This is a genomic window from Aquimarina macrocephali, from assembly GCF_051627225.1.
GTDB lineage: Bacteria > Bacteroidota > Bacteroidia > Flavobacteriales > Flavobacteriaceae > Aquimarina > Aquimarina macrocephali.
This window is the reverse complement of record NZ_CP151795.1, coordinates 1672911-2134283: the sequence shown is the minus strand read 5'-3', so window position 1 is coordinate 2134283 and position 461373 is coordinate 1672911. Positions and strand designations below refer to the sequence as shown.

Sequence of the window (461373 nt, the reverse complement as noted above, 5' to 3'; positions counted from 1 at the left end):
AGAATATCCTGCAATCCAGCTTTCTTGTCCTGCAGAAGTAGTAAATCCAGTTGTAGATCTGTATATATTAGTTCCTCCTACAAACATTAGATTAGGATCTGCCGGACTAACCTTAACGATCATATTATATCCACCCTGAAGATTTAAGTTTCCTACTGATCCTCCAATTCCGATAGGTAGATTAGCACTTAGATCTGTCCAGGTTTCTTCTGGTGTAGCTGCAGTAGCATCGTACTTAAATAAAAATGCTGGTCCACCATCACCTAGATTTTGAGTAAAGAAATATACAATGTTTTCATTAGAAGGATCTATCCCCATAACAGTTCTTCCGTAACTTGCTGGTAAAAGCTCTGGTGATATTTCTGTCCATGTATCAACATCTCCGTTTGTAGATGTGAAATAACCATTATTAGGATTTCCTCCAGAATCGATAGTTGCATAAATCTGACCTGTACTTGTAACTGCAACTTCTGCAGTATTGTCAAAATCACCTGCTAATACTTCTTCAAATGACTTTCCTCCATCTTTAGATTTGTGTACACCATTAAAAGTACCTACAAAAATATCTCCGTTAGCTGGGTTAACCACAATAGAGTTAATCAAATCAAAAGGAGAAAATGTTCTTACGTCATTATCATTGGTAGCTTCAAGAAGTCTCCAGGTTCTTCCACCATTAGTAGATTTATAAACTCCGGTTCCTTGAAAAAAGGCTCCTCCTGCTCCAGCAGAATTACCAAAACGTTCTCCTGATCCATAATACCAAGTATTATGTTTACCAGGTCTAGGATCTTGTACAATACAAGTAATACTTGGTGATTGTCTACGAGATGTTACCTTTCTCCAGGACTCTCCACCATTGGTAGAGCGCCATAATCCTCCCGAAACTCCTCCGGCAAGAATTACATTCTCGTTTGTACGATCAATAGCGAGTGCTCTTGTTCTTCCTCCTACATTGTAAGGGCCTCTGTTTTTCCAATATGAAAAACGACCTGCTTTTGAAGATTTCGCAGCATTGCTAATTGATTGTTTTGAATCATTTCCTTCAGAAATCTTACTAGAGAAATTTACTTCTTTGTCTCTAATTCCAAAAGGGATTTCATTAGTGTTCGGGTCTTTGAGTCTTTCAAATTCCCACTTCATTCTTTCTAACGCTTTATCACCAACTTTTTTTACATCCGATTTAGATCCATATTTACTATCGTAAATTTTAGATTGTTTGTAAAGTGAATGACCTCCAGGTTTCTCTTGTTGATCTGCCTGTGTTTTAAGCTGTTGTGCGTTTACTGAAGTAATGGTTCCCACAAGAGAAACCGCCCAAACGGAACGTTTGAGGTAGAATAATAATGTTTTCATTTTTAAGCTGATTTGTGAGTGATTCTTCAAAACTAGCTTAAATTTTTGAATTTTTTTCTTAAATCTTAAGGAATTTTACGATTTTTTTACTTTTTCTCTAATAAAATCTCTAAACTCTCGGTAATTACATGGCATATATCTTCTGCTACAATAATAGGATCACTGGTAATTGTTGTATACCCCGTTTTACTCACCATAACTACATAATTACCAGTTCGTTCATGGGCTCCAACAAAAATATTAGTTCCCGATATATTCTCTAGGGTTTCTTTATATTCACTATCTATAGCTACTACTGTAATACCATCTACCAAAAACGTGGCATCCATAGTATCTTTAATTGTTACTTCTAAACCTGGTCTAGCCTCTAGGGTACATAAAACAGGATCTTCTGTCCTATCGTCATCATTACAAGCTACACAGAGTATTAATAAAAGTAAAAAAACTTTTTTCATTTATTTTAACTTTATAAGTTATTACTTGTACATAAGATGCTTTTAAAAAGCTATGGTTGCGTTTTTTTAACATGCTCTATACAGTATTTATTACATACATAAACCACAAAAGTTACATATTAGTACAACATTTAATAAAAAATGCATCCCATGTGGGATGCATTTTTTATTATTTATCACAAAATTATCTGGCTATAAATCGAATTTAATTCCTTGAGCCAATGGCAATTCTGTAGTATAATTTATTGTATTGGTTTGACGTCGCATGTAAATTTTCCAAGCATCTGATCCTGATTCACGACCACCACCGGTTTCTTTTTCACCACCAAAAGCACCACCAATCTCAGCACCAGAGGTTCCTATATTTACATTGGCAATCCCACAATCTGATCCTGCATGTGATAGAAAACGTTCTGCTTCGCGTAAATTATTTGTCATAATAGCAGAGGATAACCCTTGTGCTACTCCATTTTGAGTTTCGATAGCATTTTCTACATCACCACTATACTTTAATAGATATAATACTGGTGCAAATGTTTCGTGTTGTACAATTTCAAACGAATTATCAGCTTCTGCGATAGCAGGTTTTACATAACATCCGCTTTCATAACCTTCTCCAGAAAGCACAGCTCCATCTACCACAATATTTCCTCCTTCTTCTACTACTTTCTGTAACGCATTTTGGTAACCTTTCACTGCATCAGTATCTATTAATGGTCCCACATGATTATTTTCATCAAGAGGGTTACCGATTCTCAACTGTCCATAAGCGGCTACTACTGCATTTTTTACTTTATCATAAATAGATTCATGTATAATCAATCGGCGTGTCGAGGTACAACGTTGACCTGCAGTTCCTACTGCACCAAACACAGCTCCAATCACAGTCATTTTAATATCTGCATCAGGTGTAACAATAATTGCATTGTTTCCTCCCAGTTCTAAAAGTGATTTTCCCAAACGCTGTCCCACAGTTGCTCCTACAATTTTACCCATTCTGGTAGAACCTGTAGCAGAAATTAAAGGAACTCTTTTATCTGTTGTCATCATCTCTCCTACTTTATAATCTCCATTAATCAAGCAAGAAATCCCTTCTGGTAGGCTATTATCTTTTAAAACTTTGGCAATAATATTTTGACATGCTATTCCGCAAAGTGGTGTTTTTTCACTAGGTTTCCATACACATACGTCTCCAGAAATCCATGCTAATGCAGTGTTCCAAGCCCATACTGCTACAGGAAAATTAAATGCAGAGATAATTCCTACAATCCCAAGCGGATGATACTGCTCGTACATTCTATGACCAGGACGCTCAGAATGCATTGTTAAACCATGTAACTGTCTAGATAATCCTACTGCAAAATCACAGATATCGATCATCTCCTGCACTTCTCCTAAACCTTCTTGATAGGATTTTCCCATCTCATAAGAAACTAATTTTCCTAAAGGCTCTTTTAATTCACGTAATGCTTCTCCGAACTGTCTTACAATTTCTCCACGTTGTGGAGCCGGCATTATTTTCCAGGTTTTGAATGCCTTAGTTGCAGTTTGTATTACTTTTTCATAATCTTCTGCTGTAGTGATTTCTACTTTACCTATCAATTCTCCATCTACAGGTGAATAAGACGAAATCATTTCTTTTGAAGAGAGCCAGTTTGCTCCAGTAGAAGTCCCTTTATTGTGTTCAGAAACCCCCAGTTGCTGTAGTGCTTCCTCAATTCCGAAATCTAATATTGCTGTTGCCATGTATAAGTTACTTTTTGAAAACGTAAAGATACTGTGTTTTTATAATGAAAATATTATTTACTCTTCCGACACTACTATTTTTAGTTATTTTTTTATTTATGAGACTAAATTTAATCAAATTTTCCCTTTTAGTTTTCAAAAAAGAAATAATTGATTTTCTCGTTTCCTCATCCTGCGGTATTACCACACTTCTTTATAGGTGATAACCTATGATTTTACCGTTAAATACCTCTTACATTTTATATGTTAAAATCTAACTTTTATAGCTACTAACTTTTAAATATAACATCATGAAAAAATTATTTCTTTTAACCTTTATTTTCTTAAGCTCAACTCTGGCTTGGTCCCAGATTTCGCAAGAAGAAGCCTACAAAATTCTAGTAGAAAAACAAATTATTCCCGAAGGACGAAACCAATGGGTATATGGACTACAAAAACCTATTCCTCCTAATTACAAAATCCGAAGTTTCAATAAAACCATAATATCTTCGAAATTTGAATCGTGGTTGTTTTTTATTGATGAGGATCCTTATGCAAATTGGGAGCATCCAGCAAAATACATATTTTTTGATATCCGCTCTGGTGAGTTTGAGATCAAAAGAGCAACCACACCTCCTGATATAATTCATGAGATGAAGATTTTTAAAAAGTACATCGAAACCAGAGAGCGTTTTTTAGATTTTGCAAAAACAAATACTATAGCCTGTGGAACATCGAATAACAAATATGCAGTTATTATTAGTGGAGGATGGAATCAAGGAAATAATCATATTCGGTATTGGAATGATTGTTCTTTTGTATATAGTACTTTAATCAACAAGTATGGATATGATGAAGCAAATATTTATACATTAATGTCCGACGGAACCAACGCTGCAGTTGATATTTCTAATGGAACAAATTCTAATCCTGACCTAGATGGTGATGGGGACAATGATATTCAGTTTTCTGCAACAACAGCTAATATCACTTCTGTTTTTAACACGCTTTCAGGAATTTTAGATGAAGATGATGAATTATTTATTTTCACTACAGATCACGGAGGCGTAGATAGTTCTGGAGCATCGGCATGGGATACATTATTATATTTATGGGGAGAAACAATTACAGATGATCAATTTGCAATAGAAGTAAATAAGGTAAATGCCGGTAAAATCTCTATCGTTATGGAGCAATGTAATAGTGGTGGGTTTATTGATGATCTATCTGGTCCAAATAGAGTAATTGCAACTGCCGCAAGACATGATGAATTGTCATGGGCAGGACCAACTATTAATACCGATGAATTTGTTTACTATTGGACCTCGGCAATGAATGAAGCGTTGCCTTCTGGTACTGTCGTAAATCCCGATACAAACTCTGATAGTGTAATTAGTAAACGTGAAGCATTTGATTATGCAGAAGCTAATGATACTAAATCCGAAACTCCGCAATTTAATGAAATGCCTATCAACCTAGGAGATCAACTCACATTAAACGGAACAGGTGACCTTTATATTAAAGATAATCGCGCTCCTTATCATAGTGTAACCGATTCTGGTATAGAGCCTAATACTTTTAGTGGGCCTATGTGGACAAGTAGAGATATTTGGGTAAGACAAGATGTGGATGGAGGTACAACTCATGAAAACCCGGAGTACAAAACAACAAGTCCTAATGGAGTATATGTACGGGTTAAAAACAGAGGATGTGCTCCAATCTCTGATGGCAAATTAAGAGTATATTTTTCTAAAGCTTCTACAGGATTATCCTGGCCAACACATTGGTCCAATTATTACGATTTTACACCAAGTGGTTCCTATGTCTTACATGGAGATGAAATTACCAGCATACCTTTAAGCATCCCTACACTCAATCCTGGAGATGAAACCATTATTGAAATTCCTTGGTATCCGCCTAATCCAAATGATTTTGATTACGACATACACCATTTTTGTTTAATTGCCAGAGTAGAATCTCAGATAGATCCTATAGGTCTAGAAACAGCTTCGGTTAACAGTAATACCAAAAACAATAATAATATCGCCTGGAAAAACATCTCTGTATATGATGTAAACCCTTCTAATAATATTAACTATACAAATGTCTATATCAGAAATATTTTTAGGAAAAAAGAAGATGTTATTGACTTATATTTTATGGATGGAAATTATGGTACTTCAACCGAAAATCCTTTCCTGAGAAATGGAACCGTAATTGCAACTATGGACCCAGAACTATTCGAAAGATGGCAAAAAGAAGGAGAAGGAATTAAAATTATTGATAAAAACACCGTACAGATTTATGATTCTAAAGCAGTTATGAAAGGAATTCATCTAAAACCAGGAGAATCTTTTTCTATGCAGATGCAGTTTAAGTTAAATGATAACAAACCTTTTAGAAGGCCTTTCATATTTGATGTAGTCCAAAAGAATGAAAGAGGAGTTATAGGAGGAGAACGTTTTGATATCGTATACCAGGATAAAAAGAAAAATCCAAGACAAGATATAATTACTGATGATATTTCATTATCTATATTTCCTAACCCATCAAATAAATTCTTAAACATTAGCTTTACAGCAACAAAATCAAATACTGATGTTTCTGTTTCAATACGAGATTTTGAAGGGAACATACTCATTTCGAATCATAAAAATCTTTATGATAAAGGGAGCCACATAAAACAAGTAAATATAGAATCTCTAAAAAAAGGAATTTACTTTTTGAGACTTACTATGGACGGAAAAACTATTGTGAAGAAAATTTTCAAAAGATAATTTACATTTAATTATCTACCGTTGGCTTAGAAAAAAGACTAAACTCTAAGTTAAAAATTATTAAGTCAATCCCGCTCTAGAGCGGGATTGACTTAATATTCAAGATATTTTGAATCTCTTTTTAGTTCTTAAAAACTAGGTCAAAAAAGAAATCGCTCAAACAAGATTTCTCTTGTAGAGCGATTCCCAACTAAATAACCAACCAAAAAGTTAATATTGTTAAGTGCTACCTTACTTTTATTTTGAAAGCTTCAAAAAATCAGCTTTTTTTATTCTTTTCTTTTCATTCTGAGTCGGTTTTCCTTTCTCAGAACTCTTAAATTGTATATGTCCTCTACCTACGAATTGGTACACCGTTTCAGAGGTTGGATGAAACAATTCTATTTTACTATCATTTATAACGGACAACTCAAAGAATTCATTGCCCAGATAATCGTAATCAAGTGTTAAAGTTTTCCTATCAAAAATGTTAACGATATCATTAACCTCATAATGTCCTGTATAATCATAAAAGATATCGTCAATATGAATTCCATTTTCATCCTGAGAGCTTTTAAAATTTTCTCCAGATCCGAAATATGAGAATTTCAAATAGTTTTCGTTATCAAATTCATTCAATACTCCAAACTCACTAGTAAAGACTTTTTCCCAGGTTTCATACTCTTGCAAGAAATAATGAATATTATCATAAAATACCTGATCATAATCAAAATTATTACGTTGATATCCAATCAAGAAATAACTAGTATTCGTCACCTGATCATACACTTCTATCTGATTATCTGATAATTGAGTGATTACTAATTTATATGCACCGTCAATATCATGGCTGATATCCAGATCCATTCTAAAAGTATTATAGAAACCAACATCTAATCCATAGCCATTTCCATTGCTTCCCATATCGACTAAATTATTATTGGCATAAAACGTTCCGTTTCGGAAAGAAACTGTAAACGCTTTTTGTAAAAACGGAATCTCACCATTACCCTTTGTGCGTTCGATATCTACATACCAGATCTCATAGGTATTTAATAATTCGTTTAAAGTAATTGTTGGTTCTTCTACATAAACATCTTCTTCGATAACAACCTCTGCTACACAAGAAGTTAATAGTATTGAACTTAAAAAAATAACCGAAAGTAATTTTAGCGTTTTCATATGCTGTGTGTTTTCAATTTCATTAACTGAGAACCAAAACACGTGCCAAAATTATAATAAACTGATTATCAAGTCTTTATTTTGAGTTGTATTTTTCCTATTTTTGAACCCACAATATTTTTTATGGAAAAAAATGCAAAATTTGCAGTACTAGGAGGTGGTAGTTGGGCAACTGCCATTGTAAAAATGCTTACCGAAAACCTAAATGAAGTTGGATGGTATATGCGAAGTACCTATGCTTTAGAGCATATTAAAAGACAACAACACAATCCTAATTATTTAAGTTCGGTCGAATTTAAAGTTAAACAACTTAAACTTACCAATGATATAAATGAAGCTGTTGAGCATGCAGATTATCTGATTTTTGCTATTCCTTCTGCTTTTCTAAATAGCGAACTCAAAAAACTAACAACATCTTTAAAAGACAAGATTATTTTTTCGGCTATAAAAGGTATTGTTCCAGAGACAGGACTTATTGTAGGAGAGCATTTTCATGATCAGTATGACATCCCTTTTAATAATATTGGAGTAATTACCGGGCCATGTCATGCAGAAGAGGTTGCACTAGAACGACTATCGTATCTTACTATAGCTTCTAATGATGAAGAAAAAGCCAAAATAATGGCTAATCATTTAAGTAGCGATTATATTAAATGCAAAACCAGTGATGATATTATCGGTACCGAATATGCTGCAGTGCTCAAGAATATCTATTCTGTAGCTGCAGGTATTGCACATGGTCTTGGGTATGGTGATAATTTTCAGAGTGTTCTTATGAGTAATGCAATTCGTGAAATGAAACGTTTTATTAAAAAAGTACATAAAATGAAACGTAACATTAATGATTCTGCTTATTTGGGTGATTTATTGGTGACCGGATATTCTATTTTCTCTCGTAATCGAATGTTTGGTAATATGATCGGTAAGGGATACACAGTAAAAAGTGCCCAGATGGAAATGAGTATGATTGCCGAAGGATATTATGCTGCAAAGACTGCATATGAACTCGATGCTACAAAAGCTGCTCGAACGCCTATCATTGATGCAGTACATGCTGTATTGTATGAAAATAAAAATCCAAAAAAAGTATTTAAGAAACTAACAGATAAGCTAGATTAATTATTCTTATCTTCATGCCTCTGATTTTTTACTATACATCTTATGAAGAAGCTTATCGAAACGTTTTATACCGGATTAAGCAATCTCGATGCCGAAACCATGATATCATGTTATCACGATGATGTGGTTTTTGAAGATCCCGGTTTTGGAAAACTAAAAGGTAATCGTGCAAAAGGTATGTGGCGTATGCTATGTAAAAACGCAAGAAATTTTAAGGTCGAATTTTCACAAGTTGAAGCTAATGATCAAAAGGGATCAGCTCATTGGGAAGCATGGTATTCTTTTAGTAAAACAGGAAAATCAGTTCATAATAAGATCGATGCTCAATTCGAATTTAAAGATGGTAAAATCATAAAACACATAGATGATTTTAACTTGCATCGATGGGCTTCTCAAGCTATCGGATGGAAAGGCGCTTTGCTTGGTGGAACTGGTTTTTTTAAGAAAAAACTAATCCTGCAAACCAATAAAATGCTCGATAAATTTATGGCCTCTTGATTTTGATACTTTAACCTAATATGAACACATTACAAATCACACAACCCATTGTATCAATAGACTGGCTTTCTAAGTATTTAGATCATCCAGATTTGGTAATTCTGGATGCTACAATTAAAAAAGTAACTTCTCAAGACAAGCCAAAAAACTCGAATCTAAAGATTAAAGGAGCTCGATTTTTTGATATTAAAAATGTTTTTTCTGATACAACCACCGATATTCCTAATATGCTTCCTTCTCCAGAAGCGTTCTCAGAAGCTTGCAAAGCACTTGGTATTAGTTCTCATCATACCATAATAATCTATGATACATTAGGAATCTACTCTAGCCCAAGAGTACGATGGATGTTTAAAACCATGGGACACCAAAACGTTGCCATATTAGATGGTGGTTTCCCGGTCTGGCAAAAAGCTGAACAACCATGCGAAACTGAGGATACCAGCCCACAAGAATACAACCGTGGAAATTTTGAAGCCAAGTACATTTCCCAATTGGTCACCAATGCTAAAACGGTACATATAGAAATGAATTCTCAAAGTTCTCTAATACTGGATGCCCGTTCTGCGGGTAGATTTACTGCATCAGAGCCCGAACCCAGAGAAAGCCTTAAAGGAGGGCATATTCCAAATTCAATGAATTTGCATTATACAAAAGTACTTGATGATGGTAAAATGCGATCTACGACAGAATTGCAAAAAATTCTACAGTATTTTAATATTGAAGACAAAAAACTGATCTTTACATGTGGGTCCGGCATTACTGCATGTATTATTATGCTTGCCGCAGAGCTGGCAGGATATCATAATGTATCCGTATATGATGGATCATGGAGTGAATGGGGGCAGTTGGATGGAGTTCCTATTCAATGTTAAATACAAATTAAAATATCTGCTTAATTATATTATATGAATTGTTTTTTTCGATTGATTTTTTGCATTGCCTTGTTATCGGCTAATTGTTATGCTCAAAAAGCACCAAAATTTAGCTTACAAGATTTTTATACCTATACTTCTGAATTAGAATATACAGTAGATTCTATTTTTAATACATTAAGCGATCGACAAAAGGTCGCCCAAATGATCATCACTTCTGGTGGAGAAATAGGAAAGCCAGCAGCTACAGTTCGAAAATTAGCTATGCAAAATGCTATTGGAGGTGTAGTTTATTTAAAAGGACATAAGCAAAAACATACCGAAGACATTGCTGCACTTAATGCTATTACTGCAAAAAACAAGACCATCCCGCTTCTGTTTAGCATGGATGCCGAACCTAGTTTATTCTCTAGTAGAATTAAAGGAGCCCGTAAAGTAGGTAAAACTATTGATATCAAAAATGAGGCGCAATCAGACTCTGTAGTCAACATTATCAATCAGGAACTTAGAGATATTGGTGTACACCATAATTATGCTCCTGTACTGGATGTAAGTTCTAGTAATGAAGCTATTAAATCCAGAAGTTATGGAAATAATAAAGAAGATGTAGTTCGCCTCGCGAATCAGTTTATAAAATGTTCTCAAGAAAGTGGGATCATAGCAACAGCAAAACATTTTCCAGGTCATGGTCTTGTAAAAGGAGATACCCACAAACAAAGTGTATACATAGATGGTCCTTTACAGGAAGTAGATAATTATAAAAAAATTATCGAAGATGGTGTGCTCTCTATCATGGTTGCCCACATCACTATTAAAAATAATAAGGAGTATGATACTGATGGATTACCCTCTAGTTGTTCTCGAAAAATTGTTACTGGGCTATTAAAAGAAAAAATGGGATTTAGAGGTATTATTATATCTGATGCACTTAATATCATGAAAGCCGTTACGATTTTAGACAATGCTCCCCTACTCGCTTCTAAAGCTGGTTGTGACCTGATCCTGATGCCACAAAACGAAATAAAAACAATAAATGCTATCTTGGCCGAAATGAAAACCAATCCAGCCTATAAAAAACAGGTAATGCAGTCGGTAAAGAAAATCTTACGATTAAAAGTATGTGGCGGAGTCATTAGATAGTTAGTGATTTATTGTTAATAGAAAGTATACGCCGATCATTATTGATTAGCAAACCATATATTACTTTGGACTATTTATTAGTGAATATTAAACAAAAACAATGAATCCCACATTTATTCTTCGTTTAGCAGTAGCAATTATTCTTTTAACACATAGTATACCAGGCATGTTCGACAATGGTATTAATAACTTTGGTAATTTGTTTTTAAATGAGATTGGGTTTTCTCCTTTTGGAGTATACATAGCCTGGACTATCAAATTATCACATGTTGTATGTGCTGTCCTTTTTATATTGAATAAATATCTGAAATGGTCTTCATTAATAACTATTTTAATACTCATTGCCGGTATTTTTTTAGTTCATCTCCAAGAAGGCTGGTATGTGGTAGGAGATGGAAGAAATGGAATAGAATATAATTTTTTACTAATTTGTGTACTAGTAACCATCATGTATCCTAATGGGATCTGGAAAAGAAAAAATTCTCAACTATAATTGAAATTGTAGTAACCAAATTATAGAAATAAACATATCATTTTATTAATTGTGTCAATCAAAGAACTACTAAATACGACCGAGCATCGACCCTGGAAAATCCCAAATAAAGATTGGAAATTCTACCAGGAATGGAACAATACAATATTTATTCATTGGCAGGTCGAATTATCAGAATTACAAAAATTTGTTCCAAAAGAGCTTGAAATCGATCTTTTTGAAGGAAAACCCTGGATTTCTTTGGTAGCTTTTACCATGGAAAAAATTAGACCTAAAAACCTGCCGGCATTTCCTCCAATCTCTAATTTTGATGAAATTAACATCAGAACATATGTCAAGTCTAATACAAAAACGGGAGTTTATTTTCTAAGTATAGAAGGAGGAACAAATTTATCCTGTAAAATAGCGAAGAAAATTTCTGAATTGCCATATCGGTATTCAAAAATAAAACGAAGCAAAAATCAATATTTATCCATAAATCCAGAGTTTAAAGATGAACTAGACATCCTATTTTCTATTGGAGAAGAAATTACAGATAAAAGCGCTCTCGATACATGGCTTACAGAAAGGTATGCTTTGTTTCAAGATACAAAAAAGTCAATTAATGAATTTGAGATTCATCACCTGGAGTGGCCAATACGAAAAATTGAGGTTACTAACCTAAAGGTAAACTACTCGAGGTTTGATAAACTCATCAAGAGTAAGCCCGACAAAATTCAATATTCAAAAGGAGTAAAAGTAATCGCCTGGGGGAAGAACAAAAAAGAAAGAATCGTACTATAATAAATACTGATTTTTATACATTATTACTATGAGAACCATTTTACTGTTTATAGGAATATTTACCATTTCTTTTATAGGAGTTTCACAGAATATCGATGAGCAAATTCTAAAAATTCGAGAAGAGTTTCAACGTATTAATTCAAATCATCAACTTGAAAAGATTGACCTATACAATGAGGAGTTCATGGAGCATACAACAGATGGTGGTGGCCAACTTACCGGGTATTTTGAGAATGATCAACTGGTAAAATATGTAGAATGGATTGGAGTTTCTTATGGGTCTGTTGTAATAGAATATTACCTAAAAGAAGGTAAACTGTTTTTTGCCTATGAACAAGAAAACAAGTTTAAAAGCCTTTACGATCCATCTGGTGAATGGATGTCTTTTGATACCTCTTTGCAGCCAGAAACCATATTCGAAGGTCGTTACTATTTTAATACCTCAAAACTCATAAAAGAACTTAAAAAGGGAGAGCGTATGTTTAATAGCGTTTTTGAACCATCAAAAATTTTAGAACATGCACATGTATTGAGTAATGTATTAAGCAAAAACAGATAAAAACATAGTATCCTATCACAACAAAAACAAGTCATCTTTTTAAAAACAGAACTTATGAAAAATAGTCGTACAATTCAATTCGTTGCCGTCTTTGTGTTTTTAGCAATATTTTTAAGCTCATGTACTAGTACCACCAAAAAACCCATTGATCATAAAGCTGCCCAAGAACAAAACGAATTACTTTTTACAAAAACATTGCAAACACACCTTACAGCTATAGAACACAGAAATCTCGACTCTTTAAAATCAACACTATCTCCAACAGGAGAAATGCAACTTATTTTACCCGGTTTAAAAATTAAAAACACAGCAGATGAGTTTATCGCTTTACACCAGGAATGGTTTAAAGATACTACCTGGACTATAGAGACAAAAATAGTAAATGTAAAAGTGGGAGATAAAATCGGGATGGCCGTTACCGAGGCTATGTATAGAGAACCCAATAGAAATGGTAGTCCTTATTTTAATCATATGATGGTTAGTTATGATTTAGAAAAAATAAATAACAAATGGTATGTGATCAAAGATCACGCTTCTTCAATAGAAAAGACTAAACCAAAGATTACTACAACAGAATAAACAGTATTATAAAAAGTAGATTGTTTTCCTCAATTATATAGTTTTCTAAATTGAGTTTAAACAAGTTTTTGTGACGCATTACTTAGTGGCGCGGATTTGCAATTCGTGCTTTTAAAACTTCAGAATAAATTTAAAGCAACAAGTTCTAATTCATGATCTAAATCTTCATAATTTCTAGCAGAACCAAAAATATAAACCTCTGGATTTAAGACAATCTTATCTACAACTGGTTATTAATAATTTACAATAGTAAAAACAGTCACATTATAAGTGACTGTTTTGATATTTTGGTATGTTTCACCGATTACAAATCCGCACTATTGAGTTGCAAAATAGAACACATTAGATCCAACTATTTTTAAGGTAAAACCAGAAGGGTTTACACAAAAAACCCTAAATTTAAGGTATCAAAGTAAGCAAGGTAAAAAGTAACAACCTTGTGAAACTTAACAATTATCAATATTAACCAACAGAAAATTATGAAAACACTCACACAAAGAACCTTATTGTTACTCAGACCGTAAGTATACAATTCTCAATTTCGCGATAACAAATTCTAGTCGGTATCCAAGCTATTTTACGACTCTTAAGTCTCATTAGCTATGTACTCCAAAAGCTCAAATACCCTATTAAACAAGAGGAAATATATTGATGCTATTACAAGTGGTGGTACACAACATATATTACTAAAGAGAACTTGAATTTCTTTAACCAAATTTAAAGAACAAAATAGGCTTCGCAATAACAAAAAACACTTCACTACCCCTAGAGCTATTAATCACAAGGAGAAAAATTTGACCCGAACACTCCATAACAAAGTAAGGCAAAAACTAAAACTCACACAAAATGAAAAAACTATTTATTTTAAGTCTGTTGTTCACTATCCTCGTCGGATGTTCTGAAGAGGACTATCTGGTAGAAAACGAAAGTTTATCACAAAATGATTCTGTGCTCAAAACCTTGAAGAACTGGGGGTTTTCAGATGATCAAATCGAAGATAAAGGAACATATTATTTGGTAGATGAAGATATGGTCTTTTATAAAAATAAAAAATACCATGCTCCTAAAAAATCCACCGCCAAACAAAGAGAACATCCCAATTCTGTGACGATTAACAATATCAATGTGTTTATAAATCCCAATATGAACTTAAATTGGAGAAATGCTTCTATAAGTGCAATTGGCCGGTGGAATGCTGTTAGTTCAGGTTTATTCCTCAATATAACTACAACAACTGCCAATGCTCATATCCAGATCATGTATGACTCACAAGATCCGAGTGTAAATTTAGCTTCTAATGTTTTTGGAAGAGGAACATTTCCAACAACCAACGGTTTGCCTGGAGTAAGAATCTGGGTGAATCCAGATTTTAATGCGTGTAGTGGGGCTATCACACAGAATATGAGAATTTCTAATGTACAACATGAACTAGGTCATAATTTAGGTATTATGCATACCAATCAATCTTCTGCGAGCCTGATCCCAGGCACACCAAGTTCAGATGCTCAATCTGTAATGAACGGCGGTAAAGCATGCTCAATTAACAACTTTAGTGCTGGAGATTTTTTAGCAATAAAATACTTATTCCCTCCTCTCACTTTAGCCGGATCATCGCTAATATGTAACACTTCTACAGTGACTTATAATGTGGGTAGTTCGACTATTCCTATAAACTGGACAACCTCATCAAATCTTCAAATCTTATCCTCATCAAATAGCAGTATTACGGTAAGGCCTGTAAATAGCTCGTTTAATGGGGCAGGATTTATTCAAGCCGCTTTACCATCACATACGGTACGTAGAAATATTTGGGTAGGAGAAGCTGTCGTAGATATGATCGAATTCGAAAATGGTATAGGTGAGATCGGTTATTTTTGTTCTAGTCACACTGGTAATACCTACAGCATATTCCCAAGACTATCAGGCACAACACATCAAATAAGACTGCGTAGATATCCTAATCTATCTATTGTATACAGCCCATCAACTAATTACTCAGGAGATTCTGGAACATTAAATTATACTCCAACTCCTGGCTGGTATCTTTTTGAGGTAAAAAGAACGAACTCTTGTGGTATTGCAGAATGGTTTGGCACCGAAGTCGAGTTTGTAGATTGCTCAAATGGCGGCGGTGGCGGTGAGGAATTTTAATTTCTCAATACGCCTAACTCATTTATAGAAATCATAACTATTGTAAAACTCGTTGTGCATTTTAAAACTAATAATATAAAAAAGCGTCAATTCGAGTAATTTTTCATAGTGAAACGAAGAAAAATTGTATCGAGAATAGCTTTTTTAAATAAAAATTCCCTGGAGGTATAACATTGCTTCCAGGGGATTAATTTAATCAACTGTTGTTGTTTTACAGAAAGATTCTCGACAGTATAAATAGTAGCATTAAACCAGATTGTTTTCCTCAATTGTATAGCTTTCTAAATTGAGTTCTTGCAGAACTAAAAATATAATCCTCTGGATTTAAAACAATCTTATCTACAACTAACTTATTAATAATTTACAATAAAAAAACCAGCTACATCCCTGTAACTGGTTCTTATCGTTTATTTATTACTCTTACCGATCACTCTAGCGGTAGCAGGAGATTTCAAGATATTTCAGAGTTTAGCGAAGAAGATAAAAAGTATATTCTATATACTGTTGATGCCCTTATTAAATCAGTAAAACTTAAATCTATTGCATAAAAAAACAGCTACATTGCTGTAACTGTTTTTATTATAATTAAGGTTGACTGTTAAATTAATCTAAAGATTTTTCCTCCTCTGCAATTAGCTTTTTAAATTCATCACTAATTTCATTAGATTTTTTTATAAAAACACCTTTCAAAATCATATCAGTCCCTACCATTGATGATTCATAATAATATTTATTTCCCTCAATATAGGTTATCTGTGTAAGACTTTTCGTTTTTTTATCAGGCTCAGGAAGTTTCTCTCTTTTTAAAGATTTATAAAAACTTAAGAGATATTTACAATCATTTATCTTTTCTATTTTATTAAGACTAATGACACCATACTCTTCAATTTTTTCTAATTGCCAATTGCCAAATCTTTCAATCATAACTTCACCATATTGATATTTCATTTCAAAAGTACCTTGCATAAGCCCTTTACAGTTTTGGGCTTTAATTGACCAACAAGAAATAAATAATATATACTTTATTTTAAATATTTAAAAATTCTCTTATTATAAATGCAATCCCTATTAAAACAAAACTTATTCCGGCAAACATAAGCTTTATAACAAGACCCTCTTTTCTTTTTACATGATCTCGATAATAAATTAAAAGAAGAACACCAAACACTATTAATAATAAGCCTATTATGATATTAATAAAATCCATAGTTTAATGATTAATTAAATTTATTCTTGTTCTTTTGCAACCTTCGATTCGACACCGTTTTCATAAAGAGTAATATGTGATTCAAGAAAAGTTTTATTTGCCTCTTCAATATGGACACTCCCTTTAACAACTTCCCCGAGTCCCGCACTAATCGTTTCAATTAAACCTTTCGTTAACGCACTTTCATAATTATCCCGATGGCGCGGATTTGTAATCCGTGCCTATAAAACTTTAAAATAAATTTAAAACAACAATTTCTAATTCATGATCTAAATCTGCATGAGTTCTTGCAGAACTAAAAATATAATTCTCTGAATTTAAAACAATCTTATCTACAACTAACTTATTAATAATTTACAATAAAAAAACCAGCTACATCCCTGTAACTGGTTCTTATCGTTTATTTATTACTCTTACCGATCACTCTAGCGGTGGCAGGAGGAGGACTGTTTTCATATTTCGTTATGTTGTTTCACGGATTACAAATCCGCGCCATCGGGTTGTAAATCTACGCTATTGGTTTTCTTTTATTTTACAATCCATACAAACTAACTATTGGTATAGATATTACAATTGCAAATAATAACAGTATCACCCTAAATACTTTTTTCTTTATAATTTTGAGTATTAAATAAAATACTAAAGTCATTAATAATATAAATATCATCTCATATAAAGTACTTTTTATATTAAAGATTTCTCCCCCCAAAATAGATGCATAGTTATTAACACTAATATATCTATGTGCAATACTATCACTTATTAGGTAGGATATAATATTAACTATTACAAATCCAATTATTAAAATACTATTCTTGTTGATCATCTCTATTCTGTTCTTGTTGTTCTTGATTTCTTTGTATTAAAGCATCTAAATTACTTAAAGTTTCTTCATTACAAGTACCACTAGTACAGAGTTGATCCCTTATTTGTGTTAGTGCATATCCTGTAATAGCTAAATCATAAGCTTTTGTTTCTTTCTGACCAATCGCATTAAAAGGAAGTCGTAATTTAACTCCTCCATCTGCATTAGCAACTAAGGAGACTACAAAACCATTTGAATTTGGTCCTGTAAAATCATAATTTGGTAAGTTTCCAAAATCTTGATTTCCATTTTCATCTGTAGTCTGTTCTTGAAAGAATGCTGCAAACTCCAATATACTATTCTCAAATTCATTATTCTCATTAGACGAACTAGGTTCTATGAGAAAAGGATCACTTACACCACTTCTACCATTTGTATATCCATTTTGATCAAAATCATCAACTCTTGGCCTACCTGTTCTACTTCCTTCCGCAGGACCCCATAGTTCCACAATTTTGTCAACATTATCAGTTTTTACTCTCAAAAATGCATGCCTTCCTACTCCAGCGGTTCTTTCAGTAAATACCCAAACAGAGTCTCCCTGTATTTCTCGATAAAGAATTGGATTATTTTTAGTAAAATGATATGGTGTTTCGTTACGATACTTCTCAGTAAAGCGATCAATCTTAGTAAATCTAGCAATTGCAGGATCGTAATCTCTTTGCCCATATGCAATAGTGTTTAATCCTAAATCTTTCTCTAATTCCTTATCAGCATATCCATAAGGATGCACTCTACCATTTGTAGTAAAATTGTACCCTTTGTGTTGCAGTCCAAAGGGATAGTAGTTTACGCGTTTTTTTTTAACGGTATCCCTTATTTTTGACCTATACCTACAGCAACCTTATTTTTTTAAGAACGTCCTCCCGTCATCTATCCATCAATGATGCTAAAATAGTAATTTCCGTAGTGTTACCCATCCGAGTAAGCGATTAATCTTGAAGCTGAACAGCGCAACTGCTGTTGCGGTTGACCTTCAGCTTCAAGATTAATCATAGCCATCTGGCGATTGAAGATAAGCTGCATGCGTGCAGAACAAAGGCGTAGCCGAAGCGAAGGGAGCAGCCGACGCAGACCAAGGAACGTAGTGGTGGGATGCGCCACAGGATTTTTAATATTTCATTTGAAAAATATAAACTTCAATATTAAAAATCCTGTAGGCAGTGACTAGCGGCGTAGCCCATGTAGTAGCGGTTTTGCTTAATGAACTATTCAGCGATAGCGTACCTTTATTGTTTTTAAGCAAAAGAGTAGCTACGGGTGATAGAGGAACAGAGCAAGGCTATTTGTTTGTAGTGGATACTGACGACCGAAGGCGAGGAAGTTGTAACGGTATGGAACAAGTGTTTTTTCTACACTTGTGGAATAACAAAAAATAGCTTGCGGCGTGACGAAGGAACTCCTTTGACAGTACTTATGGGCAAAGCATTTTTCTTGCTGCGCCCATAATAGTATATCGACTATAAGGAGTCACCTTATTATTTATCTTCAAATGTAAATGTAAACATCAATATTTTGGATAACCAGTAAATGCTTTCTTGTTGTTCTGATTGCTCAGGTTGGCTTAACGTATAAATCATTTCTGCAAGTACGTATTGTAGTTCTTCGAGTTCTTGTTGGTTTCTAATTGGGATCAATACTCTTGTCTTCATAATGATCTGGATTTGATTCGATACATAAACCCTGATTGCTTACGATCAATGATTTCTATAAATTGTCGGTCTACCAGTTCGGTAAGCTTGTGATAGATTGTATTTCGACTTCTGCCCAGCCTACAACGTATATCTTTGTTAGTAAATTCCTTGCCATCAAAATACAGTTGTAATTCTTTATAAAACCATCTTAGATCAGCAGACAATAAGTATTCATGTTTTGGTAAATGAAGCTCATTCTGTAACATATAAATGGCATTGAGCATATCTTCTCTACAGACATAAAATCTACCTAAAATATCTTGATCACGATACATTTCGTTGACAATAGTAAGACTATGGGCAGTGTTTAAAATAAGTTCTTTCTGAGAGGTAGTAAAGTGTGTTTTTTCTAAAAGTATTTTGTATTTGTTAATCGTGGTTCTGTAAGGATAAAGGACTTTGATAATGGTACTCAGGTCATGGACATGGTATCTACGTCCTTTTAGTTTGTCAATCTTCGTATAGCGTCTTATAGATCGCTTTTTGCGTTCTTGCTTCATTTTGTATATGGATTTGATTAGTATTCATTTATAGTCCTTAAACAAGGATATTGTATTTAGTAAGATGGGTGGGTAGTGATTTTTATCCCTAATTATACTTGTCTTGGATCGCTAGACCGCTTTTGTAGTTAAATAACTGACCCGTTGTTATTTGACTGATCCAAAAGCGATCCGTAACCGATCCATAACTGATCCAAAGCGATCCAGACACATGGTGTCTTTTAGTATTTAGTTACTTTTCTTCTTGTAGTCTTCTATTTGATCGTATAGATGTTTTCTTATTGCTGTTCTAAACTTTTCAATATTATCCCAATAACTGATCTTGTAATTGTAACTATTTCGTAATCCTGAACTGCTTTTGTGTATATATTCCAGTTCTTCTAATTCTGTGATGTAGCGTTGCATTTGTGTTTTACTGATCCTGAACTTTTGACGGATTTCTCGACGGGTAAATTGATAGTCTTTGCCTTTGGATTCTACATACTTTTTTAGGTTTTCGTAGAACTGTCTTAATATTCCATCGAGTTCATCGGTTTTAAGAATAATACTATTGAACATTAAATCAATAGCAATTTCTATATCTTTTAGTTCTGTAACCAACATCGTATCATCAACTTTTTGTCGTTGGTATTGATGTAATAAAGTAATCTGCTCAATGTAATCATGTAACATCTGTGTTAACCGTCTTCGTTGTTTGGTGGTTTTGGGGAGTTGTAACCGATATGGATTTTTGACTTTATAAGGTTTTAGCATATACACAATATCTTGTATTGCCTTTCGTGCTGCGAGTTCCTGATCGTCGGTGACCATTTTAGCTGCTTTGTTGGCCATGTATTCGAGCACTTTCTCTGTCTGTGCTTCACTTTCATCAATGGCAATTACAAAAACACGACTTTCGTTATCTTCATAAATCCTAAAATGTGTAGTGGCTACTAAACTTGCTATCGGTCCAAAAACATATTTCTCTCCGGTGGTGATTTCTCCAGTCTGCTCGTTTTTCTGACTTACACTACTGGAGAGTTTACCGTTGCTTTGTAATTCCCTCCATGCCAGTTCTGCTTCTTCAGTAAGCCCGTCATAATCTTCTAAGATAATACCACAGTTGCATAAATCCTGTTCCCCGTAATTGTAAAAACTCTTATCAGTTACCCTGGTAAAGCGTTTGATTTTATTCTGGTCATACATAGAGTCAGCTATTTTACCGATCAAATGACTTTTTCCACTTCCGCTTGTTCCTTGTACGACTGCGTGTAATGTTCTATTCATTTTATGACTGAGTAAGATGGTAAAAAGGAACAATGCGTTTTTTTCTTCTCCAATGATACCAGTAGCTTGTAATTGTTTGGTTAGTGTCTCTATGAGACTTTTAGACTGTAATAATGCTACTGTTTTATTTTTATCAGCATCATTGATGTCTCTTAGTTTGTATCGTAGTTTTTGTTGTGGTAACTCGTTTTGTTTCTCTAATCGATGAGTTTCTAATCCTCGGGTAATTTTATCTAATACATTTCTAACTACAGATGTACCGATTTGTAGCTTTTCGGCAATCTTACGAACCAATTTTTCTACGGCATCATCGTGATAAAGATCAATGGTATTTCTGCTTGGGGTTTGTGTTAAATTTGCTGCTTTATAGACTACCAATGTCATTTTTAGTCTGCTCAGGTCTTTTAAATCTAACTTACCAAACACATCGATTTTTAAAGACTCGTCTTTGTAGATGGTGTGATTGGGTTGGATATTTAGGGTGTAAGATTGTTTTGCTGTTTTCTTAGGTTGTATCGGAGTTTTGGAAATTTCCTTTTCTGCAGTAGTTTGATGTATGATTCTTCTTTTTTCAAAAAGATGTTGCAGGATTTCTGTTTCATGACTATCTAACAGACTATTGATATCCTCGTTTTCTATCATTTCTACTTTACTGATCCTTATGTTAGGAACTAACTCTTTTAGTTCTTTGGCGTACTTAGCTGTAGCACTGTTACCAGCTTTATCACCATCGAACCAGAGTGTGATTTCTTCGAGTTGCTGCAAGTATAAAATAGCTTTGAAGTGTTCAGGAGTTAGACCATTAGTTCCGTATGCTGTTAGTATTGTGGTTTCTGATGAAAGATTAAAATATTGTTTTAATGTTGCTGCATCAATGATACTTTCGGTAATGATTAATTGTTTGGTTTCTGGATTAGGATAGTTTGGATATAATCCTTTTCGGTTTGTGGTGTAGTAATGTTTGCATTTGGCATTGTCATAAATACTTCTGCCATATAAAGACACAATGTGTCCTTTTTCACTTCTCAAAGGAAAGACGATACAGTATTTTAATTTGTCATATTCTTTGCCTGTATTAAAGCCTGCAGCTAGTTTTTTATAAATGATTTCATAATCTTCTACTATTGGTTTTGTAATATCAGTAATACTGTAACCGTTTGCCTTTGGTGTTAGCCATTTTACGGCTTCTGGAAGCTCCCAACTGTAGAACTTTTTGACCAGTTCGATGACATCCATTGTGCCTGCTTTACAGTTCCCGCTAAAACAAGTTGCGATCTGTTTCTTTTGACTAAACTGTAAACTTGGTTTCTTGTCCTTATGAAAAGGGCAGAGACATTTACCGTTCTTGTCGGGTTGTAAGCCTAATTCTTGAGCGATATGCACGATATCTACGCTGTTTTTTAACTGGGTCAGGGTCATTGTTGATAAATTGTTTAATAGAACAAACAAGTTTTGGAAAAAGGTTGATGGAGACTAGAAAAAAACGTGGTTTTTCTCAAGAAGAACTAGCTGATTTGCTAGGCACTAAAGGTCCGGCTATTGGAAGGTATGAGAGAGGAGTTGCTAAACCAACTATTGAAGTTGCAGGAAAGCTTGCTAAAATACTAGGAATATCATTAGATTATCTTGTTGGTAATTCTGATCAAGAACTTGATGATAATACCTTAAAACGTATTTTAGAAGTACAACGATTACCTGAAGATATAAAAGAAAAAGTATACTATTTCATTGATATATCTATTAAAGATTACAAAACAAGACAAGCCTATTCTTAGATTGATTGCATAAAAAAAACAGCTACAAGCCTAAGCCTGTAACTGTTTCTTAATCTTTATTATTTACTCTTACCTGTCAATCTTTACCGCCACAAGTTGCAAACTTGCGGTAGCGATCACTCTAGCGACAGCAGGGGTCTGGTCGAGATGCTTGCACTAGCAAGGTTTCTTTACTTTATTAATTTATAATACAGCAATAGCTAAAAATATTACAAACAATATGAATAATGCTATTGGAAGTATTAAATTATGGTTTTCTTTGGTTATAATTTCATTTGGATTATTTCGATTGTATACAATTCTTATAGTATTACCAATAATTATTTTTTTTAAACTTCCTTCTCCTACATCTGATTCTACTTCATGCTTATTTCCTTTAATATCAACAAACCTAATAATAGGAAAGTAATACAATGTTTTCTCTCCAAAGGAATCAATAATTTTTTCTGTAAAACCTGTTACTTCTCCTTTAGCTTGAATAGCATTTTTTTTAAACCTTTTGTATTTTAAGTAAAGGTATGTACTCAATAATAATACAGCTATAGAAGCTAAAAGAAAAACAATTTTATACATTCTCTTTTTTTAATGAAACATAGCATCCACTTAATATGTCTCCAAGTTTTCTAGGGTTCTTTTTACCAGTAAGTCCTGTAATTAGAACTACTAGAACATATATAAAAGGTAGTATTATTTCTATAAAATTAAATAGATTTCGTAATACTATTCTAATTAAGTTATGATTTTTATTACACTTTATACTTAAAGAAAAAATCCTTTTCCCTACTGTTGTTTTAAAAATAAATTCTTGTAGTATAAAATAAAGATAAAAGAACGGAATAAATATTGCTGACGAGACATTTTCATCATTCAAATTATAAGATCCATTACGAACTTTAATATATATCAACATTATAAATGCTATAATAACAACATCTATTAAAGCTGCTAAAAACCTTTTTACATAATACATATACTTTATCTCCATAATTATTTAATATGCTTTTTAAAATTACTCAATTTATTTACGAACCCATTCTGTTCCATTCCAAGTATATGTTCCTTCTTGTGTCGAATCTAAGTTATTTAACAGGCTATTTAGTTTAGTGCCTTTATCTTCATTGTTTTCATCTGAACTTGTGTCCTCATTGGTTTCATTGCCATCATCTAATATCCCATCAAGTAATTTACCTAAATCAACACCTATTTTCAATTTTAGCCCAAGCTTAAATTCAGCTGCTAAATCAGATTTTTCAAAAACACCATCAGCAGTTATTTTTCCATCTGCACCAAGAACATCCCATTTCCCATTCGCTTCTCTTTTCAAAATCCACGCTTTCCCTTTAGCATCTACTACTTTATATATTTTTGCCTTTCCTTCTGCTCCTAAAAAAGAAAAACTTTTAAAATTGGGGAATCTACCATCTAGCATGTTTTTGAAGTTATTTATCTCCAATGTAGAAACAAAGACACTACCTTTTGTATTTAAATATTTCCCTATTGTTAAATTACCATTTAAACCTAATGCCTTTAATTTTAGTCTGTCATCTGTAATTCTATATTCTCCATCAACAATTGTAGCTCCTAAGCCAACTGAAAAATGCTTAGTTACTTTAGCTTTTAGCCCAACACCTGCTGATCCTCCAATAGATATATTAATTGCATCTATTATTTTCTTCCAATTGCAACAAAGTTCAACCTCGTTACCATCAGGATCAATATAGATAATTGGATTATTTAGTGCGTAAGTATATGGTGACGTAGAAAGATATTTCTCTGCCATAGCATCAGGAGTAAACCATCGACCTACAGCAGGGTCATAAAACCTTGCACCATAATCAAGTGTATTAAAATCTAGTTCTTCATTTTCTTCTTTACCGTTGTATCCATAGTTATGTTTTCGACCATTCACGGCAAAATTGTACCCTTTATGTTGTAGTCCAAATGGATAGACGTTTATGCGATTTTTTTAACATTGGCACACTTTCCCACGGTTCTACTCCAAGAACAACTTACATTTTTTTAAAAGAACGTCCTGATCTATCATCATTCTACATAGCTAAAATAAGGATTTACGCTTTACTTGTATTACAGTATTCTGTATTTGTGCAATCTAACTTCTAAAGCCAGCCGCATGATCAAAGCTATCTTTACATAATCCTTATTATACCCGCACTTCCCTATAGTCAGGGTCTATAACAGGGTTTATATAAAATAGCCGCACACCAACTGCTACACTTGAAGATTCTGACTTCTAACAAGCTATTTTTACGGAAGATATTATAGTATTACACACATATAATCGTGTCGTAGACATGATTTGGAAGGGTTTGAAGGCATTCAGTCGCCATTAAGGCTAGTATTTTAATAAAAAGCGGAAGACCTACTACATCAGCCACCGCATTCCACTTTTTATTAAAATAGTTTTCCGCAACAGTAAGAACGATGATTATTGAAGCTGAAGAGGGCAACGGCTGTAGTTGTTGTGCTTCAGCTTCAATAATTATCATAGTCATCTGGCGATTGAAGATGCCTGCGTGGCGAACGCAGAACAAAGGCGTAGCCGAAGCGTAGTGGAGTAACCGACACACAAAAAGGAACGTAGTGGTTTTGTGTGCCAGACGATTTTTATGTATTCTTATTTATCAGATATTAACTTCCACATAAATAATCGGCTAGGTTGCGACTAAGCGGCGTAGCCCATGAAGCAGCGGTTTTGTATATATAAACTCATAGCGTTAGCGTTCCTTAATCATACAAAAAGAGAGCTGCGGGTGATAGAGGAAGGAGTCCCGCGAAGACCAGTAATAATTGCTGACGACCAAAGGTGAGGAAGTAATTATGGTGCGATAGCAACTGGCGAAGCAGGGAACGAGTGACGAAGGAACACCTTTGATCAGCCCGTAACTTTCGATTCATAAATGACTTTTAACTAAAAAATCCCAGACCTTTCGATCTAGGATTGTATGTTTAGCGAGCTGCGACCGTAGGAAGCAGTGAAGCTTTTTAAGGTTTCTTTTTAGGATTCTGCCAAGTATTAAATATAGAGTAAATAATCACTTTATTTTCGATAATTTCATAAACAACTAAGTATGGATACTTCTTAATCCAAGCTTCTCGATATGGTGGTCGTTTAGCAGGGTAATGTTCAGGATTCGTTTGTATCCTATCAATATAAATATCTAAATGTGTTAAAAATTGTTCTCCTAAACCTATTTGCTGTTTTTCGTAATAAAGGTAAGCTTTGATCATTTCAAGATTTGCTTCCTCCTTAATCTCTAATTCATATTTCATTGAGCAGCACGTCTAGCATTTTGCTTTACTTCTTCCCAAGTAAAAGATTTACTTTCTCCTTTTAAGTGACGTTCTCTACGTTCATCTAGTATTTTATATTGCTCCTCTGTTAAGGTAAATTCATCTTCACGATAACTTTCCATAACAGCTTTCACTATTTTTAATAGGCGCTCATCTGCTGTATTTACATACTCGGATATAAGATTCCTTAACTCTAATGCTCCCATAATTCTCATTTTTACATTCATAACAAAGATAGTTTAATATACTAATAATTTTAGTTTTTGATTTCTAACACCCCATATTTTTAGTAATTGAGCATCATTATTTTAAAGCCATTAGAAGCTATTTTAAGTTTTTTAAAAGCTTATAATTCTTCTGAGTCTAATTTTAAAGCTTCTATTATTTTTTGTCTTATCACTTTATGATCTTCAAAAGGGTAACTTGCCAGTAGTATTTTAGATACCCAGTACACACAGTCTTTAAAGATTCCATTAAACTTATAATCGTCTTCTAAATGACTAAGTAATTGTAAGTTTTCTGATAAGACGTATTGCATAAATTGTAACTCCCCAGGTTCTGTAATTGGGATTCTAATATATTTCTGCTGTGTTACTGGGTCGGTGTGTACGCTACTTGGGTATTCTGGTGTAAATTCTTGATTGTTCATAATGTATAGTTTATTGTATTGGATGATAATTATTTACGATTTCGTGTAGGTTTTCAAGATCATCTTGCAAGTATCGTTCTGTAGAACTTATGTAACGATGCCCTGCTAGTACCTGCGTTTTTCTAAGATTGTACTGACTTAACCAATTAGTAATTACGGATGCTCTGATCTGTTTATTACTTTCTATTTTCCTGTTGTACTTTTTAAGTTTTTTAATGATCGTATTGGTAATTATAAATCGATCTCCAGAAGGGAAGAGTTGATCGGTATCTATATTTAATCGCTGTAATAGGTATTTTCTAACTTCATTAATGTATTCCATAAATTCCATCATCTGCCACGGTTTTAGTTCTAATTCTCTGGCATTACTTCGTTTTCTGCTCGGCACATAGATTTTACCTTTGTTAAGTTGTAAGTGTTCTAGTTTTAGGTTTTTTAAATCTTGTGTATCTAATCCTTGGTAGACCAGTAATCCAACAATGATTTTATTACGTTTTGAGGTGTACTTGTGGTATTCTTCTTGATAGGTATCAGTTTCATAACTATAGTATAAGTCTTCTAGTTCTTCTGGTTCGAGTAGATTATAATTTATACTTCTTTGTGTTCCTCGTACATTGGTGTTTTCGATTGGATTATCAGTTCTGTATGATTCACTTATCAGGTAATTGAAGTATGTTTTTATGTTGCTTAATTTATGATTGATAGTCTTTTTACTATTACCTTTTCTGGTTAAGTGTTTGATGTATTTTAAGCAAGTTTTGTAATCTATTTCGATGGCGCAAGTGGATTGTCGTTTGCACCATTTTGTAAAGTACTGTAGTGCTAGTTCTTTAGATTTTATAGTCTTTATTGTATATCCTTCTTTCTTTAGATATGTAGTATAATCATTCATTTTCTAGAGTTTTTACGATATGAGTATAGATTTGTGTAGATTCTAGGCTACTATGCCCTAAAAAGTGTTTGATACTTTCGAGTGGTACTTCTTTTTGTAATAAATGGGTAGCGATAGAATGACGTAAGGTGTGTAATGTGATTTTCTTTTCTTCTATAGCCTTATTTTCTGTAGCTTTTACAATAGCTTGCAGTCGATAGGCAAAGGTCATTCCTTGTAATCGTGTACCGTGATGATTGAGTAGTAATGCTTCTGTATCGTGTTTAATATTAAATTCTAATCGTGCATCGTAGAGATAATCTTCTAGGATTTCAAGATTATACCTATTGATCGGTACAAATCGTTCTTTGTAGTTCTTTCCTTTTCGTACATAGATTCTCTCTTTATCAAAAAGGATATCACTAGTATCTAAATGTACGGCTTCATTTCTTCTAAGTCCGCAACTGTAGAGTAATACTAGTATCGCTTTATCTCGTTGTCGATACTGCTTTTTGTAATGACTATGATTTGTAGCTCTAAAAAGTTGTTTTACTTCTTTTTGGGTTAAAATATTGATTCTTTCTTCTGTGGGATAACTTTCAGATTTTAAGTGTATACTGATCCCTTTATGATTATGATTTTGTAGGTATTCCTTGAACTTTTTGAGTGCTTGTTGGTGTTTGTTGAGATAGGATTTACTTAATGCTCCATATCTTCTTTCATTACTACGTTGTTTCAGTTCTTCGTAATACTCTTTGATATCTTTTGCGGTAATGGTATTTATATCGGTATGCCCGTGGCATTCGAGCCAATAAAAGAACTCTTGTAAATGGTTTGGTAAGTTATAAACGGTAGTCTCTGCATACCCTAAAACATCTAACCATTCTTTAAAATTGGATATAAGTATCTTGTAACTATCATTTTGTAGTCTTAATTTTTTCATCGGTATGTCTTTTTTAGATTGCTATGGCGAGTTGCTGTAACTAACTAGCTTTCTTGCTTTTAGTTTCGTTATTTGAGGTATGGCGACTTGGTGGCGAACTGGCGAGTTCTATTTGTGTAATACAGTTTTGTAATGCTTTATCAATCTGATCTTTTAACTCATCATATTCCTGTAAATCTACAATCTCGAAGCAATAACTTTTGGTTTTAGCATTTTTGATACGTTTGATATAACCTTCTTCCAATAACTGTTTGTTATATCTGCGCAATGTGGTTTCTTTTACCCGTAAGTTTCTGCGTATTTCTGCATTGGTAAATGTAGTTTGGGTATTTTCTTTTAGGTAAGATTTTAAGCGTTCTAAATGATTTCTGCAAGCTCCTGTAATGGTATCACTTTTATGTAATAGAACTTCTTTAATAATCTCGTTGGCTTCTTGTATATCTTGAGTAGTAGTTTCTATATATTCTTCACCTGTATTTTGATCATATTGTTTTTCACGTTGGTACTGCTTATAGAAGGTAATGGCTTCAATAAATTGTAAATAGTGAGTGTTAGTTCTTCTCGGTTTAAATACAGATTGAGGCAATTCTAAAAACTCTGCATAAGGATTGATTACTTTCACAGATTGTAATACCATTTGTACGTTCTGGAGGCATTGCCTCGCTTGGTATTCTTTCTCTACATTTACTTTGCCTGCGCTTATTAATCGTTGATAGTACATTATCTTTTGATCCTGTTCGCTAGATTCATCGATGTATAATAAAAAGCTACGATTGCTATTATCTTCGTAAATACTTTCTTGGGTAGTACAGCCTGCAACACTTACAGGGCCTTCTACGGTTAGGTGTATTGTTTTGGTATTTCCTTTTCTGTCTTTATGAACTACGGTTTTTGTTATTCTTCGTTTGGATTGTAATTCTCGTAATGGATAGAGTACACTTTCTGCTCCGTCTAAGTCTTCTATCAAGATGAGTTTGTTTCGTAGTTCTGTTCTATTGAAGTAGTAAAATGCATTTTCTGATAATACGGTAATTTCTACTTTTTCGTGATCTGGTATGAGTTCTGCTACTTTAGATTGTAAATGTGTTTTTCCTGATCCAGAAGTTCCTAAACTTATACAATGCAATGGATTGTAGCTTTTACGACTGGTAAAGATTAGGTACATTAATAATCGGTTGGTTTCTTCGCCGATAACGCCGCTTTGTTCGATAAGTCTATTAGTGCGTTGTAATAAATCTTTCTTTTTTAAAAATGCCTCTGCGGCTCGTAGTTCTGCTCCTGTAAGTTCTTTAATTGTGGTTTCCTGCTCATCATTATCAAGTTGACTTAATCGGTACTGCTCTAGTTCATTGGTTAATTCCTGTAATGTTCTACGCACTACACTTGTACCGATTTCTATACGTTCGGCTACTTTTCTAACTAATTTCTCTACTTGATTATCATTATACAAATCTACATTGTGTCGCAACACATTGTGTTGTTCTGGCTTTTTGATCCCTAAAGTAACCCGTAACGCTTCTAAATGGTTGAGTTTGATACCGCCCAAGATGGATATTTCTAAATGCTTTGTTGTGTATTCGTAATTATTCGGGTTAGTAGTATTTAACATCGCTAAAAAAGTTTGAAAATATATTTGACAACTAATTAGGTGCTAAGATACCATTTTAGTTTTATTGTGCAAACTTTTTAGTTTTTGAAGAACTGATTTAGTTTCTATATATTTGCTTATTAGTAATAATCAAGGTTTAAAACCCTTATAGAGTTTCTTTTTATGAATTTTGGAAGTATTGTAGTAGAACTTAGAAAAGAACAAAGTATATCACAAACAGACTTGGCTACTAAACTTGGTATTCATAAAAATGTATTAGGTAGATATGAACGTAATGAAGTATTACCCTCTATTGAGATTGCTCGTAAAATAGCCGATATACTTGACGTAAGCCTTGATTACCTAACTGGTAAAGCTGATGTACAGATGGATAAACATACACGTAACCGCATTTTAGAAGTGTCTAAATTTGAAGAAGAAGATAAAGAACATATATTTTCTGTTATTGATGCTTTTATTGCTAAAAGAAAGATTCAATCTATTTTATAATAGCTATGGACAATGATCTGCATAATAAAATAACAGCTACTATTAATTCTCTAAGTGAATATGAGATTATTAGCAGTGAAGATTTAATAATTTTATTAGAAAAAGAAGGGATGTCTAGCATCATAGCATTGGATATTTCTTTATTCCTACCTATAGTTTTTTGTAAAAAAATGCTTCCCGATGTAAAATTCCCAGAATATTATATTCAGGTTGAAAAATCTGGGACTCGTATAAAACATAGATTTGAGGACAATAATCTATATAATATTATTGATGCTCAGACTCAAACTTATTTTAATAATAATCCTGATAGTGAGGTAATTCTAAGAATAGCAAGTCTAAGTGCAGAATTTCAAGCTATAAATAAGTTACTTTTAGATGGAGGTAATCTAAATGATGTTAGATTAACAGAAACGATGATTATAAAATAAAAAGACTTCCTGAACCTGAAAAGTATTCAGAAAGTCTCTTTGTTCTTTTAATCTATTAGATTAACATCCAATTCTTTTATTTTATTAAGCTCTAATTTTAATTTAGTTATATTAAGTATTTTTAAGATATTACTAGGTATCTCGTCTACTTTTAAACCTCTAACAGGTTTAACAATTAGATTATATCTAGTATCATCAAAATTATTTAAATCAATTTTATCAAAACAATATAACCCTTTCTTAGCTAATAAAATAAAGTCAAAATATTGCTTTAAAGTTTCTGTTTCACCTATTTTAAGTAAATCATTATTCAATTTATAATCACTTATATTGGATAAGTTTCTAAAATAAGAACTTAAGTTATATTTATTATCTGCTATTGAATTAGGCAATCTACCTCCTCCAGAAGCTACAAACCCAATTTCATTATTCATATCAACAAAAAACCAATCAATATCATTTGTTTCTTGTTCTATTAAAGAAAATCTCATTATTCAATTTTATTGTTTAGCGAATATCCCAAATATTGTTTGACAGTTTTCGCATGGCGAAACTGTAGCTCCTGTTTTAGGTCTAATCGCAGGTGTAAAGTTTACGTCTGTAGGTGACGCTGCTGGATTTTTTAATAAAACATCATTTCCTGCTCTAAATTCACCACAACACCCTACAGTATTACCTGCATTTTTATTTCCAACACCTCCTACTTTGTTTGCTGCTTTTTGTAATGCTGGAGCTATTTCACCTGGAATACTTCCACTCGTAGCGATTGACGTAGCCCCATTTAACTCTGCTCCAACTACTGTTGCAGGAGCTTGACCAGTGGCTTGTAAATTAGAAACAGTAGCATTTACTTCTACTTGTAATTCTCCACTTACTCCTCTAGTAGAAGCTTTTGTTAAAGGACCTATTAATTTACCTGCTACTTCTCCTGCAGCTAACAACCCTACTTCAACTGTCACATTAGCTGCTTTCTCTCCTATTTTATTACCTATTGTAGAGGCCGGATCTTGAGATAAAGCTGTTTCCACTACGTCATGTGCTACATTTGTCATTCCAGCCGTTGCTGCTGATGCAGCATCTTTTGCCAAGCTTACTAATCCTTGTGGACTGCTTAATTTGCTAAAGTGATTATTTGCAGCTTTCTTAACTGTCTGTATTGGGCTACTAACAAGTTGTTTTGCTCCTTCATAAGTATTAGAAAGAGTTCTCTTATATGTGTTCACAGCACTTTTTAAAACTGTTTTACAGAACTCACAATTACCGTCAGGATCAGATAAAAGTATAGGATTATTCATGCCGTACTTATATGGTGTCCAATCATAAAACAATTCAGCTTTCTGATCAACATTCATCCAGCGTCCAAGTTCAGGGTTATAATTACGTGCATCTATATCAATCCAACCAAGCCCAAGTTCATTTTGTTCTTCTTTTCCTATAAAACCCCATTGATGCTTCCTACCATTCACGGCAAAGTTGTACCCTTTGTGTTGCAGCCCAAATGGATAGACGTTTATGCGATTTTTTTAACATTGGCACACTTTCCCACGGTTCTACTCCAAGAACAACTTACATTTTTTTAAAAGAACGTCCTGATCTATCATCATTCTACATAGCTAAAATAAGGATTTACGCTTTACTTGTATTACAGTATTCTGTATTTGTGCAATCTAACTTCTAAAGCCAGCCGCATGATCAAAGCTATCTTTACATAATCCTTATTATACCCGCACTTCCCTATAGTCAGGGTCTATAACAGGGTTTATATAAAATAGCCGCACACCAACTGCTACACTTGAAGATTCTGACTTCTAACAAGCTATTTTTACGGAAGATATTATAGTATTACACACATATAATCGTGTCGTAGACATGATTTGGAAGGGTTTGAAGGCATTCAGTCGCCATTAAGGCTAGTATTTTAATAAAAAGCGGAAGACCTACTACATCAGCCACCGCATTCCACTTTTTATTAAAATAGTTTTCCGCAACAGTAAGAACGATGATTATTGAAGCTGAAGAGGGCAACGGCTGTAGTTGTTGTGCTTCAGCTTCAATAATTATCATAGTCATCTGGCGATTGAAGATGCCTGCGTGGCGAACGCAGAACAAAGGCGTAGCCGAAGCGTAGTGGAGTAACCGACACACAAAAAGGAACGTAGTGGTTTTGTGTGCCAGACGATTTTTATGTATTCTTATTTATCAGATATTAACTTCCACATAAATAATCGGCTAGGTTGCGACTAAGCGGCGTAGCCCATGAAGCAGCGGTTTTGTATATATAAACTCATAGCGTTAGCGTTCCTTAATCATACAAAAAGAGAGCTGCGGGTGATAGAGGAAGGAGTCCCGCGAAGACCAGTAATAATTGCTGACGACCAAAGGTGAGGAAGTAATTATGGTGCGATAGCAACTGGCGAAGCAGGGAACGAGTGACGAAGGAACACCTTTGATCAGCCCGTAACTTTCGATTCATAAATGACTTTTAACTAAAAAATCCCAGACCTTTCGATCTAGGATTGTATGTTTAGCGAGCTGCGACCGTAGGAAGCAGTGAAGCTTTTTAAGGTTTCTTTTTAGGATTCTGCCAAGTATTAAATATAGAGTAAATAATCACTTTATTTTCGATAATTTCATAAACAACTAAGTATGGATACTTCTTAATCCAAGCTTCTCGATATGGTGGTCGTTTAGCAGGGTAATGTTCAGGATTCGTTTGTATCCTATCAATATAAATATCTAAATGTGTTAAAAATTGTTCTCCTAAACCTATTTGCTGTTTTTCGTAATAAAGGTAAGCTTTGATCATTTCAAGATTTGCTTCCTCCTTAATCTCTAATTCATATTTCATTGAGCAGCACGTCTAGCATTTTGCTTTACTTCTTCCCAAGTAAAAGATTTACTTTCTCCTTTTAAGTGACGTTCTCTACGTTCATCTAGTATTTTATATTGCTCCTCTGTTAAGGTAAATTCATCTTCACGATAACTTTCCATAACAGCTTTCACTATTTTTAATAGGCGCTCATCTGCTGTATTTACATACTCGGATATAAGATTCCTTAACTCTAATGCTCCCATAATTCTCATTTTTACATTCATAACAAAGATAGTTTAATATACTAATAATTTTAGTTTTTGATTTCTAACACCCCATATTTTTAGTAATTGAGCATCATTATTTTAAAGCCATTAGAAGCTATTTTAAGTTTTTTAAAAGCTTATAATTCTTCTGAGTCTAATTTTAAAGCTTCTATTATTTTTTGTCTTATCACTTTATGATCTTCAAAAGGGTAACTTGCCAGTAGTATTTTAGATACCCAGTACACACAGTCTTTAAAGATTCCATTAAACTTATAATCGTCTTCTAAATGACTAAGTAATTGTAAGTTTTCTGATAAGACGTATTGCATAAATTGTAACTCCCCAGGTTCTGTAATTGGGATTCTAATATATTTCTGCTGTGTTACTGGGTCGGTGTGTACGCTACTTGGGTATTCTGGTGTAAATTCTTGATTGTTCATAATGTATAGTTTATTGTATTGGATGATAATTATTTACGATTTCGTGTAGGTTTTCAAGATCATCTTGCAAGTATCGTTCTGTAGAACTTATGTAACGATGCCCTGCTAGTACCTGCGTTTTTCTAAGATTGTACTGACTTAACCAATTAGTAATTACGGATGCTCTGATCTGTTTATTACTTTCTATTTTCCTGTTGTACTTTTTAAGTTTTTTAATGATCGTATTGGTAATTATAAATCGATCTCCAGAAGGGAAGAGTTGATCGGTATCTATATTTAATCGCTGTAATAGGTATTTTCTAACTTCATTAATGTATTCCATAAATTCCATCATCTGCCACGGTTTTAGTTCTAATTCTCTGGCATTACTTCGTTTTCTGCTCGGCACATAGATTTTACCTTTGTTAAGTTGTAAGTGTTCTAGTTTTAGGTTTTTTAAATCTTGTGTATCTAATCCTTGGTAGACCAGTAATCCAACAATGATTTTATTACGTTTTGAGGTGTACTTGTGGTATTCTTCTTGATAGGTATCAGTTTCATAACTATAGTATAAGTCTTCTAGTTCTTCTGGTTCGAGTAGATTATAATTTATACTTCTTTGTGTTCCTCGTACATTGGTGTTTTCGATTGGATTATCAGTTCTGTATGATTCACTTATCAGGTAATTGAAGTATGTTTTTATGTTGCTTAATTTATGATTGATAGTCTTTTTACTATTACCTTTTCTGGTTAAGTGTTTGATGTATTTTAAGCAAGTTTTGTAATCTATTTCGATGGCGCAAGTGGATTGTCGTTTGCACCATTTTGTAAAGTACTGTAGTGCTAGTTCTTTAGATTTTATAGTCTTTATTGTATATCCTTCTTTCTTTAGATATGTAGTATAATCATTCATTTTCTAGAGTTTTTACGATATGAGTATAGATTTGTGTAGATTCTAGGCTACTATGCCCTAAAAAGTGTTTGATACTTTCGAGTGGTACTTCTTTTTGTAATAAATGGGTAGCGATAGAATGACGTAAGGTGTGTAATGTGATTTTCTTTTCTTCTATAGCCTTATTTTCTGTAGCTTTTACAATAGCTTGCAGTCGATAGGCAAAGGTCATTCCTTGTAATCGTGTACCGTGATGATTGAGTAGTAATGCTTCTGTATCGTGTTTAATATTAAATTCTAATCGTGCATCGTAGAGATAATCTTCTAGGATTTCAAGATTATACCTATTGATCGGTACAAATCGTTCTTTGTAGTTCTTTCCTTTTCGTACATAGATTCTCTCTTTATCAAAAAGGATATCACTAGTATCTAAATGTACGGCTTCATTTCTTCTAAGTCCGCAACTGTAGAGTAATACTAGTATCGCTTTATCTCGTTGTCGATACTGCTTTTTGTAATGACTATGATTTGTAGCTCTAAAAAGTTGTTTTACTTCTTTTTGGGTTAAAATATTGATTCTTTCTTCTGTGGGATAACTTTCAGATTTTAAGTGTATACTGATCCCTTTATGATTATGATTTTGTAGGTATTCCTTGAACTTTTTGAGTGCTTGTTGGTGTTTGTTGAGATAGGATTTACTTAATGCTCCATATCTTCTTTCATTACTACGTTGTTTCAGTTCTTCGTAATACTCTTTGATATCTTTTGCGGTAATGGTATTTATATCGGTATGCCCGTGGCATTCGAGCCAATAAAAGAACTCTTGTAAATGGTTTGGTAAGTTATAAACGGTAGTCTCTGCATACCCTAAAACATCTAACCATTCTTTAAAATTGGATATAAGTATCTTGTAACTATCATTTTGTAGTCTTAATTTTTTCATCGGTATGTCTTTTTTAGATTGCTATGGCGAGTTGCTGTAACTAACTAGCTTTCTTGCTTTTAGTTTCGTTATTTGAGGTATGGCGACTTGGTGGCGAACTGGCGAGTTCTATTTGTGTAATACAGTTTTGTAATGCTTTATCAATCTGATCTTTTAACTCATCATATTCCTGTAAATCTACAATCTCGAAGCAATAACTTTTGGTTTTAGCATTTTTGATACGTTTGATATAACCTTCTTCCAATAACTGTTTGTTATATCTGCGCAATGTGGTTTCTTTTACCCGTAAGTTTCTGCGTATTTCTGCATTGGTAAATGTAGTTTGGGTATTTTCTTTTAGGTAAGATTTTAAGCGTTCTAAATGATTTCTGCAAGCTCCTGTAATGGTATCACTTTTATGTAATAGAACTTCTTTAATAATCTCGTTGGCTTCTTGTATATCTTGAGTAGTAGTTTCTATATATTCTTCACCTGTATTTTGATCATATTGTTTTTCACGTTGGTACTGCTTATAGAAGGTAATGGCTTCAATAAATTGTAAATAGTGAGTGTTAGTTCTTCTCGGTTTAAATACAGATTGAGGCAATTCTAAAAACTCTGCATAAGGATTGATTACTTTCACAGATTGTAATACCATTTGTACGTTCTGGAGGCATTGCCTCGCTTGGTATTCTTTCTCTACATTTACTTTGCCTGCGCTTATTAATCGTTGATAGTACATTATCTTTTGATCCTGTTCGCTAGATTCATCGATGTATAATAAAAAGCTACGATTGCTATTATCTTCGTAAATACTTTCTTGGGTAGTACAGCCTGCAACACTTACAGGGCCTTCTACGGTTAGGTGTATTGTTTTGGTATTTCCTTTTCTGTCTTTATGAACTACGGTTTTTGTTATTCTTCGTTTGGATTGTAATTCTCGTAATGGATAGAGTACACTTTCTGCTCCGTCTAAGTCTTCTATCAAGATGAGTTTGTTTCGTAGTTCTGTTCTATTGAAGTAGTAAAATGCATTTTCTGATAATACGGTAATTTCTACTTTTTCGTGATCTGGTATGAGTTCTGCTACTTTAGATTGTAAATGTGTTTTTCCTGATCCAGAAGTTCCTAAACTTATACAATGCAATGGATTGTAGCTTTTACGACTGGTAAAGATTAGGTACATTAATAATCGGTTGGTTTCTTCGCCGATAACGCCGCTTTGTTCGATAAGTCTATTAGTGCGTTGTAATAAATCTTTCTTTTTTAAAAATGCCTCTGCGGCTCGTAGTTCTGCTCCTGTAAGTTCTTTAATTGTGGTTTCCTGCTCATCATTATCAAGTTGACTTAATCGGTACTGCTCTAGTTCATTGGTTAATTCCTGTAATGTTCTACGCACTACACTTGTACCGATTTCTATACGTTCGGCTACTTTTCTAACTAATTTCTCTACTTGATTATCATTATACAAATCTACATTGTGTCGCAACACATTGTGTTGTTCTGGCTTTTTGATCCCTAAAGTAACCCGTAACGCTTCTAAATGGTTGAGTTTGATACCGCCCAAGATGGATATTTCTAAATGCTTTGTTGTGTATTCGTAATTATTCGGGTTAGTAGTATTTAACATCGCTAAAAAAGTTTGAAAATATATTTGACAACTAATTAGGTGCTAAGATACCATTTTAGTTTTATTGTGCAAACTTTTTAGTTTTTGAAGAACTGATTTAGTTTCTATATATTTGCTTATTAGTAATAATCAAGGTTTAAAACCCTTATAGAGTTTCTTTTTATGAATTTTGGAAGTATTGTAGTAGAACTTAGAAAAGAACAAAGTATATCACAAACAGACTTGGCTACTAAACTTGGTATTCATAAAAATGTATTAGGTAGATATGAACGTAATGAAGTATTACCCTCTATTGAGATTGCTCGTAAAATAGCCGATATACTTGACGTAAGCCTTGATTACCTAACTGGTAAAGCTGATGTACAGATGGATAAACATACACGTAACCGCATTTTAGAAGTGTCTAAATTTGAAGAAGAAGATAAAGAACATATATTTTCTGTTATTGATGCTTTTATTGCTAAAAGAAAGATTCAATCTATTTTATAATAGCTATGGACAATGATCTGCATAATAAAATAACAGCTACTATTAATTCTCTAAGTGAATATGAGATTATTAGCAGTGAAGATTTAATAATTTTATTAGAAAAAGAAGGGATGTCTAGCATCATAGCATTGGATATTTCTTTATTCCTACCTATAGTTTTTTGTAAAAAAATGCTTCCCGATGTAAAATTCCCAGAATATTATATTCAGGTTGAAAAATCTGGGACTCGTATAAAACATAGATTTGAGGACAATAATCTATATAATATTATTGATGCTCAGACTCAAACTTATTTTAATAATAATCCTGATAGTGAGGTAATTCTAAGAATAGCAAGTCTAAGTGCAGAATTTCAAGCTATAAATAAGTTACTTTTAGATGGAGGTAATCTAAATGATGTTAGATTAACAGAAACGATGATTATAAAATAAAAAGACTTCCTGAACCTGAAAAGTATTCAGAAAGTCTCTTTGTTCTTTTAATCTATTAGATTAACATCCAATTCTTTTATTTTATTAAGCTCTAATTTTAATTTAGTTATATTAAGTATTTTTAAGATATTACTAGGTATCTCGTCTACTTTTAAACCTCTAACAGGTTTAACAATTAGATTATATCTAGTATCATCAAAATTATTTAAATCAATTTTATCAAAACAATATAACCCTTTCTTAGCTAATAAAATAAAGTCAAAATATTGCTTTAAAGTTTCTGTTTCACCTATTTTAAGTAAATCATTATTCAATTTATAATCACTTATATTGGATAAGTTTCTAAAATAAGAACTTAAGTTATATTTATTATCTGCTATTGAATTAGGCAATCTACCTCCTCCAGAAGCTACAAACCCAATTTCATTATTCATATCAACAAAAAACCAATCAATATCATTTGTTTCTTGTTCTATTAAAGAAAATCTCATTATTCAATTTTATTGTTTAGCGAATATCCCAAATATTGTTTGACAGTTTTCGCATGGCGAAACTGTAGCTCCTGTTTTAGGTCTAATCGCAGGTGTAAAGTTTACGTCTGTAGGTGACGCTGCTGGATTTTTTAATAAAACATCATTTCCTGCTCTAAATTCACCACAACACCCTACAGTATTACCTGCATTTTTATTTCCAACACCTCCTACTTTGTTTGCTGCTTTTTGTAATGCTGGAGCTATTTCACCTGGAATACTTCCACTCGTAGCGATTGACGTAGCCCCATTTAACTCTGCTCCAACTACTGTTGCAGGAGCTTGACCAGTGGCTTGTAAATTAGAAACAGTAGCATTTACTTCTACTTGTAATTCTCCACTTACTCCTCTAGTAGAAGCTTTTGTTAAAGGACCTATTAATTTACCTGCTACTTCTCCTGCAGCTAACAACCCTACTTCAACTGTCACATTAGCTGCTTTCTCTCCTATTTTATTACCTATTGTAGAGGCCGGATCTTGAGATAAAGCTGTTTCCACTACGTCATGTGCTACATTTGTCATTCCAGCCGTTGCTGCTGATGCAGCATCTTTTGCCAAGCTTACTAATCCTTGTGGACTGCTTAATTTGCTAAAGTGATTATTTGCAGCTTTCTTAACTGTCTGTATTGGGCTACTAACAAGTTGTTTTGCTCCTTCATAAGTATTAGAAAGAGTTCTCTTATATGTGTTCACAGCACTTTTTAAAACTGTTTTACAGAACTCACAATTACCGTCAGGATCAGATAAAAGTATAGGATTATTCATGCCGTACTTATATGGTGTCCAATCATAAAACAATTCAGCTTTCTGATCAACATTCATCCAGCGTCCAAGTTCAGGGTTATAATTACGTGCATCTATATCAATCCAACCAAGCCCAAGTTCATTTTGTTCTTCTTTTCCTATAAAACCCCATTGATGCTTCCTACCATTCACGGCAAAGTTGTACCCTTTGTGTTGCAGCCCAAAAGGATAATAATTCTTCTCTTGCTGTACAATGATCCCTTCTTCGGTTTCTTGTACCACACTAATATCATCCAGATAGATCTCTTCTTCTGTAGCTATACTACTGGTTAATCCCAGCTTGATATTTAGCTTAGAAGCATCTTGTTTGATCTGGTAAGTAGCTTCAAAATTACCTTCGCCAGCATCACCAGCAGAATACCATCCTGTACTTTTGTTGGCAGCATCAATCTCATTGACCAATACACGCATCTTATACCCTTTGCCATTAGCATCCAGTTTCAGTCGTATCTTCACAGTTTCACCAGCACTAAAAGATTGTGTAATCTTTTTATTAGTACCACTATACGTATATCTTACTTTAACGCCTAAACGACCATTAACTGCAGATACGCCTCCGCCACCCCAGCCATCGGTACTACTATCAAAAGTATCATTTAAAAAAGTCTTGTTACCGCCTTTATTATAGCTTAAACGTATATTACCTAAATGATCTTTATATTGATAGATGTACTTAAAGCCATCTGAGTGTTGTTCTACATACCCTTCTGAGGTATTAAAAAACTCCAGATCACCATTCTTATACACATAATTACCGGCATACTCAGTCTCTATTAAAGAACTTCCCTCTGTTGCAATCTTTTTTAATTTTGCTCCAGTGGCGTCGTAAATATAATTAATATTTCCGGTATGATCTGTATTATTTACAGTTACTGTTTGAGGTAGATTTAAATGATTATAGGTAATCCCTGTAATCCCTTTGTTTTGATCCTCAGTCATATTACCATTAGTGTCGTAAACATAATCATTAGAAGTATCAGCAGTAGTATTCACCGCATCATCTTTAAAGCCAAACTGATCTATAGGGGCAGCATCACTAACTTTCATGAGCTTATTGCCGCTGTCATACGTATAAGAGAGTATATCCATATCCCCAAAATCTGTGGCTGCTGCATTAATATGTCCTTTTCTATTTAAAGAAAGAATGTTCCCAACCTTATCATACGTGATATTACTTATCGAATAGTTACCAGTATTATCTGTTGCACTTACAATTCTATTAAGGGCATCATAACTATACACATATGAAGTGCTTACCGGATTGTTCGGAGGGTTAGGGTTTACACTTTGAGTTTTCCAATGGGTCTCTGCTATATTACCATTAAACAGCGGCGTAGTTCCAAGTTGTGGGGTATTGTAATTGATGCCAAAAGCAAACAGATCATTCCCCAAGTTATTTACATCATTGATTCCTTTTAGCCAGCCTCTTACATTGTATTTGTAGTGAATATCCTGTAATCCATTACCCACTTTTTTAGACACTAACTGCCCTAAAGCATCATAGGTATTGGCTGCGATAACTTCTGGATCCTGAGTATTGATCTTTTGGGTTTGGTTGAGTACTCTACCCATATGGTCATACATAAAACTATCTATCGTTACAATCGCTGCATGACTATCTTTGATATGTGTGGTTGTGGTTTCTTCTACCTTACCCACAAAATCCAGCTTGGTTTCTATAATATCTGTAGTGTTTAGATACTCATTCTTACTGGCTACATAGATCGGTCTTGATTTGGTATCATAATAAGTAACCGTAGTGATCCAATCCAGAGTTTCTAACACCCGTACTTTACTAACTACCGGTAAGGATTTGGTTTGCGCTCTAGGGGTTACACCATATACCATGGCTGGTGCATTAAAAAAGGTATCTTCACTGCCTAAAACAGTATAGTCCCCATAATAATTGATGGTGAGTAGTGTAGCATTGGTCACTTTGGGATAGCCCCCATCATTATAGTACAATTGTACCCCATCTACTAGTACAGGAGCAATACGGTCTACCCACAATGCATCACTATAGGCGGTAGCCTCGGTTTGTAGGGCTGCACGATCCTTGGGATCGGTGATTTTACCGGTGTAGGCTACCCGACCAAAGGCATCGTATTTGGTATAGAGCCATGCATTAGTTGCTTTTAAGTTGGTATCCTGGGTCATAATCGGCTGATCGAGTTTGTTATACACAATATACTCCTTGCCTTTGCCAGGGATCTTCTTCTCGATCAATCGGTTTCTATAATCATATTTATATTGGTAGCACAATTCGGTAAGCTCAATAGCAGAGATACTTGTAGTACTCGTATCTACTTTAGGTGGTATTACATAGGTTAAATTCCCAAATCTATCATATACATAATGGGTATCATGCGCTGATCCTGCATTAAAGGTTCGTTTTAAAACAATTCTACCTTGTTTATCCTTGTACTCTTTAGTAGTATGATTATTACCAGCTGCCGGAGTCCAGTTTTCATCTTGAGTAATGGTTATGTACAATTGATTTGCACCATAAAAACCATCCTTTACCAAGCTAGGAGCTTCAGTATCGTTTGGATTGGCAAAGTCTACTTTAAAATAGATTACTTCATTAACTTTATTAGTATACCAATCTGTCTTAATAGCGTGATCTGCATCACTATTAGGGTTAGCTTTCCAAGCTGTACCAGGCGCACCTATTTTTATTACTCGATTAAGAGGAGATTTATCAAAAATACTCTCTGAGTAGGCATTAACCTCTCCCAGATTAGTATTAGTAATCCCGGGAAAATCATCTGTATAGTTGTCTTTGTAATATTGGTTAATATCTTGATTTACATTAATATCTTTATAACTCCCCACCGTATTACTTGCCTCAAAAGGCAGGTATTGTTTGTCTTGTCTGCCATACACATCATACTCGATATGAGTTACAATATCCTTACCATCTTTAGAGGCTTTGATTGCTCGTTGTTGTATCGGTCTACCCAGTCCATCAAAATAGGTAACACTCTCTATCGTCTTATCAATATCATTGATATTAGTACAATTTACAGCCTCTATCTGCGCAATAGTCATGGCTGTTTGAGGAACTGTCGAATGTATATAATTCTTATCCGATAGTACTACCTGGGCCTGAAGCTTCAACCCCATTAGTAGTATCGCGATGCTATATATTATTTGTTTTTTCATCTTACTATATTATTTATGAGATTAATGTTGCTCTCCTGTATTACCGCCGCCGCCAGTGTCTGTAGAAACTGTGGCGACAACCACCATCACCTTGGTGATTTCCTGACCTGTGAGGTTATCTTTAATTTTAGCCTGAATTGTATACTCATGAGTACCGGTAGCGAAATTAGAAAAACCAAAGTTTGTACCACTACCTGATCCTAAGGCTTGAGAGAGGTTAATACTGTTATAGGCTTTCCAGGTGATCTGAGAATTTCCTGAACCTCCGGTAAGGCTTGTTACATTAAAAGTAACACTTGGATTAGAACCAGAAATAGAAGTATGAGATTGACTTGTACTTGCTACCATACCTGGGTATGATTTAACAATAGGAGCATTACCACCCCATTGATACTGTGAGTTTTCTAATCCTCGATCCACTACTCTAAATTTAATCGTATAGGTTCCTGCATTAGGAAAATTGTAAGAGTATGTGGTTCCTGTAGCACTTTGCTTTACATCATTAATATACCATTGGTATAATCGAAGACCTGTACCGCCTCCTATACCAGTAGCTGTAAAGGTGGTCGTTGTTCCTTGTACAATATGTGCTTTTGATGCACTTATTACAGGAGCAATTAGTGGATTATACATATGCAATAATCGAACTTCGCTATCGGTAGATTTACCACTTCTGTTATCGATCACTTTAAAATACACCGTATAGGTGCCTGCTGTGTTGTTGGTATAGGTAAAGGTGGTAGCAGTACTGGCTTGTTTTATAGTATTTACATACCACTCATAACGCAGGTCTCCCGTTCCTCCCCCGATACCCGAGGCACTAAAATTAACATTAGTACCTGTGATCACACTACTATAATTTGCACTTAACACTGGGATATTGATAGGAGGATACGCCACCACAACATTCATCGTTTTACTGACTCTATGTTTGGTTTGCGTATTATAGGCAAGTACCGTTACAGTATATGTGCCTTCACTAGCAAAGGTTTTGGTAAAACTAGTCGTACTATCACATTGTTCTTGTGTACCATCTACAGACCAGGTATAGAGATTCGCACCCCCGCTTCCTGAGGTATTGGCGGTAAATGTAACCGATTGATTAGGTTGAACAGATCCAGAAGCTGAGAGTTGGATAGTCACATCTCCCAAAGTAGCAGATTGTTGCCCCTGGTAATTATAGCGCACTTGTTGCGCGATATGCTGATCATTATCCAGTGCATATTGCATACGATTCATTTCATCATACTGGTAGTATGCTGTTTCTCCTTGTGGATCTGTCATACTAGTCACTCCAATAAGCGGGTCATAGGTGTACGTAGATACCATAGCATTGGGTAAGGCTTCTCTAAGATTTTGTAATGCTACACGAAGAACCTGTTCTTTGCAAGTAACTTCTTTACAATGATCAATATCTGCATTAGATTTAGTTTTTAGATCGGCTATATAGGGAGCAGTATCTACATAAGTTGCGTTCTCAATCTTAGCGATTGGATAGGTATCTTGATACCCCCAGATATACATGATATGTGTACCATCTACTTTAGAAACCTCTATAGGGTTCCCTTTAGCATCATACTTATGGTATTGTATCCGATCGGTTAAAGGATTGCTAGCAGTAATTACTCCTTTGGCTACCTGTATACTTTTAGGGAAATAAGAATTCGTAATCGTTCCCGGTTTATATAAATTACGCTGAGTAGATAAAATGGTATTATCAGAATAGGTTTCGGTTTGTATAGGAACGGCTATCCTATGAAGTTGTTCTAACTTACCATATGCATTTTTATCATCGATACTCAAATTAGTGAGTGTATTACGCAAATTAGGATAAAATGTTTTGGTTTTTAGTTCATTACCCTTGCTATTCTTTATTGTGTTTTGTGTCTGGAAATAATTAGGATGATCATAATTGTAGGTTTTTTCTGTAACTATTGGATTACCTCCATTAGTATCGTAATTGGTTTCTTTGGTTGTTGCTAATAATTTTTTACCAAAAGAATAAAAACCTCTGTTATAGAGAAAAGAAAAATTAGCCGCGCTACATGGCCCAAAACCACTTCTTCCTCCTGATACTGACAAACCAGATGGATCAATTGAGTGAATATAATTAATAGGAAGACTTGTTTGATCAAAAAGTGTATAATCATTTTCTACACTTTTTATTTTGGTATAACTATTATCACGATTACGTTTATAAAACTCCTGTTTTTTTAAACTTCCACTGGCCCAGCTCTTTGTATAATAATTGATGAAATTGCCATAACCATAGATTTGCATTGCTCCGAGATACAGTTGATTGTATGGTATATTAAATTCAATACAACTCCCTAGATGGTTGGGATGCATAAAAAAATTAAATTGAGAACCTGTCACCCCATTATCCATTATCCTATCTGCCGGAGTAGGTTCATATACATAAACAATTTTACCATTATCTTTTCCAGAATAATCATAATTATACTCTGTTACCTGGGTATACTCTGCAGAAGGTCCTCCATTTACATCTAAAGCATATGTTGGGTAAGAAGTAATAATATTAAGTATTCGTGGTGAGCTTGTATCTAAATGTAATGTTTTATAATCCCCTTGATTTACAGGAATTAAAACATTGGGTTTGTTATAAGTATACTCTTTTTTAGAAGTAAAATTTGAGTTGACCCCATCATAATTAGTAATGGTTTTAATTCGTAATCCACCAACCAGATGAGTAACCGTTTCTTGATTATGTCCTTTTAAATATTTCCAACTTACACTAGCATATACAGAAGGGCAAGGAGAGGCTCCTAAAGCCCCATTACCATCTTCTCTAGCCTCTAAAGTGTGTTCAAAATTGTTTGATAAATTTGTTAAATCTACAGCATACGATGTTGCACAATATTGAGGGCTACATCCTCCTTTTCTTTGATATGTTTTTCCATCAAATTTCACATAAGAAGTACTACCGTTAAGGGTGGGGTTATTACTACTGTTGGGATCTAAAGCATTGGTAAAAGAAATATTGAGTTGTGCCTCGACAATATTATCCTGTTGTGGCCTAAATGTTTTTGTTTCCAACCCAGTCGGGGTACAGGTATATCCATCTCTGGATCCCATGCCTTGTGAGGAAACGCTAATTCTTTCATTTCCATATTCCGGCACATTGCTAAGTACTTGATATTTATTAGCCTCATAAGCAAATTCGGTATATCCTCCTGTAGGGTATATGATTTTTTTTAATATTCCAGCCTTCATTTTTGTTTCATCTGGCGTTCTGTCTCCATTTCCTACTTCTGCTTTATGAGCTCTACTTTTATGATTTTCGATCATAAAATGAAAATCTGTTTCATGTTTATGCACATAACTCCCTGTGTTGTTATTGGGATATCCCCAAAAATCCTGACCCGAAGAAGTACGTAATGGTAGTGGAGTAGTATTGTACTCAAAGTGATATTTCTGAGGACTACTAGTATTAGAATATACATCTACTCCATTTAATCGTAAAGAATTTCGATAATGAGGTTTTAGTAAACTTTGATATTCTAAATGGTACCCTCCACCCGATCTATTGTAATAATCATAATTAAAGGTAATTTGTTTAATAAGTTGATCTACCCCATTAATAGTTGCATATATTTTGATGTGGTTTAGTTTAGAAGATTCACTATCAACTCTATCCATACTATAATCAAAAAGGACATATCCTGATTTAAAATTTATCCTTTTCAATGTTTTTTCATGAGCTATATAAGGTTTAGGTAATGATGGTTTAGGAGGAAGAGGCTTCCATCCTGGTAGAGGTCCTCCATTTCCAGAAGACAGTGGCATTGATACTTGATCTCCTGTGATTTCTCTTTTTTTATTAAACGTATGACTGTCATATTCTAAAGTCACAATATCCGTTTGATTGGCAGAAGTAATTTTGGTAAGATATGAAGAGGTTGTAAATTTTCTATACGTATATGCCGATTGGTCATCCTGAAAATTATCTGTAATTTCATGAGCATCAAAATTTAAGACACTCCCGTTCTCGGTAATTGCCGAAAAAGTATAGTCTCCTTCACTAGCTGTAGCATTTATGGTTACAGGTTTATAATCAATAAATACAAATTTACCGGCATTCTGATCATAAATAAACTTACCCGTATTTCCAGAATAATTAAAAATATATTCATCATGATTTGAATCAGCTAATCTCTGGGTTACATCTCTAAAAAATCTATTGTAAGTAGCGTCAAATGTTACATTTTCCAAATTCGGAATATCTCCTGCACCTGGTTGTCCTTTCACATTTCTTACAATAGCTCCACCAGCATTTAATGTCCACCCTAAACCAACCCAGGAAGCCTCTTCATTCACCCTGATTCCAGAAGTGGCATTATAGCTTAAGCTAACTGGAATTTCTATATCCCCTTGCTTAATAGTGTATAAAGGGATAGAAATGTTTGTTGTACCTAAATTGGTATTTACAGGAAACACTCCAAATTTTCCTAAGCTTGCTGCTGTTGGAGACACAGGGCTATATGTATTAAGTTCCTGCCCAAATCCTATTCCTGAAAGAAACAAGAATAGATATATTATTTGTGTTCTCATATAAAAGTAATTAGTCACTGATTTTGTTCTTTAATCATATTCCCAATGCAATATTAAATCATCCCAGTTTCGTTTTTCGGGACTGAGAAAAAAAAATGAAAGTTTTTTTGAAATGAGATAAAGAAGGGGATCAAATCTTAGGTTTACCAGTCTCCCCACCTACCCTATAAAAGAAGTAATGATATTGGTTGATGGTTGTTTAGAGTCCGAAATCTGGAGTCCGACTTCTGGCATCAAACTTATTTTATATTTATTAAAAGATATCGGGGTACTTTAAAGACACATAAGAAATAAGCATAACCGTTCTATAAAAAAAATGACTACCCTTGTTCGGTATGTAGTTTGATTCGTAATGCGATATAAAAATCAAAAGAAATGGCTCTGGTAGCAGCATGATCTTCTAGACAAACCTTAGCTGCATACATATCCAAAGTATCGTGATACCACTCCCACAAAGCATCGGTTCGGTTTTTAAAACCCATTAGTGATAATATCGCCATCCCCAGTTCTACACTAAAAAAAGAAGTGTCAAAACCTATCGTGCTTAATTGATTTATAAATCGGGTACCTAATAACTCATTCTTAATAAGAAATAAGACCAAATCCTGATGTGTCGATAGCTTAAATTGCGGAAAAATCTGAGTGTCTAGATCTATTTTCATCTGCTTATATTTATGGTTTCCTTTGGTGTATACCAGTTCTTACATAAACTGGTAATTAGATAAAATTAGCGTAGTTTCCGGCCTTTGCTAAAACACACATCAGGAAAACCAAATGCATGCCAAGTGCTACCTTCTCAAAAAGAAGCGGATATAAGTGTGCTCGACTTGTAAAGAGTAAAACCCAGGTTTAAAACGTATGATCAACCATACTATGACTTTCTCTTTATACATAACAGGAGCATTCCTCCTGCCTTAATTAACTATAAAAATTAACAGATTTACAGGATTGCCGGGTAGGATGCGCAATGTAGCCCTGAAAAAAGAATACCTTAAATCTGTAAAAAAGGTATTGTATTTAATTTGTTGTGCATTTAAGATTTTTGAATCAAAAAAGCGTCAATTCGAGTGTTTTGTCGTAATGAAATGAAGACAAAATGTATCGAGAATAGCTTTTTTCACAATGTTTTTCCCAAAAGCACAATGTGTATTATTTTTTTATTGTTCTGCGATATTCTGCTTTTTCTTCTGCAACTTTAAGTAGTTCTTTAGAACAACCCATCTCATACATATGTTTAGCGAGTTGATCACTTGCATATTCGTCTTGTAATTCTTCTATACTAAGATCAAAAACTTCTGCTAATCTAGAAAGTTTCTTTTTATCAAAATCACGTATGCCATTCTCCATTCTACTTAGATTTGCAAAATCCATTTGTAATAGACCCGCCAGTTGGGTTAGCGTAAGCCCATTTGTTGTTCTAAGCATTTTGATATATTCTCCAAACGTTTCTTTCATTCATTTTGTCAAACTTTGACAAATTTACTCTTTTTTTTAATCCCATCATAATAATAGATTTCATTTTTTTGGGATACCTGTGTTAAGAAATAGATCGTATATCCTGTACTTCTATACAATCTAATAATTTGTATACAGTTTTAAGATACCCTATCATTCTTTTGTCTGCATTATGTATTTCTACTTTGCTTAATATTCCCAGGATCCCATCTTTATATACTTCTAGTTCTTTTTCTTCTGTAAGAGGAATTTTAATATATGTCTGGCACTTTTTTTGGTTGTTATCAATCATTATTTACATATTTTCTTGACAATTATACATATAATATTGACTATATAAAAATAAAATGAAGAATTTCTTCACATTAGTCATAATAATTCATATAATTAGACCGAATAAAATGAAATTCAAATGACAAAGCTAGGAGCTTATTTAAAAAGAAAAGCAGTGAATAAATCCCAAGTATCTAGAAGAACAGGTATAAGTAAACAAAGGATAAGCGAACTCTCGATCAATGAAAATACAAAGCTTAGAGCAGACGAATTGTATTTAATCGCTTTAGCCATAGAAGTAGATGCCTGCGAACTACTCGAACATGTTTGTGGAGATTTAAAATTGAAAAAAGAAAGCAAATAATTACACTATAGTATCATTAAACAACAGCATATTAAAAAATAAACATAGATAGAATAAAGGATATATATCTTTTATTCCCTTGTTAGCTACAATTCTCTGAGTATAACACTTTATATGAAAAATTGGTTATTCTTCTTTTCACTTTTACTACTGTTCAATTCTGCATTTGGACAGAATAAAAGTATAATTGACAGCTTAAAAGTAGTTAAGCAAATGCCCTACAACACTATTAAAACAAATACGCTTAACGAAATAGGTTTACAACATGAGTCCCGGGAAAAATACTATGAAGCTTTGGTGATGCTCGATTCTGCATACACACTAGCCTCTTCTATTAATGACAAGCAACAGGTAATGATAATAATGACCAACCAAGGAATAGCTTATACCTGGTTAGAGAAGCATCAAAAAGCTAACAAATTGTTTAAAAGCGCCTATGAAATTGCAACAGAAATTGGTTCTCTCTACCACCAGATGGAATTGGCAGGAAAATTAGCTACTAACAACGAAAGAGTAAAGAATTTTAAAAAGGCGGCTTCATATTATAAAATCCAAACTAATCTGAAAGACACCATCTTCAAAAATGATATGAAAATGGCAATTGCAGAAAAACATAATAAATATGAAACACAACGAACTTTGAATGAGAAACTAAGTGAAGAACGTAAAAATGCAGAATTGCAAAAAGAAAATGTGATTAAAGACTTAAAACTGTTAGAAGAAAGAGCTGCTAACAAAAACTTAGTGCTTTGGGGTGGATTAAGTTTAGGGCTAGTGATATTACTAGGGTTGATTTATTATTTTAATACTCGAGTAAAAGAGGCTAAATCAAAACGTGGCGAAGAAACTGTACGCTATAGAGCTGTGTTTGAAGCAGAGGAGAAAGAGCGTTCACGTATTGCAAAAGATCTTCACGATGGCTTAGGCCAGTTGCTTTCTACAGCAAAACTAAACATTGCAGGGTTAGAAGACGAAGTAAATGAAGAGGATAAGATATTAGTTCAAAATTCAATGAAATTGATAGATGAGGCTGTAAATGAAGTACGCACTATTTCACACAATATGATGCCAGCCGCACTTATGGAATACGGATTGGTTTCTGCCATTGAATCATTTGCCAATACAATAAATGAGTCTAAAGCACTTCATGTTAATTTTAGCTACAAAGGAATGGATAACCGATTAGAGGAAAGTAAAGAAATTGCATTATACAGAGTTGTTCAAGAAGTTCTAAACAACATGATTAAATACGCTAAAGCAGATAAAATTACTGTAGCATTGAATCGAATAAACAATAACGTACACCTTTTAATTTCGGATAATGGAAAAGGGTTTGATATAAGTACCATTCACCAAAGTAAAGGCATTGGTTGGCAAAATGTTTTTTCTAGAATATCCATGATAAATGGTGAAGTTGATGTTATTTCTACTGAGGGAAAAGGAACAGATATCCGAATTGACGTAATTCTTTAAATATGGAAACACCTGTGAAAATAATGATTGTAGACGACCATCAAATGTTTATTGATGGAATTAAATCATTGCTTCGAAAAGAGGAATACTTACAAATTGTATCTGAACACCTTTGCGCTGAAGATGCATTAGAGCAGCTTGAAAAAGATACTGTTGATATTGTTATTACCGATATTAGTATGCCAGGAATGAGTGGTATAGAACTTATTAAAACAATAAAATCTACTTACTCCAACTTGAAAGTACTTGTGCTATCGATGCATAACGACAAAGAAATTGTTAGCGAAATAATGATGAGTGAAGCCGATGGCTATATCCTCAAAAATACAGGAAAACAAGAGCTCATTGAAGCACTAACCAGAATTACAGACAATGGTACTTATTACAGCAAAGAAGTCTTGTCTGTTATGGTGAACAAGGTTAAAAAAGAACGGAAAATTGAAGCCGAAACAAATGAACTGACAGATAGGGAAGTAAAAGTTCTCGAATTAATTTGCCAAGAATATAGTAGTCAAGAAATTGCAGACAAACTTTTTATAGGAAGGCGAACAGTTGATACACACCGTCAAAATATTCTTCGAAAAACAAAAGTAAAAACCATTGTAGGCCTTATTAAATATGGCATAAGAAACGGGTTTACTCCAGATTTCTAGTAGCACTCAACCTTCTTCTCCTATGGCTCTTCTGTAATCCTACGGATATAAAATCAGTACAATTACCTATTTTATCAATTACATATAAGAGGTAATTTTGCTGTATAAAATATTAAACCTAAAGAAATTAAAAACAATCCTCATTCTTACCTTTTTAATAATGTCATATTCTGCCAGCTCTAAACACTGGGTCAAAAACGGTTTGTGGAGAGGGATTTGTAAATCACTAACATGATTACTTCTGGTAACTGCAGAGCATACTCATTTAGTTGGAGGTTGTAAACCATAACTCAAAAAAACATTATCTAATTATGAAAAAATTATTTGTTGCATTATTTTTATTATCTATCTACACAAAATGTTCAAGTCAAACTAAAGCAGAAGCACTTATATCTTTGGGTGAAAAAATAGATCTAAATAAGCTTTATGATAGCGAAAAAAATTATAACTATCTGCTTGAGGAGGTTGACTTTAATCATAAAAAAACGATTAAATTTATACAATTCTGTACAGCTTTTAAACTTTGTTCAACAGCATATTATTTGACCGCAAAAGAGTATTCAAAAATAACAGTCAAGCAAAAAGCAGAAAGTAAATACATTCAAATATTTTTCCCCAATAATTCTATTAAGACCAAAAAGATTAACATAAAAACTGAAGAACATTTCAATGGGGAAACCGCATCTAGTATAACAATTTTTCTAGAAAAAGATACACCACAGTCTGAAGTGAATAAAATAAAAAAGGGATTTGTTGATTTATTTAAAATGTATACTATTAAAAGAAAAGACATTTTGGACTAAAATCCAATTATTATAATGTCTATCCTCTACTACCACCAGCATCTCGCTAGTGGCATTACTGTTTAGATAATCCAAATAAATACCCGTCACTATCTATTTTAAAAATAGCATCATTAAACAACAGTATGTTAAAAAATAAGTAACGTCTTAGGAGGGTTTTTTATACTAAATAATAATAGTTACATTTATATCAAGTAAACACAACCCCATACTTCAATTCTAAAGAATTGAAGTATGGGGTTGTTTGGTAAAAATAGATCGTGATTTGGACTACCACAATTATCTTATAAATGAATCATTGATATTGTATCACTTAATAAAAGTGAATATAAGATTAACCATACATGGGATATAAAGGATATATATTCTTTATTCTATTGTTGTGCTTAATGCCTGAAAAACAAACATTACGAATAAATGAATAAATTTTTAACTGGAAAAGATTTAGAAAATACCATTTACAATACAATATGGGAAACAAAAAGTAGGTTGTTGATTGTTTCACCCTTTATAAAGCTTGACGACTATTTTAAAAAACTTTTTGACAAACACGAAAACAATCCAAAAATACATTTGATTTTAGTATTCGGGAAAAATGAAAAAGCAGTCCAAAAAAGTATGAGTAAAGCCGATTTTGACTACTTCAAAAAGTTTCTAAATGTTAGTATTATCCACGTTCCGAACTTGCACGCAAAATATTACGGAAATGAAAAGCAAGGAATTATAACATCAATAAACCTTTATGACTATTCATTCAAAAACAATATTGAGTTTGGAGTTTATTCTCAACAAAGTATTTTGGATAAATTTAAAGCATCTGCTGATAATGATGCCTGGAATGAATGTATGAAGATTGCTAAAAACAATGAAGTTGTTTTTATTAAGAGACCCGTTTATGAGAACAAAAAACTCATTATTAACTTAAGTAAAAACTATGTAAAATCAGATATACTGTTTGACTCAACAGACAAGTTTTACGGATTTTCAAAGAATAAACAATCCGAAAACAAAAGACTTAATGATTTTGCAGAAGAGTTGGAGTTAGGCTCAAAACCTGATATTAGACCTGAACGAGAAATTGAACTAAAAACTGAATACGGATTTTGTATCCGTTCTGGTAAAAAAATAAAATTCAATCCAAAACAGCCAATGAGTAAAGAATCGTGGAAAATATGGAACGAATATGGTAATGAGGATTTTCCCGAAAAATATTGTCATAAAACTGGAAAAGCATCCAACGGAAAAACATCGATGCGGAAACCAATAATGTGAATACACTAAGTTTAGATAATCCAAATAGATACCCATCACTATCTATTTTTAAAATAGTATGGTCATCCTGATAGTTTCTTACACTACTATATTTCCTAATCCAAAACATGAAGAACATTAATAAAAGTTCAATAAACCGATAGAATTAAATCAATTGTATAGCTTTCTAAATTGAGTTCGACATAACAATATTCACGTCAGTCAGAGTGATTTTAGATAGAAAATTGTACTTCGACCAAGCTCAGCAGAACTATCGAAGACAAGTGAATTTTTCATCAAAAGCCTTGTCATCCTGAGCTACGTCGAAGGGTCGATACAATTTTTCTCATGTCATCTCGAGCATAGTCGAGAGGTCACTACGAAAAACCACTCAATTTGACAACTTTTTAACATCAAGTCCTTACATCGAATTCACGTTTCTAAATTAACCTTATACAGATTTTTGCATTGCATCATTTACCCTTGTTCGGTATGTAGTTTGATTCGTAATGCAATATAAAAATCAAAAGAAACGGTTCTGGTAGCGGTATGATCCTCTAGACAAACCTTAGCAGCATACATATCTACAGTATCATGATACCACTCCCACAAAGTATCGGTTCGGTTTTTAAACCCCATTAGTGATAATATCGCCATCCCCAGTTCTACACTAAAAAAAGAAGTGTCAAAACCTATGGTGCCTAATTGATTTATAAATCGGGTACCTAATAACTCATTCTTAATAAGAAATAAGATCAAATCCTGATGTGTCGATAGCTTAAATTGCGGAAAAATCTGAGTGTCTGGATCTATTTTCATCTGCTTATAGTTATGGTTTTCTTTGATTTAGATAAAATTTGCTTAATTCCTTTTGCCAAAATAATCACTATTTCAAGACGTTCATGTTTTACTTTTTTCTCATAGCGTGAAGATATATGTAATAGATTGTTTACAGGTGATTGCAAACAATCGGTTGTATGCAACTGATTAGTTATTATATTGATTCCCACTCCCAATAGCGTCTCGTTAGTGGCATTACTGTTTAAACAATCCAAATAGCTACCCATCATTCTCCATTATTAAAATAGTAATGATCATACCACAGTATGTTAAAAAATAAGTAACGTCTTAGGAGGTTTTTTATACTCAACAATAATAGTTACATTTATAGGGTAAACACAACCCCATTCTTCAACTCTTAAGAGTTGAAGAATGGGGTTGTTTGGTAAAAACAAACGGTAATTGTGGTAATCCACAATTATTTTATAAATGAATCGCTGATATTGTACCCCATAATAAAAGTTTGATACAAGATTAAATTTATAAACAACCATACATGAGATATAAAGAATATATATTCTTTATTCTATTGTTGATAGGTTATTAAAGTAATATTAATTTTAAACTAAAAAAACAATAATGACTCTTTGTACCGCTTGGTTGAGAAAAAATAAAGATATAGAAGAACTACTAATAGCAACAGATAGTCGATTAAGGTCTTTTGGCTCTTGGGATGTTAATCCAAAAATTTTTACGTTTTCTCGAACTGATTGTGCAATGTGTTTTGCAGGAGATACAACATTTGCATATCCTATGATGATTCAAATAAAAAACACTATTGATACAAACCCAAAAATCAAAAGTCGCTTTCAAAGAATTGGAGTATTCAAAGGCCTAGTTGTAAAAATAATGAATGATATGCTCAAATATAAGAGCGATTATGAGTTACCTGAAATAGAATTTCTTTTCGCAGGCTATAATTGGGAGAAAAGCCAATTTAAGATTTGGAAAATAGTCTATCAAAAAGAATATAAAAAATTCACTTCTCATCAAATCAAATTTTGGAAAGGAGTAAGTGGAGATAAAAAGGTTGTATTTATTGGAGATTATGTTGATGATGCAAAACGAAGACTTATAGAAAAACTGAAAGAAAATCAGAATTTAATGGAAGGTTCTTTAAATTTTGAACCTCTACAAGTTTTGTCTGAAATGCTAATTGAAGGACAATCTAATAGTAAATACTTAGATATTGGAGGTTCACCCCAATTAATTAAAATTTATAAGCATCTGAATAGGGTTCCTATTGCTATAGACTGGAAGGAAAAAAAAGATTCAAGAATTACACTTTTAGGCAGACCTGTTGCTGAAAATAGTCTCTTAAATCCAATTCTAAATCCTTTTACTTTGAAATATCGGAATACAAATAAGTACTTTTAAAACTACCTATAACAATTTATATATTGTATGTGCACTCTTCGGGATACAAACACACCATACAAAAGACGTTGGCATTCATTAATCTACATCGAACTCAGACATGAAAAACATTTTAATTGATACTTGTAGTTTGATTGACTTATTATCAGAAGATAAAAATAAGCTACTCCCACATTTAGTCTTTTGGAAAAATAATAATTGTTTAAACTTCGTAACTCACCAGATAATTATTGAAGAATGGAATAAGCATAAAAACAAACAAAGAAAAAGATTTGAAGATTCTTTAAGGACTAAATACAAACATACTGTTGAGATAGGAAAGAAAGAAAAACTATTAATTCCTGAGTTTTTGCAACCGGATATTCAAAATATTGATCATCAAATCAAAACAATTGATGAATTATTAAATAATTCAATTTTACTTGAAACATCTGATGATATAAAAATATTTTGCAGCGATAGAACCATAAGCAAGAAAGCTCCATTTCATAATAAACTTGACAGTACAAAAGATGCTTATATTATTTTCTCGGCATTAAAATATTTTACGGAATTAGAGCAAGATGTTTTATTTATCTCTGCAAACAAAGATGATTTTGGTTCTCCTGAGGACTTAGAATCAAAAATACATCCCGAAATCATTGAAACCTATACGCAAATCAATGTACAATATATCAATGACATAGGTAGAGCAATTAATAATTTAAAACAAGAATTATCAATTTCTCTATTACCTGAAGAAATAAATAGTACAAGTGTAACTAAAGTAGAAGATGAAGTAGTTATCGATAAAACAAAGCCATTATTAGAACAACTGTACGATTATGTTTCAATAAGACACAAAGAAATTAAGTTTTATCCTATTTCACTTTTTATAAATCATTACCCTCTTAAAACAAACTCTTACAGCTATTATTCAACCTTTAATTTAAATACTGACAATGAAGAGCTAATTGAATTATTTAAATCAGTTGAAATATCTGATGACAATGAAATCAGTATTGCTGATGAAAAATTTTATAATGGAGTTGAGAATTATGAAGCTAAAATAAAAGCCATTTTGTTGGGATTGTCTAGCAACCTAATATTTAATATTTCTAGCAAAAAATCAAGAGAGCGATTGCCAATTAGATACTCTAAAGTAAAAAACTGTGAATGTCCCAAATGTAGTTTTAGCAAATTTAAATTTTCAGAATGTTTTAAAAGCTTAGATTCCTATACAAACAGTAAAAAAGATTTACAAGAAAGTAGTTATTTGAATTATCAAATTGGAAACTATCTATTTGCTGTAGAAAAACAAAAAAAAGCATTATTTGAGTATAATAAGAAACGACTAAATACTTCTTATTTTATAGGTCAGTTTAATTTATCCAAACTCTCGATTTTTGTTAGAAACAATTACTTTGGAGAGAACTCACAAAATGAATTAGTAAAAGAATTAAAGGCAATTGATTTAGCATACGTAGAAACAAATAAATCTTCCAATGAGAATAAAAAATTAATTAAGCATCTAAGAGAAAACACTTTTTATACTGATGCAAGAAATAAAATACAAGAAACCTCTAATAAGTTAATTGATCAATATTATAGCTCTTTAAATGGGAGCTGGAGTTCTAATAATGATGTATGGATTCTAATAAATGAATTTGCAAAGCTTAAAAGCTTCCTGGTTGACAATTACATTGTTTATGATAAATTCAAGGAGTTTCAAGATGTTTTTTCGACCTTCATTGAAGGATTATTTGCGTCGCATGCAATTGCAGATAAGCATCATAGTCGCTTAGAGAATTTTGATGACTGGCTAATTACAAATTTACTTCAATATGGAAATCCTGAAATAATAGATAAGTACTATAAGAGATATAAACTTAAAAAGATTCGCTACAAAAAAACATCTTCAAATGGAGACTCATTTTCTGAACTTATTGACAACTTTTTCAGCAATGTAAACCTTAGAAAATCTCTTATTGAAAATTGTGAGAGTAATAATCGTAGGTTTTGGGAATACTATAATAGGGTTTTTAAAAATCTATTAACCTTAGTCTCTATTTCTGATTTTAACCAAACATTTATTAACTCTTTTTCCAAGCAACTTGTTGGCTATTTGGAAAAAGAAAATTTTATTGATTCTCAGAGCTTTGAACAAATAAATTTGTTTTTATATCGTTGTGGAGAAAATATTGATAAAGAATCAATCCATAGATTTTTTAACTTAGGAATCAACAAACCATTCTACCATAACTCGGAATTCTATGATTCACTATTAAATATTATAGAAAAAAAGAAAGAACGTATTAGCATAACTGAAAAACAATTTCAAACAATTAAGAATATTGCTTTTGAAGAGTGTTCTCTTTGCAAAAAGAACCACCGAAATTCAATTATAATTCCACTTTATCTAATGATTGGCAATTCAGATTTTAAAAAAGCGATTGGGAATATAATTATAGAAAAGCTTCAGGAAAGCTTCTCATTTAACTTGTTTTATCAAGCTACCTTATTTGAATTAATACCACTTGATAAAAATATGCTAAATAAAGCAATAGAAATGTCACTACCTAAAAGTAAACAAGTGTCATTTAAGAGTATTTTTTCAGGTATAGACGATAAGCGATTTGACAGGCTCAATTCGATATTGAACTTATGTTTCAAATTTGACATCGATACAACAACAGAACAATTTGAATCATTCAAAGACCTTGGTTCTTATTATACTTGGTTAATTGATATGGATAATTTTAATTACGACCTTTTTGAAACTGAATGGGTTGGAGAATATGCTACAAAATTTTATTATAGAAAAATTCACAATAACAGATTCGTAAAGGAAAAATTAGATAGTATAATTAAAAACAAATTTGACTCAAGTTTGGAACGAGATTATTTAAATATATATGTTAGAAGAACTTGGGATGTACAAGAATAAAAAAAGACAACGAAATTTAACTGGAGCAATTATGTATAAGTTTATTAGCGTCCGTTGTGAATGTTATCACTTAAATTAATAAAAATTCAATAAACCAATGATTGCAAAAGGAAAACAGAAACTATTAGCTTTAGGATTCAAAGAGACATTAGATAAAGTAGGAGATTATAATGAAGGTACTACAATATACTATTACAATTTAAATAAAAACAAGTATATGATCTTTAATACTTTTAATGATAATAAAAAACTAGACTTCCAAGGTTTTGATTCTTGGATTTGTTTATATAATAAGCCTTCTGATATAGGAACAAAATCAGCCATTAACAAAAAAGTGTTTAGGTTAAGTTTTGATTTTGTTAATGATTGGGCACTTCTTAGAGAGCATATTCCAATTCAAAAATCTAGTACAAAACAATCTACCATGAGATTATCTTTAAATTCTATCAAAAAAAAAATCAAATAACTCATAATTTTTACATCCCAATTGTAGTCTCAGCTTAGGATAAACTAAAAACTGAGATTCTTTTTCGTATAATGTTATTCATAAGAGGATTCTATTCTTCAACAAAATAACAAATCAACGCTCCCCGCATAAATTTACCTCACCCCCGCACCATTTGTATCGACCATCGGTATAGGTGTAGCTTTCAGCTCATATAGATACCTCTTCCTCGCACTACTTTTATCGACCATTGGCATACCGGCTGCTTCCCCCGCAGGGGTAAAACAAACCCTCGCAATAGGGTGAGCCTCCCCCGCTGCGCGGAGAGCCCAACCCAGTGCGGGGGCCAGTAATAGCAACAGATTATCGACGTTTATATCGGCTAACATATCCCTTATAACGCTCGGGATCTTTTCTAAACGCATATTTACCCGTTGCGCGAAGCTCATCTATAGCCTCCTTAAGATGGGTATAGGCACGATCCCGTATTTCTTTGGCTTTAGAATTATCTAAGGTCGCCCCATTGGCTTTGGCCAGCAATTCTGCCAGGGCATCCGATTGTTGCGCTGCAATATCAAAGTTGCCTAGATCATACTTTGCTTTTTCTAGCTCTGCTATATTGGCTTTACCCAATACACTAATATCCATTAAATCCTGGATCATATCTGCATCGCCCTCCCCATCTGCAATCGCACGTACACGGGCTAGTAGATCCAATCGTTTGCGAAACGCAAACCGCAAATCGGCCAACAGGTCGTTTCTAAATTCGTAGGCTTTGGGCGATTCTTCCCGCCAGGCTTTGGCTGCTTCTTCCTGGCTATAGCGCTCTTTCATCCAAACGGCCTGTGCATATCTGCATGCCCCGGTTCGGGTTGGTAAATCTTCGGCATACGCCTGCCAATCTAATCCTTTGGCGATTAACGTGTCTTTATCCTCCTCTGCCCATACAAATAAGTTTTCGGCTTCTTGCATAAATACATCAACAGGGATTGTTGGTGATTTTACCGCTTCTTGTGGTAATGCTTCTAGCACGACCAGCTTGGTGTCATAATTTTCTTTAGACATCGTATAACATGTTTTAAAAACCCATTGTTTACTATAAAGCAAACAATGGGTTATGAGTTAATAAATAATTGATATACAATGATACAGCACGCTAGTTTCATTTTTCGGAACTGGAAAAAATAGCGGTGATTGATTTGATGAGACCGTACAGGCTTGTGCTATATTTGCTCCAGTAGTACTGTGAGGTCTATATTTTTATTTTTGTGTAAGGATTGTTCAAAATTTAAGTAACAATTATGATTATAAAGACATCAATACTAAACAGAGAAACAAAACAAAATAAAGAAATGAAAAAAACCATTTTTACTTTAGTCTTGGTAATGATTAGTATCAATAGTAATGCACAAGAAGTAACTTCTTTTTTAAATATCAAAAGAAATGCTACAGCTAGTGTTAGTGCCCTTTTAGGTTATACAGATCCTAATTGGACCGGAACATTGTTTTGGAATAAAATTGGAGATGTTAGAATCAGGAGCATAGATTCAGAATTTCACTTTGATCGTAATGGTAATTTTGGAATTGGAACCGCTAGTCCAGATAGAAAATTAAGTATATTAAGTGCCCAAAGTTCTTACCTAAACCTAAAAACTAATAATGGACACGAACTCTTAATCGGAGCAGACACTAACGGAGGGATTATTTCGACCATGTCCAATCACGATTTAAGTATTAGAGCTGGTAGTAATTCTACAAAAATGACTGTTAAAGCAAATGGAAATATAGGTATTGGAACCATTAATCCAGATATGAAACTTACCGTAAAAGGAAAAATTCATGCCGAAGAAGTAAAAATTGACCTTAATGTTCCCGCTCCTGATTACGTATTCAAAAGTGATTATAATTTGAGAAGTATAGCAGAAGTAGAAACTTTTATTAAAGAAAACAGTCATTTACCAGAAATCCCTTCTGCAAAAGAATTTGAACAAAACGGAGTAATGCAGGCCGAAATGGATATGAATCTTCTTAAAAAAATTGAAGAGTTGACTCTTTACACAATCCAACAAGAAAAGCAATTGAACAAGCAATCTGATGAGATTGAAGAATTACAATCTTTGGTTAAAAAACTCCTAGAATCAAAAAAGTAGAACGACTTATAATAAAAAACATTAAAACGATTTTTTACTTGAAACGTTAGCAAATACTAAGTATAAAAAATGTGATATGAATTAAGTAAACATAACCATACATAGAATATAAAGGACATATATCCTTTATTCTATTGTTAGGCTTCATTGAATGAAACATATAATAATCATATCAAGTATTCTAATCTTTATTTCTTGCGATTTTAAATCATCGGCAAACTATAACGCCGAAGCAGAGAAATTGGAGCAAGCGGGAAAATATTTGGAAGCTATTCTATTACTGGACAAAGCGATTGAAAGAGACCCAAAAAACATATACGCTTTAATTAATAGAGGTGTAGATAAGTCGATTTTGGAAGATTATAAAGGTTCCATAGAAGATTACTCTAAAATTATTGAAATAGACTCGAATAATACTCTAGCATATCTAAATAGAGGAAAGAATAAAAAAAGGTTAGATGATTATTTCGGAGCAATTGAGGACTTTGAAAAGGCAATTAAAACCAAAGGAGGAGAAACACTCTATATCAATAAAGTTGAAAATTCATTTATTGATACAGGATTTGAGTTTGATGTTGCTATGGAAGAGATTCGTTTTGAAAGAGGAATAGCAAGATATAATATTGACAGTTTAAAACTTGCTTTTGAAGATTTTAATTTTTGTTTACAAAAAAACTATGAAAAGCCTGCTAGTTTATATTGGAGAGGAATAATCTATATAGCTCATGGAATGTATGAGGAGGGTTGTACGGATTTAAAAGAAGCTCAAAAAACGGGAGATTCTGACGCAATAGAAATGATTGACAAATACTGTAAATAAAAAACGAAAAGCTAGCAATTTGTATATTGCATATGCACCCTGTGGGATGCAAACGCACCATACAAGAGACGTTAGCATTAATTAAAAAGAAAAAAATGGATACTGATTTATTTTTAGAGCGCTGTGAAGAGGTTGAAAATGGGCTTCATAAACTTAGCAATGAACTGTACTTTACATTAAATAAAGGAGTTACAGGGAAAAAGTTAGATGATTTAATCAGTAGAGCTAAGGAAAAAGTTAAGCTGTTCGACCAACTATCTGCTGATATTGAAGATAGACAGGAAAAAGAAGAAATAGAAAGCTTTAAGCGCAACATTAATCAGCTCAGAGGAGATATTTTAAAAGTAGAGAAAGGAGTTTGATATGCCATAGTTACTAGATAGTTAAACAAATGATCTTCTTATTTTTGGTATGACATAATGCTTACAAAAAACAAAAGGTAGTAACCAATGCGCAGAAAAATCGAAAAGTAAGGTAACGTTTTTCTCTACTAAGACACATATATTAAACGTTAGGCATAATTATGAAGTGGAAGATAATTAAAGAAAATAAAAGGAAATATGCTGACACATCTTACTACCTAAAAGCTGAAAGAGATTGTCCAAAAGGAACTATTGTCTTAGAGATACGTTGGATTGAACGCTTCATGTATGACTTAACAGTTGATTTACATAGAAAAAAACCAAAACGTAAATTCTTTCTTTTTAAAAACACAAAACATGAATCACTCTATAGTTGTTTAGTCTTCTATAATGAACGTATAGAAAAACATGGACATCAAATAATGAGAATGACCGAGGATTCTCCAATAGAAAAATTAAAGAGGTTGGATTCGCTTCAAAAGGATGCCGTTCTCAATTATATGATACAAGAAAAATATGATGTGGATTTTACAACAACTCTGCCCGAGAAAAAAATATCTAACAATGACTATAATTAATACGGGGTTGGAGGAAAATAAAATGTTTAACCGATTAAAATAAAAAACGTACTACAACACCGTTGGGCTACACTTAAAATGACCCGAATTAAAAACGAAAATATTGAATTAAAAGAATTAAGTGCAAACCTTAACTCGATTTCAGAAAATCTTAAAAATGACTTTGAAAAGTTTAAGGTAAAAAAGAAGAAAAAGTCAAGTTTAGATTTTCGTGAAACCGAATGGGAATATATGATTCAAGCTGGTAGAGTAATTTGGGTTCTTTTTGACCAATACTCCAGGCTATTAGACAAAAAACTTCAGAATATAATTGGAGATTGGAAAAGTGTGAACAATTCATCTTATAATCCGAATTGGGCGAAGGGTAAGACCTTTGAGAATGTTTGTAAAAAATGGATCGACAATTTTGACTGGATACTCAAATCAAACGGAACAACCAATTCGTATGCAACTGGAATGGAGATAATTGCGAAATATATTAATGAAATAAAAATCTAGTATAGCAAGGTGTATAATCAATTGCGAAAAGTATTCGCGTACTTTCTTCTAACTAATCATACACAAGACCGTTGGTCTGCATTTAAATGACAATATTAAAATCAATTTTATTAACTCTATTTTTTGTCATCTTTTTTGAATTGACAGCCTCTTGGATTCTGCTCTTTGATATTGAAAAAGAAAATATTTTTACTACTAGACTCTATAATCTAATTAATGGAATTATTGAGTTAGCATTTGTTTTATTATTATTAAAAATTGTACTTAGAAATCAAAATGTAATTCCATTAAAAACCAACATTAGATATTACTTGGCGTCGATTATCGCTGGGGTTAGCTATCCTTATATCCAAACCCCTTTAAACAAACTTTATAATCTAATTTTTGATACATCATATCGAATTACTTATGACTACGGAATGGAAGGATTACTCACTTGGAATTCAATTGCTGTCATACTTCTAATCCCTATGGCTGAGGAACTATTCTTTCGAGGGTATATCTTAAAGCAGTTTCTAACGAAATATAAACCAATAATTGCAATTGGAATTTCAACTTTGTTATTTGCTTTAATTCACTTACCCTATCAAGCAGTCTTTTTAAATAGTATTGAATTTAATGGACACCTAGCGTATATAGCATTTTTTGGAGGATTGATATCAGGAACCATATATTATAAATCAAAATCTATAGGACCTTCTTTGGTTTTCCATATCACTTGGAATTTAATGGTTATCTTAATCTAAAAGAAAAAACGATTTACCAACAACATACATGATATCACAGCTACTAGATAGTTAAACAGATGATCTTCTTATTTTTGGTGAGGCATAATGCTTACAAAAAACAAAAGGTAGCAACCAATGCGCAGAAAAATCGAAAAAAAAGATAACATTTTTCCCTGCTACGACACATATATTAAACGTTGTCTACAATTAAATCAACTTATGAAAATACCTAGATTAGCATTACTTAGTGTTGTTTTACTTTTTACATTTTCAATTTATGGGCAAACAAAAGTTGATGAATACATCTCTATCAATATCCCTGGAAATGTTTCTAAACTTGACACAATTGCTCAAGGATTATACATTTTAAATTTTCATTCCGAAAATGAAACCGAAGCATATTTAATTCAAAGAATGAAAATAGATTCAAAACAAAGTGAATTAAATAATCTACCGTCTGATAAGAAAAGTTTAAAAGAATCTTATAAAGCTATTACCCGTGGGCAAATCAAAAAAATGGAAAAAGCTGGATTTCACTTAAGGGATTCAACTGAATTTAAAATTGATGACTTCATTGGATATAAGGTTAGTTATAACGATTCCGAAACTGGAATCCAAAATGCTGAAACAAATACATTAATTTTAGAAGAGTTCTTTTATGTTGCAACATATATTAACGGAACTAATTTTAATAAAAAAAACAAAAATGAATATCTAAATTCTCTAAAAATTAACTACGCTAATGGACCACGTCAAATGAGAGGTAATTCTCAATGGTTCAAAACAGGTTATATCTTAGGAAAGATATGTATTTATGGTTTTTTAATCTTTGGAGCTATATTGTTAATCAAAAAAATGCGAAAAAAATAACTCCAGACAACAATATATATATGTGATCACAGCAGATTCATGCTCAATCGAATGGTTCTTCTTATTTTTGGTAAGGCGTAATGCTTACAAAAAGCAAAAGGTAGCACCCAGTGTACAGAAAAATCGAAAAACAAAGTAACATTTTGCCCTGCTACCAGACCTATAGTAATCATTGGAATACATTTTTAACAGAAACTACTATAGAGAATGAGACAGAACCTATTATTGACTACACTACTATTAACAAGTAATTTACTAGTATTTGCACAAAAAAATAATGTCCTAAACAGCTACAAGCATCATTCGGTAATAACAGAAAATGATACTATAAACTACCATACATATAGTAAACAAAACATTGATTCTATTACTACTTTGTTTTTATATCTTCAAGGCTCAAGGGCAAAGTCCTTGTATCAGATAAAAAAAAGAGAAGGAAGTATGTCGATTAGAACAACTGTCCCCTTTGATTTTGCCACAATCCCGGATGATTATTTATTTGTGGTGATCTCGCGTAAAGGGTTTCCATTTGTAACCGAAACAGACAAACCTTTTTCTGTTCCTAAATCATATTTTGAAAATCAAACTCTTACATATAGAGCAAATCAAGCAGATGTAGTGATTAACGACTTACATCATAAATACAACAAACAAATTGATAAAATAATCGTACTCGGACATTCTGAAGGGAGTGATGTTACTGCAAAACTCGGAACCATAAACAAAAAAATAACGCATTTCGGATATTGGTCTGGTGGAGGAAACACACAATTTGTTGATTTTGTAACCTTTATTAGAAAAGATGTGGATAAAGGAAATTTGACAGAGCAGCAAGCTCTAGTAAAAATAGATTCGGTATTTAACGACTTAAGAGATATCATGTCTAATCCCAATGCAACCGATAAATTTTGGCAAGGAGATGATAATAGTTATAAACGATGGAGTCATTTTTCTGAACCACCCGTTGAAAATTTATTACAAATTAACAAGCCGATATATGCCGCCATCGGAACAAAAGATCAAGCTGTAGCTTTAGAATCGGCCTACTTAATCCCTATCGAATTTATAAGGCATCAAAAAGACAACCTTACTTTTAAAGTGTATCCCGATTTAGATCATGGATTTGGAAAAGAAATAGAAAATGGAAGGTTTGAAGAACATTGGAATGATGTTTTCAAAGATTTTTTAAATTGGGTAGATAAAACAGAATAAAAAATAAGTAACGCCCTAGGAAGTTTTTTATATTCAATACTAATTACATCTCACTAATAATCACTTTTTTAACTTTTTCTTCTAAATTTTGTATTACTCAAGTTTAGTATCTTTCCTGCATCAATCAAAAACATCAACATGTTCAAATCACTCTTCACTTCAATTCTTTGTTTTGTATTTAGTATTGGGGCTCAGGCACAAGAAGCATATTTTACAATCGATCCTACTTTAACCCCAGATGGGCAAACTATTATATTTAGTTACGATGGCGATTTATGGAAAGTCCCTTCTGCCGGTGGCGAGGCATCCCGACTTACAGGAATGCAAGGAGAAGAGACATTACCAACTATTTCTCCCGATGGGAAATGGGTAGCTTTTAGTGCTACTCAATATGGTAATAAGGATGTATATATCATGCCTATGAAAGGAGGAGAAATTCGTCAACTTACTTTTCATGATGCAGCAGATGATGTAGATAGCTGGGCATGGGATTCAAAAAGTATATATTTTACCTCATCCCGAGAAAATCGTTTTAGTGGGTATAGGGTATCTGTTTCTGGCGGGACTCCAAGGCGTTTATTCGATCATTATTTTAATACTGTTCATAATATAGCAACCCACCCTACGACAGGAGAAATTTTCTTTAATGAGAGTTGGGAAAGCAAAAATTTTACCCATAGAAAACGATATAAAGGAGATTATAATCCCAATATAAAATCTTATAATCCCCAAACCAAAGAATATAAAGAACATACTTCCTATAAAGGAAAAGACTTTTGGACAATAATAGACAAAAATGGCAACCTCTATTTTGTTTCTGACGAGGCTAACGGAGAATATAATCTGTACACCTTTAAAAATGGCAAAAAAACAGCCCTTACCAAATTTGATACCTCTATCGCTAGACCACAAGTAAGTGCTAATGGAAGTCACGTGGTTTTTGGTAAAGATTATCAAATTTACCTGTATGATGTAGTTACGAATACCACAAAAAAAATACCGATTAAGATCTACCTTAATAACACATTAGATAAAACCCAGGATTTTAAGACAAAGGGAAACATTACCAATTTTGATATCTCTCCCGATAATAAAAAGATGGCCTTCGTCTCGCGAGGTGCGTTATTTGTTTCTGATCCAAAGGGTAAATTTATTCAGCAAATACCTGTTAATCCTGCAGAACGTGTAGTTGAGGTAAAATGGCTTAAGGATAATCGCACCTTGTTATACAACCAGACTGTAAATGGATATCTTAATCTATTTACTATTTCTGCGGAAGGAAAAGGGAAAGAAAAACAAATCACCTCTGACTCCCGAAGTAATGTAAATCTCGAAATAAACCCAAAGCGTACACAAGTAGCCTATATAAGTGGTAGAGATGAATTGCGCCTTCTTAATCTCGAAAACCTAAAAAGTACGACTGTGGTAAAAGATGAATTCTGGGCACTATATCCACCGCAACCCAGGTTTTCTCCAAATGGCCAGTATCTCGTTTATAATGCGATACGCAATTTTGAACAAGATATTTTTACCTACCATATTTCTACAAAAAAAACAATCAATCTCACTCAGACAGGAGTAAACGAAAGTAGCCCTTTCTGGTCTCCCGATGGTAAATACATTTACTTTAGTTCTAACCTTACACAGCCCAGTTATCCCTATGGGCTAGATGAAGCTGGTATTTATCAAATGGCATTAGATAAGTATGAAGCTCCGTATACGTCTAAGAAGTTTGAAGAATTATTTGTAGAAGAAAAAGAAGATGACGAGGACAAGGATGAAAAGAAAGATGCCGATAAAAAAGATAAGACTGAAGCGATAAAGATCAATATTAACCCAAAAGGGTTGATGGAGCGTATAGAACGTATTAGTCCTGCTTTTGGGTATCAAGGTGGGGTTCATGTTTTTGACAAAGAAGAAACTACCTATGTGTTTTACATCTCTAATCATGATGAAGGAGATGCTAAGCTATGGAAAACCACGATTAAACCCTTTGAAGAAAACAAAACAGAGAAAGTCGGAGATGCCAAAGTTTTTGGGTATCAAATAGCATCAGCAAAAGATAGTTATTATGTACTGCTAGAAGGTACTATTCACACTCTGGATATTGAAAGCAATAAGACTGAAGAAATCAAAATTGATTTTAAATTTAGAAAAACATTGTCTGATGAATTTCAACAGATGTTCCAGGAGGCCTGGGCTGGTTTTGGAGAAAATTTTTATGATGGTGATTTTCATGGAGAAGATTGGAAAAAACTTAGAGATCAATATGCAGCGTATTTACCTTATATCAATAATCGTTCTCACCTAAGACTATTATTTAATGATATGTTGGGTGAGCTAAATACATCTCACTTTGGGTTTCGTTCTACCGGTAAAGAAGAAAAGAAATTTCATAATACCAAAACACTGGCAACAGGAATTGTTTTCTCTAAAAATGATCATTATCAGGTAGAAAGAATTATTACCGATAGCCCTGCAGATGTAGCCAATAAAAATATACTCCCTGGTGATCGATTAATTGCTGTAAATAATCAAAAAATTGACCCAAAAAACAATAGAGAACTATATTTTACACAACCATCACTGGATAAAGAAATACAATTAACACTAGAACGTAATTCGAAGAAGATAACGGTAAACCTACACCCTATTTCATCAAGAAGTCTGAGAAACTTACGATATGATGAATGGGTCGATAGTAACCAGTCCTATATAGATCAAAAAAGTAATAAAAAAATAGCCTATGTTCATATGAAGAATATGGTGCGTGGGCAACTCAATAATTTTAAAAGGGAAATGGTTTCTGAAGGGTACAAAAGAGATGCCCTGATCCTGGATTTACGAAATAATACAGGAGGAAATGTGCACGATGAAGTACTACAATTCTTATCCCAAAAGCCTTATCTAAAATGGAAATACAGGGATGGTAAACTTACCTCACAACCCAATTTTGCACCAGCAGCAAAACCAATTGTAATCCTGATAAATGAGCAAACCTTAAGTGATGCAGAAATGACCTCTGCTGGTTTTAAAGAACTAGGCCTGGGTAAAGTCATAGGAACAGAAACCTATAGATGGATTATTTTTACTTCTAGCAAAGGCCTGGTAGATGGTTCCTCCTATCGTTTACCTTCCTGGGGATGTTATACATTGGATGGTAAAAATTTAGAAAAAACAGGAGTTGCACCAGATATCTATGTTAAAGAAACATTTAAAAATCGATTAGAAAACAGTCAACCACAATTAGATAAAGCGGTATCAGAAATAATGAAGCAATTAGGAACCAAGTAATTGTCCAAAATTAACAACATCGCATTGTTAAGGTATGTATATCAGATATCACAATAACGATCCCGCTAAAACCAGTAATTATGATTAAAAAAAGTATCGCCGCGAAAAAAGTTAGTGTGTTATTGCTATTTTTTATAGTCAATTTTTTGCTGTTTCCCACGATCACTATGGGGCAGCATCGATACACGGGAGTCTCGGATCAGAATCAGACGGGTTCGAAAGGAATTTCAAGCAATGGTCTGGTAGCATCTTATGATTTTGAGACGTATACCAGTACTGGGTTGCTGAAAGATTTTGGTCCTTTTGAAAATCATGGTAAAACTTTGAGAAACCTCGACACACTAGGTCCTATAAATAAAGCTCGTAAATTTTCTACTCTCGCAGATATTGTGGTTCTTCCCGATCATACAAGTTTTGATCTTGATGGTCCTATTACCGTAGCAACCTGGATGAAGGTTTCTACTGCAAACCTACATCAACATATTTTAGCGTGTAATGATAAGTTTGTCCTTTGGATTACAAAATCAAATAAGTTTAAGTTTGCAGACACGCAAGGAAATGCTTTTACTACATTAGAAGGAACAGTTAAGACCGATGGTTGGCATAGTGTAGTTGCTGTATGGTCTGGAACCAAAGGAGATACGCTTTCTAAAGATAACATCAAAATATTTGTTGATGGTGTCCAGATGGACGGTACTTATAAGAATAACTGGAGCCCCAGTACTATGCAAGCCAATAACGCATGTGTTATAGGTTCGACACTTCATGGTGCTATACCGCATCAGGAATTACCTTTTGTAGGAGCAATAGACGAACTACAGGTCTTTTCTAGAGTTCTTAATGAGAATGAAATAAAAATACATGCAACAAAATAGCAAATAGATTACTATTTGATTGTATTAAACCTCACAGGCTTGTGCTGTACCTGTTTCAGTATTCCTGTGAGGTTTATGTTTTTATTTTCCTTGTGTACATATTGTCCAAAATTAACAAACATGCTCTTTAGTATTGCTATTACTTTTGCCATATAAGTAAAAAGCATGAAGAATTTTACGTTTCAAAAATACTGGTACTTAGGAGTTTTAGGGTGTATTGGTTTCTACACGTTCTCAGGTTTCGAAAACCCTTTTTGCAACTTGGGGTCAACAGGTTGAAGCAAATAGGCAAAAACGATCAAAAATAATCCTTATATTTAATAGCAATTAATCTTATAACAATTATAAGGTATTCTTGAAATTAATGTCAAATATGGAATCCAGAAAGCAATTACTGAATAGGATTATTGACATGAATAAAGATGGTGTCTCTAGATTGGATATTAGTTTTGATGCAGATTATTTAAATAGTTTATTGGCCAATATCTATTCTCCTGGACCTTCATTTCAATATATACTTAATATGGTAACTAAAAGTTTCGAATACGTAAGCAATAACGTAACGGAAACCTTTGCATTTTGTTCTGAAACTTTCACTTTGGAAGATTATACTCGATTAATTATACAAGAAGATCTCGACCACGTGGTAAATTGTGAAAAAATCGCCGGGTATTTCCTCTTTAAGTTCATAAAAGGTTCCGAAATTCCATTTTATAAGGTTTCCTATCAAGTTAAGATGGTGGATAGCACAAATAGCCCAGCTCTTTTTCTCAGGCAATCAATAGCTATTTCCTATGACGATGAATATAGAATATCAAAGGTCTTTACCAATCAATCCAGAATAGACCATATAACAAAAGTAAACAATGGAAAAATTTCGTTTATTGATATAAGAGGGATCAAATCCTACTACAACATATCCAACATATCTGATTTGACCAAATCTCCCCAGAACAAAAAGACACTTACGTCAAGAGAAATTCAAATAATAAAATTGATTGCAGAGGGCTATTCCTCAAAAGAGATAGCAGATCAGCTTTATATTTCGTACAATACCGTAAGAACACACAGAAACAATATTATAAGAAACTCCCATTGCGCTTCTATGCCAGAAGTAATCTCCTATTCTATAAAAGAAGGCCTTCTATAAATACGCATTTTGCAGTATTGTGATTTGCAAAAAACTTTTAAATCTTTGTGTAAACACGTGCAGGTTAAAATCCTGACAACGATTCATAGTAGAGCAGAAATAATTAATCATTAAAAACTTTAAGATGGCAGATACACATGAGCTTTGGAGCCACGGCGTCACAGTAGTTCCACAACATACTCCTCACTTAACTCAAGATGACAATGGCCTATTTATGGCTCCACTTAGTTGGGGCACTGTTGTTCGGCAAAATAACGGAACGTCAAACTGGTTTCACATACCGATACCAACACCTGCAATCGTCGATGATTGGAGAGCAAAGGCGTATCATGCCTTTTTGTCCGTTCACGTTGAGGATCATGCAGAAATTGAGAAAATAGAAGTCCATTCCATAGTTGGACATAATGGAAATCAACCAATTCCCCTCAACAATGTAACTAGCTTTGGGCTCAGAAGTTTTAAGGACATAGTTAAACTTAATCTCCCCGATAGACCAGTATTTGGGCCGATGGTCATAAGTGTATTTGTAAGGTTTGATGGAGATGGCACTGCTGAAGAACGCTCAGTATTATTTATCGGCGCAGGTGTATCATTCGAAGAAGAACGATAAGTTTCAGTCCTAACCAGCCGTTTGGATTTATTAAAACACCGGAAAAAGCAATTGATATACCCAAGGTCAGTCGACGCAACACATGCATCAAAACGTTCGGCTAGTGTTTTATAGTCTAGCGTTCATCTAAAAAAATAAAGAAAATTTTTCATTCCATTCCTGCACTATCTTTGACGCCACTAGCGAGACGCTAGCGGGAGCGAAGGAACTACAGGTCTTTTCTAGAGTTCTTAATGAGAATGAAATAAAAATACATGCAACAAAATAGCAAATAGATTACTATTTGATTGTATTAAACCTCACAGGCTTGTGCTGTACCTGTTTCAGTATTCCTGTGAGGTTTATGTTTTTATTTTCCTTGTGTACATATTGTCCAAAATTAACAAACATGCTCTTTAGTATTGCTATTACTTTTGCCATATAAGTAAAAAGCATGAAGAATTTTACGTTTCAAAAATACTGGTACTTAGGAGTTTTAGGGTGTATTGGTTTCTACACGTTCTCAGATGTGATCGATTATTACCATGGTCATGGTTCTATTTGGGGAGTAACAAACCTGTTATGGTTTCTTTGGTTTTTATACTTCTTACCAGAAAACCAACTACAAAAATGAATATAGAAGAAATTGTTTTCCTTTTCCAGACCTCAGAGATACTAGACTATGTAGCGTATTTCTTTATCATCAATATAGCGCTTATCTTTTTTGAAATTTGCTTAGACTTTTTTACCAGCAAGGAACGAAGATGGAAAGATACAGGAGCAAACATCATTATATTTTTTCTTGGGCAATTATTAGAAAAAACAGCCTTTGGTACTATCGGGATCATTTGCCTCCTACCCTTTTATCATCTTTCGCCATTTGAGATTCCTATGAATGGCTGGACCTGGGCGTTAAGCTTGTTGGCTGCTGATTTTACATACTATTGGATGCACAGGCTAGAACATGAGCATCGTATTTTATGGGCCAATCATAGTGTGCATCATTCTTCTGAAGATTATAACCTAACAGTATCTATGCGATTAAGCATTATAGAAAGTGCAATCGAGTGGATTTTTCTTATCCCGATGATATTAATTGGTTTTAATCCTTTTCAGGCAATAGTTTCATTAATTTTTGTTGCACAATATCAGACATGGATACATACCGAAAGAATTTTTAAACTAGGCTGGTTAGACGAAATATTTAATACTCCATCTGTGCATAGAGTGCATCATGGCTCAAATGAAAAATACCTTGATAAAAATTATGGTGGGGTTCTTATACTATGGGATAAACTATTTGGCACATTTCAGAGAGAAGAAGAAAAAGTGATTTATGGATTAACCAAAAACATAAATTCTAACAACCCCATCACTATTAATTTTATTGAATATAAAAATATATGGAAAGACGTAAAGCAATGCAGAACCTGGATTGATCGATTTAGAATCATCTTTGGTAGTCTTATATGGCGCCCTTCTTATTTTAAAAACCATAAAAAAACAATACATGACAACTACAACAATAGCTAACAAACTAGTAGAATTGTTACGAGAAAAAAAAATTTTGGAGGCTCAGCAACAATTATTTGCTACAGATGCAATAAATCAAGAACCTGATTTGTATAAAGAAAAATCAGTAGTAGGTTTAGAAGCTATGATTCAAAAAGAAAAGCGTTTTCTTTTGTATATAAAAAAATGGAATCATTTTGAAGTTTCAGAACCATTAGTGAGTGCACATCATTTTAGTATACGAATGATCACAGATGTAATCATGGTAAACAATGATAATATTGCTATTGATGAGATCATTATCTATGAAGTGAGTGATGGAAAAATCATAAAAGAGCAGTTTTTTTATCATTAAATTTATTTAGAAGGCAAATTCTGTTCTATTTTTTTAAATAACCATTACATTTCTTTGTTAGCGTTATCTAAATAAATAGTATGAAAAATCATTCATTATCAATAGTATATATATGTCTTTTGATCTTAATTATAGGGTGTACCACTTCTAAAAAAGAAACCGAAAAAGTTGTTGAGGAAGAATACACTACCAACGATCAAAATCCAAAATGGGTAAGTAGCTTAATCACTGCATATAGAACCCTAAATGAGAATCAAAGTATTGAGGCAGCTAATCAACTATATGAGGCGGCAGAACTTATGCCCAAGAAAAATTGGGAGATCTATTTTATGGCAGCAACTATTTATGCTCCCAAAAACAAAAATGACGAAGCGTTTCAATCCTTACATAAAGCTATACAAGCAGGGCTTAGAGATTCTGTATTAACAGCAACCTATCCCGGCTTATCTAATCTAAGAAACGACTTAAGATGGAATACACTACTACATACTATAAGTAATAATAGAAGAACGTATATACAAGCTATTAAAAACCCAGAGCTATTAAAAGAATTGGAAGAAATGTGGGCACAGGATCAACTTGCATTATCTCTATATGAAGAAAACACAAAATCTCTGGACAGCAATGCTTCTGCAGAAGAATACCAATTACTCTTTAAACCCGTCGAAGACCGATGGGAAATAAACAGGAATAAGCTCGATAGTATAATTGATATTTATGGTTGGCCCGGAAATAAGCTTGTGGGAGAAGATGGAGCAAAAATAAGTTGGGCAATACCACAACATTATCCTGATGTTTTTTTTAAACAAAAGTGTCTTTCTCTAATTGAAAAAGCAATGAAGAAGGGAGATATGGATCCCAATCATTATGCAGAACTTAATGATAGAATTGCTCGAGATACCTGGCAAAAACAAATCTATGGAGCAAGCATGGCGCAGGATGCTCCTCACCCTATTAAAGATCCAGCTAATGTGGATAAAAGAAGAACAGCATTAGGGCTTCTGGAACCTATAGAGGTATATGCATATTTTCACGGCATCAAATATCAACGCCCTAGTGCAGAAGAAGCTAAGATAGCATTAGCAACCTCACATCAAAAAGCACAACAAAATTTTGAAACCTTTGAAAAACTTATAAATCAGAAAAACATTGATTCGGCAAATACACATATTGCAAACGCAATATCATTTTATGGAGAACTTAGTAATGAACAACTTTATCAGGCGTCATTATATCTTGCTCCATTCGAGAATAGCCGTTCTAAACGGATCTGTAAAAAAATTCTGAAAGTTCTTATCTGGAGAAAATGGGAAGGTAGATTTCAAATAGCTAAACAACCAGAATTTGTTTCATGGCATAAAAAAAAGGAATGGTTAGAGATTACAAAACTCCTTCAGAAGAGTCAATAATTATTGTTTTTAACTCTTAAATATCAATTTCTTCAAGATCTAAACTATCAAAGAAAATATCAACATCAAAATCATTCTCAAAAGCCAATTTATAAAACATCTTGGCTTTTTCTTCATCTTTATCGACTTCCTCTCCCATAATATACATTGCAGCCAATTGTCCTGCTGCTTTACCATGACCTAGATTAGCTGCTTTGGTATAATATTCTATGGCCATATTGGTGTCTTTTGGTATAGTTTCGTATCCTGTAGCGTAGTATGCTCCCAGATTATAGATTGCTCTGGTATTATTTTTTTCTGCAGCTTTAGTACACCAATCCAACGCTTTTTGTACATCTTGTTCTACCCCTATTCCCTGGGTATAATAAATACACAATTCGAACATAGCATCTGCGTTTCCTTTATTGGCGGATTCTTGATGTGCTAATAAAGAAGCTTCCGGATTTTCTTTATATGCATACCCTTGATATAGCATATAACCTTTTAATAAATATAATTCTCCGCTAGAATCTTCTTTCTCCAATTTTCTAACTAAACCGATGATATCATTAGCGGGTATAGATGTGAGATTAGCAAAATAGGCTATTCTTATATATTTTATCCACGCATCGATGTCATGTCCCGATTCTGCAGCCAATTTAAAGTAAGAAACCGCTTTCTCTGCATTTTGATCGACACCAATACCCTTATAATAAATCATACCTAATTCGTACCAACCAGCAGAGTTACCAGAATCTCCTGATCTCGTATATAGGTCAATCATTTCATCAACCTTATTGATATCCAATATCGCAATCATCAAATCTCCCCTCTCAATTTTTTCCTGAATTTCCTTAGCCTTTTGATAATCTGTCATAGTAGTATTTATTTTATACCAGTTATAGTTTGAGTTTACTGTAAAAGAAAATAATGATTTTTTTCTTTATATGAATTATAAAATTCAAACATAGCATCAGCTACGGTTTCATTTTATAATGAAATAGAAAGGGAAAAAGGGTGTTTTATTGTAGTAAATTCAAATTGTAAATGGTATTAGTAGTACAACAAGCAAAAAAACATAGTATCCCTATGAATATCGATAGTAATTTCATTTGTGTTTTTTTGATTTGAAGAATTCCTGGTTTCATTTCAAATATAACAATAAAAAAAGAGCAGGTTCTTAATAAAAAAAACAATCAGACTGCCTCAAATAATTTTCCTGGCAGAGGTTTCACAACTCCTTTTAGTTCCTTATTAGGTAAAACAGAAGCAATTTTAAATGTAAGGCTATAACGTCTAACAGCTCTTTTCCGTTATTGGTTAAAAAATGATAGATTTTCTTTTCTTACTCATCTAACTTAATGAATAGTGGTATGACTATTATTTAATTAAATTTTCAGTAATAAATTCTTCGAATTTCTCAAGAGCTTCCGGCATATTTTTTCTACCAAAACCTATTCTAAAAAAACCTTTGTAATCATAAATTTCTCCTGGTAGTAATAGTATATTTTTTTTCTTTATAACTCTTTCAGAAAATGCCATATCATCCTCATCAAAATTAATTTTTACAAATCCAATTGGACCAGAATTTGGTTTGTCCCAAGAGAATAAATCAGAATACTTAATAAAAAAATGGTCGAGCAGTGCTATATTTTTTTCTACTATTTTAAGATTTCGCTCTAATATTGATTTTCTATTTCTAAGACCTATCCCTGCCAGAAATTCACTAGGTCCCGAATTACAGATTGTAGTATATTCTTTTAATATTTCTATGTTTTCTATTATTTTTTGACTTTTGGTAGCTATCCACCCAATTCTAAGTCCTGGTAAGCCATAAGCTTTTGACATTACACCTAAAGAAACTCCATTTTCGTATATATCAGCAAATGCAGGGATTGTATATTCAGGTTTGTGTTCTAATTCCCGATATACTTCATCACAAAAAATAATGATGTTATTTTTTCTTGCTATCTCTATTATTTCTAGTTGTTCTCTTTTAGAGAAATGAAACCCTGTTGGATTATGTGGCGTATTTAGGTAAATTACTTTTGTTTTGTTACTTACAAGCTTCTTTAAATCATTTATATTAAACACAAACTTTTTATTCTCATATCGAACTGTCCAATCCAAAACCTTGCACCCAATACTTTCTGGAATAGATTGTACTGATTGATAACAAGGAAATTGAACAATTACCTCATCCTCGGGCTTTAAAATTGCTTGTGAGAACAAAAAAATAGGTTCTTGTGCTCCTGCACACACCAATAGATCATTTGGTGTTATAGTATTATATAACGAAGAAATATCTTCTCGTAAAAAAGGATTTCCTTTTGTTTCTGTATATCCAAGCCATAAATCCTGAAATTTTTCTAGTGCTCCATTTTCTAAAGAAAGTACGTCACGAACAGACATCGATTCACAATCAGAACTACACAGAAGATATTCGGCAGTAAATTCATGAATAGTATAAAATCTTTCAAGTTTAAATGGTTTTATGGTCATGTCTTAAATGTATTAGTCATATTATGAAATACCAAAATTAATACCATATCAAGATTACTAAGGAGAAAAAATTGCTAATTTTAAATCAGTATTTAGTCTTGCATAGAGCATGTTTAAACATACTCTTATTCTGAACTATTCTTTTAAAGTATTTTACATCTTTGAAACCAACAATATCGCTAATTTCGGGAACAGAAAACGCTTCACTTTTTAATAATTCAAAAGCTTTTTGAAGTCGTAACTCAATCAAATATTTATGTGGTGTATTTCCCATTGTTTCTTTAAAGCACCTAAGAAAATGATATTCAGACATACATGCTATTTTGGATAAATGTGATAGATTTACATCTTCTCCATAAGAACAGTGTAAGTATTCTTTTACTAAATTAATGCGTTTAAATATTTCTAGCCTGGTGCTTTTTTTTCGATATTTCAAACTATTGGCTTGAGTATATATTCCATAGTTTAATCTTATCAATTCTTCTACAATTGATATGTGAATTTCATCAATTAAAAATATCGAGGATGGCTCTGACAATTGACTTAAAAGTCGAGTAAATAATTGTTTAAGCAGCTTACTTCTATTTTGCCTAAATTCAAAAAAACTCATATTTACCAGAGTATAGTCAGGATTAGAGAGGAGAAAACTTTCTTCTTTAATTAAACCCGCAAATACTTGTTTATCCAAATCTTTCTTAAAATATATGGACAGAGAATCTACTTCACAATCAGAATCAATTATACTAGAGTAAGAATGGTTTTCGTTTATAATTAAAATTGATCCTGGATTAACTTCTATTGGAACTTTATCTATAATATACCTTTCTGATCCTTTTAAGGTTGCTTTTAAAGATAGTGGTCCTTTTTTATCTATATAAGCAATAGATTTACTTTTTGCTTGCAATAAAATATTTTGCTCCCACAAATTATTATAAAAAGAACCTGTACTAGCATTTGGATCCGGGAATTGAGTACAGAGCATTATTCTATATACTTTTTATCTAATAAATATAGCCATATTTCTGAATACCTATAAACTAATATTTATTATTTTAAGATATAACTCCAAATCGTTTATTTAATAATCATTTCTCGTCACAAAACATGGTTACACTCCCAACACAAGTAAAAAATCATAAAAGAGTTATTAGATGTAATATCATAGATTGATCAGACTGCCTCAAATAATTTTCCTGGCAGAGGTTTCACAACTCCTTTTAGCTCCATATTAAGTAAGACAGAAGCCGTTTTAAATGTAGGGATTTGGCATTGTAAGGCTATGACGTCTAACAGCTCTTTTCCGTTATCGGTTAAAAAATTATAGATTTTCTTTTCTTGCTCATCTAACTCTACAAATAGTTTTTTCTGTACGGCAGGTTGTTCATTTTCATCAAGTTTCCAATTAAGCATATACATTAGATCAGCAGCACTGGTAAGCATATGGGCACGCTGGGTCTTTATCAACATATTACATCCCTTGCTTAAAGGATCATGTGCTCTACCTGGTACTGCAAATACATCCCGATTATAGGAATTAGCAATATCTGCAGTTACTAAAGAGCCACCTTTATCAGCACTCTCGATAACAACAGTTGCCTCACTAAGTCCTGCAATAATCCGATTACGGCCAAGAAAATTTTTGCGATCAAAAGTGTCTGTGCTCCAAAAATCTGTGAAAAACCCACCATTTTCCTCGATCTGAGCAACATACTTCTTATGAGCTTTAGGATAAATTTGATTTAAACCATGCGCCAGACAACCTACAGTTTGCAAATTATGCTTGACCGCTGCGCGTTGTGCTGTGATATCTACACCATAGGCAAAACCAGATACAATAACTGGGTTTACAGGAGCCAGTGTTTCTATCAATTCTTCACAAAACTGTACTCCATAACGAGTCACCTGACGAGTACCTACAATGCTTATGATTTTCTTGTGTCGAAGATCAATATTTCCCGAACTAAACAATACCACCGGACTATCAACACAATGTTTCAACCTTTCTGGATAATCTTGTTGATCATACACCAGGCAATTGATATTATTTTCCTGTACAAATCGTAGTTCGTTTTCTGCAGTTTTTCGATATTCAGGATTATGCAAATCTTTGATTTTCATTTTTCCTATTCCGTCAATTTTGAGCAGATTATTTGTTTTTTCGGTAAGTACTGCTTCTGCATCACCTACTTCACGTATTAATTTTTTGATAGAACTATCCCCAAGATTGGTTACTTTTTTAAGGGTGAGTAAAGCCAGAAGTTTTTCGATGGTCATGTAATAAATTGTAAGTCAGTGCAAGAAACAAAAAAAAACGAAACTGTTAATAAATTCAGCAGCTAGAGTTTAAATGACCTCCATTTTTTTATACCTTTGGGATAATTAATTTTCACTAACAAAGAAAGCATATTTTAAAAGGGGTAATGAATAACACAGCTAACTACATAAGCGAATTATTATATAGATATGAATGCATAATCTTACCAGGTTTTGGAGCATTTTTGACCAGACGTCAACCTGCTACAATCCAAGATGGTACTAATGCATTTTATCCTCCTCAAAAATTAATTTCTTTTAATAGTCAATTGAAAAACAATGACGGCTTGTTAGCTAATTATATTTCATCTGCAGAAAACATCTCATATACAGATGCTGTTGCCAAAATCCAACGTTATGTTTTGTCTCTTAATGAAAAGATGGCAAACGGACAACGTATAGAATTAGAGAAAATTGGTTCTTTCTATACTTCTGTAGAAAACACATTACAATTTGAACCTTTACAAGAGGTAAACTATCTTACAGAAGCTTTTGGTTTACACTCTTTTGCATCTCCTGTAATTAAAAGGAATGTTGAGATCAAGCGCGAAGTATATAAAGAGAATGTAGAAGCTATTGAGAAAGTAATCCCGCTTACATTTACTCCAGAAAAACGTCGTGAACGTCCCTATTTGCAGTATGCAGCTGTTGCAGCAATCGTATTGGGAATTGGTGGGTTTTTTGGTTTGAAACAAGTTAGTGATACTAATGTAAGTTATAATAATAAGGAATGGCAAAAAGCCAATCAAGAAATTGAAAATAGAATACAGGAGGCTACTTTTGAAATTTCAAACCCGCTCCCTGCTATTAATCTTACTATTACAAAAGGTAAAGAAGATAACACTTCAACTCCTGAAGTATCTAAAACTGTATCAGGAAATTTTCATATTGTAGCCGGCGCTTTTAGAATTGCATCTAATGCAGATAGTAAAGTGCAAAAACTTAAAAACCAAGGATTTAATGCTCATCTTATTGGAGTAAATAGATATGGTTTACATCAGGTAGCATATGAAAGTTATGAAAATCGTTCTGAAGCGATACAAGCTTTAGCCAGAATTAAAAGAGAACAAAGCCCTAAAGCCTGGTTATTGATTAAAAAGTAATCCAAAAATCATACTACAATTATATAGTGTAAGTATTCTGTCGCGACCGCAATAGAATACTTTAAGATGAAGTTTAAATACTCATGAATTAATACCATTTATAATTTTCTCATTATGGTATTACCGCATATCTTTGCAAAAAATTTAAAATTGCATGGAATCCAGACATCCTTCAGAATCTCTTACTACTTTAACCGATTTGGTACTAACAGGAGAAACCAACCCTTTAAATAACTTATTTGGAGGAGAACTTTTAGCTCGTATGGATCGTGCAGCAGGAATTGCAGCAGGTAGACATTCTCGACGAATTGTGGTAACTGCTTCTGTAAATCATGTTGCTTTTAATAAGGCTATCCCACTAGGTAGTGTTGTAACCGTTGAAGCAAAAGTTTCCAGAGCTTTTAGATCTTCGATGGAAGTATATATAGATGTTTGGGTAGAAGATCGCCAGAGTGGAGATAAAACTAAAGCCAATGAGGCTATCTACACCTTTGTTGCTGTAAATGAAAGCGGAAACCCAGTAGCCGTACCTTCAATAACCCCAGAGACAGAGCTCGAAAAACAAAGGTATGATGCCGCTTTACGCCGTAAACAATTGAGTCTGGTTTTAGCAGGAAAAATGAAGCCTAGTGATGCTACAGAACTAAAAGCTTTATTTATATAGATTGCTCAAAATTACTCCTTGTTAAAGGATATCAGATCTTTTTAAATATTACTATTGCATTATGACCTCCAAAACCAAATGTGTTATTCATAGCAATATTGACAGTTCCTGTTATAGCTTCTTTTGTAATAATATTTAGCTTTTTTGGAATTTCATTCGCAATAGTATTTGTATTAATGGTCGGTGGAACAACCCCTTCGTTAATTGCTTTAATACATAATATACTTTCGATTGCACCAGCGGCACCAAGTAAATGACCAGTCATAGATTTGGTTGCACTGATTTTAAGGTTTTTGGGTGCGTTTCCGTAAATTTTTGTGATTGCTTTGATCTCACTTAAATCTCCAACAGGAGTTGAGGTAGCATGCGTATTTAAATAATCGACTTCTTCAGGGTTAATTTGTGCTTCATTCAAAGCAAGCTCTATAGCTTTTGCTGCTCCAAGCCCCTCTGGATGTGTTGCTGTCATGTGATATGCATCAGCTGTCATTGAAGCACCTATGATTTCGGCATAAATTTTAGCTCCTCTTTTTTTAGCATGATCAAAATCTTCTATCACTAGTGCTCCTGCTCCTTCTCCCATTACGAAACCATCTCTTTCACTATCAAAAGGCTTTGAAGCTTCACTTGGGTTATCATTTCTGGTAGACATCGCTCTCATTGCATTAAATCCACCTATAGAAGCTTCTGTAATTGGTGCTTCAGACCCGCCGGTTATAAATATTTTTGCCTTCCCAAATTTTATGTAGTTGTAGGCATCCATTATGGCCGAATTTGAGGTAGCACAAGCAGAAACCGTAGTATAATTAATCCCCATTAGTTTAAATTTCATAGAAATCATTCCTGAAGCCATATTCGATATTAATTTAGGCACAAAAAATGGATTAAATCGAGGGGTATTACTATTTGCAATATACCCTTTCACTTCTTCTTCAAAAGTATTCATACCTCCTTGTCCTGTACCCCAGATCACTCCAATATCGAAAGGAGATATTGAATTTACATCAATTTTAGAATCTTCAAACGCCTCTGTTGCTGCATATAATGCATATTGAGTAAATAAGTCGCTTTTTCTAATTTCATTTCGTTCCAAGTATTTTTGTGGATCAAACCCTTTAACTTCACAAGCAAACTGAGTTTTAAATAAAGATGGATCGAATTTCAAAATTCTTGCAGCTCCACTTTTAGCATTAATCGCATTATACCAAAATTCTTCTACAGAATTCCCAAGAGGGGTTATAGCGCCTAAACCGGTGATTACAACTCTTTTTTCTTTCATATCAATACAAATTATACTTACTAATAAGTAAGTTTAAATGGTTAAAAAAATTATATACTCTTCAATATTGAAGCTTTAACAGATTTTAAAATATTTTTCTGAATGACTTTATCAAGGATGAGGGATGAAAGTAAAGCTGCAATAACCACATCGGTTTTTTCATCGGCCGTCTCAGTAAAATTAAATTCCTTCTTTTTAAGACCTTCGTTAAGTACGTCTTGCATCCAACCACGAATTTCCTCACTCATCTTTGTTAGTGAAATCTGCATATTTTCTGGCAAAGATTCATAAGAAGAACCCAATGCTCCTACCAAACAAACTAAGTTAAGCGATTGGTTTTTCTCATAAAGAGCAATAAAATTCTTTAGTTTCTCTTTTGGTAAACATTGTTCCCATTCTATATATTTTTTCTTAAACGCATTTCTTGTTTTAAGAATAATTTCTTCTCCCAGGTCTGACTTTTTCGGAAAATGATAATGTACCGCAGCATTCTTTATTTGTAATGGCACAGATATATCCTTATAACTAAAAGCATTATATCCTTTAGTTCTGATTAGCTTTTCTGCCAGATCCATTATTTCTATTCTTTTATCAGACATAATTTACAAATATACTTACTAATAAGTAAGCAAACAAGAAGTGAAGATATAAAAATCGTTTCTACCTGATTACCTACATCTTGTAAACCCAACTTTGCGGATTTAATCGTTTTGCATTTTGATAGATTAAGAACTTCATAATCGTTCTACCAGTCGTTGGGTTGGTACGTACCTCACCTATTGCTTGTTTGGTAGTTACCTTTTGACCCTCTTTAACACTAATATTCTCGATATTATAATAGGTAGTAATATAATTACCGTGACGAATCTGCACCAAACGACTCGCTCCTTTTAGTTTTTGAATAGCAATAACCTCTCCTTCAAAAATAGCTCGTGCACGTTCTCCTGATCTCGTTTCAATTTCTACCCCACTACTATTGATTTGTATATTCGGGAGCGTAGGGTGAGGCTGACGGCCAAATTTCTTTGTTATTCTTCCGGTTCCAACAGGCCAAGGTAATTTTCCTTTATTAGATGTAAAATTATCGGCTAATATTTTGGCTTCGGCAGTAAGGGCAAATGTTGTTGCAGATCCTTTTTTGGTTACTTTTTTACCTGCTTTCTTATTGGCTTTAGCTATGGCTTCTCTAATCAACTTCTCGATTGCTTTGTCAATTGCACTGGCTTGTTGTTCCTTTACCTTGATTTGCTTGGTATAGGTTCCTTGTTTTTTCCGAATAGAAGACATCAAAATTTGTTGCTCCTTTTTCTCTTCTTTAAGCTTACTCTGTTCCTCACGATTCTCTTCGATCAGTACTTGTTTTTCTTTTTTGTCCCTCGACAGATTTGTATTTAAAACCTGAAGTGCCCTGGTATCGTTTTCTATTCGTCCTGCCTGTTCTTTACGATGTTCATTATATTGTTTCATATACTGTAATCGCTTATAGGCTTGAGAAAAATCAGAAGAAGAAAGTAAAAACATAATTCTACTTTGGTGCGATTTACTCTTATAGGATTTTGTAATCATCTTAGCATAATCCTTTTTAAGTGCTGTAAGTTCCTTACGGTACGCTTCTATTTTTTTAAAATTCGTATTGATCTCTCTGGTCAATAAATTAGCTTGTTGATTGGTAACTTTTATTAGATTTTTACGCGTCCCTATTTGTGAGTTGATAGTTTCTACTTCATAAAGAACAGAACGCTCTTTACGTTTGTTATTAGCACGTAGCTCTTTCATTTGTTCAATCTCTTCTCTAAGTCGTTGGCGCTCTTCTTCAAGTTGCTGTTGTTTGCTACTTTGAGAAAAAACTGGACTACAGATTACTAATAAACCTACGAAAAATATACCCTTTAAAAACCTCATTGAATAGTGACTTGCTTATACCCTGATGGTATTTTAAACGGAAAACTCACCTTAGCATTGTAATCTACCGTTTTATAATCTATCCCAATCATGGTTTTTTCTTTATCCTGCAATGCTTCAATATAAATTTCTTTAGGAAAATCTTGATTTCCTACTTTTTGATAGCTTTGATAATTAATTGTTAGATCTCTATTTTCTATAGGTTGTTTTAATCGTTGCGAGGACATTTTAAAGGTATCTGGGTGTATTAAAAACAATCGCTCAAAAAGTGCCAATTCTGTTTTAGGTTGTAATCGATATACTTTTCCAGTTATCGAAGATTTATATTTATCGTCCCTTAAGTTAAACAACGCTTGTCCTAAAAGCATCTGTTGTACTTTATTATAATCCAGGTCTGTACCCAACCAATCGCTTAGCAGTTTAAAATCTCCTTCGAAATAGGTGTTATTAATTTTCTCGTAATAGCTTACTTTTTCTGGTGTTATTAGTGCCTTTGCCAATGTAATGCCCAACATCTTTACGCTAACCCAAATGGTTTTATCTTTTTCGATTCGCAGCGTAGCATTAGGGCTATAAGATTGTTTACCATTATCGTATTTTACTTTTATACGAGTATTAAGTGTTTTAAAATTAAAAGATCGATTATAGTGATTTGCAATTACTTTTTCTGCATTTAGTTTTTTAATGCCAGACGTACTTATCGCCTTGGTTCCCTTACAAGAATTAAGCATCATCATAGCAATGCACAATAGATAAAATATTCTGTTCATTACCCGCTTACGATTTTTTCTGAAGTTGATTTGCTTTTTGTTGATATTCTGAGGCTTTTGTAGTGTTTCCCAGGTTGCGATATGCCTCACTTATTTGTTGATAAAAGTCTGATTCCATCTTTAGATCATCTATCACATAATCTATACCTATATTTAGAATTTCAACAGCTTCTGCCGCTTTTTCGAGATGAATCAATGCTACGCCATTGGCCAAATAGAAAATAGGTTGTGCAGGATACATTTCTAAAGCTAATTCGCTTCCTGTCTCTACTTTTTCATATCGCTTTAAGTCTAGTTGTAATAATAAGATCCTTTTTAGCAATACAAAATCATTGACATTACTTTTTATTCCTCGTTCATAAAAATTGAGCGCTTGCTCTTTTTTGTCTTTTTTATAATAATAATGACCTAATTCTGTAAAAGCTTTTCCATTATTTTGACCATTAGAGAGTAATGTAACAATACTCGTTAATTGAGATTCGTATTGTGGGTTCTTATCTAGAAACGGTAAAAAATCATTAATTACTTTATATTTTGATTCAATATCTATTTTATTACTTTTTAAAGCAATTTTCATTGAATTGATGGCTTGTTCAATATTATTTTCTTCAAGATAAAACTTATATAGTGCTAGATGTACAAATTCTGATTTTGGCTTTTTCTTCAATAGTAATTTAGCCGTTTCAAATGCTTTCTCTTTTTGATTATCCTTACTATAAAGATAGATCAGGTTTAAATAATTCTGTTCTACTTTAGGTTTTTCTTTTATCTTTTTCTCTAGTCTACTAATTTGACCATTTGGATTAATAATTTTTGAAGAGATCCTTTTTCGTAATCGATTGCGATATTCATCAGTTCCAAATTCATCATCTAGTTCATCAAGAACGATTAATGCTTCTTCATATCGTTTTTCTAGAAAGTATAAATTTGCTAATTGCTCTTTGAACATAGGGTTAAATGCGACCAATTTTTCGACTACTCCTATTGATTCTTGATATTTTCGTTGTTGGAAATAAACTTCAAACATAAGTTCGAGAATAAACCTATTATTAGGTTTACCATCTAATACTTTTACGAAATTATCTTCTGCACTCTGAAATCGTTTTAGTTCTAAATAATTCTTACCTAATTCTAGGTATAAAAAATCTGGTTTTGGATCAATCGCGATACATTTCTCCAGGGCTTCAATTGCCTTATCGTAATTGGTAATCGCTTTTTGTTTTAAAGCTTCAAAAAAGTTCTCTTGAAATTCGTCAGAAACATTTCCAAGGTCGTCAATATTTATCTCTTGTTTAGGCTCTATATCCTGAGATAAGACCGCATTATTTCCACTCCATAAGAATAGACATAAAAGACATATATGTTTCCAATAGTTAATCATAAATCGTGTTCTACAATACTGGTATTGCATCATAAATTATTCCAAAACAGAATAGTCTCCAATACTTACTGTAGTGAAGTTTCCGTCATAAACAGCATTGTTTCCTATCATAGCATTGTCTAAGGTAGCATTTTTTATGACAGTTTTGGTCTGAATCAGACTATTTTTGATTGTAGCATTCTCAATTGTACACCCTTTTCCTATCGAAACATTAGGTCCAATAGTAGCATTTTTTAACGTTACTCCTTCACCCAAATAGCATGGAGCAATAACCGTTGAGTTTTCTTGAATAACTTCATTGCTAACCAAATGTTCTCCATCTTTTTGTAAAAACCCTAGCATTCTGGTATTTGTTTCAACAGTAACATTTTTGTTTCCGCAATCCATCCATTCATCTACCTGTCCGGTTACGAATACTTTTCCATTACTCATCATTCTTTTAATACCATCATTTATTTGGTATTCTCCTCCATTAATAATGTTATTATCCAGAACATATTGCAATTCGTTTTTAAGAACTGCCACATCTTTAAAATAATATATACCTATTACCGCCAGATCTGATACAAACTCTTTAGGCTTTTCTACCAATTCTACAATCTCGCTTTTATCATTTAGTTTTACGACACCATAGGCTTCGGGTTGATCTACTTGCTTCACCCAAATTACAGAGTCTGCATTTTTATCGAGATTAAAATCCGCTCTGATTAATGTATCTGCATAAGCAATTACTGCAGGTCCAGACAAAGATTCTTTGGCACACATAATGGCATGTCCTGTCCCCAAGGGTTGATCTTGTCTATAAATAGATGCTTTTGCTCCCAGGCTTTCTGCCAATGTCGTTAAACTTTCTACCACATCATCTCCAAAAAACGCAGGGTCACCCAATATAAAGGCTATCTCCTCAACTGGTTCTCCTAAAACTTTAGCAATATCAGACACTAACCGGTGTACAATTGGTTTTCCGGCAACCGGAATTAATGGTTTAGGAATTGTAAGTGTATGAGGTCGTAATCTCGATCCTCTTCCTGCCATTGGTACTATGATTTTCACACGTTTAAATTTTAGTAGTTACTAAATAGAAAATTAATGCTAATTGTTATTTTATTTAACTCCCGTACTCCCAAATCCTCCTTCTCCTCTTGTGGTTTCAGATAATTCTGTTACCTCAATCCACTCTCCTCGTTCATGTCTTGCAATTACCATTTGAGCTACTCGTTCTCCATTCTGAATGGTAAAATCTTCATTCGACAGATTTACTAAAATTACTCCTATCTCTCCCCGATAATCTGCATCTATTGTTCCTGGTGCATTAAGTACTGTAATTCCTTTTTTGGCTGCTAATCCACTACGTGGACGTACTTGTGCTTCATATCCCACCGGTAACTCTATAAATAATCCAGTTTTTACAATTGTACGCTCTAATGGTTTTAGGGTTACTGATTCTGTTATATGTGCTCTCAGATCCATTCCTGCCGAAGCAATAGTTTCGTAATGAGGTAGATCGTGAGATGATTGATTAATTATTTTTATCTGCATATTGACATACTATTATCCTGTAAAAAAGTTATACTATTTTGCCGTAAAAGCTAAAAGTCAAAATTTTAACTGGATTTATCTTTTTAAAATTTGTTTTAATTCTTTCTTTTCTGAGGCGTACAAAATTACTAAAAACCCAAGTAACAATGGGATAGAAATTATATAATTACTATCAAAAACATAAAATGACAGAATTGAAAAGGTAATGGATATAGAAAGATACATTCCTATCTTCTTAAGATTATAAGGAATAGGGTAATACTTTTTGCCATAATACCATGATAATATCATCATAGCCCCATAAGCAGCTAGTGTTGCAATAGCTGATCCAAGGTAGCTGTATTTTGGTATTAAAATAAAGTTTAATACTAATGTAATTATAGCGCCTATTACAGAAATATATGCCCCAAACTTAGTTCTATCGGTAATCTTATACCATACGGAGAGATTATGATATATCCCAAGACAGAGATTAGCCAATAAAATTATAGGAACAATTTTAACGGCCTCCCAATATGCTTGATCTCTTATAATAAAGTCTTTTAATACATGTACAAAAACGACTACCCCAAGTAAAATAACCGCTCCAAAAGCTACAAAGTATTTGGTAATTCTGGCATAGGTTTCGGGGGCATTCTTATTTTCGGAGTAGTTAAAGAAAAATGGTTCTATTCCTAATCTAAATGCTGTAGCAAACAACGTCATAAATAATGCAAGTTTATAACAAGCCGAATATACTCCAACTAAATGATCAGCTACATCCTCTGGCAACAAAGAATCCAACAAAATTCTATCAAACGTTTCATTAATAGAATATGCAACTCCTGCTATAAGAATCGGAAAAGCATAATTCATCATTTTTTTCCAAAGGACTCGGTTAAAGCGATATTTAATCTTACTATAGAAAGGGATCAATAATACCAATGTTAATCCACTCGCAATCAAATTAGAAATGAAGATATAATTGATCTCATAATTCTCTATGGTGATACTCTTTAGTATCGAAAAATCTTTTGATAACCCTTTTAAGTATAGTAACAGAATGATATTCAATCCCAGATTAACGATTACATTTACAATCTTAATCAATGAATAGCGCATTGGCCTTTCATTTGCTCTTAGCCATGCAAAGGGGACAATTACTAAAGCATCTAATAAAAGAATCCAGATCACCAAAGTAATGTAATCAACTCTTATATCAGTAAGTATTGCTATTTGGTTTTTAAATAGCAAGGCTAAAACAAAAAAACAAAATGATGATATCACCAAAGATATTGCAGATGTGCTTACTACTGCATCTTTATCAGATTCTTTATTAAAAAATCTAAAAAAAGCGGTTTCCATCCCATAAGCCAGTATAACATTAAATAGCACGAAATACGAAAATATAATAGAAATTTTGCCGTATTCTCCAGTTGGCAACAAATCTGTGTATAGAGGGACTAAAATAAAAGACAACATACGTGGTAGTACTGTTGCCAGCCCATAGATAAAAGTTTGCTTAAAGAGTTTCTGAAATATACTCAATTGGTGGTGTACTTATAGCTGTAAAAATACAATTTTTTGTCTTACGTATTGCCATGTTTTTCTTACCAACGAACTCGTTTAAACTTTTTTAGTCAATTGAAAAAATTTAAACGAGTTCGTTACTAAAAACTACTTCTTAACGCCTAAAATATCATCAATAGTATTTATAGTGACAGAATGATAGTTTGGTCGTGCTTTCTCATAAATAAGTAATGCTACTTTTGTTTTATTGTTTCGTTGATACGCTTTAAAAATAGTAGAAACATACCAACGACGTCCAACAGTAATAAGAAAGTCTTCAATTTTTTTATCTATATCATTACCATGGTAATCATGATTTATTGATTGTTCGTACCAAACCATTGCAATATAAGAATTGGTAGTATTCGTTAGATTAAAAGCTTTATCAAACATTGCTAAATGTTTTTTATTTATATCTTTTGGAAAATTACGAACAAAATACACCCATTCCTGAGTTGTCCAGTTTTCGGTAATTTTTACATCTACTTTATTATTTGCAATAAATTGTGTTAACGCTTCTAAGACCTTATCAAATTTATCAGATTTTGCAACTGCTTGATTATCCGGAACACCTGCTTTATAAATCCACTCTCCAGCGTTAAACTTAATATCGTCTTTAATCAATAAATTTTCATTCAAAAAAACAATGAATTTCTCTGTGCTTATGGTAGAGAAGGCATGTGTTTGAAAGTAATTGTTAAGAAATTTATCAAATTTATCACGTCCCGCTGCTTCTTCCAACGTTCTTAAAAATAAGTATCCTTTCTCATAGGCAATACTATTCATACCATCATCAGGATTTCGTCCTTTTAAGTTCAGTTTTAGTTTAGTCTCATCTGGTGTTGCTTTAAAACCTTCTATTTCATCATCCAAACTTTGTCTACTAATTAATGCTAACATATTTGCCCTATCTACTCCATACAATTCTTCCATTATACGCGTTTCAAAATAAACCGTAAATCCTTCATTAAGCCAAAAATCATCCCAGGTTGAATTAGTAACCAAATTCCCTGACCAGGAATGTGCCAATTCATGTGCTATAACAGCTGTTAAACTTTTATCTCCTGCTATTAGTGTAGGGGTAGCAAAAGTCAAACGTGGGTTTTCCATTCCTCCAAAAGGAAAACTTGGTGGTAACACGATCACATCAAATTGCTCCCAAGCATATTTTCCATACAATTTTTCGGCGGCAACAACCATTTTTTCCATATCCGAAAACTCATTATGAACAGCATCTACCATAGATTTCTCAGCATAGACACCAGTTCTGTCACTAATTGCCTTATACTCAATATCCCCAACTGCCAGTGCAATCAGATACGGGGAGATAGGTTGTTTCATTCTAAATTGATACTCTCCATTTTCTGTTTTCTCTTTTGGATTTTCTGCACTCATTACTGCCATCAAATCCGATGGGACACTTACTGTAGCATTATACGTTATTCTAATCTGCGGACTATCTTGTATGGGAATCCAGGTTCTAGTCAATATTGCTTGCCCCTGAGTAAACAAGAAAGGATGTGTTTTATCAGCTGTTTGTTGTGGGCTTAACCATTGTAATGCTTCGGTTTTATTGGTGGTTTTATATTGAATTGTTATTGCTTTTGTGGTTTTTTGAATATCAATTTTTAGTGGTTGCCCCAGGTATTCATCAAAACTTCCTAATAAAAATTTGGTGTCAACTCCGTCTGCCTGTACATTCTCAATTTCCAAAAATTTAACATCCAAAATGATTTCTGAAGCATTATTATTTTCTATTTGATAAGTAGCACTTCCTTTAATGATTTCTTTTTCAAAATCAACATCTATATCTAAATCCAAATGTTTTATTGCGGCTTTATTTGGCTGCGCGAAAGAATGCGGTTCTTCTTCATACTTAGGCAAAGAAGTTTCCTGTTTCAATTCAATTTTTTCTTTTTTAGTATCGGCACAACTTCCTAGTAATAGTATTGCGCACACCAATAAAGTAATTACTTTTTTCATTTTCTATTTATAAATTTACAGTGTTGATTATTCTCCTTTATTCAAAAAATAGTGTTTCTGGTCATATATTGTTTCCCTAAATACATCAATATATGACTAGTTTTTCTTTACAATTTTTAATAGTACAGCAATACAATTTACTGACTCTTTCTGGTCGGATACGCTTGCAATTCTTTTTCGGGTACATTGCTTAATTTAAAATATCCTTTTTTACCATTTTTGGTATACGCAACAATGCACTCATTATCTTTAAGTTGGAAACGAGGTTTTTCTTCAACTGCCGGCAACTGGTTCTTAAACTCTTCTTTGGGGTCATCGCTCATACTCAAATCCTGTTTTCTAGATGGATAGGTATGATGACCTACATATACAAGTTCATTGGTTTTATGTCCCAGTTCTATCTTTTTTCCTTTAAAATATGCATGTTCTAATTGTACATCTGATTTCTCATTAACTTCTATATACAACATAAAACCAGAGCCACCACCTTCAACTCCGGCTATCCATTTCTGAAAATAAACATCTTTAAGCTCTATCGGAGTTTTCATATCTATTTGTTGACTACTGGCACATTGTGTACAAGTTATAAGTAGGAATAAAACACCAATTATTGTACTTATTGTTCTCAAATTTATCATTTTTGATATTTTAAGTATTGAAAAACAAAATTGATACCAAAAGCATAGCCTTGGTAATTTTAGTTTCACTAAAGATAGGAAAATAGGCAAAATACCTGCTGAAAAAACAAAAAACCTCATAAGGAAACTTATGAGGTTTTGGTATTTTATTATAATGAATTCCAGCCAGGCTGAATTAACATCAAATTATAATTAGTTATTCAAAGCTTCGGCACCACCAACAATCTCTAAGATTTCATTAGTAATAGAAGCTTGTCTTGCTTTGTTATATGATAATTTAAGTGCATCTCTAAGCTCAGTTGCGTTATCTGTTGCTTTATGCATAGCTGTCATACGTGCTCCATGCTCTGATGCAAATGAGTCACGTATTGCCTTATACAATTGAGTCTTAAGTGACTTAGGGATTAATTGCTCTACAATCTCTTCCTTAGAAGGTTCGAAGATATAATCCAGATTTGTATTAGTTGCTGCTTCTCCGCTTATTGGAACAATTGGCAAAAATTGTTCTGTAATAACCTCTTGAGTAGCGGCATTTTTAAATTTGTTATATACAACTACGATCTTATCATAAGAACCACTGGTAAAGTATTCCATTAATTCTTCTGCAATAGCAGCAACATTAGCAAATGTAAGGTCATCATATACTTCATTCTTATTGGAAACTACACTATGTGTCTTAGAAATAATATCATTCACTTTTTTACCAATAGTAACAAAATCAACTTGTTTCCCAGAGTATACATTTTCATATAACTCTTTTGAAGCTTTAATTATATTAGAATTAAATGCTCCAGCCAGACCACGATTAGAAGCTATAGCAACAACTAAGATTTTATTCTCTTCGCGTTGTTCTGCATATGCACTTGCGCTATCTCCTTCTAGTGAAGCGCTCAAGTTTTGCAGTAGTTCGGTAAGTTTATTTGCATAAGGACGCATTGCAGTAATCGCCATCTGTGCCTTATTCAACTTTGCTGCAGATACCATTTTCATGGCACTGGTAATTTGCATCGTTGATGATACAGAGGTAATTCTACTACGTAATTCTTTTAAATTTGCCATTTTTCTTAGTATTGAGTATTGAGTAGTTAGTAGTGAGTACCTTCTAGATCAATACCATTCTAAATAGTAAACTTTATTTTATTAAATACAGCGTATTAGAATCTAATACGCTGTATTTAATACTAGTTTTTATATTTCGCTGAAATTTCTTTACAAGCTGCCATTAACACATCGATTACCTCGTCTGTTAATTTTCCTGCTTTTAAAGTATCTAGTGTATCTCTATGTTTTGCATTAAGATACTCTATATAGTCACTTTCAAATTCTTTTATTTTATTTACAGGCACATCTCTTAATAGGTTTTTAGAACCAGCATAGATGATCGCAATCTGATCTTCTACAGTATATGGATCATTTTGTGCTTGCTTAAGAATCTCAACGTTACGCTTTCCTTTTTCTATTACATTTAGGGTAGCTGCATCAAGGTCAGATCCAAACTTAGCAAACGCTTCTAATTCACGAAACTGCGCTTGATCTAATTTTAGAGTACCTGCTACTTTTTTCATTGACTTAATCTGCGCAGATCCTCCTACACGAGATACAGAGATACCTACATTAATTGCAGGACGTACACCAGAATTAAATAAATCTGATGTTAAGAATATCTGACCATCTGTAATCGAAATTACGTTTGTAGGGATATATGCAGATACATCACCCGCTTGTGTTTCGATAATTGGTAATGCTGTTAATGATCCACCACCCTTTACTTTATCTTTTAAAGAATCAGGAAGGTCATTCATATCTTTAGCAATAGTATCATCTGCAATTACTTTTGCAGAACGCTCTAATAATCTAGAGTGAAGATAGAAAACATCTCCAGGATACGCCTCACGACCTGGCGGACGACGTAATAATAAAGATACTTCACGGTATGCTACTGCCTGTTTAGATAAATCATCATAGATAATTAAAGCAGGACGTCCTGTATCACGGAAATATTCTCCGATCGCAGCACCAGCAAATGGAGCGTATACTTGCATTGGAGCAGGGTCAGAAGCATTAGCCGCTACGATAGTAGTATATGCCATTGCACCTTTATCTTCTAGTACTTTAGCAATTAATGCTACTGTAGATGCTTTTTGCCCTATAGCTACATATATACAATATACTGGCTCACCTGCATCATAAAATTCTTTTTGATTAAGAATAGTATCGATACATACTGTTGTTTTACCTGTCTGACGGTCACCAATTACTAATTCACGTTGTCCTCGTCCTACTGGTACCATCGCATCAATAGACTTAATCCCTGTCTGAAGAGGCTCATTTACAGGCTGACGAAAAACTACTCCAGGAGCTTTACGTTCTAATGGCATTTCGAAAGTTTCACCTTCGATCGCACCTTTACCATCGATAGGGTTACCTAATGTATCCACTACACGACCTACAATTCCTTCTCCAACGTTAATTGATGCAATACGTTGTGTACGTTTTACAGTTGCACCTTCTTTAACTTCAGTTGAAGAACCTAAAAGTACTACCCCAACATTATCTTCTTCTAAGTTAAGTACGATACCTTCTAAACCAGATTCAAACTGTACTAATTCTCCATATTGAGCATTAGACAATCCGTATACTCTGGCGATACCATCACCTATTTGTAATACCGTTCCTACCTCTTCTAATGAAGCTGATGCTTCAAATCCAGATAATTGTTGTTTTAATATTGCTGATACTTCAGCAGGATTCACTTCTGCCATTTTATAATAGTTTGAAAGAACGAGCATGAACACTCATTCTCTTATTATTAAATTTATATTTTAAAATGTATGTATTAATTGCTTAATTCTCTTCTTAAGTTCGTAAGCTTATTTGCTATACTTGCATTATACTGTAAATCACCTACTCTAAGAATAAATCCACCGATAATACTTTCATCGATTACATTTTCTATAGTAGCTTCATTACCTGTTAATTCTTTAATCTTGGCCAAAACTTTAGCGCTTAACCCTTTATCCAATGGTACTGCAGTGGTTACTTTTGCAACCTGAGTGTTGTTTAACTGATCAAACAAAACAATGTATTGCTTTGCTACATCATCTAACAAGTTCACTCTTTTATTCTCGATTAATACATCAAAAAGTTTTTGTGTAATCTCACCAGTACTTTTAAAGATCTCACGCAATGAAGCAAGTTTTACTTCACTTTTGATCAATGGACTACTTAACACCATTCTGAGCTCTGCGCTACCGCTAACTGTAGCGATAATACTTTGCATATCCTTCTGAACATCTTCAGTAGCTTTTTTATCTTGAGCCAGGCTCAAAACTGCTTTAGCATAACGTATTGCTGCTCTACTCATTTAGTTTAGTTTAAAGTAACATCCCCTAGCATAGACTCAACCAATTCTAATTGTTTGTCCTTACCAGATAATTCTTTTCTCAATACTTTTTCTGCAATCTCTACAGAAAGCCCAGCTACCTGACTTTTAAGATCCGCTATTGCTGCTTTCTTTTCACTAGCAATAGCTACTTGTGCTTGTGCTACTATTTTATCAGCTTCTGCTTGTGCTTCAGACTTTGCATCAGAGATCATATTTTCTTTAAGCTGTCTGGCTTCTTTAAGCATACCATCACGCTCTGCTCTCCCTTCATTTAAGATTCGCTCATTATCAGCTTGAAGGTTTTGCATTTCTTTTCTTGCTTCTTCTGCAGACTCCAATGCATTTTTGATTCCTTCTTCACGATTATTTACAGCCTCTAAAATAGGCTTCCATGCAAATTTTCTTAATAATAATAGTAAACCTACAAAGATTAAAATCTGCCAGAAAAACAGACCAAACGAAAAATCATTTATTAACTTCTCCATTATTAATTATATTAATTTCTTTAGTGTTTAATTTTAAAAATCTAAATTAACAACAGCTATAACCAACCGTTATAGCTGTTGTTTATAAATTAAGCTGCGAATAACGCAGCAAATCCAATACCTTCAATAAGAGCGGCAGCAATAAGCATAGCCGTTTGTATCTTACCAGAAGCTTCTGGCTGACGAGCGATAGCGTCCATCGCCTGACCACCAATTCTACCGATACCAATACCAGCTCCGATTACGATTAAACCTGCTCCAACAATATTTGGAATTTCCATAATTATATAATTAAAAATTAAACGTTCAAATTCTAATGATGTGCCTCTTCATTTGCCATACCAAAGTATAGCGCAGACAACATCGTAAATATATAAGCTTGTAATGCTGCAACCAATAATTCTAATATTGATAACGCAAAAGCTAATCCAAATGATAATGGACTACCTATCCAGTTTTTAAATATGAATATCATTCCAATAATACTCATTAATACTACGTGACCTGCAGTCATGTTCGCATACAAACGAATCATTAATGAAAATGGCTTGATAAAAACTCCTAATAATTCTATTGGCGCCAAAACAACTTTCATAAAAGTTGGCACACCCGGCATCCAGAAAATGTGGCCCCAGTAATTTTTATTCGCTGTTAAATTAGTGATTAAAAATACGACTAATGCTAATGCAAAAGTTACCGCAATATTTCCTGTAACATTAACTCCAAGTGGAGTCATTCCTAAAAGGTTTAAAAACCAAATAAAGAAGAAAACGGTAAGCAAAAAGCTCATATACTTCTTATATTTATGTTCTCCGATATTAGGAATAGCTATATCATCTCTTATAAACAGAACCAAAGGCTCTAAGAAACGCCCTACCCCTGTTGGGATACCGTTATTTTTCTTATATGATTTAGCAAGACTTCTAAACATAAAAAACATAAGCAAACTAATCAATAGCATACTTACAACATTTTTGGTAATAGAAAAATCAAGTGGTTTTGCATTGGTAGCATGGTGATCTTCATCATAATTGATCGTACCTGATGCATCTGTTTTATAAATTTTTGAATGGTATAACTTATAGTGATTACCATCAACTTCGGCAACAGATTCACCGTGGTGAAATTTAGAGGAAGAAAAAACTTTTAGTCCATTATCCCATAAAATCACAGGCAAAGGAAAGCCATAATGCTTGTTTGCTTCTTCATCAGAAAACAATGTAAAATCATAAGAGTCTTGAAGGTGATGATCTACAAATTCTTTGATTCGTTCTTTTAAACCTCCTTCTCCTTCATTTTCCTTTTTCTCGGATTCTTTGGCGAATAAGTTTCCTGTCGTAAAGACCAGACTAAAAATCAATAAAATTTTAACTACAGTACGTTTTTGCATTACGCGTAAAATTTCGGTTCCTAAATTTCGGTGCAAATGTACATAATTATGTTAGATTCTTAAACTATTTTGACTAAATAAGTTTAAGATTATCCCTAAATGATTAAGTTTCTGAAAATCAATTATTTAGTAGAATTCAAAATCTTTGAAACATAATAGACTTCGAGGATTAAACAGATTAGATAGGCTACAAAAAAATCAAGAAAGACATTTTTATTGATTTCGAAATCATTAAGCTTACTGACGGCCATAAAAACTCCAATTTTTATAAGGCTACCTGCCATAAAAATAAAACCAAGTTGGTCTTTAAATTTTTTGCTTAGCACTAGTATAACAATTGTAAACACAAAGGTGAATGCACTATTGAATACGTATGAAAGCTTGATAATATTGATATTTCTTTCGAGTAAAAAGGCGTTTATGATACCCATATGGATCATATAACTGCCGGCTATTACAATAGTAAAAAGAAATAAAAAACGGAATACGTTCTTTCCCATTAATGTATTAAAATTCTTTATTCAAAAAATAAACTCATCAAATATCTAAATTTTCTAAACATTATAGAAGCATTTAAGGAATTTAAAAAATCTAATGACACATTATAGTAATCAATCAGATTTATTAATCCGATTGAGTTGTTTAATCACCAAATATATAGATGCTGTTACTCCAAAGAGTATAAACCCCATGGTAAACCATTTTTTATCCAATTCATAATAGGCATCTAGTTTTTTTCCGGCGTAAGCACACAGGAATATAGTAGTTCCCATTTGGAAAGCTATTCCTGTAAGGGCAATGTATTTATTAAAGGCTTTCTTACCTCGATTATTTTTTTTCAAGGTTCTTTTTATTAAGAAAAACGTCGTTTTAAACAAGCATTCTAATAGGATAGAAAATTAATGGTTCTGTCCAGTCCCGTCTCCAATACCATGACCAGAATAAGTAATTCCTAAATAATCGGAGTCATTTAATAAAAAACGGTTTCCTGTTCCTCCTCCAGCTCCATGAGGAGAACTTCCTCCCTTGGTGCTATGTAACTGACTTCTATTGAGTGTTTTTATAGAATTGATATTTTTCATCTTACACTTTATTTATAGTTACATCTTGTTTATATTAGAAGTTTGTATTCACTCAATCAAGCGAAAACCTAATACAGTAGATACAAACTTCTAATCTAAGCTGATTTCCCTTGTCCTTGTGTTGTTTGCGGTTGTGAAGATTTTTGTTCACTAGGCTTACCTAAAGATTTCACACTACCTTTCATAGAACAAGATGCATTAAAGTTTGCTCCTGGTTCAACAGCCAATTTACCTACAGTAACTTCGCCTTCGATATGCGCAGTTGGTTTTAAAGATAAGGTATTTGACACGATGAGAGTTCCTGAGAACTTACCTTCAAAATCTGCATCAGAACACTCTAATGTGCCTTTAATAAAGCCTGATGTTCCTACGACTACTTTACCAGTAGTTTTAAAAGTTCCTTCGATAGTACCTTCAATTCTAAAACCTCCTTCTGAAATAACATCTCCTACGATTTTAGTTCCTTCTGAGATTTTGTTTTGGTTGCGAGAGAAATCGGTCGTATTGCCGTAGTCTCTTCCTTTTTTATTGTCTGAAAACATAATATATAAGGGGGATTAAATGATTATTCGGTTTCTGGTTCTGGTTGTGATTGAATATATTCTTCGAGATTTTTATGAATCTGAAGCACTCGATAATTTGGAGATGCTATCGTAAAATACGCAGCCTCTACCTTTTCATAATATTTCTTTTTTCTGTTCCACTTTGTTAAATCTACACCTCGGGTGTCTTCGGTTTTACCTAAAGACAATAATTCTCCCAATCCTTCTGCAGCCAATTTATTTCCTTTTGTATGTACAACTACGAATTGTTGATCTTTATTATATATATCTAAGGAAACTTTCATCTTCTCATAGCGAAGTTCTTTGATAATAGCATCTATTAGTTCATTTAGTCCTTGAGCCTGATTATCTCCAAAAGTAGAAAATGCATAAACCAACTTATGGTTATCTTGTTCATCTATATCAGTTAAAAATACATTTTCTCGAATTTGCGGAATCGTAACCTGATAAATCACTTGGGCCTTTTTACCTTCGGGGCTTTGAGGATAATTAAGAGACACGTAGTTAAGCGCTTCTTTATAGGCTTCAAATCCTCTGTATCGTCCTATTGCCTGAGCTTTTAACAATTCGAATTTGGGTAAAAAATCTTCATCTCCTCCAAATTTCGTAATCATCTCATCGCTTTCTTTTATTACCGATGCATATTTTTGGTTCTGAAAATCCCTATACAATCTATTATATATTGATTTAGGACTGTTTTCATCATCTTTTAATGCTTCATCAGGGTTCTGAAGAATTTTGGCATATCTCGATTCTGCATGATTATTAATAATATCCTGCATCATTGCATTGGATCTCGAGGTATTTCCTTGTGTCAAATAGATTTTATACAAATTATATTTAGAAGGAACAATTAATCGTTTTTCAGGATTGTTCTGCAATAGATTTTCGAATTTATCTGTAGCTAAACCATACTCCTGAAATTTTTCTTTATATATAACTCCAAGTTGATAGTAAGCAAAGTTACGATCAGTTTGAAGGCTATCAATAGCTGAAGGATCGGTTGGTAATTGAGCAATATAGGTTTGCGGATCAAACGTTGGATCTGTATCGATAGAATATTCATCCTTTTCTTCTTTCTCTATTGTAGAGACAGCGCCCGGATTAGAAATACTTGAAACTCTCCAATTGTCTTGCAACTCTCTGTTTCCATACGTTCTTTTGAAAGCAGTTTTACCATAAGCTACAGTGGTTTGGTTATAGAAGTAAAAGATTCCTCCTTCTACACTTGGCCCTTTGGTATCTGTGCCAAATCCAGAGCCTGGTTGTCTATATCTCTGTTCTACAGGTAAATTATCCTTTATTCTGGCAATTTCTGCAGCTTTTTCTTCTTCGATAGCTTTTGTTTTTAACGCATCGGTATACTCTGCATAATACGTTATTCTCTGCTCTGGGGACATGGCCAAAATAGTAAGAATACTATCATTTGTTTTGGCAATACCCTCGTATAAAATAACATCATCAAGGTTATCTCTTTTTTTCTTTAATACTCTATACCGTTTTGAATCTACAATCATTCGCTGAAGTGTACTATCATAATACGCCCCAGAAATAGCATACTCCTTTCTATCAAAACTAATATCCCCAAGGGTATAATAGTTAAGAGATTCTAAGTATTTATCTTCAGACTTTGTTCGTAATGATTTATTATAATATTCTACAGCCAGATCAATAGAATCCAGAGTTTTAAAATAAACTGCTTTTTGGTTGTATATTTTATCTAAAAACGGTCGGTTTTCTCGATTTTTTTCAAGATCGGCTAATAATTCAAGAAACTCTTCTTTATTGCCGCTCTCATAATTAAAATTTCGAGCTTTTGCCATATAGGCATTCATCATATATTTCCTAGGTGACTTTCTATTGAGCGCAATGACCTGATCAAAAGCGTAATTTGCACTATCCTTATAGCCCAATTCATTTAATAATTGACCTTTTATATAGAGATATCTTCCTTTCTCTTCATTTTTTCTGGTATGAACAGCTGCTTTAGTAATATAAGTAACGGCAGAGTCTTTTCTTTCTAAGTTAATATATGCCTGAGCCATCATAGCTATTGCATCGGCATAATCCTGAGGTTTCATAAACTCCTGCTCGATCATTCTGGTTAGATCCTCTATCGCTTTATCATTATAATCAAGGCGAAGATTTGTTTTGGCTCTCCACACTTTGGCATGATTGATCGTATTACTTGTGGGATATTTATATAAAATATAGTTAAAAGCTTCTAATGCTGGTACAAAACGTTGTTCGAAATAACGAGCTTTCCCCAATAACAAAAATGCTTCATCGATCTTAGGGTTACGTTCCTTATTATCAATAAGCATACTATGCTTTTGGATTGCTTTTACTGCTTTTTCCTCTGCTCTATCAAAGTTTTTATTAAGTACTTCGTTAGGAAGTCTAACGTCTTCACTTACAATCATCCGTTCTACAGGTAGTAATTCCCAGAAATTGTCTTTGTAAGACTGAATGATATCTTCTTTACCTACTTCAAAGGCCAATCGACCATTATATAGCGTATTATTTTTTGTCGTAACATCATGCCACGTACGATTTATAAACTTGTCCTTTTTACGAGAACAAGCAAATCCTACAATTGCTAGAAACAATATCAGCGTGATCTTTAATAGCTTTCTGCCCAAACCAGATAAATTTATACGTGTGATAACTAAAAAACTTGACTTTTAGTGTGTTGATTGTACACAAAAATTGTGTGTGCGTTGTAAAAATACATTTCTTTCGTTAAAAAACAGGTTGTTAACATATTTTTCTCTGCTCAATTATTGTTTTCGTTATGCTCTTTTGATTTATTAACAATATGGATTATATAAAGAGGGGTTAGAATATTTACATTCCTTAACAACTAGATTTATTTAAAGCTTATAATGCATAGTAAACATAAGTATTCTAGGAATAATAAAATCTTTTGTATCTGAAACTAAAAAATCTGAAAATGCATTATTTTGTTTAAATTGAGTCTTAAATATATTTGAACCGCTTATTTCAAACCCAAAAGGACTATTCTCTTTTTTGTAAAATAATGATATATTGGACATATCAAATGTGGTTGAAGTATCTGTATTTTTATTTTTGAATTTAGTGAGTCTATAATCAAATGTAAAAGTGAAATTTCTAAGAAAAGTATACTCAATATTGCCAAAAGGCTCATTAGTAACAAAACTAGTTTCTCTCATATCTGAATTATACATACTAAATTTTGTTTTGTAGCCTAATTCTATATTAGGCCATTTCTTGAATCTGGTTGTTATACTTCCGGTTAAATTTATATCAATTCTTGTATCCTCACTATGTATTGTATTAATAATCTTTTGGAAAGTAGTATATTGTCCCCTTGCATTTATTTTTAGATTTATTTTTTTGATTTTTTTCCTCAGATTAAAAATGCCATTTAAGGTAGTTTCTGGTGTTTCCTGTAAAACAGGTATTAAAAACTGATCTATTCCTTCTATTTGTATTTGATTTCTTATAAAACTATTCTTTCTTTTATAATCGATAAGACCATTCAAAATAAGACCATTATACATTGCAAATTTTGAATATCGTATACTTCCGTTTTCATATATTTCATTCTCCAAAATAGAATTACCTCTAATAATTTTGTTATAATCCAAAAGCCTAAATTTATTAGCATAATTAGGGGCATCAGTGAAATTACTTAAAAACCTATATGTAAATGTTAGATTTTCTGAGGGTTTTAGCTCTAATTTGGCGGTAACATCTGGAAGAAAAACAAATTTGTCATTAGAGAGTATCTCTTCTTGTTTGGATTTCCAATTATAATAGTGAAGATGACCTCCAACTTTTACGGTTAATTCTCCGGTTTTAAATTTGAAATGCGTACCTAAATATAGATCATTGAGTCTGAAATCAAGATCATTATTAAATCCAGAATTTTCAAAATCATTTATAGTATTATCTTCCAGTAGCTGAAAATCTTTGGTTATGTACTCTTGATTCAAATATTTGTTTCCTAGAGTAGTATACAAATGACTATTACTTGTTAGCACCCAATAATGTTTACCAACAATATCCAACGTATGGTTTGTAAAATCAATATTCTGTTTTAAATTGAATCGTTCTTCTTGTATAAGCGGGATAATAGATTCAAAAATAGGGCGATTAGTGTTCCAAAACTCTTTTGGAGCTGTATTGCTATATGTATTACTAATGACTAAAGAAGTTGTGTGTTTGCTGTTGAGTTTCTTATGCCATTCAAAATCTTGGTGTAATTCAAGGCCTTTAACTTTATTTTCATTACCAAAATCGGTGAGTACATTATCTATTGAAGTAAAACGTTTTTCTAAACTCTCATTGTTTATAATTTTAACCTGTAGGTCAACAAATACTTTTTCTTTAAAATTTGGTGAGTAATCAGCTGATAATTTTGCTATTCCTAGAATATTATCATCTTCTTGACCAGATTGAACCTCTTCTCTGTAACTGGAATTCTCAAAGAAATAATCATTAATAACTTCCCTCCTTCTTATAGTATGGTTGTCGGCATAAATCCCATAACCCGATACTGTTAAATCGGTATTTACATTTGAAGATACATGCAGGGCCGAAAATTTGTTTTTACTTTTAAATACAGGCTGGTTATTGATTAGGTTGGTATAATTTTGAATCGAATTTGACCGCGAAGTACCATCTTTTTCCATAAGCCTGTTCCTCCCTCCTTCAAAATTCATATAATCATTTATGGTAAAACTTTTTTTTCCTGTATCATTAAGGTCACCAATAAAATTCATATTGGTTTTTGGGCTATAGTAGAATAACGCTGCATGAGATTCATAATGCTTATCTTCTCCTACTGCAGTGGTAATATCTCCAAAAGCAAAGTTTTTCTTATCTTCTTTTAGGGTGATGTTCATGGCCATCTCATCACTATCTACAAAATTTTTTAAGAACCCTACCTCACTATAATTATCTAATACTTCTACATTATCAACTGCATTGGCTGGGATATTCTCCACAGCCAGTTTACTGCCACCACCAAAAAAAATTCCTCCTTCTACCATCATTTTGGTTACCTTTTTGCCATTAACTGTTACTTCTCCATCTTTTTCGACCTCTACCCCCGGTAATTTTTTTAAAATATTTTTAAGTTTGTGTTCTTTGCCGTCGGTAAATGCTTTTACATCATAAATAATCGTATCTTTTTTAATTAGCATAGGGATTTCTTCAATTATGATTACCTCATCCAATTGCTCGGTTGCCCTATTTAAAACAACATCTTTTTCAGCATCTTGTGTAGCATTCAATTCAAACGTATGACTATCATACCCTAAATAACTTACTGTAATCGTATATTTTTGATCTTTCTGAAGTGATAATGTATATTTCCCTTTCTCGCTTGTAATAGAAAATGATAGGTTAATATCTTTAGAAAGTGGTTTGGCGATAATGTTTACATTGCTTAAGGGTTGTACACTATCCTTTACAACACCTGATAGGGATATTTCTTGCCCATAAAATGCTATACTACTTATACATAATATAATAACCAATAAATATCTTAACACGTATTATTAGATGGTATTAATTTTTAATTCCTCATATTATCCATGATCCTATCTACTCGTTCTTTTAGTTCTTTTTCGGTAACCAATTCTCCTTTCTCGGGTTTTTTGATCTTAATTTCTTTTTTAGGATTTAAATCTATGCGTTTTACCACAAACTCCACAAAACCTCCATAGTCTAGCATAATAATCAATCCCGGCAAATTACCATAACCTACAGCTCCAAAAGGTATAGAGATATCCGGGGCATACCAGGCAATCACTTCCTTTTCATGTATTTTACCACCATATGCTTTAGTTTTCTCAATATATTTAGCTTTATAGCAGGTATATTTTCCTATTTTTTTAGACTCGTTACTTAATTTCCAATTAATCTTTTCGGATTTTACTATAAAAGTCTGTCCAATCATATCTGTTTGATGAAGTACTTCGTTTGACTCAATATGGGTATAATATAGTCCTTCTCCTATACCGTAGCTAAGTGCTCCTCTTAAAAGTTTATTTTTTTCATGTTCTAAAGTTGTTTCTGCTTTGAATTTGGATTCATTATTTTTAAAGAAAAGGTTAAACTCCATATCTTCCAAAAGTAGCTGCATACCATGATCCATATCAGCAATGGTTTTATAATATCTGGGCTTTTCTTTAGCTATTTTTTTAGACTCTTCAGTCTCAGAAATGAGTTGAGTCATTCTTTTTTGATAAGTAACAATACCACTATGTTGGCTATTAGATAACCAAGGAAATATAAGACATAAAAGTAAAATCCAATATTTTATACTTTTCATTTGTTTAGATGTATTGTTTTAGAGGTCAAATCGAATTGCTCACTAAATAGTTCAATTTTTAAATACGCTGCCTCAAGGCAAAGCCATCAAGATATCCAATGGCAACAATTTTATTTTTAGTTTGATAAAACCATAAAATTATCAAATTTCTTCTAAACCCCGATGCTGTGCATCGGGGAATTCTATTGGTTAAAGCAACCTAACTAAGCACAATTAGCTGAGTAATATAGATTCATTGCTTCATATTCTCCATTTTTACCATATAAATGTCCGTATTTTGATCCATATTCCCATGCACGATCTAAACAAGATTGTCCTTTTACCACTAATTTCTCTTCTCTTTTAAGAACAGTAACTCCTTCAATTTTTAAAACATTTTTTAACATAATAGTCTAAATTTAAATTATTTTTTCCCTACTCTTTACAGGATTTTCAGGTAACTCCTACCATGTTGTACAACAATTTATCACCTGTCTTGATTAAAAAAGACAGTGTATTATATACATAGTATTGATTGGTAACATAAATATCATTCTGAAACAATCAGTTACAGTTGAATTTGATATTTATGTTTAAGGGTAGGAATTATTTATATAAAAATGTAGTGCTAATTTTACATTTCATATTACGGCAAAACCATAATATTTCTATGGCTGTATCTTAAATAAAAATATACAATACTCTTGACCTTCATTTCAATAAAGTGACTATTGGTCACATTAATCAGTAAAAACTTATTTCTCTTTTCATAGATAATCACAACATCAACATCTTATTGATTATCAAAATATTAAATATAATTGCGATTTGTTTTCCACGTAAAAATTATTCAATAAATTCATTGTGATTTTTACATACTATCAAATTTTTAGACTCACGTCTTAAGTGTCTATAAATGTTTAAGACAAAATCTCTTAAAACTCTTATTATGAAATCAAAATTGTTAAACTTAGGTAAAGCTTTAAGCAAAAGACAGCAACAAAAAATTAAAGGTGGTGCCCACAGACATTGTACCAGCCACCAAGATTGCCCTGGTGGACAGGGATGTTGTTATGCTATAGAATTATGCTTTTTAGATTCTTATCCTGGTCTACAGCCAGGTGGTACTTGTTGGAATTAATTCATTTAATCTAAAAATAATAGGGTACTGAAATCAAATTTTTCAGTACCCTTTAAAATAAAAACACATCTTCTAATAACCTTTCTTTTGATATCGAAGGGCTTCTACTGCTCTCTTTTTTATGGTGTCGCATTGATTCTAATAAAAAGCAGAATAGTTAACTGATTATTTATGACCATCATCAGGTATTTTCTTCTCATACAGTCACTTACAATTCTTTTTATTTCGGGAGGTATTTTCTTCAAACATTCTAAAAGTCTAAAAAGCTGGACTATTGCCTTATTTTCAGGAATATTTGGTTTAGAAATATTAGTATTTCTTTATGGGACTAGTAAACTATTGATAGTCTACCCCCAGTTTTTAGGATGGTTTTATTTTGATATGGGTTTTCTTTATGGACCATTATTATGGTTTCACTTTCAATCTTTTATCCATAATAAAAATAAGTATTCAAAAATTGATGGTTTACATTTTATAGCATTCGTAATTATATATATACTCATCATAGATATTTTGATGTTACCTAGTGAAGAACGTTTGCAATATATGAGAGAGCGTTTTTTAGATCAAATAATGCCTATAAATTACGCCAGGGCCATTCATCAATTATTATATGCAATTGGCATTATTTATATAACCATAAAAAACAAGGTAAAACTATCATCAAATGTATTAGTGTACTTATTTACACTTGCCTGTATATATATCTGTTCTACCCTGATTATCTCATTTCTTACTCTATTTGCTGATGGATGGCGTCAATTTGCTTATTATTATTTGTTTAATAATATCATGATTTTTGTTGTTGGGATTATTCTCTATACCAATCCTCAATTTCTTAAAGAGATTAAGAAAAAATACTCAAATTCTACATTGGATTATAACGTTATGGCCCAAATTCAAAAGAAAATTAATGCGCTCTTTATTCATGATTCTATATTTCTAAAAAATGATCTTACCATTGGGTATTTGGCCGAAGAACTTAATGTGAAACCTTATCAAATTTCACAGACTTTTTCTGAATGTATTCAAGAAAATTTTAATGATTACGTGAATAAACATAGAGTAGCGTATTCTCAAAAATTACTTAAAGACACTGCATACAATATTTATAAAATAGAAGCCATTGCAACTGAGTCGGGTTTCAATAATAAGGTCACTTTTTATAAGGCCTTTACAAAACACACCTCTACTACACCTTCTAAATACCGAAACTTAAATAAAAAAGGAGTAAAGAATAATTTAAGTTAACGTTTTACAAAGGTTTTTATGCTTCACAAATCATGATTGGTTAGTAATTTTATACTGAATAACAATTTATTAACCAATTATACAACAAATCATGAAAAAGTATTTCTTAACATCAAAAGGGCAGTTTTTAAAAACTTCGTTTGCCTTAGCATGTGCAATTTTAATATCTATATTCTTAGTATCTCCTCTACAAAATTTAAATGCTAACATTGCTCGTGAAAGTTCAAATATTGAAAACCAAGAGAGCTATTGTCCTACTGGTTGGGTACCTGAAGAGACTGATTGTAGCTGTACTTCATTTAACCTTGTTTGTTCGAATTATAGAATAGATAGAAAATATATTTTCTGTACTCCAATGGGGACATCAACCGATGAAACCAGAAGCATTTTTACAGGTATTTCTTTTGGAAAGTGTGACCCTGTAACCCTGCCTTAGTATAGAAACTCATTTTTAAAAATTTAATTCTTAAAACCATACAATTATGAAATCACAAAAAACAAAAAAATCAATAATCTCTATTTTGTTATCAGTAGTCGGGCTACTAATTTTTATTGTTGTACTTACTAGTTTTGAAAACAAAAGAAACATAGAGTCAGATGAAATAGTTACAGTAGAATTTTCTGAAGATCTCACAGGGGATTGGGAGTGTGGAGGAACAACTGATTGTGGAGAAACCAGAGAGCGTACCTATACAGATGTATCTTGTAAAAAACATTGGAGTTGTCTTTGGTTATGCGAAAAAAAATACGTCGTAACAATCACAGAAAAAAAGTATTGTAGCAATGAATTTCCGAATTGCCCTGGAGGAAATGCCCATAAATGGAAAAAAACCGGTAGTAGTGGCAGATGGGTAAGGTGTGATTAATCAAAAACTCTACCTTTATTCTATTTAAAAGATCAAACAATTTTAAAATTGTTTGATCTTTTAGTCATTCTTATATATCTACAGGCTTTTTCATAGCAGGTTTCAATACGTTTTCAAACCCGTTACAACACATGCTTATTTTTATTCTTCCTCACCAAAATGTGCTTCGAGTTCTCTAAGTGTTTCTTCTGATGTAGAAAGATCTTTTACTACTTGTCCTTTATCCAACACTACAATTCGCTCACATACCTCGGTCACATGTATTAAGTCATGACTTGATACCAGAACTGTAATATTTGGATCAGCGGATAGTTCTTTAATTATTTTTTTTAAGCGAATTTGTGTCGTTGGATCCAAATTGGCAAAAGGCTCGTCTAGAACAATTACTTCTGGATTACCAATAAGTGCTGCAACAATACCTGCTTTCTTTTGATTTCCTTTAGAAAGATCTCTTAAATATTTTTTCTGCCCTAAAATCTCACCATGAAAAAAGTCTTCAAAACCAGATAGTAATGCATCTACATCGGCTTTATTTTGCCCTCTAAGCTCTCCAATAAAATAAAAATACTCTTCTGCAGTAAGATATCCTATCAAGAACGTTTCATCAATAAATGCAGAAGTTACCGATTTCCATTCTTCACTTTCATTAACTTTAATTCCTTTATTTTCGATATACCCTGTTGTGGGCTGAATAAGATCTAATATAGCACTAAATAAAGTTGTTTTTCCTGCTCCATTATTACCTACCAGACCAAAACTTTTTCCTTTCTGTATTTCTAGAGATTCTATATTAAGTACGGTATTTCCGGTATATGTTTTAGTAAGATTATGTACTGATATCATTTTTCTTATTTTTTTTGTTTGTATGCCAAGATCGTTTTATACTTCTCTGTTCTATAAATACGTTCAATTTTATTAAAAACTGCATCTTTAAATGCAAACCCCGCGATACCTGCTACAGTTACAAGAGCATATCCCGCATAAGGACTATACGCATAATGGCCTATTGCATATAATATCATAGGTAAAACCATTTTAGGCAACGATAATAGTAAGGTCTTAGCGTTAAAAGCTTGCTTATCCCCAAATGCATTTTTGTTACTAGTTAAATCAATAGGCGTTTTTACATAAGCTCCCGCCCATAATACTACATGAGAATTCACTCCTATATTATAGATTGCTCCCACCACTATAGCAAGATATACTTCCCATCCATAATACAAATATCCAGATGCTAATACTGTAGAAATCAATGTTGCAATTACCATCAACCACCATTTAGAAGATAGATATTCTTTGTAACGTATATTTTGACTCATCATTAACGGATAATATGAACTATCCCAACTAGGTACAAACTGTCCAAAACTTAATAGAAATCCACCGGTGACAAAAATGGCAGCAAAAATTCTCCAAACGGGTCCATCATATGCCTCTACAAATCCTGTGAAGAATAACAATCCATAAAATAAGAACAGAATACTCACCAAAACTGTAGATCTGGCTCGTTTATTTCTTTTTATGAGTTTTATATCATTTTTAAGAAAGGTTGCAGTCTTTCCGAATCTATCTAACCACTCCAGATTTTCTGTTTTTACATTTTTGGTTTTAGTTGCTAATCCAGCATCCAGATACAAGTCGGTTACAAAGGATCGAAACGATATGGTTATTAAAAATAATAGTATCGCTATAGGAATCAATACCAAAAAAGGAATTTCATATAATCCTTTAAAAAATGGTGCCGTATACGTAGTGATATCAAAATATTCGAAATAATGTAACCCTCCTAAAATTGCCAAAATACCACCTATGATAAATATAAGGTTGTCTTTTTTGTTTAGAATAATATTTAGAAAATTGTTACTATAGATTAATGCTGCCAATCCTATATTCCATAATAACACATCAAATACTGGATATTCATTTCCTATCAATACAATAGAAAACGGAATAAAAAAGAAAGCATGAATAATATTAAAAAATGAAAATACTGTTTTTCCAAAAGCAAAAGAAACTATTTTTCTTTTCTTAAAAGGAAGAATCAGTAATGGCTTAATATTAATAACCGGCATTTTTTGCAATGCATATCGAAATAACAAATCAATTACTAACCAATATATCAAAAACCTGTTTATGGTTTCTAGAGGATCGAGATTAAGCTCTTCTTTAATTAAAAAAAACGCGCCAATTCCTCCCGAAGCCATCATGACAATAAACCAAAGTGCCCAAAACCCCATAAAGAACTTCATAAATAATCCAGAGGTTAATGAAGCAGATCGCCAAAAAGATTTCCATTGTAAATTGATGAAACGGGTAAACATAGATAAGATGTATTTAACTATTTAGTAATCAAAATCGCAATTTTGTTACAAAAATAAATCAAGAACTCACTTAAATTCTTTCGTAAAGGCTATCTTCTCTTGTTGCATTTACTATTTTTGTCACAAATTTAAAAATGAGATCCCGATATATTATCGGATTAGTTAAACTGTCTATTTTGAATTCTCCTTATAATGAAGTTTTCAAATTAGGTTTTTAGTAAAATACAATGTCAGATTTTCATAAATTATCCATACAACATATTACTCGAGAAACTCCCTTGGCTGTTTCTATAACTTTCGAAGTACCAACAGCATTAAAGGATGCCTATTCTTTTATCCCCGGGCAATACATTACTATCAAAACTGAGGTAGAAGGAAAAGAAGTGCGTAGAGCATATTCTATTTGTAGTTCTCCAAAAAGTGATGTCCTTAAAGTAACCGTTAAAGAAATATCCGGAGGTACATTTTCGGTCATTGCTAATAATAAATTAAAAGAGGGTGATGTACTCGAAGTTCACACTCCCGAAGGTAACTTCTCACTTACCACTAATGCCCAAGCAAGTAATTCTTATGCTGCTTTTGCAGCAGGTAGTGGTATTACTCCTGTAATGAGTATGATCAAAGCGGTTCTTGAAGAAGAGCCAAATAGTCGTTTTGTTTTGGTATACGGAAATAGAACACCAGAAGAAACTATCTTTTATAAAGAATTACTAGAGTTACAAGCTAACTATTCAGATCGTTTATTTATAGAATTTATATATAGTAGAAGTCAGGAAGATAACGCTCACTTTGGAAGGATAGAAAAGTCAACTGTAAATTACGTATTAAAAAATAAATTTAAAGATCTTTCTTTTACTTCATTTTATCTATGTGGCCCCGAAGAAATGATCAATACCGTAACTTCAATTTTATCAGAAAATAATATTTCTAAAGATAATATTCATTTTGAACTATTTACCAGTAGTGCTTCTACAACAGAAATAGATGCTGATCTCGAAGGAAAATCCAATATTAAAGTATTGGTGGATGATGAAGAATTTAATTTCACCATGGATCAGAAAAAAACAATTCTTGATGCGGCACTAGACCAGGATATCGATGCTCCTTATTCCTGCCAGGGAGGAGTGTGTAGTTCATGTATTTGCAAAATCACAGAAGGTAGTGCAGCAATGGAAAAAAATAGTATTCTTACTGATGGAGAAATCGCAGAAGGATTAGTCTTGGCTTGCCAGGCTCACCCAACCTCATCATCAATTACTGTTGATTTTGATGATGTTTGATTTTGACCACTAACTTTATCTGTTAAAAATACATTTCAGCAAGGCTGAAATGTATGATAAGTTTATAATTTATTAATCCTTTCTACGACAGTTTCTGGTTTGATCGTATGCATCACTTTTTCATAACCAGGAGGTACTTTATTACCATAAATTGAAGTTGGAATCTGGTCATATTTTGCTAAATTAGGCAAAATAGCGCGCTCCATAGGTTGCCCAAAAGGCATAAACCCGGTAAACGGATGAGTAACTCCCCATAAGGTAATTGTTGGCACTCCATACATCGCTGCTAAGTGCGCATTTCCACTATCCATGGATAACATAGCATCTAGGTTACCAATAAGTCTTAGCTCATCTTCAAAAGATAGTTTACCAACTATATTCGTTACGTTCTTATACTTACTTTCTATGTTGTTTAGAATATCCATTTCTCGTTTACCTCCTCCAAAGAGGAAAATCTCAAACCCGTCTTCCTTGTTCAAGGTCTCAATTACCTCAATCATTAATGCTAGTGGGTAGGTTTTACTTTCATATTGTGCAAATGGTGCAATCCCTAACCATTTTTTGGTCGAATTTTGAGTTATGGAAAGAATCTCGGGTGTTAACGGTTGTTTTTTAGGGAACTTATGAGTTGTAAGATCAATAGGATACCCTAAAGCAGAAAAAACATCAGCATATCGCTGGTGCGTTGTTTTTAATTGTTTAAACACCTTATTTTTTGATCGAGTCAATGCTTTTTTCTCTGCACGACCTTTATCGACTTGAACTGTTTTTATCCCTCGTAACGAAAATAGAGTTTTTAGCACATTAGAGCGCAATACATTATGCATATCGGCAACAGCATCTATCTTCCGTTTATGCAATTCATTCGATAATCGCGTAAGACCAATAAAACCTTTATGTTTATTTTCTACATCTGCATGATATACTTCTAGATTTTCAATATCAGAAAATATAGGTTCAAAGAACTTGCGGGTAAGTACTGTTAGTTTTACATCGGGATAAGTAGCTCTAAAAACTCTTAAAACAGGAACAGTCATTGCTATATCACCCATAGCAGAGAGGCGAATTACCAGAACGTTCGTTTCAAATTCTTTAGATCTCTTTATATTACTTCCCGCCACGCAATACTGGGTTTAATTCATCATCATTGTACATTTTCATTTGCTTATATACTTTCATGTATTTATCCCCATTTTCAATATCATTCAGTAATGTATCAATAGCAGTAGACAAGTCTACTTGTTGCTCTAGTAATACATTTAATTTGTTTTGGCATGCCGCTTTATGAGTATCTGTAGCCTCTTCTCGAATCGTTTCTACATGCATGTGATAAACTTTTAACGCCAAAATAGATAGTCTATCTACTCCCCAGGCAGGGCTTTCTGTATTAATGGTGGCATCTGTCTTGGGAGTTATCTCTTTATACAATTCTAAAAAATAACCGTCAATATATTCTACCATATCTGTTCGATCCTGATTAGAGGCATCGATCTTTCGTTTTAGTTTTAAGGCTGCAATCGGATCAATTTCTGGATCTCGTATGATATCTTCATAATGCCATTGCACAGTATCAATCCAACATTTTCGATATAGTAAGTGCTCTATAGCCTGTGATTTACTATCATATGGATTTGAGAATTCTTGATCTACACTATCGATCACGTGGTATTTTTCTATAACTTCTTTAAAAATGGAATTTGCTTTGTCGGTAAACATCTGTGCTATTATTTTTCTAAAATGTGTAAATATTCTATAATTTGTACGCTTTTATACTTTCTATAGTATTGTTTTATGCCCTTCGAACTGCTTATGAATTGATGTTCTTACCAATTCTTCAAAAGTTGGTTTTAACTTTATATCTTTCTCAATATACAGAACGATCATAAGTACGTAACCTTATTTTTTCGGCAGGTACAAAGGTATTATATTTTGCAATAGTATCTAGCATATGATAATTCAATCCACCTCAACAAAAATTATACGCCGGGTTTAAACACAAAACACTTCCTGTTATGGCATTAAAAAAAAGTATTACTATCGGTAGTAAACATCTAAAACAAATTTGTAGTTCTCTCAAATTCAATAGAAAAGCCTTTTATTTTTTTCTTAGCAATTATTCTTATTCCTTACTCCAATCATACATTCTTAAAACAATAATATTGTAAACGGAATCAGGATGAATACCCAAATATTTATCTCTTTAGCAAATTGATGATAATTCATTTCGAGATATGTAGTGCCAATAAGAGAAAGAGGTGTTGCTATAAAAAACAGCTCAGAAGTATCCTTTTCTGGTGCAATGGCCGCTACTACAATCGCCACAATTAAATAGATGATAACAACTCGTAATATAGGTTTTGTATTTGCCGTTTTTCTACCAAATTTGATAAGGTAGATTGAAAAAAAGAATACAATACAAATAGATATTATTCCTACAGAGAAAAGATGTTCTTTTATAAAGTAAGTTTGAAATGAAAATGATATCGAATCAATATAGGTGGCAATTGCAAAAAACGAATCATAAAACAACAGTGTAAAACAATTTGCGAATACGTAGATCATACTAACCCCAATAAAAGGAATAATCCAGTTTCTATAATTTTTGGGATCGAAAAACAGTATCCCTAAAAAAACCAAAATAATAAACCCAATACTCCAAAAATAAGCTAGCGAAGCCAAGCCGATAAAGATTGATGCATTAAAGATTTTGGCTTTAATGTGTTTTTCATTTCGCAGATGTAAGATGTTTTGTACTGCCAGTAATACAAATACGTTTGACAATAAAATAGGAAAGCTGGTTAGAGAATTAGGTAATATTGCGGTAAGAAAAGCATACAAAAGTATTGTAAATGTACCTTTATTGGTAAGGTCATTTTTTTGCGCTACAAAATTAAGGGCCAACATTGGTAAAATATACAAAAAAATACTCGCAGCTGTTAGTAAAATATGGCTGCTTTCGGCCTCAAAACCCTTTCTATAATGGGCAATGCCAAATAGTATACCCATATACAATGCCACAGCAATATAATTAATGGGTTTTGATTTACTAAAAAAGCTTGATAACACTACTATTTTTTATATTTTTGCACCAGACAATAGTAAAGAATTGTCTATTGGTATTATTGAACTAATTTATAAAAAGTTTTTAGTTTACCGCTTTAGACTTTTTACAAAGAAAATATAGAACAAGTTATGAAAGATTTTTTTGAAGCCATAGGGGCACTTTTTACAGATGTATTATTTATTCCTTTTGATTGGTTTAGAGCATTAGAATTAGAAAACTGGTTTGGTGCCAATATGCTTAATTGGGCGTTTATGTTCATTGGTTTTGCTGCTTTTATATATTGGATGAAGGAATTAAAGAAATTTAATGATAATAATGAAGAGAATAGAGATCCTAAAGCACATTCTTTTTTAAACTAAAACCTCCTCTGATCAAGAAGTAATTCTTGAGATTTCGGATGTTATAAATATTAAAAAAGCGTTTAATTTATATAAATTAAACGCTTTTTTAATTGTCTTATGTGTGTGAGATGTTTTTTACAAATCGAATCCTAGATCTTTTCTATAATACATCTTATCAAAATTAAGTTTTTCTATACTTTGGTACGATGTTTTAAGGGCCTTTCTAAAATCTTCATCCAATGATGTTATAGCAATTACCCTTCCACCACTAGTTACTACTTTATCACCCTCTAGAGATGTTCCTGCATGAAAAACAATAGAGTTTGTAATGCTATCTATACCTGTAATCTCTTTTCCTTTTTCATAAGCTTCTGGATATCCACCAGAAACAGTTACTATGGTAGCTGCACTTCGTTCATCTAATTCGAGATTAATCTTATCTAGCGATTGATTTCCGACATGCTGAAACAGTTGTACTAAATCTGTCTTTACTCTCGGTAGGACTGCTTCGGTTTCTGGATCCCCCATACGTACATTATATTCGATTACTTTTGGGTCATCCTCTACTTTAATAAGCCCTATAAAAATAAAACCTCTATAATCTATATTTTCTTTTTCCAATCCTTGTACAGTAGGTTTAATAATACGCTCTTCAATTTTAGTCATAAGTGTATCATCTACAAAAGGAACTGGTGAGATCGCTCCCATACCCCCTGTATTTAACCCTGTATCTCCTTCTCCAATACGTTTATAGTCTTTGGCTGTGGGTAAGGTTAAATAATTTTTACCATCGGTAAGTACAAAAACACTAAGCTCTATCCCATCGAGAAATTCTTCGATCACAACTTTTTCACTTGCTGCACCAAATTTTTTATTGGTTAACATATTTTCAAGCTCAGTTTTAGCCTCATCTATATCCTGAAGAATTAATACACCCTTTCCAGCGGCCAAACCATCTGCTTTAAGCACGTAAGGCGCCTGTAAAGTTTCTAAAAATCGCTTTCCATCTTCAACAGTATCGGCAGTAAAGCTTTGATAAGCTGCTGTAGGTATATTATGCCTGATTAAAAACTCTTTGGCATATTCTTTACTTCCTTCTAATTGTGCACCTTCTTTAGATGGACCAATAACTACAATATTTTTTAATTGGCTGTCTTCTGCAAAATAATCGCTTATCCCTTTTACCAATGGATCTTCTGGGCCAACTACAACCATTTCAATGTTCTCTTGTAACACTACCTCTTTAATCGCAGGAAAATCTGTAACTGCAATTGGTACATTAGTAGCTATACGAGCTGTTCCTGCATTACCAGGTGCTACAAATAAGGTGTCGCAAATCGGGCTTTGCACAATTTTATAAGCAAATGTATGTTCTCTACCTCCTGATCCGAGTACTAAAATATTCATGATTTATTATGGCTTGTTTTTATGGGCTCAAAAATAGTTTATTCGTAGTTGTATAGCTAATTCTTTCTAGATAAAAACTCATGCTCTTTATACGTGCTTCTCAAACTAATACTATCCTGCCATATAATAATCAGATGCCTTGATATAATATTTTAATCCTATTCATTACCATCATTGCGAATAATCCTACTACTCAAAATACTTCTCTTTTTTAAAAGCAAAGGGGTAACAATAGAAAAGAATACAATACCATTAAATCGAACTAACATAGATTCGAATACTAATGATATAAAGAGGATTAAAAAGACCGAAAACTCATTGCAACTCCTTTTCATGCGCATTGCCAATACAACAAAAATGCTAACCAAGACCCCAAATCCAATAATGCCTGTCTGTAAATATGTTTGCAAAAACTGATTGTGTGAATTATACTTACTCTTGTAATTAAGGGTATAATCTAATTCTTTATATTTTTGAATCAAAACATCATTTGCATCTCCTGTTCCATAACCAAATATGGGTGCATCTTTAATCAATTTGATACTGGCATCCCATGACAACAGCCTTGATTTTTCTGCAGTTGTTGCGTCATAATATTCTTCTACATTACTAAAATCTTTTATTCTGGAATAAAAATCAGATACTCTGGGGTTATTCAAAAACAGTAATAATCCCATCAAAAAAATAATAGTCATAGCGTATTTCTTTTGCTTATCAGCAATGTCAAGAACTAATAGTATTGACATTACAAACAAAATAAGATAGGCTGCAATTGAAGCTAATAAAAAAAGATATAGAAATAAGAGAATAACAATTACTAACTGTATTCGAGATTTCAACTTGTTTTTAAGATAATAACTTAATACCAGCAGTATGTATATAGAAATATAATTAGCATTAACTGATCTTGAAAATAAAGATCCAACAAAAAAATAATGCCAATTTTTTACAATTCCCTCTATAAACAAAAGGGGTTCTATGTTTTCTCTTTCATCAATAATATGCCATGTTAAGTTATCACCAGCCTTAAAAACATTAACAAAGAATGAAACAATTAACCCCATAAGCAAAAAGTCAAATAATCTTTTTACTGTAGTAGCATCTTCTTTAACAAATAGAAAAATTATAGGAAATAACAATAATGAAAGGGATCGTTGTACCAAATCAAATCCACTGATCAAATTATCGGTGTAGATCAACCCCAAAGACATTACAATAAAATATAAGGGGAAAAGCAATAATGACTTATCCAGAATAAATTTTTTTTCGGATCTAAACATCATGCCTATCCCAAAAATGATCGAAACTATAAAAAACGGGGTTGGGAGATTGATACCTAATGGTAGTAAAAAAAAGGCAATATACAGGCTGTTCCAAAAGGTCATTACAACCCAATGATCTTCTTTATAAAACATTTTGGTAGCCTGAGTTATGATGTTAACTGGTTGCACTTTTTATAAGATGTATTATGGGGTAGTTAACGTTTTTTTTGAATTTGTATTATCATATTTAGATATATATGCTTACACAACAACTATTTTTGCCTTTGGTATCACATGTTTTTAATGCGTAAATACAAATTTTATTTTTTTACAAGGCAAGCTAATATGCTTTTTCTTCTCCTCTAATCGCATTTATAGCAGTAAGAATAGTAATCTTAATATCTAAAAGCAATGACCAGTTCTCTACATAAAAAATATCATATTTTACCCGGTTAACGATATCCTTATTTGTTTCTATTTCGCCTCTAAAACCACTAACCTGAGCTAATCCTGTAATCCCTGGCTTTACAAAATGACGAACCATAAACTTATCCACTCGTTTTGCAAATTCTTCATTATGCTTTACCATATGTGGTCTTGGACCAACTACAGACATATCGCCTTTGAGCACATTAAGAAATTGCGGCAATTCGTCAATACTAGTCCTTCTAATAAATTTTCCCACCCTAGTAACCCTCGCATCACCTTTGGTTGCTTGATTAGCACTCGTACTAGGTTTCATCGATCTGTATTTATAGCAATAAAACTCTCTGTAATCCAACCCATTACGACGCTGTTTAAAAAACACAGGGCCTTTAGATTCTAATTGAATAAGAAATGCTATTAAAGGTGTTAACCATGAAAGGATGCCTATTAAAACAAATAAGGATAATAAGATATCAAAAGTTCTTTTTGCAAACTTATTTATAGAGTCATCCAATGGTATATCACGAAATGATAATACTGGAATATAGCCGTAGTAATTAAAAATTAATTTTTTGGTAAATATATCTTTATTGTCTGGTATAAATTTTAAGATTTTTAAATTATTCTCTGTAAAATTAACGATATTTCGCAATTGACTATTTGATAATTCTGCAATAGAACAATATACCTCATCGATTTCATTCTCTACGATATAATAAAAACACTTTTCAAGATCAAAATCTTCTTTATTTACACAGAATTTTTTTTGAAACTTATACCCAAAATCAGGTTTCTCTTTAAAAAATTTAATTAATTGATTTGTTTTTTTATTATCACCAATAACAACAACTCTTCTAATATTTCCGCCAAATATCCCTCTGTACTTGGATAGTAAAAAAAGTAAAACAAACTTAAAAAAAGTAACTAATCCAATTATTGCTACAAAATACTTCCCCATCTCCCATCTGCTAATATTTGGCTGTTTAAAAAACCCTATAAAAGCATAAAGAATAAGTGCAAAAATTAAAAATTGCCGAATTAAAGAAGCGATAATATGAACTAATTTCGAAAATCGCTTTATATCATAAAACTTGTTCTTACTGGAAAGGATAATCCATAAAACCGAAATATAAGCTGAAAATAAAAGGTTTTGATCAATATTTGTCTGAAACAATAAGGTGGTAAGATTTAAAATAAATAAATCTACCAAACAGAAAAGTGGTTTTATGTATACTGAATATCTACCGGTCCTACTTTTCATAAAGTATTAAGTTATTTTTTTAAAAAATCTCTATGTTCACTCTTTTGAAGTTCTTCTTCAGAAAATCCTCTAAAATAATCCAAAGTTAATTTCATCCCTTCAGATCTTCTTGTTTTTGGTTGCCAATCCAAAATTTCTTTTGCCTTACCAATATCAGGCTGTCGTTGCAGGGGATCATCAACTGGTAATGGTTTATAAATTACTTTTTGGTTTGTCTCGGTAAGCTTTACAATTTCTTCAGCAAAATCTTTGATTCTAATCTCATCAGGGTTACCTATATTTATGGGATATACATAATCACTAAAAAGTAACCTATAAATTCCTTCTACCAGATCATCTACATAACAAAAAGATCGTGTTTGTAATCCATTTCCAAATATAGTTAGATCTTCACCTCTTAATGCTTGTCCGATAAATGCAGGTACTACCCGTCCATCATTTAATCGCATTCTTGGGCCATAAGTATTAAAAATACGTGCAATTCTTGTTTCTAAACCGTGATAGGTATGATATGCCATTGTGATTGATTCCTGAAAACGTTTAGCTTCATCGTATACACCTCTAGGTCCAATAGCGTTAACATTACCATAATAATCTTCACTTTGTGGATGAACTAATGGATCACCATAAACCTCACTAGTCGATGCAATAAGAATTCTAGCATTTTTTTCTTTTGCAAGACCTAAAAGATTGTGTGTTCCTAAAGACCCTACTTTTAATGTTTGAATAGGAATCTTAAGATAATCTATAGGGCTGGCGGGAGATGCAAAATGTAATATATAATCTAATGCACCAGGGACATGAACAAATTTGGTTACATCATGGTGATAAAATTCAAAATGTTTTAGCTTAAACAGGTGTTCTATATTTTTTAGCGTACCTGTGATTAGGTTATCCATACCGATCACATGAAAACCTTCTTTAATAAACCGATCACAGAGATGAGATCCCAAAAAACCAGCTGCTCCTGTAATTAAAACTTTTTGCATAGCTATAATTTAATATCTTTCCTCCCTATAGAAAAATAGGAAATCTCTTCTTTTTCGATATCAACAATATCATAAAGATTTCTTCCATCAAAAATCAAAGGGTTTTTTAATCCTTCTTTTATTTTATTGAAATCCGGAGTTCTAAAAATACTCCATTCTGTACAAATGATTAGCGCATCTGCATTCTGAACCGCTTCATACATAGTAGTAACCAAGTCAATCTTATCTCCATATTTATCGGCTACATTTTTCATTGCCTCTGGATCAAATGCTCTAATCTTTACCCCTTCTTTTAGCAATTCATCAATCAGATATAATGCGGGTGCTTCTCTAATATCATCTGTCTCTGGCTTAAAAGCTAATCCCCATATTGCAAATGTTTTGTTAGATAGATCGTTATCAAAATATGTATTGATCTTTGGTAATAATGCAATTTTCTGACTATCATTGACTCTAATTACTGCATCCAGAATTTTAAAATCATATTCTGAATTTTTACCTGATTTATGAAGTGCTTTTACATCTTTCGGAAAGCAAGAACCTCCATATCCTATACCTGGGAATAAAAAACGTTTTCCAATCCTAGAATCTGTTCCTATACCTATTCTTACTTTATCAATATCTGCGCCAACTTTTTCGCAATAATTTGCAATTTCGTTCATAAAAGTAATCTTGGTCGCCAGAAAAGAATTTGCTGCATATTTAGTAAGTTCTGCAGATTTTTCATCCATCACAATTATAGGATTACCGGATCGCACAAAAGGCTTATATAATTTTTTCATAACCTCTATTGCTCTATCTGAGCTTGATCCCACAACAATTCGCTCTGGTTTTAAAAAATCATCTACCGCAAAACCTTCTCTTAGAAACTCAGGGTTTGAAACTACATCAAAATCACATGTTGTATACTTTGCAATAGTGGCTCGAACTTTTTCTGCTGTCCCAACCGGAACAGTGCTCTTATCTACTATTACCTTATACTCATTAAGTCGCTGCCCTATATCTTCTGCAACACCAATAATATATGATAAGTCTGCAGAACCATCTTCTTCTTCTGGAGTGGGTAATGCTAAAAAAATAACCTCGCCATGTTTTAGACCTTCTTCAAGAGAAGTAGTAAATTTTAATCTCCCAGCTTTTATATTTCTATCAAACAACATATCCAGGTGTGGTTCATAAATAGGGACTTCACCCATACTTAATTTTTGAACCTTACTCTCGTCTATGTCTATGCATACAACTTCATTCCCGGTCTCAGCAAGACATGTTCCTGTTACTAATCCCACATATCCAGAGCCTATTACTGCTATTTTCATGCTTTTATTATTTGCTCTTTTACATTATTATGAAAAATACATCTTTTCTAACGTCTTTTTCAAGGAATATTCATTAGAAAAATCATCAATAATGCTATGTAACTTTTGTGTAGACCCTTTTAAGCTTTTAATATCATTCTTGCGAACAAACTTTGGGTTAATTTTAGTTTTAATTTTATAATTGGTAATTTCTTCCATATAAGATAAAATTTGTTCAATACTATTCGTTTTAGCAGAACAAACATTAAGTATTTCTGATTTGCTATTACTTAATAAGAGTTGGTGATAACAATTTATCAAATAATCAATATCATTAAATTCTCTAAAAACATTAATATTTCCCAGTTCAATTTCAGAAGATTTATTTTTATAGTGTTTTATTATTTTTGGTACTAAAAAAATTTCAGCTTGGCCTACTCCTGTATAATTAAAAGGCCTTACAATAAGAATATTAAGTTTTGAGAAGTAGTTTTTAACCATGTTTTCCATAGCCAATTTACTATTGCCATAGTGATTAACAGGTTGAGGGCACATATCTTCGGAAAGTATATTTCCTATATTACCATAAACGGCAGCACTACTTGCTATAATTATTTTTTCAGGACTTATTTCACATTCAATCAGTGCTTCGAGAAGGTTTATTGTTCCAAAAACATTCACTCCATACATTTCATTTTGATTATCTCCTGCAACAAAAGATATTGCAGCCGTATGTATTATATAGTCTGGTTGTATGTTTTTTAATACTTCCTTTATTTGTTCCTTTTTTGTAATATCACAAAGAAAGTGATTTGGATTTTTAGATGTTGTATAGGTTGTTCCAAAAACATTATAGTTTTTCTCTTTATAAAAAGATTCTAAATGTTGGCCTGTAAAACCCGAAATACCTGTTATGAAAATTGTTTTCTTAGAAAGATCCGCCATTTTCATTTCTTTTAATATCACTTTTCACCATCATATCTGCAAGCTCTCCTAAAGTTGTTTTTGCTTTCCATTTCAAATTCTTTTCAGCTTTTGATGCATCTCCTATGAGTAGATCAACCTCTGCTGGCCTATAAAATTGTGGGTTAACTTTTATAAGTGTTTTTCCTGTTTTAGTATTTATACCTATTTCATTTTCATTATTTCCTTTCCATTCTATGTCAATATTAACTGTTTTAAATGATAATGTAACAAAATCTCTAACAGTTTGTGTTTGGTTTGTCGCTAAAACATAGGTATCTGCTTCTGGGGCTTGTAGAATTTTATACATTCCTTCAACATATTCTTTTGCATATCCCCAATCTCTTTTTGCATTTAGATTTCCTAGTTCTAATACATCTTGTTTATTCAAATGTATTTTTGCAGCTGCATCGGTTATTTTTCTTGTCACAAATTCTTTTCCTCTTAATGGAGATTCATGATTAAATAATATACCGCTTGCTGCAAATAAATCATAAGATTCTTGATAATTTAAAGTTGCCCAATGTGCAAAAACTTTTGCTACTCCATATGGACTTCTAGGATGAAAAGGTGTTTCTTCATTTTGCGGTATTGCATGAACTTTTCCAAACATCTCTGAAGTCGAGGCCTGGTAAAATTTAATTTTTGGATTGATTGTTCGTATTGCTTCAAGCAGATTTAATACTCCGACACCTGTAATATTAGCAGTAGCAATAGGTTGCGTAAATGAAACTCCAACAAAACTTTGAGCGGCCAGGTTGTAGATTTCATCAGGTTCTACATCTGCTATAATTCTATATGCACTGGACAAGTCTATTAAATCATATTCTAACAAGTGTAGGTTTGGGTGATTTTCTATACCTAACTCTTCTATTCTCCAAAAATTAGTAGAGCTCGTTCTTCTATACGTTCCATAAACTTTGTAATCCTTGCTTAGTAAAAGCTCTGCTAAATATGCTGCGTCTTGACCTGTAATTCCTGTAATTATAGCCTTTTTCATTTTCTTCTTTCTTTAATAATTTTATTAAATGTTTCTTCAATATTTTTTCTAAACAATTCTTTGTCAAATTTTAGTGCGAAGTTTCTAATCTTTTCTGGCTCAAAAACATCATAATTATCTTCAAGAAAGTTTATTGCACTTAATATGGATTCAACTGTTTGATCTTCGAAATAAACTCCAGTATCATCACTAGTTAACTGTTGGTCTACAAATTTTCCTTTTACTGTTTCTAAAGATCCTCCTTTTCCATATGCAAGTACTGGTGTTCCACAGGCCTGAGCTTCGATAGGGATAATACCAAAATCTTCTTCTGCCGCAAAAATAAATGCTTTGGTTCTTTGCATATGGTCTTTTAACACTTCAAAATCTTGATATCCAAGAACAGAAACATTGTCGCCTGCTTTTTCTTTCACCTTTTTAAACTCGGGGCCATCTCCAATAACGACAAGTTTTTTATCGGGTATTTTAGAAAATGCCTCTACAATAAGGTCTATTTTTTTATAAGGAACAATTCTAGAAGCAGTAAGATAAAAATCTTCTTTTTTATTTTCTAATGTAAAAGCATCTACATCTACCGGAGGGTAAATAACTTTATAAGATTCTCTACGATATGTTCTCCAAACTCTTTTTTCAATATATTTAGAGATAGGGATAAATGCATCAACTCTGTTAGACGTTCCTAAATCCCAATTTCTTATATAATGTAATATACTTTTTGCTATAAAAGCTTTAATTCCTTTAGTTAAATTAGCTTCTTTTAAATATTGGTGATAAAGATCCCAGGCATATCTAATTGGAGAGTATATGTAACAGATATGTGTTTGATTTGCATTAGTAATTACACCTTTTGCTACAGCATGAGAAGATGAAATAATTAAATCATACTCTGATAAGTCAAATTGTTCTACTGCAAAAGGAAATAAAGGAAGATAGTTTTTCCATTTGGTTTTAGCCTTTGGTAGTTTCTGAATAAACGAATTATTAACTCTACTCGGGTCTATCCCTAACTTTTTAATACTCTTATCATCAGAAACAAGAACAAATATATCTGCTTCTGGATAAATTTCTGTAAAAACTTTAAAACAACTTTCGGATCCTGCTATTACAGTTATCCATTCATGTATTATGGCTACTTTCATTAATCAAAATCTTCTGGTGAAATAGATTTCCAATGTTTTAACGCGTTTTTAAAATCGTATTTAAATTGAAAACCATTATCAATTAGATATTGTGGTTTTATGTTTGTAGGAAACCCTGCCTTTTTTACTCTCACAGGGTGGATATCAGATTTTTTTCCAATAATTTTAAACAGTATTTGAACAAAAAAAGCAATAACTGCTAGTATATTAACGGGTAATTTTATTGTTGGTTTTTTAATCTTTAGGTCTTCTTTTGCAATATTAACCATTTCATTTAAAGGAACAACAGGGTTCTCTGCATAATTATAAACTATATATCTTTCACTTTTTTTAATAGTAAACAACATACTTTCTACAAGCCCATACACATAGCCATATGCTTTAATTACTTTCCCTCCATTTGGTAAGACAAAAGCTCCTTTTTTAAGTGCTTTAATCATTCTAAAAACGTTACCTGGATCTTTTGGCCCAAAAATAACACTTGGTCTTACAATGATAAGTTTTCTTGAATCATCTTCTGCTAACCATTCTTTATGGATTTTCTCTGCAAATCCTTTTGATATGCCATAAGCCGTTTCGGGGTATAATGGAGAGGATTCTATTCTTTGGTCTAGAGATTTCCCATAAGGAGCTATACTACTGGTAAAAAAAATATTTTTTATTCCGCTTTCTCTGGCAAAATCATTAATATTTTCTGCTCCAGGGATATTTGTATCAAAATATTCCTGAAACTCATGACCAGGTTCTCTGTGTATTGCTGCAAAATTGAATATCCAGCTTTTGTTTAGATCAATGTCTAAAAAATCAAGATCAAATTCTATTTTTTTTCTTACATCTGTTATTATGTAATTAACATTACCTTTTTCTAAATACTCATCAAACCCTGTAAGAGGTTTAATGTCTGCAATAATATAATTATCAAATTCGTTTTTGTTCAGTAGTTCTCTAAGTAAATGAGTTCCTATATACCCACTACCTCCGAAAATTATTGCGAAAGCCCTCATATATCAATTTATTGGAATACAAATATATTTTTAATAAAGTAGTTTACAGCACGATTCCTTCTTGTTTTTTTATATATAAATTAAGGTCGTTAAGAATACTTGAGCAATCATTTAGGCTTTTGAACAATTAATAAGTGATTTTGAGCAAACCATGGAAATAATTTACTTAAAATATACTTATCCATTCCGTAAATAAATTTTGTTAAGAATTTAACCCATTTACTGTCTTCGTTATAGCGCATCAAAAAGACCGCTATCGTATTTTTTGGTGCGAATCCATACCTTTTATACTTTTTTATTTCAAAGCCAGCATCAGTTACTTTTTTCTTAATTTCACTTTTGGTATATAAATAGGTATGATGTGTTCTTCCTGTTGCTCTACTAAATGCTTCAATCCAAGATCCCTTATTTGGTAAATGTCCAATTACTAAACATCCTCCATTGCGAAGTATACGATATAGCTCAGAAAGTGATTTTTCATCATCTCCTCCAAACTCACGTACATGTTCTAAGACTCCACAAGACACAGCTATATCATATGAGTTATCCTCATAAGGGAGTGCTATTGGTTCTCCCGTTAATTCATATGTAAATGAAGATTTTTTAGATAGGTTTTTTAACGTTTCCGGATATATTGTATACTCATCTTCAACCGGGCTATAAGCGTGAACCTTTTTTCCTAAACTGCTTTGTACAAATGAAAAATGTCCATACCCCGCTCCCCAATCTAACAGGTCATTTCCTGGTAAGGCTGCTGTAATTTCATGAAGTTCTTCATATTGCTTTAAATAAAAGTAAGCTCCCAGAACACTATCTTGGTTATCAATAGATTTTAATTCTTTACCCAAAGCATTAAAAACATTGGTTAAGGTTTTTTTTTCGATTACATCACTCATAATAAATTTTTAATTCTAATAGTTTTTTGAGATGTTGGGTCAATAAGTTGATTTTTATTTAATGACACATTATGCATTGGTTATACTTTTTAAATGTATTGTTTTAATTCTAGAATCAAAAATCAGATCTATTCTATGTTTTTTTGCTGATTTTGATAATCTTTTAATAGTATTGATGAAAAAATAGCAAATATTAATATTCCTTTAATTAGATATAAAGAGGACTCTGTGAATAATGATAACATAAAGAGCGTGCAAAATCCAATTAATGGCAAATTCATAACACTAAATAGGTTTTTTAATCTAAAAAATGGATGAATTAACAAATATAGTAATGATATGAGCCCCATAATCCCCATATCGAGATAATGCTTAAGGTATTGATTATGAAGATCAAATCTAATATATTCTTCTCTTGGGTCTCCATTTTGAATAACATAATCTTTTAGTATTTTTTTACCTTGCCCCAATCCTTCTCCTAAAACAAAATAATTTTGCTTAATTTGATCAAGAGCTTTTGGCCATAGATACACCCTTTCGTCATTAACTACACCAAGCACTTTGGCCTTTAATAAAGGCGAATTTATAGCTAAAATCCCTATTAAAAACACAGCACCAATTATCCCAATAATTTTTATTAATGATATTTTCTGATCTTTTTGATAAAGGAAAAACGACAAAAGATGAATCAAAATATTAATCACGATAGGTGTTCGTGCAGACAGGAAAAAAATATTTATGTTGAATATAATGAGTAAAAAAATGTTCCAATATTTATTTGAAAATATCTTCATAAAAGAATTACTTAACAAAAAGATATTTGCCAAAATCAACAAATAGCACCAATACGTGGGATGAGCACCAACAATATGTGGATATTTAAACTGTAAATAGGTTGAATTGCCGCTAGTTTTATTCATGATTTCTATCCACTCTGCTTGAGTATATATAAACCATGAAAATTTTATAAGAGAATATATCAAAATCACCAGCATCGCGATGATAAAGGTCTTTATGAATATCTTAATTCTATCTGTATTAAGGTTACTCGAAAATACTATCGCTGGTATTAAAAGTAGCGAAACCTGCCTTTCTAATACTTTCATTGCTAATTTAACTTCTATTGCAAAAAAAGAATATAAAATAAATATTGATATATATATTACATAGGGCAATAGTAGTTTTTTATTTGCTGCGAAATTTTCTTTTTTATTTTCTTCGAACAAAAAAGAAACAACTAATAAAACGATCGCAACAGGAACAAGTTTTTCGCCAAAAAAAGTAACCATAATTGGTAACAAGGCTAATAAAACGGGAGTTACTTTTTCTAAAATATTTTTATATTTTTTTGAATTAGTATACAATCCAGATACGTTCATAGTACTATTTTACTTGATATTTGAGTATTACCTCAGCGTTATATTTGTTCCAAATTATTTTCTTCTAAACCTTTCATTTTATTTTGTTTTAGAAAAAGTACAATGAAAATTGCATATAGCCATCCGGTTTGAGCGGCAAACAAAATGGGGTTTACCAATAACTCCAGATGGAAAAAAACAAAAGTACCAAATATAGCCAATTTATCTCTGCTCCTTCTCTGTAAAAACAACAACAACAAATACCAAATCATCATCAAATACAAAATAAAAAAGAAAAGTCCATTCCTATAAAATATATCTATCAAAATATTGTGAGATGTCTCATAGTCTTGTTTTGTTGCTGTATTATAAAAGTCTATTCCTCCGTTACCATGACCAAATAAGATTTGAAAAATAGATGAATCAGACATCCTAGAAAATATATCTATCAACAATGCTCCTCTTCCCGAAAAGAAGTCGTCTAGCTTCGTTTTACCATTAAACACACTAAAAAATCTATCTTCAACTTTATCAATGATTAGATCCATTTTTCCGGTTAAAATCAAAGCCAAGATCCCCAACAACATAAGTAAAAGAGAATATCTAATCAGTAATCTAAGTGTCTTTCTATTAGTATCATAAATTGATGTAATAAATAGTGTAATAATTAGCCCTAATAATGCCCCTCTAGACATGGTAAGAATAACAATTATTAACCAATAAAGTGATAGGCATATTCTTAATGTTTTATTTTTTATATAAAAAAAACTAATCAGAAAAGCCAGTCCTACAATCAAAGCAAAGTTATTCACTCCTCCTATAAACAAAGCTTCAATCCTCTCATTTGCAGCTGTACTTAACATAAAAACATGATCTGGCTCTTCTATAAAAACTCGAAGTGTAGATACGAAAGCGATAATCAGGAAAGAGTTTAAAAAGGTGTTTAATGAGATCTTATAATGAAAATGATAAACCAAAATAAAAACCAAAGTATTCTGTAAATAAATAAAAGTATTAACTGTTTGGATTTTTATTAGAGAACGATCAAAAAAAACAACGTTAACTACAGTAACCAAAACTGTTGAAAGAAAAACCACTAGAGAAAATAAGACATCTTTTTTAGTTAAAATATTCCCTTTTGTCAAAAAGAATAAAAAAAAGAATTCTATTAAAATTATAAGGGTAGACGCATAAAGGTTCCCTATTCCTTCTATTGCTATAAAATTAAGAGGAATAGAAAAAAATAAAACAGATAACGCAGATTTAGATGTCAATTTCATTATCGAAATCTATTACATTTTTAAAAATTTTATAAACAGACTTATCTTCTTCAACCAAACTTGAATTGATAGCATACGCTTCAATATCGAATAGCTCTGCCTCTATTAGTGTTGTAGATGAATAGCTATAAGCATGCGTACTCATATTAAACGCTTCTATTAAATCATCTATCGGTGTAACATTAGAATTTATAATTGTCGAATTATCTTCGTTGCAGGCGGGATGCCTTTTAACTAATACCTTATCATGTTTATTAATAAGATATGAAATCACTTTTTCATTCAAATAGTTTTCAACTTCATTACTACACAGACTAGATTTACTTAGACATTGAGTAAGAAAAAGAGCTATGGATCCCTCCTTAGTAATTGTTTTTTTTTGATCCAGAAGTTCTGCTTTTAAAAACCCCAAATTAACTTCAACATTACTTCTATCCCAATCGAATTCATTGATTAAAAAATCTTTATATATTTTACTATAAACTATATATTTATCGACAATTTTACCTCCAAACCCTACGCCTAAAGGATATATTCCCATGGTTATCTTAAAAAAATTATTAATTAATTTTCTTATTGGACTTTTGGGTTTTAAAGAAAACTCAAAAACCCCATGCTGCAATCCTATAGATTCAATCGTCGGAAAGTCTTTTTTTATTGCTTTTATAATGTTATGTGCTATATATCCTTCAACATTTGATAAATATATTTGTACGACCTCGCCTTGTTCATTTTCATTTTTAATCCAGTCTCTCAACTTTATATATTCTTGCCTTATCTTTCTTCTGTATCGGATTCTTTTTACAATTGAATTAATCGAATTACCTAAACCAAGGTCTTTTAAATTTTCTAAACTATAACTTCTAAAATTGTATTTATCGATTATATATTTATATCGCTCTTGTAAATGTTCTTCGAGAGTAATAAACAGCTTTATTTGATTTTTTTCCACACCAAAATTCCTTTATAAAATGTAATTGTACAATTTATTAAATAACTTATAAATAAAGCTAATGCAGCACCATAAACATAAAATTCTCTTATAAATATTATATTTAGAACTATATTTATGACAAAGGTTATTCCACTTATTTTCATAAGGTCCTTATCTCTATTTGCAACATACAGTATAATATTTGGTATTGTTGCTATATTAAGCAAGAAAAATGAGCCTAATAGAATATATAAAAGATTTATATTATCTATTAATTCGCTTTTTCCTATAAGATTTAAGAGAATTTCAATAGTAAACACAATTCCTACTATTAAAATTATAGATGAAATAATTACTAAAATGCTATATCTATAAATTTTTTCTTTGAACCCTGAGATTTTCTTTTCATTCATTTCAATTAACTCGGGCAAATAAACCAAATAAAATCCAGAGGTGACAAATATGTAAATCAAAGATGCAATCGAAAACAGAAATGAATAAATACCCACTTCTTTCGTTCCATAAAAATATTCAATTGCAAATTTGTCAAAAAACTCTAGCCCCTTGGTAAATATCATCAACCCAATAAAAGGTAATAAAAAGCGAAAGGTTTTTTTAAATTCTACTATTGATAATAGTTTTATTTTAATGTCTTTTTTTGAAATAACATATTTGAAAAAAAAGTAGCTTGTAATTATCAAAAGAATCAAATAGGAGATAAACATTAAAAAAACAACGCTCTTAAGTTCTAATTCTTCAAATAAAAAATGGTAGCCAAAAATTAATATCAAAAAAACAACAGCTTTAGAAATCAATAAAATATTGGCTTTCCTTATTTGCTGCATCATTATTAAATATCTGTATATTTCCTGATTAAAGTATTCACAAAAATTAATAAAAATGATAAAAATGACAATGAAAACACTTAAAATATCATGAGGTATCAGATAAAAAAGAGTAGCTAACTGAATCATGAACGTTACCGGGAACATGGTAATAAAAAAACTTAGATGATCGTTTATTTTATTAGAATTATCAGTTCTTTTGGCTACCTCTCGATTTCCAAACATATAATACTCTACACCATAAATGTATACCGAAATCATTACAAAATAAGTAATTAACTGATATGACCCATAATCAGATAACGATAGTACTTTAGCTAAAAAAGTAAGTGTTAAAAATTTAGATGCAATTGAAATTAATCTTGATGCAATGCTTTCAATGCTTTTTTTCACTATTCGATAATTCTTTTAATTATTTTTGCCGGGTTTCCAGCTGCTACACAATGATCTGGAATGCTTTTAGTAACAATACTACCAGCTCCAATAACACTATTCTTTCCAATGGTGACTCCGGGCAAAATAACTGCATTTGCACCTATCCAACATCCTTTTTTCAACGTTACTTGTTTTGCTTGTGTATGACCCATATCAATTATAGAAATAGAGGGGTCTGGGCCTTCAAATTTATGATTTTCTATATAAATATGAACCCCTGATCCAATCAAAACATCATCTTCGATTAGAATTGACAATTTTAGAGTAGAAGTTTCTCCATGGATCATCGAACCAGGCCTAATCACTACTCTTTTGCCTATTGAAATCTGAGAACATCCAACAATAAAGCAACCTGGTCTAATTTCGGCGGTTGGATCAAAATATAAAAATTTAGAAGTACAATATTTTAGCATTGTACTTCTAAAAAAAAGTTTCCAATAATACCAAGGTACATCTGGTCCAATTCTATCCGTTGCTTTCCAGAATTTTATCCTCGATATAATCTCCTTGATCATAAAAATAGTTTAATCTTCCAAACCATTCTTGGCAACTGTATGTCTTAATTGCCATTCTTCTTTTTCGTTTTTGCCCCATAAATGCGGAGATCTGAACTTATCACAAAGCTCATGAAAACGATCAGGTTTCATATCAATATACTCCATAACTTCATCAAAATATCTGTCAGGGAATTCTCCATCAAATCGGTTGACAAGAGCAACACCTTCTTCTCTTGTGATATGTTTATTTCTTATTTCTTGAGCTGCATCATATGTAGCACGACCAATTCCGAATTTAATGAAAGTTGTATAAAAATGTAAGTCATCTATCTTATCATCAATACCACTATATTTACTATATGTTCCTTGTGTTCTATGTGGTCTAGCTTTAAAGCCCGTGTTTTCAACAGCATAATAATAAACTTCTTGTGGTGTCCATTTTAAATAATACCCTAAGTAATGAACTTCTACATTAGATTGCTCTAGTTCTTTGGTTGTAGGAGGGAAAAAAGACATCAAATCACTTAATCTTACATCATGCTTTTCCATTAATTCTTTAACAGAAACTCCTGCTAAATAAATCTCATCTAATTTTTCAAAACTATAATAAGATTTATCTCTTAAGGAACTGGTATTATCTGCTAAAGGGTTTCCATATTCAGCTTCATTTTCACCATAAAATATTAAATTAATTCCATATCTAGCCGCTACTTTAGGTGCAAGATTTTTTTGCCCCAGAATAAATGTTTGAAATGGATGCATTAAATTTTCAATAGATAATTTGGTTAGTAATTTCATTACTTTTCCATTACGATAAAAAGAAATGTTATCAAACCCACTATCTAACCAGTTTTTCCAGTTTTTCAAACCATAATCTGTGTATAAAATTGGTGGCCATGTTACTGTTAATGGGTTCATGCCATACTTGTATTTTAATACATGCGCTTGATAAGCACTATCTTTACCTCCACTTCCTGGAACTAAACAATCATAAGACCCATCGTTCTTCCTATACTTGTCTAAGAGTTTTACTAACTCTTCTTCTCTCATCCCCCAATCAATATTGTCTTTTATTTCTGCTGTTCTACATGCATCACAGACACCATCTTCATCAAAATTCATGGTGGTTTTTTTACTGTCTTTAGTATGTTTAAATTCTATAGCAGATGTAGGCCTTTGATTAGACATTACACATTTGGTGCAAAATTTTACTTCTTCTGGTAAGCCATAGAATGCTTGGTGTTTTTTACTTTCTGACATTATATTAAATTATTTATTGAAGCCCAGTTTTTATATATAGACAATCCTTTTTCTCCACTTTTTTCTGGATGAAATTGAGTTGCAAAAATATTATCTTTTAAAATAGATGAACAAAATTCTATTCCCGAATAATTTGTTTTGGTTAAAATACAACTTTCACTTGTTGGTTTAACAAAATAAGAATGTATGAAGTACATAAATTCGTTATTTTTTAATTCAACGAAAGCCGTGTTTTCCCATTCTTGATTAGCCGAATAAATTTTGTTCCAAGTAATATGCGGCACTTTAACTTTAGAGTTTTCAAAATTTTCGGGAAACTTTTTTATAACTCCAGATATTATGTTTAAGCCTTCTCCTGCACCAAATTCTTCACTTTTAGAAAAGAGTAATTGCTGACCTAAACAAATCCCAAATAAGGGATTTCCATTGTTTGTTTTTTCTTTAATTGCAGAAACAAGGTTTAATTTCTTAAGGTTATTCATACCTTCAATAAATGCTCCTACACCAGGAAGAATTAAAGCGTCTGCGTTTAAAATATCTTCTCTATCAGAACTTATCTTAGCATCTATACCGACTGTATCACATGCTTGTTTAACACTAAACAGGTTTCCTAATTTATAATCTATTATGACTACCTTCTTATTTGTCATATTCTACATTCGATTTCATGGTTGACTAAATCTTGTTTTAATTCTTCAATACTACATGGTTCAAAAGTATGAAAACTCCTTTTTTGTTTTAAAAATTCTACATTTCCTTCATTCTTAGAAACATTGGTTTCATTTTCTTTTATATAATGGTAATGTAATAAGGATGACATCATTACTGCATCCGAATCTCCTTTTTTCAATATGTCTGTAACATGCTGTGTTTTACCAGCGCCTCCATGAGCAATTACAGGAATACTAACCATATTACTTATTTTAGATACTAAATCTATATCATACCCTTGACCAGTTCCTTCATTATCTACAGATGTAATTACAATTTCTCCTGCACCTAATTCGTCTATTCTTTTGGCCCATTCAAACACGTCTACACCAGTATATTCTCTACCATTATCAGTATATGCCAAATATCTACCATCTGACTCTTTTATAGCTTCTATTGCGACAAGGATAGTGGATGAACCAAACATTCTGGATGCTTGTTTAATTAAATCGGGATTCTTAATCGCAGCGGTATTTAGGCAGACTTTATCTGCCCCTACTCTCAATACATCTTTTATATCAGAAATTGTCCTAAGGCCACCACCAACGGTAATAGGGATAAAAATACTCTTTGCTGTTTCAGAAATAATATCATGCAAGCTATTTCTTTCATATAATGAAGCAACTACATCCATAAACATTAACTCATCTGCTCCTTGATCATAATAGTATTTTGCAAAATCTGCAGGTTTACCCAATACCCTTAATCCTTCTAGATGAATTCCTTTAACCAAATTAGGTCCTTTTATATCTAGTCTAGGTATTATTCTAACTGTTTTCATTCTATATTTTCTATATTTTAGGCATACATATTTCTAAAAATGAATTGCCTTTGTTTTTTGATTAAACAATTTGACAATTAAGATTTTTTTTAAGTATATGCTAATGCCCATTTAGAGGCAGCTAAACTACAAAAAAATATGCTAAACTTATTCTTTACTTACATCTTTATACTAAGAATTTTAAAGAATATTTACGCCATTAACACGACTTTTTACTGTACGTTTTTAACACTATTTACACGATAACATTTATATTTTTCAATTTTTATCTTCTTTTAAAAATATTGTTCTCTTCTTTATTTATTTTAAGTATTTCTTCAATAGATTCAGCACTTAGTAAAGAAGAAATTTGCCAAGTGATTTTACTATCACCTCTATAACCATATTGTCCCACATTGATTTTATCTATCATAATATCTGGCAGATTTGTAGAAGACACAAAGTATTTTGATTGTTTAAAGGTAAATGAGGAAACATTGTTTTTAAAATCAAAGGATGGGCTTTTAGATTCTGATTCTCCTAATAGAGTTTTATCTCTTGGATAAAGATGTAGGAAAAATCTACTTTCTTTTTGGATTTCAGAAATCGAACCTTTGCGCAGAAATACTATTTTAGTATGTTCTCCAAACTTAGCAATATATATTTTGTAAATACTATCTCCATAAATTGGCCTTTGATCTAATAATTTTACAAATTCAGAATTTGCCAATTCTTTAGCTCTTGTATTTTCTTCTATATCTTTTTTATATTGATTTTTCTTTTGTACTTGAAAAAAAATAATTGCCATTAATAAACTTAAAAAAACAATAAAACCTGATTTTTTATAGAATAGAGAAGTATAATTTTTGGAGGGAATTTTTTTTTTGTTTTTTCTAGTCATTAAACATTAATTACAGTTCGACTTCCTTAAAATTTCAATAAAATTAAGCTATATTATTATTAATACGTTATTAGAATGTTATTTGATCATGAATAAAATCTATCCCTTGAACATATTTTGAATTCTTCGATAACCGTGTATTAAACTGTTGCGTGATTATTCTGGAATCCACATCTTCATTAATACTATATTTTAATTCTAAAACTATAATACTTTCGTCAATAGTTCTTCTAGAATCTTTATAATTTATGTAATTGGGGTTAAAGAACTCTTGATTGTAATCCAAAGTTACTCTATATCTTCCACAAAAAGATAAAAAATACCTACGCTCATAAGAGCTTAAAAGCGCTGGTTGTAGTTGATAAAACTTATTTTTCATCGCCAGATTGTCTTCCAGCCTGTTTATAATTATATTTTGCAATTCTGATGGAGTATTAGTATCAAGATTAAAGGAAAAGTTCGTAAACTTATGTCTTACCTTATCTCCAACCTCACCTTTTTTCTTTTTAATTTCTATTGTAGGGTTTTCAATCAACGAAAAATCTTGCCCATACCATCTTAATCTATACTTTAATCTTTCACCAACACCAATAACATTTTGTCTATAAAAACTTAAATCATTATCATCAAAATATACATTATTAATCTTTCTTTCTTCAAAGATTTCAGTGAAACAAAAACTGTTCAAATATAGTTTCTGAATCAAATCGTTTAGGTGAATTTTAGAAAAAACAAACTTTCTTTCAAATCTAAGTTCATTGTTTAAATCTTTATCTACTACTTTTACCATATTCCTTTCCGTACATTTTTTCTATTACTTTGGAGCTTTTTGTTTCCATAAAAACTCTATCGATCGATAGTTTAGAGTTTTTTTCAATCAAGTAATCTAGTTCATTATTTAACAATTTTATATCAGATACAGCTATTGATCCAGGTCCAAATTCACTTTTCTTCTGAAAGCATGAAAAAGCCAATCGAGAATTTGAAATATTAACGTCATTTAATACAATATGAGATAAATCTTTACTCACAATACCAATTTCCCCTCCAGTTATTCTCACTTTTTCGCCCGACAATTTACTATCTTCACCTATACTAATTGCTTTATCAGAAGGTTTTAAGATATCTATATTACTTATTTTTAAGCTTGATCCTGAAACATCAATGCCATCATTGCCTAAATTAACAAATTTACTATTAACAATACTTCCTTTTACAAAATCCCCATCAAAAGCATCTGACATTGTATTACGAAAAACAGAAGAATCGATATGAAATTCTGATCTAATAATATTAAGCCCATCCTCACTTCGATTGTTTTCAAATACTGAATTTGAAATATTGACATCAGACTCATTAAAATTTACAGAACCAGATAGACTCCATTCTGATGATTTTGGATTTGAAAGATTGTTAAAATTGCAATATTCTAGGATTGATTTCTCTTTTGCATTAGAAATAAAAATGCCGCATCCGGTAGCATCTGAAGAGAAAAAATTAATAGGAGATTCTTTTGTTCCCTGACAAAATATAGGAGAGAAAGAAACTAATGAGGCTTCATCTTTTAAGTCTAAACTAAATCCTTTTTCTACAATAACTTTATAGCCAGACGGAATACGAATAGTTGTATTTGTAATATGTTTCCCCGAATTAAAGTAAATAATACTATCCTTTTTGTTTAATGAAATAAAATCAAAAGAATCAAGATTGAATGATGAAAATTCTTTATAGTAAGTAGCAAAATCAGTATCCTCTTTTGTATAAGGTATAATTTTATCAGATCTTTTGTAACCAGATCCTAGTATATTATAATTAAGATTTATTTTTGCTAAGTCCTTAGGGTATCGAAATTCTCCCTTTTTGTTTTTTTTTGAAACAAAAGCATTTATAAATGAATCTTCTAAAATAAAACCTACAACCCTTCGCTCTTTTGGGTAAATAATAATATTGTCAGAAAATGATTTTGATAAAGCTTTCCCTTTTTTTGTTTGCAACCCGTTAATTACAACTGGAAATCCAGAAATATTTTCAATATCAACAAACATTTGCCTAGAGTCATGTGTATACAAATATGAAACAATAGTATTAGAAGGATAGATTTGCTTTTTGATAAAATTAATGTTGTGTTCTAAAATAGAAATATCAAAGTTGGTATTGTACTCAGAATTCATATTTGATATTAAGGAGTTTAACTCCTTAAAATTTATCAAATTTTGTAAAAATTTATCACTACTTACTATTCCTAGTTTCTCAATCAATTTTTGTTGATATAATGTATCTTTTCCATGAAAAGGATAATTCAATATATGATCAATTTTATGACCCGAATCTGAATCATATGAGATCGGTTCTAACTTACTTGTTATCGGATTATAGTATATCCTTAAATTGTGCCAGATCAACCCATGCTCACCTCCAAACAGGTTGGATAGAGCAACAAAAAAAGTTAATTTGTCTACATCGAAGGCTTCAGAAATTTTTAAATTTCCATTTCTTAATTCATTCAGAAGGTTTTTAGCCGTTTTAAATTGTTTTGACAAGTTAGGAGAAGTTAATACTTTATTCTCATTAAAAACTCTTATCGGAGCATTCATAAATGAATGAAGGTCTTTAGAATACGAATCCGCAGACAATTTTAATTTTTGGGTCTTTTTTCTATCATCCCATAAAAATGATTCGTCAAAACTAATTATTATCCCTTCTCTTCTTTTATTGTTCTCAATTAATAATTTATCAAAAGATTCTTCAATAGCCATGACACCCATATTTTTGAGGTCAACGTTACCATCTCCTTCTACTTGAAGGCTCACATTCAAAAAATCATATCTTAAACCAATTAGATCATTTTCTTTTGATGTTTTATTAAATAACCACTCCCAAACATAATTTCTAACTTTTGGATGTTGAATTGAAAATTTCCTCATTCCAAACAAAGTTTTATCATCTTCTAACTTAATTCGGAACGACCATTTAAGAGGATCAATTAAATGATCTGTCCAATCACCTTTCAAGCGTATTTCTGCTTTTATATTTTTAGAATTTCCTGACCAAACTTCAGCTTTAACTAAATCACTATCTTCAGAAGATAAAATACCTACTTCTAATGCTTCTTCTCTTTTATCTGCTATTTTAGTATACGCTTTCTTCTTTAATGAAATAACTAATTTCTTAAAATTATTATTTAAAATCTCCTTAAGAAAAAGTTCATCTATTTTTAGTTCATTAACTTGATATGATTTTTTTGCTGTAGTAGAATTATATCTTCCTGTATTAAAATAATCCACGTTGTTTATTTCGAGATCTTTATTAACAAAAGGGATTTTAAATATATAATACTTTGATTCATTGATTACCAGTTCTACTGGTTCAAAATTTAATCCCAAATTAATAAAAGGACCATTTTCCAATTTAGAATTATCTTTCAAATGTATATGCACATATACCCGATCTGTTTTTTGTACGGCGTTTAAAGAATCTTTATATATATAATACAAGGTTGGTGCACCAAAAGAATTATTAAAGTATAAAGAACATTCGCGATCTTTGTGAATCAAATTAATATCCTCAACGATCATTTCCTCTATACCTTTAGTGTCTAATAACGCAGAATGCGTCTCGATAGAATTACTCTTATTATTTTTCTTACTATTTTTATCGTTTGATCTCTGGCTTAGAGAAAATATAACTAATAGAATCAATATAATTCCTGGTAGTATAAACTTAGCAAATCCAGTTTTTTTAGTATGTATTTTCATAGTATGATCTGATTTAAGTTATTAAAAAACATCACTTATATAATACTATCTATGAAAGTTACATTCATTTTTTTATCAATATCACTTAATTCTTTCGAGATTGTTTGAAGAGCATTTAAATCAGTAACATTTATTAAGAAATTCAAACTCAAGTTGTCTTCTGTTGAGTTTAATCTCTTTATTTCTAACTGATTCGAATTATTTTTCAAAACAGAACTAACCATATCTACAATAGTGTTATTATCTTTTTCATTAGACGATAAGCTAATAATGATATTTTGGGTTAATGTTCCTTTCATTTTATTTCTATTCAGAAAAATAATTATAATTGCTAAAACTATAAAGCCTGCTAATGTTGGAATTAATTGATTAGCACCAAGGCCTAAACCAATAGCTATTGCAATAAAGAAAAAACCCAACTCTTCAGGTTCTTTAATCGCTGTTCTAAATCTAACAATCGATAATGCTCCTACCAAACCTAAAGAAAGTGCTAACGAGGATTTCACAATTGTGATAATTAAAAAAGTTGTTACTCCTATTATAATTAACACCCGAGAGAGTTGGTCTCTATTAGACATTGAGTTTCCGAATTTAATATATAGCCTTGAAAGAATATAAAGTAAAACGGAGGCGGTTACAATATTGATTAAGAAAATTGAAATTGAAAAATTTTCTTGGATATTTAAATTAAATTGATTTAATAATTCGTCCATGATTCAATAGAATAATAATGTTTACTTAACAATAATTTAAAATATAGCAAAATTACATTTTCTGTCCAACTAACACCGCCTTTTGATCACTAAAGATAGTTAAAGGCTCGGTATAGGATTCTTAAAGCCAGTACAATGGCTCGAAAATGAAATTGATATACTATATTTTACTAATTGGTTTTTTTATAAACTTAGCAGTAATGCATTCAATTGAAGTGCTATTATTTAATAGTTTACTCAATAGTAATTGTAATATTGCCTGCGCGTAAATCATTTAATAGTATACAACCCCCAGCAACAATTGGAAAAATATAACTTTTGGCACTAAGAACATATACTCCAGGTGAAAGAGTCCCATTCAATAAAAGTCGATCTCCACTATTATTATTTTGGACAATCTCCCCATTAGCTTGATTATAAATGGATATTAATGGATATCTGTCTGATGAAGACCCATCATCGGTTAGCTCAAACGTTATATTATAATTCACATCATTCTCTACCGTAAATGTATATTCTATCATTTCATCAATGACCTCATTTTCTTTATCATAGCTTACTACATTTGTATAAGGCAGAGATAGTGTTCCTAAATCTACATTGGTCGCGGTAACATTAAATACTTTTGAGACAGCACTTTCTCCTCCTCTTCCATCTCTTGCCGTTATTTTGAACTCAACTTCCTCGAAGCCTGAAAAATCAGGAAATTCGGCAGGTAAATTTAATTCTGTTATATTCCTAAAATTTCCAACTCCATCTTTAAATCCTGAAAACCCAGGGAATGTTTCAACTCCTTCAGAAGGAAGATCCCATATTAATCCTCCAAAATTCATTTCATATGAAATTTTATCTCCATCTGAATCTGTAGGTAGATTAAAGGAAAAATTAATAAATTCTCTTTGATCCCTACGATCATCGCTGCATCCCCTAGAATAATAAAATTCAAGAATCTCGAATGAGGTTGGATTAGTATTTTCATCATCACTTGAACAACTTAAAAGTGTAATAGAAAATAACGTTAAAAAAACTATTTTTTTCATTTTTTGATAATATTAATTAATGTATTATACTATATAGATGCTACTTTATAATAAAAGTATATTAGTTTTGTGAAATTTAATAAAGAGAACAACATATTCTACGTAGTTATCTTTTCTCGTACAGAATATTCGCCATAACTAATAGTTATACTAATTAATGTACTACATCATATAAATGTTACCATCTAAGAGCTGTTTTTTTAAATTAAAAATCAATCTTATATTGCTGTCCACCCACCATCTACCATTAGATTATGTCCTGTTATAAACGAAGCTTCGTCTGATAACAAAAAAGTAATTGCCGGAGCTATTTCATGAGGTTGTCCCAGGCGTTTTAGAGGTGATTTATACTCGTATCTTTCTATAAAGGATGGATGCTGGTTATCTTTAATCCCGCCTGGAGATACACAATTTACTCTAACATTATGTTTACCATAATAGGAAGCCAAATACCTGGTGAAATTAATAATACCTCCTTTTATTGCCGAATACGCAGCAGGAGAGGTACCACCATACCCTTCGTAAATAGTGAAATCGTTACCAACGACTCCATAAATAGAGGATATATTTACTATAGAACCAGATTTTTGCTTTTCCATTACTTTTAACACCTGTTGGCAAATAAAAAAGACACTGTTCATTTGCGTATCGACATTTTTTCTCCAAGAATCTATGGGTACGTCTTCAAACTTATTCCCCCAATCTTTGGTACGAGGATAGGCATTGTTAACCAAACCATCTATTCTTCCGTGTTTTTTAATCACAGAATCTATCAGTTCAAGAATTGATGTTTCAGAGGTAACATCACAAGCATAGTCATTGGTTTCAATATTAGTTTCGGCATTAATATCTGCATTAATAACGATTGCTCCATTATCTTTTAAGTGTTTTAAAATTGGCTTTCCTATTAAGCCGCTTCCTCCCGTAACAATAATTACTTTATTTTTTAATCGTTCTGTAAACATATTTTTAGTATTTCATAAGCTTCATCAACTGTATTGAATTCTTTTTTCTTTGCAATAACATGATCCATAAAAAATCGTAATTGATCTTCGTATGTATCTACTATTGTTTTCGCAGAATCAAAAATAATATCATCATTTCTGTAGACTTTATTTTTTAGTATATCCACCAAAATCGTTTCCTCTTCTAAGACTAATTCTAAAGTTCGTTTTGGATCTCTACGATAATAATTTAAAACAATACTTGCATTAAAATTGGAGTAATCCAAGGTATAATTGGCATAGTCAAATGCGGTTATATCTAATGAGGATTTATTAGAAAACACTTTAGACACTTGTAAAGGTTTTCCAAGTAACCAATACGCATAGTCAATTTCGTGAATCAAATCTATATGCACTCCTCCCCCTTGTTCTTTGTTTGCACTGTAGGTAGATTTATAATCCCTGCCTGGTCTCCAATCGGGTAAATAAGAACCACAGTATATGTTGACTTCGTTAATTCTTTTATTAGCTATATAATCCTTTGTAAATCGTAAACAATCTAAAAACCTAAGATTACAGGCAACATAAGTGATTAATTTATTTTGTTGTATTTCTTTAACAACCTCTCCATTATCCAATTCAGAAAAAAGAGGTTTTTCAATAAATAGAGGGATTTTAAAAGGAATAAGGTTTATAATAGTTTTATGATGAGCAAAAGTGGGGTTAGAAATAATTACAAAATCAGGTTTGATTTTTTGTAATTCATCCAAAGAAAAGATATTGCTTATACCTGCTGTTTCATCTGTTTTTTTTGAAGAACGTAGTGCATAAAATCGGGCATCAGGTTTGATTTTTTTTATAGCCGAAATATGTTTTGTAGCTATCGAACCTAATCCTATTATTAATACATTCATATCTCAAAATCTAATTTATTTGCTGATAGAAGAAACTCCATCATATCAAAGTCTATTGGTTCATCTATATCAAAACAGATATGATCCATTAAGAATAGTAAACTTTTATCGGTTATTGCAGATCTTAATTTTTGATCAAAAAATGCTTTTCTATAGATGTAAAACGAAGCATTCATATCATATACTACCGGAGCAGCTTGTCGTGATTTACTATCACTCTGTTTAACCAATTTGCAAAAACCATCTTCCTTGAGCTCTACAACATTAAAATAAGGGTTCTTATGTGGTTTTGAAACCGAAAAAATATTTAATGCTTCTTTATTTTGTATAAATATTTTAAATGCTTGCTGTAAATCATCAATAGTTCTCATTGGGGAAGACACATCGAGGTCCAGCAGAATATCATACTTTTTTTGACGTTGCTCTTCTTCGTGGTAAAGAATATGATCCAAAACATCAATTTTACCAACGGTGTCATTTGCTAAAAAATCGGGACGTGTATACTCTGAGTTCAACCCACATGATGCGGCTACCTTCTTTATTTCTTCACTATCTGTAGACAGTGCAATATCCACATTATCATGAAGCTTGGCAAACATCACTGCGTGTTTAATAGAGTAATCAATTACTGGTCGCCCATTAAGGCTCTTTATGTTTTTACCAGGAATTCCTTTTGAACCGCCTCTAGCGCATATTGTAATTAATATATTTTCCATTAGTGTCCCAGGTGTTTTATAAAGTTTTTGGCATACTCATAATCTACAGGCTTACCTATATCTATCCAATATCCCAAGATTGGATTATAAATTAGTTTTCTATCCTCTTTAACAATTTTTTCCATTAAATCTGTAATATCAAAAAACTGATTTTTAGGAATCTCTTTTATCAATTCTTTTTTAAGTATATATATCCCAGCATTAGACTGGTAGATAAAAGATGGTTTTTCTCTGAAATTTTTGACATAATTTCCATTGGTTTCAAAAACTGCATATGGGATATCGACTTTATATTCTGTAGAAGCTACAGCCATTTCTGCATCAGATTCTAATAGTGTTAAAAATAAATCCTGAAAATCAACATTTGTAAATAAGTCACTATTCATTAACAACACATGGCTAGAATCAAATTTATCTACCAATGATAATGCTCCAGCAGTTCCTAGTGGTTTATCTTCCCATACATATTCTATAGAGATTCCTTTTGAACTACCATCTCCAAAATATTCTTCGATCTGTTCTCCCAGGTACTTAACCGATATATAGATTTTTTGAATCCCATAGGATATTAATCTATCAATATTATGTTCAATAATTGGCTTATCTCCCAAACACAACATTGGTTTAGGTACCTTATCGGTTAGTGGACTAAGTCTTTTTCCTCTACCCCCAGCCATAATCATGCATTCTAATGGTAATACTGCTTTTATTTTATCTAAGTCTAATAACTCAACATATTGCTTTTTTTTATTAAGAACTGGTAATATTTTTACGTTTTTTTTGCGATACTCATTTAGGTTAATAAAAGAGTACCCTTCTTCAATATAAGTAAAGCTTCTATTGCAAACCGAATCTATAGTCTCGTAAATATTTTCATTTTGCGCCAACGCACGTCTTATATCACCATCGGTTAATGTTCCTATTACTTGTTGCTTGTCATCCTCAACAAAAAGAATTAATCGGCTTACATCCTTAATAGAGTTTAGTCTATTTAAGGCGTCTAGGATAGTCTTACTCTTATTGATTAGTATATTACTCATATGTATTTAATATTTTTATAAAACTATAAATCATAAAATGACTTTTTAATGTCCTTTATCTTAACTGTTTTAAGTATTTCTATAATTTGAGATGTCGTTGTACCGTTGCCATAAATATTTTTTTGTCGCTGTATGCTTTTAATAAACTCCTTGTCAAAAGCTTGTTGTATTGCTATATCAATAGCATCAATATTGGGTTCGCAATTAATAACACTATCGGGCATTAGTCTTCCTTTTTGTCGATCTCCTATATTAACTGTTGGTTTTTTAAAAATTGGCACCTCATAAATTCCACTAGAAGAATTTCCTATAACAACATCTACATATTGTAATGCCGATAAATATCGTAACTGTCCTAACGAGGTAAAGGCTACAGATTTTTCTGGTTTTTTTGACACATAATCATCTATCATTTCGATAATTATCTTACCATCTTTATCAGAATTAGGTTTAGTAAATATTAAGGTAGTATCTTCTAACTTATCTAATGATGTTAAAAGTTCTTCGAATTGTTTTTTTGCAGTTGCTTTTTCGAGTGTTACGGGATGAAACGTAATTAATACATTCTTTTTATTTAGCTTATAATCAATTGATTCTTCGAATTCTGTTACATTAAGTAGTTTTAAGCTTTTTATACTATCAATTCCTATTGCTCCTACATTAAAAACCCGATCAGGAGATTCTCCTAGTTGTATCACTCTTTTTCTATATACCTCTGCAGAGGTAAAATGTAAATAACTCATTTTGGTGATTGCATGCCTGATTCCTTCGTCATAAGCTCCTTCTGTCGTTTCGCCACCATGCAAATGTGCTATCGGTATTCCTTTTATCATTGCAGCCGTTGCAGCTGCTAATATTTCTGAGCGATCTCCCAATACTATTATAAGATCAGGACTTAGTTTTTCATAGGTATCTGCAAAACCAATCATAGCTGTTCCTATAGCCTTAGTAATTGCTTCTGCAGAATCCCCGGATAGGTGATCCTCTACTTTGCTATCGATAACAAAGCCATCTTGTTCTATCTGAGTATAGGTAAGGCCAAACTCTGGTGATAGATGCATACCGGTAACCACTAATTGCAAATTAAATTCAGAATCATCGGTTATTGCCTGAATAAGAGGTTTTAACAACCCGTATTCTGCTCTAGTACCTGTTATGACCGCAATATTCTTCATATCAAATCGTCTTCTTGGTAATCTCTTAATGCTTTTGTTCCTATTACATTATCCCATTTCATAGGAGAAATACCACTACCTGGTCTTTTTACAGTTATGTTATCATCTGTGAAAATATCTCCTAACTGTATTGATGTTTTAGCAACTATACTTTTTCTTGCAATTTCTTTATTCTTTTTTTCACTATTACTGGGTTCTTTTCTACCATGACCCAGCGCTTCTTCGATATTTCTAATAGCGGTCACCATTGCTTTTAACTCTTGTGGTTCTAGAGAAGCTTTATGATCAGGGCCTTCCATAGTTTTGTCTAGTGTAAAATGTTTTTCAATAACCGTAGCGCCAAGAGCAACAGCTGCCACTGGTATTTCGATACCCAAAGTATGATCAGAATATCCAATAGGAACATTAAATGTCTCTTTAATGGTATTCATAGCTCTAAGATTAACATCATGCATTGGTGTAGGATACTCGGTATTACAATGCAATATGGTGATACTAGATATACTTGCACCCGCTCCAACCACAACATGAACAGCTTCTTCTATTTCTTTAAGATCTGCCATTCCTGTTGAAATAATAATTGGTTTACCAAGGCTTCCTATTTTTCTTAGATATGGTAAGTTGGTTATTTCGCCTGAAGGAACTTTAAATACATCTATATTTAATTCATTTAAAAAATCTATACTTTCTAAATCAAAACCGGTAGATAAAAACTTGATATTTTTTGAATTACAATACTGTATTAATTCGAGGTGCATGTCTTTACTCAATTCTAGCTTTTGCAACATGGCTAGCTGTGATTCTGATGCATTACCCGTATTTTCTTTTTGATATGTAGCTTTCTGAGCATTTTTGCTCACTAGTTTTTTAGAATTAAACGTCTGAAATTTCACATAATCTACTCCGGCAATAGCAGCTGCATCTATTAATTTCTTTGCTAGTTTAATATCTCCATTATGATTTACACCCGCTTCGGCTATGATAAGAACTCTCTCTGGATTCATATGTTTATTTTTTAATAATCTTTATAGGATTGCCATGAGCAATCTTATTAGATGTAATATTTTTTCTTACCAGGCTTCCTGAACCTATAACTACATTTTCTTCAATAATACAGCCTTCATTGATCACAGTTCCGCTTCCAACAAAAACATCATTATAAATTTTAACATCTCCATTCACCGTTGCTCTAGTAGAAATATGATTAAAATTTCCTAATCTACAACCATGTTCTATATTAGCGAATGTATTTATGATATTGCATGCTCCTATAGAAGTATTACTGTTAACCATAGAAAAATTCATTATAACAGTTCCTTCTCCAATTGTAGTATGTTTAGATACATGCGCTGTAGATGAAATGATAATAGGTAATTTACCTCCTTGGGACTTCACTTTTGTAAACAATTTTCTTCTTATAGCTGCAGATTTGATCTGCCCAACTGTAATTACAAACTCACAACCTTCTTGAATATACTTATCTAAATCATCATCATTTCCTAAAATAGGATAGCCCAATATTTTTGCCTCTGTCAATTCGGAATAAAGAGGATCCAAAATACCAACTATTTGATAATCAGGAAGAATTTCTATTACTTCTATTACCGATTCACAATGTCCGCCCCCACCTAATAATATTAGCTTTGTCATGTTTTTTAATGTTATACAATATTATTTAAAAAATCATTTTACAATACTGGCTGGCTTTGGTTGATATTTCATGCTTAACATATTTTCAACTCTTTCTTTAAATTTATCGTGATTAAAATAATAATAATAGATACTCTTCATAATTTCTAACCGCCCATAATCTGCTTCATCACCATACTCTACTTTCAAAATCACATCTTCGTTAACATTTTCAGTCAAATCCCTAATGTTATATGATTCTGGTTGTGCTAAAAAAGTTGATAGATAATTATAACTACTTATATTTTGTATAATAAATTTATCTTCTTTTCCCAAAATTTCTTTAAAAACTCCATTCAGCTCATAAAAAATAAGTTGCCTTTCGGTTGCATTATATTCACCATTAAAACCATCAGTAAAAATAGTACCATCTCTATTTTCATTTAAAAATTTAATATTATGCTTTACTGCTTCTATTTTTATCCAACCTCTTAAATAATTGGCATTTGCATTTATATTAATTGTAAGAAAGCAGGAAAGTATAAAAATACAGATTGCCTTTCTAAAATTTTTAGGAAGCACAAATACAACAGGAAATAGACAAAAAGATAAAGCTAGTGGAAGTAATACTTGATGCCTTGTTTCATATCCTTCATAAGAAGGTGGTTTATTAACCACTAAATAAGGAAATACAACTACCAAGAACGACAAAATTCCAAAAATCATAAATTTTAAAAGTTTTGATTTTTCATAATTTTCTTTAAACAAAACATTTCTAAGTACAAAAAAAGAAAAGAAAATACTTATAAAAAAGACACCAATACTAAATGAAAAATGATCTTGAAACGCAGTTATAAGCTCTTTATATATCCCAATAATATTATCAGTAAAAGCATTTGCATATTTTATTGGAATTTCTTTCCAAACAATATTTATTTTATTATATCCAACAGAAGCATATGCTCCTCCTATTGGCAAAAATACTTTCTTAAATATCCAAAAAATGAAAGGAAGTAATCCTAAACCACAATAAGAAAATATTGTTTTATAATTTGTTTGTTTTATTTTATCAAACGAAAAATCTCTTTTTATTATAAAGTGTAACGTTAATATAAACAAAAACAGAGGAAGTAAAGAATTTAAAAAAAAGCTTACTAAAAGAAAAAAACTTCCGAAAATTAAACTTATATATTTTTTGTTATTTTCTAAAAAATCAAGCACCATATACAACCCAGCCGTAAATAAAAATAAAAACAAGGGATACGGCATGCAAATAATAGTATTTTTTATTTCAAAATAAGGAGCTAACATTGCTAATAAGGATATAAAAAAAGCTGTTATTTCCTTACATCCATATTGCTTAAGAATCTTAAAAAAAAACATGAATATCCCTAAAAGAAACATAAATGATAACCAATGATACAATAATGGAGAATAATCACTATCATTTAAAAAATCATGAACATATACTAGCATCAAAGCACCATTATTTCCAAAATGTTGCATTAAGCCAATTCTATCCATTTTATAAACTGTCCAATCATCCCAATAAACACCATTATTAAATAGCATAAATAGATTATTGAAAAGAAAGAACACAAATAAGTATAATAGGTATTTGTTTTTCATAAAAATAAGGTTTCTGCTAATCATAAAATAACACTGCTAGGTATGTTTACTACGCGCTCTTCAAACCATTTTGCATTTTCGAGATTTCCGGTTTGGGCATTTTTAAACATTGTTAAACCATTCATTAGTTTCCAAATAGGTCTGGTCATTACTCCATTTTCATTGGTTTCTTTAAGGAATGCATTCCTTTCTTCGAGGTTTTCCAATAGAACAGCATTTAACCAATAGTTAGAAACTGAGTATTTTGGTTCTTTGATGTATTCTACTTGTTTATCATCAAAAAAGGCGTCATATTTATCTGATAATATCCTTTTCTTTTCTAAAATAACGGGGAGTTTCTCCATTTGGGCACACCCCAGTGCTGCATTAATATTTGGCAAACGATAATTATAGGCTATCACATCATGTTCATAATCCCATTGATGTGGTATTTTTGCCGTTGTTGTTATGTGTTTTGCTTTTTTGGCTATGTCATCATCATTGGTAACTAGCATTCCACCACCACCAGTTGTAATAGTTTTATTTCCATTAAAGCTAAATGTTCCTAGTAAACCAAACGTTCCTGTATGTTGTTTTTTATAATAACTACCTAATGATTCTGCAGCATCTTCTACAACCGATAGGTTAAACTTATTACAAACTAATACAATCTCATCAATTCTTGAAGGCAATCCAAAGGTGTGCATTGGAACAACAGCTTTTATCCTTCTCTTGGTGGTTTTATTTATACATTCACCATTTAGTATTTCAGTATTTTGTGATAAAAAATGATCTAGTTTTTCTGGAGATAAACCAAGAGTATCTTTATCTACATCCACAAAAACAGGATGAGCTCCTATATAACTTACAGCATTAACTGTTGCAATAAACGTAAGTGGTTGAGTAATCACTTCATCATTTTGATTTACTCCGGCCATTAGAAGTGCCATATGAAGAGCAGCTGTGCCATTAGATGTTGCAATAGCATGTTTTGCTCCTGTAAATTTTGCAATATCTGCCTCAAACTGATCAACAAACTTACCTACACTAGAAACAAATGTAGAATCAATACATTCATTCAGGTATTTTTTTTCATTACCCATAAATATTGGGGCATGTAACGGGATAAATTCTTCTGTTCTAAAACTCTCTTTAACAAAGGATATAAATTCTTTATACATAGGTTTACATTTTACCATCTAAATATTTACCCGTTTCCTTATGTCCAAAATCAGGTATCATTTTAAAAAAGAGATCAACAATATCCTTCTTATTCCAGCTCTTGTTCTGTTTCAGGTTTTGAATTATCTGAGTGAAAAGATTTAATCTTTCTTCGTCAAAATTTAAATCGTTTTTAATAATTCCAAGGTTATGAAATCTATCCATATCCAGCGTTTCTTTATCGGTAAAAAACTCCTCAAAATCTTTTTCTCCTGTTGTATCACTAGAAGAAAATAAACAAGGCCATTTTCCTTCTTTTGGTAATGTTTCTATTAATTCTCTGGCTTCATTCTCATCCTTACACAAGTAAGGTTCATACCCAAGTTCTGTAAGGTATTTAACTGCAATATCTGCAAAAGAGATTAAATGAAGATCCTCGCTTAATTTTGGAAAGAAAATGTCTCTATTATTACCAAAAATACATGACATCAAGCAAAGTTCTCCTGATTCTTTTGGTATTACAAAATATCTTTTAATATCATTTGGAGCAACTATAGGTTGTTGTTTTTTGATTCTTTGATCAAACCCATAAAGTAATGATCCATCAGAAAAGGCTACATTAGCAAAGCGTGCTGTAGAAATTTTAATCTCTTTACTTCTCCTCATCAAATACATCTCCATAATTCGCTTAGAGGCTCCCATCATGTTTACAGGATTAGCAGCTTTATCAGTAGATACACAAAAATATTTTTTGGTTCCCTTCTTAATAGCCTGAAGTAATGTTTTATCAGTATTAAAAATGTTTACATCAATCATTCTCATTAATGTAAATGGATCTTTTTCACTTCTTACATGTTTTAAAGCCGATAAATTAAGCACATAATCATATTTTCCATCGGCTTCTATAAAAGCATCATATTCTAATGATCCGATATCTAAAGCAAAAGTTTTAAAATCTCCTTCGATATATCCAAAAGAACTTCTAATATCCCTTACCAATTCTACCAAGTTGTTTTCACTAATATCCACAACATGTAACTTTTGTGGATTTCTTTTAAAGATTTCTTTAGTTACTGCTTGTCCAATAGAACCTGCACCACCAATAACCAGAAAAGATGAAGAAGAAACAATATTTTTCAATTCTGATTCTTTCTCTGTGATGTCTTTAGAAAATAATTCTTGCTTTCTTCCTATTAGTTTTAATATGTTCATTTAAAATAATCTATTTTATATTATAAATCCTTCTGTTTTAGAACCAGAGCAATGATTTATCCTGATTTTCTTATAACTACATAACCTTTAGTTTTTCATTATTTTTTCTAAAGATATTTTCCAATTTTCAATTTCTAAACCAAAAGATGTTAAGCACTTCTCTTTATTCAAAACACTATATTTTGGTCTTCTTGCAAAAGTAGGGTAATTATCTATTTTTTTAAGTTTAATAGTATCAAGTTTCCTAGAAAACCTTAAAATTTCTTCTGTAAAATTATACCAGGTGGCTTCGCCAAGATTACTATAATGATATGTCCCATATTTAGACCCATCAATCAAAATTAAATCCAGTATAAACTTTGCCAGATCATTAGCATTTGTTGGTGTACCTATCTCTGAAGTAATAATGGTGAGATCCTTTTCGGTCTCTGATTTTTTCACAATAGTTTTAAAAAAATTATGTCCAAATTCAGAATACAACCATGAAGTCCTAATGATAAAATATTTTTCCAAAATTTCTTGGATGTATTGTTCACCAGCTAATTTTGATTTTCCGTACTCATTAATAGGATTTGGAGTATCTTCTTCGATGTAAGGAGTTTCTTTTGAACCATCAAAAACATAATCGGTAGATATATGGATAAGTGTAGTATCATATTCTTTACAAACCTGTGCTAGATTTAACACTCCTGTAGCATTAACCAAAAAAGCTTTTTCTGGTTCTTTTTCTGCTTGCTCTACATTGGTATATGCAGCACAATTCACTACAAAATTGAATGATTTATCCTTTAAAAAATGCTGTATCTCCTCTTTTTTTGTGATATCTAATACTTCAGAATTGGCAAAATACAACTGTAATCCAGGATAGCTTTTCTTAATTTTTTCTATGCATTGTCCTAATTGACCACTCGACCCCGTAATCAAAATATTATTTTTCTCTGATTTTTTTTCCATTTATTGTCTTACCAAATTCATGCACTTAATTTATCATAATTCATTAAATAGGTATTTAATGAAATAAGAATTAGGATCAAAAATAAGATAGTCACAAATACTATTGGTACCAATACGATTTTTTTATTAATAAAATCATTTACCAGGGCTCCTTTATTAGGGAATTCTGAAATAATATTAATGGTATTCTTTGTATTTGCTTTTTCATTATTTAATTCAATTTTTTCGTCTTTTAGTTTCCCAGTCTGATTTAGTAATTCAATCTCTGATACTTGATCTGATTGATTTTCTGCCAGATTAATATTGGTGGTTCCATCAGGTTTTTGAGCTTCCATGATTTTTATCTTCTTATAAAATGCTTGTAAATCATTAATTTCTTCCTGTTGAGTGCCTATAACCGAATCTTTAAGAGCAATATTGCGCTCGTTAATTTCTTTCTGTAGTCTAAAATACTCATTATTCTCTATTGATGTTACAATTGCTTTCTGGCATCGTTTTGCTATTTCTGGAGAGGTTGCTTCTATTTGTATTCTATGAAATTTTGCATTGATATCATTAAAGTTCTCTAAATAATATTCATAATCTACTTGTTTTTGAGATATCGAATCTAATCCACTAATAAATTCACTAAACTGTTTTATTCGTTGTGTTTCATCAGAAAATGATTCTATTGTAACTTTTTTAATATATAATGCTTCCTTTTCACTAACATGTAAGGCTTCGGATAAAGCTTTGTTTTCTTGATGTACAGCTAATTGATTATAAAACTCGATATTATTGTATAGTTGTTGAACACTATTAAAATTAGGTTCTATAATCATAGAGGATTTATATATGGGCAATGATCTATAATCTAAATACCCTCCTATTATAAGTCCTATAAATACAACAGTCACAAATTTTAAAAAGTGGATTCTTATGAACTTAAGAAATAGGATAAAAAGGTGAAAAAGGCTTTTAAAAATAGTATCAATAAACTTAATGCATCTATTAAGAGCATTGCCAATCAATCTAAATAGTTCTCCCAAGTCAATTTCTTCTGGAGTGTTTTCTTTCATCGTCGTAGGTTAATTTAATAAGCAATCATGCTCAAAAGTCTGATAAACTTTAAATAAAATTAAATAACATAATATCGTAGATTCAAAATACAGGAGACATGTCAAAAAGTCTCTTATTTATTAGAATCAATGAAATATTATTATTTTGACGATAGGGTAGGGAAAACGTCAATTATATAGCACTAGTATTTGTGCTTTCCCAAAAAAATACAGGTTTTTCTTTTAAAATTCTAAAAGAAACTAGGGCAAATTAATAAAAAAAAATAACAAAAATGAGAGTTAACATTTTTTTTAACACCAGATATTTACCTTAAAAAATAAATATGATTTTTAAGATTTTTAAGACGTTATAATTTTAAGTCTTTTATAAAAGATAGATCTTTGTCTTTTTCTGATAATTGAATTTCAGAAATATCTAATTTCCAATCAATTGCAAGATCAGGATCATTATATATGATTCCTGACTCTGAAGATTTATGATAATAATTATCACATTTATAATTAAAAATTGCGCTTTCACTCAATGTAATAAACCCGTGTGCAAAACCTCTGGGAACAAATAGCTGAAAATTATTATGATCATTTAACACAATAGAAAAGTGTTCTTTAAATGTTTTAGAATTAGGCCTTAGGTCCACAACCACATCCAATACTTCTCCTTTAACTACTCTAACCAATTTTGCTTGCATATAATCGCCTGTTTGAAAATGCAATCCTCTAAGCGCTCCTTTTTTAGAAACAGATTGGTTATCTTGTATAAAATCGATCTTTACTCCGGTAATTTCTTCGAATACCTTTTGATTAAAACTTTCAAAAAAAGAGCCTCTTTCATCATCAAATACTCGGGGTTTAACTACAAAACACCCATCAATAAAAGTAGATTGAATTTCCATCTTAATCTAGTTGTAATAAATATTTACCATATCCACTTTTTAACAAAGGCTTTGCTAATTCCTGAAGTTGATTTTTATCAATAAAACCTTTTTTATATGCTATTTCTTCTATAGCTCCAATCTTAAGTCCTTGTCGTTCTTCTATAACCTGAACAAATTGACTTGCTTGCATAAGAGAGTTAAATGTTCCTGTATCCAACCAGGCTGTACCTTTATCGAGTATGCTTACTTTTAATTTTCCTTGTTGCAGATATACATTGTTTATATCCGTAATTTCTAGTTCTCCTCGAGCACTTGGCATAATGGCTTTGGCGATTTCTACTACTTTATTATCATAAAAGTAAATTCCCGGTACAGCATAATTTGATTTTGGTTGTTTTGGTTTTTCTTCTATTGAAGTGGCTTTACCGTTTTTATCAAAATCAACAACACCATATCGTTCGGGATCTTGAACGTGATAAGCATATATAATGCCTCCATCAGGATCATTATTGTTTTCTAAAAGCTTTTCTAATCCAGATCCATAAAATATATTATCTCCTAATATAAGGGCAACTTTATCATCGCCAATAAATTTTTCTCCAATAATAAAAGCTTCTGCTAATCCGTTAGGTTGATCCTGAATAGCATATTCAAATCGACAGCCATAGATTTTACCATCACCCAGTAGTTTTTCAAATAATGGTAAATCCTGAGGAGTAGAGATAATTAAAATCTCTCTAATCCCCGCAGAAATCAATGTAGAAAGTGGATAATATATCATTGGTTTGTCATAAACCGGCATTAATTGCTTACTAATCGCCAGTGTAAGTGGATGTAAACGTGTCCCCGATCCTCCTGCTAATATTATTCCTTTCATTTTTATAGTATTATTGTCTGAACATGGATTTTAGTCAAATTTTCCTCTTAAAAAACAGTACTAATTCTTATACTTTTTTAAGTACCAATCTATCGTTTTTTTGATTCCTGTTTCAAAATTTTCTTCTGCACTCCACCCTAATTCATTTTCAATTTTAGAAGCGTCAATGGCATACCTAAAATCATGACCAGGTCTATCGGTAACATAAGTAATAAGGTCTTTATATGATTTAGTAGTACTCCTTGGAATTATAGTGTCTAAAATTTCACAAATAGTAGTGGCGATATATATGTTTTCTCTTTCGTTTTTTCCTCCAATATTATAAGTCTCCCCAATTTTCCCTTTACGTAGTACTAGATCTATTCCTTTACAATGATCTAAGACATATAACCAATCTCTTATATTTTTGCCATCACCATATATAGGTATGTTCTCTTCATTAATAGCTTTTCTAATAATAGTTGGGATTAGTTTTTCATTATGCTGTCTAGGGCCATAATTATTTGAACAGTTTGTTGTTACCACAGGTAAGCCATAGGTATGAAAATAACTTCGAACTAACATATCAGAAGATGCCTTTGAAGCACTATATGGACTATTAGGTGCATAAGGGGTTTCTTCGGTAAAGAGGCCTGTTTTTCCTAATGTACCATAGACCTCATCTGTAGAAACATGTAGAAATCGAGCGTTTTCAAATTCTAACTTTGGTTGATTTGGAGCTTTCATCCATGTCTGATATGCAGCTTGTAACAAATTAAAAGTCCCTACAATATTAGTTTCAATAAAAGCCTTTGGGCCTTTAATAGAGTTGTCGACATGAGATTCTGCAGCAAAATGAACTACGGTATCAATCTTGTGTTCTACAAAAGCTTTTTCAACCACACTCCAATCACAAATATCTCCTTTTATAAAAGTATAATTTATATCATTTTTGACCTCAATATTAGTAAGATCAGCAGCATAAGTTAACGCATCAAGATTGATGATTTTTGAGTCATCACTTTTTGAAACTAGGTTTACAAAATTCGACCCTATAAACCCTGCACCTCCTGTTATTAGTATATTTTTTTTCATTATATGTTTAAATGTAAATCTCTAACATTTTCATTGTTAGAGCATCACTTTTGATTGATAAATGTTCAATCTTGGCAGGAATTAATATCGTTTCACCAAATGAGATGTTTAATGAATGATCATTCACGTTTATGTTTCCGCTTCCCTCTACACACATCAAAATTTTAAAAGAATCTAAACCTATATAATTTCTTTCTAAACTACCATTTACATCAATAAAATTGGTGGTAAAATAGGTTGAAGAAGCTAACTTATTTACACAATTTTCAATTTTATTATATTCTAGTTTAGAAGAACCGTCTACATTAAAGTCTAATGCCTCCAGGGCAAGATCTGTGTGTAATTCTCTTTGATTTCCTTCGTTATCTTTTCGGTCCCAATCATATACTCTATATGTAATATCAGATGTTTGTTGGATTTCTGCAATTAATGTTCCTCCTCCTATTGCATGTATTTTACCCGCTTTAATAAAATAGCTATCTCCTTCTGATATTTTTTCAAAATTTAGTAATTCTGTTATTTTCCCGTCTTCTAAAAAAGCTTCATATTCTTGTTTTGAAGTTTTTTTATTGAAATCAACAATCAATTTAGCGTCCTCATCTGCCTGAATCACATACCACATTTCTGTCTTTCCAAAAGAATTATGTCGCTTTTTTGCTAATTCATCATTTGGGTGTAATTGAACAGATAAATCTTCTTTGGCGTCTATATATTTTATTAATAAAGGAAACTGATTTCCAAATTCCTGATATACCTTATTACCTAATAATTCTCCTTTATATTCTTTAATCAGGTGATCTAGTTTTTTTCCTTCTAACTTCCCGTTAGATACTATCGAAATATCATCTCCCACTGTTGATATTTCCCAGCTTTCACCGGTATTTTCATCTATTGCAGGCTTATTGAGAATAGTTTTTAATTTATCTCCTCCCCATATTTTTTCTTTTAGAATTGGCCGAAATTTTAAAGGATATAGCATAATTATTACTTTTTATAATTCTTTCATAGGTTTTGACAAGGAATACTTATACTAATGAATAAAGATTAAAAATTGTAAAGATTTATCATTATTCGTCTTTTACAAAGTCTTTTATCTCCTCATTCAGATATTGAAGAAAGTAGAATAAAGAAACCAGTCCTATAAGAAGTACTGGGACTAGTATCATCATACGGTTCAATAGTTTCTTCCGTTTTGAGATAACATCTCCGTAGGCAACAAAAGAAAATATTTCTTTGTCAAGAATCAAAGCACGTTCCTGGTCATTAATCAACTCTATTAAAAGTTCTTTCTTTTGTAATAGAGAAGCTATTGAGATCATAGGCATTTCTGATCCTGAGGAAATAATAATAGCTTCGTTTTCTGCCTTTAAAGGTGTTTTTTCCAAATTACCCAAATACGTATCGATAAATTGCAATGATGTTTTATTTCTTTCTATGTCAATTTTCTTTTGTTTAAGTGTAAGATCAGATATCTCCTGATAGTATTTATTTGATTTAATATACTCCAGAATAGACGAAGTTATTTTACTATTATGCTCACTTGCTTTGTTAAAATTAATAGTGAGTTTATGATGTTTATAAAAGTCTCTAAACCCTTCTTCTCTTAATTGATCTTCTTCATAGGCCTCCATAACATCTTTAAAAAACTCTCTATTTTTATACCGCTCCTGTAAGTTATCCAAAACATCTGTTCCTTTTACCACAGGTTCAATAGTGATTTTTTTTATGTTTTTAACATGATCCGAACTAACCTCAAGTTTGCTAAGAAAAATATCGTCTTGAAAATTATTCTCTAGTTCTTCTACGAAATCATAAATGTACTTTGCACTATTGTATTTAGGTTCGATTATAACTTCCTGTACGTACTTACCCTTTGTATCTTGATTTTGATCTAAGAAAAAACCAGCAACCACACCAATAACCAACAAAATCGAGAATAAGATTACCTTTTTCTTATAGAATCGAATTACAGATATAACCGACCTTAGAAAGCTTTTAAAAAATTTCCTAAACATGCCAAAAACTTGTATTACATCTATCTCCTCTTTGTAATTTTCATTACCCATAGTTATTATCTTTCTTTAAATATTTGTTCTATTATTTTTTCGGTTATTAGGTATGTTGGTTTTACTCCTGTAGTTCCTAATCCTCCAGAAGCTAGTGTACTTCCAGTTTCTAAAGGGTTATCCGAAGCATAATAAGCGTATCGTACTTTTACTTTTGAACTGATACTACTTCTAAGTTTTGAAGCAGATTGTATGGCCTTTTGGTAATGTGCTCCTTCCATTTCTAATCCAATTACATTCCAGGTAGAATCATGAAAAAACTTTAAGATATCTCTATTTTGCAAAGACGTTCCTAAAACTGTAATCATTGCTCCATCATAGATATCAATGCCATGGCCTTCTAGTTCTTTCTTTTTTAACTGGTTTTTAAACGGATAATTATCTGCTGTTCCTTCAAAGACATGAGCAGATGGTATCATTATATCCCCTTTTCCTCCTTCAAGAATACCTGCTTTACCCATAATAGAAATAGATTTAACATCTATATGTGTTTTGTTTCCTTGAGAAGTAATATATGGCTTTAATAGCTCATCCATAGTTTCGTATGCCTGCTCACCAAACGCATAATCCATAACAATGATCACTGGCTTTTTATCATCTTCGATATCAGCAATCAGATTTTTATATTCACCATCAGCATATTGAGCAGTATCAAATATCTGAATATTAATATTTGCACCACTATGATCTTCTAGGTAAGTCATTCCTTTTTGCAAGGCTAACTTTCGCACTTTTGCTCTTAATTTATCATTTTTATTGTCGCTTAATGATTCATAAACATCAAAAGTGCTTTTATCTTTTAATTCTGTTTTTAATGCTATTGGAGCATATAAAGCATTCATTACACTATGCATATTAGCACTGATAATATGGATTGGGCGGTGTAATAAATTTAGTTCTTCTAGTTTATTTTTAATTGTATTTGCCCAAATCTCTCCATGAATATGATGACCTAGTCTTTCTCTTAAAACCGGACTAAAAGTTACGATTCTCTTTTCATCTTCAATTGATTCTTCTATGGCCAATTTACCTAGCCAATAAATAATATCTAAAAACCGTTCTTTGTTTTCTGGACAAGAAAAATTACCATATACAGAAGAAACCTCCTCGAAGGTTCTTCCTAAAATATTAGCTGTATGGGTCAAAGCCACCTCTCTTTCGGCCTTGGTCAAATCTTTTTTAGAAGTTACAGCTTTTTCTAATTTCTGCCAATCTCTGGTAACATTACCCTGCTCATTAATCACCACTCGATTCATGATCTTATGCGATTCTATAAATAAAAATGTAAGGTGTGTAAGGATATCATAAATTTCTGAACGCCCTCGGGTGATCTCGATATTCATTTGCTCTTCATCTATACGATAACAGTTCCTGCGTCTTTTGGGAGGTACTATGGCTTTAAAATGAGAATTTTTATACCCTTCATCACTGGTTAGATTAATATATCTACACTCTTCAATACCAAATGGTAAACGATCAATAACATAGAGTAATCCATTAAGTTCTACTTTTTCTTCTGCGACAGAACCATAAATTTCTGGACGAAGTGTTAATAGTGCTTCTCTAAGTGTATCCCCAGAAACACCCATAGGTTTATAAAAACCTCTATTAAAAAGATGACGCATAGTTATGTACATGCGTTCAATTGCGCTAGAGCTTTCCTGAGCTCTCGTTCTTCCTTGTAATATAAGATTTGCCATAAATTTTTCCTAGCAAATATAAGTATACTAACCGAACATTAAAATTCAATTAGGACTATTTGTCTATTATAGTAGTGAGTTTGTCTACAATATTTCTATCATTAGAAAGTCTTGGAAGTTTATTTTGCCCTCCTAGTTTACCCACAGATTTCATATAATCTTTAAATCCATCTTTTGGAACAGGAGTTATTTTTAATGTTCTCAATATATTCCCTTCGATCAAATCATCATAATAAGAGTTCTGTTTTCGCAATGAGCTCTCAATTTCTAAAGTTAATTTTCTTATATCCTCTGGAGTTTCTCGAAATTCTATAAACCATTCGTGATATGGTAGTTCGCCCTGATTTGGATTAACCTGTGGCGCTACTGTAAAATCATTAATCATTATCCCGGTAGCTTCTATACCATCTTTAATTGCTTGGTCCACTTCTTTACCAATCACATGTTCTCCGAATGCTGAAATAAAATGCTTTATTCTACCAGAAACAACTACTTTATATGGTGATGTATTTGTAAATTGTACTGTATCTCCAATATTATATGCCCATAATCCAGCATTAGTAGAAACAAGCATTACATAATTTACTCCTATTTCAACCTCACCAATAGTTAATCTCCTTGGGTTTTCTTCAAAAAATTCATCTGCCTTTACAAACTCATAAAACATCCCCGAATCCAGTTGCAATAGCATTCCTTTTTCGTTCTGACTGTCCTGAAACGCAAAAAACCCTTCTGAAGCCGGATACAATTCGATACCTGCTACTTTTCTGCCAATTAATTTTTCGAATGTAGCTTTATAGGGTTCAAAATTTACACCACCGTATATAAAAAGCTCGAAACCTTTAAAAAGTTCTCCTATGGTTTTGTTTGCCTTTTGCTGTAGTTTTTCAAAATACATTTGTACCCATGGTGGAATACCGCTTATCACTGTCATATTTTGATGTACCGTTTCTTCAACAATGGCATCAACTTTTTGTTCCCAATCTTCAATACAATTAGTTTCCCAGCTAGGCATTCTGTTCTTTTGAAGATATTTTGGTACATAATGTGCTACTATTCCCGAAAGTCTTCCTAGCAATATCCCATTCTTTTCACTCATCTCTGGACTCCCCTGAAGGAATATCATCTTGCCATCAACAAAATCAGTTTTTCCGGTTTCTTCAATATAGCACAAAATTGCATTACGAGCTGCTCTAACATGAGTAGGCATAGAGTCTTTGGTAAGAGGAATATATTTTGCACCACTTGTAGTTCCTGATGTCTTAGCAAAATATAATGGTTTTCCTGGCCAAAGTACATCGTTCTCACCAGCTACAACACGATTTACATATGATTTTAATTCTTCATAATCTCGTATTGGGACATTTTGAGTAAAATCTGAATATGTTTTTATCTGCTGAAAATTATGATCTTTACCAAAGGCCGTGTTTTCTGCTTTTTCTATAAGCCTTGCAAAAACTTGTTCTTGAGTTTTTATTGGGTTTGATGCCCATTTATTAATTTTTTTGCGAATTCGCCTAGCAAATACTTTAGCTCCTAATGTTTTTAAGGACATAGATAATTATTGTTCAAAATCAATAAAGTTAGAAGGATCTGTTGGGTATCCATCTCGCCATAATTCAAAATGTAAATGAGGCCCGGTAGATAATTCTCCTGTCGAACCTGCTGTAGCAATTACTTCTCCGGCCTTAACCTGTTCTCCTTGTTGCTTGGTTAGAGAAGCATTATGTTTATATACTGTAAGTAAATTATTGCTATGCTTAAGTATAATTACATGACCAGTCTCTGCAGTCCATTCAGAAAAAATTACAGTTCCAGAAGATGCTGCTTTTACCGGAGTATCTTTGGGAACTGCTACATCTATACCATAATGTTTTTCATTCATGTTATAGTTAGAAGTGATATTACCTTTTACTGGAGGAAATAATGAAAAATCAGAGCTTGATTTTTCACTTTCGAATAGACTATATTTATCTTCCTTAGATACTTCTTCACGAAGTTGTATATCCTGTTCTGAAGGTTTAAGGTCCACCTCTTCAGGGTTTAGTTTTTGGGATTGTATTGCAGAATCAATATCAAATTCTACAGTTTTTACATCCCCTGTAAGTACTTTTCTGATTGATTTATAATATTCCTGATTAATATTAATTACCGACTCCAGAGAATCTGTAGTAGCCACCAATCTGGTAGCTCTTAAATTGAGTGATGTAGAAGAATATCCCGGGATATATTCTCTAAGCGGGGTAAATGCAATCAAAAAGGTAGTTCCTGCTACCAAGACAATTGAGGTAATCGTAACCATTACAAAAACATTAAGCCTGTTTAGTTTAAATGATATTCGTTCCTCAAAAGTATCCTCATTAAGGATAACCAAGCGGTACTTATTAAGCAGCTTCTTGGTGATTTTTTTTTGTTCTTTGTTCTTTTTTGCCATAGATTACATCTTCAATAAAGAATGTTATCAAATCGGTATCATTAATCGCAAATATACATAATGAACTCATCTTGGGTTTACCTTTTACCTGCGAAATTTACATTTTACCTTTTAATTTTGTCTTTTTATCAAATTACTTCATTGTTATTATATTCAAAAACGGTTTGTTCATCAAAGAAAATCAAACGTATGAAGTGCAAATATAAATCAGTGAAAAATTCAACTTATCCATATTAAAACACAACGGTTTTGATATGTAAATCGTCTATCGGTTTTGATAAAATTGATATAAAAATCCGTTTTTTAACAGCTAAAAACATATATTTAATCATTTCTTGCTAACTTTGTAATCTAATAGTTAAGATCATGATATTATCTAGTATATTTTTAGGAATGATTGGCCCATGGCAAATTGCTCTAATTGTAGCAATTGTGTTGCTTTTGTTTGGTGGAAAAAAAATCCCCGAGCTAATGAGAGGCCTTGGTAGTGGTATAAAAGAATTTAAGGATGCCTCAAAAGAAGAAGAAGAAGATCCTAAGATTGATGAGAAAAAATAATTTTTGTATTCAAATACATATAAAAAAACCCAGTTCTTAGGAACTGGGTTTTTTTATATTTACTTATTGCTCGTTATTTCATTTATAACTGTCTTTTTTATTATTAATTCTGCAAAGACTAGGTTTAGAATCCATGAGATCCATGAATCAACCCTGTATGCTTCTATAAATTTCATATCAAGTACAAATAGAAGTATTGGCATCCACAATCTAAATGTAACTCCAACAAAGGTTACTGCATAACTTCGAATCATCCATCTTTGATGTTTTTTGATATTTCTATTTCGAATTGATGTATACGCTATTATCGTTGTAATCAACCACGCAATACTCATCCCACTAAAACCAAGTTTAGCAATTATTCCACCCGTGGCATAAACAGCAATATAAAAACCTGTAATACCACTCAGAAGTACTAGGCTAACATAAATTTTACCTATAATCCTATGCAACCCTATATTTTTGACTCTAAACTTCTTTATAAATAAGGACCATCCAATGATAAGTGCAACTCCTCCTAAAAAAATATGCATATAAAATGCAAAATTCCAAATGACACTCGAAAGCAATTCTTCACTTTTGTGTCCTAGTAAACCCGTATTAGTATCAACAGCTAAAAAAGTTAAAGGATATAATCCTATAGAAATGGCAAGAATTGCGAATACAACCCAGACTACTTTTTTATATCTAATTTGTCTTATACTATTTATCAAAGCCTGAGTAGTAATTATTCCTTTTAACCTCATAAGTATCTCTTCTAATAATTGATTGATATTAGTACAAACATAGGCGTAACAAAGGACGTAAACGCCTCAACTTGCAATCTGAGACTTACTTAGCGCCATGTTACTAAAAGAAAAATTTATTTTATAACTGATTTGGCATATTGAGAAGGAGTTTTGCCAGTCCGTTTTTTGAAATATCGATTAAAAGATGATTTAGAATTAAAGCCGCAGTCATACGCCAAAGCCAACAAAGTAAATTGTTGATTATTATTTATCTTAACTAACTTCTTGAATTCTTCAACCCTAAAAGTATTAACAAAATCGTAAAAGTTCTTTCGTTCTTTTTCATTAATTGTTTGGGATAAATAGTTAGGATGAACATCAAGTTTAGATGCAAGATCATTTAAAGAAAGTGTACTATCCTTATACAACTCCTCTTCGATCATTAATTTCATTAAATTTTTATACAAATCTTCAGCTAATTTATCTGTTAACCCAGATTTTGCATACTTTTCTTTTTTGGTTTTTGTTTCAGAAGATTTCATATTAACCTCATCCAAAACTAGTATTTTACTATTGAAAACGACTCTTTGTTGTACTCCAAAAAAACCAATTAAAATCACAAAAACCGAAACTCCGACAAAAATATAAGTATCATTATTTGTTAATATTACGACACTCCAAATTCCTCCAAGACCATAAGTTAAGAACTGTAACCATTTTAAATTAATTTCTTCAATATCGGAGAATTGATCACGAATATTTTTTCTGTGCTTAATTAATAATATATTCGACCAGAACACATAAGCTATTCCTGAGATAAAAATTAATGCTAATCCAAAAATTCTAAATGTTTCATATTCTTCACCTCGATTTCCAAACACTTCTATTTTTTGTGCACCAGAAAGTAAAAAAAAATTAGTAAGATAGGTATATCCAAAAATAGCTGGTAACAAATGTAATGCTGCCATCCAATTATTTTTTGGAAATTGATTTGTAACTGAAGAAACATAGAAATATAGAAAAACGCCATGAAATAGTGGTAATGGGGTTTCTATCGCTAATAGATGAGGCCAATTATAAATCTGCCCTGTATGATCAATGTAAAATAAAAAAAGGTGTACTGCCATCAAAAGCATCCATATAAAAAGAAAGATGTCTGATTTTGATTTGTTCCTTTTATTAAGAAGTAATGCAGAGATAAATAAAGCTATACTTATACCACCAAAATATATCATTTTTTAATCCACAAGTGATAATTGAATTCTCTTTCTGTTTATATCCACTTCTATTACCGTAACCATCAAGTGTTGTTGTAATTGTACCACGGCATTGACATCACTAATAAATTCGTTTGCCAGTTTTGAGATATGAATTAATCCACTTTCTTTAATCCCTATATCGACAAAACATCCAAAATTTGTAATGTTATTTACAATTCCCGGTAGTTTCATTCCTGTTTTTATGTCTTCTATGGTTTTTACATTAGGATCAAACTCAAAGACTGTCACTTTTTTTCTAGGGTCTACACCCGGTTTTTCTAATTCTCTAACAATATCTGTTAATGTAGGAAGTCCTACCTCATCAGTAATATAGTTTTGTAGTTTGATTTTTGTAATAGCCTCTCTATTTCCTATCAATTCACTTATAGGAACTCCTGCGTCTTTTGCCATTTTCGAAACTAATTTATATCGCTCTGGGTGCACTGCAGAATTATCAAGTGGGTTTTTAGGGCTGGTAATTCGTAAAAAAGCTGCTGCTTGTTCATAAGCTTTTCCTCCTAGTCTAGGTACTTTTTTCAGTTCTTCTCGTGATTGTATTGCTCCATTTTCTGATCGATACGTTACAATATTTTCTGCAAGCTTTTCACCAATACCCGAAACATAGCTTAGTAGCGGGACACTAGCGGTATTTACATTAATACCCACACCGTTTACACAACTCATTACTACGGTATCCAATTCATTTTTGAGCTTAGATTGATCCACATCATGTTGATACTGCCCCACTCCAATAGCCTTTGGGTCGATTTTCACTAATTCTGCCAAAGGATCGGCTAGTCGTCTTCCGATAGATACTGCACCACGTACAGTTACATCATAAGTTGGAAACTCTGCTCTGGCAATTTTGGATGCCGAGTATACTGAAGCTCCGCTTTCATTTACCATAAATACCTGGATTGGTTTCTCAAATGGTATTTTTTTAATAAAAGCTTCTGTTTCTCTGGCAGCGGTTCCGTTTCCTATTGCAATAGCTTCAATCTTATATGCATTTACCAGAGATCTGATTTTTTTGATTGCTCCTGTTACTTCTCGTTGTGGAGGATGGGGATAAATATTCTCGTTATGTAGTAAATCACCTTGATTGTCAAGACAAACCAGTTTACAACCTGATTTAAAACCAGGGTCCAAAGCCAATATCTTCTTTTGCCCAAGTGGCGAAGCCAACAGTAATTGTTTTAAGTTTTGTGCAAAAACCTTTATAGCATTATCATCAGCTTTTTCTTTAGATTGATTGAGTACCTCTGTAGAAATTGCCGGTGTTAATAATCGTTTATAAGCATCAGAACTAGCCAAAAACATATGGTCTGTACAGGCTTCGACATTAGTTTTGATCATCACATCATCTATAATATCTAATGCATCGCCTTCTGGCACTGTAATTTTCACTCTTACTATTTTTTCATTTTCGGCTCTTAAAATTGCTAGTAAGCGATGTGAAGGACATTTATGAAGTGGTTCTTCCCAATCAAAATATTGTAAGTATTTCTGAGCAGCTACATCATCCTTTTTTGTCTTAATTACTGTAGAAGCTATTGTAGCTTTGCGTTGATATAATCTTCTAAGCCTATTTCTTATTTTTTCATCTTCATTAATCCATTCTGCTATAATATCTCTTGCTCCTTGCAATGCTAACTCTTCACTAGTAATAGTATCGTTTAGGTACTGCGAGGCGACAAAAAGAATTTCTTCTTCTCTTTGCTGCATAATGATCTTAGCCAAGGGTTCTAATCCTTGTTCTTTGGCAACAGAAGCTTTAGTTTTTCTTTTTTTCTTATACGGTAAATACAGATCTTCTACTTGTGTAAGTGTATCTGCAGATAGAATTTTTTTCTCTAATTCTGGTGTTAATGCTTCTTGCTCCTTGATCGTGGCTAATACACTTTCTTTTCTTTTTTGAAGAGCTTCAAAGGCAGCTTTAAACTTTACTATTTCGCCAACAGCCACCTCATCAAGGTCTCCAGTCATCTCTTTACGATATCTAGAGATAAACGGAACCGTAGCCCCATCATCTAGTAAGGAAATAGTTTTAGCAATTTGTTTTTCTGAAACAGGAATCTGCTTCGCTATAAAAGAAACGATACTCATAAAATCAAGTTTTAGAATCGCTAAATATAATGCCAAAAATGGCGGATTATTTTATGCGGAAGAGAAAGTTTTCTACAATTTTTTAGAAAATTGCTTTTATACATACAAGACGTATCACAAAATTCTAATTCAGATGTATTGTTTGAATCTTGGAGATCAAACTTCCATCACTTCCCATTCCTTCAATAAAAAGTGTAATATTCTCTAAGTTGGTATTCTTAATCTTAAACGTTCCTAAGCCGTCCTTATTAAAATCAACCCAAGGTTGCCAATGAATCAAACCATAGTCTATAAATCCCAAATCAAGATAGTTTGAATATCCTGGATTATAAAACTCTTTAACAGGTTCAAATCCTTTTTCCATTGTGTATCCTACAGAATTTTCATCAATGTCAATTTTTGATCCTAAAGGAACTTTTCTAGTATATATCCTTATAGATGCCCCTGCGCCCCCTCGGGCACCCAAACCATAACTTATTTTATCAATATAAATTCTATCTACTTCATTAGTTCGTAATACTGTTAACATACTTTTATCGCCTCTTAACTCAACATTATCCACAAATACAGGAACCTGAGTTGGAAAATTTATAGAACTTGGTGCACGGCTGTAAATAACTACATCTGAAGTAGCCGGTCTCTGATCGCGTATAAAAAAGCTTCCAACAGACTTAATATAGTCTAATATCACTGGAAAATCCCTTGCCATCCTAGGAGTGATTTTTTTAGAATTATTTTTAATGTATTTAAGTATTGGTACTTTACTTGTGTTTTCTGATTCTTCTTTACTTTTTGCCTTCAACAAAACTTCATCTAAAACCTCAACATTATCGGCAATAAACCCTTTAGGAATCTTTATGTTCTTGTTTATATTTTTGCTTTCTATATTATTTTGTTGTGAAATAACAATATCATTAAGTGGCTTTTTATGCTGATCTAATAGTATTTGTAAATATAATCTTGGCTCTACAAAAATATCATCAGAGGTTACCCCAGAAAGCTTAATTTCTTCCCCTTTTTCAGGAAAGAAATTAGGTAATTCAAAAGAATTTGTATTATCAACATCAATAAAATTACCTTTTTGATATGTAGTTGGATGCATATATAATTTATATATATCATCTTTGTTCTTACCTTGTATTTTTCCTTTTAGTATATACCCCTGATTAAATTCATACAACATGTTAGGCTTATTATTAAAGATGGTATTCCAACTATACTTACTCCAACCTTGAGTAATTAATAATAAATCAAGATCATATCTTTTTTTTCTGTCTATATCAGTAAAATAATATATTTCATTCTCTATAAAACCTTTTAAGTAAGGTCGTAATACCATTGCCGAATAAATATTATCGTTTGGATTATATGATTTTGTGCCTTCAGGTAATACAGAAATACTTAGATCATATCTAACTCCTTTTTTTGTAGGCACCTTGATATTTATTAATAAAGAATCTTTTATAGTCTTGTTGCTAGAAGCACTAATGTCCTCAACAGTTTTATCAAAAGAATTAAACAATAATCTTTCTGCAATAGGGGTTTTCTCTTTAAATACGGTTAGTGTATTTATTCCTGGATAAAACACGTCTTTTTTTAATGAAATCCTCCTCTTTACTTCGTTGGGTAAAAAATGCAAAGGGATTTTCTTAGATAAATGATTTTGTTTAACTAATAAATAATAATGATCACTGGCTAAATCCTCTAATGTTCTTGTATTGGTATTAAATTCTACCAACGTATGATCTGTTGCCATATTGTCAACTCTTATAGCTATTCCTTTATCATATGTTTGAGGAAATGGTATTTGTATTTTCTCGCCATTATTGAGTTCTACAATTGCTTTATATTTTTTATCTAATCTTGGACGTATATTAAATTTGCCCATCCCAAATTTATTTGAACCAAATGAAATGATTTTATTTCCCTTATCATCAAAAACATAACCATTTTCAAAATGCACTCCATAACCTCTACTATTAATCAGTTTAAAACCAACGCTATTATCTGTGTCTGAGACTAGATAACCACCTTCAGGAAGTAATTGAAAATCATATCTTAACTTTTCTGTTAAAACTTCTTCAGGATTGGGTTCTTTTATGATCTCTATTTTCTTGGTATAGGATTCGTCTTCTATAAAATTATTCATCCAGTTCGTTGATACTCTCATATAGTAATTACCATTATTCCAAGTAGAATCAATTTTTATATTACCTCTAAAATTACCTCTGGAACCAAAAAACAAACCATTATATAGTTCCTTTCCTTCCTGATTGAATAATTGAACATTAAAATTTGTTGAACCAAAAGATGGAAGATTATTTTGTCGATCATAAGCATAGCCTTTAAACCATACTTCTTCTCCATTAACATAAGTGCTTTTGTCCAAATGCAAGTATAATGTTTCTCTAGGTATACTGAAGTAATCATTATTAGCTTGTTGTGCAGAGCGTGATAAACTATTATTCTGAGCATTTAATCCTATAGAAAGGAAGAACAATAGTAGTGTTGTAAAAAAGTGATTCATAAGCCCCTATTTATATTTTATTTCTCTAGTATATAAAATCCTTAAAACTCATATTAATTAACTGCTAAGGTTTTAACTAGATTTTTAGTTAAAAATGTCCTTTCAGAATTAAAAAACTAATAGTAATAAGGTTAAACTGTTTTTATAACTAGTTGTCAATTAAAAAACAGTAGATATTAAATTTCTGTAATGTCTATAAGACTTAATCGAATTTTACCGTTTTTATAATTGCTTCAAGTTCAAATATATTATCTCTTTTACTTACCGAAGGAGCAAATACAAAGCCTTCTAATACCATTAATCTATTATTAGCAATGTCTTCTATAACATAATTAACAAATGGGCCCGACATAAAACGATCTTTGATCTCCCAGATTCCTTTGGTCTCGAAAGTAAATCTATTGTCTAACTCAATTTCATAAAGATAAGGTGCATAAGCCTCTTCGGTAATGAAATGACCAACTTCTGGGGTAGGAATTTTCACTGTTCCCATAGAATCTCTCATTTTTATGATACTAGAAACTGTATTAGAATCTTTGGTAACCGTTCCTAGTGGTAATTCATAGATCATAAGATTCATACTACCATGCTTAATATTTTTACGAATCCAGAAAAACTCATTTTCTTCAATAGCGATACGATATGCTGAAGGGATGTTTAAAGTGATTCCCATTTTTTCTTGTAGCTGTGGAATCCTCTCTAAGGACTTTTTAATAATTGCTTGTTTTTCCTTAATTTCGATAGACTTATATTTCGAAATGATCTTTTCATGATTCTCTCGAATCAAAGTAGCAATATCTTCGTTTGTGGCTCCAGAGATTACTGCGCCAATTTGAGGGTTAGAAAATTTGTTTTTTAATAGCCCATATTTATTTTCTCCCTCATTTTGTTTTTCAATCCAAAGAAAAATACGACTCTGTTTTGCGAGGCCGGTAAAGGTTTCCTTTGGCATTTGTCGCATTGTAAACAAAGGTTCTTCTTGAGGTAAACCCGGTACTTCGGCTCCAAAATATTTTCTAATGGTATCGCCAACATTACTGTTCCATAGTTCATTATCTATAACTACAGAAAGATGATTTATTCTTCCATTAGAGTGCGCCATAGATTCCTGACTCTTCTGGTTTTTATCTTTTTTAACCTCTGTACAGCTAACGATACAAAGTATGCAAATAATTGCGAGGGATAATTTTCTCATAAGGTAGATAATATTAGCGGTTATGATTTTGAAAGTTTCAGTGTCATACCTGGTTTTATACCACTACCACTAATATCGTTCCAATTTTTAAGGTTTTCGACAGATACTCCTTTAAATTTTTGTGAAATGCTCCATAAAGTATCTCCTGTCTTAACCGTGTACACCTCAGAGCTATTAGCTGCAACCCTAGTTAAGGTTTTTTTTGTTGTAGTTTTTCTGGGTTTATCCACTACTGGTCTACGAGGATAAATGGTAAGACGTTGACCAATTTTAAGGTTATTACTTCGTAAACCATTCCATTTTTTAATTTGACTTACTCTAACGCCATAGCGTCTTGCTATTTTTCCTAAATAGTCGCCACTACGTACTCGATATCGAATCCGATCATTTGCCTCTCGGTATTTAGGTAACGGTTTTTCGCGCTTATCAAATTCTGCCTTAGCTAATGTATAGATTTGATCTTCATTAGTTACAAAAGAACCAATTTTATCCAATGGTAATCGCAATACATAATCTTCATCTTTGATATATGGAATGATATCTAGTTTATAAGAAGGGTTTAGAAATTGCAATTCTTCAATATCAATATTTATATATTCTGAAACCTGATCTAATGTGATCATTTGTTTAACTCGTATGGTATCGGTTTCAAAATATGCAAACTCGGGTTTTCTCGGTTTAAAACCATGTTTGTCTGCATATTCAAAAATATACATTGTTGCCAAAAAAGCAGGTAAGTATCCTGCAGTTTCTCTAGGAAGATTATGTCTGATATTCCAATAGTTTGTATATCCACCACTACGGCGAATAGCCTTGGTTACATTACCAGGACCTGAATTATACGAAGCCAACGCAAGATCCCAATCTCCAAATACTTTATATAAATTAGAAAGATACTTACAAGCAGCTTTGGTAGACATAATTGGATCCATACGTTCATCGACATATGAACTTACCTCTAAACCAAACATTTTACCTGTACCAAACATAAACTGCCATAATCCTGTAGCTCCAACTCTGGACTTTGCTCTAGGTTTTAAAGCAGATTCTACAATAGCAAGGTATTTTATTTCTAAAGGAATATTTTGATTGTCTAGCTCTTGCTCAAAAAGTGGAAAATAAAATTCGCTTAGTGCCATTAAGCGCTCTAAATGTTCGTGCCTGTTTTTTAAATATCTTTTGATAACACTTTCTAATGAGGTATTATACTCTACATTAAAAGGAGTGCGCGCATTTAATGCTGCTAATCTTGCTTTTAAAGTATCAGTAGGAAGATCAACATATTCTACTGGTTCATATTTCAGTTCGGTAACTGATTTGTAAATAGTATCAAAAAGGTTAGAGTTATATAATTCCTGTTTCCAGATAGAATCTAACTGCGACATCCTGGGATGGTCATTTGCTACATAAATTACACTGTCTTTTGCACTCGTCGATGTTAACGTAGTTGTTTGTAGTTCGCCAGTTGTTTTGATTACTTGAGTTGTATCTACTACCCGAACTGTATTTTGTTTTATGTCCTGGGTCTTACTAAGTACAATCTCCTTGGTGTTTTTAGGATTTGATTGTTCCTCTGATGATGTTTCTTGTCCCGCTAATGAAATCGAAACTAATAAAAAAGAAAGAAATAATGTACAATAGTTATTCATTTTACAAATGCATTTGCTTTTAGTTCAACGGAAATTTGGGGACTATCTGTATTGTTTTTAACATGTTATCAACAATACAGCAACGAAAATCGTGCTTTTTTTTCTAAACTGCAAAAAATCAAAGCGTTAAAAACATGAAAAAAACGGTTAAAACAACCGTTTTTTCATAATTTTTACAAAAAATAAGCGTTTTCTTACAAAATTATACCTTATTCATTTTCTATTGCAGCAATTCCCGGTAGTGTTTTACCTTCTAAGCTTTCTAACATAGCTCCTCCCCCTGTAGAAACATAACTTACTTTGGTACCAAAACCAAATTGTTTTACTGCTGCTACAGAATCTCCTCCTCCGACAAGAGAGAATGCTCCATTTTCTGTAGCTTCTGCGATAGAATGTCCTAATGCTATTGTTCCTTTAGAAAAATTTTCCATTTCAAAAACACCTAATGGTCCATTCCATAATATGGTTTTTGATTTTAGAATTACTTCATGAAAAATTTTCATTGTTTCGGGTCCGACATCAAGTCCTTGCCAACCATCAGGAATTGTATTAACAGCAACAACCTTAGTATTTGCGTTATTATCAAATGCATCTGCACCCAATACATCTACAGGAAGGTGAATTTCTACTCCTTTTTCTTTAGCTTTCTTTAAAATCTCTAATGCCAGTTCTTGTTTATCATCTTCACAAATAGAATCTCCTATTTGACCTCCCAAAGCTTTAATAAATGTATAGGTCATTCCTCCTCCAATAATCAAGTGATCTATTTTATCCAGAATATTTTCGATTATTGTAATTTTTGAAGATACTTTTGATCCTCCCAGAATTGCAGTAACAGGCTTCTCTCCGCTTCTTAATACTTTATCAATACTTTCTATTTCTTTTGCTAATAAACTACCAAAACATTTATGCTCAGGAAAAAATTGTGCTACAATAGTCGTAGAAGCATGTGCTCTGTGAGCTGTACCAAACGCATCATTTATATAGATATCTCCCAGCTTTGACAATTGCTCTGCAAAAATTGCATCTCCACTTGTTTCATTAGGATGAAATCTTAAATTTTCTAATAATAGAACTTCACCAGAGTTTAGCGCTGCGACAGCATCTTCTGCCTCCTGACCAACACAGTTAGCTACATATTTGACTTGAACTCCAAGAACATCTGCAACTTTATCTACGATATGTCTTAATGAAAACTCATCCTGAACACCTTTTGGTCTACCTAAATGGGACATTAAGATCGCACTTCCTCCGTCTTCCAAAACTTTAATTATTGTAGGTTTTGCTGCTTGAATTCTAGTATCATCGGTTACTTCAAAATTTTCATTTAAAGGAACATTAAAATCTACTCGAATTAAGGCTTTTTTATTTTCAAAATTAAAATCGTCAATTGTCTTCATGATGCTGAATTGGTTTTTCGCAAACGAAAATAATTCTATTTCATTAAAAACATCAAAATCTGATAGAAAAATTACCCGAAATCAAAGGTAATTTTTCACTTTTATCAAATTTTTATAAAAACCCTTTTTTCAATAAAAGAATCATAGTCAAATAATAGGATTACTGTCAAACCAAAAAAAGATACGATTTTGATATTTATAATAAATTGGGGTTCTTATCCAACTTCATGTTTTTCTTTCTTACTATACCTATTTGTTTCGATATCTTAGAATTAGAATACGATAAATCTTTGATGCTATTAACATCATATTTGTCTTGGCAAAATACCATAATAGTATTTTATGTTAAAAATTATTTCTATATTGTATATGCAAAAACACTAAACAACTAACTAATTATGAGTAATTTATCCGCACAAACACCAAAAAAAATTACAGTAATCATAAGTATTGTACTTGTTCTTTTAGGCCTTCTAGGTTCACGTATTCATCCTGTTTTGGCAGAAAATAGTAATTGGCTCGTACTTGCAGGATATGTGCTTCTTCTACTAGGAGTTTATCTAAAAGGGTTGTGATTTTCTGTAAAGATCAATACCTATTAAAATTCGTTTAACCCTGATTATTTTATAGAAAGGATTTTCTAGTAATATATAATGACTAATACTTAGTACAAATACATGTCCTAAAGTCAAATAAATACTACATCTTCTAATTATTATTTTAGAGGTTGCTTATTTTTTATCAGGTTTTATATCTTATAGATCTGCTTTCTTTTTTAGGTATCCCTTATATTTGCCTATGCTTTTCTCAGAAATTTTAGGCTTAAAACATATCAAAAGCTATTTGACCACTAGTGCTAATCGTCAAAGAATACCTCATGCCCAGCTTTTTGTTGGTCCTAATGGTAGTGGAACATTGCCCATGGCTATTGCCTATGCGCAGTATGTCTTGTGCCAAAATCAAAATGGAGAAAATACAGATGGTCTCGAGGCTTGTAATGTAAAGTTTGATCATCTCGCGCATCCCGATTTACATTTTGTATATCCTGTTGCTGTAAATGATAAGGTGAAAAAGCATCCTACATCGGATCAATTTGCAGAAGAGTGGAGACATTTTGTAAATGAAAATCCATACGGAAGTATTTTTGACTGGTATCTTTCTCTTGGAATTGAAAAAAAACAAGGTCAGATTGGAGTTGATGAAGCGCTTGAGATCGTAAAAAAACTTTCGCTAAAAAGTTATGAAGGAGGTTATAAAATAATGTTGATCTGGATGGCTGATAAAATGAATATTGCAGCTTCTAATAAGCTTCTCAAATTAATTGAAGAGCCTCCTGCAAAAACCATATTTATACTTATCGCAGAAGATGAGGAGCAACTTATACAAACTATTAGATCCAGATGTCAAGTATTACATTTTCCTCCTTTGGGAGAACAGGTAATAAAAGAAGCGCTTCAGAAAAAAGAGAATATTTCTGATGGTGATGCTTTAAAAATAGCACATCAGGCTAATGGTGATTATAGTAAAGCTTTACACCTGCTACATCATGATGGTGGTGATGATCAATTTGAAGATTGGTTTATACAATGGGTGCGTACAGCATTTAAAGCCAAGGGAAACAAGTCTGCTGTAAATGATCTAATCACCTGGAGCGAATCTATTGCTGGTACAGGAAGAGAAACACAAAAAAAATTCCTAAAATATTGTCTGGATTTTTTCAGACAAGCTATGTTACTTAATTATGGTGCAGAAGATTTAGTCTTTCTAGAACCAAATACAAATGGTTTCAAATTAAAAAACTTCGCTCCTTTTGTACACGGAGCCAATATTATGGACATCTGTAATGAACTTCAAGATGCTGCTTATCATATAGAACGAAACGGTAATGCAAAAATCATCCTCACAGATCTTTCTATAAAACTTACCCGATTATTACATAAAAAAAGTTAATCACGCTTAGTGTACTGCCTATTAACCCTTAAGAATACTAAATTAGAAATCAGTGTTTTTAGTCTCAAATCTTATTCTATATTTGATATCCTAAACTAATCTCACATGGATAATTTTATAAATAATATTGTTTCAATAACCATCTTATTATTTCTTCTCATTACTTTTTTGCAATCTGGTATCGATAAAATAATCGATTGGAAAGGAAATCTTAGTTGGTTAAAAGAACATTTTGCGTCTACTTTTATGGGTAATATGGTTCCTCTTCTTTTAACAATTATTTTAATTATTGAAATGATTACGGCGGTATGTTGCGTTATTGGTATGTATTACCTTATTACAGATAACATTACATGCTATGCTGTTTTAGCTATGTTTTTAGCCTGTATAACGCTCTTAATGTTGCTTTTTGGACAAAGAGTAGCAAAAGATTATCAAGGAGCTTTAACAATCACCTGTTACTTTATAGTAGCCATCTTTGGGTTATACGTTGTTTCTTTATAAAATACTTTATAATATAGAAGGGCACTAATTAGTGCCCTTCTAGTCTCCCGCCTTATGTAATAAAACTTTTTTAGAATAAAATAGTAATACCAACCTGGTGTGGGTAATATTTCACCTCTTCTTAAATACAGAATGGACTTTCTATTACATAAGGCGGGTTAAAGAAATAAATATTGGGGAATATTATTTCTTTACTATTTTAGTGATAATTTCCTTCTTATTTTTTGTTAAGATCTTAACAAAATAAATACCATCACGAAGATTAGCAATATTGTATATGTTTTCTGTAGTTTCTATTACAAGTTTGCCATTCTATCATAGATTTTTATACTGGTAACCTTTGTATTTACATTTATAATTCGTTTGGTGCATGTGTGAGACCATCTACTGTTTCATTTAACCCAACAATGCTATTTCCTATTGTCTTTGACTCGCCTTTTATTGTAATGGTACTATTTAAATATGGAATTAAAAGGCATTTTGATAACTAAAACAGAGCTAGAAAGGATAGTAATGCTACATAATAATTTTTTCATGTTTTGGGTTTTAAGAGCTATAAATATTTAAATAAAATCACACAAATATTAGTTTAATAATATAGTATTGAAGCTCATTTATATTTGTTAAAAATACAATGGAGTAACTAAATAAAAATCACGGTTTTCAGGGGTTTTACATCTTGAAGTTTGTTGAAGAAACTAAATAATCAAAAATATATGGATAAATAATTTAAAAAAAAAAACCTGCTTAAACAAAGCAGGTTTTTAGAATTTCTTTTAAAATCTTATTAATATGTACATCCACATTTACTTTGTCTACAACCAAAATCGAATCCTAACGTGATCATGTGCGACCCTGCTGCAGAGGTAGGTTGTAAAACTTCGTTTACATTAATCTGATATCCATAAGCAACATAAAAATTAGCTTTTTTGATTCCTAACATAGGAGATACAGAAAGTGGTTTAAAATCCTGATCAACCAAAGATCGAAGACTAACTCCTATCCAATAATAATCTCCACGGTGCATTTTACGAACCTTTAGATTAAGATCAGCTGTAGAACGACCATCTCCAGCAAAGTTTTGGTATAGTATAGACGGTTCTACCTCGATATCACTAAATCTATGATAGAATGTATATCCAGTATACAGATAATAGTTCTGTATTTGAGAAGGTTCTGTTGGATTAAAATCATCTATCTCTTTCTGTAATAAATTCACAGCATTGGCGCTCAAAAAGAAACGACCAATACGATATAATAATCCAATATCAAAATTAGAATCATTTACACTTATATCTGCTAATCCAGGATTAAATGGGTTATCAGGGTCTCCATTATTAAACTTTGAAGTATCAATACCAAATTGGGTGAACTTGTAGCTAATTCCAAATGATAAGTATTGATTATTGTATTCGTTAAGTGTTAAATGGTGAGCAAAAGATAACTGAATCCCTTTCTGAGTAGTAAATCCATTCTGATCATTAAACAGAATAGCACCTACACCCGAACGGTCTGATATTCTACCATCTATTGATAAGGATTGTGTACCTGGAGAATCCTCGATACTAACCCACTGCTCAAAACCTGAAGCTCTGATCTGCCAACAATCTCCAATACCCGCATATGCCGAGGATATCAAATATGGGTTATCTGCGATATATTGATTTTGTACAGGGGCAAAAAACTCCTGGGCAAAAGTACAATAACTTGCAAATAGGCTAAATATGATAATATACTTCTTCATCTAATATTAAAAATTACAGATCATTAACTTTTCTCTTTCTATACCATTTGGCTTTTTATCCATATAGTCTTATAACTTACTAAGGCTCTATATATTATCTATATAATGTAAAGTGGCCTGTAAATTCTCTATTATCTACGTCATTCAGAATTATAGAATACCAATAATCTCCTGATGGAAGTTGTTTTCCTTGGTATAAACCATCCCATCCTTGTTGGTCTCCTTTAAATTCTGCTAGCATTCTTCCATATCTATCAAAGACGATTACTTCCATGTTTTCAAAGAAGAAAGGATCATCTATATTAGGAGTAATCTGTCTAGGGTACCAGAAACGATCTTCTGCTGTACTATTAGGACTATCCGGTGTAAAGTAGTTAGGAATACGAATATTAATATACGTCAGATTCTGAACCGTAAGTACCTCACAGCCATCTGCATCAACTACGCGTAATACATAATCTGCAGTCTGTCGTATTACAAAAATATTTCCATCTAATTCTGTATAGTCTGAAGGCTCTAATTGATCCAACGTCATTCCATCTTCTAACATCGTAAATGAGAATGCATAGAAAGGAGTATTTTCAAATGGTCTTCCTCCAGATGCTATAATTTGATATTCATTAGGATCTTCTGGGTTATTGGTCATTTGAGCAACTGGTATTGCCAATGGAGTATACTCAAGAATCTCGATTGTATCTACAGTTCTTGTACATCCCTGGAACTCCATAATACCTTCATACTCTCCTGGAATTACCTCAAAATTACCTGTCAAATTCGAATTGTTAGGTGGATTTGGTGTTCCATTTATACCATTCAAAGTATAAATAATACCTAATCCTTGTGCCTCTTCGACAATATCAAAACTTACAAGATATTGCTCTTCACTAGTCATCACAGGATTCGCAGGATCACTATAGTCAAATATAGGACATACTAATTCTGGTACTAGTTCGCCAGCAAGATTAACGCCTGGTTCAATATCAATATTAAAGGCTCCCTGACAGTTTGCATTGTTTTGTGAATCTCTAATAAATACTGTAGTCGTACCTCCTGGTAGATTATCAATAAATAAATTTGCAGGATCTGTTACGGGTTGATAATTTACACCATCAATACTCCAGAAATAACTTGGGTCTGCTGGATTTGCAGGTGGTAATCCTCCTGTAATTGATAAGGTAGCTGTACCATTCATATCTCCTGCACAATCTTCTGGCGTTGTCGAATTTACAGTAGCCAAAATTGGTGCTGGCTCTATAATCTGAATATCAATAATAGTTCTTGGACAACCGTTATCATCTTCTACCTCTACTCGATATGTATCCGCTGGTAAATCTATAAACGTATGCTCATTAAGAGGTGTTTCAGATTCATCTTCAATAAAGGTAAACACTGCAGTACCCGCGCTATTATATAATGAGAAGTAGTATTGTGCAGTACCCCCAACAGCAGTTACTCGTATAGTACCGTCAGTTTCTCCATTACAAGAAATAGGCGTTGCAAATGCTTCTGCTATAAATTCTGCTGGTTGGGTAATATCAAAAGGTGTTACACTATCTACACAGTCTCCACTGGTTACTGTATAGGTATAAGTTCCTGCCGGTAAATCACCAAAGAAGCTAGTAGTTTGAGTATCTGTGGCTAATGGGCCAGGTAATGTTACAGCATTTCCTAAGTAATCTGTACCTGTCACTCGATATCCATAATTACCTAATCCTCCGGTAACACTTGCGTCGATAGAACCTGTTGGCTCACCAAAACAAACAATAAACGTATTACTTAAGTCTAATGTCGTTGTTAAAGGAACAGGATCTCGTACTGGTATGGTATTAGAAGCCGGAGAAACACATCCATTAACATCTCTAACAAAGAAGTTATAATCCCCTGCAGGTAAAGTAAATTCATGGACTGTAGGTGTTGTATTACCAGCAACAAAGGTAACTCCATCGCTACTAAACTCATATCCTCCAGGAGTTCCTCCTCCCGCAGTAACCGTTATCGGGTTAGGACTAGGAGCAAGACAAGTTATTGGTCCTTGAACTACATCTATCGTCACAGCTGGTGGAGCATTAATAACCACAGGGTTTTGAACAGCTTCACATGCTAAATTATCGGTAACCGTAACAATATAGTTCCCTGGTTTAAGATCTATCCATTGGAAAGTATCTGTAGTACTTGCAACCGCAACAGATTGTGAACCATCAGGAAATGTTAACATAAAGAAATATGTCCCTGGTCCCTGACCTCCTGTAGCAGTAGCTGTAATTGTACCATCCTCACTATCAGAACAAGCTAATAGCGTTGGTGCAATTGCATTTAATCCTAAAGGTACTGGTGGATTTATAACTATTGTTTCGTCTGATGGGCAGTCATTAGCATCTAAAACTCGTACTCTATAGAGTACATTTGTAGTGATGTTATTTGCGTCCAACCCTGTAAAAATTGTTGTTGTTGTTTGGAATGGAACTCGTATTGTAATAATACCTCCGCTATCTTCGCTTTCTAGCTGATATCTAAATGGAGGTGTTCCTCCATTGGCAACTACTTCTATCGAAGCGTCATCACCAGGATTACAGGTTTCATCTTGTTTCTGATCTAACGTTACTGTAATCGCAGGAGGCGTTGCAATATTTACTCTATTCGACACTTCATCACAGAAAGGAGTAGCCAATGCCTCTACAGAAACTTCGAATGTTCCTGCTGGTAATCCAGTAATCGGTTCTGGATTTTGTGTCGCTACGTCAGCAGCAATATTTACATAACCTACAACATTAGCTCCTGTAACAGTGTTTACAACCGTATAATTATAAGCACCTGTATAATCGCCAATATTCAACGCCAACGCTCCTGTAGTAGCTCCATTACACAATATATCTGTAACTGTAGTTAATGTCGCTGTGATCGTATCAAAAGGAGCAATCATATATGCTGGAGTATCTATAGAACAATCTGTACCTCGATCCGTAATCGTAAATACATACGAACCAACACTTGGTAAAGCAAAAGTCACATTCGTAGCATTCGCCTCAACTGCAACTGTACCTGGGTTATCATTTGCTTGTGCAACAACTCCTAATGAGGATAATACTCCTCCTACTTCTACAAAATCAAATGGACCTATACCTCCTGTAATAGAAACAGTAACTGTTTCTGGATTATCACATGAAATAACACCATTGTTAACTGCAGCAGTATCTCTGGTTATGGTAGGATCTGTCATAATTGGAAAAGCCGGCACAATAATATCAAAATTGGTAAAAGCACAATTATTTTCATCAGTAACCGAAATCGTATAGGTACCTGCAACAGTAGCTGTAATTTCATATTGAACTCCATTAAGAGGATTACCATCTGCATCTGCTACATCAGTCTCTGATCCACTAGCAGCACCACTATAAGAAACATCATACGGAGCTGTACCATCAGTAATAGTTAACGTAATTACCGGGAATATATCTGCATTCGATACATTATTACAACCATAAGGCGTCTGAACAAATGTAACATCAAGAGCTGCTGTAGGGCCTCCAACTACCACCTGAATCGCTGGGGTGTTAGAACAACCTTTATCCGAAACAACTACAATGTCATATGTTCCTGCTTCTAAATTTTCAAATAAAGGATTTGGTTGTAGTGGTCGTGTTAATGGACCTGCTACAATTTGATATTGATAAGGCGGATTGTCATCTGCCGTAGCATCTAAACTTACTAAAATAGTACCATCATTACCTGCAAAACATGAAACAGGAGTCGATACTCCTGATGGTATCGGATCTACGAAAGTAGGTACTGTAATTTCAAAAGTAGCTTCACATCCTGGTGCAGGACCAATCGCGCTATCTATAACTTCTACTCGATAATCCCCTGGAAAGATACCGTCTGTACCTGCAACAGTGCTACTAAAAGTAACCTGATCTGCTCCTGGTCCAGCGGTTTGAGTTACGCCAAGTACTGTTATTCCTGTACCAGCATTAACCAAATCAAAGGTAAAGTTACCCGGATTAGCCGTAATATCTGAACCACCACTAACCGTAGCCACTATCGTAGCATCATTATCTCGACAAGTCGGCTCTGTTAATGTAGCAGTAACCAATAACTCTGGATATACCGTAATCGTTCTTGGTGGTGAAGGACATCCGTTCTCATCAAAAACAACAACACTATACGTACCAGGACCTGAAACTGAAAAATCATGACTAGCTGTATTTGCTCCTGTAACAGTACCTGATACTTGAGCACCGCCATCTATAGAAAATGTCAATGTACCTGTACCTGGTGGTATCGGAACATTACTCGTAGCGGTAACCGTAAAAGTATAATCATTATCAAATATACATGCATCATCTACAAAAGGGTCTATAGTATTAATAACTGGAGCCAGAGTAACAGGTGGAATCGTAATTTCTCTTGATACAACACAATTGTTAGCATCCTGTACAAAAATTACCCAAGTAGTAGTCGCAGGGTCTAAAGTAAACACCTCTGTAAGTGGATAAACACCTGGGTCAGGCTGTGGAGCCGATCCAGCAACCGCTGCAAAACTATATCCAGGAACTCCACCATTAGCATCCATAGTAACTGTCGATAAGGCTGTATTACAATCTGCTATCGTAGCACTTAAAAAGTTTAACGTAAGAGGTGCTGGTTGATCAATTGTAGCTGTATTCGACACTTCATCACAGAAAGGAGTAGCCAATGCCTCTACAGAAACTTCGAATGTTCCTGCTGGTAATCCAGTAATCGGTTCTGGATTTTGTGTCGCTACGTCAGCAGCAATATTTACATAACCTACAACATTAGCTCCTGTAACAGTGTTTACAACCGTATAATTATAAGCACCTGTATAATCGCCAATATTCAACGCCAACGCTCCTGTAGTAGCTCCATTACACAATATATCTGTAACTGTAGTTAATGTCGCTGTGATCGTATCAAAAGGAGCAATCATATATGCTGGAGTATCTATAGAACAATCTGTACCTCGATCCGTAATCGTAAATACATACGAACCAACACTTGGTAAAGCAAAAGTCACATTCGTAGCATTCGCCTCAACTGCAACTGTACCTGGGTTATCATTTGCTTGTGCAACAACTCCTAATGAGGATAATACTCCTCCTACTTCTACAAAATCAAATGGACCTATACCTCCTGTAATAGAAACAGTAACTGTTTCTGGATTATCACATGAAATAACACCATTGTTAACTGCAGCAGTATCTCTGGTTATGGTAGGATCTGTCATAATTGGAAAAGCCGGCACAATAATATCAAAATTGGTAAAAGCACAATTATTTTCATCAGTAACCGAAATCGTATAGGTACCTGCAACAGTAGCTGTAATTTCATATTGAACTCCATTAAGAGGATTACCATCTGCATCTGCTACATCAGTCTCTGATCCACTAGCAGCACCACTATAAGAAACATCATACGGAGCTGTACCATCAGTAATAGTTAACGTAATTACCGGGAATATATCTGCATTCGATACATTATTACAACCATAAGGCGTCTGAACAAATGTAACATCAAGAGCTGCTGTAGGGCCTCCAACTACCACCTGAATCGCTGGGGTGTTAGAACAACCTTTATCCGAAACAACTACAATGTCATATGTTCCTGCTTCTAAATTTTCAAATAAAGGATTTGGTTGTAGTGGTCGTGTTAATGGACCTGCTACAATTTGATATTGATAAGGCGGATTGTCATCTGCCGTAGCATCTAAACTTACTAAAATAGTACCATCATTACCTGCAAAACATGAAACAGGAGTCGATACTCCTGATGGTATCGGATCTACGAAAGTAGGTACTGTAATTTCAAAAGTAGCTTCACATCCTGGTGCAGGACCAATCGCGCTATCTATAACTTCTACTCGATAATCCCCTGGAAAGATACCGTCTGTACCTGCAACAGTGCTACTAAAAGTAACCTGATCTGCTCCTGGTCCAGCGGTTTGAGTTACGCCAAGTACTGTTATTCCTGTACCAGCATTAACCAAATCAAAGGTAAAGTTACCCGGATTAGCCGTAATATCTGAACCACCACTAACCGTAGCCACTATCGTAGCATCATTATCTCGACAAGTCGGCTCTGTTAATGTAGCAGTAACCAATAACTCTGGATATACCGTAATCGTTCTTGGTGGTGAAGGACATCCGTTCTCATCAAAAACAACAACACTATACGTACCAGGACCTGAAACTGAAAAATCATGACTAGCTGTATTTGCTCCTGTAACAGTACCTGATACTTGAGCACCGCCATCTATAGAAAATGTCAATGTACCTGTACCTGGTGGTATCGGAACATTACTCGTAGCGGTAACCGTAAAAGTATAATCATTATCAAATATACATGCATCATCTACAAAAGGGTCTATAGTATTAATAACTGGAGCCAGAGTAACAGGTGGAATCGTAATTTCTCTTGATACAACACAATTGTTAGCATCCTGTACAAAAATTACCCAAGTAGTAGTCGCAGGGTCTAAAGTAAACACCTCTGTAAGTGGATAAACACCTGGGTCAGGCTGTGGAGCCGATCCAGCAACCGCTGCAAAACTATATCCAGGAACTCCACCATTAGCATCCATAGTAACTGTCGATAAGGCTGTATTACAATCTGCTATCGTAGCACTTAAAAAGTTTAACGTAAGAAGACTGCTAGGTTGTGTTATCGTAAAAGGTGTTGCGTCTGTACAAGGTATAGGTGCTCCACCAGTTTCAATAGCTCTAATAAAATAATTACCTTCACTTAAACCAGAGGCTGTTCCACTAAGAAGAGGTGCAACTAAACTTCCTGATATCCCCGTGGTAATACCGGTATCAGCATCAAATACTTCCCAGTCTACAGTCGTTGCTCCTGCTGGTGTAGTCACTGTAAAATCTATAAATCCATTAGCTCCTCCAAAACAATCCACTGGATCATTATTGGTAATTGCTATATCAAACCCTGGAGGGTCAACTGGAATTACTGCTTCAAAATATCTACATCCTGTAGAAGTATCTATAATTTCAAACACATACGGTACTCCATAATCAAGGCCAGTAAATTCGTGTCTTGTCTCATTACCAAATCCATTTGGTAACGGAGTAAGCACTCCGTTTAACATTCCATTCAGAGCTTCATAAGGCGGTATTGCTGAGCCTGTAGCTCTAAATTCATTAATTAGATATGGGCCTTCTCCTCCAGAAACTTCTACCTGATATCTCGCTCCCGTAGAACAATCTGCCGGAGGTGCTGTTACATCAAAATCCAAATCAAATGGAGGCTGTGTTATCATAAACGGTCCAATTCTGTTACTACATCCATCAGATGCTATGATATCAACAAAATAAGAATCTGGGTCCAAATTATCAAAAGTAGGACCTGTACCCACTGCTAAAGTAACAGGGTTTGTTGTTGTTCTTGTGTTTTGTGTTAAATCGCTATTTAATAATACATACGTATAATCTGTCACCCCTACAGAACCTCCTGTAGCAGGATCTAAAACAATAGTTCCCGTTGTAGTTGTAGAACAGTCTATATTGGTAATTGAGTCTACAGTAGCAGTTATCTGAGGCGATTCTGCTACAATTGCCTGAACTGTACCTAAACATTGTTTAGCATCTCTAATCTCAAAATCATAAGTTCCGGCAGCCAAACCTGTAAAAGTAAGGTTGGTTGTAAATGCACCTGCAACAGGTGATGTTATTCTTGCCTCAAACGGACCAGCTCCTGCAGTTGGGTTTATAACCACAACTCCACTCGAATCCCCATTACAAAGCACATTTGTAATTGTGGTTGTCGCCGTAGGTACAACCGTAGGATTAACAATGATTTCTGAAGAAGTAGCTACACAATTCAATCCATCTGTAACTCGAATCTCATACGTATTCGCAGCATTTATAGAAACAGGAGAAGTAACTCCTGCAAGAAAAACAGTGCCAGGACCTACCTCGATAACATCAAAAGTATATGTACCATCACCGCCTGTAGCAGTAAATGAAATCGTCGCATTTGGAGTCACAGAACAATCCAAATCTTTATCTAAATTCGCGGTAATTGTCAATTCTGGATTAATATCAAAATTAATCACAGTAGATGTACAATTACTTCCTGTATTGCTTACCGTAACACTGTGTGTTCCCGGAGTAAGATTTGGAATCTCAAAAGTATTAGCTGGTGCTGGGCCTGGTAAAAAGACTACCGCCACCGGAGCACCGCCATCTAAACTATATGTAAATGGACCCAATGGAACTGGAATACTCGGGGTAATCGTAATCCATTGTGTCGCCTGATTGGTCGTGTCATAACACGCATCACCCCCTACTGCTGTGGCAATAGTAGGTGGAGTAAGTTGACCTACAGTAACTGGATTGGTAACCTCACATGCTGCTGCAGTAGAACCATCACGTACCGCAATTATATAATTCGCAGCAGCTAAACCACTAAAAGTATCACCATTCTGATATGCCGTAATAACGACTCCTCCAGAAGTTCGTAATTCATATTGATAACCTCCTCGACCGCCTGTAGCATTTACCGTTATAATACCTGAAGTAACTCCACAATTGGAATCCACAACAGTAGTAGTGAAACCTAAAACAGCAGGATCAGTAATCGTAATCGGTGGAGTAAGTGTTGCACTACAATTAGTAGTATCATCGGTAACTACGATAGTATAAGTACCCGCTCCAAGACCAGGTACTGAAGTTGGAGTCGTAGTAATAGAATTACCTGTAATCGGAGTGGCAACAGGAATTGTTCCTCCAGTAACAACATAACTATAACTCGTAGATGTTAAATCTATACCTGTAACATCAAATGATAAAGATGCATCTGTATTTGTAGCACAGGTGGGCTCCGCAGTAATATTAGCAGAAACTGCTATAGGATCTATAGCGTCTATCGTATAATTTTCTTGATAAATACAACCATCTGTGGTTGTTCTTGCTTCAAATGTATAAGTATCTCCTGCTGGTAAAGTGTAAACTGTAGTAGTACTAAAAGCTGTAACGCTTGCCGCAGGTGAAGTAATTCGATATTCAAAACTAGCAGCTCCATTAGTACCTGTCGCACTAACAGTAATATCCGAAGTAAGTGCAGGACATTGAGGTTGAGTCTGAGCAAAGGTAAGATCAGTTACCACCTGAAGTGGATCTATTGTACGCTGACCCAAATTAACAGGACATGCCGCAGTAGCCGTATCTCGAATATAAATAGTATAAGTACCATCTGTTAAACCTGGAAATATACCCGTAGTATTACTGAAATCAACTCCATCAATACTATATTCATAACTTCCATTACCTCCTGAAGCTCCAGAAATCGTAATCTGTGCCAACTGAGGTGTCGTACTCGAACCAGAAGCATCACAACGATATTCCGTAACAGCAATATTTGTAACTGTAATTAATGTGGGAGCTGTGACAATTGCCTGAACTGTACCTAAACACTCCTTAGCATCTCTAATCTCAAAATCATAGGTTCCGGCAGCCAAACCTGTAAAAGTAAGGTTGGTTGTAAATGCACCTGCAACAGGTGATGTTATTCTTGCCTCAAATGGACCAACTCCTGCAGTTGGGTTTATAACCACAACCCCACTCGAATCTCCATTACAAACTACATTTGTAATTGTGGTTGTCGCCGTAGGTACAACCGTAGGATTAACAATGATTTCTGAAGAAGTAGCTACACAACTCAACCCATCTGTAACTCGAATCTCATACGTATTCGCAGCATTTATAGAAACAGGAGAAGTAACTCCTGCAAGAAAAACAGTGCCAGGGCCTACCTCAATAACATCAAAAGTATATGTACCATCACCGCCTGTAGCAGTAAATGAAATTGTCGCATTTGGTGTCGCAGAACAATCTAAATCTTTATCTAAGTTGGCAGTAATGGTCAACTCTGGATTAATATCAAAATTAATCGCAGTAGATGTACAATTACTTCCTGTATTGCTTACCGTAACACTGTGTGTTCCCGGAGTAAGATTTGGAATCTCAAAAGTATTAGCTGGTGCTGGGCCTGGTAAAAAGACTACCGCCACCGGAGCACCGCCATCTAAACTATATGTAAATGGACCCAATGGAACTGGAATACTCGGGGTAATCGTAATCCATTGTGTCGCCTGATTGGTCGTGTCATAACACGCATCACCCCCTACTGCTGTGGCAATAGTAGGTGGAGTAAGTTGACCTACAGTAACTGGATTGGTAACCTCACATGCTGCTGCAGTAGAACCATCACGTACCGCAATTATATAATTCGCAGCAGCTAAACCACTAAAAGTATCACCATTCTGATATGCCGTAATAACGACTCCTCCAGAAGTTCGTAATTCATATTGATAACCTCCTCGACCGCCTGTAGCATTTACCGTTATAATACCTGAAGTAACTCCACAATTGGAATCCACAACAGTAGTAGTGAAACCTAAAACAGCAGGATCAGTAATCGTAATCGGTGGAGTAAGTGTTGCACTACAATTAGTAGTATCATCGGTAACTACGATAGTATAAGTACCCGCTCCAAGACCAGGTACTGAAGTTGGAGTCGTAGTAATAGAATTACCTGTAATCGGAGTGGCAACAGGAATTGTTCCTCCAGTAACAACATAACTATAACTCGTAGATGTTAAATCTATACCTGTAACATCAAATGATAAAGATGCATCTGTATTTGTAGCACAGGTGGGCTCCGCAGTAATATTAGCAGAAACTGCTATAGGATCTATAGCGTCTATCGTATAATTTTCTTGATAAATACAACCATCTGTGGTTGTTCTTGCTTCAAATGTATAAGTATCTCCTGCTGGTAAAGTGTAAACTGTAGTAGTACTAAAAGCTGTAACGCTTGCCGCAGGTGAAGTAATTCGATATTCAAAACTAGCAGCTCCATTAGTACCTGTCGCACTAACAGTAATATCCGAAGTAAGTGCAGGACATTGAGGTTGAGTCTGAGCAAAGGTAAGATCAGTTACCACCTGAAGTGGATCTATTGTACGCTGACCCAAATTAACAGGACATGCCGCAGTAGCCGTATCTCGAATATAAATAGTATAAGTACCATCTGTTAAACCTGGAAATATACCCGTAGTATTACTGAAATCAACTCCATCAATACTATATTCATAACTTCCATTACCTCCTGAAGCTCCAGAAATCGTAATCTGTGCCAACTGAGGTGTCGTACTCGAACCAGAAGCATCACAACGATATTCCGTAACAGCAATATTTGTAACTGTAATTAATGTGGGAGCTGTAAAAGTTATATTTGTAATTTCAAAATCACATCCAAATCCATCTTGAACAGTAACTGTATGTGTTGTTAATGGATCTACATTATTAAACGTTTCAGAAGTACTAACAGTTGGTCCAATAGTTACTTCTGTTGCTGTTCCTTGATCTAAAATATAAGTAAACGGTGAACCTGATCCAGCAGTAACAGCAACTTGAATAGAACCATTATCTGTCGGACAAACAGGATTAACTGGCGTAGCTGTTGCTGTAATTGCCGTATAAGGGCTTACATCTACACTACCTGCTGCTATTGTACAGCTATTATCAAGATCATTAACAAATACTGGGTAATTACCCGCAGCAATTGCTCTAAATTGATAAGTCGTTCCTGTTATCGGTGCTAATACAGTACCCAAGAAATCTGCCTGGTTATTAAATGCAAAATTACCAGAACCTCCTGTGACTGTAACCTCGTAAATTGCAATAAATTGATCGGGGTCAAACGGTGGGGCTAATGGATCATAACTTGGATGTAATGGGTCATTAAGGTTAGGATCAGGTTGATACCCGGGATTACAATGCAAATCCTCAACAAGTCTCACTGTAGCCGAAAATGCTGCAGGGTCATTTATTGTAACAACAAAAACCTCAGAGCAGCTACCATCGGCTGATAATACCTGTACATTATAAGTATCAGGATTAAGCCCGGTAAATGTATGGTTTGGAACCGTTGTAGGTCCCTCTGTATCATTAAAAGTCGTTGAAGTACTATTAATAATATATCTATAATTAACTTGGGAATCATCAACTGTTATTTCAATCCTTCCTTGATCGCCTGGACATGTAGGAGAAGTTGGAGTAACTGTTTCTCTTGCATCTAATTCGTCTAAAAAGATAGTTTCCTGAAAAACACAAGCTGTAGGCAAACCTCCAACTTGACGAACATTAACAGCATATGTTCCTACTTCTGTTAATCCTGTAAACTCTGCTGAAGCCTGATACCCAATTACTGTGTTTGTTATTGGTGTAATTAATTGATATTCGTATTGAAGAGAGGAATTTTGAACTCGTATTGTTCCTGGCGTACTACAAATGATTTGTCGTACAACTGTAAGATCAGGATCAAAATTATTCTGAAATACATTAAAGTAAAAAGGTATGGTACAATTACTATCAAAAGTGGCATTAATTCTATATTCTCCTGATTGTGAAATTGTAAAACTATTAATATCTGTACTTACCGTTACCCAATCACCATCACATCCTGCATCTGTAGTAGGACAATTAGGGTCTCTTGTTACTGCAGGACAAGCTGCAGGATCTAATCGCTGCCATTCAACTGTAGTTCCAATAGGAAAACCTAGCGTATTTCCTGGAGTTGGAACAGTTAATGTAGTCCCTGCTCCACATAAAAAGATCTCCGGTAATGGATCTCCGGTAATTGGACATGGCGTTCCTGTACCAGAAGGTGGCCCATCATTTGGTTCACCAAAAACATTAGGATTGGCAGCAGATGGTAAATTATCTGCAATAGCTACAATCGGATTTACTACAGTATTAAAAGCATCAACATCAAAGGTTTGTTGTTTATCCTGACAACCTGGTGCACCGGTCTCAGTAACTATATATGTTCCTGCGGCTGTAACTACTAAATCTCTATTAGTGCCTATAACAACTCCTGGATTACTAGCGTTTACCCATTCATAAGAAGTAAAACCTGCTCCCGCTGTAAGCGTTAAAGAACCCGTACATATAAACGCTGGTTGGCTTTCTGTAAAACAAATACCATCATTAACCAAAACGTTAGATGTACCTGTAATGTCAAACTGACACGCATCTTGTTCCAAAATACTTTCTTCACCAGTTTGTGTAATACCAGATTCAACTCCTGTATAGGTTGAAATTGCTACATTATTAATTTGATTAGAACAAGCATCTCGCAAGTCGGCACAGGTGGCTACAACACTAACTCCAAAACGAACAGTATGAATCCCTCCATTACGAACAATTAATGGATCTGCTATTGTAATATCTATCTGTCGGTTTGTACCATTAGGAGTAGCAACTATTCCTGGGTTACTAGTAGTTATACTACCCAATGTAAAATCAACATTATCAGGAAGCACATCCCTAATACTTGCTGCAGTAATATCCTCATTACCTTGATTCTCTATAGTAAGTTCATAAAACAACTGATCTGCAAAATTTACAGGAGATCCTGTAATATCAATGCCATTATTATCTAACACTCGCTTGGTAACCGTAAGCTCAGGTTCAATAATTTCTATTTGAAATGAATTGAAAAACACACTATACGCATCACCAGCAGAAGTTGTTCTAAAACTAGCAGAAGTTTGATCATTACCAATAACCGTTCTACCCGGATTCGGAATATCAAAAATATCGGCATCAAATCCTAAAGTGTTTATTGAAGATGGAGTTCTATCTGGAGTCAATGGATTCGCAGTGGTAACATATTGACCATCTATAGAAATCGAACTGTCATAAAAATTATTATTAGGATTAGCGGGAGTTGTAAAAATATTTTGCCAGGCAGTATCTGGTCTTTGCACTTGAAATATGTCTCCTAAAAAAGGTCTATCACCCTCTAACGTAGCAATCGAATATCGCGCACGAACTGGTAAAGGTGCAGGTAAAGTCTGAAAACCAGTATATGAAAAAGTTTGAAGTGGATTACCCGGAGCAATCACTAAATATCCATTATTTGTACTTATAAATTTTGCTGATAAGGTAGGGTCTTCATAAGCAACTACCAGTACCCATCCCCCAGCTATACCGTTGGCATTAAATCCAGAAAAACCTGTAGAAGCACGCATATCTGCAACAGTATATGTTCCATTTGCATTCCCTGCCCCAAGCCCTTGTATTAGTGTTGTAACATCTGCATAACATACATACGGAATATCTATTGCTGCAGTATTACTTGGATTGGTGGCAGTATTACGATATCCATCATAAATCACTTGTGTCTGAGTAGGTGGAATAGTAACATACCCACCACCACCAGGTGGTCTAATTTTTATAGTTCTAAAATCAGGTCTATTATCAGGAAAAGGTAAACCCGTATACTGAACAAAACGAGTATCAGACGGGTTCATTTGTACAAAATATGATGCCGACCAATATAATCCTGCATATGCAATCCTTTCACAACCAGATGTTAACTCAAGTTCTGCACTACTGGAACTAAATGTACTCCCATCTCCATCTATATCTATATACCCAAAGGTTTTTGCATTGTTAGAAGCGTTTCCATTATAGTTATCATTAGGTGTAAAACCACTTTGGTTTAGTCCAATAATAGCATTACCAATTATTTTAAGCTCTCCATTAATTCTTAACGTACTATTAGGTACCTCGGTAAAGGGGACCTGAGCTGATATTTGTTGTACGCCTATCATTAAAAAAACCAAAACGATAGCAGATTTCAGTCTAAGTTTCATAAGCCGTGGGGTGTTTGGGTATTTAGTCATCATAATCTCTTTCTTACATTATTGAATTTTCAATATATAAAGATCTCCATCATACGAATTGTTTACGTTAGAAAATAAACTTTGTTTAGCTTCATCAAGATTGTCATGTCTCTTTAAGTAAACGTATATATAGTTGTCTTTGGGGTTCCTGAAATATTGAGGCTCTAATCCTTGAGATCGTAGCTTCGCCATTCCTCTTTCAAAGTAATTTTCTCTCTTGAAAATATTAGTAATCAGATAATATCCATTTTCAATATTATGTCCTCCGATATATGATAAACTCTCTGTTAATACTGTATCATCCTTAACTGTATCCTTGATAAGTCGAGTTTCTTGTAATAGCTTTTTATAGGATTCTACTCTACTCTTGGCAATGTGCAATATCCACATATCACCAAAGTATCTGTTATCAATATTATTTAAATACTTTTCTGTCGCCTCATCCCTGTTTGTATAACTTTCTATAGCTACATACTGGAATTGATTTTCTGGGTTAAGTATTATTTTAGAATCATTGAATCCTAAATCTTTTAAAGTTCCTGAGAATTTATCAGCATATGTTCCTCCCTTAAATACATTACCAATTAAGTAATATCCTTCTGGGTATCCAGGTATATATTTGGTTGCGATTTGAGCTTCTGGTCTTGTTGTTTCTGCAAATTTCACAAATCTATTTTTAGCTGTTAATCTTTTAGAACTAGCAGGATCAGCTTCTCTTTTAGCCTCATCGGCATCATCATTCATACTAACAAGTGATTCTAAAAGCTTGCTAAATTCACGTTTATCCACATTTAAGTTGGTAGTTAGTAATGAATCTCTACGAGCAAATATCTTACTTGTGATTCGACTACTATTATCCAATTCTTTCTTAATCTCATCTAAGCCTTCTTCGTTTGCAGTTGTTGTTGCTTTTGCTGCTTCTTGTTTTAATCTTTCTGCCTCAGCAAGACGAGCTGCTTCTGCTGCTGCTTCATCTGCCAGTCTCTTCTCTTCTGCTAAACGAGCTGCTTCTGCTGCTGCCTCATCTGCCAGTCTCTTCTCTTCTGCTAAACGAGCTGCTTCTGCTGCTGCCTCATCTGCCAGTCTCTTTTCTTCTGCTAAACGAGCTGCTTCTGCTGCTGCCTCATCTGCCAGTCTCTTTTCTTCTGCTAAACGAGCTGCTTCTGCTGCTGCCTCATCTGCCAGTCTCTTCTCTTCTGCTAAACGAGCTGTTTCTGCTGCTGCCTCATCTGCCAGTCTCTTCTCTTCTGCTAAACGAGCTGTTTCTGCTGCTGCCTCATCTGCCAGTCTCTTCTCTTCTGCTAAACGAGCTGCTTCTGCTGCTGCCTCATCTGCCAGTCTCTTCTCTTCTGCTAAACGAGCTGCTTCTGCTGCTGCCTCATCTGCCAGTCTCTTTTCTTCTGCTAAACGAGCTGTTTCTGCTGCTGCCTCATCTGCCAGTCTCTTCTCTTCTGCTAAACGAGCTGTTTCTGCTGCTGCCTCATCTGCCAGTCTCTTCTCTTCTGCTAAACGAGCTGCTTCTGCTGCCTCATCTGCCAGTCTCTTCTCTTCTGCTAAACGAGCTGCTGCTGCCGCTTCATCTGCTATCTTTTGTTCTGTAACTTCACGTTCTAATTGTTTTTGAGCAGCTAGACGTTCTTCTTCTACTTTTTGCTCTGTAACTTCTCGTTCTAATTGTTTTTGGGCAGCCAGACGTTCTTCTTCTGCTTTTTGCTCTGCAACCTCACGTTCCAACTCTTTTTGGGCAGCTAGACGTTCTTGTTCTGCTGCTTCTGCTTCACGTGCCGCTTCTTCGGTGGCTATTCTTTCTTCTTCTGCTTTTTGCTCTGCTGTCTCACGTTCTATCTGTCTTTGAGCAGCTAGACGTTCTTCTTCTGCGTTTTGTTCTGCTGTCTCACGTTCAATACGTCTCTGAGCAGCTAGACGTTCTTCCTCTGCGTTTTGTTCTGCTGTCTCACGTTCAATACGTCTCTGAGCAGCTAGACGTTCTTCTTCTGCATTTTGTTCTGCTGTCTCACGATCTATCTGTCTCTGAGCAGCTAGACGTTCTTCTTCTGCTTTTTTGTTAAGTAGTTTTACTTCTTCTGCACGTTGTAATTCTAATTCTCTGGCAGCCTTAGCTTCTTTTTCTCTAGCTTCTGCTATTGATTTTTCAAGCTCACTCATGGCTTTTTGGTCCTGACTTCGAGAATCTCCTTGTTCCTCTTGTAATTCTCTTATTAACTTATTCTGTTCAAGAATTTCTTTCTTAAGTCTTCTAATCTCAGAATCTCTTTCTTCATAGGCCTTTTGAGTACTTGATTTTGTTCTACTACCTCTTCTTCTTCTTGACCTTTCTTTTTCAAAATTATATGCTAAACCTACCTCATGAGTTGCTCCAAAATTACTGGTATCTCCAAACCCGGTTTCGTAGGTGTATCCAACCGAAATATTCGATGTGATATTACCACCAATACCTAATGAGGCTCCATAGAAACTATTATATCCCGCTTGAGCCCAACCTAGTGCTGGTAATTCAACAATAACATTACCTCCATATCTAAGATTTGAATCTGCTCCCGAATCGGGTAACATATTGGCATATACCATTCCTCGTATTAGCTTATCCGATCTTCTTTCTAAACTGGTGGTATACATAACATGACCCGTAAAAGCCATATTGTCTGTCAATAGTTCACTACCTGTTATATTATAAGCAACAAGATTTGATACAGAAACTCCAACATCAAATTCTGCATAATTAAAGTTAACACCAGGAGTTAATTGAAAAACAGAGCTGTTTTCATAGTTAAGAATAACAGGATCACTTACTTCTACTCCATTATTTAAAACAATACTTGTCGCCGAATCAATATTAGATTTAATTCCGCTTTGCGAAAAACCGAGATTTAAACCAAAAGTGAAGTTCATATCTCTATTTAATTCGATATTATATGCAAAGTTGGCTATACCACCAAAATATCTGTAAATACCTTCATTTTGTTGATGCAAACCAATAGAAACACCTATTTTTTCATCAAAATTTGACGTATAGTTAATTAGATATGTCTGGGGGTTATCATTAAATGAAGCCCATTGTGTTTTATTGTAAACATTAATAGATTTTTTGTTTTCGCGAACTAAAGAGAAAGTAGGATTAAAATAAAAACGGTTATATTTTACTAGGTTATGAGTAGGAATATCGGTTGGAAGAATGCCATAAGTAGTCGTGCTTTCATCCTGTCCTCTAAGAAGGTTAAAGGATATACAAATGATTATTAATAGTAATTTTCTGGCCATAAAATTATCTCATTACCGTTATCGAACCTTTTCTGACTACGGAATTGTTTTTGGTTATTATATAATAATAAAACGGGTCCTGACCCGATGATTTCGAATTCTCTCTGGGCCAGTTATTCTGATAACTTGGTGATGTAAAATCTACCTGACCTCGTGCATTATAAATCGTAACCTCTACTTCTTGTTGATTAAACAAACTTGGTGGAAGTAACCAATTATCATTGATACCATCACTATTAGGTGTAACTACATTAGGAATAATCTCTGAAGATCCTGCAACATCTGAGATATTAAGTATCTCTGAATCTATAACACAATCCAACAATGTAATCCTAACAAAGTAATCACCGATGGTATCTATTTCTATAGAATTTGTACCCTGACCACTTATAACGGTCGAACCATCTACCAAAGATTGATTCTCTCCATCTACAACAATAAACCACTCATAAGCATAGTTACTACTTTGGGGAACACTTAATGTAGATGTCTCTCCAAATGGAATAAAAGTCGGGGAAGCTTCTATAACTACAACATCTGATAAAAACTCAACCGTTAAATCATTTGATCTCGCTGTAGGAAATGAAGTGCTTCGTAAAGTAGCTTCTAAAGCATAAACTTCACCTATGTTAGCAGAAGTTACTGTAAAAGTAGTCTCTGTAACACCTGTAGACTGAGTACCTAAAAACCATTCAAAATCAAATAAAGAATATTGATCAGTAATAATAGGAACTTCTAATCCTGTAGAAGTAATACCAAATAAATTCTCTAACCCCAAAGTCCCTGTATCGGCATCACAATCTAACAATGTAGAAATCTGAGTCCTAAACCCTACTGGTTCGAAAACCTCTGTAGTAGCCTGAAGAGTATCCATACATACATCATTTGCAAATACATCTACACGATATATACCAGGATTGGTGACATCAAAAGACAAAGCTCCCGGTGTACTAACCGCGAGCGGACCTTGAATACTTATTCCGTTCCTAAACCATTCTACCGTACTACCAGCAGCAGGAGCATTTGTCGTAATAGACAAGGTCAACGTAGGCTGTGTAGGTAATAACATTATCAGGGGCGGGGGTTTGGTCAAAATATCTGAACCCAAATTAATAACCTCCACGGGGGGAGTGGTAATTATATTACACGTTGGAGTCCCAGTAACATTAACTGTATAAAAACCTCCAAAATTACTCTCTGGTAAAATCTCAGAAGGACCATCAAACTCCGGAATCAAAACTCCGTCCTTAAACCATTCATAAGTGAAACCCGGATCGGTAACACTTGTAGTTAATATTTTTACATCACTAGGACAAAAAGATTGTGGTGAAGGCTCATTGATTCGTACTGTTGTTTCATTAAAATCAATTACTTCTACTGTCTGACTGTCAAAATTAAATAAGGCATTACAACTTCCAAAATTAACTTGAACTTTATAGGTTCCTACTTGTGTTACATTTTCGAGTGTATTACCTGATTCACCCGGAATCACAGTAAAATTATTGGTTCCCGTAGCATCAAAAGACCAGATATATTCTGGAAAATCTCCTGGTAAAGCTGTTAATGTGGCTGATTCCCCAACACACAAAGCTACCGTGTTAGCCTCAATATTTGCTCCGGTTAATGTGACGCCTTGAGAAAAATCAAAATAATAAATAGGGAGGTTTTCTTGTACTGCACTTAAAATACTACTTGCCGGTACATTCACACGTAAACTATAATTTTCTCCACGTAAATCCGTAGGAATAACAAAAGAAGGGAATTCGATATCTCCTCCTGGAGGAATCGCTATAGATGTGGTAAATCGTGTTAAAACTCTGGTGGCATCATTAGAAAAAACTCCATTCTCATCGGATAATTCTAAAACAAATTCTGTACCTGTTGCAAATAAAATATTTGCCTTAGCTATAGCTTCTCGATTAGGAGTATTTTGATTTACACAGAGTATCGTAGTGGTCGATCCACTAATAGAAAACAAAGGAGCACTAATATCCTGAGCGTTGGCTTTCAAAGAAGAAAATAGAAAGCCTGTCACTATAGCAATTAATGATATGAGGTTAAGTTTTTTTTTCATGATATCACACTTATGATTAAGGTGAATATACTATATTAACTTCGCGATTTGGGGCGCTTGTTAATAATATTGTTAATATATTTTTTACCAAGACATAAAATTATAAATTAAATGTTTATATCAAACTAAAATTTAACTTTTTTTTGTAATAATTTTCTGACCTTTTATTACTTGCCCTATTTTAACTGAAGCAAATACGATCTCAAAAAACATTTCAATATACATAAAAATTTGTTAATCAATGTATTGAGCTAACGTAAAAAATCATTCCAAGCTTGTAAAAAAAGTTCAAATCTCCCCTATTTTTATTAAAAAAACGGAAGTATATGGTAAAAAAAACATACTATTTACGCGTTTTTGGGCGTATTTTCTTTACGTTAAATGTTCTAAAAAAGGTCATTTTTCTCGATAAAGTGTAAAAAATAACATTAAGTTTTTGGCTCTTCAAAAACGATATTATATAAAAATTATGTAAAAATTTTCACATAAAAACTCATATTGTTTTTAAGTTGTTTTTTCTTTAAATCAGTTTTTTTCTTCAAGAAAAATGCTACGAAAAACTTTCTCTTTATTGATAAAAATTTTAGGAATTTATCACCATAAATCATAAAATTATCCCATTACTATTATCGAACGTTTTCTAACTACAGAATTGTTTTTGGTTATTATAATAATAAAGAGCATCCTTATCTTATAAGTCCAAATTTTCCTTGGATCAGTACGATCAATTTTTGAAAATCAAAATATTAAAAAGAGATATTTTCTTGTACTGCATTTAAACTAGAACTTGCTTGTACATTAATTCTTAAATTAGAATTCTGTCCTCATGAATCTGAGGTTATAATGAAAAGAAGGAAATCCAATATCCCCCTGGGAAGAATTGCTATAAACCCGGTGTCGTATTCAAAAAAGATAAAATGTATTCTCTGGTTTTTAAAGCATTAACTGGTAGTATTATAAAACATATAATAACAATTATTTATTTAGTTTTAGGTCTTAAGATTATTTCTTCAAATTTATAGATAAATCCACTTTCAAAAAAGTCATAAAACCTTAGTTATTCGTTATATAAAAACACTTAACTATTTGATAATCAATCATTTATTTTATTAAAAAATATTCTTATAACATACTCATTATTAGTATGTTATCAATAAAATAGTGTTTATAAAATAAGCTGAAGTTATTTTGGTAAGCGTATTTTACAAGTAACATTTCTTTAGGAAATCCGATATGATTGTAACCATAAACATGGTGAATTCACAGCCTAATATGATGTCAAGATTAATATTAATCATTAAAAAACCCTCATTGAATATTCAATGAGGGTTACAAGAATATTTTAAAGAAAAACTACTCCTTTGTTTCGGTAGTTTTTGCATCACCTCCATTTAATTCTTTAAGAATCTTATCGGTAAGGTTTAATTCTTCTTTACCATAAAGTATATTACTGGTTTCTGTGTCTCCGTAGATATATGTATATCCATTTTTCTTACCATAATCCTCTATAAAGCTCTTCACTTTACCTATAATAGAATCTATCTCTACTTGACTTCCTTGTTGGATCTCCTGCATTTTGGCTTGCTGCTCTCTTTGTAGGCCTTGTTGCTTAACCATCAATTCCTGCTCTTTCTTCTCTCTATTAGCAGCAGACATAGATTTCATAATGTTTTTGTACCCTTCTACCTCAATCTGAAATTGCTTTGCCTTTTCTTCAAGTTCAGCCCGTACTTCATTATTACGCTTTGTCCATTTTTCTTGTGCCACTTTCATTTCTTTATAATCAGAAACAACTTTGGTATTATTTACATAACCCGTTTTTTCTATTTGTTGATTACAAGAAGCTAAAATTAATAATGCACTTGCAACCCATACTATTTTTTTCATTTTTCAAAAATTTAGTTCTGAGCAAAAATATCAAAGTTCGTGCGATGTTATTCATTATATAGTCGTAAAAAACCATATATAAGAAAAAACAATCATTTTACATGTTACAATATAAAAAAACTATTAAAAACAAATAAAAATAAGCCGTTTTAAGCTCTTTTTAAAAAAAAGAGGTGTAAATAGATATGGTTTGTTCTAAAAAGAGGAAAAAAGCATCTAAAAACAAAAATTAGTCGTTTTTAAGAATATAAATATGCGAAGAATACTCACCAGATCGTTTTGCTTTAAGATTAGAACGTAATCCAACCCAAAAAGCATTTAAAAAGTTCATTTTACCACTTTTGTATTTTTCTGATAAAAGTGACACATAAAATGAATCAAATTTCATGGGGAGTACTTTTTCTAATTTTAAATTTTCTTCTTCAAAAAGTTTTTGGATAGAAGTTTTAGAAAAATGCCAAAGGTGTCTGGGTACATCATATGCTGCCCAAAAGGAATTATATTGTTTTGCATCATATGATTTAAAATTTGGTACAGCTATAATTACAAATCCATTTGGTTTTAAAAGGCGTCTTAATTCTCTAATTTGAAGTTGCAAATCTGGTATATGTTCCAAAACATGCCACATCGTAATAACATCAAAACTTTTTGAATCCAAATTAGCTGTTTCGGGTTTTAAATCTATTCCTTTTTGTTTTGCTAGTTCTTTAGCTTGATTATTTGGCTCTACTCCTTCGATTTTCCAACCTCTATTTTTTGCTGCACTTAAAAAATCTCCTGTACCTGCTCCAATATCCAAAAGTACACCACGTTGCTGATTTAATTTAGAAATAAGTTTAACCTTTTTGTTTAAAGAATAGGTTTTAACTAAGTGGTATAGTTTTTCAAAAAGAGATCGTTTGGAATCTGTATGAGAAATATAATCTTCGCTCTCGTAATATTTACCCAATTCTTTTTCATTAGGTTTCGGAGAAGTAACCAACATATCATATTCTTTATCATAAAGCAACTGAAACTTTTCTCCAGAAACCGTATAATCTTTACATTCGATAAAAAAATCTAAGGTTTTTTGTTTATTCATTTATGTAGATAGAAAAATTTAAAATAATGGTTCTATTTTTATGTTGTTTTTTATATCAATTAAAAACGACCGCATTTTATTATAAAACAACGATCTTGTAGAAAGGCAATTATCACCATTAGCATCTACAATGATAATTTTTACAAAAGTTTCAACATCTCCTATTTCATTTTCAGCATCTTCTTTGTTCGATTTATTTATTAAATCACTAACCAAATTTGATCTTACTTCTCTATCCACATCAAAACTTATTTTGATATTAAATTCCATATCAAAATTATCGAACAGTTTTACATCAAAATCGGATAGGTTTTGATTCTTTGTTAAGCCAAACTGTTTTCGCAATGAACGCTTGGCTTCTTCTGGATACATATTAGGTTTAAAAAGAAATGATTCTTCTTTAAACACATTCTCTGTTTCAATTCTAAAATTATCAATCTGTCTTACCTTGTGTGTAGTGATACACGAATAAAACGAGAACAAAGCAAAAAACAGTATAAAAGTATTTTTCATTAATTGTTTTTTATGAATTAGAATGTCTTACAACAAAAAATGTTCCACGTGGAACTATTCTTTAGAGCTATCATAAATTTCAACTCCTAAAAGTTCACTTAACTCATTAGCCTTCTTATAGGCCTTCTCATCTTTTTCTGTTTTATAAAGTGTAAAATTCTTGTTTCCCGCAAAAAAGCGAACTACAATTTTGCTATGTCTTTCTTTTGTTCCAATTGCACTAACAGCACCCCACTCATTATCTAAACTAAAAGAAGTTGTAAAAACGGAAATATAATCAGGATATTCTAAATCGAGTTTTGTTTTAAAAATAGGGAATCCAAAAACCAAAAAAAGTTTTTGATTATTAAAATCTTTATTGATTTTATAAGAAATAGAATATCCAAACACTCCTAAAGATAAAAGTAAAAAGATCAATCTGGTTAAAAGTGGCTCTTCTGTATAAAAAAGAAAGGCAATAGAAATTACCAAAATCAAAATAGATAAGATTCTTCCTTTTACAGGTTTTTCTTGTTTACAAAGCACACTATTCATCACCTACCCATATAAACCAAAAGTACAGAAATATCACTTGGCGATACTCCGCTAATTCGTGATGCTTGAGAAACGGTCGCTGGTTTTATTTTAGACATTTTCTCTCTTGCTTCAAAAGATAATGACTTCAGTTTTGTATAATCAAAATTCTTGGGGATTTTCACATCCTCAAGCCTGTTTAGTTTATCAGCATTATTTTTTTCTTTTTCTATATAACCAGAATATTTAACCTGAATCTCTGTTTGTTCCAGAACCTCTTTATCCAAATGATTCTCCTCTATATATGTAGAAACTTTCTCAAAATGTTTTATATCATCCAATGTAATCTGAGGTCGAGAAAATAATTTAAACAATTTTCCACTCTGATTAATGGGTGATGTTTTCTTTTCTTCTAAAACAGGATTTGCTTCTTCTGGAGTAACACTTGTATCTTTAAAAAACTGAACAAAGGCACTTGCCTTCTTTTCCTTCTCTTCCATTCTCTTCATTCGTTCATCCGATGCTAAACCAATCTCATGAGATTTTGGTGTAAGTCTAAAATCTGCATTATCTTGCCTTAACAAAGTTCTGTACTCTGCGCGTGAAGTAAACATTCTATATGGTTCTTCTGTTCCCTTGGTTATAAGATCATCTATCAAAACACCAATATACGCTTCGCTTCTTTTAAGAATAAAAGATTCTTTTTCTTTCACCTTTAGAGCAGCATTTATTCCCGCCATTAATCCTTGAGAAGCTGCTTCTTCATATCCAGTAGTTCCATTAATTTGCCCCGCAAAAAATAATCCAGAAATCAATTTTGTTTCTAACGTGTGTGTTAATTGTGTTGGAGGAAAGTAATCATATTCTATAGCATATCCTGGTCTAAAAAACTTTACATTTTCAAAACCTACTACAGATTTCAAAGCTTTAAATTGAACATCTTCTGGTAATGATGTAGAAAACCCATTTACATAAACTTCTACTGTATTCCACCCTTCGGGTTCCACAAACAATTGATGTCTTTCTTTATCTGCAAATCTATTAATCTTATCTTCTATAGATGGGCAATATCTTGGTCCGATACTTTTAATTCTACCATTAAACATTGGAGATCGATCAAAGCCTTCTCGCAACAAATCATGAACTTCTAAAGAAGTATATGTCATATGACATGATCTTTGTTTGGTGAGTGGTTTTGTTGCATCTGTATAGCAAAACTTTTCAGGATTATCATCTCCTGGTTGTTCAATCATTTTAGAATAATCCAAAGATCTTCCATCAACTCTAGGAGGAGTTCCTGTTTTCATTCTTCCAGCATCAAAACCAAAATCAATCAATTGTTCTGTTATCCCAGTTGCGGCTTTTTCACCTGCTCTACCTCCGCCAAATTGTTTTTCTCCAATATGAATTAATCCATTCAAAAATGTTCCGTTAGTCAACACAACAGTCTTTGCTTTTATTTCAATTCCCAGAGATGTTTGTACTCCTTTTATTTCTCCATTTTCAACCAAAAGTCCGCTCACCATTTCCTGGTAAAAATCCAAATTAGGAGTTTGCTCTAATAGCAATCTCCATTCTTCTGCAAAACGCATTCTGTCACTTTGAACTCTTGGACTCCACATTGCAGGTCCTTTTGATTTATTCAACATTTTAAATTGTATCGCAGTACGATCACTTACGATTCCACTATACCCCCCAAGTGCATCTATCTCTCTTACTATTTGTCCTTTTGCAATTCCTCCCATAGCCGGGTTACAACTCATTTGCGCAATGTTCTGTAAATTCATTGTAATAAGTAAAGTGCTACAGCCTAAATTGGCAGCTGACGCTGCCGCTTCACTTCCTGCATGACCTGCACCAACTACTATTACATCATACTCCGTATCAAACATAATTTCTATACAATTGTTCCACGTGGAACATAAATTTATTAATCAAAAACAATTGTTCCACGTGGAACAATTATTACTTTATACATCATCACAACACACTAATGTTCCACGTGGAACATTAATAATTTTTCCTCTTCTTTTTGCCTCATAAGCTTTTCGTCTATATCAGACTTATCCTTATATCCACAAAAATGTAGTACCCCATGTATCAAAACACGTCTCATTTCCTCCTCTTCAGAAACCATAAATTCATTAGCATTATCCTTTACTCTTTCTGCAGAAATGAATATGTCGCCATTTAATTGGTCCCCTATTGTATTATCAAAACTTATGACATCAGTAAATGTATCGTGATCCAAAAAATCCTGATTTATTTTAAGCAAATACTTGTCATCACACAAGATGAAATTAATCTCTCCTTCTGACTTGTTTTCCGATAAAATAACTGCATTAATCCAAGAAGATAAAGCGGCTTCATTGGGTAGTTTTATGTTCGTTTCGTAAAAAAAATTAATCATTATCTTTCTTAAAATACTCTTGTACCTTTTGTTTATAATTTTGCCGCAAAGGTAATACTTGTCTATTTAATATTTCAGTAGTATTAAAATATTGTTTTGCCTTTTCTAATTGCTGTTTATTTTGATTACCAAACTGCACTTGGTTTGTTTTGCTTTCTCTTTTTTCCTCCTCACCTTGTTCCAAAGTTGCATCCTCCAGTTTAAGCAACTCGTGTTTTAAATTGAGCATCTTTGATAACGTTCTTTCGTTAAATCCCTTTTCCAAAAGTTCCTGCTCTACCTGTTCCATTTTACGCAACAAGCTGCTTCCAATCTTATTCCCTTTTCCTTCTTTCTTAATCTTATCTTGTAGTGCATTTCTAAGTTGTTGCTGTTGTTTATATATCTCATACAATTCTCCATTCATATCCTCCTTCTGCATTTGCGACTCACCTTCGCCATTTTTACCTTTACCATTCTTTTTGTTTCCTTCTTTGCCGCCTTTTTGGTTTCCTTGCTTACCACCACCTTTACTGTTTTTACCTTCTTTTTCTCCTTGCTTATCTCCTTCTTGTTCTCCTTGTTTATCGCCTTTCTTTTTCCCTTTTTCAGCACCCTCTTCCATCTTCTTATTTAACTCATCCTGTTTCTTTATAATATCTGGTAATTGAAATTCATTAGAACCACTCTTACCTTTACTACCTGAAGCCGACATACTGTTTTGCATCTGGTCCAAAGTTCTACTCAATAAATATGCTAAATCATTTGATCCAGTAACAGTATATTGTTGATTGGCCGAACCTTGAACAACTTGATTCTCTGCTAACCTCTCTAAGGATTTATCTATATTAAATTCTATGTCTGTAAGTTTTTGTGTAACCACTTCTGTTATTTGTGGTGTTCGTAATGCTAAAGCATAAAGGCTGTCATCTATATGTATAAAATTCTCTCTTAATATACTTTGTTTTCTAAGCTTAGAAGAATAGCTGGGATTATTAATATCTATACCTTTAAACCTTTTCATTAAACCTTCTTGTCCTATAGAAAAATCAACAAGGTTATCCAAAATCTGTCTTAACATCTCCATGTCTTCTTGCTGTTGTTCTCCTCCGGCCATTTGCATTTGCATCATCATACCATTACTCATCTGCTTCATTTTCTGAGCTGCACTTTTTTGGTTTTTCTTAGCGTCTGATTTATTTTCCTTCTCTAAGTTTTCACTTGCCTTTTGCTGTTCTTTTTTTATCTCATTCTCATCCTCCTTTTTTTGATCCAAGCTCATTGGTTTTTTTAAATCCTTATTCTCCTCTCTAAGTTTATCCATTTCCTTTTGGAAATTTTCAAACTCTTTGTTTAGTTCTTCTTGCTTTTCCTTTGTGTTTTCCTCCTCATTTTTCTCAGATAATTCTTCTTGTCTTTTGGATAAATCGTCAAGTTCCTTAACCAATTTTTCATGTTTCTCTATCACATAATATCGTTTGGTTAATTCTAAAAGTTGTTCTAAGTTTTTCTTTAGATTCTTATTTTCCTTACCTAACTCTTCTAGTTTTTTTGTTAACTCTTCCTTTTGAATTTTATCTGCCAAACGTTCAATTTCCTCAAGAAGTTTTTCGTTCTTTTTTAACTTTTCTTCGTTCCTTTCTAGTCTTTCTTTTAGTGCATCTTTAAAAGGTTCTTCTTTTTCTTTATTCTCTAACTGCTCAAGATTATCTTTTAATTTTTTAGAAAAATCCTGCATCATTTTCTCCTGTTCTTTTTGTCTTTTTAGGAAATCCTCTAACTTTTTCTTATCATTAAAATCTAGATTCTTTTTCTCTTTTTGAGTTTTACTTAAGCTTTTTAATTCTTGTTCTTGTTCCTTAAACTTGTCTAATGATTTATTCAATCCAGATATCGCCTCATTTTGCTTTTTTAATAATGTATCTTCTCTTTCTTCTTTTGTGAGTTGCCTAAAATTAAACACTTGACTTTTTGTGCTCTTATAATTATGAATAATATCATTATCAAAAACCTCAAAATAAAACTCATAATTAAGTCCTTCTATCAAATCAATTCCCGCAGGAAAAGCATAAATGAATTCATCAAACACAGTTTTACTAATTGCTATATTCTTAATCTTAATATTAGATGCGTTCTCCTGATCATAATATACCAATCGAAGTTTACTTAGACCGTAGTCATCACTTACTCTACCAAAAAAATAAACAGTTTGATTGTCGACCGAATCTTTTTCAGATTTTAGATTTAACTCTGGATACTGATCCTTAATCACATTAAGGTTAAACGCCAAATTATCATGATCTTTTACATTCTGATTCGATGTAGTGATTTGATAATCCATATTAGAATACACATTTTTCTGATAAGAAAAATCCGTTCCGTTCTTTGCTAATGGGATAACAGAATCCTTGGTCTTTAATTCTACCTTGTCTGTATTTCTTGTGTAAACTATCCAATCTACTTTTGTTCCTTCTGGGATGGTTGCATTCCCCGAACTTTTTAAAACTTCATCACGTTTTTTAGTATAACCTGGATAGTCCAATTTCATTTCAAAATTAAGTAAAGCGGGAATTGGAACCACAGATAAACGATGTGGAATAGAATTTACATCATTAGCACTTATTATAAATTCTAAAGATTCTTTTGGTTGAATAAACCTATATTCAAACTCACCTAAGCCTACATTTTTTAAAAAATATACTTCATCGTTATATGTAATTGTAGCATTATCCGGTACTATATCTCCAGCAGTTCTCACTTTAAGTACGAAATCTTTATTTTCAAAAGCATTCAAATCCTTGTTAATTATAAAAAATTGAAATGGTGCCGGTGGTTCATAAGCTACTTCATAATTGACAACTCTTTTATAACTATCAGAAATCCAACCGGTCTTATTAAAAACAAACAATAGTAGGAATATAGCTACAGGAATTGCTGCGTATTTGAGGTATTTAGCATTCTTTTTAAAGTTGATAGCCAGCTTAAAGGGAATTGGTTTTAGCTCACTTGATTTTTGTTCAATACCCGCTAGTAACAAGGCAGATGAATTTTTATTTTCACTTAGTTGTAATAAGTTTAAAAGCCTGTCACTTACCTCAGGGAAATGGTTTCCAATTATTTCTGATGCTTTTTCATAATCTATTCCTTTTGTAAGCTTAAACAACTTTGCAATTGGCACCAATATAAACTTGATAAATAAGCCAAACTCAACCGCAATAAATAGCCAAAACAATATTGTTCTTCCTAGCCTACTAAGCCACAAAAAATTTTCAATTAATAGTGTCATTAAAAAATATAAAACACCTATAGCAAAAAAAAGTATGATACCTTTTATGAGTTCGTTGATATAATATTTTCTTGTAAACTGTTCTAATTTACTTTTTATGAACTGAAAATTATCCATATTTTAAACCTTCCTTTTTCATTAACCACTAAATCTACAATTTTATTTTTAATAGAATTGTTATATTTATGATAATTCAACCCTCTAGAACATAAGTTGTTATGAAAGATCTTAAATATATTTGTGCATACACAATACCTTTTATGGCGATTATTGGTATCTGGTTACAAGGAATTTATACTTATCTAGCTCCTATATATGCTTTTGGTTTAATTCCGATATTAGAATTATTTACAAATTCATCTGCCAAAAACATAGATGATAACGACAAAATACTACAATCAAAAAAAAAGATATTTGATTGGATGCTTTATATAAATCTTCCCATTGTTTATGGTGTTTTACTCTTTGCCATTATTACTTGTACTACATCAAATCTGGATACGTATGAAGTTACTGGTATCATTATTTCCTTAGGAATCGTATTAGGATCTAATGGTATAAATGTAGGACATGAGTTAGGACATCGATTTACCAAAGAGCGCTATATTGGTAAAGCACTTCTCCTACCGTCTTTGTATATGCATTTTTATATAGAACATAATTTTGGTCACCACAATAAGGTCGCAACTAAAGAAGATCCTGCCACGGCACAGTACAATCAACCTGTGTATTTTTTTTGGATAACTTCGACTACCCGGCAATACATTAGTGCCTGGAAAATACAATTCAAATTATTAAAACAAAACAACCTAGCATTCTTCTCTATAAAAAATGATATGCTCTGGTATCTTTTAATCACCCTTTCATATCTTATGATACTTACATATTTCTTTGATCTTTATGGGTTACTGGTTGCCGTTTTAGGCGGAATAACAGGATTCTTATTACTTGAAACTATAAATTATATTGAGCATTATGGTTTGATAAGAACAAAAAATTCCTCTGGTCGCTATGAACGTGTTAGAGAAATTCATTCCTGGAACTCGAACCATACCTTGGGTAGAATTATGTTGTATGAATTAACACGACATAGTGATCATCATCACAGAGCATCAAAAAAATATCAGATTCTGGATCATCATGATAACAGCCCACAATTACCTTTTGGTTATCCAACATCCATGGTGTTATCACTACTTCCTCCTCTATGGTTTTTGATTATGAATAAACATGTTCCACGTGAAATGAAAACTATTTAAAAAGGTAATAAGAAATTAAACGGTTATACCACAAAATCATTTCCATAGCATATTTAAGATTGTATCTTTGCCTTTTATTTGTATGACTTTTTAAAGTTTAAAAAACACAATCATGACAAAAGACATTAGGGTACGATTTGCACCAAGTCCCACCGGACCCTTACATATAGGAGGTGTGAGAACCGCATTATTTAATTATCTTTTTGCAAAGCAACACAATGGAACCTTTGTTCTTAGAATAGAAGACACCGATCAAAACAGATATGTTCCCGGGGCAGAAGAATATATTAAAGAAGCATTAGATTGGTGTAGCATACCATTTGATGAAGGTCCAGGAAAAGATGGAGGATTTGGCCCATATAAACAAAGTGAACGTAAACATTTATACAAACAATATGCTGATCAATTGATAAAAGATGGTCATGCCTATTACGCTTTTGATACTACTGAAGCTCTTGATGGTCACAGAAAAGATCACGAAGCTAATGGTAAAACATTTATCTATAATTGGCATAATAGAGAAAAACTTACCAATTCTTTATCCTTATCTGAGAATGAAGTAACAACAAAAATCAATTCTGGTGAGTCTTATGTAATTCGATTCAAATCTCCTAAAGACCAAATTTTACATCTTACAGATGAAATTCGGGGAGATATGAAGATTGACACCAATATTCTTGACGATAAAATCTTATTCAAAAGTGATGGGATGCCTACTTATCATCTTGCTAATATTGTAGATGATCACTTAATGAAAATTACACATGTAATTCGAGGAGAAGAATGGTTACCATCTTTAGCTCTTCATGTTCTTTTGTATCGTTCATTTGACTGGGAGGCTCCAATTTTTGCTCATTTACCACTAATTCTAAAACCTGTTGGTAAAGGAAAACTTAGTAAAAGAGATGGAGATAAAATGGGATTCCCAGTATTTCCTTTGCAATGGATAGATCCTAAAAATCAAAATATCTCTTCAGGATATCGTGAAGATGGGTACCTACCAGAAGCCGTTGTTAACATGCTTGCTTTTTTAGGATGGAATCCAGGTACAGAACAAGAGTTATTTTCTCTGCAAGAATTGATTCAGGAATTTGATCTGAAAAGAGTTAATAAAGCTGGTGCGAAATTTGATCCAGAAAAAACCAAATGGTTCCAACAGCAGCAACTGCAAAAAATGGATAATGCCCTACTCTCTCAACAATTTGAAACTATTCTATCTGAAAAAAATATTTCTACAACCTTAGATCTAAATGTTGTTATAAATGCAATAAAAGAACGAGCGACATTTACTAAAGATCTCTGGAGCCTTAGTCATTTTTATTTTTTATCACCTAGTGAATATGATGAGAAAGCCATTAAAAAGGCCTGGAAAGAAGATACGCCAGGTTTAATGCACGAATTAACAAGGATACTAAATGACATTTCAGATTTTTCTGAAAACAATGTTTCAACCACTGTAAAAGGATGGATTACAGGAAAAGAAATTGGTTTTGGTAAAATCATGATGCCACTACGTATAGCTTTAGTGGGTTCACTACAAGGACCTGATGTGTTTCAAATCGCATCAATGATTGGTAAAAAAGAAACCATTAAGAGAATAGAAAACGCTATCGAAAAAAATTAACAACATCTATATCAAAAATTAAAAAGACCATTGTTTAGCTAAACAATGGTCTTTTGTTTGCAAAAATTTGTAACATTTCATTCATATTCTACACTTATTAAGTATAAGATCTTTAGAACTATTTTGTCATGGGAAAACAATATAAGGTTATACGCGTATCAGAAAATTGGTCTGCAGAAAAGCTTAGAAAAAAAATAGAAAACACAATGAATGAGTTTTCTAAACAAGGTTGGGACGTTGTAGACGTTTCTTTTTTAGCTAATACTTATGTTGCTATGATAACTCTTTCAAAATAACAATCAATCATTTGCTATTTATTAGTACATTGATTTACAGAAAAACTTTTAACTCTTAATATATAAAACAATGGGGCTATTTTTAATTCCAATAGTAATCTTAGGGTTTATCATTCTGCTTTCAGGGATATTTACCGTAAAACAACAAACCTCTGCGGTTGTCGAACGTTTTGGTAAGTTTTTGAGTATCAGAAACTCGGGATTACATTTTAAAATTCCGGTTTTTGATAGAATCGCTGGGCGAATCAATCTAAAAATCCAACAGCTTGATGTTCTTGTCGAAACCAAAACAAAAGATGATGTATTTGTACGTCTTAAAATCTCTGTTCAATTTCAGGTAATTAAAGAAAAAGTATACGATGCTTTTTATAAATTAGAAAATCCACATGATCAAATTACATCTTATGTTTTTGATGTGGTTCGTGCCGAAGTACCAAAAATGAAACTGGATGATGTTTTTGAACGTAAAGATGATGTAGCTATCGCTGTAAAACAAGAGCTTAATGAAGCTATGATAAACTATGGTTATGACATCATTAAAACTTTAGTAACCGATATAGATCCTGATGCACAGGTTAAAGAAGCAATGAACCGTATTAATGCTGCTGAACGTGAAAAAGTTGCCGCAGAATATGAAGCTGAAGCTGAAAGAATCAAAATTGTGGCAAAAGCACGTGCTGAAGCTGAAAGTAAAAGATTGCAAGGTCAAGGTATTGCAGATCAACGTAGAGAAATTGCCAGAGGTCTAGAAGAAAGTGTTGACGTTTTAAACAATGTAGGTATTAATTCTCAGGAAGCTTCTGCTCTAATTGTAGTAACACAGCATTATGATACTTTACAATCTATTGGAGAAGAAACTAACAGTAATTTAATTTTGCTTCCAAATTCTCCACAAGCCGGAAGTGATATGTTAAATAACATGATTGCATCATTTACAGCTTCAAATCAAATTGGAGAAGAAATGAAAAAACAAAATGCTAAAAAAGGTCTTGGCAAAAAGCCAGATAAAAATTAATAAAAATATAATTTCTATTACCAAACCCGATCAGATTTTATGATCGGGTTTATTTTTTCCTTAAGGATTAAAAACTGCTACTATTTTTACCAAAAACTCAAAATAAAGCGTTTTTATATAACCAACGCATAAAAGTGATACGATTATATTACTATTTTTTTTTCTTCTCTTACATCATTTTATATCAAGCTATTTTTAATAAGAAAAATTAATGATTTCTTAAAAACTATAAAAATTACTTATACCACAAAAAATTATTATCTTTATGAAAAATTTTCCCCCATGAAAAATTACTTATTTATTTTCCTTCTTATTTCCGGAAGTGTTTTTTGTCAAAACATGACTACACTAAAAGAATTTGCGTTACGAGATGCAAAAGCTACCTCTAAAGCATCAATGGATAGAAATTTAAATACAATACTCAAATATACTCATCCAGAAGTTTACAAAGCTTATGGAGAAAAACAACTAATGGATACCATGGACGAAATTTATAGAACCATGGATGCTCAAAAAATAAAAATCCTTAGTTCTGAAGTAGATGAAGTAACAGAGATAAAAAAAGAAAACAAAGAATATCATTGTTTAGTTAAAAACACCGTAAAAATGGACTTTAATGGTAGGCTAATTACCTTAAAAAGTTCATTATTTGGTTTTTATAACAGAAAAAAATCTCAATGGTATTTTGTAGAGTCTAATAAACTTCTTGACGATCCTCAAACTAAAGAGCTCTTTCCTAATTTTAAGACAGATATCGAAATTCCTTTAGATGAGCATATTGCAGATAATTAAAAATCAAAAAAACTCATAGACACAGAAGTATTTTCTGTATCTATAAGTTCTCTCTTTATATGTCATAGTTAGAAGCAACTTCTTTGGCCTCTAATTGTAATAATTCATTCTTATCATCAAGAGCTTTAGTAATAAAATCTTTTGCTAATTGATCAGGTTGATTTCCTTTATTTTTAAGAATTATACCTAAAGCAATCATAGTAGCAATGCGGGTTCCTGCTTTTTTTACAGCTGTATCATAAAGTGGTACAAGCTCCTCTATTTCTACAGTTTTGGCCGCTTCTATAATTTTAGTTTTAAGCACTTCTCTTTTAGCATCAGGTACATTTGTATACTTCTTCCCCGCTCTTTTTATTTCTTCGATTGCAGGTATTGCATTTTGCTGATTCTGAGGTTTGTTTTGATTGTTTTGATGTGTCAAAACTGGTTTTACTTTTGCCCATGTATCTCGTAAACCAACAGTTTTATTAAATACTAAAGCATCAGGTTTACTATCAATATCCACATTAAAATACCCTAATCTTTGAAACTGAAACTGCTCTAATAGTTTAACATCTTTTAGACCAGGTTCTACATAACCTGTTATTATTTTTAAAGAATCTGGGTTTAAAAACTCAATAAAATCTTTATCCTTATGACCATCTGGAGCCTCATCATTAAACAATCGATCATAAATCCTAATCTCTGAAGGAATTGCATGTGCTATTGATACCCAATGTAATGTACCTTTTACATTACGTTTTGATTCTTCTGTGCCGCTCCCTGACTTACTTTTTGGATCATATGTACATTGGATTTCTGTAATATTTCCTTCGGCATCTTTTATCACACGTTCTCCTTTGATGATATACGCATTTTTAAGCCGCACTTCTTTCCCTAAAGTCAATCTAAAGAACTTTCTACCTGCCTCTTCTTTAAAATCCTCTCTTTCTATATACAATTCGCCAGAAAAAGGTACTTTTCTAGAACCTGCAGCTTCATCTTCTGGGTTATTTTCTGCTTCTAACCATTCTTCTTCTCCTTTTGGATAATTTGTTATAACAAGTTTAACAGGGTCTAAAACAGCCATTACTCTTGATGCAGTTTTATTAAGGTCCTCTCGTACACAAAACTCTAATAATGATACATCAATTACATTTTCACGTTTTGCAACACCTACAGTTTCAACAAACTTTCGTATTGATGTTGGAGTATAACCACGCCTTCTTAATGCCGAAATTGTAGGCATCCTTGGATCATCCCATCCAGATACTACTCCTTCTTCTACTAACTTGAGTAACTTACGCTTACTCATAATTGTATAGCTTAGATTAAGCCTTGCAAATTCCCTTTGTTTTGGTCGTATATTAGTACTGTATATCTGATCAAGAAACCAGTCATATAATTTTCTATGAGGTTTAAATTCTAAAGAACATAAAGAATGTGAGATACTTTCTATATAATCACTTTCGCCATGTGTCCAATCATACATTGGGTAAATACACCAATCATCCCCAGTTCTATGATGAGATTTTTTTAATATTCTATACATCAAAGGATCTCTCATTAACATATTTGGGTCTGCCATATCGATCTTAGCTCTCACTACATGCTCGCCTTCATCAAACTTACCTTCTTTCATATTCTGAAACAGTTGTAAATTCTCTTCAACAGAACGATCTCTGTATGGACTATTACTTCCTGGTTCTACGGTAGTTCCTTTTTGAGAAGCAATAGTTTCTGCAGATTGAGAATCTACATAGGCCTTCCCACTCTTAATGAGTTGAACAGTCCAATCGTATAATTGCTGAAAATAGTCAGACGAATAACATTCTTTATCCCATTGATATCCCAACCACGTTATATCTTCTTTAATTGCGTCTACATATTCCTGTTCCTCTTTGGCAGGATTAGTATCATCAAAACGTAGGTTTACCGGTGCATTATACCTAAGACCAAGACCAAAACTAATACCTATTGCTTTGGTATGTCCTATATGCAAGTATCCATTGGGTTCTGGAGGGAAACGAAAACGTAAATTTTCTGTACTCATACCGGTTGTAAGGTCCTCCTCTACAATATGCTCTATAAAATTAAGCGGTTTTTTTTCTTCTGACATCTGTAATCTAATAAAACACAAAACTACAAATTCTAATGCTGCCTTGCTATTGTATAAAAATCTTTAATACAATTATTTTATTATTATCAAAATTCATTAGAAAAGGGGTGTTCTCCCTGCTTAAATCATAAAGATTCTTTTTACATTTGCCTAAAAACCCCGTGGGATTAATAAAGTTGAAAAACATCAAGGTTTACGCCTATCATGGATGCCTTGTCGAGGAGAAAAAAATAGGATCTGATTACAGAGTGGATCTTAAGATTAAGGCTGATCTATCAAAGTCTGCAATATCCGATCGTTTAGCAGAAACTGTAGATTATGTTCATCTTAATCATATTGTAAAAGAAGAAATGGCTATTCGTTCTAAATTGTTAGAACATGCTGCAGAGCGAATTTTAGTTCGTATATTAGATGAATTACCATTGGTTGATAAAGTTATTGTAGATGTTTCAAAAATTAATCCACCTATTGGTGGAAATGTAGAAATGGTTACTATCACAAGGAGTAAAAACCGATAATTATAGTGTTAAAATTGTACGAAAAGCGTTTTATTGTAAAATCATTTAAGAAGTAATCATAAATTTTTTTACATTTGCCTTCCAATCAAAAATTGGGTGTCGTGGCCGAGTGGCTAGGCAGTGGTCTGCAACACCATCTACAGCGGTTCGAATCCGCTCGACACCTCAAAAATCCTGTACATAAGTACAGGATTTTTTATTTAAACCTGGATTCTGGTGTTATTTTTTCGATCTCGTCTTGGATTCGTTTCTCCATTGTATCCGGCAAAACACCTTTTAAAATAAGAAATACACCAAACACAATCATAACAATACTAATGACCCTTTTGATGATATAAGTTCTTTTTGGTGTTAATTTTCTCTTCAGTCTTTTTGCCAGCAGCATTTTAAAGAAATCAATAAAAAGATATGTACCTATAACCATAGTAAAAAACCGTAGAATTCTATTCGTATTCATATCTAATTGTGGTCCTATAACAATGATAACACTTAACCAAAATCCTAATACTCCAATATTTATAAAATTGAGTAAAAACCCTTTTATAAATAACATAAGATAATTGTGTTTATTGATAATTTCTACCGAAGTATCTCTAAGTTTATTATAGTTTTTTCTTTCCTGAATAAAAGAAATTATGCCATAAGTAGATAATAACATCCCACCAAATATAAATAAGGCAGGATCATCTTTTATTTTTTCTAAAATCTGATTGGTACTAAAATATGCGATAAGAATAAATACTATATCCGCAAAAATAACTCCTAAATCTACAGCCAAAGCTGCTCTAAACCCTTTAATAGCCGCTGTTTCCAGAAGTACAAAAAAAACGGGTCCAATCAAAAAGGCTAATAAAAAACCTAATGGTATAGCTGCTTGAGCATCTTGAAGCATAGGGTCTAAGCGTATTTATTACAAAGTTAAAAAACTACTTAGTTAACTTCAACAATTTTTCCACCTAAAAATTTTTTAGTATCCTTTTGTTTAGGATCTCCATAAATTCTTATGGTTCCTCCGGCATTAGTATTTGCTTTAATATAATCTTTAGCATTTACTTCTGCCACTCCTCCTGCACTAATTTTTACTTGTGTTCTTTCTGTTTCGAGTTCACTACCAAAATACTTCCCTCCAGAATTAATAACAATTTCCTGTTCTTTAGATATACCTTCTAAGTGCACTTCTCCACCTGTAACTGCCTTAATAAACAATGTTTCTGTTTCAGCTTGTGCTTGTATAACTGCTCCTTCTTGAGCTCTTAAATCAAGTTTATTTCTATTAAGAACATCTTTTACTTCTACCGTTGATCCCTCATTAGCATCAATTTTTCTAAGTTCTTCATAATGAACTAAAACTTCGGTATTGCTTTTATCCCATAGATTATCCAAAGACATTCTAATTTTTAAAATAAGACCTTCTTGAATAATTTCTACATCGTATCTTTTATAACCAGTGACTATAACTTTATGTTTATCACTTTTAACAAGAGTTACCTTTATTTTATCAAAAACTTTTACTTCTGTAAAATAATCTAGATTTTTAGTTTTAACGTCTTCTTGTGCTTGTCCTAATGCGACTAATAAAAACACAAAAAGAAATATTAATTTTTTCATCGCCCTACTTTTAAAATTTCTATTTCAATTTTGATCTTACATAAAACAAACGACACTATTTTTTTTGATTACTCTATTTCTTCCTTATTTCCTAACAAGGTGAAATCTAAGTGTCTTTTTATAAGATCAGCATTTTTTACTTTTACATATACCTCATCTCCTAATTGGTATACTTTTTTGGTTTGTTCTCCTATAATGGCATATTCATCTTGATCAAAAACATAGTGATCATCATTCATGTCTCTAAGACGAATCATACCTTCACATTTATTATTAATGATTTCTACATAAATTCCCCATTCTGTAACTCCAGAGATAACTCCCAAAAACTGCTCATCCTCATGATCTTTCATAAACTTTATCTGCATAAACTTTATAGAGTCACGCTCTGCACTGGCAGCCAGATTTTCCATACTGCTACTATGATTACATTTTTCTTCATATTCATCTTCTGCAACAGATTTCCCTTTATCCAAATAATGTTGTAACAAACGGTGTGCCATAACATCTGGATATCTTCGTATTGGAGAAGTAAAATGCGAATAATAATCAAACGCTAATCCATAATGACCAATATTATGAGTAGTATATTCTGCTTTACTCATACTTCGTATAGCTAAAGTATCAACTAAATTTTGTTCTTTTTTACCTTGAACATCCTTTAATAATCCGTTTAACGATTTTGTGGTAGTTTTTCGATCTCTAAGATCTAATTTATATCCAAATCTTCCAATAATGTTTTGTAGTGCTGCTAATTTTTCATCATTTGGTTCATCATGTACACGATAAATAAATGTTTTTTTAGGATTTTGCTTTCCTATGAACTCTGCGACCTTTTTATTAGCTAATAACATAAACTCTTCAATAAGTTTATTAGCGTCTTTAGAAGTCTTAAAAAACACTCCTACTGGTTCGCTATTTTCGTTTAGACTAAATTTTACTTCTACTTTATCAAAAGAAATAGCTCCCTCACCCATTCGTTTACCTCGCATAATTTTAGCAAGTTCATCTAATTTAAGTACTGCATCAGCTATTTTTTGATCAGCTTTATATTCTTTTCTGGTAAGTGAGATCTCTGCAGGAATTACATTTTCGCGAGTTTCTATAATATGCTGCGCTTCTTCGTATGCAAATCTTGTATCAGAATAGGTTACTGTTCTCCCAAACCATTGGTTTTTTATTTCTGCTTTATCATTTAATTCAAACACTGCAGAAAATGTATATTTCTCTTCATTTGGTCTTAAGGAACAGGCATTATTAGATAAAACCTCGGGTAACATAGGAACTACTCTATCTACCAGATATACAGATGTTGCTCTTTCATAAGCTTCATCATCAAGTATTGTTCCTGGTTTTAGATAGTGTGATACATCTGCAATATGAATTCCTATTTCATAATTACCATTTTCTAAAACCTGAAATGATAACGCATCATCAAAATCTTTAGCATCTTTAGGATCAATAGTAAACGTAAGAATTTTTCTCATATCCCTACGATTCTTGATCTCTGATTCTTGAATAGATGTATCTATAGTATTTGCATAATCTTCGACTTCTTCAGGAAACTCATAAGGTAAACCATACTGAGCCAAAATAGCATGTATCTCGGTATTATGTTCACCTGGTTTTCCTAGTACTTTAATTATTTTTCCAAAAGGTGAATCTGCTTTTTCTGGCCAATCTTCTAGTTTTACTAAAACTTTATCTCCATTTTCTGCGTCTGCTATTTTATTTTTAGGGATAAAAATATCAGTATACATTTTGCCATCCTGCATGTTTACAAAGGCATAATTTTTTTGAATATCTATTATACCAACAAACTCACTCCTTTTACGAGAAATAATCCTAGAAATCTCTCCTTCACTCTTTCCTCTTCGTTTTCTACGATAAATATAAACCTCTACCTCATCACCATTCAGTGCTTTATTAAGATTGTTATTTGGGATAAAAATATCATCTTCAAGATCTTTTACAATTACATATCCTGTACCTTTTGAAGTGATTTCTAAAATACCTGTATAAGTGTTAATGTTAGGTATAATCTTAAACTTTCCTCTTTCTACTTCTTCAATTTGTTTCTTAGCAGCAAGTTGGGATAATTTTTTTATAATTTGATTTCTACTACTTGCATCGTCTACTCCTAATTTTGATGCGATTTGTTTATAATTAAAACTTTTATTTGATTCGGCTTTTAATATTTTGAGTATTTCCTGTGTAATATTCTCTATTTTAGGTGACTTTTTTCTTCTTCTACTCTTTCTTTTCATTAATATCTGTTCTATATATTTATGATAAAAGTACAGCTTATCTTTTAACATCAGTAATTTTAACTTTAAACTTTTATTAATACTTAAATCATATTGCTGTTGAATAACTCTAAAATACATTATCTGTAAATCAAGATATTACATCAAAAAAAAGTAAGCAAATACAGTCATTTTTCTTAAAATTTACTTAATTTTAGTACACTAGGATTCGATTTTATCCGTTTAGTATTTAATTCGATATGCATAAAATCAAAAAAATACATAAGATAATATTACTCTTCATACTCATATTTCTATTGGGCATATATTCGTTTACCTTATACATTAACAATACAATAGATCAGAAAAAAGAAACTTTGGAAGGATCAGAAATAAATAGTTCTGTAAAAACTGATCGTGAAGCCAGTCAAATCAATTAATTTTTTACTGTATAAACTTATTTATCAATCTAAGAAAAATTGATATTCGTTTTGATTACCGTTAATTTGATTGTTGCGCTTATTTTGTATCTTGTAAAAGGAAGATTATCAAGGAATAATTTTAAAAAATGAAAGATTTTATTACTATTAAAACATACACATATCCTTTTGAATATGCCATACTAAAACTACTTCTCGATCGAGAAGGTATTTCTTATTTCTTTGAAAACGAAACAATGGTAGGTGTTTTTCCTTTTTACTCAAACGCACTAGGAGGTATTAATTTAAAAGTTCATCAAAAAGATAAAAATAAAGTACTTCAGATTATAAACGATCTTAACACAGATTCTCACCTTAGAATAGTATAAACGACTATTCTTATTTCTTTATAGTTTTCAACATATATTAAGTATATCTTTTTCTTTTTTTTAAATTTAAAATTAATAATGATGATTATAATATAGTGTGGATAGCGGTATAACTTTTTTGAGTTTTATTTGTTTTTTAAGTTAAACTGAATTTTGAGAAAAATATGAACAGGATATCATTATTCTAATTGCTTGAAAATGTTATAAAAATGAAATTTAATTAACAACTGTTAATAGTTAATCAACAGCTTAAATTTTTAATATTTTTACGGTAAAACCGTAGTTTATAACATTGACTTAATACTTGAAAACTTAGCCAAAAAAAGAGGGTTTAAAATTTTGATTTCTTACTACTATACTTGTATTCTAATAAAAATCAAAACTACCAAAAATACTTTATGAATTTTAAGAACTGTTTATCCACACTCACTGTTAACAGAAGGTTATGAGTTATTAACATTAGAGTAATATTGGGTTAAATTATTGGTTTTTTGGAGTTTACTTTTTTTAGATTGAATTATCTTTGCTTAACTAATGAAATGAATAAAAAAATGAAAATAGCTATTGGAAATGATCACGCAGGGACTGAATATAAATTTGCAATTGCAGAATATTTGGAATCTGAAGGAATTGAGGTTACTAACTACGGCACTAATGAAAACAATAGTGTTGATTATCCAGATTTTGTACATCCTGTAGCAAAAGATGTGAACACTGAAAAAGTTAGTTTTGGAATTTTGGTGTGTGGAAGCGGAAACGGTGTTGCTATGACAGCTAATAAATACAATAATGTTAGAGCAGGACTTTGTTGGACAAAAGAAATTACAGAATTAACCAGACTTCATAATGATGCTAATATCATATGTATTCCCGCAAGATTTACATCACTACCTCAGGCTATCGAAATGGTAAAAACATTTTTAGCAACAAAATTTGAAGGAGGCAGACACTTAAACAGAGTACATAAAATACCAATGTGTATTTAGCCTATGGTAAAAATTCACGCCCATAACCATTCATATTCTCATGATAAACTTACTGGGCGTAATTTATTATTTTCTATTCTTTTAAATATTGGAATTACAGCTGCCCAGGTAGTTGGTGGTTTAATGTCTGGTAGTCTTTCTTTATTATCAGATGCATTACATAATTTTAGTGATGTACTTTCTTTGATAGTTAGTTTTTTTGCTAATCGATTGGCAAAAAGAGAAGCTTCTATTAAAAGAACTTTTGGTTTTAAAAGAGCAGAGATTATGGCAGCATTTATAAATGCTATTTCATTAGTTGTAATAGCATTAATTCTTGTGTTGGAAGCCATAGAAAGATTACTGAATCCTCAAGAAATAAGTGCACATGTTGTAATTATACTTTCTATAATAGCAATTTTTGGGAATGGACTAAGCGTTTTGCTTTTAAGAAAAGATAGTAAAGTAAATATGAACATGAGATCGGCATATTTACATCTTATAACAGACTTAATGGCATCTTTTGCAGTTTTGATAGGAGGGTTATTAATGAAGTTTTATAAACTATTTTGGGTAGATAGTGTTTTAACTTTTGTAATTGCGATCTATCTGATTATTGTAGGTTATGATCTCTTAAAAAAATCATTTAAAGTATTAATGTTGTATACTCCTGATTCTATTGAGTTAAAAGAAATAGTAAATACAATTAATGCTTTACCAAAAGTTAAAAGTATACATCATATACATGTATGGCAACTTAATGAAGAAGAAACACATTTAGAAGCACATATAGATTTTGATAGTGATATTTTGGTTTCAGAATTTGGAAAAATACTTAACACTATTGAAGATATACTTTATAAAGAATTCAGAATAAATCATGTTACCCTACAACCAGAATATGGAAATCAGGATAATAAAGATATTATTGTACAGGATTAAAAAATATGGATATAAAATTTAAAGTTAAACGTTTTGATGAACTCTCTGCACTAGAACTATATAAAATTTTGCGCTTGCGCGCAGAAGTATTTATAATAGAGCAGGAATGTATATATCAGGATATTGATGATAAGGATCAAAAAGCACTTCATGTAATAGGATATAAGGGTGAAAAGGTTGTCGCATACACGCGATTATTCGATGCAGGTGATTATTTTAAGGAAACTAGTTTTGGACGAGTAGTCATACCCAAAAAGGAAAGACAATATGGGTATGGTCACAAACTAATTAAAGAATCTGTAAACGCCATAGAAACACATTATAAAACTAAAGTAATTAAAATATCTGCTCAGACTTATTTAAAAAAATTCTATGAAACACATGGTTTTAAACAAATAGGAGAAGAATACCTCGAAGATGGTATTTCTCATATTGGTATGATTAGATAATAAAGACTCGTTAGGTTCATGAACCTAACGAGTCTTTATTCTTATTTTAAAAGTTCTTCGTATTTGTTTTTATTACTCAGTATTTCTTGACTTTTAGCTACTTCTGGATTGTGTGTTACATAATACGAATATAATCCTTCTCGATAGAAATAACGCTTAATAATCTCATCTGTTAGTAAATTAACAATTTCGGTTTTATAGGTATCTAAAGCTGCTTGTTTAGAAGTATTTATCGAAGCAATAAGAGTGTTATAGGTAGCGATTATATCTTTATCAAACTTTTCTTTTTTCGCTACTTCTAATGATTTTTTAAATGATTTTTCGGTTTCGGTTTCAAAATTAAACTCACTTTGTTTCACAAAACTTTTAAAATCTTCATAATCTTTATCTGTAAATTTAAAATCAGAGGATTTTTTTAATTGATGAGAATAATAATATTTTGTTCCATATTCAAAAATAGCATCAGATCGCAATAAAGCTGTAGTAATTTTACTGAATTTAGAGGTCTCTAATTCAATATCAGGTTGTATACCACCACCATCATATACCGTTCTTCCGTTTTTGGTTTTAAAGGCTTTAAAATCTTGTTCATTGATACGCACAGCATTATTGTTTTTATCACGATTCCAATAATCTAATGCCTGAATACATCTACCACTAGGAGTATAGTATCTAGAAATAGTAATTTTTAATTGAGTACCATAGGTTAGTTTTTTTGGTCGCTGTACTAGTCCCTTACCAAAACTTCTGGCACCAATAACCACTCCTCTATCAAGATCCTGAATACTACCTGCAACAATTTCACTTGCCGATGCACTTCTTCCATTTACTAATACTACCAAGGGAATCTGGATATCTACAGGTTCTCTTTTTGTAAAATATTCTTTATTATACTTTTTAACCACTGATTTTGTGGTGGTAATTAACTCTCCTTTTGGCACAAAAATATTGGTAACATTTATAGCTTCACTTAATAAACCGCCTGGGTTACCTCTTAAATCTAAAATCACCTTATTAGCACCTTTGGCTTTTAGGTCTTTTAAAGCATCAATAGTTTCACTAGAAGCTTTGTTATTAAATTTTGATAATACAATATATCCAGTATTATCATCTAGCAATGTATGAAAAGGAACTGCATCTACCTCTATTTCTTCTCTTGTTAATACAGTGGTTTTGGTGACTCCCTGTCTTCTATAAGTAATATCAACTTTAGTTCCACTGGCTCCTTTAAGAAGTTCTCCTGCATCATCTTTAAAATCGGCCACTTTTATATCTCCTATTTGTATAATTTCATCACCAGCTTTAAGACCAGCTTTATCTGCTGGATAGCCTTTATAAGGTTCTATGATAATGATTTTATCTTTTATTGTTTTTACAGAGGAACCAATACCTGTATATTCTCCTGCGTTACGTATTTTTGAAGCTTCAACATCCTGCTCATTCCAATATTTAGTATATGGATCCAGATCATCTAACATAGCTTTGATTGCCGTATCCATTAATTCTGCCGGATTCGTTTCATCTACATAGTTCATATTTAATTCTTTGAACATTGTAGTGAAAATTTCAATTTGCTTAGCGATTTCAAAAAAATCTGACTTAAAACTTACAGTAGATAGTAAGATAATCACAGCGACTACAGGGTAGATAATTTTCTTCTTCATTGATGTTTTCTTTTAAATATTGGAAACCAAGTAAACATATGATGTTGTTATTTTGATTTTATTTCTTGTTCGACAAATTTTTGTAATATTCCTTTTATTTTAGATTCTATTAACGAATATTCAGGTATTTCTTTACCTGAAAATAAAAACATAAAAGTGAATTGATGAGTAGTGTTGGGTACAATATACTTATTTTTTCTATAACTTTCACGCATTAAACGTTTTATACAATTACGATCTACTGCTTTTTTGAAATTGCGTTTACTAGCCGATACACCAGCCCTGATTTTAATATTCTCTTCAAAATTTGATTTTTTATACACTAACCTAACGGGGTATTTGGATATAGATTTTCCTTCAGAAAAAAGTAATTCTATTTCCTTTTTGCTTTTTAACCTTTCTTTTTTATTAAAAGTAGCCTTCATTGGCATTAAATGTAGTGATTAGATTTCTTATATGAGTAATAAAAAAACCGGTACTAAAACCGGTTTTTAATAAGACTTTAGTCTATATGATCCACTCCTATTAACAGCTATTATTCTGAAAAGCTATTATTATTAGGGTTTATATCAGCCATAGTATTTGTAATGTCAATTCCAATAGCTTTTATTTCAGATTTTGGTCTAGAAAGATTTAATGAATAGGTTGGGTTGGTCCAAGGCCAATCAGGCAGTATAGTCCTCTTCATTGATGGGATTGGGTTTTCCTTTTCATTACGCATTACTCTTAAAGGAATATAGAATGATTCTATAGTACTGTCTTTATATTCTACATAAACATCAATAGGCATTGGCATTAATCCAATACGCTCTATAGTGACCTTGGTGTTGTTGTTGTCTTCTACAACATCTTTAATCCCATAATCTATTGTATTTGTTGTCTGTGTCCAATCTGTTAAATACCAATCTAATTGTATTCCAGATACTTTTTCTGCTACCCTTTTAAAATCATTAGGAGTAGGGTGCTTAAATTTCCATTCATTAAAATATCTCTTAATTGTTTTTGCAAGATTATCTTTCCCAATAATATATCCTAATTGTGAAAGAAAAACAGCTCCTTTTGTATAGGCAGAGGCCCCATAAGCGGTATTATGCGAATAGCGATCTGCTTGAGTAGTCTGTGGTTGCTCTATACCAGAAGTAGCTAATTGGTAATATCCCTGATACATTCCTTTTAATGAATTAGGGTTATTTTGTTTCATTACATCATTCATAGCTAGAGTAGAAATATAGCTGGTAAATCCTTCATCCATCCATTCATGCTTAGACTCGTTGTTTGCCAGAATATGTTGAAACCATGAATGTGCCATTTCATGAGCTGTAACCCCAACAAGGCTACCAAAATTTCTTTCTCCTGTGATTAGAGTTGACATAGCATACTCCATACCACCATCACCGCCTTGTAATACAGAATATTGATCATATGGGTATTTCCCTATTTTTTCACTAAAATAATTTACTAATTCTACAGTTTTTGGCTGTAGGTCTTTCCAGTTTTCTATAATTTCTTTCTTGTTTTTATACAAAAAATGAAGCGTAGGACCATTAGGTACTTTTACAACATCATGTAAATATTCTGGATCTGCAACCCATGCAAAATCATGTACGTTTGGAGCTTTAAAATGCCACGAAAGCTTTTTGCTTTTTCTTGTCACTTTAGTGCCGGGTTCTTCATATCCATATCCAATTTCCTGCGGGTTTTGTAAGTATCCTGTACCACCTAAAATATAATTTTTATCAATATTTATGGTTACATCAAAATTACCCCATACTCCATGAAACTCTCTGGCGATATATGGATCAGCATGCCATCCTTCAAAATCATATTCTGCAAGTTTTGGATACCATTGCGTCATCGATAATGCGATACCTTCTTTGTTGTTTCGTCCAGAACGACGTATTTGTTTAGGTACCTGACCGTTAAACTTCATAGAAAAAGTAACCTTTTCTCCTGGTGCAATAGGTTTATCTAATGATACTTCTAAAACAGTCCCAGCAGTTTCATATGTTAATGATTTTCCATTTTGTGATAAAGAAGAAATTTTTAAATATCCGATTTCTTCTGGGGTAAGTTTACTTATTCTGTTTCCAACCCGGGGATCTGGATCCGGTAGGTTACGAGAACGTACATCCATTTCACTTCCTGGTTGAAATGCATTAAAATATAGATGATAAAAAACCTGATATAATGTATCTGGAGAATTGTTAGAATATATTAACTCCTGTGTCCCTTCATATTGAAAATTTTCAACATTCATATCCACATTCATGGTGTAATCTACGTGTTGTTGCCAATACGAAGTATTGTTTTGTGCGATTGCACAAAAGATGCCAACAAAAAAAACAAAAACAATCTTTTTAAACATAATAAAACTATTTAGACAATTTATCCGCCATAATAAGGGCGTTATATAGGTTAACCATTTTACCAGATTTTGATAACCCAGAAAAGCTTCCCACATTAGTTTGTTCTCCTCCGATAACCACCGAGGCTTTGGTACTTAAACCACTATCCATAAGTATTTGTTTTACTTGTGGAGCCTTTAAACCAGGGTAATATGATCTAATTAAAGCAGCAACTCCCGCCACAGCCGGAGCAGCCATAGAGGTTCCTTGTAAATATTCATATGAATTATTAGGTGTAGTTGCCCATATTTTAACTCCTGGAGCAAAAGCATCAACATTACTTTTTCCATAATTAGAAAAATCAGCAACAAGATTGGCACCATATGCATAATTTAAAGCACCAATGGTAATAAAATTATTAGCGATTTCGGAGCCGTTACTCATTTGATCATTTGGATATACTGATTTTTTATCAAGGTCTTTTCCTTCGTTTCCTGCTGCATTTACGATTAATACATCTTTTGATGCGGCATAAGTAATAGCTTCTCTTACCCATTCTGGATGGGTGCTGTAATACTTACCAAAACTAGTGTTAATTACTTTGGCTCCATTGTCTACAACATATCGTATTGCAAGTGCAATATCTTTGTCATATTCATCCCCATTAGGAACAGCTCTAACTGCCATTATTTTTACATTTTGTGCCACTCCATTCATTCCTTTCCCGTTATTTCTCTCTGCAGCAATAATACCAGCAACATGGGTTCCGTGTTTTATCCCTTCTTTTTTTGGATCCGGGCCCATAACATTATTATTCCCATAGTTGACATCTGTAATATCATCTACGTTGTCACCTACCGCTGTTCTACCATCGAATTCCGGGTTTAAATTATAATTTAATTGATCTGTGAAATGATCTACCCCTTCTTTAATATTTTTTATAAAATCTGGCACAGTATCATCAGGATCCATAAACCCAAACATTTGAGCCAGAAAAGCAACATGTTGTTGCATTTCTGGGGTTTTTGCATCAATTTTTAAAAGTTCTTGGCGAGAATAGTTTTCTTTTCCAATTGCTTCTACAACTGCCTTATGTGAAATTTTAGATTGCTGAAGAATTTGCTCGTATTGCCCTTTTTGTGCTGAATTTTCTTGATATTCTTTTTCAAATTCTGCTTTTGCTTCAATATACATTTGGTATTCTTTACGATCAGCCTGCGGTATTGAAGCTAAAGTTTTACCGGCATATTTTGGTTTAAGTTTTTTTATAATTCTTACATATTCCAAGTTTTCATCTTCAGAATCTCCAAGAAAATTCCATCCATGAATGTCATCTACATAGCCATTATTATCGTCGTCTTTACCATTGCCTTTGATCTCTTTTGGATTGGTCCAGATTACTCCATCAAGATCTTCATGTTCGATATCTACACCACTATCAATAACGCCAACAATAACGGTTTTACCTTTTTTATTTTTAATAAGAGTATTATATGCTTTGTTTACACTCATTCCTGGGATGGTATCAGAAACCAAATCAAGTGAATTCCAACCTTTTAATTGAGTATCGGTTAGATCCATATTTTTTAGAGGAGTTGTATCAATATTTCCTATGGGTGTAGATACAATAGTTGGAGCACCACCGCAGCTTACCAAAATCATAGATGAGGCAATAGCGGCAATAATTTTATTAGATGAGGGAATCATTTGATCTTTTATTTTAATTAAATATTTCATTACAAGTAAAAACTTCTTTAAGACGCACCCCTTTCTGGGTATGTTGTACTGTTATTATTTCATTATGGGCATCATGTTCCAGGAATAAATACCACCCATTGGTAGCAGCATTATCAAGAAACAGTTTTTTTTCATCCAAAGTCAACAAAGGTCTTGTATCATAACCCATTACATATGGTAATGGTATATGACCAGCTGTAGGCAGAAGATCTGCCATAAATACGATAGTCTTACCCTTGTGTTCTATATGAGGAATCATTTGTTTTTCTGTATGTCCATTAACAAATAGTACGCCAAAACCTAATTCAGAACTTTTTTGAAACGCTGTATCTGATCTGGAAATAAAATTTAATTGGCCACTTTCTTGTATCGGTACAATGTTTTCGCTTAAAAAAGAAGCTTTTTCCCGTTTATTAGGTGCAATAGCCCATTGCCAATGTTCTTCGTTGCTCCATATTCTGGCATTCTTAAAGGCCAACTCATATCCGGTACGGGCATCATTCCATTGCACCACACCACCACAATGATCAAAGTGAAGATGGGTAATAAAAACATCAGTAATATCATCTCTGTGAAACCCCTTTTCTTTTAAAGAAGCGTCAAGACTATCACTACCCCAAAGTGAGTAATGGCTGAAAAATTTTTCAGATTGCTTGTCTCCCATTCCAGAGTCAATGAGAATTAACCTATCACCATCTTCAATCAGTAAGCATCTTGATGCAATATCAATTAGGTTTTTTTCATCTGCAGGATTGGTTTTGTTCCATAAAATTTTAGGAACGACTCCAAACATAGCCCCTCCATCAAGTTTAAAATTTCCTGCTTTTATGGGATATAAATTCATTTGTTTTTCTTTAAATTATGTTTTCAATTATATGATATCACAAAGGACTGATTGGTATATCCAAAGTACCAATTAATCTCTTTACCAAAACACCTGCTACATATTTTCTTTGTGTTTCATTCATTAGCATCTTTTCAAGAATAATTAAAAATCTTTGCAAAATAGAAAAAATGGAAGGGATCAAGATTTAATTTTTGGACTTTTTAACAATATTTCATCATATTGTATATTTGAGATTACTTTTTCTAAGCGAGTTCCATAATCTAATAATGCTTTAATTTCCTTAATACTAGCTAAACGTTCTTTTCGCATTACAAGTAAAGAATTGCCATTACATTCGATATGATAGTATGGATTACTCTCTAAAAACAGCACTAAATCATCATTAAATAACACTCGAATTTTTTCTGGATTTTCCCCTAAAAGGAAGAATCGCTTAGAAAAATCAGGATGTCCAGAAATTAAAATATCCTTAAAACCCGAAAACTTATATATAAACTCTAATAAACCCTCTTTATCTAGGGTAAATTTGGGAATTTCTTTTTCTAACTGTATCGTTAATATTGTAGTTCTAACCAATGTACGTGCTATAAACTCACCTTCAGAAAATTCGGTATCAGAAATTCTAAAAATAGACTGAGGATCATAAATAGAGTTGTTTAGATAATTGATTTTTTTAGTTTTAAAAAACACAAAATCGTGTAAACCAGAAATATGATTATCCTTTTTAGGGTCATATCGCCAGGAAAAATCATTAGCAATATTCTGTAAATCTTTTTGTCTTTTGGTAAGATTTGATTTTGCTCCAATTTTGATTTTTTTAGAAAAAGGAATCAAACTTCTTATTGCTAGAGGGTGTTCTGAAGAAGTACCATGAATATCAAGTCCTGTGATCTCAAAAGACCCTCCTTTTCTCTTAAAAGTTTCTTGATACCCTAATAGACTCTCCTGTACAGTGTAGTCTACAAAGTCACAAAGAGAAAAATCGATAATGGCATCATGATTCTCAGGGATTGTATCTAATTTTCTTTTTAATCGAGAATAATTAAGAAAGCTCGAAAAATTCTTTACACTAACAAAATAGGTGTCGTTGAAGCCTTCTTTAAACATAAGTACATTAGGTTTAAAAAGATTTCTAACAAAAAACAACACGCTTTTATTAAGGATAAAATGTATAACAATCGTTGTCAGGATTCCGATGAGGATCCCTGTGATTAAGTTTGTTGTTATTGTTGCAATAATTGTGGCAAAGAAAATAATAAGTTGTTCTTTACCGATTTTTGCAACAATTTTTAAGTTTCTGGGAGCTGCCAGTTTATATCCTGTATATACCAAAATAGCTGCCAATGCTGTAAGCGGAATTCTTTTAAGTTGATCTTGAAACAAAACCACAAATAGTATTAAGAATACAGAGTGAAAGAAATTAGAAGTCCGATTGGTACCACCATTATTAACATTTACAGAACTACGGGCAATTACGGTAACTACATTAAGCCCTCCTAAAAAACCACTCACAATTGATGCAACACCTAATGCAGTAAGGTCTTTGTTTATATTTGATCTTCTTTTTAAAGGGTCTAGCTTATCTACAGCCTTAATACTTAATAGAGATTCGATACTTGAAATTAAAGTTATTGCAATAACTACTCCTATAAATTTAAAGTCAAGAATTAATGAAAAATTCGGAGTAGGGAAATTTGAAAAAATATCGTCTGGTATTTGTACTAACAAGGAAGTGTCTATTGGATAAGGAGCACTAGAAAAGAACTCATAATAATAACTTAAACCTACAGCGATAAGAACGATCCACATGGGTGCAGGTACCAATTGAAAATATTTATTTCTGATTTTACCATAAAAAAACATAATCAATAAGCTCAAAACTCCAACCAATGCAGCAATAGCAATGGCGCTATATTCGGGCTTAAATAATAACGAAATACTATGGGGAATATTTGTTAACAAAGAAATAGTATCTCCTTTGATGCCAGTATTGGCAAGCATAACATGAAACTGTTTTGCAAAAATACTTATTCCTATTGCAGCAAGCATTCCTTGAATTGCTGAAGAAGGGAAAAAATCGCTCAAAATACCTAATCGTAATTGTCCAATGATAATCATTAGTACTCCAGAGCATATAATGGCTGCTAATGTAAAAATATAACCTTGATAAAGATCGCCATTAGCAAGTGTTGTGATGGCTCCTAGTAAAACGACTACCAATCCATTACCCGGACCTGTAATTGTAACTTTAGATCCTCCAAAAACACTTACAATAATCCCTCCAACAACAGAGGCAATTACTCCCGAGATAGGAGGAGCTTCAGAAGCTAAAGCTAGCCCTAACCCCAATGGTAATGCGATTAATGAAACCACAAAGCCCGAAAAAATATTCTTGGGCAATTGAGATAAAAAACCAGATGTAGTGTTGCTCGCCTTTTTCATTTATCTCATAATTAAAACATCTGTGGGTAATTCTGATAAAATATGCTCAAGATCATGAAGAAAAATACGATCTAAAAACGTAGTTCTTTTTGGGGCATTCATAATAAGAAGATCTGCCGCTACTACTTTTGCATAATGACCAATAGAATATCCTCTTTTTCCAAAAATAGACTGTGTTTTTATTAAAATACCGGTCTTAAGATCTTCCGGAACATCATTTAAGATATGTTGTACCCTAAGATCTTCTTTTTTAGTTAATTGTTCTTTTATTAATGTGTCCTTAAGCAAAGATCGATCGTCTTCTACAACAACCTTAACCTCTTGACGAGAAATTTCTTCTACAATAGTGAGTTTTTGTGCACCAAGATTCTGGGCTACTTCAAATGAATCAAGAATTGTTTGTCTGGTTTTCTCATCTTTAAGACCATTTACCACAATATGATTACAGGGTCTTAAATCTTCTGATGGCTTTATTAACAACAAAACAGAACAATGTGCATTTCTGGTAATTTTTCGTGCAATTGACCCAATATAAAACTTAAGAAAGTCTTCTCTGGGGATAGCACCAAGCATAATTAGATCAGCATTATTTTCTCTGGCAGTCTCGATAATAATAGTAACGGGATCACCTTGTTTCCAAATAACACTCACTTTTTCATCATCATCGTCAGAAAATCCAGAAATGAGTTCTTTTATGTTATCTTCTTTCTTTTTAGTTTTCTCACCTACATGAACAATGATCATTTTAGAATCAAAAAAATCAACCATTCGCATGGCCTCAAAAATATTGTTTTTTAGGTTAGGAGAAAAGGCTACCCCAATAAGGATAGTATTAAATTTATGATTAGGTAATTCGTTCAAAGATTTATTTTGTAATAATTATAAGTGGCAAAATATAAACTTAATTTTTTAAAATCAGAAAATAGCACTTATTTCTGTTATTTTTAAAAAAATCCCGATCTTTCTCACATTAATCTGATTTAAGAACAAAACATGTTAGAACTGGCAGGAATAATTATATTGGGGATCTTAGCCCAATGGGTAGCATGGAAATTTAAAATACCCGCAATTTTACCATTAATTTTAATTGGGCTTTTGGTTGGTCCTTTTGCTACTTTATTTACTAGTGATGGCACTAAATTGATACAACCTATCTGGAACGGGAAAGAAGGTCTTTTTCCTGGTGAGAGCTTATTCTATTTTGTTTCTTTAGCCATAAGCATTATTCTTTTCGAAGGTGGTCTTACTCTAAGAAGAAGCGAAATTCTTAATGTTGGTCCTGTGATTATAAAATTAATCACAATTGCCGTTATTGTTACTTTTTTTGGTGCAGGATTAGCAGCACACTACATTTTTGGTTTAAGTTGGCCTATTTCTTTCTTATTTTCTTCATTAATTATTGTAACTGGTCCTACAGTAATAACTCCGATTCTTAGAAATATTCCTCTTAAAAAGGACGTGTCTGCAGTATTAAAATGGGAAGGTATTTTAATTGATCCAATTGGAGCCTTGGTTGCTGTTTTGGTATTTGAATTTATTAGAGTAGGCGGTGGCGAAGAATTTACATTTACAGCTTTGATCGAATTTGGTAAAATTATACTAGTAGGCTTTACGTTTGGCTTTACGTTTGCTCATGCTTTGGCATTTTCTCTTAAGAAAAAAATTATCCCTCATTACTTGCTTAATGTAGTAACTCTTGCATTGGTATTAGGTGTTTTTGTGTTATCTGATGCTTTTGCTCACGAGTCTGGGTTACTTTCTGTAGTGGTTATGGGTATGGTATTAGGAAATATAAACCTTCCTCACATTGATGAAATTTTATACTTTAAAGAATCTCTAAGTGTACTTCTGATCTCAATATTATTTATTCTTCTGGCAGCAAATATCAATATCGAAGATTTACAACTAATCTATAATTGGCAAGCTGCTTTACTTTTTATTATTGTCGTTTTTATAGTAAGGCCTATAGGTGTATTTCTAAGCTCTTTAAACTCAGGACTCAAAACTAACGAAAAGCTTTTTATTAGTTGGGTGGGGCCTCGAGGTATTGTAGCAGCTGGTATTGCATCATTATTCGGATTAAAACTATATAAAGAAGGAGTTCCGGGAGCAGAGTATATTACACCTCTTGTGTTTATGATTGTATTAGGTACTGTTTTACTTAATGCTACTACAGCACGTATTTTTGCCAAATTAGTTGGAGTATTTCTCAAAAAATCTGAAGGTATTTTAATTATAGGCGCCTCCAAAGTTTCCAGATTGATTGCAGTATATATCAAAAACAACAATCGACATGTGGTTTTGGTAGACAGCAATAGAGACAACATTAATAAAGCCAAGGATCTGGGATTAGAAGCGATAGATGGTAATATTTATAGTGATCAGCTCAACGACAATATTGAGTTAAATGATATGGGATACCTAATGGCACTTACGGGCAATAGTGATATAAATAAATATGCAATTAATAAGTTTAAAGATCAATTTGGAGAATATGGGGCTTTTAGATTAATTACTTCTGAAGAAATGGAAGACCCCAAAAATAACCCTCAGGAAGGCCTATTTTCTCATACCGATGACTACTATAAACTTATTGAACTTGCCGAAAAATATCCTGGAATTCAAGAAATAAAGATTAAGGATAAAAAACAATATAAAACGTTGATTGATCTGACTAAAGATGATAAAGACATTATCCCTCTGTTTATAAAAGATACCAATAAAGACATTAGAATTATATCATCATTTAGTAAAGAAATAGAGCAGGTAGAAGAAGGTAGTTTTTTAGCCTATATTGGTAAGCCCATTGATATCGAAGAAGTAAAATAAATTACCATATTCTATATAAGATAGTTACTTGTTACAACCAATTTTATAGATGATGAAACTATGGGATTATATAGCGATATTACCTAGTCCAGTTTAATTTTCTTACTTTTGAGTTTAACTTAACCTAAAAATCAAGAATTAAAATGAAAAAACTTGTGTATGTCGTTGCCTGTATCCTTGCCCTGGGATTTACAGCATGTGGAAGCGATGATGAAGATGTAGATTGTGTTAAAGCTAATGTAGACTTATCAGAAGCTGCCGTAGTATATAGTCAAAACATTGGTTCTACAGAAGCTTGTACTGCATATAAAACAGCAATAGAAACAGTTTTAAATAATGGCTGCGCTGCTGATGATGAAACAATTAAAGTTTATGAAGAGCAATTAAAAATATTAGGAGATTGTAAGTTTGGAGGGCAAACTTGTCTGAATTGTACTAATAACAATATTACTCTGCGGGTATGCAGAGGAGAAAACGGAAATGCTTTTATACAAGAATTTCATCAAGGAGTATTAACTCCTCGAGATACAGGTGTTCCTTTTGAAAAATATGTAGAACTTTCTGATTGTCAATAATCAGATAATATCTTTATAAAAAATAAATAAAAAAGTGATCATTTTTGATCACTTTTTTTGTTTAATAAGATATATATACACAGGAAAATGATCACTGTATCCTCCTGTATATGCACCATTAGTATAGCTACGAAAAGGATACCCTTTATACTTACCTGTTGGTGTAATCAAATATTCTGGATTAAATACTCCAGCTTTATAATACCGATAAGAAGAATAATCCGTGTCTAAAAAGTTTTTAGAAATAATAATTTGATCAAACAGGCTCCATTGATCTCTCCAAGCAAGGGAACCCAAACCTTTTTTAGCCAATTTTGCCATAGGATTGTAAAGCCCTTTAATTTTAATATTTTTTCTATACTGTTTTGCAACCAGTATTTTTTTTACACTAGAGTCATTAGGATTGTCATTAAGGTCACCCATCGTGATAATTTTTGCATATGGATCAACAGCAAATATAGAATCCATTATCTTTTTGTTTAGTGCTGCTGCTTTTTCTCTTTTATATCGACTCCTAGCTTCTCCACCTCTTCTAGATGGCCAATGATTTACAATTATATGTAGTAAATCTCCATCCAGATAACCACTTACCAGTAATTGATCTCTTGTAAACACTCGCTTAGCAGTATTTCTGTCATAAATTACCAACTTATGTTTATTGTAGGTTTTCACCTTAAACAGAGCATTTTGATAGAGTAAAGCCACATCTATCCCTCTTCGATCTGGAGAATCAAAATGAACAATTCCATAGTCCTTTGGCCTAAGATTTGGATCATTGACAAGATCTTCGAGCACTTTTCTATTTTCTATTTCTGCAACTCCCAAAATAGCAGGAGAGTTGGCAGTTAGGTCTTCGCCAATTTCAGAGATTGTTCTGGCCATATTTTTCACCTTATGAGTATACATTTTATAGGTCCAATGGTCCTTTCCTTTAGGAGTTCTGTCATCATCAAAAGTTATAGGATCATCTTCGGGGTCAAAGAGATTTTCAAGATTGTAAAATGCAATGGTATGGATTTTATACTCCTTTGTTTCTTGTGCAAAAACAAAGGAAGTGGTTAATAAAATGAGTGTTACGCAGATACTTTTCAAAAACATAAGCTTGCTTTTTATCATACCTCACAGAGATACTAAATCAAGTTCAGCACAATGTGAGGTTTAGGGTTAATCTTTTAGACAGATATCAAAATCAGGATCTTGGCACCTACTTCGAGACAAATATTGGTTTTTCCAGTTTCGAAAAATGAAACTGGGATATTTTATACTTGCTCATTATTAACATATAACTCGGGAGTATTTTGAGTTATTCAACCCTATATATCACACACTATGAGCCATACTCTTTTTGATTCAAAATATATTATATTGCTAGTGTTCTTTTGTAGTATTGTGGGCATACACGCTCAACAAACCGGGCTAAAAGGAAAAGTTATCGATGCTATTTCTGATGTAAATCTTGAAAAGGTTACAGCATCTATTAAAGAAACAAAGGTTACTGTACTCACTAATTCCTTTGGCGAATTTGATTTTAGAAATACTATGCTTCCTATAGGGGAGCAAGTACTTATACTATCGAAACAAGGATATATAACTAAACGTTTTCCTATTGTAATTAATGAAGGGGATGTCCTGGATCTTAAAAAAATAGACTTACAGTTTGATTTTAATACAGAACAACATATAGGTACGATTAGCCTTTCTGATCATGAATTAGATGAAGATAATGATGTTTCCTTTAGTGTTTCCGGATTACTTCAATCTACCCGAGATGTATTTCTTACTGCTGCAGCATTTGATTTTAGCTCAACTTTTTTTCGCCCAAGAGGTTTAGGAAATGAAAATGGAAAAGTTCTGATCAATGGAGTTGAAATGAACAAATTTTCTAATGGAAGACCACAATGGAGCAATTGGGGAGGGTTAAATGATGTGCAACGCAATCAGGAATTTTCACTAGGGATCTCAGAAAACGACTATACATTTGGAAATCTTTTAGGAACTTCTAACATCATTATGAGGGCTTCTAAATACAGAAAAGGAGGCAAAATATCTTATGCCATTTCTAACCGTAGTTATCAAGGGAGAGTAATAGGAACGTATAATTCTGGGATTACCGCAAGAGGATGGGCATTCTCTGTATCCTTAGCTAGAAGATATGGAAAAGAAGGCTTTGTTGAGGGAACCTTATATGATTCAAATTCATTTTTTATTTCGATTGAAAAGAAATTAGGGAGAAAACACAGTCTAAACCTAACAGGTTTTTATACTCCAAATCGTAGAGGGAGGTCTACAGCGATTACCGATGAAGTATTTAATCTTAAAGGAAATAAATATAACCCTAACTGGGGGTATCTAGACGGAAAAATAAGGAACTCCAGAGAGCGGAAAATAGAGGAGCCAGTCTTTATGATAAATCATTATTGGAATATATCAAAAAACTCTCGTTTACAGACGAATATAGCATTTCAGACCGGTAAAATTGCAAATAGTAGAATAGATAATGGAGGCAGTGATTTAATAATAGGTCCAAACGGGCAACAAACTTATATTGGAGGAGGCAGAAGTGCAGACACCAATCCTGTGCACCCGGATAATATGCCAAGTTCTTTTTTAGAAAATCCTGACCCAACTCCTCTGGAGTATCAAAATGCATTTTTGGCGCAACAAAGTCTTATCAACAATGGACAATTAAACTGGGCTGATTTGTTACAAACCAATCAACAAAATGCGCAAAAAGGTAATAATTCAACATATATTTTATACGAGGATAGAACAGATGATACCCAGTTGAGTGGTAATATGATACTAAATAGTCAGCTCAATCAACACATTACATTAAATGCAGCAATCGGGTACAAGAATTTAAAGAGCCAAAATTTTGCTGAGGTAACCGATCTTTTGGGTGGTACTGGTTTTCTGGATATTGACGTATTTGCTTTATCTTCGATAGAATTAACTCCTTCTGAATTATCCAATAGAGCACAGAGTGATTTACGTAACCCTAACCGTATTGTAGGAGTAGGAGATCGGTATGATTATAACTATGAGATTGAGGCCTCTGCAATTAAGGGATTTCTTCAAGGGCAATTTAAGTTGAAAAGAGTTAACTTCTTTTTGGGAGGAACATTTTCACAAACCTCCTATCAAAGAAATGGTTTGTTTGAAAATGGATACTTTCCAGGGAATGCTTCTTATGGAAAAAGCGAAGCTTTGAACTTTATAAATTATGGAATAAAGGCAGGAACTACTCTTACTGTCAATGGACATCATTTTATAAAAATACAAGGCGCTTATTTCAATAAAGCACCTACAATTCGTAATACTTTTGCAAATGCAAGACAGAATAATAGTACTGTAGCAGAATTATTAGGTGAATCTCAGGAAAGTGAAAAAATTCAATCTGTAGATGGTAGTTATATACTTCGTTCTTCAAAAATAAAAGCAAGATTAACAGGGTATTACACCAAGGTTATGGATGCTACCAATATTTCTTTCTTTTTTACCGAAGCTATCTCAGGATCAGATGTAGGGTTTGTTCAGGAAATACTTACCAATATTGATAAACGATACATTGGTGGAGAATTTGGAATTGAATATCAAATTACCCCGACTATCAAGATTAAAGGAGCTGCTGCTGTTGGTAGCTTTGTATATGATAATGATCCAGACTTAGTCTTAACTAGCACTAGTGAAGCATTTTCAGACATTCAAGGGGTACGAAGTTTCGGAAAATCAGCATTGGAGGGGTATCACATTTCAGGAGGACCTCAACGCGCAGGGCAATTAGGTTTTGAATATCGTGACCCAGATTTTTGGTGGTTTGGGGCTACTACAAATTATTTTTCTAATGCGTATATCAATATAAGTCCTTTTGCAAGAACCACGAATTTTTATCAAGATACTGATGGATTACCTTTTAATGATTATGACGAAAATATTGCAAAGCATCTTTTACAACAGGAGCAGTTTAAGGATTATTTTCTTGTAAATGCTATTGGTGGAAAATCCTGGAGAATCAAGAAGTACTACATTGGTTTTTTTGCCTCTATAAATAATATTCTTGATCAAGAATATAGAACAGGAGGATTTGAGCAGGCTAGGAGTGCGAATTACAGATTGGCTTTAGAAGAATCACAACGTGATACTCCCGTTTTTGGATCAAAATATTTTTACGGGTTTGGTACTTCCTACTATCTCAATGTCTATGTAAGATTTTAGTTTCAGATCTCACTATAAAAACAATAAATACAACAAAAATATCGTACAAAAATGAACACAAAGAAATGTTTTTGGATTTTAATTGTATCGTATACAATTATGGCCTGCTCATCAGAAGAAGAATTTAAAATATCTCCGGTTACCATAGATGAACCGCAAATTGTAGGCACACAAATTACAATTGATGCAATACTCGGTATTCTGGGACAAAAACTTATAGAAGATGGAGAAAAAGCCAAAGTAATTTTTGAAGATACCAACAATTTTATACCAGGTTACGTAGTATCCAGTGATAAAGCCAGTAATTTTTTTAAAGAACTTGTGCTTCAGGATAAAAATGCTAACCCTTCTGCAGGAGTTCGGGTATTAATTGATGATAATCCATTATTTACTACTTATGAATTTGGACGTAAAATGTACATTAAGCTAGATGGTTTGTCTCTTGGCATAGAAAACGGGATTCCAACTCTTGGAGTTTCAGAAGGAAATACCATTGGCGCAATTCCCTCTTTTTTTATAGAAAAAACTGTGATAAGATCTACAGAAATAGAGACTATAACTCCGCTAGAAATAACGATTGAAGATTTTACAGATAAACTAGTAAACTTATATATTAAGGTAAATAATATTCAGTTCACCAAAAGTCTTGTTTTAGAAGATAACACTTTTACTTTTGCAGCAGAAAATTATGATAAATTTGATGGAGAACGTATTGTAGAGAGTTGTGCAACAGGAAGAACTACGATAATGAGTACAAGCACTTTTTCAGACTTTAAAGGGGTAAAACTACCAATTCAACAAGGAAGTTTTGAAGGAATATTAACTAAAAACTTTTTAGGAAACAGATATAACTTAGTACTTAATGATCCGCGAGGGTTAGTATTTGATAATGAAACGAGATGTGATCCTATAGTTTTAGAATGTCCAGCAATTTCTACAGGGGCTACGATATTATTTGAAGAAGATTTTAGTGATCTCAAAATTGGTGATTTAGAAGATTCTGGATGGATGAATAGTAATATCACAGGAGGAAAATTAAAGTATAAGATAGGTAACTTTGGTGAAAATCAATATGCACAAATTACTGGGTATAGATCTAAAGAAAGCCTATATGAGGTATGGTTTATTACTCCAGATATTGATGTAAGTACCTCAATAGATGAGGTTTTACATTTTGATCTGCAAGCAGGATATGATAACGGAAATATTCTTGAGGTTTTTGCAACCAATAATTTTACCGGAGACCCAACAACCACATCCTGGATAAAGCTTGATGCTTTGATCCCGAGAGGGCCATTAAATGCTTTTGGTAATGCTACACCAGCAGGACCCATTGGGTTATCCTGTTTAGATGGTACAATTCGTATAGGTTTTCGATATATTGGTGGTGATCCCAGAGCTACTACACGTTACCATATTGATAATATTAGAATTATAGGAGAATAAGGAAAAAGGGTGTTTTATTACAGTAAATTCAAATTGTAAATGGTATTAGTTTAAAAAAGAATATTTCACCAAGGTTAAATCCTTTATTTTTGCAGATTAGTTTAAAAATATAAATTATGGAAAAACTTGGACTTACTAGTGAGAACTGGGATCAATTTGTAAAATGGTTATGGGATTTTATACCGGGCTTAGTTTCGGCTATCATTATTCTTATAGTAGGTATATGGGCTATTAATGTTATAAGTCGTATGCTTCGCAAGTTTTTCAAAAAGAAGGATTATGATGAAACATTAGAAAAATTTCTTTATGATTTTTTGAATTTAGGGCTTAAAGTTCTCCTGGTGGTTTTGGTGGTGACTCAATTAGGGGTACAATCATCGTCATTAGTTGCTATTTTGGGTGCCGCTGGTCTGGCCGTTGGTTTGGCATTACAAGGATCTTTGGCAAATTTTGCAGGCGGGGTATTGATCTTATTTTTTAAACCCTTTAAAATAGGTGATTTTATTGAAGCACAAGGCATACAGGGTACAGTAAAAGAAATCTCAATTTTCACTACAAAATTAAATACTTTTGGTAATCAATTGGCAATTCTCCCCAACGGTAAATTGTCTAATGACAATATCATTAATTACTCTGAAGAAGGTAAAAGACGAGATAATATTACAATTGGAGTATCTTATGATAGTGATATCAAGAAGGCCAAACAAGTACTACTAGACCTTGTAAATGAACAAGATAAAATAGTTCAAGATCCTTTACCGGTGGTAGTGGTGACAGAACTTGGGGATAGCTCGATAACGCTTTCATTACGATATTGGACACTTACTGAAGAATTTTGGGATATACATTTTTATACTCTCGAAGAAGCAAAAAAACGCTTGGAATCAGATGGGATCTCTATTCCTTTTCCTCAAAGAGATATTCATTTATATCAACATGAAAACATAAAATAGAATTTACAAAACTGATATTAGATGTAGAAACCCTAAACCTTATGATTTTTATAGTGTATTTATATTGAACTTCCTGATTAATTTAATGATTTTTGAATTGTTTGCATAGTAGCCATATTATGTATATCTTAATGTTAGTTAATAGGTTACGGTTGTAAAGATTCAATGTTTTTAGAAAATTCCTTATTAAATTAATAGGTATTAAACGATATTAATCTAAATAACATCATTGACTTTCTGCCAAAGACTAATATGAATGTAAAGACAATGAAAAAAACAGTCACTTTAGCGATAATCATAATCATCTTTGCAGGAGTCAATGCTCAAGAATATAGAACCTATAAATCTCTAGAAGAAGCTCTAAAAACTCCGGATCAAGTTTATGAATTAGATTTAAGTAAACGTGAACTCACTAGTCTTTCGAAATCTATCGGAAAACTCACGAATTTAACAACCCTTAATTTAGATAATAATCACCTTAGTAGTCTTCCTGAGTCCATTAGAGAACTAACCAATTTGAGAGAGCTTACTTTAAGGAGAAACAAATTTAGTACTCTTCCCGAATCTATAGGTCAACTCACCAATTTAAGAGAACTTACTTTAAGTTATAATTATCTCTCCAGTCTTCCTAAATCTTTTGAAAATCTTACGAATTTAACAAGGCTTAGCCTGGGAATTAATCGATTTACCAGTCTTCCCGAATCTGTTGGAAAACTCACAAACTTAACGAGACTTGGTATGGATAAGAATCGACTCACCAGTTTTCCAGAATCAATAATAAACCTTACGAATTTAACAAAGCTTTACTTAAATGATAATCGACTCAGTATGCTTCCCAAATCGATTGGGAACCTTACGAATTTGACAGATCTTGGCTTGCATAACAATCACCTTTCTAGTCTTCCCGAATCGATTGGGAACCTCACGAATTTGACAGAGCTCACCCTGGGAAAAAACAGATTGAACACTCTTCCCGAATCGATTGGAAACCTTACGAATTTGACAGAATTTCACTTAGATAATAATCGATTTACCAGTTTTCCAGAATCTATTAATCAACTTATAAGTTTAACATGGCTTGACTTGAGTAACAATCATCTTTCTAATCTTCCAGGATTCATTGGTCAGCTTATGAATTTGACATGGCTCGACTTAAGTAACAATCGCCTTTCTAGTCTTCCAGAATCTATTAGTGAACTCATGAATTTGACAGTGCTTGACTTGGATAACAATCAACTTACAGACCTTCCTAAATCCATAGGAAGTTTTATGAATCTCACGGTATTTAATTTGAGCAATAATAAGCTTAGTAATCTTCCAGAATCTGTAGGGAATTTCACGAATTTGACTAGGTCTAATTTAAGTAATAATCAATTTGCCAACTTTCCAAAAGTCATTGAAAATTTCACGAATTTGATTTTACTAGATTTAAGCAATAATCAACTAAGCAGTCTTCCTGAATCTATAGGGAAGCTTACAAATTTAACTAGGCTTAACTTAAGTAATAATAACCTTAACACTCTCCCAAAATCTATAAGGAATTTCACGAATTTGATTTTACTAGATTTAGATAACAACCAACTCACTTCCCTTCCGGCATCTATTGGGAGTTTCACGAATTTGACAAAACTTAATTTAAATGGAAATAAACTAAGCAGTCTTCCTGAATCTATAGGTAATTTGGTAAATTTGACAGTATTAAAGATTAATAATAATCAACTCAAGAGTCTTCCAAAATCCATCGGTCGGCTTACAAATTTGACAGATCTTTTTTTATACTCTAACAAACTCACCAGACTTCCGCAATCCATCGGTCGACTTACAAATTTGACAGATCTTTTTCTTCAACATAACCAACTTACCAGTCTTCCACAAACCATAGGTCAGCTTACGAGTTTATCAGGACTTTTTTTAAATGCAAATCAACTCATTAGTCTTCCGAAATCTATTGGTGAACTCAAGAATTTAACTTGGCTTATTTTAACTTCTAATAAATTAAATGAATATAAAAAAGAAGAGCTTAAAAAATTAATACCGCATTGTAAAATTGAATTTTGAGATAATTTATCTGTAGTCTTGTTATCACCATTTTATAATAACCATGATTATGTAATTAGGTATCTCATAACAATACTAAGTAATTATAACCTCGGCGTTCTTAGAAATTAAAACAGTAAATTCTAATTTTATAACCGCTTGAATTATATTCAAGTAACCTATTATTTTTTTTCATATTCTTTTGTCATTGGTTTTTAGCGAAGCGTTGTAATTTGCATAAAAAAATTAAAAACAATGGCTAATATAGAAATCCGTCATTTAAAACTTATTGATACTGTTGCTGCCGTAGGAACCTTAAAAAATGCGGCCGAGAAACTTTTTCTTACACAATCGGCATTAAGCCATCAGCTTAAAGAATTAGAATCGCGTCTAGGTACCCAGATTTTTTATAGAGTTAATAATCAATTGGTGTTTACCACCTCGGGGAAAGAGTTACTAGATGCCAGTAAGGAAATACTCGAACGTCTGAAACAGGCAGAAAATAATATTCAGGAAATAAGTCAAGATCATATGAAGAGTTATATTCATGGATATTCTCAAGAAGAGACAATTCGATTAAATGATCAGGCTAATTCTATTGCAGAACTTTTGCATTGGGACTCAAAATGGAAAAAAGGTTCACTAATTCTTGAAGCTGGCTGTGGTGTTGGGGCACAAACCAAAATTATAGCAAAGAACAACTCAGATTCGACTTTTGTTTCTATTGATTTGTCCACTACGTCATTAGAAAAAGCAGAAGCATTAATCAAAGAACACAATATCAAAAATGTAGCGTTTAAGGCTGCCGATTTGTTAAACTTACCTTTCAAAGACGGTCATTTTGATCACATTTTTGTTTGCTTTGTTTTAGAACATATTCCTCATCCAAAAGAAGCTCTACAGGAACTAAAGAGAGTTCTTAAACCGGGAGGGACACTTATGATCATTGAAGGAGACCATGGTTCTACATATTTTTACCCAGATAGTCTATCTGCACAAAAAGTGGTTCAGGCACAAGTAACTTTACAACAACAAAAAGGCGGGAATGCTAATATTGGCAGAGCGCTATATCCATTATTACTTGATTCGGGATTTAAGAACATCACGATTTCTCCAAGACAGGTATACGTTGATGATTCAAAACCCAAATTAGTAGATGGGTTTATTAAAAATACTTTTACGGCTATGGTCAGAGGGATTACAGAAGAAGCACTAGCAAAGAAAATCATTAGCAAAGAAGAAATGAATAGTGGTATTAACGATTTGTATAAGACGGCTGAGGGAGGAGGTACATTTTGTTATACTTTTTTTAAAGGAGTAGCAATTAAAGATTAATGTTTTATATCATCTAACCTTTCATATATTCTGATAGAATTAACAGTAAAGCTATAATCTTTGTGTTAAGTAAGAGTTGAATCTAAAATCCTTCATGATGGGTTTGTTTATATGTTTTACTTCTGCTCTTCTAGACTGGATTATAGCTTGTTGTTGTATGATTTTGAGCACTTTTGTTAGTGTGAAGCTATGTAACCACTAGTAAAATCAGGCTATAACAGAATTATAAAACAATTGCCTTATTACAGCGTTTTATAGACTGTACAAACTAAAAATGTTGTATTATGAAAACTTTTAAAAAGTGTTTATTAGTAGTAGTATTAGTATTTGCAGTATTGGCCTGTGGTGAAAAGAAAAAAGAGGCTGAAGCTACAGAGAAATCAAAAAAGACTGCGATAGTCGCTAAAAAGACTCAAAAAAAGATAGTTACTAAAACGCTATCTAAAAAAGAGCAGCGAAAATTAAGAAGAGAACAACGAAAACGAGAACGCCAAGCAAGAAGAAAAAAGCGCGAACTCGAGAATAACAAAAAGTAAATAGTAAAAAGGCTGAATTATTAAATTCAGCCTTTTTTGATCTATTGTTTTTATACTTCAAAACTATTTTCAGTATAATATATTTAACGCCAGAATATCGGTAGCTGTTAATTCACCATCTGCGGCAGCACTAAAACAGGCTAACATAATAGAATCTGTATATGGAGACCAAGGAGTTCCCGGTATCCAAATAGGTGAGGGCCCGGCAGGCACTGGACCAGTATACCCACAACTCTGAAGATTATACCAATCTTGATGAGCTAGCCCTATAGCATGCCCTATCTCATGAGTCATTACATGCTCTACCACATTAGTGCTGAAACTATTTGTACCTGCATTAATTTGGATATACTTACCTGGTCTACCTGCTGCATTAGGAATTGAAGCAGCTCCACCACCACCAGGTTGGTTATTATTATAAACTACCATATCTGCTGGACCAAAATCAGTACCAAAGGTTAGTCTAAATCGTAGCGAATTACCCAAGCTATTATAGTTATTTACAGCCCATAGTAAAGCGGTTTGCATTTTACTGGTAAGAGCATATCCAGAACCTGTATATCCAAGAATATCAATAACTCTATAAGGTGGTGATACTATGTGTGGAAACCGGAATTGTTTCTGGTTAATTGTTTTAGGTTTTAATTTGCCATAATTTTTTAAATCAAATACTGGGATTAAAATATCTCCTGAAACCAAATATTTTTTTTTGATGCCGTCTAATGTGGTAATATCTTTAATAGTAACATTATCTGTATTTATTAACATATTAGATAACTTCTCAAGTTGTGCTTTTGTAGGTTTTAAAGTTACTTGTTCAGGAGTTTGAGTAGTAAGGTCTTCTTTTTGGCAAGACCAAAAAAACCCTGTAATAATAGCACAAAATGCTAGTAGTCTAAGCTTTTCCATTTTGTTTTAGTTTTAAGAATAATTAGATCATTTAATTTTTGAAATTTGTATGTATTTAATGTAATTAATTAGATAAAGACTTCAGTCTTAATATTACATATTGGGTTGATACGTATTGAGGTTTCTGAAGAGTTGTTCTTTTTTATAATAAACCCCCAGAGCAAAACTCTGGAGATTTATTTTATCTTTCAGAACAATATTATCAGTATAGTATATTTAATGCTGTTTTGTCTGTAGGTGTTAATTCACCATCTTCACCAGCACCAAAACATGCCAACATAATAGAGTCTGCATTAGGAGACCAAGGGGTTCCTGGTATCCAAATAGCAGTAGACTCGGCAGGCAAAGTACCAGTATACCCACAACTTTGACGGTTATACCAGTCTTGATGTCTGAATCCAATGCAGTGCCCAATCTCATGACCGATTACATGTTCATTAACATTAGTACTATATGCATCTGTTCCTGCTCTGATTCTAACCCATTTGTATGGTTTGCCGGCAGGAGTAGGAAACCCTGCAATTCCACCTGCAGCTCCTGCGATTTTATAAACTACGATATCAGCCGCCGCAACATTAGTACCATAACTAAGTGTAAAATTAAGTGTGTTGGGTAACACATTATAGTTGAAAACGGCCCACGATAAAGCTGTTTTCATCTTAGGAGTTAATGCAAAACCACCCCCAGTATACCCAAGAATTTTAATATTTCTATTAGGTGGAGATACCAGGTTCGGTGTTCGGTATTGTTTACTATCATCATCACGAGACTCTAGTTCCGGATATTTGTTTAAATCTGCTATTGGAACTGTAATATCTCCTGAAACCAAGTGTTTGGCAGAAGAACCGTCTAAAAAGGTAAAATCTTCAATCGTAACATTATCAGTATTCACCCCCATATTATGCAACTTCTCGAGTTGCGCTTTTGTGGGCTCTATTTTTACCTGTTCTAGTGCTTCATTTGTAACTTCATCTTTTTGGCAAGACGAAATAAATCCAGCAATAATAGCGCAAAGCGCTAATAATTTCCATTTTTTCATTTTGATTTAGTTTTAAGATTATTAAATAAGTTAGTTTTTGAAGCCTACAAGGATTCATGAGATCATTCTTTTAGAAACATTTACTTTCGGCGCCAGATATATTTTTGTTTCTTACCTATTGGATGGTTTTGTCCTAATGATACTATAATCATTGTGGGATTCTAACCATTAGAGTGGAGTAGTATCAAATGAAGAAATATTTAATCTCTATTGATTTCAATTTTAAAAGTATTCAAATCTATCTATCTATAAAAATAGATAATAGCATTCTTAATCGTTTGAAAATATAATTAATTGATTATTAGATGATTAAACTATTATTCAGGAAAATCACTATATAAAAATGGGTTAATTAACTGTATAGAGACTAGTCATAAACTCTGGATAAAAACAGGTGTTTGGATGTTTTTTTTTGATGAGAACCCGTAATGTTATGTTACTGAAAAACAATGCATTAGATGTGTTTTGAAAAAGAAATAAGTAAATAATAAAAAGGCTGAATTATCTAATTCAGCCTTTTTTAGATCTGGTATTGTTTAAGAGATTATCTAAATAGCCTCCTTCTAATTCAATTATTTTTTAATTATCTTTTTAGTTATATTAAGTTTTCCATTTGTACTAGAAGCATGTACAACATAAAATCCTTTTGGATAACGATTCATATCAATAGATAATTTGGATTGTCCGGCATTGAGTTGTATCGTTTGAGTATATACAGTTTTGCCAGTTACATCAGTAATTATAACATCTACATCTCCTTCAACAAGAGTATTAAAATCTATAGATAATTGATTCTTAAATGGATTTGGGGAAACAAAAACACTTGCTTCTTCTAATCCAAAATCTTCGGTTAGTAATTCACTTTCTAGAGCAGTAGGAGGTTTTGTATTTGCCATAGTATTTTTTGTAGCGATACGCTCACCATTTTCAAGGCATACAATAGCATCTAGATCATAGCCATCTGCAAACCATGGGAAACTAGCTTTATCACTTGTATCTACAACTTTGATATATTTTGCAGAACGTAAGTTACCCGTTGCAAGATCAAATTCTCCATCCTGGCAAGTTGTTCCTAAAGAAACAAACTCAATACCATCTAGAGAAGCAAATACTTCTGCTGATTCTGGATAGTAATTACAAGGGACGTTGTCAAAGAACCCTGTAGATTCGAATACTGCAAATTCATTAGTATCAGCATTATCAAAAATTTCGTTGTTTAGTTCTATGGTGATCGATCCACCAAAACCTAAACTCACAAAATTAAAATATCTTTTTTCTCTAGGAGTTCCTAAGGCACGCTTAGTTTTACTTCTAAGTCGAGGTATTCTTCCTCCATCTTTTCTCTTGCCTTGATCAAAAGCTACCACAGATGCCCCAGAACAATTATTGTTTACAAATTCTGGTTCTAGTAAGAATCGTGCAGAAACGGGTAAGTGATCCGATGTAGTGAATGCGTAATCATTATCATATACGTCGTAATGAACTGTTACAGAATTTTCGATATAAGCTTCATTAAGTTCATTAGTAACCATAATATGATCAATCATATTTTCTCTAAAAACAAATGATCGCAATCCTGCTTCGCTTAACGCAGAAGATACAATCGTGTAATTAGCTGTATCATCTACATATTCCTGAAAACTAGAAATGGTTGATGGGATGTCTGCTACAGTTTCATCTACATCGTCATTATAATCTCCCAAAAGAATAACCTTATTGTTTGCAAAATTAGCATCTAGCGAATCTTTTAATACTTCTACATCATATTTACGCATATCATACCGATTTTGAGGACCATTGCTACTATTTGCTCTGGCATGTAGTGCGATCAAATCAATACGTTCTGTAACTCCGTTAATAGTTATATCTGCAGTCATTAAAAAGGGTAATCTTCCACTAGCGTAGAAACGATCTGTTTCGCTAGGATAATCTACAAGTGCAGATGCATCACCACCATTATATAGCGGGTGAATGGATGTAAACATTGCTCTTGTTTCAACCACAGAAACAGTTTCTGTATTATAAATGAATCCTACTTTTTGTGATACTCCACCAGAATTAGGACGGGAAACAGCATCAGATAAAATATAATCATACCCTGATAACAGGTTTACTAATTCTTCAAATAATACATCATCAGCAATTTCTTCTACGGCATATACATCTGCTTTTAACTTTTTAAGTACTGTAGCCGTGCTATCTCTTTGAATTGCATCAGACATAGGATTTTGACCTACAGGCGAGTTGTTTTCATCACCAAACCATTCGATGTTCCAGGTTACTACATCAAAAGTATCTTCTTTAGGGAACCCTACAGTGTCTCCCGGTGGAATAAATTCTACCGCACAAGGAATATCTGAAACCTGCCTTGGCAGTAACTGGAAGAATTCTCTAAAACGACCTATCACACCAGTGATTTCTGAACAGGTAATGGGTTGTGCTTTACCTACTATAGAAGCTACATCGTTATCAACACGTAGTTCTCCATTTCCGCTAGCATCGGTAAGGGTGAAATTAGAGTTTCCAAATAAAAGATCTCCCGGATTAGGGAATGTAGTATTAAGTACTCGAACCAATTCTCCCGGATGATCTGCAAGCTCTGCAAGTGTAATGTCTAGTGGTGTAATTGGGTTTTGAGGAAGACCGTTATTTACTACATCTGTTACAGAACTAATCTGAATCTGATCATTAAAAGCAGCCCTGATCCCTGTTATGGTAATAGAATCTCCAACTTTTAAAGTAGCATTTGCTTGCACCTGGTCATCAAAAATAGCGATACCACCGGTGGTATCCTGAATAAATGCAGGACCATTAAAACTATCAGTAACAGTTAATACTCCGGTGATAGTAACTGGTGTACCTTCGGCAGTAGCTCTAGCTTCTGCAATGCTTATTGGGTCGCCAGGAATTACTATTACACCATCGTTATCTGCTCCTGGTGTTGGAGCTTTAGCTACATATGAAGCAGTATTTTGAACTCCTCCTTGTCCATTAGGGCTTCGTTGTAAAGATTCTCCATCTTTATTTCCGTTTGTGTTTTCGTTTACCTGTGGCTGATCTGTATTTAGAAGTACTAATAATTCTACATCATCAGCATCATCGGTATCATATACAATGGCATCAATGATATTTTCGGTAGTAACCGCTGTTCCGTTAGGAAAGCTTGTAGCATCACCAAAATACAAGACCACAGCATCTGCACCATTCTGGAACGTATTTCCGGGAACGACAAGGCCTACATTAGCAACATCTGCATTACCAATGACAAAATATCCTTCGGCATTGGTAGTAAAACCATCTAAATCAATGGCATTATAACTGGTATTGTTACTTCCGTTATAATTTACCAATACATAACCATCAAGTGAGGTATTTCCGGTTCCACCATCATATAGTTCCACAAACTCTAAAGCATCAGAGCCTTGAGTATCTGCATCCAGTTCGTTAATAATAAGATTAGCTATCTCTGTTGCATTGGTATTTGCTCCTCCCGGAGTAGGAATTGCTTGTGTATATGTTGAGGTATTTCTTAATCCTCCTGATCCATTAGGGAAACGTTGTAATGAATGGAAATTCTTATCATTTTTCTCGTCTTCATTTACTTGTGGTTCACTACTGTTTAGTAAAACCAATAGTTCTGTATCGTCACTATCATTGGTGTCGTATACAATAGCATCTACCAAATTTTCTGTTGTGATAGCGCTTCCGTTAGGAAAATTAGAAGCTTCAGTTTTATATAGTGCTACAGCATCTGCTCCATTTTGTAGTCCATTACCAGGAAACGTAACCCCGACGTTAGCTACATCTGCATTACCGATAACAAAGTATCCATTAGCATTTGTGGTAGAACCAGTTAAATCATAGGCAGCATAACTCTGATTATTGGATCCGTTAAAGAATACTAAAGTGTGTCCATCCAGAGATGTGTTTCCGGCTCCGCCGTCAAACAGCTCTACAAATTCTAAAATATCAGATCCATCTGTATCTGCGTCAATTTCATTAATTACTATAACGGTTGTAGGATCAACATCATCAATAACTACATTTTCTCGATTAGGAGTATTAACAGCTTCTCCCGGCTCTGCTATAGCTAAGGGGAAGCTTGGTAACCCACTTCCATCAAAATCATTTCTTTTCCAATCGGTGATAGCATCGGTATCTTGACCATTTGGAAACCTCGATGCTCCTCCAACAGTAAATGAGCTTCCATCAAAGGATTGTAGTAAAGTAATATTGGCATAGTTAAGATCAGATGCACCACCATCATTAACTCCAATATCATCAATGCGTTCTTCCCACGGGGTAACATCAAAGATACCATTGTCATCTGTATCTAGGTCTTGCCCTAAACTACCTGTAAAATTCTTTACCAGAAGTAGAGTGACAGTTCCGTTTTCATATACATTACTACCAAAAGCAGTAGTGAAATATCCATTAATATCTGTAGTGCCTAATTGTATTACTTCATCGATAACTCCAGAAGCATTACTATCTCCTTCAATTTCTAGTAACCAATATTCGCTTAAGTCTGTTTCTACACTAGCTAATATTTCTACAAATTCATCAGTATCTGATCCGGTATGATTAAATACAAACTCGTTAATTATTGGTATGATAACTGGTGTTCCTAAAACCTGATTAGTATTTATCGCACCATATGAGTTGGTTGTAGATGTTTCCCAAGTAAATTCTGTAGCAGATGTTCCTGTTCCTGCTAGTTGTAAAGAGGCTCCAACGGGAGTACTGCTAGATTCTGATACACCTATATCGGTACTTGTTAACCCAGATGCGGGTCCATCTGTTGCAGTAATAACACCTTCATAGCTTAAAAACTGGATAACAGTATTATTGTTATCAATTAATGCAATCCCATCTGGTGCACCATTTTGTAATCCATTGGCTGGAAGAATTTCTACTATCGTTCCAAAACCATTTTGCTGATCAGGAATCACTCCCGAAATAGAAATTGTATTATAAACGGCGCTATTAGACCCATTATACAAAACAATATTCCAACCAGAAAGGTCTGTCCCTGCTGTCCCGGCAATTTCGATAGCTTCTTCTATATCTGTGCTTGCATTGTCGTAGTGTATTTCATTAATAAATACGGATTGAGTAAACCCATTCTGAGTCCAAAAAAAGCAGGAGATAACGAATGGAATTAAGAGTAATTTTAATTTCATGACTATTAAATTTTTTGTGTGATTTTTTGCGTAATGCAAGTTAGAGTATTAGAATGATTATTATTGGGCAGATATGTTAAAAAAAGTTTAAGAAAATCAAGTATTTTTTTGTAATCACATATTAATCAATGGTTTGTTAAAGAAGGATATAGTTTTCTTAGTTATAGATTATAATCTAGAATCCAAATGATTTTGATGTAACTGAATAGGTGAAGATTACAAACTATCAATTGAAACATATTTTTGATCAATTCAAAATAGCAGACCATCAACTACGATTGATAAAATAGGATACTTGAGTTTACATTTGTTGAATCAAAGACAAATATTTTTATAATTAAAACTCTTAATGAACAAAATGAAAACAGTAACAAAACTTAAAAAATACATATTCGTAACAATAGGTGTTTTGGTGATTACATCATGTGAAAAAACAGAATCAGATACCGAGATACTAAACATAAAAGAGCAAGAAGGTTTCATGAGTACTACAGGAAATAGTGATGTTACTGTAGCAGATGATCAATCAGGAGTAATAAAACCAATATTTCATATGAGTTTTAGTGCCGAAACGAGTAAAGCAGAAGCCTTAGCCAAATTTGAGAAAAACCTCACAGGACATAAGCAAAAAACAGGATTCTCCTTTTTTTCAGGGTCGATTACAAAAATTCCTTTTAGAATAACGACAATGACTGGCACTAATACACATGAAGGAACGAATGGAGTTGTAAAGATTGATATAGTTTTTAAGACCGATAAAGGAATAATGACCAAAAGGAATTTTGTATTACAGGGAGGGCGAGAACAAGGCAGTATAGACACATACGAACTAGAACTAACGTTACCAAAACCTATTGATATTGAATGGATGGAAATTGAATCGGCTACTATTAAATTACAAGGGACAGACGGGTGGCGTTTTAGATACATTTCTATTTATGGTTACAATGAAGCAACAGAAACAGGTATGCAATTTAATTCTAAAACAGGGTTTAATAAATGGTTAGATTCTACTTGTAATACTTGTTGGGATTCATATACTACTATCTCTGATGATTTTATTGAATCTGGCAGATATTATTTTTAGTCAATTTATAGATAAGTTGAGCAATAAAAAAAGTTTAAAAAATGCAAGTGTTTATGTGTATAAACACGAAAGACATCTGGATAGATATCTATCCAGATGTCTTTATAAAAATGATCTAGAAGGTACAATGTAAGTACTGTGTTTAATTATGTACTAAGATTGTTTTCCATTTTTTACTGTAGTGCGCATTTGTGTTTTTATTATACATCTGAAACCCAATTCTCCAGAAGACATTGTTATTATTTCCATATTTTGGAAATTTGGCTGTTACTGTACTAGGTTGGTTACTGTATGTTTTTTTATGCACCCAAGCACCCCCAGACCATACTTGAAAACGCACTTTGAATCGTCTTGAACTACTCGGAACAGCATTTTGTTCTGCCTGAGTTAAAACATAACTATACGTCTCATTTTCATAAGTATTAATATTTGTAGACCCATAAATCCCAGGTAGCAATCCAGGGAGTATTATCCCCTTAGCATCTTGATTCTCTACAATTTCAACTTCGCTTTTTTCTAATACCAATGTTTCATCGGCTTCAGAAAGATCAGATTTACTGCAGGAAAACATTAAAAGTCCCACACATAAAAAAACTAGATTTTTAAAATTTTGTGTTTTCATATTTAAAATTATTGGTTTATTTGGCGAATATAGACAGTGGTCAAAATAGAAAAGTCCGAATAGCTTGAATTTCAAACTATTCGGACTTTTTTTAGGTCTTTTACCTGTTTTACCAGGGTTAAAACACCTCCTATATATTGTGTCTTAAACGTATATACACAGGAAAATGATCACTGTATCCTCCTTTATATTTTCTTCCTGCATAAGTTCTGAAAGGAGTACCCTTATAGCGACCCTTGTAGATCTTTAGGAAGTCATCATCAAAGATGGCAGCATTAGAAAAACTATGTTTTCCCCCTTCATATTGATGAAAGTTATGGCTAAAGATTATTTGATCAAACAGGTTCCATTGACTTCTGTAACTGGTACTACCTCTGTATCGGGTAAGGAGTCGTTCCATTGGATTAAAAAGATCTTGCTGCACCAAATTTTTTATACTTTCGCTAGAAGGATCATCATTAAAATCTCCCATGATGATAATTTTTGCATTAGGATTTTTATCAGTAATCTGGTTGATAATCTCACGGTTTTTTTCTGCGGCAGTAATGCGCTTATAGGCTGTACTTTCTGCTCCATCTCTTCTTGATGGCCAATGATTTATTAAGATATGAACTTCTTCTTGATTTAAAGCACCGGTTACCCATAGAATATCGCGAGTATAGTCCCGTTCTCCTTTTTCATTATCTACCAAAACAGTAATAGTTTTAGAATTTTTTACTTCAAAATATTGTTTCTGATATAGTAATCCTACATCAATACCTCGTTCATCTGGAGAATCATAATGAACAATACCATACTCTTTTTGTTTTAAATGTTTAGAGTTTATAAGATCTTTGAGAACCGCTTTATTTTCTACTTCTGCAACACCAACCAGGATAGGAGCTCTTCTTGTCTTTGAAAATCCAATATTAGAAATGGCTGTACCAAGCTTGAATATTTTTTTTTCATAACGTTTTTGATTCCATTTTTTTTCAGAATCTGGCAAGAAATCATTGTCTAAGGTTTTCGGGTCATCTTTGGTGTCGAATAAATTCTCCAGGTTATAAAATGCTATGGTAAAGTGATTTGTGCTTTTTTTACTGAAATAAAATTTATTGGCCATGGCATTTAATTTTATAAGAAACCGGCTATAATGTTGGTTCCCGAGTACATAATTGTTGTACTTTTGTACATTTGTTTAAAGGCACAATATAATAAATTAAGATATAGAAGATTAGGTAGCTAATGTTAGAAAGAGAAGAAATAGCATACGAGAAAACAGTTTTGATAGGAATCATAACCAAGAATCAAGATGAAGAGAAGCTTGAAGAGTTTTTGGATGAATTAGAATTTCTTACGTTTACAGCTGGGGGCGAAGTGGTAAAACGATTTACCCAAAAGATGGATATGCCTAATTCTAAAACTTTTATAGGATCAGGAAAAATGGAGGATGTACGAATTTATGTAGAACAACATGATATTGGTACTGTCGTTTTTGATGATGAATTATCCCCAGGTCAACTTCGTAATATAGAGCGTATTCTAAAGGCTAAAATTATAGATCGAACCAATTTAATCCTTGATATTTTTGCCCAACGTGCTCAAACCAGCTATGCCCGTACTCAGGTAGAGTTGGCACAGTATCAATATTTATTACCTAGATTAACAGGCTTGTGGACTCACTTAGAAAGACAACGTGGTGGTATCGGGATGCGAGGTCCGGGAGAAACAGAGATAGAGACAGATCGTCGTATTGTTAGAGACCGAATTTCTTTGCTTAAAAAGAAACTGCTTACCATTGATAAGCAGATGGCGACACAACGTGGTAATCGTGGAAAATTGGTTAGAGTAGCTTTAGTAGGGTATACCAATGTGGGTAAATCTACACTAATGAATGTTATTGCCAAAAGCGAGGTTTTTGCAGAAAACAAACTTTTTGCTACTCTGGACACTACAGTAAGAAAAGTAGTTATTGGCAACCTTCCATTTTTACTTAGTGACACAGTTGGTTTTATTAGAAAACTACCTACTCAACTGGTAGAGAGTTTTAAAAGCACATTAGACGAAGTAAGAGAAGCAGATTTATTATTACATGTAGTAGATATTTCTCATCCACAGTTCGAAGATCATATCGAATCAGTGAATAAGATTCTTGATGAAATTGATTGTAGAGATAAACCCACTATGATGGTTTTTAATAAAATTGATGCTTATCAACATGAGACAATAGATAGTGATGATTTAACTACAGAAAGAACCAAAGCTCATTATACTCTAGAAGAATGGAAACAGACCTGGATGAGTAAAATAGGAGATAACGCCTTGTTTATTTCTGCGATCAAGAAAGAGAATATTGATGACTTTAGAAAACGAGTATATAAAGAAACACGAAATATTCATGTAACTCGTTTCCCTTATAATAACTTTTTATATCCTGAGATTGTCGAAGAATAAGAGCATATTTAATTACAATGAGAACTGAAAATCAGTGGTTTGAGGTTCTGGGTATACTTCAAATCATGAGCATATCGAGATATTAGAATTATTTGAAGTAACCTTAAGGTTCTCAAAATAGTAGTTTTCAGGAAGCAAGGTGTTTAAACAAGCTCTAACTTAAAACTTATATTTAAGCCCTAATCCAATTACCTCACGTATCTGAAATCCGCTGGTAGCATTGTCATCATAAATTGCTTGAAACACAAAACTACCTGTAATGTATTTGTTTACAAGTAAGCTAATATTTAATGTATAATCAATATCTACATTGGCCGGATCTTCAATATAGTTAGAGTACAGGTTTAAAAGTTGTTCTAGAGTTATATTTTTTGCCAAAGTGTATTTAGAATATGCCGCAAGAGATCCACCAAACTCAAATCGAGAGCTTTCGCCAGCATCTACACCAAAATAATCACCATCTACATAATCTGCAATATTGGTAAATTCTTTGTCTACAAATATCATACGAGAGGTGACTGGAGCAATATTAATGTGTAGATTATCGCTTTTTTTCCATAATAGTCCTGGTCCGATCTGTATAAAAGCTGGAGAAAAGAAATGAGTTTCTTCTGTACGAATAGTCTCTTCTGTATCGGGATCTTTGGTAAATCTATATCCTTTATCAAATTGAGATCTGAAATTGATAAACAAAGAATAGTTCCAGAAACCTTGACCAATTTTTTGCCCCAATCGAGTATTAAATTCGATCCTATCATTGGTTTTACGAGCAAAATCCTCTCCTCTTAAAAAAGTAAGTCCGTAATCTGCAATAATTTTATTATCCCAGGTTAGGCTATTTTTTTTATAGTTAAACTCATAATTTAATGTAACATTTCCAGCAATATTAGATGTTCCTCCACCTTGCCAGTCGTAGTTAAATGCAGATTGATTAAAAAGTAAAGTAAAGTTTGCCTTATTTTTCCACCCGATATGTTCTTCTTTTGGTTTCTTAGGAGTAATTTCTTTTAGTTTCTGTTTTAAAACTATGATATTTAAGTCATTTGTGGTGTTTTTTAAAATACTATCAAGAGAACGTTTTAAATTAACTTGAATTGAATCCAGGTATTTTGTTTTTTCTTTTTCCTGACCAGAAATTTTTGTTACTAACAGAAACAGAAAAATAGCTAAAAAAAATCTACTCATTTGATCTTTTATTGCAAGGGTAGAATACAAAGATACGGTATGCACTTAGCTTTTTCAAATTAGAGATATTTCTTAAAAACATCTTACATAAAATTGCATCTGCATTGACTACTTACCATAGTATCAATTCATATTCACTCATCTATTAACATAGATAAGTAAACCCTTTATTGTTCGGTAATTACATACTATATTAACGTTAACAGTAGGTTAATGTGTCAGAATCGTATAAAAATAAAAACCATTTGGGATACTTTTGATATAATGACACATGAATATAACAAGATAATAATCAGAGCACTTGATGTAACGTTTTAAATAATCATAGGTCATAGTAAAAACAATACATATCAATCACAAAACAAACTTTAATGTCATGAAAAATCTCTCGAAGATTATTACACTACTTTTATTGTATTTGTTGCCAAACATAAATTATGGCCAACTACCAGCAAAAATGATTCAATATCCAGATGTTTCTGATTCTCATATCTGTTTTACTTATGCAGATGACCTATGGATTGTAAATAAACAAGGAGGCACAGCACATCGGTTAACAACTAAGTCAGGCCGAGAAACAATGGGAAAATTTTCTCCAGATGGAAAAACTATAGCGTTTAATGCTAATTATGATGGCAACCATGACATATATACAATTCCTGTAACTGGTGGTATTCCAAAACGAATTACAACCCACGGAATGTCTGATAATATTAAAGCGTGGACTAAAGACGGAAAATTTTTAATCTACACTTCTAGAATGGAAAGTGGTAAACAACGTTTTTCTAAAGCGTTTAAAATATCTGTTAATGGAGGACTACCAGTAAGAATACCAATAAGCAAAGTCGAAGAATTAGATCTACATGTTAATGGTGATCTTGTAGCAATGACAGATAAATCAAGGCTTAGCAGAAACTGGAAAAGATATCGAGGAGGAATGGCTTCTGATATCTATCTTTTTAACCTCAAAACCTTAACCTCTGAAAACATTACCAATAACGATGGTAATGATGAACTACCCATGTGGAATAATGATGACCTCTATTATCTTTCGGATAAAGATGCTTCAAAAAAGTTTAATATCTGGAAATATAACCTACAATCAAAACAACACGAGCAAATTACATTTTTTAAAGAATTTGATATTGAACGCCCTTCTATAGGAAAATCTGAAATCGTTTTTGAAGCAGGAGGAACACTATATCTGTTAGATGTGGTAACAAAAACAACAAAAGAAATATCTATAAGTGCTATTGGGGATTTTACAGGATTAAAACCTCAAGTAAAGAAAGCAGAAAAATACATTCATAGTGTAGGTATCGCGCCAGATGGTAATAGAATTATTGTAGGTGCCAGAGGAGATATTTTTTCTGTGCCTAAAAAAGATGGGATTACCAAGAACCTAACACGTACAAGTGGTATTGCAGAGCGCTATCCCAGTTGGTCACCAGATGGAAGATATATTGCATATTGGAGTGATAAAACAGGAGAATATGAATTAATGGTAAGAAACCTTAAAGATAATTCAGAGAAACAAATCTCAAAGCAGGGCCCGGGATTTAGATACCAATTGTTCTGGTCTCCTGATAGTAAAAAATTGATTTTTGTAGATCAGGAAATGCATATAAAACTGGCAAATATTACTAACAATACGATTACTGAAATAGATCAGGAAATTCAATTGTTTCAAGGTGGCTTATCAGGGTTTTCTGTAAGTTGGTCAAGTGATAGTAAATATATTACCTATGCAAATTCTCATGAAAATGGAAACCAGCATATCATTATATACGATATCGATAAAAAGAAAAAGAACACCATCACCTCTGCTTTTTATGATGATGGTAATCCTGTATTTTCTGTTGACAACAAGTATATCTATTGTACGACCAATAGAACCTTTGATCCGGTATATAGTGATTATGATAATAGCTGGACATATCCTAATGCAACCAAAATTGGAATCATTCCGCTTACAAAAGATGCAGTACACCCTATTGAATTAAAAAATGATGTAGTTGCTATAAATGAAGGGGATAAAAAGAAAGAGGATTCTAAAGAGAAGAAAGAAGAAGAAGAAGATCAAAAGGTAAAACCGATACGCATAGATTTTAATGGTATAGAATCCAGAATGATTATTTTACCTGTAGAACTAGGAAATACGGGAGGAATAAAGGCTGCCAAAGGTAAAGTCATTTTCTTAAAACATCCCAGAACAGGATCAAAGGATGAAAAATCAGTTTTAAAATATTATGATTTTGAAGAAGATGAAGAAAAGACAATTCTTGAAAATGTAGACGATTATAAACTTTCGTTTGATAATAATAGTATTCTAGTGTTTAGCGAAGAAAAAATGGGCATTATAGAAGTAGCAAAAGATCAATCTCTCGAAGATCATATAGACACCTCTAAAATGGAAATGACCGTCAACCCAAAAGAAGAATGGCGACAAATCTTTGCAGATATATGGCGTTTAGAAAGAGATTTTTTCTATGATAAAAATCTACACGGATTAGATTGGGAAGCTATGAAAAAGAAATATGAGCCATTAATAGAATATGCAGCAAGTCGAAATGACCTTAATAAAATAACCGGAGCACTAATTGCAGAACTAAATGCTTCTCATACATATAGAGGAGGAGGAGATGTAGTATCAAGCTCTAACAAAACTACTGGCTATCTCGGTGTTGACTGGGAAATGCATCAGGGAAAATACAGAATAAAAAAAATCATTACACCAGCTCCTTGGGATACAGAGGTTAAATCTCCTCTTAGAAAACCTGGAGTATTAGTTGAACAAGGCGATTATATATTGCGTATTAATGGAATAGAATTAACAGAGTATGCAGATCCTTATGTAGCATTAGAAGGAAAAGCAAATGAAACGATAGAGATTACAGTTAGCAAAACTCCTGATGGCAAAAATAGCAAGCAATACCTTGTACAACCCATAAGAAGTGAAGCAAGGCTGAGAAATCTTGCCTGGATTGAAGAAATGCGAAAATATGTAGATAAAAAATCAGGAGGAAGAATAGGATATATTTATGTGCCAAGTACAGGAATAGATGGACAAGAAGAATTAGTTAGAATGTTCTATGCTCAACATCATAAAGATGGATTAATCATTGATGAAAGATTTAATAATGGAGGACAAATACCAGATAGATTTGTAGAATTGTTAAACAGACCATTATTAAGCTATTACAAAGTGCGAGAAGGCAAAGATTGGGCCTGGCCTCCAAGAGGACATTACGGTCCTAAAGCGATGCTTATTAATGGATGGAGTGGTAGTGGAGGAGATGCGTTTCCTGATTATTTCAAGAAAAGAAAAGTAGGACCGCTTATTGGTACAAGAACCTGGGGAGGACTAATAGGAATTTCGGGAGCACCAGAATTAATAGACGGTGGATATGTAACAGTACCTACATTTAGAATGTATAATCCTGATGGAACCTGGTTTGCAGAAGGACATGGTGTAGAGCCGGATATCCATGTTCCAGAAAACCCAGGAAAAGATGCTCAAGGTATAGACGTGCAACTGGATCGCGCTATTAATGAAGTGCTAAAAACACTTAAAGAAAGTGACAAAAACCCAAAGAACAAAGTACCTGCTGCAGAGGATCGTTCTAAGTAATTTGCTTGCAAATGAGATACATAAAAAAGCGAGAGTATTTTCTTTACTCTCGCTTTTACTTTTTTTATGATATGTATTATCAAAAATGTATTTCATAATTTAAGGTATATTCGTGATACTGTATTATATGATTTCCTATGGAAAAATTAGAACTGATTAAAGCGAAAGAATCGGATAAGGATTTCTTATTTAATTTAAGAATGGCAACAATGGTCGAGCACTTACAGAAAATGGGAATTTTCTTATCAGATGAAGAACATTTATCCAGAATAGATTTTCAATATGATAGTGCTTATGTGATATTAAAATCAAATCAAAGAGCAGGTGTATTGAAATATATTGAAACGGGACACGCGATAGAAATACTACAAATACAAGTGTTACCCGAATATCAAGGTCATGGAATAGGGAAGTATGTGATTAAAGATCTAATAGAAACTGCCAAAGCTTCAAATAAAAATATGATACTAAAAGTATTAAAAGAAAACCCAGCTAAGTATTTATATGAACGTATGGGTTTTAAGACAGTTGATGAGGATAAACATGAATTTCATATGAAATTAGTGCCTAGTAAAGCATAAATACAGTAGACTTACTAAAGAAAAAAGCATCTTTTATCAAATAAAAGATGCTTTTTTAAAGAGCTATATTTTCTTGTTTCTAGAACCCGTAATTTACTCCTAGACCAAACACTTCTCTAATCTGAAAAGCACCAACAGCATTATCATCATAGATAGCCTGAAATGTTAGATTAGTAGATAAATACTTGTTAATTGTCATAACGATGTTTGCAGTATAATCTATATCTACATTTTGTGGATCTTCTAAGTAGTTAGAATACAAATTTAAAATGTTTTCCATAGATACATTCTTCATGATCTCAAATTTAGCATACCCATTAAGTGCCGCACCAAATTCAAAGCGAAACGTGTCGTTTGCTTCTACTCCAAAGTAACCTCCGGCATCATTAAAAGCATCTATTGCTGCCTGATCATTACCCACATCTGTAAACTTATCATGTACAAAAATAAATCGTGCTGTTGCAGGGGCGATATTAACTTTGAGATTGTCACTTTTTTTCCATAACATACCTGGACCTAACTGTAAATAAGCAGGAGAAAAAATACGAGTAGTTTCTGTTCGGATTTCTCTTGTTCCTATAACATTTCCAGTAGTTGTATCTAAAATAGGTTCTTCTCCATATTCGTATCCTTTATCAAACTGTGTTTTAAAGTTTAAGAAAAAAGAATAATACCATAGTGATTCTTTGATTTGTCTACCCAATAATGAATTTAACTCTAAACGATCATTAGTTTTACGTATAAACTCTTGATCTTTAAGTTTGGTAAGACCATAATCAGCAAGAATTTTATTATCCCAGGTAATAGGGCCTTTACGATAATTAAAGTCATAGGATAGCGATAGATTTCCTGCGATATTAGATGTTCCTCCACCAAGCCACTCTGCATTAAAAGCAGATTGATTTATTAAAAGGCTAATATTACCTCCTTTGGTCCATCCATCTTTAGGAGCTTCGTCTTTTTTTGTTTCTTCTTGTGCAAATAGAATTGTAGAACTAATTAATAGAACTACTGTTAGCAATGTTTTTTTCATTTGATGATAGTTTTAAGGAATTTAATCAGGTTATTTTTATGGTTAAATAATTTATTAACCGGCATAAATAACCAGTGTAAATTTTTATGTTGGCAAATATATTTTAAGAAACGTTTTTTACCCTAAAAGTATGCTGGCAGACCATTATTTTTCGATAAAAAACAGTATTAATAGACAAAAGAACCTATTTCCTTTTATATAGAGGAACAGAAGAGCATGCTTCTCCATACATAATACTTTTTGCAACAGGTTGTAATTTTTGGATCAAATCGATATAAGCCCCTTGAGGAACAGGTTTGTTAGTGCAACCTTTTATAATAATCAGCTTGTTTTGATATTCTGAAATGTCAATAGTATTTATAATTTCGGCATAGAGTATCGTTTCCAGAGCTTCTAAAGATCCTACGGCTACTTTTTTTGCAAAGGGCTGTAATGAGCTAGTCAATAAAAGGTATGCCCAGCCTGGGATAATAGCATCTGTAGAACAAGTTAATGCAACATAGACGTCTTGGTATTGACTCCAGTCATGATCTAAGACGTATTTTCTAAACTCTTTTTCGCGTAAAATTAACCCCTCAAAAAGCCAATTTTTAATATCAAAAAGAATACGATTGCCTTTAGGATAGTATTCTTCTAAATCAAAAGTGATGAGGTTTTTATTATTAGCAACTCTATTTACAATTTCATCGGCCATTGTATCGTTGTATTATGTTATTTATACCCTATTTTTTCTGAAAGTTCTATCTTGCTTTTTGCAAAATTTCCAGTTCCAAAAGCAATTTCTTTACCATCTTGATTGTATAAAGTTGATTCTGCAACAAATAGGCTTCTGGATTTAAATTTTATCTTTCCGACAGCTGTAATTATTCCTTTATCGACAGGTCGTATTAAATTAATATTGAACGAAGTAGTAAGGACGAAAACATCTTTTACAATAGAATTTACAGCAAAAAAAGCAGCATCGTCGAGTAGTTTAAAATATACAGAACCGTGTATAGCTCCTAATGCATGAAAATACTTTTCTGAAATTTCAAGCTCGATTTGTGCTAAACCTTCATCGATTTTGACTTTGGTGGTATCATACAATGCAGTGTTGATATTTGCCTGTAGATACATTCTTTCTAATTTACTATAATGTTCAGGATTCATTTTCCTTGTTTATTTATTTTAGAAAGTTGTTCCGAAATGACTGCATTCTCTGCTACAGCATTCCCAGTTCTAGTTTAGCCTCTTCACTCATTAAATCTTGTGACCATGGTGGATCAAAAGTAAGTTCCATTTCTACATCTTTTACTGCATCAAGAGATTTTACTTTTTCTCGTATTTCTTCTGGTAGAGACTCTGCTACAGGACAGTTAGGAGAAGTAAGTGTCATTAGAATTTTTACTTCATAATCCTCATTAACAAATACATCATAGATTAGCCCTAGCTCGTATATATCAACCGGAATTTCTGGATCAAAGATTGTCTTTAATACTCGTACAATTTTTTCTCCTAAGTCGTTTGTATCTATAGTGGTTTCACTCATTTTTTTAGTTTTAATATTGCTTTAACAAGCTTTATGCGACAAAAATTGATTTAATTCAATTGTGTTTGGTAAGCGATAGCATACATTTTTAGTTGTTTAATCATACTTACTAAACCATTAGCACGTGTTGGTGATAAATGTTCTTTTAAACCAATTTCATCAATAAAATTAGTATCAGCTTCAATGATGGCCGCGGGATGTTGCCCAGAAAAGACACGTATCAATATTGCAATAATACCTTTGGTAATAATGGCATCACTATCTGCAGTAAATTGAACTTTATCATCTTTCATTTCGGCGTGTACCCACACTTTACTCTGGCATCCTTTTATGATATTGTCGTCTGTTTTGTATTTTTCTTCAATAAGAGGTAGAGATTTCCCTAGTTCAATCATGTATTCATATCGCTGCATCCAATCATCAAACATACCAAATTCATCAACAATCTCTTCCTGGATTTCTTGTATTGTCATTACGTACAAATTTTCAACAAAAGTACAACAAGAATTGTTGCTATTCAATACTTTCTGCCAATGATAGTATAGTATTAACTAATTGTTGTATTTCTTGAGGAGGATGTCCGTGATCAAAGCCATTCGAGACAAACGTTTTGGTAGAAGAAGTGATCTTTAGTTGTGCATGAGGAGCACCATCAAAAAGTCTTTTTTTGGTAGGTGCTTTTAGCTCACTTATTTTATCAATATCTATAGTTTCGAGGAGTGAAGTAATGGTATTCCAATCTTTTTTTGAGCATTTTTTTGAATGACTATTTTTTAAATTTACATCGGTAGCTTTTTCAATACGATCGTTATTAATTTTGATTTGAAAAAAGGAACCCCTGGAGAGTGCCTGGTATTCGACATTAACTATATTGCCCTGATCTTTTTTATTCTTTAAAGGAATGTTTTGGGCTATGGATCGATTTTTTTCTTTTGATAGTATTTTAACTAGAGTATAGTGTAATGAAGAACCATCGGCAGGAGGGTTTTCTACTTTGGTAACGGTAACTTCAATTTCATAGTTATATCCTTCTTCATATTCAAATCCTTCGATTGTATCGTAAAAATAAGTCCATTCATCATTTGGGTTTTCTTTATACAACATGCATTTTTGAGGGCCAACGCCAACACAATCTTCCAAAGTATTAGCTATAAATACTCGCTTGGTTTCCTGGCATGAAGAAAATAAAATAACGATACTTAATAAGGAAAAAAACTTACTCATAGATTGGTTGTTTTATTTAACACGTTGTATGGTAATTAAATAACGTTGAACAAAACCAAATGGTATAAAAAATAATTTACGAGAGCATCATCTTGGCTTTTTTAACGGCTTCAACCAAAGCATCAATTTCCTCCTTAGTGTTATAGAATGAAAAAGAAGCACGGACTGTTCCTGGTATTTTATAAAAATCCATGATGGGCTGTGCACAGTGATGTCCTGTACGTACTGCAATACCAAGTTTATCTACAATAGTTCCTACATCATAGGGGTGAATATCATTCAGGTTGAAAGAGATTACAGAAGTTTTGTTTTTGGAGGTACCGTAAATTTTTAACCCTTCAATTTCTAATAATTTTTGTGTACCGTATTCAAGAAGTTCGTTCTCATATGCAGCAATATTGTCAAAACCAATACTATTCATATAATCGATCGCTACTCCAAAAGCTATACCGCCACAGATATTAGGAGTGCCAGCTTCGAACTTATGAGGCAAACCGGCATAGGTAGTTTTTTCAAAAGTAACTTGCTCGATCATTTCACCACCACCTTGATAAGGAGGTAGTTTGTTTAACCACTCTTCTTTTCCGTATAGCATACCTACTCCTGTGGGTCCACAGAGTTTGTGTGCAGAAGCAACATAAAAATCTACATTCAGAGCCTTAACATCTGGTTTAACATGAGGGCAAGCTTGTGCACCATCGATCAATACAGCTGCACCTACGCTATGTGCTTTTTCAATAATTTCTTCAATAGGATTTATAGTTCCTAATGCATTAGAGATGTGATTAGTAAAAACAAGTTTAGTTCTGTTAGAAAGTAATTGATCATACACATCCATTACTAATTCACCATCTTCGTTCATCGGGATGACTTTAAGGATGGCCCCTGTTCGTTCACATAACATTTGCCAAGGCACAATATTAGAATGATGTTCTAATGCCGAAACAATGATTTCATCACCTTCAGAAAGAAGAGAGGTAAATCCGGTAGCAATAATATTAATACTATGAGTTGTTCCCGAAGTGAGAATAATCTCATGTGTGTGTGTTGCATTAAAATGTTTTTGCACTTTTTTACGAGCCATCTCGTATGCATCTGTTGCTTCTTGTGATAAAGTGTGAACACCACGATGAATATTCGCATTGTAGTTGCTGTAATAATCTACAATGGCGTCTATAACTACCTGCGGTGTTTGAGATGTGGCCGCATTATCAAAATACACCAAAGGTTTTCCGTGTACTTCTCTGGTAAGTATTGGGAAATCTTCTCGTATTTTCTGTACATCTAACATATCAATTTCTTTCTGCAAAAGTAGTAAGTATTTCTAATTAGGATTGTTTATTTTTAGAATGATTTAACCCTTTTTATAATGAAACGACTTAAAAAAATTATTGGGATTGCTTTTCTTATTCTATTTGCAGGAATTTGTATTGCATTTGTACTGAATTACCCAAAACTTACAATTCTAACAGGATATTCTGCAAAGAATATGAATTCATCGGTTTTTATTGCAAACAGAAGTTTAGAGTTTACGGATTTAAATGACAATAATTTTGCTCCGGTTCACTTAGCAGATGATGAGGTAAATATGAATAACAGGACATCTGTTGCCTCTGTTTTTGGTCTTAAAGAGAGAAAAGCAATTTATAGAGAAGGATTGGGTAGTGTTTTGATCGATGACGATTTTGATGAAAATATACCTGTTTTAATACCGCAAAGAACTAAAATAGAGACAAGGTTATCATATCCATATGGCCAATTAGAACAAAAAGATACAGTTTTTACTACGGTCGATTATGATAAGATAAATAGGACTATTACTTCAATTTTTGATACGAATGGAGAGTATATAAAGAAAACAAGGGCTGTTCTTGTGCTTTATAAAGATCAGATTATTGCCGAGAAGTATATAGATGGATTGAATAAAGATTCTAAGTTGCTAGGGTGGTCTATGACGAAAAGTGTTCTCTCTACAGTTTATGGCGTGTTACAAAAACAAGGTGCAATTAATATACAAGATAAAGCCCCAGTGTCTGCATGGCAAAATGATGAAAGAAAAGAGATAACGATTAATAATCTCTTACAGATGAATTGTGGGTTGGAATGGGATGAAGATTATGGCTCTATTTCTGATGTTACAAAAATGTTATATGTAGATAAAGATATGACAATTCCCCAAATTCATAAAAAAGCAATTCACAAACCCAATGAATATTGGTATTATTCTTCTGGTGTGTCTAACCTGCTATCTGGGATTTTGAGAAAACAGTTCAAAAGCTACCAGGAGTATCTTGATTATCCATATCGAGAGTTTATTGATAAAATAGGAATGAATTCTATGCTTATAGAAACGGACATGACAGGTAATTATGTAGGCTCTTCTTATGCTTGGGCAACAGTAAGGGATTGGGGTAAATTTGGATTATTATATCTACATAAAGGGAATTGGAACGGAGAGCAGATTTTTGAACCTTCGTGGGTGGATTATGTGACAACCCCAAGCCCTACATCTGAAGGAGATTACGGAGGGCATTTTTGGTTAAATGCAGGAGGGTTTTATCCAGATGCTCCAAGAGATATGTTTTCTGCAAATGGATTTCAGGGGCAACGTGTGTTTATTATTCCTTCTAAAGATTTGGTCATTGTACGATTTGGGCTCATTGGAGATGCAGGAGTGGACTTCAATACATTTTTAAAAGAAATGGTTGATTCGATAGAATAGAGAAATAAAAACAGGAAAGCCAAATCCTATAAGATTTGGCTTTCCTAATATCGTTTGTTGTTAAAGCAGTTGTCTTACAAATCGAAACCAATATTCACGCCAAGTTTAGTCGCGATTAGTTTGTTAATTCTGCTTTTTAGCTGAGGTATTTTTACACTAGATAACACATTGTTTGCGAATGCATACATTAATAAAGCCCTAGCTTCTTTTTCTCCAATACCTCTTGATTTCATGTAGAATAATGCATTATCATCCAATTGTCCAATAGTACAACCATGCGAGCATTTTACATCATCTGCAAAAATCTCTAACTGTGGCTTAGAATTGATAGTTGCTTTATCACTTAATAAGATGTTGTTATTAGATTGAAAAGCATTTGTTTTTTGCGCTTCTTTATTTACAACAATTTTTCCATTAAAAACACCTGTAGATTTTTCATCAAAAATACCTTTGTAATCCTGATGGCTTTCACAATTTGGTGCGGTATGATGTACCAGAGTATTGTGATCTACATGCTGCTTTCCTTCAATAATTGTTATACCATTAAGTATAGAGTCAATTCCTTCACCTTTTTGATAGAAATTAAGGTTATTTCTGGTGATATTTCCTCCAAAAGCAAAAGTATGCACTGATGCTACACTTTGTGCATGTTGTTCGATATAAGTATTGTCAATCAAAGAAGCATTTTGATTATCATTCTGGATTTTATAGTAATCGACAATTGCTCTTTTATCTGCAAAAATTTCAGTTACAGAATTCGTAAGAACAGGATTATCTGTTAAACTCTGGTGACGTTCAATGATTTGCACATGAGAATTTTCTCCAACAATAACCAAGTTACGAGGTTGTAACATTTGGGCAGCTTCATTTCCTGTAGAAAAGTGTATAATCTGTATGGGTTTATCGGCTAGCTTATTTTTTGGAATATAGATATATGCTCCTTCTCTAGAAAAAGCTGTATTCAAAGAAGTAAGCCCATCTTCACGAGCTACTTTGTTAAAATAGTTTTCAATTATTAATCGATATTTTTCATTGCTTAATGCTGATGACATTAAACATACGTCGATTTTATCATGAGTTGTTTCAGATAAATGAGATGAATATTTACCATCAATAAACACAATTTTGTATGTATCCAAATCATGAAGGAAGTACTTTTTTATATCTCTAAATTCTATAGCATTTTCTTCTTTTGGAAAAATGCTGTAATCGTGTTTTAGTACAGTATTCAGAGAAGTGTATTTCCACGCTTCTTCTTTTTTGGTAGGAAATCCTTTTTCTTCAAAAGCTTTAATAGCTTGACTTCTGATATCATGAACAGCTGTATCAACATCTACCGTGTTTTCAAAAGCCAAAAAAGAAGACACCAATTTATCTTTCAACTCCATAATCTTAAGCGTTTATTTCTTCTTTAATCCAATCGTATCCTTTTTCTTCTAGTTCTAAAGCTAATTCTTTGGTACCAGATTTTACGATTTTACCGTCATATAATACATGTACAAAATCTGGAACTATATGGTCTAAGAGACGTTGATAGTGAGTAATTACTATGATAGCGTTGTCTTCACTTTTCAGTTTATTCACTCCGTTGGCTACAATACGTAGAGCATCTATATCAAGCCCAGAATCTGTTTCGTCAAGGATTGCCAATTTAGGCTCCATCATTGCCATCTGAAAGATTTCATTACGTTTTTTCTCACCGCCCGAGAATCCTTCGTTAAGAGAACGAGATAGAAATTTTCGATCGATTTCTAATAATTCGGATTTTTCACGAATTTTTTTAAGCATGTCTTTGGCAGGCATTTCTTCAAGGCCTTGTGCTTTTCGTGTTTCATTTATGGCAGTTTTCATAAAATTAGTTACCGTTACACCAGGAATTTCTACAGGGTATTGAAACGATAGAAAAACACCTTTATGAGCACGTTCTTCTGCTGCAAGTTCTTCGATATCTTCTCCTTCCAGAAGAATTCCTCCTTTGGTAACTTCATATTCTTCTTTACCTGCAACGATACTGGCTAATGTACTTTTTCCGGCACCGTTAGGACCCATAATTGCGTGTATTTCTCCTGCTTTTACATTTAGGTTAAGACCTTTTAAAATTTCTTTACCTTCGACACTTGCGTGTAAATCCTTTATCTCTAACATGTTGTACAAAGCTTTTATCTCTTATGAGATATAATTTAGTTATTTATCTTTTTCTAGCTCAGAGTTTTTGTCTTCTTCTGGAGACTTAATCTTAGTGGGCAACTCTGAAGTTGGTGCACTTACTCCGATAATTTCTTTTATTTCTACTATTTCTTCCCACCCTTGTTCTGGGTTGGGTTTTATGATTCCCTTTACTACAACAGGAACCATGTCATATTCTTCTCTTTGCAGAGGTTCTACTTTTTTAGCGAGTTCAAGCGTGATATCATTAATTATCACACCATATATAAAATCATTACCTTTTAAGACTGCCGCATCATCTATAAGAATAAATTCGCCACGAATTAAATTAGGTTCTTCATTTTTGTTTTCGGATTTGCAGGAAAAAAGAATAAGACTTAGTGCAATTAAAATACATGTTTTTTTCATTAATGTAGATTTGATGGTTTTACAATTAGCCTACAGAACCTTCTAAAGAAATCTCCAGAAGTTTTTGAGCTTCTACTGCAAACTCCATAGGTAGCTTATTCAATACTTCTTTACTAAAACCATTAACGATCAAAGCGATTGCTTTTTCTGTATCGATTCCTCGTTGGTTACAATAAAAAATTTGATCTTCTCCTATTTTACTTGTAGTTGCTTCATGTTCTATTTGAGCGGTTTTGTTTTTAGTTTCTATATAAGGAAACGTATGTGCGCCACATTCATTGCCCATCAATAATGAATCACATTGTGAAAAATTACGTGCATTGGTCGCTCTACTACTTATTTGCACTAATCCTCGATAGCTATTTTGAGATTTCCCTGCAGAAATACCCTTAGAAATGATAGTACTTTTGGTGTTTTTGCCTAAGTGTATCATTTTTGTACCTGTGTCTGCTTGCTGAAAATTATTGGTTACCGCAATAGAATAAAATTCTCCAACAGAGTTATCTCCTTTTAATATACAAGAAGGATATTTCCAGGTAATTGCTGATCCTGTTTCTACTTGTGTCCAAGAAATTTTAGCGTTGTTTTCGCAAATTCCTCTTTTGGTCACAAAATTATAAACCCCTCCTTTTCCTTCGGCATTACCAGGATACCAGTTCTGTACTGTAGAATATTTTATTTCTGCACCATCCAATGCTATTAATTCTACAACAGCAGCGTGTAATTGGTTTTCATCACGAGAAGGAGCAGTACACCCTTCCAGATAACTTACATAACTTCCTTGATCTGCCACAACTAAAGTACGCTCGAACTGACCTGTACCTGCCTGATTGATTCTAAAATAGGTAGATAGTTCCATTGGACAACGAACACCTTTAGGAATATAGCAAAACGAACCATCACTAAAAACAGCAGAGTTTAAGGCAGCATAAAAATTATCCTTCTGCGGAACCACAGCTCCAATATATTTTTTAACTAATTCTGGATGTTCTTGAATAGCTTCAGAAATAGAGCAAAATATAATTCCTTTTTCTGCAAGGGTTTCTTTAAATGTTGTAGCTACTGATACAGAGTCCATTACAATATCTACCGCTACTCCCGCTAATTTCTTTTGTTCATCTAATGAAATCCCAAGTCTTTTAAAAGTATCGAGTAATTCTGGATCTACCTCATCAATACTATTATATTTAGGTTTTTTATTTGGTGCAGAATAGTAAGATATATTCTGAAAATCGGGCTTTTCATAAGTAACATTTGCCCATTCGGGTTCTTCCATCTGTTCCCATGCTCGAAAAGCTTCAAGTCTCCATTCTGTCATCCATTCGGGTTCTTCTTTTTTCTTAGAAATCGCACGAACTATATCTTCATTAAGACCAACAGGGAAAGTATCAGATTCTATATCGGTATAGAATCCATACTCATATTCTTTGGTCTCTAATTCTTTTTTTAAATCGTCTTCAGTATATGCCATTTTTATTACCCTAAATTAATTCAGGATCTTTTTTATCGATTAAAGGGAAAAACTTTCTCCACAGCCACAAGTTCTACTGGCATTAGGATTATTAAATACAAAACCAGTACCATTTAAACCACCAGAATACTCTAGGGTTGTACCGATTAAATAGAGAAAACTTTTTTTATCTACAATGATTTTCACACCATTATCTTCAAATACTTTATCTCCTTCCTCTTGTGCTTTATCAAATTTTAAATCATATGATAAACCAGAGCACCCTCCACTTTTTACACCTACACGCACATAATCGGTAACTGCATCATATCCATCGTCACTCATCAATTCGATGACCTTATTTTTTGCTATGTCTGATACCTTAATCATACTTTTATAATATAGATTAATTCTAAATGAAATGCAAATATACTACATAAGTAGATTTTATACACAAAACCTAACATATATCTGTTATATATTGGAATAGGTAAAAGCTATAATGACTTAGATAGAAGGTTTTAAAATTCTGAAAAACGAGTATCGTTTACAAAATCATCATCGGTAAGTGTTTTTAGAAAAGCGATGATTTGTTGTTTTTCTTCAGCTGTCATTGGGATTCCCAAGGCACCATTTTGGTCTTTAAGTATTGGGTCTAAGGTTTCAGAATCAACCATACCATCACTATAATGATTTAAAACATCGTCTAAAGTTTTTAATCTACCATCATGCATATAAGGGAAAGTAAGTTCAATATTTCTTAAACTAGGAACTTTAAATTTTTGTATGTCCTCGGTTAATCCTGTAACACGATTTCTTCCTATATCATTATACAGAGGGTCAATAGGTAGACCATTATTGCGATACGATTGATCTGTAAATAAGGTACCTTTATGACAAGAGGCGCATTTGGTTTTAAAGAGTTCAAAACCCGCGGCTTCTTCTACAGTAAATACAGAGCCTTCATTTCTTTCTATTTTGTCGTATTTGGTATTTGCTGAAATCATCATAATCATAAACTGAGAAATTGCCTTAAGCATGTTATCAGAATTGATTTTTTGATCTTCAAAGGCTTCTGCAAATAATTTTACATATTCTGGTTGTTCTTCTAGTTTTTTAAGAATGCCATTGAAGGTTTCATTCATTTCTACTTCTGCAGTAATAGGTATAATAGGTTGAAGATCTAAATGTATTGCAGCTCCATCCCATGTGAATTCTTTCATAAATGCCATATTATGTAAAGGCTGTGCATTACGAGTTCCTAAAGCACCGCCTACACCATGGCTTACAATATGTGTGTGATGGGTAAATGCAAAATCCTGAATATGACAAAAACCGCAAGAAATCACACCATCAGAGGCCAGGCGACCATCATAAAATAACTTTTTTCCTAGTTCGAAACCTTTTTCTGTGGGAGGATTAAGTGCTATATCATAAGTTGGGTCGGGAAAGTTTGCGGGTATAGTAAATTCTAATTTTTTATTTTCGATAGGAACATAATTATCCTTATCAGAACTACATGCAGTTCCGATAAGGATAATAGCTATATATGATAATAATTTCAAAATATTACTTTAATTAGATACACTAGATGCAGTAAACATAGTACTTATATTTTCTGCAATTTTTGGAGCAAATTCTGCATCTACCTGAATACTGTTTTTTACCTCTAGTGAATGCGTATTTGTACCATCAAATATTTTTGCAATATCCACATTAATTGCCACTTCTGGTGATTTTGATTCTTCAATGGTCAATGTGCTGGGTAATTCGAGTGTTATTTCTTTATAGTTGTCTAAAGTGGTACCATGACTTCCTACATGAATTAAAAAATCAGTACTAGCTCCACCATTTGTGGTATATGTTCCTTCAAATTTAAGGAATTTATATCCGGCAGACCAACTCCATAACATTCCGCTTTCTTCTGCGGTAGGAATAAAGTTCGCCATTCCGTTAAGTGGATATTTTGATTGGTCGACCCCAAAACCAAACCTGATTTTAGTGTATTGTCCTGCACTAATATCAGAAAGGTTTACTTTTTTGCTTTCTAAAACTTCTTCGTTAATTAAGAAATAGCTTCGATCTACAGGATACGTAAACTCCTCACCATTAGCTTTAATTAAAACAACATTACTTATAATATATTTTAATTCTGAAATGATATAGACTTCATTACTTCCGTTAGTATAAGAATCAGTAGTTAATTCGATACCATTACTATTTATTGTGTTTTTTAAATCAAGTACAACATTTCCAAAGGTTTTTGTCGTTCCCTCGTCGTCATTTTTACAGGAAGAAACGATGACCAATGTTGCTATGAGGATGTATATTATATTTTTCATTGTGTTTATTTATATTTAATAATTAATAGGTCTTTGGATCCCTTATTACCAGGGACATCAAAATCACTACTTTCAGAATTGCCTACAACAACTATTTTTTTGTCGCTTGTTTCTATGCAGCCTTCTCCAAATTCTGCTTCGCTACCACCACTGGCCAGTTTCCATTGGATTTCTCCATTAGAGGTTATTATCATACTCCATACATCACTTTGCCCTTTGTTTTGTGCCACATCGATGTCATTACTTCTAGAGTTACCTGTAATAATAAAACCGCCATTTTGCATTTTGGAGATAGCTCTTCCGGTATCAAAAGCGGTACCTCCCAATGATTTTTGCCAAAGTAAATTACCATTGCCATCTATTTGTATCAACCAAAGATCAGCATTTCCATTAGCACTAGAAATATCACCATCTACACTTCTGGAATCTCCTACGATAAGAAATTTCCCATCACCGGTAGCTGCAATTGCGTAACCTACGTCAATCTCTGATCCTCCAAATGATTTTTCCCATAATTTGGTACCTTCTTTATTAATTTTTACGGCCCAAAAATCATAGCTTCCTTTACTACCAGTAACATCAAAATCAATACTTTCTGAAGATCCTATCATTAAAAACCCATCATCTTGAGTTTGTACTACATCATAACTACGATCATTATTGGTACCCCCAAAAAAACGTCGCCACTCTTTTTCTCCAGAAGAGTTGAGTTTAATACCCCAGAATTCTCCCACTCCGTGTTTTGAAAAACCACTTTTGTTGTCATTGCCTTCTCCACCACTAGCAGTTACATCAAGAAAACCTGTAATAAAGTATCCACCATCACGAGTTTGTACAACAGAAAAGGCTCTGTCTATTCCAGGAAATCCAAAACTCTTTTCCCATTGTATACCTCCCGAAGCATCTGTTTTTACGATCCAGTAATCTTGTAATCCGGCATTTGCACTTACATCTTCATCGGCACTTCTGCTATATCCTACCAACGCAAATCCTCCATCGGTAGTTTGAATGATTTTTTCTCCTCTTTCATCTCCAGAGCCTCCATAAGTTTTACTCCACGAAATTTCTCCTTCTTTAGTTATTTTGAGTAACCAATAATCACTATCTGGAGCAGTTTTATCTGTAATATCTCCATCAATGCTTTGGGTATATCCAGCTATTGCATAACCCCCATCAGTAGTTTCAACTACTGATAGGGCATTATCTTCATTACTTCCTCCAAATGTTTTTACCCAGTCTATTTCACCCAAAAACCCTTCTAAAGGAGGAACGGGTGTCACATTATCTTCATCATCGCTACCACAAGCAATTAAAACTAATGTTGCAATACAGACGAGAAGTACATTGAATAAGAATTTAGAGCGATTCATTTGTTAGTATATTTTAAAGACATTATTTTTTTACAAAACGCTTGGTAATAACACCTTGTTTTTTGGTGGTGATTTGTAAAAAGTAAACTCCTGTTTTCAAATTGGAAACATCTATTGTATTTTTAACGACTCCTTTACCTACTAATTGCCCTACAAAATTTTTGATTTCAAAATTTGAAGGTTCCTTAGAAGCACTTTTGTCACTCATAAATACATTCATGATCGATCCCTGAACCGGATTTGGGAAGACCGAAAAAGATATGTTTTCTGTTGAAACCAAAGAAGAGTTAGCAGCAACACTGGTTGTAAGAGAAATGTTATCAATGGCAATATCAGCCTGCCAGGTAGCCCCTGTAACTCTATTAAATCTTAGTTTTAAAGCTTCACCAATATATTGAGAAAGATCAAGATTAATGGTATTCCAGGAATTTCCTTGATTACCGGTTTTACTCCAGATGCTTGTCCATGAAGCACCATCATTTGTTGATGCTTCAACTGCTATGCTCCCCATATCAGATGCGCCAAACATATGATATGCAAATGTGAATGCAGGAGAAGCAGTACCACTTAAGTCAAAACAAGGAGATGTTAGTATTGCACGTTTACTAGGAAACCCTGTTCCGTTTCCAGAAGCCTCTACATAGAGATAATATGTTCCCTGACTTGCACTTGATGGTCCTGTATTTCTTGATGGAGTTCCATTAGTATCTACTGTCCAATTGATATCATCTGATGATGATTGTGTCCACAAACCTAAAGTGTTTTCAAAACTTTCATTGTATGGGAATGAGGATACTCCACCGGCACAAACATTACCACTACCTTCGGTAATAGTAACCGTGTAATCTTCTACCTCACCATATTGGAACGATTCACAGGATGTTGGGACAGAATTATATTTCATAGAGACACGCATTCTGGTCGATACTGCTGATGCACTAGATGGGATTGAAAATGTTCCACTAACAGGAGTAGTCCTCGTTGCATTCTGTGACCATACTTGTTCTCCAGAATCTACAAAATCACCATCTTGGTTAAAATCGATCCATACACTATACCCTTCACTATATACTGTGCCCGACCATGTTGGAGTGATTGTAATTGTATGTGATGTTCCTTTTGCAAGACTGGTAGATATAGAGGTGTTGTCTTCATAACCACCACTGGATGCCCCGGATGTATTATTTATACTCCCGATAGATACATTACTAATATATTCATCAGAAACACTATTTCCATTAGAATTACAATAATTCACTTGCACATCTGTAGTTGTGAAATTAACAGAACCACTGTAGTTAGAAGAAGTGCCGTCTTGACATTTACTTCTTACTTGTGCTTCATAAGATGTAGTGGCAGACAAACCAGTTATAGTATTAGAAGTTCCATTTACAGCCGTCGTTGTCCAGGAAGAAGTACCAGTCTGACGATATCTTAAATCATAAGTAGCGTTGGCAACACTTGTCCAATTAATAGTAGCAGAAGTTGCATTTATATTAGAAGACCCAACACCTGTAGGAACTGTTGCTTGACATACTGCAGGTGCACTTTTCCGTATTAAGAAAAACCCTCCTTGAATATCACTTATAACAATGTTTCCGCTATTGAAATAGGGGTATACATTCCACACACCATCCATAGTTACACTATTACTAGAGGTATAAGTATCAAAAAACCCTACCTCTGTCATGGTTTTGGTTCCAATGTTAGAAATATCTATAACCCTTATCCCTGCTCTATAATTTGCCAAGTAGAATAAATTACCTTTTACATATCCATTATGATCTGTAGCAGGTGTAGGGCCAAAATAATTAAAATGAAATTTTGGATTATCTAAATCCTGAAAATCAAAAACTATTGTTTTTGTATTAAAACCAACTCCTTGTTCATCGAGTTCATCTCCCAATATAAAATATTTCAAATCTTCTGTAAACCACCCTTGGTGAGTATATTTAACATCAGAATATTTTATGGTTGATATTGTTTTAGGATTTGATTTATTGGTAATATCGGCTATTACGATTTCAATTTCGTTGCTACCGATTAGAATTTCTTTTCCTGTATAGTCACTATCCGGACCATTATAAGTAATAACCTGGGCATCATGAGTATATGCACGTTGACCCCCTGATAAAAGTCCCCCTGCGTTAGTAGGGTTTTTAGGATCTTGAATGTTAATAAAAAGAGGTCCTCCTTTATAAGGACCAGAATTTCTTTGAGCCCCTACAACATAGGCATATCCAGAATCTTCATTGATTACAATGTTATGAGCATTTCCGAATTCTGTATACCTTTTATCTGCGGTAAAATTTTGAGGAGGATTTGCTACGTTACGCAATCTTGTAAGATCAAAAACCTGCATTCCGTGATTTGAAGCTTCACTTACTATAAAAGCATGATTTTTATACACTTTTACATCTCTCCAAGAACTATTAGAGGTAGCTGTTGGCAATTTACCAAGATAAACGGGATTAGTTGGGTTTGAAATGTTTATAAATGCGGTTCCGTTATTTAAACCAATAATTGCATATTCATTACCGTTTTGTGGATCTGTCCATCCCCAGCTATCATTACCGGCTCCGGCACTCATTTGAGATAGAGTGATGTGAGACATTAAATCGTAATCGTTACAAGGGTAAGAACCTGCCAGCCCGTTTTGACAAGGGGTCTGACCATAAGAGAATACTGCTGATAATAACAGCAGAAGAGTAGTTAGATTTTTCATTGAGTTTGTGGTTTAAGAGTTTGTTTAGAAACTGAAGTTTATGTCATACGCTAATAGTTTAGTTTTTAAATAATTAACTAATTTATCGATTTTATGTATAGGTATTTGTTGATTATGTGTGTAGTTTGTATTTTTTTAACTTTTTTTAACACTTTTTCACATAATTATGAGTTAAAAAATAAGAAATTGTATTAAAGTGATATGTATTTTTTGATTTTAAGCAAAATCTATAAAGAGCAATTAAAGTTTTTGACTGCGATCATATTTTGATCTATATAGAGGGTAGGATTATGTTATAAAACATAATTAATTTATATTTTTTATGGAGTGCTCTTTTGAATCAATAAAAACCCTCCTTGGATATCACTAATCACAATATTTCCACTTTGAAAATAAGGGTATACATTCCATACCCCATTAAAATTTGCACTATCACTTGATGGGAAAGTGTCAAAAAAGCCAATTTCTGTCATATTTTTATTCCCGATATCAGAAATGTCAAGTATTCTAATTCCAGCTCTATAATTTGCCAGATAAAATAGATTTCCCTTTACATATCCATTATGATCTACGGCAGATGTAGGACCCGTATAATTCATATGAAACTTAGGGTCATCAAGATCTTCAAAATCAAAAACTATAGTTCTGGTATTAAATCCAACTCCTTGTTCATCGGTTTCGTCGCCTAATATAAAATATCTCATATCTTCTGTAAACCATCCTTGATGCGTATACCCTACGTCTGTATATTTAATAGTTGATATAGTAACAGGATTATTCTTATCTGTAATATCTGCGATTACAACTTCTATCTCATTACTACCAATTAATATTTCTTTACCTGTGTAATCGGTATCAGGTCCTTGATAGTTAATTGCTTGTGCATCATGACTATAGGCTCTATCTCCTGTAGAAAGAAAACCTCCTGCAGCAATTGGATTTTTAGGATCTTGTATATTAATAAATACAGGACCTCCTCGATAAGTTCCGGACCTACTTGTTCCTACTGCATATGCAAATCCAGAATCTTCATTAATAACAATATTATGTGCACTTCCAAAATCGGTAAAATGCGTATCAGAAGTAAAGGTCTGAGGCGGGTTTGTTACATTTCGTAGTCTTGTAAGATCGAAAACCTGCATTCCATGATTGATAGCCTCACTTACAATAAAAGCGTGATTTTGATAGACTTTTACATCCCTCCACGGACTATTTACAGTTGCGGTTGGTAGTTTGCCTAAATATATTGGACTACCGGGTGTAGAAATATCTATGAAAGCCGTACCATTGTCCAGTCCTATTAATGCATATTCTTTACCACTTAGTGGGTCTGTCCATCCCCAGCTATCATTGCCAGCACCCGCAGACATTTCTGTCAACGATACTCTAGTGATCAGATCATATCCACTACAAGGGTAAAACCCACCTGCAAGACCATTTTCACAGGGGCCAGATTTAACATCATTTGTAGCAACAGGCGGATTATTAAAAACGTCATTACCATTGTCGTCACTACTACAACTTATAAAAGCTGCAAATAATAACAATTCGCATATAAAATACCTTTTCATAATGTTTTCAATTTTAATAAATGTACTAAACTTTTTTGAGTATTGTTTTAATATCCCCAAGCTACAAGACTCCTAGTGTTAAGTTTAGAGGGTTGAAAAATCAGAAGTTTTTTATGAATTGAAATCACTTTGTTACCTACCTTTGCAAAATGATTGAAGATAAGAATACACCAAAGACACAACTATCGGAATTAGGAGAGTTTGGACTGATTAATCATTTGACCAAGAATTTTGAGATCAACCAAAAAACAACTTCTCTTGGGATTGGGGATGATGCAGCAGTTTTGGATTTTAAAAATAAAAAATGCGTATTAACAACAGATTTATTGATAGAAGGAGTACATTTTGATTTGTCATATGTTCCATTAAAGCATTTAGGATATAAAGCAGTGGTGGTTAATCTTTCTGATGTTTATGCAATGAATGCAACAGCATCACAAATTACAGTTTCTATTGCAGTATCAAACAGGTTTCCTTTGGAAGCATTAGAAGAATTATACGCAGGAATTGAAACTGCAGCAAAGATTTATAATGTAGATGTAGTAGGAGGAGATACAACTTCTTCAACAACCGGTTTACTTATTAGTATTACGGCTGTTGGATATGCAAATGAAGAAGATTTGGTATATCGTGGTGGGGCCAAAGAAAATGACCTTCTGGTTGTAACTGGTGATTTGGGAGCAGCATATTTAGGGCTTCAGGTATTAGAGAGAGAGAAGCAAGTTTATGAGGTTAACCCTAATTCGCAACCAGACCTGGATCAATATGCTTACATCATTGAGAGACAACTTAAACCAGAAGCACGTAAAGACATATCAGAACTTCTTAAAGCATTAGATGTAAAACCAACAAGTATGATTGACATAAGTGATGGACTATCATCAGAAATAATACATCTTTGTTCTCAATCTAAAGTTGGAGTAAATTTATATGAGGAAAAAATCCCATTAGACCCTACAGTTATATCTACATGCGAAGAATTTAAAATGAATAGTACAACAGTAGCACTAAATGGAGGAGAAGATTATGAATTACTGTTTACAATGAAACAAGAAGATTATCCTAAAATAAAAGCAAATCCCAGTCTTACAGTTATAGGTCATATAACAGATGAGAAAAGTGGAATAGGACTAGTAACCAGAGCAAATGAAAAGATAGCCATACAGGCTCAGGGTTGGAATCCAATCGAGGAATAATTAATAATTATGAAGCTGCCTGAAATGGAGTATCACGATTAGTTCTTGCCTGTTTCTTAGCATGCACAGAGGCTAAAGCATTATTAATTTCTTTTAATTTAGGTGTCATTGCTTCTAATCGTCCTCTACTATTAGTAGTAGCTTGTTCACCACAGTGCGAACAGGTATATTCTTTAATGTGATGAGTAACATTTTTAGAAAGAAGATAGTCATGGCCAAATAGAGAGCAGTAAATTTTTGAAAAAGAAAATGCGGAGGATGGGGTAGTTTTTTTCATTATTCTTAGGGGGTTAAAAATTCATAGAAAAGGGTTATGGGTTCATTATCAATACAATAATAATCTTTTTTTTATTATTATCTGCATTTTTGTAAGAAAAAATCACCATAAATCATTGATTTTTAGTCGAAATACTCCTTTTGTAGTGTTTTTTGACTACGAAAAAGGTATTTCGTCTAAGAAATGTGTAAAACTGTCTGGTTTTTAAAGAAACCAAAAATGGGTTTATTATCTTCTAAGATTTGTATTAAAAAGAGTTCAGAAACTGGTAAAGTTCTGCAACATATTCGTCCTTATTCTCCAAATATGACATATGTCCCCCATCAAAACTAACAAGATTGATATTACATTGTTTAGATTCTTTAATACTTTGATCATATAATAATATAGGATCTTTGGTTCCGGCAAATATGATTTTAGGCTTATTAAAATTGGACAAAAGAGATGTATGATCTTTTCTTACTTTCATTCCTTCTAAACCAGAGATAATTCCTTGCAAAGAAATCATTGAAGCCTGATCTTTGATTATATTTATTTTGTCGGCAAATCGCAATCGGTTTTCTTCGGCAAAAAGATTAGCAATTGCCATGCTGGTATATGCATTAGGACTATTCTTGACAATATCAATAGCTCTACTACGGTTTTGTTTTCTCTCGGCACTATCAGGAAATGAGGTAGAATTTAACAATACTAATCCTGAAACTATATCTGGAAAAAGATCTATGCATGCGAGAGCTACATATCCTCCCATAGAATGACCTACAAAAGAAGCCTTAGAGATATCTAGATGATCTAAAACAACCTTGATTGCTTGTGCCATATCCTCCATAGTATGTATATATCCGATACACTCGGTATGACCATGACCTAAAAGATCTATCGAAATGCAATGATATGTACTTGATATAAGGTCGATGGTTTCTTCCCACATAGTAGAATTTTCTAGAAACCCATGTAGAAAGATTATAGGAGTACCTTTTCCAGAGGTGTTATAATTTACTTTAATCCCTTTATATGTTACTATCATTTTGCTTTTTAATTTAAAGAGCAAAGAAACTAGAAACAATACTCTTTTAAAATGTAAATGAATATTTTTTTATGAATGTACTTAGTTTTTTAGCTATAGTTATATATTAATTTTCAGCTTGTTATTGCTTTTCTATTTACAAATACTATTACGATTATTTTGTATGCTTATTATGGTTTCATTATTATTGCTTTTTAAAGGGACATAAATACCTAACTAAATGAGATTTAATAAAGAAACTTTTGTTGCAGGATTTGCATTATTTTCAATGTTCTTTGGTGCAGGAAATTTGATGCTTCCTCCACTTTTGGGGTATAAAGCGGGTGATGCATGGTTTCTGGTTATTATGGGTTTTGCTATTTCGGCAGTAGTTATTCCTTTGTTAGGAATTTTTGCGCATGCTCGCTTACAAGGAACTATGCTTGATTTTGCAAAGAAAGTATCTCCTACATTTAGTCTTATTTATTGTATACTGGTTTATTTGATCTCGATCACATTGCCTTCTCCAAGAACAGCATCTGTTACTCATGAGATGGCAATTCAACCATTTTTTGGCACAAATGCCTGGTTGACCAGTACTATTTATTTTGCGTTAGTATTGCTTTTTGTACTTAATCGATCTAAGATTCTTAGTTTATTAGGCAAATTTCTTTCTCCTATTATATTTATCGTCGTACTTAGTATTATTTGTATTAGTATTTTTTCAATGCAAACTCCTGCGATTAATCCTTCAGAATTTCAAACTCCTTTTATTAAAGGGTTGCTAGAAGGATATCAAACATTTGATGCAATAGGAGCCGTTGTTGTAGGTGGCGTTATTATTGTTTCTCTAAAAATTAAAGGAGAAAATAATTTTGATAGAAATCGAAAACTGATCATTGGATCAGGTATTTTGGCGGGAGTAGGTCTTTTTGTTATTTATGCAGGGATGATTTATAGCGGTGCATTATTTGGTGCTGATTTTGACACTGATATTTCCCGAACAGATTTATTATCAGGGATGAGTTTAAAAACTCTGGGCAATATTGGTAAAGTATTTTTAAGTATTCTAGTTGGATTAGCTTGTTTTACTACAGCTGTAGGTATTGTAACAGGTACGGCAGATTTTATAAAAGGTATCTATAATGGATCTCAAAAAGCATATTTTATTACTGCAATTGTAGCCTGTATTTTGGGTGTTTTAATGGGACAGTTTGATGTACACTATATCATCAATGTGGCTATACCGGCACTTATGTTTATTTACCCTATAACCATCATTTTGATTCTATTAAATGTTTTACCCAATAGATTCACTTCTTCATTAGTATTTAGAACTGTTGTTATTGTAACTATTTTATTTAGTATTCCTGATTTTTTAGGGTCTATTGGAATGCAGGACTATGTTGCTCCGCTTATAAAAGTCCTTCCTTTAGGTGTATATAGCTTAGCTTGGTTATTACCAGCATTGGTAGCACTAGTTGTTATGAATATCTTTTCAAAAACAAAGTGATTTTTATAAACATAAAAATTAAAGGTTTTTAGGGGTAAATTCCCCTTTTGTATTGTATTAGTTTTTGTTACATTCGCGCCAGAAAACAAATTTTAATAATTTTATATAAAGGGAATCTATGGGAAAAATAACTACTCTTATACTTATTACATTACTTTTATTTTCTTGTGCTAATGATGATGACTATGTACCTATAGCATCAGGTTTGGATAAAGACTTAAAAACTCTTTTAACCAATATTTCTGAAGACAAAGGTCTTGCTTATTTTATTTTACCACAAAGTGATGATTATCTTAAAATACCTCAAGATCCTCTAAATCCAATTACTAAGGAAAAAGTTGAATTAGGAAAGTTATTATTGCATGAAACAGCTCTTGGCGGAAACCCAAAAATAGATGAGATGAAAGCGACATATTCTTGTGCCTCTTGTCATCAAGTTGCTGCGGGATTTAGCTCAGGATTAAGACAAGGTATTGGAGAATGTGGTATAGGTTTTGGAACCAATGGTAATGGTAGATTAATAAATACTAATGTTCCTATTGATTCTGTTGACATCCAACCACTTCGTTCACCTACTCTTTTAAACGTGGCGTACCAAGATGTAATGTTATGGAATGGACAATTTGGAGGTACAGGAACTAATGCAGGAACAGAAAGTAATTGGACAAATATTCAAGAGAATTTTTTAGGATTTCAAGGCATAGAAGTTCAAGCAATAAAAGGTCAGGGAGTACATAGACTATTGATTGATGAGGCTTTTGTAAATACACTTGGATATAAGGAAATGTTTGATAAGGCTTTTGGTGATATTATAGAGAGCCAGCGATATACTACTAAGAATGCAGGTTTGGCCATGGCTGCTTATGAAAGAACATTACTTGCCAATAAATCGCCTTGGCAAGAGTGGTTAAAAGGAGACTATGATGCTATGAGTGATGCAGAAAAGAAAGGAGCAATTTCGTTTTTTGGTAACGGAAAATGTTATCAATGTCATACTGGTCCAGCATTAAATGATAAGAGTTTTCATGCTTTTGGGATGGGGGACTTTGATAATTCTAATAAAGCATTGGTGCTAGATAGTGCAGGTTTTGAAAATGTAAAGAAAGGAAGGGGAGGTTTTACTAAAAATCCAAATGATAACTATAAATTTAAAACACCAACTCTTTATAATATAACTGATAATGGTTTTTATGGTCACGGAGGAACATTTACATCGGTAAGAGATGTTGTGGTATATAAAAATAAAGGAATCCCGCAATCAACAGAAGTAACAGATGAAAACCTGGCAACTCAATTTGGTACTATTGATTTGACAGATCAGGAAATAGATAACCTCACGGCTTTTATAGAAACTAGTTTACGGGATACTGATCTTAATCGGTATGTGCCTGAAACGTTGAAATCGGGATTATGCTTTCCGGTTAATGATGTACAATCTCAACAGGATTTAGGATGTAACTAAATATAGAATAATCGTTTTTGATCAGACTTAATTTAATGTAGCAATCCACCAGGTGTTACCAAATGGATCTTGAAAACCGGCTCCTCTGGCTCCATAATCTTCTTCTATAGGTTCCATCAAGGATTTGGCTCCTGCATCTATTGCTTCATAATATGTTTGATCAGTATCTTTTACATAAACATACATGCACCCGGGGTGTGCAGGATTATGTTGTGAAGCTTCTGTAAGAAGAATAGTGGTATCACCGATCCTAATTTCTGAGTGCTGTATTCTGTTATCAACATCCAGGCTTCGTATCATTTCCTGTGCCTGAAAGATTTTTCGAATGAAATCAATAAAATCTTCAGCTTTTTCTACTACTATATATGGCATAGCTTGCTGGTGACCAGCAGTTATTTTCATTCGTTGCATAATATATAAAAGAGAGTTTTTGTATTCAACGAAGGAAGTATAGAAAATATTCTATAGATGAGTAGAAATATCAACGAGAAGACTGATTAGACTTACTATTTTTTTGCTTTTCTAACTTTTTAATAAAATATGAAGGATAAATCCCTGTCTTTTTATAGAATGCTTTAGAAAATGCTTCAGAATTATTAAAACCAATTTCTTGTGCAATGGCTTGCACTGTATATTTTCTAAATATCGAATCATCGTTTAATTTATCGATTACAAAATCGATTCGTAAATCATTGATATAATTACTGAAACTTTTTTCTTTAAAAGTATTAACCACTTTAGAAAGATAACTAGAGTTTGATCCAAAGCTTTTGGCAAGATCTTTTGAGGTTAGAGGTCTTAAAAACTCTTTTTTTTCTTCAAATTGCTGTAGCTTGTTAAGTAGTTTGTCTAGGGTCTTTTTGTTAATTGATGAGGGACTTGGATCATCATTAGATTGATTTTTTTTTTGGTTTTGATCAGAAATTTGATGCAAGAGTTTTAAAAACCTCTTTTTGTAAAGCTGTTGTCGATAGTAATAGTAACCAATACCAATTAGGCTTAATAACAGAAATATTAATATGATAATATTTTGAGAAGATATCCTATTGTTTTCTTTTTCTAATGAAGCTATGATTTTCTGTTTTTGCTCAAGGAGTTCCTGAGTATCAAATTCTCTTAATATTTTATCACTAACAATCCTGTAGTTCTTTGTTAAAATACTATCTGCACTTAATAATTTATTTATGTACAGTAATTGGTTGGTGTGGTCATCAATAGATTTGTAATAATCAACCAGTTCTATATAGGCTGATCTACTTTCGGGTAAAAAATAATTTAAAGTTTTAGATATAGAATCTATTTTTTTGAAGTAATTAATAGACTTTGAGATTTCACCTAAGCTTTTATTAGAATTTCCTAAATATAGATACGCATTAATTAAATCGGTAGTACTTTCATAACCTCTTTCAGGATTAATAATTTTGGGTAATACTGTTTTAATTTTCTTTACCGAAGTACTATATTCTTGGTCGTGATAATCTAAAACACCATCATTTAAGTCGAATAAAAATCCAACGGGTTTACCTTTAGAAAACTTAGCTCCTTCTTTATTTAAAATTTTTGCAGAATCTATTTGATTATTTAATCTATATACAGAGACGAGTTCTGTTAGCGTCAATAGATAAGAAATAGTGTCTCGTTTCGTTTTGTTTTTGATGCTTTTTTCATACGTTATACATTCTATAAATAATCTTTTGGCCTCGTCATATTTTCCTAGTTTCCTTTTTAAATTTGCAATATTATGCTTTAGAAGATATATATATGGTACATTATTGTTTTTTCTAGAGTGGTCTAATGCTGTTAAGTAGTCCTTAAAACTATTATTAAGGTCACCAAACTCTCCAAAGGCAATTGCTCTTTTATTATAGAAAACCTCTGGATGGTTCTTTTTAACTATATTTTTGCCAAAAAAAACAGCACTATCTAGAGCTTCTATTTTTCTATTTTTCGAATCATTATACAATAGACTTTTATATACATAAGACCACGCTATGCGACTGCTGTCTTTGCTGTTTTTTCCTTTGTTAAAATATGCCTGGGCATATAATCTTGCTTTTGACTTATTACTATCTAAATTTGTATGAAAGTCTTCACTAAGCTGTTTGTATGTTTTTTGCATCAAGGAATCAGGAACCTGAAAAGATTGCCCATAGCTTATAAACGAGATAGAAAAAATGACAATGCTGCTAAGTAGTTTTAAATACATACCATACCATTTAGAATTTTAATTAAGAGTCAAAAGTATTTAAATATTGATATCAAAGTCAATAAAAGAAATACGGTTTTTATCAATTACGAGAAACTCTTAATTAGTTTATATAACAAGATGAGAGATTTTTTACTAGCGATTATAAGATTTTATGCGAATTTTAGATTTAGTTCGGTTGTTTAAAAAAGAAGACTATCAATCAATTTTGGTATATTTTTCTTTGCAAGGCTCCATGCATTGAGTCGGATAATCGATGATCAACTTAGAATCGTTTATTTCAAAATTTATTTTAGATTCTGAAGATGTACAAGCCATGATAAGCTGAGTATGATTCATATCATACGTTCCAGACATTCCAATAGTCTTATCATTGTCTAATGGGCAGTAAGATACGTTTGTTTTTAAGGTGCCATCATTAAAGAATTCGATAACTTTTTCTTGGTTCGTTTTTTGAAAGGCACCTTTTCCATTTCCTGGATCGACCAGTACATGTGTTAGCTTCCATTTACCAACTAATGGTGATTTGTTTTTTTTAGTGCAGGCATTGCAAAACGTAATGACGAAAAAACATAGAAGAAGCTTTTTCATAGTAGAGCTGGTTTTAGAGTTATTCTCGGCTAAACTATAAAAAATAAGAGAAACTACCTTACGGCTTTACCACCGTTTTTTTTTCGTGTTTTGGAGCGTATTAAAAACCCCATACATAAAATGAATGGGGGTCTATATTTGATTTTAGTGAATTCTAATTATTCATTAATTCTTCAATTTCTTCAGCTTCGATAGGAATATTAGCCATTAGGTTAAAAGGTTCTCCTTTTTCCTGGATTACTACATCATCTTCAATACGAATTCCAAAACCTTCATCAGGAATATAAATTCCTGGCTCAACAGTAAATACCATATTAGCTTTCATAGGGTCAGTAAGGATACCATAATCATGAGTATCTAATCCTATATGGTGAGAGGTGCCGTGCATAAAGTATTTTTTGTATGCAGGCCATTCTGGATCTTCCTTTTGCACATCGACCTTATCTATAAGACCTAAACCTAATAATTCAGATGTCATAATTTTACCAACTTCAACATGATAATCGGCCCAAACAGTTCCTGGAACCAACATTTTGGTAGCTTCATTTTTAACTCTAAGTACAGCGTCATAAACATCTCGTTGACGTTTAGAATATTTTCCCGATACCGGAATTGTACGTGACAAATCACTAGAGTAATTGGCATATTCTGCAGCAACATCCATAAGGATTAAATCTCCTGCTTTACAGGGTTGGTTATTTTCTATATAATGAAGTACATTGGCATTATTTCCGCTTGCGATTATAGGAGTATAGGCAAAACCTTTGGATCTGTTATTGATAAATTCGTGCAATAATTCGGCTTCAATATTATACTCCCAAACATCTGGTTTTACAAAGCTTAAAAGTCTTCGAAATCCTTTTTCGGTAATATTACAAGCTGTTTGCATAAGATCAATTTCTATAGGATCTTTTATTGCACGCAATCGTTGTAAAATAGGATTGCTTTTTGCTACGGTATGTGCTGGATATTTTGCTTTCCACCATTTGGTAAAACGATCTTCACGAGTTTCTGTTTCTACACTAGATCTGTAATGTTCGTTAGTGTTTACATACACGGTTTCACATTGTGTCATGAGTTCAAAGAAAATTTTCTCTAAATCCTGAAGCCAATATACGGTTCTGACTCCAGAAACATCAAAAGCTCGTTCTTTGGTTAATTTTTCACCTTCCCAAATTGCAATATGTTCATTGGTTTCTTTTAGAAATAAAATCTCACGATGTTTCTCCTTAGGAGCATCGGGAAAAAGTAATAATACACTTTCTTCCTGATCAACACCACTTAGGTAAAAAATATCTCTATGCTGCTCAAAAGGCATAGTACTATCGGCACTAATTGGATATATATCATTACTATTAAATATAGCAATGCTATTGGGTTTCATTTGTGCTGTAAAGTTTTTACGATTTTTGATAAAGAGATTTCTATCGATCTGGTTATATTTCATTGTATGATATGTTGTTTAATTACAAACCTCATAAGCCCTCTAGACCAAACGAGGATTAAGAATACTGATTTTCTTCAAAAATATGATTATTATTTGCGTAATAAAAAAAGGAACTCAAAATCTTATGAGTTCCTTTTTAAATATTTAATTTACCTTAACTTTTTTTGCTAATATGAATGTATTTTTATTTGCTTATTGCATTTTTGATTAAACCTATTATAGCCATTAATACACCACCACCAACTCCACCACCAGCAATGCTTCCTAATATTCCGGACAAATCCATTCCGCCAGAAGTACCTATTCCCAGATAACTTAACAAATATCCACCTAAACCTCCTCCGAGTATTCCCAGAATTGAATTTCCTACTTTACCCAAAGATGCGTTTTTTAATAATGAGCCTGCGATGTTTCCTCCCACGGCCCCGCTGATTAATTGAATAATTAACGGTAAATACTCTTCCATGATTGTGTGTTTTATTGATTAGTGTGTAATAAATTAACTAAAAATTTACGAGAAACGCAAAAAATAGACACTATCCTTTGCGTTTTATAACTATTGTTTTATGGCAAATGATTGTTAAACAATATCTAAAAATTTTGAGTTTGTTATAACAATATCTACTTTCAACGCACTAAACACCCATCAAAATGAAAACATTTACATCATCATTATTTTTCCTATTTCTTTCTTCTTTTATTTTTTCTCAACAACCCGCTACTAATGCAGAATTAGTACAGAAAGGATTGCTGAACAAAAAGCAAATGGAAAAGTCTTCTTTAGTAAAACATGTACCTTTTAAAAATATTGGCCCAACTGTAATGAGTGGTCGTGTAGTTGATGTTGATGTAAACCCAGAAAATACTACAGAGTTTTATGTAGGATATGCTTCTGGAGGGTTGTGGCATACAGTAAATAATGGAACTACTTTTGAACCTGTTCTGGATTCGGCAGAGACAATTAATGTAGGTGATATTGCAGTAGACTGGAAAAATAATATTATTTGGGTAGGAACCGGTGAAAATAATTCGTCTAGGTCATCCTATGCAGGAATAGGAATTCTAAAATCTACAGATAATGGTAAAACATGGAAAAATGTAGGACTACTCGATTCACATCATATAGGTAGAATCGTTATTAATCCTAATAATCCAGATGAGGTAGTCGTGGGAGTAACGGGGCACTTATATTCTTCTAATCAAGAACGTGGAGTCTATAAAACAACAGATGGAGGGACTACCTGGAAAAAAACGTTGTTTATTAACGATCGAACTGGTATCATTGATTTGGCATATGCGCCTGGCAACTATAATGTTATGTACGCAGCTGCATGGGATAAAGATCGTAAAGCTTGGGATTTTAAAGGTAATGGATTAGGGTCAGGGATTTATAAAAGTATTGATGCAGGAACTACCTGGAATAAAATATCTATAGAAGGAAGTGGGTTTCCTACGGGAGAAGGAGTTGGTAGAATTGGCCTTGCCGTTTTTGATGAAAACACAGTATATGCTGTACATGATAACCAGTATAGAAGAAAGGAAAATGAAACCAAAAAAAGTGGTGTCGGATTAACCAAAGAGGATTTTAAAACGATGTCATCAGAAGCTTTTTTAAAACTGGAAAACAAAAAGCTAAATACATTTTTAAAAACCAATGGGTTTCAAGAAAAATATAGAGCAGATAATGTAAAGCAACTTGTGCGTAGTGGTACGGTAAAACCAATTGATCTTGCCAAATATCTCGAAAATGCTAATGCAATGTTATTTGATACTCCGGTTATAGGAGCAGAAGTATACAGAAGCAATGATGGTGGTAAATCCTGGGCAAAAACCCATGAAGACTATATTGATGATTTATTTTATAGTTATGGATATTATTTTGCTCAGATACAAGTAAGCCCTACTAATAAGGATCATATATACATTTCTGGAGTTCCTATTTTGAAATCTAAAGATGCAGGAAAAACATTTACCAATATTAATGGAAAAAATGTTCATGCTGATCATCATTCATTGTGGATTAATCCTAAAAACCCCATGCACTTGATAAATGGTAATGATGGAGGGCTAAATATCTCTTATGATGATGGAGAAAACTGGATAAAAGCAAATCAACCTAGTGTGGGACAGTTTTATGCAATTAATATTGATCATGAGAAACCATATAATGTGTATGGTGGATTGCAAGATAATGGAGTTTGGGTAGGAGCACATAATGCTAAAGAAGATGATTCCTGGCATCAAAATGGTCATTACCCTTGGGAAAGCATTATGGGAGGTGATGGTATGCAGGTGCAGATTGATGATCGGGATGCAAATATTGTATATACTGGATTTCAGTTTGGTAATTATTTTAGAATAGATCGTGAAAAAAACAAACAAACCTATATTCAACCTAAACATGAGTTAGGAGATTCTCCTTATCGATTTAATTGGCAAACACCAATTTTACTATCTCCTCATAATCAAGATATTTTATATTTAGGAGGTAATAAGTTAATGAGATCTATGAATCAAGGTGATGACTGGACTGCCATATCTAATGATTTAACGAATGGAGGCAAAAAAGGAAATGTAGCTTACGGAACATTAACTACTATTGCCGAATCAATATTTCAATTTGGACTGATCTACACAGGTAGTGATGATGGATTAGTATATGTAACTAAAAATTCTGGAGGAAGTTGGAGTAAGATTTCGGAATCTTTTCCTAAAGATCTTTGGGTGTCAAGAGTGATTGCTTCTTCTCATAAAAAGGGAAGAGTATATGTAACATTAAATGGATATCGATGGGATGATTTTAAACCTTATATCTATGTAAGTGAAAACTATGGACAGAGTTGGAAGAATATAGGAAACGGTTTACCTGTATCTGCAATAAATGTGATTAAAGAAGATCCTAAAAATGAAAACGTAGTATATATAGGAACAGATAATGGAGCTTATGTTTCATTAGATAAAGGGGCAAGCTGGCAAGTTTTTTCTAATGGATTGCCTAATGTGGCGGTTCATGATATTGTAATCCAACCAGAGGCTAATGACTTGTTATTAGGAACACATGGTAGAAGTATATACAAAACAAATATAGAAGAAGTGCAGCTTCTTGATGATAATGTAATAAATAAAGGACTTTATGTTTTTGACACACCTGCAATACAGTGGTCAGATCGATGGGGTGTTTCTTGGAGTAAATGGTCTACACCATATGAACCGACAACTACCATTAAATTTTATTCTGGAAAACCAGGAGATTTTTCTATTAAAATTACTACCGAAGAAGGAAAAGTACTTCAGGAATTTTCTACAAAAGCTGATAAAGGGCTTAACTATGTAGAATATGATCTTACGATCACAGAAAAAGGGAAAAATATACTTGAAAAAGAATTTCCTGATGAAGAAGTTTCGAAAAGAAAAAATGGAAAATATTACCTTCCTACAGGAAGATATTCAGTAGAAGTTTCTGCTGGAAAGCAAAAAGCAAAAACTATATGGAAAATTAAATAAAAAAAGATTCTTAATAGCTTACACTTTTACTGTATAAACCCCATCAGAATATTTTGATGGGGTTTAAGCAATTCAAACATTTATGATATAAAACAATCACATTTTCTTTAATATCCTTTATTGGGTGCCATATTAGAGTTTGCATTTAATTCGGCTAAAGGAATAGGAAAGGCATAATTATAGCTACCGTATACTGGCCCTTGAGAAACTACATTTAGTTTTGGGATATCTTGCTTTGTACGAGCCAAATCATCAAATCTAAACCCTTCAAAACATAATTCTTTTCTTCTCTCTAAAAGAATATTTTCTTTGGTAGCCTCTGTATATAAGTTAGCATCTCTATTATCAGGAATCATATTTAACCAGATTAAAGCATCGCCCGTGGCTCCTGTTTCTAGTAATGCTTCTGCATAAATTAAAATGATTTCTTCATATCTTATTAAACTAATATTATCATCAAAAGATTGAGAAGGATATTTACCAATATTTCTCAATTTATCTCCGTCAATATCAATCATACTGGTAGTTCTTCTAATATCTCCAGCATCAAAAATAGAAGTAAAATCATCATATGCTACAATATCACCATACCCAAATCGGTAGATATTTGCCAAACCGTTTATGCCTTGATTGTCATCTTTGTCATAAGCTAGTTCAAAGATCGAGTTAGGCTCATTATCCTTAGACCAACTCTCTACATATGAAGCAGAATCTAATATTGTAAATTGCCCCGAGTCAATTACAGCTTTAGCTGCATCTTTGGCTATACCATATTCTTCAAAATATAAGGCTACTCTTGCCTTAACTGCATTAGCAGCATAAGTGGTTATGTAGGTAGATGTACCATTAAGAGTTTCAGACATTAAAGATGATGCTTTGTCAAGATCAGCAAGAATTAAATTTTTTACTTCCCCTACAGTTTTTCTACTTGGAAGAAGATCATCATCGTCTTTAAATTTATCAATATAAGGAACTCCTAAAGCACTTAGCCCTCCGTTATCCACATGTTGTTGACCATATAAACGTAATAAATCAAAATGACCTAAAGCCCTTATGACATAAGCCTGACCTTTAGTATGATTGATTTGATCTTCATCTCCTTCAACCCCTTCGACATTAATAGCGATATTGGCTGTGGATATCGCAGTATAGATTACTGACCAGGTATTTAAAGCGTAGCCGTCTGATTCTAACATGTTCATATCGCTAACACTAATAAAACGACCTGATTTACCAGTAGAATACGCATTATCTGATCTTGCTTCTCCATATACGATGATATCTCTTCCATAATAGGTAGATTGAGTCATCCAACTATAGGTGCCATTTAGAAGATTAGATAAATCTTCTATGGTACTAATATTACCTTCTAAGTTTTGATTTTGAAGTAAAGTAGGCTCTAAATCATCATTACTACAAGAAGATATTGATGCTATAAATAAAGCACTACATACGAGGTATACTATTTTTTTCTTCATGATTTAAAATTTTAGGTTAACACCAAATACAAATGATTTTACAGGAGGTGTAGTTAATCTGGTAAATCCATCAGTTCTTACTTCCGGATCGTGTTTTAATCGATCATCTTTTACCCAGGTAAATAGGTTAGTACCTCTTAGAGTAAATGTGATTCCGTCAATACCTATAGTATCTAGTGTATTGTTAGTAAGATTGTATCCTAGTACCAACTCTCTTAATCGGATGAAATCTCCATCATATAAAAATCTTGTTGATGTAGAAGAAGCTTGGTTTCCTGCTGCTGTATTAGATTGTAATGCAGGGTAATCTGTAATATCACCTGGTTGTTTCCAGCTTTGTAAGAGTTCTTCGGTACCATTAAAGTATAGTGTACTGTTTAATCCGTTACTTTTGGTATAATATGACCAGCTTTCGTATACTTTGTTACCACCTGTAAAGTACAAGTTAGCATCCATAAAGAACCCTTTGTAATCAATATGTGTTCCAAAACCACCACTATAGGTTGGTATAGCACTTGCTCCCTGATATGCTACTTCTGCATCACTATACGTATTGGTTGTTTCACCATCTACTCCATTAATAAACCATAAAGGATCACCATTTTCGGGATCTACACCTGCCCATTTTCTCATATACCATTCACCAATCGGATGTCCTACTTCTGTTCTCTTGGTTCCTGAAGTAAGCAGAATATCTTCTCCATTAGCATCTTTAGCCAATTTTGTTACTTCATTATCTACTGTGGCAAAATTTCCGAAAACACTCCAGTTAAAATCATCAGTACTAATGATATTATAGTTTAGTTCTATTTCAATCCCTTTATTTATTACTTCTCCTATGTTTCTGTTAATAGATGAGAACCCAGTAGTACGAGATAGACCTACACTTTGTAAAATATCAAAGGTCTTTTTATTGTAATAGGCAACAGATCCCGATATTTTATCATTAAAAAGACCAAAGTCGATTCCTATATCCAGTGTGTTATTTTTTTCCCAGGATAAAGCATCGTTACCATATCCTATGGGATAAATTCCTGGATTAGCATTATAATCTGCATTATAGGCTAATAATGACTGATAGCTGTTAATTGCTACGCCGGCACTACCACTGGTCCCGTAAGAAGCTCTTAATCTCAGGTTATTAAATATAGCATTATCATATAAGAATTCTTCTGAGGTGATATTCCATGCTGCACCTACAGACCAGAAGTCACCAAATCGTTGCTCTGGTGAAAAACGAGAAGAAGCCTCTTTTCGATATGTAGCATCAAAAATATAAGTATCATCATAATTATAATTTAACATCCCCAAGTAAGAAAGGTTTTTCCAATCGGCAAAAGAAGTGCTTGCTGAAAAATTAGTACTAGCTTCTGCTATATAGGTCAATCCTTCTTTTGCAAATTTTTCTCCCTGAGCACTGATAAGATCATTTTTATTCTTTTGAAATTCTTGTAATACGGTAATATCAAAATTATGTTTATCTATGCTGGTTTTATAATTTAAAGAATTTTGAGTGACCCAGTTAAAATTACGAGCGGTCGCAGCGGCAGAAATACCTCCTTCTTCGACACCTCCACCATGGACTCTATTGGCAAAACGTTTGTAATTAGCCAGAGTATAATCGATACTAAAATTGGTTTTAAATTTTAAACCATCAAGAATTTTCCATTCTAAAGATGAGCTATTCATTGCACGAGTAACATCATTATTAATAATATCATTCTCAATTAAATAAAGATAATTGAAGTAGTTGATAGTGCTTCCAAAATCAGTAAGATTCAGGGTTCCATCAGCATTATATGGTGGTAGTGTTGGTGGCACAAAAAACTGAACAGAAAGTCCACTAGCATAAAACGCTCCTTGCTCAAATAACCCATCTTGATTTAAATTAGAAACACTAATATTATTTGTGAATTTTAATGTTTTAGTCATGTCCTTGGTAAAATTGAACTTAGCTGTGATTCTTTCATATTCGGTTCCTTTAACAATACCTTCGGTTTTATTATATCCTAGAGATGTATAGAATGTGGATGTTTCACTTCCTCCTGTGGCAGAAAAATCATAAGTCATCAAAGTTGGGTTTGGAGTTTTGATTTCTTCCTGCCAGTTTGCTTCGGGTCTTCCATTTGCGTTCCAATCGGTATATGAGGTACCCCAGAATCCAGGAAACCGTTCATAAATGTCTTTGGCTTCTGATCTGTCTATACTATAAGTTTCTCCATATGTATTAAATACAGCATCATAAAAAAGTTCTTCCCGCTGTGCAGCAGTTAATACTTTAGATCCTTCTACAGCTTGCTTCTGATACCCATAAGTAGAGGTAAAATTAAATGTCGTCTTTCTATTTTTTTTACCATTCTTTGTAGTAATTACGATAACCCCATTGGATCCTCTTGCCCCATAAGCTGCAGTTGCAGAAGCATCCTTAAGAACAGTAATACTTTCTACATCTCTACTATTAATACTGGATAGAGAACTCAAAGAACTTGCAGAACTGCTACCAGAAGTATTATAATTAACCATAGGCACACCATCGATTACAAAAAGCGGGGCATTAGATGAAGTAATAGAACCTACTCCCCGAATTCTGATTTGTTGTGTCGATCCGGGTGTTCCCGAAGAAGAAGCTATATTTAGACCCGCTACTTTACCTTGCAATGCTTGATCTACAGTTACTACTGGTACATCATTAATTTCATTGGCAACGACTTGTACAGTACTACCGGTAATTTCATTTTTACCTCTTGTAGTGTACCCAAGTACAACGATTTCTTCAAGTTCTTGAGTATCAGATACCATTTCAATATTGATAGTGTCTGATATGGCATCGATTATTCTCTCCTCTGTTTTCATTCCGATATAAGAAAACATTAATACCTCACCAACCTTGGCATTAATGATGTATTTTCCATCAAAATCGGTTTGCGCTCCTTGGTTTGATCCTTTGATGATTACTGCTACCCCAGGTAGTGGTATACCACTATCATCTGTTACTTTTCCTTTTATTTCTCTTTCTTGCAGAACATCACCAATTTTATTTATTTTGTGAGTGTTTCCATATGCACTAAACAGCCCCACAGATAAACATAACATAAAAATTGTTGTGGTTGTAAATAATTGATTTTTAATAATTTCTGCTGAATTCAAAAAATATGTATTGATTTTTTTATTCATAATTCGTTTTTCTAAAAATTGATTTTTTGTTCTTTTCCCCTTGTTTGAGAAGATTACTCTAATACTTCGTAGAGTCTGATTTTATTCCATAAAGTGTTGTTTTAAATTTGTATTAATATTAATTATATGCTCTGTTTTTTGGTATAGGTTGAGCTTGACACATCTATTGATATAGATGTATCTACCGTTATATTATATTTTTTAGTAATGCTGTTAAGTACTTGTTTTCCCTATATTCAGTCTAACATCATCAAAAAGAATTAAATGTTGATATTTCAAATTTTGTAGATAAATTTTGATAATTATTTAACAAGACTGTTTTATTTTTCATAAAATGAAAACAATTCGAATGGCATTATGTTTTTTTATCAAAAACAGAATATTATTCAGCGTGGTAAGTGTGCTAAAAGTGGATAATTTTAAATTTAGTAGGTGTTTTTATGATAAATTAACAAGAAACCTTATCATATTAATATAATTTTATAATAAACCGTAAAAATAACCTGAAATAAAGGGTGGGGTCTGTACGTTATTAGACGTTATAGATATTGTAGTAGGAATACATTTATGTAATCAATGAAAATAAACCCATACAATATTATTTTGCTTATAGGGTGTCTGGGCATTGTAGTTTTTGCAGTCCTTAAATTATGCTGTTGCAGAAAAAAAGAAAAGACTTTTAGGTTTTTTTATTATTTCTTGATTACTGCCAACTTAGTAATCATTCAAATACTACTAATAGATTTTAGAATCACTAAATTATATCCTTGGATTCTTATATTATATACTCCATTCGAATTTTTGTCTCCTGTTTTTTTTACAGCATTTACGTGCTATTATCTTGAAAAAGAGGAAATATATAATAGATACCGATATTATCTTTTAATTCCGTTTACGGTATTTTTTGTTGTGTACACATTAATAAAGGTTAATATTCTTATAGACTATTCTATTTTTTCAAAAAGCACAGTTTCCTTTCTACTTAATGAAATAGATGAAAATTTTACTGTTATTTTTTGTTTTCTACTCTCGATATGGAATTATCGTATTATACAGAGATATGAGAATTCTTTGGGAAGATTATCTTTTGTTTATGTTAGAAAAAAAACAAAATGGATAAAGAATATTTTTGCTGTACTAGTGCTCCTATCTGTGTTATGGATGCTTACTATTACTTTGTTTTTTATTAAAGAAGAAATAACCGGTCATTCTGCATATTACCCGATTTGGATGTTATATATGATATTTTGCTATGTCTTTCTGTTTTTGGGAATAAAACATTTAGACAAAGTGTCGGGTAGCGTTAATAATTTAGAAGATCCAATACAGAAAAAGATTACTAATTTTCAGCTATCGGGACTAGGTCATATTTTCTCCGAAAGAGAACTTCAATTAGTACACTCTAATCCCATATCTATTACGGGCATATTAAGTTATTTTGCTACTTCTTTGTTTGATAAAAATAAGAGAGATGATGTTTTGTCAGATATTGCAGAGAATTGTATTTCTCAATTACAACTACAGGAATGCAGTATCTATATGATATGTAAAGAAAATAAAATATTAATTCCTAAGGCAACATATAGCAATAAGAACAGCTGTGAAATCACAAAAAGAAAAAAACAAAGACCTATCCCAATTGGAGAAGGAATCTTAGGTAAAGTAGTACGGTTCGGGAAATATCAATGTATAGAAAATTTAAGTGTAACTATAGATGATAGCAAGAAGGATATAGTAAGAAAATCAAAGCTCTCTGTTCCTATATTTATAAGAGAGAAAGTGGTAGGAGTTTTGGATGCCGAACACGATGGGAAAGCATATTTTAAATCACATCATATCGCATTATTTTTATTGATAGCTAAATTAACAGAAATAAAACTTTCTCAAATCAATACCAGTACCAATACGGTAGTACTTAGCAATATTACAAATGATAATGCCTATTTTAAAGAGCTGGATTTTTTAATGAAAGAAGAAAAAATTTATATCGATCCTAATTTAGGTTTAGAAAATATTTCAAAAAGATTACAAATAAGCAGTAACTATCTATCTCAATTGATCAATAAACTAGGAGGCTGCAATTTTTCTGATTATATAAATAGCTATAGAGTCGAGGAAGTAAAATCCAAACTAAATGATCCTGATTATGATAACTATACCGTACTTGGTATTGCTATGGAATGTGGATTTAATTCGAAGTCACCTTTTTATTCTGCTTTTAAAAAACACACAGGAGTCTCTCCCAAAGAATATAGACAACAGCAACAAATTGTGTCCTGATTTCTTGAAATTCAAACTTTAAGGACACTTATAATTTTTAATGTTATTAGAATTGCACCTCACTTGTATTTTATACAGTTGAGTTTGTGTATGAGGTGAGTAGGTTTTAAACCCTTAAAATATACTCACCTTTTCAAATATTTAAAAAACTAACTAACATGAAAAATCTTATCCCTACAAGAATTGCACTAATCGAATACATTTCGCTTTTGGCATTTGCAACGTTCTCTTGCGAGAGAGTTAATAATGAAACACTACAGGAAAATAAAAATGAAGAGTTAGCGGTCTTTACATTTTCTAATGGCAATACACTACAATTAATTGAAAGTGATGAAGAAGGAGCCCCGGTTATCTTAGCTATCGAATCTGGGTCAAATAAAAATATAGAATTCATAGATTTTGACTCTAATTCTATATTAGATATATATCTCAAGTTAACTCCTGATGATTCTCCTCTCCCTAAAATAATTGCAGACATCTCAAAAGACAAAGACCATTTGCATCATAGAAGTGTTGTTAAGGATTTTGATACGGCACTAAATTTTAGTGTTGAAAAAATACCTGAAACACTTAAAATGAAGAGTAATAATAAAGCAGATTTTTGTGATAATATTCCTGAGAGCTATAATTATTGTTATAACCGAGAAAAAAGTAAAGTGTCTAATATTACATCTAGTAGTCGATGTAAAACAATGGAAAATTATACCTCTGTGTTTAAAGAATCATACAATGAAGGGAAGTATATGGAAGTAAGACATAGATATAGAAAAGCATCTGGAGGATGGGTGACACACACCAAAGGGAAATACAAGGTATATCCCGGAAGGTGGAAAAGATTAGCAATACCGGGAAAAATGAAAAGATACAGAAGAGCAGCACGTAGTGGGGTTAATGAATCAACTGGCCTTGGAACAGAATATTTGTATTGGAAAGGGTATACTGATTTTCGAAACTCGAAATAAAATTGTTAGCACAGGAATTATGATTTTATAATGAGAATTTTATTAGCTAGTAATTCAGCAGTTTGAAATGATGGTTTGGTAGGCAGCAGGTAGAAACTTTTGATTCTCTTGCTGCTTTTTTATCAAAATGGATATGATCCGAACCCTCAAAGCACATTTAATTTTCTAAAACATTCTTGCAAGAGTAGACATAAACCCGGGTGTCTTAAAAAGGTTCGGGTAATTTTTATCACATAAATCTTTTTAAACAAATTTTATGAAACGTATTAAACTCATACAAGCTTTATGCATTATTTGCATCTTACTCTTTACTTCTTCATGTGAAAATGAAGCAGAGTCTACACAAGAGGTTCTACTGGAAACTAACGATGGAGAATTTGCTGTCTTTACCTTTGCCAATGGCAACAAACTACAACTCATCAAAGGTGATGAAGAAGGCGATCCTATCATCATTGCTATGGAATCAGGGCCTGAAAATAATAAAACATTCATTGATTTTGATACGCATTCTATGTTAGATATATATCTAGGACTTACTTCTGAAGAATATCCCATTCCCCAGATATTAATGGATCTGTCTAAATCTGCTAAAAATCAGAAATTATTAGAAAAAAGGAAGGTGGTATATACTTTGAATACTCCTGTTACTATAGAAATGACAAAAATTCCTGAATCATTGTTACAAAAACACCCAGCTAATCGTGGTTTTTGTGATGATGTGAGTGCAGATTTTTGTCACCCAGGTGAATGGATGAGGAGAAATGAAGTGACATCTTCGAGTAGAAAAAGAATAGTGCAAATTTTTTCACAAGTTTTCTCTGATACTAATAGTAAAACAAAAGGGATGAATGTTCAATCTAGATATAAAAATTCGTCCGGGAGTTGGAGGATTATTTTTAAAACAGCTCATACAATAAAAAGAGGATATTGGAAAAGAATAACATATCCTGGAGTATCGAAAAGAATAAGAAAAGTAATCCGTAGACCTCACAATGATGACTATCCTATTCATTGGCGGGGTTGGGTTGACTATAGAAACTGATATGGTTATAGACTGAAGGGCTAAATTAATACACCCTCAAACTATGTTTTCCCATTTTTATAGTTTGAGGGTTTTTATTCTTTATTAGTATTCTACAATGATTATATAACCTTGTTTAACCCCATCCAAAATTAGTTGGGCAAGTAATAATGGTAAATATCGGTTTATAGAATATTGGACATCTTGTATGTACCTGACTTTTTATTGGACCTTCATTTCCACCTTGGATAGATGACAAATTTTCCAATTTTGTAACATTCAATTTTTTGAGATGTAATTTTTTTCCCTTTGCTTTTCTCATAATTTTTAGTTTTTAAAGATTATTATACACATACCTTTTCTACCAGCATCAGAACATTACTGATACAATTTTTTATCAAAAATCACTCAAAGTGACGATAAAAAATGCCTAACAGTATAAAAGGATATGTAAGTTACTTTTTTTGAATTCCAAGAATAAATATAGGGTAAAAAATAGCATAAACCTTATAAATGAGAGAGTTATTAGTCGAAATTCACAGAATTTCGATAAATTACATAGTATCTAAGTCATGTAGCTTCTTAATAAAATAAGAAGTTTTGATACCGGTACTCTTTTTAAAGGCAGATGAAAAAGATTCAGCGGTATTAAACCCCATTTCTTCTGCAATACCCTGTATAGTATAGTGTTTAAGAGTTTTGTTTTCTTTTAACTGGGTTACTGCATGTGCAATCCTAAGATCGTTGATATAATTGGCAAAATTCTTTTGTTTATGATGATTAATGACTTTTGATAAATACTTTGTATTGGTTTTAATGTCTTTGGCCAAAGAGGTAGTGCTAATATTCTTTTTTAGATAATGATGATTTTGTTCAAATAGGACCAGCTTATTAAGAATTTCTTCAACGATATCATCAGCCACCCCAATATCACTATCACTTTGCTGTTTCCTCTGTATAGTTTGGGCTAACTTGTCTTCAGCAATCAATTGTTCAAATTTTTCCTGATAGGTTTTTCTCTTTTGATATTGACGATATAAAAAAGCAATGGCAACAAGAGTAAGTAATGAGAGAAAAACTACTAAAAGGTTTAGGTTTTTATTATTCCCTTTTAGTTCATTGATTAGGGTTTCTTTTTCTTTTAATAATAAGGGAGTATCAAATTCTTTGAATAAGCGCGAGGATACAAAAGAAGCTTCCTGGTTAACGATGCTATCAAATTGTAGTAGTTTGTTGATATATTCGAGTTGTTTTTCCTTTTTATGATTCGTCTTATAAAAGTTTATCATAAACTCATAGCTTTCCCGAATTTCCAGGGGAGTAATTTTTTCTTTTTGCAGGATAGAATCTACAGTAAGAAAGTGTTTTTTAGCTGCTATGGCGTCTTGTTTTAGAAGCTGTAGTTTTCCCAAATAAAACTCACCCAAAATATATGCTTTTCTGTTTTCAGATCGGGTTTTATCAAGGATAGGTATACCCTTAGCAATGCTATCATAAGCGTTCTTAAATTTCTCTTTATAGAAGAGATTGATACCCTCATTAATGATAACCCTGCCATAAAACCTATTATAATAATGCTCCGGTTTTTGAGATCGTTTAATTGCTTTATAATGATACACTGAAGCAGAATCCAGAAGGTTATTATAGCGATAAGATTCTGCTAGAGGGATTATAGAATTTAAATATCGAACCGTATCAGTAGCATGTTTTGTAATAATATGAGCAAAGTTTTCTTTAAAAAGAGGTAAGGCCTCCTGATGCTTTCCTATTTCGGTTTTAATACAAGCAATATTATGTTCGGTAATAGAAATATATTCGGTACTATTTTCTTTTTCGGCTAATGCTAATGCTTGTAAATAATTATCTAATGCTAAAGTATACTGACCATTATTTAAATAATATCCTCCTTTAAAAGAATATCCTTTAATTGTGATATTACCTTCTAAATTTTTACTTAAAGCTATAGAGCGATCAATTAATCTTATTTTTTCCGATTCTTCTTCAGCATAATAAAACAACCAACTATAGGCTTTAGCCATTTCTAGAGTATTGTTTTCTGAAATGGCTTTCTTTAAATAAGTATATAAATAAGTTTTTGAAATTAGAGTATCTCTATAGGTTTTCATATGGATTTTATAGATACTATCATAATCCAAGGTTTTTAAAGAATCGGGAATTACAAAATCTTCTTCCTGCCCCGTAGTAATTTGTATACAGTACAGTAAAAAAACAATAGTTATCCTTTTATAAAAGAAAGTGAAAAAGAGATATGTCTTTTTTGTGTTCAAGGGGTTTTATCGATTTATTTAGCTATAAAGATACTATTTTCTGGTTTTATAAGGTTTTAAAACAAAATCGGCATAAGTAGTTGGTGATAAGCAAATTACATACGTGAATTAATCTCGAAATTCTCAGAATATCGAGATATTTCGTTTGTTTTCAAAGGTGTTGTCAGTATATATTTGAATTGGACAAAAAAATCAATCATCATGAATATCAAGAAATATATAGGTGATAAAATAGCAATAAAGGTTTCAGCAATTTTAATATGTGGGATTGTATTTCTCTTTATGGCCATGTGTTATAAGATGCTAAGTACAGATGTTTTCTTATTTAATACAAGGCATATGTTTACAATGCTGATTGTATTAAATATAGTATTACTTATCATGGTATTTACTTTTTTCTTTTCGAGTATAGTCCTAAAGAATTTTTCTAATTTCTATTTTAGGATACCTCTTTTTTTTAATCAAGTATTTGCCGTAGCGTATAATGGTGTATTTACTACTACAAAACAGTTAACACCAGAGTTTGATAAAGTAAAGAGTAAAAAAGATTTGATACGAAGTTCAATTTCAAATTTTGGTATACATGGACAGGATCAGATTTTTTCTGAAAAAGAACATATAAAACATCAAAATACATCAAATGAAACAATAGGAATACTAAGCTATTTTGCATCATCACTATTTGAAAAAAATAAGCTCGAAGAAGTATTGTGGGATATCGTAGAGAATTGCATTTCGCAACTAGAACTAGAGGATTGTGTGATCTATATGTTGGATACCCAAAATAAGGTTTTGATACAAAAAGCAGCATTTGGTCATAAAAATAATGGAGAAAGAAAAGTCATAAGCCCTATCCAAATCCCATTAGGAGAAGGTATTGTTGGTAGAGTGGCACAATCAGGAATATTTGAGTATGTGTCCGATGTGACTAATGATCCTGGGTATATCATAGACGATGATCATAGAATGTCTGAATTGTCTATTCCTATTTTTATCGATGATGAGGTAGTAGGAGTTCTGGATTCAGAGCATTCTCAAAAAGATTTTTTTAGCAACAATCATGTGTTTTTGTTTCAGTTAATTGCCAGGCTAACTGGAAAAAAACTAAAACAAATTCACATAAAAAACGAATCCCACATTACAAATGATAATGTGTATTTTAAGGAACTTGATTTTTTAATGAAAGAAGCCAAAATATATCGAGATCAAAATCTGGGATTAGATAGTATGGCCAAAAAACTAAACATAAGTGGTAATTACCTGTCACAACTAGTTAATAAATTGAGCGAGCATAATTTTACCGATTATGTAAATAGATATAGAGTAGAGGATGCAAAATCTAAATTAAGAAACCCTAATTTTATAAACTACACCATTATAGCGATCGCTTTGGAATCTGGGTTTAATTCGAAATCTACTTTTTACAGTGCTTTTAAAAAACTAACTGGTATCTCGCCAAAAGAATACAGGAAAATCCCCTAAAAAAAACGTCCGGATTCTTTGAAATTCAAACTTTCTGGACATTCGTACACTTCACCCTAATTAATTTTATCACCCTAAGTATTATACGATTGCAAACATGGTATTTGCTTAAGCTGTTTGCTATTTCATGGCAAGCTAAATAATGATAATATATTTCATAAATAGATCACAAAAAAAGATAAACAGATGAAAAAACAACCGTTTTTGTATAGTTTAATTATCCTTTGCTTATCAATAGTAGGATGTAATAACGACGACGATAAAGTTATACCACCTGCGTCTGTCGAGAATCAGGTACCAGGAGATTTTACAATACAGGTTAGTCAGATAACCGATAATAGTGCATTACTAGAATGGACTGCGGCAGTTGACCCAGATGATGATAAAGTGACATATTCTGTATTTCTGGGAGATAACGAAGTACAGTCAAATCTGGAAACGACAGAGTTCCTTTTAGAAGGTCTTATAGCTGAAACTAATTATAATGGTAAAGTAGTAGCTTCTGATGGTAATGAGAATGAATCAGAAAATACTTTTACTTTTATAACAGAGGGAGGTGAGATCATCAATGAAGAAGTTTCTATAGCATGGCAGAAATCCCTTGGAGGAACATTTGATGATGAAGCATATGAGATAGAACAAACAAGTGATGGCGGATACATAATAGGAGGTTCATCAGAATCTACAGATGGGGATGTTGGAGGAAATAAAGGAGGTAAAGATTGCTGGATTATAAAGTTGGATAGCCTTGGAAATATAGAATGGGAAACAAACTTGGGAGGATCAAATAATGAGACCATCCATGGGATACAACAAACTATGGATGGAGGTTACATCGTTGGAGCATTTTCTACATCAAGTGATGGTGATGTTGGAGGTAATAATGGGATGCGGGATTTTTGGATTGTAAAACTAAATGCCTCAGGAAATCTGGTGTGGGAAACTAACTTGGGAGGTACTAGTGATGATATTTTAGAATCTATTCAACAAACATCAGATGGAGGTTATGTAGCAGTTGGTTTTTCATTGTCAGGTAATGGAAATGTTACAGGAAATAATGGTAAAGCTGATGCCTGGATTGTAAGACTTGATGAAACTGGAAATTTAGTATGGGAGACTAATCTTGGAGGACCTGAGAACGATTTTATGGGTTCTATAGATCAAACGATTGATTTGGGATTCATTGTAGCGGGGTATACAACAACAGAAAATAAAAGAGATTTGTGGATTGCAAAATTAGATGATACAGGGAATTTAGATTGGCAAAAAACGTTAGGAGGATCTGAAAATGAAGAAGCCGTTTCGGTAGAACAAACCATAGATAGCGGTTATATTATTGGAGGATATTCTACATCTGTAGATGGTGATGTAGGAGAAAATAAAGGATCTGCAGATGCCTGGATTATAAAGCTTAATGTTACTGGAGACTTACTTTGGGAGAAAACACTCGGTGGTTCTGGTTCTGATGGAGTAGGTGAAATTAAGGAAGTAGGAGGAGGATACATAGCTGTTGGTAGTACAAATTCATTAGATGGAGACTTGACTTCTAATAATGGGGCGAGAGATTTTTGGATTTTAAGATTAGATACATTTGGTAATATCATTTGGCAAGAGAGTTTAGGAGGACCTGGGGATGATTATGGATTTTCGATACAACAAACTGCGGATAATGGATATATCGTTGCAGGAACATGGTATACAAATATTATGGGGGCTGGCGAAGGTACAACAGGCGATTTCAATTATTGGATTATAAAACTAGAATAAACAGGTATACTCATATAACAATAGTAACGTAATGATTAGGTTTTTTTGTCCAATTGCTTTTCATTACCCTGGATCCTCATTAGCTAACCTAACAACAGTAATGAGGATCCTTTTTTTGAACATGGTATAATTAAAAAACAAGAATACTTATATTTAAGAAATGAAACGCACCAGACTCACAATCATAGTTTTTTTTATAGGTTTTTTTACCGTTTTCCCATGCTTTTGGGATTATGATACTATTGAAATGGAAAGACAACAATTTCCTAGTATAATCGAATTGATTTCAGGAAAATTCCTTCGACACTCATCAGAGTTTCATTATTGGAGAATAAAAGATCGAGAAGAAAAACTTGAAAAATTCCCAGATAGCCTTGGTCTTTTAGATGACCTTGCTGTTTCATATTCAAAAATAGGGGATGATAAAAAGGCAATCGAAGTTATCCTCAAAAAAGAGCGGATCAAGCCTGGAGAATATAAAACATATGCTAATTTAGGTACATTTTATCTACATGATGGCCAATTTAAAAAAGGAATAGAATACATCGATAAAGCTGTAGCAATTAATCCTGAGGCGCATTTTGGTAGAGAAATATATCAACGACATGTTGCAGAGTATGTCCTCGGTAAAATGAAAAACGGCAAGATTCCGTTACCCATATCTTCCAAATTTAGAAGGTGTCTCGATTGTCCTCCCAAACCAGAGCTTGAGCATAATTTTTATACATTTCTTTTAAATAAATATAAAGAGAAAAAGGAAAGCTCAATAAGAAAATTACCTCCAAAAGAATTAGAAAATGCCATTATCGGTATTATGGGCATGATGAAATTTGGAAATTATGATTCCCCTGTTTTATTAGAAGTTTTAGGAGACTTACTGATGGGAACAGGTTGGAAAGAAGGCGCAAGGCAACTCGCAGCACGAGCGTATTTTAAAGCAGCTTATAGTATTGAAGACGATATAGTAAAAGAAGTGTATAAGAAAAAAATCGTATTTACTCTTTTTCATCAGTATACAAAAAGACGAGGAAAAAAAATTACTTTATATGAGTTAGAAGAATTGCTAATAGAAGAAATTAATGAAGGAAATAGATTTTATCAAAAAATACGTGATGATGAAATGACATGGATACGATCAGGAATAAATCCAGAACATGAGTTTACAACAAAATACTACAAAGAACCCAAAATCGGAGTAAGAATTCAACAGGGAAAAGGAAATCAGTTGGATCTTGACAGAAAATATGCCAGAGATACTACAATTGGAAAAATTATAGATTATAGGCCTATTCCAAAACAAAACGTTCTACTAGATAGTACATTCAAAAAACACATCGATAGCCTGTTTAAAAAAGAATTAGTAAAAGAAGAAAGGGTAATTGAGACTGCTAATGATTCACAAAAAGAGGGAAAAAGTGAAGAGACCGATTATTGGATGATTGTATGGTTAATATTAGGTTGTATTGGAGTTGGGATTTGGATATTGAAAAGGAGAACACCAAATAGATAGAAAAACAGATTAGCTAAGGATAAAACCAAAATCGCAATAGAGATTTTGACAAATTTGCTAAGGTGTATCAGGATAAATTTATGAATTTGGAGATGTACCATGATACTTTTGATTTGTTTTGCAAATCTATAAAAAAAGATAATGCAGAAGTTTTAGAACTTGGCTTCGGCCCTGGGAATATTACAAAATACATCCTTCAAAAACGTCCGGATTTCAACATATTTATCAAAAGAAGACGCTTTACAATTTTGGATGAAAGACGAAAAACACATCCCCAATACGTAGGTACTACTACAAAGGATCTGATTATTATTGCAAAAAAAGAGTTGCTTTTTTCAATTTAAAAAGCAAGTATCAGAGTTTCTACTCAAACCTAGACATTTTACTTTCTTCAATTTAGCATGAAGTGTTTTTTGGTAAACCTCTTAAAATATGTCCGAATTCTTTGAAATTCAAATTTCTTGGACACTTAGGTGAACACCTCTACCTACTTTTGATTACATAATATTGAAAATAATTGCTATGAAAAATACATTTAGGATGTATGGGGATATAAATAATAACTCTGGAAACTAGTATTGAATAAGAGTTATTATGAAAAGTATGTTGTTTTTGATTCCTGTTTTGTTATGTATTGCGTGCACAGATGATGATGTTTTGTTAGATCCTACTCCACCATCTTTTATGGTTACACCATTAGCAATTGATCAGGTGGATTCATTTATCGCATTTGGTGAGTCACTAACACCCACTCAACAAAACCCTGCAATTGAATATTTTACTAAGCAATCAAATATACAGGTTAGATCGGTTTCAGATGGAATTGTAGAAGATATCAGAATGAATTCAAATATTGATGATTTTGAAATATGGATAAAACCAAATGATAATTCTACATGGCTTATCATACAGGATCATGTAGTAGATGTTAATGTTTCTTTAGGTGACCGAGTGAATGCAGGTCAAATATTGGGAAGAATAGGTTTGGGAAACAGAACTGAACTTCAAATCAACAGAATCAATGATAAGAATAATATAGCCCATTGTCCATTAAACTTTGGCACTCAGAACTTTGTTATACAGCATACTAGTTTTTTTGAGAATTGGTGTGTTGTAGAAACCGTAATTCCCTGATAAAATATTATTGTCAATACCTCTAAAAGCTCGGCTAATAATCATTAGTAATACAATTAATCTAAACGATTTTTTCATGTTTCATAGGGATAGAGGAATAAGGCTGTTAAGTATCGTATTAATATATTTTATAAGCCTACCTCTTTTATTTGGGCAACAAAATTATAATGCCGATCAGATACCTAAAAAATTCAATATTAATCTTGCGTATGGAATAGCTTACGGAATACAAGGTGTATCCATACCTCCTTTTACCTATAAATTGTCTGCTGGTGTAGAGTATGCCATAGGAAAAACATCAGTATATGCTTTACCTGGATTAACAGGAGGAATTGCTCCTGTAGTATTTTTTCATTTTGAAGCGGGAATAAACTATCGGTTTATGACTATTGATTATAGTACAAATTCTTATAAGACACAAGATGATGAAGTGGTAAGAAAGTTTAGTAATGAAAATATTAATTTGGGAATTCGAATCAAGCTAAACAAAAAGAAAAAAGGTGATGTATTATTATGGATAAAAGTGGGTAAAAGTATTTCTGAAAAAGGATATAATGACGAATTCCCGCTAATATGGGATGGATATAATGCAGAGTTAAGAATTGTATATAAGGTTTTCAAATTATTTAAAAAATTAAGAAATGGGAGTAAAATTCGAAGCTTCAAAAAAGTACGATTCAAGCAAGATTGAATTAATTCATAACATCAAAACTGCCATTGACAAATCTAAGTTTGAGATAGAAAATATTGATAAAGAAAATAGAACCATCTATGCAAAGTCATCATTAAATATTTGGTCTTGGTTTGAAAAAATAAGCATAAGAATCGAAGAAAATGGAAATGTAACGATGACAAGTGAATGTTATCTTTCAACCCAAATAGTTGATTGGGGAAAAAATAAAAGAAATGTAAAAACATTTTTTAGACACTTGGGATAATATGATAGGAAAGAACTCCCAGAAAAACGAATGATACTCATATTTTGACAAAACCTATTTAAGATGTCCGAATTCATTGAAATTCAAACTTTTCGGATATTCAAAACTCTTGCTCTCATTAGGTTTGTACTCTAAAATTTTAAAAATAACAAAAAATGAAAGTAATCAAAGATTTAGTGAAATTGAGTTTGGTACTACTATTATCTGTATCTATATTCTCCTGTTCTGATGGAGAAGATGGTGCCATAGGTCCAGCAGGATCAGAGGGACCAGCCGGAACACAAGGAGATCAAGGAACACAGGGTAATCCGGGGGATTCAGGAGATCCAGGAACCGCAAATGTGATGTATTCAGATTGGATAGATACTGAAATTCCTGTTTTGGTAGCTAGCCCGAATACGGTATTTGATATTGAAGCTCCAGAAATTACTACCGAACATTTAGATACAGCAGTTATTTTAGTTTTTGGACAACGACGAGTAGCTGACGGAGCAACGGGGGCAATTTTATCCACCAACTTTCAATTGCCTGTTACTTTTGTTTCCAATGGTATTTACCGTGCACAGATTCTATCTCCGTCGGCTTCAGATAAAGGGGTTGCAGTTGTAAGAATTCGCCTAGATACTAATGATGGTACAAATATAGATACAGGTAACTATCTTCAGCGTTATCGTTACGTAATTATACCTGGTGGACAACCTATCAAATCTGCCTCTGCAAAATCTACGGTGGATTATACTACAATGTCTTACAAAGAAATTACCGAGCTTTTTAATATACAATAATCCCCCTAGAACGTTCATCTTTAAACAAATCTCAAGACAATGTCTTAAGGTTTTGTGAAATTTTAAAATTTGTATTCCCCTTTATAGAAAGATATTATAGTAATCATTTTGTTATAAATTATTAAAAGAAAAAGAGTATGATAATCTATGGAAGTAAAGCAGTTCATATAAAATCTGAACAATCCAAAACATCCATTTGTCCAAGTTGTGGAACTCAAGGTTCTCTGACGTTACAGGTATTCAGAAGACACGCCCATATTTTCTGGATTCCTTTATTTCCAATTGGTAAAAAAGGAATGTCTCAGTGTCACCATTGTAAAAACGTTCTTGAAACTAAGGAGATGTCAGAATCAATTAGAAGGGAGTACAATAACTTGAAAAATAAAGCTAAAGGGCCTATATGGCAATTTTCAGGATTAGGTATTATTGCAGTTTTGATTGCTTGGAGTAGTTATGCTAGTGGTGAAGATAAAAAGCTAGAGTTGGAGTATATAGCATCTCCTGTAAATGGCGACATATATGAATACAAAATTGAAACAAGTAGCTATTCTACATTAAAAGTAATTAGTGTCTCGAAGGATAGTGTATTTGTATCTCCAAATGAATATGAAATAAGTAAAAAGAGTAGAATATATAGAATTAATAAACCCGAAAACTATTCTGAATTGTCCTATGGAATATCAAAGAGCAAGCTAAAAGAGATGTATCATTCCGGAGAAATTTTTGATATAAATAGATAACGATTTACCACTTAGGATATTTTGGAGCAAATTTTAACTATAAAACAGAGCTATAATTTAAAAACGTAACCTGATTTGATAACAAGAATAACATAAAATAAATAGCTAAGGGCATTTTAAGCATGTCAAAAAGGAGAAACAATATTTCTCCTTATTTATTTAATGTATTAACTGTTTCAAGTGATTAGCGTATTGTTGGGATCGTATTTCTAAAGAAAAAAAGAGTCTGTTCCTAAGAAGTAAAATGTCCGAATATTTTGAATATCAAATATATGGGACATCTAAAAAGCAACCTATATCTAAATTTGTCATATAACTTTTAAAAGTTAAATAATGAAAGCGATGAAAAAATAATTAGATAGTTAATGATTGAAAGGTTTTTATTAAAACAGAATAAAACAAGTTGAAATGAAAAAACATATATATATAATATTGGCATTTTTGTCTTTGATAGTGCTATCATGCGACACCGATGATAATCAAATAGAAGAAGTAGAAGCTACATCTACAAAGATGCTGTCTCTAACAAAGAAAAAACTGAAATCTACATTAGTTACCAAAGAAGCCTCTTTTGGAGGTCGTGCCAATCATACCTCATTAATATTTGATAAAAAGATGTGGGTAATAGCGGGCAATGGACCAGGTATTTATTATAACGATGCATGGTCTAGTAGTGATGGAGTCAACTGGATTGCAGCTACAAAAAATGCAGCTTTTTCAGAGAGAACAAATCATGCTACAACAGTTTCTAATGGGAAAATGTGGATAACAGGTGGTAATTTTGTTAATGAAATGAATGATGTTTGGTTTAGTACAGATGGCAAGACTTGGAAAGAAGCTATAAGTAATGCTTCTTTTTCACCACGCTCCGGGCATGCTATGGTAGATCTAAATGGAAGAATGTTTGTGATTGGAGGTCATGAAAATGGTGTTGAAAAAGGAGATGTTTGGGTGAGCAGTGATGGAGTTAAATGGAATTTAGCGACTAATCTGGCACCTTTTGGAGAACGAAGGGATCATGCGGCCGTAGTGTATGATAATAAGATCTGGGTTATTGGTGGCTATGATATCAATAATAATTTTCTAAATGATGTGTGGTATTCTCCAAATGGTTTTCAATGGTTTCTTGCTACAGCAAATGCAGATTTCCTTCCAAGAAGAAATCACGCATTAACTGTTAACGAAAAAGGAATGTGGTTAACGGCAGGAACCAGAAATAATGATTTTAAATATTTTAATGACGTGTGGTTTAGTAACGATGGTGTAACCTGGGCACAAATAAAAGCATCCAAAAACTTTCCAGAAAGAACAGAACATACATCTGTACACTATGATAAAAAATTATGGGTCATTAATGGATACGGTTTGGATCAAGGAAACTATTATGATTTTTATACCGATATCTGGTCTTTTGAATAAAAAAAGAAGAAAGAATGAGAATACTAAAATATACAAAATTTTTGTGCTTCGATTTAGACGAATGTACGCATCAAATTTATAAAAATAAGAACATGAAGAAATTAATTATAGGATTATTACTATGTACAGCTCCAATTTTTGGACAGCAACAAAATAATACAATAACAGTAAGAGGCGAGGCTTCTAAAAAAGTTGATATCAAGGAGTATATTGTTAATATAGAATTTAAAGATCTTGTAGCTGATGGATATCAAAATATAGAAGCCAAAAGCAGATCTCAAATTATCGAAGAATACAAAAATAAAATAAAAGAGATAGGTATAGATTTTAAAGAGTTTAAGCAAAATAAATTGTACGGAATCACTGCTTTAACGTATCGTACAACTTCGTATTATACTTATACAACTACATCTTTTGGAAAAGTAGAAAAGATGTTTGGACAACAAATGAAAGGTGTAACAATTACTTGGGTAGAAATATTTGCCAAGGAAAATACCAATACAGATCTTGCAGCATTGGATAAAATGGCAATACAAGATGCGATGAATAGAGCAAAGATAACAGCCACTAGTATCAATAAAAAGATTGGAGCCATCCAAAAAATAGAAACTTCCAGTAATAAATCATATTTATATTTTAATACAGCTAAACCTAACGAACTACATAAACATTATGTACAAGTAACTTTTGTTTTGGAGTAGTTCTTTTAAAAAAATCAGACATGAAAAAATTTGTAACACTTGTCTTTTTTGGATTTATAACAGGTATAGGACATGGACAACATTGCGGAAATGATATGACAACTCTAATTATTATTGATGTAAGATTCGATAATAAAATAGTAGATGATCTAAAAGTAACATTAGTTGATTCTTTAGGAAACAGATATTCTCGTGGGGTTCCTAATCCGATGTTAATGCAATCTCCATCACCTGATTTTTTTGATGAAATAAACTATCCTGAAGTTGTTTATCCTGTTTCTAATGTAGTCCTGAATTTTTGGAAGAATAATCGTTTTTATATGTTGTATAAATACGGTCTTAAACTTGAAGGGCTTTTTATCAAAATTGAGAAGCCTTTAGATATGAATAATAATTATAATTTTGAAACTACTATACACCGAATTCCAAAAGGGGCAAAGTATAGTTTTTGTACAGAAGGGCCTTTTTCTAAAGGAGTAAAGTATGAATATAAAGATGGTATTATAGAGTATGCTAAAACATTCGAACTATCTCCTCCTCCTCCAATTATACATTTGAACTAAATAAAGCCTAATCACAAAACCGGTTTCTAAGATGATTCAAAAAGACTAAAATTCATATCATAGGGAGGATTTGTGAGCCAATAAAGATTCTATTATTGGGTATTAGATAGGATTATTAATAACCGTCAAAGGATAACGAATCGTCAAACTTTTACAAAAAAAAAGATATCACAGCATTGCTAGATGATAATTTGATTAAAACGGTAAAATCAGATGCTAAAAACTTAAATATGACCAGAACTTATCGAAGTATAATTGAAAACCTGTATTAGTCGAATTTAAAAAGATCAAGAAAATGAAAAAATCAATATGTATTTGCTTTGTGTTGTTTTTTGGGCTATTAATTAGTTGTTCAAAAGATGATACTATAGAAAATAATGATAATGATACCACAGGAAGTGATACTCCTCCTGCTCCAATTGATCCAGTGAGTACTGATGATATAATTCATTATGTAACCCCTACAGGATCTGGTGCCTTAGATGGAACAAGTTGGGAAAACGCTTATCCAGGGACCTCATTACAAGATGCCATAGATGCTTCGGAAGCTGGTGATGAAGTTTGGGTGGCAACAGGAACATATATTACAACCCCTACTATGGATAGAACAATATCATTTAATATGAAAAATGGTGTAGCGATTTATGGAAGCTTTGCAGGTATCGAGACAATGCTTTCTGAGCGAAATTTGACTAATGGGATTACTAGTATATTAAGCGGCGAAATTGGTATTGTTGGAGCGGTCGATAATAGCTATACTGTAATTTATAACGAACAACTGGATGATACAGCAGTTATAGATGGATTTGAAATTAAGGGCGGTAATGACGACCGCCAACCAACATCTGGTGGAAACGGACTAGGTGGTGGTATTTACAATCATGGATATGGCTCAGGCGGATTTTGTAGCCCTATCATACGAAACTGCCTATTTACTCAAAATACAGCATCTTTTGGTGCGGGAGCCTTCAATAATGGTTATAATGGAGGACATACAGAACCCACTTATATAAATTGTATTTTTTATCAAAATCATGCATTAAATGAAGCAGGAGGTATGGATAGCTACGGAGTTCGAGGAAATGCGAGTCCTACAGTTATTAATTCAATTTTTTATGAAAACACTTCTGCCTCAAATGTAGGAGCCATGTATGCCTGGGGAGGTGGTCCGGGAGGAAATTGTAATCCTCAATTGATTAATTGTGTATTTGTCAATAACAGAGCTCTTAATGGATATGGAGGAGCTTTTATAGCAGATAATTTAGATGAAAACGGAACCACATCTTCTGGTTCATGCACAGTAACCTTACAGAATTGTATTGTCTGGGGTAACACCGCTACAGAAATAAGTCCACAATTTTATGTGCGAGGGCAAGGAGCACAAGTTGTAGCAACCTATTCTGATATAGATCTAATTGGACAAACTTCTCCGCACATAATTGCGGGTACAGCAACAGGAAATATTAATGCCAATCCATTATTTTCGAATATCGATATTGGTCCGGGAAGTGATGGAATTTGGAGAACTAATGATGATGGGTTGAAGTTACAAAGTCTATCACCATGTGTTGATACAGGAAATAATACCGGAGTGATCTCTACTGATATACTGTTTAATAATAGGATATTCAATGCTACAGTCGATATTGGAGCTTACGAATTTGAATAAGTAGTCTTTAAATTGACAAGGAATGATCCCATAAAAATAAATGTATAAAAAAGTAAAAAAATATAACACTAAAAAGCAATGGGTAAAAAGATGTTTTGGGTCTTTGGCTCTTCCTATGATTGTGGTGTCTATGATGATGGTGTTTCCGCAAAGTGATTTTGAAAAGTTGGTAAGACAAACAAATTATGACTTATCGCAATATCATAAATTACAAGAATATAAAGAGTATTATGCACTTAATGATGTTGGGCTAACAAACAAAGAGATTCATAAAATTAAGAATTCATATCATAGAGAAGACTTGTCAGCCGATAAAGATTCTATTATAGCATATTCTATCATTAGGTATTATAAAGATCGAATTATCGATAATCTTCAAAAAATAACAAATCACCAAACATTTACAAAGAAAGATATCATGGCATTGTTAGATGATGATTTGATTAAAATGGTAAAATCAGAGGACAATAAATTATTTCATTTTTCATTTGATGCAAAGGTATTTGGAGTATTATTTAGAGAACAAGTTTCTATACTGTACTATGACGATTCTGATTGGAGTGAACATCAAAGTATTCGTGTCGATAAAGAGAAGAAAACCCTGTATGAATTCTATCCAAACAGCTATAATACCATAGATACAATTAATACTGGTACAGGGGTCAAATATGTACTGATTGGGCATGATAAGGTGCGAGGGAATAACTTTATGGATCATATTAGTCTTTATACTTATGACAAGGGCAAAATTGTTAATAAATTCAATCATTCTTTGGCTCATGAAGGGGATGAATATACAATCAAGTATGACAAGATAAATCATGTTATAGATGTCGTATATATACCAAATAGGAAATATGCTGCATCAACAGATTGTTATTGTGATGAAGACGACGCTATTAAATCATATGGAAAAGAAAATAAAGTCCAAAGATGTGCCTATTCCTTTAAATTTAATGGAGATACGTTTGAATTCGTTAATTAATCTGCAGACATACTAAAATGAAAATGATTAATTTGGTTAAAGAATTAAACGGAAAAAAGAAAACTAGAACAAGTTTTGTTTGATTATCAAAAAACCAGAATACACAACGAGAAGTTATCATATATTTAGAATGAAATCAATATTCATTGCATCAATACTAATAGGTGTTCTATTTGGTTGTAAATCAAAAGGTGATAAAGAGAAATTAGTTAAACTAGAATTACAGGAATTAAATATTAGAATTTGGGTTCCGAAGGAACACTCTCTATTTAAGGGAGAGAATTATGTTAATGTAATTTTAAATCCGGATAAAAGATATAATAAAGGTTTTACTATCAAAAAAATGAATTTGGATATCCCAAAAAAACAATATTCAAAATATGCAGAATTGGAAAACGGGATCAGTATATTTTATGAAACTTTTGTTGCCGATAATCCAGGAAGCAGTGGAGGCAAAGAATATGATCTGAAAGGTTTTTTTGAGTTTAGAAATGAAATGTTTCTAGTTACATCTTCAGAATTAAAAGAATATGGAGAAGCTAATGCCGAATTTTGTTTGGTATATATATCCTCTATAGAAGAGTTAAAATAACATGTATGAGATCAGTATATAAGATTATAGTTTTATGCTTTGTTCTTGTTTCTTGTGTGAATTCACATAAAAACAATACGCTTACAAGTATAGAAACAGAAAGCGCAGAAGATAGAATAGCAATGCTGAAAAGAGAAATAGTAAGCAAATCAGAGTTTTATGATGCCGAATTTTTATTGTTTAATGTAAATGGGTTTACTAACTCTAGAATAACAAGCATTCCTGGACCATCATCTTGGGATTATCAGTTTGCAATAAAAGTAGAACCGTTAGAAGTTAAGCACTGGATCGCAGATTTTACTAAAATTGACGCTAAAGAATATACTTCTGATTGGACTAATAGTTTAGTTATCCATAGAAAGCAAAACTGGGAAATAAAATCAACACCAGAAGTCTATAAAAGAGAAGAAAGTAATACGTTTATCATAATATATCAAAAAGAGGGAATAGTATTTAAACGTATTCTAGGAGAGTAAAAACGAATTAAATTTAAGAATAAAAATGTACCATATAGTGACAAAAGTGATAGTAGTTTTTGGTTTTCTTTTTTGTAGTACAAGTTATGCACAGAAAAAAGAAATAGATATAAAAAAGGATCAATCGACACCTAAAGTATCCGATACGCTTAAGGTTGGATATACATACTGGTGGCCACAATCAGGACCTTTTATTGGTAATTGTGGTGATAGATATGCATTCGTTTTTTTAGGCACTATTCAACATATTGATAAACCAGTCGAGGATGATGATAGAGCGTATACTTCTCAAAAAGGAATTATAAAAATTGATAAAGTATTAACTTCAAGAGGTCTTAAGAAGAATACGTATAGTAAACAGAAATTCTTTGTTTCAGATTACTTCTATAAGCAAGATGTAAAAAAAGATGATCAGGTATTGGTATTCTGTTATGAGTATGAAGATAATTATAGCATTCCGGGAGGAAAGTCGATGTTAAAAATAGAAGATAGTAATGATCCTATTTTACTATCCGTTAAAAGATATATTCAGTCTGGTCAAAATGCATTAGAGCTAAAAAAGGATGTGACTTTATGGAAAAACTATGGTTTAGAGGCAGAGGTAAAACAGGTTATTGAATGTAGAGAAATGAGAGGTAAAGATTGAAGAACCTAAAGAGTTTTTACTACATCAATTATCATACATCATACATCAACATAAATATCTAAATTATATAGAAAAAGTATAGTATTTAAAGTACTCTAAGTGTTTTTACTCTAAAAACACAGTCAAACCCCTTAAAAAATGTCCGAATTCTTTGAATTTCAAACTTTTCGGATAGTACATATTCTTACCCATACTAGGTTTGTGCCATTAACTTTTAAAAATTATAAAAATGAAAGCAATAACAAATTTAGTAAAGGGAATGATGATAGTGATGGTATCGCTATTGGTCTTTTCATGTTCTGATGGGGAAGATGGAGCAATTGGACCTGCGGGTCAGGATGGAATTAACGGAGTTGATGGTACTAATGGAACAGACGGTAATGATGGTGGAGATGGCACCGATGGCCAAAATGGTGAAGATGGGCAGCCAGGAACAGCCAATGTCATTTATTCTGATTGGATTCCTGCTGATTTTCCAGGAGGAGGAGCTACTGATAAAAGTATGTTATTATTAAGTAGTCTAACTGCATTCGATAAAGATACTGATGCCATTTTGGTGTATGGTCGTAATCCAGCCAATGCCTTGTTTTTTAATGTATATAAACTTCCTTATTTTAATATAGATAATGAAGAATTTTATAATATGGTATTGGGCGAAGGATTTGGTTTCGAATCTTTGCGGGTTGAGGCCAGAACAACCGATGGACTTTTAAAAGCGTTTGGGTTTTTTGATGATTTTAGATATGTAATTATACCTGGAGGAGTTGCAACAAACCCTACTTCTTCCGCTACAAAATCTGCAAAAGACTATTCATCTATGTCCTATGATGAAATCATAACTTTATTTAATATCCCAGAATAATCTTTATAACCAATCATTAATTTGAATTATGTATAGTGAGCAATGCCCTTGTATTGCTCACTTTTTTATATGAATAAATTCTGAAATTTGAATGATATAAATAATGCTGAGATATGATTTATCATTTGTGCTCTATTTTTTTAGTCTAAATTAGTAGTCCTAAATTCTTTTTTATGACGCTTACTATGAGTATTCCAGCCTTGTTATTTCCTGCAATATCACTAACTATGTTAGCCTATAATGCGAGATATTTGGCTATTGCAGCATTGATACGGCAATTACATAAGGAATATTTGACTTCACGATCAAAAAACATCGTATTACAGATCAAAAATTTAAGAAAACGATTATGGTTGATTAGAAATATGCAAGCCATAGCTATTGCTAGCTTTCTCACCAGTGTAATTACCATGTTTTTATTGTATGTAGAAAAGATATCTTGGGCCAATATAGTATTTGGGATTAGTCTTTTTTTACTTATGATTTCACTTTTTTTATCATTTATAGAAGTTCAAATCTCTACCAAAGCACTTGCTATTAGGCTTAATAGAATCGAAGAGGATACGTAAGAAATCCTTATCTTGTTATGATAAATAGTACCGAATGCTTCAAAATGAACTTTTTAATAATGTAATTCAAGATTTCAATGCTGGATATTGGGAGCTGTATGATGATCCAGAAAGAGAAGTTTGGTCAGAAAAGTTTTATGATAGTTTAGGATATACAAAAGATGAATTTGAGTCAAAAATAGATTATTTTTTAGAACACTTGATACATCAGGAGGATATTGAGTTATTTAGAGATAATTTTTTTAGCTATCGACGTAATGCTGTAAATTTTAAGCAGCATATAAAAATTCTCGATAAAAAAGGAAATTATAAGCTATATAGATGTGCAACTAATGATGAGTTACCAGTAAATATAAAATCTAAGATTAACCTTATCTTTTTTATTGAAATCAAACTAGAACCTGAGCAGGATATTACAAAAGATAATTTCTACTATAAAGAAACTGCCCAAATGACAGCTACGGGGAGTTGGTATGTAGATTTTGAGGAAAGGAAAAGTTTCTGGGATTTTGAAACCAGAAGAATTTTAGAATATGCCGATGACTATATTCCTTCTCTTAAGGATTCTGCCAACTACTACGCAGAGGATTCGAGGCAACAAGCAGCAGATTTGTTTTTTAATTGTGCGATGGTGGGTACACCTTTTAATACCGAAATAAAGATGGTAACCGCTAACAATAGAGTGTTTTGGGTGCGAGCTATAGGAAAACCGGTATATAATGAAAATAAAGAAATAGTTGGGATTAGAGGTGTTTTTCAGGACATAGATGAAATCAAAAGGAAAGAATTAAGTCTGCAAAAGTCAATGGATATTATCGCATCTCAGAATTCTAGACTTTTCAATTTTGCTCATATCGTATCTCACAATCTTAGGTCGCATACCAGTAACCTGTCTTTATTAGTACAATTGATTGAAGATATAGATAACCCCGAGGAAAAGATTGGATTGATCAAAGAAATTAAACAGATATCATATAGTCTAAATACAACTATTGAACACCTTAATGAGATTGTAGCGATACATACAAATAAGGATCAGGAAAAAAAACCCGTCAAATTTCAGGATGCTTTTAATTTGGTTAAAAGTGGAATAGGACAAATGATTTCTATGAGTAAGACTAAAATCAAGACAGATTTTAGTGAATTAAATACGATTAATTATATTTCTGCGTATTTAGAGAGTATCCTATTAAACTTAATAACAAATGCTATAAAATATAAACATAAGGACAGAGACCCGGTAGTAGAAATCAAAAGCTATTCTATAGGTAGTAAAGAGTGCTTAAAAGTCACAGATAATGGTCGCGGAATTGATATGAAACTGTTCAAGGATAAAATATTTGGTATGTATAAAACATTTCATTACAATAAGGATGCGGTAGGAATCGGGTTGTTTTTAACAAAAAATCAGGTAGAATCATTAGATGGAAAAATTACTGTAGAGAGCGAAGTAGATAAAGGAACAACTTTTATAATTGAATTTTAAAAATAAATAACCCCACAGATCATGAGTCATAAAATAGGATTAGCTTGTATTATTGATGACGACAATATGTATGTAAATCTTGTAAAAAGGATTGTAGAAGCAAAAAACCTTTGTAAAAACTTAATGGTATTTCAAAATGGTAAGGATGCTCTTAATTATTTTGAGGCTATTTTGACTAATTTAAATAAAAGAACAATTCCCGAAATAATATTTCTTGATTTAAATATGCCAGTAATGGACGGATGGGAGTTTTTGGACAACTTCACTAAAATCAAAAACAAACTCGGAAAAACAATTACACTATACATTGTAAGTTCCTCAATTAATCCAGTGGATATAGAAAGGGCAAAAAGCATTAATACAGTAAAAGATTATCTTATAAAACCAGTTACAATAGAAGACTTAGAGACTATCTTTTTAAAACAAACTTTATAAAAAAAGCTTCACGTATAGAGAAGCTTTTTTTTTAAATATTCTATTAAAGGAATTTCTTAGATTTGCGATACCCTAAGTGTATTTACCATTCCTTTTGCGGTGATAGGCATTGCTGCAAGATTAATCAACATATCTCCCTGCTCTACAAACCCACGTTCCAGTGCAATTTTATTAATATCTTCTACAGTTTCGTCGGTACTTACAAATCTATCATAGAAAAAAGCCTTAACTCCCCATAAAAGGCTAAGTTGAGATAAGATTCTATGATTACTGGTAAAGACCAAAATATGAGCATCTGGTCTCCAAGCAGAGATTTGAAATGCTGTATAGCCACTATTAGTAAGAGTACAGATTGCTTTTGCCTCAATTTCATTAGCCATTGTTGCAGCATGGTAACAAATAGATTTTGTAATAAATCTATTTGTTCTGATGTGAGGAGGGTTTTGAGGAACCGTTATTAAATCAGAATTTTCTACACTTTTAATGATATTAGACATAGTTTCAATCACCTGTACAGGATATTTCCCTACAGAAGTTTCTCCTGATAGCATAACGGCGTCAGCTCCATCCATTACAGAATTGGCTACATCATTTACCTCGGCACGTGTTGGCGTAAGGCTATCGATCATTGTTTCCATCATCTGTGTAGCAATAATGACAGGTATTCTTGCAGTTTTAGCTTTGAGCACTAAATTTTTCTGAATTAACGGTACTTCCTGAGCAGGAATTTCTACTCCAAGATCTCCTCTTGCCACCATCAATCCATCGCAATAAGCTACAATCTTATCAATATTTTCTACTCCTTCGGGCTTCTCTATTTTAGCAATAATTGGAATTTTATGCTCACTATGTTCCTTTATGAGATCTTGTAATTCTATTAAATCCTGGGCATGTCGCACAAAAGATAATGCCATCCAGTCAACTCCTTGTTCGCATGCAAAAATTGCATCTTTTATATCTTTTTCCGTTAGTGCCGGTAAAGAAATGCTAGTATTAGGAAGGTTCACTCCTTTTTTAGATTTTAGAGGACCTCCTTGTATTACTTTGGTCTTAACCGTATCTTTTTTGTTAGAAGAGATAACTTCAAAAATTAATTTACCATCGTCTAATAATATTCTTTCGCCTGCTTTTACATCTTTTGGGAAACTTTCATAATTCATATAGACCTCTTTAGAGGTGCCTTCAAAAGGTTTACCGGTTACAAAACTGATTATATCACCATCATTAGCAATAATATCTCTTTTCATAACACCTACACGCAATTTAGGGCCTTGTAAGTCTCCAAGTATAGATGCATTGTAGCCATGTTCTTTACTTAGTTTTCGTATAATCTTTATGCGCTCTTTCACATCACTATAATCAGCATGAGAGAAATTTATTCTGAAAACATTTACACCTGCTTCCAACATTTTTTTTAATATCTCTTCACTACTGGTCGCGGGTCCAAGAGTAGCGACTATTTTAGTTCTTTTACGTTTTGGCATTATTCGAATATTAGGTTGTTCTTTGATTTAAGTGTAGCATATTCTAAAGGATATGCTGTTATAATTTGTGAAATGGTAAGCATGTCTATAAGTAAAGATTTACTTGAAAAATTTGATGCTTCAGTTTCAATTTTTAGAAAATAATCTACATTTTTTAATTCTGGAATTAAATATTTTGTGGTATATGTATTCTCTATAGTTGTAAATAGCCCTTCAGAAATCTTATTTTCTGATTTTATTTGGGATTGAAATTTATTTCCTATAAGACTATATGTGCTATATTGAAAATGATCATCATACTGGTACAAAGGAAAATTTGCAGTGAGATCATTATACTCAAAATTAATATCTTCTTTTTTTCTATAGAGCTTTAAATTCAGGTTTTTATTCAATAAAAAAGCCAACCGATATGAAGCTAATGAACAATGAATGGCAATGAGTTCATAATCATCATCGGCAAAGGCATCTAATACTAACCGTTGAACAGCCACTTTGATTTTTTTGTTTCCGATTTAACGCGAAATATACAAATAAATTAACCTAACAAGTTTAATTAGAGATAAAGTTATTTTACGAAAACGATTGAGTTAGTATCTTTTAACTATAAAAAAAATAGTTTTTCTAAGATGTGTATATTTTGCCTAATTTGATAAGAAAAATTCTAATGCTATTTAGATGTTTATTTTAGATTGAAATGCAAAATAAGCTCTTTTTGAAGCTTTTTCTTCTGCTTTCTTTTTTGAAGTAGCTCTCGCTTTTGCGACTACTTTGTCATCTATCCATAATTTTACGGCAAAATGTTTCATTTCATCCTTACCGGTATCTTCATATACTTCGTAGCTAAATACTTTTTTCTCTTTTTGACACCATTCTATCAATAAGCTTTTATAACTAATGATTTGTCCTTCGAGGCTTTCGATATCAACATATGGATCGATTACAGCTTCTTTAATAAATCGTTCACAATATACAAAGCCACGATCCAGGTAAATGGCACCTATTAGTGCTTCAAAAAGATTTCCATGTATATTTATTCCAAATTGAGATTTAGGAATATTGGTGCGTACCAATTCAATTAGTTTAAGATCTTTACCTAGTTCATTAAGGTGTTTTCTGCTTACTACTTTGGCTCTCATTTTGGTCAAATACCCTTCATTGCCTTCTGGTACTTCTTTAAATAAGTGCGCCGCAATAACACTACTTAACATAGCATCACCTAGAAACTCTAGCCTTTCAAAATTAACAGCATTTCCTTTATTGTCTTTTAAATTTAAAGACCTGTGCGTAAATGCTTTTTCATAAGGCTTAATGTTTTTGGGCTTAAAATTTAGTATTTTTTGAATTTTGGAAAAAAAATTCCCGTTCTTTTCAGAGCGGGAATTTAGTATGTTTCGAATAACATTCATTTATTCGTTCAGTTTTTTAAATAACACACAAGCATTATGACCTCCGAAACCAAAAGTATTACTCATTGCGTATGTGATTTCACGTTTTTGAGCTTTGTTTAATGTCAAATTCAATGAAGAATCTATGTTTTCATCCACAGTAGTGTGATTGATAGTAGGAGGTACTATACTTTTTTGCATAGCCAAAATAGAAGAAATAGCTTCTATAGCTCCAGCTGCACCAAGTAAGTGTCCTGTCATAGATTTCGTTGAATTGATATTGATGTTAGGTGCATGATCTCCAAAAACCTTGGTAATAGCTTTCAATTCTGCAACATCTCCTAATGGAGTGGATGTTCCATGAGTGTTTATAGCGTCTACCTGTTCTGGTGATATACCTGCATCTTTTAAACAATTAAGCATCACGCGTTCTACACCTATTCCATCTGGATGCGGAGCTGTCATGTGATATGCATCACTAGACATTCCACCACCAACGACTTCGGCATAGATTTTAGCACCTCGTGCTTTTGCGTGTTCATATTCTTCAAGAATAAGAGCTCCACTACCTTCTCCAAGAACGAAACCATCTCTGGTTGCGTCAAATGGTCTGGAGGCAGTTTCCGGGCTTTCATTTCTTGTAGACAAAGCGTGCATCGCATTAAATCCTCCCATACCAGCTATAGTAACAGCAGCTTCACTTCCTCCTGTAATGATAATGTCACAATGGCCCAAACGAATATAGTTTAGCGCATCGATCATTGCATTTGCAGAAGAAGCACAAGCAGAAACTGTGGTATAGTTAGGTCCCATAAAACCATTTCGGATAGAAATATGACCAGGAGCAATATCGGCGATCATTTTCGGGATAAAGAAAGGATTGAAACGAGGTGTTCCATTTCCATTGGCATAGCCAATTACTTCTTCCTGAAAAGTTTCTATTCCGCCAATTCCTGCACCCCAGATCACACCAACTCTAAATTTATCAACCTTTTCTAGGTCAATAGCGGCATCTTTTATAGCTTCTTCAGAAGATACTATAGCATACTGCGCAAATTTATCAAGTTTTCGTGCTTCTTTTCTATCAAAATAGTCTGTGGGAGAATAATTTTTGACTTCGCAAGCAAATTTAGTCTTGAAATTTTCGGTATCGAAATAAGTAATGGGAGCACAACCGCTTTTTCCATTTACTAATCCATCCCAATATTCATCAATATTGTTACCTATAGGTGTTAATGCACCTAGTCCTGTGACTACAACTCGCTTAAGATTCATATTTTGTCGTGAAGTTATTACTTTGCGTCTTCAATATAAGATATTGCTTGACCTACTGTTGCGATGTTTTCAGCTTGATCGTCTGGAATCTGAATATCGAACTCTTTTTCGAATTCCATAATCAATTCTACAGTGTCTAATGAATCAGCGCCTAAATCGTTTGTGAAACTAGCTTCATTTACAACTTCGTTTTCGTCTACTCCTAATTTGTCAACGATTATCGCTTTTACTCTTGATGCAATGTCTGACATAATGTTTAATTTTAATTTTTTAATTAGGTGGCAAAAATAAAAAACTTTATTTTAAAACCCCACAATCCCATAAAAATGTATTTGTATTTTATCAAATATAGCGAAGTATTGCCTTTTTGCTGCCTAAAATTGAATAATAATTATTTTTTTTGTGCTCTCTAATTAACAACTTTATCATACTATCTATGAAGCGTATTATAATTTTTGCTTCCGGCTCAGGTACCAATGCCGAAAATATAATTAAGTACTTCCACGAGCGAAAAATTGCCGAGGTTACACATGTGTTCTCTAACAACCTGCGTGCCAAAGTATTAAAAAGAGCTCACGCCCTGAAAGTAAAGGCGTTACACTTTGACAAAGAGTCATTTTATGACACAAATGAGGTGCTTAATATCTTAAAAGATGCCAAACCTGACATTATTGTACTAGCTGGGTTCTTATGGATTTTCCCTAAAAAAATCATCGAGATCTTCCCTGATAAAGTGATAAATGTTCATCCTGCATTATTACCAAAATATGGTGGAAAAGGAATGTATGGGCACCATGTACATGAAGCTGTAATTAGAAATAAAGAAAAAGAAAGTGGTATTACAATCCATTATGTAAACGAACATTATGATGAGGGAGCGATAGTTTTTCAGGCTAAAACATCAATTTCTGAAGGAGATTCTGCCGATGATGTAGCACAGGCAATCCATAAATTAGAATATAAATATTTTCCAATCGTTATAGAAGAACTGCTTTTTGATAATAAAAAAAGTAATGAGTAGTGATGCTTATTAGTTAGAAACGAAAGGAATATTGTATATACTATTAATTTAATTGTTTATTATAGCGTTCGAGCGGGCTATACGTTACAATTCCTCTCCCGAGTACTCGGGATGCGGTATTTTCACTACTATCCCTAACGCAAAAACCGTTTAAAAAGAAAAATTTCTATCAACCAACAACGATCAATTAATAAGAATGGCTAAGAAAGAAAAATTTTATGTGGTTTGGGAAGGACACAAGCCTGGGATTTACACCAAATGGGATGATTGTAAAGCGGCTGTTAAGGGGTATGCCGGCGCAAAGTATAAATCTTTTGATTCTTTTGATATTGCAAAAAAAGCATATAATGGAGATTATGAGGACTATAAAGGGAAGAGTAAACCTAAAAAAACACTTACTGCAGCACAATTATCAAAAATAGGAGAACCTAATTTATATTCTATAGCAGTAGATGCTGCTTCTAGTGGTAATCCCGGTAAGATGGAATACCGGGGAGTAGATACCCAAACCGAAAAACAGCTTTTTCACCAGGGACCTTTTAGACAAGGCACAAATAATATAGGAGAGTTTTTGGCACTTGTGCATGGTCTTGCATATCTTAAAAAGAAAAATAGTGATCGTATTATTTATTCTGATTCTAAGATAGCAATAGGATGGGTAAAACAAAAGACATGTAGAACAAAGCTGAAACGAACTGCAAAAAACAAAGAAGTCTTTGATTTGGTAGATCGAGCAACACAATGGCTCAAAGAAAATACATATATAACTACAATTGTAAAATGGGAAACCAAAGCATGGGGAGAAATACCTGCAGATTTTGGTAGAAAATAGTTTTAAAAAGATTTTTTAGGATAATAATGTATATGCAAAATGCTCCGGTATTCTTCCGGAGCATTTTTATATAAATAAGATTTTTTAATCTAATGTATTGAACAAACTAGGTTTGTGATTACTTTATTTTAGTTACCACATGCTCCAAGATTATTCCATGATGTTGCAGTTTTTTGGTATAAAGTACCGTTATATGTTACTTTATCTCCAGTAGAATAAGAAGTGCTACTGTTATATGCAGATACACCAGCACAAATATCAGTACTAGGAGCGCTATCACAAGCTCCAAGGTTATTCCATGAAGTAGCAGTTTTTTGGTATAAATCTCCATTATATGTTACTTTATCTCCAGTAGAATAAGAAGTGTTACTATTATATGCAGCAACACCATCACAGTTACCACCACCAGTATTAGAACCAGGATATATAGTAGCTATAAAAGATTTATCTGTTGCAGATAATTGAGAATTACTTCCTACGGAAACACCATCTGTAGTATGTGCTGCAGGAATAGGGTAATGCATTATTGATAATGGATCGTATGCACTGTAGTTAGAAATATTTGCTTCATAACGTCTGAATAGGTTGTTATCTACCTGTGCTCTACTCCAGTTGTTTGGTGGTCCAGCATAGTATGCATAAACTGCCTCTTTATCCCAGTTAATTCCAGCTACAGGATTTTGATGTTCGTGAATCAAACCAAGAGCATGTCCAAATTCGTGAATTGTAGTTCTTCTAAACTCTGTATCAGAAGTGTTGTTGTTAAACCATCCAAAATGCATACTATGTGCATGGTCATTAGAATCAGTTCCTAAATAAGACCAAGATCCACCATCGTTTGCAAATTGACCTTCTTTAAAACCAATTTTGATGTTAGCACTGCTGTTTGAAGAAACCCATTCAAATTTAATATTTGCATGACTTTCCCAAGCTACAGCATATTGCTTAACTTTGGATTGTACAAAATTATTACCATTTAAGAATTTCACTCGAATAGTTTGACCGGCTTGCCATTCTTTTGCTTTAACACTGGCAGCTTTTGAATCATTCTCGTTAGTATTCCATTTTTCGACACATACATGAGCAGCTTTTGCATCTGCATGTTGATTTGTTTCGATAATGTCTTCAGAATCTTTTTCGCAATTGAAGAATAAAACCGACAGCGAAGTAGCTAAAACGAGTTTAGCTAAATTTAATTTTTTCATAATTAATTATAAGTTTGAGTTTGTATTGGGTAAATAACGTTATTTTTTTAAGATTATTTTAGCATTTTTTAATTTTTTTTTTGGATATTATAGTTTTTTCTAAATTTTAGCGCCAAAAAATTATCATTTTCATAAATTAATAAGCATAAATCGAAATTATTTTCAATAGAATAGAATGTAGAGGTTAAATCCTGATTTAAAGCATGTTGTGGTTGAAATTGAAAAGACCAAAATCATATAGCAATTTGTAAAAGGAGTATTACGTGCTTACCATTTCTGTAATGAGTAATAAAATTTAGATTTCTTGATTTAAATTTATCAAACAGCAAGTAAAATCATAAAGAAAAATACTTGTAGATTCTGATAGAAAATAACCTTTGTATTAATCTTCTTGGTACTTAAAAGTAAAACGTATATTTGCAAAAAAATTATAACGCTAGTTGTATGAGTAAATTACTTATTGTAGGTTCTATCGCCTTTGATGCTATTGAAACGCCTTTTGGTAAAACAGATAAGATATTAGGAGGAGCAGCGCCTTATATTGCGCTTTCTGCCTCAAATTTCAATGTTTCTTCAGCAGTTGTCTCTGTAGTTGGAGAAGATTTCCCTTTGGATTATCTTTCTCTCCTTCAGAAAAAAAATATTGACACGTCTGCTGTAGAAATCGTAAAAGGAGGAAAGACTTTTTTCTGGAGTGGTCGATATCATAATGATTTAAATTCAAGAGATACATTAGATACACAACTTAATGTACTTGCTGATTTTAATCCTGTGGTTCCTGATGATTACAAAGATGCTGACATTGTGATGCTAGGAAATCTAAACCCGTTAGTACAACTTGGTGTTTTAGAACAACTTACTACTACCCCAAAACTTACGATATTAGATACTATGAATTTTTGGATGGAAGATGCTTTTTTAGGAGATCTTCTAAAAGTGATTTCAAAAGTAGATGTAATTACTATCAATGATGAAGAGGCTAGACAATTAAGCGGAGAATATTCTTTGGTAAAAGCAGCCAGAGCAATCGAAAAGATGGGCCCAAAGTATGTTGTGATTAAAAAAGGAGAACATGGGGCTTTATTATTCCATAAAGAACAGATTTTCTTTGCTCCTGCACTACCATTAGAAGAAGTTTTTGATCCTACCGGTGCTGGAGATACATTTGCAGGAGGTTTCTCGGGATATCTAACCAAGACAGATGATATTTCATTTGAGAATATGAAAAAAGCAATTATCCATGCTTCAAACCTCGCATCTTTTTGTGTAGAGAAATTTGGTACAGAGCGAATGGAAAATTTAAATCGTGATGAGGTCCAGAAGCGACTTCAGCAGTTTAGAGAGTTAACACAATTCGAGATAGAATTGTCTTGATATAAAGTATAGCCCTAAAGCAATTGTTTGGGGCTTTTTTAATTATGATTAACACAACAACATTTAGAATTTTGGAATACAATGAGTGATGCGTTAAAACACGAATGCGGTATAGCATTTATCAGACTACTAAAACCATTAGAGTATTATAAAGAAAAATACGGTAGTGCATTTTATGGAGTAAATAAAATGTATCTAATGATGGAAAAACAACATAATCGCGGTCAAGATGGTGCTGGATTTGCAAGTATTAAATTAGACACGGCTCCTGGTGAACGATACATAAGCAGGGTTCGATCTAGTGAATCACAGCCAATACAAGATATTTTTTCTCAGATTAATGATAGAATTAATAAAGAATTGGTGGATCATCCAGAATATGCTGATGATGTCGAACTACAGAAAAAGAATATTCCTTATATAGGAGAAGTACTTCTGGGACATGTGCGTTACGGGACATTTGGCAAGAATAGTGTAGAGAGTGTTCATCCTTTTTTAAGACAGAACAATTGGATGCATCGTAATCTTATTGTAGCAGGTAACTTCAATATGACTAACAATGATGTGTTATTTAATAATCTTGTAAGATTAGGACAGCACCCAAAAGATAAGGTAGATACCGTTACTGTAATGGAAAAAATCGGCCACTTTTTGGATTCTGAAGTAGCCAAGTTATATAAGAAATTAAAGAAAGAAGGGTTTAATAAAAATGAAGCCTCTCCGCAAATTGCAGAACGATTAAATGTGGCTAAAATCCTTAAAAAATCATCAAGAGACTGGGATGGAGGTTATGCCATGGCAGGAATGCTTGGACATGGTGATGCTTTTGTTTTAAGAGATCCTGCAGGAATCAGGCCAACATACTATTATAAAGACGATGAAGTGGTAGTTGTAGCATCAGAAAGGCCTGTTATTCAAACAGTATTTAATGTTGCTTTTGATGATGTACTAGAGCTTGATCCGGGAAAAGCAATTATCGTCAAAAAGAACGGAGATACTTCTGTAGATAGAATTATTGATCCACTAGAACGGAAAGCATGTTCTTTTGAACGTATTTATTTTTCACGTGGAAGTGATGCTGAGATTTATGAGGAAAGAAAGAGTTTAGGAAGGTTGATTATGCCTCAGGTCTTAAAAGAAATTAATCATGATACAGTAAATACTGTTTTTTCTTTTATTCCGAACACAGCCGAAACCTCTTTCTACGGTATGGTTGAAGCTGCTCAGGATGAATTAAATAAGCAGAAGAACGAAACTATACTTTCAGAAAAAGAAACATTAACAGATGAGCGTCTATCAGAAATTCTCTCATACAGATTAAGAACAGAGAAAATTGCAATCAAAGATGCTAAGCTTCGTACCTTTATTACAGAAGATAGTAGTAGAGATGATTTGGTAGCTCATGTCTATGATGTGACTTATGGTGTAGTAAAACAAGAAGATAATTTAGTCATAATTGATGATAGTATCGTTAGAGGAACAACGCTGAAAAAGAGTATTATCAAGATGATGGATAGATTGAAGCCAAAGAAAATCGTTATTGTTTCTTCGGCACCGCAAATTCGTTATCCTGATTGTTACGGAATTGATATGGCAAGATTAGAAGGTTTAATCGCATTTAAAGCAACATTAGAGCTTTTAAAAGAAAATGGGAATTATGATTTGGTAGAGCAGGTTTATGAAAAATGTAAAGCTCAAGAAAATCTGGTAGACTCAGAGGTGCAAAATTTTGTAAAAGAAATCTATAGCGGATTTTCTGATCAGGAAATAAGTGATAAAATATCAGAATTGTTAAGTGATACATCAGTAAAAGCTAAAGTAAAGATTATTTATCAGACCGTTGATAACCTTCATCAGGCGTGTCCTAAGAACCTTGGAGATTGGTATTTTACAGGAGATTATCCAACAATAGGAGGAAACAGAGTTGTAAATAAGGCTTTTATAAACTTCTTTGAAGGTAAAAATGAAAGAGCTTATTAAAAAAACAAAAATGTTTGTTGTTAAAAAGGGTTAATTTGTGTATTTCAACAAGTATTTTGACCTTTCGTCTAAAACATTTTTTCACTATGAAATAACGTTCTATATTAGCAAAGCCATAGCATAAGTAGGTTAAGTTCATGGTAGATTTGGGGCAAAAAAAGGTGGTTCTTCCACCTTTTTTTATTTTCCAACATTTCGTAACACTTTCACATAAAAAAGAGTCACAATACTGCAACTCTTTTTCTTTTTGTTAAATATATAATATCACTTATTTTCCTTGAGCATATCGGCTAGCCACTTCGTTCCAGTCAATTACATTAAAAAATGCTGAAACATAATCCGGACGACGGTTTTGATAGTTTAAATAATATGCATGTTCCCAAACATCTAGTGCAAGGATAGGAGTTCCTCCACATCCAATACCTGGCATTAGAGGATTATCTTGATTAGGTGTAGAGCAGATTTCTACTTTCCCTCCTTGATGTACACATAACCAAGCCCATCCAGATCCAAATCTGGTCGCAGCTGCTTTTGAGAATGCTTCTTTAAAAGCATCAAAAGATCCATATGCAGCATTAATTGCATCTGCAATCTCACCAGAAGGTTTTTCTCCACCATTAGGTGACATTATCTCCCAAAATAAATTATGATTATAATATCCACCACCGTTATTTCTAACAGCACCGTTTGACATATCTAGATTAATAAGAATATTTTCAATGGTTTTACCCTCAAGATCAGTTCCTTCAAGTGCAGCATTTAATTTACTAGTATATCCAGCATGATGTTTATCATGATGAATTTCCATGGTACGAGCATCTATATGAGGTTCTAACGCATCAAAAGCGTAGTTTAATTTTGGTAATTCGAATGACATATGTTATTATTTTAATTAATAAAAAATAAAAGCGACATCAAATTTAACAATTCGAATGATGAATAAAAATTTATAATTGTTATAAATTAATTAAAACCCGCAGGATAGTAAAAACAACCTTTTTGTTATTATAATTTTATAGAAATCGATAGTATAAGAATTTCGGGTTTTAGTATTTTAGTAAAAAAAAGAATTGAATTCGACTACTGCTTTTATTGTTTATAATGCTGCTGCTGGTGCCGGTAAAACCTATACTTTGGTAAAAGCATATTTAATTGCTCTTTTAAAAGGAGAGTTTAGGGACAGTTATAAGAATATCTTGGCAATTACTTTTACAAATAAAGCAGTTGCCGAGATGAAATCCAGAATATTAGAGAACCTTGTTGCTATTAGTGCTCTTGATACTTCGTCAAAACACCAGAGTTTACTAAATGAATTAAGTGCAGAGACCAAAATTCCTGAACTCGAACTTAAACAAAAAGCAAAACGAATTCTTAGAAGTATTCTTCATAATTATGCGGCATTTGATGTTGTTACTATTGATACATTTACACATAGAGTAATCAGGACATTTGCACATGATTTAGGGATTCCTATGAATTTTGAGATCGAAATGGATACAGATTCTTTAATTGAAGAAGCTGTAGACGCAGTAGTTGCCAAGATAGGACTAAACGAAGAGTTGACCAGGTTGATTGTTGATTTTGCAATCAGCAAGCTTGAGGATGATAAAAGTTGGGATATCACTATAGAGCTTAATAAGATAGCCAGATTGTTGTTTAGTGAAAATGATAGAGAACATCTCAATAAACTTTCGCATAAAACAATTACTGATTTTGAGATCCTGAAAAAACAGTTGAATCACAGAGTTGCCGAATGTAAGAAAGATATTATTTCTGAGTCGAATACAATTTTACAATTAATAAAAACCCAAGGAGTAGAATATACAGATTTTACTCGCAGCTCAATTCCTAACCATTTTTTAAAACTTGTAGAAGGTGAAGTGAAAGCAGATTTTAAAGCAGTCTGGAAACAGAATATACAAGAAGCTTCTTTCTATAATGCTAAGTTAGACTCTCATAAAAAAGAAATAATCGATAGCATTAGACCCGCTATAGAAGAAGCCTTTCTAAAAACAAAGCAATCATTAATACGAATTGGTTTTTTCCAGAACATTACCAAAAACCTTACCCCTCTTTCAGTATTAAATACAATTAATAAAGAGTTAATCGAAATCAAAAAGGAAAGAAAAATTCTATTGATATCAGAATTTAATACGATTATAAGTAATGCAATTAAGGATCAGCCAGCTCCGTTTATATACGAACGTTTAGGAGAGCGGTATAGAGATTATTTTATTGATGAATTTCAGGATACTTCAGAATTACAATGGAGTAATTTGATCCCTCTTATTGATAATGCGGTTTCAACAGAAACGTTAACAGGTAAAAGAGGGCAAGTTACCATAGTAGGAGATGCAAAACAGGCAATTTATCGATGGAGAGGAGGGAAAGCAGAACAATTTATCAATTTATCTTCTGATGAAAACCCTTTTTCGATACAAGAAAAACAAGTTCTTAATCTCCCTAGAAACTATCGTAGTCACGAAGAAATTATTAAATTCAATAATAGCCTATTCACCTTTTTATCTGGTGATTTTAAAAATGAAAAACATCGGGAATTATATGTATTGGGTAATAAACAAGAAGTTAACTCCAAAAAAGATGGATATATTAATATATCATTTGTTGAAGCTAAAAATGTAGCTCAGGAGAATGACTTATACCCCGAGAAAGTATATGAAACTGTACTCGAACTAAACAAAAAGGGATATCCTCTCAATGAAATATGTGTTATCGTAAGAAAGCAAAAAGAAGGAGCTGCCATAGCAGATCTTCTTACCCAGAAAGGACTATCTATAATTTCTTCAGAGACATTATTAATTAATAATGCTCCTCAAGTTGTATTTATTATTGACCTACTTACCTGGTGTATACAACCAGATCATCTACAATCAAAAATCAACGTATTACATTTCTTGACCGAGAAGTTTTCAATAGAAGAAAAGCATTTATTTCTGGAAAAAATGATAAATAGTAATAAGAATACATTTTCCTCTGAGCTTAAAACTCTAGGTCTTGATTTTGATCTTACCAAAGTAGCTATAAAACCTCTTTATGATGCAGTAGAATATATTATAGCCAGTTTTTCTCTTGCCGATAAAACTACAGCGTACATACAATTTTTCCTGGATGTTGTGTTTGCATTTACTCAAAAACATACAGAAGGTATTGTAGGTTTTTTAGGGTATTGGCATGTCAAAAAAGATAAATTAAGCATTGTTGCTCCAGAAACAGAGCAGGCAATTCAGATCATGACAATACACAAGGCAAAAGGACTGGAGTTTCCTTGTGTTATTTATCCATATGCTAATATTGATATCTATGAAGAAATAGAGCCCAAAACATGGTTAGCAGTGGATAGCAAAAAATATGACAATTTTGAAGAAGTATTTATCAACTATAATAAAGGTATATCTGAGTATGGTAAAGATGCAGAAGAAATTGTTTTAAACAGACAAGCTCAATTAGAATTAGATGCATTTAATCTATTATATGTAGTACTTACTCGTGCAAAAGAACAGCTGTATATTGTTTCTAATTTGAAATTAAATTCTAAAGGAGAAAGTAATCCAAATACTTTTTCTGGGAAATTAATTGCGTATCTAAAACATTTGGATCAATGGAATCCTCAAAAAACGGAATATACTTTTGGTCACTCTTTAAAACCAGAGGTTATAAACACAGATATAGAAGACAAGCCAAAAGTGGTTAAACTTTCTAGATTCGAGGATTCCTCGAGAAAATATAAGGTAAATATTGTAACTAATTCTGGTAAACTATGGGATACATCTCAACAGAGTGCAATAGAAAAAGGAAATTTGATACATGATCTTATGGCTTCTATAGATACATATAAGGATGTGAAAAGAGTTGTTGAGGAAGCATACAAAACAGGAGAAATTACTATTTCTGAAAAAGAAATACTTCATGACGAAATAAAGGATATTGTAGACCACCCAGAGCTTTCTCAATACTTCTCTTTAGACAATATAGTGCATAATGAAAGAGATATAATTTCTAATGGAAGATTATTTCGACCTGATCGAATAGTAATTGATAAAAATAATCTAACGACCATAATAGATTATAAAACAGGAGTTCATAATGCTTCTCATGCTATGCAAATACAGGGTTATGCATCACTTCTTGAAAAAATGGGACACACTATAAAAGATAAAATTCTAATTTATTTTAATGATAATATCACCTTAAAACATGTATAAATAAACTATCATTTTTATAATTACTAAAAGAAATTTAAGGATAAAAGGTATTTTTATCTTATAATTGTAACGTAATTGCTGAGATAGATACTTTAATTTTTCTCTAATAAGGTTAAAATCATTGCTTTTTTTGGGGCTAGAAAACTGTAAGAAAAAACGACTACACTCTCCAAAGCTGCGATATATGCTGGCCTGTTAAGAAAAATTTATTAGATTTATCTTTGACAGTTATTTTTAACATATTACATTTGCTCTAATTAACACTTAAAAATTAAATTATTGAATATGAAACATCTTAGCAGATTTTTAGTGGCTTCGTTACTTGTACTTGGATTTAGTACGGCGAATGCACAAGATGAAAACAATCCTTGGGCGGTTTCTATAGGCATTAATGCCGTTGACATCTTTCCTACTGGGGGAGACCTTACCAGTCAGGGAGAAATTTTCGATGAATATTTTAATGCTAGTGACCACTGGAACATCCTTCCATCTGTTTCCAAATTATCTGTTGGTAGATATATAGGAGATGGTTTTAGTTTTACAGCGGCAGGATCGGTTAACAAAATAGAAAACTGGGGAGAAAATCCTACTACAGGAGAAGATTTAAAAGTTGATGACCTATCTTATTATGCCTTAGATGGTAGAATTAGCTACAGCTTTAAGAAAGCATTTGGTTCAAGTTGGATCGATCCTTACTTAGGTGTAGGTGGAGGTTATACTTGGCTTGATGAAAAAGGAGCTGGAACATTAAACGGTTCTCTTGGATTCAACTTTTGGTTAACTGAAAACTTAGCATTTAACCTTCAAACAACTTACAAGCACGTATTTGAAGATTATGAGACTGGTAGTTACCCACCAACTCATTTCCAACATTCTGCAGGACTTACTTTCGCATTTGGAGGTAAAGATACTGATGGTGACGGAATATATGACAAAGATGACGAATGTCCAGACGTTCCTGGTTTAGAAGAATTCAACGGATGTCCTGATACTGATGGTGATGGAATCACTGATGCTAAAGATGAGTGTCCTGATACTGCAGGTACTGCTGAGTTTAATGGATGTCCTGATACTGACGGTGACGGAGTTCCAGATCCTAAAGATGAGTGTCCTACTGAAGCTGGATTACCTGCTCTTAATGGATGTCCTGATGCTGACGGTGATGGAATCGCTGATGGTAAAGATGGTTGTCCTAATGAAGCTGGACCAGCTGCTAATAATGGATGTCCTTACCAAGATAAAGATGGTGATGGTGTATTAGATAAAGATGATAACTGTCCTGACGTTGCTGGTACTGTTGCTAACAATGGTTGTCCAGAAGTAACTGAAGAAGTACAGAAGACTCTTAATGCTTATGCAAAAACTATCTTGTTTGATTCTGGTAAATCTACAATCAAAGAAGCATCTAATAAAGTACTTGGAGATATCATTGGTATATTGAAAGAGTATCCTACTGCTAAGTTTACTGTAGAAGGACATACTGATAGTGTAGGAAGTGCTAAACTTAACCAGAGATTATCTGATTCTAGAGCAAATGCTGTTAAGAACTACTTGACAGAAAATGGTATCGATCAGTTCAGATTATCAGCTGTTGGTTATGGTGAAGACAGACCTATCGCTTCTAACAAAACTAGAAAAGGTAGAGGAGAAAACAGACGTGTAGAGATCAACTTAGTAAAATAAGAATAAAGTCTCTCAATCATAATAATAAAAACGTCCCGAAAATTTCGGGACGTTTTTTATTTTTAGAAAATTAAATAAAGATCTTGACTTAACACGATCGATTCTTCTTAAGAGGTTCAGGTTTGCCTTCAGATTTAATATCTTGCACATAAAATCATAAATACTTGAAAAGTTTTCTAAAAGAAGTTATACTAGAAGTGCAAGGCACTACAGAAAAAATAAGTGATCTAATTTTTCTGGTACCTAGTAAAAGAGCAGGGCTTTTTCTTAAAAAAGAACTTTTAGAAACATATCCTGATCAAACTCTTTTTGCTCCGGTAATCCTTAGTATTGAAGAATTTATTGTTCGACTATCAGGATTGCAACAAATTGATAATGTTCAGACATTATTTGAGTTTTATGAAACGTACCTAAACACTCATACTCACCTAGAAAAAGAGGATTTTGAAACATTTAGTAATTGGGCTCAGACCCTGATCTATGATTTTAATGAAATCGACAGGTATTGTATAGATCATCAGAGTTTTTTTACTTATTTATCAGGAATACAAGACTTAAACCATTGGTATTTACAAAAAGAAAAAACCGAATTGGTTAAAAATTATATTAGGTTTTGGGAAAACCTGATGGATTACTATGACAATTTTAAAAATAAACTGCTTTCCAAAAAAATTGGATATCAAGGATTGCTGTATAGAAAAGCATCAGAAGATATTCAAGCATATATTAATACCGAAAATAGAACACATATTCTGGTAGGATTTAATGCACTTAATAATGCAGAACAGACCATTTTTCAATCACTCTTAGAGGCAGATATTGCTCAGGTATATTGGGATGCTGATCAGTTTTTTGTGGAGAACACCTATCACGAAGCGTCTTTATTCTTACGAACATATAAAAATCAATGGGGGTATTATAAAAAGAATCCATTTCAATGGGTACAAAACAATTTTTCTGAAGAAAAAGACATCACTCTAATAGGAGTACCTAAAAATATTGGACAAGCAAAATCCATTGGCCAAATATTGACTACGATACCCAAGACCGAGATCGAAAAAACAGCTTTAGTACTTGCAGATGAAGCACTATTGCAGCCTTTACTTAATTCTTTGCCCAATACAATCGAAGCCCTAAATATTACAATGGGACTACCTCTTAAAGAAGTTCCAATAGCTGCATTTTTTGAACTTTTATTTGGGCTTCATAAGAATTCTAACTCCAAAGGATTCTATTATAAATTAGTATTAGAAATTTTAAATAGCCTGCCAGCACATAGGATATTAGGGTTTGAAGCAACACGATTAATTAATACCATTTCTAAAGAAAATATCGTTTACATAACATTAGATAAACTACAGGAGAAAGCTTCAGATAAGGAAAAAGAAACTCTTGCATTACTATTTGAACTCTGGAAAGATGTTACCACAGCCTTAGAAAATTGTAGAAAAATAATACTATTACTCAAGAATAATCTCGATAAGAAAAACGATGAGTTAGAATTAGAATATGTATACCATTTCCATTTAGTTTTTAATAAAGTTTTTACACTACACAATAGCTATCAATATTTAGAAACGATTGGATCTTTATATACATTGTATAAAGATATTATGATGTCTGAGACACTCGATTTTTCTGGTGAACCATTTAGTGGATTACAACTCATGGGGATGTTAGAGTCTCGATGTCTTGATTTTGAAACTGTTATTATCACTTCAGTTAATGAAGGAGTTTTACCTGCCGGGAAAAGCATGAATTCTTTTATTCCTTATGATCTGAAAAGAGCGTACAATCTCCCTACATATAAAGAAAAAGACGCTATATATACGTATCATTTTTATAGATTGATCCAAAGAGCCAAAAAAGTATATCTACTGTACAATACAGAAGACGAAGGAGTAGGTGGTGGAGAAAAGAGCAGATTTCTACTTCAGTTGGATATTGACAAAAGACCAAAACATAAACTCACAAAATATGTAGTGTCTGCAGAAGTACCTATGTTAACTAACCAGCCATTACAGATAAAGAAAAATGAAGCTGTTTTACTAAAGTTAAAAGAACTAAGTACTTATGGATTATCCCCTTCTGCACTAACTGCTTATATAAGAAACCCAATGGATTTCTATTATAAATATGTTTTGGGTGTTACTGAAACCGAACAGGTAGAAGAAACTATTGCTGCAAATACTTTAGGGACAGTTATTCATAATACGCTCGAAACTTTTTATAAGCCATTAGAAGGTAAATTTCTTACTGTAGAAGATATCAATAAGATGAGAGGTCATATTGACATCGAACTTCGGGATCAGTTTAAACAAGAATATACAAAGCTCAATATCACGCAAGGTAAAAATCTTTTGATTTTTGAAGTAGCTAAGCAGTATGTATATAATTTCCTGAAAGCCGAGGAGAAACTAATAAAGAGTGGAGCCCGATTAAAAATTCTGGCCATAGAAAGTAATCTAAAAACAAAACTGAGAATTCCTGAGTTGGATTTTCCTATTTATATAAAAGGAAAAGTAGATCGTATCGATGAGCTAGATGGGCAAGTAAGGATAATAGATTATAAGACAGGAAGAGTAGGTCGAAATGATGTCGTTATTATGGATTGGGATATAATTACCGATGAGTATAAATACAGCAAAGTAATCCAGGTTTTGGCATATGCATATATGCAACATAATGAAAATCCAATTTCAGAAGCTTTTCAAGCAGGTATAATTTCATTTAAGAATCTTCAGGAAGGGTTTCTTAGGTTTGGGACAAAAGAAAGCATAAGAGGGAAAGCAAATTACGAAATCACCAATGCAGTGTTTGATGATTATCTGCTACAGTTAAAAAAACTGATCCTGGAAATTTTTGATGTTGAAACCCCATTTATTGAAAAAGAAGTATAGCTGCGAGATAATAGAGTAGATATTAAACGTTACACTTAAAATTATGATGGCCAAAAGCAAAAATATAATAGTAACAGGAAGACATCAAAAATCAATTTTGGCAGATGTTTTTTATACTAATAATGAGTTGCAAAAACCTATTATTATTTTTTGTCATGGGTATAAAGGTTTTAAGGATTGGGGAGCTTGGGATTTGGTGGCAGAAACTTTTGCCAACGCTGGGTTTTTCTTTATAAAATTTAATTTCTCGCATAACGGAGGCACTACAAAACAACCTATTGATTTTCCTGATCTGGAAGCTTTTGGTAATAATAATTATATCAAAGAATTAGATGACCTAGAGACAATTATAGATTGGGCTACCTCACCGGATTTTAAATTTAAAAATGAAATTAATACTTCAAATATTTCTTTGATAGGTCATTCTCGCGGTGGTGGAATTGTAACTATTAAAGCTGCAGAAGATAAGAGAGTCACAAAGCTAATAACATGGGCGAGTGTTTCTGATTATAAAAATCGATTTCCAAAAGGAGAAGCCTTTGAATATTGGAAGAATAATGGGATCATGTATATCGAAAACGGGAGAACCAAACAACAAATGCCGCATTATTTTCAGTTTTATACGTCTTTTATAGAGAATGAAGATAGATTAACTATCGCCAATGCCGCTAAAAAAAATAAAATACCACATTTAATTGTTCATGGTACAAGTGATCCGACAGTTGATATGCAGGAAAGTAGAAATATACGTGCCTGGAGTGCCAATAGTCAGCTATTCATAGTAGAAGGAGCAGATCATATCTTTGGTGTAAAACATCCTTGGCAAAACAACAATTTATCAAAACACCTTGAGGAAATAGTACAAAAAAGTATAGATTTTATACGTCTTTAACACTTTCTTAGCCAAAAAATATAATAAGCAATCATTTTTTTTCGTTTATTTGCTGTTATGAAGTTTAATAGGCAAATACTAGCTTCCGTATTTTTGGTACTCTTTGGTATCATTCAATTAGCAGACTTACATATTGTGGGTCATGATGCTAATGATGCAGATTGCACTCTTTGTAAATTTACTTCTGATCATCATAATGATAATTTTATATCTGCAGATACAATTACTGTTCCTGAAGCAGTACATGTTCCTGCCGATGTTGTTCGAGCAACTTATGTGAATCGATATTTTGATTCATCTGCAGCTTACAATTTTCTAAACAAAGCTCCCCCTGCAGCTTAGTTTTACCTAAACTTTATTACTGAAACTTAACTGTGGTATATCCATACCGATCAGTTTATCCATTATTTATTTTACAAATGAAAAGACACACTTGGTTACTTGTGTTTCTTCTCGGGATAAATCTCCTTTCAGCACAAGAATGTGATAAAACACTTTCTGGCAGAGTCATAGATTTTCATGACGGAGCACCCCTTGAAGGCGCCACAATAACATTTAATAATCGTACAATCGTGACAGACGCTTCTGGTAGATACTCTATTACTGGTTTATGTGCAACAGCATATGCTTTTACTGTTTCTCATGAAAAGTGTAATTCGCAGGTAGTAACTCTTGATGTAGGCAAAACGTCCTCAAAAGATTTCTCCTTAGAACATCACCTTAATGAATTAGAAGAAGTAAAAGTTTCGGGAGCTAATGATACTAAAACAACTTCTGCTCAAGAAGAAACTATAGGTTCTGATATCATAGAAAAATACGGCAGTGCCTCTTTGGGAGATGCTCTTAGAGAAATTACGGGTGTTTCGTCTTTAAATACTGGATCTACGATAGTAAAACCCATTATTCAGGGTCTTAGCGGAAGTCGTGTATTGATTATGAATAATGGCGTTCGCATGCAAGATATGGAATGGGGTGATGAACATGCCCCTAATGTAGATATTAATACAGCCGGAAATGTTACTGTTGTCAAAGGAGCTTCTGCACTACAATATGGAGGAGACGCAATTGGCGGTGTTATTATTATGGAACCTCGTAAAGTACCTTCAAAAGATACTTTGTTTGGTAAGACCTTGGTAACAGGAGCTGTAAATGGCAGAGGAGGATCGGTTTCTTCAGAATTGATAAAAGGATATAAAAACGGATGGTTTTTTAAAGTACAAGGATCATTAAAACGCTTTGGAGATGTAGAAACACCAGACTATGTTCTTTCTAATACAGGAGTATTCGAAAAAGGAGCGTCCCTATCTTTTGGAGTAAATAAATTTACCCACGGCTGGGATGCATATTATTCTTTTTTTGATAACGAAATAGGGGTGTTAGCAACATCTCATATTGGTAATGTAGATGATCTTATAAATGCTATTAATGAGCAGCAGCCTGCAATCATTAGAGATTTTACTTATGAGATTGATAATCCGAAACAAGAAGTTACACATCATTTGGGACGCCTTAGGTATTTTAAACGTTTTGAAGAACTTGGGAAATGGAATACACAATATGATTTTCAATATAACAAACGATTTGAGTTTGATATTCGAAGAACAGAAGAACGAACAAAAGGCCCTAGTATAAACCTTGAGTTAAAAACACATACGTTAACATCAGATTTTAGTTTTGATTCGAATCCTGATTTTCTGTGGAATATAGGAGTGTTATATAGATATCAGAACAATTTTCCAGATGCAAGTACGGGAGTAAGAAGATTAATTCCTGACTATGATAAGCATGATGCTGGAGTATTTATTACGGGTGAATATAGTATAACAAATGATATCATTATTGATGCAGGTATTCGATACGATTATAATCGTATGGATGCTAAGAAGTTTTACTTAAAAACCAGATGGGATGAAAGAGGGTACGACGGAGATTTTTCTAACCTGATCATTGAAGATTTTAATTCGCAATGGCTTACTAATCCTGTTTTTGATTACCATAGCGTTTCTGGTACTGCAGGGATGCAGTATACCTATAAAGAAGATTACGAATTTAGATTCAATTATGCATTAGCACAACGTGCTCCTAATCCTTCAGAGTTATTTAGTGATGGCTTACACCACTCGGCTGCCAGAATTGAGTTAGGAGATTTAAGGATGGATCAGGAAACATCACATAAAATATCTGTAACCGCACAAAAAAATACAGAAAAATGGGGATGGGAAATTGCACCATATGCCAATTTTATAAATGATTATATTTTGCTAGAGCCTGTAGATGTCGAATTATCGATACGAGGAGCATTTCCTGTTTGGGAATATCGACAAACCAATGTTAGATTATTGGGTGTTGATGCTAAACTTTATGCTAATTGGCATCAGAACTGGAGAACAGATCATAGTTTTTCTATGGTAAAAGGAAAAGAAACTGAAAAAGATGTTGCGTTGATTAATATCCCTGCGCCTACTTTTAATAACGGTATTACCTATAGTAACAAAAATTGGTTCGGACTTAATGTTTCTTTAGAAAGTCAATACTTTTTTAGACAAAATGAATACCCGCCCAATATATCTGTGTTTTCTATCCAACAACAAAAAGATGTGTTGTTAGAGATCAATACTCCTCCAGATGCATATCACTTGTTAAATGCAGATACCAGTATGGAGTTCTCGTTAGGAAAACGAAACAAACTAAAAGTTGGGTTAACAATAAACAATATATTAAATACAAGCTATAGAAATTACTTAAATCGTCAGCGATATTTTGCAGATGATTTGGGTAGGAATTTTTTATTAAGATTATCAATTAACTATTAAATTAAATTTTAGAAATGATGAACACACGTAAACTTTTGTCAATGCTTATCGTAGGAGGTATTTTATTCGCATCTTGCTCTAGTGACGATGATAATCCTGTACCAGTTAATGAAGAGGAATTAATAACCAAAATGACAGTATCTCTAGTTAGTGGAGGCGGAACCGTAACTTTAGTTGTTACAGATGAAGATGGAGCAGATGGACCAGTAGCACCGGTAGTATCGGTTTCTGGTAATTTAACTGCCAATACAACATATAATGGATCTATAGAATTACTTAATGAATCTGAGAGCCCTGCCGAATTAATTAACGAAGAAATAGAAGCAGAAGCAGATGAACATCAGTTTTTTTATGCAACAAGTTCTGCACTAAATATTACAACAGCGTATACTGATAAAGAATCAGATTATAAAAAAGAAGACGGAACATCCTTTACTACAACTAATCCTGTTGGACTAACATTTACAGTAACAACAACAGATGCAGGAACCGGGACCTTGACCGTAACGTTGAGACACGAACCAAATAAAGCTGCAGAAGGAGTAGTTGGAGGTAATATTGCTAATGCAGGAGGTAATACAGATATTACTCAAATTTTTGATATTACAGTACAATAATTGAAACTCGATTAATTATGTAAGTTGAATTTGTGTAAAATTTCATAATTAGTTTCAATTCATACCCTCGGGAGTAGTTACCCGAGGGTTTACTTAAATTTAAGTTAAAAAAAAGTGAACTAAACAAAATTGGCATTAATTTTGCAGTAATAAAAAAATCTGCAGTGTTAGGGAAAAGTTTAAAAAACACTGGGAATACAGTAATCATAATTATTACATAAAGTAAAAAAGTAGCTTGAAAATTGACTTTTAATGGGTTAGTACAATTGATTTTATCAATGTATTAACATACCATTAAATGTTAATTATCATCAAAAAAATGTTAAAAAATTTATAGGATAGGGCGTATCTTTATACCATAAACCTAGACTAACAAACAATAAAATTGAAACTATCATAATTAGTATAAGTTGAGTTTGTGTTAAATACAATTAAGTTTCAATTTAGACCCCTGGGAGTAGTTAACCCGGGGGTCGCTTTTTTTGATCTGGTTTTGAATATTAAACCTTAAAAATCGTACCCCAATTCCTGTTGTTTTTTGTTTTTATGAATAATATCCATACTTCCAAAGAAAATAATTAGTAACATTTAGAATCTAGATAATTTTGCAATACCATTGCATTACAATATTACTATCTTTGTAATGTGAAAATTTTAGCATTCATATTATCAATATATTTTCTGGCACTCGATTTTATGCCTTGTAATGATAGTATACCTATCACAGAGGATTCTCAAATTGAAGCTTTTGCAGATTCTTGTGAAAATCACGATCATGGTATAGAGAATGATTTATGCTCTCCTTTCTGTCAATGTCATTGTTGCCACGTTCATGTTATTGATTTTAGTATTGATACATATCAATTAATATCTCCAGAAATTTCTACAGAATTATTTGCCCATTTTGATAGTGTTGGTAAAGAAATCTCTAGTACGCCATTCCAACCACCCCAAGTTTAATTTAGTTTTATAGGATAATTATGTCTTGTTGCTATCTTTTTTAAAAGAAAGTAACAGTTATTTAACATCGATAAATTCTGTTTAATCGAATTGAATCGAGATGTCTAACTGAATTAAAAATATTATATGCTTAATAAAATAATTAGGTATTCCATAACTCATAAATTGATTATTGGATTACTAACATTGGCATTGATTATTTTGGGAATATATTCATTAAAACAGCTGCCAGTGGATGCTGTTCCCGATATTACAAATAATCAAGTACAGGTGATTACCTCTTCTCCAACATTGGCATCACCAGAAATAGAGCGGCTAATCACTTTTCCCGTAGAAATTACAATGGCTACCATTCCCGAAATTGAGGAAATACGCTCGTTTTCACGTTTTGGATTATCAGTTGTAACCATTGTTTTTGAAGAAAACGTAGATGTGTATTGGGCAAGACAACAAGTTAGCGAACGCCTTGTCGAAGCACAATCCCAAATTCCTGAAAATATAGGAAAACCTGGTATAGCTCCTTTGACCACTGGTCTGGGAGAGATTTACCAATATGTTATTACTACAAAACCAGGTTATGAAGACCAATATGATGCAACAGAGTTAAGAACTATTCAGGATTGGATTATAAAACGTCAACTATTAGGTACACCAGGAGTAGCAGATGTAAGTAGTTTTGGAGGGTATCTGAAACAATATGAAATTGCCATACGACCCGAACGATTAAATGCAATGAATATATCTATTTCAGAAATATTTAATGCATTAGAAACTAATAATCAAAATACAGGAGGTGCTTATATAGAAAAGAATGATAAAGCCTTATTTATACGAAGTGAAGGATTAATCGGAACTATAGAGGATATAAAAAATATTCTCATTAAACAAACATCCGATGGGATACCAGTTCTAATTAGTGATGTAGCTAAGGTGCAAACCGGAAAAGCCATTCGTTATGGTGCTTCTACTCGCAATGGAGAGGGAGAAGTAGTAAGTGCTATTGTAATGATGCTTAAAGGAGCAAATTCTGCAGAGGTAATTAAAAATGTAAAAGATAAAATAACATCTATTACCAAAACACTTCCAGAAGGAGTAATGATCGAACCTTTCTTAGATCGAACTAAATTAGTAAATAATGCAATTGGTACAGTGACCACTAATCTCATAGAAGGTGCATTGATTGTCATTTTTATCCTACTAATATTACTAGGGAATTGGCGTGCAGGACTTATTACAGCATCGGTAATACCATTATCACTTTTGTTTGCTTTTAGTATGATGCATCTTTTTGATGTTTCTGCAAATCTAATGAGCCTTGGAGCTATTGATTTCGGCTTGATAGTAGATGGAGCAGTAATTATTGTAGAAGCCACCTTGTTTCATCTTGGAGCCCTAAAACTTAACAAGAGGTTGACACAGAAAGAGATGGATGAAGAAGTTTATAAATCAGCAAGTAAAATCAGAAATTCTGCTGCTTTCGGTGAAATCATTATTCTTATTGTGTATTTACCCATTTTAGCCTTGGTAGGAACAGAAGGAAAAATGTTTGGTCCAATGGCACAGACAGTTGGTTTTGCTATCCTGGGAGCTTTCATATTATCGCTCACTTATGTTCCTATGATGTCTGCATTGGTATTGAGCAAAAAAGGAACCCATAAAGAAAATATTTCTGATAAAATCATGAATTTCTTCTATAAGCTATATGAGCCTATAATCAAATGGTCAATGCGTAGCAGAATATTTATTCTGGCAATTACATCAGGACTTTTTATAATAGCATATCTGGTATTTAATAACCTTGGAGGAGAGTTTATTCCAACACTAGAAGAAGGAGATTTTGCAGTAGAAACCAGGGTACTTACAGGAAGTTCTCTTTCTAATACAATAAAAGCCACAACCAAAGCAGAGAAAATAGTACTCGATCAATTTCCAGAAGTATTACAAGTAGTTTCAAAAATAGGTTCGGGAGAAATACCTACCGATCCTATGCCCGTAGAAGCTGCAGACATGATGATTATTCTTAAAGATAAATCAAAATGGGTATCTGCTTCCAATCGTTCAGAATTGGCTAATAAAATGGCAGAAGCTTTAGAAGTGATACCAGGAGTGGCTTTTGGTTTTCAACAACCTATACAGATGCGATTTAATGAATTAATGACAGGGGTGCGCCAGGATGTGGCCATAAAAATTTATGGAGAGGATTTAGCCCGACTTTCTTCTTATGCCAATCAAATTGGTAAAATTGCCAGAAAAGTCAAAGGTGCAGTCGATGTTTATGTTGAGGAAGTAACAGGAGTACCACAAATTGTAATAGATTACAATAGAGCTCAATTAGCAAAGTATGGTTTAGATATTAAAACAGTTAACAATACAATTCAGGCAGCTTTTGCAGGGGCATCTACAGGATTGGTCTATGAAGGAGAAAAACGTTTTGATTTAGTAGTGCGTTTGGATAATAGTAACAGAACCAGTCTTGCAGATGTGCAGAATCTTTATATTAATGGACACAAAGGAGAACAGATTCCATTACAACAACTGGCAACAGTATCTATCAAGGATGGCCCTTATCAAATACAACGGGATAATACAAGACGACGTATTATCATTGCTTTCAATGTTCGGGATCGAGATGTCCAGAGTGTTGTAGAAGAAATTAGTACTAAAATTGACAATCAGATAAATTTTGCATCGGGATATACCGTTGCTTATGGAGGTCAATTTGAAAACCTAGTCAAAGCTAAGCAACGCCTTGGGATAGCAGTTCCTTTAGCATTATTGCTTATTTTCATTCTATTGTATTTTACTTTTGGTTCTTTAAAACAAGGAGTCTTAATATTTACAGCGATTCCCCTTTCTGCTATAGGAGGTGTCTTTGCTCTTTGGCTTCGGGATTTGCCATTTAGTATTTCTGCAGGTGTTGGTTTTATAGCCTTATTTGGTGTAGCAGTATTAAACGGAATTGTACTTATTGCAGAATTTAATAGATTAAAAAAAGAAGGTATTACCGATATTTTTGAACGAATTTATAAAGGAACCAAAACTCGATTACGACCGGTAATTATGACTGCAACTGTTGCTTCATTAGGGTTTTTACCAATGGCAATTTCTCAAACCTCGGGAGCAGAGGTACAACGACCTCTTGCAACAGTAGTTATAGGAGGATTGATTACCGCTACTTTTTTAACCCTTGTGGTGTTGCCTATTCTTTATTATTATTTTGAAAAAAGAGTACAAATGAAACCAAAAAAAGCAATGCTTTTACTAGTAGTACTTCTTGGAGTAGCAGGAAATATGACTAGCATAAATGCTCAGACTAGTGAAGCAAAAACCATATATCAAAATTTGGAAGAAGTTATGGACGCAGCTTTAAGAAATAATCCAAATCTAAAAGTTGCTGCATTTCAAACCGAGAAGGAACATGCTATAAAAGGAACTAGTTTTAACCTACCCAAAACTGATTTTTACCTAGAATATGGGCAAATGAATAGCGATTTTGACAATGATACTAGGTTTAGTATCAGCCAAAAATTTGCCTTTCCTACGCTTTACACCAACCAGAATAAGTTGGCTAAAGCAACGATAAAATCCAGTGAATTGAACGAGGAAGTGGTTCAAAACGAGGTGATAAAGCAATTAAAAGCAACGTATTATCAATTGTGGTTTCTAAAGAGTAAACAACAATTGCTTCAAAAACAAGATAGTATTTATCAGCGATTTGTCTATGCTGCAAACCTGCGATTTAAAACAGGAGAAAGTAATGCATTAGAACAAGCAACAGCCAATGCAGAAGTTGCAGATTTACAGATTAAAATACAGGAGAATAATGCAACTATAAGGGGATATCAATTGCTTATGCAAAATTTGGTAAATTCTGAAAACAAAGTTGATATTGATGTAGGAGATTTAAAAGTAAAATCAAATTTGCTGCCAGTAGATCAAAATACTACAGCTGTAGAGAAAAATCCTGTACTATCTTTTTACAAAGAACAAATAACTATTGCCGATATTAAGAAATCGGTGGAGGTGTCAAAAATGCTTCCTGATATCACATTAGGGTATTTTAATCAATCTTTTAATGGCCCGGGACAAACCGTAAATGGATCCGATGTGATTTTTGATTCTGGAAACAGATTTACCGGGGTAAAGTTAGGTTTGGCGATTCCAATTTGGAGCAAACCACATACAGCAAAAATAAAAGCTGCCAAAATCCGTCAAAAAGAAAGTCAGGCGCAGTTGGATGTGATTGAAAATGAAGTCACCACTCAATTAAATTTGCTTTTGGGGCGACTAGAAAAAAACCAAAAGAACTTGTTATATTATGAGAAAAATGCGCTTTCACAATCCGAACTGTTATTAAAACAATCTCAGCGAGGTTTTACAGAAGGAGCTATTGGATATATAGAATATGTACAAGGACTCAATCGGGCACTAGAAATTCAAACCAAATATTTAGAATTCATAAACGCTTACAATCAAACTCTTATCGAAATTGAAAGTATAAACGCAATTCAATAAAAATGAAAACAAACATATATAAATTAATAGCCATATTCGTACTTCTGCTTATCTTAGGGTGTGCTAATAAACCTGCAGTAACTTCTGAAGAAAAACATGAAGAAGCTAACGAAAATCATATCGAGTTGACAGATGAACAAATGAAGCAAACTCAAATAGAAATAGGTAAAGCCCAGAAGCGTAAAATAGGAAATGAGTTAAGTGTAAACGGAATGATCGATGTTCCTCCTCAAAGTAACCTTTCTATTACAGTTCCTTATGGTGGGTTTTTGAAATTTACCGATATGCTTCCCGGGACACGATTAAAAAAAGGACAACTTGTAGCTCGAGTAGAGAATCCTGATTTTATAGAATTTCAAAGAGATTATCTGGAAGCAGTTGCAAAAAATGAATATCTGAAAGCAGATTATGAACGTCAGGAAACATTAAATAAAGAAAGTGTCTCTTCGACAAAAGTATTTCAAAAAGCAAAAAGCGATTACTTGATTAATAAAGCAAATATTCAAGCTTTAGAAAGTAAATTAAAAATGGTAGGAATCAACCCTTCTAATGTAACTAACGGAAGAGTATCTTCTATAGTAAATGTGTATTCTCCTATTAATGGAGTAGTGAGAGAAGTATATGTAAATACCGGAAAATATTTTGGTTCAGAAGATGTATTAATGGATATTACCAATGCTGAAGATTTGCATGTCGAGCTCAAAGTATATGAAGATGATATCCCATTAATAAAAAATGAGCAACGTATTCGTTTTCGTTTAGCAAATGAACCTGATAAATGGATGGAAGCAGAGATTTTCTTAATAGGTAACAATGTTAGTGATGATAGATCTATAACTATTCATGGGCATTTAAAAGAGAAAAACCAGGAGTTGCTTCCGGGAATGTTTGTAAACGCAAAAATTGAAGTTGATGCTCACGAAGCTTATGCTGTTCCAGAGGAAGCCATAGTGCGTTTTGATGGAAACCATTATGTTTTTGCAGCAGGTGAGAAAAGAAGTGAGGGAGAAGCAATAGTTACGGATTTTGAAATGATACCTATTACCAAAGGAACCGAAGAAGAAGGATTTGTAGCGATTACATTAGAGGATAAAAATAAAGACATTAGTACTACTCGATTAGTAATAAAAGATGCTTTTACCATATTGGGGAAGGCAAAAAACAGTGAAGAAGGAGGTCACGGTCACGGGCATTAGCAATGAACACCATTGAAGTTTTTTTAGAATCAAAGAAAGTGCGTCCAACAGCGATGCGAATGCTGGTCTATAAATATATGACCCAGAGTAATGTAGCTAAAACACTTGGAGATATTGAAAATGCTTTTGCAAAAGCAGATAGAACAACACTGTATAGAACCTTAAAGACATTTGAAGAAAAAGGGATTGTACACCAGATAGATGATGGAACGGGCACTATAAAATATGCGCTTTGCGAAGCTGGTTGTAATTGTGATATTGACAGAGATTTGCATTTACATTTTCATTGTAATAATTGTAGAGAAACGATATGTCTTACAGAACATAAAATTCCTCAAATCAATTTACCAGATGGATATGTAGCCGAAGATATGAATTTGGTAGTAAAAGGTATATGTGAGCATTGTAGTGGTCAATAAATGCACTTCTATTGCACGGCTACTATACATATTTTTGTACAAAAGAAATAACCGTATGAAGTTTAATATAACAATGCCGTCAAAGCTTAAAATTGAATATGATAAAGAATTGTCGCTTTATAAAACAGCATTATCCAATAACGATTTACCCAAGGCTTGGGATCATTTAGAGCGCAGCCATATTTTGGGACAATCATATCCCAGGGAGCATTCTTATACACATTATTTGATGCTCAAATATGGTGTTCTTTGTAGAGATACCAGAGAAATTTTTGGACAAGTTATTCGTTTGATTGTGGGTGGTTGGAAATCATTTATCAATAGGGTTCCTATTGGTAATACAGGAGGTGCTAATATACCTCCTTTAAAAACAATGCCTATACCTCATGATTTAAAAATGAAATTAGAATCATACCAAAAGTAATTATGGGACACGACCATTCACACGACCACGCAGGAAAGAATTTAAAAATTGCATTTTTTCTAAATCTAGGTTTTACGATTTTAGAAATCATCGGAGGTTTTTATGTAAATAGCATTGCTATTATTTCTGATGCTATTCATGATTTAGGAGATTCACTTTCTTTGGGTACTGCCTGGTATCTCGAAGGGAAATCTAAAAAAGAAGCCGATGCTAAATTCTCATTTGGCTACAGGCGTTTCTCGCTTTTGGGGGCATTGATTAATAGCATTGTTTTGATTTTAGGATCTATTTATGTGATTTATGAAGCCATAGGTCGATTATTAGAACCCGAACATTCTGATGCCGGAGGAATGATTGTTTTTGCGCTCATAGGAATAGCAGTCAATGGTTATGCCGCATGGAAAGTAAGTAATGGGAAATCATTGAATGAGAAAGTGGTTTCCTGGCACTTGATGGAAGATGTATTGGGTTGGATTGCTGTGCTCTTTGCAGCAATTGCTATATATTTTACAGATGTTCAGTATCTCGACCCTGCCCTTTCTCTATTAATAACACTTTATATTCTATATAATGTTATTAAGCGACTAAAAGAAACACTATTTGTATTTCTACAAGGGATCCCAAAAGATATTAATATAGAAGAAATAAAATCAAAAATATTACAAGTACCACATATTGATTCTATACATCACTTACATGTTTGGTCATTAGAAGGAGAACATCATGTTTTTACGGCGCATGTTAAGCTAAAAGACATTACAGAAACCGATCAGATTATTGATATAAAATCAGAGGTTAAAAAGGTCTTAATGATATATCATTTTAGCCATTGTACTATTGAAACAGAATTGGATGGTGAGGTGTGTATGTTAACCAAGTAATAGGAGGTTATTTATATTCTACCGTATTAAACTTTAATAACAGATCACCGATATTTTCTAAATTATGTACAAAATCACCTTTAGTATCGTGATCGTAATATGATACATCTCCTTTTTGATACTGTATTTCGACAATTCTACCATTTTCATAATGCGATATGGCGGTTCCTTGGGTTAAACAAACCCAGGTATAGTTTTTTGTATGCTTATGAAAAAGCAACCTATCTCCGGGTTTTAAAATAATAGACCAAACTTTAATACTATCATCTTCAAATAAAAGAGTATCTCCAACACGATCACTGTCATTGCTGTTTTGTAGCTCTAGTATTTTAGTGTTATCCCAATTTTTAAAACTACCGACGGGATTAATTTCTTTTATCATCATAGGTTTATACTTCTAGAAATGGATAATCGGTATACCCTCTTGCGTCACCACCACCAAAAAGAGTATGGGTATCAGAAATGTCGTTCATTATAGCATTTAGTTGTACTCGTTTAGGATAATCAGGATTGGTTAGGAATTTTCTTCCAAACCCCACAAGATCAACTAAATTTTTGTCCAATAGATCGTTAGCTTCTTTAGGAGTTTTATTTCCTGTAGCTATAATTGTATGTGTAAAATTAGCTCTCAATTTAATTCTGAAATCTTCTGGAATTGTGGGAGCATCATCCCAATCAGCTTCGCATAAATGAATATAGGTTACTCCTATTTCGTTTAATGTTTTTGCAGCAATCATAATGGTTTCTAAAATTTCGGGATCATTCATATCCTTAAAGCTTATAAAAGGGGATAATCTCACTCCTGTTTTATCAACACCTATCTCATCTGCCACAACTTGAGTAATTTCTTTAAGAATACGAATTCTGTTTTCTTTGGTTCCGCCATATTCATCTGTTCTATGATTGCTATTACTTCGCAAAAACTGATCAATTAGATACCCATTTGCCCCATGAATTTCTACCCCATCAAAGCCAGCTTCGATAGCATTCTTTGCTCCTGTCCTAAATTCTTCTATAACCTGGGTAATATCACCTTTGGTCATTTCCCGAGGCTTTTCGACAGGAACAAATGTAGCATCACCATTAGGAGCACCATCAAAAATATATACCTGTGTATCTTTTGCTATTTCGGCAGAAGGAGCGATTGGTTGCAATCCATTTACTTTCGAAGAGCTTACACGTCCTACATGCCATAGTTGTAAAAAGATTTTACTTCCATTTTTATGCACTGCGTCGGTAACGAGTTTCCAACCTTCGATTTGTTTCTGAGAATAGATTCCAGGGGTTTTTGCATAGCCCATTCCTTGTACAGAAATTTGAGTAGCCTCACTAATAATAATCCCGGCAGAAGCTCTTTGTTCGTAATATTTTGCCATTAAAGCATTAGGTATGTTTCCAGATTCTTCTGCTCTGGAGCGTGTCATGGGTGCCATTAAAAAACGATTTTCTAATGAAAGTCCATTCATTTGGTATTTTGTATATAGTGTAGTTTTCATGATTTATTTTGTAAGAGATTGTCAATTGAAAAATGATTGTTTTGCGATGTACTAATCAAAAGGTAAAAGAACAGTACGTAGACCATTTGAAATCCAACCCATTCCCATTGTTCGGCTAAACAAGAACCAAAAATGAGGATGGTCATTAGTATTCCGCCGGTGAGACAGGTACGATAAGTATACAATCCAAAAACAAGGAATACACCAATAGTAAGTTCTACAAAGGGTAATATTTTTGCAAAAGGAGAAATAAATATTTCGGGTAGTATTGTTTCTTTATAAAGGTTTACCATCCAGTTGCTAAAGGTTTTTATTTTTGGAACCCTTGCTAATCCATGCGCTAAAAGGTTGATCCCTATTACTAATCGTAGTAGAAAATAGGCATGATTTTTTGAAGTTGTACTTTTCATTTGTTATACATTAATTCAGAATTATCTCTTGGAGTTTTTGGGTCATCTTTTATCATTTTTGCGATATCATCTTTACGCATAAATACAACGCCTTTATGCTTCTTAGCATACTGTATGAATAGATCTACTACACGAACAATTGATGGTGCTCCACCGATTCTATCGTGTAAACTCACAGACATCATTCTTCTTTTACTTCCCGCTTCATCATATAATTGATCAAACTCCATTTTTAATTGATTTAAAAACTGATCAGGAGACCAATTTTTGCCTTCAATATTTACGATATCATTATTACGAAGGGTATACGGCATGACTACAAAATCTTTTCCCCTAACCTCTGTGATAAATGGTTCGTCATGACTTAAATCATCTATATGATATAAGAAATCAAGTTCTTGTAGAACCTTTAATGTGTTGGGACTACGTCGTAACCAATTGGCATTATAACCTCTGCCGCGTTGTCCGGTAATGGTTTCAACTGTGTCAATACCGGTTTTTATAAATGCTAATTCCTGTTTATAAGTCATATCCCATTGATCGTTCCAGGCGATACCGTGTGCAGCAATTTCATGACCACGATTTGCTATAGCTTTGGCAACTTCGGGATATTTGATAGCAGCAGCACCAACGATATGAGAACTAACTTTGATATTGTGTTTATCCCACAAATCCAGCATTCTGTAAATGCCTTCTTTGGCACCATAACGAAACCAACTTTCTGCAGGAAGATCTGGACTTCCTTTTGGTAATGGTTTTGCAGCAAAAGGACTTTCTGCACCCTCAGGCTGTCCACCAGTTTCAAATTGCATTGAGAATGAGATTACCAGTCGCGCATCATTTGGCCAGAAACGATCTGCTATACTGTCGTTTTCTATTGCTGTCGTTTTTATAAACTCTTTTTCTGAAGTATGGCTAGAAAATAGAACTATACATACGCTTGTAGATAGTATTAAAAAAAATACTTTTATTAGTTTCATTGGGTTTACCATTTGATTTATAATGCAAATTTATGTGAAGGAAGAAGTATTTTTTTGGTATATATTCATTGTATATTTGTATAAATCTATGTTAGTATAGTTGTGTCAAAACGTTTTTTTAGTGCAAAGTCTTTAAATGTATTTGAGCTGTCGCTTGATAAGTGGGAGTATCCAAAGCATTCTCATAATTTTTTCGAGTTAATTTTTATTCTGAAAGGAACTGGGCAACATGTTTTAAATGAAAGTGTTTTTGAATATACCGAAGGGGACATCTTCTTGTTGACCCCAAAAGATGAGCACGAATTTAGGATTAGAGATCATACAGACTTTGGTTTTATTAAATTCACAGAGCAGCTTTTCATAGAAAAAACAGAACTTGTTTCTGATTTAAAATGGCGAAAGAATTTAGATGCCGTTGTATTACATGCCAATAGTATTCCCGAAAATATTATTTCTAATACTACAGACAGATCTCATGTGTTCGAATTGTTTCGAATTATTAAAAAAGAGTATATAACTCCCTCACTTTACAGCCGATCAATTTTATTAGAGTTATTAGGTGCATTATTAATTATAATATCAAGAAATCTTAATAAAAATGCTGCTATACATACTATTTCTGAAGAAGAAAAGGTGAGTGATATACTCACTTATATACGGCAGAATGTTTTGGATAAAGATACTATTAGAATAAAGGAAATTGCTGCAACATTTAATATGTCTCCTAGTTATGTAGGTGTATTTATTAAAAAACATGCGGGCATTTCTATACAACAATATGTAATTCAGACAAAAATCAAAATGGCAGAACGATTATTGAAACAAACAAATTTGAATATTTCTGAAATAGCTCAAAAAACAGGTTTTACAGATTCCAGTCATTTTAATAAACTATTTAAAAAATATACAGGTAAGAACCCGAGTGAATTTTAATCAACCAAAATAATTTTATAAATTAATGTTTTTTTGGAGTCATTATTGTAACAATGCTTCATCTACAAATTTCTATACATTTAGATAATGGAAATAAATTATAATATTGTATCCTTTATAGATACTCTTGGGTTAATACAAGGTGTTATTCTCGGCTTGTTACTCATTATCATAAATAGAAAAAAGGATAAATCTACTTTGTTTTTGGGCTTGTTTATAATTGTATATGCATTAAACTTACTTCCCGTTATTTTAGAAGATTTAAATATTATAACGTATTACCTTCAATATGACTTATTGCCTTTTGATTTTACCTGGTTGATGTTTCCTTTATTTTATATCTACGTTCAGCAGGTTTCAATACTTTCTAAAAACAAACTTAGTTACTGGACACTAATTCCTGGAGTATTAGAATTCATTATCGCAATAGTTGTGTTTTTTCAGGATAATGATTCGAAAATGGAAATAGAAGAATCCCTTTGGTATAATCTGATACTTTTGGGAGGAGTTCTTTTTTCTTTTTATATAGGTTTTAAAACCTTAAATTTTATTAAAAAACATACTAAGGAGTTAAAAGATCAATATACTTCTACAGAATATAGAGAGTTACGTTGGGCAAGAGGATTTGTTGGTTTTGGACTTCTCCTTACTTTTATTGCAATAGCTTCTGAGTTTTTTGACACCGGTTTTTACTTTGATTTAACTCTTTCTACCATTAATGTTATGTTATTATATTGGATATCTGTAAGAGGTATTCTTCAACAAAATGTAGAGACTTTAATTCCTCTTGAGAATAGTGAAAAAACTGTTGACAAAAGCGACAAAAACAATGATTCTTCAATAAATAGTGAAAACACAGTAAAATTATTACAAGAAATAAAGAAATATATTCAGGATGAAAAGGTGTATACTGTACCCGATTTGACCATCATTGATATTGCAGAAAAAATAGGAACGCATCCCAAACGTATTTCTGGTGTTATAAATTCTCAACTTAATCAAAATTTCAATACCTATATCAATAGTTTTAGAGTTGAAAAAGCAAAAGAACTTCTAAGAAGTGATATTGCAAATAATTTAAGTGTCGAAGGTATTGGTAATGAAGTAGGTTTTCAAAGTAAAAGTACATTTTATGACGCTTTTAAAAAATACACAGGCACCACACCTTCTCGTTTCAAAAACAGTGCATAACCTTCATTTTTAAAAGTCCGGATTCCTGAAAAAGGAATAATATCTTCAATTTTATAGTTCATTCCGTTCGGATTTCTGAATTCCGAACAGTTACTCCATTGTTTTTTTTGGCTGTCTTTTTCCTTTTAACAAATCTTTGTACAGAGTTAAAAATTAAACTATCTAAAAATGAAACGTGTAGTTATAATATTGCTAGTTTTTTTAATTGTGGTATGGTCCAGTTTTATTGTCTGGGAAATGCAAATAACTAAATGGGAAAAAACCATAACTGGTCCGGCAACACGAGTTGATCTGGTTCTTATACTACCTATCCTGATTGGAATAACAATTTATGTGATTGATCAAATTATTACAATATCAAAAAAGAAATGAAAAAACTAACATACATAATCAGCCTCTTATTTTTTATAAGTATTTCTGTATATAGCCAGAAGATTCAAGATTTAGAATATTTATTAGACCGAGAATGGAAATACGATCCATTGGGAATAGAATCTGCAGCAGAGAGTTTATATGTAAAAATATTGACCGAAGCAGAAAAAAAAGGAGACAAAAAAGAAAGTAAAGAACTAAAGTCTAATAAACAGGAAATACTATTATCTATTAAAGAGTTGGTGTCTAACGCCAGATTCAAATTCAATTCAGACTATACATTAAATACAGAGATAAATGGAGATGTTACTGAAGAGAAATGGACTTATAATAGTGATAGCAAAACGATAAGTTATGTAAATAGTACGACTAAAGAGGTCAACACTAGAGCTATTAAAAAACTAACCAAAACGCAGTTTGTTTTTATTAATCAAGATGGACAAGAAATAGTATTTACACCAGCATTGCCTAAACAACCATTTGATCCTTTAGTATTAAAAGAAGATTTAAAAATCTATCGTGATATTATAGAAACGGCACATAGCGGAATGTATTTATATACAGCTAAAGAAACCTTTGATTCGATATTTAAAAAAGCAAATGAAAGATTACCAAAGCTTCAAAATATTCGGGAATTTTATAACCTAATTGCAGGAATTCATACTAAAATAAATTGTGGGCATTCTAGTTTTTATGCCTCGGGAGATATTTTTTCAGAATTAAAAAATAATGCTACCAACGCCTTTTTTCCTTTCAAAGTAAAATTCTTAAAAGACACATTGATTGCTGCACAGGACTATGGGAAACTAAAGAAAGGGGATCAGATTTTAAGTATTAACGGAAACACAACCAAAAAGATAACTACAGAGACTTTTAAATTATTAAGCTCTGATGGGTATAATACTACTTTTAAATACAGGCAATTAGAGGATGATTTTTCGACCAATTACTTTTTGGCTTTTGGCCCACAAGAGAAATTTACCATAGCATATTTACATAATTCAGATAAAGAAAGTTGTACTGTAGAATTACCGGGAATTCCGAAATCTGAATTAGAAAGTACAATTACAGAAAGTCATTATGAAAAACCATATTATCTGGAATACCTTGATAGTAGTACAGTTTTATTAACGGTAAATACATTTTCTACAGAGACTCGAAAAAATCAAAAAAAATTCTTCAAGTTCCTCAAAAATTCTTTTAGCGAAATAGGTAAAAAAGGAATTAAGAATTTGATTTTGGATATCAGAGAAAATACAGGTGGAGATGATGGAAATGACATGGAATTAGCCTCGTACTTAATTGATACGCATTTTAAAGAGAATAAGTATAGAAAATTAAGCACCATTGATAATGTACCACCATATCCACAATATTTACTATCGCAATGGTATGATATGATGGAGTTAGATTCGAACAGTACCCCAGAGATTATCCAGAAAACTATGAAAAAGATGGTGAAAGAAGAAATGATTAAAGGAGATGATGGAGCGTATTATTGGAAAGAAGATAAAGTTATTCATCGTGATCCGGCAAAAAATAAGTTTAAAGGAAATGTATTTGTCTTGACGAGTGGTAAAGTTTTTTCTGGAGGAGGTTTGTTTAGCGCACTAGTGAGAGATAAAAGTAATGCCATTTTTATAGGAGAAGAAACTGGGGGAGGATATTACAGGCATACAGGATCTATTCCATTGTTTTATAATCTACCCAATTCTAAATTGATCTTTTCCATCTTCATTGTGATTAATGAGCAAGACGTTGATAAGAAATTATTTCCGGAAGGCAGTGGTACGATGCCACATTATGAGGTATATCCAACAATCAAAGAGTTTAACAATGGAAAAGATGCTGTTTTAGAGAAAGCGAAACAATTGATAAAAGAAGTAAAATAATATTTAGACAGTAAAAAATAGGGTGTTCTAGAAGTTTACTGTTGTGTAAGAAGGAAGAACACTGAAATTAATAGTAAATAATATAAAAGTAAGAAAAATGAAGAAAGTAATTTTATTAAGCGCATTTATTATCGCATCAATCGTAACGAGTACTGCACAAACTTCAACTCCAAAATATGAAGTAAAAGTTATTACAAGTGTAGAATCTATAGTTCCAAGTGGTTTAGGACGTTCAAGACTTATTTCAGCAAATGCAGAAAGAGATTATAAGGAGTTCACTTCTACACAAACAGAAGAGGATAATACACGTAATAAATCAAAAAGAAAAAAAATTCGTGTTAAGGATTTTGAGGAAACCAAACTTTTAAACTTTTATAATCTTGTAGGGATTCGTTTTCAAAATATTGCAGCAAATGATGCGGTGATTTCATCAAAGATAAGCACAATGTTGGCAGAAGGTTGGGATCTTGTTTTTGTAACCAGCGCAGTAGAAAGTGATGCTGGTGAAGGAGATAGTAATGGGATATTTATTACGCGTTACATTTTTAAACGAGCAATATAATAGTGAATTAATTCGTAAAAACGAAAACATGAAAAAAACCTATTTAATTTTGCTCTTTTTTGCAGTTAGCCTAGTACAGCTTCATGCACAAAAAACATCATCTTTTTATGTTGATATTGGTGGTGGTTTTTCCTCTTTTCAGGATGTAAAATACTCTAATGTAAGGTATAATGGATTTGGTGGTGTATTTGGATTAGGATATTTAAAAGAAAATGAAAAAGCAATTTGGGGAGTTAATTTACAAGGAATAGTAACAACAGAAAAAGCTGCTACTCACGACAATACGGTAAGTACTTACAACCCTATGTTACAGGCCAAGTATCTTCATCGTATTAAAGAAAATCTATTTGTTGGTGCAACATGGGATGTGCTGGATTTATATGCTAAAAACTTTGACGGTTTAGGTAATAATAGTGGATACAATGTTACAGGAAGCACATTATGGGCCTCGGCGATATATGATTATAAAAAGTTTCGTTTCGGTTTAGATTTAGGATTGATTTCTTATTTCAAAGAAAGTACAGGGTTTGCTTTTTCTTCATCGCAGAATGTGCTTGAAAACGGAGATTTTGATTATCAAAATGATAAAATTGATAATCCTTTTGCCTTTAAGTACTATGAGTTGAGAACTATACCCAGACATTTTCAGGTAAGAACGAGCATACGATATCAATTATCAAACAGGTTTTCTGTAGGATATAAATGGCATCTGAGAAAGTTTTCTGAGGTTAAGAAGTACCCGGTAACGTATGGTACACATTCGCTCTCTATTCGATATAATATTTTCAAACGCGCTAAGTAAGAGTGATACATTTTAATTAATTTTTTAATAAAACATTATAATGAAATATCTAAAAATAAAAATATATCTGCTTCTATTTTTGGCTGTGTTCAGTTCTTGCGAAAAAGCGTTAATGGAACCAAATCCAGAAACAGATGCACTTGCTGTATTTGATGAGTATACGACTCTGGTACAGGAGAAATATGCCATGCTGGAATTTAAGAACGTGAACATAAATACGTTGAGAAATAACCTTAGAGGAAAGATTAATAATGCTACAACTCAAAAAGATTTTTTTGAAATAGTAGGCGAGGTTACCAAAAGCTTAAGAGATGGGCATTCTAGCCTTATCGAAGATCAGAGCAATCCAAATGGTATGTCTATAAGTTTTGATCTTGAAGAAGGATATCCAGCGGGAATAGACGCAGCGATCTTAGTGAATAATTATATCGGTAATGCAGTTAATTCTGAAATAAAGACATTATCAGGAGGACAGGGATTTAGAGCTGTATGGGGTACTTTACCACAAGATAGAAAAATCGGATATTTATGGATTCCTTCTTGGAATGTTGAGATTTCTGATGATGAAATTGAGCGAATATTCTTGGATTTAAAAGATACCAAAGGTCTTATTTTTGATATGCGTACTAATACCGGAGGCGATCCGGCTTTGGCAACCAAATTTGCGTCTTATTTTACAGATAAACCTATTTATACAGGTTTTGAAAGATTTAAAACAGGTCCGGGACCAAAGGATTTTTCGGATAGTCATGTTACTCTTCAACCATCAGGTAGTGCAAACAAATATTTGAAGCCTGTGATGGTGCTTACAGATAGAAATGTATATAGTGCATCTACCACTTTTTTGTATTCTATAGATCCGGTAGAAAGTATAAAAACTGTAGGACAAAGAACAGGAGGAGGAAGTGGATCTGTGGCAGATGGATATTTGGCTAACGGGTGGTATTGGAGCCTGTCTACAAGTGAATTTATCGACGCTCAGGGAAAACACCTGGATGATGGTGTTGAACCCGATATCCCTGTAGTACTTAATTTGGAAGATACTGCAAAGGATGAGGTGATCGAAAGAGCAATATTAGAATTGAAATAGTAGGAAAATATCGTGTAGATATCTCTATATAAAGCATTAAATGTAGTTAGGTTCGGGGGAGTAGTTGCCTGGGGTAGTAGTTAGAAACGACTAAGGCCCCAGGTTTTCTATGTTTTAATTCTTACAAAATAATTGTTAATTATTGAAAATCAATTCATATGTTAGCTAATTAATGTTGACAATTCATATGAAAAAATTATTACTCCATACCTTTTTTATTGTAGTATATAGTATTTCGTTTGGTCAGACATTTCACCCCGAAATAGAGAACTATACTATAGCCGATTATAAAGCCGATAATCAAAATTGGGGCATTGATATTGATTCTAATGGAGTTGTTTATGTAGCTAACAATAAAGGTTTACTACGATATAATGGGCAATCCTGGCAATTATTTGAATTACCAAACAAAACGATTGTTAGGTCAGTTTTATGTGTAAGAAATAGGATTTATACGGGTTCTTATGAAGAATTTGGATTTTGGGAAAAAGATATTTTCGGGAATTATAAGTATACCTCATTAGTTCCTTCTTTTGATGTCAATCACCAATTTAAGAACGAACAATTTTGGAAGATAATTGAGTATAAAGATCGTATTATTTTTGAATCCTTTGCAGGAGGAGTTTATATCTATGATGGCAACCAAATTCAATATGTAGAAGATAGTTTGGGCGTGTATGATATTGCTATCTACGAAGGCAGATTAATAGTTGCTAATAGAAATAAAGGAATTCAGGAATTAAAAGAAAAGGAGTTAATATCTTTTGATTTTTCTGAGAATTCATATACTATTAGCTCAGTAAATAATCTTGCAGTAATTTCAGATAAATTATTCTTTTTTGATTTGAATGAAGGAGGATTTATTTACGATGCTAATAGGTTGTTACCACTACCTGAAGAAGTCAATTTATTTTTAAATACTCACGTACTTAACAAAGCTGTTTTTTTAGATGAAGATCATCTGGCTTTAGGAACAATTAAGAATGGGATTATAATTTATAATCTAAACACAAAAACATTTCAATATATTAATAAGGAATCGGGTTTGCAAAACAATACAGTTTTGGGGCTAAAAGTTCATGAAGGGAATCTTTGGGCAGCTTTGGATAATGGACTTGGCAGGATTGATTTCAAAACACCTTTTTTGTATTATAAAGATTTTACAGGAACCATAGGAACAGTATATGATGTTGCCTTTTTAAATGAAAAATATTACCTGGCAAGTAATACCGGGATTTATACCTATTCTAATGATAAAAAACTACAATTTATCGAAGGGTCAGAAGGACAGGTGTGGGACTTAAGTAGTATAGAAAACCAAATTATTGCAGGACACAATGATGGTAGCTTTTTGATCGAGGATAATAAATTATCCCGAAAACTAACATCAGGAGGAGTCTATTGTACTGTAAAAGTACCAGGGGAACCAAATTTGTATTTACAAGGAACGTATTACGGAATTAATCTCTTAAGAAAGGATGGAAACGATTGGTATTCTCATGTAATTGAAAATCTTTCTTTTTTGATGAATACTATTGTTTTTGAATCTGATAAAGTGATTTGGGTTACACATTCGTATAAAGGAGTTTTTAGAATAGAACTGAATGAAGATTATACCAAAGCAATAAAAGTTACTCCTTATGGGGAGAATAAGAATTTCAAACAATATCAGACCAATATCTTTAAGATTGATTCTGATATAGTATTTTATAATTCAGGAAAATGGTTTCAGTATTTTCAACAAAAAGACAGTATTGGTAGTTTTGAGAAGTTTAAAGATTTTGATGACAAGGTACTTATTCATAAAGAAAAAAATGAAGCTTGGTTTATAGATAGAAAAAGTGAAAATACATTAACCCTTACAGATGGTAACTATAAGGAAATCTATAAAATTAATGTTGCCGGCATTAAGCAACGTCTTGTTGCAAAATATGAAAAGATTATATTCAAAAATGATTCCTTAAGGATGATCAATCTTAATGATGGTTTTGCAATGTATAATATAAATGCGTTACGAAATGATAAAAAGAGTTCACAAACTCCGGTAATAGATAAAATATATTCTAGAAAAAAACAATTCTCAATATATGATACACTTATTCATATACCGTTTGAAGATGCTAAATATTTAGCATTTGAAATATACATGCCAAAATCTTATGGAAATGATTTTAGTTATACGTTATCAGGAGAAGTAGATCAAAAGGACTTTGTTAAAGAAGGGAAGTTGGTCCTACAAAATCTTCCTTATGGAAATTATACATTAGCATTAGAAAATAATAATCAAAAGGGAGAAAATTCAATAAAACAGATAGATTTAAAGGTACTACCTCCTTGGTACTTGTCTAATGTTATGAAATTTTTGTACTCACTTCTGGCAATGGGATTACTATTTATGATTTATAAAATCAATAAAATAAAGATAAGAAAACAACAATTGGCACTTCAAGAAGATTACATGCGAGAGACGCAAAAGAAAATAAATGAAATTGAAAAGAGAAACCTCGAAAAAGAAATAAGAAATAAAAAACGAGAGCTTACCAATTCTACTTTATCAGTCACGAACAAAAATGAAATGATTATAGAGCTAAGAAATGAACTTAATAGGTTAAAAAGGTTTTCTACAAATGAGTATAGAACTAAACGACTACTAGACACGTCTAAAAAGCATATTAATAGTAATGATAATTGGAAAATTTTTGAATCTAATTTCAATGAATTACATGAGGATTTCTTCAAATCATTAATATCAAAATTCCCAAAACTAACCACCAAAGATCTTAAACTTTGTGCCTATATTAAAATAGGATTAATTACTAAAGATATAGCTCCATTATTAGGGATAAGTGTAAGAGGTGTAGAGTTACAACGCTATCGATTAAGAAAAAAACTAGAGCTTAATGCTAAAGATAGCCTATCAAGTTTCTTAATGAAACTCTAAATACCTCATTTGTTTTCTAAAAATAATTACATCTTAAATACATCAATATGTTAAAATATTGATGTATTTTATTTTGTAAATAAATGAAAAAGAGGTGTTTATGTTTAGTGATGTAAGAATTTATTGATACTACAAAAATTTTTACAACGGCAATAAGTAATTTTAACCTAGTGTTAACAAATAATTAATTTTTAGATGAAAAATCAAATTCTCATTTGCTTACTGTTGATCTATAATAGTGTAATGGCACAGCAAACTATTACCGGAACAATATATTCTGATAACAATATGCCACTACCAGGATGTAATGTTTTAGTAAAAGGAACATCCAAAGGGGCATTAACAGATTTTGATGGAAGATTCACAATAAATACTCAAATAGGAGATACTCTTGTGGTAAGTTATTTAGGTTTCAAAACCAAAGAAATCGTAATAACAAAAAGTATTGACTATACTATATATATGGAGTCTAACGCTTCAGAACTAGAGCAGGTGGTGGTTGTAGGATATGGAACACAAAGAAAATCTATTCTTACAAGTGCAGTAACTACTGTTAAGGGAGGCGAATTATCCAGAGAACCAATTATTAACGCTTCTCAGGCACTACAAGGAAAAGCTGCAGGTGTGCAAGTAATTGCTTCAGACGCACCTGGGCAAGCTTCAACAGTTATTATTAGAGGATTAGGAACTATTCAAGGTGGTAGAGAGCCATTATATGTAGTTGATGGTGTATTGACCAACAATATTAATAACATCAATACACTAGATATTCTTACTATGAATATCTTAAAAGATGCTGCATCCCTAGCTATTTATGGAAACAGAGGAGCTAATGGAGTTATTATAATTACTACTAAAAGGGGAAAAACTGGAAAGATGGAAATTTCTTTTGACTCCTATACTGGGTATCGAGATATATTAAGTAGAGTTAAACTGGCAGATGCTGGGTCTTTTGTGACTTATAATAACGAGGCAGCCCTGAGAGATTTGAGAAACGATGATGATCCAAATAATGATAATGATACCAGTGGTTTTTTCTTCTCCAATCAAAAATATAATACAAATTGGCTAGATGCAATAACAAGAACAGGTCGTATATCTAACTACAACCTATCGATATCAGGAGGGTCAGAAAAAATCCATTCTTTTTTTAGTGCAGGCTTTAATAAAGAAGAAGGGATATTAATAGGTAACAATTTTGATAGACTTACATTACGTAGTAATGTTGACTATAAGATCAGCGAAAAATTTAATTTTTCTCACAATGTAAATGCACAATTAGCTAATATAACTCCAAAAGGATTTAATGCATTTACAAATGCATATAAGCAATCCCCTATTGTACCTATAAGAGATGAAGAAGGACGGTTTGGATCATCATCAGCATTTAATAATGTATCCAACCCGGTAAAAGATTTATTTTTTCAAGACGAAAAGCAAAAATTCTTTAAACTACAAGGAGCATTTAAATTAGACTATAAAATAATAGAACCATTAACGTTTACATCTCGTTTTTCTGTAGAAACAGAATATGGGAGGTTTTATAATTTTGAAGATAGATTAGGCTCTTTTTTAGCAAACAATCCTGCAAATCTTGAAAGTAATTTTGAGGGAGGGATAGAAAACCCCGCAAAAACCAGGTTGACTGTTACACATACCAATAACTATAGGTGGTTTTTAGATAATTATTTCACCTTCAATAAAACATTTGGTGAATCTCATACAATTAAAACGACATTAGGTATTACCTCTGAAGAAAGTGGTGGAGAGTTTTTAACAGGAGTACGAAATAATGTCCCCCTGGATTCTAACCTTAGATTTAACCTAAATACTGGTGACGAAGATGACACTCAACTTTCATCTGGATCATTTAGTGTGTCAGATAAACTGTACTCATATATAGCCAGAGTAAATTATGATTATGATAGTAAATATCTATTTAATGCTTCTTTTAGAAGAGATGGCTCAAGTAAATTTCAACCCGGAAAAAGATTTGGTAATTTTTATGCAGTAAGTGTAGGTTGGGTATTGACCAAAGAAGATTTTATGCAAGATGGATGGTTTGATAAACTAAAACTTAGAGCAAGTTATGGGGAGTTGGGTAATCAAAATGTACCTTTTAATGTAGTAACAGCAACAACAGGTAGTGGCGGGTTTTTCCCTTTCGGACCTAATCAGGAGCTACAGCAAGGGATCACAGTTACAGGTACCATCAATGAAGATCTGACCTGGGAGAGAACAAATGAATTTGACGTAGGATTAGAATTTGCTCTTTTAAATCATAAATTAAGTGGAGAGTTAGATTACTATCAAAGAACCAATACCAATGCTACTTTAGAAGTACAACTTCCAGATGTTTTTGGTTTTGATCCTTTTAATTCTCATGTAGGAGAAATTGTAAATAAAGGAGCAGAAGTAACATTAAACTGGGCAGATACTATAGGAGCGGTAAAGTATAATTTGGGAGGAAGTTTCTCCTTTAATGAGAATGAACTTACCAAAGTAACCAGCCCGTTTTTTAATGAACAACAAGGAGGAAATATTGATAATGGGCAGTATACCAAAAAAGTAGCCGTAGGACAGCCTTTAGGAAGTTTCTTCTTATATAATGCAATTGGTATTGATGACAGAGGAGAATTAGTATATGAAGATGTAAATAATAATGGTATTACCGACGAAGGAGACAGAAAATTCTTTGGATCTTATATTCCAAAATATTTCTTTGGACTTAATCTAGGAGTTGAATATAAAAACTTTGACTTTTCTGTAGATACTTTTGGTAATTTAGGTAACAAAGTCTATAACGGGAAAAAAGCACAACGGTTCGGAAATGAAAATATAGAAGAATCTGTATTTAACAATAGATGGACTTCTGGTAGACCGAGTAATACTACTCCAATTGCTTCAAATGATGTACCACTGTCTTCTAATTATTATTTAGAATCGGGAGATTTTTTTAGAATTAATAATATCACATTAGGGTATTCTTTGCCAAAAGATGTTATAAGTATTTTCTCTAAAGTTAGAATCTATGCATCGGCAAAAAACCCTTTTATTTTCAAGAGATTTTCGGGGTATACGCCAGAACTTCCGGGAGACCCTCTGGGGACAGCCGGGATTGAGCTAAATGCATATCCCACACTCAGGTCATTTTATTTTGGTATAAACACTTCTTTTTAAAAAAATTAATATGAAAAATTCAATAAAAAGCGCAATGCGATATCATCTTTCTTTGTTTTTTATGCTCATCCTACTACTAGGATGCAGTGAAGATTTTCTCGAAGTAGAGTCAAATCAGGAAACAGAAGGAGCCATAACTGTAGAGAATGCTTCAGAGCTTGTAAATGCCGTTTATAATAGTTTTTTACAATGGCCAATGAATTCATTTTCATGGAACGGGATTTCTAGTATTACTTCGGATGATGCAGATAAAGGTAGTGATCCGGGAGATACAGGAACAGATAAACATCTATTAGATGCGCTTACTTTTGATGCTACCTCAATATCATTTAATGAAATATGGGAAGCCCACTATGACGGTATACAAAGAGCAAACCAAGCATTAAGTAGGTTAGAATCTTTTAATGAATTAGACGATACGTTAAAAAGTAGACTTATTGGAGAAACAAAATTCTTAAGAGCATTACTATATTTTAGATTGGTTAAAATGTTTGGAGGTGTACCCTTAATTGGAGATGTTCCAGATCTTAATTCAAATCCAAATGAACTTCTAAAAAGAGCTACAAAAGAAGAAATCTATGCTTTTATCGAAACAGATTTACAAGAGGCTATACTGGCATTACCCAAAAAGAGTGAATATGACAGTTCTGATTTGGGTAGAGCAACCAATGGAGCAGCAAAAGCATTGCTGGCCAAAGTGAGTATGTATCAAAATAAATGGACAAAAGCATATGAGCTTACTAATGAAATTATAGGATCTGGAGAATATGGCCTTACTGCCAACTATGAAGATATCTGGAAAGAGATTGGAGAAAATAACACCGAATCTATTTTTGAAATACAAGCTCGTGGAGAAACACCTACTGCAGGAGTACAAGGATATAGTGTAAGTCAAGGAGCCAGAGGCGAAGGTGGTTGGGGCTGGGGATTTAATACTCCTACTCAAGATCTTGCCGATTCATACGAAGCAGGAGATACAAGAAGAGATGGTACTATAATATTTAGAGGTGAAACTTTATTTGATGGTAGACTAGTCGCAAATACGGTAGTAAACCCAATGTATAATCAGAAAGCATACTCCAGTGCATTATCAGATGCCTGGGAAACCGGTAAAAATATACGAGTACTACGTTTTGCAGAAATACTATTGATCAATGCCGAAGCAGCTTTACAAGTTGGAGGAGATGCCGCAATCCCATTAAACCAAGTTAGAAATAGAGCAGGTCTAAGTGATGCTATTAGTGTAAATCAAATGGCCGTTTGGAACGAGAGAAGGCATGAACTTGCTTTTGAGCATGATCGGTATTTTGATTTGGTACGACAAGGAAGAGCAGGTACTATTCTTAGAGCACATGGTAAGTCCTTTGTTGATGGAAAACACGAAGTGTTTCCTATACCTAATGATCAAATCCAAAAAAGTGGAGGGCTTCTTATCCAAAATCCTGGATATTAAAATATCCCTAAACTCAATTAGAAGAAATTTTCTGACTTCAGAAATAAAAATATAATCCTATGAAATCATTAATAATAATTAAAGAAAAAATGTTTTTACTCTCATTTATCTGTTCTTCGATACTATTTTTTAATAGCTGTAATACAGACGATGTTACACCGCCACCACCTGATGTGGTAGCGATATTCGAAGAAGAAAATCCAATACCAGAAATTCCTTTTGAAGAATTATTGGATTTGGTTCAGCAACGCACCTTTAATTATTTCTGGGATTTTGCCGAGCCCAATAGCGGTTTGGCAAGAGAGCGTTCACAAGAAGACGCATTCGAAGGGCAATCTAAAAGAGTAGTAACCACAGGAGGATCTGGGTTTGGAATAGCATGTTTTCCTGCCGCAGTCGAAAGAGGGTGGATAACCAAATCAGAAGCCATAGAACGGATACAAAAAATATTGACTTTCCTGGAGGGAGCAGATTCTTATCACGGCGCTTTTTCGCATTGGTACTATGGCGATACAGCCAAAACAAGACCTTTCAGCGCACAGGATGATGGTGGAGATCTTGTTGAAACCGCATTTTTAATACAAGGATTATTAATAAACAGACAATATTTTTCTGCCAATACTACAGAGGAAAAGGATATTAGAGATAGAATAACGGCACTATGGGAAGCTGTAGAATGGGATTGGTATACTCGGGGAGAAAAGTTACTTACATGGCATTGGTCACCCAACCATAATTTTGATATAAACCTAAAGATACGAGGATGGAATGAAGCACTTATCATCTATGTATTAGGAGCGTCATCCCCTACTCATTCTATAGACAAAGAAACATATGATAATGGATGGGCCTCTAATGGAGGAATGAAAAATGGAAAATCATTTTTTGGTACAGTATTACCTCTAGGTCCGGATTTTGGAGGACCCTTATTTTTCTCACAGTATTCCTTTATTGGTTTAGACCCAAGAGGATTAGAAGATCAATATGCGAATTATTTTGATCAGAATAAAGCACATGCACTTGTCAATTATGAATACTGTATCGAAAACCCAAAAGGTTTTAAAGGGTATGGAGAAAATAGTTGGGGACTTACTGCAAGTGATCAACCTGGTGGATATGGTGTACACAGTCCAACAGAAGATAATGGCGTTATCACTCCAACGGCAGCACTTTCCTCTTTTCCTTATACTCCAGAAGAGTCAAAAAAAGCATTAGAATATTTCTATTATAAACTAAACGACAAGTTATGGGGCGAGTATGGTTTCTATGATGCCTACTCAGAACAACAAGATTGGTATTCTGATGGGTATTTGGCGATTGATCAAGGACCTATTGTAGCAATGATAGAAAATTATAGAACACAACTTCTATGGTCACTTTTTATGAAGGATCAGGAAATAAAAGATGGGCTATCAAAATTAGGATTCTAGAAAAGAATTCAATCAAACAATTATAAATATAAGAATCATTTTTTTGATGAAAAAAATAATATTGATCATATCACTTGGAGTATTCTGTTTTAGTTGTAAAAACAAAACAAAATCATCTGATTTATCAAATCAGGATACCCAAATAGAACATAAAATAGACTCTTTAATGGCTTTAATGACATTAGAAGAAAAAATAGGGCAAACCGTCTTATACTCTAGTGGAGCAGATATTACAGGACCTGTACTGGATAAAAATTATGTAGAATATCTTAAAAAAGGACAAGTAGGAGCTATTTTTAATGCTACTGGTTCTGCTTATACAAGAAAGCTTCAAAAAATAGCAGTAGAAAAAACACGTTTAGGAATTCCATTACTCTTTGGGTATGATGTAATTCATGGATATAAAACTATTTTCCCTATCCCTATGGGAGAAGCTTCCAGTTGGGATTTAGAACTCATGGAAAAAAGTGCCCGCATTGCTGCTATAGAAGCTTCTGTAGAAGGATTACATTGGACCTTTGCTCCTATGGTAGATATTGCCAGAGATCCAAGATGGGGTAGAATCTCAGAAGGTGCCGGAGAAGATACTTATTTGGGGAGTTTAATTGCCAAAGCAAGAGTTAAAGGGTTTCAGGGAAATGATCTTTCTAGTAAGAATACCATTTTGGCTTGCGCCAAGCATTATGCTGCATATGGCGCAGCACAAGCCGGTAGAGATTACCATACTGTTGATATGTCTATGAATACACTAAGAAATGTGTATTTACCACCTTTTAAAGCAGCGGTAGATGCTGGGGTAGCTACTTTTATGACTTCATTTAACGAACTTAATGGGATACCAGCAACAGGGAATACCTTTTTACTCGATCAGGTTTTGCGAAAAGAATGGGGATTTAATGGTTTTGTAGTAACCGATTACACATCTATAAATGAAATGATCCCTCATGGCTATGCAGAAGACTTAAAACATGCAGGAGAATTAGCAATGAATGCCGGAGTAGATATGGATATGCAGGGAGGAGTATATAAAAATTATATGCAGCAATCTATAAAAGAAGGTAAAATAGAAGAAAATAGATTGAACAAAGCTGTAAAAGATATTCTAAAACTAAAATATAAACTAGGCCTCTTTGACGACCCATATAAATATTGTAATGAAGATAAGGAAGCCAAAGTGATTCTTAATGATGATCACCTAGAAGCAGCTAGAGATGCTGCCAGGAAATCTATCGTTTTATTAAAAAATAAAGATGAGGTACTACCCTTAAATAAGGTAAAAAAGATTGCTCTTATTGGTCCATTGGCAAGTGATGAGTTTCATATCATTGGTAATTGGGCTGCGCATGGTAATAGAGAAGGGATTGCAGTAAGCGTAAAAGAAGGTCTTGAAGCAAGAGAAAGCACGTTTACATATACCAAAGGTTGTGAGATTGTAGAAGGAGATACATCAAATTTTGCAGAAGCAGTAAAGACTGCACAGAATGCTGATGTGGTAGTTATGGTTATGGGAGAACTAGAAAATATGAGTGGTGAGGCAGCTAGTAGAACAAGTATTAAACTCCCTGGTCATCAACAAGAATTAATTGCCGAAATAAAAAAAACAGGAAAACCAATAGTACTGGTCTTATTAAATGGGAGGCCTCTGGATTTATCATGGGAGAATGAAACTGTAGATGCCATTGTAGAAGCGTGGTTCCCGGGTACAAGTGGCGGTCATGCGATTGCAGATGTATTGTTTGGTGATTATAACCCTTCGGGGAAACTAACTGTTACGTTTCCGAGAAATATTGGACAAATACCTGTTTTTTATAATATGAAAAATACAGGAAGACCTGTCGATCTCGAAGGAGCAAATCCAAAATTTGTTTCCAGATACTTAGATGTCGATAATTCACCATTGTTTCCATTTGGATATGGGTTAAGTTATACAACCTTTCAATATAGTGATGTGACTTTAGATTCTGATGTACTTACACCAGACTCTAAAATCACGATTACAGCCAGTATTACAAATACAGGGGATTATGATGGAGAAGAAATTGCTCAATTATATATCAAAGATAGATTTGGAAGTATTACCAGACCAGTTAAAGAGCTAAAAGGATTTAAAAAAGTATTCCTAAAAAAAGGAGAAACAAAAACAATAGAATTTATCCTAACTGCTAATGATTTAAAGTTTTATGACAGTACTATAAATTTTGTGAACGAAAAAGGAGATTACGACCTTTTTGTAGGAGGTAGTTCAGATCAAAAATTCACACATCAGTTCTCATTTTCTGATCACTAACTTTAGTTTATGAACACTAACATCAAGTAAAAAAGGATGTTAGTGTTCTTTTATCGGTTTTAAAAAAAATAGGTTACAATTTAAACTATAACTTATAATGTTAACAAGCGTAAAATATATTCTTATACTTATCATGATACTTCTTTTGTCGTCTTGCGATAAAAGAAAAGAATCTGTAATAGAATTAAAGTCGCCAAACGCTAAAATCTCTATGCATTTTAGTGTGAACTCTAATGGAGAGCCTTGGTATATGGTTCATCATAAAACCGAAACTATTATAGATACCTCGTTTGTTGGGTTTCAGTTTAAAAATAACCCTGCAATAAAAGAAGATCTGGAAATTATATCTATAGTAACCGATACAGTACATACAAACTGGAAACCGGTTTGGGGTCAACAAAAAAGTATTGAAAACAAGTATAATGAAGCAATAATTACACTGAAAGAAACTTCGAATCTTAAACGTAATTTTAAAATTGTTTTTAGAATCTATGATGATGGTCTTGGTTTTCGATATCAGTTTCCAAAACAAGAGCACCTGGATGAGCTGGTGATTACCAGAGAAGAAACTCAATTTAAACTTACAGATGACGCTGATGCATGGTGGATTCCTGCTGATTATGATAGTTATGAACATATCTATAGCCACACAATTTTAAGTAAAATAGATGCTAAAGAGAATGAAGGTTATGACAATACAAAGAAAAATAGAATACCAAATATACATGCTGTAAACACACCGTTAACAGTTAAAACAAAGAACAGTATTTACTTATGCTTTAGCGAAGCTAATCTTACTGATTATTCTGATATGACATTAGCTATAAAAGAAGATCATGTATTGCAATCAGAATTAGTGCCCTGGAGTAACGGAGATAAAGTGCGTATAAAAACCCCTTTTGTTACACCATGGAGAACGATCCAAATAGCAGAAAATTCAAAAGAATTGTTAACCAATACTCTTATTCTTAATCTAAATGAACCTTCAGAAATAAAAGATATTTCATGGATTGAGCCAATGAAATACTCGGGTATTTGGTGGGAAATGCATTTGGGAAAAAGCTCCTGGGCAAACAAAAATGAAGGAGGCTGGTCTGGCAATAGCACATCTCACGGAGCAACGACTATAAATGCAAAAAAGTATATAGATTTTAATGCAAAACATGGGATCAAAGGAGTATTGATAGAGGGTTGGAATACAGGATGGGAATATTGGGGAGTAAAGGGTGCTACAGATTTTTTTGATTATGTAACTCCAAGCCCTGATTTTGATATAAAAGAAGTAGTAGCATATGCTAAAGAAAAAGGAGTTACGATTATAGGGCATCATGAAACTTCGGGTGATGTTATTACGTATGAAAAAAGATTAGATAGTGCATTTGCATTTTATAGCACATTGGGAATTAATACGGTAAAGACAGGGTATGCAAATCATCTTATTGATAATAAAGAATTTCATCACGGTCAATATATGGTGAATCACTACCGAAAAGTTGTAGAAACAGCAGCAAAATATCAAATAACATTAGATGTTCATGAACCGATAAAACCTACAGGAATACGAAGAACGTATCCCAATATGATGACCCGAGAGGGAGTTAGAGGAATGGAATTTAACGCGTGGGGAGGCGGTAATTCTCCCGAACATACACTTATTATTCCTTTTACGCGAGGATTAGCAGGTCCTATTGATTATACACCAGGTATTTTTGATATAAAATTTGATGAGTATCGTACCGATCAATACGTAAGGACTACGCTAGCCAAACAATTGGCACTATATATCATTTTGTATAGTCCATTGCAAATGGTAGCCGATTTACCAGAAAATTATGAGGATAATCTAAGAGCATTTCAGTTTATAAAAGATGTACCAGTAGATTGGGATAAAACAATAGTAGTTAATGGAAAGATTGGGGAATACCTTACCATAGCAAGAAAGGATAAAAACTCATCAAGCTGGTTTATTGGTAGTATTACCAATCAAGAAAGTAGAGATTTAGAACTTTCTTTTGAGTATTTGGATCACAACAAAAAATATATAGCAGAATTGTATCTGGATGGAGATAAAGCGCATTATCTAAACAATCCGACAGCTTTTAAAAATAAAATAATAAAAGTAAATCATACTACTTTATTAAATGTGTCACTAGCTTCTGGAGGAGGCATGGCAATACATATAAAAGAAGTAGCCAATTATTAATGTAAATTTTTTATCATGAAAATAGTAAAGTTTTTTTCGAGTATACATTGCATCCTTTTTATGGTGTTAGTGTTGAATTTATCATGTGAAGATGATCTAGAGGAGCTACAAACCATAAAGTATGCTCAATGCGAAGATGATAATGTTGTTGCAAACCTTAATATCGTTACAGATTTTGAATGTCAATCGAACCAAACTTTATCTAATGTAGAGGCGATTAGAAACCCAAATGAGATAGGTATCAATAAAAGTAAGTTTATTGGGAAGTATACTGATGGTACTGGGACCCAGGATGCTTTGGTTATAGATTTTGGCAAACCAATAGATTTATCTACTCATGCACTGTTTAAAATTAAAATTAAAACTGATATTTCGGCAACAGCAAAAGTTAGATTAGAAGGAGGTTCTTCAACCCCTGTAGAAATAACAGTTTCTCTTGATGGTAATAATAAATGGATAGAGTATGAGTTTGATTTTAGTGATCAAACTGATCAAACTGATCAAAATCATACAAAAATTCTAATATTCTTTAATCAGGGTATAGAAAATGATGGAACAAAAGAAGTATATTTTTTAGATGATCTCTTTTTTGATGTGTCAATTATTATTCCTGATCCGTGTGAAAATGTCCAAAAGGATTCAAGCATATTAAGTGACTTTGACTGTCAACAAAATGTATTCCTTGGAGACCCTACTATGGATACTACAGCTCCCGTTATAGCGAATCCAAATAAAAGTGGAATCAACACAAGCCAATTTGTAGGAGAATATAAAGATAATGGTACCGAGCCTTTTGATAATTTGTTTATCGACTTAGAATCACCAATAGATTTATCTGTCAATTCACAATTGAGTATAAAGGTTCTTGCCAAGAAGACAGGCCCATTAACTGTAAAACTTGATGGAGGTACGCCTATTGAAATAACAAAAACAATAAGTACGATAGATCAATGGGTAGAATATACTTTTGATTTTAGAACGGCTGTTGGAGCAGGAAACACAAATGTACTGTTGTTTTTTAATGCAGGTATGACAGATGGTACAGCAGAAGATATTTATTATATAGATGATATTAGATTTAGAGAATTTATAGATCCTTGTGCAGGCACCATTGCAGATTTAAGTATTGTAAGTGATTTTGAATGTCAACAAAATTTTCAATTAGGCAATAGTCCTGGATTTGTACCTGTAGTAGAAAATCCAAATAAAAGTGGAATTAACACAAGTGAATCCGTAGGAGAATATACCGATGATGGAACCAATGCATGGGATAATGTGGCTATTGATTTTGGCGGAGTTATCGATTTATCGGTTAACTCACAATTAAATATCAAAATACATTCTAGTAAAACAGTCCCTTTATTAGCCAAACTTGAGGGCGGTACAGATGCAGAAATATGGGGGAATATTGATATAGCCGGAGAGTGGAAAAACTACACCTTTGATTTCAGCGGTGCAGCAGGAAATGGAAACACTAGAGTAGTCTTGTTTTTTAATGGAGGACAATCAGACGGTACAGCCACTGATATCTATTATATCGATGATATAAGATTTACATCTAAGGATTGCAGTATAATCGTCGAAGATTGTACGGGGGTTACTCCTGATCTTAGTATTATAAGTGATTTTGATTGTCAACAAAATTTTCAGTTAGGAAACACCCCTGGATTTGTACCCTTAGTCGCAAACCCAGATGTTAGCTGTTTAAATAGAAGCTCTAATGTTGGAGAACATACTGATGACGGAACTAATGCATGGGATAATCTGGCTGTTGATTTTGGCGGTGTTATCGATTTATCAGTTAATTCAAAATTGAGTATTAAAATACATTCTAGTAAAACAGTCCCTTTATTAGCTAAACTTGAAGGTGGTACAGCTGTAGAAATATGGGGAAATATTGATGTAGCCGGAGAATGGAAAAACTACACTTTTGATTTTAGTGCAGCAGCAGGTAATGGAAATACTAGAGTAGTCTTGTTTTTTAATGGAGGACAATCAGACGGTACAGCTACCGATATCTATCATATCGATGATCTAAAATTTGTAACTCCATAGCCCCGGAAGAATAAATTCTTAATTCAGTTGTATCCCATTTAAACTGAATAATTTGGAGTTATTTAATAAAGGGAGAGGATTTTTCCTCTCCCTTTTTAATATGCTACCAAACTTTGATGATGGGATAACGAAAAGCAGAACAAAAACAAAAACTTAAAAACATGGGAGTACTTATATTTATAGCTTTTACCGCTATCGTTGGCTTTATTTCATATATGCTAACTCGAAATACTAATGAAAAATCATCAGATGGATATTTTTTAGGAGGACGTAGTTTAACAGCATCAGTAATAGCTGGATCGCTATTATTAACTAATCTGTCCACAGAGCAAATTGTTGGTTTAAATGGAGCTGCGTATAAAGAAGGAATCCTGGTAATGGTATGGGAGACACTAGCAGCAGTTGCTATGGTAATCACTGCAATATTTTTATTACCCAGATATCTTAAAGGAGGAATAACTACCATACCCCAATTCTTACAAAGGAGATACGATAGAACGACCAAAGCAATTGCATCTGGACTGTTTTTAACGGGATATGCGGTTATTTTGTTACCAACAGTTTTGTATTCGGGAGCGTTAGCTATAAATACAATGTTTGATATTCCTGAGCTTATGGGGGTATCAGATACTACAGCATTATGGATTACTGTATGGGCGATAGGGGGTATAGGCTCAATTTATGCGATTTTTGGGGGTTTAAAAGCAGTAGCCGTATCAGATACCATAAATGCTGTTGGATTGTTAATAGGTGGTTTAATGATTCCTATATTTGGGTTATATGCCATAGGAGATGGGAGTTTATTAGGAGGAGTTGATGTATTATTAAAATCTCATCCCGAAAAATTTAATGCTATAGGTTCTCCAGAAGCTTCGGTACCTTTTTCAACTATTTTTACAGGGATGATGCTGGTGCAATTGTTTTATTGGGGTACCAATCAAGCGATCATTCAAAGAGCATTAGGAGCAAAAAATTTAAAAGAAGGTCAAAAGGGTCTTTTGCTGGGGTCTTTTATTAAGATTTTAGGACCTGTTATTGTCGTTTTACCAGGAATTATAGCATTTCATATGTTTAAAGGAGAACTTGCAAACCCCGATGAAGCATATCCTATGCTGGTAAGTAAAGTATTACCCGTATCATTGGTAGGTTTTTTTGCTGCAGTATTATTTGGGGCTATTTTAAGCTCATTTAATAGTGCTTTAAATAGTTCGGTCACGTTATTCGGGATAGATATTTACAAAGAATATATACATAAAGAAGCAAGCGAAAAAAAAGTTGTTAAGGCCGGAAAAACCTTTGGAATATTTTTGGCATTAATATCAATGTGTATCGCTCCTCTTTTAGCGCATGCAACAAATGGATTGTTTGGATATTTGCAAGAAGCAAATGGAATTTATAGTATACCGATTCTAACCATTATTGTTGTAGGATATATAACCAAGCGTGTTCCTGCTATTGCAGCAAAAATTGGGATTATTTTAGGATCCTTATTATATATTGTTAGTCAATTTATACTAAAACCCTTTGTAATTGGAACAGAAGACTACCCGCACTTTCTACATGTAATGGCAATATTATTTATGCTAAATATTATAATCATGTTAATTATAGGTAGATTCTATCCCAGAAAAGAAGAGTATAAGCAAGAGTACACAAAACAAGTGGATATCACTCCCTGGAAATATGTAAAAGTAACAGGAGGGATAATTTGTCTGCTTGTTATAGCTGTTTATATATATTTCTCTTAATTAACTAAGTTAGAGGAATATAAAAAAAGCCCTGATACCAAATTTGATATCAGGGCCTTTTTTATAATTGAATTTATGTTATTGCTTGATAATAAACTTCTTGGTTAGTGTTTTATCATTTGATATAACCGAAAGGAAATACATTCCATCTGGTAAATTGTTTAATTCTACTCTGTTTTCAGATACTTTCCCATTTCTTACGATCTGACCGATATGGTTAATGATGCTATAATTTGAATCCTTGGCATTGTTCATTCGAATCAGGATAAAGTCTTTTGCAGGAATAGGATGAATAATAATGTTAGAACTTTCTAAATCTGTTTTCTCATCTGTATTAAAGTTATGCATTGTGGTATTCCCTGTACAGAAATTTATAGTATCTTCAGAAGTAAATGATCCCCCAGAGGCTAATACAGCACCCGAAACACTATTGGTTAACTCATACGAACCATTACCATAGCCACAGCAAATCCCATCACCAAATGTATCCTTAACTACTAATGTATAACAATCTGCATCCAGAGTTTTAGTTATAGTAAGAGTAGAGCCATTTGCTTGAGAGCCATATGACCCTCCATAGTGTACTGTCTGATTGTTCGCATTTTTAATTTCCCATGAGGTTTCGTCTGGATAATTATCAAAAGTAATACGCAGTTTTACATCATTTGTAGAAGGCGTTCCTGTAATAGTATAGTTATTATTTTTCTTAAAGAACCCAGGGTTTTCTAAATGATATAGACCAAAAAGCATAGTAGAAAAATCTACACCTTGAATAGTTTCTGCTTTCCAATTAATATCCTCTTTACTATATCTCCATAAAATTTCAGTTTGAGAAGTATTAGGTAGCGTATAGATTCCTTTTCCCGATGTATATAAATTAAGAATATCGTTTTTAATCTCATTATTTTGATCGACTGGTAAAAAACCAGCAATAATATGTGGTGATACAATCTTAGTCCAATTGTCGTTATCATTATTATAAATTTTATCTGCATGATAACCGTTTATTGCATTGGCAGCACCAGCTCCTGTACCCCATTCAAAAGATGCTCTGGAAATAGGATTGGAATATTGATCTTCAGAAACATGTTTCCACCAGTTTTTATCAGCATTTTTCGCATTTTTCATATAGTTAACATAAGAAGTACTAGATGCAAAATCATGAATTAGGTAATATGAAAATTGAACTAAAAAACTAGAAACGAAATTGCCACTACTATCCGTAAGTGTTTCATTGTTGATTACTGTGCTATTGGGAGCAGTGTAGGTTGCAGTTGCTCTGGGAAGTAAATATTGTCCGTTACCATCTGTATTATATGGGTTTTTATAAAATTTGTCCCAAAGTGTTTTACCCGATGCAGATCCCGATCGGTATATCAAATCGGCTACAATAATATACTCGTTATATGGTAAAGTAGTTGTACCGGGAATACCTTTTCCTGCACTATCTAAATCTCTATATATGGTACCATTATTTGCATTTTCTATAGCTTCATCCCAGGTTATAGAATTCCATAATTGATTCACAAGGGTTGTAATTCGGTCTTTTTGTTGTGTAGTAGCTCTGTTAGGTGCAGAAGGGTCTAAAAAATACTCCTTTGCAAATAGTGCTCCAGACATAAGGATAGCGGTATCTATAGAGCTATACTCAGAATTCCAGGCTCTCTGTCCACTATTTAGATCAAAAAAGTGCCTAGCAAAACCACTGGCATTTGTATCCAAATTAAATCCAGAAGTATGCCCTGTCATTGTTTCTAATGTTTTTATAACCAAATCAGGAGCATTAGACTCCCAGTTTTTTTCATTGGCTATACATAAAGCGATCAATCCCATTCCTGTAGATGCGGTAGATCCAGGATGATAATCATTATTATTAGAAATCAACTTAGCATCCCGATACGCACCTTTATTGGTTCTAAGCAATTTGAAGACTTCATAAGAATTCTGAGTTAATTGATCTATAGTACGATTAGTATTTACAGGATAGGTACGTTTTGTTCTAAAAAGCACATCATCAAAGTAAAAGGAATTAGTATTCGAAGTATCGTTATGGCCAAAAAAGATGAATAGTTTATCGTATGTAGTGTTTTGAGGAATTGAACTAAAATCAAAAGAATATGTAGTCCATGTATTTGTATTACCGATAAACCCTCTTCTCTCAATAGATTCTTGGGTGACCGAGTTTTCTAATTTTACGGTAAATCTGGTATATTGATCGTTTCCAGAATTTTGATTTTGTAGAATTTTGATTTGTAATTCATTGTGAGTACTATAATCAATAGTTCCGATAGTGGTTGAAACAAAAGAATAAGCAGCACTGTTTTTTGTAAACAAACCACAGGTAGCACTTGTATTTAGTGTCTGTAAAGGCTGCGGGTTATTAACGGTATTAAAAACCCCATTATTACCGTTCCAGTTTGTACCTCCAATTTCAAAAGTATCAACGATTTGAGTGTTTGCCTGCGCGGCAGTATAAGCAACAATATCATCAAAGTAAAATTTCTCTCCACGATTAGAACCAGGATCAAAAAACAAGATTATCTTGTTTAACCCAGAGATAGAACTACCATCACTAAAATCAAATTCGTATTCGATCCACTTATTGGTTTCTGTAATCGTTGTAGTTTTCTCTATAGCACCATTGTCTCCTTCTAGTTTTATCGTAAATGATCTTAGCGAACTACTGTATATTTTAATTCTGATTTGATTAAAGGTAGTCAAATTTATTCCTTGATTTATGGATGCAAAGAATAGACTATATGGATGCGAAGGTGATTTTGTGTACGCACCTATTTGTGATTGATTATTTTCAGGATTGCTTTCTAAGGTGTAAATACCATTAGAAGCAATCCATTGAAGTTGAGCAGTATTCGAATTAAAATCTTCATAAACTTTTTGTGCCTGTATTCCATTTGTAAATAGAACAAATAATAGTAATTGTACAAATTTTGTCATACTTAATAATAGTTAAGTTAATACTAGATTTTTGAGCAAAAAAAACGGCCTTACTTGTTTTGCGTTGTTTAATTTTTGTATCGAATTAATAAAGATGAAGTGCAGGTAGTTTCTTTACTATTTTAATACTTTCATAAAGTTAGATGATGTATTTGTAATAGGAATCTCCTTTTTTTGAGTGAAAACACGAAAATAATATAACATCATGAAAATCAAATCTTTACAAATAAGCATCTATAAGGTAAGCCTCTGTTTTTTAACATATTAATGTATATATGATGTATAGATTTACGCAACTATTGTCACTGTATTGATGCTTTTTTTACTGATTTAATACCTAATGGCGCCCGTTTTAGATAATTCTGAAACCAAAGAAATACTGGATAGTACTATTCTATGAGTACGGTTTATAAAACGAGTACATATGCTTTATACAAACCAAATTCATTACAAAAACACTCCTTTTTTTCGATAGGAGGATTACTCGTTAAAATACACTTTGATATCAAATGTAAACCTGAAAACTATAACACCATGAATTAAAAATTTAGTTTACGGTTTTCCTCACATATTAAATACGGAAAAACCATAATTTCGCTTTTTGTTACTATACCAATAGCCGTAAAGAACATAATCAAAAAACTACCATTATCATTTTTAGCAGTGTAGTATGCGTTTTTAATCCATAGTTATGAATATCATGTTAAAGCAAATACAATTGATAGAGCGAATTGATCAACTTATTCGTTTGCAAGCTACAGGATCTCCCATAGAACTGGCGGAAAAGTTAGGCATCTCCAAAACCACATTATATCGTACCCTTTGTGTTATGAAAGAATTGAATGCACCTGTAGAATTCGACACGCTCACACAGAGTTTTGTGTACTCCGAACCGGTAGGATTTACTTTTGGGTTCTATAAAAAAGGTCAAAAAAAGAATATCATTACTCCTTTTATAGGGTAGCTAAGAGAACAGTTACCCAGAAGCCTGATACTCCTTCAGACTTATTTCAAAAAAACTTTCATTTTTTTTCTCAGTCCCGAAAAACGAAACTGGGATGATTTAATATTGCTACTGGAATACAATAAAAAATAAAAGAATAAGTCCATTTATAGTGCTCTATCAGGTAATGGGTCAAACTGGTGCTTTTGAAAAAAAGCATGTTTTTAAGATTGATTATCAGTAATTTATAAAACAAACAAGCCTCTTTATTGAGGCTTGTTTATGTTGTTTATACTACTTAACATTGCTTAGAACCTATTAGATAAAGGTTTTATATTGCTACGTAGGTCAAATTGGTGCTTGGTTATATTTGCAGTTATGAATTGTAAAAATTGTAACCAATCAAATTGTATAAAACGAGGTAAAAGAAATGGTAAACAACGCTATTTCTGTAAAGATTGTCATACTTCATTTCAAAACTCATACTCTTATAAAGCATATCAAACCCGATGGCGCGGATTTGCAATCCGTGAAACATAACGAAATATTAAAACAGTCACTTATAATGTGGCTGTTTTTTTGTTATCGTAAATTATTAATAAGTTAGTTGTAGATAAGGTTACTTTAAATCCAGAGGATTATATTTTTAGTTCTGCTAGAAATTATGCAGATTTAGATCATGAATTAGAAATTGTTGTTTTAAATTTATTTTGAAGTTTTAAAAACACGGATTGCAAATCCGCGCCATCGGGATATTTTAAGCATCAAAAAAACCACATTATTATTGATTAACTCTAAAGATTACAAGGATTATTTTGATGATGATGTTAGATCAGAATTAACTTCTTCACTGCATGAAGAGTGATTAAGGTAATGAGTCAAACTGGTAATGGGTCAAACTGGTGCTTTTGAAAAAGAGCATTATAAAGTTTGATTACCAAATAAATTATATAAGTAGAAAAGGGTAATGGGTCAAACTGGTGCTTTTGAAAAAAGAACATTATAAAGTTTGATTACCAAATAAATTATATAAGTAAAAAAGAGTTGTAGAAATACAACTCTTTTTTTATGCTATAAAGTGAACTAAGAAAACAGTTCTCTAGCCTGCCAGAAAGTAGAAAAAGAACAATACAACCCTATCAAAACTAAATCTATGCGAACAAACAACATTGCTGAGATACTGATCAGCTACTCATCTCATATTGCTAAAAAACGCACCAGATAGCACGGTAATGTTTTCTGTACTGGGTATGAGTAAGTACGGTACTACTTTTTTTAATGGATTAAGTCATAAAGCATTTTTGCAGCGGTTTCTGCTGTAACGTCTCGTTGTGGCATCCCAAACATTTCATAGCCAACCATAAATTTTTTAACAGTAGCACTTCGTAATAATGGAGGATAAAAACTCATGTGCCAATGCCAATGCGTATGATCAAGATTATGAGTTGGGGCTTGATGAATCCCACTAGAATAAGGAAAAGAACAATTAAATAATTGATCGTAAGCTCGAGTTAATACAGAAATACATTCTGCATAAGCATTTCGCTCATTTGGATTCATTTCTAAAATAGAGGATTGTTTCTTTTTTGGAATAATCATCGTTTCAAATGGCCAAATAGCCCAAAAAGGAACTAATACAACGAAGTGTTGATTTTGAAATATAATGCGTTCTTTCTTTTCTAATTCCAGAATCACATAATCTTCTAATAACGATTTGCCATGTTTAGAAAAATAGAGTCTTTGATTGTTGTCTTTTTTTAAGATTTCATTGGGTAGATGAAACTGACTCCAAATCTGCCCATGGGGATGAGGATTACTACATCCCATAACCGCCCCTTTATTCTCAAAAATCTGTACGTAATTAATCTCTGGTAGCGCACCTAATTTTTGATATTCTTCTTGCCATACTGCTATCACTTTTTCAATGGCCGCTACAGACATATTGGCCAAGCTTTTAGAATGATCCGGGCTAAAACATATTACCTTACAGATTCCTGTTTCACTTTTCACTTTAAACAATTCTTCTTCTATAGCAAAAGAAGGAGATTCGTTTTGTAATGCGGCAAAGTCGTTTTCAAAAACAAAAACATCCTGATAGTCTGGATTTTTCTTTCCTCCTGCTCTACTATTTCCCGAGCATAAATAACAATCTTTATCATAAGATGGTAATGATTGTGTACTAATTTCTTCTTCCTGGCCTTGCCAAGGTCTTTTTGCTCTGTGCGGGGATACCAATACCCACTCTCCTGTAAGTGGATTATAACGCCTGTGGGAATACTCTTGTAAATCTGTATTTAACATGAGGAATCTGCTACAATTTTCCAACGACCATTTATCTTTTTGAAAATGATCATAAAAGTACCGTCAGCATTACCTACGCTGCGTATTAAATGATATTCTCCCATCACAAAATAGGATTCATTATCAATTCGTGAAATGTCATTGATGACAAAATTTAATTTACCAGTATGCGCTTTAGAGGGATATCCTTTTTTATAATTAGATAATGTTTTATTCCAACCATACGTTAATCCTCTGCTACCATAAAATTTTAAAGAATCCGATTTCCAATATCCTTGCATATATCCTTCCAGATCATAATTCGACCAGGCTTGTTCTTGTGCTTTTAGCACTTCAATGATTTGCTGTTTATCGGCTTTCTCATCTACTTTTATTTCTTGATGACAGCTGGCCAATCCCATTAGTATTCCCAATATATATAGATATCTCATTATCATATTATTTGATTTTATATGTTCCTTCTGCAATTTGTACATCATATCGACTTAAGGTTTTATTGAATTGTTTATGATATAACGGTGCAACCGTATTAATAAATGTATCTGTAGCTCCTTTTTTAATGATATTAACAGTACAACCACCAAATCCACCCCCCATCATTCGTGCACCTAATACATCTGGATTCTGTTTGGTATGATCTATCAAAAAATCCAATTCAGTACAGCTTACTTTATACTGGTTTTGCAGCCCGTTATGCGACTCAAAAAGTAGTTTGCCAAAAGTTATGTAATCCTTTTTATCTAAGGCAATAGCAGCTTTTAAAACTCTTTCATTTTCTTGTATGATAAATAAAGCTTTTTGGTAGTGGTCTTCAGTAATTTCTTTTTTAATAGTAAATAAGGCTTCATATGTGGCATCTCTTAGAGCAGATACTTCTAAGCGCGCAGCTACCGCTTCACATACCGAGCGCCTTTCATTATAAGCACTTTCTGTAAGACTGTGCTTTACATTAGTATTGATTAAAATAATATCATATTCTTTAAAATCAATAGAAAAGTAGGTCGCTTTAAGATCTCTGCAATCTAATAATAAAGCCTTGCCTTCTTTTCCAAACATACTCGCATATTGATCCATAATACCACACTGTACTCCTACATAATTGTGCTCTGCTTTTTGAGAGATATAAATCATTTCTTCTTTGGTTAGTCCAAGTTCGAACAATTCATTTAATCCAAAAACGATACTGTTTTCTAAGGCAGCAGAGGATGATAATCCGGCTCCAAGAGGGATATTACCAGCAAAGACCAAATCAAAACTACAGATTATGATATCTCTTTTAATAATTTCGGCAACTACTCCTAATACATAATTTTTCCATCCTCCATTTTTGGCAGGTTGGATATTTTGTAACGAAAATTCTAAAACCTCATCGGTATCTATGGCATAGACCGAACAATACATATTGTTGTTTTTCTGAATCCCCGAAACTATCCCTTTATTGATTGCTGCAGGAAAGACAAACCCACCATTATAATCGGTATGCTCTCCGATTAGATTGATCCTGCCGGGAGAAAAGGATAATACAGGTTTGGTGCTAAATCGTTTCAGAAAAGTAGATTCTACCTTTTCTAGTAATGATTCATTTGTCATTTATGCAAAGTATATATAGATTCCTAAAACAATCAAACAAATAGTGATCCCTACAACGTTAAGGTGTTTCCAGGGAGTGATATCAACCTGCTCTGTATAGTGTTGCTCATAAGCTTCTGTTCTTGGTTTGAATTTGCCAATAAGTAACATGATAAGTACATTGAGCACGAATAATATTGCCATAACATGTAAGAAGTGAGGGAATTGTTCAACAAAAACAAATTCATCTAATAAAATATAAGCAACATATAAAACCACACCAGAAATGATAGCAATTTTTGCTGCAATTGCAGGAACATATTTTGTTAGGTATCCCACTACAATAATGGTTAAGATAGGAATACTATAACATCCGTTTACTTTTTGTAAATACCCAAATAGCCCATCAGGAGCGTATGCGATTAATGGAGCAATACACATGGCTAAAATTGCTAATATGATGCCAAAACTTTTTCCTGCTTTTACCGTTTTCCGTTCTGTAGCATCAGGTTTAAAATGTGATTGGTATATGTCAATTCCGAATAAAGTGACCGAACTGTTTAAAGCTGAATTAAAAGAACTTAAAATAGCACCAAACAATACTGCTGCAAAAAATCCTACCCAAGCTGTGGGTAGCACCTTGGTCACTAACATTGGATATGCTTCATCTGGGTTATCCAATGTGTTCCCGAACATGTGAAAAGCAATTAACCCCGGTAATACAACGATTAGTGGTCCCAGTATTTTTATAAAAGAAGCTAATAACAATCCTTTTTGTCCTTCTTTTAAGTTTTTGGCTCCTAAAGCTCTTTGGATAATTGCCTGATTGGTTCCCCAATAAAATAATTGAACGAGCATCATGCCAGTGAATATAGTTCCTATCGGAATTGAAGATTCTGGCCCTCCTAATGCTTTTAGTTTTTGTGGGTGAGATTGCGTTAATGTAGTGATTCCTTCAAAAAGACTACCATCACCAATAGCCATTAATCCGAATATTGGTATTAACAATCCACCGATCAGTAACCCTATAGCATTAATGGTATCTGATACGGCTACCGCTTTTAAACCTCCAAAAATGGCATAAATAGATCCTATGATACCGATTCCAAAAACGGTTATCCATAACGCAGTAGTTTCGTTAACATTTAATATACCAGGTACATCAAACATTGTATTAATTGCCAATGCTCCAGAATATAAAACAATAGGTAGTAACACGACCACGTATCCACTTAGAAACAATGCAGAGGTGATTGTTTTGGTCGTTTTATCATATCGTCTTTGCAAAAATTGTGGAACGGTGGTTATTCCTCCTTTTAGATATCGGGGTAATAAAAATACGGCTGTAACCACCATGGCAATTGCCGCCAGCGTTTCCCATGCCATAACCAGGATCCCTTCTTTAAAGGCGGCCCCGTTTAACCCCACGATTTGTTCGGTTGATAAATTGGTTAGTAATAACGAACCTGCAATAACGACCCCTGTTAAACTTCTTCCTCCCAGAAAATATCCATCAGAAGAAGATTCATCTGTTTTTCTGCTTTTTACATAAGCTATTATTGCCACTAATAATGTAAACCCTATAAATGTAATGAACTGCATAGTTTCTTATTTAATTGGTTGTATTGTAAATGAATAGTTATGTTTTGTTGGTTTTATGGTGTATTCATCATGTACCAAACGTCCCCATGAAGTATCTCCACCTACTCCCATTTGTTGATAGTCGATATTCCATTGAATAGTTTTTCCTTTTTTAATATCTGCTCCGTGTTTCTTAGTAACCGGGACTAATCCCGAAGCTGAAGCGGCTCCATCTTTTTCGCTATTAAAATCCAATTCGATCATAGCAAAAGGCCAAACACTACTATTGAGTAATGATGACGAACTGTTGGCCTTAACAGATATTGCATTCGAAGCAATTTTTATCCATCTCACATCTGTTTTATTCCCGGTTTCTTGTGGTCTGGAATAGGTATGAAATTGTGTATCGACCGTACCTGTATATACTCCTGTTTTAACCCCTGTTTTGCGATCCCAATAACTTTCTTCTGGACCATTACCATACCAGGATACCTTCTGGAATGTGTTAGGTAATGTAAGGTACATTCCTAATCTTGGGATGTTAGGTAAATCACTCTGGTTTGGAGTAAAGCTAAAATCTACTTTCATTTCTCCATTGGCACTAATATGATACGTTATGGCTACACTTGCTTCGTTTGCAGGAAGTGTGTAGGCTACTTTATAAGAAACACCAGAATTCTTTATTACAGGATTTTCGACAAGTTTTGCTTTATAATTATAAGAAGCATATTGCCATGTTTTGGCCCATTTATCCATACCATTACCTAGATCATTATCTGTAGGAGGGCGCCAAAAATTAGGCCTGATAGGATGATTAGTGATCACAATTTCATGATGTTTCCAGGAAATAATTTCACCGGTTTTTTTATCAAGTTTCAGATCTACTATTTTGTTTTGGATGTCAATAGATTGATCTTTAGATGTGATTTTTAAATCATTAGAAACTGAAGGTGCATTCATAAATCCAGTTCCTTTTTGAATAACAAACTGATCCCATGCAATTTCATGCCCTTTAGGAATTAATAAGTTTGCATCTTTCTGAAGTAAACTTACCTCTAGAATGTATTCTTTGTTTTTATCTAAAACGTTGGGAAATTTTTCTAGAGTTACTGCTTTTTTCTTTCTAGGTAATACAAGTGCCGAAATCCCATTACCTTCTGCTATTTTAACACCATCTTCTAATACTTTCCAGGAAATACTTTTATCTGTAAAATCCTCGAAGAAGTTTTTATTTTCTATTTCTATAACTCCTTTTCCGGTAGTATAAAATTGTGCAGGTTCATACACTTTTTTTACTTCGGATAAATGTGGGTGTGGATTTCGATATGGATCTACTAACCCATTATTTAAAAAGTTACCATCTGTTGGCAGATCAGGATGATAATCATGTCCGTATGCTAAATATGGATTTCCGTTTTCGTCTTTATATTCTAAACTTTGATCTACCCAATCCCAAATAAATCCTCCCTGAAGATTAGGATATTTTTCGATGATATCCCAATAGTCCTGTAAGTTACCAACAGAATTACCCATTGCATGAGCATATTCGATCATGATAGAAGGTTTATCAGAATCAGATTGCCCGTGATGAATCAGGTATTCTGGTTTAGGATACATCGGGCAATACACATCGGTATACTCTTCTTTACCTGCGGGTTCATATTGTACAATACGATTGTCATCGTGTTCTTTTAACCATGCATAGGTAGTTCTAAAAATCTCTCCTTCTCCCGCCTCATTTCCTAAAGACCAGGAATAGATAGATGGATGATTTCTATCTCTATAGAACATTCTTTGTGTTCGTATCATATGTGCCGGTAACCAACTCATCTCGTTACCGATTTGAGTTTTTTTATCGATAGCCAATGGGTGACTTTCTATATTTGCTTCATCAATAACATATAATCCATATTGATCACATAGATCTAACCAATAAGGATCATTAGGGTAATGTGCACTTCGTACTGCATTGATATTATGTTGTTTCATCGACCTGATGTCTTGTTCCATAGAAGCTTTGGAGACTACATGCCCTGTAAACGGGTCGGTCTCATGTCGATCTACACCACGTATATATATCGCTTTGCCATTAATTAAAACCTGGCTGTTTTTAATTTCTACACGTTTAAAACCAATATGTCGATTAATATATTGATTACTGTTGCCCTGATCCGGGTTTTCTAAAGTGATCCCCAAATTATATAGATTCGGAATTTCGGCAGACCACTTCTTAACGTTCTCTATTATTTTCTCTGCAGTAACATCAATTTTTGATTGCGCAGGTATTTTTATCTCTTCTGAAGTAGTATAAATAATATTTTTTCCATCTAATACCGTAACAGATACCATTCTGGTCACAGCCTCTTCAAGACTATTGGTTACAGATATAGTTCCTTTAAAAACCCCTTTAGTGTAGGATTCATCTAAGTTGGTATAGGTATAATAATCAGAAACAAATACTGTGGGTTGTGTATATAAATAGACATCTCTTTCTATACCACTCATTCTAAGCATATCCTGACTCTCTACATAGCTGGCATCACTCCATCGGAAGAGTTGTAATGCTATAAGATTTTCTCCTTTGGTAAGGTGTTGGGTTATATTAAATTCGGCAGGGGTTTTACTTCCTTGTGAATATCCTGCATACTGGCCATTTACATATACATACATAGCAGATTTAGCTCCTGCAAAATGGAGAATAACGTCTTCTGACAGGAAATTCTCATCTAAATGAATAAACTTTCTATAGGTTCCTACAGGATTATAATCTTTGGGAACATTAGGCCATTTTGTTGTAAAAGGATACCTCTCATCCAGATAGATTGGTTTTCCATAACCTTGTACTTCCCAATTTGCGGGTACAGGAATTGTATCCCAATCATGGTCAGTATATTCAGTATGTTGAAAAGTTGTCGGACGTTGCTTGGGGTCTTTTACCCAATTAAATTTCCAGTCTCCATTTAAACTTAAAAATCGCTTCGATTTTTCTTTTTGCTTTACTAACTTAGATTCGAAGCCAAAGAAAGTAGCTCTGGGAGGTAGTTTATTTTCTTCGAATATCTGATGATTAAAATGATTCGTTTGTTCTGAAACAGGTTGTAATGGCTCTTTATTACAGCTGTACATCCCTATTGCCCCTAATAATATGATTATATATTTTAATTTCATCATTGTGTTATATTTCTTTAATACTCTGCATGTAGTCTTCTGCAAATACCTTATCGAGGTAAAAAATTAATTCTTCTGCATTTTCTTTAGTAAAAATGATAGGAGGCTTAATTTTTAATACATTATGATTCGGTCCATCTGTACTCATTAAGATGCCATGATCTTTTATCCTGTTGGCCAAATAATCAGCATGATTTGCCAAAGGGTTCATGTTGCCATCTACAAGCTCAAAACCAAGAAATAATCCTTGTCCTCGAACATCTCCTATGATTGGATATTTTATAGCTAGTTTTTGTAGTTCTTCTTTTAAAAATTCTCCAATTTGTAAAGCGTGGGATTGTAGATTTTCGCGTTTTACTGTTTTAAGAACTGCAGTTCCAATAGCCGAAGAAACGGGGTTTCCTCCAAAGGTGTTAAAGTATTCCATTCCATTAGCAAATTTGTTTGCTACCTCTTGTGTACACACAACTGCCGCCAGTGGATGTCCATTACCTAAAGGTTTTCCTATGGTTATAATATCAGGGATTACATCATACAATTGAAATCCCCAAAACGTTTTTCCCAATCTTCCGCATCCCACCTGTACTTCATCAGATATACATAATCCTCCTGCGGCACGAGTATATTCATAGGCTTTAGGTAAAAAACCGTCTGGCAATTCAATCTGACCACCACAACTTATAATAGGTTCTATGATAAAAGCCCCAATTCCTCTTCCTTTTTCATGTACATCATTAATACAATTCTTAACCTCTAAAGCATAGTGTTCTCCCGTGTTTTCTCCTCTGTATTTTCCTCTATAAGCATCAGGTAAGGGAAATATATGAGTATGCTCTGGAGCTCCATGGCCTCCATTACCATCAAATTTATAGGAACTAATATCAATACACATGTTAGCATTTCCATGATAACCTACTTCTGAAGCTATGATATCACGCTCTCCTGTTACAGCTTTAACCATTCTAATAGCGAGTTCATTGGCTTCACTTCCAGAATTAACAAAATGCAATACATTCAATTCTGGAGGCAAGGTTTCTATCAATTCCTTTGCTAATTGATTAATAGTATCGTGTAGATATCGAGAATTAGTATTAATCAAGGCCATTTGTTCTTGCCCTGCTTTGACTACTGCATAATTTTCATGCCCTACATGAGCTACATTATTTACCGTGTCTAAATACTTTTTGCCATATTGATCTATTAGGTATTGCCCAGCTCCACGTACCATTTTAATAGGCACTTTATATTGCAAGCTCAAGCTCTTGCCCAAATGTTTTTTTCGATAAGTGATTAATTCTTCATTAGTCGCATCACTTTGAGCATTTAGACTTTCTAATTTGAATAAGAAATTTGGATCCGGGCAAAGCCCTTTCCAAACTTCTATTTGATTGTAATATGCTACTCCAGGAAAATCTACTGTATAGTTTAGCATAGAAAGCATAATTTGGAAATGTAAATGTGGAGCCCAATTTCCATTTTGAGTCGGATCACCAAGATATCCGATACATTCTCCTTTTTTTATACTATCTCCAGGTTGTTTTTGTAATACACTATCAACCGTTAAATGCCCATATAGGGTATAGAATTCTAATGAATCATTTTGATGCTTAAGTATAATTAACCCTCCGTAGTTTTTATCTCCGGTATGATTAAATGCCGTTATAACTTCTCCATCTAATATAGCATGAACTGGAGTATTTGCTGGGAGCCAAAAATCTACTCCAAGATGAACTGTTCTACTTTCTCGTCCGCTATTTCCTGTTTTATCATATGTAGTTGACGTATATAGTGCTCTTGGTTCTAAATATCCGCCTGCGATAATCTTGTTGATATTTTCCTTTTGAAGACGATCTACTTTAAACTGAAATACTTCTAAATCATTAAATTCTTGTTGATGTCCAACCCATTTACTGGATACGCTCAAATCTAAAGAGCACACCTCGTTTTTTTGAATTGAAGGAAATAGTTCTGATAAAGAATAATTATTATTTTCTACCCAAACTCTAAATGCTTTTTCATTAGGATGTGCAGAGTACTCGCAAGTATGTCTAAAACTATAATGAGCATACTCTTCGCTAATTTGTCTCCATTTCTTGAGCACTTCCCAAGCTGGTTTTTCACTTATTAGTAAGTATTCATTATCTGGTTCCTTGATTTTATTAATAGCAGATTTTGTAACAGAAATTACCAAGCGCATAGCTATTGCTACATACAGATATTTTAGTTCTTCTTCTTTTAGCAGAAAAGTAGCATGATATCCTTGCAATATTGGTAAAGTTGCTTCTAGTGGATCATTATGATTCATTATAGCATACGCACATGCGATAGCTACATCATTAATAACCTGAGTGTGTATCGCATCTCCATAATCTATTGCAGCTTTAACCTTAGGGTGAATCAAGTCTTCTGAAACAATAACATTGTTATCGTTAGCATCATTGTGAACTACCGATTTTCTAAGTATAGCATATGAATCCTGGATGGTTTCAAATCTATTTTGAAAAAAAGAAATGATATCTTTTTCTTCACCTTCAAACAAGTGTAGATATTCTTTGGTCCATAATGATTGTGCGATGTCCCAAACAAATTCCCGATGTGCTTCAGGATGGTCAAACCCTTGTAAGGCGCTTGTTAGTAATCCGCATTGTTCTCCTAAACTATATCGTAATGTGTCTAATTGAGGATTAACACTGCTCCAAATTCTACCACTTATCCAAGATAATAGACGTACTTTTCTAAGCGTATTATTTTCATCTATAATCTCTGATATATCATTCCCTTCTTTATCTCGTATCACTCTGGGTGCTATAAGGTCCTTTCCATTTTTCTCTACATATTCTAGTAGCTGCTGTTGATAATCCAGATAATTACTATTTTCATCAGGTCTTGATATTTTAAGAATATATCCATCTCCATGTTCGGTTTTAATCCTAAAATTAAAATCAATTTCTCCAGGAAGAGGAGATACTTTTCCTTTAATACCGAATAATTGCTGCAGTATTTGTTCTGCCTGATTAATAGTTACCTGTAACGTTGAATATTTCATCATCTATTCTTTTATTAATAGCATTATAATGTGTGCTGCACTCCAACTAAAATTTTGTGCATGTAAGCCCTGGCCTGTTATTGGGTGATAATTTTCCCGAATTGCTTTTCCTTTCTCTAATAACCCTTCTGCTCCTTGGATGATTTGTACAGTAGCCTGATCTGCTTCTTTATCAAATCCATAATTACGCAGTCCTTTTACTCCAAAATACGATTGATCTAACCAGTTAGGGCCTCTCCAATAGCCTTTTAAAGGATCAAATTTTGGATGATCTGCAGACACGGTTTGAAAAGGTATTTTGGTATAGAATTTATTGGGATTCATCATCTTATTTTTTACAGCCTCTGCTTGTTTTTGGGTTGCTACATTTGCCCAAAGAGATGTCCAACCCTCACTGCCTTCTCCTTTTATAAATGTTGTTCCGTTTAGATTAGTATCATAAAACCAACCATCAACAGGATCATAGAATTGCTTTTGAATTATTTCTTTCAGTTTTTTTGCTTCTGCCTGGTATTGTTTTGCATCATCATCTTTTTGAATAGCTTCTGCAAGTTTTTCTAAATACAGTTTTTCTGCATAGAGGTATGCATTAAGATCAACACTTTCCTGATCCAAAGAATAGGCTCCTTCTTCATTTTTAAGAATTTTAGAATCGTCAAAACGAATGGCATTATCCATACCACTTTCCCATTTGGCAGCAACAAGACTTCCATCGGTAGACCCATACTCACATAGTCCGTCTTTATCATGATCTCGTTTTTGATACCACCAATAATGGTATTTTTTAAGTTTAGAGTACAATTCTTTTACAAAATCAAGATCATTATCTTTTTCATAAATTTTAACTACTGCCCATGCAGATAATGGTGGTTTTGTATCTCGATAGTTATGGTCTTCTATGCTTGTATCTCTGTATACACAATCTGCTACAAAACCATCTTCGTTCTGAAATTCGAACATCAATCGCATCTGTTTTTTAGCTAATTCTGTATTGTAATAGGATAATCCAACAGCATGTTTCCATGAGTCCCATGACCAAAACCCATTAAACCACTTGTAGTGATAGCTGGGGAACAATCCTTCGTGTTGTATTTCTCCAGCAGGAATACGCCAGTTGTTTTGTAAAGTAAGATGAGCTTTGGTAAGTACCGTAGCATATTTGTCATCTTGAAATTTTTCTTTTCTTGCCTTAATTAAAGATTTTAGCTGCGTTTCCTTTTCGACGCTGCGTTTACTTAAGATAGTATCAAAATCAATGGTAGCGATAGTTTTTTGTTCCTCTTCCCAGGAATATTCGGGAAAAATAAAAGTCTGAGAAACCACAATCTCTTTAGTCGTTTTTGGTTTTAAATGTAGCTGTTGATTATTAGTAGAATAAGAGCTGTCGGTGCTTGTGATTTTTGTTTCGTTTGGAAATACAATATGACCAATGGAATTAGATTTTGAAGAGTGTATGGTAATTTTATTTTCTGCTGATTCTAATCTTAGAGTTTCTGTTAAAAGTGGCTGGTTTTTCCAGTTATACTCCAACTCAATTGCTTTATCCGTTTTATTGGTAAACGTATATTGTATTAATGCCGAATGTCCAGAGGCAAATACCAGTTTTTGTTTTAGAACTACATCTTTGTTTGCAAAGGTTTGTTCTAAATGACTGTTATATGCGGTTGTTTTATATTCTCTCCAGGAAATGTCTCTAATATTTAGTTTTATGAGCATCTCACTACTCCAGATTCCATTTTGCTGAGTCATTAAAAAAGGCCCTGAGAACCCGGGAGAAGGACTAATAGAATCAGGAAAACTATAGGCAAACCATGCACCTTGATCTGAAAACATCAATCCGGATTTATCTATAGAGTCTTTTGGAGTAACTCTATAGTTGAGAATATTTTTACTATAAGAGAGGTATTCTTTTTTGGTAATGTTTGGTGCTGCTACCTTTGTATGCTTTTTACAACCAAAACACAATATGAGAACCGAAATCATTATAAATAGAGCATGCTTATCCATTGTTCTGAAGTTTAATTTTCCAATTTATCTTGTAGGTTTCTTTTGGATTCAGGGTGCTTAATCCGAGTTTGTTATTAAAACTATTAGATGGCCCTGTTTTGGGTTCGAGGGCTATTATATTTCTTTTTTCGGGTGTAAATACTTGCAGATAATTTTCTTCAGAAGAAGACTCAAGAATCAAACAATACTCTGGAGTATTAAATTTTGCTGAATTATTGTTAAGAATATAACAATCATCAAAAAGCCTGTCTTTGATCTGGATAGGTTCTTTTATGGTAATATCTTTGATCTTCATAGGGATCATATCCTTATCGAATACTAATTTTTTATTGCTTTCAACAGTAAGAAAACTCTCATGTAAATCACTACTTAAAAAATATGGATGCCATCCAATAGTGAAAGGAAAAGGAACTTGGTCATTATTGACTACAACTACAGAGAGTTCTAAAGTATTGGCAGATAGAGTGTATGTTAAATGTATAGCGTATTTAAAAGGAAATCCTTTTACTTTTTTGGTTTCTTCATAACCAATAGTTACAGAAGCATGATTGAGACTAACTTCTTCTTTTATATAGGTAAAAGTCTTATTATATATCAGGCCATGTAAAGCATTGTTTTCTTTTTTTACATTAAGGTCTAAAACATATTGTTTGTCTTTAAAAATATACTTTCCATTTTTTATTCTATTGGCAAAAGGGAATAAAACAGCAGAGGCATATGTGGTATTATAATCTAATAATTCAAGCCCAACTATTATGTGCTTACCATTAATTGATAACCCTTGTATGCTTCCTCCTAAATTTAAAGCTATTATGGCACTTGAACTTTGATCTGCTTTTAAAAGTTCGATGTGGTGCTTAGGACTTTTTTGCCCTTTTATGTGGTTTATTTGATACAAAAGCTAAAGAGAATTTCTTAAAATTAAATTATTTACGTTTTCGATTCTAATCTGTTCCTTATTCGTAATCATTTCGGCCAGGCGTTCTCCCATTTTATTAAAATCGGTAGAAATAGTAGTTATGCCTCCTTCTACGATTTCTTTAAGAAGTGTATCATTATAGGATATGATACCAATATCTTTTGCAAGAGTAAACTCTACTTCTTTTATTTTTTTAATAATGCGAATAAGACTCCTATCATCAGGAATTATGTAAACTTCTCCTTTAACCAGCGTTCTCCCTTCTAGAGAATCGATCACTTCATTATCAAATCGATAGGTGTTACAGAACATTTTAAAACCTTCAAACATTCCTGCAGGCTGTTTCTGCTCTTGAAAAAGTAGTACTAGTTTTTGGTATTTTTTTAGAAGATGAAGCCCTTTGACCAAACCGGTTAAAATATCTTTCTTAAAATTTTGATGAATGGTAGGGTATTGTGAAAGCTCGGGACGAGTTTGATCCAGTATATATACTCTATCTTGAGGTAAGACATCTAGTATTGCGGGGATGTCATTTAAATTTGCAGGCATAATAATATAATAATTATAGCTGCCAATATTGTCGTAAATTAATTTGCTAAATACGTCATAATTGAAATGATGAAAATAAATATCTACTTCGATATTCGTATTTAAACTTTTTAAAAAAGAATTATACAAATCTTCTTTAAAGGCATTTAGTTCATCAAATAATAAAAAAATCTTTTGAGCGATTTCTATACTTTCACTTTTTACATAATACCCTTTACCAGGAACAGAATTTACAATTCCTCTTACTTTTAAATCATTGTAAGCGAGCAATACTGTATCTCTCGAGAGAGAGAATCGAAGCTTTACACTGTTGATTGATGGTAATTTATCTCCACGCTTATACTCTCCAGACAAAATAGCACTTTCAATTGATGAAATGATCTGTTTGTATTTAGGTACACCTATGTTTTCTACCACATTAATTGTTTTCATACTACAAATATATCATATTTTTTCTTTAAAAAAACTGGTAGGTACTAGTTGCTTTTTTAAAAACTAAAATTCTATATTGCGCCAATATTTTACGTTAAACCCCTCGTAAAATTGGGGATTATCACCAAAAAACAATGTGATTATGGAAGCAAAAAAAAAGAAAAACCAATGGTATTCATTTTTTTTAACTCTACTTGGGCTTACTCTATTTGGATTCGCTAATACTTATGCGCAAAATGCAGTAATAACAGGTAATGTTTCAGAAAATAGTAGCGGTTCTCCTTTACCGGGAGTTACAATTACAATTATGGGAGATCAAACTCAAGGAACACAAACTGATTTTGATGGAAATTACTCAATTGAAGTTTCGGGCCAGCAAACAACATTAGTATATCGATATTTAGGATTTGTTACCAAAGAAATCTTAGTTGGTAATCAAACGGTAATCAATGTTAGCCTTGAGGAAGATGCGCAGAGCCTGGGAGAGGTTGTTCTGGTAGGTTATGGAACGCAAAAAAAATCAGAATTAACTGCCGCAATTACTTCGGTAAATATAGAGGAGATACAAAAAATTCCTACTGCCGATATAGCAACATCTTTGCAAGGGCAAGTAGCTGGGCTTAATGTAGCAATAGCCAGTGGTGCTCCGGGGAGTGCTCCGGTAATTAGGATTCGTGGTATGGGTACCGTAAATAATAATGATCCTTTATTTGTAATTGATGGGGTCCCGGGAGATTTATCTTATGTAAATCCTGCCGATATCCAAAATATAAGTATTCTTAGAGATGCGTCTGCTGCTACTATTTATGGTTCTAGAGCCTCTAATGGAGTAGTTATTGTTACTACAAAAAGAGGAAAAAGAGGAGACCCACAGGTTGTAGTAAACTCATATATAAGTACACATTCTATTAATGATAATATAGAGGTAGCAAATAGAGCTCAACACGATCAGATAAAACTCCAAGCATATGCTAATGTAGGAGAAACTCCTGCTCCATATCTTACTAATGGAGAACAGTATGCAGATTCTGATTGGGCTGATGCTTATTATAAAAACGCTTTTGAGCAGAAACATGATATTGGAGTTTCGGGAGGTTCAGAAAATACTACCTATAATTTTTCTGCAGGTTATTTTACGAATTCAGGAACTGTTATTAATACAGATTTCAACAGATTTAATACCCGGTTAAATATGGATATTAAATTGTTGAATAACCGACTGAAGATTTCTCCTGGTTTGGCATATGCCAAAGAAAAAAGGCGAAGTATTTTTGAACCACTTGATGGAGGTAATGCTAGTTTTTCTCCATTTCTAAATATCTATTCTCAATTACCTCATAAGGCAATATATGATGCAAATTCGTTAAATGGATTTGCTACACCTGCAACTGGTTTAGGTTCTGGGAATCCAATAGGCCAGGGAGAATTAACTGATCGTATTGATCGTGATGAATACACTCAATTTAATATTGCGGCCAACTTAAAATTATTTGATGGATTAAGTTATCAATTTCAATATGGATTAAATGTAGAAAATGAACATTTCTTTTTCTTTCAGCCAGCATATGATTTTGGACCACAATCTATTAATGAAGATCCTTTTTTATCTGAAACCAGAACAAGGACTACCAGTTGGACATTAAACAATACTTTGAATTATGTCAAATCATTTGGAGATCATGATTTTGATATCCTTGTTGGTGGCTCTAAAGAAGAAAATGTATTTAACTCGGTGGGCGGTAGTAATAATAGACTACCATCTGATGCTATACAAGCTCTGAGTGCCGGGATAGGAGATGCTTCTTCTTTTGGTAGAAATGTTTCCAGTACATTACAATCTGTTTTTGGTCGTTTAAGTTATGATTATGCTAATAGATATTATGTACAAGCCAGTGCCAGAAGAGATGGTTCTTCACGCTTTAGCGCTAAGAACCAATATGGTACTTTCTATTCTGTTTCATTGGGTTGGGCAGTTCATAATGAGAACTTTTTTAAATCAGATTTGTTTACTCAACTAAAACCTCGTTTTAGTTACGGAACATTAGGAAATCAACTTATCCCTAATCATTTATTTTTGGCTAGGATTGGTTCTGGAGGACAACAATTAAACTACCCATTTGGTGAAGATGTAACACAAGCAATATTATCTGGTGCTATCGCTACTTCATTGCCAACACCTGATATTAGATGGGAAGAAACGGCAACCACCAATGTTGGTATTGATCTTGGGATATTAGATAATAGAATCAAAGCTTCCTTTGACTATTTTAATGCTAAAACAAGTGATATGTTGGTATTTACTAAGGTTCCTGGTAGTTCTGGGATTACAACAGATCCTTTAACCAATGCAGGAGATTTAGAAAATAAAGGATGGGAGTTTTCTGCTACATATAGTAGTAAAGAGTACAAAGATTTTTCTTTTGATATTACTGCAAACTTAAGTACTTCAAAAAATAAGATCACAAAACTGGGAGTAGAAGGCGAAGCTCGTGTTGATGGTTTTATAGAGTTTAATAATTTTCCTACCACTCGTACCGAAGTGGGAGGAGAAATTGGACGATTTTATCTGTTTGAAGCCAATGGGATATTTCAAAATCAAGCAGAGATTGATGCGCATGCAGTTCAGCCAGATGCGGCTCCGGGAGATTTACGATTTACTGATGTAAACGGGGATGGTCAATTAAACGATGATGATAAAAAGTATATGGGTAGTGGTCTTCCTGATTTTGAATATGGATTAACCCTTAATGCTAAATATAAAAACTTTGATTTTAGTGCATTCTTTCAAGGGACTCAGGGGAATAAAATCTACAACGGCGTAAAAATGTGGCTGTATAGAACAGATAGAAATAATGTGTCTTCTGATTTAGTTAATGCTTGGACACCACAAAATACGAATACAGATATTCCAAGAAACGCATTTGGTGATCCTAACAATAATATTAGACCTTCTAGCTATTTTCTGGAAGATGGATCATATTTAAGATTAAAGAACCTACAGATAGGATATTCGATTCCAGAATCTGCAATAAGTAAGATTCCTGTTTCGAGAATCAGAGTTTATGCAACCGCCAATAATCTATTTACCATTACAGATTATTCAGGTTTTGATCCAGGTCTAGGAAATGGAGGAACATTTAATAGAGGAGTTGACAGAGGGTTCTACCCATTAACCAGATCTTTTATTTTCGGTATTAGTGTATCGATGTAATAGTTAGAAAAAAAATTAAAAAACAGAACAATGAAAAAAATTAGTTATTTATTAATTATAGTTCTAAGTATAGGAATACTAAATTCTTGTAGTGACGATTTTTTGGATGTTGCAAACAAGGAGAATTTGACTGATTCTAGTTTTTGGCAAACAGAAGAACATGCGTTACAAGCGCTAACAGCTACTTATGGAGCAATGCATAGTGCAAGTGGAAGTAAATGGGCTTTCTTTGAAGAGGTGTATACTGCAATGGCATACCGAGCTGATGATGTGACCAATAATACGGCAGAAACATATAGTCGATCACTGGCAAGTTTCTCTAATACTACAGAAGATACAGGCCCATACAATATTTGGCAAAGTAGCTATGCAGGTATAGGTCGAGCTAATCAGATCATACAAAGAATACCAGAAATGGAAGCTCTATCTCAGGAAGATAAGAATACGATTGTGGCCGAAGCAAAATTCTTAAGAGCACTATACTATTTTTGGCTGGTAACCGGTTTTGAAAATGTACCTCTGGTAACTACTTATGAAACAGAATTAGATCGTCTTTTTGTGTCTCAGGTAACTCCTGATAAAATATGGGAGCAGATAGAAAAAGATCTTGCCGAAGCAGAACCAGATTTATTGACAGAACATTCATCAGAATGGAAAGGAAGAGCTACACAAGGTGCTGCAAAAGCATTATTGGGTAAAGCATATTTGTTTCAGGAAAAATGGAGCCAGGCAGAAGTCAAATTAGGAGAAGTAACCGGTATGGGATACTCTTTATTAACTAATTATGCAGATAATTTTAATGGAGCTGCAGAAAACGGGAATGAAAGTATATTTGAAATTCAATTTTCGGGAGATCGTGCTAATGGTAATGATGAACGACAGGTTTTTAACTTTCAGGTTTCTCCCTATGCCTTTGGTGGGTGGGAATTATTCTATCCCTCTGATTGGTTAGTTGAAGAAATGAAAACAGATTTAACTACCGGAGGAGAAATTAGTGAAAGAGTATATGAGAGTATTTTCTTTGACGATCCTAATTCTGAAATGTATAGTAGAGATGCAGATGCAGTTATTGCATATAGTGCTGTATCTGGTGATCTTAACCATCCTAAATACTTCAAAAAATATGCTTTTAATCAGGATGTAAGCTTTTATAACGGAACAAACATTGCTTTAATTCGATATGCAGATGTTTTATTAATGTATGCCGAAGCTTTAAATGAAAATGGTAAAACAGATCAAGCGATAATAGAGATAAATAAAGTTAGAGAACGAGGGAAAGCAGCTCCATTAGGAGTAATGACGCAAAGCCAGCTAAGGGATCAAATTCGACATCATGAACGCCCGGTTGAGTTAGCTATGGAATTTGGTATTCGTTGGTTTGATCTTTATAGGTGGCAAAGAGGAAGTACAGTCACAGAATCGATAAAAACAACGCTAGAAAATCATAACAAACCATTCGCAGAGAATTTCCAGGATAAACATATTTTATACCCTATACCATTACAGGAGATAAATATTAATACTAATCTTAAACCGAATCCTGGATGGTAAAAAAACCCGAAAGTTGAGTTAGTTATTAAAACTAGTAAACACCTAAGAATTTTATTATTTTTAGGTGTTTATGCTAGTATACAATATATGTCATGATCACAGATAGTAAAAGAATAAAAATACTTGGAGTACTAATAAGTATATTCCTAATCATATCATGTCGCAACAATGAAGCTACTCAACAAAACCTAAATTCTGATAAAAATAAAACATTATTTACTTCAGTTTTATCAGATCATTCGGGGATTCATTTCATAAACCAAATACCAGAGAGTAGTGCCATGAATAGTATAGTGTATGAATATTTCTATAATGGTGGAGGTGTTGCTATAGGAGATGTTAATAATGATGGATTATCCGATATTTATTTTACTTCCAATCTCAAAGAAAACAGACTTTATATCAATAAAGGGAATTTTCAATTTGAAAATCACACAGAGAAAGCAAAAGTAAAAGGCTCTTTTGGGTGGACAACTGGAGTCACCATGGTAGATATCAATGCAGATGGTTGGTTAGACCTTTATGTGTGTAAGTCAGGTAAAGGAAAAGCGATAAATAGAGAAAACGAACTTTTTATAAACAACAAAAATGGTACGTTTACTGAGTCGGCTGCCCAATATGGACTTAATTTTTCTGGATATAGTACGCAAGCTGCATTTTTTGATTATGATAAAGATGGAGATGTCGACATGTTTTTATTAAATCATAATGTGTCTCCTGTTAATACCAATAACCCAGAAGACTATAAAAGCGAGAAAAATGACCTGGTAGGAGATCGATTGTATCAAAATAACTTAGGAAAATTTACAGATGTTTCTGATCAGGCAGGAATCATACAAAATCCTTTAGGTTTTGGTTTAGGGGTTTCTATAGGGGATCTTAATCAAGATGGTTGGCCCGATATATATGTAGCAAACGATTATATCGAGCATGATTACCTTTATTTTAATAACGGAAATGGCACATTTACAGAAAAAATAAAATCATCTATCGGGCATACGTCTAATTTTTCGATGGGAACCGATATTGCAGATTTTAATAATGATGGGTTGTTGGATATCATTTCATTGGATATGGTAGCCGAGGATAATTATGGGATCAAAACCAGTATGAGTGGGATGAACCCAAAGGCATTTAATCATGCTGTTGATAATGGATTTCATTATCAATATATGTTTAATGCATTACAGCTTAATAATTCTGACGAATGTTTTAGCGAGATCGCACATCTCGCAGGAATATCAAATACCGATTGGAGTTGGGCACCATTGTTTGCAGATTTTGATAATGATGGATTAAAAGATGTATTTATTACTAATGGTCTTAAAAGAGATTTTAGAAATAATGATTTTAGAAAATATAAAGTAAAACGATTAGAGCAGGCTCAAAAGAATAAGGAAAATATAAAAAAAGTAATCGAAGAGCTAGTTCTTAAAACTCCACAACGAAAAACCCGAAATTACTTTTTTAAAAACAATGGGGACTTAACTTTTTCAAAGACATCCACATCCTGGGGAATTGATGCTCCTACTTTTTCTAATGGTGCATCCTATGCAGATTTAGACAACGATGGGGATTTGGATCTGGTTATTAATAATATTGATCAGGAAGCTACTATTCTAAAAAATAATACCAGAAATAAGAATTATATACAGTTTCAATTTAAAGGAGATTCCCAAAACCCATTTGGAATAGGTACACGTATTGCCGTACAAACAGAAAAAACAACTCAAATATTCGAAAACTATCCCACAAGAGGATATCAATCTGCGGTAGAACCAATTATACATATCGGATTGAATAGTAACACAACGGTACAAGAAATTATAGTAACCTGGCCAGATGATAAGGTAGAGGTAATTAACAATCCAGAAATTAACAAAAGAGTCATTATTAATTACAACGATGCTTCTTTTACAAATCAAAAAAAGAAGAATCCTGTAGTACCGCTATTTAAGAATATTACAAAAGGCATAAACATATCCCACAGGCATGTAGAAAATATGTATGATGATTTTGAAAAAGAAAGTTTATTGCCGCATAAAATGTCTCAGTTTGGTCCTGCACTTGCTGTTGGAGATGTAAACAAGGATGGATTGGATGATTTTTATATTGGCGGAGCAAAAGACCATCCAGCAGCATTGTATACACAACAATCTGATGGTTCTTTTCAATCTTCGTGCAGTACGCTATGGGAAAAAGAAAAAGCATTTGAAGATGTGTCTGCGCAATTTTTTGATGCAGATGGGGATAACGATTTAGATTTATATGTGGTAAGTGGTGGGAATGAATGGCCAGCAAATCATACTATGTATCAGGATCGTTTGTATATAAATACTAACGGAAACTTTATTAAAGAAAACAATAGATTACCAAAGATAGTATCCAGTGGTAGTTGTATAAAACCATTTGATTATGATCAGGATGGAGATCTGGATGTATTTGTTGGGAGTAGGCATACACCACAAAAATATCTGTATCCCGGAGCAAATTATCTATTAGAAAACAACAACGGTGTTTTTAAAGATATTACCAAAACGATTGCTCCAGAATTATCTGAAATCGGTATGATCACTGATGCAATATGGACAGATATTGATCAGGATGGCTTATCTGATTTGGTTCTAGTTGGAGAATGGATGCCTATAACGGTATTTAGAAACACAGATAAGACTTTTAAAAAAGATACTACTTTGTTTAAGAATACCGATGGTTGGTGGAATTCGATTAATAGTGCCGATTTTGATCAGGACGGAGATATGGATTACATAGTGGGTAATTTAGGTCTAAACTATAAATATAAAGCCTCTGCCGAAGAACCTTTCGAGATTTATGCACATGATTTTGATGATAACGGGACCAATGATATTGTATTAGGATATTATAACAATGGAGATTTGTTTCCGCTTCGTGGTCGAGAATGTACCTCGCTCCAAATGCCATTTATAAAAGAAAAATTTCCAACCTATGAAGGTTTTGGTTCTGCAGACCTAATTCAGGTATATGGGCAAGAAAAACTAGAGAAAGCTTTACACGCCAAAGCGTATACATTTGCTTCTGTTTTTATAGAAAATTTAGGAGATGGAAAATTCAACATTATAGAACTTCCAAAACAAGCACAACTATCTTCTATAAACGATATTCATATTGATGATTTTGATGATGATGGATTAAAAGATATTCTTATTGCCGGAAACCTATTTCAATCAGAAATTGAAACTCCGAGAAATGATGCCGGTTACGGATTGTTACTTAAAAATAATGGAAAGAATAATTTTGGCCCTATTCCCGCAGTTAAAAGTGGCACCTTAATTAAAGGAGATGTAAAAGCAATACGACCTTTTAAATTTAAAGGAAAAGAAGTGATTCTTTTTGCTAGAAATAATGAGGGATTAGTATGTATTGAAGCTAATCACTAGATTCTAATATAGGTGTAATGTCTTTTATTATTTCTGAGTTTTCTAGAAAAACAAAAAGCCTGCACTACAGTGCAGACCTCTGTTTCTTTGTGGAGAAGATGGGACTCGAACCCACGACCTCTTGACTGCCAGTCAAGCGCTCTAGCCAACTGAGCTACATCCCCAATTTTTCTCATGGGGATGTAGCGAAGTGCCTGTCCCGATGAGCGTAGCGTTTTCGGGAAGCTACATCCCCAGTATTTTTTTAATCTGATCCTCTTAAAACTAATAAAGGAATTCTACTATCAAAGTCTTTTTTGAAAATAGCATCTTCTTCCCAAAGTTTAGCAAAGAAACCTCGTTTCCGTCTAAAAACACAAATAAGGTCTGGATAATTTTCATTAAGATGTTCTAAAACTCCTTGAAATAATGTAGCATTTTCAGACGATTTATAGGATGAGGTAATCTCTCCTAAATCCTTATCAAACTTAGAATCTTCAACTAAAAAATTTGCTGTTTTTACCTGAAGCAATTTTAAATCACCGTCAAAAGTACTTAAAATTTCCTTTACAGGAGTTAACGCATTTTTCTTTTTCACGATACCTGATTTGACTGCCATAAGTATCTTTTTAATAGGTGAAAAAGTATACATTTGAGGAATAATCAATACAGGAATTTCTGTATTTTTTACAAGACTACCCGAAATTGGACCAAGAAAATAAGGATCTTTAATATCCCTAACCTCTGCCCCCAAAATGAGTAAATTTATAGCGTGTTGTAAATTAAACTTAGGGATAGCCTCAAGAAGTTCTCCTTGTAATGGTAAGGCAATTACTTCTACTCCTTTTTTGTCAATTTTTGCTATTTTTTCTTCTATAGAAGATGCTGTGATTTCCTTTAGTGTTTTGTTTACAGAGGGAAGACTACCAGATCTGGGTAGCTCTTTAAAAACCTCTACAACATAGACTGTTGCTTTGAGTTCTTTTGCAAAATCTATAGTGTATTGAAGTCTGGCCATACTAATTGAATGTTCAGACAAGCCCAAAGGAACCAATATATTCTTCATTAATTATTATGATTTGTGTTTCAGTGTGTAAAATTACAATTTTAGACCTTTTACTAACTCATTTCTTGATATAATATTATTTTTAAAGCTTTTCTGGTAGTCTAAAAGAGCTTTTTTCTTAAAGTTTTTTTAAATATAACCTTTGATTATTAACTGCAATATAAAGTTAGTATTTTTACTGCTTTCCAAAAAAATATGATTCGTAAAGCAGTATTATCTGATCTGGATGCTATTTACACATTGACTCGAGCTTGTGCCAAAGCAATGATAGCTAATGGCATCTATCAATGGAATGAGCATTACCCTACTCAGGAACGTTTTCAAAAAGATGTTGAGTTACAAGAACTATATGTCCTTGAAGAAGAAGACCGTATCAAAGGAATTATTGTACTTACTGATCTAATAGATGAAGAGTATATTCCTGTTACATGGTTAACAGATAATACCAATAATCTCTATATACATCGCGTAGCGGTTGATCCAGAATATTGGGGAAAGGGGTATGCTCAAAGATTAATGGATTTTGGAGAAGAATATGCTAAAAAAAATCAATATCAATCGGTTAGACTAGATACCTTTAGTCAAAATAAAAGAAACCAGAAATTTTATGAAATCAGAGGGTATCAACGTTTGGAAGATATCTATTTTCCAAAGCAAAGTGAACACCCGTTTCACTGTTATGAACTCGTTTTATGAGTAAGGTAATTGGTTTTAAAAATATAAATCGCCTGGCTATTCCGGCTATTGTTGCTGGTATTGCAGAACCATTGCTATCGATAACCGATACAGCTATCGTGGGTAATATTCCCGAATACGGTACCGAATCTCTTGCAGCAGTAGGTATTGTGGGGTCTTTTTTGTCAGCATTAATATGGATTCTCGGACAAACCCGAAGTGCAATTTCTGCTATCATTTCTCAATACCTGGGAGCAGGTAAAATTGAAGAAGTTAAAACATTACCTGCACAAGCTATTTTCTTTAATGTAGCTCTTAGTATTTTTGTATTGATCTCTACTGTTTTTTTTGTTGAAGAGATTTTTAAGTTATACAATGCTTCAGGATTAATTTTAAAATACTGTGTCGTCTATTATGATATCAGGGTATGGGGATTTCCTTTAACCTTATTCACATTTGCTGTTTTTGGGATTTTTAGAGGATTACAGAATACATTTTGGCCAATGATTGTTGCTGTAATTGGCGCAGTAGCTAATATTGTTTTAGATTTTATCCTGGTATATGGGATCGAAGGTTTTATTGCTCCAATGGGGATTAGCGGAGCCGCATGGGCAAGTTTAATTTCACAGTTCTTAATGGCGGTTATCGTTTTCATATTATTGTTGACTAAAACCAATGTAAGCCTCAAATTACGTTTTCCATTAAATAAAGAATTGGGTAGACTGGTTACTATGAGTCTTAATTTATTTGTACGATCTATTGCATTAAATACGGCATTATATTTTGCAACCTCTAGTGCTACAGAATATGGGGACGAATATATCGCTGCATATACGATAGCAATGAATATCTGGATGTTTACTGCATTTTTTATTGACGGTTATGGTGGAGCAGGTAATATCCTTGGCGGAAAACTATTAGGTGCGAAAGATTATAAATCCCTCTGGAAATTAGGTAAGCGTGTAAGCACTTATGGTGTTGGCGTGAGTTTGATTTTGGCACTATTTGGATTTATATTTTATGATGCAATAGGAGAAGTATTTACAAGTGAAACCATAGTGTTAGAAACATTTTATAGTGTCTTTTTTATTGTTTTAATTGTACAGCCCATTAATGGTTTGGCTTTTGTCTTTGATGGGATTTTTAAAGGCCTTGGCGAAATGAGTTATTTAAGAAATGTACTGCTAGGAGCAACATTCTTAGGGTTTATACCTACCCTTTATCTATGTAACTTTTTTGATTTAAAGTTATACGGGATATGGATAGCGTTTACGGTTTGGGCACTTTTTAGAGGAGTAGCACTCGTCATAAAGTTTAGAAATAAGTTCTTGCCCTTGATCTCTTAAAAAGGATAAATAAGGATGAATAATAATGGAGCATAGATAAGGATTAAGAAAATCCCTATTCGTAATCTGTTTTTTTCAAAAAACTCTTCTAACATCTTCTTCATATATTTTATGAACTATCTATATATATAAACGTGTTATATTTTAGATAATTACAATTAATTTTTACTAAGAAATAAATCATTTGACTGTATTAAGATTGTTTGTTAAACAATTTTAATACAGAGATCACCAGATGGGTGAATGATACCAACCAAAATAATTATGTGTGGTATGTTAATCTTCAGTTGGTATTAGTTACTTTTACTATAAAAGTTACAACAATAATGATACCAAGATCTAACGGAAGTTTATATACTCATACCGAAAACAGCATTGCAACGATAGAATTTGGGCACCATGCCAGTAATTCTTTTCCATCAGAATTATTAGTAAGATTAACTAAAGCTTTTGATGAATTATCAGAGGATACATCTGTATCTGTAATCATTCTTAAATCAGAAGGAGACCGGGCATTTTGTGCAGGAGCTTCTTTTGATGAACTAATGGCAATAACAAATCTGGAAGAAGGAAAACAATTCTTTTCTGGATTTGCGAATGTGATTAATGCAATGCGAAAATGTAAAAAACCAATTATTGGAAGAATACAAGGTAAAACTGTAGGAGGAGGAGTTGGGTTAGCGTCCGCTTGTGATTACTGCCTGGCTACAGAAGCAGCATCGGTTAAATTAAGTGAATTAACAATTGGTATAGGCCCCTTTGTAATAGAACCGGCAGTATCAAGAAAAATAGGATTAGCAGCTTTTGAAACTCTTGCGTGGGATGCATCACAATGGAAAAATGCATACTGGGCAAAAGAACAAGGATTGTATGCCCGCGTTTTTGGTACCACATCAGAATTAGATAAAGAAATACAATTGTTTGCCGAAAAACTTGCTGGTTATAATCCACAGGCAACACAACAAATGAAAAAAGTAAACTGGAAAGGAACAGAGCATTGGCAAGAACTTCTTATAGAAAGAGCAGCCATTTCTGGCGAATTGGTGCTTTCTGAATTTACTAAAAAAGCATTAGAAAAATTTAAAAAATGAAAGGGTCTACGGTAATCCTCAATTTTGCCTTTGTTATTTTCTTTACATTACATCATTACAAATTTAAAACCTATTAATTATGTTAAAAAACATTTTAAATCGTAATGATGTTAAGTCATTAAACAAAACAGAGCAATCAAGTATTAATGGAGGAAGCAGTTGTTTTCTCGCTTGCAGACAAGATTATATTAGTTGTCTAGGCAGTGGAGGTTCTAACTGTCTGGCAGATTATATTGCATGTAGATCTGCGTGTTAATGCTTGTGCATTGTGATTTACTTTTTTAGATTGTATTTCACTTAACATTACATGTCTCGTCCTAAAATAAGTCGAATTTATGTCAACTTATTTTAGGATGACTCATTTAATATCTTGTGTGTTTGCCTCTATGATGATCTTCTTTTATGTCTTTTGAGCGTGACCCAAAAGGTCGGGCTATTCACTTTTACTCCTCGTACTTCCTTTCTGTCAGACTGTGGGGTAACCGCTACTATCCCTCACACAAAAAAATCAATAGAAAAACAAACTTCAATTGAAAAAGGAAATTTGTTGTACACCTATATTTTACCTACATTACATCATTATAAATTAAAACCTATAACCATGTTAAAAAACATTTTAAATCGTAATGATGTTCAGTCATTAAACAAAACGGAGCAATCAAGTATTAATGGAGGAGCAAATAGTTGTTTGCGAGAATGCAGACAAGATTTTGTAGATTGTAGAGAAGATGGTCATTCTCATTGTGCGGCAAGTTTAGCTGTATGCAAGTCTATGTGTTAATATAATGTATAGTGATTTATACCATTTACACTTTAAATTTACCACAATAAAACTCTCTTTTTCGCCTATGCTTCAAAATAAAAATTAACCGTAGCTATGGCTATGCTGAATTTTTCTTCTTTGCATAAACAAAAAATAGCTGATTTTCTTTTGCAGTAAATTCAAAGTACAACTGGTATGAGTTTTTTAGATCGTATTTCATCTAGCAGTATTAGATTATAAAGCGGGTTTACCCGCTTTTATTAGTTTTTTATAAGAAAACACTCAAAATGACGTTGTTTTCTTATGTAGAACTTGAGTTATAAATAAAAGTCTAAATAAATAATGGATATACTAAACTTTTTAGGAGGTAATGGATTGTTTCTGGTATTAGGAATTGTTCTGGTTGTGGTTTACTTTATAAATAAGAGAAAGAGACGATAATCTTCCGTAACTTTGTCAAAAATCACAAAGTAAACGATGAGTAAAATTCGTATCACGAAACAATTTTCTTTCGAAACCGGACATGCTTTATATGGATATGATGGTAAATGTAGAAATGTTCATGGTCATAGCTATAAACTAAGCGTAACTGTAATTGGAACACCGATTACAGATACTTCGCATGTAAAATTAGGAATGGTAATTGATTTTGGAGACCTTAAAAAGATTGTAAAAGAAGATATTGAAGATGTTTTTGACCATGCAACAGTATTTAACAAAAACACACCACATATAGAACTTGCAAAAGAATTAAAAGACAGAGGGCATAATGTAATTTTAGTAGATTATCAACCTACCAGTGAGAATATGGTAATTGATTTTGCCAAAAAGATTACCTCTCGATTGCCTAAAGATATTAAGTTGTATTCTTTAAAACTTCAAGAAACTGAAACATCATTTGCAGAGTGGTATGCATCAGATAATCAATAGAGCATATAAATCTTAGGTCCTTTTCTTACCTTTACCTTTTAAATTATACGTATGAACCTTCCTGAAGGGAAAAAAATATACTTTGCGAGTGATAATCACCTAGGGGCTCCAACATCAGAAAAGAGTTTTCCCAGAGAGCAAAAGTTTGTAAAATGGTTGGATGAAGTTAAAAAAGATGCAGCTGCTATCTTCTTGTTAGGAGATCTTTTTGACTTTTGGTTCGAATATAAAACTGTGGTTCCCAAAGGATTTACCAGAACATTAGGGAAACTGGCAGAAATTACAGATTCTGGAATACCTGTGTATTACTTTGTAGGAAATCATGACCTGTGGATGAACGGATATTTTGAAGAAGAATTAAATATCCCCGTGTATCATAAACCCCAGGAGTTCACTTTTAATGACACTACTTTTTTTATTGGCCATGGCGATGGCTTAGGCCCGGGAGACAAAGGATATAAACGAATGAAAAAAGTGTTTACCAATCCTGTAGCAAAATGGTTTTTTAGATGGCTACATCCAGATCTTGGCGTAAAACTGGCGCAGTACCTTTCTGTAAAAAATAAATTGATTTCGGGAGATGAAGATGTGACTTTTTTAGGAGAAGATAACGAGTGGTTGGTACAATATTGCAAAAGAAAATTAGAAAGTAAGCACAGGGATTATTTTGTCTTTGGACATAGACATCTTCCTATGGAAATACAATTAAATGAACAATCCCAATATATAAATCTGGGAGACTGGATTGCTCATTATACCTATGGTGTTTTTGATGGAAATGAGCTTAAGTTAGTACACTACAACAACTAGATTCATTTTCTTTTCTCCATGATTTCTTCAGGAATTGTAATCCCAATCATTTTGGGAGCGGTTAATTTACTGTGATGATTAAAAAAGAGAATTGTATTGTCGAGTATCGCTTCAATCAAATAATACCCCCCATTGAAATATGCATTTTTTACTCGTGCTTTTATCATAGAACTAGGATTAACTTCTATCTCGTGAGGATAAACCAGAATAGTATCTTGGCTATCAGATGTCGTAAATGAAGAAATCTTTATTTTGTTTACTTCTCCAAAAAGAGAAGCAATGTAATAATCGGTAGGATTTTGATATAAAGCGATCGTATCTTCTTGAGTTAGAATTTTACCCTGCCGAATAACAATGGTCTGATCTGCAAAAGAGAGAATATCGGTTTTGTCATGTGTAGCGGTGATACTTGTGATTTTATTACGTTTTAGATATCTAAATAGATTTCTTCTCAAAGAACTACGTCTGAAGTTATCGATATTTCCAAAAGGTTCATCAAGCAGTAATAATTCTGGTCTTTTAGCTAATGCTTTTGCCAGTGCTACTCTTTGTTTTTGACCACCACTTAGGTTTTCGACTTTGGTATTGGCAAAATCAGTCATTTCTACAATGTCGAGTAACTCATCTACCCGCCCTTGTTTTAACTCTGGTTGAAAATTAGACAGATATTGACCAATATTTTCTGCAACACTACGGTAGGATTGTAACTCAAAACCTTGTGAGAGGTATTTCATATTTTCCTCTCCGGGTACAAGGTTAAAAAGAGGCCCTAATATTTTACTGTCATTCCAGGATAGTTCTCCCTCCTGTACTTGTAAAAGGCCATAAATGATTTTAAGCAAGGTGCTTTTTCCACAACCACTAGCACCAATTAGGGCAATATGTTGTCCTTTTTCAATGGTAAAACTAATGTTTTTTAAAACGGGAAGCTGATCATACGCGAATGATATATTGTCTACTTTTAACATCACTCAAATATATTGAACTTTAACAAAAAAAATCCGCTTCTTTTCAGAAAACGGATTTTTTATTTTTTTAAGTTAAAAAGATTATCCTTTTACTTCGTCGGTAACTTTTTCTGGTAATACTTCGTATCCCATATTATAGAGCGTAAATCCAAAAATATCGGCATATTGTTCTATTGTTTTGCTTACCGGTGTTCCTGCGCCGTGTCCTGCTTTGGTTTCAATTCTAATCAATGTAGGATTATCCCCTGATTGTTTTGCTTGTAGCTGTGCTGCAAACTTAAACGAGTGTGCTGGTACAACACGGTCATCATGATCTCCTGTAGTAACCAGAGTAGCAGGATACTGTACATTTGCTTTTACATTATGTACAGGAGAATATCCTTTTATGTAATGAAACATCTCCTTGCTTTCTTCTGATGTACCATAGTCATAGGCCCATCCTGCTCCTGCAGTAAAAGTATGATAACGCAACATGTCTAAAACACCAACAGCTGGCAAAGCTACTTTCATAAGATCTGGTCGCTGTGTCATCGTAGCACCAACAAGTAATCCTCCATTAGACCCACCGCGAATAGCCAAATAATCACTAGATGTATATTTGTTTTCTATAAGATATTCTGCCGCAGCGATAAAGTCATCAAATACATTTTGTTTCTGCATTTTTGTTCCGGCATCGTGCCATTTTTTACCATACTCACCACCACCTCTTAGGTTAGGTACTGCATATACTCCACCTTGCTCCATCCATACCGCATTAGCAATACTAAACGCAGGAGTAAGACTAATATTAAACCCACCGTAACCATATAAGATAGTTGGATTTTTACCGTTAAGCTCCATCCCTTTTTTGTAAGTAATAATCATCGGTATTTTTGTACCATCCTTAGAAGTATAAAAAACTTGCTTGCTTTCGTAGTTCTCTGGATTAAAATCGATTTTTGGTTTACGATATAATTCTGAAGTACCTTCGGCAATATTGTATTTATAAATACTACCAGGTGTTTTATAGTTGGTAAAGGAGTAATACAATTCTTTTTCTTCCTTTTTGGTACCAAATCCATTTGCGCTTCCTACTCCTGGTAATTCTACTTCACGAATCAATTTACCATCATAATCATATTGCATTACTTTAGAAACAGCATCAACCATATATTCTGCAAAGAAGTATCCTCCTCCTGTATTAGGACTTAATACATTTTCAGTTTCAGGAATAAAATCTTTCCAGTTCTCTGGAGTTGGATTAGAGGCATCTACCGTTACAATTTTCTGGTTGGGTGCATTTAGATTGGTAACAAGATAGAGCTTAGAACCTACATTTTCTATAATATAAGTGTCACTATCTGTAGTACCCATAATAGTAACGAGTTTACTATTTGGATTTGAAAGGTCTTTGATAAATAACTTATTTCCTGATGTAGAAACACTTGCAGAAATAATAAGATACTGGTCATCTTCTGTAACATTTGCACCAATATATCGGTGTTTTTCTTCTGGTGTACCTCCAAAAATTAAAGCATCGTCTTTTTGAGAAGTGCCCAGGGTATGATAATATACTTTATGCTGATCTGTTTTGGCAGAAAGCTCACTTCCTTCTGGCTTATCATAACTAGAGTAGTAAAAGCCTTCGTTACCTTTCCAGGATATTCCAGAAAACTTAACATCAACAATAGTATCTTCTATGATTTCTTTGGTCTCTGCATTTTTAACAATTACTTTACGCCAGTCACTACCTCCTTCAGAAATAGAATAAGCTACAAGTTTTCCGTTTTTAGAAAAAGATACTCCACCCAAAGATGTTGTACCATCTTTACTAAAGGTATTAGGGTCTAGAAAAACTTCGGGCTCATCATCTTCATTCTTAAAACGATAGATAACATATTGATTTTGAAGTCCGTCATTCTTATAAAAATAGCTAAAATCTCCTTCTTTAAAAGGAGGACCAACTTTTTCATAATTCCAAAGGTCCGTTAGACGTTTTTTTAGATCTTTTCTAAAAGGGATATTTTCTAAATACCCAAAAGTAGTTTTGTTTTGTGTAGCTACCCAGTCTTCGGTCTCTTTGCTACGATCATCTTCTAGCCAACGATATGGATCTTCTACTTGAGTACCAAAATACGTATCTACTGTATCAACTGTTTTAGTTTCAGGGTAGTTCAATGCAATGGTAGTTTTAGAGGTTTCTTCTTTAGTTTCGTTTTTGCAAGCCACCATTATTGTAATGATGGATAATACAAGGAGTGCTTTTTTCATGATGTAATGCGTTAATATGATTCACAAATCTATCAAAAGATGTGTCTATAAATGCTAAAGAAAATATAAAAAAGACTGCTCCGCAATTAACCTGTAAAGAAAGTAAGGTTTCTACCATATTGCTTTGGGGTATAGCACTATGTAGGATTAATATGTAGGAGCAGTCAGAATTTTCTGTAAGAAACGAAAAATTTTGGTCTTAGAAAAGTGTTTTATACTTGTCCCAATATTTAAATATTAAAAAAGCGTTTATAAGGAAGACTAATGCTCCGGGACCAATGTTGGCAGGATCTAATGTGGCATGGAATAAAATAATATTTACAGAAATAGGAGCTAATAATACTAGGGCAAAGGGAACTGCTTTATTTGTAAGAAGTAAAAGTCCGACAACCACTTCGATAATCCCTACTACCTTTAGTACATAACTATTGGCTAACGCGCCAAAAAAAATACCAGCATCGGGATTGGCAAATTCAAAAGCAGGCATGAATTCAAAAAATTTATTACTTCCAAAAACGACTAACATCACTCCGAGTAGTATTCTTAAGGCTAAAATCAATTTATTCATTTTTATATTTTTAAGGGATTAAATTGCTGTATTAGAGGGAGAAATGTTAAAAACCTTACAAATGTCAAGGAAAACCAGAGTTAAAAAAATACCTTTCGAGATTATAAGTACACTACATTGATTTGTCTCTTAATTATGAGTGACTTCAATTGTTTTTATGTAGCTAATCTATTTAATCTGAAAATCAATGAAACTAATGAACTTGCTAAAAATCCACTTTTTGGTTTGTATATTCTCTGTTTTTTCTGCTACTGCGCAGGATTATTTTTTTAAAGACAAAGCACCTTTTAATACAGAAATCCCTTCACCCGAAGAATTTCTTGGATATCCTATTGGACAGCAACATACTCGCCATGATCAAATTGTAGCCTATCTTACTAAACTTGCAGAAGTTTCTGATCGGGCAACGATCACTAGCTATGGAAAAACTCATGAAAACAGAAAATTAGTAATACTTACTGTTTCTACTCCAGAAAACCTAAATAAGCTTTCTGTATTAAAGCAGCAACATTTAGCATTTACCAATCCTTCTGAGACGCCTACTAACTATGATGCAGTTCCAATTTTTGTTCAATTAGGATATAATGTACATGGTAACGAACCTTCTAGTTCAGAAGCTGCTATGTTAACAGCATATACGTTGGTGGCATCTACTGGCGCAGAAGTAAAAAATTATATAGAAAATGCTGTAATCTTTATTGATCCGACAATTAACCCAGATGGGCGTGACAGACATACGCAATGGGCTAACCAATTTAGAGGAACCCCTTTGGTGAGTGATAATTATGATGCAGAGCATAACGAAATGTGGCCTCGGGGACGTACTAACCATTATTGGTTTGATCTTAATCGCGATTGGTTACTAGGTATTAATCCAGAGAGTCGAGGAAAACTACAATGGTATCATGAGTGGTATCCTAATGTAGTGACCGACTTTCATGAAATGGGAACGAATAGCACCTATTTTTTTGAACCTATGAAACCCATTGGTTCTCAGGATCCTATTATGCCCAAAGAAAATTATGAAGATCTAAACAATTTATTTGCACCATATTTTTCTAAAGCTCTGGATAATATTGGATCATTTTATTTTACCAAAGAAGCTTTTGATGGCACCTATCCAGGATATGGTTCTTCGTATCCCGATTTACAAGGAGCATTGGCACTATTGTTTGAACAAGCTAGTTCTCGCGGGCATTTACAGGATACAGAGTATGGAACCATATCGTTTCCATTTACAATCCGTAACCAATATGTATCTAGTATTGCTACTGTTAAAGCTGCAGTTGATAATAAGAGCAAACTACGTAAATACCAACAAGACTTTTTTAAATCAGCAGTTAGCAATACTTTCAAAAAAGGAAATGATGCATATGAGTTCGGAGATGCATATGATCATAATAGAAATAAAGCTTTTATCGACAAACTATTACTTCATCATATAAAGGTTTATAAAAAGGGAACACGTTTTGTAGTGCCTGTAAAGCAGCCTCAACAACGTATGGTGCAAACGATTTTTGAAACCTATAATAAGTATCGGGATAGCGTATTTTATGATGCTTCGGCATGGAGCATAGCCAATTTTTATAATATGAAATATAAAGGCATAAAATCTACTGATATGAGTGAAGAAATTCTATCGACAGATGGATTGGTGAATGTGTCAAAAGTATCAAAATCAAACTATGCATATGTTATGGATTGGGATGATTATAATGCTCCGGCAGCTTTGTATTTTATGCAGTCTAAAGGATTAAAAGTAGCCTCGGCATTTAAACCTTTTAGTAGTATAACCACAGAAGGAAATAAAAGCTTTAATTATGGTAGTGTGATGGTCCCTGTAAGTAAGCAGAAGAAAACCAATGATGAGGTGTACGCAATTATTAAAGAAGCACAAAACAAGTACGATGTGCCCATATATTCTGTCAATTCTGGTTTTAGTGTATCAGGAATTGATTTAGGGAGCAGGAATTTTCAGAAGTTGGATAAGCCAAAAGCATTAGTACTGGTTGGTGAAGGTGTTAGTTCTTATGAAGCAGGAGAAGTATGGCATTTGCTGGATACACGAGTGCATATGCCTATTACAAAATTACAAATGAGTGATTTTGGCAATGCACCTTTAAAGGAGTATAATATGTTGGTTATGGTTTCGGGAAGATATAATACATTAGATTCTCTTCGTCAGAAAAAAATAAAAGATTGGGTATCACAAGGAAATACCTTAATTACAATTGCAAGGGCTTCAAAATGGGCGATTGATAAGAAGATTGTAAAAGAGAAGCTTATCAAAAAACCAAAGGATACGACAAAGAATAAAGTAATAAAACGATTGCCATATGTTGATGCAGGGGAGAATATTGGTAGTGAACGTTTGGGGGGTGCTATTTTTGAAGTTGATCTGGATATCACTCATCCATTAGGTTTTGGGTATCGTGATACTTCTCTTCCGATATATAAAAATAATGAAGTGTTTATTGCACCCAGTAAAAACCCATATTCTACGATTGCAAAATATACAGAAAACGCCCATATTGATGGTTATATTTCTGCTGATAATTATGAAAATTACTTAAAACCTTCGGCTTCGCTAATTGTAAGTAAATTAGGTAGTGGACGTGTAATTCTATTTGCGGATAACCCTAATTTTAGAGGTTCATGGTATGGAACTAATCGTCTGTTTTTGAATGCATTGTTTTTAGGAAATCATATATCTGTGCCTAAAGTAAGAGAATGACAAAATTATCATAATAAATTAAAAAAGAAGATCCTTGTTTTCACTTTGAAAACAAGGATCTTCTTTAATAGTATTGTTAGGATGGATTAACCTATAAGTTCATTTTCAACCAGATATTCTCCGATTTGTACTGCATTAGTAGCAGCTCCTTTACGTAGATTATCTGATACTATCCACATATTCAAAGCATTCTCTCTAGAGTGATCTCTTCTAATTCTACCAACAAAAACATCGTTTTTACCTTCGGCATAGATTGGCATAGGATACGTATTTGTATCAGGATTATCCTGCACAGTAACTCCAGATGTTTCGTTTAGAAGTTGTCGTATTTCATTTTCATTGAAATCACTAGCAAATTCGAGATTTACACTCTCACTATGGCCACCAACTACAGGAATACGAATTGCTGTTGCTGTTACTGCAATAGTACGGTCATCAAGAATTTTTTGGGTTTCGTTCACCAACTTCATCTCTTCTTTGGTATATCCGTTTTCCTGGAACACATCACAGTGTGGAATAGCATTACGGTGAATAGGGTATGGATATGCCATTTCTCCTTTTTCACCTGCATATTCATTTTCTAATTGCTGTACTGCTTTTACTCCGGTACCTGTTATAGATTGATACGTAGAAATCACAGCACGGTTTATTTTATATTTATCGTGTAATGGACCTAAAGCCATAACCAATTGTATAGTAGAACAATTAGGGTTGGCAATAATTTTATCTTCTTTGGTCAATGATTTAGCATTGATTTCTGGAACGACTAGTTTTTTTGTAGGATCCATTCTCCAGGCAGACGAGTTATCAATAACAGTTATTCCTGCTTCTGCAAATTTTGGAGCCCATTCTTGAGAAGTACTTCCTCCGGCAGAGAATAAGGCAACATCTGGTTTCATTTCTATGGCAGTAGCAAGTCCTACTACAGAAAACTCCTTGCCTTTATATGAAATTTGTTTTCCAATAGATCGCTCAGACGCTACGGGAATTAATTCTGTTACCGGAAAATTTCTTTCTTCTAATACTTTTAACATTACGGTTCCTACCAGACCGGTAGCACCTACTACAGCTACTTTCATCAGTTTATATTTGTTTTCATTTTCGCATCGCGAAAGTCATACACCTTTTAATTTCATACAAATTTGAGGAATATTTCCTAGATAGCAAGCGTTTATATTGAAAATATAAAAATTTGTACTATTTGTGTATTATATAACATTATGTAAAAAAGAACCGCCCTAAATTTGGGCGGTTTAGTGTTAGAATATGTAGTATAGCGGTAGCTATAGATAATTCGTTATACTATTGGAGTTTTTATTTTTTTAATAAATCTCGTATCTCGGTTAATAATTCTTCTTGAGTTGGTCCTGCTGGTGCTGCAGGAGCTTCTTCTTCTTTCTTTTTAGATTTTTCATATGCTTTGAGTACCATAAAAATAAATAAACCAACAATAATAAAATTAATTATTGCTTGTATCAAGTTACCATAGGTCATAACGGCAGCTCCCGCTTCTTTAGCAGCAGCAAGAGTAGCATACTCTCCACCATCAAGAGCAATAAACTTTTGAGTAAAATCTGTTCCTCCTGTTATAACGCCAACGACAGGCATTATAATATCTGCTACAGCAGAGCCAACAATTTTATTAAATGCACCTCCGATTACAACAGCAGTGGCTAGTGCAACAATGTCTCCTTTTAGTAAGAAAGATTTAAAATCCTTAAAAAACCCCATAATTAATTTTATTTAGATAGTTAGTAATGTACTAATTTAATAAAAAATTAAAATAATTATAAAAGTGATCCTGTCTAATACGATTAGATTTTCGTTAAAAATCAATTATCGTCGACAACAACACGTTTTACTCTGGGAGAGATTGCGGTAAGTAGTTCATAAGAGATTGTTCCCGAATTTTCGGCTACTATCGCTGCGCTTGAGTCTATATCAAAAATAACGACTTCATCTCCTTCTTTACAATCAATATTGGTAACGTCTACCATGATCATATCCATACATACATTACCAACAACATAAGCTTTTTTATTATGTATGGTTACAAATCCTTTTTTATTTCCATATTGTCTACTAATCCCATCGGCATGCCCGATAGGTATGGTAGCAGTTTTTGTAAGTTCTGAAGCAATGAATGCTCTGTTATACCCTAATGATTCTCCGGGTTCTAAGGTGTGAATTTGTGAGATTACCGATTTTAACCCAGCTACAGGCTTTAGTGCAGCATCATATTTTGCATCATTTCCGTATCCATACAGTCCTATACCAGCTCGTACCATACCAAAATGTGCTTCGGGATAATTAAGAATCCCAGAAGTATTAGATTGATGAAGTATAGGCGTGTACCCTAACTTATCGATCATATTATGCGTAGTTTTTTTAAAAGAATTGATCTGTTGTATCGTAAAATCCCTTTCTGAAGCGTCTTCACTAGCCGCCAGATGAGAAAGAAGAGCAACTACTTTAATAGCTTCAGTAGTATTGAGGTTTTCAATAATATGGTCAACATCATTTTCCCAAAAACCAATTCTGTTTAATCCAGTATTAAATTTGATATGTACAGGATACTCTTTTTGATTCAGCATTGTAGCTGTTGCTATAAATGTTTTGAGCACTCTGGAGCTATATAGACTAGGCTCTAATTGGTATTCGATTAATTTTTGAAAATTTACGGGCTGCGGATGCAATACCAAAATAGGAGTTTTTATACCCGATTCCCGAAGTGCAATACCTTCTGATACATAAGCAACGGCAAAATAATCGGCTCCTATTTTTTCTAAGTGTTTTGCAATTACAGAAGCATCACTACCATATCCCGAAGCTTTTACTACTGCTAAGATTTTGACATTGGAGTTAACCTTGCTTTTTAAATAATTAAAATTATGAGTAAGATGAGCCAGGTTGATTTGCAAAACAGTTTCTTTTACACTACTCATCAGTTTTTTCAGTTTTTTTTGATATTTCTTTAGGGTCTTTAACCTCCATTTGATTTACTTTTTCTTTGAGCATGGCTTTATAATATGCAGCTCGACTTAAAGGTTCATACTCATCTGTTTCTCCTAATAAAACCAAATCATCTTTTGCAGATTTTCTATAGCTAAATTGAGCGAGATTTCCTGTCCTGGTACAAACAGCATGGACTTTGGTCACATATTCTGCTGTAGCCATTAATGCTGGCATTGGTCCAAAAGGATTTCCTTTAAAATCCATATCTAATCCAGCAACGATAACACGAATCCCTTTATTAGCTAAATCATTGCAGACAGCTACAATTTCATCATCAAAGAATTGCGCTTCATCAATTCCAACAACATCACACGTATCAGCAAGAATCCTAATATTAGCTGCTGCAGGAACAGGGGTAGAACGAATTTCATTAGCGTCATGAGAGACTACCATTTCATCATTATACCTAACATCAATTGCAGGTTTAAAAATTTCAACACTTTGTTTGGCAAATTGCGCGCGCTTTAATCTGCGAATCAATTCTTCGGTTTTACCCGAAAACATAGAACCACAGATTACTTCTATCCACCCAAATTGCTCTTTATGATTTACCGTATTTTCGAGAAACATTTTGTATTTTTCAGCATCAATTAAAGAAATCCCTTCTCCTTACTCTAAAGATGAGGTAAATTTATTAAAAAACAAAAAGCAGTATTGTAAACGAATAAGAAAGTTATGAAGAAGAAATTGGAAGCGGAACTTATAAGTATTGCCCATAGAATATTACAACTTAAGGATAAGACTACCTTATCACAGTTACAGGAAGAAGCCCGTGAACTATATGAAAAGTTAACCATTCTTAATTTTTCTGAGTCTCATTTTGCAGGGCCACAACCTACTATTGGCCAGATTAAAGCAGTCTTGGATACTAATGAATTAGATACCTCTGACAAATCAAATGAGTCAGATGAATTAAAAAAAGTAGAGCAAAAAGTCAAAGCTGTTATTGATCCCAAACCAACTTTTGATAAAAAAGAAGAATCTGTTCCCGAACAATTTTCTTCGCCAAAGAATGATCAGGAGCAAAAAACAGATGATATCACTGCTATAGAAAACAAACCCGAAATTATTATCGAAGAAATTAATGCTAGGGTTACTGAGGACCTTTTTGTGCCAGCAAATACTAAAGTGGTAGAAGAAGCTGTTTCTTTTTCAGATTCGATTCCACCTCAATCATCATATGATAAAAACGACAAGGAAGATGTTACTCCAACTGCAGAGGATATATCTTCTTTACAGAACACAGACGTTAATGATCGACCTAAATCTCTTAATGATCAATTAAGAAAAGAAATTCATATTGGACTTAATGATCGATTAGCCTTTATAAAATACCTTTTCGGGGGGAGTGCTCCTGATTATAATCGTGTATTATCCCAATTAAATACATTAAGAGAGAAAAGTGAAGCAGAAGAATTTATCACAACTATGATAAAGCCGGATTATCAAAATTGGGAAGGTAAAGAAGAATATGAGGAGCGTTTTATGGATGTTGTTCTTAGTAAATTTGATCACTAAATACAGATTATGAAAATTATATATTGGATTGCCACGATTGCTTTATGCGCTATAATGCTGTACTCTGCTCAGATGTATTTTTTTAAAACTGAAATGGTAAAAGGTTTTTTTGAAAGTTTTAATTATCCAACATATATAGTAATTCCCTTGGCAGTGGCTAAAGTATTAGGAATAACAGCTATTCTAACAAATAAAATAAAATGGCTCAAAGAGTGGGCATATGCCGGTTTTTTCTTTGATTTGGTATTGGCTACGTTAGCACATTATCATGCAGAACACCCTATAGGATTATCAGTATATGCAATTTTAATTCTTATAGTTTCCTACACTATTGGTAAAAAAATAAGACCTTAATGTCAAAATTATACCTCGTACCTACACCGATTGGTAATCTTGATGATATGACTTTTAGAGCGATAAAAGTTCTTGAAGCGGCAGATTTGATATTAGCCGAAGATACTCGAACCAGCGGAAAATTATTGAAGCATTTTGAGATTACTACCCCCATGCAAAGTCACCATATGCATAATGAACATAAAATGGTGGACCGTATTATTCAAAAATTAAGAGGAGGAGAAACTATAGCATTAATAAGTGATGCGGGTACTCCCGCAATAAGCGACCCTGGTTTTTTACTCACCAGAGCATGTGTAGAGCAAGGGATAGCCGTAGAATGTCTTCCTGGAGCAACAGCTTTTGTACCTGCTTTGGTTAATAGTGGTTTACCTAACGATAAATTCGTCTTTGAAGGTTTTCTACCCGTAAAAAAAGGAAGGCAAACCAGATTAAAACTTTTATCTGAAGAATCTAGAACGATGGTGTTTTATGAATCTCCTCACAAACTAATTAAAACATTAGGAGATTTTGCAACCTATTTTGGTGAAGATCGCCAAGTTTCGGTATCACGTGAATTGAGTAAACTGCACGAAGAAACCATACGAGGAACCACAGCAGAAGTCATAAAGCATTTTGAAAAGAAGCCCCCAAAAGGTGAAATTGTAATTATTGTAAAAGGTAAGAAATAGAGGGCTTCAATTTTTAGACATAAAAATCGTTATCTATTTTAAGTATAAAACTTTGAGTGCGTGAAAAACTACCCCTTGCTTTCTATAATAGGAATTAGCTTGCTTGTTTTTTTATTGTGGCAACTACCTTATTTTGGGTTTATACAATATCCATTATTACTGTTAGGTACTTGGTTTCATGAAATGGGCCATGGCTTAACTGCAATACTGGTGGGAGGTAAGTTTATCTACCTCGAAATATATGAAAACGGAGGTGGTGTAGCCTACTCTAATGTTTCGGCTAGTTACTTACCTTTTAAAATCGCCAGAGGTATTACCGCTGCAGGAGGCTTATTAGGTCCGGCAATTTCGGGAGCTATACTTATAGCCTCGGCCAGAAATAGAATAAGCTCTAAAATTGCATTATGGTTACTAATTGCAATAATGGTACTATCATTATGCTTATGGATTCATGAACTACTGGCATTAATTATCCTAAGTGTTTTTGCCGCACTTCTCTTTTTTATCGCAATTCTACGAGTAAGAAACCTTGAAGCTTTTACGCTCTTGTTTTTAGGAACTCAATGTGTGTTAAGTTCATACCTACAAATAGGATATCTATTTACAAAACAATTCGAACGAGACGGGAAAATCCAATATTCTGATACGCAAATGATTGCGGCTCATCTATCTGGCACCTATTGGATGTGGGCAGTATTAATTTTATTAATTACCATGTATCTGCTGTATAAAAGCTATCGATATTACTTAAAAAAATAATCACTTTATACGCTGATGTAGATTATTGTTTTTTGTCACTCCAACCTTTCGGCCAAGCTCAGGATAAACTAAAGGCTGGGATCCATTTTTTTGGTATGGTACTAAATTTAGTGAATTTTACCCAAATCTATACAGAGTATAATCGAAGTGAGAACTCATTTTTACCATGTATTTTCCTAATAAAAAACATATAAAAAATCGAAAAAATACTTGAAATTAAAATACGTGGTAAATACGTGTTTTTAAATGGTAATTACCTGTAAATTCCTTTTAAAACAAAGTGTGCAGGTTTTTTTTGATTAACTTTAATACTAATTATTAACTTATAAATATATCATCCAATGGAAAACGTAATCACACAAGAAAACACCCTAATGACAGAAGAAGTTTTTGAAAAAACGACCTCTTTATGGAAAAGTGCAGATGTACTACAATTAACACATCATTTTCATAAACTAGATCCCGCTATAGGGCAATATGAACGAGTTTATTATTTTAGTATGAGCGATGATGATGTTAAACGTTTTAATGACATACAAGAAATTAAGACTTTTACTATGCACATGGCGTTGAAACGTGGATATAAAGAAAAGTTTACATTTTTTCCCATTTTTGAGATTGTTGATATAGATGGTAATAAAGAGTTTTTTGGTCTGGAAGCTTTTCAAAAACCAGAAATGAAAGAATCACAGAATAAAGGAAATGAACTGGGATCCGAGATTGTACCTTTAACCTTTAAGCAAATGATTCATGATAACTGGGAGCAGGTAGATATGAGTCTGATTGATGATTTGTTTACAGTAAAAACAAAGAAAAAACCAATGGAAAGAGTAATTTTTTATACGGTAACAGCAGGTTTGATCAATCCCTATTTGCCTAATGGTATTGAAGCAATAAAATTTTACCCTGGATTAGATATGAACAAGTTTCAATATAAGGACATGATATCTTTTACTCCTGTTATTGGGATCACACCCAAGGAGCCAATAGAAAATGTATTACAACGAGCTGGTATCGTAGAGTATAGCGATAACGAGGTGTTTATTGAGTATTCAACTCCTTGTCCTCCTACTTGTCCTATGCAGCATTAATTAAATTAAATGAGTAAAGAATTTTATATTTTAGGTAATATTTCATCTTTTATAGTAGTGGTGCCTCTATTATTAAGCATATACAAGTTTAGGTCATTAAGTAAGGTACAAGTAAAGCTTTCTTACTTATTGATATTAGTCTTTGTAGTAGAGATTATTTCTAATATACTATGGCGTAAAAAAATAAACAATTTGCCGCTGTATCATTTTTTTACAGTGATTCATTTTTTATTAATTATTAATATTTATAGAAAGGTGTTATCACAAACCTATTCAAAATTATTCTTTATTGTTTTAGGTATTGGTTTTACCATATTTGCTATCATCAATACTATATTTTTACAAGGATTAATGACTTTTAATTCTAATGCAACAACACTTATGGGAGCGATAATTATTTTTTTGGCTCTAAGTTATTTTTATGCATTGCTTAAAGAGGTAAAATATAGTGCTCTGGAAACGAATCCTATGTTTTGGATCAATTCTGGATTTTTGATTTATTTTTCCAGTAGTTTAATTTTGTTTTTTATGAATAATACATTGTTTAAGGATTCTACCGAAGCTAGTTTTATAGTTTGGGGGTTACATGCTATTATAAATATTGTATTAGCTATTTTTTATACGGTTGCAATATGGGTAAAACCCAAAAAAGAGGTTAGTGAAAATAGTGGTTTTTGATCAAATGATTTTGGCTTGAAGTGCTGGTTTTACTGTTTTTTTGAGCTATATTTATGTAAACTTTTAAAACCTAAAATCATGAAAACAATTCGTTTATTATTTTTAGTTCTATTGGGACTAACTGTTGCTTGTCAGCAAGAAGAGGAGCCTCAAAACAATGTAGAACTGCAAGATTTGACACTTAATTGGAAAACTGCAAGTCCCGAAGAGGCTTTTGGTACTCCTAAAAATGGATTTAATATACCTAAAGATGCATTAGAAAAGGCTTTGAAGTTACCAGAGGTATCTACAGTTCGTTTTATTCTGGAAGTAGAAAATAAACAACTACAAATACGTGTAGCTGGTACAAATCCAAATGGAGATATCACCAAAGGAGTATTGGCGAAACCTGTATCGTTACAAAAAGTTGTTAATAAACTAGTTGCCGAAAAATCTAAGCGTTTTGAGACTGCAACACTTTCTAAAGCTGTAGCCTCTCATATATTGCAACCAGATGAAGCAGTAGATTTTGTTTCTGGTTGGCAACAAAAATGGAAAAGTAATGCGCTACGAGAAGCTATTGCTTATGATGGTGAACGTATTCAATATTTTAGTATGCCTGCAGCGGTGGCAATGCATATGTTGCAAAGTGGTTCAAAAAGCGTAAATTTAGTATGGGGTGTTAACCCCAAAGGTAAGTTTACTACTGTTTTTTTACCAGAATTGGATGGAAAGCAGAATCTGTTAAAAACAGGAACGTTTATTTATGAGTATTTGACACCTTGCCCACCAACTTGTGTACCACCAGGAGACTAGTCTGGAAAAGATAATTAATTAAGAAGTAAAGAGCTATATTTTGAATCATGTGTTGCTAGCAAAAAAGCAGAAATATAGCTTGTTGTATTTTGATATAGCTCTTTACTATTTTTTATACTATTTGTTTTATGGGTGAACCCGAAGAAGCTGTTGCGTTAAAGGTTATAATTATCGGTATGGTGGTGATTTTTTTGCTATCATTATCAGTAATTATATTTTTTATTCTCTATCAACGTAGGTTGTTGGCGCAACAGCAGAAACATCAAAAAATAGAGTCTGATTATCAGAAAGAATTACTAAAAACCTCGATTATTAGTCAGGAAGAAGAAAGGAGTAGGATTGCCAAAGAATTACATGATGATGTGGGAGCTATGCTAACCACTACCAAATTGTATTTTGGGCAAATTACACCAGAATTACCTCCAGAAGAGCTTATAGGCATTGCTAAAAAAATGAGCTCTTTTTTCGATGATATGATACAAAGTGTACGTAGTATTTCTCAAGATCTAAGACCTGTAGTTCTAGAAAAATTAGGACTTATAGAAGCAATACAAAGCTTGGTGCAAACCATAAATGATTCGGGAAAAATTAGTGTGCATTTTAAAAATAACACTATAAAAACGATTGCCAAATCAAAAGAACTTAACCTGTATAGAATCATTCAGGAATTAATTACGAATACGCTTAAACATGCAGAGGCTTCTGTAATAGGTGTTGAGTTAAAAAATGAAAAAAGTTCGTTAATTATACTTTATGAAGATGATGGGAAGGGTTTGGAACAAAAAAACCTTTTACATAAAAAAGGGCTAGGGCTCAAAAATATAGAAAGTAGATTGTCGATACTTTCTGGAAATATACATTTTTTAAAAAAGAGCTCTGGTATGAAAGTGAAAATTGCAATACCAGTTTGATCATAAAAACAGTAAAAAAACCCCTAAGTAAGTAAAAAGAAGCACTAACAATTTTAATCACAATTAATCATGGAAACTATAAAACTAGGACTGATTGATGATCATAACTTATTTCGTGAAGGTATAAAGTCACTGTTAAAAAGAATGGCCAATATTACATTGGTATTAGAAGCGGTGAGTGGTAAAGACCTGTTAGCACAGTTGAATAATGTGGTTCCGGATGTAATCCTTTTGGATTTAGAGATGGGAGAGATGAATGGTGTGGATACAACTCTAAAATTACAAGAATTGTATCCTGATCTAAAAATTATTATTCTAACAATGCATACAGAAGAAAGAATGATCTCTTATTTGATGGAAGCGGGAGCTAATGGATATCTACTAAAAGATACCACCCAGCATGAGTTAGAAATAGCAATACGATCTACATACGAAAAAGGATTTTATTTTAATTCTTTTGTATCAGAAGCGTTATTAAAAGGGTTGAAGCATAAAACTTCTAAACCCCCAGCTATACGAAAAGATTATCACCTTACTTCTAGAGAATTAGAAGTGTTAGAAGGGATTACTCAAGAGTTTACAACTGCAGAAATTGCAGAGCAACTTTTTCTAAGTGTAAGAACAATTGAAGGACATCGAAAAAATTTAATGGGTAAATTAGGCGTAAAAAATACGGCTGGTTTAGTTATTAAGGTAGTTAAAGAGAAAATCATTTCTGTTTAAACCCGGATTATGTATTAGAACTTTGTTATGAAGCTTTCAAATACCCGTATTTGCAGTAGTTGGAAGATGGAATAAATTTTCTAATGCATAAAGCGGGTCAAATCATTTAGGAAAGTAAAAATAAACCTGTCGGGATTTTAAAATCCCGACAGGTTTCTAATACGAAATATTCTATTATAATCTTTAGCTTCAGAAAATACTAAATATGCTTTCCTTTCTCCCAACCGTGTTTTCCTAGGTATTTTTCACCAGATTCAATAGCTCCTTCCTCAACCATTGTGCCCATAGAATCATTCCAGCGATTTAGATATCCAAATAAAGAAATCACGCCTAGCATTTCTACAATTTCTCCTTCATTCCAGTATTTATATAATTCTTCTTTGATGGTGTCATCTACAGCATTAGGAACCATCGATGCAGCAAGCGAAAAATCAAGTGCTGCACGTTCTGCATCACTAAAAGCGGCATGCGTTTTATACTCCCATATATTATCTAATTGCTCTTGCTCTGCTCCATATCGTTCGGCCGCACGAATAGCATGTGCCTGGCAATATCTACATCCTGTAGCGTTACTGCTTACCCAAGCAATCATACGTTTTAATGCAGAAGTTACTTTACCTTCATTTGCCATTACGGCTTTGTTAAGGTTGATAAATGCTTTAGAAATAGCTGGCCTTCTTTGCATAGTAAGTACAGAATTAGGGCAAAACCCTAAGGTTTCATTAAAAAATTCTGCTAATTCTCTGGTTTCTGGATCATGATCTGCCGATAATGGAGTAACTAATGCCATATTCTATTTTTTTTTTGAGTTTAAACGTATAATTTTTAGCAAAGCAAAATACAAAACTAATGTCAAATCAAGAGAGGTCAGGATGTTTTTTGTACTTTGGATTTTTTAATATAGGAATTTACCGCACGAATGAGATGGACACTACAACCAAAACCTGATATTTCAACAATAGAAAATCTGGCAAAAACTCTTAATGTAGATACAATAATTGCTTCGCTATTAGTGCAAAGAGGGATAACAACTTTTGATGAGGCCAAAAAATTCTTTAGACCGTCTTTAGAAGATATACACGATCCTTTTTTGATGAAAGATATGGATAAGGCAACTGTCAGAATCCAAAAAGCAATTGCTAATGGCGAAAACATAATGGTATATGGCGATTATGATGTAGATGGTACCACATCTGTAGCATTACTGTCTTCTTATTTAAAAACCTTATCCAATCAAATTGCTACATATATTCCTGATCGGTATGGTGAGGGATATGGGATATCATATATGGGAATTGATTATGCTCATGATAATGATATTTCTCTTATTGTTGCTTTAGATTGTGGGATTAAAGCTATAGAGAAGGTAGCGTATGCCAAAGAAAAAGGAATCGACTTCATCATTTGTGATCACCATAGACCAGGAGATAAAATTCCTGATGCAGTCGCGGTTTTAGATCCAAAACGTAAGGATTGCGAATACCCATATAAAGAATTATGCGGTTGTGGAGTAGGGTTTAAATTGATTCAGGGATTGGCAGTTGATCAAAATCAGACTATAGAAGATTTGTTTCCATATTTAGACCTGGTGGCTACTGCAATTGGCGCAGATATTGTGCCAATAACAGGTGAGAATCGTGTATTGGCATATTATGGCTTACAAGTTATTAATGCAAATCCAAGAATTGGATTTAGGGCAATGTTATCTGAAGTGAAAAAAGAAACTTTAACGATAACAGATTTGGTGTTTATCATCGCACCCAGGATTAATGCAGCCGGAAGAATGAAACATGGATTACATGCTGTTAATTTATTGACAGAAGAAAATCTTGATATTGCATTACAATATGCCGCAGAAATAGAATTGTATAACACCAATAGAAAAGATGCTGATAAAAACATAACTCAAGAAGCATTAGAACAGATACTTCAGAATAAAGAAGAGGATAGATATACTACTGTGGTGTATGAAGAAAATTGGCATAAAGGAGTGATAGGTATTGTAGCATCACGATTAACAGAGACGTATTATCGTCCAACTTTGGTTTTTACAAAAAGTGGCTCGAAGTTAGCAGCTTCTGCAAGATCTGTAAAGGGATATGATGTGTATAATGCATTAGAAGCCTGTTCTGAGCATATAGAACAATTTGGAGGCCATAAATATGCTGCAGGTTTGACATTAGAAGAAAAGCAATATCTGCCGTTTAAGCAAAAATTTGAAGAAGTAGTGTCTTCTACTATTGATAAAAAAATGCTTATCCCCGAGATATCTATTAATGCATCTCTTGAATTAGATCAAATCACCCCTAAATTCTATCGTATTTTAAAACAATTTGCTCCATATGGTCCAGGAAACATGGCCCCGGTATTTATGACAGAAGGATTAAATGATACCGGATATGGAAAACGTGTAGGAGGTGATGAGAAACATTTAAAATGTAGAGTACAAAAAAATGGAGTTGCTATTGGAACTATTGGCTTTAATCTTGGTCCTAAATATGATTTGATAACCGAAGGGCAACACTTTAAAGCTGCGTATACTATCGACGAAAATGAGTGGAACGGAGAAGTATCTCTTCAATTAAAGTTGAAAGATATAAATTAACTTATTTTTATTTAGATTTATTATAAATAGTTACTATTTTTGATTCAAATATGTATTCAGGATGAACGCTATAGATAAAATATACAGTAACGAATTAGGTATTTCTTTCTTTTGGAAACAAGAAAAGCATATTTCAACGCCTAGAGTTCAGTTGGTATTTAGAGATATTGGATTTTTACTTACTTTAAATGAATTAAAGGATTTTTCTAATTCTTGTACTACTACTATTGAATCTCAATGCTGTAATCAATGCAAAAATTCACAACAGTGTAAATCATTATTATTGAGAACACCTTCTGATAAGATAGATTTAGCAGTAAGTAGAGAAGAGGTTCATCAAATCCAGGAACTAATCAAGGGTACTATTTTTAGAGTAGAGTTAAAAGATTGGGTGAGGAACCTATCTCTTAATTGAACCCGTGCGTAGATAAGGTTTTAATTGTCAGTCTGAGCCTGTCGAAGACATTTGAAAACCCGTATTTGAAAGTACTTCGACAGGCTCAGTGTGACAAGAAATTTTAAACCCTACCCTTAACTTAAAATCATTATCCGGATTTATGTATTAGAAAATCTATTTCATGTGAGAAATGGTTTTATTCTTTTTTATATAAAAACTCAACAATTTTATACGTGATTTCTTTTGCTTTTGTTTCCTGCAAAAAATGTTTCTCATCTATAAAATGAATATCTTCATTCTTAACCTTTAGTGCATTAGCTGCACGAACTTGTTGTGGAGGCCATTGTAGCATTGTGTCATGTATCCCCCATATAACAGTAACAGGGATATTGATATTTTCAAAAACATCTGAGTAGTCAGGTAATTCATTACAGGTTTGACTATAGAAATAATACATAGCATGTGTTTTACCTTCTAATAAAGGAGTTTTATATCCTTCTACATCAAGAGAATTTAAAACGTTTTCTTTAAGTCCTTGATTAAATAGATTTTTGAGCAAGGTATTGGTTGTAACTCCATTTCTATAACCCCACATAGCTGTTTTGGCTAGACCTCCCGGTTTCATACGTACAGGAGGGTAAAATCCAGCATCATAAATGATGGTATTAAGTACAATTAGTTTTTCGATTTTATCAGGAGCTTGTTTCATAAGTTCCCAGGTCCATAATCCACCAGCATCATGCATAACATGAGACCAGGTATCGATGCCCAATGCCTCCATAAGTTGTAACAAGCGTTTGGCATGATTTTCTCCATTATAGATTTCAAAACCTTCTGGAGAATCGCTAGAGCCATACCCTAACATATCAGGAACAATGACACGATATCCATTTGCCACCAAGGGGTCGATCATTTTACGATACAACCATCCCGAGGTAGGTACGCCATGTAATAATAAAATTGCAGGCCCTTTTCCTTTATCTATATATTTAATTAAACCATCATCTGTAGGATATAATCTTTGATCAGATCTAAAATCTTCATAGGTGATTTGATTTTTCCTGATTTTGGTATTCTCGTATGGTTTACACGAAAAAAGCAATACCCCTATTAGGGTAAGCACAAAAAATTTATTCATGGTAAAGATGATTTATGAACTGGCAATTTACTTAAAATCATTTTTGTATGCTATACAGGTTTAAAAATTTAATAGCCGCTATGTTTAAAACCAGATTTTTTTATTCCTTATCTAGGAGACTTGTTTGATTATTATTTCATTTCCATTAAAGCTAAAACGATCACCAGTAGTTTTTCCTAATAGTAATTTACCAATAGGAGAATTAGCAGCTATGGCAAAATAGGATTTATTTTCTATAGAGAGTTTACCAACAGAGATGCTAATAAAATAATGACCTTGTGAGGTAATCACCAGACTGCCTAAATGAATATGTTCTGAAGGAGAAATTTTAATCTTCGCTAAGACTTCTTGCAGTTTCTGTACTTCGGCTAATTGTTTTCCTGCTTTTTCACGTTCTAATTGTAACATTGCTCGCCCGGTTTCATGTTTATCTCCAGCAGTACTTTTGGTTTCAGAAGTTAAAGATTCTTGAATACCAGTAATAGTATTTTGAATTCTTTGTAATCTTTGATCTACATAATTTTGGCATTGATGAAGTATTTCTTCTTTGATTTTTTGTGGATTCATATTACTATTTCTTATCAAATACTAAAGTACCGTAATTACGCATTTGTATCATAATCCATTTTTTTCTTTTTTTGGTGTATGCCGAAGGAGGATTTGCCAAAAAGCGTATGGGATTAGGAAGTATTGCTGCAATAGCTGCAGCTTCATCCTTATTGAGTGCAACTGCAGAGGTGTTAAACCAAAATTGGGCAGCAGCTTCGGCTCCATAGATGCCATCTCCCATTTCTATACTGTTCAGATAAATTTCGAGAATACGTTCTTTACTCCAGAAAGTCTCTATCAAAAATGTAAAATAGGTTTCAAATCCTTTTCGTATCCAGCTGCGATGAGGCCATAAAAAAATATTTTTGGCAGTTTGTTGAGAAATAGTACTTGCGCCTCGCAATCGTTTACCAGATTTATATTCTGCCATTGCTTTTTCGATAGCTTCTTTGTCAAAACCATGATGGCCAATAAATCGTTGATCTTCACTGCAAATAACTGCTAGTTGTAGATTCTTAGAGATCTTGGATAATGGTACCCATTGATGGCGAATAGTATACTTATTTTTAGATTGTAACTTTCGAATTCCCATTAACGGGGTAGCAGGAACATTAACCCATGTATATATGAGTACCCACAGCACACTTAATATGATAAATGCGATGCAGCTTTTTAGTATAAAACGGAAGTATTTTTTCATAATTCAACAGGAATCGACTTATAAAAGATCAGCTAATTCTGCACCTACCAAACTTCCTATTGCAACTCCCATTCCGCCCTGGCGCACACCGCAAAATACGTTTTGGGATAATTGTTTAACAATAGATTGTTTTTGATTTCCTACACCCATAATTCCGCTCCAGCGATGATTGATTTCAAAATTAATATCGGGCAAAATGATATCTCGTAAAATTTCTTCTAATTTTTGTTGTACCAACTCTGTTTGAGCTAAATCTGTAGTTTCTTCTGCCTTAAAATCTAGATTTCGACCTCCGCCAAATAAGATTCTGTTATCAATATTTCTAAAATAATAATATCCTTTATCTAGATGAAATGTTCCTTTAATGTGTAAATTTTCTATAGGCTGGGTAATTAAAACCTGAGCACGAGCGGGTTTTACTTCCTGAATTCCTAATTGAGAAGCAAAACCATTTGTAGCAATCAATACTTTGTTTGTAGAGAACGTAAATTGATCGGTTTTTATTTTAACAGCAGTGTTGTCATCATCAAAAGTTTCGACGGTACAATTATTTAGAATCTTAATCCCAGAATTTTGAACCTTTTTTAATAATGCTTCCATCATTTTTCCGGTATCGATTTGACCTTCAAATTGATTAATGATGTATTGAGGCTGGATATTTTCAAAATTAAAAACATTATCACTTATGCCAAAAACGTCATCTTTAAAGATTGGTTTCAATAAGGTGTTTATTTGCTCTCTTTTTGAAAAACAATCTTCATAAAGAGCTTGATCATTTTTGGTAAAAAGTTCATATCCTCCGTTTTGATGATAGCCGATAGCCTGATCTCCCAGATGTCTTCTCAATAGTTGAAGCCCATTGTGTCTTTTTTTAACAAGCTGCAATACTTCTTCTTCACTGTGCGAGTTTAGGTCGTCCAGAATTTCAGAGAGGCTTCCAAAACAAGCAAAGCCTGCATTCTTGGTACTAGCTCCATTGGGTAATATACCACGCTCCAGAATAAGAACTTTGGCTTTCGGAAAATTATTTTGCAATCTTAATGCGCAAGTAAGCCCTACAATACCGCTTCCGATAATAGTAAAATCAATATTAGATAACCAAGTTTTATGTTCCCAATAGCTAAAATTCAAAGTACAAGAGGTATTATTTGTTAGAAAAACAAATATAGTCGTTCCTAAAGAGATTTTATGATTTCTTGTGTAGTTACATTAGTAGAAAATACATTTTAAGAAAGTGTCCTTAAAAGTGGTTAGGGGTAGAATCTTGTTATTTTGAAAATGTAATTTTTGATGGTAAGTAAAAGCAAAAAAAAAGCCTCATTGCTGAGGCTTAATTGGTTGTTATTCAGTTGGGTCTTCCATTTCAAAATCTTCCATAAACTTAGTGGTGTAATTTCCAGCTATATATTCTGGATGATCCATAAGTTGTCTATGAAAAGGAACGGTAGTTTTTATACCTTCTACTACGAATTCGTCTAATGCTCTCTTCATTTTATTAATTGCCTCTTCACGTGTTTGCGCGGTGGTTATTAACTTGGCAATCATAGAATCATAGTTAGGCGGAATAATATACCCACTATATACGTGAGTATCTACTCGCACACCATGGCCTCCAGGTATATGCAAATTGGTAATTTTACCTGGTGAAGGTCGAAAATCTTTATATGGATCTTCTGCATTGATCCTACATTCTATAGAGTGTAATTGTGGAAAATAGTTTTTACCCGAAATTGGTATTCCGGCAGCAACAAGAATTTGTTCTCTAATTAAATCATAATCGACTACTTGTTCTGTAATAGGATGTTCTACTTGGATACGAGTATTCATTTCCATAAAGTAGAAATTACGGTGTTTGTCAACCAAAAATTCTACAGTTCCTGCTCCTTCATATTTGATATATTCTGAAGCTTTTACTGCAGCTTCTCCCATTTTTTTACGCAATTCGTCTGTCATGAATGGCGAAGGAGTTTCTTCTGTAAGTTTTTGGTGTCTACGTTGTATCGAGCAATCTCTTTCGGATAAATGACAAGCTCTACCATTGCTATCTCCTACAATCTGAATTTCGATATGGCGTGGCTCTTCGATAAGTTTTTCCATATACATACCGTCGTTACCAAAAGCAGCGGCAGCTTCTTGTCTGGCACTATCCCATGCTTTTCTCAAGTCTTCTTTTGCCCATACGGCTCGCATACCTTTTCCACCACCACCGGCTGTAGCTTTTAGCATTACAGGGTATCCCATTTCATCGGCAAGCTTTTCGGTTTCTTCAAAAGAATCCAGAATACCTTCACTACCTGGGATTGTAGGTACTCCTGCTGCTTTCATAGTCGCTTTTGCAGAGGCTTTATCACCCATCTGATCAATCATTTCGGCACTGGCACCAATAAATTTTATTTCGTGCTCTTCACAAATCTTAGAAAACTTAGCGTTCTCAGAAAGGAAACCATAACCTGGATGTATTGCATCTGCATTTGTGATTTCTGCAGCTGCAATAATATTAGACATTTTAAGGTAAGATTCATTACTGGGTGCAGGTCCGATACAAACTGCTTCATCTGCGAAACGTACATGTAAACTTTCTGCATCTGCTGTAGAATAGACTGCAACGGATTTTATCCCCATTTCTTTGCAGGTTCTGATTACACGCAATGCAATCTCACCTCTATTTGCAATTAGAATTTTTTTAAACATAACTTCTTAGAAATTATAATATTCAAACAACAAATTCCAATTCTCAATATGTGATTTGAAATTTAAAGATTTGAAATTATGGGTTTAATTATGATGGGTCTACTAAGAATAGTGGTTGATCAAATTCTACTGGAGAAGAGTCATCGACTAATACTTTTACAATTTTACCAGAAACTTCACTTTCAATTTCATTAAAGAGTTTCATCGCCTCAATAATACAAAGTACATCTCCTTCTTTTATTGAATCACCAACTTCTACAAACGTAGGTTTGTCTGGTGATGGTTTTCTGTAGAGTGTACCTATTATAGGTGATTTAATAGTTATGTATTTCGAATTATCGTCAGAAGCACTTTCTTCAACAACTGCTGCAGGTGTAATTGCAGTGGGTGCTGGTTGTACGGGAGCTACCACTTGAGGAGTTACTGGCATTTGTTGTACAAATGTGGTTTCTTTACCATCTTCTGATGCAGTTTTAATGGTGATTTTAATGTCATCCATTTCTAACTTTACTTCGCTAGCCCCTGATTTGGCTACGAATTTAATTAAATTCTGAATTTCTTTTAAATCCATAATGTTGGGTATTGTGTGTTTTAGTTGTTTAGGAATTATAGGCCCATTTAAGATAAATAGACCCCCAAGTAAAGCCTCCACCGAATGAAGCAAATACTATGTTATCTCCTTTTTTGAGTTGTTTTTCGTAATCGTGTAACAGTAATGGTAATGTGGCTGAGGTTGTATTACCATATCGTTGGATATTCATAAGGACTTTATTCTCATCTAGCTCCATTCTTTTGGCTGTAGCGTCAATGATACGTTTATTGGCTTGATGTGCAATAAGCCAATTTACATCCTGTCCTGTTAAATTATTACGTTCCATAATCTTAGAACTGGCATCTGCCATGTTAGAAACTGCATATTTAAATACAGTTTTTCCGTCTTGTTGAACAAAGTGTTGCCTTTTGGCTATAGTTTCTTCTGATGGAGGAAGGATAGACCCTCCAGCTTCAATTTTTAAGAACTCTCTTCCGATACCATCGGTACGAAGGTATTCGTCTTGATGTCCTAGACCTTCATAATTGGGTTCAAAAAGAGCTGCGCCACCACCATCACCAAAAATGATGCAAGTGGTACGATCAGTATAATCAATAATAGAGGACATTTTATCTGCTCCTATTACTAATACTTTTTTATATCTTCCTGATTCTATATAACTGGCGGCGGTAGACATTCCATATAAAAAACTGGAACAAGCGGCCTGTAAGTCATAAGAAAAAGCATTAACGGCTCCGATTTTTGAAGCTGTATATGCTGCTGTTGCAGCAACTGGAAGATCTGGAGTTGCAGTTGCAAAAATCACCATATCAATCTCTTTAGGGTCGAGATTTTTTTTAGCGATTAGATCTTCTGCTGCTTTTATACCTAAGAAAGAAGTTCCCTTATCTTTATCTTTTAGTATTCTGCGTTCTTTGATACCTGTACGACTGGTTATCCATTCGTCGTTAGTTTCGACCATTGTTGCTAATATATCATTAGATAACACATAGTCTGGCACGTATGCACCTACAGCGGTGATAGCGGCTGTGATTTTACTCATATCTTAGTTTTAGTTTCACAAACTATAGCATAAAAATGCGCTCAAAAAGTTGTCGAAATTACTAAATTATACACAAATATGGCGCAAAATAACGGGATTTTGACACATATTCAACTAAAAACAAAAAAACTCTCACATTTGTGAGAGCTCTCTTTAAAATTTTAACAGTATCCTTACGCTACTTCTTCTTCAGTATTGTCGATAACAATTTGACCACGATAGTATAATTTACCTTCATGCCAATGTGCTCTATGATATAAATGCGCCTCTCCAGTAGTTGGATCAGTAGCTATTTGTGGTACAGAAGCTTTATAATGCGTTCTTCTTTTATCTCTTCTTGTTTTCGATATTTTTCTCTTAGGATGTGCCATTGCTTAGCTATTGTTTATCGTTTAATAAGTTTTTTAATTTATCCCAGCGAGGATCTGTCTCCTCATTGTTATTTACTATTGTTTTTTCTTTTGGACTTAATTCTTCTAATTTTTCAAGTATGTCTGATTCTAATGTTCCGTTCTCAACACCAGGATGAACTCTTTTGGATGGCATAGCCAAAACAATAAGCTCATAAATATATTGTTGAACGTTTACTTCATAATCCCCATGAGGAATAATAAGAAGCTCTTCATTTTCATCATTATATTCGTCTCCAAACTTCACTACCAAAAAGAATTCATTTTTAATAGGTAAGTCAAAAGGTTCATTGGTGAGATCACAATTTACATTTACAGTTCCGGTTGCTTTAAATTGAAGTTCTAATAAAGTCGCTTTTTTATTAAACTCCATATCAACTTTTACTGCAGATGAATTAAACTCATCATACTCAAAATGTTCAAAGAACGCATTGTCAATTTGATACTCAAACTGGTGTAATCCTTGCTTCAGCCCAACAAAAGGAATAGTATACTCTTTAAGTTGTATCATTTCATCATCAGTTTCAAGTGCCTATCAATTTGATAAAGGCGGGTGCAAAGATAATAAAAATTCGTTATGAAAGTATTTTTGTAAACAAAATTATATCAGATTGTTAGTGATTAATTAGGTTTGTGGATTATGGTAATAGGTTTGAGAACTACTTTCATACTTAATTCCTAACCTATCATGGCTTATTTTGAGGTTTACGAGGTTGCCTTTTTAGAGGGTTTTTGGTTAATTCGTTATACTCATTTCTATTTTTGAAAATCCTTAATGCAGCAAAAACAGCTTCTTTAAATGAACTATTATCGGCCTGGTCTTTCCCAGCAATTTCAAAAGCAGTACCGTGATCTGGAGAAGTGCGAACTTTATGTAAGCCTGCAGTATAATTTACTCCTTTGCCAAAAGAGAGTGTTTTAAAAGGAATTAATCCCTGATCATGATATGAAGCTACAACAGCATCAAAAGCTTTATAATTATTAGAACCAAAAAAACTATCTGCTGCGTAGGGTCCATATACTAATATGCCAGATTCATTAATTTTTTGGATCGTTGGCTTTAATACATCTTCATCTTCTTTGCCAATTACACCGTTGTCTCCACTATGAGGATTGATTCCTAGTACCGCGATCTTTGGTTTTGAGATACCAAAATCCTGTTTAAGCGCGTGATGAATAGTGTCTATTTTTTGTTCGATCAATTCTGGTGTTATAGTATCGGCAATATCCTTAACGGCAACATGATCAGTAAGTAATCCTACTTTTAGATCATCGGTGATCATAAACATAAGGCTATTTCCTTCTAGTTCCTGATCCAGGTAATCAGTATGTCCCGGGAATTTAAATTCTTCAGATTGAATACTGTGTTTGTTAATAGGTGCGGTGACCAGCACATCAATTTGATCATTTTTTAAAGCTTCGGTTGCAGATTTAAGTGATTTGATCGCGTAGCTTCCTACTTTTTCATCTTCTTGCCCAAAATTAATACTAACGGCTTCTTTCCAAACATTAAGAACATTTATTTTACCATCCAGAATTTGAGATGTCTTATCTATACCATGAAGGTTTATGTTGCTAGTATATTGTTTTTTTAAGAAAGAAAGAATTTTTACCGAGGCAAAAATTACCGGAGTACAAAAATCTAACATTCGCGAATCTTCAAAAGTTTTAAGGATAACTTCACTTCCTATTCCGTTAAGATCACCAATAGAAATCCCTAATCTTATTTTTTCTTCTTTCTTCATTATATAAACTACTTTATCAGTATTTTTGAAATCTAAAATCAGACTTCAAACTTCAAGGTCACAAATTTAATTAAATAATTCGCATTTATGTTTACAGGAATCATCGAAGAATTAGGAATTGTTACTTCTTTACAAACTAATAAAGAAAATCTGGATATTACAGTATGTGCGAATTTTACCTCAGAATTGAAGATTGATCAAAGTATAGCGCATAATGGAGTTTGTTTAACAGTGGTGTCTATTAATGAAGATATGTATACAGTTACGGCGATCAAAGAAACGCTGGATAAGACCAATCTTAATACCCTCGCAGTTGATACTGTTGTAAATCTGGAAAGAGGAATGAAATTAGGAGATAGGTTAGATGGACATATTGTGCAAGGACATGTGGATCAAACTGCAATTTGCACGGCAATTACAGAAGCTGATGGAAGTTGGTACTTTACTTTTGATTATGATCCATCACTAAATAATATCACTATAGAAAAAGGATCGGTAACAGTTAATGGAGTTAGTTTGACTGTGGTTAATTCTAAAAAGAATGAGTTTAGCGTTGCTATTATTCCGTATACATATGAACATACAAACTTTAATACTTTTAAAGTAGGCAGTCTTGTTAACCTTGAGTTTGATGTTATTGGTAAATACGTAAAACGAATTACAGAGCTAAGATAGCTTACTATATATTTATTACCAGTAGGTGTTTTAACTTTCCTTAATTACCTTATTCCTGATAAAGAAAAGGCTAAAAGAATTTATAATTACTTATTCGTAATAAATAATAAGGAAGGTTGAAAGAAGTAGAATGGCAATTATACCAATTCTACTTCGTTAAATTTAAAAAGTGAAACCCTGTTTCTTCCGATCTTTAAGAGTACTCCTCCCAGATCACTTAAAGTAGCGCAGGATTCGAAATCCAATACTTTGCCAAAATACTGGCTTTTTGCATCAATTACTTTATACCGCATAATTCTAGATTTGATTAATTTTCCCAATTTTTCGTTATCGTAGTTCTTTCCCCAAAAAACATACCATACCGTATCAAATTCAAAAGTAAATTTAATAGACATGCTTGGTTTTTTAAAATAAACTTATCAGGTTTTATTAACAACAGTTATTGGTTTTAATGATTAAATAACTGTAGGTCAAATAGTTAAATATTGTTTGGTTTTCGTTGTATTCTTGTTTTTTTAGGTAAAAAATTGAAAAATAAAGACATAAAAGTGAAATATTATTATTGGAATCATTCCTAATTCCGTATTTTTGTATTGGAATTATTCCTAATAAGGAATATGGGTTATGAATTAAAATTTTAAGATTTACTTAAGCTTTTTTTGGTTAATCTTTTAAAGTTCTGGCATACGTTTTGCAAAAACAGAGATAACTTCGAATCGTATACTTATGAGAATATGAATACTTAACCTAGTGCAAATTACTCTTATGTTATGAGTGGTATTAACTACGAAATACAAAATAGAAAATTACAATCGTATAAGCATACTTTTGATTATGACTTCTGCAAAAGAAAGTATGATGAGTATGCACATATGACATTGGATGAATTTAGAGAATGTTTAAAAGATGCCCAAAAACTGGGAGAGATAGGTCATTTGTGTTGTTTTATTCTATGGGTAAAAAATAAGGCCAAGTATGAGTATCGGGATAGCTTAGGTGATTATGGATTAATTCACTTATTATTTCATTGCCTGGAAAATAAACACCATGCAGAAGTGCATGCCGAATATATTCACATGTTATTTAAGGAAGACATTAAGTTGGTATAGTTTCCTTTCTTCTAAAACAGTGGTAAAAGAAGAGTAATTTTACGTTTCAGTATATCTAAATAACAAATAATATCATCTACGATTTATTTTGCTAATCTTTTGTGTATTATATAAGAAACTTTCCATTTTCATAGATCAGTTTTTCGTCTGCCAATATCTTACCTCCTTGCGTCATATCTGTAATCATATCCCAATGAATGATAGATTTGTTTTTAGCTCCAGTTTGAAAATACGATTGTCCTACCGCCATATGTATAGTACCTCCTATTTTTTCATCAAATAAAATGTTTTTTGTGGCTTGCTGTATATTGTAATTGGTTCCAATAGCTACTTCTCCAAAATAATTAGCTCCGGGAACTTTAAATATGTCATCTAATAGTTCTTGTCCTTCTTCTGCTTTCCAGTCTATAATTTTACCATCCTTAACTGTTAGTGTAATTCCCTTCACGATATGACCTTCAAATACAGAAGGTAAACTAAAATATGCTGTTCCGTTCACGCTATCTTCAATTGGCCCGGTAAATACTTCTCCACTTGGCATGTTTGTTCGCCCGTCTGAGTTTATCCATTTACGTCCTTTAACACTAAACTGTATGTCGGTTCCTTTGGTGATGTACTGTACCTTGTCTACATTGTTTAAATAATCAACAATGTTTTGTTGTTCTTTTCGTATGTGTAACCAGGAAGCTTTAGGGTCTTCTTCAAAAAGATGGCAAGCGTTAAACACAAAATGAGAATATTCTTCTAGTGACATACCTGCCATTTGTGCACCGGCTTGTGTAGGGTATAAGCATAAGGTTCGTTTTAAACTACCGTTGGCCGTTCTTTTGTAATAATGTTCTGTTATCGGTTTTAAAGTTTCTTTGTGTTTTCGTTGTTTTTGAGCATCTATATTTTGATTTTCGATAAGATTATGAGGTGCCATAATTTTAAGATAAGCATCAAAATGCTCCATTGCATGTGCGTACAATACAGGAGGCTGATTTAATTGCTTTTCTTCAGAATTATCAATTTTTATTTTATGAGCTTCACTAAACTCTAATTGATATTCTACATGTGCTCCGGCTTTGATGGCTGCTCTATACACTTCTCGCACTAATGGCTCTGCAAGTGTTGTACTTTGAATAAATAAGGTGTCTCCCGATTGTATATCAAGGGAGTAGCGAACTAATAAATCTGCATATTTTTTTACTATAGATGAATTCATTTTTTTTAGTATTAATTATTCGATTATTGCTGCTGTTGTTACGATTTCAATGAGGCAACCGAGATGTAATTCGGCATTACCGACTACTGCTCTGGCTGGTTTGTGATCTCCAAAAAAATCAGCATATACTTTATCTATTGTTGCCCAGTGCGCAACATCAGCAATAAAAATCTCATTTCTAATGATATGATTTTTACTGCTTCCGGCTTCTTTTAGTGTGAGTTCTATATTGTGCAAGAGCAATTTTGTCTGTGCTTCGATACCTGCCGGTACTTCTTTAGTAATTGGATGTATTGGTAATTGACCGCTTAGGTAAAGAGTACCTTTATGTTCTACCCACATAGTATAGTGTCCATTACTTTTTGGCGTATCTAATATTTCATTTGTCTCCATATTTTTTATTTGAGTTAGGGTGTTCAAAAATTGTTTTTAAATATTTCGCGCACTTCCAGAAATCTTTATACTGGCTCCAACTATGGGCGTATATTCTACTATTAATCGAGACGGAGATCCCATATCTTCGCCCTGTATAATTTCAAATTTGTTATTTCCTTTCCAATTTATATCACGCAAATAGCCAGCCAGAGCGGCCGCGGCCGCTCCTGTGGCAGGATCTTCATATACTCCTCCAGAAGCAAATGCATTTCTGGAATGGAACACATTATTGGCATCTAACCATAGTAAACTTATGGTGACCAGGCTTTCTTTAAGCATAAGAGCTTTGGTTTTTTTAAATTCATAATTCATATCGGCTACCGTTTTTCTATCGTTTACTACAAGAATAAGATGTTTGGCTCCTGCAAACGCATATCGAATCGGAAAATCTACATGCAGTGCTGAAGCAGGAAGATTGAATACATCAAGAACATCATCTATAACATTTTGTGGTGCAGGTTTTGACCAGGTTTCAGGCGATTGTAATGTTACTTTAAAATCATTTCCCGTGGTTTTTTTAACGGCAACACTAATTTCTCCGTTGTTTAAAAACAGCTTGTATGTTCCTTCTCCATGGCTTTGTCCCAGGCCTGCTCCTGTGGCAATGGTAGCATGACCACAAAAATCGACTTCTATTTCGGGAGAAAAATATCGAATACGCCACCCGTCGTCTTTAGGATGTAAAAAAGCAGTTTCAGAATATCCTACCTCTTTAGCAATGCTAAACATTTCTTCTTCTTTCGGCATTTTATCTGTTATGACAACGCCTGCAGGATTTCCCCCTTTATTATTATAAGAGAAAGCTGCTATTTTTTGAATTTTTGTTGTTTTCATAGTGTTATTGTGGTTTTAAATACTTGCCACTGCATGACTCTAAGTTTGTATTCTTTATTTTACTAGACATCGTTTTTATTTGTGAGCTTGTTCTATTCCTAATTTCCAAGCATCCGCAATTTCTTTAGTATCTCTTAGGAGCAAACTTTCATTAACAACGAAGCGTATACTTGCATCTTTGTTCATGTATAAAGAAATGTTATGTTGCTCAAATAAATATTCAACCAATTTTTTTGAACTGAGATTACTATCTAAATTGAGCTGAAAAATATTAGTGCCATTTTTTATGTTTTTTATACTCAATCCATAAATTTTATTCAGTTCAGCAATTAATTCTTTGCTGGTTTCAGCAACTTTATTTAATCGTTCTGATATTCCATCGAGGTAGTGTAAAGCCATGCTTGTGGTAGACCAAGTTTGATAAGTTGTACCGCCGAGAATTTTTATCTGATGTGCAATTTGTTCTATAAATTTTGAATCACCACATAGTATTGCTCCACCTGTGGCATTTAGGTATTTATATAAAGAGATATAAACGGTATCAAAATAGGATGAATATTCAAGAAGAGAGACATCGGTAAATGAAGATGCCAAATGTATTCTTGCTCCATCCAGATGCATTTTATAGCCATTCTGTTTGCAATAGTTCGATATTTCCTTTATTATTTCAATTGGAACCGCGACTCCGTCTGCACGTCTAACAGGGTTTTCAATCATAATTGTCCCCAATCCACTTTTAAATGCTTCATTTTTATTTATATATTCAATAGCATCCTTTAAGTCTTCAAGCTCGAAATAAGGCTTATTCTTTCCAATTGGTACAAGTCTTTTATTATGGACACTTTGTGCTGCATCAGCTTCATCTCTATAAATGTGAGAATTTTCAGGAACAATCACTTTTGTATTATTCTCATTAAGTAGTTTTATAGCTAATTGATTAGCCATTGTGCCTGTAGGAAGATAAATCGCCTTTTCTTTTCCAGTCAATTTTGCAAATTCATCTTCTAATAATTGAGTCGCTCCTCCATTTCCATAATAGTCTTCTTCAATAAGATTATTTTTATTGATTTTTGTCAATTTTTCAATATATTCTTGAGGTGATAGCCCAAGGCCATCATAAATAAAGTTGATGTTCACTTTCCTGTCTTTTTGGACTTTGTATCCAGTTTGTATTACGGGCTTTGCATTTACACCAATTGCTGGGAGCAAAATAGGGATTGTTGCTAAACTACATTGTTTAAGAAAACCCCTTCTATTATTTTCATCTTTTGCTTTTTTCACCTTTTGTTATTAAGTGGCTATATGTTGCCTAACATGTATTTATATAAGAATAGTAGCTAATTTTGAGCTTGATTCTTTTCAAAATGGACAGAAGCTTAAATCACTTCATAAAAAGAAATATCTATATCTACTCAAAAACTTGTTTATGAAAGCTGTAGATATTCAATTTTTAATTCTGTGGTGATATCAATTGCCTTATAAACGGATTTATAAACAGCACAATGTTCTTTGTGAATGCTATGCACTCGCTCTATCGTTTTCTTGTCTTTTTCTTGAGCTAAAAGTGTATACTTAACAAGTATTCTCTTAATAACAAGAACGTTATCTTCAAGTTCAACTTCACCTATAACTTCTGATGAAAGTTTGTCATTATCTGGATCAATTTCACGGACTCTTAATGCTCCACCAAATGTACCCGTTAGGCAGCCACCAACAGCAGAAATTAAGTAATCAATAGTAGTTGCATGTGGGTTATCAATAGTATCGCTAACTCCATAGTGTTTTGCAATAGCGCCATGAAGACCAAATTTTACAGGTTCTGTTTCAGCTGGTAAATAAGCATGGCGTAACGATCCTTTTTTACGTTCAATTTTAATGTTTGATGTGTAAACTAGATTTGACATAACTTTTTATTTTTATTAATTTAATGATATCTATTATTAGAGTGTTATTTCAGTTTTGAATACCAATACTGCATCTCCTGTAATCTGTATTATTTTAGGTTGATTTTTTGCAATAGTAACTGTAACATCCATATGTCCAGTTCGCCCCATTTTTTCACCTTGTTTTATTCTAAATGTAAATTTTTTACCGTTATGAGAAACTAATCCATGATGTACTAAATATGCCCCTAAAGGTCCATTAGCATTACCAGTAACAGGGTCTTCATTTATACCTATGGCCGGAGCAAACATGCGTCCATCAACCAGACAATCCTTATCGGTAGAATCAAACGTAAAAACATAATACCCATTACAACCAATTATTTTACTTAGTCCACTAAGCTTACTATTATTGGGTTTTAGAGCATTAAGTGTCTTATTATTTTTGATGCCTATCATTACTTTAGAATGTCCTGTAGAAGCAATCTGAATAGGACATTTTTTATCTATATCTGTATTTTTTAGTCCGAGTGCAGCTATAATTTGACTTTGAATTTCTTTATTAAAAGTTGACTCAAAACTGATTGAGCCTTGTGTCATTTCTATTTTATAATCATCATCTTTTTTATGGATTGCAAATGGTAAAACTCCTACCTTGGTTTTCATTCTTAATACGCAAGAATCAAGATTTTCGGATATGGCTTTGGCATACATGACAGCAATAGTTGCGTGACCACAAATAGGAACTTCTACCGCAGGGGTAAAATATCGTATAACACCATCATTATCGTTGCTATCAGAAGGAAAGATAAACGCTGTTTCAGAGTTGTTTAATTCTCTCGCGATAGCCAGCATTTGTGAGTCATCTAATCCTGTTGCATTAATTACAACTCCTGCAGGGTTTCCTTTAAATTTTTCTTTGGTGAAAGAATCTATTTGGTATACGGTAAATTTTTTCATGCGACTATTTTTTTTGAAATCTCTATGAAGTAGTCAATGTCTTTTTGAATAGCATAGGAATTCAAAGAAACTCTTAATTAGTTGTTATGTGTTCCGAATTATTTATATATGTTTAATGCTGGAAATTCCTCACGATACTTTTTTCAGTTCATTTTTTATTACCCTATGTGCCTATCTAGACTACTGTAAACTCAATTGTTCCCAGGGCTCCATATGTGGCAGTATAAGAACCTTTGGTTAGTGGCACTATTTGTCCAACTGTACCGGTCATGAGTATATGTTCTGGAGTAATTGGATATCCTTGATCCAAAATTTTATTGATTAACCATGCTAATGATGTCCATTGATCTCCCATAGCATCACTTCCTTTTCCTCTACTAATTTCTTCTTTGTTTAATGCTAAGGTTGTAATTTCTTCATTAATATTTACATCTGCATTCACTGGTTCTCCTAGAATAATTACAGCACCAGCACCATTGGTCGCGATCATATCCTTTTGGGTTAACCTGGATATATCTGGATGTTTGATATCCGGGATTTCGATCATAGGTACAATTTCTTTCACCAATTCTTTTATGGTACTTAAAGTTACCTTTTTTGTGATTTCTGATTTTATTCGGTAACCGATTTCTGTTTCCAGGATAGGATTTTGAAATTCAGAGATTTTAATTTCTGTAGTGTTGAAATGAAGTCCAGAAGCAAATCGTGCTGCGGCAAGTGGTTGGGTTGCTCCGAATTTTTTTTGAGAACCTTCAGATGTCATACCTGCTTCGTAGGCAACGATAGTGTCGTTTTCTGAAGCTACATGTACCAAATGTTTCTGAATTTGATAAGCTTCGTCTGGGGTTAGTACTACATCAAAATCTGAAAGATAGGGTAATGAGATCTCTTTCTTGTATGCTGTCATCATTTCTGACCTGTACGATTGAATTTTTGAGTTGGAGATTTTATCTTTCATAAAGTACTTGTTTCAATTAAATTTTTATCAGAATCTACCTGGCAAATCCTTTAGTTTTAGTTTTTGACTGTCTGTTTAATATCTCTACAGGTAAACTAAGATGATTTATGCGGTTTATTTCACACCATATAGATTGTTGAAATAGAATACTATTTAAATCTTGAAGCATCTTCTGCTCCTGGGATTCTAAAAGTTTTTAACCAATCGGTAATAGATTGAATAAAAATTTTGGTAGTGCTCTTTTCTCTTACTACTGAACAATCATTTGGTAAACATTCTACATTACAATTCATAATTATGAGTGTTTAAGGGTTAGTACTAATTTTTAATTCATTTTTGTATAATTAATCTGCTATGGCTGTAAATTCTATTTCTACCAGCATATCAGGATTAATTAGTTTGGCTATTTCTACCATTGCGGTAGTGGGCTTTATAGTACCAAAATATTCTCCATGCGCTTTTCCTATAGCTTCCCATTGGGATATATCGGTAGTATAAATCCTTGTTCGTATCACATTGTCTAAGCCATATCCCATATCTTCCAAAACATTTTTAGCAGTTTCTATAATTGTTTTGGTTTGAAGATAAGGATCGTCTATGCCAATAATATCACCATCTTTACCAGTAGCAGTAGTACCAGAGACTTCAATAATGTTTCCTACTTTTACAGCTCTGGAATATCCTACGATATCTTCCCAGGGGCTACCAGACGAAATGTTTTTTCTGTTTTTCATTTTATATAGTTTTATACTTTATTTTTTTTGCTTTCGTAATATTTTCTGGCTTTTACCTCATTGCCACAAGTGTCCATATTACACCATTTTCTACATTTGTTTTTGCTCGAATCAAAGTAAATCCATCCGCAATTACCACATTCTTTTACTCGATCTATTTCTTCAGACATCAATAGTTCATGTGCAGCTTTTCCAATTTTTAAAATATAGCTATTCAGGTCATTTGGATCTATCTCTAAATGTTCTTGAGGTTTATTGTCAACTACAAAAATCTTAGTGGATCTTCTGATTTTTTGTAAGAGTAAATCAAAACATTTAAGATCTTTTTCTTTAATCTCTCTTTGAAAAACAAGTCCTTGAAATACACGATGCAAAAATTCTCTTTTCCTTATAACTTCCTTTAGATTAAAGCTAGCTTCTTCAAAATTTAATGTTTCATTTTCTAAAATATCAACGCGTTTTAACCAGGCAATCCATTCCTCTTTTCCGGTAAGGTAATCTATAGGGTCTGCAACCAACCTGTCTTTAATCGTATTGATGAAATCGAGGGATAGATTTCCTCCATCTAAAAGGCTGTTTTGTATATGTTCTACATTATTCATAGTGCAAAGTAAAATAATTATAACCAGTAAAACAAGTTTTGGTAGTAAAAATATTATCTTATATTTGCACCAGTGTAATTGATTTTAGTGGTATGACTTTAAATGATTTTAAATTAGAACGATATTTTTGGTAAACATGAGTTTACTGCAAAACATTTAGTATCCAGTTCTGATTGTGATAGCTTTTCAACGAATTATATTTTGAGCTAAACCATTGGTAAAGAATTATCGCTTTGCGAAAATTTAGATCTCGGTTATATCGAAAGTACGGGATATCCATTATTAACAAAATCAATAATGTAGTATTACCAAAATAACTCTAAAAAACGTTGTGGTTGTTACACATGGAAACCTAATAAAGAGAACTAGAAATTTACATGAAACATTATACGCATTAACTATTTATTCAACATAAAACCTTGCAATATGAAATCAAATTCACAACATCTTTTCGACAGAGGTACAAAGATATTAGTAGAAGGAGTTTCTTCTTCTTCTCGTGGTCCTGCGGCTTTTGGTACTACACCACCATATATGTCCCATGCAAAGAGCAGTCGTCTTTATGATGTAGATGGTAATGAGTATATTGACTGGATGATGGCTTTTGGCGCATTACCATTAGGTCATGCTCATCCCAATATAGTTGATATGGCTGCCAGAGAAATAAGCCGAGGTACTCATTTTGCCACTGCTTTGGAGGTAGAAGTAGAGGTTGCCGAAATACTGTGCAAATTATTGCCTCATGTAGATAAGATACGTTTTGCAAATACAGGTACAGAAGCTGCTATGGCAGCTGTTCGTCTTGCCAGAGGGCTTACCGGTAGGCGTAAAATAATAAAGTTTGAAGGGCATTATCATGGCTGGTTCGATCAAGTATTATTGAATATCAATTCAAGACCTGCAGATAATTTGGGGCATCGTTTTTCGCCCATTCGTATTCCAGAGTCATCAGGAATTCTTGAAGAAGCATGGTTAGATACCATTGTTGTTCCCTGGAATGATTTTGAAGCCTTGGAAAGGGTTATGGAAAACTATGGAAGAGAAGCAGCATGTGTAATTACCGAAGGTGTGATGGCTAATATTGGGGTTATTCCTCCAAAAGATGGATACTTGCAAAAAATGCAGGAATTGTGCAAACAGTATGGGGCACTATTTTATCTGGATGAAACCGTTACTGGATTTAGACTGGCAGCTGGAGGTGTTGCAGAACTATACGATCTGAGTCCAGATATTGTAACCTATGGTAAAGCTATGGGAGCAGGATTTCCTATGGCGGCAATTGGTGGTAGCGCATCTGTTATGGAAGGGCTAGAATGGGGGAAAGTATTACATTATGGTACACATAACGGTGGAAGACTTCCTCTATATGCTTGTAAAACAATGCTAGAAACAATGCTTGCAAATAAACAGGAAAATTTTAAGAAATTAACATCTATAGGTCAACAAATGACATTAGCTATACAAAACGCAATACAGCAATCGGGAGCAAGTAATGTAATTTGTCAAGGTGTAAACTCTATGTTTCAGATTTTCTTTACAGAAAAATCAGAAATAACAGATTATCGTGATTATTGCGCTTTTGTTGACAAAGAAAAATTTAGAACTTTTGTTCTTAAATTAATGGATAAAGGAATTTATATGAACCCTTCGGCATCGTTACATTCACTATCAAGTATTGTTCATACTCAAGACGATATTGAAACTACAGCCAAGGCAATTGAAGAAGTATTAATAGAATTAAAATAAGATAGAAATGAAAAAATTGATTACAAGGTCATGGCATGGTGCTGTTAAAAAACAAGACGCCAATACATATCTAGAATATCTAATTGAAAGTGGTATTGCCGATTATAAATCCGTTTCAGGAATTTTAAATGTTGAAATTTTACGAAGAATTGAAGGAGAGGTATGTCATTTTCATACAGTAACACAGTGGAAATCGTATGACGATATCAAAGCATTTTCTGGTGAAGATTACACCAAAGCAAAATACTATCCGAAAGACAAAGAATTTTTATTAGAACTCGAGGAAGAAGTACAGCATTTTGAAACCTTTATTTTTTTAAAATGAATATGGTAGATATAGTAATAGTAACAGAAAAAGCGTGCTTAAAAGCAAGTACAGAGATAAAACACAGTGCCATAGCTATTGAAGAAGATGAAACACTCATCACAGCCTTCAAAAATCAGAATATCATATGTAAGCGAGTTGCTTGGGAAGACCCTAATTTTGATTGGTCAACAACTAAAGTCGCTCTTATAAAAAGCACATGGAATTATTTTCATCTTATACCAGAATTTAGAATTTGGCTTGAAAAAGTGTCCGAAAAGTGTACGCTTATTAATAGCAAAGAACTGGTTTTATGGAATATGGATAAGCATTACTTACTTGAATTAAGCAAGCATGGAATTCAAATACCAGAAACTCATTTGTTGGATACTGAAGATATTTTTGATCCACACCTGTGGGATAAAAATTTGGGAGGTAATGGGTTTGTGGTTAAACCAACTATATCTGGAGGTTCAAAAGACACCTATTACCTAAAGTATCCATATAGTAAAAATGATGTAGTAGCAATACAATCAGATGTGAAACGACAGCCAATGCTGATTCAGCCATTTATACAATCAATAGTAGAAGAAGGAGAAATTTCATTGGTATTTGTAAATGGTAAATTTACACATGCAAGAGTAAAAAAACCTAAGTCAAATGATTTTAGGGTACAACCATATCATGGAGGCACTATATATGAATATAATCCAACTCAAAAAGAGATAGATTTTGGAGAAGAGGTGCTTGAGGTTTGTAAAAACCTTAAAGAAATACCCATGTATGCCAGAGTAGATTTTTGTTATGGAACCGAAGGTGAAATTCTGCTAATGGAACTTGAGGTAATAGAGCCACAGTTATGGTATCCAGAATCTAAATTGGCAGTTTTCTCTTTGATAGAAGGCATTGAAAATTTAATATAACTATTTATGAATAAAGCAATTACTTTTCTTTTTTTGATATTAACCATGCTCTTTTGGGCAGCTAATTTTCATGTGGTAAAAATAGCTTTAGAGTTTTACTCTCCTGTAAGTGTTGCTGCTTTGCGATTTTTCTTTGGAGTTGTCTCATTGTTTCTCCTGGTATATTTGAGATTTGGTAATCAATTATTCAAATTCAGGTTTTCTGCAAAAGAATGGTGGTATATGTTTCTTACTTCTTTTTTCGGAATCTTTTTAACCATATACTTTTTTAACCAGGGTCTAAAAACAACCAG

General features: G+C 33.0%; 391 protein-coding genes, 2 tRNA genes and 3 pseudogenes (2 of these 396 running past the window's edge). 166 read left to right on the top strand and 230 right to left on the bottom strand.

The window, feature by feature from the left end:
* From AAFU52_RS09555 to amaB, 3 genes are all read right to left on the bottom strand, one after another.
* Positions 1-1353, bottom strand: partial view of a T9SS type A sorting domain-containing protein gene (locus tag AAFU52_RS09555; RefSeq protein ID WP_438426266.1) — the 5' portion only. The gene continues 2337 nt to the left of window position 1, outside the view; 1353 of the gene's 3690 nt are visible here — the first part of the coding sequence; it begins with the start codon at positions 1351-1353; its stop codon lies off the left edge, out of view.
* A gap of 86 nt (positions 1354-1439) precedes the next feature.
* Positions 1440-1808, bottom strand: a complete 369-nt coding sequence (locus AAFU52_RS09550) for a hypothetical protein (protein WP_024769744.1) — start codon at positions 1806-1808, stop codon at positions 1440-1442.
* Between the two features lie 192 nt (positions 1809-2000).
* Positions 2001-3554: an L-piperidine-6-carboxylate dehydrogenase gene (gene amaB / locus AAFU52_RS09545; protein ID WP_024769745.1), complete on the bottom strand. Its 1554-nt coding sequence runs from the start codon at positions 3552-3554 to the stop codon at positions 2001-2003.
* 290 nt (positions 3555-3844) lie between these two features.
* Between amaB and AAFU52_RS09540 the strand changes: the two genes are divergently transcribed.
* A complete protein-coding gene (locus tag AAFU52_RS09540; protein ID WP_438426265.1) occupies positions 3845-6310 on the top strand; it encodes a T9SS type A sorting domain-containing protein in 2466 nt (821 codons plus the stop codon).
* Positions 6311-6547: 237 nt separating this feature from the next.
* Here AAFU52_RS09540 and AAFU52_RS09535 read toward each other — a convergent pair whose 3' ends face one another.
* Entirely contained in the window at positions 6548-7471 is a 924-nt protein-coding gene (locus AAFU52_RS09535; protein WP_024769747.1) for a hypothetical protein, read from the bottom strand.
* Positions 7472-7594: 123 nt separating this feature from the next.
* Between AAFU52_RS09535 and AAFU52_RS09530 the strand changes: the two genes are divergently transcribed.
* From AAFU52_RS09530 to AAFU52_RS09490, 9 genes are all read left to right on the top strand, one after another.
* Complete coding sequence (locus AAFU52_RS09530; RefSeq protein ID WP_024769748.1) at positions 7595-8590, top strand: NAD(P)H-dependent glycerol-3-phosphate dehydrogenase; 996 nt, start codon at positions 7595-7597, stop codon at positions 8588-8590.
* Between the two features lie 42 nt (positions 8591-8632).
* Entirely contained in the window at positions 8633-9088 is a 456-nt protein-coding gene (locus AAFU52_RS09525) for a nuclear transport factor 2 family protein (RefSeq protein WP_438426264.1), read from the top strand.
* A 20-nt stretch (positions 9089-9108) separates the two neighbouring features.
* On the top strand, positions 9109-9960 hold the full coding sequence (locus tag AAFU52_RS09520) for a sulfurtransferase (RefSeq protein ID WP_438426263.1): 852 nt from the start codon (positions 9109-9111) through the stop codon (positions 9958-9960).
* Positions 9961-9993: 33 nt separating this feature from the next.
* Positions 9994-11100, top strand: a complete 1107-nt coding sequence (locus AAFU52_RS09515; RefSeq protein ID WP_084050216.1) for a glycoside hydrolase family 3 N-terminal domain-containing protein — start codon at positions 9994-9996, stop codon at positions 11098-11100.
* 100 nt (positions 11101-11200) lie between these two features.
* The gene (locus tag AAFU52_RS09510) at positions 11201-11593 is read left to right on the top strand and encodes a DoxX family membrane protein (RefSeq protein WP_024769752.1); all 393 of its coding nucleotides are present in this window, start codon (positions 11201-11203) and stop codon (positions 11591-11593) included.
* Positions 11594-11644: 51 nt separating this feature from the next.
* Complete coding sequence (locus tag AAFU52_RS09505; protein WP_438426262.1) at positions 11645-12376, top strand: YqjF family protein; 732 nt, start codon at positions 11645-11647, stop codon at positions 12374-12376.
* Between the two features lie 28 nt (positions 12377-12404).
* Positions 12405-12935 carry a hypothetical protein gene (locus AAFU52_RS09500; protein ID WP_438426261.1) on the top strand — a complete coding sequence of 177 codons (531 nt, stop codon included), beginning with the start codon at positions 12405-12407 and terminating at the stop codon, positions 12933-12935.
* 54 nt (positions 12936-12989) lie between these two features.
* The gene (locus AAFU52_RS09495; RefSeq protein ID WP_438426260.1) at positions 12990-13514 is read left to right on the top strand and encodes a nuclear transport factor 2 family protein; all 525 of its coding nucleotides are present in this window, start codon (positions 12990-12992) and stop codon (positions 13512-13514) included.
* 846 nt (positions 13515-14360) lie between these two features.
* A complete protein-coding gene (locus AAFU52_RS09490) occupies positions 14361-15665 on the top strand; it encodes a hypothetical protein (RefSeq protein WP_438426259.1) in 1305 nt (434 codons plus the stop codon).
* 603 nt (positions 15666-16268) lie between these two features.
* Here AAFU52_RS09490 and AAFU52_RS09485 read toward each other — a convergent pair.
* Positions 16269-16631 carry a hypothetical protein gene (locus AAFU52_RS09485; RefSeq protein WP_438426258.1) on the bottom strand — a complete coding sequence of 121 codons (363 nt, stop codon included), beginning with the start codon at positions 16629-16631 and terminating at the stop codon, positions 16269-16271.
* A gap of 1050 nt (positions 16632-17681) precedes the next feature.
* Complete coding sequence (locus AAFU52_RS09480) at positions 17682-18557, bottom strand: RHS repeat-associated core domain-containing protein (RefSeq protein ID WP_438426628.1); 876 nt, start codon at positions 18555-18557, stop codon at positions 17682-17684.
* Between the two features lie 343 nt (positions 18558-18900).
* On the opposite strand from AAFU52_RS09480, the gene AAFU52_RS09475 reads away from it, so the two are divergent.
* Positions 18901-19116 carry a hypothetical protein gene (locus AAFU52_RS09475; protein ID WP_438426257.1) on the top strand — a complete coding sequence of 72 codons (216 nt, stop codon included), beginning with the start codon at positions 18901-18903 and terminating at the stop codon, positions 19114-19116.
* Between the two features lie 99 nt (positions 19117-19215).
* On the opposite strand, the gene AAFU52_RS09470 is transcribed toward AAFU52_RS09475, so the two are convergent.
* The 3 genes from AAFU52_RS09470 to AAFU52_RS09460 form a co-directional block, all read right to left on the bottom strand.
* Positions 19216-19389 (bottom strand): hypothetical protein, encoded by a 174-nt coding sequence (locus AAFU52_RS09470; protein WP_438426256.1) that lies wholly within the window; start codon positions 19387-19389, stop codon positions 19216-19218.
* Entirely contained in the window at positions 19386-19931 is a 546-nt protein-coding gene (locus AAFU52_RS09465; RefSeq protein ID WP_438426255.1) for a hypothetical protein, read from the bottom strand. The genes AAFU52_RS09470 and AAFU52_RS09465 overlap by 4 nt, the downstream gene beginning before the upstream one ends.
* A gap of 228 nt (positions 19932-20159) precedes the next feature.
* On the bottom strand, positions 20160-22616 hold the full coding sequence (locus AAFU52_RS09460) for a CHC2 zinc finger domain-containing protein (protein WP_438426254.1): 2457 nt from the start codon (positions 22614-22616) through the stop codon (positions 20160-20162).
* Between AAFU52_RS09460 and AAFU52_RS09455 the strand changes: the two genes are divergently transcribed.
* Entirely contained in the window at positions 22499-22972 is a 474-nt protein-coding gene (locus tag AAFU52_RS09455; protein WP_438426253.1) for a helix-turn-helix domain-containing protein, read from the top strand. The two genes, AAFU52_RS09460 and AAFU52_RS09455, sit on opposite strands and share 118 nt — an antisense overlap.
* A gap of 183 nt (positions 22973-23155) precedes the next feature.
* On the opposite strand, the gene AAFU52_RS09450 is transcribed toward AAFU52_RS09455, so the two are convergent.
* The 10 genes from AAFU52_RS09450 to AAFU52_RS09405 form a co-directional block, all read right to left on the bottom strand.
* Positions 23156-23545, bottom strand: a complete 390-nt coding sequence (locus tag AAFU52_RS09450; protein ID WP_438426252.1) for a DUF3592 domain-containing protein — start codon at positions 23543-23545, stop codon at positions 23156-23158.
* Entirely contained in the window at positions 23538-23957 is a 420-nt protein-coding gene (locus AAFU52_RS09445; RefSeq protein ID WP_438426251.1) for an RDD family protein, read from the bottom strand. Before AAFU52_RS09445 ends, AAFU52_RS09450 begins: the two co-directional genes overlap by 8 nt.
* A 33-nt stretch (positions 23958-23990) precedes the next feature.
* Positions 23991-24929, bottom strand: a complete 939-nt coding sequence (locus AAFU52_RS09440) for an RHS repeat-associated core domain-containing protein (protein ID WP_438426627.1) — start codon at positions 24927-24929, stop codon at positions 23991-23993.
* 328 nt (positions 24930-25257) lie between these two features.
* Positions 25258-25479 carry a hypothetical protein gene (locus AAFU52_RS09435; RefSeq protein WP_438426250.1) on the bottom strand — a complete coding sequence of 74 codons (222 nt, stop codon included), beginning with the start codon at positions 25477-25479 and terminating at the stop codon, positions 25258-25260.
* Between the two features lie 496 nt (positions 25480-25975).
* Positions 25976-26263, bottom strand: a complete 288-nt coding sequence (locus tag AAFU52_RS09430) for a type II toxin-antitoxin system RelE/ParE family toxin (protein ID WP_438426249.1) — start codon at positions 26261-26263, stop codon at positions 25976-25978.
* Positions 26260-26511, bottom strand: coding sequence for an addiction module protein (locus AAFU52_RS09425; RefSeq protein WP_438426248.1), 252 nt, complete (start codon positions 26509-26511; stop codon positions 26260-26262). The genes AAFU52_RS09430 and AAFU52_RS09425 overlap by 4 nt, the downstream gene beginning before the upstream one ends.
* A 119-nt stretch (positions 26512-26630) precedes the next feature.
* Positions 26631-26933: a hypothetical protein gene (locus AAFU52_RS09420; RefSeq protein WP_438426247.1), complete on the bottom strand. Its 303-nt coding sequence runs from the start codon at positions 26931-26933 to the stop codon at positions 26631-26633.
* A 10-nt stretch (positions 26934-26943) separates the two neighbouring features.
* Positions 26944-27825 (bottom strand): tyrosine-type recombinase/integrase, encoded by an 882-nt coding sequence (locus AAFU52_RS09415; protein WP_438426246.1) that lies wholly within the window; start codon positions 27823-27825, stop codon positions 26944-26946.
* Positions 27818-28747 (bottom strand): tyrosine-type recombinase/integrase, encoded by a 930-nt coding sequence (locus AAFU52_RS09410; RefSeq protein WP_438426245.1) that lies wholly within the window; start codon positions 28745-28747, stop codon positions 27818-27820. The genes AAFU52_RS09415 and AAFU52_RS09410 overlap by 8 nt, the downstream gene beginning before the upstream one ends.
* Positions 28748-28787: 40 nt before the next feature.
* Positions 28788-30356: a hypothetical protein gene (locus AAFU52_RS09405; protein ID WP_438426244.1), complete on the bottom strand. Its 1569-nt coding sequence runs from the start codon at positions 30354-30356 to the stop codon at positions 28788-28790.
* Between the two features lie 162 nt (positions 30357-30518).
* Between AAFU52_RS09405 and AAFU52_RS09400 the strand changes: the two genes are divergently transcribed.
* Together AAFU52_RS09400 and AAFU52_RS09395 are read left to right on the top strand one after the other, a co-directional pair.
* The gene (locus AAFU52_RS09400) at positions 30519-30845 is read left to right on the top strand and encodes a helix-turn-helix domain-containing protein (RefSeq protein ID WP_438426243.1); all 327 of its coding nucleotides are present in this window, start codon (positions 30519-30521) and stop codon (positions 30843-30845) included.
* Positions 30846-30850: 5 nt separating this feature from the next.
* The gene (locus tag AAFU52_RS09395) at positions 30851-31276 is read left to right on the top strand and encodes a hypothetical protein (RefSeq protein WP_438426242.1); all 426 of its coding nucleotides are present in this window, start codon (positions 30851-30853) and stop codon (positions 31274-31276) included.
* Between the two features lie 47 nt (positions 31277-31323).
* On the opposite strand, the gene AAFU52_RS09390 is transcribed toward AAFU52_RS09395, so the two are convergent.
* The 9 genes from AAFU52_RS09390 to AAFU52_RS09350 all read right to left on the bottom strand — a co-directional run bounded on the left by AAFU52_RS09390 (position 31324) and on the right by AAFU52_RS09350 (position 38217).
* Positions 31324-31767 carry a hypothetical protein gene (locus AAFU52_RS09390; RefSeq protein WP_438426241.1) on the bottom strand — a complete coding sequence of 148 codons (444 nt, stop codon included), beginning with the start codon at positions 31765-31767 and terminating at the stop codon, positions 31324-31326.
* A 9-nt stretch (positions 31768-31776) separates the two neighbouring features.
* Positions 31777-32769 (bottom strand): RHS repeat domain-containing protein, encoded by a 993-nt coding sequence (locus AAFU52_RS09385; protein WP_438426626.1) that lies wholly within the window; start codon positions 32767-32769, stop codon positions 31777-31779.
* Between the two features lie 349 nt (positions 32770-33118).
* On the bottom strand, positions 33119-33340 hold the full coding sequence (locus AAFU52_RS09380; protein ID WP_438426250.1) for a hypothetical protein: 222 nt from the start codon (positions 33338-33340) through the stop codon (positions 33119-33121).
* Positions 33341-33836: 496 nt separating this feature from the next.
* Positions 33837-34124, bottom strand: coding sequence for a type II toxin-antitoxin system RelE/ParE family toxin (locus tag AAFU52_RS09375; RefSeq protein ID WP_438426249.1), 288 nt, complete (start codon positions 34122-34124; stop codon positions 33837-33839).
* Entirely contained in the window at positions 34121-34372 is a 252-nt protein-coding gene (locus tag AAFU52_RS09370) for an addiction module protein (protein ID WP_438426248.1), read from the bottom strand. The genes AAFU52_RS09375 and AAFU52_RS09370 overlap by 4 nt, the downstream gene beginning before the upstream one ends.
* A gap of 119 nt (positions 34373-34491) precedes the next feature.
* Entirely contained in the window at positions 34492-34794 is a 303-nt protein-coding gene (locus AAFU52_RS09365; RefSeq protein ID WP_438426247.1) for a hypothetical protein, read from the bottom strand.
* A gap of 10 nt (positions 34795-34804) precedes the next feature.
* Positions 34805-35686 (bottom strand): tyrosine-type recombinase/integrase, encoded by an 882-nt coding sequence (locus tag AAFU52_RS09360; protein ID WP_438426246.1) that lies wholly within the window; start codon positions 35684-35686, stop codon positions 34805-34807.
* Positions 35679-36608 carry a tyrosine-type recombinase/integrase gene (locus tag AAFU52_RS09355; protein WP_438426245.1) on the bottom strand — a complete coding sequence of 310 codons (930 nt, stop codon included), beginning with the start codon at positions 36606-36608 and terminating at the stop codon, positions 35679-35681. The genes AAFU52_RS09360 and AAFU52_RS09355 overlap by 8 nt, the downstream gene beginning before the upstream one ends.
* 40 nt (positions 36609-36648) lie before the next feature.
* Positions 36649-38217 carry a hypothetical protein gene (locus AAFU52_RS09350; protein ID WP_438426244.1) on the bottom strand — a complete coding sequence of 523 codons (1569 nt, stop codon included), beginning with the start codon at positions 38215-38217 and terminating at the stop codon, positions 36649-36651.
* A gap of 162 nt (positions 38218-38379) precedes the next feature.
* Here AAFU52_RS09350 and AAFU52_RS09345 point away from each other — a divergent pair, with 162 nt between their 5' ends.
* Together AAFU52_RS09345 and AAFU52_RS09340 are read left to right on the top strand one after the other, a co-directional pair.
* On the top strand, positions 38380-38706 hold the full coding sequence (locus tag AAFU52_RS09345) for a helix-turn-helix domain-containing protein (protein ID WP_438426243.1): 327 nt from the start codon (positions 38380-38382) through the stop codon (positions 38704-38706).
* Between the two features lie 5 nt (positions 38707-38711).
* On the top strand, positions 38712-39137 hold the full coding sequence (locus AAFU52_RS09340; RefSeq protein ID WP_438426242.1) for a hypothetical protein: 426 nt from the start codon (positions 38712-38714) through the stop codon (positions 39135-39137).
* A 47-nt stretch (positions 39138-39184) separates the two neighbouring features.
* Here AAFU52_RS09340 and AAFU52_RS09335 read toward each other — a convergent pair whose 3' ends face one another.
* From AAFU52_RS09335 to AAFU52_RS09310, 6 genes are all read right to left on the bottom strand, one after another.
* Positions 39185-39628 (bottom strand): hypothetical protein, encoded by a 444-nt coding sequence (locus tag AAFU52_RS09335; protein WP_438426241.1) that lies wholly within the window; start codon positions 39626-39628, stop codon positions 39185-39187.
* A 9-nt stretch (positions 39629-39637) separates the two neighbouring features.
* Positions 39638-43636: a DUF6443 domain-containing protein gene (locus AAFU52_RS09330; protein ID WP_438426240.1), complete on the bottom strand. Its 3999-nt coding sequence runs from the start codon at positions 43634-43636 to the stop codon at positions 39638-39640.
* A gap of 21 nt (positions 43637-43657) precedes the next feature.
* The gene (locus tag AAFU52_RS09325; protein ID WP_438426239.1) at positions 43658-48208 is read right to left on the bottom strand and encodes a PKD domain-containing protein; all 4551 of its coding nucleotides are present in this window, start codon (positions 48206-48208) and stop codon (positions 43658-43660) included.
* Positions 48209-48528: 320 nt separating this feature from the next.
* Positions 48529-48870 carry a hypothetical protein gene (locus tag AAFU52_RS09320; RefSeq protein ID WP_438426238.1) on the bottom strand — a complete coding sequence of 114 codons (342 nt, stop codon included), beginning with the start codon at positions 48868-48870 and terminating at the stop codon, positions 48529-48531.
* Between the two features lie 487 nt (positions 48871-49357).
* Complete coding sequence (locus AAFU52_RS09315; RefSeq protein ID WP_438426237.1) at positions 49358-49663, bottom strand: helix-turn-helix domain-containing protein; 306 nt, start codon at positions 49661-49663, stop codon at positions 49358-49360.
* An 82-nt stretch (positions 49664-49745) separates the two neighbouring features.
* Positions 49746-49955, bottom strand: coding sequence for a hypothetical protein (locus AAFU52_RS09310; protein ID WP_438426236.1), 210 nt, complete (start codon positions 49953-49955; stop codon positions 49746-49748).
* Positions 49956-50075: 120 nt separating this feature from the next.
* Here AAFU52_RS09310 and AAFU52_RS09305 point away from each other — a divergent pair, with 120 nt between their 5' ends.
* The 5 genes from AAFU52_RS09305 (at position 50076) to AAFU52_RS09285 (ending at position 54501) form a co-directional block, all read left to right on the top strand.
* A complete protein-coding gene (locus AAFU52_RS09305; protein ID WP_438426235.1) occupies positions 50076-50300 on the top strand; it encodes a helix-turn-helix domain-containing protein in 225 nt (74 codons plus the stop codon).
* 114 nt (positions 50301-50414) lie between these two features.
* On the top strand, positions 50415-51773 hold the full coding sequence (locus tag AAFU52_RS09300) for an ATP-binding protein (RefSeq protein ID WP_438426234.1): 1359 nt from the start codon (positions 50415-50417) through the stop codon (positions 51771-51773).
* Between the two features lie 2 nt (positions 51774-51775).
* Positions 51776-52426 carry a response regulator gene (locus AAFU52_RS09295; RefSeq protein ID WP_438426233.1) on the top strand — a complete coding sequence of 217 codons (651 nt, stop codon included), beginning with the start codon at positions 51776-51778 and terminating at the stop codon, positions 52424-52426.
* A gap of 311 nt (positions 52427-52737) precedes the next feature.
* Positions 52738-53229, top strand: coding sequence for a hypothetical protein (locus tag AAFU52_RS09290; RefSeq protein ID WP_438426232.1), 492 nt, complete (start codon positions 52738-52740; stop codon positions 53227-53229).
* A 417-nt stretch (positions 53230-53646) separates the two neighbouring features.
* Positions 53647-54501 carry a phospholipase D family protein gene (locus AAFU52_RS09285; RefSeq protein ID WP_438426231.1) on the top strand — a complete coding sequence of 285 codons (855 nt, stop codon included), beginning with the start codon at positions 53647-53649 and terminating at the stop codon, positions 54499-54501.
* Between the two features lie 456 nt (positions 54502-54957).
* Here AAFU52_RS09285 and AAFU52_RS09280 read toward each other — a convergent pair whose 3' ends face one another.
* Together AAFU52_RS09280 and AAFU52_RS09275 are read right to left on the bottom strand one after the other, a co-directional pair.
* On the bottom strand, positions 54958-55299 hold the full coding sequence (locus tag AAFU52_RS09280) for a hypothetical protein (protein WP_438426230.1): 342 nt from the start codon (positions 55297-55299) through the stop codon (positions 54958-54960).
* Positions 55296-55550: a hypothetical protein gene (locus tag AAFU52_RS09275; protein WP_438426229.1), complete on the bottom strand. Its 255-nt coding sequence runs from the start codon at positions 55548-55550 to the stop codon at positions 55296-55298. Before AAFU52_RS09275 ends, AAFU52_RS09280 begins: the two co-directional genes overlap by 4 nt.
* Positions 55551-55899: 349 nt before the next feature.
* On the opposite strand from AAFU52_RS09275, the gene AAFU52_RS09270 reads away from it, so the two are divergent.
* The 3 genes from AAFU52_RS09270 to AAFU52_RS09260 all read left to right on the top strand — a co-directional run bounded on the left by AAFU52_RS09270 (position 55900) and on the right by AAFU52_RS09260 (position 60089).
* Positions 55900-56697, top strand: coding sequence for a hypothetical protein (locus AAFU52_RS09270; protein ID WP_438426228.1), 798 nt, complete (start codon positions 55900-55902; stop codon positions 56695-56697).
* Between the two features lie 100 nt (positions 56698-56797).
* Complete coding sequence (locus tag AAFU52_RS09265) at positions 56798-59623, top strand: hypothetical protein (protein WP_438426227.1); 2826 nt, start codon at positions 56798-56800, stop codon at positions 59621-59623.
* A 97-nt stretch (positions 59624-59720) separates the two neighbouring features.
* Entirely contained in the window at positions 59721-60089 is a 369-nt protein-coding gene (locus AAFU52_RS09260) for a hypothetical protein (protein WP_438426226.1), read from the top strand.
* Between the two features lie 342 nt (positions 60090-60431).
* On the opposite strand, the gene AAFU52_RS09255 is transcribed toward AAFU52_RS09260, so the two are convergent.
* Positions 60432-61133 (bottom strand): hypothetical protein, encoded by a 702-nt coding sequence (locus AAFU52_RS09255; RefSeq protein ID WP_438426225.1) that lies wholly within the window; start codon positions 61131-61133, stop codon positions 60432-60434.
* A gap of 287 nt (positions 61134-61420) precedes the next feature.
* Between AAFU52_RS09255 and AAFU52_RS09250 the strand changes: the two genes are divergently transcribed.
* From AAFU52_RS09250 to AAFU52_RS09175, 16 genes are all read left to right on the top strand, one after another.
* Entirely contained in the window at positions 61421-62218 is a 798-nt protein-coding gene (locus AAFU52_RS09250; protein WP_438426224.1) for a hypothetical protein, read from the top strand.
* 151 nt (positions 62219-62369) lie between these two features.
* Entirely contained in the window at positions 62370-63038 is a 669-nt protein-coding gene (locus tag AAFU52_RS09245; RefSeq protein WP_438426223.1) for a tetratricopeptide repeat protein, read from the top strand.
* Positions 63039-63133: 95 nt separating this feature from the next.
* Positions 63134-63400, top strand: coding sequence for a hypothetical protein (locus tag AAFU52_RS09240; RefSeq protein WP_438426222.1), 267 nt, complete (start codon positions 63134-63136; stop codon positions 63398-63400).
* Positions 63401-63561: 161 nt separating this feature from the next.
* Positions 63562-63978 (top strand): hypothetical protein, encoded by a 417-nt coding sequence (locus tag AAFU52_RS09235; protein WP_438426221.1) that lies wholly within the window; start codon positions 63562-63564, stop codon positions 63976-63978.
* 78 nt (positions 63979-64056) lie between these two features.
* On the top strand, positions 64057-64476 hold the full coding sequence (locus AAFU52_RS09230) for a hypothetical protein (RefSeq protein WP_438426220.1): 420 nt from the start codon (positions 64057-64059) through the stop codon (positions 64474-64476).
* 86 nt (positions 64477-64562) lie between these two features.
* Positions 64563-65222 (top strand): lysostaphin resistance A-like protein, encoded by a 660-nt coding sequence (locus AAFU52_RS09225; protein ID WP_438426219.1) that lies wholly within the window; start codon positions 64563-64565, stop codon positions 65220-65222.
* 201 nt (positions 65223-65423) lie between these two features.
* Positions 65424-66074, top strand: coding sequence for a hypothetical protein (locus AAFU52_RS09220; RefSeq protein WP_438426218.1), 651 nt, complete (start codon positions 65424-65426; stop codon positions 66072-66074).
* A 207-nt stretch (positions 66075-66281) separates the two neighbouring features.
* Positions 66282-67286, top strand: coding sequence for a dienelactone hydrolase family protein (locus tag AAFU52_RS09215; protein WP_438426217.1), 1005 nt, complete (start codon positions 66282-66284; stop codon positions 67284-67286).
* A gap of 138 nt (positions 67287-67424) precedes the next feature.
* Positions 67425-70580, top strand: a complete 3156-nt coding sequence (locus AAFU52_RS09210) for a S41 family peptidase (protein ID WP_438426216.1) — start codon at positions 67425-67427, stop codon at positions 70578-70580.
* An 80-nt stretch (positions 70581-70660) separates the two neighbouring features.
* Entirely contained in the window at positions 70661-71455 is a 795-nt protein-coding gene (locus AAFU52_RS09205) for a LamG domain-containing protein (protein WP_438426215.1), read from the top strand.
* A gap of 373 nt (positions 71456-71828) precedes the next feature.
* A complete protein-coding gene (locus AAFU52_RS09200) occupies positions 71829-72605 on the top strand; it encodes a response regulator transcription factor (RefSeq protein WP_438426214.1) in 777 nt (258 codons plus the stop codon).
* A 124-nt stretch (positions 72606-72729) separates the two neighbouring features.
* The gene (locus AAFU52_RS09195; RefSeq protein ID WP_438426213.1) at positions 72730-73215 is read left to right on the top strand and encodes a DUF6623 family protein; all 486 of its coding nucleotides are present in this window, start codon (positions 72730-72732) and stop codon (positions 73213-73215) included.
* Between the two features lie 433 nt (positions 73216-73648).
* Positions 73649-73828: a hypothetical protein gene (locus AAFU52_RS09190; RefSeq protein ID WP_438426212.1), complete on the top strand. Its 180-nt coding sequence runs from the start codon at positions 73649-73651 to the stop codon at positions 73826-73828.
* A complete protein-coding gene (locus AAFU52_RS09185) occupies positions 73825-74727 on the top strand; it encodes a sterol desaturase family protein (RefSeq protein WP_438426211.1) in 903 nt (300 codons plus the stop codon). Before AAFU52_RS09190 ends, AAFU52_RS09185 begins: the two co-directional genes overlap by 4 nt.
* A complete protein-coding gene (locus AAFU52_RS09180) occupies positions 74705-75061 on the top strand; it encodes a SnoaL-like domain-containing protein (protein WP_438426210.1) in 357 nt (118 codons plus the stop codon). Before AAFU52_RS09185 ends, AAFU52_RS09180 begins: the two co-directional genes overlap by 23 nt.
* An 80-nt stretch (positions 75062-75141) precedes the next feature.
* A complete protein-coding gene (locus tag AAFU52_RS09175) occupies positions 75142-76470 on the top strand; it encodes a DUF6624 domain-containing protein (protein WP_438426209.1) in 1329 nt (442 codons plus the stop codon).
* 16 nt (positions 76471-76486) lie between these two features.
* Here AAFU52_RS09175 and AAFU52_RS09170 read toward each other — a convergent pair whose 3' ends face one another.
* The 5 genes and pseudogenes from AAFU52_RS09170 to dprA form a co-directional block, all read right to left on the bottom strand.
* Positions 76487-77326: a tetratricopeptide repeat protein gene (locus tag AAFU52_RS09170; RefSeq protein ID WP_438426208.1), complete on the bottom strand. Its 840-nt coding sequence runs from the start codon at positions 77324-77326 to the stop codon at positions 76487-76489.
* Positions 77327-77645: 319 nt separating this feature from the next.
* A pseudogene (locus AAFU52_RS09165) lies at positions 77646-77794 on the bottom strand (DNA-processing protein DprA); the annotation flags it as partial.
* Positions 77795-77829: 35 nt separating this feature from the next.
* A complete protein-coding gene (locus AAFU52_RS09160; protein ID WP_438426207.1) occupies positions 77830-78951 on the bottom strand; it encodes an aminotransferase class I/II-fold pyridoxal phosphate-dependent enzyme in 1122 nt (373 codons plus the stop codon).
* Between the two features lie 85 nt (positions 78952-79036).
* The gene (locus AAFU52_RS09155) at positions 79037-79933 is read right to left on the bottom strand and encodes a helix-turn-helix domain-containing protein (protein ID WP_438426206.1); all 897 of its coding nucleotides are present in this window, start codon (positions 79931-79933) and stop codon (positions 79037-79039) included.
* Positions 79934-80121: 188 nt separating this feature from the next.
* On the bottom strand, positions 80122-81225 hold the full coding sequence (gene dprA, locus AAFU52_RS09150) for a DNA-processing protein DprA (protein ID WP_438426205.1): 1104 nt from the start codon (positions 81223-81225) through the stop codon (positions 80122-80124).
* Between the two features lie 146 nt (positions 81226-81371).
* Between dprA and AAFU52_RS09145 the strand changes: the two genes are divergently transcribed.
* Positions 81372-82367 carry an SPOR domain-containing protein gene (locus AAFU52_RS09145; protein ID WP_438426204.1) on the top strand — a complete coding sequence of 332 codons (996 nt, stop codon included), beginning with the start codon at positions 81372-81374 and terminating at the stop codon, positions 82365-82367.
* A 154-nt stretch (positions 82368-82521) separates the two neighbouring features.
* Positions 82522-83031 carry an acyl-CoA thioesterase gene (locus AAFU52_RS09140; protein WP_438426203.1) on the top strand — a complete coding sequence of 170 codons (510 nt, stop codon included), beginning with the start codon at positions 82522-82524 and terminating at the stop codon, positions 83029-83031.
* A 31-nt stretch (positions 83032-83062) separates the two neighbouring features.
* Here the strand turns inward: AAFU52_RS09140 and fabF (AAFU52_RS09135) are convergent, their stop codons facing one another.
* The 23 genes from fabF (AAFU52_RS09135) to AAFU52_RS09025 all read right to left on the bottom strand — a co-directional run bounded on the left by fabF (AAFU52_RS09135) (position 83063) and on the right by AAFU52_RS09025 (position 107687).
* Positions 83063-84310, bottom strand: coding sequence for a beta-ketoacyl-ACP synthase II (gene fabF, locus AAFU52_RS09135; RefSeq protein ID WP_438426202.1), 1248 nt, complete (start codon positions 84308-84310; stop codon positions 83063-83065).
* A gap of 50 nt (positions 84311-84360) precedes the next feature.
* Positions 84361-84909, bottom strand: coding sequence for a TetR/AcrR family transcriptional regulator (locus AAFU52_RS09130; RefSeq protein WP_024769766.1), 549 nt, complete (start codon positions 84907-84909; stop codon positions 84361-84363).
* A 73-nt stretch (positions 84910-84982) separates the two neighbouring features.
* Positions 84983-86212, bottom strand: coding sequence for a murein hydrolase activator EnvC family protein (locus AAFU52_RS09125; protein ID WP_024769767.1), 1230 nt, complete (start codon positions 86210-86212; stop codon positions 84983-84985).
* On the bottom strand, positions 86209-86982 hold the full coding sequence (locus AAFU52_RS09120) for a DUF4292 domain-containing protein (RefSeq protein ID WP_438426201.1): 774 nt from the start codon (positions 86980-86982) through the stop codon (positions 86209-86211). The genes AAFU52_RS09125 and AAFU52_RS09120 overlap by 4 nt, the downstream gene beginning before the upstream one ends.
* A 7-nt stretch (positions 86983-86989) precedes the next feature.
* Entirely contained in the window at positions 86990-88363 is a 1374-nt protein-coding gene (locus AAFU52_RS09115) for a tetratricopeptide repeat protein (RefSeq protein WP_438426200.1), read from the bottom strand.
* 36 nt (positions 88364-88399) lie between these two features.
* Positions 88400-89416: a sugar phosphate nucleotidyltransferase gene (locus tag AAFU52_RS09110; RefSeq protein ID WP_438426199.1), complete on the bottom strand. Its 1017-nt coding sequence runs from the start codon at positions 89414-89416 to the stop codon at positions 88400-88402.
* Between the two features lie 51 nt (positions 89417-89467).
* Positions 89468-89902 carry a dUTP diphosphatase gene (gene dut, locus AAFU52_RS09105; protein WP_024769771.1) on the bottom strand — a complete coding sequence of 145 codons (435 nt, stop codon included), beginning with the start codon at positions 89900-89902 and terminating at the stop codon, positions 89468-89470.
* Positions 89903-89977: 75 nt separating this feature from the next.
* On the bottom strand, positions 89978-91429 hold the full coding sequence (locus AAFU52_RS09100; RefSeq protein ID WP_438426198.1) for an oligosaccharide flippase family protein: 1452 nt from the start codon (positions 91427-91429) through the stop codon (positions 89978-89980).
* Positions 91430-91558: 129 nt separating this feature from the next.
* A complete protein-coding gene (locus AAFU52_RS09095) occupies positions 91559-93433 on the bottom strand; it encodes a hydrolase/aminopeptidase (RefSeq protein ID WP_024769773.1) in 1875 nt (624 codons plus the stop codon).
* Positions 93434-93570: 137 nt separating this feature from the next.
* Positions 93571-93981, bottom strand: a complete 411-nt coding sequence (locus AAFU52_RS09090; RefSeq protein ID WP_152538511.1) for a hypothetical protein — start codon at positions 93979-93981, stop codon at positions 93571-93573.
* A gap of 282 nt (positions 93982-94263) precedes the next feature.
* Entirely contained in the window at positions 94264-95130 is an 867-nt protein-coding gene (atpG, locus tag AAFU52_RS09085; protein WP_438426197.1) for an ATP synthase F1 subunit gamma, read from the bottom strand.
* Positions 95131-95252: 122 nt separating this feature from the next.
* Complete coding sequence (gene atpA / locus AAFU52_RS09080; protein WP_024769776.1) at positions 95253-96833, bottom strand: F0F1 ATP synthase subunit alpha; 1581 nt, start codon at positions 96831-96833, stop codon at positions 95253-95255.
* Positions 96834-96907: 74 nt separating this feature from the next.
* Positions 96908-97435, bottom strand: coding sequence for an ATP synthase F1 subunit delta (gene atpH / locus AAFU52_RS09075; RefSeq protein WP_438426196.1), 528 nt, complete (start codon positions 97433-97435; stop codon positions 96908-96910).
* Between the two features lie 5 nt (positions 97436-97440).
* Positions 97441-97941, bottom strand: coding sequence for a F0F1 ATP synthase subunit B (locus AAFU52_RS09070; protein WP_438426195.1), 501 nt, complete (start codon positions 97939-97941; stop codon positions 97441-97443).
* Between the two features lie 89 nt (positions 97942-98030).
* Positions 98031-98222: an ATP synthase F0 subunit C gene (atpE, locus tag AAFU52_RS09065; RefSeq protein ID WP_034244746.1), complete on the bottom strand. Its 192-nt coding sequence runs from the start codon at positions 98220-98222 to the stop codon at positions 98031-98033.
* 32 nt (positions 98223-98254) lie between these two features.
* Positions 98255-99331, bottom strand: a complete 1077-nt coding sequence (gene atpB / locus AAFU52_RS09060; RefSeq protein ID WP_438426194.1) for a F0F1 ATP synthase subunit A — start codon at positions 99329-99331, stop codon at positions 98255-98257.
* A 611-nt stretch (positions 99332-99942) separates the two neighbouring features.
* Positions 99943-100173 (bottom strand): AtpZ/AtpI family protein, encoded by a 231-nt coding sequence (locus AAFU52_RS09055; protein WP_438426193.1) that lies wholly within the window; start codon positions 100171-100173, stop codon positions 99943-99945.
* Between the two features lie 57 nt (positions 100174-100230).
* Positions 100231-100413 carry a hypothetical protein gene (locus tag AAFU52_RS09050; RefSeq protein WP_024769783.1) on the bottom strand — a complete coding sequence of 61 codons (183 nt, stop codon included), beginning with the start codon at positions 100411-100413 and terminating at the stop codon, positions 100231-100233.
* 95 nt (positions 100414-100508) lie between these two features.
* Complete coding sequence (locus AAFU52_RS09045) at positions 100509-100955, bottom strand: bactofilin family protein (protein ID WP_024769784.1); 447 nt, start codon at positions 100953-100955, stop codon at positions 100509-100511.
* A 23-nt stretch (positions 100956-100978) separates the two neighbouring features.
* The gene (locus tag AAFU52_RS09040) at positions 100979-103618 is read right to left on the bottom strand and encodes a tetratricopeptide repeat protein (protein WP_438426192.1); all 2640 of its coding nucleotides are present in this window, start codon (positions 103616-103618) and stop codon (positions 100979-100981) included.
* A gap of 231 nt (positions 103619-103849) precedes the next feature.
* Entirely contained in the window at positions 103850-106519 is a 2670-nt protein-coding gene (locus AAFU52_RS09035; RefSeq protein WP_438426191.1) for a carboxypeptidase-like regulatory domain-containing protein, read from the bottom strand.
* 23 nt (positions 106520-106542) lie between these two features.
* Complete coding sequence (locus AAFU52_RS09030) at positions 106543-107301, bottom strand: GLPGLI family protein (RefSeq protein WP_438426190.1); 759 nt, start codon at positions 107299-107301, stop codon at positions 106543-106545.
* A 203-nt stretch (positions 107302-107504) separates the two neighbouring features.
* Positions 107505-107687, bottom strand: a complete 183-nt coding sequence (locus tag AAFU52_RS09025; protein WP_438426189.1) for a hypothetical protein — start codon at positions 107685-107687, stop codon at positions 107505-107507.
* A gap of 542 nt (positions 107688-108229) precedes the next feature.
* Here AAFU52_RS09025 and AAFU52_RS09020 point away from each other — a divergent pair.
* From AAFU52_RS09020 to AAFU52_RS09005, 4 genes are all read left to right on the top strand, one after another.
* Entirely contained in the window at positions 108230-108421 is a 192-nt protein-coding gene (locus tag AAFU52_RS09020) for a hypothetical protein (RefSeq protein WP_161635267.1), read from the top strand.
* A 171-nt stretch (positions 108422-108592) separates the two neighbouring features.
* Positions 108593-109672 carry a helix-turn-helix domain-containing protein gene (locus AAFU52_RS09015; RefSeq protein WP_438426188.1) on the top strand — a complete coding sequence of 360 codons (1080 nt, stop codon included), beginning with the start codon at positions 108593-108595 and terminating at the stop codon, positions 109670-109672.
* Positions 109673-109763: 91 nt separating this feature from the next.
* Positions 109764-110108 carry a hypothetical protein gene (locus tag AAFU52_RS09010; RefSeq protein WP_024769788.1) on the top strand — a complete coding sequence of 115 codons (345 nt, stop codon included), beginning with the start codon at positions 109764-109766 and terminating at the stop codon, positions 110106-110108.
* 46 nt (positions 110109-110154) lie between these two features.
* Positions 110155-110538: a hypothetical protein gene (locus AAFU52_RS09005; RefSeq protein ID WP_024769789.1), complete on the top strand. Its 384-nt coding sequence runs from the start codon at positions 110155-110157 to the stop codon at positions 110536-110538.
* Positions 110539-110679: 141 nt separating this feature from the next.
* Here AAFU52_RS09005 and AAFU52_RS09000 read toward each other — a convergent pair whose 3' ends face one another.
* Together AAFU52_RS09000 and AAFU52_RS08995 are read right to left on the bottom strand one after the other, a co-directional pair.
* Positions 110680-111381, bottom strand: coding sequence for an ABC transporter ATP-binding protein (locus AAFU52_RS09000; protein WP_024769790.1), 702 nt, complete (start codon positions 111379-111381; stop codon positions 110680-110682).
* Positions 111382-111386: 5 nt separating this feature from the next.
* Entirely contained in the window at positions 111387-112859 is a 1473-nt protein-coding gene (locus tag AAFU52_RS08995; RefSeq protein WP_438426187.1) for a DUF5687 family protein, read from the bottom strand.
* Between the two features lie 227 nt (positions 112860-113086).
* Between AAFU52_RS08995 and AAFU52_RS08990 the strand changes: the two genes are divergently transcribed.
* Complete coding sequence (locus AAFU52_RS08990) at positions 113087-114139, top strand: ferredoxin--NADP reductase (RefSeq protein ID WP_024769792.1); 1053 nt, start codon at positions 113087-113089, stop codon at positions 114137-114139.
* A gap of 62 nt (positions 114140-114201) precedes the next feature.
* Here AAFU52_RS08990 and AAFU52_RS08985 read toward each other — a convergent pair whose 3' ends face one another.
* From AAFU52_RS08985 to AAFU52_RS08975, 3 genes are all read right to left on the bottom strand, one after another.
* Positions 114202-115260, bottom strand: a complete 1059-nt coding sequence (locus tag AAFU52_RS08985; protein WP_438426186.1) for a glycosyltransferase family 9 protein — start codon at positions 115258-115260, stop codon at positions 114202-114204.
* The gene (locus tag AAFU52_RS08980; protein WP_024769794.1) at positions 115247-115855 is read right to left on the bottom strand and encodes a DUF4254 domain-containing protein; all 609 of its coding nucleotides are present in this window, start codon (positions 115853-115855) and stop codon (positions 115247-115249) included. The genes AAFU52_RS08985 and AAFU52_RS08980 overlap by 14 nt, the downstream gene beginning before the upstream one ends.
* A gap of 429 nt (positions 115856-116284) precedes the next feature.
* On the bottom strand, positions 116285-117205 hold the full coding sequence (locus AAFU52_RS08975; protein ID WP_024769795.1) for a DUF6427 family protein: 921 nt from the start codon (positions 117203-117205) through the stop codon (positions 116285-116287).
* A 126-nt stretch (positions 117206-117331) separates the two neighbouring features.
* Here AAFU52_RS08975 and AAFU52_RS08970 point away from each other — a divergent pair, with 126 nt between their 5' ends.
* Positions 117332-117562 carry a DUF6341 family protein gene (locus AAFU52_RS08970; RefSeq protein ID WP_438426185.1) on the top strand — a complete coding sequence of 77 codons (231 nt, stop codon included), beginning with the start codon at positions 117332-117334 and terminating at the stop codon, positions 117560-117562.
* A gap of 117 nt (positions 117563-117679) precedes the next feature.
* Here the strand turns inward: AAFU52_RS08970 and purD are convergent, their stop codons facing one another.
* From purD to AAFU52_RS08755, 43 genes are all read right to left on the bottom strand, one after another.
* Positions 117680-118951, bottom strand: coding sequence for a phosphoribosylamine--glycine ligase (purD, locus tag AAFU52_RS08965; RefSeq protein ID WP_438426184.1), 1272 nt, complete (start codon positions 118949-118951; stop codon positions 117680-117682).
* Between the two features lie 158 nt (positions 118952-119109).
* The gene (locus AAFU52_RS08960; protein ID WP_438426183.1) at positions 119110-120402 is read right to left on the bottom strand and encodes an O-antigen ligase family protein; all 1293 of its coding nucleotides are present in this window, start codon (positions 120400-120402) and stop codon (positions 119110-119112) included.
* A 151-nt stretch (positions 120403-120553) separates the two neighbouring features.
* Positions 120554-121900: an exopolysaccharide biosynthesis polyprenyl glycosylphosphotransferase gene (locus AAFU52_RS08955; RefSeq protein ID WP_024769799.1), complete on the bottom strand. Its 1347-nt coding sequence runs from the start codon at positions 121898-121900 to the stop codon at positions 120554-120556.
* Positions 121901-121911: 11 nt separating this feature from the next.
* On the bottom strand, positions 121912-122889 hold the full coding sequence (locus tag AAFU52_RS08950; RefSeq protein WP_438426182.1) for a UDP-glucuronic acid decarboxylase family protein: 978 nt from the start codon (positions 122887-122889) through the stop codon (positions 121912-121914).
* 2 nt (positions 122890-122891) lie between these two features.
* Positions 122892-124205: a UDP-glucose dehydrogenase family protein gene (locus AAFU52_RS08945; RefSeq protein WP_438426181.1), complete on the bottom strand. Its 1314-nt coding sequence runs from the start codon at positions 124203-124205 to the stop codon at positions 122892-122894.
* A 27-nt stretch (positions 124206-124232) separates the two neighbouring features.
* Positions 124233-125129 (bottom strand): GDP-mannose 4,6-dehydratase, encoded by an 897-nt coding sequence (locus AAFU52_RS08940; protein WP_438426180.1) that lies wholly within the window; start codon positions 125127-125129, stop codon positions 124233-124235.
* The gene (gene gmd / locus AAFU52_RS08935; RefSeq protein ID WP_438426179.1) at positions 125113-126147 is read right to left on the bottom strand and encodes a GDP-mannose 4,6-dehydratase; all 1035 of its coding nucleotides are present in this window, start codon (positions 126145-126147) and stop codon (positions 125113-125115) included. Before gmd ends, AAFU52_RS08940 begins: the two co-directional genes overlap by 17 nt.
* Positions 126144-127286, bottom strand: coding sequence for a glycosyltransferase (locus AAFU52_RS08930; protein ID WP_438426178.1), 1143 nt, complete (start codon positions 127284-127286; stop codon positions 126144-126146). Before AAFU52_RS08930 ends, gmd begins: the two co-directional genes overlap by 4 nt.
* Complete coding sequence (locus tag AAFU52_RS08925; protein WP_438426177.1) at positions 127286-128290, bottom strand: NAD-dependent epimerase/dehydratase family protein; 1005 nt, start codon at positions 128288-128290, stop codon at positions 127286-127288. Before AAFU52_RS08925 ends, AAFU52_RS08930 begins: the two co-directional genes overlap by 1 nt.
* A gap of 107 nt (positions 128291-128397) precedes the next feature.
* On the bottom strand, positions 128398-129186 hold the full coding sequence (locus tag AAFU52_RS08920; protein WP_438426176.1) for a class I SAM-dependent methyltransferase: 789 nt from the start codon (positions 129184-129186) through the stop codon (positions 128398-128400).
* Between the two features lie 128 nt (positions 129187-129314).
* Entirely contained in the window at positions 129315-130565 is a 1251-nt protein-coding gene (locus AAFU52_RS08915) for an O-antigen ligase family protein (RefSeq protein WP_438426175.1), read from the bottom strand.
* Positions 130566-130603: 38 nt separating this feature from the next.
* A complete protein-coding gene (locus AAFU52_RS08910) occupies positions 130604-131824 on the bottom strand; it encodes an O-antigen ligase family protein (protein ID WP_438426174.1) in 1221 nt (406 codons plus the stop codon).
* Complete coding sequence (locus AAFU52_RS08905) at positions 131808-132776, bottom strand: polysialyltransferase family glycosyltransferase (RefSeq protein ID WP_438426172.1); 969 nt, start codon at positions 132774-132776, stop codon at positions 131808-131810. Before AAFU52_RS08905 ends, AAFU52_RS08910 begins: the two co-directional genes overlap by 17 nt.
* Entirely contained in the window at positions 132758-133996 is a 1239-nt protein-coding gene (locus AAFU52_RS08900; protein WP_438426171.1) for an oligosaccharide flippase family protein, read from the bottom strand. Before AAFU52_RS08900 ends, AAFU52_RS08905 begins: the two co-directional genes overlap by 19 nt.
* Positions 133996-134553: an acyltransferase gene (locus tag AAFU52_RS08895; protein WP_438426170.1), complete on the bottom strand. Its 558-nt coding sequence runs from the start codon at positions 134551-134553 to the stop codon at positions 133996-133998. Before AAFU52_RS08895 ends, AAFU52_RS08900 begins: the two co-directional genes overlap by 1 nt.
* A 9-nt stretch (positions 134554-134562) precedes the next feature.
* Positions 134563-135795 carry an N-acetyl sugar amidotransferase gene (locus AAFU52_RS08890; RefSeq protein ID WP_438426169.1) on the bottom strand — a complete coding sequence of 411 codons (1233 nt, stop codon included), beginning with the start codon at positions 135793-135795 and terminating at the stop codon, positions 134563-134565.
* The gene (gene hisH, locus AAFU52_RS08885; protein ID WP_438426168.1) at positions 135795-136445 is read right to left on the bottom strand and encodes an imidazole glycerol phosphate synthase subunit HisH; all 651 of its coding nucleotides are present in this window, start codon (positions 136443-136445) and stop codon (positions 135795-135797) included. The genes AAFU52_RS08890 and hisH overlap by 1 nt, the downstream gene beginning before the upstream one ends.
* On the bottom strand, positions 136442-137287 hold the full coding sequence (hisF, locus tag AAFU52_RS08880; protein ID WP_438426167.1) for an imidazole glycerol phosphate synthase subunit HisF: 846 nt from the start codon (positions 137285-137287) through the stop codon (positions 136442-136444). The genes hisH and hisF overlap by 4 nt, the downstream gene beginning before the upstream one ends.
* A gap of 265 nt (positions 137288-137552) precedes the next feature.
* Positions 137553-138074 carry a hypothetical protein gene (locus AAFU52_RS08875; protein ID WP_438426166.1) on the bottom strand — a complete coding sequence of 174 codons (522 nt, stop codon included), beginning with the start codon at positions 138072-138074 and terminating at the stop codon, positions 137553-137555.
* Positions 138075-138237: 163 nt separating this feature from the next.
* On the bottom strand, positions 138238-138957 hold the full coding sequence (locus AAFU52_RS08870) for a polyphosphate polymerase domain-containing protein (protein WP_438426165.1): 720 nt from the start codon (positions 138955-138957) through the stop codon (positions 138238-138240).
* Positions 138938-141922, bottom strand: a complete 2985-nt coding sequence (locus AAFU52_RS08865; RefSeq protein ID WP_438426164.1) for a hypothetical protein — start codon at positions 141920-141922, stop codon at positions 138938-138940. The genes AAFU52_RS08870 and AAFU52_RS08865 overlap by 20 nt, the downstream gene beginning before the upstream one ends.
* A 35-nt stretch (positions 141923-141957) precedes the next feature.
* Positions 141958-142635, bottom strand: coding sequence for a DUF4956 domain-containing protein (locus tag AAFU52_RS08860; RefSeq protein WP_438426163.1), 678 nt, complete (start codon positions 142633-142635; stop codon positions 141958-141960).
* Between the two features lie 233 nt (positions 142636-142868).
* A complete protein-coding gene (locus tag AAFU52_RS08855) occupies positions 142869-143675 on the bottom strand; it encodes a hypothetical protein (RefSeq protein WP_438426162.1) in 807 nt (268 codons plus the stop codon).
* 218 nt (positions 143676-143893) lie between these two features.
* Positions 143894-144640: an SDR family oxidoreductase gene (locus AAFU52_RS08850; protein WP_438426161.1), complete on the bottom strand. Its 747-nt coding sequence runs from the start codon at positions 144638-144640 to the stop codon at positions 143894-143896.
* Positions 144622-145533: a Gfo/Idh/MocA family protein gene (locus AAFU52_RS08845; protein WP_438426160.1), complete on the bottom strand. Its 912-nt coding sequence runs from the start codon at positions 145531-145533 to the stop codon at positions 144622-144624. The genes AAFU52_RS08850 and AAFU52_RS08845 overlap by 19 nt, the downstream gene beginning before the upstream one ends.
* Positions 145530-146249: an acylneuraminate cytidylyltransferase family protein gene (locus AAFU52_RS08840; RefSeq protein ID WP_438426159.1), complete on the bottom strand. Its 720-nt coding sequence runs from the start codon at positions 146247-146249 to the stop codon at positions 145530-145532. Before AAFU52_RS08840 ends, AAFU52_RS08845 begins: the two co-directional genes overlap by 4 nt.
* The gene (locus AAFU52_RS08835) at positions 146249-147289 is read right to left on the bottom strand and encodes a nucleotidyltransferase family protein (RefSeq protein ID WP_438426158.1); all 1041 of its coding nucleotides are present in this window, start codon (positions 147287-147289) and stop codon (positions 146249-146251) included. The genes AAFU52_RS08840 and AAFU52_RS08835 overlap by 1 nt, the downstream gene beginning before the upstream one ends.
* A 23-nt stretch (positions 147290-147312) precedes the next feature.
* Positions 147313-148464: a UDP-N-acetylglucosamine 2-epimerase gene (neuC, locus tag AAFU52_RS08830; RefSeq protein WP_438426157.1), complete on the bottom strand. Its 1152-nt coding sequence runs from the start codon at positions 148462-148464 to the stop codon at positions 147313-147315.
* On the bottom strand, positions 148461-149468 hold the full coding sequence (neuB, locus tag AAFU52_RS08825) for an N-acetylneuraminate synthase (RefSeq protein WP_438426156.1): 1008 nt from the start codon (positions 149466-149468) through the stop codon (positions 148461-148463). The genes neuC and neuB overlap by 4 nt, the downstream gene beginning before the upstream one ends.
* A 4-nt stretch (positions 149469-149472) precedes the next feature.
* Positions 149473-150114 carry an acetyltransferase gene (locus AAFU52_RS08820; RefSeq protein ID WP_438426155.1) on the bottom strand — a complete coding sequence of 214 codons (642 nt, stop codon included), beginning with the start codon at positions 150112-150114 and terminating at the stop codon, positions 149473-149475.
* A 33-nt stretch (positions 150115-150147) separates the two neighbouring features.
* Positions 150148-151350: a hypothetical protein gene (locus tag AAFU52_RS08815; protein WP_438426154.1), complete on the bottom strand. Its 1203-nt coding sequence runs from the start codon at positions 151348-151350 to the stop codon at positions 150148-150150.
* Between the two features lie 392 nt (positions 151351-151742).
* Positions 151743-152882 carry a LegC family aminotransferase gene (locus AAFU52_RS08810; RefSeq protein ID WP_438426153.1) on the bottom strand — a complete coding sequence of 380 codons (1140 nt, stop codon included), beginning with the start codon at positions 152880-152882 and terminating at the stop codon, positions 151743-151745.
* A gap of 4 nt (positions 152883-152886) precedes the next feature.
* Positions 152887-154074 carry a UDP-N-acetylglucosamine 4,6-dehydratase gene (locus AAFU52_RS08805; RefSeq protein WP_438426152.1) on the bottom strand — a complete coding sequence of 396 codons (1188 nt, stop codon included), beginning with the start codon at positions 154072-154074 and terminating at the stop codon, positions 152887-152889.
* 87 nt (positions 154075-154161) lie between these two features.
* Positions 154162-155028: a dTDP-4-dehydrorhamnose reductase gene (gene rfbD, locus AAFU52_RS08800; RefSeq protein WP_438426151.1), complete on the bottom strand. Its 867-nt coding sequence runs from the start codon at positions 155026-155028 to the stop codon at positions 154162-154164.
* Between the two features lie 17 nt (positions 155029-155045).
* A complete protein-coding gene (locus AAFU52_RS08795; RefSeq protein ID WP_438426150.1) occupies positions 155046-156086 on the bottom strand; it encodes a hypothetical protein in 1041 nt (346 codons plus the stop codon).
* 347 nt (positions 156087-156433) lie between these two features.
* Complete coding sequence (gene rfbC, locus AAFU52_RS08790) at positions 156434-156979, bottom strand: dTDP-4-dehydrorhamnose 3,5-epimerase (protein WP_438426149.1); 546 nt, start codon at positions 156977-156979, stop codon at positions 156434-156436.
* 1 nt (position 156980) lies between these two features.
* A complete protein-coding gene (gene rfbA / locus AAFU52_RS08785) occupies positions 156981-157838 on the bottom strand; it encodes a glucose-1-phosphate thymidylyltransferase RfbA (protein ID WP_438426148.1) in 858 nt (285 codons plus the stop codon).
* Positions 157839-157898: 60 nt separating this feature from the next.
* The gene (gene rfbB / locus AAFU52_RS08780; protein WP_438426147.1) at positions 157899-158912 is read right to left on the bottom strand and encodes a dTDP-glucose 4,6-dehydratase; all 1014 of its coding nucleotides are present in this window, start codon (positions 158910-158912) and stop codon (positions 157899-157901) included.
* Positions 158913-158919: 7 nt separating this feature from the next.
* Entirely contained in the window at positions 158920-159891 is a 972-nt protein-coding gene (locus AAFU52_RS08775) for a type I phosphomannose isomerase catalytic subunit (protein ID WP_438426146.1), read from the bottom strand.
* Positions 159892-159979: 88 nt separating this feature from the next.
* Positions 159980-160927: a hypothetical protein gene (locus AAFU52_RS08770; protein ID WP_438426145.1), complete on the bottom strand. Its 948-nt coding sequence runs from the start codon at positions 160925-160927 to the stop codon at positions 159980-159982.
* Between the two features lie 56 nt (positions 160928-160983).
* Positions 160984-162678, bottom strand: a complete 1695-nt coding sequence (locus tag AAFU52_RS08765; protein ID WP_438426144.1) for a DUF6909 family protein — start codon at positions 162676-162678, stop codon at positions 160984-160986.
* A gap of 55 nt (positions 162679-162733) precedes the next feature.
* The gene (locus AAFU52_RS08760) at positions 162734-164233 is read right to left on the bottom strand and encodes a GH3 auxin-responsive promoter family protein (protein WP_024769826.1); all 1500 of its coding nucleotides are present in this window, start codon (positions 164231-164233) and stop codon (positions 162734-162736) included.
* A 6-nt stretch (positions 164234-164239) separates the two neighbouring features.
* Positions 164240-165112 carry a M23 family metallopeptidase gene (locus AAFU52_RS08755; protein WP_024769827.1) on the bottom strand — a complete coding sequence of 291 codons (873 nt, stop codon included), beginning with the start codon at positions 165110-165112 and terminating at the stop codon, positions 164240-164242.
* A gap of 366 nt (positions 165113-165478) precedes the next feature.
* On the opposite strand from AAFU52_RS08755, the gene AAFU52_RS08750 reads away from it, so the two are divergent.
* Entirely contained in the window at positions 165479-165670 is a 192-nt protein-coding gene (locus tag AAFU52_RS08750) for a Sec-independent protein translocase subunit TatA/TatB (RefSeq protein ID WP_024769828.1), read from the top strand.
* Between the two features lie 59 nt (positions 165671-165729).
* Here AAFU52_RS08750 and AAFU52_RS08745 read toward each other — a convergent pair whose 3' ends face one another.
* From AAFU52_RS08745 to AAFU52_RS08715, 7 genes are all read right to left on the bottom strand, one after another.
* Complete coding sequence (locus AAFU52_RS08745) at positions 165730-166416, bottom strand: DUF2306 domain-containing protein (RefSeq protein ID WP_438426143.1); 687 nt, start codon at positions 166414-166416, stop codon at positions 165730-165732.
* Positions 166417-166532: 116 nt separating this feature from the next.
* Positions 166533-167633 carry a helix-turn-helix domain-containing protein gene (locus AAFU52_RS08740; protein ID WP_438426142.1) on the bottom strand — a complete coding sequence of 367 codons (1101 nt, stop codon included), beginning with the start codon at positions 167631-167633 and terminating at the stop codon, positions 166533-166535.
* 3 nt (positions 167634-167636) lie between these two features.
* A complete protein-coding gene (locus tag AAFU52_RS08735) occupies positions 167637-169763 on the bottom strand; it encodes a Tex family protein (protein WP_438426141.1) in 2127 nt (708 codons plus the stop codon).
* Positions 169764-169887: 124 nt separating this feature from the next.
* Positions 169888-172290 (bottom strand): hypothetical protein, encoded by a 2403-nt coding sequence (locus AAFU52_RS08730; protein WP_438426139.1) that lies wholly within the window; start codon positions 172288-172290, stop codon positions 169888-169890.
* Between the two features lie 202 nt (positions 172291-172492).
* Positions 172493-173485 (bottom strand): DUF4837 family protein, encoded by a 993-nt coding sequence (locus tag AAFU52_RS08725; protein WP_438426138.1) that lies wholly within the window; start codon positions 173483-173485, stop codon positions 172493-172495.
* Positions 173486-173505: 20 nt separating this feature from the next.
* Positions 173506-175134 carry a LysM peptidoglycan-binding domain-containing protein gene (locus tag AAFU52_RS08720; RefSeq protein WP_438426137.1) on the bottom strand — a complete coding sequence of 543 codons (1629 nt, stop codon included), beginning with the start codon at positions 175132-175134 and terminating at the stop codon, positions 173506-173508.
* Between the two features lie 209 nt (positions 175135-175343).
* Positions 175344-176534: a phosphoglycerate kinase gene (locus tag AAFU52_RS08715; RefSeq protein WP_106793767.1), complete on the bottom strand. Its 1191-nt coding sequence runs from the start codon at positions 176532-176534 to the stop codon at positions 175344-175346.
* A gap of 398 nt (positions 176535-176932) precedes the next feature.
* Between AAFU52_RS08715 and AAFU52_RS08710 the strand changes: the two genes are divergently transcribed.
* The 3 genes from AAFU52_RS08710 to AAFU52_RS08700 all read left to right on the top strand — a co-directional run bounded on the left by AAFU52_RS08710 (position 176933) and on the right by AAFU52_RS08700 (position 178988).
* Positions 176933-177109, top strand: a complete 177-nt coding sequence (locus AAFU52_RS08710) for a hypothetical protein (RefSeq protein WP_161635270.1) — start codon at positions 176933-176935, stop codon at positions 177107-177109.
* 223 nt (positions 177110-177332) lie between these two features.
* Positions 177333-178484 carry an ATP-binding protein gene (locus AAFU52_RS08705; RefSeq protein ID WP_024769836.1) on the top strand — a complete coding sequence of 384 codons (1152 nt, stop codon included), beginning with the start codon at positions 177333-177335 and terminating at the stop codon, positions 178482-178484.
* A gap of 105 nt (positions 178485-178589) precedes the next feature.
* Positions 178590-178988 carry a hypothetical protein gene (locus AAFU52_RS08700; protein WP_024769837.1) on the top strand — a complete coding sequence of 133 codons (399 nt, stop codon included), beginning with the start codon at positions 178590-178592 and terminating at the stop codon, positions 178986-178988.
* A 183-nt stretch (positions 178989-179171) separates the two neighbouring features.
* Here AAFU52_RS08700 and AAFU52_RS08695 read toward each other — a convergent pair.
* The 12 genes and pseudogenes from AAFU52_RS08695 to AAFU52_RS08640 all read right to left on the bottom strand — a co-directional run.
* Positions 179172-179288, bottom strand: a pseudogene (locus tag AAFU52_RS08695) (T9SS type A sorting domain-containing protein); the annotation flags it as partial.
* A gap of 487 nt (positions 179289-179775) precedes the next feature.
* A complete protein-coding gene (locus tag AAFU52_RS08690; protein WP_024769838.1) occupies positions 179776-180732 on the bottom strand; it encodes a PorP/SprF family type IX secretion system membrane protein in 957 nt (318 codons plus the stop codon).
* 94 nt (positions 180733-180826) lie between these two features.
* Positions 180827-195424, bottom strand: a complete 14598-nt coding sequence (locus AAFU52_RS08685) for a T9SS type B sorting domain-containing protein (RefSeq protein WP_438426136.1) — start codon at positions 195422-195424, stop codon at positions 180827-180829.
* 48 nt (positions 195425-195472) lie between these two features.
* Positions 195473-198733, bottom strand: coding sequence for a PorP/SprF family type IX secretion system membrane protein (locus tag AAFU52_RS08680; protein WP_438426135.1), 3261 nt, complete (start codon positions 198731-198733; stop codon positions 195473-195475).
* 4 nt (positions 198734-198737) lie between these two features.
* Positions 198738-200807 (bottom strand): gliding motility-associated C-terminal domain-containing protein, encoded by a 2070-nt coding sequence (locus AAFU52_RS08675; protein ID WP_438426134.1) that lies wholly within the window; start codon positions 200805-200807, stop codon positions 198738-198740.
* Positions 200808-202160: 1353 nt separating this feature from the next.
* Positions 202161-202694 carry an OmpH family outer membrane protein gene (locus tag AAFU52_RS08670; protein ID WP_438426133.1) on the bottom strand — a complete coding sequence of 178 codons (534 nt, stop codon included), beginning with the start codon at positions 202692-202694 and terminating at the stop codon, positions 202161-202163.
* 229 nt (positions 202695-202923) lie between these two features.
* The gene (locus AAFU52_RS08665; protein WP_024768614.1) at positions 202924-203775 is read right to left on the bottom strand and encodes a class I SAM-dependent methyltransferase; all 852 of its coding nucleotides are present in this window, start codon (positions 203773-203775) and stop codon (positions 202924-202926) included.
* A gap of 18 nt (positions 203776-203793) precedes the next feature.
* Positions 203794-204288 carry a hypothetical protein gene (locus AAFU52_RS08660; RefSeq protein ID WP_438426132.1) on the bottom strand — a complete coding sequence of 165 codons (495 nt, stop codon included), beginning with the start codon at positions 204286-204288 and terminating at the stop codon, positions 203794-203796.
* Positions 204289-204342: 54 nt separating this feature from the next.
* Complete coding sequence (locus AAFU52_RS08655; RefSeq protein ID WP_024768612.1) at positions 204343-204822, bottom strand: hypothetical protein; 480 nt, start codon at positions 204820-204822, stop codon at positions 204343-204345.
* Positions 204822-206693 (bottom strand): tRNA uridine-5-carboxymethylaminomethyl(34) synthesis enzyme MnmG, encoded by a 1872-nt coding sequence (gene mnmG / locus AAFU52_RS08650; protein ID WP_438426131.1) that lies wholly within the window; start codon positions 206691-206693, stop codon positions 204822-204824. Before mnmG ends, AAFU52_RS08655 begins: the two co-directional genes overlap by 1 nt.
* 98 nt (positions 206694-206791) lie before the next feature.
* Positions 206792-207211, bottom strand: a complete 420-nt coding sequence (ybeY, locus tag AAFU52_RS08645; protein WP_024768610.1) for an rRNA maturation RNase YbeY — start codon at positions 207209-207211, stop codon at positions 206792-206794.
* Positions 207204-210593, bottom strand: coding sequence for a DUF4175 family protein (locus tag AAFU52_RS08640; protein WP_438426130.1), 3390 nt, complete (start codon positions 210591-210593; stop codon positions 207204-207206). The genes ybeY and AAFU52_RS08640 overlap by 8 nt, the downstream gene beginning before the upstream one ends.
* 101 nt (positions 210594-210694) lie before the next feature.
* On the opposite strand from AAFU52_RS08640, the gene AAFU52_RS08635 reads away from it, so the two are divergent.
* The 5 genes from AAFU52_RS08635 (at position 210695) to AAFU52_RS08615 (ending at position 215462) form a co-directional block, all read left to right on the top strand.
* Positions 210695-211735, top strand: coding sequence for an alkane 1-monooxygenase (locus AAFU52_RS08635; RefSeq protein WP_024768608.1), 1041 nt, complete (start codon positions 210695-210697; stop codon positions 211733-211735).
* Positions 211736-211847: 112 nt separating this feature from the next.
* Positions 211848-213359 carry a glutamate--tRNA ligase gene (gene gltX / locus AAFU52_RS08630; protein ID WP_024768607.1) on the top strand — a complete coding sequence of 504 codons (1512 nt, stop codon included), beginning with the start codon at positions 211848-211850 and terminating at the stop codon, positions 213357-213359.
* Between the two features lie 128 nt (positions 213360-213487).
* Positions 213488-213655 carry a DUF4177 domain-containing protein gene (locus AAFU52_RS08625; RefSeq protein ID WP_152538440.1) on the top strand — a complete coding sequence of 56 codons (168 nt, stop codon included), beginning with the start codon at positions 213488-213490 and terminating at the stop codon, positions 213653-213655.
* Positions 213656-213725: 70 nt separating this feature from the next.
* Entirely contained in the window at positions 213726-214670 is a 945-nt protein-coding gene (locus AAFU52_RS08620) for an SPFH domain-containing protein (RefSeq protein WP_024768606.1), read from the top strand.
* Positions 214671-215009: 339 nt separating this feature from the next.
* Positions 215010-215462: a hypothetical protein gene (locus tag AAFU52_RS08615; RefSeq protein ID WP_024768605.1), complete on the top strand. Its 453-nt coding sequence runs from the start codon at positions 215010-215012 to the stop codon at positions 215460-215462.
* A gap of 55 nt (positions 215463-215517) precedes the next feature.
* On the opposite strand, the gene AAFU52_RS08610 is transcribed toward AAFU52_RS08615, so the two are convergent.
* Positions 215518-217560 carry a glutamine--tRNA ligase/YqeY domain fusion protein gene (locus AAFU52_RS08610; protein ID WP_438426129.1) on the bottom strand — a complete coding sequence of 681 codons (2043 nt, stop codon included), beginning with the start codon at positions 217558-217560 and terminating at the stop codon, positions 215518-215520.
* A gap of 161 nt (positions 217561-217721) precedes the next feature.
* Between AAFU52_RS08610 and folB the strand changes: the two genes are divergently transcribed.
* Both folB and AAFU52_RS08600 read left to right on the top strand, forming a co-directional pair.
* Complete coding sequence (gene folB / locus AAFU52_RS08605) at positions 217722-218078, top strand: dihydroneopterin aldolase (protein WP_438426128.1); 357 nt, start codon at positions 217722-217724, stop codon at positions 218076-218078.
* A 95-nt stretch (positions 218079-218173) separates the two neighbouring features.
* Positions 218174-218244 (top strand) — tRNA-Cys (locus AAFU52_RS08600).
* Between the two features lie 30 nt (positions 218245-218274).
* Here the strand turns inward: AAFU52_RS08600 and AAFU52_RS08595 are convergent.
* The 3 genes from AAFU52_RS08595 to rnr all read right to left on the bottom strand — a co-directional run bounded on the left by AAFU52_RS08595 (position 218275) and on the right by rnr (position 221953).
* Positions 218275-218970 carry a LysE family translocator gene (locus tag AAFU52_RS08595; RefSeq protein ID WP_024768602.1) on the bottom strand — a complete coding sequence of 232 codons (696 nt, stop codon included), beginning with the start codon at positions 218968-218970 and terminating at the stop codon, positions 218275-218277.
* Positions 218971-219008: 38 nt separating this feature from the next.
* On the bottom strand, positions 219009-219686 hold the full coding sequence (locus AAFU52_RS08590; protein ID WP_024768601.1) for a head GIN domain-containing protein: 678 nt from the start codon (positions 219684-219686) through the stop codon (positions 219009-219011).
* Between the two features lie 68 nt (positions 219687-219754).
* Positions 219755-221953: a ribonuclease R gene (gene rnr / locus AAFU52_RS08585; protein ID WP_438426127.1), complete on the bottom strand. Its 2199-nt coding sequence runs from the start codon at positions 221951-221953 to the stop codon at positions 219755-219757.
* 547 nt (positions 221954-222500) lie between these two features.
* Between rnr and AAFU52_RS08580 the strand changes: the two genes are divergently transcribed.
* The 4 genes from AAFU52_RS08580 (at position 222501) to AAFU52_RS08565 (ending at position 225096) form a co-directional block, all read left to right on the top strand.
* Positions 222501-222740: a hypothetical protein gene (locus tag AAFU52_RS08580; RefSeq protein WP_024768599.1), complete on the top strand. Its 240-nt coding sequence runs from the start codon at positions 222501-222503 to the stop codon at positions 222738-222740.
* 551 nt (positions 222741-223291) lie between these two features.
* The gene (gene rpiB / locus AAFU52_RS08575) at positions 223292-223726 is read left to right on the top strand and encodes a ribose 5-phosphate isomerase B (RefSeq protein ID WP_024768598.1); all 435 of its coding nucleotides are present in this window, start codon (positions 223292-223294) and stop codon (positions 223724-223726) included.
* A gap of 3 nt (positions 223727-223729) precedes the next feature.
* On the top strand, positions 223730-224647 hold the full coding sequence (locus AAFU52_RS08570; protein WP_438426126.1) for a cation diffusion facilitator family transporter: 918 nt from the start codon (positions 223730-223732) through the stop codon (positions 224645-224647).
* A gap of 11 nt (positions 224648-224658) precedes the next feature.
* Entirely contained in the window at positions 224659-225096 is a 438-nt protein-coding gene (locus tag AAFU52_RS08565) for a GNAT family N-acetyltransferase (RefSeq protein ID WP_438426625.1), read from the top strand.
* Between the two features lie 41 nt (positions 225097-225137).
* On the opposite strand, the gene AAFU52_RS08560 is transcribed toward AAFU52_RS08565, so the two are convergent.
* The 7 genes from AAFU52_RS08560 to AAFU52_RS08530 form a co-directional block, all read right to left on the bottom strand.
* Positions 225138-226760: a S41 family peptidase gene (locus tag AAFU52_RS08560; protein WP_024768595.1), complete on the bottom strand. Its 1623-nt coding sequence runs from the start codon at positions 226758-226760 to the stop codon at positions 225138-225140.
* A 47-nt stretch (positions 226761-226807) separates the two neighbouring features.
* Positions 226808-227185 (bottom strand): ribonuclease P protein component, encoded by a 378-nt coding sequence (gene rnpA / locus AAFU52_RS08555; RefSeq protein ID WP_024768594.1) that lies wholly within the window; start codon positions 227183-227185, stop codon positions 226808-226810.
* Positions 227186-227295: 110 nt separating this feature from the next.
* Positions 227296-229125: a M1 family metallopeptidase gene (locus tag AAFU52_RS08550; RefSeq protein WP_438426125.1), complete on the bottom strand. Its 1830-nt coding sequence runs from the start codon at positions 229123-229125 to the stop codon at positions 227296-227298.
* A 7-nt stretch (positions 229126-229132) separates the two neighbouring features.
* Positions 229133-230842: a S8 family peptidase gene (locus AAFU52_RS08545; RefSeq protein ID WP_438426124.1), complete on the bottom strand. Its 1710-nt coding sequence runs from the start codon at positions 230840-230842 to the stop codon at positions 229133-229135.
* The gene (locus AAFU52_RS08540) at positions 230826-231686 is read right to left on the bottom strand and encodes an MBL fold metallo-hydrolase (RefSeq protein WP_438426123.1); all 861 of its coding nucleotides are present in this window, start codon (positions 231684-231686) and stop codon (positions 230826-230828) included. Before AAFU52_RS08540 ends, AAFU52_RS08545 begins: the two co-directional genes overlap by 17 nt.
* Positions 231687-231866: 180 nt before the next feature.
* A complete protein-coding gene (locus AAFU52_RS08535; protein WP_024768590.1) occupies positions 231867-234131 on the bottom strand; it encodes a SulP family inorganic anion transporter in 2265 nt (754 codons plus the stop codon).
* Positions 234132-234992 carry a universal stress protein gene (locus AAFU52_RS08530; RefSeq protein ID WP_024768589.1) on the bottom strand — a complete coding sequence of 287 codons (861 nt, stop codon included), beginning with the start codon at positions 234990-234992 and terminating at the stop codon, positions 234132-234134.
* Positions 234993-235124: 132 nt separating this feature from the next.
* On the opposite strand from AAFU52_RS08530, the gene AAFU52_RS08525 reads away from it, so the two are divergent.
* Positions 235125-236960, top strand: a complete 1836-nt coding sequence (locus AAFU52_RS08525) for a cation:proton antiporter (RefSeq protein WP_438426121.1) — start codon at positions 235125-235127, stop codon at positions 236958-236960.
* A gap of 143 nt (positions 236961-237103) precedes the next feature.
* Positions 237104-237535 carry a hypothetical protein gene (locus tag AAFU52_RS08520; protein WP_024768587.1) on the top strand — a complete coding sequence of 144 codons (432 nt, stop codon included), beginning with the start codon at positions 237104-237106 and terminating at the stop codon, positions 237533-237535.
* 48 nt (positions 237536-237583) lie between these two features.
* Here AAFU52_RS08520 and AAFU52_RS08515 read toward each other — a convergent pair whose 3' ends face one another.
* Positions 237584-238633, bottom strand: coding sequence for an endonuclease (locus AAFU52_RS08515; RefSeq protein WP_024768586.1), 1050 nt, complete (start codon positions 238631-238633; stop codon positions 237584-237586).
* Between the two features lie 231 nt (positions 238634-238864).
* Between AAFU52_RS08515 and AAFU52_RS08510 the strand changes: the two genes are divergently transcribed.
* The 6 genes from AAFU52_RS08510 (at position 238865) to AAFU52_RS08485 (ending at position 248057) form a co-directional block, all read left to right on the top strand.
* Positions 238865-241750 carry a TonB-dependent receptor gene (locus tag AAFU52_RS08510; RefSeq protein ID WP_438426120.1) on the top strand — a complete coding sequence of 962 codons (2886 nt, stop codon included), beginning with the start codon at positions 238865-238867 and terminating at the stop codon, positions 241748-241750.
* A 51-nt stretch (positions 241751-241801) separates the two neighbouring features.
* Positions 241802-243196, top strand: coding sequence for a DUF5689 domain-containing protein (locus AAFU52_RS08505; RefSeq protein WP_438426119.1), 1395 nt, complete (start codon positions 241802-241804; stop codon positions 243194-243196).
* Positions 243197-243312: 116 nt separating this feature from the next.
* On the top strand, positions 243313-244149 hold the full coding sequence (locus tag AAFU52_RS08500) for a mechanosensitive ion channel family protein (RefSeq protein WP_024768583.1): 837 nt from the start codon (positions 243313-243315) through the stop codon (positions 244147-244149).
* A 267-nt stretch (positions 244150-244416) separates the two neighbouring features.
* Entirely contained in the window at positions 244417-246207 is a 1791-nt protein-coding gene (locus AAFU52_RS08495; RefSeq protein ID WP_438426118.1) for a leucine-rich repeat domain-containing protein, read from the top strand.
* A 234-nt stretch (positions 246208-246441) separates the two neighbouring features.
* Positions 246442-247521 (top strand): methyltransferase domain-containing protein, encoded by a 1080-nt coding sequence (locus tag AAFU52_RS08490; RefSeq protein WP_438426117.1) that lies wholly within the window; start codon positions 246442-246444, stop codon positions 247519-247521.
* A 284-nt stretch (positions 247522-247805) separates the two neighbouring features.
* Entirely contained in the window at positions 247806-248057 is a 252-nt protein-coding gene (locus AAFU52_RS08485) for a hypothetical protein (protein WP_024768580.1), read from the top strand.
* Positions 248058-248126: 69 nt separating this feature from the next.
* On the opposite strand, the gene AAFU52_RS08480 is transcribed toward AAFU52_RS08485, so the two are convergent.
* From AAFU52_RS08480 to AAFU52_RS08470, 3 genes are all read right to left on the bottom strand, one after another.
* Positions 248127-248966, bottom strand: coding sequence for a M57 family metalloprotease (locus AAFU52_RS08480; RefSeq protein ID WP_438426116.1), 840 nt, complete (start codon positions 248964-248966; stop codon positions 248127-248129).
* Between the two features lie 202 nt (positions 248967-249168).
* Positions 249169-250005, bottom strand: coding sequence for a M57 family metalloprotease (locus AAFU52_RS08475; RefSeq protein WP_024768578.1), 837 nt, complete (start codon positions 250003-250005; stop codon positions 249169-249171).
* Between the two features lie 572 nt (positions 250006-250577).
* A complete protein-coding gene (locus AAFU52_RS08470) occupies positions 250578-255188 on the bottom strand; it encodes a T9SS type A sorting domain-containing protein (RefSeq protein WP_438426115.1) in 4611 nt (1536 codons plus the stop codon).
* Between the two features lie 358 nt (positions 255189-255546).
* Here AAFU52_RS08470 and AAFU52_RS08465 point away from each other — a divergent pair, with 358 nt between their 5' ends.
* A complete protein-coding gene (locus tag AAFU52_RS08465) occupies positions 255547-256275 on the top strand; it encodes a hypothetical protein (RefSeq protein ID WP_024768576.1) in 729 nt (242 codons plus the stop codon).
* 142 nt (positions 256276-256417) lie between these two features.
* On the opposite strand, the gene AAFU52_RS08460 is transcribed toward AAFU52_RS08465, so the two are convergent.
* Both AAFU52_RS08460 and AAFU52_RS08455 read right to left on the bottom strand, forming a co-directional pair.
* Positions 256418-256897 carry a hypothetical protein gene (locus tag AAFU52_RS08460; protein ID WP_438426114.1) on the bottom strand — a complete coding sequence of 160 codons (480 nt, stop codon included), beginning with the start codon at positions 256895-256897 and terminating at the stop codon, positions 256418-256420.
* Positions 256898-257027: 130 nt separating this feature from the next.
* Positions 257028-257999, bottom strand: coding sequence for an endonuclease (locus AAFU52_RS08455; RefSeq protein ID WP_438426113.1), 972 nt, complete (start codon positions 257997-257999; stop codon positions 257028-257030).
* Positions 258000-258121: 122 nt separating this feature from the next.
* Here AAFU52_RS08455 and hflX point away from each other — a divergent pair, with 122 nt between their 5' ends.
* Entirely contained in the window at positions 258122-259330 is a 1209-nt protein-coding gene (hflX, locus tag AAFU52_RS08450) for a GTPase HflX (RefSeq protein WP_024768573.1), read from the top strand.
* Positions 259331-259489: 159 nt separating this feature from the next.
* Here hflX and AAFU52_RS08445 read toward each other — a convergent pair whose 3' ends face one another.
* Positions 259490-260515 (bottom strand): DUF3078 domain-containing protein, encoded by a 1026-nt coding sequence (locus tag AAFU52_RS08445; protein ID WP_084050068.1) that lies wholly within the window; start codon positions 260513-260515, stop codon positions 259490-259492.
* Between the two features lie 376 nt (positions 260516-260891).
* Here AAFU52_RS08445 and AAFU52_RS08440 point away from each other — a divergent pair, with 376 nt between their 5' ends.
* A complete protein-coding gene (locus AAFU52_RS08440) occupies positions 260892-264146 on the top strand; it encodes a S41 family peptidase (RefSeq protein ID WP_438426111.1) in 3255 nt (1084 codons plus the stop codon).
* 137 nt (positions 264147-264283) lie between these two features.
* Positions 264284-264727: a GNAT family N-acetyltransferase gene (locus tag AAFU52_RS08435; RefSeq protein WP_024768570.1), complete on the top strand. Its 444-nt coding sequence runs from the start codon at positions 264284-264286 to the stop codon at positions 264725-264727.
* A 79-nt stretch (positions 264728-264806) separates the two neighbouring features.
* On the opposite strand, the gene AAFU52_RS08430 is transcribed toward AAFU52_RS08435, so the two are convergent.
* From AAFU52_RS08430 to AAFU52_RS08400, 7 genes are all read right to left on the bottom strand, one after another.
* The gene (locus AAFU52_RS08430) at positions 264807-265760 is read right to left on the bottom strand and encodes a DUF3078 domain-containing protein (protein WP_438426110.1); all 954 of its coding nucleotides are present in this window, start codon (positions 265758-265760) and stop codon (positions 264807-264809) included.
* 184 nt (positions 265761-265944) lie between these two features.
* On the bottom strand, positions 265945-266454 hold the full coding sequence (locus tag AAFU52_RS08425) for a DUF2480 family protein (protein ID WP_024768568.1): 510 nt from the start codon (positions 266452-266454) through the stop codon (positions 265945-265947).
* A gap of 17 nt (positions 266455-266471) precedes the next feature.
* Positions 266472-266909, bottom strand: a complete 438-nt coding sequence (locus AAFU52_RS08420; protein ID WP_438426109.1) for a PaaI family thioesterase — start codon at positions 266907-266909, stop codon at positions 266472-266474.
* Positions 266910-266961: 52 nt separating this feature from the next.
* Positions 266962-267288, bottom strand: a complete 327-nt coding sequence (locus tag AAFU52_RS08415; protein ID WP_024768566.1) for a DUF59 domain-containing protein — start codon at positions 267286-267288, stop codon at positions 266962-266964.
* A 50-nt stretch (positions 267289-267338) separates the two neighbouring features.
* The gene (locus tag AAFU52_RS08410; RefSeq protein WP_024768565.1) at positions 267339-267761 is read right to left on the bottom strand and encodes a SufE family protein; all 423 of its coding nucleotides are present in this window, start codon (positions 267759-267761) and stop codon (positions 267339-267341) included.
* 40 nt (positions 267762-267801) lie between these two features.
* Positions 267802-268512, bottom strand: a complete 711-nt coding sequence (locus AAFU52_RS08405) for a DUF4377 domain-containing protein (RefSeq protein ID WP_438426108.1) — start codon at positions 268510-268512, stop codon at positions 267802-267804.
* 76 nt (positions 268513-268588) lie between these two features.
* Entirely contained in the window at positions 268589-269803 is a 1215-nt protein-coding gene (locus AAFU52_RS08400; RefSeq protein ID WP_438426624.1) for an aminotransferase class V-fold PLP-dependent enzyme, read from the bottom strand.
* Positions 269804-269881: 78 nt separating this feature from the next.
* Between AAFU52_RS08400 and AAFU52_RS08395 the strand changes: the two genes are divergently transcribed.
* Entirely contained in the window at positions 269882-271234 is a 1353-nt protein-coding gene (locus AAFU52_RS08395; protein WP_438426107.1) for a serine hydrolase domain-containing protein, read from the top strand.
* A gap of 74 nt (positions 271235-271308) precedes the next feature.
* On the opposite strand, the gene sufD is transcribed toward AAFU52_RS08395, so the two are convergent.
* The 10 genes from sufD to AAFU52_RS08345 form a co-directional block, all read right to left on the bottom strand.
* Entirely contained in the window at positions 271309-272622 is a 1314-nt protein-coding gene (gene sufD, locus AAFU52_RS08390) for a Fe-S cluster assembly protein SufD (RefSeq protein WP_438426106.1), read from the bottom strand.
* Between the two features lie 4 nt (positions 272623-272626).
* Entirely contained in the window at positions 272627-273379 is a 753-nt protein-coding gene (gene sufC / locus AAFU52_RS08385; RefSeq protein WP_024768561.1) for a Fe-S cluster assembly ATPase SufC, read from the bottom strand.
* A gap of 39 nt (positions 273380-273418) precedes the next feature.
* A complete protein-coding gene (locus AAFU52_RS08380; RefSeq protein WP_024768560.1) occupies positions 273419-273808 on the bottom strand; it encodes a hypothetical protein in 390 nt (129 codons plus the stop codon).
* 25 nt (positions 273809-273833) lie between these two features.
* A complete protein-coding gene (sufB, locus tag AAFU52_RS08375; protein ID WP_024768559.1) occupies positions 273834-275279 on the bottom strand; it encodes a Fe-S cluster assembly protein SufB in 1446 nt (481 codons plus the stop codon).
* Positions 275280-275318: 39 nt separating this feature from the next.
* Positions 275319-275648, bottom strand: coding sequence for a HesB/IscA family protein (locus tag AAFU52_RS08370; protein WP_024768558.1), 330 nt, complete (start codon positions 275646-275648; stop codon positions 275319-275321).
* Positions 275649-275779: 131 nt separating this feature from the next.
* Positions 275780-276823 carry a cytochrome-c peroxidase gene (locus AAFU52_RS08365; RefSeq protein ID WP_438426105.1) on the bottom strand — a complete coding sequence of 348 codons (1044 nt, stop codon included), beginning with the start codon at positions 276821-276823 and terminating at the stop codon, positions 275780-275782.
* Between the two features lie 9 nt (positions 276824-276832).
* Positions 276833-277600, bottom strand: coding sequence for an MbnP family protein (locus AAFU52_RS08360; protein WP_024768556.1), 768 nt, complete (start codon positions 277598-277600; stop codon positions 276833-276835).
* Positions 277601-277605: 5 nt separating this feature from the next.
* Positions 277606-278970 carry a hypothetical protein gene (locus tag AAFU52_RS08355; protein WP_024768555.1) on the bottom strand — a complete coding sequence of 455 codons (1365 nt, stop codon included), beginning with the start codon at positions 278968-278970 and terminating at the stop codon, positions 277606-277608.
* Positions 278971-278992: 22 nt separating this feature from the next.
* Positions 278993-281695, bottom strand: a complete 2703-nt coding sequence (locus AAFU52_RS08350) for a choice-of-anchor B family protein (protein WP_438426104.1) — start codon at positions 281693-281695, stop codon at positions 278993-278995.
* A 320-nt stretch (positions 281696-282015) separates the two neighbouring features.
* Positions 282016-283266 carry a choice-of-anchor B family protein gene (locus AAFU52_RS08345; RefSeq protein ID WP_438426103.1) on the bottom strand — a complete coding sequence of 417 codons (1251 nt, stop codon included), beginning with the start codon at positions 283264-283266 and terminating at the stop codon, positions 282016-282018.
* A 149-nt stretch (positions 283267-283415) separates the two neighbouring features.
* Between AAFU52_RS08345 and thiL the strand changes: the two genes are divergently transcribed.
* Positions 283416-284462 carry a thiamine-phosphate kinase gene (gene thiL / locus AAFU52_RS08340; RefSeq protein WP_024768552.1) on the top strand — a complete coding sequence of 349 codons (1047 nt, stop codon included), beginning with the start codon at positions 283416-283418 and terminating at the stop codon, positions 284460-284462.
* Positions 284463-284469: 7 nt separating this feature from the next.
* On the opposite strand, the gene AAFU52_RS08335 is transcribed toward thiL, so the two are convergent.
* Entirely contained in the window at positions 284470-284739 is a 270-nt protein-coding gene (locus AAFU52_RS08335; protein WP_024768551.1) for a hypothetical protein, read from the bottom strand.
* A gap of 247 nt (positions 284740-284986) precedes the next feature.
* Positions 284987-285766 carry an alpha/beta fold hydrolase gene (locus AAFU52_RS08330; RefSeq protein ID WP_438426102.1) on the bottom strand — a complete coding sequence of 260 codons (780 nt, stop codon included), beginning with the start codon at positions 285764-285766 and terminating at the stop codon, positions 284987-284989.
* Between the two features lie 220 nt (positions 285767-285986).
* Here AAFU52_RS08330 and brnQ point away from each other — a divergent pair, with 220 nt between their 5' ends.
* Positions 285987-287258: a branched-chain amino acid transport system II carrier protein gene (gene brnQ, locus AAFU52_RS08325; protein WP_024768549.1), complete on the top strand. Its 1272-nt coding sequence runs from the start codon at positions 285987-285989 to the stop codon at positions 287256-287258.
* Positions 287259-287376: 118 nt separating this feature from the next.
* Positions 287377-288720 carry a cytochrome-c peroxidase gene (locus AAFU52_RS08320; protein ID WP_024768548.1) on the top strand — a complete coding sequence of 448 codons (1344 nt, stop codon included), beginning with the start codon at positions 287377-287379 and terminating at the stop codon, positions 288718-288720.
* A gap of 27 nt (positions 288721-288747) precedes the next feature.
* On the opposite strand, the gene AAFU52_RS08315 is transcribed toward AAFU52_RS08320, so the two are convergent.
* The 5 genes from AAFU52_RS08315 to AAFU52_RS08295 all read right to left on the bottom strand — a co-directional run bounded on the left by AAFU52_RS08315 (position 288748) and on the right by AAFU52_RS08295 (position 293430).
* On the bottom strand, positions 288748-289122 hold the full coding sequence (locus AAFU52_RS08315) for a VOC family protein (RefSeq protein ID WP_035090364.1): 375 nt from the start codon (positions 289120-289122) through the stop codon (positions 288748-288750).
* Positions 289123-289201: 79 nt separating this feature from the next.
* Entirely contained in the window at positions 289202-290926 is a 1725-nt protein-coding gene (locus tag AAFU52_RS08310) for a helix-turn-helix domain-containing protein (RefSeq protein WP_438426101.1), read from the bottom strand.
* Positions 290927-291124: 198 nt separating this feature from the next.
* A complete protein-coding gene (locus AAFU52_RS08305) occupies positions 291125-291517 on the bottom strand; it encodes a lipocalin family protein (protein ID WP_438426100.1) in 393 nt (130 codons plus the stop codon).
* Between the two features lie 154 nt (positions 291518-291671).
* A complete protein-coding gene (locus AAFU52_RS08300) occupies positions 291672-292964 on the bottom strand; it encodes an aminopeptidase P family protein (RefSeq protein WP_438426099.1) in 1293 nt (430 codons plus the stop codon).
* Positions 292965-293148: 184 nt separating this feature from the next.
* Positions 293149-293430 carry a hypothetical protein gene (locus AAFU52_RS08295; protein ID WP_024768543.1) on the bottom strand — a complete coding sequence of 94 codons (282 nt, stop codon included), beginning with the start codon at positions 293428-293430 and terminating at the stop codon, positions 293149-293151.
* A 185-nt stretch (positions 293431-293615) separates the two neighbouring features.
* Here AAFU52_RS08295 and AAFU52_RS08290 point away from each other — a divergent pair, with 185 nt between their 5' ends.
* Entirely contained in the window at positions 293616-296468 is a 2853-nt protein-coding gene (locus tag AAFU52_RS08290; RefSeq protein ID WP_438426098.1) for a VPS10 domain-containing protein, read from the top strand.
* Between the two features lie 107 nt (positions 296469-296575).
* Here AAFU52_RS08290 and AAFU52_RS08285 read toward each other — a convergent pair whose 3' ends face one another.
* On the bottom strand, positions 296576-297946 hold the full coding sequence (locus tag AAFU52_RS08285) for a RagB/SusD family nutrient uptake outer membrane protein (protein WP_438426097.1): 1371 nt from the start codon (positions 297944-297946) through the stop codon (positions 296576-296578).
* 3 nt (positions 297947-297949) lie between these two features.
* Positions 297950-301120, bottom strand: a complete 3171-nt coding sequence (locus tag AAFU52_RS08280; protein ID WP_438426096.1) for a SusC/RagA family TonB-linked outer membrane protein — start codon at positions 301118-301120, stop codon at positions 297950-297952.
* A gap of 1161 nt (positions 301121-302281) precedes the next feature.
* On the opposite strand from AAFU52_RS08280, the gene AAFU52_RS08275 reads away from it, so the two are divergent.
* The 3 genes from AAFU52_RS08275 (at position 302282) to AAFU52_RS08265 (ending at position 305404) form a co-directional block, all read left to right on the top strand.
* Entirely contained in the window at positions 302282-303400 is a 1119-nt protein-coding gene (locus tag AAFU52_RS08275; protein WP_438426095.1) for a helix-turn-helix domain-containing protein, read from the top strand.
* 158 nt (positions 303401-303558) lie between these two features.
* Positions 303559-304362: a hypothetical protein gene (locus tag AAFU52_RS08270; protein WP_438426094.1), complete on the top strand. Its 804-nt coding sequence runs from the start codon at positions 303559-303561 to the stop codon at positions 304360-304362.
* A 256-nt stretch (positions 304363-304618) separates the two neighbouring features.
* On the top strand, positions 304619-305404 hold the full coding sequence (locus AAFU52_RS08265; RefSeq protein WP_024768537.1) for a hypothetical protein: 786 nt from the start codon (positions 304619-304621) through the stop codon (positions 305402-305404).
* 115 nt (positions 305405-305519) lie between these two features.
* Here the strand turns inward: AAFU52_RS08265 and AAFU52_RS08260 are convergent, their stop codons facing one another.
* On the bottom strand, positions 305520-305705 hold the full coding sequence (locus AAFU52_RS08260) for a hypothetical protein (protein WP_024768536.1): 186 nt from the start codon (positions 305703-305705) through the stop codon (positions 305520-305522).
* Between the two features lie 232 nt (positions 305706-305937).
* Positions 305938-307671, bottom strand: coding sequence for a helix-turn-helix domain-containing protein (locus AAFU52_RS08255; RefSeq protein ID WP_438426093.1), 1734 nt, complete (start codon positions 307669-307671; stop codon positions 305938-305940).
* A 201-nt stretch (positions 307672-307872) separates the two neighbouring features.
* Here AAFU52_RS08255 and AAFU52_RS08250 point away from each other — a divergent pair, with 201 nt between their 5' ends.
* From AAFU52_RS08250 to AAFU52_RS08150, 21 genes are all read left to right on the top strand, one after another.
* Complete coding sequence (locus AAFU52_RS08250; protein ID WP_438426092.1) at positions 307873-309153, top strand: helix-turn-helix domain-containing protein; 1281 nt, start codon at positions 307873-307875, stop codon at positions 309151-309153.
* Between the two features lie 186 nt (positions 309154-309339).
* Complete coding sequence (locus AAFU52_RS08245; RefSeq protein ID WP_024768533.1) at positions 309340-310920, top strand: fibronectin type III domain-containing protein; 1581 nt, start codon at positions 309340-309342, stop codon at positions 310918-310920.
* 160 nt (positions 310921-311080) lie between these two features.
* Positions 311081-312430, top strand: a complete 1350-nt coding sequence (locus tag AAFU52_RS08240; RefSeq protein WP_438426091.1) for a tetratricopeptide repeat protein — start codon at positions 311081-311083, stop codon at positions 312428-312430.
* Between the two features lie 80 nt (positions 312431-312510).
* A complete protein-coding gene (locus AAFU52_RS08235) occupies positions 312511-312774 on the top strand; it encodes a hypothetical protein (protein WP_438426090.1) in 264 nt (87 codons plus the stop codon).
* A 250-nt stretch (positions 312775-313024) separates the two neighbouring features.
* Positions 313025-313564, top strand: coding sequence for a hypothetical protein (locus AAFU52_RS08230; protein WP_438426089.1), 540 nt, complete (start codon positions 313025-313027; stop codon positions 313562-313564).
* Between the two features lie 76 nt (positions 313565-313640).
* Entirely contained in the window at positions 313641-314255 is a 615-nt protein-coding gene (locus tag AAFU52_RS08225; protein ID WP_438426088.1) for a hypothetical protein, read from the top strand.
* Positions 314206-314502, top strand: coding sequence for a hypothetical protein (locus tag AAFU52_RS08220; RefSeq protein ID WP_438426087.1), 297 nt, complete (start codon positions 314206-314208; stop codon positions 314500-314502). The genes AAFU52_RS08225 and AAFU52_RS08220 overlap by 50 nt, the downstream gene beginning before the upstream one ends.
* 155 nt (positions 314503-314657) lie before the next feature.
* On the top strand, positions 314658-315287 hold the full coding sequence (locus AAFU52_RS08215) for a collagen-like triple helix repeat-containing protein (protein ID WP_438426086.1): 630 nt from the start codon (positions 314658-314660) through the stop codon (positions 315285-315287).
* Positions 315288-315424: 137 nt separating this feature from the next.
* A complete protein-coding gene (locus tag AAFU52_RS08210) occupies positions 315425-316027 on the top strand; it encodes a hypothetical protein (protein WP_438426085.1) in 603 nt (200 codons plus the stop codon).
* 408 nt (positions 316028-316435) lie between these two features.
* A complete protein-coding gene (locus tag AAFU52_RS08205) occupies positions 316436-317446 on the top strand; it encodes a Kelch repeat-containing protein (RefSeq protein WP_438426084.1) in 1011 nt (336 codons plus the stop codon).
* A 92-nt stretch (positions 317447-317538) separates the two neighbouring features.
* Positions 317539-318147 (top strand): SIMPL domain-containing protein, encoded by a 609-nt coding sequence (locus AAFU52_RS08200; protein ID WP_438426083.1) that lies wholly within the window; start codon positions 317539-317541, stop codon positions 318145-318147.
* A 20-nt stretch (positions 318148-318167) separates the two neighbouring features.
* Positions 318168-318710: a hypothetical protein gene (locus AAFU52_RS08195; protein ID WP_438426082.1), complete on the top strand. Its 543-nt coding sequence runs from the start codon at positions 318168-318170 to the stop codon at positions 318708-318710.
* Positions 318711-319005: 295 nt separating this feature from the next.
* A complete protein-coding gene (locus tag AAFU52_RS08190; protein ID WP_438426081.1) occupies positions 319006-320379 on the top strand; it encodes a choice-of-anchor Q domain-containing protein in 1374 nt (457 codons plus the stop codon).
* Positions 320380-320419: 40 nt separating this feature from the next.
* A complete protein-coding gene (locus tag AAFU52_RS08185; RefSeq protein WP_438426080.1) occupies positions 320420-321364 on the top strand; it encodes a hypothetical protein in 945 nt (314 codons plus the stop codon).
* A gap of 130 nt (positions 321365-321494) precedes the next feature.
* The gene (locus tag AAFU52_RS08180; protein WP_438426079.1) at positions 321495-321956 is read left to right on the top strand and encodes a hypothetical protein; all 462 of its coding nucleotides are present in this window, start codon (positions 321495-321497) and stop codon (positions 321954-321956) included.
* A 5-nt stretch (positions 321957-321961) separates the two neighbouring features.
* The gene (locus tag AAFU52_RS08175; RefSeq protein WP_438426078.1) at positions 321962-322432 is read left to right on the top strand and encodes a hypothetical protein; all 471 of its coding nucleotides are present in this window, start codon (positions 321962-321964) and stop codon (positions 322430-322432) included.
* Positions 322433-322469: 37 nt separating this feature from the next.
* The gene (locus tag AAFU52_RS08170) at positions 322470-323078 is read left to right on the top strand and encodes a hypothetical protein (protein WP_152538438.1); all 609 of its coding nucleotides are present in this window, start codon (positions 322470-322472) and stop codon (positions 323076-323078) included.
* Between the two features lie 229 nt (positions 323079-323307).
* The gene (locus tag AAFU52_RS08165) at positions 323308-323940 is read left to right on the top strand and encodes a hypothetical protein (protein WP_024768517.1); all 633 of its coding nucleotides are present in this window, start codon (positions 323308-323310) and stop codon (positions 323938-323940) included.
* 173 nt (positions 323941-324113) lie between these two features.
* Positions 324114-324509, top strand: a complete 396-nt coding sequence (locus AAFU52_RS08160; RefSeq protein WP_024768516.1) for a DUF2721 domain-containing protein — start codon at positions 324114-324116, stop codon at positions 324507-324509.
* Between the two features lie 34 nt (positions 324510-324543).
* On the top strand, positions 324544-325995 hold the full coding sequence (locus AAFU52_RS08155; RefSeq protein WP_024768515.1) for an ATP-binding protein: 1452 nt from the start codon (positions 324544-324546) through the stop codon (positions 325993-325995).
* Between the two features lie 21 nt (positions 325996-326016).
* On the top strand, positions 326017-326430 hold the full coding sequence (locus tag AAFU52_RS08150) for a response regulator (RefSeq protein WP_024768514.1): 414 nt from the start codon (positions 326017-326019) through the stop codon (positions 326428-326430).
* A gap of 56 nt (positions 326431-326486) precedes the next feature.
* Here AAFU52_RS08150 and pyk read toward each other — a convergent pair whose 3' ends face one another.
* From pyk to AAFU52_RS08125, 5 genes are all read right to left on the bottom strand, one after another.
* Positions 326487-327914 carry a pyruvate kinase gene (pyk, locus tag AAFU52_RS08145; protein ID WP_438426077.1) on the bottom strand — a complete coding sequence of 476 codons (1428 nt, stop codon included), beginning with the start codon at positions 327912-327914 and terminating at the stop codon, positions 326487-326489.
* A complete protein-coding gene (locus AAFU52_RS08140) occupies positions 327914-328405 on the bottom strand; it encodes an IPExxxVDY family protein (protein WP_024768512.1) in 492 nt (163 codons plus the stop codon). Before AAFU52_RS08140 ends, pyk begins: the two co-directional genes overlap by 1 nt.
* Positions 328406-328585: 180 nt before the next feature.
* The gene (rnc, locus tag AAFU52_RS08135) at positions 328586-329320 is read right to left on the bottom strand and encodes a ribonuclease III (protein ID WP_024768511.1); all 735 of its coding nucleotides are present in this window, start codon (positions 329318-329320) and stop codon (positions 328586-328588) included.
* Positions 329321-330574 (bottom strand): beta-ketoacyl-ACP synthase II, encoded by a 1254-nt coding sequence (gene fabF / locus AAFU52_RS08130; RefSeq protein ID WP_024768510.1) that lies wholly within the window; start codon positions 330572-330574, stop codon positions 329321-329323. It abuts the gene before it with no gap.
* A 17-nt stretch (positions 330575-330591) separates the two neighbouring features.
* Positions 330592-330825 carry an acyl carrier protein gene (locus tag AAFU52_RS08125; RefSeq protein ID WP_024768509.1) on the bottom strand — a complete coding sequence of 78 codons (234 nt, stop codon included), beginning with the start codon at positions 330823-330825 and terminating at the stop codon, positions 330592-330594.
* Between the two features lie 185 nt (positions 330826-331010).
* Between AAFU52_RS08125 and purN the strand changes: the two genes are divergently transcribed.
* A complete protein-coding gene (gene purN, locus AAFU52_RS08120; protein WP_438426076.1) occupies positions 331011-331595 on the top strand; it encodes a phosphoribosylglycinamide formyltransferase in 585 nt (194 codons plus the stop codon).
* Between the two features lie 196 nt (positions 331596-331791).
* Positions 331792-332427 (top strand): ribonuclease H1 domain-containing protein, encoded by a 636-nt coding sequence (locus AAFU52_RS08115; RefSeq protein WP_438426075.1) that lies wholly within the window; start codon positions 331792-331794, stop codon positions 332425-332427.
* 128 nt (positions 332428-332555) lie between these two features.
* Here AAFU52_RS08115 and AAFU52_RS08110 read toward each other — a convergent pair whose 3' ends face one another.
* On the bottom strand, positions 332556-333632 hold the full coding sequence (locus AAFU52_RS08110; protein ID WP_438426074.1) for a carbohydrate-binding protein: 1077 nt from the start codon (positions 333630-333632) through the stop codon (positions 332556-332558).
* Between the two features lie 444 nt (positions 333633-334076).
* On the opposite strand from AAFU52_RS08110, the gene AAFU52_RS08105 reads away from it, so the two are divergent.
* Positions 334077-335006, top strand: a complete 930-nt coding sequence (locus AAFU52_RS08105) for a PfkB family carbohydrate kinase (protein WP_438426073.1) — start codon at positions 334077-334079, stop codon at positions 335004-335006.
* An 81-nt stretch (positions 335007-335087) separates the two neighbouring features.
* A complete protein-coding gene (locus tag AAFU52_RS08100) occupies positions 335088-336986 on the top strand; it encodes an amidophosphoribosyltransferase (protein ID WP_438426072.1) in 1899 nt (632 codons plus the stop codon).
* Positions 336987-337254: 268 nt separating this feature from the next.
* Here the strand turns inward: AAFU52_RS08100 and AAFU52_RS08095 are convergent, their stop codons facing one another.
* Positions 337255-337863: a superoxide dismutase gene (locus AAFU52_RS08095; RefSeq protein WP_024768503.1), complete on the bottom strand. Its 609-nt coding sequence runs from the start codon at positions 337861-337863 to the stop codon at positions 337255-337257.
* Between the two features lie 193 nt (positions 337864-338056).
* On the opposite strand from AAFU52_RS08095, the gene AAFU52_RS08090 reads away from it, so the two are divergent.
* The 13 genes from AAFU52_RS08090 to AAFU52_RS08030 all read left to right on the top strand — a co-directional run bounded on the left by AAFU52_RS08090 (position 338057) and on the right by AAFU52_RS08030 (position 358509).
* Entirely contained in the window at positions 338057-341209 is a 3153-nt protein-coding gene (locus tag AAFU52_RS08090) for a UvrD-helicase domain-containing protein (protein ID WP_438426071.1), read from the top strand.
* Positions 341210-341494: 285 nt separating this feature from the next.
* Entirely contained in the window at positions 341495-342892 is a 1398-nt protein-coding gene (locus AAFU52_RS08085) for an OmpA family protein (RefSeq protein ID WP_438426070.1), read from the top strand.
* 164 nt (positions 342893-343056) lie between these two features.
* Positions 343057-345792 (top strand): PD-(D/E)XK nuclease family protein, encoded by a 2736-nt coding sequence (locus AAFU52_RS08080; RefSeq protein ID WP_438426069.1) that lies wholly within the window; start codon positions 343057-343059, stop codon positions 345790-345792.
* A 43-nt stretch (positions 345793-345835) separates the two neighbouring features.
* Entirely contained in the window at positions 345836-346684 is an 849-nt protein-coding gene (locus AAFU52_RS08075) for an alpha/beta hydrolase family protein (protein WP_438426068.1), read from the top strand.
* A 57-nt stretch (positions 346685-346741) separates the two neighbouring features.
* Complete coding sequence (locus AAFU52_RS08070; protein WP_024768497.1) at positions 346742-347026, top strand: hypothetical protein; 285 nt, start codon at positions 346742-346744, stop codon at positions 347024-347026.
* Between the two features lie 77 nt (positions 347027-347103).
* Positions 347104-349497, top strand: a complete 2394-nt coding sequence (locus AAFU52_RS08065; protein WP_438426067.1) for a TonB-dependent receptor — start codon at positions 347104-347106, stop codon at positions 349495-349497.
* A 17-nt stretch (positions 349498-349514) separates the two neighbouring features.
* On the top strand, positions 349515-350114 hold the full coding sequence (locus AAFU52_RS08060; protein WP_438426066.1) for a type 1 periplasmic binding fold superfamily protein: 600 nt from the start codon (positions 349515-349517) through the stop codon (positions 350112-350114).
* A gap of 645 nt (positions 350115-350759) precedes the next feature.
* Positions 350760-351074, top strand: coding sequence for a DUF6660 family protein (locus AAFU52_RS08055; protein ID WP_024768494.1), 315 nt, complete (start codon positions 350760-350762; stop codon positions 351072-351074).
* A gap of 126 nt (positions 351075-351200) precedes the next feature.
* Positions 351201-355589, top strand: coding sequence for a CusA/CzcA family heavy metal efflux RND transporter (locus AAFU52_RS08050; RefSeq protein ID WP_438426065.1), 4389 nt, complete (start codon positions 351201-351203; stop codon positions 355587-355589).
* Positions 355590-355591: 2 nt separating this feature from the next.
* Positions 355592-356785 (top strand): efflux RND transporter periplasmic adaptor subunit, encoded by a 1194-nt coding sequence (locus AAFU52_RS08045; RefSeq protein WP_024768492.1) that lies wholly within the window; start codon positions 355592-355594, stop codon positions 356783-356785.
* A gap of 2 nt (positions 356786-356787) precedes the next feature.
* The gene (locus AAFU52_RS08040; protein ID WP_024768491.1) at positions 356788-357204 is read left to right on the top strand and encodes a Fur family transcriptional regulator; all 417 of its coding nucleotides are present in this window, start codon (positions 356788-356790) and stop codon (positions 357202-357204) included.
* Between the two features lie 55 nt (positions 357205-357259).
* A complete protein-coding gene (locus AAFU52_RS08035; RefSeq protein WP_438426064.1) occupies positions 357260-357628 on the top strand; it encodes a DUF3703 domain-containing protein in 369 nt (122 codons plus the stop codon).
* Between the two features lie 2 nt (positions 357629-357630).
* Positions 357631-358509 carry a cation diffusion facilitator family transporter gene (locus AAFU52_RS08030; RefSeq protein ID WP_438426063.1) on the top strand — a complete coding sequence of 293 codons (879 nt, stop codon included), beginning with the start codon at positions 357631-357633 and terminating at the stop codon, positions 358507-358509.
* A 7-nt stretch (positions 358510-358516) separates the two neighbouring features.
* On the opposite strand, the gene AAFU52_RS08025 is transcribed toward AAFU52_RS08030, so the two are convergent.
* The 4 genes from AAFU52_RS08025 to AAFU52_RS08010 are packed head-to-tail and all read right to left on the bottom strand — an operon-like array spanning position 358517 to position 361395.
* Positions 358517-358894: a cupin domain-containing protein gene (locus tag AAFU52_RS08025; RefSeq protein WP_438426062.1), complete on the bottom strand. Its 378-nt coding sequence runs from the start codon at positions 358892-358894 to the stop codon at positions 358517-358519.
* 4 nt (positions 358895-358898) lie between these two features.
* Positions 358899-360005 (bottom strand): alkene reductase, encoded by a 1107-nt coding sequence (locus AAFU52_RS08020; RefSeq protein ID WP_438426061.1) that lies wholly within the window; start codon positions 360003-360005, stop codon positions 358899-358901.
* Positions 360002-360415, bottom strand: coding sequence for a DoxX family membrane protein (locus AAFU52_RS08015; protein WP_024768486.1), 414 nt, complete (start codon positions 360413-360415; stop codon positions 360002-360004). The genes AAFU52_RS08020 and AAFU52_RS08015 overlap by 4 nt, the downstream gene beginning before the upstream one ends.
* A complete protein-coding gene (locus AAFU52_RS08010; RefSeq protein ID WP_035090338.1) occupies positions 360412-361395 on the bottom strand; it encodes a polysaccharide deacetylase family protein in 984 nt (327 codons plus the stop codon). The genes AAFU52_RS08015 and AAFU52_RS08010 overlap by 4 nt, the downstream gene beginning before the upstream one ends.
* A gap of 102 nt (positions 361396-361497) precedes the next feature.
* Between AAFU52_RS08010 and AAFU52_RS08005 the strand changes: the two genes are divergently transcribed.
* The 15 genes from AAFU52_RS08005 (at position 361498) to AAFU52_RS07935 (ending at position 385534) form a co-directional block, all read left to right on the top strand.
* Entirely contained in the window at positions 361498-362328 is an 831-nt protein-coding gene (locus tag AAFU52_RS08005; protein WP_438426060.1) for an AraC family transcriptional regulator, read from the top strand.
* 87 nt (positions 362329-362415) lie between these two features.
* Positions 362416-363519 (top strand): helix-turn-helix domain-containing protein, encoded by a 1104-nt coding sequence (locus AAFU52_RS08000; RefSeq protein ID WP_438426059.1) that lies wholly within the window; start codon positions 362416-362418, stop codon positions 363517-363519.
* 168 nt (positions 363520-363687) lie between these two features.
* A complete protein-coding gene (locus AAFU52_RS07995) occupies positions 363688-363891 on the top strand; it encodes a hypothetical protein (RefSeq protein WP_438426058.1) in 204 nt (67 codons plus the stop codon).
* Positions 363888-365783 carry a S41 family peptidase gene (locus tag AAFU52_RS07990; protein ID WP_438426057.1) on the top strand — a complete coding sequence of 632 codons (1896 nt, stop codon included), beginning with the start codon at positions 363888-363890 and terminating at the stop codon, positions 365781-365783. The genes AAFU52_RS07995 and AAFU52_RS07990 overlap by 4 nt, the downstream gene beginning before the upstream one ends.
* A 97-nt stretch (positions 365784-365880) precedes the next feature.
* Positions 365881-366345 (top strand): hypothetical protein, encoded by a 465-nt coding sequence (locus tag AAFU52_RS07985; protein ID WP_438426056.1) that lies wholly within the window; start codon positions 365881-365883, stop codon positions 366343-366345.
* Between the two features lie 28 nt (positions 366346-366373).
* The gene (locus tag AAFU52_RS07980; RefSeq protein WP_438426055.1) at positions 366374-367147 is read left to right on the top strand and encodes a hypothetical protein; all 774 of its coding nucleotides are present in this window, start codon (positions 366374-366376) and stop codon (positions 367145-367147) included.
* Between the two features lie 40 nt (positions 367148-367187).
* Positions 367188-368237, top strand: coding sequence for a S41 family peptidase (locus tag AAFU52_RS07975; RefSeq protein ID WP_438426054.1), 1050 nt, complete (start codon positions 367188-367190; stop codon positions 368235-368237).
* A gap of 187 nt (positions 368238-368424) precedes the next feature.
* Complete coding sequence (locus AAFU52_RS07970) at positions 368425-371178, top strand: hypothetical protein (protein ID WP_438426053.1); 2754 nt, start codon at positions 368425-368427, stop codon at positions 371176-371178.
* Positions 371179-371373: 195 nt separating this feature from the next.
* A complete protein-coding gene (locus tag AAFU52_RS07965; protein WP_438426052.1) occupies positions 371374-374358 on the top strand; it encodes a SusC/RagA family TonB-linked outer membrane protein in 2985 nt (994 codons plus the stop codon).
* Between the two features lie 10 nt (positions 374359-374368).
* Positions 374369-375811: a RagB/SusD family nutrient uptake outer membrane protein gene (locus tag AAFU52_RS07960; RefSeq protein ID WP_084050035.1), complete on the top strand. Its 1443-nt coding sequence runs from the start codon at positions 374369-374371 to the stop codon at positions 375809-375811.
* 59 nt (positions 375812-375870) lie between these two features.
* Positions 375871-377241 (top strand): glucoamylase family protein, encoded by a 1371-nt coding sequence (locus AAFU52_RS07955; protein WP_438426051.1) that lies wholly within the window; start codon positions 375871-375873, stop codon positions 377239-377241.
* 46 nt (positions 377242-377287) lie between these two features.
* Positions 377288-379528, top strand: coding sequence for a beta-glucosidase BglX (gene bglX / locus AAFU52_RS07950; RefSeq protein ID WP_438426050.1), 2241 nt, complete (start codon positions 377288-377290; stop codon positions 379526-379528).
* Between the two features lie 97 nt (positions 379529-379625).
* Complete coding sequence (locus AAFU52_RS07945; RefSeq protein WP_438426049.1) at positions 379626-381731, top strand: glycoside hydrolase family 97 protein; 2106 nt, start codon at positions 379626-379628, stop codon at positions 381729-381731.
* A 15-nt stretch (positions 381732-381746) separates the two neighbouring features.
* The gene (locus tag AAFU52_RS07940; RefSeq protein WP_438426048.1) at positions 381747-383786 is read left to right on the top strand and encodes a hypothetical protein; all 2040 of its coding nucleotides are present in this window, start codon (positions 381747-381749) and stop codon (positions 383784-383786) included.
* Between the two features lie 161 nt (positions 383787-383947).
* Complete coding sequence (locus tag AAFU52_RS07935; RefSeq protein WP_438426047.1) at positions 383948-385534, top strand: solute:sodium symporter family transporter; 1587 nt, start codon at positions 383948-383950, stop codon at positions 385532-385534.
* Between the two features lie 78 nt (positions 385535-385612).
* Here the strand turns inward: AAFU52_RS07935 and AAFU52_RS07930 are convergent, their stop codons facing one another.
* A complete protein-coding gene (locus tag AAFU52_RS07930; protein ID WP_438426046.1) occupies positions 385613-388489 on the bottom strand; it encodes a T9SS type A sorting domain-containing protein in 2877 nt (958 codons plus the stop codon).
* 691 nt (positions 388490-389180) lie between these two features.
* Between AAFU52_RS07930 and AAFU52_RS07925 the strand changes: the two genes are divergently transcribed.
* Entirely contained in the window at positions 389181-389453 is a 273-nt protein-coding gene (locus tag AAFU52_RS07925; protein ID WP_438426045.1) for a hypothetical protein, read from the top strand.
* Positions 389454-389810: 357 nt separating this feature from the next.
* Positions 389811-389939, top strand: a pseudogene (locus AAFU52_RS07920) (IS1/IS1595 family N-terminal zinc-binding domain-containing protein); the annotation flags it as partial.
* Between the two features lie 768 nt (positions 389940-390707).
* Here the strand turns inward: AAFU52_RS07920 and AAFU52_RS07915 are convergent.
* The 9 genes from AAFU52_RS07915 to AAFU52_RS07875 are packed head-to-tail and all read right to left on the bottom strand — an operon-like array spanning position 390708 to position 405004.
* Entirely contained in the window at positions 390708-391733 is a 1026-nt protein-coding gene (locus AAFU52_RS07915) for a UDP-glucose--hexose-1-phosphate uridylyltransferase (protein ID WP_438426044.1), read from the bottom strand.
* Positions 391727-392164, bottom strand: a complete 438-nt coding sequence (locus AAFU52_RS07910; RefSeq protein WP_438426043.1) for a YybH family protein — start codon at positions 392162-392164, stop codon at positions 391727-391729. Before AAFU52_RS07910 ends, AAFU52_RS07915 begins: the two co-directional genes overlap by 7 nt.
* 7 nt (positions 392165-392171) lie before the next feature.
* Positions 392172-393323 carry a galactokinase gene (gene galK / locus AAFU52_RS07905; protein WP_438426042.1) on the bottom strand — a complete coding sequence of 384 codons (1152 nt, stop codon included), beginning with the start codon at positions 393321-393323 and terminating at the stop codon, positions 392172-392174.
* On the bottom strand, positions 393324-394904 hold the full coding sequence (locus AAFU52_RS07900) for a solute:sodium symporter family transporter (protein WP_438426041.1): 1581 nt from the start codon (positions 394902-394904) through the stop codon (positions 393324-393326).
* A 6-nt stretch (positions 394905-394910) separates the two neighbouring features.
* The gene (locus AAFU52_RS07895) at positions 394911-398054 is read right to left on the bottom strand and encodes a glycoside hydrolase family 2 TIM barrel-domain containing protein (RefSeq protein ID WP_438426040.1); all 3144 of its coding nucleotides are present in this window, start codon (positions 398052-398054) and stop codon (positions 394911-394913) included.
* A 4-nt stretch (positions 398055-398058) separates the two neighbouring features.
* A complete protein-coding gene (locus AAFU52_RS07890; RefSeq protein WP_438426039.1) occupies positions 398059-401100 on the bottom strand; it encodes an aminotransferase class III-fold pyridoxal phosphate-dependent enzyme in 3042 nt (1013 codons plus the stop codon).
* Positions 401101-403104: an MGH1-like glycoside hydrolase domain-containing protein gene (locus tag AAFU52_RS07885; RefSeq protein ID WP_438426038.1), complete on the bottom strand. Its 2004-nt coding sequence runs from the start codon at positions 403102-403104 to the stop codon at positions 401101-401103.
* Positions 403097-404002, bottom strand: a complete 906-nt coding sequence (locus tag AAFU52_RS07880; RefSeq protein WP_438426037.1) for an aldose 1-epimerase — start codon at positions 404000-404002, stop codon at positions 403097-403099. Before AAFU52_RS07880 ends, AAFU52_RS07885 begins: the two co-directional genes overlap by 8 nt.
* 3 nt (positions 404003-404005) lie before the next feature.
* Positions 404006-405004 (bottom strand): GntR family transcriptional regulator, encoded by a 999-nt coding sequence (locus AAFU52_RS07875; protein WP_024768460.1) that lies wholly within the window; start codon positions 405002-405004, stop codon positions 404006-404008.
* A 142-nt stretch (positions 405005-405146) separates the two neighbouring features.
* Between AAFU52_RS07875 and AAFU52_RS07870 the strand changes: the two genes are divergently transcribed.
* From AAFU52_RS07870 to AAFU52_RS07860, 3 genes are all read left to right on the top strand, one after another.
* Positions 405147-408215 (top strand): SusC/RagA family TonB-linked outer membrane protein, encoded by a 3069-nt coding sequence (locus AAFU52_RS07870; protein WP_438426036.1) that lies wholly within the window; start codon positions 405147-405149, stop codon positions 408213-408215.
* 30 nt (positions 408216-408245) lie between these two features.
* Entirely contained in the window at positions 408246-409766 is a 1521-nt protein-coding gene (locus AAFU52_RS07865; RefSeq protein WP_024768458.1) for a RagB/SusD family nutrient uptake outer membrane protein, read from the top strand.
* A 92-nt stretch (positions 409767-409858) separates the two neighbouring features.
* Entirely contained in the window at positions 409859-413185 is a 3327-nt protein-coding gene (locus AAFU52_RS07860; RefSeq protein WP_438426035.1) for a VCBS repeat-containing protein, read from the top strand.
* Between the two features lie 90 nt (positions 413186-413275).
* Here AAFU52_RS07860 and AAFU52_RS07855 read toward each other — a convergent pair.
* Both AAFU52_RS07855 and AAFU52_RS07850 read right to left on the bottom strand, forming a co-directional pair.
* Positions 413276-413349: transfer RNA gene (locus AAFU52_RS07855), tRNA-Ala, on the bottom strand.
* A gap of 80 nt (positions 413350-413429) precedes the next feature.
* Complete coding sequence (locus AAFU52_RS07850; RefSeq protein WP_024768436.1) at positions 413430-414230, bottom strand: universal stress protein; 801 nt, start codon at positions 414228-414230, stop codon at positions 413430-413432.
* Between the two features lie 195 nt (positions 414231-414425).
* On the opposite strand from AAFU52_RS07850, the gene AAFU52_RS07845 reads away from it, so the two are divergent.
* The 7 genes from AAFU52_RS07845 (at position 414426) to AAFU52_RS07815 (ending at position 419845) form a co-directional block, all read left to right on the top strand.
* Positions 414426-414926, top strand: a complete 501-nt coding sequence (locus AAFU52_RS07845; RefSeq protein ID WP_024768435.1) for a GNAT family N-acetyltransferase — start codon at positions 414426-414428, stop codon at positions 414924-414926.
* Complete coding sequence (locus AAFU52_RS07840) at positions 414923-416251, top strand: MATE family efflux transporter (protein ID WP_438426034.1); 1329 nt, start codon at positions 414923-414925, stop codon at positions 416249-416251. Before AAFU52_RS07845 ends, AAFU52_RS07840 begins: the two co-directional genes overlap by 4 nt.
* 326 nt (positions 416252-416577) lie before the next feature.
* On the top strand, positions 416578-417342 hold the full coding sequence (locus tag AAFU52_RS07835) for an enoyl-CoA hydratase/isomerase family protein (RefSeq protein ID WP_438426623.1): 765 nt from the start codon (positions 416578-416580) through the stop codon (positions 417340-417342).
* Positions 417343-417421: 79 nt separating this feature from the next.
* Positions 417422-417598, top strand: a complete 177-nt coding sequence (locus tag AAFU52_RS07830) for a hypothetical protein (protein ID WP_159025507.1) — start codon at positions 417422-417424, stop codon at positions 417596-417598.
* 159 nt (positions 417599-417757) lie between these two features.
* On the top strand, positions 417758-418123 hold the full coding sequence (locus tag AAFU52_RS07825) for a hypothetical protein (protein WP_438426033.1): 366 nt from the start codon (positions 417758-417760) through the stop codon (positions 418121-418123).
* 459 nt (positions 418124-418582) lie between these two features.
* Positions 418583-419035 (top strand): 6-pyruvoyl trahydropterin synthase family protein, encoded by a 453-nt coding sequence (locus tag AAFU52_RS07820; protein WP_438426032.1) that lies wholly within the window; start codon positions 418583-418585, stop codon positions 419033-419035.
* A gap of 51 nt (positions 419036-419086) precedes the next feature.
* Entirely contained in the window at positions 419087-419845 is a 759-nt protein-coding gene (locus AAFU52_RS07815; RefSeq protein WP_106791873.1) for a UDP-2,3-diacylglucosamine diphosphatase, read from the top strand.
* Positions 419846-419847: 2 nt separating this feature from the next.
* Here AAFU52_RS07815 and AAFU52_RS07810 read toward each other — a convergent pair whose 3' ends face one another.
* From AAFU52_RS07810 to AAFU52_RS07800, 3 genes are all read right to left on the bottom strand, one after another.
* On the bottom strand, positions 419848-420813 hold the full coding sequence (locus AAFU52_RS07810) for an ABC transporter ATP-binding protein (protein ID WP_438426031.1): 966 nt from the start codon (positions 420811-420813) through the stop codon (positions 419848-419850).
* A gap of 81 nt (positions 420814-420894) precedes the next feature.
* The gene (locus AAFU52_RS07805; RefSeq protein WP_438426030.1) at positions 420895-423063 is read right to left on the bottom strand and encodes a prolyl oligopeptidase family serine peptidase; all 2169 of its coding nucleotides are present in this window, start codon (positions 423061-423063) and stop codon (positions 420895-420897) included.
* Positions 423064-423262: 199 nt separating this feature from the next.
* Positions 423263-423631, bottom strand: coding sequence for a DoxX family membrane protein (locus AAFU52_RS07800; RefSeq protein WP_438426029.1), 369 nt, complete (start codon positions 423629-423631; stop codon positions 423263-423265).
* A 196-nt stretch (positions 423632-423827) separates the two neighbouring features.
* Between AAFU52_RS07800 and AAFU52_RS07795 the strand changes: the two genes are divergently transcribed.
* Entirely contained in the window at positions 423828-426365 is a 2538-nt protein-coding gene (locus AAFU52_RS07795; RefSeq protein ID WP_438426028.1) for a M14 metallopeptidase family protein, read from the top strand.
* An 86-nt stretch (positions 426366-426451) separates the two neighbouring features.
* On the opposite strand, the gene AAFU52_RS07790 is transcribed toward AAFU52_RS07795, so the two are convergent.
* The 4 genes from AAFU52_RS07790 to AAFU52_RS07775 all read right to left on the bottom strand — a co-directional run bounded on the left by AAFU52_RS07790 (position 426452) and on the right by AAFU52_RS07775 (position 429950).
* Positions 426452-427444, bottom strand: coding sequence for an aspartate-semialdehyde dehydrogenase (locus AAFU52_RS07790; RefSeq protein ID WP_024768415.1), 993 nt, complete (start codon positions 427442-427444; stop codon positions 426452-426454).
* 235 nt (positions 427445-427679) lie between these two features.
* Positions 427680-428096: a large conductance mechanosensitive channel protein MscL gene (gene mscL, locus AAFU52_RS07785; protein WP_024768414.1), complete on the bottom strand. Its 417-nt coding sequence runs from the start codon at positions 428094-428096 to the stop codon at positions 427680-427682.
* 101 nt (positions 428097-428197) lie between these two features.
* Positions 428198-429310 carry an alanine racemase gene (gene alr, locus AAFU52_RS07780; RefSeq protein WP_438426027.1) on the bottom strand — a complete coding sequence of 371 codons (1113 nt, stop codon included), beginning with the start codon at positions 429308-429310 and terminating at the stop codon, positions 428198-428200.
* Complete coding sequence (locus tag AAFU52_RS07775) at positions 429303-429950, bottom strand: thymidine kinase (RefSeq protein ID WP_024768412.1); 648 nt, start codon at positions 429948-429950, stop codon at positions 429303-429305. The genes alr and AAFU52_RS07775 overlap by 8 nt, the downstream gene beginning before the upstream one ends.
* Positions 429951-430055: 105 nt before the next feature.
* Here AAFU52_RS07775 and AAFU52_RS07770 point away from each other — a divergent pair, with 105 nt between their 5' ends.
* The 9 genes from AAFU52_RS07770 (at position 430056) to AAFU52_RS07730 (ending at position 436880) form a co-directional block, all read left to right on the top strand.
* A complete protein-coding gene (locus AAFU52_RS07770; protein ID WP_438426026.1) occupies positions 430056-430898 on the top strand; it encodes a hypothetical protein in 843 nt (280 codons plus the stop codon).
* 9 nt (positions 430899-430907) lie between these two features.
* A complete protein-coding gene (locus tag AAFU52_RS07765; RefSeq protein ID WP_316929912.1) occupies positions 430908-431252 on the top strand; it encodes a DoxX family protein in 345 nt (114 codons plus the stop codon).
* Positions 431252-431923 (top strand): 16S rRNA (cytidine(1402)-2'-O)-methyltransferase, encoded by a 672-nt coding sequence (gene rsmI, locus AAFU52_RS07760; RefSeq protein ID WP_438426025.1) that lies wholly within the window; start codon positions 431252-431254, stop codon positions 431921-431923. The genes AAFU52_RS07765 and rsmI overlap by 1 nt, the downstream gene beginning before the upstream one ends.
* 60 nt (positions 431924-431983) lie before the next feature.
* Positions 431984-432682, top strand: coding sequence for a M50 family metallopeptidase (locus tag AAFU52_RS07755; protein ID WP_438426024.1), 699 nt, complete (start codon positions 431984-431986; stop codon positions 432680-432682).
* Positions 432683-433023: 341 nt separating this feature from the next.
* The gene (locus AAFU52_RS07750; RefSeq protein ID WP_438426023.1) at positions 433024-433773 is read left to right on the top strand and encodes a hypothetical protein; all 750 of its coding nucleotides are present in this window, start codon (positions 433024-433026) and stop codon (positions 433771-433773) included.
* Positions 433774-433782: 9 nt separating this feature from the next.
* Complete coding sequence (locus tag AAFU52_RS07745; RefSeq protein WP_438426022.1) at positions 433783-434451, top strand: hypothetical protein; 669 nt, start codon at positions 433783-433785, stop codon at positions 434449-434451.
* A gap of 78 nt (positions 434452-434529) precedes the next feature.
* The gene (locus AAFU52_RS07740) at positions 434530-435246 is read left to right on the top strand and encodes a hypothetical protein (protein WP_438426021.1); all 717 of its coding nucleotides are present in this window, start codon (positions 434530-434532) and stop codon (positions 435244-435246) included.
* Between the two features lie 128 nt (positions 435247-435374).
* Positions 435375-436157 carry a sensor histidine kinase gene (locus AAFU52_RS07735; RefSeq protein ID WP_438426020.1) on the top strand — a complete coding sequence of 261 codons (783 nt, stop codon included), beginning with the start codon at positions 435375-435377 and terminating at the stop codon, positions 436155-436157.
* A gap of 69 nt (positions 436158-436226) precedes the next feature.
* Positions 436227-436880, top strand: a complete 654-nt coding sequence (locus tag AAFU52_RS07730; protein ID WP_438426019.1) for a response regulator transcription factor — start codon at positions 436227-436229, stop codon at positions 436878-436880.
* A gap of 199 nt (positions 436881-437079) precedes the next feature.
* Here the strand turns inward: AAFU52_RS07730 and AAFU52_RS07725 are convergent, their stop codons facing one another.
* Positions 437080-437670, bottom strand: a complete 591-nt coding sequence (locus AAFU52_RS07725) for a carboxymuconolactone decarboxylase family protein (protein ID WP_024768403.1) — start codon at positions 437668-437670, stop codon at positions 437080-437082.
* Between the two features lie 129 nt (positions 437671-437799).
* On the opposite strand from AAFU52_RS07725, the gene recJ reads away from it, so the two are divergent.
* Together recJ and AAFU52_RS07715 are read left to right on the top strand one after the other, a co-directional pair.
* Complete coding sequence (gene recJ, locus AAFU52_RS07720) at positions 437800-439485, top strand: single-stranded-DNA-specific exonuclease RecJ (RefSeq protein ID WP_438426018.1); 1686 nt, start codon at positions 437800-437802, stop codon at positions 439483-439485.
* A gap of 61 nt (positions 439486-439546) precedes the next feature.
* A complete protein-coding gene (locus AAFU52_RS07715) occupies positions 439547-439900 on the top strand; it encodes a hypothetical protein (protein ID WP_024768401.1) in 354 nt (117 codons plus the stop codon).
* 178 nt (positions 439901-440078) lie between these two features.
* Here the strand turns inward: AAFU52_RS07715 and AAFU52_RS07710 are convergent, their stop codons facing one another.
* The 10 genes from AAFU52_RS07710 to pdxA form a co-directional block, all read right to left on the bottom strand.
* Complete coding sequence (locus tag AAFU52_RS07710) at positions 440079-441020, bottom strand: alpha/beta fold hydrolase (RefSeq protein WP_438426017.1); 942 nt, start codon at positions 441018-441020, stop codon at positions 440079-440081.
* A gap of 111 nt (positions 441021-441131) precedes the next feature.
* Positions 441132-441587 (bottom strand): 3-oxoacyl-ACP synthase, encoded by a 456-nt coding sequence (locus tag AAFU52_RS07705; protein ID WP_438426016.1) that lies wholly within the window; start codon positions 441585-441587, stop codon positions 441132-441134.
* A 4-nt stretch (positions 441588-441591) separates the two neighbouring features.
* Positions 441592-442269 (bottom strand): monofunctional biosynthetic peptidoglycan transglycosylase, encoded by a 678-nt coding sequence (gene mtgA / locus AAFU52_RS07700; RefSeq protein WP_438426015.1) that lies wholly within the window; start codon positions 442267-442269, stop codon positions 441592-441594.
* Positions 442270-442287: 18 nt separating this feature from the next.
* Positions 442288-443400 (bottom strand): NAD(P)/FAD-dependent oxidoreductase, encoded by a 1113-nt coding sequence (locus AAFU52_RS07695; protein ID WP_438426014.1) that lies wholly within the window; start codon positions 443398-443400, stop codon positions 442288-442290.
* Between the two features lie 210 nt (positions 443401-443610).
* On the bottom strand, positions 443611-444960 hold the full coding sequence (gene accC / locus AAFU52_RS07690) for an acetyl-CoA carboxylase biotin carboxylase subunit (protein ID WP_024768396.1): 1350 nt from the start codon (positions 444958-444960) through the stop codon (positions 443611-443613).
* 88 nt (positions 444961-445048) lie between these two features.
* Positions 445049-445531, bottom strand: a complete 483-nt coding sequence (gene accB / locus AAFU52_RS07685; protein WP_024768395.1) for an acetyl-CoA carboxylase biotin carboxyl carrier protein — start codon at positions 445529-445531, stop codon at positions 445049-445051.
* A gap of 28 nt (positions 445532-445559) precedes the next feature.
* The gene (locus AAFU52_RS07680; protein WP_024768394.1) at positions 445560-446555 is read right to left on the bottom strand and encodes a beta-ketoacyl-ACP synthase III; all 996 of its coding nucleotides are present in this window, start codon (positions 446553-446555) and stop codon (positions 445560-445562) included.
* Positions 446556-446728: 173 nt separating this feature from the next.
* The gene (rpmF, locus tag AAFU52_RS07675) at positions 446729-446926 is read right to left on the bottom strand and encodes a 50S ribosomal protein L32 (protein ID WP_024768393.1); all 198 of its coding nucleotides are present in this window, start codon (positions 446924-446926) and stop codon (positions 446729-446731) included.
* 7 nt (positions 446927-446933) lie between these two features.
* Positions 446934-447476, bottom strand: a complete 543-nt coding sequence (locus AAFU52_RS07670) for a YceD family protein (RefSeq protein WP_024768392.1) — start codon at positions 447474-447476, stop codon at positions 446934-446936.
* A gap of 175 nt (positions 447477-447651) precedes the next feature.
* Entirely contained in the window at positions 447652-448710 is a 1059-nt protein-coding gene (gene pdxA, locus AAFU52_RS07665; protein ID WP_024768391.1) for a 4-hydroxythreonine-4-phosphate dehydrogenase PdxA, read from the bottom strand.
* A gap of 87 nt (positions 448711-448797) precedes the next feature.
* Here pdxA and AAFU52_RS07660 point away from each other — a divergent pair, with 87 nt between their 5' ends.
* Positions 448798-449385: a riboflavin synthase gene (locus AAFU52_RS07660; RefSeq protein ID WP_438426013.1), complete on the top strand. Its 588-nt coding sequence runs from the start codon at positions 448798-448800 to the stop codon at positions 449383-449385.
* A 137-nt stretch (positions 449386-449522) separates the two neighbouring features.
* Here the strand turns inward: AAFU52_RS07660 and AAFU52_RS07655 are convergent, their stop codons facing one another.
* Complete coding sequence (locus tag AAFU52_RS07655; RefSeq protein ID WP_024768389.1) at positions 449523-449780, bottom strand: hypothetical protein; 258 nt, start codon at positions 449778-449780, stop codon at positions 449523-449525.
* Positions 449781-450155: 375 nt separating this feature from the next.
* Here AAFU52_RS07655 and AAFU52_RS07650 point away from each other — a divergent pair, with 375 nt between their 5' ends.
* Positions 450156-450494, top strand: coding sequence for a hypothetical protein (locus tag AAFU52_RS07650; protein ID WP_024768388.1), 339 nt, complete (start codon positions 450156-450158; stop codon positions 450492-450494).
* A gap of 106 nt (positions 450495-450600) precedes the next feature.
* On the opposite strand, the gene AAFU52_RS07645 is transcribed toward AAFU52_RS07650, so the two are convergent.
* From AAFU52_RS07645 to AAFU52_RS07600, 10 genes are all read right to left on the bottom strand, one after another.
* Positions 450601-451701 carry an aminopeptidase gene (locus tag AAFU52_RS07645; protein ID WP_438426012.1) on the bottom strand — a complete coding sequence of 367 codons (1101 nt, stop codon included), beginning with the start codon at positions 451699-451701 and terminating at the stop codon, positions 450601-450603.
* 15 nt (positions 451702-451716) lie between these two features.
* On the bottom strand, positions 451717-452094 hold the full coding sequence (locus AAFU52_RS07640; protein WP_438426011.1) for a RidA family protein: 378 nt from the start codon (positions 452092-452094) through the stop codon (positions 451717-451719).
* 36 nt (positions 452095-452130) lie between these two features.
* Complete coding sequence (locus tag AAFU52_RS07635; protein ID WP_438426010.1) at positions 452131-452970, bottom strand: PhzF family phenazine biosynthesis protein; 840 nt, start codon at positions 452968-452970, stop codon at positions 452131-452133.
* 75 nt (positions 452971-453045) lie between these two features.
* Entirely contained in the window at positions 453046-454251 is a 1206-nt protein-coding gene (locus AAFU52_RS07630) for a threonine aldolase family protein (RefSeq protein WP_438426009.1), read from the bottom strand.
* A gap of 143 nt (positions 454252-454394) precedes the next feature.
* Positions 454395-454874 (bottom strand): OsmC family protein, encoded by a 480-nt coding sequence (locus AAFU52_RS07625; RefSeq protein ID WP_438426008.1) that lies wholly within the window; start codon positions 454872-454874, stop codon positions 454395-454397.
* A gap of 36 nt (positions 454875-454910) precedes the next feature.
* A complete protein-coding gene (locus AAFU52_RS07620) occupies positions 454911-455813 on the bottom strand; it encodes a PhzF family isomerase (protein WP_438426007.1) in 903 nt (300 codons plus the stop codon).
* A gap of 175 nt (positions 455814-455988) precedes the next feature.
* The gene (locus AAFU52_RS07615) at positions 455989-456771 is read right to left on the bottom strand and encodes a 2-keto-4-pentenoate hydratase (RefSeq protein WP_438426006.1); all 783 of its coding nucleotides are present in this window, start codon (positions 456769-456771) and stop codon (positions 455989-455991) included.
* Between the two features lie 149 nt (positions 456772-456920).
* The gene (locus AAFU52_RS07610; protein ID WP_159099329.1) at positions 456921-457064 is read right to left on the bottom strand and encodes a hypothetical protein; all 144 of its coding nucleotides are present in this window, start codon (positions 457062-457064) and stop codon (positions 456921-456923) included.
* A gap of 51 nt (positions 457065-457115) precedes the next feature.
* Complete coding sequence (locus AAFU52_RS07605) at positions 457116-457505, bottom strand: RidA family protein (protein ID WP_438426005.1); 390 nt, start codon at positions 457503-457505, stop codon at positions 457116-457118.
* A gap of 11 nt (positions 457506-457516) precedes the next feature.
* A complete protein-coding gene (locus AAFU52_RS07600) occupies positions 457517-458107 on the bottom strand; it encodes a CGNR zinc finger domain-containing protein (RefSeq protein ID WP_438426004.1) in 591 nt (196 codons plus the stop codon).
* A 426-nt stretch (positions 458108-458533) separates the two neighbouring features.
* Between AAFU52_RS07600 and AAFU52_RS07595 the strand changes: the two genes are divergently transcribed.
* The 4 genes in view from AAFU52_RS07595 to AAFU52_RS07580 are tightly spaced (at most 7 nt apart) and all read left to right on the top strand, a layout consistent with a single transcriptional unit that may run on beyond the window.
* A complete protein-coding gene (locus AAFU52_RS07595) occupies positions 458534-459853 on the top strand; it encodes an aspartate aminotransferase family protein (protein ID WP_438426003.1) in 1320 nt (439 codons plus the stop codon).
* Positions 459854-459860: 7 nt separating this feature from the next.
* Complete coding sequence (locus tag AAFU52_RS07590) at positions 459861-460178, top strand: hypothetical protein (RefSeq protein WP_438426001.1); 318 nt, start codon at positions 459861-459863, stop codon at positions 460176-460178.
* Between the two features lie 2 nt (positions 460179-460180).
* The gene (locus tag AAFU52_RS07585; protein WP_438426000.1) at positions 460181-461080 is read left to right on the top strand and encodes an ATP-grasp domain-containing protein; all 900 of its coding nucleotides are present in this window, start codon (positions 460181-460183) and stop codon (positions 461078-461080) included.
* Positions 461081-461086: 6 nt separating this feature from the next.
* Positions 461087-461373, top strand: the 5' portion of a protein-coding gene (locus AAFU52_RS07580; protein ID WP_438425999.1) for a DMT family transporter. 607 nt of this gene lie beyond the right edge of the window; the window shows 287 of its 894 coding nt (coding positions 1-287); the start codon lies at positions 461087-461089; its stop codon lies beyond the right edge, outside the window.

Bases quoted from the DNA above. Each gene is read 5' to 3' on its own strand.
- AAFU52_RS08110 (WP_438426074.1), bottom strand. From the start codon at position 333,632: ATGAAAAAATTAAATTTAGCTAAACTCGTTTTAGCTACTTCGCTGTCG.
- recJ (WP_438426018.1), top strand. From the start codon at position 437,800: ATGAGATGGACACTACAACCAAAACCTGATATTTCAACAATAGAAAAT.
- AAFU52_RS07850 (WP_024768436.1), bottom strand. From the start codon at position 414,230: ATGAAGAATATATTGGTTCCTTTGGGCTTGTCTGAACATTCAATTAGT.
- bglX (WP_438426050.1), top strand. From the start codon at position 377,288: ATGAAAAAAATAATATTGATCATATCACTTGGAGTATTCTGTTTTAGT.
- AAFU52_RS09395 (WP_438426242.1), top strand. From the start codon at position 30,851: ATGGACAATGATCTGCATAATAAAATAACAGCTACTATTAATTCTCTA.
- AAFU52_RS08320 (WP_024768548.1), top strand. From the start codon at position 287,377: ATGGGAAAAATAACTACTCTTATACTTATTACATTACTTTTATTTTCT.
- AAFU52_RS09130 (WP_024769766.1), bottom strand. From the start codon at position 84,909: ATGTCTGATAAAAGAATAGAAATAATGGATCTGGCAGAAAAGCTAATC.
- pdxA (WP_024768391.1), bottom strand. From the start codon at position 448,710: ATGAAGAAAGAAGAAAAAATAAGATTAGGGATTTCTATTGGTGATCTT.
- AAFU52_RS07605 (WP_438426005.1), bottom strand. From the start codon at position 457,505: ATGAAAAACAGAAAAAACATTTCGTCTGGTAGCCCCTGGGAAGATATC.
- hisH (WP_438426168.1), bottom strand. From the start codon at position 136,445: ATGACAAATAAGAAGGTAGTCATAATAGATTATAAATTAGGAAACCTG.
- AAFU52_RS08805 (WP_438426152.1), bottom strand. From the start codon at position 154,074: ATGAACATATTAAAACTAATAGGAAGAAAGCAAGAATTATTTTCTAAA.
- AAFU52_RS07735 (WP_438426020.1), top strand. From the start codon at position 435,375: ATGGGTGAACCCGAAGAAGCTGTTGCGTTAAAGGTTATAATTATCGGT.
- AAFU52_RS07650 (WP_024768388.1), top strand. From the start codon at position 450,156: ATGAGTGGTATTAACTACGAAATACAAAATAGAAAATTACAATCGTAT.
- AAFU52_RS07815 (WP_106791873.1), top strand. From the start codon at position 419,087: ATGAACCTTCCTGAAGGGAAAAAAATATACTTTGCGAGTGATAATCAC.
- AAFU52_RS09525 (WP_438426264.1), top strand. From the start codon at position 8,633: ATGAAGAAGCTTATCGAAACGTTTTATACCGGATTAAGCAATCTCGAT.
- AAFU52_RS09355 (WP_438426245.1), bottom strand. From the start codon at position 36,608: ATGAAAAAATTAAGACTACAAAATGATAGTTACAAGATACTTATATCC.
- AAFU52_RS07910 (WP_438426043.1), bottom strand. From the start codon at position 392,164: ATGAGATATCTATATATATTGGGAATACTAATGGGATTGGCCAGCTGT.
- AAFU52_RS08525 (WP_438426121.1), top strand. From the start codon at position 235,125: ATGTTAGAACTGGCAGGAATAATTATATTGGGGATCTTAGCCCAATGG.
- AAFU52_RS09420 (WP_438426247.1), bottom strand. From the start codon at position 26,933: ATGAACAATCAAGAATTTACACCAGAATACCCAAGTAGCGTACACACC.
- AAFU52_RS07740 (WP_438426021.1), top strand. From the start codon at position 434,530: ATGAAAACAATTCGTTTATTATTTTTAGTTCTATTGGGACTAACTGTT.
- atpE (WP_034244746.1), bottom strand. From the start codon at position 98,222: ATGGAAATTCCAAATATTGTTGGAGCAGGTTTAATCGTAATCGGAGCT.
- galK (WP_438426042.1), bottom strand. From the start codon at position 393,323: ATGACAAATGAATCATTACTAGAAAAGGTAGAATCTACTTTTCTGAAA.
- AAFU52_RS08015 (WP_024768486.1), bottom strand. From the start codon at position 360,415: ATGAAAAGTACAACTTCAAAAAATCATGCCTATTTTCTACTACGATTA.
- AAFU52_RS08665 (WP_024768614.1), bottom strand. From the start codon at position 203,775: ATGAATAAACAAAAAACCTTAGATTTTTTTATCGAATGTAAAGATTAT.
- AAFU52_RS09310 (WP_438426236.1), bottom strand. From the start codon at position 49,955: ATGATTGATAACAACCAAAAAAAGTGCCAGACATATATTAAAATTCCT.
- AAFU52_RS08410 (WP_024768565.1), bottom strand. From the start codon at position 267,761: ATGACAATACAAGAAATCCAGGAAGAGATTGTTGATGAATTTGGTATG.
- accB (WP_024768395.1), bottom strand. From the start codon at position 445,531: ATGGATTTAAAAGAAATTCAGAATTTAATTAAATTCGTAGCCAAATCA.
- AAFU52_RS09145 (WP_438426204.1), top strand. From the start codon at position 81,372: ATGAATAACACAGCTAACTACATAAGCGAATTATTATATAGATATGAA.
- AAFU52_RS07715 (WP_024768401.1), top strand. From the start codon at position 439,547: ATGAACGCTATAGATAAAATATACAGTAACGAATTAGGTATTTCTTTC.
- AAFU52_RS08860 (WP_438426163.1), bottom strand. From the start codon at position 142,635: ATGGACGAATTATTAAATCAATTTAATTTAAATATCCAAGAAAATTTT.
- AAFU52_RS08035 (WP_438426064.1), top strand. From the start codon at position 357,260: ATGAAGTTTAATATAACAATGCCGTCAAAGCTTAAAATTGAATATGAT.
- neuC (WP_438426157.1), bottom strand. From the start codon at position 148,464: ATGAAGAATATTGCGGTCATAACAGGTACTAGAGCAGAATACGGGTTG.
- AAFU52_RS08460 (WP_438426114.1), bottom strand. From the start codon at position 256,897: ATGAAAACACAAAATTTTAAAAATCTAGTTTTTTTATGTGTGGGACTT.
- AAFU52_RS09005 (WP_024769789.1), top strand. From the start codon at position 110,155: ATGAAATCACAAAAAACAAAAAAATCAATAATCTCTATTTTGTTATCA.
- AAFU52_RS08105 (WP_438426073.1), top strand. From the start codon at position 334,077: ATGAGTAAATTACTTATTGTAGGTTCTATCGCCTTTGATGCTATTGAA.
- AAFU52_RS08330 (WP_438426102.1), bottom strand. From the start codon at position 285,766: ATGATAGTAACATATAAAGGGATTAAAGTAAATTATAACACCTCTGGA.
- AAFU52_RS07645 (WP_438426012.1), bottom strand. From the start codon at position 451,701: ATGAATTCATCTATAGTAAAAAAATATGCAGATTTATTAGTTCGCTAC.
- AAFU52_RS07935 (WP_438426047.1), top strand. From the start codon at position 383,948: ATGGGAGTACTTATATTTATAGCTTTTACCGCTATCGTTGGCTTTATT.
- AAFU52_RS07955 (WP_438426051.1), top strand. From the start codon at position 375,871: ATGAAATCATTAATAATAATTAAAGAAAAAATGTTTTTACTCTCATTT.
- AAFU52_RS07980 (WP_438426055.1), top strand. From the start codon at position 366,374: ATGAAAAAAACCTATTTAATTTTGCTCTTTTTTGCAGTTAGCCTAGTA.
- AAFU52_RS08245 (WP_024768533.1), top strand. From the start codon at position 309,340: ATGAAAAAACAACCGTTTTTGTATAGTTTAATTATCCTTTGCTTATCA.
- AAFU52_RS08220 (WP_438426087.1), top strand. From the start codon at position 314,206: ATGGGAGTAAAATTCGAAGCTTCAAAAAAGTACGATTCAAGCAAGATT.
- AAFU52_RS09495 (WP_438426260.1), top strand. From the start codon at position 12,990: ATGAAAAATAGTCGTACAATTCAATTCGTTGCCGTCTTTGTGTTTTTA.
- AAFU52_RS09220 (WP_438426218.1), top strand. From the start codon at position 65,424: ATGAAAATACCTAGATTAGCATTACTTAGTGTTGTTTTACTTTTTACA.
- AAFU52_RS09390 (WP_438426241.1), bottom strand. From the start codon at position 31,767: ATGAGATTTTCTTTAATAGAACAAGAAACAAATGATATTGATTGGTTT.
- AAFU52_RS09470 (WP_438426256.1), bottom strand. From the start codon at position 19,389: ATGAAGACAAGAGTATTGATCCCAATTAGAAACCAACAAGAACTCGAA.
- AAFU52_RS07775 (WP_024768412.1), bottom strand. From the start codon at position 429,950: ATGTTTCTCGAAAATACGGTAAATCATAAAGAGCAATTTGGGTGGATA.
- AAFU52_RS08050 (WP_438426065.1), top strand. From the start codon at position 351,201: ATGCTTAATAAAATAATTAGGTATTCCATAACTCATAAATTGATTATT.
- AAFU52_RS08435 (WP_024768570.1), top strand. From the start codon at position 264,284: ATGGAAAAATTAGAACTGATTAAAGCGAAAGAATCGGATAAGGATTTC.
- AAFU52_RS08465 (WP_024768576.1), top strand. From the start codon at position 255,547: ATGAAAACAGTAACAAAACTTAAAAAATACATATTCGTAACAATAGGT.
- AAFU52_RS07655 (WP_024768389.1), bottom strand. From the start codon at position 449,780: ATGTCTATTAAATTTACTTTTGAATTTGATACGGTATGGTATGTTTTT.
- AAFU52_RS07800 (WP_438426029.1), bottom strand. From the start codon at position 423,631: ATGAATAAATTGATTTTAGCCTTAAGAATACTACTCGGAGTGATGTTA.
- AAFU52_RS07845 (WP_024768435.1), top strand. From the start codon at position 414,426: ATGATTCGTAAAGCAGTATTATCTGATCTGGATGCTATTTACACATTG.
- AAFU52_RS08040 (WP_024768491.1), top strand. From the start codon at position 356,788: ATGAACACCATTGAAGTTTTTTTAGAATCAAAGAAAGTGCGTCCAACA.
- AAFU52_RS08335 (WP_024768551.1), bottom strand. From the start codon at position 284,739: ATGAAAAAAACTACCCCATCCTCCGCATTTTCTTTTTCAAAAATTTAC.
- AAFU52_RS07970 (WP_438426053.1), top strand. From the start codon at position 368,425: ATGAAAAAATTATTACTCCATACCTTTTTTATTGTAGTATATAGTATT.
- AAFU52_RS08345 (WP_438426103.1), bottom strand. From the start codon at position 283,266: ATGAAAAGGTATTTTATATGCGAATTGTTATTATTTGCAGCTTTTATA.
- rfbB (WP_438426147.1), bottom strand. From the start codon at position 158,912: ATGAAAAAAAATATACTAATAACAGGAGGTGCAGGGTTTATAGGGTCG.
- AAFU52_RS07620 (WP_438426007.1), bottom strand. From the start codon at position 455,813: ATGAAAAAATTTACCGTATACCAAATAGATTCTTTCACCAAAGAAAAA.
- AAFU52_RS08705 (WP_024769836.1), top strand. From the start codon at position 177,333: ATGCTTTTCTCAGAAATTTTAGGCTTAAAACATATCAAAAGCTATTTG.
- AAFU52_RS08775 (WP_438426146.1), bottom strand. From the start codon at position 159,891: ATGCTATATCCTTTAAAATTTCGGCCAATTCTAAAAGAAAAAATATGG.
- AAFU52_RS08490 (WP_438426117.1), top strand. From the start codon at position 246,442: ATGGCTAATATAGAAATCCGTCATTTAAAACTTATTGATACTGTTGCT.
- AAFU52_RS07965 (WP_438426052.1), top strand. From the start codon at position 371,374: ATGAAAAATCAAATTCTCATTTGCTTACTGTTGATCTATAATAGTGTA.
- AAFU52_RS08445 (WP_084050068.1), bottom strand. From the start codon at position 260,515: ATGAGTAGATTTTTTTTAGCTATTTTTCTGTTTCTGTTAGTAACAAAA.
- AAFU52_RS07680 (WP_024768394.1), bottom strand. From the start codon at position 446,555: ATGAGTAAAATCACAGCCGCTATCACCGCTGTAGGTGCATACGTGCCA.
- AAFU52_RS07670 (WP_024768392.1), bottom strand. From the start codon at position 447,476: ATGATACAACTTAAAGAGTATACTATTCCTTTTGTTGGGCTGAAGCAA.
- AAFU52_RS08875 (WP_438426166.1), bottom strand. From the start codon at position 138,074: ATGGCAATTATTTTTTTTCAAGTACAAAAGAAAAATCAATATAAAAAA.
- AAFU52_RS07765 (WP_316929912.1), top strand. From the start codon at position 430,908: ATGAAAATTATATATTGGATTGCCACGATTGCTTTATGCGCTATAATG.
- AAFU52_RS09450 (WP_438426252.1), bottom strand. From the start codon at position 23,545: ATGTATAAAATTGTTTTTCTTTTAGCTTCTATAGCTGTATTATTATTG.
- AAFU52_RS07820 (WP_438426032.1), top strand. From the start codon at position 418,583: ATGAGTAAAATTCGTATCACGAAACAATTTTCTTTCGAAACCGGACAT.
- AAFU52_RS08395 (WP_438426107.1), top strand. From the start codon at position 269,882: ATGAAACGACTTAAAAAAATTATTGGGATTGCTTTTCTTATTCTATTT.
- AAFU52_RS09335 (WP_438426241.1), bottom strand. From the start codon at position 39,628: ATGAGATTTTCTTTAATAGAACAAGAAACAAATGATATTGATTGGTTT.
- AAFU52_RS08955 (WP_024769799.1), bottom strand. From the start codon at position 121,900: ATGAAAAGTAGGACCGGTAGATATTCAGTATACATAAAACCACTTTTC.
- AAFU52_RS09295 (WP_438426233.1), top strand. From the start codon at position 51,776: ATGGAAACACCTGTGAAAATAATGATTGTAGACGACCATCAAATGTTT.
- AAFU52_RS08625 (WP_152538440.1), top strand. From the start codon at position 213,488: ATGGGAAAACAATATAAGGTTATACGCGTATCAGAAAATTGGTCTGCA.
- AAFU52_RS09435 (WP_438426250.1), bottom strand. From the start codon at position 25,479: ATGATAATTATTGAAGCTGAAGCACAACAACTACAGCCGTTGCCCTCT.
- AAFU52_RS08400 (WP_438426624.1), bottom strand. From the start codon at position 269,803: ATGTTAGATGTACAGAAAATACGAGAAGATTTCCCAATACTTACCAGA.
- AAFU52_RS09540 (WP_438426265.1), top strand. From the start codon at position 3,845: ATGAAAAAATTATTTCTTTTAACCTTTATTTTCTTAAGCTCAACTCTG.
- AAFU52_RS07730 (WP_438426019.1), top strand. From the start codon at position 436,227: ATGGAAACTATAAAACTAGGACTGATTGATGATCATAACTTATTTCGT.
- mnmG (WP_438426131.1), bottom strand. From the start codon at position 206,693: ATGTTTGATACGGAGTATGATGTAATAGTAGTTGGTGCAGGTCATGCA.
- AAFU52_RS09400 (WP_438426243.1), top strand. From the start codon at position 30,519: ATGAATTTTGGAAGTATTGTAGTAGAACTTAGAAAAGAACAAAGTATA.
- AAFU52_RS09265 (WP_438426227.1), top strand. From the start codon at position 56,798: ATGAAAAACATTTTAATTGATACTTGTAGTTTGATTGACTTATTATCA.
- AAFU52_RS08440 (WP_438426111.1), top strand. From the start codon at position 260,892: ATGAAAAATCTCTCGAAGATTATTACACTACTTTTATTGTATTTGTTG.
- AAFU52_RS08115 (WP_438426075.1), top strand. From the start codon at position 331,792: ATGGCTAAGAAAGAAAAATTTTATGTGGTTTGGGAAGGACACAAGCCT.
- AAFU52_RS08480 (WP_438426116.1), bottom strand. From the start codon at position 248,966: ATGGAAAAGCTTAGACTACTAGCATTTTGTGCTATTATTACAGGGTTT.
- AAFU52_RS08850 (WP_438426161.1), bottom strand. From the start codon at position 144,640: ATGTTTACAGAACGATTAAAAAATAAAGTAATTATTGTTACGGGAGGA.
- AAFU52_RS09345 (WP_438426243.1), top strand. From the start codon at position 38,380: ATGAATTTTGGAAGTATTGTAGTAGAACTTAGAAAAGAACAAAGTATA.
- AAFU52_RS07875 (WP_024768460.1), bottom strand. From the start codon at position 405,004: ATGAAAACAATTAATGTGGTAGAAAACATAGGTGTACCTAAATACAAA.
- fabF (WP_438426202.1), bottom strand. From the start codon at position 84,310: ATGAAAGAAAAAAGAGTTGTAATCACCGGTTTAGGCGCTATAACCCCT.
- AAFU52_RS08210 (WP_438426085.1), top strand. From the start codon at position 315,425: ATGATAATCTATGGAAGTAAAGCAGTTCATATAAAATCTGAACAATCC.
- AAFU52_RS09250 (WP_438426224.1), top strand. From the start codon at position 61,421: ATGAAAAAAACCATTTTTACTTTAGTCTTGGTAATGATTAGTATCAAT.
- AAFU52_RS07635 (WP_438426010.1), bottom strand. From the start codon at position 452,970: ATGAAAACAACAAAAATTCAAAAAATAGCAGCTTTCTCTTATAATAAT.
- AAFU52_RS08535 (WP_024768590.1), bottom strand. From the start codon at position 234,131: ATGAAAAAGGCGAGCAACACTACATCTGGTTTTTTATCTCAATTGCCC.
- AAFU52_RS08870 (WP_438426165.1), bottom strand. From the start codon at position 138,957: ATGGTAAAAGTAGTAGATAAAGATTTAAACAATGAACTTAGATTTGAA.
- AAFU52_RS09500 (WP_438426261.1), top strand. From the start codon at position 12,405: ATGAGAACCATTTTACTGTTTATAGGAATATTTACCATTTCTTTTATA.
- AAFU52_RS08200 (WP_438426083.1), top strand. From the start codon at position 317,539: ATGAAGAAATTAATTATAGGATTATTACTATGTACAGCTCCAATTTTT.
- AAFU52_RS07810 (WP_438426031.1), bottom strand. From the start codon at position 420,813: ATGTTAAAAGTAGACAATATATCATTCGCGTATGATCAGCTTCCCGTT.
- AAFU52_RS09010 (WP_024769788.1), top strand. From the start codon at position 109,764: ATGAAAAAGTATTTCTTAACATCAAAAGGGCAGTTTTTAAAAACTTCG.
- AAFU52_RS08470 (WP_438426115.1), bottom strand. From the start codon at position 255,188: ATGAAATTAAAATTACTCTTAATTCCATTCGTTATCTCCTGCTTTTTT.
- AAFU52_RS07890 (WP_438426039.1), bottom strand. From the start codon at position 401,100: ATGATGAAATATTCAACGTTACAGGTAACTATTAATCAGGCAGAACAA.
- AAFU52_RS08195 (WP_438426082.1), top strand. From the start codon at position 318,168: ATGAAAAAATTTGTAACACTTGTCTTTTTTGGATTTATAACAGGTATA.
- AAFU52_RS09360 (WP_438426246.1), bottom strand. From the start codon at position 35,686: ATGAATGATTATACTACATATCTAAAGAAAGAAGGATATACAATAAAG.
- AAFU52_RS08520 (WP_024768587.1), top strand. From the start codon at position 237,104: ATGAAAAAACTTGTGTATGTCGTTGCCTGTATCCTTGCCCTGGGATTT.
- AAFU52_RS09410 (WP_438426245.1), bottom strand. From the start codon at position 28,747: ATGAAAAAATTAAGACTACAAAATGATAGTTACAAGATACTTATATCC.
- AAFU52_RS09270 (WP_438426228.1), top strand. From the start codon at position 55,900: ATGACTCTTTGTACCGCTTGGTTGAGAAAAAATAAAGATATAGAAGAA.
- AAFU52_RS09090 (WP_152538511.1), bottom strand. From the start codon at position 93,981: ATGAAAACTCCGATAGAGCTTAAAGATGTTTATTTTCAGAAATGGATA.
- AAFU52_RS07745 (WP_438426022.1), top strand. From the start codon at position 433,783: ATGAGTAAAGAATTTTATATTTTAGGTAATATTTCATCTTTTATAGTA.
- AAFU52_RS08795 (WP_438426150.1), bottom strand. From the start codon at position 156,086: ATGAAAGAAAACACTCCAGAAGAAATTGACTTGGGAGAACTATTTAGA.
- AAFU52_RS07960 (WP_084050035.1), top strand. From the start codon at position 374,369: ATGAAAAATTCAATAAAAAGCGCAATGCGATATCATCTTTCTTTGTTT.
- AAFU52_RS08420 (WP_438426109.1), bottom strand. From the start codon at position 266,909: ATGAATCCTGAACATTATAGTAAATTAGAAAGAATGTATCTACAGGCA.
- AAFU52_RS08710 (WP_161635270.1), top strand. From the start codon at position 176,933: ATGAGTAATTTATCCGCACAAACACCAAAAAAAATTACAGTAATCATA.
- AAFU52_RS09445 (WP_438426251.1), bottom strand. From the start codon at position 23,957: ATGGAGATAAAGTATATGTATTATGTAAAAAGGTTTTTAGCAGCTTTA.
- AAFU52_RS07995 (WP_438426058.1), top strand. From the start codon at position 363,688: ATGAAACGTGTAGTTATAATATTGCTAGTTTTTTTAATTGTGGTATGG.
- AAFU52_RS08845 (WP_438426160.1), bottom strand. From the start codon at position 145,533: ATGAATGTATTAATAATAGGATTAGGTTCGATAGCTACAAAACATATT.
- purD (WP_438426184.1), bottom strand. From the start codon at position 118,951: ATGAATATTTTAGTACTCGGATCAGGAGGTAGAGAACATACATTTGCT.
- AAFU52_RS09460 (WP_438426254.1), bottom strand. From the start codon at position 22,616: ATGACCCTGACCCAGTTAAAAAACAGCGTAGATATCGTGCATATCGCT.
- rpiB (WP_024768598.1), top strand. From the start codon at position 223,292: ATGAAAATAGCTATTGGAAATGATCACGCAGGGACTGAATATAAATTT.
- AAFU52_RS08415 (WP_024768566.1), bottom strand. From the start codon at position 267,288: ATGAGTGAAACCACTATAGATACAAACGACTTAGGAGAAAAAATTGTA.
- rnpA (WP_024768594.1), bottom strand. From the start codon at position 227,185: ATGAAGGCTACTTTTAATAAAAAAGAAAGGTTAAAAAGCAAAAAGGAA.
- AAFU52_RS08595 (WP_024768602.1), bottom strand. From the start codon at position 218,970: ATGCTTCAAGATGCTCAAGCAGCTATACCATTAGGTTTTTTATTAGCC.
- AAFU52_RS09200 (WP_438426214.1), top strand. From the start codon at position 71,829: ATGGAATCCAGAAAGCAATTACTGAATAGGATTATTGACATGAATAAA.
- AAFU52_RS08380 (WP_024768560.1), bottom strand. From the start codon at position 273,808: ATGAAAAAAACATGTATTTTAATTGCACTAAGTCTTATTCTTTTTTCC.
- AAFU52_RS08640 (WP_438426130.1), bottom strand. From the start codon at position 210,593: ATGGATAATTTTCAGTTCATAAAAAGTAAATTAGAACAGTTTACAAGA.
- brnQ (WP_024768549.1), top strand. From the start codon at position 285,987: ATGAGATTTAATAAAGAAACTTTTGTTGCAGGATTTGCATTATTTTCA.
- sufD (WP_438426106.1), bottom strand. From the start codon at position 272,622: ATGGAGTTGAAAGATAAATTGGTGTCTTCTTTTTTGGCTTTTGAAAAC.
- AAFU52_RS07860 (WP_438426035.1), top strand. From the start codon at position 409,859: ATGATCACAGATAGTAAAAGAATAAAAATACTTGGAGTACTAATAAGT.
- AAFU52_RS09255 (WP_438426225.1), bottom strand. From the start codon at position 61,133: ATGTCTAAAGAAAATTATGACACCAAGCTGGTCGTGCTAGAAGCATTA.
- AAFU52_RS09115 (WP_438426200.1), bottom strand. From the start codon at position 88,363: ATGATTAACTATTGGAAACATATATGTCTTTTATGTCTATTCTTATGG.
- AAFU52_RS09235 (WP_438426221.1), top strand. From the start codon at position 63,562: ATGAAGTGGAAGATAATTAAAGAAAATAAAAGGAAATATGCTGACACA.
- AAFU52_RS08670 (WP_438426133.1), bottom strand. From the start codon at position 202,694: ATGAAAAAAATAGTATGGGTTGCAAGTGCATTATTAATTTTAGCTTCT.
- AAFU52_RS08155 (WP_024768515.1), top strand. From the start codon at position 324,544: ATGCTTCAAAATGAACTTTTTAATAATGTAATTCAAGATTTCAATGCT.
- AAFU52_RS07610 (WP_159099329.1), bottom strand. From the start codon at position 457,064: ATGAATTGTAATGTAGAATGTTTACCAAATGATTGTTCAGTAGTAAGA.
- AAFU52_RS08270 (WP_438426094.1), top strand. From the start codon at position 303,559: ATGAAAAATCTTATCCCTACAAGAATTGCACTAATCGAATACATTTCG.
- AAFU52_RS07725 (WP_024768403.1), bottom strand. From the start codon at position 437,670: ATGGCATTAGTTACTCCATTATCGGCAGATCATGATCCAGAAACCAGA.
- ybeY (WP_024768610.1), bottom strand. From the start codon at position 207,211: ATGATTAATTTTTTTTACGAAACGAACATAAAACTACCCAATGAAGCC.
- AAFU52_RS08590 (WP_024768601.1), bottom strand. From the start codon at position 219,686: ATGAAAAAATTAATATTTCTTTTTGTGTTTTTATTAGTCGCATTAGGA.
- AAFU52_RS08025 (WP_438426062.1), bottom strand. From the start codon at position 358,894: ATGATGATAAAAGAAATTAATCCCGTCGGTAGTTTTAAAAATTGGGAT.
- AAFU52_RS08360 (WP_024768556.1), bottom strand. From the start codon at position 277,600: ATGAAAAATATAATATACATCCTCATAGCAACATTGGTCATCGTTTCT.
- AAFU52_RS08820 (WP_438426155.1), bottom strand. From the start codon at position 150,114: ATGACAAAGCTAATATTATTAGGTGGGGGCGGACATTGTGAATCGGTA.
- dut (WP_024769771.1), bottom strand. From the start codon at position 89,902: ATGCAGATAAAAATAATTAATCAATCATCTCACGATCTACCTCATTAC.
- AAFU52_RS08755 (WP_024769827.1), bottom strand. From the start codon at position 165,112: ATGGCAAAAAAGAACAAAGAACAAAAAAAAATCACCAAGAAGCTGCTT.
- AAFU52_RS08500 (WP_024768583.1), top strand. From the start codon at position 243,313: ATGGAAAAACTTGGACTTACTAGTGAGAACTGGGATCAATTTGTAAAA.
- AAFU52_RS07885 (WP_438426038.1), bottom strand. From the start codon at position 403,104: ATGGATAAGCATGCTCTATTTATAATGATTTCGGTTCTCATATTGTGT.
- AAFU52_RS08165 (WP_024768517.1), top strand. From the start codon at position 323,308: ATGAAAGCAATAACAAATTTAGTAAAGGGAATGATGATAGTGATGGTA.
- AAFU52_RS08910 (WP_438426174.1), bottom strand. From the start codon at position 131,824: ATGAAATTGACATCTAAATCTGCGTTATCTGTTTTATTTTTTTCTATT.
- AAFU52_RS07795 (WP_438426028.1), top strand. From the start codon at position 423,828: ATGAACTTGCTAAAAATCCACTTTTTGGTTTGTATATTCTCTGTTTTT.
- AAFU52_RS09155 (WP_438426206.1), bottom strand. From the start codon at position 79,933: ATGCTCTGTACTCAATTCCCGGATCCAAATGCTAGTACAGGTTCTTTT.
- AAFU52_RS08545 (WP_438426124.1), bottom strand. From the start codon at position 230,842: ATGAAATATTTAATTAAAATAAAAGATCAAATGATTCCCTCATCTAAT.
- AAFU52_RS08940 (WP_438426180.1), bottom strand. From the start codon at position 125,129: ATGGCGGATCTTTCTAAGAAAACAATTTTCATAACAGGTATTTCGGGT.
- AAFU52_RS08430 (WP_438426110.1), bottom strand. From the start codon at position 265,760: ATGAAAAAAACATTGCTAACAGTAGTTCTATTAATTAGTTCTACAATT.
- alr (WP_438426027.1), bottom strand. From the start codon at position 429,310: ATGAGTAGTGTAAAAGAAACTGTTTTGCAAATCAACCTGGCTCATCTT.
- AAFU52_RS08000 (WP_438426059.1), top strand. From the start codon at position 362,416: ATGGAAATAAATTATAATATTGTATCCTTTATAGATACTCTTGGGTTA.
- gltX (WP_024768607.1), top strand. From the start codon at position 211,848: ATGACAAAAGACATTAGGGTACGATTTGCACCAAGTCCCACCGGACCC.
- AAFU52_RS09030 (WP_438426190.1), bottom strand. From the start codon at position 107,301: ATGAAAAGTATAAAATATTGGATTTTACTTTTATGTCTTATATTTCCT.
- AAFU52_RS09510 (WP_024769752.1), top strand. From the start codon at position 11,201: ATGAATCCCACATTTATTCTTCGTTTAGCAGTAGCAATTATTCTTTTA.
- AAFU52_RS08930 (WP_438426178.1), bottom strand. From the start codon at position 127,286: ATGAAAGTAGCCATAATACATGAATGGATAACTGTAATAGCAGGATCC.
- purN (WP_438426076.1), top strand. From the start codon at position 331,011: ATGAAGCGTATTATAATTTTTGCTTCCGGCTCAGGTACCAATGCCGAA.
- AAFU52_RS08740 (WP_438426142.1), bottom strand. From the start codon at position 167,633: ATGATATATTTTGGTGGTATAAGTATAGCTTTATTTATCTCTGCATTA.
- AAFU52_RS08305 (WP_438426100.1), bottom strand. From the start codon at position 291,517: ATGAAAAAGCTTCTTCTATGTTTTTTCGTCATTACGTTTTGCAATGCC.
- AAFU52_RS08560 (WP_024768595.1), bottom strand. From the start codon at position 226,760: ATGAAGAAGAAAATTATCTACCCTGTAGTCGCTGTGATTATCTTACTA.
- AAFU52_RS07835 (WP_438426623.1), top strand. From the start codon at position 416,578: ATGATACCAAGATCTAACGGAAGTTTATATACTCATACCGAAAACAGC.
- AAFU52_RS08060 (WP_438426066.1), top strand. From the start codon at position 349,515: ATGAACACACGTAAACTTTTGTCAATGCTTATCGTAGGAGGTATTTTA.
- AAFU52_RS07830 (WP_159025507.1), top strand. From the start codon at position 417,422: ATGTTAAAAAACATTTTAAATCGTAATGATGTTAAGTCATTAAACAAA.
- AAFU52_RS09225 (WP_438426219.1), top strand. From the start codon at position 64,563: ATGACAATATTAAAATCAATTTTATTAACTCTATTTTTTGTCATCTTT.
- AAFU52_RS08485 (WP_024768580.1), top strand. From the start codon at position 247,806: ATGAAAACTTTTAAAAAGTGTTTATTAGTAGTAGTATTAGTATTTGCA.
- AAFU52_RS09325 (WP_438426239.1), bottom strand. From the start codon at position 48,208: ATGAGAACACAAATAATATATCTATTCTTGTTTCTTTCAGGAATAGGA.
- AAFU52_RS07865 (WP_024768458.1), top strand. From the start codon at position 408,246: ATGAAAAAAATTAGTTATTTATTAATTATAGTTCTAAGTATAGGAATA.
- AAFU52_RS08215 (WP_438426086.1), top strand. From the start codon at position 314,658: ATGAAAGTAATCAAAGATTTAGTGAAATTGAGTTTGGTACTACTATTA.
- AAFU52_RS08865 (WP_438426164.1), bottom strand. From the start codon at position 141,922: ATGAAAATACATACTAAAAAAACTGGATTTGCTAAGTTTATACTACCA.
- AAFU52_RS08280 (WP_438426096.1), bottom strand. From the start codon at position 301,120: ATGAATAAAAAAATCAATACATATTTTTTGAATTCAGCAGAAATTATT.
- sufC (WP_024768561.1), bottom strand. From the start codon at position 273,379: ATGTTAGAGATAAAGGATTTACACGCAAGTGTCGAAGGTAAAGAAATT.
- AAFU52_RS09170 (WP_438426208.1), bottom strand. From the start codon at position 77,326: ATGACAGATTATCAAAAGGCTAAGGAAATTCAGGAAAAAATTGAGAGG.
- AAFU52_RS08510 (WP_438426120.1), top strand. From the start codon at position 238,865: ATGAGCCATACTCTTTTTGATTCAAAATATATTATATTGCTAGTGTTC.
- AAFU52_RS09140 (WP_438426203.1), top strand. From the start codon at position 82,522: ATGGAATCCAGACATCCTTCAGAATCTCTTACTACTTTAACCGATTTG.
- AAFU52_RS09160 (WP_438426207.1), bottom strand. From the start codon at position 78,951: ATGACCATAAAACCATTTAAACTTGAAAGATTTTATACTATTCATGAA.
- AAFU52_RS09230 (WP_438426220.1), top strand. From the start codon at position 64,057: ATGACCCGAATTAAAAACGAAAATATTGAATTAAAAGAATTAAGTGCA.
- AAFU52_RS08265 (WP_024768537.1), top strand. From the start codon at position 304,619: ATGAAACGTATTAAACTCATACAAGCTTTATGCATTATTTGCATCTTA.
- AAFU52_RS08150 (WP_024768514.1), top strand. From the start codon at position 326,017: ATGAGTCATAAAATAGGATTAGCTTGTATTATTGATGACGACAATATG.
- AAFU52_RS08810 (WP_438426153.1), bottom strand. From the start codon at position 152,882: ATGTATAAAGAATTTATATCCTTTGTTAAAGAGAGTTTTAGAACAGAA.
- rpmF (WP_024768393.1), bottom strand. From the start codon at position 446,926: ATGGCACATCCTAAGAGAAAAATATCGAAAACAAGAAGAGATAAAAGA.
- rfbA (WP_438426148.1), bottom strand. From the start codon at position 157,838: ATGAAAGGAATAATATTAGCAGGAGGATCGGGGACACGTTTACATCCA.
- AAFU52_RS09330 (WP_438426240.1), bottom strand. From the start codon at position 43,636: ATGAAAAAACAAATAATATATAGCATCGCGATACTACTAATGGGGTTG.
- AAFU52_RS08100 (WP_438426072.1), top strand. From the start codon at position 335,088: ATGAGTGATGCGTTAAAACACGAATGCGGTATAGCATTTATCAGACTA.
- AAFU52_RS08045 (WP_024768492.1), top strand. From the start codon at position 355,592: ATGAAAACAAACATATATAAATTAATAGCCATATTCGTACTTCTGCTT.
- AAFU52_RS08250 (WP_438426092.1), top strand. From the start codon at position 307,873: ATGAATATCAAGAAATATATAGGTGATAAAATAGCAATAAAGGTTTCA.
- AAFU52_RS07925 (WP_438426045.1), top strand. From the start codon at position 389,181: ATGAATATCATGTTAAAGCAAATACAATTGATAGAGCGAATTGATCAA.
- AAFU52_RS08125 (WP_024768509.1), bottom strand. From the start codon at position 330,825: ATGTCAGACATTGCATCAAGAGTAAAAGCGATAATCGTTGACAAATTA.
- AAFU52_RS08855 (WP_438426162.1), bottom strand. From the start codon at position 143,675: ATGAAAAAAATAGTTTTTTTAACGTTATTTTCTATTACACTTTTAAGT.
- AAFU52_RS09095 (WP_024769773.1), bottom strand. From the start codon at position 93,433: ATGAAAAAAGTAATTACTTTATTGGTGTGCGCAATACTATTACTAGGA.
- AAFU52_RS07705 (WP_438426016.1), bottom strand. From the start codon at position 441,587: ATGAATCCACAAAAAATCAAAGAAGAAATACTTCATCAATGCCAAAAT.
- AAFU52_RS09305 (WP_438426235.1), top strand. From the start codon at position 50,076: ATGACAAAGCTAGGAGCTTATTTAAAAAGAAAAGCAGTGAATAAATCC.
- AAFU52_RS08945 (WP_438426181.1), bottom strand. From the start codon at position 124,205: ATGAAAATAGCAGTAATAGGCTCTGGATATGTGGGATTAGTAACAGGA.
- AAFU52_RS08425 (WP_024768568.1), bottom strand. From the start codon at position 266,454: ATGGCCGATGAAATTGTAAATAGAGTTGCTAATAATAAAAACCTCATC.
- AAFU52_RS07805 (WP_438426030.1), bottom strand. From the start codon at position 423,063: ATGAAAAAAGCACTCCTTGTATTATCCATCATTACAATAATGGTGGCT.
- AAFU52_RS09315 (WP_438426237.1), bottom strand. From the start codon at position 49,663: ATGAAAGAAACGTTTGGAGAATATATCAAAATGCTTAGAACAACAAAT.
- AAFU52_RS09290 (WP_438426232.1), top strand. From the start codon at position 52,738: ATGAAAAAATTATTTGTTGCATTATTTTTATTATCTATCTACACAAAA.
- AAFU52_RS09000 (WP_024769790.1), bottom strand. From the start codon at position 111,381: ATGATATCAGTACATAATCTTACTAAAACATATACCGGAAATACCGTA.
- AAFU52_RS08580 (WP_024768599.1), top strand. From the start codon at position 222,501: ATGAAAGATTTTATTACTATTAAAACATACACATATCCTTTTGAATAT.
- AAFU52_RS08230 (WP_438426089.1), top strand. From the start codon at position 313,025: ATGAAAAGTATGTTGTTTTTGATTCCTGTTTTGTTATGTATTGCGTGC.
- AAFU52_RS09205 (WP_438426215.1), top strand. From the start codon at position 70,661: ATGATTAAAAAAAGTATCGCCGCGAAAAAAGTTAGTGTGTTATTGCTA.
- rfbD (WP_438426151.1), bottom strand. From the start codon at position 155,028: ATGGAAAAAAAATCAGAGAAAAATAATATTTTGATTACGGGGTCGAGT.
- atpG (WP_438426197.1), bottom strand. From the start codon at position 95,130: ATGGCAAATTTAAAAGAATTACGTAGTAGAATTACCTCTGTATCATCA.
- AAFU52_RS09015 (WP_438426188.1), top strand. From the start codon at position 108,593: ATGACCATCATCAGGTATTTTCTTCTCATACAGTCACTTACAATTCTT.
- AAFU52_RS07615 (WP_438426006.1), bottom strand. From the start codon at position 456,771: ATGAAAGATAAAATCTCCAACTCAAAAATTCAATCGTACAGGTCAGAA.
- AAFU52_RS09180 (WP_438426210.1), top strand. From the start codon at position 74,705: ATGACAACTACAACAATAGCTAACAAACTAGTAGAATTGTTACGAGAA.
- AAFU52_RS08370 (WP_024768558.1), bottom strand. From the start codon at position 275,648: ATGATTAAGGTATCAGACATAGCAAAAAATAAGGTCATCGAATTGATG.
- AAFU52_RS07750 (WP_438426023.1), top strand. From the start codon at position 433,024: ATGGAAAACGTAATCACACAAGAAAACACCCTAATGACAGAAGAAGTT.
- AAFU52_RS08745 (WP_438426143.1), bottom strand. From the start codon at position 166,416: ATGAGGTTAAAAGGAATAATTACTACTCAGGCTTTGATAAATAGTATA.
- AAFU52_RS08610 (WP_438426129.1), bottom strand. From the start codon at position 217,560: ATGTCAGAAGAAAAAAAACCGCTTAATTTTATAGAGCATATTGTAGAG.
- AAFU52_RS08915 (WP_438426175.1), bottom strand. From the start codon at position 130,565: ATGAACGTATCTGGATTGTATACTAATTCAAAAAAATATAAAAATATT.
- AAFU52_RS08030 (WP_438426063.1), top strand. From the start codon at position 357,631: ATGGGACACGACCATTCACACGACCACGCAGGAAAGAATTTAAAAATT.
- AAFU52_RS07915 (WP_438426044.1), bottom strand. From the start codon at position 391,733: ATGTTAAATACAGATTTACAAGAGTATTCCCACAGGCGTTATAATCCA.
- AAFU52_RS08540 (WP_438426123.1), bottom strand. From the start codon at position 231,686: ATGAATTTATATCCCATAAAAGCAGGAAATTTTAAACTTGATGGAGGG.
- AAFU52_RS08925 (WP_438426177.1), bottom strand. From the start codon at position 128,290: ATGAGGGCTTTCGCAATAATTTTCGGAGGTAGTGGGTATATAGGAACT.
- AAFU52_RS08725 (WP_438426138.1), bottom strand. From the start codon at position 173,485: ATGAGAAAATTATCCCTCGCAATTATTTGCATACTTTGTATCGTTAGC.
- fabF (WP_024768510.1), bottom strand. From the start codon at position 330,574: ATGAATCTTAAGCGAGTTGTAGTCACAGGACTAGGTGCATTAACACCT.
- AAFU52_RS08970 (WP_438426185.1), top strand. From the start codon at position 117,332: ATGAAAGATTTTTTTGAAGCCATAGGGGCACTTTTTACAGATGTATTA.
- AAFU52_RS09045 (WP_024769784.1), bottom strand. From the start codon at position 100,955: ATGTTTTCAGACAATAAAAAAGGAAGAGACTACGGCAATACGACCGAT.
- AAFU52_RS08680 (WP_438426135.1), bottom strand. From the start codon at position 198,733: ATGGCCAGAAAATTACTATTAATAATCATTTGTATATCCTTTAACCTT.
- AAFU52_RS08765 (WP_438426144.1), bottom strand. From the start codon at position 162,678: ATGGCAAATCTTATATTACAAGGAAGAACGAGAGCTCAGGAAAGCTCT.
- AAFU52_RS07870 (WP_438426036.1), top strand. From the start codon at position 405,147: ATGGAAGCAAAAAAAAAGAAAAACCAATGGTATTCATTTTTTTTAACT.
- AAFU52_RS09425 (WP_438426248.1), bottom strand. From the start codon at position 26,511: ATGAATGTAAAAATGAGAATTATGGGAGCATTAGAGTTAAGGAATCTT.
- AAFU52_RS07895 (WP_438426040.1), bottom strand. From the start codon at position 398,054: ATGATGAAATTAAAATATATAATCATATTATTAGGGGCAATAGGGATG.
- atpB (WP_438426194.1), bottom strand. From the start codon at position 99,331: ATGCAAAAACGTACTGTAGTTAAAATTTTATTGATTTTTAGTCTGGTC.
- AAFU52_RS09370 (WP_438426248.1), bottom strand. From the start codon at position 34,372: ATGAATGTAAAAATGAGAATTATGGGAGCATTAGAGTTAAGGAATCTT.
- AAFU52_RS09215 (WP_438426217.1), top strand. From the start codon at position 66,282: ATGAGACAGAACCTATTATTGACTACACTACTATTAACAAGTAATTTA.
- mscL (WP_024768414.1), bottom strand. From the start codon at position 428,096: ATGGGGTTTTTTAAGGATTTTAAATCTTTCTTACTAAAAGGAGACATT.
- AAFU52_RS08405 (WP_438426108.1), bottom strand. From the start codon at position 268,512: ATGAGTAAGTTTTTTTCCTTATTAAGTATCGTTATTTTATTTTCTTCA.
- AAFU52_RS08260 (WP_024768536.1), bottom strand. From the start codon at position 305,705: ATGAGAAAAGCAAAGGGAAAAAAATTACATCTCAAAAAATTGAATGTT.
- AAFU52_RS08750 (WP_024769828.1), top strand. From the start codon at position 165,479: ATGATATTATCTAGTATATTTTTAGGAATGATTGGCCCATGGCAAATT.
- AAFU52_RS08175 (WP_438426078.1), top strand. From the start codon at position 321,962: ATGAGATCAGTATATAAGATTATAGTTTTATGCTTTGTTCTTGTTTCT.
- AAFU52_RS09275 (WP_438426229.1), bottom strand. From the start codon at position 55,550: ATGATGGGTAGCTATTTGGATTGTTTAAACAGTAATGCCACTAACGAG.
- AAFU52_RS09415 (WP_438426246.1), bottom strand. From the start codon at position 27,825: ATGAATGATTATACTACATATCTAAAGAAAGAAGGATATACAATAAAG.
- AAFU52_RS09050 (WP_024769783.1), bottom strand. From the start codon at position 100,413: ATGAAAAATATCAATTCTATAAAAACACTCAATAGAAGTCAGTTACAT.
- AAFU52_RS08160 (WP_024768516.1), top strand. From the start codon at position 324,114: ATGACGCTTACTATGAGTATTCCAGCCTTGTTATTTCCTGCAATATCA.
- AAFU52_RS07710 (WP_438426017.1), bottom strand. From the start codon at position 441,020: ATGAATAAATTTTTTGTGCTTACCCTAATAGGGGTATTGCTTTTTTCG.
- AAFU52_RS09535 (WP_024769747.1), bottom strand. From the start codon at position 7,471: ATGAAAACGCTAAAATTACTTTCGGTTATTTTTTTAAGTTCAATACTA.
- AAFU52_RS09245 (WP_438426223.1), top strand. From the start codon at position 62,370: ATGAAACATATAATAATCATATCAAGTATTCTAATCTTTATTTCTTGC.
- AAFU52_RS09280 (WP_438426230.1), bottom strand. From the start codon at position 55,299: ATGAAAATAGATCCAGACACTCAGATTTTTCCGCAATTTAAGCTATCG.
- amaB (WP_024769745.1), bottom strand. From the start codon at position 3,554: ATGGCAACAGCAATATTAGATTTCGGAATTGAGGAAGCACTACAGCAA.
- AAFU52_RS07990 (WP_438426057.1), top strand. From the start codon at position 363,888: ATGAAAAAACTAACATACATAATCAGCCTCTTATTTTTTATAAGTATT.
- neuB (WP_438426156.1), bottom strand. From the start codon at position 149,468: ATGAATCCAGAGAGAGTTCTTATCATAGCCGAAGCGGGTGTAAATCAT.
- AAFU52_RS08995 (WP_438426187.1), bottom strand. From the start codon at position 112,859: ATGTTTACCCGTTTCATCAATTTACAATGGAAATCTTTTTGGCGATCT.
- AAFU52_RS09320 (WP_438426238.1), bottom strand. From the start codon at position 48,870: ATGAAAATAGATCTAGACACTCAGATTTTTCCGCAATTTAAGCTATCG.
- AAFU52_RS08020 (WP_438426061.1), bottom strand. From the start codon at position 360,005: ATGAAAACTACACTATATACAAAATACCAAATGAATGGACTTTCATTA.
- AAFU52_RS07790 (WP_024768415.1), bottom strand. From the start codon at position 427,444: ATGAAAGTAGCTGTAGTAGGTGCTACCGGTCTGGTAGGAACCGTAATG.
- AAFU52_RS09380 (WP_438426250.1), bottom strand. From the start codon at position 33,340: ATGATAATTATTGAAGCTGAAGCACAACAACTACAGCCGTTGCCCTCT.
- AAFU52_RS08235 (WP_438426090.1), top strand. From the start codon at position 312,511: ATGAATTTGGAGATGTACCATGATACTTTTGATTTGTTTTGCAAATCT.
- AAFU52_RS08455 (WP_438426113.1), bottom strand. From the start codon at position 257,999: ATGGCCAATAAATTTTATTTCAGTAAAAAAAGCACAAATCACTTTACC.
- AAFU52_RS09340 (WP_438426242.1), top strand. From the start codon at position 38,712: ATGGACAATGATCTGCATAATAAAATAACAGCTACTATTAATTCTCTA.
- AAFU52_RS08720 (WP_438426137.1), bottom strand. From the start codon at position 175,134: ATGAATAACTATTGTACATTATTTCTTTCTTTTTTATTAGTTTCGATT.
- AAFU52_RS07975 (WP_438426054.1), top strand. From the start codon at position 367,188: ATGAAATATCTAAAAATAAAAATATATCTGCTTCTATTTTTGGCTGTG.
- AAFU52_RS08675 (WP_438426134.1), bottom strand. From the start codon at position 200,807: ATGAAAAAAAAACTTAACCTCATATCATTAATTGCTATAGTGACAGGC.
- AAFU52_RS08240 (WP_438426091.1), top strand. From the start codon at position 311,081: ATGAAACGCACCAGACTCACAATCATAGTTTTTTTTATAGGTTTTTTT.
- AAFU52_RS08095 (WP_024768503.1), bottom strand. From the start codon at position 337,863: ATGTCATTCGAATTACCAAAATTAAACTACGCTTTTGATGCGTTAGAA.
- hflX (WP_024768573.1), top strand. From the start codon at position 258,122: ATGTTAGAAAGAGAAGAAATAGCATACGAGAAAACAGTTTTGATAGGA.
- AAFU52_RS08085 (WP_438426070.1), top strand. From the start codon at position 341,495: ATGAAACATCTTAGCAGATTTTTAGTGGCTTCGTTACTTGTACTTGGA.
- AAFU52_RS08300 (WP_438426099.1), bottom strand. From the start codon at position 292,964: ATGAAATATAACCAGATCGATAGAAATCTCTTTATCAAAAATCGTAAA.
- AAFU52_RS09185 (WP_438426211.1), top strand. From the start codon at position 73,825: ATGAATATAGAAGAAATTGTTTTCCTTTTCCAGACCTCAGAGATACTA.
- AAFU52_RS08205 (WP_438426084.1), top strand. From the start codon at position 316,436: ATGAAAAAACATATATATATAATATTGGCATTTTTGTCTTTGATAGTG.
- AAFU52_RS08570 (WP_438426126.1), top strand. From the start codon at position 223,730: ATGGTAAAAATTCACGCCCATAACCATTCATATTCTCATGATAAACTT.
- AAFU52_RS08770 (WP_438426145.1), bottom strand. From the start codon at position 160,927: ATGTTTAGGAAATTTTTTAAAAGCTTTCTAAGGTCGGTTATATCTGTA.
- AAFU52_RS09490 (WP_438426259.1), top strand. From the start codon at position 14,361: ATGAAAAAACTATTTATTTTAAGTCTGTTGTTCACTATCCTCGTCGGA.
- AAFU52_RS07930 (WP_438426046.1), bottom strand. From the start codon at position 388,489: ATGACAAAATTTGTACAATTACTATTATTTGTTCTATTTACAAATGGA.
- AAFU52_RS09195 (WP_438426213.1), top strand. From the start codon at position 72,730: ATGGCAGATACACATGAGCTTTGGAGCCACGGCGTCACAGTAGTTCCA.
- rnc (WP_024768511.1), bottom strand. From the start codon at position 329,320: ATGAATGTTATTCGAAACATACTAAATTCCCGCTCTGAAAAGAACGGG.
- AAFU52_RS07595 (WP_438426003.1), top strand. From the start codon at position 458,534: ATGAAATCAAATTCACAACATCTTTTCGACAGAGGTACAAAGATATTA.
- AAFU52_RS08310 (WP_438426101.1), bottom strand. From the start codon at position 290,926: ATGTATTTAAAACTACTTAGCAGCATTGTCATTTTTTCTATCTCGTTT.
- AAFU52_RS09405 (WP_438426244.1), bottom strand. From the start codon at position 30,356: ATGTTAAATACTACTAACCCGAATAATTACGAATACACAACAAAGCAT.
- AAFU52_RS08690 (WP_024769838.1), bottom strand. From the start codon at position 180,732: ATGAAGAAGTATATTATCATATTTAGCCTATTTGCAAGTTATTGTACT.
- gmd (WP_438426179.1), bottom strand. From the start codon at position 126,147: ATGAAAAAGGCTATAATTACAGGAATTACAGGTCAAGACGCAGCATAT.
- AAFU52_RS08065 (WP_438426067.1), top strand. From the start codon at position 347,104: ATGAAAAGACACACTTGGTTACTTGTGTTTCTTCTCGGGATAAATCTC.
- AAFU52_RS09210 (WP_438426216.1), top strand. From the start codon at position 67,425: ATGTTCAAATCACTCTTCACTTCAATTCTTTGTTTTGTATTTAGTATT.
- AAFU52_RS08550 (WP_438426125.1), bottom strand. From the start codon at position 229,125: ATGTTTAAAAAGATTGTTTTTGTTTTTTTTGTTGGCATCTTTTGTGCA.
- AAFU52_RS07985 (WP_438426056.1), top strand. From the start codon at position 365,881: ATGAAGAAAGTAATTTTATTAAGCGCATTTATTATCGCATCAATCGTA.
- atpH (WP_438426196.1), bottom strand. From the start codon at position 97,435: ATGAGTAGAGCAGCAATACGTTATGCTAAAGCAGTTTTGAGCCTGGCT.
- AAFU52_RS08295 (WP_024768543.1), bottom strand. From the start codon at position 293,430: ATGGAAGAGTATTTACCGTTAATTATTCAATTAATCAGCGGGGCCGTG.
- AAFU52_RS07840 (WP_438426034.1), top strand. From the start codon at position 414,923: ATGAGTAAGGTAATTGGTTTTAAAAATATAAATCGCCTGGCTATTCCG.
- AAFU52_RS08735 (WP_438426141.1), bottom strand. From the start codon at position 169,763: ATGAGTATCGTTTCTTTTATAGCGAAGCAGATTCCTGTTTCAGAAAAA.
- AAFU52_RS08185 (WP_438426080.1), top strand. From the start codon at position 320,420: ATGTATAAAAAAGTAAAAAAATATAACACTAAAAAGCAATGGGTAAAA.
- AAFU52_RS09260 (WP_438426226.1), top strand. From the start codon at position 59,721: ATGATTGCAAAAGGAAAACAGAAACTATTAGCTTTAGGATTCAAAGAG.
- AAFU52_RS08990 (WP_024769792.1), top strand. From the start codon at position 113,087: ATGTCAGATTTTCATAAATTATCCATACAACATATTACTCGAGAAACT.
- AAFU52_RS09530 (WP_024769748.1), top strand. From the start codon at position 7,595: ATGGAAAAAAATGCAAAATTTGCAGTACTAGGAGGTGGTAGTTGGGCA.
- AAFU52_RS08730 (WP_438426139.1), bottom strand. From the start codon at position 172,290: ATGAATCACTTTTTTACAACACTACTATTGTTCTTCCTTTCTATAGGA.
- AAFU52_RS07660 (WP_438426013.1), top strand. From the start codon at position 448,798: ATGTTTACAGGAATCATCGAAGAATTAGGAATTGTTACTTCTTTACAA.
- AAFU52_RS08890 (WP_438426169.1), bottom strand. From the start codon at position 135,795: ATGTCAGAAAGTAAAAAACACCAAGCATTCTATGGCTTACCAGAAGAA.
- AAFU52_RS09375 (WP_438426249.1), bottom strand. From the start codon at position 34,124: ATGAAATATGAATTAGAGATTAAGGAGGAAGCAAATCTTGAAATGATC.
- hisF (WP_438426167.1), bottom strand. From the start codon at position 137,287: ATGAAAACAGTTAGAATAATACCTAGACTAGATATAAAAGGACCTAAT.
- AAFU52_RS09285 (WP_438426231.1), top strand. From the start codon at position 53,647: ATGAATAAATTTTTAACTGGAAAAGATTTAGAAAATACCATTTACAAT.
- AAFU52_RS09350 (WP_438426244.1), bottom strand. From the start codon at position 38,217: ATGTTAAATACTACTAACCCGAATAATTACGAATACACAACAAAGCAT.
- AAFU52_RS09175 (WP_438426209.1), top strand. From the start codon at position 75,142: ATGAAAAATCATTCATTATCAATAGTATATATATGTCTTTTGATCTTA.
- AAFU52_RS09240 (WP_438426222.1), top strand. From the start codon at position 63,134: ATGGATACTGATTTATTTTTAGAGCGCTGTGAAGAGGTTGAAAATGGG.
- mtgA (WP_438426015.1), bottom strand. From the start codon at position 442,269: ATGAAAAAATACTTCCGTTTTATACTAAAAAGCTGCATCGCATTTATC.
- AAFU52_RS07625 (WP_438426008.1), bottom strand. From the start codon at position 454,874: ATGTCAAATCTAGTTTACACATCAAACATTAAAATTGAACGTAAAAAA.
- AAFU52_RS09020 (WP_161635267.1), top strand. From the start codon at position 108,230: ATGAAATCAAAATTGTTAAACTTAGGTAAAGCTTTAAGCAAAAGACAG.
- atpA (WP_024769776.1), bottom strand. From the start codon at position 96,833: ATGGCAGAAGTGAATCCTGCTGAAGTATCAGCAATATTAAAACAACAA.
- AAFU52_RS08840 (WP_438426159.1), bottom strand. From the start codon at position 146,249: ATGGAAAATATATTAATTACAATATGCGCTAGAGGCGGTTCAAAAGGA.
- AAFU52_RS08350 (WP_438426104.1), bottom strand. From the start codon at position 281,695: ATGAAAAATCTAACTACTCTTCTGCTGTTATTATCAGCAGTATTCTCT.
- AAFU52_RS09515 (WP_084050216.1), top strand. From the start codon at position 9,994: ATGAATTGTTTTTTTCGATTGATTTTTTGCATTGCCTTGTTATCGGCT.
- AAFU52_RS07940 (WP_438426048.1), top strand. From the start codon at position 381,747: ATGAAAATAGTAAAGTTTTTTTCGAGTATACATTGCATCCTTTTTATG.
- AAFU52_RS08920 (WP_438426176.1), bottom strand. From the start codon at position 129,186: ATGAGTGATGTAATCGAAAAAAAAACCTTAACCAATGTTTTTAATGCT.
- AAFU52_RS09550 (WP_024769744.1), bottom strand. From the start codon at position 1,808: ATGAAAAAAGTTTTTTTACTTTTATTAATACTCTGTGTAGCTTGTAAT.
- AAFU52_RS08835 (WP_438426158.1), bottom strand. From the start codon at position 147,289: ATGAGTAATATACTAATCAATAAGAGTAAGACTATCCTAGACGCCTTA.
- AAFU52_RS08685 (WP_438426136.1), bottom strand. From the start codon at position 195,424: ATGAAACTTAGACTGAAATCTGCTATCGTTTTGGTTTTTTTAATGATA.
- AAFU52_RS08700 (WP_024769837.1), top strand. From the start codon at position 178,590: ATGGATAATTTTATAAATAATATTGTTTCAATAACCATCTTATTATTT.
- AAFU52_RS08950 (WP_438426182.1), bottom strand. From the start codon at position 122,889: ATGCAAAAAGTTTTAATTACAGGAGCAGCTGGTTTTTTGGGATCTCAT.
- AAFU52_RS08505 (WP_438426119.1), top strand. From the start codon at position 241,802: ATGAACACAAAGAAATGTTTTTGGATTTTAATTGTATCGTATACAATT.
- rnr (WP_438426127.1), bottom strand. From the start codon at position 221,953: ATGAAAAGAAAGAGTAGAAGAAGAAAAAAGTCACCTAAAATAGAGAAT.
- AAFU52_RS09300 (WP_438426234.1), top strand. From the start codon at position 50,415: ATGAAAAATTGGTTATTCTTCTTTTCACTTTTACTACTGTTCAATTCT.
- thiL (WP_024768552.1), top strand. From the start codon at position 283,416: ATGATTGAAGATAAGAATACACCAAAGACACAACTATCGGAATTAGGA.
- sufB (WP_024768559.1), bottom strand. From the start codon at position 275,279: ATGGCATATACTGAAGACGATTTAAAAAAAGAATTAGAGACCAAAGAA.
- AAFU52_RS08515 (WP_024768586.1), bottom strand. From the start codon at position 238,633: ATGTTTTTGAAAAGTATCTGCGTAACACTCATTTTATTAACCACTTCC.
- AAFU52_RS09485 (WP_438426258.1), bottom strand. From the start codon at position 16,631: ATGCAAGGTACTTTTGAAATGAAATATCAATATGGTGAAGTTATGATT.
- AAFU52_RS08285 (WP_438426097.1), bottom strand. From the start codon at position 297,946: ATGAAGAAAAAAATAGTATACCTCGTATGTAGTGCTTTATTTATAGCA.
- AAFU52_RS08355 (WP_024768555.1), bottom strand. From the start codon at position 278,970: ATGAATCGCTCTAAATTCTTATTCAATGTACTTCTCGTCTGTATTGCA.
- AAFU52_RS08660 (WP_438426132.1), bottom strand. From the start codon at position 204,288: ATGAAAAATACTTTTATACTGTTTTTTGCTTTGTTCTCGTTTTATTCG.
- AAFU52_RS09070 (WP_438426195.1), bottom strand. From the start codon at position 97,941: ATGGAGAAGTTAATAAATGATTTTTCGTTTGGTCTGTTTTTCTGGCAG.
- AAFU52_RS08275 (WP_438426095.1), top strand. From the start codon at position 302,282: ATGCTTACTATTACTTTGTTTTTTATTAAAGAAGAAATAACCGGTCAT.
- AAFU52_RS08315 (WP_035090364.1), bottom strand. From the start codon at position 289,122: ATGAAAATAACTGCTGGTCACCAGCAAGCTATGCCATATATAGTAGTA.
- AAFU52_RS08070 (WP_024768497.1), top strand. From the start codon at position 346,742: ATGAAGTTTAATAGGCAAATACTAGCTTCCGTATTTTTGGTACTCTTT.
- AAFU52_RS09465 (WP_438426255.1), bottom strand. From the start codon at position 19,931: ATGAAGCAAGAACGCAAAAAGCGATCTATAAGACGCTATACGAAGATT.
- AAFU52_RS08980 (WP_024769794.1), bottom strand. From the start codon at position 115,855: ATGTTTACCGACAAAGCAAATTCCATTTTTAAAGAAGTTATAGAAAAA.
- AAFU52_RS07770 (WP_438426026.1), top strand. From the start codon at position 430,056: ATGAAGAAGAAATTGGAAGCGGAACTTATAAGTATTGCCCATAGAATA.
- AAFU52_RS08620 (WP_024768606.1), top strand. From the start codon at position 213,726: ATGGGGCTATTTTTAATTCCAATAGTAATCTTAGGGTTTATCATTCTG.
- AAFU52_RS09520 (WP_438426263.1), top strand. From the start codon at position 9,109: ATGAACACATTACAAATCACACAACCCATTGTATCAATAGACTGGCTT.
- AAFU52_RS07600 (WP_438426004.1), bottom strand. From the start codon at position 458,107: ATGAATAATGTAGAACATATACAAAACAGCCTTTTAGATGGAGGAAAT.
- AAFU52_RS08715 (WP_106793767.1), bottom strand. From the start codon at position 176,534: ATGAAGACAATTGACGATTTTAATTTTGAAAATAAAAAAGCCTTAATT.
- AAFU52_RS07590 (WP_438426001.1), top strand. From the start codon at position 459,861: ATGAAAAAATTGATTACAAGGTCATGGCATGGTGCTGTTAAAAAACAA.
- AAFU52_RS09125 (WP_024769767.1), bottom strand. From the start codon at position 86,212: ATGAGGTTTTTAAAGGGTATATTTTTCGTAGGTTTATTAGTAATCTGT.
- AAFU52_RS08615 (WP_024768605.1), top strand. From the start codon at position 215,010: ATGACTACACTAAAAGAATTTGCGTTACGAGATGCAAAAGCTACCTCT.
- AAFU52_RS09025 (WP_438426189.1), bottom strand. From the start codon at position 107,687: ATGTTAAAAAATGTTTTAAAAATTGAAGGAGTTACTGTTCTTAAAAGA.
- dprA (WP_438426205.1), bottom strand. From the start codon at position 81,225: ATGACCATCGAAAAACTTCTGGCTTTACTCACCCTTAAAAAAGTAACC.
- AAFU52_RS09190 (WP_438426212.1), top strand. From the start codon at position 73,649: ATGAAGAATTTTACGTTTCAAAAATACTGGTACTTAGGAGTTTTAGGG.
- AAFU52_RS08635 (WP_024768608.1), top strand. From the start codon at position 210,695: ATGAAAGATCTTAAATATATTTGTGCATACACAATACCTTTTATGGCG.
- AAFU52_RS09365 (WP_438426247.1), bottom strand. From the start codon at position 34,794: ATGAACAATCAAGAATTTACACCAGAATACCCAAGTAGCGTACACACC.
- AAFU52_RS08760 (WP_024769826.1), bottom strand. From the start codon at position 164,233: ATGTCCTTAAAAACATTAGGAGCTAAAGTATTTGCTAGGCGAATTCGC.
- AAFU52_RS08290 (WP_438426098.1), top strand. From the start codon at position 293,616: ATGAAAACATTTACATCATCATTATTTTTCCTATTTCTTTCTTCTTTT.
- AAFU52_RS07640 (WP_438426011.1), bottom strand. From the start codon at position 452,094: ATGGAGACAAATGAAATATTAGATACGCCAAAAAGTAATGGACACTAT.
- AAFU52_RS08895 (WP_438426170.1), bottom strand. From the start codon at position 134,553: ATGATCAAGGAGATTATATCGAGGATAAAATTCTGGAAAGCAACGGAT.
- AAFU52_RS08495 (WP_438426118.1), top strand. From the start codon at position 244,417: ATGAAAAAAACAGTCACTTTAGCGATAATCATAATCATCTTTGCAGGA.
- AAFU52_RS09430 (WP_438426249.1), bottom strand. From the start codon at position 26,263: ATGAAATATGAATTAGAGATTAAGGAGGAAGCAAATCTTGAAATGATC.
- AAFU52_RS08190 (WP_438426081.1), top strand. From the start codon at position 319,006: ATGAAAAAATCAATATGTATTTGCTTTGTGTTGTTTTTTGGGCTATTA.
- AAFU52_RS08475 (WP_024768578.1), bottom strand. From the start codon at position 250,005: ATGAAAAAATGGAAATTATTAGCGCTTTGCGCTATTATTGCTGGATTT.
- AAFU52_RS08655 (WP_024768612.1), bottom strand. From the start codon at position 204,822: ATGAATAGTGTGCTTTGTAAACAAGAAAAACCTGTAAAAGGAAGAATC.
- rsmI (WP_438426025.1), top strand. From the start codon at position 431,252: ATGTCAAAATTATACCTCGTACCTACACCGATTGGTAATCTTGATGAT.
- AAFU52_RS08010 (WP_035090338.1), bottom strand. From the start codon at position 361,395: ATGAAACTAATAAAAGTATTTTTTTTAATACTATCTACAAGCGTATGT.
- accC (WP_024768396.1), bottom strand. From the start codon at position 444,960: ATGTTTAAAAAAATTCTAATTGCAAATAGAGGTGAGATTGCATTGCGT.
- rfbC (WP_438426149.1), bottom strand. From the start codon at position 156,979: ATGGAAATTCAATCTACTTTTATTGATGGGTGTTTTGTAGTTAAACCC.
- AAFU52_RS09120 (WP_438426201.1), bottom strand. From the start codon at position 86,982: ATGAACAGAATATTTTATCTATTGTGCATTGCTATGATGATGCTTAAT.
- AAFU52_RS07585 (WP_438426000.1), top strand. From the start codon at position 460,181: ATGGTAGATATAGTAATAGTAACAGAAAAAGCGTGCTTAAAAGCAAGT.
- AAFU52_RS08075 (WP_438426068.1), top strand. From the start codon at position 345,836: ATGATGGCCAAAAGCAAAAATATAATAGTAACAGGAAGACATCAAAAA.
- AAFU52_RS08180 (WP_438426079.1), top strand. From the start codon at position 321,495: ATGAAATCAATATTCATTGCATCAATACTAATAGGTGTTCTATTTGGT.
- AAFU52_RS08225 (WP_438426088.1), top strand. From the start codon at position 313,641: ATGTTTCATAGGGATAGAGGAATAAGGCTGTTAAGTATCGTATTAATA.
- AAFU52_RS07900 (WP_438426041.1), bottom strand. From the start codon at position 394,904: ATGCAGTTCATTACATTTATAGGGTTTACATTATTAGTGGCAATAATA.
- AAFU52_RS07945 (WP_438426049.1), top strand. From the start codon at position 379,626: ATGTTAACAAGCGTAAAATATATTCTTATACTTATCATGATACTTCTT.
- pyk (WP_438426077.1), bottom strand. From the start codon at position 327,914: ATGCCAAAACGTAAAAGAACTAAAATAGTCGCTACTCTTGGACCCGCG.